At 66.2% G+C, this 457725-nt stretch carries 429 protein-coding genes, 4 tRNA genes and 2 other RNA genes (2 of these 435 only partly in view); 216 read left to right on the top strand and 219 right to left on the bottom strand.

Going from position 1 to position 457725, the window contains the following annotated elements:
• From GGR46_RS05725 to GGR46_RS05655, 15 genes are all read right to left on the bottom strand, one after another.
• Positions 1 to 56, bottom strand: partial view of a tannase/feruloyl esterase family alpha/beta hydrolase gene (locus GGR46_RS05725; RefSeq protein ID WP_183995362.1) — the 5' end (the start) only. The gene continues 1552 nt to the left of window position 1, outside the view; only the first 56 of its 1608 coding nucleotides appear in the window; its start codon is at positions 54 to 56; the stop codon falls past the left edge of the window.
• The gene (locus GGR46_RS05720; RefSeq protein WP_183995360.1) at positions 53 to 928 is read right to left on the bottom strand and encodes an alpha/beta hydrolase; all 876 of its coding nucleotides are present in this window, start codon (positions 926 to 928) and stop codon (positions 53 to 55) included. Before GGR46_RS05720 ends, GGR46_RS05725 begins: the two co-directional genes overlap by 4 nt.
• An 11-nt stretch (positions 929 to 939) precedes the next feature.
• Positions 940 to 2427 carry a carboxylesterase/lipase family protein gene (locus tag GGR46_RS05715; protein ID WP_183995358.1) on the bottom strand — a complete coding sequence of 496 codons (1488 nt, stop codon included), beginning with the start codon at positions 2425 to 2427 and terminating at the stop codon, positions 940 to 942.
• Positions 2424 to 5633 (bottom strand): alpha-L-rhamnosidase, encoded by a 3210-nt coding sequence (locus tag GGR46_RS05710; RefSeq protein WP_183995356.1) that lies wholly within the window; start codon positions 5631 to 5633, stop codon positions 2424 to 2426. Before GGR46_RS05710 ends, GGR46_RS05715 begins: the two co-directional genes overlap by 4 nt.
• A gap of 95 nt (positions 5634 to 5728) precedes the next feature.
• Positions 5729 to 8356, bottom strand: a complete 2628-nt coding sequence (locus GGR46_RS25700; RefSeq protein ID WP_183995354.1) for a TonB-dependent receptor domain-containing protein — start codon at positions 8354 to 8356, stop codon at positions 5729 to 5731.
• A 243-nt stretch (positions 8357 to 8599) separates the two neighbouring features.
• Positions 8600 to 9724 (bottom strand): TetR/AcrR family transcriptional regulator, encoded by a 1125-nt coding sequence (locus GGR46_RS05700; protein WP_183995351.1) that lies wholly within the window; start codon positions 9722 to 9724, stop codon positions 8600 to 8602.
• A gap of 397 nt (positions 9725 to 10121) precedes the next feature.
• Positions 10122 to 10796, bottom strand: coding sequence for a hypothetical protein (locus tag GGR46_RS05695; protein ID WP_183995349.1), 675 nt, complete (start codon positions 10794 to 10796; stop codon positions 10122 to 10124).
• A gap of 318 nt (positions 10797 to 11114) precedes the next feature.
• A complete protein-coding gene (locus GGR46_RS05690) occupies positions 11115 to 13133 on the bottom strand; it encodes an acetyl-CoA carboxylase biotin carboxylase subunit (RefSeq protein WP_183995347.1) in 2019 nt (672 codons plus the stop codon).
• Entirely contained in the window at positions 13133 to 13360 is a 228-nt protein-coding gene (locus GGR46_RS05685; RefSeq protein ID WP_183995345.1) for a hypothetical protein, read from the bottom strand. Before GGR46_RS05685 ends, GGR46_RS05690 begins: the two co-directional genes overlap by 1 nt.
• Entirely contained in the window at positions 13357 to 14349 is a 993-nt protein-coding gene (bioB, locus tag GGR46_RS05680; RefSeq protein ID WP_183995343.1) for a biotin synthase BioB, read from the bottom strand. Before bioB ends, GGR46_RS05685 begins: the two co-directional genes overlap by 4 nt.
• Positions 14346 to 14693 (bottom strand): hypothetical protein, encoded by a 348-nt coding sequence (locus GGR46_RS05675; RefSeq protein WP_183995341.1) that lies wholly within the window; start codon positions 14691 to 14693, stop codon positions 14346 to 14348. Before GGR46_RS05675 ends, bioB begins: the two co-directional genes overlap by 4 nt.
• The gene (gene scpA, locus GGR46_RS05670; RefSeq protein ID WP_183995339.1) at positions 14690 to 16837 is read right to left on the bottom strand and encodes a methylmalonyl-CoA mutase; all 2148 of its coding nucleotides are present in this window, start codon (positions 16835 to 16837) and stop codon (positions 14690 to 14692) included. The genes GGR46_RS05675 and scpA overlap by 4 nt, the downstream gene beginning before the upstream one ends.
• Entirely contained in the window at positions 16827 to 17243 is a 417-nt protein-coding gene (mce, locus tag GGR46_RS05665; RefSeq protein ID WP_183995338.1) for a methylmalonyl-CoA epimerase, read from the bottom strand. Before mce ends, scpA begins: the two co-directional genes overlap by 11 nt.
• Complete coding sequence (locus GGR46_RS05660) at positions 17240 to 17530, bottom strand: hypothetical protein (RefSeq protein ID WP_183995336.1); 291 nt, start codon at positions 17528 to 17530, stop codon at positions 17240 to 17242. The genes mce and GGR46_RS05660 overlap by 4 nt, the downstream gene beginning before the upstream one ends.
• Positions 17511 to 19037 (bottom strand): acyl-CoA carboxylase subunit beta, encoded by a 1527-nt coding sequence (locus GGR46_RS05655; RefSeq protein WP_183995334.1) that lies wholly within the window; start codon positions 19035 to 19037, stop codon positions 17511 to 17513. The genes GGR46_RS05660 and GGR46_RS05655 overlap by 20 nt, the downstream gene beginning before the upstream one ends.
• Before the next feature lie 103 nt (positions 19038 to 19140).
• Here GGR46_RS05655 and GGR46_RS05650 point away from each other — a divergent pair, with 103 nt between their 5' ends.
• Positions 19141 to 20541, top strand: a complete 1401-nt coding sequence (locus GGR46_RS05650; RefSeq protein ID WP_183995332.1) for a helix-turn-helix domain-containing protein — start codon at positions 19141 to 19143, stop codon at positions 20539 to 20541.
• Here GGR46_RS05650 and GGR46_RS05645 read toward each other — a convergent pair.
• Positions 20534 to 21460, bottom strand: a complete 927-nt coding sequence (locus GGR46_RS05645; protein ID WP_183995329.1) for a DUF3829 domain-containing protein — start codon at positions 21458 to 21460, stop codon at positions 20534 to 20536. The two genes, GGR46_RS05650 and GGR46_RS05645, sit on opposite strands and share 8 nt — an antisense overlap.
• Positions 21461 to 21588: 128 nt before the next feature.
• Between GGR46_RS05645 and GGR46_RS05640 the strand changes: the two genes are divergently transcribed.
• The 3 genes from GGR46_RS05640 to GGR46_RS05630 all read left to right on the top strand — a co-directional run bounded on the left by GGR46_RS05640 (position 21589) and on the right by GGR46_RS05630 (position 22914).
• Positions 21589 to 22347 (top strand): class II aldolase/adducin family protein, encoded by a 759-nt coding sequence (locus GGR46_RS05640; protein WP_183995327.1) that lies wholly within the window; start codon positions 21589 to 21591, stop codon positions 22345 to 22347.
• A gap of 70 nt (positions 22348 to 22417) precedes the next feature.
• Positions 22418 to 22642 carry a hypothetical protein gene (locus GGR46_RS05635; RefSeq protein WP_183995324.1) on the top strand — a complete coding sequence of 75 codons (225 nt, stop codon included), beginning with the start codon at positions 22418 to 22420 and terminating at the stop codon, positions 22640 to 22642.
• Entirely contained in the window at positions 22639 to 22914 is a 276-nt protein-coding gene (locus tag GGR46_RS05630) for a type II toxin-antitoxin system RelE/ParE family toxin (RefSeq protein ID WP_183995322.1), read from the top strand. The genes GGR46_RS05635 and GGR46_RS05630 overlap by 4 nt, the downstream gene beginning before the upstream one ends.
• Here the strand turns inward: GGR46_RS05630 and GGR46_RS05625 are convergent, their stop codons facing one another.
• Positions 22915 to 23715, bottom strand: coding sequence for a DODA-type extradiol aromatic ring-opening family dioxygenase (locus GGR46_RS05625; RefSeq protein WP_183995320.1), 801 nt, complete (start codon positions 23713 to 23715; stop codon positions 22915 to 22917).
• Between the two features lie 77 nt (positions 23716 to 23792).
• Between GGR46_RS05625 and GGR46_RS25810 the strand changes: the two genes are divergently transcribed.
• From GGR46_RS25810 to GGR46_RS05610, 3 genes are all read left to right on the top strand, one after another.
• On the top strand, positions 23793 to 24305 hold the full coding sequence (locus GGR46_RS25810; protein ID WP_183995318.1) for a (2Fe-2S)-binding protein: 513 nt from the start codon (positions 23793 to 23795) through the stop codon (positions 24303 to 24305).
• 119 nt (positions 24306 to 24424) lie between these two features.
• Positions 24425 to 25354 (top strand): RcnB family protein, encoded by a 930-nt coding sequence (locus tag GGR46_RS05615; RefSeq protein ID WP_183995316.1) that lies wholly within the window; start codon positions 24425 to 24427, stop codon positions 25352 to 25354.
• 116 nt (positions 25355 to 25470) lie between these two features.
• Positions 25471 to 26193, top strand: a complete 723-nt coding sequence (locus GGR46_RS05610; RefSeq protein WP_343058030.1) for a 2OG-Fe(II) oxygenase — start codon at positions 25471 to 25473, stop codon at positions 26191 to 26193.
• A gap of 42 nt (positions 26194 to 26235) precedes the next feature.
• Here GGR46_RS05610 and dapA read toward each other — a convergent pair whose 3' ends face one another.
• Positions 26236 to 27117, bottom strand: a complete 882-nt coding sequence (gene dapA / locus GGR46_RS05605; RefSeq protein ID WP_183995312.1) for a 4-hydroxy-tetrahydrodipicolinate synthase — start codon at positions 27115 to 27117, stop codon at positions 26236 to 26238.
• A 71-nt stretch (positions 27118 to 27188) separates the two neighbouring features.
• Here dapA and GGR46_RS05600 point away from each other — a divergent pair, with 71 nt between their 5' ends.
• The 5 genes from GGR46_RS05600 to GGR46_RS05580 all read left to right on the top strand — a co-directional run bounded on the left by GGR46_RS05600 (position 27189) and on the right by GGR46_RS05580 (position 31431).
• The gene (locus tag GGR46_RS05600) at positions 27189 to 29195 is read left to right on the top strand and encodes a lytic transglycosylase domain-containing protein (RefSeq protein ID WP_183996797.1); all 2007 of its coding nucleotides are present in this window, start codon (positions 27189 to 27191) and stop codon (positions 29193 to 29195) included.
• A 99-nt stretch (positions 29196 to 29294) separates the two neighbouring features.
• The gene (greB, locus tag GGR46_RS05595; RefSeq protein ID WP_183996795.1) at positions 29295 to 29771 is read left to right on the top strand and encodes a transcription elongation factor GreB; all 477 of its coding nucleotides are present in this window, start codon (positions 29295 to 29297) and stop codon (positions 29769 to 29771) included.
• A gap of 107 nt (positions 29772 to 29878) precedes the next feature.
• Entirely contained in the window at positions 29879 to 30157 is a 279-nt protein-coding gene (locus GGR46_RS05590; RefSeq protein WP_183995310.1) for an acylphosphatase, read from the top strand.
• 163 nt (positions 30158 to 30320) lie between these two features.
• Entirely contained in the window at positions 30321 to 30704 is a 384-nt protein-coding gene (locus GGR46_RS05585; protein ID WP_183995308.1) for a DoxX family protein, read from the top strand.
• 4 nt (positions 30705 to 30708) lie between these two features.
• Entirely contained in the window at positions 30709 to 31431 is a 723-nt protein-coding gene (locus GGR46_RS05580; RefSeq protein ID WP_183995306.1) for an NYN domain-containing protein, read from the top strand.
• A 5-nt stretch (positions 31432 to 31436) separates the two neighbouring features.
• Here the strand turns inward: GGR46_RS05580 and GGR46_RS05575 are convergent, their stop codons facing one another.
• Complete coding sequence (locus GGR46_RS05575; protein ID WP_221262564.1) at positions 31437 to 32441, bottom strand: M28 family peptidase; 1005 nt, start codon at positions 32439 to 32441, stop codon at positions 31437 to 31439.
• Between the two features lie 58 nt (positions 32442 to 32499).
• On the opposite strand from GGR46_RS05575, the gene GGR46_RS05570 reads away from it, so the two are divergent.
• Complete coding sequence (locus tag GGR46_RS05570; protein WP_183995304.1) at positions 32500 to 33324, top strand: transporter; 825 nt, start codon at positions 32500 to 32502, stop codon at positions 33322 to 33324.
• Positions 33325 to 33353: 29 nt separating this feature from the next.
• Here GGR46_RS05570 and GGR46_RS05565 read toward each other — a convergent pair whose 3' ends face one another.
• Both GGR46_RS05565 and ettA read right to left on the bottom strand, forming a co-directional pair.
• Positions 33354 to 35120 carry a methyl-accepting chemotaxis protein gene (locus GGR46_RS05565; RefSeq protein WP_183995302.1) on the bottom strand — a complete coding sequence of 589 codons (1767 nt, stop codon included), beginning with the start codon at positions 35118 to 35120 and terminating at the stop codon, positions 33354 to 33356.
• Between the two features lie 634 nt (positions 35121 to 35754).
• Positions 35755 to 37434 (bottom strand): energy-dependent translational throttle protein EttA, encoded by a 1680-nt coding sequence (gene ettA / locus GGR46_RS05560; RefSeq protein WP_183995300.1) that lies wholly within the window; start codon positions 37432 to 37434, stop codon positions 35755 to 35757.
• A 327-nt stretch (positions 37435 to 37761) separates the two neighbouring features.
• Here ettA and GGR46_RS05555 point away from each other — a divergent pair, with 327 nt between their 5' ends.
• The 3 genes from GGR46_RS05555 to GGR46_RS05545 all read left to right on the top strand — a co-directional run bounded on the left by GGR46_RS05555 (position 37762) and on the right by GGR46_RS05545 (position 41021).
• The gene (locus GGR46_RS05555; RefSeq protein ID WP_183995298.1) at positions 37762 to 39138 is read left to right on the top strand and encodes a M20/M25/M40 family metallo-hydrolase; all 1377 of its coding nucleotides are present in this window, start codon (positions 37762 to 37764) and stop codon (positions 39136 to 39138) included.
• A 184-nt stretch (positions 39139 to 39322) separates the two neighbouring features.
• Complete coding sequence (locus GGR46_RS05550; RefSeq protein WP_183995296.1) at positions 39323 to 39556, top strand: hypothetical protein; 234 nt, start codon at positions 39323 to 39325, stop codon at positions 39554 to 39556.
• 127 nt (positions 39557 to 39683) lie between these two features.
• Positions 39684 to 41021, top strand: coding sequence for a dicarboxylate/amino acid:cation symporter (locus GGR46_RS05545; protein WP_183995294.1), 1338 nt, complete (start codon positions 39684 to 39686; stop codon positions 41019 to 41021).
• 2 nt (positions 41022 to 41023) lie between these two features.
• Here GGR46_RS05545 and GGR46_RS05540 read toward each other — a convergent pair.
• Positions 41024 to 41100 (bottom strand) — tRNA-Pro (locus GGR46_RS05540).
• A gap of 262 nt (positions 41101 to 41362) precedes the next feature.
• On the opposite strand from GGR46_RS05540, the gene GGR46_RS05535 reads away from it, so the two are divergent.
• Positions 41363 to 41911: a hypothetical protein gene (locus GGR46_RS05535; RefSeq protein ID WP_183995292.1), complete on the top strand. Its 549-nt coding sequence runs from the start codon at positions 41363 to 41365 to the stop codon at positions 41909 to 41911.
• Between the two features lie 72 nt (positions 41912 to 41983).
• On the opposite strand, the gene GGR46_RS05530 is transcribed toward GGR46_RS05535, so the two are convergent.
• Positions 41984 to 45064: a sensor histidine kinase gene (locus tag GGR46_RS05530; protein WP_183995290.1), complete on the bottom strand. Its 3081-nt coding sequence runs from the start codon at positions 45062 to 45064 to the stop codon at positions 41984 to 41986.
• A gap of 204 nt (positions 45065 to 45268) precedes the next feature.
• Between GGR46_RS05530 and GGR46_RS05525 the strand changes: the two genes are divergently transcribed.
• Positions 45269 to 45733: a winged helix-turn-helix domain-containing protein gene (locus GGR46_RS05525; protein WP_221262563.1), complete on the top strand. Its 465-nt coding sequence runs from the start codon at positions 45269 to 45271 to the stop codon at positions 45731 to 45733.
• Here the strand turns inward: GGR46_RS05525 and GGR46_RS05520 are convergent.
• From GGR46_RS05520 to GGR46_RS05500, 5 genes are all read right to left on the bottom strand, one after another.
• The gene (locus tag GGR46_RS05520; protein ID WP_183995288.1) at positions 45718 to 46356 is read right to left on the bottom strand and encodes a response regulator; all 639 of its coding nucleotides are present in this window, start codon (positions 46354 to 46356) and stop codon (positions 45718 to 45720) included. The two genes, GGR46_RS05525 and GGR46_RS05520, sit on opposite strands and share 16 nt — an antisense overlap.
• 92 nt (positions 46357 to 46448) lie before the next feature.
• Positions 46449 to 47420, bottom strand: a complete 972-nt coding sequence (locus GGR46_RS05515; protein ID WP_183995286.1) for a proline iminopeptidase-family hydrolase — start codon at positions 47418 to 47420, stop codon at positions 46449 to 46451.
• Positions 47421 to 47526: 106 nt separating this feature from the next.
• Complete coding sequence (locus tag GGR46_RS05510) at positions 47527 to 48501, bottom strand: alpha/beta fold hydrolase (protein ID WP_183995284.1); 975 nt, start codon at positions 48499 to 48501, stop codon at positions 47527 to 47529.
• 63 nt (positions 48502 to 48564) lie between these two features.
• Positions 48565 to 49293, bottom strand: a complete 729-nt coding sequence (locus GGR46_RS05505; RefSeq protein WP_221262562.1) for an alpha/beta hydrolase — start codon at positions 49291 to 49293, stop codon at positions 48565 to 48567.
• 137 nt (positions 49294 to 49430) lie between these two features.
• Positions 49431 to 50228 carry a type 1 glutamine amidotransferase domain-containing protein gene (locus tag GGR46_RS05500; protein WP_183995280.1) on the bottom strand — a complete coding sequence of 266 codons (798 nt, stop codon included), beginning with the start codon at positions 50226 to 50228 and terminating at the stop codon, positions 49431 to 49433.
• 251 nt (positions 50229 to 50479) lie between these two features.
• On the opposite strand from GGR46_RS05500, the gene GGR46_RS05495 reads away from it, so the two are divergent.
• Together GGR46_RS05495 and GGR46_RS05490 are read left to right on the top strand one after the other, a co-directional pair.
• Entirely contained in the window at positions 50480 to 51157 is a 678-nt protein-coding gene (locus GGR46_RS05495) for a sensor histidine kinase family protein (protein ID WP_221262561.1), read from the top strand.
• 146 nt (positions 51158 to 51303) lie between these two features.
• Positions 51304 to 51606 carry an antibiotic biosynthesis monooxygenase gene (locus GGR46_RS05490; protein WP_183995278.1) on the top strand — a complete coding sequence of 101 codons (303 nt, stop codon included), beginning with the start codon at positions 51304 to 51306 and terminating at the stop codon, positions 51604 to 51606.
• A gap of 100 nt (positions 51607 to 51706) precedes the next feature.
• Here GGR46_RS05490 and GGR46_RS05485 read toward each other — a convergent pair whose 3' ends face one another.
• Both GGR46_RS05485 and GGR46_RS05480 read right to left on the bottom strand, forming a co-directional pair.
• Positions 51707 to 52267, bottom strand: a complete 561-nt coding sequence (locus GGR46_RS05485; protein WP_183995276.1) for a 3'-5' exonuclease — start codon at positions 52265 to 52267, stop codon at positions 51707 to 51709.
• Positions 52268 to 52629: 362 nt separating this feature from the next.
• On the bottom strand, positions 52630 to 53424 hold the full coding sequence (locus GGR46_RS05480; RefSeq protein ID WP_183995274.1) for a 2OG-Fe dioxygenase family protein: 795 nt from the start codon (positions 53422 to 53424) through the stop codon (positions 52630 to 52632).
• 122 nt (positions 53425 to 53546) lie between these two features.
• Here GGR46_RS05480 and GGR46_RS05475 point away from each other — a divergent pair, with 122 nt between their 5' ends.
• The 6 genes from GGR46_RS05475 to GGR46_RS05450 all read left to right on the top strand — a co-directional run bounded on the left by GGR46_RS05475 (position 53547) and on the right by GGR46_RS05450 (position 59596).
• Complete coding sequence (locus GGR46_RS05475; protein ID WP_183995272.1) at positions 53547 to 53753, top strand: hypothetical protein; 207 nt, start codon at positions 53547 to 53549, stop codon at positions 53751 to 53753.
• Positions 53754 to 54008: 255 nt separating this feature from the next.
• Positions 54009 to 54689, top strand: a complete 681-nt coding sequence (gene rpiA / locus GGR46_RS05470) for a ribose-5-phosphate isomerase RpiA (RefSeq protein WP_183996787.1) — start codon at positions 54009 to 54011, stop codon at positions 54687 to 54689.
• Positions 54690 to 54759: 70 nt separating this feature from the next.
• Positions 54760 to 56817, top strand: coding sequence for a transketolase (gene tkt / locus GGR46_RS05465; protein ID WP_183996785.1), 2058 nt, complete (start codon positions 54760 to 54762; stop codon positions 56815 to 56817).
• Positions 56818 to 56867: 50 nt separating this feature from the next.
• Entirely contained in the window at positions 56868 to 57845 is a 978-nt protein-coding gene (gene gnd / locus GGR46_RS05460; RefSeq protein ID WP_183995270.1) for a phosphogluconate dehydrogenase (NAD(+)-dependent, decarboxylating), read from the top strand.
• On the top strand, positions 57826 to 58716 hold the full coding sequence (locus GGR46_RS05455) for a Cof-type HAD-IIB family hydrolase (RefSeq protein WP_183995268.1): 891 nt from the start codon (positions 57826 to 57828) through the stop codon (positions 58714 to 58716). The genes gnd and GGR46_RS05455 overlap by 20 nt, the downstream gene beginning before the upstream one ends.
• Positions 58717 to 58852: 136 nt before the next feature.
• On the top strand, positions 58853 to 59596 hold the full coding sequence (locus GGR46_RS05450) for an HAD-IIB family hydrolase (RefSeq protein ID WP_183995265.1): 744 nt from the start codon (positions 58853 to 58855) through the stop codon (positions 59594 to 59596).
• Positions 59597 to 59761: 165 nt separating this feature from the next.
• Here the strand turns inward: GGR46_RS05450 and GGR46_RS05445 are convergent.
• The 3 genes from GGR46_RS05445 to GGR46_RS25320 all read right to left on the bottom strand — a co-directional run bounded on the left by GGR46_RS05445 (position 59762) and on the right by GGR46_RS25320 (position 63156).
• A tRNA-Ile gene (locus tag GGR46_RS05445) sits at positions 59762 to 59838 on the bottom strand.
• Between the two features lie 26 nt (positions 59839 to 59864).
• Entirely contained in the window at positions 59865 to 60845 is a 981-nt protein-coding gene (locus tag GGR46_RS05440; protein ID WP_183995263.1) for a polysaccharide deacetylase family protein, read from the bottom strand.
• Positions 60846 to 60882: 37 nt separating this feature from the next.
• Positions 60883 to 63156, bottom strand: coding sequence for a histidine kinase dimerization/phospho-acceptor domain-containing protein (locus GGR46_RS25320; RefSeq protein ID WP_246425903.1), 2274 nt, complete (start codon positions 63154 to 63156; stop codon positions 60883 to 60885).
• A 181-nt stretch (positions 63157 to 63337) separates the two neighbouring features.
• Here GGR46_RS25320 and GGR46_RS05430 point away from each other — a divergent pair, with 181 nt between their 5' ends.
• Positions 63338 to 63799 (top strand): Lrp/AsnC family transcriptional regulator, encoded by a 462-nt coding sequence (locus GGR46_RS05430; RefSeq protein WP_183995261.1) that lies wholly within the window; start codon positions 63338 to 63340, stop codon positions 63797 to 63799.
• 74 nt (positions 63800 to 63873) lie between these two features.
• Here GGR46_RS05430 and GGR46_RS05425 read toward each other — a convergent pair whose 3' ends face one another.
• Positions 63874 to 65124, bottom strand: a complete 1251-nt coding sequence (locus tag GGR46_RS05425) for a hypothetical protein (protein WP_183995259.1) — start codon at positions 65122 to 65124, stop codon at positions 63874 to 63876.
• 275 nt (positions 65125 to 65399) lie between these two features.
• On the opposite strand from GGR46_RS05425, the gene GGR46_RS05420 reads away from it, so the two are divergent.
• Positions 65400 to 65879, top strand: a complete 480-nt coding sequence (locus tag GGR46_RS05420; protein ID WP_183995257.1) for a division/cell wall cluster transcriptional repressor MraZ — start codon at positions 65400 to 65402, stop codon at positions 65877 to 65879.
• A 414-nt stretch (positions 65880 to 66293) separates the two neighbouring features.
• On the opposite strand, the gene GGR46_RS05415 is transcribed toward GGR46_RS05420, so the two are convergent.
• The 7 genes from GGR46_RS05415 to GGR46_RS05385 form a co-directional block, all read right to left on the bottom strand.
• A complete protein-coding gene (locus tag GGR46_RS05415; RefSeq protein WP_183995255.1) occupies positions 66294 to 66773 on the bottom strand; it encodes a glutathione peroxidase in 480 nt (159 codons plus the stop codon).
• Positions 66770 to 67366, bottom strand: coding sequence for a GNAT family N-acetyltransferase (locus tag GGR46_RS05410; RefSeq protein WP_343058027.1), 597 nt, complete (start codon positions 67364 to 67366; stop codon positions 66770 to 66772). The genes GGR46_RS05415 and GGR46_RS05410 overlap by 4 nt, the downstream gene beginning before the upstream one ends.
• Positions 67363 to 68067: an ABC transporter ATP-binding protein gene (locus tag GGR46_RS05405; protein WP_183995253.1), complete on the bottom strand. Its 705-nt coding sequence runs from the start codon at positions 68065 to 68067 to the stop codon at positions 67363 to 67365. Before GGR46_RS05405 ends, GGR46_RS05410 begins: the two co-directional genes overlap by 4 nt.
• A complete protein-coding gene (locus GGR46_RS05400) occupies positions 68060 to 69310 on the bottom strand; it encodes a lipoprotein-releasing ABC transporter permease subunit (protein WP_183996779.1) in 1251 nt (416 codons plus the stop codon). The genes GGR46_RS05405 and GGR46_RS05400 overlap by 8 nt, the downstream gene beginning before the upstream one ends.
• Positions 69311 to 69658: 348 nt before the next feature.
• Positions 69659 to 70024 (bottom strand): PilZ domain-containing protein, encoded by a 366-nt coding sequence (locus GGR46_RS05395; protein WP_281396559.1) that lies wholly within the window; start codon positions 70022 to 70024, stop codon positions 69659 to 69661.
• Positions 70025 to 70048: 24 nt separating this feature from the next.
• On the bottom strand, positions 70049 to 71638 hold the full coding sequence (locus tag GGR46_RS05390; protein ID WP_221262560.1) for a TadG family pilus assembly protein: 1590 nt from the start codon (positions 71636 to 71638) through the stop codon (positions 70049 to 70051).
• 65 nt (positions 71639 to 71703) lie between these two features.
• Complete coding sequence (locus tag GGR46_RS05385) at positions 71704 to 72132, bottom strand: TadE/TadG family type IV pilus assembly protein (RefSeq protein ID WP_281396558.1); 429 nt, start codon at positions 72130 to 72132, stop codon at positions 71704 to 71706.
• A 314-nt stretch (positions 72133 to 72446) separates the two neighbouring features.
• On the opposite strand from GGR46_RS05385, the gene GGR46_RS05380 reads away from it, so the two are divergent.
• Positions 72447 to 73346: a PAS domain-containing protein gene (locus tag GGR46_RS05380; protein WP_183995245.1), complete on the top strand. Its 900-nt coding sequence runs from the start codon at positions 72447 to 72449 to the stop codon at positions 73344 to 73346.
• Here GGR46_RS05380 and GGR46_RS05375 read toward each other — a convergent pair.
• Entirely contained in the window at positions 73340 to 74026 is a 687-nt protein-coding gene (locus GGR46_RS05375; protein WP_183995243.1) for a hypothetical protein, read from the bottom strand. The genes GGR46_RS05380 and GGR46_RS05375 overlap by 7 nt on opposite strands.
• Positions 74027 to 74186: 160 nt before the next feature.
• On the bottom strand, positions 74187 to 76679 hold the full coding sequence (locus GGR46_RS05370) for a TonB-dependent receptor (protein ID WP_183995241.1): 2493 nt from the start codon (positions 76677 to 76679) through the stop codon (positions 74187 to 74189).
• 252 nt (positions 76680 to 76931) lie between these two features.
• Here GGR46_RS05370 and GGR46_RS05365 point away from each other — a divergent pair, with 252 nt between their 5' ends.
• Positions 76932 to 77399, top strand: coding sequence for an Hsp20 family protein (locus tag GGR46_RS05365; RefSeq protein ID WP_183995239.1), 468 nt, complete (start codon positions 76932 to 76934; stop codon positions 77397 to 77399).
• A 257-nt stretch (positions 77400 to 77656) separates the two neighbouring features.
• Here GGR46_RS05365 and GGR46_RS05360 read toward each other — a convergent pair whose 3' ends face one another.
• The 3 genes from GGR46_RS05360 to GGR46_RS05350 all read right to left on the bottom strand — a co-directional run bounded on the left by GGR46_RS05360 (position 77657) and on the right by GGR46_RS05350 (position 81438).
• Positions 77657 to 79510: a methyl-accepting chemotaxis protein gene (locus GGR46_RS05360; RefSeq protein WP_183995237.1), complete on the bottom strand. Its 1854-nt coding sequence runs from the start codon at positions 79508 to 79510 to the stop codon at positions 77657 to 77659.
• A gap of 198 nt (positions 79511 to 79708) precedes the next feature.
• A complete protein-coding gene (locus GGR46_RS05355) occupies positions 79709 to 80350 on the bottom strand; it encodes a peptidylprolyl isomerase (RefSeq protein ID WP_183995235.1) in 642 nt (213 codons plus the stop codon).
• A gap of 194 nt (positions 80351 to 80544) precedes the next feature.
• Complete coding sequence (locus GGR46_RS05350) at positions 80545 to 81438, bottom strand: SDR family oxidoreductase (RefSeq protein ID WP_183995233.1); 894 nt, start codon at positions 81436 to 81438, stop codon at positions 80545 to 80547.
• A 92-nt stretch (positions 81439 to 81530) separates the two neighbouring features.
• Between GGR46_RS05350 and GGR46_RS05345 the strand changes: the two genes are divergently transcribed.
• Complete coding sequence (locus tag GGR46_RS05345; RefSeq protein ID WP_183995231.1) at positions 81531 to 82367, top strand: helix-turn-helix transcriptional regulator; 837 nt, start codon at positions 81531 to 81533, stop codon at positions 82365 to 82367.
• On the opposite strand, the gene GGR46_RS05340 is transcribed toward GGR46_RS05345, so the two are convergent.
• From GGR46_RS05340 to secG, 4 genes are all read right to left on the bottom strand, one after another.
• The gene (locus GGR46_RS05340) at positions 82354 to 82785 is read right to left on the bottom strand and encodes a hypothetical protein (protein ID WP_183995229.1); all 432 of its coding nucleotides are present in this window, start codon (positions 82783 to 82785) and stop codon (positions 82354 to 82356) included. The genes GGR46_RS05345 and GGR46_RS05340 overlap by 14 nt on opposite strands.
• A gap of 4 nt (positions 82786 to 82789) precedes the next feature.
• On the bottom strand, positions 82790 to 83353 hold the full coding sequence (locus GGR46_RS05335; protein ID WP_183995227.1) for a hypothetical protein: 564 nt from the start codon (positions 83351 to 83353) through the stop codon (positions 82790 to 82792).
• A 338-nt stretch (positions 83354 to 83691) separates the two neighbouring features.
• Entirely contained in the window at positions 83692 to 85326 is a 1635-nt protein-coding gene (gene pyrG, locus GGR46_RS05330; protein ID WP_183995225.1) for a CTP synthase, read from the bottom strand.
• Between the two features lie 106 nt (positions 85327 to 85432).
• Positions 85433 to 85825 carry a preprotein translocase subunit SecG gene (gene secG, locus GGR46_RS05325; protein ID WP_183995223.1) on the bottom strand — a complete coding sequence of 131 codons (393 nt, stop codon included), beginning with the start codon at positions 85823 to 85825 and terminating at the stop codon, positions 85433 to 85435.
• A 206-nt stretch (positions 85826 to 86031) separates the two neighbouring features.
• Here secG and GGR46_RS05320 point away from each other — a divergent pair, with 206 nt between their 5' ends.
• From GGR46_RS05320 to eda, 8 genes are all read left to right on the top strand, one after another.
• The gene (locus tag GGR46_RS05320) at positions 86032 to 86385 is read left to right on the top strand and encodes a MarR family transcriptional regulator (RefSeq protein ID WP_183996777.1); all 354 of its coding nucleotides are present in this window, start codon (positions 86032 to 86034) and stop codon (positions 86383 to 86385) included.
• 142 nt (positions 86386 to 86527) lie between these two features.
• Positions 86528 to 86698: a hypothetical protein gene (locus GGR46_RS25315; RefSeq protein WP_246425902.1), complete on the top strand. Its 171-nt coding sequence runs from the start codon at positions 86528 to 86530 to the stop codon at positions 86696 to 86698.
• Positions 86695 to 87636, top strand: coding sequence for an N-acetyl-gamma-glutamyl-phosphate reductase (gene argC / locus GGR46_RS05310; protein ID WP_183995221.1), 942 nt, complete (start codon positions 86695 to 86697; stop codon positions 87634 to 87636). Before GGR46_RS25315 ends, argC begins: the two co-directional genes overlap by 4 nt.
• A gap of 303 nt (positions 87637 to 87939) precedes the next feature.
• On the top strand, positions 87940 to 89397 hold the full coding sequence (gene zwf, locus GGR46_RS05305) for a glucose-6-phosphate dehydrogenase (protein WP_183995219.1): 1458 nt from the start codon (positions 87940 to 87942) through the stop codon (positions 89395 to 89397).
• A gap of 218 nt (positions 89398 to 89615) precedes the next feature.
• Positions 89616 to 90323 carry a 6-phosphogluconolactonase gene (gene pgl, locus GGR46_RS05300; RefSeq protein WP_183995217.1) on the top strand — a complete coding sequence of 236 codons (708 nt, stop codon included), beginning with the start codon at positions 89616 to 89618 and terminating at the stop codon, positions 90321 to 90323.
• Positions 90324 to 90384: 61 nt separating this feature from the next.
• A complete protein-coding gene (gene edd, locus GGR46_RS05295; RefSeq protein WP_183995215.1) occupies positions 90385 to 92208 on the top strand; it encodes a phosphogluconate dehydratase in 1824 nt (607 codons plus the stop codon).
• A gap of 240 nt (positions 92209 to 92448) precedes the next feature.
• Complete coding sequence (gene glk, locus GGR46_RS05290) at positions 92449 to 93417, top strand: glucokinase (protein WP_183995213.1); 969 nt, start codon at positions 92449 to 92451, stop codon at positions 93415 to 93417.
• Between the two features lie 14 nt (positions 93418 to 93431).
• A complete protein-coding gene (gene eda / locus GGR46_RS05285; RefSeq protein WP_183996773.1) occupies positions 93432 to 94022 on the top strand; it encodes a bifunctional 4-hydroxy-2-oxoglutarate aldolase/2-dehydro-3-deoxy-phosphogluconate aldolase in 591 nt (196 codons plus the stop codon).
• A gap of 85 nt (positions 94023 to 94107) precedes the next feature.
• On the opposite strand, the gene GGR46_RS05280 is transcribed toward eda, so the two are convergent.
• A complete protein-coding gene (locus GGR46_RS05280) occupies positions 94108 to 94395 on the bottom strand; it encodes a GIY-YIG nuclease family protein (protein ID WP_343058023.1) in 288 nt (95 codons plus the stop codon).
• A gap of 123 nt (positions 94396 to 94518) precedes the next feature.
• Here GGR46_RS05280 and GGR46_RS05275 point away from each other — a divergent pair, with 123 nt between their 5' ends.
• On the top strand, positions 94519 to 94986 hold the full coding sequence (locus GGR46_RS05275) for a group III truncated hemoglobin (protein ID WP_183995209.1): 468 nt from the start codon (positions 94519 to 94521) through the stop codon (positions 94984 to 94986).
• A 21-nt stretch (positions 94987 to 95007) separates the two neighbouring features.
• On the opposite strand, the gene GGR46_RS05270 is transcribed toward GGR46_RS05275, so the two are convergent.
• The 7 genes from GGR46_RS05270 to fabD all read right to left on the bottom strand — a co-directional run bounded on the left by GGR46_RS05270 (position 95008) and on the right by fabD (position 101989).
• Positions 95008 to 96615, bottom strand: a complete 1608-nt coding sequence (locus tag GGR46_RS05270) for a S10 family peptidase (protein WP_183995207.1) — start codon at positions 96613 to 96615, stop codon at positions 95008 to 95010.
• Positions 96616 to 96853: 238 nt separating this feature from the next.
• Complete coding sequence (gene mltG / locus GGR46_RS05265; RefSeq protein WP_183996771.1) at positions 96854 to 97765, bottom strand: endolytic transglycosylase MltG; 912 nt, start codon at positions 97763 to 97765, stop codon at positions 96854 to 96856.
• A gap of 109 nt (positions 97766 to 97874) precedes the next feature.
• The gene (gene fabF / locus GGR46_RS05260) at positions 97875 to 99134 is read right to left on the bottom strand and encodes a beta-ketoacyl-ACP synthase II (RefSeq protein ID WP_183995205.1); all 1260 of its coding nucleotides are present in this window, start codon (positions 99132 to 99134) and stop codon (positions 97875 to 97877) included.
• A 166-nt stretch (positions 99135 to 99300) separates the two neighbouring features.
• A complete protein-coding gene (locus GGR46_RS05255; protein WP_183995203.1) occupies positions 99301 to 99549 on the bottom strand; it encodes an acyl carrier protein in 249 nt (82 codons plus the stop codon).
• A 101-nt stretch (positions 99550 to 99650) separates the two neighbouring features.
• Positions 99651 to 100187: a hypothetical protein gene (locus tag GGR46_RS05250; RefSeq protein ID WP_183995201.1), complete on the bottom strand. Its 537-nt coding sequence runs from the start codon at positions 100185 to 100187 to the stop codon at positions 99651 to 99653.
• A gap of 29 nt (positions 100188 to 100216) precedes the next feature.
• The gene (fabG, locus tag GGR46_RS05245; protein ID WP_183995199.1) at positions 100217 to 100954 is read right to left on the bottom strand and encodes a 3-oxoacyl-[acyl-carrier-protein] reductase; all 738 of its coding nucleotides are present in this window, start codon (positions 100952 to 100954) and stop codon (positions 100217 to 100219) included.
• Between the two features lie 99 nt (positions 100955 to 101053).
• Positions 101054 to 101989 carry an ACP S-malonyltransferase gene (gene fabD / locus GGR46_RS05240; protein ID WP_183995197.1) on the bottom strand — a complete coding sequence of 312 codons (936 nt, stop codon included), beginning with the start codon at positions 101987 to 101989 and terminating at the stop codon, positions 101054 to 101056.
• Between the two features lie 218 nt (positions 101990 to 102207).
• On the opposite strand from fabD, the gene GGR46_RS05235 reads away from it, so the two are divergent.
• The 3 genes from GGR46_RS05235 (at position 102208) to GGR46_RS05225 (ending at position 104761) form a co-directional block, all read left to right on the top strand.
• Positions 102208 to 102540, top strand: a complete 333-nt coding sequence (locus tag GGR46_RS05235; protein ID WP_183995195.1) for an RcnB family protein — start codon at positions 102208 to 102210, stop codon at positions 102538 to 102540.
• A 133-nt stretch (positions 102541 to 102673) separates the two neighbouring features.
• A complete protein-coding gene (locus GGR46_RS05230) occupies positions 102674 to 103630 on the top strand; it encodes a hypothetical protein (RefSeq protein WP_183995193.1) in 957 nt (318 codons plus the stop codon).
• A 78-nt stretch (positions 103631 to 103708) separates the two neighbouring features.
• Positions 103709 to 104761, top strand: a complete 1053-nt coding sequence (locus GGR46_RS05225) for an alpha/beta hydrolase (RefSeq protein ID WP_183995191.1) — start codon at positions 103709 to 103711, stop codon at positions 104759 to 104761.
• Positions 104762 to 104815: 54 nt separating this feature from the next.
• Here the strand turns inward: GGR46_RS05225 and GGR46_RS05220 are convergent, their stop codons facing one another.
• Positions 104816 to 106252 (bottom strand): hypothetical protein, encoded by a 1437-nt coding sequence (locus GGR46_RS05220; RefSeq protein WP_183995189.1) that lies wholly within the window; start codon positions 106250 to 106252, stop codon positions 104816 to 104818.
• 226 nt (positions 106253 to 106478) lie between these two features.
• On the opposite strand from GGR46_RS05220, the gene rpsF reads away from it, so the two are divergent.
• The 6 genes from rpsF to GGR46_RS05190 all read left to right on the top strand — a co-directional run bounded on the left by rpsF (position 106479) and on the right by GGR46_RS05190 (position 109893).
• On the top strand, positions 106479 to 106874 hold the full coding sequence (rpsF, locus tag GGR46_RS05215; RefSeq protein WP_183995187.1) for a 30S ribosomal protein S6: 396 nt from the start codon (positions 106479 to 106481) through the stop codon (positions 106872 to 106874).
• Between the two features lie 14 nt (positions 106875 to 106888).
• Positions 106889 to 107113 carry a 30S ribosomal protein S18 gene (rpsR, locus tag GGR46_RS05210; RefSeq protein WP_010543816.1) on the top strand — a complete coding sequence of 75 codons (225 nt, stop codon included), beginning with the start codon at positions 106889 to 106891 and terminating at the stop codon, positions 107111 to 107113.
• Between the two features lie 14 nt (positions 107114 to 107127).
• Positions 107128 to 107745, top strand: a complete 618-nt coding sequence (rplI, locus tag GGR46_RS05205) for a 50S ribosomal protein L9 (RefSeq protein WP_183995185.1) — start codon at positions 107128 to 107130, stop codon at positions 107743 to 107745.
• Between the two features lie 358 nt (positions 107746 to 108103).
• Entirely contained in the window at positions 108104 to 108706 is a 603-nt protein-coding gene (locus GGR46_RS05200; RefSeq protein WP_183995182.1) for a CAP domain-containing protein, read from the top strand.
• A 120-nt stretch (positions 108707 to 108826) separates the two neighbouring features.
• Entirely contained in the window at positions 108827 to 109546 is a 720-nt protein-coding gene (locus tag GGR46_RS05195; RefSeq protein WP_183995180.1) for a CAP domain-containing protein, read from the top strand.
• 59 nt (positions 109547 to 109605) lie between these two features.
• Positions 109606 to 109893, top strand: coding sequence for a hypothetical protein (locus GGR46_RS05190; RefSeq protein ID WP_183995177.1), 288 nt, complete (start codon positions 109606 to 109608; stop codon positions 109891 to 109893).
• 37 nt (positions 109894 to 109930) lie between these two features.
• Here the strand turns inward: GGR46_RS05190 and GGR46_RS05185 are convergent, their stop codons facing one another.
• Entirely contained in the window at positions 109931 to 110146 is a 216-nt protein-coding gene (locus GGR46_RS05185) for a hypothetical protein (protein WP_183995175.1), read from the bottom strand.
• Between the two features lie 89 nt (positions 110147 to 110235).
• Positions 110236 to 112038, bottom strand: a complete 1803-nt coding sequence (gene mutL, locus GGR46_RS05180; protein WP_183995173.1) for a DNA mismatch repair endonuclease MutL — start codon at positions 112036 to 112038, stop codon at positions 110236 to 110238.
• Positions 112039 to 112185: 147 nt separating this feature from the next.
• Here mutL and GGR46_RS05175 point away from each other — a divergent pair, with 147 nt between their 5' ends.
• The 6 genes from GGR46_RS05175 (at position 112186) to GGR46_RS05150 (ending at position 117999) form a co-directional block, all read left to right on the top strand.
• Positions 112186 to 113226: a rod shape-determining protein gene (locus GGR46_RS05175; protein WP_086129461.1), complete on the top strand. Its 1041-nt coding sequence runs from the start codon at positions 112186 to 112188 to the stop codon at positions 113224 to 113226.
• Positions 113227 to 113313: 87 nt separating this feature from the next.
• Positions 113314 to 114144, top strand: coding sequence for a rod shape-determining protein MreC (locus GGR46_RS05170; RefSeq protein WP_343058016.1), 831 nt, complete (start codon positions 113314 to 113316; stop codon positions 114142 to 114144).
• Between the two features lie 2 nt (positions 114145 to 114146).
• Positions 114147 to 114653, top strand: coding sequence for a rod shape-determining protein MreD (gene mreD, locus GGR46_RS05165; protein WP_343058014.1), 507 nt, complete (start codon positions 114147 to 114149; stop codon positions 114651 to 114653).
• The gene (gene mrdA, locus GGR46_RS05160; protein WP_183995169.1) at positions 114653 to 116686 is read left to right on the top strand and encodes a penicillin-binding protein 2; all 2034 of its coding nucleotides are present in this window, start codon (positions 114653 to 114655) and stop codon (positions 116684 to 116686) included. The genes mreD and mrdA overlap by 1 nt, the downstream gene beginning before the upstream one ends.
• Entirely contained in the window at positions 116686 to 117822 is a 1137-nt protein-coding gene (gene rodA / locus GGR46_RS05155) for a rod shape-determining protein RodA (protein WP_183995167.1), read from the top strand. The genes mrdA and rodA overlap by 1 nt, the downstream gene beginning before the upstream one ends.
• 101 nt (positions 117823 to 117923) lie before the next feature.
• A tRNA-Lys gene (locus GGR46_RS05150) sits at positions 117924 to 117999 on the top strand.
• Positions 118000 to 118180: 181 nt separating this feature from the next.
• Here the strand turns inward: GGR46_RS05150 and GGR46_RS05145 are convergent.
• Positions 118181 to 118441, bottom strand: coding sequence for a helix-turn-helix domain-containing protein (locus GGR46_RS05145; protein ID WP_343058013.1), 261 nt, complete (start codon positions 118439 to 118441; stop codon positions 118181 to 118183).
• A 267-nt stretch (positions 118442 to 118708) separates the two neighbouring features.
• Positions 118709 to 118894 carry a hypothetical protein gene (locus GGR46_RS05140; protein WP_183995163.1) on the bottom strand — a complete coding sequence of 62 codons (186 nt, stop codon included), beginning with the start codon at positions 118892 to 118894 and terminating at the stop codon, positions 118709 to 118711.
• A 363-nt stretch (positions 118895 to 119257) separates the two neighbouring features.
• Here GGR46_RS05140 and GGR46_RS25805 point away from each other — a divergent pair, with 363 nt between their 5' ends.
• The 8 genes from GGR46_RS25805 (at position 119258) to GGR46_RS05100 (ending at position 129780) form a co-directional block, all read left to right on the top strand.
• On the top strand, positions 119258 to 119524 hold the full coding sequence (locus GGR46_RS25805; protein ID WP_183995160.1) for a DUF3761 domain-containing protein: 267 nt from the start codon (positions 119258 to 119260) through the stop codon (positions 119522 to 119524).
• Between the two features lie 61 nt (positions 119525 to 119585).
• Positions 119586 to 120689 (top strand): HNH endonuclease, encoded by a 1104-nt coding sequence (locus GGR46_RS05130; RefSeq protein WP_183995158.1) that lies wholly within the window; start codon positions 119586 to 119588, stop codon positions 120687 to 120689.
• Positions 120690 to 120801: 112 nt separating this feature from the next.
• On the top strand, positions 120802 to 122787 hold the full coding sequence (locus GGR46_RS05125) for a hypothetical protein (RefSeq protein ID WP_183995156.1): 1986 nt from the start codon (positions 120802 to 120804) through the stop codon (positions 122785 to 122787).
• A 159-nt stretch (positions 122788 to 122946) separates the two neighbouring features.
• Positions 122947 to 123477: a hypothetical protein gene (locus GGR46_RS05120; RefSeq protein ID WP_183995154.1), complete on the top strand. Its 531-nt coding sequence runs from the start codon at positions 122947 to 122949 to the stop codon at positions 123475 to 123477.
• A 152-nt stretch (positions 123478 to 123629) separates the two neighbouring features.
• On the top strand, positions 123630 to 124193 hold the full coding sequence (locus GGR46_RS05115) for a hypothetical protein (RefSeq protein ID WP_183995152.1): 564 nt from the start codon (positions 123630 to 123632) through the stop codon (positions 124191 to 124193).
• Positions 124194 to 124763: 570 nt separating this feature from the next.
• Positions 124764 to 124985 carry a hypothetical protein gene (locus GGR46_RS05110; protein WP_183995150.1) on the top strand — a complete coding sequence of 74 codons (222 nt, stop codon included), beginning with the start codon at positions 124764 to 124766 and terminating at the stop codon, positions 124983 to 124985.
• Between the two features lie 86 nt (positions 124986 to 125071).
• On the top strand, positions 125072 to 129334 hold the full coding sequence (locus GGR46_RS05105; RefSeq protein WP_221262558.1) for an RHS repeat domain-containing protein: 4263 nt from the start codon (positions 125072 to 125074) through the stop codon (positions 129332 to 129334).
• A 41-nt stretch (positions 129335 to 129375) separates the two neighbouring features.
• Positions 129376 to 129780 (top strand): hypothetical protein, encoded by a 405-nt coding sequence (locus tag GGR46_RS05100; protein WP_183995145.1) that lies wholly within the window; start codon positions 129376 to 129378, stop codon positions 129778 to 129780.
• Between the two features lie 653 nt (positions 129781 to 130433).
• On the opposite strand, the gene GGR46_RS05095 is transcribed toward GGR46_RS05100, so the two are convergent.
• The 3 genes from GGR46_RS05095 to GGR46_RS05085 form a co-directional block, all read right to left on the bottom strand.
• Positions 130434 to 130766 (bottom strand): DUF6572 domain-containing protein, encoded by a 333-nt coding sequence (locus GGR46_RS05095; RefSeq protein ID WP_183995143.1) that lies wholly within the window; start codon positions 130764 to 130766, stop codon positions 130434 to 130436.
• Between the two features lie 211 nt (positions 130767 to 130977).
• Entirely contained in the window at positions 130978 to 131310 is a 333-nt protein-coding gene (locus GGR46_RS05090) for a DUF6572 domain-containing protein (RefSeq protein ID WP_183995143.1), read from the bottom strand.
• A 203-nt stretch (positions 131311 to 131513) separates the two neighbouring features.
• A complete protein-coding gene (locus GGR46_RS05085; RefSeq protein ID WP_183995141.1) occupies positions 131514 to 132443 on the bottom strand; it encodes a LysR substrate-binding domain-containing protein in 930 nt (309 codons plus the stop codon).
• 101 nt (positions 132444 to 132544) lie between these two features.
• On the opposite strand from GGR46_RS05085, the gene fdxA reads away from it, so the two are divergent.
• Positions 132545 to 132883, top strand: a complete 339-nt coding sequence (gene fdxA / locus GGR46_RS05080) for a ferredoxin FdxA (RefSeq protein WP_183996767.1) — start codon at positions 132545 to 132547, stop codon at positions 132881 to 132883.
• 460 nt (positions 132884 to 133343) lie between these two features.
• On the opposite strand, the gene GGR46_RS25310 is transcribed toward fdxA, so the two are convergent.
• The 8 genes from GGR46_RS25310 to GGR46_RS05035 all read right to left on the bottom strand — a co-directional run bounded on the left by GGR46_RS25310 (position 133344) and on the right by GGR46_RS05035 (position 143526).
• Entirely contained in the window at positions 133344 to 135053 is a 1710-nt protein-coding gene (locus GGR46_RS25310) for a hypothetical protein (RefSeq protein ID WP_246425901.1), read from the bottom strand.
• A 47-nt stretch (positions 135054 to 135100) separates the two neighbouring features.
• Positions 135101 to 136168 (bottom strand): dsDNA nuclease domain-containing protein, encoded by a 1068-nt coding sequence (locus GGR46_RS05065; protein WP_183995139.1) that lies wholly within the window; start codon positions 136166 to 136168, stop codon positions 135101 to 135103.
• A 90-nt stretch (positions 136169 to 136258) separates the two neighbouring features.
• The gene (locus GGR46_RS05060; protein ID WP_183995137.1) at positions 136259 to 137203 is read right to left on the bottom strand and encodes a hypothetical protein; all 945 of its coding nucleotides are present in this window, start codon (positions 137201 to 137203) and stop codon (positions 136259 to 136261) included.
• A 133-nt stretch (positions 137204 to 137336) separates the two neighbouring features.
• Positions 137337 to 137603 carry an SDR family oxidoreductase gene (locus GGR46_RS05055; RefSeq protein ID WP_425506525.1) on the bottom strand — a complete coding sequence of 89 codons (267 nt, stop codon included), beginning with the start codon at positions 137601 to 137603 and terminating at the stop codon, positions 137337 to 137339.
• 525 nt (positions 137604 to 138128) lie between these two features.
• The gene (locus tag GGR46_RS05050) at positions 138129 to 138587 is read right to left on the bottom strand and encodes a DUF736 domain-containing protein (RefSeq protein ID WP_183995134.1); all 459 of its coding nucleotides are present in this window, start codon (positions 138585 to 138587) and stop codon (positions 138129 to 138131) included.
• 143 nt (positions 138588 to 138730) lie between these two features.
• A complete protein-coding gene (locus GGR46_RS05045) occupies positions 138731 to 140491 on the bottom strand; it encodes a hypothetical protein (protein WP_183995132.1) in 1761 nt (586 codons plus the stop codon).
• A gap of 12 nt (positions 140492 to 140503) precedes the next feature.
• A complete protein-coding gene (locus tag GGR46_RS25800; RefSeq protein ID WP_183995129.1) occupies positions 140504 to 142657 on the bottom strand; it encodes a S8 family serine peptidase in 2154 nt (717 codons plus the stop codon).
• Positions 142654 to 143526: a trypsin-like serine peptidase gene (locus GGR46_RS05035; protein WP_183995127.1), complete on the bottom strand. Its 873-nt coding sequence runs from the start codon at positions 143524 to 143526 to the stop codon at positions 142654 to 142656. The genes GGR46_RS25800 and GGR46_RS05035 overlap by 4 nt, the downstream gene beginning before the upstream one ends.
• 584 nt (positions 143527 to 144110) lie before the next feature.
• Between GGR46_RS05035 and GGR46_RS05030 the strand changes: the two genes are divergently transcribed.
• From GGR46_RS05030 to GGR46_RS05020, 3 genes are all read left to right on the top strand, one after another.
• Positions 144111 to 144386, top strand: a complete 276-nt coding sequence (locus GGR46_RS05030; RefSeq protein ID WP_183995125.1) for a DUF1488 family protein — start codon at positions 144111 to 144113, stop codon at positions 144384 to 144386.
• Positions 144387 to 144413: 27 nt separating this feature from the next.
• Complete coding sequence (locus GGR46_RS05025; RefSeq protein ID WP_183995123.1) at positions 144414 to 144629, top strand: hypothetical protein; 216 nt, start codon at positions 144414 to 144416, stop codon at positions 144627 to 144629.
• A 243-nt stretch (positions 144630 to 144872) separates the two neighbouring features.
• Positions 144873 to 145067, top strand: coding sequence for a hypothetical protein (locus GGR46_RS05020; protein WP_246425900.1), 195 nt, complete (start codon positions 144873 to 144875; stop codon positions 145065 to 145067).
• 154 nt (positions 145068 to 145221) lie between these two features.
• On the opposite strand, the gene GGR46_RS05015 is transcribed toward GGR46_RS05020, so the two are convergent.
• A complete protein-coding gene (locus GGR46_RS05015) occupies positions 145222 to 149592 on the bottom strand; it encodes an NACHT domain-containing protein (protein ID WP_183995119.1) in 4371 nt (1456 codons plus the stop codon).
• 209 nt (positions 149593 to 149801) lie between these two features.
• The gene (locus GGR46_RS05010) at positions 149802 to 150740 is read right to left on the bottom strand and encodes a hypothetical protein (RefSeq protein ID WP_221262557.1); all 939 of its coding nucleotides are present in this window, start codon (positions 150738 to 150740) and stop codon (positions 149802 to 149804) included.
• A 211-nt stretch (positions 150741 to 150951) separates the two neighbouring features.
• On the opposite strand from GGR46_RS05010, the gene GGR46_RS05005 reads away from it, so the two are divergent.
• Entirely contained in the window at positions 150952 to 151386 is a 435-nt protein-coding gene (locus tag GGR46_RS05005; RefSeq protein WP_183995117.1) for a Ros/MucR family transcriptional regulator, read from the top strand.
• A 119-nt stretch (positions 151387 to 151505) separates the two neighbouring features.
• Here GGR46_RS05005 and GGR46_RS05000 read toward each other — a convergent pair whose 3' ends face one another.
• From GGR46_RS05000 to GGR46_RS04990, 3 genes are all read right to left on the bottom strand, one after another.
• A complete protein-coding gene (locus tag GGR46_RS05000) occupies positions 151506 to 156023 on the bottom strand; it encodes a hypothetical protein (protein ID WP_183995115.1) in 4518 nt (1505 codons plus the stop codon).
• Positions 156024 to 156135: 112 nt separating this feature from the next.
• Positions 156136 to 156540, bottom strand: coding sequence for a hypothetical protein (locus tag GGR46_RS04995; protein ID WP_221262556.1), 405 nt, complete (start codon positions 156538 to 156540; stop codon positions 156136 to 156138).
• A gap of 10 nt (positions 156541 to 156550) precedes the next feature.
• Positions 156551 to 157072 carry an SOS response-associated peptidase family protein gene (locus GGR46_RS04990; protein ID WP_183995111.1) on the bottom strand — a complete coding sequence of 174 codons (522 nt, stop codon included), beginning with the start codon at positions 157070 to 157072 and terminating at the stop codon, positions 156551 to 156553.
• A gap of 60 nt (positions 157073 to 157132) precedes the next feature.
• On the opposite strand from GGR46_RS04990, the gene GGR46_RS04985 reads away from it, so the two are divergent.
• The 3 genes from GGR46_RS04985 to GGR46_RS04975 all read left to right on the top strand — a co-directional run bounded on the left by GGR46_RS04985 (position 157133) and on the right by GGR46_RS04975 (position 161145).
• Complete coding sequence (locus tag GGR46_RS04985) at positions 157133 to 157777, top strand: SOS response-associated peptidase family protein (RefSeq protein ID WP_183995109.1); 645 nt, start codon at positions 157133 to 157135, stop codon at positions 157775 to 157777.
• An 81-nt stretch (positions 157778 to 157858) separates the two neighbouring features.
• On the top strand, positions 157859 to 158977 hold the full coding sequence (locus GGR46_RS04980; RefSeq protein ID WP_183995107.1) for a hypothetical protein: 1119 nt from the start codon (positions 157859 to 157861) through the stop codon (positions 158975 to 158977).
• 197 nt (positions 158978 to 159174) lie between these two features.
• On the top strand, positions 159175 to 161145 hold the full coding sequence (locus tag GGR46_RS04975) for a P-loop NTPase fold protein (RefSeq protein ID WP_183995105.1): 1971 nt from the start codon (positions 159175 to 159177) through the stop codon (positions 161143 to 161145).
• A 141-nt stretch (positions 161146 to 161286) separates the two neighbouring features.
• Here the strand turns inward: GGR46_RS04975 and GGR46_RS04970 are convergent, their stop codons facing one another.
• Positions 161287 to 162600: a DUF5623 domain-containing protein gene (locus tag GGR46_RS04970; protein WP_183995103.1), complete on the bottom strand. Its 1314-nt coding sequence runs from the start codon at positions 162598 to 162600 to the stop codon at positions 161287 to 161289.
• A 261-nt stretch (positions 162601 to 162861) separates the two neighbouring features.
• On the opposite strand from GGR46_RS04970, the gene GGR46_RS04965 reads away from it, so the two are divergent.
• Complete coding sequence (locus GGR46_RS04965; RefSeq protein WP_183995101.1) at positions 162862 to 163488, top strand: hypothetical protein; 627 nt, start codon at positions 162862 to 162864, stop codon at positions 163486 to 163488.
• Here the strand turns inward: GGR46_RS04965 and GGR46_RS04960 are convergent.
• Both GGR46_RS04960 and GGR46_RS04955 read right to left on the bottom strand, forming a co-directional pair.
• The gene (locus GGR46_RS04960; protein WP_246425899.1) at positions 163463 to 164101 is read right to left on the bottom strand and encodes a hypothetical protein; all 639 of its coding nucleotides are present in this window, start codon (positions 164099 to 164101) and stop codon (positions 163463 to 163465) included. The two genes, GGR46_RS04965 and GGR46_RS04960, sit on opposite strands and share 26 nt — an antisense overlap.
• Entirely contained in the window at positions 164098 to 165060 is a 963-nt protein-coding gene (locus GGR46_RS04955; RefSeq protein WP_221262555.1) for an HNH endonuclease signature motif containing protein, read from the bottom strand. The genes GGR46_RS04960 and GGR46_RS04955 overlap by 4 nt, the downstream gene beginning before the upstream one ends.
• Before the next feature lie 523 nt (positions 165061 to 165583).
• Here GGR46_RS04955 and GGR46_RS25295 point away from each other — a divergent pair.
• Both GGR46_RS25295 and GGR46_RS04945 read left to right on the top strand, forming a co-directional pair.
• Positions 165584 to 165892 (top strand): excalibur calcium-binding domain-containing protein, encoded by a 309-nt coding sequence (locus GGR46_RS25295; RefSeq protein ID WP_246425898.1) that lies wholly within the window; start codon positions 165584 to 165586, stop codon positions 165890 to 165892.
• 209 nt (positions 165893 to 166101) lie between these two features.
• Positions 166102 to 166782, top strand: a complete 681-nt coding sequence (locus tag GGR46_RS04945) for an abortive infection family protein (protein ID WP_183995099.1) — start codon at positions 166102 to 166104, stop codon at positions 166780 to 166782.
• Positions 166783 to 166845: 63 nt separating this feature from the next.
• On the opposite strand, the gene GGR46_RS04940 is transcribed toward GGR46_RS04945, so the two are convergent.
• Complete coding sequence (locus GGR46_RS04940) at positions 166846 to 167862, bottom strand: LLM class flavin-dependent oxidoreductase (protein WP_183995097.1); 1017 nt, start codon at positions 167860 to 167862, stop codon at positions 166846 to 166848.
• 301 nt (positions 167863 to 168163) lie between these two features.
• On the opposite strand from GGR46_RS04940, the gene GGR46_RS04935 reads away from it, so the two are divergent.
• Together GGR46_RS04935 and GGR46_RS04930 are read left to right on the top strand one after the other, a co-directional pair.
• Positions 168164 to 169360 (top strand): AlbA family DNA-binding domain-containing protein, encoded by a 1197-nt coding sequence (locus tag GGR46_RS04935; RefSeq protein ID WP_183995094.1) that lies wholly within the window; start codon positions 168164 to 168166, stop codon positions 169358 to 169360.
• Positions 169361 to 169504: 144 nt separating this feature from the next.
• Positions 169505 to 169930 (top strand): GGDEF domain-containing protein, encoded by a 426-nt coding sequence (locus GGR46_RS04930; RefSeq protein WP_343058092.1) that lies wholly within the window; start codon positions 169505 to 169507, stop codon positions 169928 to 169930.
• A gap of 342 nt (positions 169931 to 170272) precedes the next feature.
• Here the strand turns inward: GGR46_RS04930 and GGR46_RS04925 are convergent, their stop codons facing one another.
• The 4 genes from GGR46_RS04925 to GGR46_RS04910 form a co-directional block, all read right to left on the bottom strand.
• Entirely contained in the window at positions 170273 to 170488 is a 216-nt protein-coding gene (locus GGR46_RS04925) for a hypothetical protein (RefSeq protein WP_183995090.1), read from the bottom strand.
• A gap of 485 nt (positions 170489 to 170973) precedes the next feature.
• The gene (locus GGR46_RS04920; RefSeq protein WP_183995088.1) at positions 170974 to 171579 is read right to left on the bottom strand and encodes a TetR/AcrR family transcriptional regulator; all 606 of its coding nucleotides are present in this window, start codon (positions 171577 to 171579) and stop codon (positions 170974 to 170976) included.
• Positions 171580 to 173076, bottom strand: coding sequence for an ImmA/IrrE family metallo-endopeptidase (locus GGR46_RS04915; RefSeq protein ID WP_183995086.1), 1497 nt, complete (start codon positions 173074 to 173076; stop codon positions 171580 to 171582).
• Positions 173073 to 173495, bottom strand: coding sequence for a hypothetical protein (locus GGR46_RS04910; protein WP_183995084.1), 423 nt, complete (start codon positions 173493 to 173495; stop codon positions 173073 to 173075). Before GGR46_RS04910 ends, GGR46_RS04915 begins: the two co-directional genes overlap by 4 nt.
• 404 nt (positions 173496 to 173899) lie before the next feature.
• On the opposite strand from GGR46_RS04910, the gene GGR46_RS04905 reads away from it, so the two are divergent.
• Complete coding sequence (locus GGR46_RS04905; RefSeq protein WP_183995082.1) at positions 173900 to 174175, top strand: hypothetical protein; 276 nt, start codon at positions 173900 to 173902, stop codon at positions 174173 to 174175.
• A gap of 114 nt (positions 174176 to 174289) precedes the next feature.
• Here the strand turns inward: GGR46_RS04905 and GGR46_RS04900 are convergent, their stop codons facing one another.
• Positions 174290 to 174649, bottom strand: a complete 360-nt coding sequence (locus GGR46_RS04900) for a winged helix-turn-helix transcriptional regulator (protein WP_281396555.1) — start codon at positions 174647 to 174649, stop codon at positions 174290 to 174292.
• A 163-nt stretch (positions 174650 to 174812) separates the two neighbouring features.
• Between GGR46_RS04900 and GGR46_RS04895 the strand changes: the two genes are divergently transcribed.
• From GGR46_RS04895 to GGR46_RS04885, 3 genes are all read left to right on the top strand, one after another.
• Positions 174813 to 175226, top strand: a complete 414-nt coding sequence (locus tag GGR46_RS04895; protein WP_183995080.1) for a DoxX family protein — start codon at positions 174813 to 174815, stop codon at positions 175224 to 175226.
• A 5-nt stretch (positions 175227 to 175231) separates the two neighbouring features.
• A complete protein-coding gene (locus GGR46_RS04890) occupies positions 175232 to 175981 on the top strand; it encodes an SDR family NAD(P)-dependent oxidoreductase (RefSeq protein WP_183995078.1) in 750 nt (249 codons plus the stop codon).
• A gap of 808 nt (positions 175982 to 176789) precedes the next feature.
• Positions 176790 to 177935 (top strand): tyrosine-type recombinase/integrase, encoded by a 1146-nt coding sequence (locus tag GGR46_RS04885; protein WP_183995076.1) that lies wholly within the window; start codon positions 176790 to 176792, stop codon positions 177933 to 177935.
• A gap of 231 nt (positions 177936 to 178166) precedes the next feature.
• Here the strand turns inward: GGR46_RS04885 and GGR46_RS04880 are convergent, their stop codons facing one another.
• The 11 genes from GGR46_RS04880 to GGR46_RS04830 all read right to left on the bottom strand — a co-directional run bounded on the left by GGR46_RS04880 (position 178167) and on the right by GGR46_RS04830 (position 193329).
• Positions 178167 to 178379 carry a hypothetical protein gene (locus GGR46_RS04880; protein WP_183995074.1) on the bottom strand — a complete coding sequence of 71 codons (213 nt, stop codon included), beginning with the start codon at positions 178377 to 178379 and terminating at the stop codon, positions 178167 to 178169.
• Between the two features lie 10 nt (positions 178380 to 178389).
• Positions 178390 to 179079 (bottom strand): hypothetical protein, encoded by a 690-nt coding sequence (locus GGR46_RS04875; protein ID WP_183995072.1) that lies wholly within the window; start codon positions 179077 to 179079, stop codon positions 178390 to 178392.
• A gap of 144 nt (positions 179080 to 179223) precedes the next feature.
• Positions 179224 to 180519, bottom strand: coding sequence for an ABC transporter ATP-binding protein (locus GGR46_RS04870; RefSeq protein WP_183995070.1), 1296 nt, complete (start codon positions 180517 to 180519; stop codon positions 179224 to 179226).
• Between the two features lie 17 nt (positions 180520 to 180536).
• A complete protein-coding gene (locus GGR46_RS04865) occupies positions 180537 to 182291 on the bottom strand; it encodes an ABC transporter permease (protein ID WP_183995068.1) in 1755 nt (584 codons plus the stop codon).
• 266 nt (positions 182292 to 182557) lie between these two features.
• Complete coding sequence (locus tag GGR46_RS04860; RefSeq protein WP_183995067.1) at positions 182558 to 183208, bottom strand: response regulator transcription factor; 651 nt, start codon at positions 183206 to 183208, stop codon at positions 182558 to 182560.
• The gene (locus GGR46_RS04855; RefSeq protein ID WP_221262553.1) at positions 183205 to 184299 is read right to left on the bottom strand and encodes a sensor histidine kinase; all 1095 of its coding nucleotides are present in this window, start codon (positions 184297 to 184299) and stop codon (positions 183205 to 183207) included. Before GGR46_RS04855 ends, GGR46_RS04860 begins: the two co-directional genes overlap by 4 nt.
• Positions 184300 to 184634: 335 nt before the next feature.
• Positions 184635 to 185894 (bottom strand): purple acid phosphatase family protein, encoded by a 1260-nt coding sequence (locus GGR46_RS04850; RefSeq protein ID WP_183995065.1) that lies wholly within the window; start codon positions 185892 to 185894, stop codon positions 184635 to 184637.
• A gap of 9 nt (positions 185895 to 185903) precedes the next feature.
• A complete protein-coding gene (locus tag GGR46_RS04845; RefSeq protein WP_183995063.1) occupies positions 185904 to 189086 on the bottom strand; it encodes a TonB-dependent receptor in 3183 nt (1060 codons plus the stop codon).
• 141 nt (positions 189087 to 189227) lie between these two features.
• Positions 189228 to 190178, bottom strand: coding sequence for a FecR family protein (locus GGR46_RS04840; RefSeq protein WP_183995061.1), 951 nt, complete (start codon positions 190176 to 190178; stop codon positions 189228 to 189230).
• Complete coding sequence (locus GGR46_RS04835; RefSeq protein ID WP_183995059.1) at positions 190178 to 190714, bottom strand: RNA polymerase sigma factor; 537 nt, start codon at positions 190712 to 190714, stop codon at positions 190178 to 190180. The genes GGR46_RS04840 and GGR46_RS04835 overlap by 1 nt, the downstream gene beginning before the upstream one ends.
• Positions 190715 to 190848: 134 nt before the next feature.
• On the bottom strand, positions 190849 to 193329 hold the full coding sequence (locus tag GGR46_RS04830; RefSeq protein ID WP_183995057.1) for a glycoside hydrolase family 9 protein: 2481 nt from the start codon (positions 193327 to 193329) through the stop codon (positions 190849 to 190851).
• Between the two features lie 456 nt (positions 193330 to 193785).
• Between GGR46_RS04830 and GGR46_RS04825 the strand changes: the two genes are divergently transcribed.
• A complete protein-coding gene (locus GGR46_RS04825; RefSeq protein ID WP_246425980.1) occupies positions 193786 to 194691 on the top strand; it encodes an alpha/beta hydrolase in 906 nt (301 codons plus the stop codon).
• A gap of 31 nt (positions 194692 to 194722) precedes the next feature.
• Here GGR46_RS04825 and GGR46_RS04820 read toward each other — a convergent pair whose 3' ends face one another.
• Entirely contained in the window at positions 194723 to 196651 is a 1929-nt protein-coding gene (locus GGR46_RS04820; RefSeq protein WP_246425896.1) for a sialate O-acetylesterase, read from the bottom strand.
• Positions 196652 to 196783: 132 nt separating this feature from the next.
• On the opposite strand from GGR46_RS04820, the gene GGR46_RS04815 reads away from it, so the two are divergent.
• Positions 196784 to 199153 (top strand): glycoside hydrolase family 95 protein, encoded by a 2370-nt coding sequence (locus GGR46_RS04815; protein ID WP_183995051.1) that lies wholly within the window; start codon positions 196784 to 196786, stop codon positions 199151 to 199153.
• A gap of 4 nt (positions 199154 to 199157) precedes the next feature.
• On the opposite strand, the gene GGR46_RS04810 is transcribed toward GGR46_RS04815, so the two are convergent.
• The 3 genes from GGR46_RS04810 to GGR46_RS04800 form a co-directional block, all read right to left on the bottom strand.
• Positions 199158 to 201836 carry a glycoside hydrolase family 3 C-terminal domain-containing protein gene (locus GGR46_RS04810; protein WP_183995049.1) on the bottom strand — a complete coding sequence of 893 codons (2679 nt, stop codon included), beginning with the start codon at positions 201834 to 201836 and terminating at the stop codon, positions 199158 to 199160.
• 34 nt (positions 201837 to 201870) lie between these two features.
• Complete coding sequence (locus GGR46_RS04805; protein ID WP_221262658.1) at positions 201871 to 203412, bottom strand: tryptophan halogenase family protein; 1542 nt, start codon at positions 203410 to 203412, stop codon at positions 201871 to 201873.
• Positions 203413 to 203478: 66 nt separating this feature from the next.
• Positions 203479 to 206343 carry a TonB-dependent receptor gene (locus tag GGR46_RS04800; RefSeq protein ID WP_221262657.1) on the bottom strand — a complete coding sequence of 955 codons (2865 nt, stop codon included), beginning with the start codon at positions 206341 to 206343 and terminating at the stop codon, positions 203479 to 203481.
• Positions 206344 to 206704: 361 nt separating this feature from the next.
• On the opposite strand from GGR46_RS04800, the gene GGR46_RS04795 reads away from it, so the two are divergent.
• The 4 genes from GGR46_RS04795 to GGR46_RS04780 all read left to right on the top strand — a co-directional run bounded on the left by GGR46_RS04795 (position 206705) and on the right by GGR46_RS04780 (position 211556).
• Positions 206705 to 207394 (top strand): SapC family protein, encoded by a 690-nt coding sequence (locus GGR46_RS04795; RefSeq protein ID WP_183995043.1) that lies wholly within the window; start codon positions 206705 to 206707, stop codon positions 207392 to 207394.
• Positions 207394 to 208407 carry a cupin-like domain-containing protein gene (locus GGR46_RS04790; RefSeq protein WP_183995041.1) on the top strand — a complete coding sequence of 338 codons (1014 nt, stop codon included), beginning with the start codon at positions 207394 to 207396 and terminating at the stop codon, positions 208405 to 208407. The genes GGR46_RS04795 and GGR46_RS04790 overlap by 1 nt, the downstream gene beginning before the upstream one ends.
• Positions 208408 to 208635: 228 nt before the next feature.
• The gene (locus GGR46_RS04785; protein WP_246425895.1) at positions 208636 to 209664 is read left to right on the top strand and encodes an alpha/beta hydrolase; all 1029 of its coding nucleotides are present in this window, start codon (positions 208636 to 208638) and stop codon (positions 209662 to 209664) included.
• Positions 209661 to 211556: an NPCBM/NEW2 domain-containing protein gene (locus GGR46_RS04780; RefSeq protein ID WP_343058005.1), complete on the top strand. Its 1896-nt coding sequence runs from the start codon at positions 209661 to 209663 to the stop codon at positions 211554 to 211556. The genes GGR46_RS04785 and GGR46_RS04780 overlap by 4 nt, the downstream gene beginning before the upstream one ends.
• Positions 211557 to 211567: 11 nt before the next feature.
• On the opposite strand, the gene GGR46_RS04775 is transcribed toward GGR46_RS04780, so the two are convergent.
• Together GGR46_RS04775 and GGR46_RS04770 are read right to left on the bottom strand one after the other, a co-directional pair.
• Complete coding sequence (locus GGR46_RS04775) at positions 211568 to 212329, bottom strand: FadR/GntR family transcriptional regulator (RefSeq protein WP_183995037.1); 762 nt, start codon at positions 212327 to 212329, stop codon at positions 211568 to 211570.
• 151 nt (positions 212330 to 212480) lie between these two features.
• On the bottom strand, positions 212481 to 214079 hold the full coding sequence (locus GGR46_RS04770; protein WP_183995035.1) for an alpha-N-arabinofuranosidase: 1599 nt from the start codon (positions 214077 to 214079) through the stop codon (positions 212481 to 212483).
• A gap of 299 nt (positions 214080 to 214378) precedes the next feature.
• On the opposite strand from GGR46_RS04770, the gene GGR46_RS04765 reads away from it, so the two are divergent.
• The 10 genes from GGR46_RS04765 (at position 214379) to chrA (ending at position 230213) form a co-directional block, all read left to right on the top strand.
• Positions 214379 to 215098: an SDR family NAD(P)-dependent oxidoreductase gene (locus GGR46_RS04765; protein ID WP_183995032.1), complete on the top strand. Its 720-nt coding sequence runs from the start codon at positions 214379 to 214381 to the stop codon at positions 215096 to 215098.
• A 738-nt stretch (positions 215099 to 215836) separates the two neighbouring features.
• Positions 215837 to 216808 (top strand): hypothetical protein, encoded by a 972-nt coding sequence (locus tag GGR46_RS04760; RefSeq protein WP_183995030.1) that lies wholly within the window; start codon positions 215837 to 215839, stop codon positions 216806 to 216808.
• An 11-nt stretch (positions 216809 to 216819) separates the two neighbouring features.
• Positions 216820 to 217275 carry a DUF11 domain-containing protein gene (locus tag GGR46_RS04755; RefSeq protein ID WP_183995028.1) on the top strand — a complete coding sequence of 152 codons (456 nt, stop codon included), beginning with the start codon at positions 216820 to 216822 and terminating at the stop codon, positions 217273 to 217275.
• A gap of 26 nt (positions 217276 to 217301) precedes the next feature.
• Positions 217302 to 218402 carry a DUF11 domain-containing protein gene (locus tag GGR46_RS04750; RefSeq protein ID WP_183995026.1) on the top strand — a complete coding sequence of 367 codons (1101 nt, stop codon included), beginning with the start codon at positions 217302 to 217304 and terminating at the stop codon, positions 218400 to 218402.
• Between the two features lie 61 nt (positions 218403 to 218463).
• Positions 218464 to 223470 carry a DUF11 domain-containing protein gene (locus GGR46_RS04745; protein WP_183995024.1) on the top strand — a complete coding sequence of 1669 codons (5007 nt, stop codon included), beginning with the start codon at positions 218464 to 218466 and terminating at the stop codon, positions 223468 to 223470.
• A 159-nt stretch (positions 223471 to 223629) separates the two neighbouring features.
• On the top strand, positions 223630 to 224064 hold the full coding sequence (locus GGR46_RS04740) for a MarR family transcriptional regulator (protein ID WP_183995022.1): 435 nt from the start codon (positions 223630 to 223632) through the stop codon (positions 224062 to 224064).
• Between the two features lie 31 nt (positions 224065 to 224095).
• Positions 224096 to 225127 (top strand): hypothetical protein, encoded by a 1032-nt coding sequence (locus GGR46_RS04735; RefSeq protein ID WP_183995020.1) that lies wholly within the window; start codon positions 224096 to 224098, stop codon positions 225125 to 225127.
• A gap of 83 nt (positions 225128 to 225210) precedes the next feature.
• The gene (locus GGR46_RS04730) at positions 225211 to 227850 is read left to right on the top strand and encodes a glycoside hydrolase family 3 protein (RefSeq protein WP_221262552.1); all 2640 of its coding nucleotides are present in this window, start codon (positions 225211 to 225213) and stop codon (positions 227848 to 227850) included.
• A 135-nt stretch (positions 227851 to 227985) separates the two neighbouring features.
• Positions 227986 to 228810 carry a chromate resistance protein ChrB domain-containing protein gene (locus GGR46_RS04725; protein ID WP_183995018.1) on the top strand — a complete coding sequence of 275 codons (825 nt, stop codon included), beginning with the start codon at positions 227986 to 227988 and terminating at the stop codon, positions 228808 to 228810.
• Complete coding sequence (chrA, locus tag GGR46_RS04720) at positions 228807 to 230213, top strand: chromate efflux transporter (RefSeq protein WP_183995016.1); 1407 nt, start codon at positions 228807 to 228809, stop codon at positions 230211 to 230213. The genes GGR46_RS04725 and chrA overlap by 4 nt, the downstream gene beginning before the upstream one ends.
• A gap of 41 nt (positions 230214 to 230254) precedes the next feature.
• On the opposite strand, the gene GGR46_RS04715 is transcribed toward chrA, so the two are convergent.
• Positions 230255 to 231037, bottom strand: a complete 783-nt coding sequence (locus GGR46_RS04715) for a hypothetical protein (RefSeq protein ID WP_183995014.1) — start codon at positions 231035 to 231037, stop codon at positions 230255 to 230257.
• Between the two features lie 130 nt (positions 231038 to 231167).
• Here GGR46_RS04715 and GGR46_RS04710 point away from each other — a divergent pair, with 130 nt between their 5' ends.
• The 12 genes from GGR46_RS04710 (at position 231168) to GGR46_RS04655 (ending at position 242544) form a co-directional block, all read left to right on the top strand.
• Positions 231168 to 231785, top strand: coding sequence for a hypothetical protein (locus GGR46_RS04710; RefSeq protein ID WP_183995012.1), 618 nt, complete (start codon positions 231168 to 231170; stop codon positions 231783 to 231785).
• A complete protein-coding gene (locus GGR46_RS04705; protein WP_183995010.1) occupies positions 231782 to 232957 on the top strand; it encodes a hypothetical protein in 1176 nt (391 codons plus the stop codon). Before GGR46_RS04710 ends, GGR46_RS04705 begins: the two co-directional genes overlap by 4 nt.
• Complete coding sequence (locus GGR46_RS04700; RefSeq protein ID WP_183995008.1) at positions 232947 to 233903, top strand: AAA family ATPase; 957 nt, start codon at positions 232947 to 232949, stop codon at positions 233901 to 233903. Before GGR46_RS04705 ends, GGR46_RS04700 begins: the two co-directional genes overlap by 11 nt.
• Positions 233900 to 235192 (top strand): DUF58 domain-containing protein, encoded by a 1293-nt coding sequence (locus GGR46_RS04695; RefSeq protein ID WP_183995006.1) that lies wholly within the window; start codon positions 233900 to 233902, stop codon positions 235190 to 235192. Before GGR46_RS04700 ends, GGR46_RS04695 begins: the two co-directional genes overlap by 4 nt.
• The gene (locus GGR46_RS04690) at positions 235189 to 236205 is read left to right on the top strand and encodes a stage II sporulation protein M (RefSeq protein ID WP_183995004.1); all 1017 of its coding nucleotides are present in this window, start codon (positions 235189 to 235191) and stop codon (positions 236203 to 236205) included. The genes GGR46_RS04695 and GGR46_RS04690 overlap by 4 nt, the downstream gene beginning before the upstream one ends.
• A complete protein-coding gene (locus tag GGR46_RS04685) occupies positions 236198 to 237073 on the top strand; it encodes an RDD family protein (protein WP_183995002.1) in 876 nt (291 codons plus the stop codon). The genes GGR46_RS04690 and GGR46_RS04685 overlap by 8 nt, the downstream gene beginning before the upstream one ends.
• A gap of 236 nt (positions 237074 to 237309) precedes the next feature.
• A complete protein-coding gene (locus tag GGR46_RS04680) occupies positions 237310 to 238656 on the top strand; it encodes an NCS2 family permease (protein ID WP_183995000.1) in 1347 nt (448 codons plus the stop codon).
• 46 nt (positions 238657 to 238702) lie between these two features.
• Positions 238703 to 240160, top strand: a complete 1458-nt coding sequence (locus GGR46_RS04675; RefSeq protein ID WP_183994998.1) for a UxaA family hydrolase — start codon at positions 238703 to 238705, stop codon at positions 240158 to 240160.
• A gap of 86 nt (positions 240161 to 240246) precedes the next feature.
• Positions 240247 to 241185 (top strand): hypothetical protein, encoded by a 939-nt coding sequence (locus GGR46_RS04670; RefSeq protein ID WP_183994996.1) that lies wholly within the window; start codon positions 240247 to 240249, stop codon positions 241183 to 241185.
• A gap of 112 nt (positions 241186 to 241297) precedes the next feature.
• The gene (locus GGR46_RS04665; RefSeq protein ID WP_183994994.1) at positions 241298 to 241528 is read left to right on the top strand and encodes a hypothetical protein; all 231 of its coding nucleotides are present in this window, start codon (positions 241298 to 241300) and stop codon (positions 241526 to 241528) included.
• A 4-nt stretch (positions 241529 to 241532) separates the two neighbouring features.
• Positions 241533 to 242057: a gamma carbonic anhydrase family protein gene (locus GGR46_RS04660; protein ID WP_183994992.1), complete on the top strand. Its 525-nt coding sequence runs from the start codon at positions 241533 to 241535 to the stop codon at positions 242055 to 242057.
• Positions 242058 to 242124: 67 nt separating this feature from the next.
• Positions 242125 to 242544, top strand: coding sequence for a hypothetical protein (locus tag GGR46_RS04655; protein WP_183994990.1), 420 nt, complete (start codon positions 242125 to 242127; stop codon positions 242542 to 242544).
• Here GGR46_RS04655 and GGR46_RS04650 read toward each other — a convergent pair.
• Positions 242541 to 242708, bottom strand: a complete 168-nt coding sequence (locus GGR46_RS04650) for a hypothetical protein (protein WP_183994988.1) — start codon at positions 242706 to 242708, stop codon at positions 242541 to 242543. The two genes, GGR46_RS04655 and GGR46_RS04650, sit on opposite strands and share 4 nt — an antisense overlap.
• A gap of 180 nt (positions 242709 to 242888) precedes the next feature.
• On the opposite strand from GGR46_RS04650, the gene GGR46_RS04645 reads away from it, so the two are divergent.
• Positions 242889 to 243836, top strand: coding sequence for an NAD(P)H-dependent flavin oxidoreductase (locus GGR46_RS04645; RefSeq protein WP_183994986.1), 948 nt, complete (start codon positions 242889 to 242891; stop codon positions 243834 to 243836).
• Positions 243837 to 244020: 184 nt separating this feature from the next.
• Here the strand turns inward: GGR46_RS04645 and GGR46_RS04640 are convergent, their stop codons facing one another.
• Positions 244021 to 244479: a DUF1465 family protein gene (locus GGR46_RS04640; RefSeq protein WP_183994984.1), complete on the bottom strand. Its 459-nt coding sequence runs from the start codon at positions 244477 to 244479 to the stop codon at positions 244021 to 244023.
• An 82-nt stretch (positions 244480 to 244561) separates the two neighbouring features.
• Positions 244562 to 244759, bottom strand: coding sequence for a YdcH family protein (locus GGR46_RS04635; protein ID WP_183994982.1), 198 nt, complete (start codon positions 244757 to 244759; stop codon positions 244562 to 244564).
• Between the two features lie 171 nt (positions 244760 to 244930).
• Between GGR46_RS04635 and GGR46_RS04630 the strand changes: the two genes are divergently transcribed.
• Complete coding sequence (locus GGR46_RS04630; protein ID WP_183996746.1) at positions 244931 to 245089, top strand: YdcH family protein; 159 nt, start codon at positions 244931 to 244933, stop codon at positions 245087 to 245089.
• A 240-nt stretch (positions 245090 to 245329) separates the two neighbouring features.
• Here the strand turns inward: GGR46_RS04630 and GGR46_RS04625 are convergent, their stop codons facing one another.
• The 4 genes from GGR46_RS04625 to GGR46_RS04610 form a co-directional block, all read right to left on the bottom strand.
• Complete coding sequence (locus GGR46_RS04625; RefSeq protein WP_183994980.1) at positions 245330 to 245704, bottom strand: PilZ domain-containing protein; 375 nt, start codon at positions 245702 to 245704, stop codon at positions 245330 to 245332.
• A 136-nt stretch (positions 245705 to 245840) separates the two neighbouring features.
• Positions 245841 to 246308 (bottom strand): RNA polymerase-binding protein DksA, encoded by a 468-nt coding sequence (gene dksA / locus GGR46_RS04620; protein ID WP_183994978.1) that lies wholly within the window; start codon positions 246306 to 246308, stop codon positions 245841 to 245843.
• A 680-nt stretch (positions 246309 to 246988) separates the two neighbouring features.
• Positions 246989 to 247492: a hypothetical protein gene (locus tag GGR46_RS25290; protein WP_246425894.1), complete on the bottom strand. Its 504-nt coding sequence runs from the start codon at positions 247490 to 247492 to the stop codon at positions 246989 to 246991.
• Between the two features lie 298 nt (positions 247493 to 247790).
• Entirely contained in the window at positions 247791 to 248201 is a 411-nt protein-coding gene (locus tag GGR46_RS04610) for a host attachment family protein (RefSeq protein WP_343058002.1), read from the bottom strand.
• 138 nt (positions 248202 to 248339) lie between these two features.
• Here GGR46_RS04610 and serS point away from each other — a divergent pair, with 138 nt between their 5' ends.
• The 3 genes from serS (at position 248340) to GGR46_RS04595 (ending at position 251816) form a co-directional block, all read left to right on the top strand.
• Positions 248340 to 249611, top strand: coding sequence for a serine--tRNA ligase (gene serS / locus GGR46_RS04605; protein ID WP_183994974.1), 1272 nt, complete (start codon positions 248340 to 248342; stop codon positions 249609 to 249611).
• 88 nt (positions 249612 to 249699) lie between these two features.
• A complete protein-coding gene (locus GGR46_RS04600; protein WP_246425893.1) occupies positions 249700 to 250809 on the top strand; it encodes a M23 family metallopeptidase in 1110 nt (369 codons plus the stop codon).
• The gene (locus tag GGR46_RS04595) at positions 250809 to 251816 is read left to right on the top strand and encodes a potassium channel family protein (RefSeq protein ID WP_183994972.1); all 1008 of its coding nucleotides are present in this window, start codon (positions 250809 to 250811) and stop codon (positions 251814 to 251816) included. The genes GGR46_RS04600 and GGR46_RS04595 overlap by 1 nt, the downstream gene beginning before the upstream one ends.
• Here the strand turns inward: GGR46_RS04595 and GGR46_RS04590 are convergent.
• On the bottom strand, positions 251813 to 252574 hold the full coding sequence (locus tag GGR46_RS04590) for an AAC(3) family N-acetyltransferase (RefSeq protein WP_183994970.1): 762 nt from the start codon (positions 252572 to 252574) through the stop codon (positions 251813 to 251815). The genes GGR46_RS04595 and GGR46_RS04590 overlap by 4 nt on opposite strands.
• Positions 252575 to 252618: 44 nt before the next feature.
• On the opposite strand from GGR46_RS04590, the gene GGR46_RS04585 reads away from it, so the two are divergent.
• The gene (locus tag GGR46_RS04585) at positions 252619 to 252966 is read left to right on the top strand and encodes a DMT family protein (RefSeq protein ID WP_183996742.1); all 348 of its coding nucleotides are present in this window, start codon (positions 252619 to 252621) and stop codon (positions 252964 to 252966) included.
• A gap of 3 nt (positions 252967 to 252969) precedes the next feature.
• On the opposite strand, the gene GGR46_RS04580 is transcribed toward GGR46_RS04585, so the two are convergent.
• Together GGR46_RS04580 and GGR46_RS04575 are read right to left on the bottom strand one after the other, a co-directional pair.
• Positions 252970 to 253374, bottom strand: coding sequence for a DUF1761 domain-containing protein (locus tag GGR46_RS04580; protein ID WP_183994968.1), 405 nt, complete (start codon positions 253372 to 253374; stop codon positions 252970 to 252972).
• 49 nt (positions 253375 to 253423) lie between these two features.
• On the bottom strand, positions 253424 to 254482 hold the full coding sequence (locus GGR46_RS04575; protein WP_183994966.1) for an alpha/beta fold hydrolase: 1059 nt from the start codon (positions 254480 to 254482) through the stop codon (positions 253424 to 253426).
• 87 nt (positions 254483 to 254569) lie between these two features.
• Here GGR46_RS04575 and rimO point away from each other — a divergent pair, with 87 nt between their 5' ends.
• The 3 genes from rimO to GGR46_RS04560 all read left to right on the top strand — a co-directional run bounded on the left by rimO (position 254570) and on the right by GGR46_RS04560 (position 258503).
• Positions 254570 to 255901: a 30S ribosomal protein S12 methylthiotransferase RimO gene (gene rimO / locus GGR46_RS04570; protein ID WP_183994964.1), complete on the top strand. Its 1332-nt coding sequence runs from the start codon at positions 254570 to 254572 to the stop codon at positions 255899 to 255901.
• A gap of 281 nt (positions 255902 to 256182) precedes the next feature.
• The gene (locus GGR46_RS04565) at positions 256183 to 257589 is read left to right on the top strand and encodes a serine hydrolase domain-containing protein (RefSeq protein WP_183994962.1); all 1407 of its coding nucleotides are present in this window, start codon (positions 256183 to 256185) and stop codon (positions 257587 to 257589) included.
• Positions 257589 to 258503, top strand: coding sequence for a hypothetical protein (locus GGR46_RS04560; protein WP_183994960.1), 915 nt, complete (start codon positions 257589 to 257591; stop codon positions 258501 to 258503). The genes GGR46_RS04565 and GGR46_RS04560 overlap by 1 nt, the downstream gene beginning before the upstream one ends.
• On the opposite strand, the gene GGR46_RS04555 is transcribed toward GGR46_RS04560, so the two are convergent.
• Positions 258500 to 259360, bottom strand: coding sequence for an aldo/keto reductase family oxidoreductase (locus GGR46_RS04555; protein WP_246425892.1), 861 nt, complete (start codon positions 259358 to 259360; stop codon positions 258500 to 258502). The two genes, GGR46_RS04560 and GGR46_RS04555, sit on opposite strands and share 4 nt — an antisense overlap.
• A 98-nt stretch (positions 259361 to 259458) precedes the next feature.
• On the opposite strand from GGR46_RS04555, the gene GGR46_RS04550 reads away from it, so the two are divergent.
• Positions 259459 to 260361, top strand: a complete 903-nt coding sequence (locus GGR46_RS04550; protein WP_183994956.1) for a LysR family transcriptional regulator — start codon at positions 259459 to 259461, stop codon at positions 260359 to 260361.
• 62 nt (positions 260362 to 260423) lie between these two features.
• Here the strand turns inward: GGR46_RS04550 and GGR46_RS04545 are convergent, their stop codons facing one another.
• A complete protein-coding gene (locus tag GGR46_RS04545; protein ID WP_183994954.1) occupies positions 260424 to 262856 on the bottom strand; it encodes a membrane-bound PQQ-dependent dehydrogenase, glucose/quinate/shikimate family in 2433 nt (810 codons plus the stop codon).
• Positions 262857 to 263096: 240 nt separating this feature from the next.
• Here GGR46_RS04545 and GGR46_RS04540 point away from each other — a divergent pair, with 240 nt between their 5' ends.
• The gene (locus tag GGR46_RS04540; protein WP_183994952.1) at positions 263097 to 264491 is read left to right on the top strand and encodes a leucyl aminopeptidase family protein; all 1395 of its coding nucleotides are present in this window, start codon (positions 263097 to 263099) and stop codon (positions 264489 to 264491) included.
• 125 nt (positions 264492 to 264616) lie between these two features.
• Here GGR46_RS04540 and GGR46_RS04535 read toward each other — a convergent pair whose 3' ends face one another.
• Together GGR46_RS04535 and GGR46_RS04530 are read right to left on the bottom strand one after the other, a co-directional pair.
• The gene (locus GGR46_RS04535; RefSeq protein ID WP_183994950.1) at positions 264617 to 265663 is read right to left on the bottom strand and encodes an alpha/beta hydrolase; all 1047 of its coding nucleotides are present in this window, start codon (positions 265661 to 265663) and stop codon (positions 264617 to 264619) included.
• 58 nt (positions 265664 to 265721) lie between these two features.
• Positions 265722 to 267650, bottom strand: a complete 1929-nt coding sequence (locus GGR46_RS04530) for a putative bifunctional diguanylate cyclase/phosphodiesterase (protein WP_183994948.1) — start codon at positions 267648 to 267650, stop codon at positions 265722 to 265724.
• 151 nt (positions 267651 to 267801) lie between these two features.
• Here GGR46_RS04530 and GGR46_RS04525 point away from each other — a divergent pair, with 151 nt between their 5' ends.
• A complete protein-coding gene (locus tag GGR46_RS04525; protein ID WP_183994946.1) occupies positions 267802 to 269175 on the top strand; it encodes an MFS transporter in 1374 nt (457 codons plus the stop codon).
• Here GGR46_RS04525 and tpiA read toward each other — a convergent pair.
• Positions 269147 to 269899, bottom strand: coding sequence for a triose-phosphate isomerase (gene tpiA, locus GGR46_RS04520; protein WP_183994944.1), 753 nt, complete (start codon positions 269897 to 269899; stop codon positions 269147 to 269149). The two genes, GGR46_RS04525 and tpiA, sit on opposite strands and share 29 nt — an antisense overlap.
• Positions 269900 to 270020: 121 nt before the next feature.
• Between tpiA and GGR46_RS04515 the strand changes: the two genes are divergently transcribed.
• Together GGR46_RS04515 and trpE are read left to right on the top strand one after the other, a co-directional pair.
• Entirely contained in the window at positions 270021 to 271955 is a 1935-nt protein-coding gene (locus GGR46_RS04515) for a peptidylprolyl isomerase (RefSeq protein WP_183994942.1), read from the top strand.
• Between the two features lie 7 nt (positions 271956 to 271962).
• Positions 271963 to 273447: an anthranilate synthase component I gene (gene trpE, locus GGR46_RS04510; protein ID WP_183996740.1), complete on the top strand. Its 1485-nt coding sequence runs from the start codon at positions 271963 to 271965 to the stop codon at positions 273445 to 273447.
• A gap of 48 nt (positions 273448 to 273495) precedes the next feature.
• On the opposite strand, the gene GGR46_RS04505 is transcribed toward trpE, so the two are convergent.
• Complete coding sequence (locus GGR46_RS04505; RefSeq protein WP_183994940.1) at positions 273496 to 273915, bottom strand: hypothetical protein; 420 nt, start codon at positions 273913 to 273915, stop codon at positions 273496 to 273498.
• Between the two features lie 115 nt (positions 273916 to 274030).
• Between GGR46_RS04505 and GGR46_RS04500 the strand changes: the two genes are divergently transcribed.
• The 12 genes from GGR46_RS04500 (at position 274031) to lexA (ending at position 284312) form a co-directional block, all read left to right on the top strand.
• Positions 274031 to 274780, top strand: coding sequence for a phosphodiester glycosidase family protein (locus tag GGR46_RS04500; RefSeq protein ID WP_183994938.1), 750 nt, complete (start codon positions 274031 to 274033; stop codon positions 274778 to 274780).
• A gap of 10 nt (positions 274781 to 274790) precedes the next feature.
• On the top strand, positions 274791 to 275375 hold the full coding sequence (locus tag GGR46_RS04495) for an anthranilate synthase component II (RefSeq protein WP_183994936.1): 585 nt from the start codon (positions 274791 to 274793) through the stop codon (positions 275373 to 275375).
• 108 nt (positions 275376 to 275483) lie between these two features.
• On the top strand, positions 275484 to 275828 hold the full coding sequence (locus GGR46_RS04490; protein WP_183994934.1) for a hypothetical protein: 345 nt from the start codon (positions 275484 to 275486) through the stop codon (positions 275826 to 275828).
• 195 nt (positions 275829 to 276023) lie between these two features.
• Positions 276024 to 277559, top strand: a complete 1536-nt coding sequence (locus GGR46_RS04485) for a cation:proton antiporter (protein WP_183994931.1) — start codon at positions 276024 to 276026, stop codon at positions 277557 to 277559.
• Between the two features lie 53 nt (positions 277560 to 277612).
• Positions 277613 to 278077 (top strand): nuclear transport factor 2 family protein, encoded by a 465-nt coding sequence (locus tag GGR46_RS04480; protein WP_183994929.1) that lies wholly within the window; start codon positions 277613 to 277615, stop codon positions 278075 to 278077.
• A 69-nt stretch (positions 278078 to 278146) separates the two neighbouring features.
• Positions 278147 to 279139: an anthranilate phosphoribosyltransferase gene (gene trpD / locus GGR46_RS04475; RefSeq protein ID WP_183994927.1), complete on the top strand. Its 993-nt coding sequence runs from the start codon at positions 278147 to 278149 to the stop codon at positions 279137 to 279139.
• Entirely contained in the window at positions 279139 to 279927 is a 789-nt protein-coding gene (trpC, locus tag GGR46_RS04470; RefSeq protein WP_183994925.1) for an indole-3-glycerol phosphate synthase TrpC, read from the top strand. The genes trpD and trpC overlap by 1 nt, the downstream gene beginning before the upstream one ends.
• Positions 279924 to 280391 carry a cyclic pyranopterin monophosphate synthase MoaC gene (gene moaC, locus GGR46_RS04465; RefSeq protein WP_183994923.1) on the top strand — a complete coding sequence of 156 codons (468 nt, stop codon included), beginning with the start codon at positions 279924 to 279926 and terminating at the stop codon, positions 280389 to 280391. Before trpC ends, moaC begins: the two co-directional genes overlap by 4 nt.
• A 235-nt stretch (positions 280392 to 280626) precedes the next feature.
• Positions 280627 to 281280 carry a glutathione S-transferase family protein gene (locus GGR46_RS04460; protein WP_183994921.1) on the top strand — a complete coding sequence of 218 codons (654 nt, stop codon included), beginning with the start codon at positions 280627 to 280629 and terminating at the stop codon, positions 281278 to 281280.
• Between the two features lie 103 nt (positions 281281 to 281383).
• Complete coding sequence (locus GGR46_RS04455) at positions 281384 to 282328, top strand: PilZ domain-containing protein (RefSeq protein WP_183994919.1); 945 nt, start codon at positions 281384 to 281386, stop codon at positions 282326 to 282328.
• A 42-nt stretch (positions 282329 to 282370) separates the two neighbouring features.
• Positions 282371 to 283555, top strand: a complete 1185-nt coding sequence (locus GGR46_RS04450; RefSeq protein WP_183994916.1) for a molybdopterin molybdotransferase MoeA — start codon at positions 282371 to 282373, stop codon at positions 283553 to 283555.
• A 58-nt stretch (positions 283556 to 283613) separates the two neighbouring features.
• The gene (gene lexA, locus GGR46_RS04445) at positions 283614 to 284312 is read left to right on the top strand and encodes a transcriptional repressor LexA (RefSeq protein WP_183994914.1); all 699 of its coding nucleotides are present in this window, start codon (positions 283614 to 283616) and stop codon (positions 284310 to 284312) included.
• 22 nt (positions 284313 to 284334) lie between these two features.
• Here lexA and GGR46_RS04440 read toward each other — a convergent pair whose 3' ends face one another.
• Complete coding sequence (locus tag GGR46_RS04440; RefSeq protein WP_183994912.1) at positions 284335 to 286431, bottom strand: ComEC/Rec2 family competence protein; 2097 nt, start codon at positions 286429 to 286431, stop codon at positions 284335 to 284337.
• 82 nt (positions 286432 to 286513) lie between these two features.
• Here GGR46_RS04440 and gltX point away from each other — a divergent pair, with 82 nt between their 5' ends.
• The 4 genes from gltX (at position 286514) to GGR46_RS04420 (ending at position 289996) form a co-directional block, all read left to right on the top strand.
• Positions 286514 to 287938, top strand: a complete 1425-nt coding sequence (gene gltX / locus GGR46_RS04435; protein ID WP_221262549.1) for a glutamate--tRNA ligase — start codon at positions 286514 to 286516, stop codon at positions 287936 to 287938.
• A gap of 33 nt (positions 287939 to 287971) precedes the next feature.
• Positions 287972 to 289255 carry a citrate synthase gene (locus GGR46_RS04430; RefSeq protein ID WP_183994907.1) on the top strand — a complete coding sequence of 428 codons (1284 nt, stop codon included), beginning with the start codon at positions 287972 to 287974 and terminating at the stop codon, positions 289253 to 289255.
• A 98-nt stretch (positions 289256 to 289353) separates the two neighbouring features.
• A complete protein-coding gene (locus GGR46_RS04425) occupies positions 289354 to 289593 on the top strand; it encodes a hypothetical protein (RefSeq protein WP_183994905.1) in 240 nt (79 codons plus the stop codon).
• Positions 289594 to 289687: 94 nt separating this feature from the next.
• Complete coding sequence (locus tag GGR46_RS04420) at positions 289688 to 289996, top strand: hypothetical protein (protein WP_183994903.1); 309 nt, start codon at positions 289688 to 289690, stop codon at positions 289994 to 289996.
• A gap of 52 nt (positions 289997 to 290048) precedes the next feature.
• Here GGR46_RS04420 and GGR46_RS04415 read toward each other — a convergent pair whose 3' ends face one another.
• The 5 genes from GGR46_RS04415 to GGR46_RS04395 are packed head-to-tail and all read right to left on the bottom strand — an operon-like array spanning position 290049 to position 295500.
• Positions 290049 to 291446, bottom strand: coding sequence for a sensor histidine kinase (locus GGR46_RS04415; protein ID WP_343058000.1), 1398 nt, complete (start codon positions 291444 to 291446; stop codon positions 290049 to 290051).
• Positions 291443 to 292543 carry a DUF2336 domain-containing protein gene (locus GGR46_RS04410; RefSeq protein WP_183994901.1) on the bottom strand — a complete coding sequence of 367 codons (1101 nt, stop codon included), beginning with the start codon at positions 292541 to 292543 and terminating at the stop codon, positions 291443 to 291445. Before GGR46_RS04410 ends, GGR46_RS04415 begins: the two co-directional genes overlap by 4 nt.
• 36 nt (positions 292544 to 292579) lie before the next feature.
• The gene (locus GGR46_RS04405; RefSeq protein ID WP_183994899.1) at positions 292580 to 293755 is read right to left on the bottom strand and encodes a hypothetical protein; all 1176 of its coding nucleotides are present in this window, start codon (positions 293753 to 293755) and stop codon (positions 292580 to 292582) included.
• A gap of 27 nt (positions 293756 to 293782) precedes the next feature.
• Entirely contained in the window at positions 293783 to 294979 is a 1197-nt protein-coding gene (locus GGR46_RS04400) for an exo-beta-N-acetylmuramidase NamZ family protein (protein WP_183994897.1), read from the bottom strand.
• Complete coding sequence (locus GGR46_RS04395; protein ID WP_221262548.1) at positions 294976 to 295500, bottom strand: DOMON-like domain-containing protein; 525 nt, start codon at positions 295498 to 295500, stop codon at positions 294976 to 294978. Before GGR46_RS04395 ends, GGR46_RS04400 begins: the two co-directional genes overlap by 4 nt.
• A gap of 233 nt (positions 295501 to 295733) precedes the next feature.
• Here GGR46_RS04395 and GGR46_RS04390 point away from each other — a divergent pair, with 233 nt between their 5' ends.
• The 4 genes from GGR46_RS04390 (at position 295734) to GGR46_RS04375 (ending at position 299966) form a co-directional block, all read left to right on the top strand.
• Positions 295734 to 296672 (top strand): EamA family transporter, encoded by a 939-nt coding sequence (locus GGR46_RS04390; protein ID WP_221262547.1) that lies wholly within the window; start codon positions 295734 to 295736, stop codon positions 296670 to 296672.
• 61 nt (positions 296673 to 296733) lie between these two features.
• Complete coding sequence (locus GGR46_RS04385) at positions 296734 to 298254, top strand: M61 family metallopeptidase (RefSeq protein ID WP_183994892.1); 1521 nt, start codon at positions 296734 to 296736, stop codon at positions 298252 to 298254.
• Between the two features lie 58 nt (positions 298255 to 298312).
• Complete coding sequence (gene tyrS / locus GGR46_RS04380; RefSeq protein ID WP_183994890.1) at positions 298313 to 299539, top strand: tyrosine--tRNA ligase; 1227 nt, start codon at positions 298313 to 298315, stop codon at positions 299537 to 299539.
• 106 nt (positions 299540 to 299645) lie between these two features.
• Positions 299646 to 299966 (top strand): PilZ domain-containing protein, encoded by a 321-nt coding sequence (locus GGR46_RS04375; protein ID WP_343057998.1) that lies wholly within the window; start codon positions 299646 to 299648, stop codon positions 299964 to 299966.
• Positions 299967 to 299968: 2 nt separating this feature from the next.
• On the opposite strand, the gene GGR46_RS04370 is transcribed toward GGR46_RS04375, so the two are convergent.
• From GGR46_RS04370 to GGR46_RS04350, 5 genes are all read right to left on the bottom strand, one after another.
• The gene (locus GGR46_RS04370; protein WP_221262546.1) at positions 299969 to 300136 is read right to left on the bottom strand and encodes a hypothetical protein; all 168 of its coding nucleotides are present in this window, start codon (positions 300134 to 300136) and stop codon (positions 299969 to 299971) included.
• A 108-nt stretch (positions 300137 to 300244) separates the two neighbouring features.
• Positions 300245 to 300982, bottom strand: a complete 738-nt coding sequence (arsH, locus tag GGR46_RS04365; RefSeq protein ID WP_183994883.1) for an arsenical resistance protein ArsH — start codon at positions 300980 to 300982, stop codon at positions 300245 to 300247.
• Positions 300979 to 301647 (bottom strand): aquaporin, encoded by a 669-nt coding sequence (locus tag GGR46_RS04360; protein WP_183994881.1) that lies wholly within the window; start codon positions 301645 to 301647, stop codon positions 300979 to 300981. Before GGR46_RS04360 ends, arsH begins: the two co-directional genes overlap by 4 nt.
• Complete coding sequence (gene arsC, locus GGR46_RS04355) at positions 301644 to 302075, bottom strand: arsenate reductase (glutaredoxin) (RefSeq protein ID WP_183994879.1); 432 nt, start codon at positions 302073 to 302075, stop codon at positions 301644 to 301646. Before arsC ends, GGR46_RS04360 begins: the two co-directional genes overlap by 4 nt.
• 11 nt (positions 302076 to 302086) lie before the next feature.
• Complete coding sequence (locus GGR46_RS04350; RefSeq protein ID WP_183994877.1) at positions 302087 to 302419, bottom strand: ArsR/SmtB family transcription factor; 333 nt, start codon at positions 302417 to 302419, stop codon at positions 302087 to 302089.
• A 347-nt stretch (positions 302420 to 302766) separates the two neighbouring features.
• Here GGR46_RS04350 and GGR46_RS04345 point away from each other — a divergent pair, with 347 nt between their 5' ends.
• The gene (locus tag GGR46_RS04345) at positions 302767 to 304203 is read left to right on the top strand and encodes a right-handed parallel beta-helix repeat-containing protein (RefSeq protein WP_183994875.1); all 1437 of its coding nucleotides are present in this window, start codon (positions 302767 to 302769) and stop codon (positions 304201 to 304203) included.
• A gap of 317 nt (positions 304204 to 304520) precedes the next feature.
• Complete coding sequence (locus GGR46_RS04340; protein ID WP_183994873.1) at positions 304521 to 304919, top strand: hypothetical protein; 399 nt, start codon at positions 304521 to 304523, stop codon at positions 304917 to 304919.
• Between the two features lie 62 nt (positions 304920 to 304981).
• Here the strand turns inward: GGR46_RS04340 and GGR46_RS04335 are convergent, their stop codons facing one another.
• From GGR46_RS04335 to GGR46_RS04325, 3 genes are all read right to left on the bottom strand, one after another.
• Positions 304982 to 305194, bottom strand: a complete 213-nt coding sequence (locus GGR46_RS04335) for a hypothetical protein (RefSeq protein WP_183994870.1) — start codon at positions 305192 to 305194, stop codon at positions 304982 to 304984.
• Between the two features lie 103 nt (positions 305195 to 305297).
• On the bottom strand, positions 305298 to 307355 hold the full coding sequence (recG, locus tag GGR46_RS04330) for an ATP-dependent DNA helicase RecG (protein WP_183994868.1): 2058 nt from the start codon (positions 307353 to 307355) through the stop codon (positions 305298 to 305300).
• Between the two features lie 53 nt (positions 307356 to 307408).
• The gene (locus tag GGR46_RS04325; protein ID WP_183994866.1) at positions 307409 to 307615 is read right to left on the bottom strand and encodes a hypothetical protein; all 207 of its coding nucleotides are present in this window, start codon (positions 307613 to 307615) and stop codon (positions 307409 to 307411) included.
• A gap of 190 nt (positions 307616 to 307805) precedes the next feature.
• Here GGR46_RS04325 and GGR46_RS04320 point away from each other — a divergent pair, with 190 nt between their 5' ends.
• From GGR46_RS04320 to GGR46_RS04305, 4 genes are all read left to right on the top strand, one after another.
• Positions 307806 to 308072, top strand: a complete 267-nt coding sequence (locus GGR46_RS04320) for an FAD assembly factor SdhE (RefSeq protein ID WP_183994864.1) — start codon at positions 307806 to 307808, stop codon at positions 308070 to 308072.
• Between the two features lie 97 nt (positions 308073 to 308169).
• The gene (mfd, locus tag GGR46_RS04315) at positions 308170 to 311625 is read left to right on the top strand and encodes a transcription-repair coupling factor (RefSeq protein ID WP_183994862.1); all 3456 of its coding nucleotides are present in this window, start codon (positions 308170 to 308172) and stop codon (positions 311623 to 311625) included.
• A 100-nt stretch (positions 311626 to 311725) separates the two neighbouring features.
• The gene (locus GGR46_RS04310; RefSeq protein WP_343057996.1) at positions 311726 to 313231 is read left to right on the top strand and encodes a protoglobin domain-containing protein; all 1506 of its coding nucleotides are present in this window, start codon (positions 311726 to 311728) and stop codon (positions 313229 to 313231) included.
• 320 nt (positions 313232 to 313551) lie between these two features.
• On the top strand, positions 313552 to 314028 hold the full coding sequence (locus tag GGR46_RS04305; RefSeq protein WP_183994860.1) for a GAF domain-containing protein: 477 nt from the start codon (positions 313552 to 313554) through the stop codon (positions 314026 to 314028).
• A gap of 65 nt (positions 314029 to 314093) precedes the next feature.
• On the opposite strand, the gene GGR46_RS04300 is transcribed toward GGR46_RS04305, so the two are convergent.
• Positions 314094 to 314477: a hypothetical protein gene (locus GGR46_RS04300; protein WP_183994858.1), complete on the bottom strand. Its 384-nt coding sequence runs from the start codon at positions 314475 to 314477 to the stop codon at positions 314094 to 314096.
• Complete coding sequence (locus tag GGR46_RS04295) at positions 314474 to 316456, bottom strand: putative bifunctional diguanylate cyclase/phosphodiesterase (RefSeq protein WP_183994856.1); 1983 nt, start codon at positions 316454 to 316456, stop codon at positions 314474 to 314476. Before GGR46_RS04295 ends, GGR46_RS04300 begins: the two co-directional genes overlap by 4 nt.
• A gap of 59 nt (positions 316457 to 316515) precedes the next feature.
• Between GGR46_RS04295 and moaA the strand changes: the two genes are divergently transcribed.
• The 3 genes from moaA to GGR46_RS04280 all read left to right on the top strand — a co-directional run bounded on the left by moaA (position 316516) and on the right by GGR46_RS04280 (position 318428).
• On the top strand, positions 316516 to 317514 hold the full coding sequence (gene moaA, locus GGR46_RS04290) for a GTP 3',8-cyclase MoaA (RefSeq protein ID WP_183994854.1): 999 nt from the start codon (positions 316516 to 316518) through the stop codon (positions 317512 to 317514).
• Positions 317511 to 318281: an NAD kinase gene (locus tag GGR46_RS04285; RefSeq protein ID WP_183994852.1), complete on the top strand. Its 771-nt coding sequence runs from the start codon at positions 317511 to 317513 to the stop codon at positions 318279 to 318281. The genes moaA and GGR46_RS04285 overlap by 4 nt, the downstream gene beginning before the upstream one ends.
• Positions 318282 to 318353: 72 nt before the next feature.
• Positions 318354 to 318428 (top strand) — tRNA-Asn (locus GGR46_RS04280).
• Between the two features lie 160 nt (positions 318429 to 318588).
• Here the strand turns inward: GGR46_RS04280 and GGR46_RS04275 are convergent.
• Positions 318589 to 319305 carry a sensor histidine kinase gene (locus GGR46_RS04275; RefSeq protein WP_183994850.1) on the bottom strand — a complete coding sequence of 239 codons (717 nt, stop codon included), beginning with the start codon at positions 319303 to 319305 and terminating at the stop codon, positions 318589 to 318591.
• A 277-nt stretch (positions 319306 to 319582) separates the two neighbouring features.
• On the opposite strand from GGR46_RS04275, the gene GGR46_RS04270 reads away from it, so the two are divergent.
• From GGR46_RS04270 to GGR46_RS04255, 4 genes are all read left to right on the top strand, one after another.
• Entirely contained in the window at positions 319583 to 320665 is a 1083-nt protein-coding gene (locus tag GGR46_RS04270) for an AraC family transcriptional regulator (RefSeq protein WP_183994848.1), read from the top strand.
• A gap of 69 nt (positions 320666 to 320734) precedes the next feature.
• Entirely contained in the window at positions 320735 to 321751 is a 1017-nt protein-coding gene (locus tag GGR46_RS04265) for an adenosine deaminase (protein WP_183994846.1), read from the top strand.
• Entirely contained in the window at positions 321748 to 322260 is a 513-nt protein-coding gene (locus GGR46_RS04260) for a phosphoribosyltransferase (protein WP_343057994.1), read from the top strand. Before GGR46_RS04265 ends, GGR46_RS04260 begins: the two co-directional genes overlap by 4 nt.
• A gap of 121 nt (positions 322261 to 322381) precedes the next feature.
• Positions 322382 to 322993 (top strand): CC0125/CC1285 family lipoprotein, encoded by a 612-nt coding sequence (locus GGR46_RS04255; protein ID WP_183994844.1) that lies wholly within the window; start codon positions 322382 to 322384, stop codon positions 322991 to 322993.
• A 487-nt stretch (positions 322994 to 323480) separates the two neighbouring features.
• Here the strand turns inward: GGR46_RS04255 and secA are convergent, their stop codons facing one another.
• The gene (gene secA / locus GGR46_RS04250; protein ID WP_183994842.1) at positions 323481 to 326222 is read right to left on the bottom strand and encodes a preprotein translocase subunit SecA; all 2742 of its coding nucleotides are present in this window, start codon (positions 326220 to 326222) and stop codon (positions 323481 to 323483) included.
• Between the two features lie 75 nt (positions 326223 to 326297).
• On the opposite strand from secA, the gene GGR46_RS04245 reads away from it, so the two are divergent.
• Entirely contained in the window at positions 326298 to 326612 is a 315-nt protein-coding gene (locus GGR46_RS04245) for a hypothetical protein (RefSeq protein ID WP_183994840.1), read from the top strand.
• An 82-nt stretch (positions 326613 to 326694) separates the two neighbouring features.
• Here the strand turns inward: GGR46_RS04245 and GGR46_RS04240 are convergent, their stop codons facing one another.
• Positions 326695 to 327510, bottom strand: a complete 816-nt coding sequence (locus GGR46_RS04240) for an energy transducer TonB (RefSeq protein ID WP_183994838.1) — start codon at positions 327508 to 327510, stop codon at positions 326695 to 326697.
• Positions 327511 to 327631: 121 nt separating this feature from the next.
• Positions 327632 to 328345, bottom strand: a complete 714-nt coding sequence (locus GGR46_RS04235; protein WP_183994836.1) for an energy transducer TonB — start codon at positions 328343 to 328345, stop codon at positions 327632 to 327634.
• Here GGR46_RS04235 and argJ point away from each other — a divergent pair.
• Positions 328338 to 329564 (top strand): bifunctional glutamate N-acetyltransferase/amino-acid acetyltransferase ArgJ, encoded by a 1227-nt coding sequence (gene argJ, locus GGR46_RS04230; protein WP_183994834.1) that lies wholly within the window; start codon positions 328338 to 328340, stop codon positions 329562 to 329564. The genes GGR46_RS04235 and argJ overlap by 8 nt on opposite strands.
• A gap of 7 nt (positions 329565 to 329571) precedes the next feature.
• On the opposite strand, the gene GGR46_RS04225 is transcribed toward argJ, so the two are convergent.
• The 9 genes from GGR46_RS04225 to GGR46_RS04185 all read right to left on the bottom strand — a co-directional run bounded on the left by GGR46_RS04225 (position 329572) and on the right by GGR46_RS04185 (position 341643).
• A complete protein-coding gene (locus GGR46_RS04225; RefSeq protein WP_183994832.1) occupies positions 329572 to 329889 on the bottom strand; it encodes a thioredoxin domain-containing protein in 318 nt (105 codons plus the stop codon).
• Between the two features lie 4 nt (positions 329890 to 329893).
• On the bottom strand, positions 329894 to 330214 hold the full coding sequence (gene trxA, locus GGR46_RS04220; protein ID WP_183994830.1) for a thioredoxin: 321 nt from the start codon (positions 330212 to 330214) through the stop codon (positions 329894 to 329896).
• 54 nt (positions 330215 to 330268) lie between these two features.
• A complete protein-coding gene (addA, locus tag GGR46_RS04215) occupies positions 330269 to 333706 on the bottom strand; it encodes a double-strand break repair helicase AddA (RefSeq protein WP_183994828.1) in 3438 nt (1145 codons plus the stop codon).
• Between the two features lie 152 nt (positions 333707 to 333858).
• Positions 333859 to 336792 (bottom strand): double-strand break repair protein AddB, encoded by a 2934-nt coding sequence (addB, locus tag GGR46_RS04210; RefSeq protein ID WP_183994826.1) that lies wholly within the window; start codon positions 336790 to 336792, stop codon positions 333859 to 333861.
• A 4-nt stretch (positions 336793 to 336796) separates the two neighbouring features.
• Positions 336797 to 337069, bottom strand: a complete 273-nt coding sequence (locus GGR46_RS04205) for a hypothetical protein (RefSeq protein WP_183994824.1) — start codon at positions 337067 to 337069, stop codon at positions 336797 to 336799.
• A 47-nt stretch (positions 337070 to 337116) separates the two neighbouring features.
• Positions 337117 to 337878 (bottom strand): nucleotidyltransferase family protein, encoded by a 762-nt coding sequence (locus GGR46_RS04200; protein ID WP_183994822.1) that lies wholly within the window; start codon positions 337876 to 337878, stop codon positions 337117 to 337119.
• The gene (locus tag GGR46_RS04195) at positions 337875 to 338867 is read right to left on the bottom strand and encodes an aminoglycoside phosphotransferase family protein (protein ID WP_183996730.1); all 993 of its coding nucleotides are present in this window, start codon (positions 338865 to 338867) and stop codon (positions 337875 to 337877) included. The genes GGR46_RS04200 and GGR46_RS04195 overlap by 4 nt, the downstream gene beginning before the upstream one ends.
• Positions 338864 to 339307, bottom strand: coding sequence for a tRNA (adenosine(37)-N6)-threonylcarbamoyltransferase complex ATPase subunit type 1 TsaE (tsaE, locus tag GGR46_RS04190; protein ID WP_183994819.1), 444 nt, complete (start codon positions 339305 to 339307; stop codon positions 338864 to 338866). The genes GGR46_RS04195 and tsaE overlap by 4 nt, the downstream gene beginning before the upstream one ends.
• Positions 339304 to 341643 carry a PAS domain-containing sensor histidine kinase gene (locus GGR46_RS04185; RefSeq protein ID WP_183994818.1) on the bottom strand — a complete coding sequence of 780 codons (2340 nt, stop codon included), beginning with the start codon at positions 341641 to 341643 and terminating at the stop codon, positions 339304 to 339306. The genes tsaE and GGR46_RS04185 overlap by 4 nt, the downstream gene beginning before the upstream one ends.
• 279 nt (positions 341644 to 341922) lie before the next feature.
• Between GGR46_RS04185 and GGR46_RS04180 the strand changes: the two genes are divergently transcribed.
• Both GGR46_RS04180 and GGR46_RS04175 read left to right on the top strand, forming a co-directional pair.
• A complete protein-coding gene (locus GGR46_RS04180; protein WP_183994815.1) occupies positions 341923 to 345039 on the top strand; it encodes a TonB-dependent receptor domain-containing protein in 3117 nt (1038 codons plus the stop codon).
• Between the two features lie 118 nt (positions 345040 to 345157).
• Entirely contained in the window at positions 345158 to 346912 is a 1755-nt protein-coding gene (locus GGR46_RS04175) for a tetratricopeptide repeat-containing sulfotransferase family protein (protein WP_183994813.1), read from the top strand.
• Positions 346913 to 347094: 182 nt separating this feature from the next.
• Here the strand turns inward: GGR46_RS04175 and ahcY are convergent, their stop codons facing one another.
• Entirely contained in the window at positions 347095 to 348498 is a 1404-nt protein-coding gene (gene ahcY / locus GGR46_RS04170) for an adenosylhomocysteinase (protein ID WP_183994811.1), read from the bottom strand.
• Positions 348499 to 348663: 165 nt separating this feature from the next.
• On the opposite strand from ahcY, the gene GGR46_RS04165 reads away from it, so the two are divergent.
• Positions 348664 to 349185: a WG repeat-containing protein gene (locus GGR46_RS04165; RefSeq protein ID WP_183994810.1), complete on the top strand. Its 522-nt coding sequence runs from the start codon at positions 348664 to 348666 to the stop codon at positions 349183 to 349185.
• A gap of 53 nt (positions 349186 to 349238) precedes the next feature.
• A complete protein-coding gene (locus tag GGR46_RS04160) occupies positions 349239 to 349799 on the top strand; it encodes a hypothetical protein (RefSeq protein ID WP_183994808.1) in 561 nt (186 codons plus the stop codon).
• Positions 349800 to 349811: 12 nt separating this feature from the next.
• Here GGR46_RS04160 and GGR46_RS04155 read toward each other — a convergent pair whose 3' ends face one another.
• Both GGR46_RS04155 and GGR46_RS04150 read right to left on the bottom strand, forming a co-directional pair.
• Complete coding sequence (locus tag GGR46_RS04155; protein ID WP_221262545.1) at positions 349812 to 350582, bottom strand: hypothetical protein; 771 nt, start codon at positions 350580 to 350582, stop codon at positions 349812 to 349814.
• Complete coding sequence (locus GGR46_RS04150) at positions 350582 to 351142, bottom strand: YqgE/AlgH family protein (protein ID WP_183994803.1); 561 nt, start codon at positions 351140 to 351142, stop codon at positions 350582 to 350584. The genes GGR46_RS04155 and GGR46_RS04150 overlap by 1 nt, the downstream gene beginning before the upstream one ends.
• Positions 351143 to 351254: 112 nt before the next feature.
• On the opposite strand from GGR46_RS04150, the gene GGR46_RS04145 reads away from it, so the two are divergent.
• From GGR46_RS04145 to GGR46_RS04130, 4 genes are all read left to right on the top strand, one after another.
• Positions 351255 to 351737 carry a peroxiredoxin gene (locus GGR46_RS04145; RefSeq protein WP_183994801.1) on the top strand — a complete coding sequence of 161 codons (483 nt, stop codon included), beginning with the start codon at positions 351255 to 351257 and terminating at the stop codon, positions 351735 to 351737.
• 72 nt (positions 351738 to 351809) lie between these two features.
• Entirely contained in the window at positions 351810 to 352076 is a 267-nt protein-coding gene (locus GGR46_RS04140; protein ID WP_183994799.1) for a hypothetical protein, read from the top strand.
• Positions 352077 to 352270: 194 nt separating this feature from the next.
• Positions 352271 to 353716, top strand: coding sequence for an AMP nucleosidase (locus GGR46_RS04135; RefSeq protein WP_183994797.1), 1446 nt, complete (start codon positions 352271 to 352273; stop codon positions 353714 to 353716).
• A gap of 96 nt (positions 353717 to 353812) precedes the next feature.
• Complete coding sequence (locus GGR46_RS04130; RefSeq protein WP_183994795.1) at positions 353813 to 353950, top strand: hypothetical protein; 138 nt, start codon at positions 353813 to 353815, stop codon at positions 353948 to 353950.
• A 108-nt stretch (positions 353951 to 354058) separates the two neighbouring features.
• On the opposite strand, the gene GGR46_RS04125 is transcribed toward GGR46_RS04130, so the two are convergent.
• From GGR46_RS04125 to GGR46_RS04110, 4 genes are all read right to left on the bottom strand, one after another.
• Positions 354059 to 354793 carry an SIMPL domain-containing protein gene (locus GGR46_RS04125; protein ID WP_183994793.1) on the bottom strand — a complete coding sequence of 245 codons (735 nt, stop codon included), beginning with the start codon at positions 354791 to 354793 and terminating at the stop codon, positions 354059 to 354061.
• A gap of 52 nt (positions 354794 to 354845) precedes the next feature.
• Positions 354846 to 356681 carry a M2 family metallopeptidase gene (locus GGR46_RS04120; RefSeq protein WP_183994791.1) on the bottom strand — a complete coding sequence of 612 codons (1836 nt, stop codon included), beginning with the start codon at positions 356679 to 356681 and terminating at the stop codon, positions 354846 to 354848.
• 61 nt (positions 356682 to 356742) lie between these two features.
• A complete protein-coding gene (locus tag GGR46_RS04115; protein WP_183994789.1) occupies positions 356743 to 357507 on the bottom strand; it encodes an alpha/beta fold hydrolase in 765 nt (254 codons plus the stop codon).
• Complete coding sequence (locus tag GGR46_RS04110; protein ID WP_183994787.1) at positions 357488 to 357931, bottom strand: GFA family protein; 444 nt, start codon at positions 357929 to 357931, stop codon at positions 357488 to 357490. The genes GGR46_RS04115 and GGR46_RS04110 overlap by 20 nt, the downstream gene beginning before the upstream one ends.
• 218 nt (positions 357932 to 358149) lie before the next feature.
• Here GGR46_RS04110 and GGR46_RS04105 point away from each other — a divergent pair, with 218 nt between their 5' ends.
• From GGR46_RS04105 to GGR46_RS04095, 3 genes are read left to right on the top strand one after another with little or no spacing between them, the layout of a single operon-like run.
• On the top strand, positions 358150 to 358596 hold the full coding sequence (locus GGR46_RS04105; protein WP_183994785.1) for a MarR family winged helix-turn-helix transcriptional regulator: 447 nt from the start codon (positions 358150 to 358152) through the stop codon (positions 358594 to 358596).
• Entirely contained in the window at positions 358589 to 359689 is a 1101-nt protein-coding gene (locus GGR46_RS04100; protein WP_183994783.1) for an HlyD family secretion protein, read from the top strand. Before GGR46_RS04105 ends, GGR46_RS04100 begins: the two co-directional genes overlap by 8 nt.
• A 1-nt stretch (position 359690) precedes the next feature.
• Entirely contained in the window at positions 359691 to 361298 is a 1608-nt protein-coding gene (locus GGR46_RS04095) for a DHA2 family efflux MFS transporter permease subunit (RefSeq protein ID WP_183994781.1), read from the top strand.
• A 37-nt stretch (positions 361299 to 361335) separates the two neighbouring features.
• Here GGR46_RS04095 and GGR46_RS04090 read toward each other — a convergent pair whose 3' ends face one another.
• On the bottom strand, positions 361336 to 362643 hold the full coding sequence (locus GGR46_RS04090; protein WP_343057989.1) for a DUF418 domain-containing protein: 1308 nt from the start codon (positions 362641 to 362643) through the stop codon (positions 361336 to 361338).
• A 136-nt stretch (positions 362644 to 362779) separates the two neighbouring features.
• Here GGR46_RS04090 and GGR46_RS04085 point away from each other — a divergent pair, with 136 nt between their 5' ends.
• Both GGR46_RS04085 and GGR46_RS04080 read left to right on the top strand, forming a co-directional pair.
• Positions 362780 to 363430: a hypothetical protein gene (locus GGR46_RS04085; protein ID WP_183994779.1), complete on the top strand. Its 651-nt coding sequence runs from the start codon at positions 362780 to 362782 to the stop codon at positions 363428 to 363430.
• A 130-nt stretch (positions 363431 to 363560) separates the two neighbouring features.
• A complete protein-coding gene (locus GGR46_RS04080; RefSeq protein ID WP_183994777.1) occupies positions 363561 to 365390 on the top strand; it encodes a methyl-accepting chemotaxis protein in 1830 nt (609 codons plus the stop codon).
• Between the two features lie 129 nt (positions 365391 to 365519).
• Here the strand turns inward: GGR46_RS04080 and GGR46_RS04075 are convergent, their stop codons facing one another.
• The 3 genes from GGR46_RS04075 to soxR form a co-directional block, all read right to left on the bottom strand.
• Complete coding sequence (locus tag GGR46_RS04075) at positions 365520 to 366545, bottom strand: aspartate-semialdehyde dehydrogenase (RefSeq protein WP_183994775.1); 1026 nt, start codon at positions 366543 to 366545, stop codon at positions 365520 to 365522.
• A 236-nt stretch (positions 366546 to 366781) separates the two neighbouring features.
• Positions 366782 to 369001: a S9 family peptidase gene (locus tag GGR46_RS04070; RefSeq protein ID WP_183994773.1), complete on the bottom strand. Its 2220-nt coding sequence runs from the start codon at positions 368999 to 369001 to the stop codon at positions 366782 to 366784.
• Between the two features lie 101 nt (positions 369002 to 369102).
• Positions 369103 to 369570 carry a redox-sensitive transcriptional activator SoxR gene (soxR, locus tag GGR46_RS04065; protein WP_183994771.1) on the bottom strand — a complete coding sequence of 156 codons (468 nt, stop codon included), beginning with the start codon at positions 369568 to 369570 and terminating at the stop codon, positions 369103 to 369105.
• Positions 369571 to 369649: 79 nt separating this feature from the next.
• Here soxR and GGR46_RS04060 point away from each other — a divergent pair, with 79 nt between their 5' ends.
• Together GGR46_RS04060 and GGR46_RS04055 are read left to right on the top strand one after the other, a co-directional pair.
• Positions 369650 to 370027, top strand: coding sequence for a VOC family protein (locus tag GGR46_RS04060; protein WP_183994769.1), 378 nt, complete (start codon positions 369650 to 369652; stop codon positions 370025 to 370027).
• Positions 370028 to 370107: 80 nt separating this feature from the next.
• Positions 370108 to 370560 (top strand): PA2169 family four-helix-bundle protein, encoded by a 453-nt coding sequence (locus GGR46_RS04055; protein WP_183994767.1) that lies wholly within the window; start codon positions 370108 to 370110, stop codon positions 370558 to 370560.
• Here GGR46_RS04055 and GGR46_RS04050 read toward each other — a convergent pair.
• The gene (locus GGR46_RS04050) at positions 370557 to 371135 is read right to left on the bottom strand and encodes a CGNR zinc finger domain-containing protein (protein ID WP_183994764.1); all 579 of its coding nucleotides are present in this window, start codon (positions 371133 to 371135) and stop codon (positions 370557 to 370559) included. The two genes, GGR46_RS04055 and GGR46_RS04050, sit on opposite strands and share 4 nt — an antisense overlap.
• A gap of 80 nt (positions 371136 to 371215) precedes the next feature.
• Here GGR46_RS04050 and GGR46_RS04045 point away from each other — a divergent pair, with 80 nt between their 5' ends.
• Positions 371216 to 371722 (top strand): lipocalin-like domain-containing protein, encoded by a 507-nt coding sequence (locus GGR46_RS04045; protein WP_183994762.1) that lies wholly within the window; start codon positions 371216 to 371218, stop codon positions 371720 to 371722.
• A gap of 181 nt (positions 371723 to 371903) precedes the next feature.
• Here the strand turns inward: GGR46_RS04045 and rplS are convergent, their stop codons facing one another.
• Genes rplS through GGR46_RS04025 form a run of 4 tightly spaced genes read right to left on the bottom strand, consistent with a single transcriptional unit; the run spans position 371904 to position 373676 of the window.
• The gene (gene rplS / locus GGR46_RS04040) at positions 371904 to 372293 is read right to left on the bottom strand and encodes a 50S ribosomal protein L19 (protein WP_183994760.1); all 390 of its coding nucleotides are present in this window, start codon (positions 372291 to 372293) and stop codon (positions 371904 to 371906) included.
• Entirely contained in the window at positions 372290 to 373027 is a 738-nt protein-coding gene (gene trmD, locus GGR46_RS04035) for a tRNA (guanosine(37)-N1)-methyltransferase TrmD (protein ID WP_183994758.1), read from the bottom strand. The genes rplS and trmD overlap by 4 nt, the downstream gene beginning before the upstream one ends.
• A complete protein-coding gene (locus GGR46_RS04030; RefSeq protein WP_221262543.1) occupies positions 373024 to 373416 on the bottom strand; it encodes a type II toxin-antitoxin system VapC family toxin in 393 nt (130 codons plus the stop codon). The genes trmD and GGR46_RS04030 overlap by 4 nt, the downstream gene beginning before the upstream one ends.
• A complete protein-coding gene (locus tag GGR46_RS04025; RefSeq protein WP_183994756.1) occupies positions 373398 to 373676 on the bottom strand; it encodes an AbrB/MazE/SpoVT family DNA-binding domain-containing protein in 279 nt (92 codons plus the stop codon). Before GGR46_RS04025 ends, GGR46_RS04030 begins: the two co-directional genes overlap by 19 nt.
• 82 nt (positions 373677 to 373758) lie before the next feature.
• On the opposite strand from GGR46_RS04025, the gene GGR46_RS04020 reads away from it, so the two are divergent.
• Positions 373759 to 374661 carry an NAD(P)/FAD-dependent oxidoreductase gene (locus tag GGR46_RS04020; RefSeq protein WP_183994754.1) on the top strand — a complete coding sequence of 301 codons (903 nt, stop codon included), beginning with the start codon at positions 373759 to 373761 and terminating at the stop codon, positions 374659 to 374661.
• Here the strand turns inward: GGR46_RS04020 and GGR46_RS04015 are convergent.
• From GGR46_RS04015 to ffh, 7 genes are all read right to left on the bottom strand, one after another.
• Complete coding sequence (locus GGR46_RS04015; RefSeq protein WP_183994752.1) at positions 374658 to 375482, bottom strand: TIGR04222 domain-containing membrane protein; 825 nt, start codon at positions 375480 to 375482, stop codon at positions 374658 to 374660. The genes GGR46_RS04020 and GGR46_RS04015 overlap by 4 nt on opposite strands.
• A 6-nt stretch (positions 375483 to 375488) precedes the next feature.
• Positions 375489 to 376067, bottom strand: coding sequence for a glycine-rich domain-containing protein (locus GGR46_RS04010; protein WP_183994750.1), 579 nt, complete (start codon positions 376065 to 376067; stop codon positions 375489 to 375491).
• A gap of 34 nt (positions 376068 to 376101) precedes the next feature.
• On the bottom strand, positions 376102 to 377613 hold the full coding sequence (locus tag GGR46_RS04005; RefSeq protein ID WP_246425890.1) for a serine hydrolase domain-containing protein: 1512 nt from the start codon (positions 377611 to 377613) through the stop codon (positions 376102 to 376104).
• A gap of 59 nt (positions 377614 to 377672) precedes the next feature.
• Positions 377673 to 378398, bottom strand: a complete 726-nt coding sequence (locus GGR46_RS04000) for a metallophosphoesterase family protein (RefSeq protein WP_183994748.1) — start codon at positions 378396 to 378398, stop codon at positions 377673 to 377675.
• Positions 378395 to 378886, bottom strand: a complete 492-nt coding sequence (gene rimM / locus GGR46_RS03995; protein WP_183994746.1) for a ribosome maturation factor RimM — start codon at positions 378884 to 378886, stop codon at positions 378395 to 378397. Before rimM ends, GGR46_RS04000 begins: the two co-directional genes overlap by 4 nt.
• Positions 378887 to 378889: 3 nt before the next feature.
• Positions 378890 to 379435 carry a 30S ribosomal protein S16 gene (gene rpsP, locus GGR46_RS03990; protein ID WP_183994744.1) on the bottom strand — a complete coding sequence of 182 codons (546 nt, stop codon included), beginning with the start codon at positions 379433 to 379435 and terminating at the stop codon, positions 378890 to 378892.
• A gap of 88 nt (positions 379436 to 379523) precedes the next feature.
• Entirely contained in the window at positions 379524 to 381020 is a 1497-nt protein-coding gene (gene ffh / locus GGR46_RS03985) for a signal recognition particle protein (protein ID WP_183994742.1), read from the bottom strand.
• 267 nt (positions 381021 to 381287) lie between these two features.
• Here ffh and GGR46_RS03980 point away from each other — a divergent pair, with 267 nt between their 5' ends.
• Together GGR46_RS03980 and GGR46_RS03975 are read left to right on the top strand one after the other, a co-directional pair.
• Positions 381288 to 382919 (top strand): putative bifunctional diguanylate cyclase/phosphodiesterase, encoded by a 1632-nt coding sequence (locus GGR46_RS03980; protein ID WP_183994740.1) that lies wholly within the window; start codon positions 381288 to 381290, stop codon positions 382917 to 382919.
• Between the two features lie 72 nt (positions 382920 to 382991).
• Positions 382992 to 383663 (top strand): dioxygenase family protein, encoded by a 672-nt coding sequence (locus GGR46_RS03975; protein WP_183994738.1) that lies wholly within the window; start codon positions 382992 to 382994, stop codon positions 383661 to 383663.
• Positions 383664 to 383708: 45 nt separating this feature from the next.
• Here GGR46_RS03975 and GGR46_RS03970 read toward each other — a convergent pair whose 3' ends face one another.
• Positions 383709 to 384284: a DUF924 family protein gene (locus GGR46_RS03970; RefSeq protein ID WP_183994736.1), complete on the bottom strand. Its 576-nt coding sequence runs from the start codon at positions 384282 to 384284 to the stop codon at positions 383709 to 383711.
• On the opposite strand from GGR46_RS03970, the gene mtaB reads away from it, so the two are divergent.
• From mtaB to GGR46_RS03950, 4 genes are read left to right on the top strand one after another with little or no spacing between them, the layout of a single operon-like run.
• The gene (mtaB, locus tag GGR46_RS03965) at positions 384285 to 385502 is read left to right on the top strand and encodes a tRNA (N(6)-L-threonylcarbamoyladenosine(37)-C(2))-methylthiotransferase MtaB (protein ID WP_183994734.1); all 1218 of its coding nucleotides are present in this window, start codon (positions 384285 to 384287) and stop codon (positions 385500 to 385502) included.
• Complete coding sequence (gene ftsY, locus GGR46_RS03960) at positions 385499 to 386434, top strand: signal recognition particle-docking protein FtsY (protein WP_183994732.1); 936 nt, start codon at positions 385499 to 385501, stop codon at positions 386432 to 386434. Before mtaB ends, ftsY begins: the two co-directional genes overlap by 4 nt.
• Positions 386427 to 387041 (top strand): inner membrane-spanning protein YciB, encoded by a 615-nt coding sequence (locus GGR46_RS03955; RefSeq protein WP_246425889.1) that lies wholly within the window; start codon positions 386427 to 386429, stop codon positions 387039 to 387041. Before ftsY ends, GGR46_RS03955 begins: the two co-directional genes overlap by 8 nt.
• A gap of 3 nt (positions 387042 to 387044) precedes the next feature.
• Positions 387045 to 388790, top strand: coding sequence for a chloride channel protein (locus GGR46_RS03950; protein ID WP_183994730.1), 1746 nt, complete (start codon positions 387045 to 387047; stop codon positions 388788 to 388790).
• Between the two features lies 1 nt (position 388791).
• Here the strand turns inward: GGR46_RS03950 and GGR46_RS03945 are convergent, their stop codons facing one another.
• From GGR46_RS03945 to pspF, 3 genes are all read right to left on the bottom strand, one after another.
• Entirely contained in the window at positions 388792 to 389139 is a 348-nt protein-coding gene (locus GGR46_RS03945; protein ID WP_183994728.1) for a hypothetical protein, read from the bottom strand.
• Between the two features lie 122 nt (positions 389140 to 389261).
• Positions 389262 to 389885: a superoxide dismutase gene (locus GGR46_RS03940; protein WP_183994726.1), complete on the bottom strand. Its 624-nt coding sequence runs from the start codon at positions 389883 to 389885 to the stop codon at positions 389262 to 389264.
• Between the two features lie 298 nt (positions 389886 to 390183).
• Entirely contained in the window at positions 390184 to 391224 is a 1041-nt protein-coding gene (gene pspF / locus GGR46_RS03935; RefSeq protein WP_183994724.1) for a phage shock protein operon transcriptional activator, read from the bottom strand.
• 136 nt (positions 391225 to 391360) lie between these two features.
• Between pspF and GGR46_RS03930 the strand changes: the two genes are divergently transcribed.
• The 11 genes from GGR46_RS03930 to GGR46_RS03885 all read left to right on the top strand — a co-directional run bounded on the left by GGR46_RS03930 (position 391361) and on the right by GGR46_RS03885 (position 395085).
• Entirely contained in the window at positions 391361 to 391510 is a 150-nt protein-coding gene (locus tag GGR46_RS03930) for a hypothetical protein (protein ID WP_183994722.1), read from the top strand.
• 108 nt (positions 391511 to 391618) lie between these two features.
• Entirely contained in the window at positions 391619 to 392287 is a 669-nt protein-coding gene (pspA, locus tag GGR46_RS03925) for a phage shock protein PspA (protein WP_183994721.1), read from the top strand.
• A gap of 3 nt (positions 392288 to 392290) precedes the next feature.
• A complete protein-coding gene (gene pspB, locus GGR46_RS03920) occupies positions 392291 to 392563 on the top strand; it encodes an envelope stress response membrane protein PspB (protein ID WP_183994719.1) in 273 nt (90 codons plus the stop codon).
• Positions 392563 to 392940, top strand: coding sequence for an envelope stress response membrane protein PspC (gene pspC / locus GGR46_RS03915; protein ID WP_183996718.1), 378 nt, complete (start codon positions 392563 to 392565; stop codon positions 392938 to 392940). Before pspB ends, pspC begins: the two co-directional genes overlap by 1 nt.
• Before the next feature lie 82 nt (positions 392941 to 393022).
• Positions 393023 to 393292: a hypothetical protein gene (locus tag GGR46_RS03910; protein ID WP_246425969.1), complete on the top strand. Its 270-nt coding sequence runs from the start codon at positions 393023 to 393025 to the stop codon at positions 393290 to 393292.
• An 11-nt stretch (positions 393293 to 393303) separates the two neighbouring features.
• Positions 393304 to 393618 (top strand): hypothetical protein, encoded by a 315-nt coding sequence (locus GGR46_RS03905; RefSeq protein ID WP_183994714.1) that lies wholly within the window; start codon positions 393304 to 393306, stop codon positions 393616 to 393618.
• A gap of 11 nt (positions 393619 to 393629) precedes the next feature.
• Positions 393630 to 393902, top strand: coding sequence for a hypothetical protein (locus GGR46_RS03900; RefSeq protein WP_183994712.1), 273 nt, complete (start codon positions 393630 to 393632; stop codon positions 393900 to 393902).
• Between the two features lie 48 nt (positions 393903 to 393950).
• A complete protein-coding gene (locus GGR46_RS25685) occupies positions 393951 to 394076 on the top strand; it encodes a hypothetical protein (protein ID WP_281396543.1) in 126 nt (41 codons plus the stop codon).
• A 31-nt stretch (positions 394077 to 394107) separates the two neighbouring features.
• The gene (locus GGR46_RS03895) at positions 394108 to 394380 is read left to right on the top strand and encodes a hypothetical protein (RefSeq protein ID WP_183994710.1); all 273 of its coding nucleotides are present in this window, start codon (positions 394108 to 394110) and stop codon (positions 394378 to 394380) included.
• Positions 394381 to 394424: 44 nt separating this feature from the next.
• Entirely contained in the window at positions 394425 to 394652 is a 228-nt protein-coding gene (locus tag GGR46_RS03890) for a hypothetical protein (RefSeq protein ID WP_183996716.1), read from the top strand.
• Between the two features lie 25 nt (positions 394653 to 394677).
• Positions 394678 to 395085, top strand: coding sequence for a SufE family protein (locus tag GGR46_RS03885; protein WP_183994708.1), 408 nt, complete (start codon positions 394678 to 394680; stop codon positions 395083 to 395085).
• A 97-nt stretch (positions 395086 to 395182) separates the two neighbouring features.
• Here GGR46_RS03885 and GGR46_RS03880 read toward each other — a convergent pair whose 3' ends face one another.
• From GGR46_RS03880 to GGR46_RS03830, 11 genes are all read right to left on the bottom strand, one after another.
• Positions 395183 to 395488 carry a (2Fe-2S) ferredoxin domain-containing protein gene (locus GGR46_RS03880; RefSeq protein WP_183994706.1) on the bottom strand — a complete coding sequence of 102 codons (306 nt, stop codon included), beginning with the start codon at positions 395486 to 395488 and terminating at the stop codon, positions 395183 to 395185.
• Entirely contained in the window at positions 395485 to 396021 is a 537-nt protein-coding gene (locus tag GGR46_RS03875) for a J domain-containing protein (RefSeq protein WP_183994704.1), read from the bottom strand. Before GGR46_RS03875 ends, GGR46_RS03880 begins: the two co-directional genes overlap by 4 nt.
• A gap of 58 nt (positions 396022 to 396079) precedes the next feature.
• Positions 396080 to 396465, bottom strand: an RNA gene (rnpB, locus tag GGR46_RS03870) — RNase P RNA component class A.
• A 41-nt stretch (positions 396466 to 396506) separates the two neighbouring features.
• Positions 396507 to 396812: a hypothetical protein gene (locus GGR46_RS03865; RefSeq protein ID WP_183994702.1), complete on the bottom strand. Its 306-nt coding sequence runs from the start codon at positions 396810 to 396812 to the stop codon at positions 396507 to 396509.
• Between the two features lie 86 nt (positions 396813 to 396898).
• On the bottom strand, positions 396899 to 397600 hold the full coding sequence (locus GGR46_RS03860) for an N-acetylmuramoyl-L-alanine amidase (protein ID WP_183994700.1): 702 nt from the start codon (positions 397598 to 397600) through the stop codon (positions 396899 to 396901).
• 33 nt (positions 397601 to 397633) lie between these two features.
• On the bottom strand, positions 397634 to 398485 hold the full coding sequence (locus GGR46_RS03855) for a CheR family methyltransferase (protein WP_246425888.1): 852 nt from the start codon (positions 398483 to 398485) through the stop codon (positions 397634 to 397636).
• Positions 398482 to 399486, bottom strand: a complete 1005-nt coding sequence (gene cheB / locus GGR46_RS03850; protein WP_246425968.1) for a chemotaxis-specific protein-glutamate methyltransferase CheB — start codon at positions 399484 to 399486, stop codon at positions 398482 to 398484. The genes GGR46_RS03855 and cheB overlap by 4 nt, the downstream gene beginning before the upstream one ends.
• Before the next feature lie 130 nt (positions 399487 to 399616).
• Positions 399617 to 399982, bottom strand: a complete 366-nt coding sequence (locus GGR46_RS03845; protein ID WP_086129096.1) for a response regulator — start codon at positions 399980 to 399982, stop codon at positions 399617 to 399619.
• 83 nt (positions 399983 to 400065) lie between these two features.
• On the bottom strand, positions 400066 to 400491 hold the full coding sequence (locus GGR46_RS03840) for a chemotaxis protein CheW (RefSeq protein WP_183994698.1): 426 nt from the start codon (positions 400489 to 400491) through the stop codon (positions 400066 to 400068).
• The gene (locus GGR46_RS03835) at positions 400491 to 402815 is read right to left on the bottom strand and encodes a chemotaxis protein CheA (protein ID WP_183994695.1); all 2325 of its coding nucleotides are present in this window, start codon (positions 402813 to 402815) and stop codon (positions 400491 to 400493) included. Before GGR46_RS03835 ends, GGR46_RS03840 begins: the two co-directional genes overlap by 1 nt.
• Positions 402816 to 402926: 111 nt before the next feature.
• Positions 402927 to 403571 (bottom strand): histidine phosphotransferase family protein, encoded by a 645-nt coding sequence (locus GGR46_RS03830; protein WP_183994693.1) that lies wholly within the window; start codon positions 403569 to 403571, stop codon positions 402927 to 402929.
• A 146-nt stretch (positions 403572 to 403717) separates the two neighbouring features.
• On the opposite strand from GGR46_RS03830, the gene GGR46_RS03825 reads away from it, so the two are divergent.
• Positions 403718 to 404992, top strand: coding sequence for a serine hydrolase domain-containing protein (locus GGR46_RS03825; RefSeq protein WP_183994691.1), 1275 nt, complete (start codon positions 403718 to 403720; stop codon positions 404990 to 404992).
• Here the strand turns inward: GGR46_RS03825 and GGR46_RS03820 are convergent.
• Positions 404968 to 405411 carry an Rrf2 family transcriptional regulator gene (locus tag GGR46_RS03820; RefSeq protein WP_183994689.1) on the bottom strand — a complete coding sequence of 148 codons (444 nt, stop codon included), beginning with the start codon at positions 405409 to 405411 and terminating at the stop codon, positions 404968 to 404970. The two genes, GGR46_RS03825 and GGR46_RS03820, sit on opposite strands and share 25 nt — an antisense overlap.
• Positions 405412 to 405514: 103 nt before the next feature.
• Between GGR46_RS03820 and GGR46_RS03815 the strand changes: the two genes are divergently transcribed.
• Genes GGR46_RS03815 through GGR46_RS03805 form a run of 3 tightly spaced genes read left to right on the top strand, consistent with a single transcriptional unit; the run spans position 405515 to position 406878 of the window.
• Positions 405515 to 405892, top strand: coding sequence for a group III truncated hemoglobin (locus GGR46_RS03815; protein WP_183994687.1), 378 nt, complete (start codon positions 405515 to 405517; stop codon positions 405890 to 405892).
• A 21-nt stretch (positions 405893 to 405913) separates the two neighbouring features.
• Positions 405914 to 406603, top strand: a complete 690-nt coding sequence (locus tag GGR46_RS03810; protein WP_183994685.1) for an alternative oxidase — start codon at positions 405914 to 405916, stop codon at positions 406601 to 406603.
• Positions 406600 to 406878, top strand: coding sequence for a TehB family protein (locus GGR46_RS03805; RefSeq protein ID WP_183994683.1), 279 nt, complete (start codon positions 406600 to 406602; stop codon positions 406876 to 406878). Before GGR46_RS03810 ends, GGR46_RS03805 begins: the two co-directional genes overlap by 4 nt.
• Here the strand turns inward: GGR46_RS03805 and GGR46_RS03800 are convergent.
• Positions 406875 to 407021 carry a lmo0937 family membrane protein gene (locus GGR46_RS03800; protein WP_183994681.1) on the bottom strand — a complete coding sequence of 49 codons (147 nt, stop codon included), beginning with the start codon at positions 407019 to 407021 and terminating at the stop codon, positions 406875 to 406877. The two genes, GGR46_RS03805 and GGR46_RS03800, sit on opposite strands and share 4 nt — an antisense overlap.
• Before the next feature lie 165 nt (positions 407022 to 407186).
• Here GGR46_RS03800 and GGR46_RS25790 point away from each other — a divergent pair, with 165 nt between their 5' ends.
• Positions 407187 to 409163: an ATP-binding protein gene (locus GGR46_RS25790; protein WP_183994679.1), complete on the top strand. Its 1977-nt coding sequence runs from the start codon at positions 407187 to 407189 to the stop codon at positions 409161 to 409163.
• A 139-nt stretch (positions 409164 to 409302) separates the two neighbouring features.
• Complete coding sequence (locus GGR46_RS25280) at positions 409303 to 409761, top strand: hypothetical protein (protein ID WP_246425887.1); 459 nt, start codon at positions 409303 to 409305, stop codon at positions 409759 to 409761.
• Here GGR46_RS25280 and GGR46_RS03785 read toward each other — a convergent pair.
• Entirely contained in the window at positions 409758 to 410165 is a 408-nt protein-coding gene (locus GGR46_RS03785; RefSeq protein ID WP_183994677.1) for a M67 family metallopeptidase, read from the bottom strand. The genes GGR46_RS25280 and GGR46_RS03785 overlap by 4 nt on opposite strands.
• A gap of 18 nt (positions 410166 to 410183) precedes the next feature.
• On the opposite strand from GGR46_RS03785, the gene GGR46_RS03780 reads away from it, so the two are divergent.
• From GGR46_RS03780 to GGR46_RS03765, 4 genes are all read left to right on the top strand, one after another.
• Positions 410184 to 411131, top strand: a complete 948-nt coding sequence (locus GGR46_RS03780; RefSeq protein ID WP_183994675.1) for an RluA family pseudouridine synthase — start codon at positions 410184 to 410186, stop codon at positions 411129 to 411131.
• A 55-nt stretch (positions 411132 to 411186) separates the two neighbouring features.
• A complete protein-coding gene (rpoH, locus tag GGR46_RS03775; RefSeq protein ID WP_183994673.1) occupies positions 411187 to 412089 on the top strand; it encodes an RNA polymerase sigma factor RpoH in 903 nt (300 codons plus the stop codon).
• A 161-nt stretch (positions 412090 to 412250) separates the two neighbouring features.
• Positions 412251 to 413054: a monofunctional biosynthetic peptidoglycan transglycosylase gene (gene mtgA, locus GGR46_RS03770; protein WP_183996710.1), complete on the top strand. Its 804-nt coding sequence runs from the start codon at positions 412251 to 412253 to the stop codon at positions 413052 to 413054.
• A complete protein-coding gene (locus GGR46_RS03765; protein ID WP_221262540.1) occupies positions 413054 to 413452 on the top strand; it encodes an NUDIX hydrolase in 399 nt (132 codons plus the stop codon). The genes mtgA and GGR46_RS03765 overlap by 1 nt, the downstream gene beginning before the upstream one ends.
• A gap of 8 nt (positions 413453 to 413460) precedes the next feature.
• Here GGR46_RS03765 and GGR46_RS03760 read toward each other — a convergent pair whose 3' ends face one another.
• From GGR46_RS03760 to GGR46_RS03735, 6 genes are all read right to left on the bottom strand, one after another.
• Entirely contained in the window at positions 413461 to 413742 is a 282-nt protein-coding gene (locus GGR46_RS03760; protein WP_183994671.1) for a hypothetical protein, read from the bottom strand.
• A gap of 58 nt (positions 413743 to 413800) precedes the next feature.
• Positions 413801 to 414121 carry a YbaB/EbfC family nucleoid-associated protein gene (locus GGR46_RS03755; RefSeq protein WP_183994669.1) on the bottom strand — a complete coding sequence of 107 codons (321 nt, stop codon included), beginning with the start codon at positions 414119 to 414121 and terminating at the stop codon, positions 413801 to 413803.
• A gap of 2 nt (positions 414122 to 414123) precedes the next feature.
• A complete protein-coding gene (locus tag GGR46_RS03750; protein ID WP_183994667.1) occupies positions 414124 to 415746 on the bottom strand; it encodes a DNA polymerase III subunit gamma/tau in 1623 nt (540 codons plus the stop codon).
• 62 nt (positions 415747 to 415808) lie between these two features.
• On the bottom strand, positions 415809 to 416780 hold the full coding sequence (locus GGR46_RS03745) for a hypothetical protein (protein ID WP_183994665.1): 972 nt from the start codon (positions 416778 to 416780) through the stop codon (positions 415809 to 415811).
• Positions 416781 to 416868: 88 nt separating this feature from the next.
• Positions 416869 to 416966, bottom strand: an RNA gene (ffs, locus tag GGR46_RS03740) — signal recognition particle sRNA small type.
• A 68-nt stretch (positions 416967 to 417034) separates the two neighbouring features.
• Entirely contained in the window at positions 417035 to 417259 is a 225-nt protein-coding gene (locus GGR46_RS03735; protein WP_183994663.1) for a hypothetical protein, read from the bottom strand.
• Positions 417260 to 417455: 196 nt separating this feature from the next.
• Between GGR46_RS03735 and GGR46_RS03730 the strand changes: the two genes are divergently transcribed.
• Positions 417456 to 417944 (top strand): GNAT family N-acetyltransferase, encoded by a 489-nt coding sequence (locus GGR46_RS03730; RefSeq protein ID WP_183994661.1) that lies wholly within the window; start codon positions 417456 to 417458, stop codon positions 417942 to 417944.
• Here GGR46_RS03730 and GGR46_RS03725 read toward each other — a convergent pair.
• From GGR46_RS03725 to GGR46_RS03715, 3 genes are read right to left on the bottom strand one after another with little or no spacing between them, the layout of a single operon-like run.
• A complete protein-coding gene (locus GGR46_RS03725) occupies positions 417941 to 418276 on the bottom strand; it encodes a 2Fe-2S iron-sulfur cluster-binding protein (RefSeq protein ID WP_183994659.1) in 336 nt (111 codons plus the stop codon). The two genes, GGR46_RS03730 and GGR46_RS03725, sit on opposite strands and share 4 nt — an antisense overlap.
• Positions 418273 to 419364: a cysteine desulfurase family protein gene (locus GGR46_RS03720; RefSeq protein WP_183994657.1), complete on the bottom strand. Its 1092-nt coding sequence runs from the start codon at positions 419362 to 419364 to the stop codon at positions 418273 to 418275. The genes GGR46_RS03725 and GGR46_RS03720 overlap by 4 nt, the downstream gene beginning before the upstream one ends.
• Positions 419361 to 420437: a cysteine desulfurase family protein gene (locus GGR46_RS03715; protein WP_246425886.1), complete on the bottom strand. Its 1077-nt coding sequence runs from the start codon at positions 420435 to 420437 to the stop codon at positions 419361 to 419363. Before GGR46_RS03715 ends, GGR46_RS03720 begins: the two co-directional genes overlap by 4 nt.
• A 97-nt stretch (positions 420438 to 420534) precedes the next feature.
• On the opposite strand from GGR46_RS03715, the gene GGR46_RS03710 reads away from it, so the two are divergent.
• Positions 420535 to 421191: an alpha/beta hydrolase gene (locus GGR46_RS03710; RefSeq protein ID WP_116840586.1), complete on the top strand. Its 657-nt coding sequence runs from the start codon at positions 420535 to 420537 to the stop codon at positions 421189 to 421191.
• 246 nt (positions 421192 to 421437) lie between these two features.
• On the opposite strand, the gene GGR46_RS03705 is transcribed toward GGR46_RS03710, so the two are convergent.
• The 5 genes from GGR46_RS03705 to GGR46_RS03685 all read right to left on the bottom strand — a co-directional run bounded on the left by GGR46_RS03705 (position 421438) and on the right by GGR46_RS03685 (position 423897).
• Complete coding sequence (locus GGR46_RS03705) at positions 421438 to 421644, bottom strand: DUF2093 domain-containing protein (RefSeq protein WP_425506517.1); 207 nt, start codon at positions 421642 to 421644, stop codon at positions 421438 to 421440.
• Between the two features lie 38 nt (positions 421645 to 421682).
• A complete protein-coding gene (locus GGR46_RS03700; RefSeq protein WP_183994651.1) occupies positions 421683 to 422525 on the bottom strand; it encodes an alpha/beta hydrolase in 843 nt (280 codons plus the stop codon).
• An 88-nt stretch (positions 422526 to 422613) separates the two neighbouring features.
• Positions 422614 to 422781, bottom strand: a complete 168-nt coding sequence (locus GGR46_RS03695) for a hypothetical protein (protein WP_183994649.1) — start codon at positions 422779 to 422781, stop codon at positions 422614 to 422616.
• The gene (locus tag GGR46_RS03690; protein WP_246426022.1) at positions 422781 to 422957 is read right to left on the bottom strand and encodes a hypothetical protein; all 177 of its coding nucleotides are present in this window, start codon (positions 422955 to 422957) and stop codon (positions 422781 to 422783) included. The genes GGR46_RS03695 and GGR46_RS03690 overlap by 1 nt, the downstream gene beginning before the upstream one ends.
• A 4-nt stretch (positions 422958 to 422961) precedes the next feature.
• On the bottom strand, positions 422962 to 423897 hold the full coding sequence (locus GGR46_RS03685) for a threonine ammonia-lyase (RefSeq protein ID WP_425506516.1): 936 nt from the start codon (positions 423895 to 423897) through the stop codon (positions 422962 to 422964).
• A gap of 184 nt (positions 423898 to 424081) precedes the next feature.
• Here GGR46_RS03685 and GGR46_RS03680 point away from each other — a divergent pair, with 184 nt between their 5' ends.
• From GGR46_RS03680 to GGR46_RS03660, 5 genes are all read left to right on the top strand, one after another.
• Positions 424082 to 425323 (top strand): type III PLP-dependent enzyme, encoded by a 1242-nt coding sequence (locus tag GGR46_RS03680; protein WP_183994645.1) that lies wholly within the window; start codon positions 424082 to 424084, stop codon positions 425321 to 425323.
• Between the two features lie 146 nt (positions 425324 to 425469).
• A complete protein-coding gene (locus tag GGR46_RS03675) occupies positions 425470 to 426555 on the top strand; it encodes a 1,9-bis(guanidino)-5-aza-nonane synthase (protein WP_183994643.1) in 1086 nt (361 codons plus the stop codon).
• Between the two features lie 102 nt (positions 426556 to 426657).
• Positions 426658 to 427320, top strand: a complete 663-nt coding sequence (locus GGR46_RS03670) for a DMP19 family protein (RefSeq protein WP_183994641.1) — start codon at positions 426658 to 426660, stop codon at positions 427318 to 427320.
• A gap of 180 nt (positions 427321 to 427500) precedes the next feature.
• Entirely contained in the window at positions 427501 to 428082 is a 582-nt protein-coding gene (locus tag GGR46_RS03665; protein ID WP_183994639.1) for a TetR/AcrR family transcriptional regulator, read from the top strand.
• A gap of 62 nt (positions 428083 to 428144) precedes the next feature.
• A complete protein-coding gene (locus GGR46_RS03660; protein WP_183994637.1) occupies positions 428145 to 428576 on the top strand; it encodes an MAPEG family protein in 432 nt (143 codons plus the stop codon).
• 120 nt (positions 428577 to 428696) lie between these two features.
• Here the strand turns inward: GGR46_RS03660 and GGR46_RS03655 are convergent, their stop codons facing one another.
• From GGR46_RS03655 to GGR46_RS03610, 10 genes are all read right to left on the bottom strand, one after another.
• A complete protein-coding gene (locus GGR46_RS03655) occupies positions 428697 to 430589 on the bottom strand; it encodes an XrtA/PEP-CTERM system amidotransferase (protein WP_183994635.1) in 1893 nt (630 codons plus the stop codon).
• A 123-nt stretch (positions 430590 to 430712) separates the two neighbouring features.
• Positions 430713 to 432236, bottom strand: a complete 1524-nt coding sequence (gene xrtA / locus GGR46_RS03650; RefSeq protein WP_183996704.1) for an exosortase A — start codon at positions 432234 to 432236, stop codon at positions 430713 to 430715.
• A gap of 150 nt (positions 432237 to 432386) precedes the next feature.
• Complete coding sequence (locus tag GGR46_RS03645) at positions 432387 to 433637, bottom strand: TIGR03087 family PEP-CTERM/XrtA system glycosyltransferase (RefSeq protein ID WP_183994633.1); 1251 nt, start codon at positions 433635 to 433637, stop codon at positions 432387 to 432389.
• On the bottom strand, positions 433637 to 434710 hold the full coding sequence (locus GGR46_RS03640; protein WP_183994631.1) for a FemAB family XrtA/PEP-CTERM system-associated protein: 1074 nt from the start codon (positions 434708 to 434710) through the stop codon (positions 433637 to 433639). The genes GGR46_RS03645 and GGR46_RS03640 overlap by 1 nt, the downstream gene beginning before the upstream one ends.
• Entirely contained in the window at positions 434707 to 435549 is an 843-nt protein-coding gene (locus tag GGR46_RS03635) for an XrtA system polysaccharide deacetylase (RefSeq protein WP_183994629.1), read from the bottom strand. The genes GGR46_RS03640 and GGR46_RS03635 overlap by 4 nt, the downstream gene beginning before the upstream one ends.
• Positions 435550 to 435553: 4 nt before the next feature.
• Positions 435554 to 436747, bottom strand: a complete 1194-nt coding sequence (locus GGR46_RS03630; protein WP_183994627.1) for an XrtA/PEP-CTERM system-associated ATPase — start codon at positions 436745 to 436747, stop codon at positions 435554 to 435556.
• A gap of 16 nt (positions 436748 to 436763) precedes the next feature.
• Positions 436764 to 438353, bottom strand: coding sequence for a hypothetical protein (locus GGR46_RS03625; RefSeq protein WP_343057980.1), 1590 nt, complete (start codon positions 438351 to 438353; stop codon positions 436764 to 436766).
• Positions 438350 to 439525 (bottom strand): AAA family ATPase, encoded by a 1176-nt coding sequence (locus tag GGR46_RS03620; RefSeq protein ID WP_183994625.1) that lies wholly within the window; start codon positions 439523 to 439525, stop codon positions 438350 to 438352. The genes GGR46_RS03625 and GGR46_RS03620 overlap by 4 nt, the downstream gene beginning before the upstream one ends.
• A gap of 1 nt (position 439526) precedes the next feature.
• A complete protein-coding gene (locus GGR46_RS03615) occupies positions 439527 to 441041 on the bottom strand; it encodes an XrtA system polysaccharide chain length determinant (protein WP_183994624.1) in 1515 nt (504 codons plus the stop codon).
• 10 nt (positions 441042 to 441051) lie between these two features.
• Positions 441052 to 441651 carry an XrtA/PEP-CTERM system exopolysaccharide export protein gene (locus GGR46_RS03610; protein WP_425506540.1) on the bottom strand — a complete coding sequence of 200 codons (600 nt, stop codon included), beginning with the start codon at positions 441649 to 441651 and terminating at the stop codon, positions 441052 to 441054.
• A gap of 361 nt (positions 441652 to 442012) precedes the next feature.
• Here GGR46_RS03610 and GGR46_RS03605 point away from each other — a divergent pair, with 361 nt between their 5' ends.
• From GGR46_RS03605 to GGR46_RS03595, 3 genes are all read left to right on the top strand, one after another.
• Positions 442013 to 444433 carry a TonB-dependent receptor plug domain-containing protein gene (locus GGR46_RS03605; protein ID WP_183994622.1) on the top strand — a complete coding sequence of 807 codons (2421 nt, stop codon included), beginning with the start codon at positions 442013 to 442015 and terminating at the stop codon, positions 444431 to 444433.
• 91 nt (positions 444434 to 444524) lie between these two features.
• Positions 444525 to 445463 (top strand): MerR family transcriptional regulator, encoded by a 939-nt coding sequence (locus tag GGR46_RS03600; RefSeq protein ID WP_183994621.1) that lies wholly within the window; start codon positions 444525 to 444527, stop codon positions 445461 to 445463.
• Positions 445464 to 445569: 106 nt separating this feature from the next.
• Positions 445570 to 447288, top strand: a complete 1719-nt coding sequence (locus GGR46_RS03595) for a sensor domain-containing diguanylate cyclase (protein WP_183994620.1) — start codon at positions 445570 to 445572, stop codon at positions 447286 to 447288.
• 11 nt (positions 447289 to 447299) lie between these two features.
• Here the strand turns inward: GGR46_RS03595 and GGR46_RS03590 are convergent, their stop codons facing one another.
• Positions 447300 to 448478: an acetyltransferase domain-containing protein gene (locus tag GGR46_RS03590; protein ID WP_183994619.1), complete on the bottom strand. Its 1179-nt coding sequence runs from the start codon at positions 448476 to 448478 to the stop codon at positions 447300 to 447302.
• A gap of 52 nt (positions 448479 to 448530) precedes the next feature.
• On the opposite strand from GGR46_RS03590, the gene GGR46_RS03585 reads away from it, so the two are divergent.
• From GGR46_RS03585 to rnk, 5 genes are all read left to right on the top strand, one after another.
• Positions 448531 to 450600 (top strand): TonB-dependent siderophore receptor, encoded by a 2070-nt coding sequence (locus GGR46_RS03585; protein ID WP_246425885.1) that lies wholly within the window; start codon positions 448531 to 448533, stop codon positions 450598 to 450600.
• Between the two features lie 30 nt (positions 450601 to 450630).
• Positions 450631 to 451188 (top strand): helix-turn-helix domain-containing protein, encoded by a 558-nt coding sequence (locus tag GGR46_RS03580; protein WP_183994617.1) that lies wholly within the window; start codon positions 450631 to 450633, stop codon positions 451186 to 451188.
• Between the two features lie 44 nt (positions 451189 to 451232).
• A complete protein-coding gene (locus tag GGR46_RS03575; RefSeq protein WP_183994616.1) occupies positions 451233 to 452390 on the top strand; it encodes an MFS transporter in 1158 nt (385 codons plus the stop codon).
• A gap of 84 nt (positions 452391 to 452474) precedes the next feature.
• Entirely contained in the window at positions 452475 to 454391 is a 1917-nt protein-coding gene (locus tag GGR46_RS03570; protein ID WP_183994615.1) for a beta-propeller domain-containing protein, read from the top strand.
• 227 nt (positions 454392 to 454618) lie between these two features.
• Entirely contained in the window at positions 454619 to 455017 is a 399-nt protein-coding gene (gene rnk / locus GGR46_RS03565) for a nucleoside diphosphate kinase regulator (protein ID WP_183994614.1), read from the top strand.
• Between the two features lie 119 nt (positions 455018 to 455136).
• Here the strand turns inward: rnk and GGR46_RS03560 are convergent, their stop codons facing one another.
• Both GGR46_RS03560 and GGR46_RS03555 read right to left on the bottom strand, forming a co-directional pair.
• Entirely contained in the window at positions 455137 to 456324 is a 1188-nt protein-coding gene (locus GGR46_RS03560; protein WP_183994613.1) for a pyridoxal-dependent decarboxylase, exosortase A system-associated, read from the bottom strand.
• Positions 456321 to 457725, bottom strand: partial view of an acyl-CoA ligase (AMP-forming), exosortase A system-associated gene (locus GGR46_RS03555; protein ID WP_183994612.1) — the 3' portion only. It continues 92 nt past the right edge of the window; only the last 1405 of its 1497 coding nucleotides appear in the window; its start codon lies beyond the right edge, outside the window; it ends in the stop codon at positions 456321 to 456323. Before GGR46_RS03555 ends, GGR46_RS03560 begins: the two co-directional genes overlap by 4 nt.

The following is a 457725-nucleotide window of genomic DNA, read 5'->3' as shown; positions in this document are numbered from 1 at the left end:
CTGCCTACGAGCAGAAGAAGAGCCGCGCCCGGCGCGACACGCAGGAGATCGTTCATTTGGTCAGCACCCCCAGGGCTTGCATCCAGTCCCGCATGCGGACGGTCCAGCCATCCGTCGGCTTGCCCTTGGTCGCCATGCCGAAGCCGTGGCCGCCATTGGGATAGGTCACGAATTCGGACTTTGCGCCGGCAGACCGCCACGCGGCATCCAGCCGTCCGCTGTCACCGCGCGCCAGCTTGTCGTCATCGGCGACCAGCACGAACAGCGGCGGCGCCTTTTTCGGCACGGCGATCGGATCGGGCAGCAGACCGGGATAGATGGCCGCGGCGAAATCAGGGCGACTGTCGGCATGCCCCGCCATCATCGTCCAGACGGTGACCGCGCCACCGGCCGAGAAGCCCATCATCCCCACACGGTTCGGCCGCACCCCGAAACGCGCGGCATTGGCGCGGACATACCGCACCGCCTGCTCGCCATCGGCCGTCGCCATCGGCCGAAGCGGTTCGACCGCAGTCACCAGTTCGGGGAAATGCGTCAGGCGCCGGATGAAGACCGAAGTGAAATCGTCGCCGGTCTGAAGCAACCGATAGCGCAGAACAAATGCCGTCACGCCCATCGAATTGAGCCATTTCGCCACGGCGACGCCCTCATTGTCGATCGACAGCATGTGGAAGCCACCGCCCGGCGCAATGATCACCGCGGTCCCGTTCGCGATCGCCGGATCGGCCGGATAGGGAATGATCGACGCCTGGGACACGTTGCGCGTGATCGTTCCGAACGGAAGCCGGTTTTCCGTGACTTCGGGGTGGATTGCGGCCGCGGTCGGCACAGCGGCGCGCCACAACGGGATCGCGTCATTGACCTGCGCGACTGCACAGCCGGACGATGCCAGCGAGAACATTGCCATGATGGCGAGAACGGCACGCATGCGGATATTCCTCATTTTGCGGCATCCCGTGCAGCAGAGATCGCGGTGAGCGCAGGCGTGATCGCGGGCTGCATCTCCGCCCCGGCCATGCCGATCGCGAGCGCGGCCGGTGCAGCCGCATCGAACCTGCTCCAGGCCGGCACACCCTTGCCATTGGGATCACCGGTCCTGGCGAAATTGGTCCAGTAGGCTGCCAGCAGATCGGCCGTCGCCTGATCCGCGGGCGTCGCCGCGAAGTCGGCTTTCGCCAGATTGTCGAACTGGAAGATCACGTCGGTCGCATGGCCGGCGCCGGCATCGTCCTTCCGCCTCGCCTGCGCGACATAGCCGAAGCGATAGAGCCAGGTCGGCGCACCCGAGCGCGCATGGCGGCCCGCCATTGCCATGGCGGGCTCCGCGAAGATCACGTCGCCAGCGACGTGGCGCGTCGCCGCGGCAGGCGAGCCATAGGCAGCCAGGACCGCATCCGCGCCATTCCCCAGCGTCGCGAGCGTCGGTCCATTGACCACCGGCAGGAACGCGGCGGGCACGAAGCTCAGCTCGTCGTCGTTGTTGCCGATGAGATAGGGGATATGCGCCTGCTGGCCCTTTGCGAAAATGCGATCGGCATTGTCCGGCACGATCTCGCCATCCGTGATCGGGCCGGAATAGCTCTGCTCTTCCTTGTTCATCATGTTGATACCCCCGAGAACCGTCGCGGCGGGCAATGCGCGGAGCGCGGCGAGGTCGGCGCCCTTGGCGAAAGCGGTTCCCCTGGCTTCGGCCTGCGCCAGGCTCGGCCAACTATCGCGCCCGCCGCCGGATGCGGTGATCGCCTTGGCGAACAGGCCCTTGGCGGCCGGCGAAGCCATCAGCCGCGCGACCGATTCCCCACCCGACGACTCCCCGAAGATCGTCACGTTCGAAGGATCCCCGCCAAATGCCGCGATGTTTCGCTGCACCCAGTTCAGCGCAGCGATCTGGTCCATCAGACCCCAATTGCCGGTCGGCCTGCCTCCGGCCTCGACCGTCAGCGCCGGGTGCGCGAAGAAGCCGAATCGGCCGAGCCGGTAGTTGAAGCTCACCAGCACCACGCCCCTGCCCGCCAGCCGGGCCCCGTCGGTCTCCGGGGCGGCGCTGGAACCGCTGACGAAACCGCCACCATGGATCCAGACCATCACCGGCAGCTTCGCACTCCCGGCGGCTTTGGGCGTCCAGACATTGAGAAACAGGCAATCCTCGCTCGCCGGCCGATCGCTGCCAGCCACACCTGGCGTCGCGTTCTGCAGGCAATCCGCGCCGAATTTGGTGGCCTCTAGCACGAGGTTCCAGGGCGCGGGAGCCTCCGGCCTGTGCCAACGCAGCGCCCCTGTCGGCGGCGCGGCATAGGGAATGCCCTTGAACGCAACGACCCGGCCATCGGCCGCGCCCCGTACCGGCCCGGATTCGGTGCGAACCTGCTGCGCCGCTGCGGGAACGGCCGTGCCCAGGAGCGACAGCGCGATCAGGGTACGGATCATTCTGGACCTCCCGCATGAAATTCGAAACTGCCGGGCCCCGTGTCATAGACCGCATGGCCATTCTCGCGCCGAACCAGGTTCGCTCCGGCTGGCGCCGTCACTGCGCCGAAGCGCGTCGGCACCCAGATTTCGCCGCGGGTGTTGAGCGGCACCTGCGCGCTCAGCGTCAGCCCCGTACCGTCGACCCGCCAGCCCGAAGCCGCGCGGCCGTGGATCGTTTCCATCGCCGCTTCGGCGCTTGCCAATCCCGTCGGGATCTCCGGCTTGACCAGCACGATCTTGTACCCGGGCGCACCGGGCCGCAGCCCCGCCAGCCGCTGGCGCATCCAGTCGCTGATCGACGCGAAATAGTGATGATCGCGCGACCGGCTGCCTAGGCCCCAGGATTCGAACATCGTCGAATGGCCGTTGACGATCCACCAGCCCCAGCTCGGCTCATCGGTGCGCGTCGCGACCTTGTAAGCCAGGTCGGCATGGCCATGGTCGCTCAATATCTCGAGCAGATAGCGTGTGCCGAACACCCCGGTGCGCAGCCCCTGCTTCTCGACATCGCGCGCTATCGCATCGGCGACGCCCTGTGCACGGCCGTCGGGGGCCATGCCGAACGCAAGCGCCAGCACATTCTGGATCTGCAGCGGCGGCCCCGCCACGCCCTTGGCATCGACCGTGCGATACCATCCGTTCGCATCGTCCCAGTATCGCGCATTATAGGCAGCGCGAATGGCCTCGGCGAGCGAGCGATAGCGCGCCGCGTCCTCGGCCTTGCCGATGATCTGCGACGATCTGGCGAGCAGATCGGCCTCATGGAAGAAATAGGCGGTGGTCACTGCATCGACGCCGCCGCCGCGGGCGTTGAGGAAATCCATGCTGCCGGGCGGCACCCATTCGCTGAGCCCGGATGCGCGACGATAATCGGGCGCCTTGATGAAGGTCGCGGTGTAGTCGACCAGCCTGCGCTGCATGTCGTGGCTCTGCGCCAATATCCGCGTGTCGCCATAGCTGGTGTAGAGTTCCCAGGGCAGGATCATCGTCGCCACGTCCCACGGCGTGGTCGGCCCCCAGATCAGGCTCCAGCCCGGCGTTTTGTCATAGCCGTAATAGGGTGTCGCCGGCACGATCTCGGGAACTTCCCCCGCCGGGGACTGCGCGTCGCGGAAATCGCCGAGCCATTTCGTCCAGACCCGCGCCACGTCGAGGCTGCGCACCGCCGCGCCGGCCGATGCCTGGGCATCTCCGGTCCAGCCGTTCTTCTCGAAGGTTGGCGTATCCGTCTGGAAACCGTGCAGATTGTTGAGGATGGTCGCGATCGCTGCCGCGTCGATCCTGTCGAGCAGCGGATTGGCACTGGCGAAGCTGCCCGTGCGCGCGACTGCCGAATGCACCAGCCTCACGGTCACTGTGGGCGCGCGGACGAGCCCCTCGACCTGAACATAGCGGAAGCCCCGATAGCCGAAGCTCGGCTCCCACCGCTCGCGCCCACGGCCAGCCAGCGTGTAGCGGTCGGTCTGCAACTGCGCGTCGATCAGCCCGGATGCCGGGATCGCCAGACCATCTGGTCCAAGCTGCTCGCTGCCGACCAGCGACACGGTACGGCCGCGCGCTCCGATCGCCTCCAGAACCGGCCAGCCCGCAATGATGCGGCCGAAATCATAGACCCAGATGCCGGGCGCAGCCTGCTTGACCGATACCGGCGTGAGCGTTTCGACGGGCGCTACCGCCTCCGAATTCGCCGCGACCAGCGTGCCTGTGGGCCCTGCCACCAGGCGTGCATGGGACCACCCATCCGCCTTGAACGCCGGCCGATCCCATCCAGCGGGCATCAGCCGGGCGTCATAGCGCTCACCGCGATAGATCGAATCGCCCAACGTCGGGCCAGACGCGGTCTGCCAGTCTGCATCCGTCGCGACAGTTTCCCGCGTGCCGTCCGCGTACAGGATCTCGAGTTGCGCCTTCAGCGCCGGTTCGGCGTGCCACGGGGCGACGTGGAAATACCATTCATTGGGATCGGAAACGCCGTACCAGCCGCGCCCGAGCTCGGCGCCGATGACATTCTGGCCGGAGTGGATCAGTGCAGTGACATCGTGGGTGTAGACCAGCACGCGGCGATCATAGGCGGTATAGCCCGCCCCCAGTGGAGACCCGACCGCCGTACCGTTCAGCACGATGCGTGGCATGCCGCCTGCGGCGAAATACAGCCGCGCCTGCGCAATGGGCTTGCCGGCCACGCGGAAGCCGCGGCGGAGCAGCGGCGCCGGTGCTTCGATCGGCAATACCAGATCGATATTCTTGACGCCGCTCGCTACCTCCAGCCCCGCGGCCGAAACGTTGCCGCCGGTGAACATATTGTCGTTGTGCGCGAAGCTGGTGCGGACCGCCGGGCTTCCCACGCCGTCGACCGAAACCGAGTGTATCACTGCAGCATTCGCATCCTTCGCGGTGAAGCCGATCGTGCCGTGCGTATGCGCGTCATCCTCCAGCGTATCGACGATCACGCCGTCGAGCAGGGTGACGATCCGGGTTCCCGTCGCGCGAATCGTCAGCCGGTGGCGCCGGTTCTTCAGGGGCACCGCGAGCGGCACGCGCTTGAGCACCACGCGGTTCACCGCCGAACTGGTGCCCCCCGGATAGAGGCGCTTGCCGGCGATCAGCGCCGGACCATCCTTGTCGTCGCTCAGCGTCCACACATAGGCGTCGCCATAGGTCTTGCCGTGCGGCAGCGCGCGAAACAGCAGATCGAGCGAGGTACCGGTGAGCGTGAGATCGACATCGAGGGTGACATCGCTCCAGTCATGATCGCGCCGCTCCGGCCCCGAAATCCATCCGGCACGCCAATCCGATGGCGACAGCAGACCCATTTCCCACCAGCCGGGCGCGCTCCAGCCGCCAGGCCGCCCCTCGCCGTCCCACACCTGGACCTGCCACCAATAGCGTTGCCGCGCCGCCAGCGCGGGCCCGGCATAGGCAATCTGGACATTGGCATCCGATGCGACCCTGCCGCTGTCCCAGACATGGCGTCCGGCTTCGAGCGCCTCCGGACTCGTCGCGACCCGAATACGATAGGCGGTCTGCCGCGCGACCGGCGAACGCCAGGCAAGGCGCGGTGCAGGTTCATCGATCCCGAGCGGCGCCTCGGCATATTCGACTTTCAGGCCGGTCGGCGCCGGGTCGGACGCGGCAAATCCTGCCGATCCCAGCCACAGGGCCATCAATCCTGCCAGCAGCACCAGCGCAAGGCGGATCGCATGGGATCCGCCTTGCGCTTTTCTAACGGGAACCATTGCAGACAGCAAAACCGTCGTCCCTAGAATTTCGTGCGAATGCCGAAGGAGACCAGCCGGCCCAATGTTCCGCCGTTGGTGTAGCCGGGCGCATTGTTGAGGTACGGCGGATCCTGATCGAACAGATTATCGACATTCAGCGTCAGCGCCGCGCCCTTCAGCAGATCGCTCAGATCATAGGACAGGAACACATCGACCGTATCGAATGACGAGACGCGCGTTTGCGGCAGCACGCCGGCGAGCGGGAAGCCGCTGCGATGGTTGAGCGACACACGCCCGCTCAGGTCACCATAGCGCCCGCCCAGATTGGCGACGAACGCCAGCCGGCCGGTGCCGTTCTTCAGATCGTCGCTGAACGCCCCGCCCTTGATCGTCTGGGTCTTGCGCCCCAGCGTATAGGTGCCGGAGAAGCTGGCGCTGAGCGCGCCGAAGCCGGTTTCCCGGGCATAGGCCAGGTTGAAATCGATCCCATCGGTATGGACCGCTCCAAGATTTGCGCGGGTTGCGAGGAACAGCACATAGGGTGCGCTGAAAGCATAGAGCGCGGCCAGGCTGGGCACGCCATCAATTCGCAGGCTGCCCGCTGCGGCCTGCGCCTGTGCCAGCGTGGGATTGAGGATGTAGAAGCTCGAATAATTGGGATCCGAGAACAGCACCGGAGACGTGAATGGGGGTACCGCGATCGCATCCTCGAAGCGGACGTTGAAGTAGGTTGCGCTTAGTACGAGGCCCGGTGCCGCCTCCGGCTTGAAATCGAAGCCAAGCGACCAAGTGTCCGCCGTCTCCGGCTTCAGATTGGCATTGCCACCGGCGATCGCGATGGTGGGCCGCAAGATATCGAACGGCGAACTGTTCGCCGCGCGATACGGGCTGAATGGGATGACCTGCACCCGCGAATCCACCGAATTGCCGAGATCGGCGAGGCTGGGCGCGTGGAACGACGTGCCGTAGTTGCCGCGAAGCGTGAGCGACCGGACCGGACGCCAGGTGAGCCCGATCTTGGGATTGGTGGTGCCGCCGACGTCGCTGTAGTCGTCATATCGCAGCGAGCCCGACAGCTCGAGCGCATACAGGCCCCCGGTCCGGTTGGACTCCCCGAAGATCGGGATCAGCACTTCGCCGAACAGCGATTTGACGTTGCGCTTGGCGAAGGCCCGGCCGCCGGTGATCGCGGCGACGGGGCCGCTTCCGGTGAACGAGCGGATGTCCTCGTAATGATATTCGGCGCCCGCGGCGAGGCGAACATCGCCACCCCCGAGTGCGAACAGCGGACCATCGATGATCATGCGCCCTTCGGCGATCTTCTGGTCGGCCTGGCCGTAATTGACGAAATCGTTGATCTTCGAGAGCACGCCTGGTGCCGTCGCCGACAGGTTATAGGGATTGAGCGCAGTAGCCGTGGTCGTCCCGCCAAAAGCCGCGGTGACTGCCGCCGAGTTGATCGAATCCTCGGTGGTCTCGTTCGTGCTGCGGCCATAATTGCCCAGCGCGCGAATCTGCCAGCCGCCGCCCAGTTCGAATTCCGCCGTGGGCGTGAGCCCCCAGGAGGTGAACTTCGCCGGGCTGATATTGCTGGGACCGAACACCGGCGCAAAGGAGAGCGCCACGGTCTGCGAGACTTCGGTACCCACCCGCGTGAAATAGGGATTGAGCGCGGTGATCGTCTCGCTCTGGCTCGATTGCGCCGATCGCGTGATCGTGTCGCGCTGCGACCAATAGCCGGTCAAGGCGAGGCTGAAGCGATCGTTCACCTCCTGCGTGAATCCGCCGAACACGCTGTGCCGCGTCTCGCGCGGGACGATATCGGCATAATCGGTCTGGTCGCAGCGGTTCAGCGAGCCGGGCACCCGGCCGGGCAGTGCATAGGGGATGCCGCCGATGATCAGGTTCGCCGGCGAACAGGCCGTTCCACGATTGTCATTGCCACCGCCACCGCGATTGTCGGCCGTCACATAGTCGCGGTCGATGCCCAGGATATTGTCGTGCCACGCATAGGCATAGGACAGGAAAACCGATCCCGATCCCCAATCCTTGCCCGCGATCACGCTGCCGTCGAACGCACGATACTGGTTGGCAATCCCGTAGCGCGCATTGGCGCCAAAGCCATCATAGCGCTTGCGCGTGATGAAGTTGATGACGCCCCCGATCGCATCGGATCCGTAGATCGACGAGCCGCCATCGGGAATGATCTCGACCCGTTCGATTGCATCCGGCGGAATGACCGAAGGATCGACCGAGGTCTGCAACACACCCGCGCCGACCAGCCGGTGGCCGTTCATCAGCACCAGCGTCGTCGAGCCGCCCGAGGCGCCCAGATTGCGGATATTGGGGCGAATGATCGGCAATGCATAGCTGCCGGTGCCGACCGGTACCGTGCCGAAATTGCCGACCTGCGGAACGGACGCCAGCAGATCATTTGCCGACGCCGCGCCGGTGGCCAGTACATCGGCACGATTGACGCTGACGACATTGGTGCCGACCGGCGCCACGCCGCGCAGCAGGGTACCGGTTACGACAATGTCCCTGCTGTCGCCGGCGTCCTGCTCGGTACCGGAATCAACGGGAACACCCTGCTCCTGAGGGTCCGGCTGACCGGACGAAGTCTGCGCCTGCGCCTGCGCGGCGCCGCCCCAGTACAATCCTCCCGCCATCGCCAAGGCCGAGACACCACGGCGCAGCGACCGAAACCCAATGCTCCTCGATGCGAAGAAATCGCCCCTCATTACATCCTCCCCTTGCGCCGCTTTGCGGTCACTTTTGGTGGGCTGGAGCGTCATGAAGGCCGGGCCTCGATCGTCTCCAGCTGTGCGCCGCTTCTTCGAGACGGCTCGTGCACAGGAACTCAATACGGACGGGTCAGGGCCGCGTCAATATTTTTAAAATAATGTACCGTTTTATGCATCACCTTGCCCGGTTGCGGCGATCTCGCTTCGAAATGCACTGCGAGCGAGCGCAAGCTGGTCGAGCCGGCTGCCCGTCGCCAGCACGCGCACTTGCTTGCCGATGAAGACGGCCTGCATCCGCATTGCATCGAACGAGCCGATCGCGGGAAATACCGTTTCCAATCGCCGCTGCCATGCGACTGCCTGGTCGGTGATCACCTCCCACACCGCCGGACGCAGATCGAGCCGCCGCGAGGATTCCAGGCCGATCGAATAGATCGCGATCGCGGCGCGGCCGTGCTGCGTGACTTCGCGAACGAACACGGTCGCCGTCAGATCGGCAAGAATGTCGAGCGGCCGCCCCGCCACCGCCGTCGACGCCACCATATCGCGATACCGGTCCTTGGAGCGCGCGAAGAGCTCGGCCTCGGCGGCCTTGAGCAGCGCGTCGATCGATCCGAAATGATAGGCTGGCGCCGCGATGGTGAGTCCGCTCTCGGCCGCCACCGCCTTGTAGGTGACTGCGCCGGCTCCCTGCGCGATGAGTATGTCGATCGCGCCCTGCAGGATGCGCGCGCGCGTTTCGCGCGCCTTTGGCGTGCGCCTTGCCGGAACCCCGGGTTCCTCGGGCGCTGCGGCGGCCGGTGCCCATTGCGTCACCGGATCGGCACCGGCCGAAAATACCGCTGCGAGCTGGTCCGCCGACAGCTTGAGCGGCAAGGTAATGAACAACAGGCCGATCGCCGTATCGATGCCGGAAATCACCGCATCTTCGTCGAGCTCGCCATAGATCGCACGCGCCAGATCCCGCCACGCCTCGATCAGCCTGCCAAACCATGCCCCCGCGATCGCATGCCCTTCGGAACTGCGCGCCGCTTCCAGGATGATCTCGCACCAGGCGAGCGCGGCGGTACGATTACGGCCCGCGGCGTTCGCGAGAAGGTTCGTGACGAATCCCCCCAGGTCGACGGCCCTTCCACTTTCTCGCTGGCGCTGGGCCGCCCGCTCGAACGAACGGACAAATCCATCCAGCAGGCGCTGCGATGCATCGGCGATCATGTCCCGCTTGGTTGCATAGTGATACGTCGTCGCGGCCAGCGGCACGCCCGCAGCCGCTGCGACAAGGCGATGGGTCAACCTGCCAGATCCAGACTCCGCGAGTACCGTTATGACCGCATTTGCGATTTTCGCCTTGGTCCGGGCGGCACGAAGGGCCCGCCCCTTCCGCTCGGTCGTGTGCGTTTGTGACAGGACATTCGCCAATTCGCCCTATTCCTCCCGCACTTGGTTTCGCGACGCCGGAACGCTCAACTGCAGATCACTCTGGACGATCGCAGCTGAATCGAGCCACTCGCTCGCATCAACTACCAAAGACAATTTCCGATTCCGGCGCTTATTGCCGATATTTTGAAATCTTGTACACAAAATCATCTTGCTGGAACGAAGCGCGGACGCGGCGAAATCTCGCCTGCGACGATCCACCGTCTGCAGCAGCGGCGCTTCCCGATATCGTACCTGTAGAGCCGAGGCCGCGTCAGGCCTTGGGAAACAGCGCCTTCCAGCGGCCATCCAGCTTCGCCTGCGCATCGTCCTTCTTCACCTTGGAGACGAAGGAGAGCCCCCGCAGCGCCACGCTGTGCCCACCCAGCAGGCGGCCGGATATCGTATAGCCGACATCGTATAGCGCGACATCCTCGTGCGGCTCGCCATCGACCAGGAAGCGCGTGACGATGACGACCGGCAGCCGCTCGTCCCCCCGGCTATTGTCGGGAAGATGTGCGGCTTCCCGCGCCTTTTCGAGGGCATGCTCGAACCAGGAAATTTCGATCCGCGGTTCGCCGGTGGTCTGCGCGGATGCTGCGCCTAGTGCGGCCGGGAAGAGCAGGGTCTGGCTCTGGACGGATTGCTCCGCCGAAGCGGTCTTCAGGACCAGAGTGCGCTTGCCAGCGTCCGCGACGACAAGAACCAGCGTGGCCGCGCGCGTCGAGGCACGCCGGGCGTCGGCGCTCTGCGCAGCCCTGCTGTCACTCCGCTCGCTCCAATTGTTCCACAAGGTGAGCGCCGAAATGACGACGGCGATCACCGCCAGCACTTCGCCCAGGGTAATCCACCGGCGCCGGATCGCCGCGGATTCGGCGGCACGCGCCTCGGCCCTTTCCTCGGCTTGAGTCTGGGCGGGATGATCGGGCGGGGAAGGAAGTTCGCTCACGAGGCTCGTTCCATCATCTGCCGACGGAACCGTCAAGCGCCCCGCCCCGCCGCTTCATTCGAATTCCAGGCTCTCGCCCGCACCGGAATTGGCAGCCCCGCCCATTCCCGTCCGCCCGGTCGCAAAAGATGACGCCTTTGTCGCAGCGACGTCGCCGGAAAATCGGCCCGCCAGCATCAGGCCCGTGTCGAACGCCTGTACGAAGGCTGTGCAAACCACCGGGCAGGCAAGGACCCCGCCGGCCCGGCGGAGCCTTCGCGCCCCGGGCGGAGACAGGGCGGTGCCGCGTAGTTGATCCCGCGCGGCGCCGCCCGCCCCTCATTCGAATTCGAGGATCGCCGCGTCCACGGCGAGGCTGTCGCCCGCACCGAAATTGGCGGCCTTGACCACCCCGGCCCGCTCGGCGCGCAGGATGTTCTCCATCTTCATCGCCTCGACCACGGCAAGCGGCTGGCCGGCCTCGACCTTGTCGCCGGGGCCGACATGAAGCCGGGTGAGCAGGCCAGGCATCGGCGCGAGCAGGAACTTGCTCATGTCGGGCGGCACCTTCTCGATCATATGGTGCCGGAACTGCGCGACATGCGGCGGATAGACTTCGACGAGGTGCGAGGCACCGTGCGCCGTGAGCTTCCAGGTCGCGCCCTTGCGCGCGACGCCGACGCTGAGCGGCGCACCATCGACCACGGCAGTGAGGATCAGATTGTCCGCCTGCCATTCGCCGTCGATCTCGATCGGCTGACCATCGACCGTGACTTCTTCATCGACTACGACCGCAAACCGCTCGCCATCGATCAGCACCACGCGTTCGTCGCCGACAGCGACTGGTCCATTGAGCTGCCCGGACGTCCCAGCAGCCCGTTCGGCGCGCTCGATGTCGATGACCGCCGCCAGCGCCGCCAGCTTGCGCTTGAGAACCTCCGAGGCCGGAGCACCATGGAACCCCTCAGGATATTCCTCGGCGATGAACCCGGTGGTGATCTCGCCCGAACGGAAACGCGGATGCTGCATCAGCGCCGAGAGAAAATCGATATTGTGGCCGATGCCGTCGATCCGGAACCGATCGAGCGCCGCCACCTGCTGGTCCGCCGCCTCGTCGCGCGTCTCGCCCCAGGTGATCAGCTTGGCGATCATCGGATCGTAGAACATCGAGATCTCGCTGCCCTCGGTCACGCCGTCATCGACCCGGACATAGCCATGGTCGCCGCGGGTCCCGGGAGCGCCATAGGGCGTCTCCTCGCTCGCCGGCGGACGGTAGCGCACCAGACGCCCCGTGCTCGGCAGGAAGCCGCGATAGGGGTCCTCGGCATAGACCCGGTTCTCGATCGCCCAGCCGGTCAGCTTGATGTCGTCCTGGCCGAACGCCAGCTTCTCGCCCGCCGCCACGCGGATCATCTGCTCTACCAGGTCGAGGCCCGTGACCGCCTCGGTCACCGGATGCTCCACCTGCAGGCGGGTGTTCATCTCGAGGAAGTAGAAGCCCGCGCCGGTCTCGTCGGCGCCCGAGACGATCAGCTCGACCGTGCCCGCGCTGAAATAGCCCACCGCCCGCGCCAGCGCGACCGCCTGCTCGCCCATCGCCTTGCGCATCTCAGGGGAAACGAACGGCGACGGCGCCTCCTCGACCACCTTCTGGTGACGGCGCTGGATCGAGCATTCGCGCTCGCCCAGATAGACGATGTTGCCATGCTGGTCGCCCAGCACCTGGATCTCGATGTGGCGCGGCTGCTCGATGAATTTCTCGATGAACACGCGGTCGTCGCCGAAGCTCGCCAGCCCCTCGCGCTTGGTCGCCTCGAAGCCTTCGCGGACGTCGGTTTCGCCATAGGCGAGGCGCATGCCCTTGCCGCCGCCGCCGGCCGAGGCCTTCATCATCACCGGATAGCCGATCTCGCCTGCGATCCGCACGGCATGCTCGGTATCGTCGATCTCGCCGACATAGCCGGGGACCACGTTCACGCCCGCCTGCTTGGCGAGCTTCTTGGACTCGATCTTGTCGCCCATCGCCGCGATCGCGCCGGGGGGCGGACCGACGAAAGCGATCCCGGCCTCCGCACAGGACTTGGCGAAGCTCTCGCGCTCGGAGAGGAAGCCATAACCCGGATGGATGCAATCCGCCCCGGTCTCCTTGGCGGCGAGCAGGATCAGCTCGGCCTTGAGATAGCTCTCCGCCGCCGGCGCCGGCCCGAGCCGCACCGCCTCGTCCGCCATCAGCACATGCGGCGCACGGGCGTCAGCGTCCGAATAGACCGCCACGGTGGCGATACCCATCTTCTTGGCGGTGCGCATCACGCGGCACGCGATCTCGCCACGATTGGCGACCAGGATCTTCTTGAACATCAGCGTAGCATCTTCCGAAGAATGAGGCCGGTGACGAGCAGGTACGAGCCGAGGCTCACCCATCCCAGGACCATCGTGAACGTACTGAACCACTGGTGGATCGGATGATCCATCCGCGCGAAGAAAGCCGTGCTGCCAAAGCCGGTCGCGAACCATATCGCCACGGTGAGCACTGCCCACGCGACGGCCAGGCCGATCGTCACCAGAAGCGCACGGCCAAGCTTCACTCCGCCGCCTCCAGCTCCACCTTCACTTCCGCCTGCATCGGCTTCACGCCCAGCCGCGCGAACAGCGCCGCGTCCTTGTCGTCGCCGGCATTGCCCGCGGTCAGCAGCTTGTCGCCGGTGAAGATCGAGTTGGCGCCCGCCATGAAGCACAGCGCCTGGGTCGCGTCGCTCATGCTCTCGCGCCCGGCGGAGAGGCGGACCATGCTCTCCGGCATCGTGATCCGCGCCACCGCGATCGTGCGGACGAACTCGATGTCGTCGATCTGGGCGAGCGGCGTGTCGGCCAGCATGTTGCCGAGCACCGTGCCCTTGATCGGCACCAGCGCATTCACCGGCACGCTGCCCGGATGCACCGGCAGGGTGGCCAGCGCATGGATGAAGCCGACGCGGTCCGGCCGCGTCTCGCCCATGCCGACGATGCCGCCGCAGCACACATTGATCCCCGCCTCACGGACATGTTCGAGCGTATCGAGCCGCTCCTCGAACGTCCGGGTAGTGATCACCTCGGCATAGCGTTGAGGGGACGTGTCGATATTGTGGTTGTAATAGTCGAGCCCGGCATCGGCGAGCATCTGCGCCTGCTTCTCGCTGAGCATGCCCAGCGTCATGCAGGTTTCCATTCCCATCGCGCGGACGCCCTGCACCATCTCGACGATGGCGGGCATGTCGCGATCCTTGGGATTGCGCCAGGCGGCGCCCATGCAAAAGCGCGACGAGCCATGGTCCTTGGCCTGCGCCGCGGCCTGCAGCACCTGGCGCACGTCCATCAGCTTGGTCGCCTTCAGGCCCGTCTCGGCCGAGACCGACTGGCTGCAATAGCCGCAATCCTCCGGGCAACCGCCCGTCTTGATCGAGAGCAGCGTGGAGAGCTGCACCTCGTTCGGCGTGTGGTTGGCCCGGTGCACTTCGGCGGCGCGGAACACGAGCTCGGTGAACGGCAGGTCGAACAGCGCGGCGATCTCGTCGCGGGTCCAGTCGGTACGGGTCATGCTTTCAGGGTCCAGGTAAAGAGATAGACGAACATGCCGACTCCGACGGCGAGCAGCATGGGGGCCGTGATGCGGTAGAAATCGACGCCCTTGCCCAGGGGAAGCCCCTTGAACCGCGTGCGCACGATCTCGGCAGCGCCGCTGAAGGACAGCAGCGCCGCGCCGCTGAGCACGACGAGCACGGCGGCGATCAACCCGGGGGGAAAGCCCTTGGCATTGGGCAACAGCGCGAGAACGCCGCCCAGCGACACGATGCAGAGCGAAGTGAGATGCTTGAAATAGTCGTAGAGCAGCGTTGCGTCGCCGGTCTCCACCGCCACCACTTCCTCGTCAATTTCCGTCATTCGGCTGCTTCCTCCACGGGCGGCATGTTGTGCCCGAGGAGTCTCAGCACTTCTTCGGCAGCTTTGACAAGGTTGGTGCCCGGCCCGAAGATCGCCTGCACGCCCGCCTCGCGCAGGAACTCATAGTCCTGTGCCGGTATCACGCCGCCGGCGATCACCTTGATGTCCGCCCTGCCCGCTGCCTGCAGTTCCCGGATCAGCTCCGGGATCAGCGTCTTGTGGCCGGCAGCGAGGCTCGAGGCGCCGACCACGTCGACATCGCTCTCGATCGCCAACGCGGCGGCTTCCTGCGGGGTCTGGAACAAGGGTCCCGGCACCACATCGAAGCCGAGGTCGCCGAACGCCGAGGAGACCAGGTTGGCGCCGCGGTCATGCCCGTCCTGCCCCATCTTGGCGACGAGCATGCGCGGCTTGCGGCCAAGCCGGCGTTCGGTGGCGGTCACCCCGTCCTTGAGCCGCTCCCACACGACGTCGTCCTGATAGGCGCCGCCATAGATGCCCTGCACCGGGGTCGGCTTGGTGGCGTAGCGGCCGAAGCCCGCTTCCATCGCCGCGCTGATCTCGCCCAGCGTCGCACGCGCACGCGCTGCCTCGACTGCCAGCGCGAGCAGGTTGTCGCCGCCCCGCGCGCCGTCCTGCAGCGCGAACAGCGCCGCCTGGCACGCCGCCTCGTCGCGGCTTGCCTTTACCCGCTTGATCCGCGCGATCTGCGCCTCGCGTACGGCGTGGTTGTCGACATCGAGGATGTCGATCGGCTCTTCCTCTGCCTTGCGGTACTTGTTGACGCCGACGATCACCTGCTCGCCGCGATCGATCCGCGCCGCGGTCGCCGCCGCCGCCTGCTCGATCATCGCCTTGGGCCAGCCCGCCGCCACGGCCTTTGCCATGCCGCCCTCGGCATCGACCCGCTCGATGATCTCCCAGGCCTTGTCGACCAGCTCCTGGGTCAGGCTCTCGATATAGTAGCTGCCGCCCAGCGGATCGACGACATTGCACATGCCGGTCTCCTCCTGGATGACCAGCTGGGTGTTGCGCGCGATGCGAGCCGAGAAATCCGTCGGCAACGCGATCGCTTCGTCGAGCGCGTTGGTGTGCAGGCTCTGGGTGCCGCCGAGCATCGCGGCCATCGCCTCGATCGTGGTGCGGATGACGTTGTTGTACGGGTCCTGCTCGGTCAGCGACACGCCCGAAGTCTGGCAGTGGGTGCGCAGCATCTTGGAGCGCTCGTCCTGCGCGCCCAGCTTCGTCATCACCCGGTGCCAGAGCACGCGGGCGGCGCGCAGCTTCGACACCTCCATGAAGAAGTTCATGCCGATCGCGAAGAAGAAGCTCAGCCGCCCGGCGAACTTGTCGATGTCCAGCCCGCTGGCGACGCCGTATTTCACATATTCCATGCCGTCGGCGATGGTGAAGGCAAGCTCCTGCACCTGCGTCGCGCCAGCCTCCTGCATATGATAGCCGGAGATAGAAATACTGTTGAATTTCGGCATGTTCGCGCTGGTATATGCGAAGATGTCCGAGATGATCCGCATGCTCGGTTCGGGCGGGTAGATATAGGTGTTGCGGACCATGAACTCCTTGAGGATGTCGTTCTGGATGGTCCCGTCGAGCAGGCTCTTGTCGACGCCCTGCTCCTCGCCCGCGACGATGAAGAAGGCGAGCACGGGGATCACCGCGCCGTTCATCGTCATGCTGACCGACATCTTGTCGAGCGGGATGCCGTCGAACAGGATCTTCATGTCCTCGACGCTGTCGATCGCCACGCCCGCCTTGCCGACATCGCCGGTGACGCGCGGATGGTCGCTGTCATAGCCGCGGTGGGTGGCGAGGTCGAAGGCGACGCTCAGTCCCTTCTGCCCGGCAGCGAGGTTGCGTCGGTAGAAGGCGTTGGAGGCCTCGGCAGTCGAGAAGCCGGCGTACTGTCGGATGGTCCAGGGCCGCCCGGCATACATCGACGCGCGCACGCCGCGGGTGAACGGCGCGAAGCCCGGCAGGCCGGGGTCGATGTCCGCCACGTCCTCGGCGGTATAGAGCGGCTTGACCTCGATGCCCTCGGGCGTGTGCCACGTCAGGTTCTTGCCCTTGACCTCCTTATCGGCCAGCGCCTTCCAGTCCTCAGTGCTCGCCACGCCCTTAGTGGTCATGGGGCGTCTCCATGATTTCGGTCAGCACCCCGCCCATGTCCTTCGGGTGGACGAAGAAGATCGGCGTGCCGTGCGCGCCGATGCGCGGCTCGCCGAGCACCTTGGCGCCCTTGGCCTCGAACCAGGCCTTGGCCTCGTGGATGTCCGGCACCTCATAGCAGAGGTGATGCTGCCCGCCGGCCGGGTTCTTCGCCAGGAAGCCATGGATCGGCGAGGCCTCGCCCAGCGGCTCGATCAGTTCGATCTGGCTGTTCGGCGTATCGACGAAGCACACCTTCACGCCCTGCGCCGGCAGGTCGAACGGCTCGCGGATCACCTCCGCGCCCATCACCTCGCGGTAAAAGGCGATCGACGCTTCGATGGAGGGCGTCGCGACGCCGACATGGTTGAGGCGACCGAGTTTCATGCAGAAGGCTCCCAAATCCGGCCCGGCTCCATCAACCGCTCGCGCCAGGCTGCAAGTTCAGCATCGCATTTATCGAGCAGGCCCCGAAGCTGGGTAAGATCGAACTCGAATTGCCCACCATCTGTATCGAACAGGACGCTTGTCCGCCCATGCTGGTCTATCGACATGTCGATCAATACCTTACCACCTAGCGCGACCTCGACGCCGATGGTGTCCGGATCGTTCGCGGAGACGTACTGAAAAGTCAGCAGCTCCGGATCGACCAGACTAGAGCGGAATATTGTCATGCTTCTTCCAAGGGTTCTCGAGCTGCTTGTTGCGCAGCTTCCGAAGCCCCAAGGCGATGCGGCGGCGGGTGGAGTGCGGCATGATCACCTCGTCCACGAAACCCTTCGCAGCCGCAACGAACGGATTGGCGAAGCGTGCCTCATATTCGGCAGTCCGCTCGGCGATCTCTTCCGGCGTCTTGCCCCGGAAGATGATCTCCACCGCGCCCTTGGCGCCCATCACCGCGATCTCGGCGGTCGGCCAGGCATAGTTGAGGTCGCCGCGCAGATGCTTGGAAGCCATCACGTCATAGGCGCCGCCATAGGCCTTGCGGGTGATCACGGTGATCTTGGGCACGGTCGCCTCGGCATAGGCGAAGAGCAGCTTCGCGCCGTGCTTGATGATGCCCGAATGCTCCTGGCCGACACCCGGCAGGAAGCCCGGCACATCGACAAAGGTGACGATCGGAATCTCGAACGCATCGCAGAAGCGCACGAACCGCGCCGCCTTCTTGGAGCTGTTGATGTCCAGGCACCCGGCCAGCACCATCGGCTGGTTGGCGACCACGCCCACGGTGCGCCCCTCGATCCGGCCGAAGCCGATCAGGATGTTGCCGGCATGGCTCGGCTGCAGCTCGAAGAACTCGCCCTCGTCGAGCGTCTTCCGGATCAGCTCGTGCATGTCGTACGGCTGGTTCGCGCTCGGCGGGATCAGGGTGTCGAGGCTGGGCTCAAGGCGATCCCAGGGATCGTCGCTCGGGCGTTCCGGGACAGCCTCGCGGTTCGAGGCGGGAAGGAAGTCCACGAAGTCGCGGGCCGCGAGCAGCGCCTCGATATCGTTATCGAAGGCCACGTCAGCGACCCCCGACTTCGTGGTATGCGTCACAGCTCCGCCCAGTTCCTCCTGCGTGACGATCTCGTTGGTAACGGTCTTCACTACATCTGGGCCGGTGACGAACATGTACGATGAATCCTTCACCATGAAGATGAAGTCGGTCATCGCGGGAGAATAGACGGCCCCGCCTGCGCAGGGGCCCATGATCAGGCTGAGCTGGGGCACCACGCCGCTCGCCAATACGTTGCGCTGGAACACCTCGGCATAGCCGCCGAGCGACGCGACACCCTCCTGGATGCGCGCGCCGCCGCTGTCGTTGAGGCCGATCACGGGCGCACCGACCTTCATCGCCATGTCCATGATCTTGCAGATCTTCTGCGCGTGGCGCTCGCTCAAGCTACCGCCGAACACGGTGAAGTCCTGGCTGAACACGAAGACAAGGCGGCCGTTGATCGTGCCCGATCCGGTGACGACGCCGTCACCGGGGACGATCTGGTCCTGCATGCCGAAGTCGACGCAGTTGTGCTCGACATACATGTCGAGCTCTTCGAACGATCCCTGGTCGAGCAGCACCTCGACGCGCTCCCTTGCGGTGAGCTTGCCCTTGGCGTGCTGCGCGTCGATCCGCTTCTGCCCCCCGCCCACACGGGCGGCGGCGCGACGGCGTTCCAGTTCCTCGATCGTCGACGACATGCGGTTCCCCTTGGAATTGGCTGCCTCTGCATCGGGACATGCGTCCTTCGCAAATGCAATGTTGCAAAGTTGCAGCGTGCAGGTTTGCAGATATACTGCGCGCATGAGCAACGCCCCCCGCCGCCGCGTCTTCGAAGGCTTCCGCCTGCGCGAGCTGCGCCGGCGCGCCGGAATCAGCCAGGCGGCGATGGCGGCCCGGCTCGGCATCTCGGTCTCCTACCTCTCGCAGATCGAGAACAACGACCGCCCGATCACCGACATCGTCCTCGTCGCGCTGTCCCGCGAGTTCCCGCTCGAGGCATTCGGCGATGCCGAGGCCAGCACCTCGCTGCTCCGCACGATCGACGCCGCCACCGATGCCAGCGTCCCCGCCGGGCGGCTCGACGAGGCCGATGTCCGCCGCGGCCTCGAGCAGCAGCCTTTGCTTGCCCGCCGGATGGTCGCGCTGCACGAAGCCTGGCGCCGCAGCCAGGAACAGCTCCGCGTCCTCGACGACCGGTTCGACAGCGGCTCGACCGGCACCGCCCCGCTCCCCTGGGAAGAGGTGCGCGACTGGTTCCAGGCCGAGGGCAACTATATCGACGTGATCGACCGTTCGGCCGAGACGCTCTCCGCCGATCTCGATCCCGATCGCCCCACGCGCGGCCTGGAAGACCGCCTGCGCTGGCACGGCATCCGCGTCACCGGCGAGGAGGGCGATGGCAGCCAGCTCAGCCGCTTCGATCCGCGCGACCGCACCCTCGCGGTCAACAGCGCGCTGCCGCCCGAGAGCCGCGCCTTCCTGCTCGCCCATCGGCTGGTCCGCTACGAGTTCGAGAACGAGATGCGCGAGGTGGTCGAGCAGTCCGGCCTCGCCTCTCCCGCGGCGCGCGAACTGCTCAGCATCGGCCTCGCCAACTATGCCGCGGGTGCGCTGCTGATGCCCTATACGCCGTTCAAGGACACCGCCCGCGACGTCCGCCACGACATCGATCGCCTGCGCCAGCGCTTCGGGGTGAGCTTCGAGCAGGCCTGCCACCGCCTCTCCACCCTCCAGCGCCCGGGCGCCGCCGGCCTGCCCTTCTTCTTCTGCCGGGTCGACATGGCGGGCAACATCACCAAGCGCCACTCGGCCACGCGCCTGCAATTCGCGGCACTGGGCGGCGCCTGCCCGCTCTGGGTGGTGCACGAGGCAGTGGCGATCCCCGATCGCATCCTCGTCCAGCATGCCGAGATGCCCGACGGCACGCGCTATGTCTCGATGGCCAAGGGATTGGTGAAGCCCTCGGGCAGCTATGCCCGCCCCTCGCGCCGCTATGCGGTGGCGCTGGGTTGCGAGGAGCTGCACGCAGCCGATTTCGTCTATGCCGACGATCTGCGCCCCGGCGGTGCGGCCACGCCGATCGGCGCGAGCTGCCGCATCTGCCCGCGGGTGGACTGCGACCAGCGCGCCTTCCCGCCCGCGGCATCGGCGATCGCGATCGATCCGGACCGGCGCAGCGTGGTGCCGTACGGCTTCAATTGATGTCGTTCGCCATGCCGACGACGCGATTGTAGCTGTCCACCATCGAGTTCATGTCGTTGCCCGAATGCGACTGCTTGAGCTGGCGATACTGGCCGATCATCGTGCCCAGCATATCGCCGACCAGGCCGTATACGCCTAACTGGCTCTTCTGGACCGGCTCGGTCGCCTTTGACTTGGCCTCCGCAATCGCCTTTTGCTGCTCGGCGAGCAGCTTCTCAAGCGAACCGGCGATCACGTCGCCCTTCGCAAAGATCGCTGCATCCTTCAGATCCTCGGGCTTGTTGAACAGGCTGACCAGCTCCTCGGCCTGCTGCATCGCCAGCTTGTTGTTGTAGCCGACCGTATCGCCGGCCGACTTGAGCTTCGCGAGCTCGGCATCGGCGCCGGCACGACGCTGCTGGACCAGCGCGGTGTTGAAATCTTCCATTGCCTTCAGCGCCGCATCGAACTCGGCGGTCATCGCCGCGTCCTCTTCCTTGCCGCGCTTGAGTGCGTCCGCACGATAGGCCTTGGTGTTGTAGTAGCTGTAGAGCGGCCCAAGCCGGGCCAGCAGATTGGTCAGCGCAGTTTCCAGCGCCTCGGCCTTGACATCGAGCGCGCCGAGCGCGCCGGGCAGCGCGCGCGCCGTCTTCAGCTTGCCCTGCGCGGTTTCGATCCAGCCCTGGCTGATCGAGATGTCGTCGCTCGGCGAGCGGCTGGCAATATTTTCCTTCCGATAGTCCTCCGCCGTGCGCGGCAGGCCGAACGTGTCGATCAGCCCGTTATACGCCTCGGTATAGGCGCTGATCTTGGCCGTGGCGTCGGGCGAAGTCGCCACCGCCGTTGATCCGTTGCCGCCACCCGAGCCTGCGCCGCCACAGGCGGCCAGCGCGAACAATCCCGCCAGGACGACACCCTGGCGTATCTTCAACTTCAGCATGCGGAAAACACCCCTCAACCGTTGCGCCGGCGAAACGCACTGCGCCCGCATTCGATCCCGCAGAGAGTTGCCGCGGCCCCTTTGCTCGTGGCATACCGTGATTACGAAAAAGCCTTGGGAGAGGTAAAATGGCCACCGCGCTGGCAACCAAGACCATGACCGAAGCCGAGTGGGAGGCGCGCCAGCAGCTCGCCGCCTGCTACCGGGTGTTCGACATGCTCGGCTGGTCCGAGATGATCTACAACCACATCACGCTGAAGGTGCCTGGCGAGGAAGGCGCGTTCCTGATCAACCCGTTCGGGCTGCACTTCAGCGAGGTGAAGGCGTCGAACCTGGTCAAGATCGACATCGACGGCAACAAGCTCGACGACTCACCCTATCCGGTGAACCGCGCCGGCTTCGTCCAGCACGCGCTGTTCCACCGCCACCTGCCCGACGCGCACTGCATCGCGCACACCCACACCACGGCGGGCATGGCGGTCGCCAGCGTCGAAGGCGGCCTGCGCCCGACCAACTTCTACGCCTGCAACTTCGCCGGCCAGATCGCCTATCACGACTTCGAGGGCGTGACGGTGCGCGACGAGGAAGGCGAGCGGCTGCTCGCGCATCTCGGCGACAAGCGGGTGATGCTGCTCAGGAACCACGGCATCCTGGTGATGGGCCGCACCCTGCCCGAGGCGTTCATCAAGCACTGGTCGCTCCAGCGCGCCTGCGAGATCCAGATCGCCACCGCCTCGATGGGCGAGCCGCTTGTGGTATCCGACGAAGTCGTGGCGGTGCACCAGCGCGACCTCTACATGGCCCAGGTCCCCGGCGGCCCGGGCGCCGCCGACTTCGCCGCGATGGTCCGGCTGGTGGACCGCACGGACAAGAGCTGGCGGGAGTAGCCACCCTGAACCTCCCCGGCCCTGCGCTGGGGAGCCTTCTGGCCAACCCTTCCTGTGCTATAACGCCCCCATGACGATACTCGACTCCTTCGTTTCGTTCGCCAAGGGGCTGCCCGCAGACCGTCTGCAATCCGTCGAGGCGGCGCTGGCTGCGCTGATGGAGGCCTATTCCGAGCGGTACGCATTCACCGAAGGCGAAATGACCGAACTCGATCGTCGGGTGGCCGAACCCAAGCCGTCATTTGCCGATCCCGCGGAAATCGCCGAGTTGTTCGGCAAGCCCTTCTCTGAATGAGGCTGCTCTTCCGTGCAGAGGCCGCCGCCGATCTGCGTTCGATCATCGCTTACTATGAGGAAGTGGCGCCAGAGGCGTTGGCCAATATCCTCGCCGATATCCACCGTTCCATCGATCAACTCACCCACTTCCCGCGCATCGGCGTGCCCGTGCAAGATCGTCCGTTTCGCCGGCTCGTGACACGCAGATACCATTTCAAGGTCGCGTATTCGGTCCAGGCAAATTATATCCTGATCCTCGGGATCTTTCGCTATCAGGATCGCGAACTCTAGTCACCCGAACCGGTAGCCCGAGACCGTCCACCCCATCACATGGTCGCGGTAGTCGCGCACCGCCGGCCCCTCGCCGCCCGCGCCGAGCGCGACCATCAGCGGCAGCAGATGCTCCTCGCGCGGATGAGCAAAATGGGCATGGGGCAACTGGTCCCAGGCGGCGACCCGCCGAGCCCTGCGCACAGGATCCGCGTCGGTCACCGCAGCGGTGAGCGCGTCGTCCCATTCGTTGGCCACCGGCGTCACCTGCGGCCCGCGGGCGCGGAGGTTGTGGAAGCTCATGCCGCTGCCCACGATCAGCACGCCCTCGTCACGCAGCGGCGCCAGCGCCCTGCCCAGCGCGATATGGTCGGCGGGGTTCAGGTCCTTGCGCAGCGAGAGCTGGACGAGCGGGATGTCGGCGCCCGGCACCGCGACCATCATCGGGATGAACACCCCGTGGTCCCAGCCGCGCTCGCGCTCCTCGCCCACAGGGAAGCCGGCGTCCTCGAGCAGCGCCTTCACCCGCGCGGCGACTTCGGGCGAGCCAGGGGCATCCCAGCGCAGGCGATAGGTGTGCTCGGGGAAGCCATGATAGTCGAACAGCAGCGGCTGGCCGTTGCCGGCATGGACGGTGACCTGGTCCTCCTCCCAATGGCCTGAGACCATCAGGATCGCCTTCGGCTTCTCCGGCAGCGAGTCGATCAGTCCTGCCAGATAGGCCTGCATCGGCCGCCACATCGGATCGGCCGGGCCGCCGTTGGGGTCCATGAAGAAGCACGGGCCACCGCCATGCGGGATGAAGAGCGTGGGAAGTGTCATGCGACTGATGTCGCGCCCGGAGCGCCCCGGCACAATGCCGGTTTCGGAAACGCCGCGTTTCCCGCTACACCCGGCGCATGACTCGCTTCACCGTCAACAACCAGCCGGTCGCGTACAAGATGGATCCGCGCACGCCTCTGCTCTGGGCCCTGCGCGACGCCTCCAACCTCACCGGCACCAAATATGGCTGCGGTACCGGCGATTGCGGCGCCTGCACCGTGGACGTCGACGGCACCGCCCGCCTCGCCTGCCAGGAGACGATCGGCGCGCTCGAGGGCACTTTCGTCACCACGATCGAGGGGCTGTCCAAGGATCGCAGCCACCCGGTGCAACAGGCCTTCATCGCCGCGAACGTGCCGCAATGCGGCTATTGCATCCCCGGCGTGGTGATGGCCGCATCGGTGCTGCTCCGCGCCAATCGCAATCCCAGCGAGGCGGACATCAAGGATGCGATCCCCAATCTCTGCCGCTGCGGCATCTATCCGCGGCTGATCGAGGCGGTCCAGAACGCCGCCCGCATTGCCCGTGGCGACGCGCCCGCGCCGGAACCGGGCCAGGACGCGCCGACGCCGGCCCAGTCGGAACCCTAAGTGCTTCAGATGCTTTCAATTGGCTGACAGATGAATTCAGAGTCATGTCAGCCGCCGGGTTTTAGAGAGGTGCTACCCTCGAAGCCCGGCGCGTGTGCCGGTCCCAGCGGAGACACTTGATGAAGAAGACCTTGCTCGCGGCGATCATCGCCGCAACAGCCCTGGTCCCGCCGGCACTGGCGCAGGATCGCGGGCATCGCTGGGGCGGTGGTGACCGTTCCGGCAATTCGGGCGCCTCGCAGCCGGCGCAGGACCGTGGCGATCGCGGTGACCGCGGCAATCGCGGCGGCGGCTGGCGCCAGTCCTCGGGCCAACCCCAGCAGCAGGCGCAGCCTCAGCAGCAGCCGCGCCGCGAATGGAATGGCGGCAGCAACAATGGCGGCGGCTGGAACCGTGGCGGCTGGAATGGCGGCGACCGCGGCGCGCGTCCGCAATGGAATGGCGGCCAGTCCGGCGGCCAGGTCTCCCCGCCCCAGGCGCAGCCCCCGCAGCAGCGCTGGGATGGCAATCGCGGCGGCGACGGCCGGCGCGACTGGAACCGCGACGGCAATCGCGGCGGCCAGTGGGATCGCGGCAACCGCGACTGGAACGATCGCAACCGCGACCGCAACTGGAACAACGACCGCAACCGCAACGACTGGAACCGCAACAATGGCGGCTGGAACCGGGGTGGCTGGGGCGGCAACGACCGCAACCGCTGGGACAACAACCGTGGCTGGGGCGGGAACGACCGTGGCCGCTGGAACAACAGCTGGCGCAACGACCACCGCTACGACTGGCGCGGCTATCGCGGCTCCAATCGCGGCATCTACCGCCTGCCGCGCTACTATGCGCCGTCGGGCTGGGGCTATGGCTATCGGCGCTTCGGGATCGGCTTCACGCTGAATTCGATCCTGTTCTCGTCGCAATACTGGATCAACGATCCCTATTATTACCGCCTGCCCGAGGCCTATGGCCCGTATCGCTGGGTGCGCTACTATAACGACGCGCTGCTCGTCGATGTCGATACCGGCGAGGTGGTCGACACGATCTACGACATCTTCTGGTAAGCCCGCCCGCACCTTGCCAGAAGTGGGAGGCCCGGCCCGTCAGGACCGGGCCTCTTGCCTTTGGCGGCAAGCACCACCCTATTGACCGCGAGGCCCTCAGGCGCAAATTGGCCCTTGTGAGCAAGAATATCGGCAAAGTATCGGGATCCCCCTCGCCCAATCGCGCGCGGATCGCCCGCGAAGTCACCGCGAGGCTGGAGGCCCGGCCCGGCATCAAGCGGGCCAAGGTGGAGACCGCGCAGCTCTACACCTATCCCGAGTTCCTTAGCGAAGCCGAGTGCGACGCGCTGGTCGCGCTGATCGACAAATCGGCGCGCCCCTCCACCCTGCTCGCCGCGCACGAGGATCCCGAATTCCGCACCAGCAGCTCGACCGATCTCGATCGCTGGTCCGATCTGGTCTGGCAGATCGACGACCGCATCGCCCATCTGCTCGGCCTGCCGCCGGAGAATGCCGAGACGCTGCAGGGCCAGCGCTATGCCCCCGGCCAGCAGTTCCGCGCCCACTGCGACTATTTCCACGAGGGCGCGGAATATTGGGAGAAGATGCTCGAGTTCGGCGGCCAGCGCACCTGGACCGCGATGGCCTATCTCAACGATGTCGAGGAAGGCGGCGCCACCTGGTTCCCGCGCGCCGGGGTCCGCTTCAAGCCGAAGAAGGGCCTGTTGCTGATCTGGAACAACATGATGGAAGACGGCACGCCCAATTACGACACGCTGCACGAAGGCATGCGCGTGCTCGAGGGCACCAAGTACGTCGTCACCAAATGGTTCCGGGAGAATGCCTGGATCCGCGGCCAGGTGCCGACCTATTATGGTGGCGGCGAGCAGCGGACCTGATCGTCCGCCTTCTTCCCCTCCCCGCGGGGAGGGGAATTGAGGTCAGATCAGCCCGGCATGCGCCAGCGCGGCGTCGACCGCCTTGCGGCTCGCCTCGCCCGCCGGGGTCATCGGCAGGCGCAGGTCCTGCGGGAAGCCCTCCCGCACCCGGCCCAGCGCATATTTCACCGGGCCCGGAGAGGCATCGGTGAACATCGCGAGGTGCAGCGGATAGAGCCGGTCGTGCAGTTCCAGCGCCTGCGCATGATCGCCCGCCGCCCAGGCCGCCTGGAACTCGGCGCACAGCTTCGGCGCGACGTTGGCGGTGACCGAGATGCAGCCCGTGCCGCCCATCGCGTTGAAGGCCAGCGCCGTCTCGTCATTGCCCGAGAGCTGGATGAAGTCGTGCCCGCAGCCGGCGCGCTGCTCGGAGACGCGGGCGAGGGATCCCGTCGCATCCTTCACCCCGATGAACTTGCCCGGAAACGCCTTGACGATCCGCGCCATGGTGGCGGGCTGGATGTCGGTCACCGTGCGGCCGGGCACATTGTAGAGCACGATCGGCAGATCGGCCTGCTCGGCGATCGCCGCGAAATGCTGGAAGATGCCTTCCTGGCTCGGGCGGTTGTAATAGGGCGGGACCATCAGCACCGCATCGGCGCCGGCGTCGGCAGAGGCTTTCACATTCTCGATCGCGACCAGCGTGTCGTTCGAGCCGGCCCCGGCGAGCACGGGCACGCGGCCCTTCGCCTGGTCGGCGCAGACGCGCACCACTTCGAAATGCTCGTCTTTCGGCATGGTCGCCGCCTCGCCGGTGGTGCCGCACGGCACCAGCCCGGCAGAGCCTTCAGCAATCTGCCATTCAACAAGCGCGCGATAGTCTTCCTCCGCGAAGCTGCCGTTACGGAACGGCGTCACCAGCGCGGGAATGGAGCCCGAGAACATGATCCGAAAATCTTCCTTAAATCCCCAAATCGGGGCTGGCAGATAGGCCCGGGTCATCTATCATGTCCAGTATGCTTGCTCCGCTGTTGAAAAGTGCTTTGTTGTTCGCGGGCGTCTCCGGGCTCGCCGCCTCGTCGCAGCTCACGCAGCAGCAGATCCAGTGGTACAAGGTCGCGCTGGAAGCCGGCGTTCCCCGCGTGCCCCCGCCCTATATCCAGGCCGATCAGCTCGGCGATGCCCTGGTCGAATGGAAGCGGCTCCAGCAGTCGGATAACTACCCCTTTTCCGACTATGCCAATTTCCTGCTGCTCCACCCGGGCTGGCCCGGCGAGAAGAGCCGCCGCGCCGCCGCCGAGACCGTGCTCGAGAGTGGCACCTGGGCGCCCGGCCTGGTCGTACGCTTCTTCGAGCGCTTCCCACCGCTGACCGCCGCCGGCCGCACCCGCTATGCCGAGGCGCTCGCCGCATCGGGCAAGCGTGCCGAGGCCGAGGAACAGGCTCGCCGCGCATGGCGCCACGGCGTGCTGCGCCCGCGCGACGAAACCGCGCTGCTTGCCGGCTTCGCCTCCGCGCTCACGCCGGCCGATCACGACGCGCGCATGGACATGCTGCTCTGGGCGGGCTCGCTCAGCGCCGCGCAGCGCCAGCTTTCCTATGTCTCGCCGGCGATGCGCCCGGTGTTCGATGCCCGCATCGCCTTCCGTACCAAGGCGCCCGATGCCGATGTGAAGGGCTCCAACGCGCTTGCGACCGGCCGCACCAATCCAGGCTTCATCGCCGATCGCGCCACCTGGCTGCGCGACACCGGCCAGAGCCCGGCGATGCGCGCCTATCTCGCCCAGCCGCGCCAGCTCGCTTCCTATCCCGGCGATGCCGAGGAATGGTACGAGGTACTGCTGACGGCGGCGCGCGGCGCCCAGTCGGACGGGCAGTTCAGCCTCGCCTATCAGATCGCCAGCCAGGTCGACGATGCCTTCCCGACCGGCACCGACATCAGCCAGCTGCCGCTCGGCGAACGCGACGATTACACCAGCCTCACCTGGCTCGCGGGCACGGTGGCGCTCAACAGTCTCGGTCGCAGCCGCGACGCGGTCGGCATGTTCGATCGCTACGGCCATGGCTCCAAGACCCCGACCACCCAGTCCAAGGGCTTCTACTGGGCCGGCCGCGCCGCCGAGGTTTCGGGCGACCAGGCCAAGGCGACCAGCTTCTACACCAAGGCAGCGGGCTTCCCCGATGTCTATTACGGCCAGCTCGCCACCGAGCGGCTCGGCAATCCCCTCAAGCGCCCGCCCGATTTCAATGCGAAGGTGAGCGATCCCGCGGTGCGCGACGCCTTCTTCAAGAAGGAAACGGTGCGCGCCGCGCAGCTGCTCGGCACGATGGGCAATCGCCAGGACCAGGGCCTGTTCATCCGCCAGATCGCCAATGACGCGACGTCGGACAGCGATCACATCCTCGCCGCCGAGCTGAGCCGCGCGATCGGCCGCCCGGACCTGGGCGTGCTGGTCGGCAAGAGCGCGCTGCAGAACGGCCTCTCCGACTATACCGCCGCGGGCTATCCCACGGTGGCGGTGCCGGCGGCGCAGCAGGATTACTGGACGATCGTCCATGCCATCGCGCGGCAGGAGAGCCAGTTCGATCGTGACGCGGTCAGCCATGCCGGCGCACGCGGGCTGATGCAGCTGATGCCCGGCACGGCGCGCGAGGTCTCGACCAAGCTCGGCATGAGCTACAGCCCGGGCACGCTTAACTCCGACACCGATTACAACATCCAGCTCGGCTCGACCTATTTCCAGCGGATGTACAATCTCTACGGCAGCTATCCGCTGGCGATCGCGGCCTATAATGCCGGCCCGGGCAATGTGAACAAATGGATCCGCGCCAATGGCGATCCCCGCCTACCGGGCGGCGACATCGTCCAGTGGATCGAGCAGATCCCGATCTTCGAGACGAAGAACTACGTCCAGCGCGTGATCGAGAACGCAGTGGTCTACGACCTGCTCAATCCCGAGCGCTCGCGCTCGAGGGGGCCGGCGAACACCAGCTGGTATCTGGGCAAGAACAAGCCGGGCTGATTTTATAGCCGTCATCCCGGCGAAAGCCGGGATCTCGTGCCATGAGCCGCTCGCTTGCCTCCTGAGATCCCGGCTTTCGCCGGGATGACGAAAGTGGAAATGGACCGCCCCAACTACATCACCCCCGCCGGCTACGCCGCGCTCCGGACCGAGTATGAAGCCCTTTTCTCCAGGGAGCGCCCCGCTCTGGTCGAGACGATCTCCTGGGCCGCCGGCAATGGCGACCGGTCCGAGAATGGCGACTATATCTATGGCCGCAAGCGCCTGCGCGAGATCGACCGGCGGCTGGGTTGGCTCTCCAAGCGGATGAAGGCGGCCAAGGTCGTCGATCCGGCGCGGCAGGAGGACAAGAGCCGCGCCTATTTCGGTGCCACGGTCACCATCGCGGATGAAGACGACAACCACCGCACGCTGACCCTGGTTGGCGATGACGAAGCCGATGCGGCCAAGGGCCTGGTGGGCTGGAACGCTCCCCTCGCCCGTGCCTTGCGCGGCGCCGGCATCGGTGATCTGCGCCGGGTCAGCCTGCCCGCCGGCGAGCGCGAATATGAAGTGATTGCGATCACTTACCCCTGACGCGCGACGAGCCGCCGCGCGAAAGGATTCCCTCGCATCTTCAAAATGATAGAACTGTGCCCAGGCCGAAGGGTTGCGGCCGGGTACAAAAATGAGCGTGGGGACATATGACGGCACAGCGTATTTATGTGTCGGGCCGCGTGCAGCGCGTCGGCTTTCGGGACTGGGCGGTACGGACCGCCAAGCAGCTTGGCGTGAAGGGCTGGGTCCGCAATCTGAACGACGGGCGCGTCGAGCTGCTCGCCGAGGGCGATGACGAGGCGCTGAACTCGCTCACCGAGGCTTGCCGTGAAGGTCCGCCCATGGCGGTGGTCGACCATGTCGAGGCCTTCCAGACCGCCGAGGACAAGCACGCCAAGGGCTTTACCAAGCGCTTCACCGCCTGAGGCGGACCGCGATGATCGGCGCTGAGGCGAGGCATCGCCCGCACTGCGCCTGATCGGAAACATTCGGTTTCCGGGGCGTCAGGTTGACCGATCGGACATGAAGTGAAACATTTCAGCTTCGAAACGGCACGCAAGGACGCGCGCCGGTCGAGGAGAAAACCTCATGCCCATTCCCGCTAGTTGGTCCGGCAAGCTGCTGAGCGTCCTGCGTTTCGTCGCCGGCCTCAGCTTCCTGCAGCACGGCCTCTCGAAGTTCTTCGGCATTCCGCCCTTCCCCTACCCGCTCAACCCGCTGCTCTATGCCGCAGGTACGATCGAGCTGGTCGGCGGCGCGCTGCTGGTGATCGGCCTGTTCACCCGTCCTGTGGCGTTCATCGCCTCGGGCATGTGCGCGGTCGGCTATTTCATCGCGCACTTCCCGAACGGCTTTTTCCCGGCCGTGAACGGCGGCGAGGCTATCCTGCTCTACAGCTTCATCTTCCTCTACCTCGCAGCCGCCGGCGGCGGCACGTGGAGCGCGGATGCGGCAACGGCCAAGAAGGCCTGAATCGATGCAGGAGCGGCCCCCCACCGGGAACGTCGCCCTGCTGATCGACGCGGACAATGCGTCCGCAAAGCACATCGATCCGGTGCTGACCGTGCTGGCCGAAATCGGCACGGTCAACATCCGCCGCATCTATGGCAATTGGCGCAAGCCAGGGCTCGATGGCTGGGCGAACGTGGCGCTCAGCTATGCGCTGGAGCCCCAGCAGCAGTTCGACATCACCAAGCAGAAGAACGCCACCGACATGAAGATGGCGATCGACGCGATGGACCTGCTCGCGGGCGGGCGGGTCACCGGCTTCGGGATCATGTCGTCGGACAGCGATTTCATGCCGCTGGTCACCCGCCTCCGTCAGGATGGCCTGGTCGTCTTCGGCTTTGGCGAAGCGAAAACGCCCGAGGGCTTCCGCCAGGCCTGCAACCGCTTCATCGATGTCGGCACCTTCGAGACCGCGCCGAAGAAGCCCGTGCCCCAGGTCAAGGCATCGACTCCTGCCGCGCCTTCCGTCGACGAGGAAGTCGTCCGCCTGCTGATCGACGCCTATGAGGCTTCGCAGCGGGATGCCAAGGGGTATGCTAGCCTGAGCGCGGTCGGCCAGCGTGCGGCCAATCGCTCGAGCTTCGACAGCCGCAACTATGGCTTCGCTCGCCTCTCGGATCTGTTCGAGGCCGTGCCCGGCTTCGAAGTCGACCGGCGTGACGGCGGCGCATTCGTCCGTCGCAAGCGATAGACCGCTCACCGCCAGCCGCGCAGCATCCGCTCCAGTCCCGCCGTAACCCGGGCAAGCCGGTCATAGTCGAGCTTGTCCGGCGTATCCGTCAGCTTGTGATAGTGCGGATAGCGGAACGGCGCGGTGTCGGTGATCATCAGCGCCGGTACGCCGATCTCGCCGAACGACCAGTGATCCGACCAGTCGATCCCCTGGACGAAGCCCGGCGCAGTCCCGCCGACGCTGGGAAACCGCGCCACCGCGCGGAATTCCCCGACCGCCCTGCGCACCAGCGGCCGTGACGAGACGGTGCCGACGAACGCGACGAAATTCCCCGTGTCCGGATAGAGCGCGCCGAGCGGGAACGGGTAATGCTGGCTCCCGGGCGCTTCGTCGTAGAAACCCAGCGTCTCCAGCGAGAACATCGCATCGGGCTTCTGCCCCTTGTCCGCCAGCGCCCGGGCATAGACCAGGCTGCCCATCCGGTCGGTCTTGAAGAAGGGCGGCTCCTCATTGGCGAAGAAGGCGAGCCGGATGCGCACATTGCCCTTGCCGCGCAGATCGGCGAGCAGCCGGGCGAGCTCGAGCAGCGCGGCGGTGCCGCTGCCATTGTCGTTGGCGCCCGGCGCACCCCGCGCGCTGTCGTAATGCGCGCCCACCACCAGGGTCGGCGCGCCGGCCGAGCGCGGCTCGATCACCGCTTCGAGATTGACCGCCAGCCCTTCGTCAAAGGCCTGGCGCGTCACCTTGTAGCCCGCCGCCGTCAGCTCCTGCTCGATATAGGCGAGCGCCGCGGCATAGCCCGTGGCATGGCCGATGTTGTGCGGCTTGCTCGCGATCGCCGTGACATGCCCGCGCAGCCGCCCTGCAAGTTCCCGCTCGGCCGGGCTGAGCGGCGGCAGCGGCCCCTCCCAGGACTTGCCTGGCACCGAAGTCATCCAGCGCAGCGCCACGAAGGGTGACAGGAACAGCGCCGCCAGGATGACCAGCAGGACTATCCGCCCGGCACGTTCCCTGATCCATTCTCGCATGCGGCTCCCCCTCCAACGGAAGCTACCGCGCCGCCTGCGAACCGTCTATGCCGCCGCCATGAAGCTCGCCCTGACCCTGGCCGCCGCATTCGCCGCCATCGGCACCGCCGAAGCGCAGGACCTGCGCCCGCTCTGCCCCGACCGTCCCGGCCTCGACACGCCCGCCTGCACCGTCGATCCCGGCCATCTGGTCGCGGAGATGGGCACGATCGACTGGTCGCTCGACCGCGACGCCGGCCAGCGCAGCGACAGCTTCACCTTTGGCGACCTGCTGCTCCGCTACGGTATCGCCCAGCATGCCGAGATCCAGCTCGGCTGGACCGCGCTGGGCACCGTCCGCAAGCGCGACCGGACCACCGGCGCCGTCACCCACGACGGCGGCACCGGCGCCGTCACCCACGACGGCGGCACCGGCGACGTAACCCTAGCGGTCCGCCGCAACCTCTCGCATCCCGACGGTTCGGGCTTCGCCGCCGCGGTCATGCCCTATGCCACGCTGCCGGTGGGCGGCGCGACGATCGGCGCGGGCGACTGGGGCGCCGGGCTGATCGTGCCGCTCAGCTACAGCCTCACCGACAAGATCGGCCTCTCGCTGACACCCGAGATCGACGCCGCCGTGGACCAGGACCGCCATGGCCGCCACCTCGCTTATGGCAGCGCCATCGGCCTCACCACCGCCCTCACCTCGTCGGTGAGCAGCGCGTTCGAGTTGCAGGCGGTGCGCGACCGCGATCCGGCCGGCCACGCCACCCAGGCGCTCGCCAGCCTCTCGGTCGCCTGGCAGCCGAGATCGAACCTCCAGCTCGACATGGGCGCCGTGGCCGGGCTCAATCACGCCAGCCCGGACGTGGAACTCTATATGGGGATCGCCCGCCGCTTCTGAGCGGCAAGCGATCCCCCGGGGTGAAGGTTTCAGGCGGCGACGCTGTGGAGCTGCACCACCTGCCCGCGCGGCGCGGCGGCACGTGTCCGCTCGGTGCGGAAGCGGCCGGCCTGCTCGGCCAGATTGCCGACTTCCTCGGCCAGGTTGCGCGAGGCCGCCGAAGTCTCTTCCACCATCGCCGCATTCTGCTGGGTCGACTGGTCCATCTCGCTCACCGCGGTGACGATCTGGGTAATCGCCGTCGACTGGGCCTGGTTGTCCGCCGCCATGGTCTCGAGCAGCTTGTGGACCGCGCCCACGCCGCCCGAGATCGCCTCCAGCGCCGTATCCATGCGCTGCACCGCTTCCACGGCCGAGCCGACCTCGTCCTGGGTGACCGTCAGCTGCTCGCGGGCACGCTTCGCCTCTTCCTCGGCGCGCATGGCGAGCGCGGAGACCAGGTCCGCGACCACCGCGAAGCCACGCCCCGCCTCGCCGGCGCGACCGGCTTCGACTGCGGCGTTCATCGCGAGCACGCGCGTCTGGAAGGCGATCTTGTCGAGGCCCTCGATCACGTCGTCGATGCCGCGGGCGCTGTCGCTGACCCGGCCCATCGCGGTGACCGCCTGCTCGGCGAGCGAACGGCCGTCGCCGACCACCCGGATCGCCTCGTCGGCGCTGCGCACGGTCTGGCTCGCCGACTCGGCGGTGCCGCGCAGACGCTCGTCCATCTGGGCGAGCGCTGCCGAGGTCTCCTCGAGGCTCGCGGCATTACCCTCGGTACGGCGCGCCAGGTCTTCCGAGGCCTGGGCGATCTCGTGCGAGCCGGTCTGGATCGCCGCGGCACCTTCGTTCACCGTCGAGATCAGCTTGCGCAGCGCGGTCAGCGCGCTGTTGAAGTTGGTCTTGAGCGTCGCATAGCTATCCGGGAACGCCACCGAGATCTCTTCGGTCAGGTCGCCCTCTGCGAGTGACGACAGGCCCTGGCTCAGCGCGGTGGTGACGATGCGCTGGGTCTCGGCGGCGGCAGCGGCGGCATCGCGCTCCTTGGCGATCACCGATTCCAGATAGGCATCGACCGCGCGGGCAATGTCGCCGATCTCGTCGCGCTGGTCGGTATGTGGCACCTTGGTCGTGCCGGTGGCACGCGCCATCCCGTGGATCACGTCGGCCAGCCCCTTGATCGGCGCCACGACCTTGCGGCTGACGATATAGAAAGCCCCGCCGAGCACGCCGAGCGCGATCAGGCCGAGCACGATCACCACGGTCATCGCGGTGTTGGCGCTGGACAGCGCGCTGGTGGTCACGTCGCTGGCAACACTGATCTGCAGGGCAACGAGCTTGCCCACCGTGTCCGAGACCGGATCCACGTCCGCATAGATCTCCCCCATCACGAACCGGTCCAACCCAGCGCGGTCGCCGGTGCGCAGCATCGTCTCGAGCCGGGCGACGCCCTCATTGGCCTTGGCCATCGCGGCCTCGGCCTGTTTGGCGAGCGCTTCCTCATTCTCGGTGGCGTCAGTCGCGGCATAGCGCTTCCACGCCGCGTCGATCGCGGCCTTGCTCTTCTCGATATTCTGCATCGCCTGGGCGAAGCTGATATTGCCGTTCCTGGCCTTGTGCGCGGAGTCGACGATGCCCACCGCATAATTGTCCGCGACCAGCTTCAGGTCCTTCAGAGGGATCACGCGGTCCGCCAGCACCGTGCCCAGCGCATTGCGGCTCGTGGTCGCCGACCAGGAAAAGCCCGCGATGACGGCGCCAAGGACGAGTCCCAGCATCACCAGGGCGGAGAGCAGCTTCTGCTTCAGGGTCATGATTCAACTCCGGGGCATCGTAAATTACGGAATTTATAGAGCCGAATCGGAACGAAGCCCGGAACCGCAACGAAAAACGCCCGGGCGTTTCCACCCGGGCGCATCTCGATCTTGGTCAGAAAACCGCTCCAGCAACTTGCCGGAGCAGGTTTTTTCTCAGCGCAGTTTCAAACGTTATCCATTATCCACAATCTTATGCATATCTGCGCAACTAGGTCATTGACCAACCTTGCTGACAGTATGATCCTATCTCTAGGCGCGCTCTCGCCCTCGGGTGGTACCGAATAAGGTTGAGCGGCTAGCCTAAAGCAGCGTGCTGACTCTCCTCGGGTTTCCGGATGGTTCCCCAAGGACCGGCTAATCCAAACGCTGCCGCCAGAAGCGGTCTAGAACGTGGACGGCGGGTCCGTAACCTGCGACCGGGGATCAAACCGAAACGCAGGGGCCAACCCGCAAACTCTTTGGGTCTGCGGCGCGTCGCGACCCGGAGCAGGCCCTTATGAAGCCAAAACTTCAGGTCGAAGTGAAGGTTGACATGAAGATCGATGTATCGGCGATCATCAGATCGCTGGCTTTCGCGATTTTCTTGCTGATCTGATCGAGAGGGGCGGGTAAAACCGCCCCTCTTCCCTAATCAGCGCGTCAGCTTCTTGTACGACAACGCCGTCGGACGATCGGCAGCATCGCCCAAGCGGCGGCGCTTGTCTTCCTCATAGGCTTCGAAATTGCCTTCGAACCATTCGACATGGCTGTTGCCTTCGAAGGCGAGGATGTGCGTGGCGAGACGATCGAGGAAGAAGCGATCGTGGCTGATCACCACGGCGCAGCCCGCGAAATTCTCGATAGCCTCTTCCAGCGCACCCAGCGTCTCGACGTCGAGATCGTTGGTCGGTTCGTCGAGCAGCAGCACGTTGCCGCCGCGCTTCAGCATCTTGGCGATGTTGACGCGGTTGCGCTCACCGCCCGAAAGCTTGCCGACATTCTTCTGCTGGTCGGCGCCCTTGAAGTTGAAGGCACCCACATAGGCGCGGGTCGACTGGTCGTGCCCGTTGATCTTCATGTAATCGTGACCGCCGGAGATTTCCTCCCAGACGTTCTTCTTGTCGTCCAGATGGTCGCGGCTCTGGTCGACATAGCCCAGTCGGACGGTCGAACCCATTTCGATCGTGCCCTCATCGGGCGTTTCCTGGCCGGTGATCATCTTGAACAGCGTCGACTTGCCGGCGCCGTTCGGGCCGATCACGCCGACGATGCCGCCGGCCGGCAGCGTGAACGAAAGGTTCTCGAACAGCAGCTTGTCGCCATACGCCTTGGAGATGTTCTCCACTTCGATCACCTTGCCGCCCAAGCGCTCGGGCACCTGGATGACGATCTGGGCGCCGGTCGGCTTGCGGTTCTGCTGCGATTCAACCAGCTGGTCGAACTTGGCGATACGCGCCTTGGACTTGGTCTGGCGGCCCTTGGCGCCCTGCCGGATCCATTCGAGCTCGTTCTTGATCGCGGTCTGGCGGCTCGATTCCTCGCGGTCTTCCTGCTCGAGGCGCTTGGCCTTCTTCTCGAGATAGGTCGAGTAGTTGCCTTCGTACGGGAAATACTTGCCGCGATCGATCTCGAGGATCCAGCCGACGACGTTGTCGAGGAAATAGCGATCGTGGGTGATCATCAGCACCGCGCCGGCATATTCCTTGAGGTGGTGCTCGAGCCACTGGACACTCTCGGCATCGAGGTGGTTGGTCGGTTCGTCGAGCAGCAGGATCGACGGCTTCTGGATCAGCAGCCGGGTGAGCGCGATGCGGCGCTTCTCACCACCCGACAGGTTCTCGACCGACCAGTCGCCCGGCGGGCAGCGCAGTGCTTCCATCGCCACTTCGAGCTGGTTGTCGAGCGTCCAGCCATCGACGGCGTCGATCTTGGTCTGGAGCTCGCCCATCTCTTCCATCAGCGCGTCGAAATCGGTGTCGTCCTTGGGATCGCCCATTTCGGCCGAGATCGCGTTGAAGCGCTCGACCAGGTCGGCGGTCTCCCGCGCGCCGTCCTTGACGTTCTCGAGGACGCTCTTCGACGGATCGAGCTCAGGCTCCTGCTGCAGATAGCCGACGGTGATGTTCTCGCCCGGCCATGCTTCGCCGGTGAAATCCTTGTCGACGCCAGCCATGATCTTCATCAGGGTCGACTTGCCGGCGCCGTTCGGGCCGACGATGCCGATCTTGGCACCCTGATAGAATTGCAGGTTGATGTTGCTGAGCACCGGCTTGGGAGCGCCGGGGAAGGTCTTGGTCATGTCCTTCATGACGAAGGCGTATTGGGCGGCCACGTGGCGGTCTCCGTTCGCAGGTCTGGATATGCAGGAAGTTTGGCGGCGATGTAGCGAGCGGACGGCCAATTGGCAACGCGGCCGCGTCGGAGCGCCCCGCTTGCAATGTAGGATTTCCTGTGTTGCCCTTTTCCCGTGCCCGGCGGGCGATAGCGGCGTAGATTCAACCGATCGGTTGAATGCCCGCCACACGTGTAAGTCGATTCAAGGGATTCAACGAATTTGCAAAACCAGTCGGTTGAATATCGGCCCGGCATGGCATCGGAAACGCCGCGGAAACCGTCGGTGCATTGCCGAATGTTTCGCCTGCGACTAGCGTCGCCGGCCATGACCAAGCGCATCCTGCTCGCGGCCGTCGCCGCCCTCGCCCTGCCCCTCCCCGCTCTCGCCCAGACGCATGACGCAGCAGCGCTGCGCGATGCCGCGCTGAAGGACGATCTTGCCTGGGACATCACCGAAGGCCTCACCACCGAGGTCGGCCAGCGCCTGGCCGCGACCGAGGCGGAAGCGCGCGCCCGCGCCTGGGCGGTGAAGAAGCTCACCGCGCTCGGCTTCAGGAACGTCCATATCGAGACCTTCAAGATGCCGCTCTGGGAGCGCGGCATCGAGACCGCCGAGGTGCTCGGCGCCTCGTCGCAGAAGCTCGCCATCGCCGCGCTCGGCAATTCGGGCTCGACCGGTCCCAAGCCGATCGAAGCCGAGGTGGTGTTCTTCCCGACCTTCGCCGATCTCCAGGCCGCGCCGGCTGACGCCGTGAAGGGCAAGATCGTCTATGTCGGGAACACGATGACGCCGACGCAGGACGGCTCGCAATATGGCTATTTCGGCGCCGCCCGCCGCGCCGGCCCGAACATCGCCGCGACCAAGGGTGCGGCCGCGATCCTGATCCGCTCGATCGGTACCGATCATCATCGCAATCCGCACACCGGCGTCACCAGCTGGACGCAGGGCGTGAAGCCGATCGGCGCCGCCGCGCTGTCGCTGCCCGATGCCGACCAGCTCGAGCGGCTGCTCAAGCGCGGCCCGGTGAAGCTGCGCGTGCAGATCACCGCGGGGATGAAGGGCGAGGCCGAATCAGGCAACGTCATCGCCGACGTGCCGGGCAGCGATCCCTCGGCGGGGATCATCCTGGTCGGCGGCCATCTCGACAGCTGGGATCTCGGGACCGGCGCGATCGACGATGCCTCGGGCGTGGCGATCACCACCGCCGCCGCCAAGCGGATCATGGATGCCGGCCAGCCCAAACGGACGATCCGCGTCGTGTGGTTCGGGGCGGAGGAAGTCGGCGGCTTCGGCGGCACGGCCTATGCCAAGGCGCATGCCAATGAGCGTCACGTGCTCGCCCAGGAATCGGATTTCGGTGCCGATCGCGTCTGGAAGTTCGAAGTGAACCTGCCCGAGGGTGCCAAGCCGATCGCGGACCGCCTCGCCACCGTGCTTTCGCCGCTCGGCATCTCGCGCGGCCGCAGCACGGCGCATGGCGGCACCGATGTCGGCCCGATCATCAACACCGGCGTCGGCGTGATCGACCTCAGCCAGTCGGGCCTGCGCTATTTCGATTATCACCACACGCCCGACGACACGCTCGACAAGATCGATCCGGAGCAGCTACGGCAGAATGTGGCAGCCTGGACCGCGATGCTCGCGGTGACGGCGAACGCGCCGGAGGACATCGGCCCGATCCCCAAGGGTGAGGGCGAGTAAGGGAACCGAAACCGGCCTCGCGCATTAATGGCGGCCAGCAGGCAAGATTTGGGCGAAAAAATGTCCTAAATTTTGCCAGCTGGTGAATTTGCGATTGACGCAAACGCAACGACCGCTATGCCAGCGGTTCGCGACGGCTAATCGGGCCGGCTGCGAAACGTTTGAGTTCCTTTAGGAGCACCACATGAAGAAGATCCTCATTGTTGCTGCGACCGCCGGCCTGATGTCGCTCGCGGCTTGCGGTGGCGCCACCACCAACACCACCGCCGAGAACGTTGCCGATTCGCACGAAGCGAATGCCGCTGCCTATGAGGCCGCTGCCGACAACACCACCAACGCGACCACCGAGGCAGTCCTCGAGAACGCCGCGAACGTGGAAGAGAACAAGGCCGACGCCGCTCAGGCGAACGCCCACTGATCTCTGTTCGGCACCCGGCCCCTGGCCGGACCGAGAGATAGGAAGGACGCTCCCGCGAGGGGGCGTCCTTTTCCATTTGGGCCTTTCGCGCGCTCCGCTATGCCGGTGCGGATATTGGGGGAGTGAAATGGGCACCATCGCAACCAGCCATGCCGCAGGACCATCCAAGCCGCAGCGCTGGTGGCAGATGCTCTACGTCCAGGTGCTGATCGGCATCGCCGCCGGCGTGCTGGTCGGGGCGCTCTGGCCCGCCTTCGGCGCCTCGCTGGAGTGGCTGGGCACCGCCTTCGTCAACCTGGTCAAGATGATCATCGCCCCGGTCATCTTCCTCACCCTGGTCACCGGCATCGCCGGCGCCCGCGAGCTCGGCTCACTCGGCCGCGTGGTGGTAAAGGCCCTCGCCTATTTCCTGTTCTTCTCCTCGCTGGCGCTGGTCGTCGGCCTGATCGTCGCCCATGTCGTCCAGCCCGGCGCGAGCATGCACATCGATCCGCATACGCTCAGCGAGGCCAAGGTCGCCGGGTACGAGAAGCAGGCGCACGACACGAGCATCGTGGGCTTCGTGATGGCGATCATCCCGACGACGCTCGCATCGGCGCTCACCAGCGGATCGATCCTGCAGGTATTGTTCGTCGCCGTCCTGTTCGGCGTGGGCCTGGCCGGCCTCGGCGAGCGCGTCCGCCCGCTGGTCGACCTGCTCGAGCAGCTGAGCCTGGTGGTGTTCCGCCTGGTGACGATCCTGATGCGGGCCGCTCCCGTCGGTGCATTCGGCGCCATGGCCTTCACCATCGGCAAATATGGCGTGGGCGCGCTATGGAACCTGGGCAGCCTGGTCGCCACCTTCTATGCCACCTCCGCCCTGTTCGTGCTCGTCGTACTGGGCGTGGTCGGCCGGCTTGCCGGCTTCTCGATCTTCAAGCTACTGCGCTACCTGAAAGGCGAGCTGCTGCTCGTCCTGGGCGCCTCGTCGTCCGAGGCGGCATTGCCTGCGCTGATGGAGAAGCTCGAACGCGCCGGCTGCGACAAGGAAGTCGTCGGCGTCGTCGTGCCCGCCGGCTATTCGTTCAATCTCGACGGCACCAACATCTACATGACCCTCGCCGCACTGTTCATCGCCCAGGCGACCGGCGTGCATCTGTCGCTCGGCGAGCAGCTGATCCTGCTCGGCACGGCGATGCTCACTTCGAAGGGGGCCGCAGGCGTGACCGGCGCGGGCTTCGCCACGCTGGCGGCGACGCTGATGGTCGTGCCGACGATCCCGGTCGCCGGCATGGCGCTGATCCTGGGCGTCGACCGCTTCATGAGCGAATGCCGCAGCCTCACCAACTTCATCGGCAATGCCGTGGCCACGATCGTGGTGGCACGCTGGGAGGGCAGGCTCGATCGCGACGCCCTCAAGCGCGCGCTCGACGGCAAGGTGGAAAGCCCCGCGGCGCGGACTGCAAGTGAAACCGATATGGATTGAAATGGTCGGGGAGACAGGATTCGAACCTGCGACATCCTGCTCCCAAAGCAGGCGCGCTACCAGACTGCGCCACTCCCCGACGCGGACTGCGGCCCTAGGCGCAAGATGCATCGGACACAAGACCACCCCTGCGCAAAGCGAGCGCTAAACCGCACGCCGCTGTTGGCGCACCACGGCCATCCGTGCCGTGACGGCAAACCTTGATATGGATGTCAGACGGCCGGCGGCGAGCCGATATCCCGGATGACGATGATGATGTGCAGAGGGCGCACTATCGCAGCACCGATTTGACGTCGGGGTGAAGACCATCGTCGGGACCGCATCAGTAAAAGGAAATCGCCGTGAAGGTTCTCAACGAAACCATCCTCTCCAGTTCGGCTTTCTCGGCAGAGATCGACGTGCCGATCGAAAAGATCGACATTGCCGATTGGCTGTTCAACCTTCCGGAGGCCGAATATCGGCGCTGCTGCCCTCCGGACCACATCGCCTGCGGCAACACCCTGTCGGACGATGGCCAGCGCATGATGATCAACGTCGAGATGATCGGCACCGGTCTGGTCGTCCAGCACTATGTCGCCGAGGAAGCGACCGCGACCTATTGCCGCATGAACTCGATCTCGGATGTCTTCACTTCGGCGGGCCGGACACAGGTCAATGTGATCTGGGAACTCAAGGCCGAGAGCATCGCGGGTGGCCGAACGCGCTACACCAACAGCGTCATCGCGCACCCGACCGACGCGTTCATGGAATTCATCGCCGCGCACGATATCCCCTATGCGGATGCGGCAGCGGCGCGCCAGGAAGCCGGCGGCGACCACAATCATCGTGAAACCCCGCTCTTCGCGGCCAGTATCGCCCGTCATGCGCTGGCGGGCAGCAAGGCGGCCTGACGCCTGGCCGATAGGCACGTCGGCAGGACGATACGTTCTGCCGGCGACCATCACGTGCAAAGCCAGAGGACGCTAGTGCGCGGCCGATGCCGCCATCGGAGGCCCGGCAACATCGCGGCGCCTTCCGAGTATCGACTTCAGCAGCGCCATCGGATCTCGTCTGCCATGGGCATAAGCGATGCTGGCCGGGATCGTCACCAGCACCTCCGTCCCGCGATCCTGCAAGGAACGCATCCCGAATTCGCCCCCTAGTTTCTGGGCACGCTCGCGCATTCCCGCGATGCCGAAATGCCCCTGCCTGCCGCCGGCAAGAGAGACATTCGGATCGATGCCCGTCCCGTCATCGGTGAAGCGCAAGCGGAACGGCCCCCGATAGTCGATTTCGATCCCCACATGGCTTGCCCCCGCGTGGCGCCAGATATTGAAGACGGCCTCCCCCGATATGCGGCTCATCTCGTCAAAGACGATCGGATCGAGATCCCGGGGCGTGCCGCTGACGGTGACGGAAACCTCGACATCAGGCGCGAACCCCTGCCTGTCGACGACATTCCGGATCATCTGTTCGGCGGTTGCCGCGCCTGTGAGGGGCCGCAGATCCCGAACGCGCTCACGCCCCTCGGCGATCACCTGGTCCGCCTCGTCGATCGCCCTTTCAAGCGCCGGACGCCCCTTGGCCCGTGCCGGCAATTCCTCGACCGCGAACTGGAAGCGCAGCGTCAGCAACTGGATCGACTGCAAGAGCGTGTCGTGCAGTTCGCGCGCGATCCGTTCCCGCTCGCGCACGCGCTCCACCGTCCTGATCCGAATGCGATTGGCAATCGCCCGCACCCTGAACGTGTAGGCGATCCAGATGAGCACCAGGACCAGGAGTGCGCATAGCAGCTTGAAGGACCAGCTCTGGAGGAAGGTCGGCGGGACCGACAGGCTGAGCATGTCGCCGACGCGGTTCCACATGCCGTCCTCGTTGGCGGCGATGACCTGGAAGCGATATTCGCCAGGCCCCAGGTTTGTGTAGAACGCTTGGCGGCGCGCGCCCGGATCCACCCATTCCCTGTCCTGCCCTTCAAGCCGGTACAGAAGCTTCACGCGTTCGGGTATCGCAAGGCTGAGCGCGGCAAATCCGATGGAGATGTTGGAAGCACCGGGCTTGAGCCTGGCCGCGGAGGGGTCCTTGATCGTCAAGCCGGGCGCGCTGAGCGACGTGATGGCCACGCCGGGTGGCTTCGGGTTCGAAGCGAGATGTGCGGGATCGATCCAGGCGATGCCGTCGATCGTGGCGAGCCACAGCCGTCCGTCCCCACCACGCACCATGGCAGTGCCGCCTTGCGCATTGGGCTGGTTGGGCAGGCCGTCCTCATAGGTGAAGACCCGCTCGGGGATCACGAAGTCGGCCGTGCTGAAAGCCTTGTACAGGTCCGCGGTCTTGAACCGGACCAGTCCCGCCGCACCGAACAGCCAGGTGTCGCCCTGCGGCGTCTGCACCAGTCCCGCGGCATTGCGCAACGAGCCGGTCTGCCTGTCGGCCATCGGCACCATCCGCCCCGAAGACTGGAAAGCGGCGCCGTTCGAAGTGGAAACCAGCAGGCCACGGGAAGTCGGCAACAGCCTCGTCACGCCGCCCAGATCGGGATTGGTGGCCAGCGACAGCGTTTCGCCCGGTCCCCCGTCGAGCCGGGTCAGGCTTTTCGGCCCGGTCTGCACCCATAGCCGCCCGCCGGTATCGCGCCACATCTCGGTCGGATCGAACCCGCCCGCACCGGCCGGCGGCGGCGCGGCCTTCCATGTCGTTCCGTCCAGCCAGTACATTCCGCTGGTCGTGGCGGTGAGCCAGAAGCGGCCGCTGGGGTCGGAGCCGCAGGCATAGGTACCGGCCTCGGCCGGAGGCTTCGGAAACATCGTCTGCGCGCCGCCCTGCAATCGCACGATGCGGTCGCCGAGCACGATCCAGACTGCGCCGCCGGCATCCTCGCACATCGCCTCGGGATCGGTCGTCACCGACAGGACCCGGACCGGCCGGCCGCCAGGATCGACGCGATATACCGCGTCGTTCTGGCCGATATAGACCGTGCCCGAGGATGTCGCGAGCAGCGGATCGCCATAGCGTGTCGAGTTGATCAGGGCGGGTTCGATGACCACGTCCGGCACGTTGAAGCGATCCAGGCTCCTGGGGCCGCCATACCAGACCATCCCGGCGTGATCGACGAGCAGGCTCGCCGGCCGCGTCGAACTCATCTGCGGGGTCTTGCCCTCTTCGTAGGAAAGGCTGGTCGCGCCCGAACGTTCGGCCTGGCGCAGGCCGGGTATCCGGCCGAAATCCCGACCCATCGTCCACAAATTGCCGTCGCGGTCGAACTCGGCGCGCAGCCAGCGCTGGTCGGTGCTGGTCCAGTGCAGTGGACGGGACGGCGAACCGCGCCATACGCCGCCCGGCCCGGTGAGGCGCCAGCCGCCATGCAGACCCGCCAGCCATACCGCGCCGTCGATATCGGCGACCAGCTGCGCGCCTTCGCTGACATCGAGCCTGACCCGCTCGAAACGGGTCGCCCCCGCCGGCATGCGCAGCAGCGACTTGTTGTAGCTCAGCCAGAGCGCGCCGTCGGCGGACTCGAGCGCGTCATGAAACATCTCGCGGCTCGCATTCGCGGTGACCCTGGCCCAGCGCCCTTGCGAATAGCGCAGCAGCGGCTTGCCTATCTGCACCACGCCCAGCCAGATCGCGCCGTCGCGGGTCTGCAACAGGGTTCCGACCTCGCCATCGGGGGATGGTGCCTTGATGAAATGCAGGCGGCCGTCACGATATTCGGCGATCCAGCCCTTGGGGTACCACAGCCATATCGAGCCCCCCTTCCCCACCGCGATCTTGCGCGGCAGGCCGTATCGGGCGCGGTCCACGCCGCCGTCCATCTGTTCGAACGAGCGACCATCGAAGCGGAACAGGCCGTCGCGGCTGGTCATCCACAGGAAACCGTCCGGCGTCTCGGCAAGGCCGTGCACGATAGTCGGCACGCCGTCCTTGCGCGTCCACTGCACATGCTTCCACTGGGACAGGCTGAGCTGGGAAGGCTGTGCGGCGGCGCGACCGGGCCCCGCGATCCAGACCAGCGCGGCCGCAATCAGCGTTGCCGCCAGCCCATTCCGCAATAGCTGCATCATCCGTTGCGCTCCCCCAAGCGTCGATAAATGCGCGGATCGCGATCGGCCTCACCCGATCAGGTGATCTCAAACTTCCTGCCCAAGTGATGCGACACGCCGAACCGCAAGGTATCTCACAATTCGACGATGTCGAGCCGATTGCTCGAGGGAGGGGTCAAGGGCTCCTGCCCCGATGGCTCGCTGCAAGGCGGAAGGCGAAGAGAGATGCTGACCGTTACCACCAGGATCATGCCCATTGCCTCGATCGGCCCGATCGTAGTGCTCAGCACGGGCACCCGGTTCGGGCCGCTCGCGCGATCCTTTGCATTCGGGCCCTTCGTCCTGCGACCCGAGTGCCAGCTGCTGCTGAAGGACGGGGCACCGGTGCGGCTGGGAGGGCGTGCGCTCGAGATCCTGACCGTCCTCGCCGAACGGCCGGGCGAACTCGTCAGCAAGCAGGAGCTAATGGCCCGGGTCTGGCCGAATGTCTGTGTCGAGGAGAGCAATCTCAAGACCAATGTCGCGCATCTGCGCCGCATCCTGGGCGACCGGCCGGACGCGCCGCTGTTCATCGCGACGGTCGTCGGGCGCGGCTATCGCTTCATCGCACCGACGCAAGTGAACCGCTCTGCCGCACGGTACGCCCCCACCACCCCGTACCTGCCATACCAGGTTCAGATGTCGAGATAGCCGCGCCGTGAGGCGATCACTACGGCATGCGTGCGATCATCGACCTCCAGCTTGGAAAAGGTCGACTTCAGATGCGCCTTGACGGTGTCGATCGACAGGTTGAGCTGGGCGGCGATCGTCTTGTTGCCATGGCCTTCCGCCACCAGGCGCAGGACGTCGAGTTCCCGGGGCGTCAGCGGATCGTCGAGCGCGTGCTGCGCCAGATTGTGGGCGACCTCGGGGCTCAATACGCGCTTTCCGGCATCGACCGAACGGATCGCGTCGAGCAGTTCCTTGCGGATCGCGCTCTTGAGAATATAGCCCGCCGCCCCCGCCCGGATCGCGGCGCTTGCCTGGACGTCGCCGGAATAGGTGGTGAGCATCAGGATCTTCGCGGCGGGAGCCAGCGTGCGGATCGCGCGGGTCGCCTCTACCCCGCTCATCGCATCCATCTGGACATCCATCAGCGTGATGTCGGGGGACAGTTCGGCAAAGCTGCGTACCGCCTCGGCACCGTCACGGGCCTCGCCGACGACCTCCATGTCGTCCTGGCGCGACAGAAGCGCCGTGATGCCGTCCCGGACGATCGGATGATCGTCGACGATCAGGACTCGTATCGGTGCGCGCGTGGCGACGCCGGACATGGGCGCAGGCTCCGGAAGCGTGGGAGGTTCGATGTCGCAGCCATACGCGATCCCCTCCCCGGCTGTCAGCATGCCTTCGGACCCGCCGCCGGTCAGGCCTGATCCAGAAACGCGCGGACCAGCGCCTGATGGGCATCGGGCTTCTCGACCATCGTCAGATGCGAGCAGCCGGTCATGATCGCCAGCCGCGCGTCGCCCGCTATCCCGTCTCGGATCGTCGTGTGGCAATCGAGCGTCATCTCGTCGAACTCGCCGGTGACGAGCAGCGTCTTCTGGGTGACGGCGCCAAGGTCCTTGCGACGATCCCAATCCCGGATCACTCCGGTGATGGTGAACTCGTTGGGTCCGTTCATCACCCGGTAGGCGATCGATTTGGAGAGCGCGTCGAAGCTGACGAGCGCATCCGGCGTAGGTGCCGTGCGCAGCACGAAATTGTCGTAGAAGCGCTGGGTCAGCGCGGCATATTCCGGCGTACCGGTCTTGCCGTTCCGCTCCAGGCCGTGGAGCTTGTCGGCGAAGCCGTCGGGAAGCGAGGCGATCAGCCGCTGCATGCCGGCGACCGCCTGTGGGATGCTCGCCGTCGCGCCGCCCAGGATCAGCTTCTCGACGCCCTTGCCGCGGCCCTGGCAGAGATATTCCAGCGCCAGCACCGTGCCCCAGCTGTGGCCGTAGAGAACGATCCGGTCGAGGCCGAGCGCCTTGCGCACCGCATCGAGCTCGTCGACCGAGCGTTGCACCGTATAGAGCCGCTCGTCGACGGGCGCGTCCGCCCGCCCGCAGCCTAGCTGATCGTAGAAGATCACCGGTCGTTCGTCCGCCAGCGCCTGCATCGAGAGGAGGTAGTTGTGCGCGGCGCCCGGGCCGCCGTGCAGGGCGAGGATCGGGGTCTTTCCTCCGCTCCCGAACCTGCGCCAGAAGATCCTGCCGCCCGGCACGCGGGCAAATCCCTCCTCCGCCGGGGCTCGGAAAGCACGGGCGACGGCGGTGCCGCCCAGCGCGACACCCGCCACCACCGCACCACCCTGCAACGCGGCACGGCGCGTCCAACCACCCGACTTCGTCATATCGATACTCCGACAAGCCGCGCTGGTGCGGCGCGCAGCCCCTATCCGGGCAAACTGCGCAGCGCGAGACGCGTGGGCGGGCTTTTACCAGATTTAACCGCGCGGATCAGCGCGGCGCCACCTTCCGATCCAGGAAGTCATGGATGAGCGGCGCCATCTCGGCCAGCCGGTCCTCGAGCGCGAAATGGCCGCTGTCGAGCAGGTGGAACTCGGCATCCGGCAGATCGCGCAGATAGGGGTGCGCGCCTTCGGCCGGGAAGATCGTGTCATTCTTGCCCCAGACGATGATCGTCGGCGGCTTGCGATCCCGGAAGAACTGCTGGAATTTCGGGTAGAGCGGCACGTTAGTGCGATAATCGTAGAGCATGTCCAGCTGGATATCGCTGTTGCCCGGGCGATCGAGCAGCGCCTGGTCGTGGATCCAGTTGTCCGGGCTGATGCGGCTCACATCGCCCATGCCGTCGGTATATTGGAACTTGGTGATGTCGAGAGTGACCAGCCCGGCCAGGGCCTTGCGGCGCGCCGGCGTGTTCTCGGTCCAATAGGCCTTGATCGGGTTCCAGAAATCGCGAAGCCCTTCCTCATAGGCATTGCCGTTCTGGACGATCAGGCCGCTCACCCGCTCGGGATGCTTGAGGGCGAGGCGGTAGCCGACCGGCGCGCCGTAATCCATCACGTAGAGCGCGTATCGGGATGCCCCCAGCCGCTGCACCAGCGTGTCGACGATGTCGGCATAATGGGCGAAGCTGTAGGTGAACTTCTTGGGATCGGGCGCCTCGCTCTGGCCATAGCCCGGATAATCCGGCGCGATGACCCGGTACTTGTCCGCGAGATAGGGGATCAGGTTGCGGAACATGTGCGACGAGGTCGGGAAGCCGTGGAGCAACAGCACCACCGGGCCGTCGGCCGGGCCGGCCTCGCGATAGAAGATTTTCACGCCGTCGATCGTCTCGGTCCGGTAGTGGATGACGGGGGGTGCCGGCCGTGTCGTGGCCGCAGGCGCGGCCGGTTGCGCATGGGCGCCAGCGGCGCAGAACATGCCCAGCACCAAGGGCGCGAGAGCGAGTGCGGTCTTCTTCATGATATCTCCCGTGGTTCGCCGGAGGCCGGGGCGGCGCGCGACGGACGCCCCGGCCCATTCGGCCTAGTTGGCGTCGGTGGCCGCGGCCTCGATGAAGGCGGCGACTTCCTTCGGATGCGAGAGCATCGCGGCGTGGCTGCTCTTGATCTCGGTCACCTTGGCCTTGGCGCGCGTCGCCATGAAGCGCTGGGTGGTCGGCGAAACCATGTGATCGTTCAGCGTCAGCATGTAGCGCAGCGGCTTGTCCTTCCAGGCCGCCTTGGTGAGCTTGGGCTGCACCGCACCAAGGCCCCAGGGAACCTGCGCGACCGCCATGAAGCCGGTGACGGAGATATCGACGTCCTGGGCAAAGCTGGTGGGGAACTTGGCCGGATCGACGATGATGAAGCCATCCGCCGGCGGCAGCAGCGGCGGGCCTGACTCGCCGGGAACCGGACGGGTCGCCAGTTCGAACACCGATTCCCCGACATCCGGCGCGAACGCGGCGATATAGGCCAGGCTCTTCACCTTGGGATCGGTGCCGGCTTCGGTGATGACCGCGCCGCCATAGCTGTGGCCGACCAGCAGCACCGGCTTGCTGGCCCGCGCGATCACCTGGCGGGTGGCCTCGACATCGCCCTCGAGCGAGACGGTGGGGTTCTGGACGACCAGCACCTCATAACCGTCGCGGGTGAGGATATCGTAGACCGATTTCCAGCCCGAAGCGTCCACAAAGGCGCCGTGCACCAGCACGATCGAGACAGGCTTGTCGGCACCGCGCGTCTGCGCCGGCGCGGAAGAGATGGTGGTCATGACGGCAAGGACTCCCAAGATCAGGTGTTTCATGGTGATCACTCCAGAGTTGTGGCTGTCGCGCGCCCCTGCCCGGCGTCCTGGGGTGACGGCACGGGCAGTGGGCGTGCGCTCGGCGATCGCGCCGAGATTGCGGTTCAGGCGGCTACGTGCTTGCGATCCAGCGCCGCGATCAGCGCCTTGGCGATCGGATGATCCGAGCGCGGGTTCTGCCCGGTGATCAGCTCGCGGTCCTCGACCACGAAGGGATCGAAATCGACCGGCGTGGTGCTGACGATGCCGCCGGCGAGGTTCAGCGCGAACGGCATGTCGAAATAGATCTGCGCGTGGAGGATCGTATCCTCGATGACCTTTTCCTCGGTCTTCGAGAACACGGTCATCTGGTAGCCGGCATATTGCCAGCCCTTGGCCCATTCCCTGGCCTTGTCCGGATCGCCGGCGATCAGCGCAGCGCGGAATTCCCGCGCGAAGGGCATCGCAGCCACCGCCGAGATCGGCCCATGGCACAACATCGCGGTGGGCTTTGAGCGTTCATGGAAATGCCGAAGAATCTCGCCGATTTCCTGATCCTGCATCAGATCGACGATCGGCGCCTGGCCTCCGGGAATGTGGAGGCCGACATAATGGTCCAACCCCTCTTCCAGGATCGAGCGCAGGGTACGGGCCTTCATCGAGGGATCGTTGGCGTAGAAGTCCTTGGCGCGCTCATAGGCCGCCACGTCCCCGCCGAAATGCGCCGCTGCGTCTGACGCGCGATCGATCGTCGGCGGAGTGCCATCGGGGGTTGCGAGGACGACTTCATAGCCGGCATCGACCAGCGCCATGGCCGGCACGACCGTCTCGTTGAGATACTGGCCGGTATCGCCCCAATAGCCGCCCTTGGTCTCGATCCGAGTCGCGTTCGAACCGAGGACGAGTACCTTTCCCTTGCTCATGATCGTGCTCCGCCGTTTCAGGTTGCCGAAGAAGAGACGGGCTACCCCTACTCCCGGACGGGCTCGGCGGATCGTCAGCTCTGGTAAGTTTCGGTAAAACGATGCCGCCCGGACAGCCCGGACGCCGGCCGCGACTTGCCGTGCATTTTCGCCGGGATTCACCGCGCTTAACCGCGGACCTGATCGGCGCGGCGCTATTCGACATCCGGAATCATGGCGACGGGCCGTGAATCCGGATGGGAGGGCAGTGCGTGGAGAAGGCAAGATCACTGGACGATCCGGCTTTCCCCTTCACGGATGGCCCGCTCCCAGGCGATCTCTTGCTCGCAGAGCTCATCCATCGCTCGGCCAATGATCTGGCGGTCGCTTGCGCAGAGGTTCATATCGCTGCGAAATCCCCGACACTTGCCGAGGCCAGGGATCGACTCGCGACCGTCGCCGCGCGGCTCCACGCGCTCGCATCGATCCAGTGCCTGCTACAGCGGCCACGCACCGCAGCGATCGATCTGGGGAAGCAGCTTTGCGAGCTCTGCCACCTCCAGGCCGAAGCCCGCTTCGCCGATCAGGGCGCCTTCATCCATTTGCGCAGCTGCGACATCATGCTGGAGGCATCGCGCGGCTGGGCATTGCTGATGATCGTTTCGGAATTGCTGACCAACACCGCGCGCCACGCCTTCACCGAACCGGGCGGCCTGGTTCAAGTCGAACTCATGAAAGAGGACCATGAAATCATATGCCTCGTCAGCGACAACGGCATCGGATCGCAATCGGCGGAAGGGAGAACGGGTACCGCGGTGCTCGCCGAGTTGGCCTTGAGAGCGGGAATCGCGCTGGCGCCCTTTCCGTGTGACACGGGTTCGAGTTTCCAGTTGCGCCTGCCGATTGCGGAAGGGGAAGGTCTTCACGATCGTGGGACGGCTTCTTGGTGACGCGCAAACCGCTCGAATGCATCGGTTTCGACGCCTTTTGACCAGATTTAACGCGTCATCGCCCCAGTGCGCCGGTATCTCTCTCATGGTGCGTCGGGCGCCGGCTTAAGCGGCTTTCGGGCAGGCAGCTTGAGGGAGTGCACTTCGTGACAAATCGCGTGAAGACCGTCGCCCTGCTCACCGCCCGAATGGGGAAGACAGCAGAGCTCAGGACGCTGTTGGAAGGACTGATCGCACCGAGCCGTTCGGAGCCGGGTAACCTGCGCTATGATCTTTGGCGCGACCAAGCCGATGAGAACCGCTTTGTACTCGACGAGCTCTATGTCGACGCAGCCGCATTCGCGGCGCATCGTGGCTCTCCGCATTTCCAGCACTATCTCGCGCGCATTGGTGATCTGGCGGAGCGCGTGTCCCTCGGCCTCGAACCGATTGCTGTCAGGCAGGACTGAAGGCAGCCAGGGCGAAGACCGAGCCGCGCGGCCAAGCCCAGAACCGCTTGCGCAAGCTCAAAGGTTGCGGTCTACCCGCCGGCGCCCCCCAAGGCCGCGATCAGCCATGTCCGCCCGCGGCCGCAGCCAGCGCGGTTGCCGCGTCACGGACTGCCAGCCAGCGCGAACGCTCGGCTTCCGCATCGGCCCGCGCGCGGTGGGACGCCGCGCCTCTGTCGCGCGCCGCGGTCCGAACGAGCAGTTCCTCAACTGCCGGCCCCAGCTTTTCCGGCGCCAGCACCGGCGTCAGGATCGAGACCGCCGCTTCGCGATGCGCTGCGTCGGTGTCGCGGAGCCTGAGGCTGTGCCGTGGGAATCCGGCGGCGCGAAGCAGCACGCTCATCCATTTGCCGTCCCAGGACGGAGCGCTGGCCAGCAGATCATGACCCGCCAGTACATCGAGCATCCGCTGCGCGACCGCTTCATGGTGCTCGCCCTCGCCCAGCAGCACAGCGCGCGGGATCTTGTGGATCGCCTCGGCCTCCGGGTCCCAATCCTCCCAGCCTGAAGCCGGGCGGATCAGATGGTCTTCGGCCCGGCCATCCTCGAACACCCAGCCGACTTCGATCGGGTAGCTCTGCTTGCCGAGGGATGAGGCTTCGAAATCGAGAAAGACAAGCATCACGCCATACCTACGCCAACATGATCCGGCCCGAAATGCGAAGGGCCGCCCACCGGGCGGCCCTTCCATTGTCATCCGAACGCGGACAGCTCAGCCGAGCCGGACCCCCGCGGTGGAGGTCATGCTCGAGAGATCAGCCGCGAGCGGCATGCGACAATGAGACATCTGACCACCTCCTTTCCGTTGTTGACGATGGCGTGGAGATGGAAAGCCGCACGCGATATTTCAACGGCAGGCCGCTGATTATCCGAGGGAAATGGAGGTGCTGCCCAGCTGGGACGTGGATGGGTCAAAGACCGCAGGATGCTTCCGGCCTGCGACACCGGGCCTCGAATTCCTTCTGCGATGCCGATCCCGGATCTTCAACCCGGCTGCCCGCCCCGCCGGCGCCAGGTCATCACCAGCACGTCGCGATATGCTGGCCTGGACGGATCGAGCGCATGGATAGCGGTGACACCATGCCGGATGCGCCGGTCGTCGAGCAGCACGACCTCGCCAGGGTCCGACAGGGTGAAGCTGTCCCGGCGCCCAGCCTCGTCCAGTATCTCCGTCATGCCGGCCTCGACATTCGACCGGTCGATCAGCATCACGAGCACCCAGTCGACGCCGTCGCGGTGCATGCCTTCGGGCGTGGGCAATCCAGCCTCCACGCCCAAAGCCTCGATGCGGAACTGGTGCAGTTCACCATCCCAGTCGAGATCCGCTTCCCCCTTATTCTCCAGGGCGGAGAATAAAGGCGTGCAGAGAGCGAACAGGCTCTGCAGGACAGGATGCCGTACAAGCTCCTCTCTGGCAGGCGCGAACCAACGCTCCACATCGCCGTTTAGGGGATTGTACGCGCTGCTCTGGAAATGCGGCTGGTCCGGCTTTCGCTCCGCACCCGCCCCGCGCAGTTCGAACGCCGCATGGCGTCGGCGACGATACCGTCCGCCATCCGCCATGAAGCTGTCGGGCTCGAGATCTCCCCAAAGGGCAGCCAGGCTCTCGAGCGCATCGGGATGCGCCGCCCCGATCATCTTCCGGAAGGATCCGGCATCGACATGCACATAGCCCTTGTCCGTAAGGGCGGCGCGAAGGCTGGCAGCCTGCTTTGCGAGATCGAAGATTGCGAGATCCTCTCTGTTCGGAAGCGCCCCTTCGCGCGATCCGCTGTCCATCGCAAGACCGGGCAAATCGATCGGGATCCCGCCCCTATGCTGTCGGCGTTGATCGGCAGCGTGGACCGCGACTCGTCGAATCTTCGTACGACCTCGACCTGAAGCTCATCTGCCTCGTCGCGATGCACGTTCTCATCGGCCTGGGTCTGCTCATCGAGAGCCGGCTGGCCGCCCGCAAGCGTCATCCGAAGGACGCGGTGCGCCCCCTTCCCCGGCGCCGCGATCCGCGTCACGCGATGATCGCCAACGGATACATGATGGCCGCCTTTCTCAGCTTCGGCGTGGTCATGCTCGAGCGGCTCGGCCACTCAGCCAGCTCCGCCGCCTGACCGGGGCAAGGGCCCCGAGTCGGTTTCGTCCCACTCGCACAACATTGTGTTCCAGCGGAATCGGGCGGAGAAGCTCGACCGCGCCTGGTCCACGTCTGGCCCATACCGTTGGCACCGGACCATATCTGATGATGTATTGGCCGGTACCGTGCCCCTCGGCTACACCATCAGCGATAACCAGCGCCGCGAACACAGAATGCGGTGCCAGGATGAGTCGAACGCGCGGTGGCACAGATATCGGCGGGAACCGATGAGATGAAATGCGCTGCGTCGGTCGCGGCGGTCGAGGAAGTTCGCGACGGCATGATCGTCGGCCTCGGCACCGGATCGACCGCCAGACACGCAATCGAAGCCATTGCCCGCCGCATCGCGGAGGGCCTCAGGATAGAACCAGTCGCAACCTCCCACGCCACGGCAGATTTCGCGGCGTCTCTGGGCATCCCGGTACGCGATTTCGCAAGCTTCGCCGCGATCGACCTGGCGATCGACGGCGTTGACGAAATCGACCCCGCCCTGCGCGCCATCAAGGGTGCGGGAGGCGCAATGCTCCGGGAAAAGATCGTCGCCACGGCCGCCACCCGCATGCTCGCCGTCGCGGACAGTTCGAAACTGGCCGAGCAACTCGGCAACCGGCCGGTTCCAATCGAGATTCTGCCCTTTGCCCAGGCGTTCGTAGAGCACCGGGTTCGCGATCTCGGTGGTGAGCCCGCACTTCGCCGGACCATGGCGGAAACGCCATTCGTCACCGACCAGGCCAATTTCGTGCTGGACGCACATTTTGCTTCGATCGAAGCGCCCGGGGCGCTGGCCGCTGCGCTGGATGCCTGTCCCGGAATACTCGCGCATGGCCTGTTCCTGACCGAGATCGACGCACTCTACGTCGCCGGCCACGATGGCGTTTCGCGCCGCGAGCGCCAGCCGAGGGAGCCCAAATGACCGAAGAGCGTTCGGCGTTTCGCCCGGCTCTTCCCGAGCTGCAGTCTGGAGAAGTTCCGTGGTCGAAACCATGAATGCCAATTCCGCCCCGAAGGCACTGCCACGCCTCACCATCGATACGATCCGGACGCTCGCGATCGATGCGGTCCAGAAGGCCAATAGCGGCCATCCCGGGACGCCGATGGGTCTGGCGCCCGTTGCCTATACCCTGTGGCACGATTTCCTGCGCTACGATCCCGAGAAGCCCGACTGGCCCAATCGCGACCGGTTCGTCCTTTCCGTCGGCCACGCGTCCATGCTGCTCTACGCGATCCTGCATCTCGCCGGCGTTCGGGAGATCGATGCGGACGGCAATCCGACAGGCGCGCCGGCGGTGAGCCTCGATGACATCAAGGCCTTCCGTCAGCTCGATTCCAAGACACCCGGGCATCCCGAATACCGCATCACCACCGGTGTCGAGACCACTACCGGTCCTCTCGGCCAGGGTTGCGGCAATTCGGTCGGCATGGCGATCGCCGAGCGCGCACTCGCGGCCCGCTACAACAAGCCCGGCTATCCCCTGTTCGACCACGACGTCTATGTGCTGTGCGGCGACGGTGACATGATGGAGGGCGTGTCCAGCGAAGCGGCATCGATAGCCGGGCATCTCGGGCTCTCGAACCTCTGCTGGATCTATGACAGCAACCATATATCGATCGAAGGGTCGACGGACCTCGCGTTCGACGAAGACGTGGGCAAGCGTTTCGAATCCTATGGCTGGCACGTAATCCATGTCGACGACGCCAATGACACCTTGGCGGTCGCGCAGGCGCTGGACAGCTTCAAGGCGACCGGGGACCGCCCTACCCTCATCGTCGTTCGCTCGGTCATCGGCTGGGGAAGCCCCCGTGCCGGATCCGAAAAGGCGCATGGGGAAGCGCTGGGCGAGGAGAATGTCCGGGCGACGAAGCGCGTCTATGGCTGGCCGGAGGACGCCCAGTTCCTTGTACCGGATGGTGTGCTTGAGGCGTTCAGTGCTGCGCTGGCTGGCCGGGGCACGGAAGCACGCCGGGCATGGGAGGCACTGTTCGAGCGCTACGCGCAGGAGTTCAGCCAGGAGGCCGGGGAAATCGAGGGCCTGCGTCGCGGCGAGGTGACGCCGGGCTGGGAAGCGGCGATCCCGGACTTTCCCACCGATGCCAAAGGTCTCGCGACCCGCGACAGCGGCGGCAAGGTCCTCAACGCCGTCGCTCCCCTGATCCCGGCGCTGCTCGGCGGCGCCGCCGATCTTTCGCCCTCGACCAAGACGGACATCAAGGGCGCGGCCTCCTTCGAAGCCGACGACTATGCGGGCAAGAACCTGCATTTCGGCGTGCGCGAGCATGCCATGGGCTCGATTGCCAACGGCATGGCCCTCTCGTACCTGCGCCCCTATACGGGCACGTTCCTGGTATTCGCCGACTATATGCGTGCGCCGGTGCGGCTGGCGGCGATCATGGAATTGCCGGTCATATTCGTCTTCACCCATGACAGCATCGGCGTCGGAGAAGACGGCCCCACACATCAGCCGATCGAGCACCTCGCGACGCTTCGGGCGATCCCCGGCCTCGACACGATCCGGCCGGGCGACGCCAATGAAGCGGCGGAGGCCTGGAAGGCGGCGCTGAGCCACACGCACGAACCGACCGCGCTGATCTTCTCGCGCCAGGCCATGCCCACCCTAGATCGCCAGCAATATGCGCCCGCCAGCGGTCTGGCGCGGGGCGGCTATGTGCTCGGCGGAGACGAGGATCCTGAGCTCATCCTGATCGGAACCGGCTCCGAGCTGCAACTGGCGGTCGCCGCCCATGAAAGACTGAGCGGCGAGGGCATCCGCTCGCGGGTCGTATCCCTTCCGAGCTGGTATCTCTTCGAAAAGCAGGACCGGGCGTATCGCGACAGCGTCCTCCCCCCTGGCGTCACGGCGCGCGTGGCGATCGAACAGGCGGGCGGATTCGGCTGGGACCGCTATGTCGGCCCTGCGGGCGCAACCGTGACCATGTCGACCTTCGGTGCCTCGGCACCGATCGCGAAGCTCCAGCAGAAGTTCGGCTTCACGCTCGACCATGTCTGCGACGTCGCGCGCAAGCTTCTGCGACAACCCGAATGACCTGACCGAAATCCCAAGCACCTCCAGAAGAATTCTTGAAAGGAAATGATATGCGTCTAGCGATGATCGGCCTGGGCCGGATGGGCGGCAATATCGCGCGTCGCCTGATGCTCGGGAACCACGAGATCGTCGCCTTCGATCGCGACGACGGCGCCGTCGCCGAGCTGGTCAGCGAAGGAGCAACGGGGGCGGATTCGCTGGAAGACGTGGTCGCCAGGCTGAACACGCCTCGCATCTTCTGGGTAATGCTGCCCGCGGGCGGGCCTACCCAGGATACCGTGGACCGGCTGATCGAGCTCGCGGCGCCCGGCGACATCATCATCGACGGCGGCAACAGCTTCTACAAGGACGACATCACTCGCGCCGCTGCGGCGCGCGAGAAGCAGATTCACTATGTGGATGTCGGCACCTCGGGCGGCGTCTGGGGGCTCGACCGCGGCTATTGCATGATGATCGGGGGCGACAAGGAAACGGTCGATCTCCTCGATCCGATCTTCGATACCCTGGCGCCCGGCTATGGCACCATCCCGCGCACGCCGGGCCGGGACACCACCGACGATCGGGCGGAACGCGGCTATATCCACGCGGGACCGAACGGCGCCGGCCACTTCGTGAAGATGGTGCACAACGGCATCGAATATGGCCTGATGCAGGCCTATGCCGAGGGATTCGATATCCTCAAGGGCAAGGCGTCGGAGAAGCTGCCGGCGGAAGAACGATACGACATCAACCTGCCCGACGTGGCCGAAGTCTGGCGGCGCGGCAGCGTCATCTCCTCCTGGCTGCTCGATCTTTGCGCGATCGGCCTCGCCCGCGACTCCATGCTCGAACAGTTCACCGGCCGGGTCGCGGATTCCGGCGAGGGACGCTGGACGATCGATGCGGCAATGGAGGAAGCAGTGCCGGCCAATGTCCTGACCGCGGCACTGTTCGCGCGGTACCGCAGCCGCGTCGACGCCACTTTCGGCGACAAGCTGCTTTCGGCGATGCGCTTCGGCTTTGGAGGCCATGTCGAGATGCCGCAGTGAACCGCAGCACCGATCACGGCGCGGCTTCGGCAATGAAGGCGAACGCGTGAGCGGCAGGATCCGGCTGGTCGTCTCCGATCTGGACGGGACGCTGATCCGCAGCGACAAGACGCTGTCGGACAATGTCGTGGCGGCGATGCGGCGCCTTTCGGCAGCGGGAGCAGCCCTCAGCCTCATCAGCGCGCGCCCGCCGAGCGGCATGCTCTGGGTGGCCGAACGCCTGGGATTGAATGGCATAATCGGCGCATTCAACGGCGGCACCATTCTGCGAACCGACGGCAGCATCCTCCAGCGGTTCGTAGTGCCGCCCGCCGCCGCCAGCCACTGCCTCGATGTGCTCGGACGATTGCCCGTGACAATCTGGCTGTTCCGCGGCGGCTTCTGGCATGCCTCGTCGCTCGCGGACCCTCACACGCCCCGCGAAATCGCCTCCACCAACCAGGAGCCGGCCCTTGTCGACGACATGGCTGGCTTCGCGGATTCGATCGACAAGATCGTGGCGGTCAGCGACGATTTCGCACTGCTGGCGCAGCTCGAAGCACAGCTCCAGCAGACGCTTGGCGCTGAAGCCAATGTGATCCGAAGCCAGCCCTATTATCTCGACATAACCGCTGCCCAGGCGAACAAAGGCCATGGCATTGCCGCGCTTGCCGAGGCAGCCGGCATTCCGCTCACCGAGACGGCTGCCATCGGCGATCAGCGCAACGACCTTCCGATGTTCGCTCGGGCGGGACTGTCGATTGCCATGGGCCAGGCGCCCGAAGCCGTCCGCCTGGCAGCGGACCATGTTTCGCTCTCCGCCGATGAGGACGGCGTAGCCCATGCGATCGACGAAATCCTGATGCCCAGGCTAGCGGCAGGCGTTCGCTAGTGGCCATGCCACACATCATCCCCGCCTGCGCTTGCCCGGGCAAGACGCAGTCGATCAGCGGGAGACCCGTGCGTGCGAAAGCTCGTTTGCCGGGGGACGACTCCCGGCGAAGCTCGCCTCCTGGCAGGCGCGCGGCATGAAACGTCTGGTAGCTTTCGATCTCGACGGCACGCTGGCAGAGAGCAAACAGCCGCTGGACGAGCCAATGGCCGCCAGCCTCTCGGCGTTGCTCGACGTGGCGATGGCGGCGGTCATTTCCGGCGGCGACTGGCCCCAGTTCGAGAAGCAGCTCGTATCGCGGTTGCGACCAGACACGCGGCTGGACAGGCTCTTCATCATGCCCACCACCGGCGCCAAGCTGTTCCGCTTCTCGGACGGGACCTGGCACCAGGTCTATGCCGAGACTTTCTCCCCGAAGGAACGAGACAGGATTCTGGCCGCGCTCGACCGGGCTACCGCAGGGGCAGGATCGCCTGACCATATATGGGGGCCACAGGTCGAGGACCGCGGTAGCCAGATCACCTTCTCGGCCCTGGGTCAGGAAGCCCCGATCGACGCGAAAAAGGCATGGGACCCGGACATGTCCAAGCGCCAGGCAATGCAGCGTATGCTCTCGGCGGCACTGCCGGACCTGTCAGTGAAGATCGGCGGGTCCACGTCGATCGACATAACCCGGGCGGGCGTCGACAAGGCATTTGCGATCGCAAGGCTGGTGGAACATGCGAAGGTCGCCCCCGATGCGATCCTGTTCCTCGGCGACGCAATCTATCCCGGCGGGAACGACGAACCCGTGCGATCCGCCGGCATCGACAGTATCCGCGTACGGGACCCGGCCGAGACGGCGGCGATCATCGACGCGCTGGTCGCCTGGATGCGCTAGCTCGGGTCCGAGTCGCGTCGAAGAGCTTGGCACCGAGGCGGACGATCGAGTCGGGGTGGCCAGCTTCCCTGCATAGTCATGATAAGGCTTGAGAAGAGAAAACGCTTCCAAACCCCTGATTTGCGAGGGTTCCTGATAACGCAAAGCTTGAGCAGAAAGTACTGCTGGTGGGCCCGGCAGGACTTGAACCCGCAACCTAGCCGTTATGAGCGGCCAGCTCTAACCAATTGAGCTACAGGCCCCCAGCAAAACCGCCCCTAGCGGAAGGTCAGGCCGGCCTGCAAGCCGCCGCAATGATCTCATCCACAGATGCAGAGCGCACGCCGAGCTTGTCGAGCAGGGCGAGCACCTCTTCCCACCAGCGCAGAAAGGCCGCCAGGTCGGCCTCGTTTCGCACATAGGGCGTGTGCCCCGGCTCGACCGAAGGCGAGTGGAAGGCGAAGTTGAGCAGTCGCAACCCCTCGCCCACCGCGACGCGGACGGCTTCCCTGGCTTCGTCCAGCGGCATGTCCTCGGGCGTCAACGCCACCCGGGAGAGGAGGCCGAGGCGCGATGCGATACCAATGCCCCTGGGCAGATGCGCCAAATTGCGATGCAGCCGCGCTCCACCCCGCCGCAAGCGGCCGGTGAACACCGTGGTGAAGGGCAGCTCGACCAGTTCGCCCAGGTGAAAGGCATGGTTGGGCACGGCCGAGAAATCCGGACCGCCTTCGTCCGAATAATCATAGGCCGAGCGCATCGAGCTATCGATCCGGTAGCCCAGTTCGGCGAGCAGCGCCGCTGTGTCGGGCCCGATCCCGTAGCGCCCGGCCCGATAGACCAGCGGCCGCCTGCCGGCGATCCGCGTCACCGCATCGGTGAGCGCTGCCAGCTTGGCGCGCTGCAGCGCGAGCGGCAAGTTACCGGTGAAGCTGTTGAAGCCGTTCACTTCCTCCTCATGCGGAGGATTGACCCAGGGATGAAGCTGGGTGCCGATCGCCGAGCGGCCGTCCTTCACCACTTCGCGCAGCACCTCGACGGCGAGCGGCGACGTGGCGATCGGATAGTCCGCCAGATAGGTGAGCGCTGCACCCGCGGCGGCGAAGCGGGCATGGACCGGCGGCAGCGCGGCCATATGGCGCGTGCCATCCGCATCGGCGCTCAGCGGCGCGCCCCAATCGAACTCTTCCTCGGTATCGACGAAGATCGTGAAGCGGGTGCCGAAATCATCGGGCCAATGGACGCCCGCGCCCGCACCGGGCGCAGGCACGCGATAGCCGCCGCGACCTGAGGCCCCGTCCCCCACTTCAGCTCAGATGTGCCTGGCCCACCTGCTCGTTTACGGCGGCCGGCAGCCGCAAAGTCAAGCTTTCCCGGCCAATGACCAGTGCGCCGCCCAGCTCACGGGAGAGATTGCGCGCCAGGCGCAGCGCGAAACCGGTGCCCAGCAGCGTGATGTCCTCGCGCTCGTCATCGATGTCGAGCACCGAATCGCCGGGATAGTCGGCGAGCGCCTGGGGACGGTCGATCGTGATCGCGACCATTTCGGCGCCCTCCGGCACCATGTGCACGCCGATGCGCTCCCCCTGCCCGCTCGCCGAAACGAGCGTGGCGAGCAGTCGCGCGAGCAGCCGCTCGACCGCGCGACGATCCCCGCTGACCGACAGGTCCGCGATCGGCAGCGCGATCACCGAGCCGCGCAGTTCGGCGAGCGGCGCAAGATCATCGGCGATCGAGGCCAGTACCGGGCGCAGCGCGATCGTGCCGGGCACGAGCGACAGCGCGGCGCTGTCGATCCGTGCGGCGAGATCGAGATCGTCGATCGCACCGAGCAGCTCGCGCGCCTGCGAGCGGATCACTTGGGCACGATCGCGATAGGCATCGCCCACCGGACCGAGCATCTGCGCCTCGATCATCTCGGCGAAGCCGGCGATCGCATTGGTCGGCGTGCGCAGCTCATGGACGAGCTGGCGCAGCGAATCGGCAGGCATTGCGGGGCCGGCGGCGATGCGCACCGGCTCGGCACGCTCGTCGACGCGCGGACGGCGCGCAGTGCCCCGATAGCCGGTGAAGCGGCCATTGCCGGGATCGAAGACCGGGATGGCGGAGATCAGCCAGTCGCCCGCGGCATCCGATTCGCCCTCCACCGAAAGCCGGGCATTGGAGAAGCCGGCACGGCGGCGGAAGGCACCGGCGGCTACACCGTCGACCCGCGAGCTCTCGGACGCGCCGGGCCCGGCCTGGCTGTCGAGCGACACGCCGACCAGCGGGGCGCGACTGACACCCTCGACCCAGCGGATCATTCCCTTGGCATCGGTCTCGAAGCGGAACTCGTCGGCCGGGCGCAACGGCGCGGGCGCCTGCGGGCCTACCTCCTCGCGATGCCGCCAGAACGCGTCGATGCGCGCAACGACGTCGGCGATCTCGAAGGTGCCGTCATCGTCCCCCGCGGCTTCTGCCGCGATCTGCCGCGCTTCTGCGACCAGGCTGTCACTATACTCCATGGCGCGACCCTGCGCCGCCGACTCCAGCCGCGCAATCGGTTCGATAACGGAGGCTGACTCGTCTGTCCCGGATTGGACCGGGCGGACCGGATTCCGCTGGCTTACAGCCCCTTGCGCCCCAGCGCCGATCAGCGAGGGAGCAAGGCCGGCGAGCGCGACGAAGGAGAGATCCTCCATGTCGGGCACCGTCTCGAGGGCCTGGACCAGCTCGGCGGGCTCCGGCTCGGCAATGGCCGCCGGCGCTTCCGCCAGGGCCGCGTCGACCGGCTCGAAGCCATTGAGCGGCGCATCCTCCGGCGTTTCGGCGGCCAGAGCCGGATCGGGCAGCCGGGCGAGCAACGCGGAAAGGCTGGTATCGTGCGTGGAAACCGGCCGCGGCGTGGCGGCGCTCCAATAGATGAGCGGCTTTTCCTCCGCCTCGGCCTCGACTTCCACCGCGGGCTCGAGCTCGGGCTGCAGCGCTTCCTCGGCGACTTCCTCGACCGGCTCGAGTTCGGGTTCGCTCGCCTCGACCGCGACCGTTGCCGGCTCGGCCGGATGGGCGTCGACGACTTCGGACCAGTCGATCGCCATGACCTCGACGACCTGTTCGGCCATCACCGCCTCAGGTTCGGGCGCCGCCACCTCGACGGGCACTTCCTTCACCGTCTCGTCGGGCAGGACGAAGTCGATCGGCCCGAAGCTCTCCAGCGCGCGGCGCACCACCGGGCTCAGGTCGCGGCGATTGCGCAGCACCGCACGGCCCGCAGGGGCCAGCTCGGGCAGCAGCTGGATCCATTCGGCCGAGTTCATCCGCGCGCTGCGCAGCACGGGCAGCGCGACCTGCAGCTCATCGAGCGCGAACAGGCGGACGAGCGGCGGCGGCGGATCAGCGAATTCGAGGGCACGAGCGCTGGCGGCACGCACCGGCAAGGGCACCGAATCGCGAATCGTCCGAAGCACGCCCATCGCCCGGACACCCGCAGCCGCACGGCGCCGGCCGATCAGATCGACCAGCTGCCGCCACGCCGACTGGACGCCGTACGGCGTGCCCAGATCGGACGCGAGTACGGTCTCCAGAGTGTCGTCAAAGCGCAACGCGTGCCTACCCTTTACCCGGCGTAGCAACACACGCCGTAACGATTCCTTAACTCGCCGAACGCCCCTTCGAAACTGTCCATTTCGGCACGTCGCATTGTGGGACAATTGCGTTGCGGCGTAATAATATTATGTCTAAACGCAACACACGGAAACGAATCAAAAGAAAGAAGGAACATAAATGCGATTCGACGACATCGACGTGCGGATCCTCGGCCTGCTGCAGGATAATGGCCGAATGACCAATGTCGAACTAGCCGAACGCGTTGGGCTGACCGCGCCGCCATGCCTGCGCCGCGTGCGCGCGCTGGAGCAGCAGGGGGCGATCACCGGCTATCACGCTGCGCTCGATCCGGCCGCGCTCGGCTATAATCTCACCGTGTTCGCGATGGTCAGCCTGAAGAGCCAGGCCGAATCGGATCTGCGCGCCTTCGAGCAAATGGTCGCCGACATTCCCGAAGTCCGCGAATGCCACATGCTCAACGGCGAGATCGACTTCATCCTGAAGATCGTCGCCCCCGACCTGCAGAGCTTCCAGCACATCCTGACGACGCGTCTGACTCCGGCCCCGAACGTGGAGCATGTGAAGACCTCGCTCACCATCCGCACCTCCAAGGCGCTGCCGGGCGTCCCGGTCGCCTGAAGCCGCACCACCGGCGAAACGAAAAGAGGCGGCCCGAAAGCCGCCCCTTTCCTTTTTCAGGCTCCTGGCCGCGCTCAGCTGAGCGGCGGCGTGTCGAGCGAGACCTGCCAGAGCAGCGCGACGTTGACGAACGGGCCGGTCTTCACCGCCAGGAACGCCGACTTCGCCTCGTCCTTGCGGCCCAGGCGCTGCAGCGCGATGCCGCGGTGCAGGTTGATCTCGTTGGCGTCCGCACCGCCCTTGGCGAGCACCGCGTCATAGAGCTTGAGCGCGTTCGCGTTGTCGCCGGCGGCAAGCAGCGCGTCGGCATTGCCGGCGCCGCCCTGCGAAGCGAGCGCGGTGAGTGCCGGGCTGCTCTTCACGCCGGCCTGGGCCGCGGTGAAGGTGCGGTTCGCGTCCGCGTCGGTTGCCGGCAGCTTGCCGTTCTTGCGGCCTTCCTCGATCACCGAGATCGCTTCCCACGGCAGACCCGAGGACTGGGCGGCATAGGCGTAATCCGCATAGTCACCGCGATCGGCGAGCGAATTGGTGATGCGGCGCAGGCGATAGAGATCGATGCGCTCGGTCTTGGCCGCACGGTCGGTGCCCTTGGCGCCCTGACCGAGAATCTCGATCGCCCAGCGCCAGTTCTTCACCGTCGGATAGTCCTTCAGGTAATAGGCCAGCCAATCATAGGCGGTCTCGCGATTGCCGGTGGCGACCGCCTTCGGGATCGCGAACTGGTACCAGGCCTCCGGCGCCTTCTGGCCGCTGGCCTTGGCCGCTTCGATCGCGTTGCGCGCTTCGGCGGCAGCTTCGACGTTCTTGCCGGTGGCGGCATAGGCGTTCGCCATCATCAGCGGGATGTCGAGGTTCTTCTCGCCGAGCTCGCGGGCCTTCGCCATGTAGGTCAGGACGTCGGCGTGCTTCTTCTGCGATGCCGCGGCCTTGCCGAGCAGGAAGTTCAGACGCGCGGCATAGGCATTCTTGGCATCCGGCGCAGTGCGCGGGCTGACCGACAGGATCTGGAGCGCAGGGATCTGCGCATTCTCGTTTCCGCGGCCCAGCTCGAGCTGGAGACGCAGCCACGCCGAATAATATTTCTCGTCGTCGTTCTTCGCCGCGGCTTCGGCAGCGGTGATCGACGGCTCGGCAGTGGCCCAATCCTTGGCCTTGACCGCAGTCTCGGCAGCGGCGGCCGGCTTGCGGAACTCGTCGCTCACCTTGAGCGCGTTCGGATCTGCCTTCTTGTCGTCCTTCTTCTGCGCGGCGGCGGGTGCCACGGTAAGCGCAGTGGTGCCCAGCGACAGCACGGCGGCCAGCGCGAGCTTGGAAGCGAAGTTCATGCGAAACTCTCCATAGACGGGGAAAGAGCGGGGGGCTTTCGGGGCACCTCTAGTTGCCCGAAACGCGCCGTTCAAGCCGATCGCAGCAGCCGATGCCGGTTCTGCGATGAACGCGTCTTTAACAGGGAGGCTCCGCCTCCGCTCGTAAGGAAATGTTTCGACGACCGGTCGCGCGCGTTAACCACCTTACCGCACATATTTTGGTTGATGTGCATTAACCCTGTGCATAAGTTTGTGAACAGTACAGGTAACTTGTTGCGTTGAAGGGGCAAAAAATGGGGTCGCTGTTTCGCGGATGTGCACTTTGCGAGGTTGATGCGGATGGAAATCTGCTGCTGACCGAAAGCACCGCCCAGGCCCTGGGCCTACCCGCCACCGACGAGCCCCTGGTGCTTTCGGCTCATGAGCGCGACCAGTGCCTTGTCGGCTATGCGCGTGCCGATCTGCGGGAAATTCGTACCCGCTCGGGCGTGGATGCGCAGGCGACCGACACGAGCATGCGTCGCATACTCGGCATCGTCGATATGGAACCGCGCACCGAGCGCGGGCTCTCCCTTCCCGCCGCCATGCGCCAACATGGCAGGATCGAAAGCGTCGCGCTTGTCGTTGGCGCCGGTGACCGGTTCGAGATCTGGAACCCCCAGCTCGCCGCCGCCCAGAACGGCGTCAGCGCCAGCCCCTATGAATTCCCGGCGGTGACGTATCGCCATCCGCCGCGCGCAGGCACCCGCCGCCACCGTTCGGCACGCTATTGATGCGTTCGCTCCGCTGCCGGCTGCTCGAGCACGCCGCCATGCCCGGCCGGCTTCGCGACGGAGGCCGCGAATTCGCGATGTGCGTCCGCTGCGGCACCGACCTGGAACGCGCGGTCGGCAGTGAGGAATGGGCCGAAGTACCCGCGGGCGAAGCCATCGACTGGCGGCGTCGCGATGTCGGCTATACCGCTTCCGCCGTGGCAGCCCGGATGCAGACGCCCCCAGCCCCGCGTCGTCGCGAACCGCGCAATCCCGCCGCGGAGAGAGTTCGCGGCCAGCGCCGGGCACGCCCGCATCGCAGCGCATTGCTGGAACTCACCGGCCGCTTCGTGCTGGACAGCATCGCCTATCGCCTGCGCCGCCCGGCCGGGCCGACCACATCGCAGGCGACCCAGTTGACGGCGCCGTGGCCCGCTAGAGCAGCTTCTCGATCTCGGGGCCGATCGCGTCGGGGCTAGTCGTCGGCGCGAACCGCTCGACCGGATTGCCCTGGCGATCGACCAGGAACTTGGTGAAGTTCCACTTGATCCCCTTCGAGCCGAGCACGCCGGGAGCGGCCTTTTTCAGCGCCTCGAACAAGGGCGCGGCATCGGCGCCATTGACGTCGATCTTGGCATAGACCGGGAAGGTCACGTCATAGGTGAGCGAGCAGAAGTTCGCGATTTCCTCGGCATCGCCCGGCTCCTGCGCGCCGAACTGGTTGCAGGGAAAGGCAAGCACCGAGAAACCGCGATCCTTGTACTTGCGGTACAGCGCCTCGAGCCCGGCATATTGCGGGGTGAAGCCGCATTTGGAGGCGGTGTTGACGATCAGCAGTACTTCGCCGGCATGATCGGCGAGCGTGGCCTGCTCGCCGCCGGCCCGGGTCACGGGAATGTCGGTGATCGCGGTCATGCACCCTCTCCTTCGTAACGCGCCATCAGCAGCTCGATATTGCGGCGGACCCCGGGCCATTCATGCGCGAGGATCGAATAGACGACGCTGTCGCGGTGATGGCCGTTCAGGATCATGTGCCCGCGCAGCACCCCGTCGAAACGCGCGCCCAGCCGTTCGATGGCGCGGCGCGAGGCCTGGTTGAGGAAATCGGTGCGGATCTGGACGCAGTTGACTTCCAGCACCTCGAAGGCGTGGCGCAGCAGCATGTACTTCGCCTCGGTGTTGAGTCCGGTCCGCTGCACGCGCGGCGCATAGAGCGTGCCACCGATCTCGACGCGGCGATGCGTCCTGCTCATCCGCAGGAAGCGGGTCGCGCCCGAGATGCGCCCCTCGGCATCGAGCACGGTGAAGGGCAGGCCCCGCCCAGCCGCCACGTCATTCTCGACCCTGTCCATCCATGCATCGATGCTGGCGTCATCGGGCACGGTGGTGTGGAAGAGCTGGCGGAGACCGTCGAACGCCTGGAGCAGCCCGGCGCGGTCCGCGCGCGCCATCGGGCGAAGCGTGACGTGGCGGCCCGGCAAGGTCGGGACATCACGCCACGGGTTCACTCCAGATGCCCCTCGTGCAGCCGCACCACCCGGTCCATCCGCGCGGCGAGACGCTCGTTATGAGTCGCGATCAGGGCAGCCGAACCCTGGGTGCGGACCAGGCCGAGGAATTCGGCGAGCACCTTGTCCGAAGTGAGCTCGTCGAGATTGCCGGTCGGCTCGTCGGCCAGCACCAGCGAGGGCCGGTTGGCGAGCGCGCGGGCGACGGCGACGCGTTGCTGCTCGCCGCCCGAGAGCTGGCTCGGCCGGTGGGTCAGCCGATGGCCGAGGCCGAGCGCAGTGAGCAGTTCCTCGGCCCGCTTGTCGGCATCGGCCCGCAGCGCGCCGTGGATCATCTGCGGCAGCACGACATTCTCGAGCGCGTTGAAATCGGGCAGCAGGTGGTGGAACTGGTAGACGAAGCCGAGATGGTCGCGCCGCACGGCGGTACGCCCCGGGCTGTCCAGTTGCGCCGCTTCCTTGCCAGCGATGCGGATCGATCCCTGGAACCCGCCTTCGAGCAGTCCGACCGCCTGGAGCAAGGTCGACTTGCCCGAGCCCGAGGGGCCAAGCAGCGCCACGATCTCGCCCGGCTGCACGTCGAGATCGACGCCGCGCAGCACTTCGATCGTCTCGCCGCCCTGGCTGAAGCTGCGCTTGAGGCCGCGCGTTTGCAGGACCGGACCGGCGCCGTCCACGGCGCGTCCTTCAAAGCTATTCATAGCGCAGCACCTGCACCGGATCGGTGCTCGCGGCCTTCCAGGCGGGATAGAGAGTCGCGAGGAAGCAGAAGATCAATGCCATCACGCAGATGCCGATCGTCTGGGCAGGATCGGTCTTGGCGGGCAATTCGGTGAGGAAGCGCATCTGCGGGTCCCAGATGTTCTGGCCGGTGACCAGCCCGATGAACTTCACCACTCCCTCGCGGAACGTGATGAAGAGGAAGCCGAGCAGACCGCCCGCCGCCACACCCAGCGCGCCGATGGTGGTGCCCACGGTCACGAAGATACGCATCAACCCGCCCCGCGTCGCCCCCATGGTGCGCAACACGGCGATATCGCGCGTCTTGGCGCGCACCAGCATGATCAACGACGAGACGATGTTGAAGGCCGCCACGACCAGGATGATCGACAGCACGGTGAACGAAACCGTGCGATCGACCGTCAAGGCGTCGAACAGCTCCGAATTCATCATCCGCCAATCGGTGATCTGGCCGACCTGGCTCACCTTGTCGACGAGGGGCTGGAGTATCTCGCCCACCTTGTCCGGATTGGACGTCTCGAGTTCGATCATCGAAACGCCGTCGCCGAGCAGCAGCAGAGTCTGCGCATCCTCGATCGGCATGATCCCGTAGACCTCGTCGTAATCGTAGACGCCGACCTCGAAGACCGCGGCAACCTTGTACTTCACGATGCGCGGAACCGTGCCGAACGGCGTGGAGGAGCCGGCGGGATTGAAGATCGATATCTCGCTGCCGACCGTCGCGCCGAGCCCCTGCGCCAGCCGCGAGCCGATCGCGATCTGATCGCCGCCGGGCTTCAGGCTCTTGAACGACCCGATGATCTCCTTGCCCTTCAGCGTTGGGTTGCCGAGGATGTCCTGCATCTGCATGCCGCGCAGATTGATGAACTTGACCCGGCCATTATAGGTCGCGACGAGCGGCTGCTCGATCAGCGGCGTGGCGCTGGTGATGCCCGGCGTCTTCTTCGCCTCCTCCAGCACCCTGCGCCAGTCGCGCAGCTGACCGTCATAGCCCTGGATGACGGCATGGCCGTTGAGGCCGGTGATCTTGTCGAACAGCTCGGCGCGAAACCCGTTCATCACACTCATCACCACGATCAACGCGGCGACGCCGAGCATGACGGCGACCAGACTGAACCCGGCGACGATGGCGATGAACGCCTCGCTCCGCCCCGGCAGGAGATAGCGGCGGGCGATCATCCGCTCGTAACGTGAAATCAGCAGCATGCGGGTCTTGGCACTCACCCAGAAATCGGCTCGGCCTCTGATCTAGGGCAGATGGCAGCGAATTCCTACCACCAACCTTTATGTTGCCGATTCAACACAGGGTGACACCAATCTGCGCCTATCCCTTGTAATGCCAGTGACAAACACGGCCCGGGCGCCTAGCAAAACTCCTGTCGAAGCGCAGGCGAAAGGCCGTGGTTCGGGGAGGCTCCAAGCCCCGCTCGTAGGCAAGTACGAGTGTGCGGGCTGGGCCTGACAAAGGGGGCTGACGAGCATTCGTCACGCAGGCGCCCGGATCGGAAACGGTCCGGGCGTTTGCCGTTTCAGGGCCCCGAAATCCCCGTTTCAGACTAGCGACGACAGCGGACGCCAGGCCGATTGCTCTTCGGGTGTCGGCAGGCTCATGATGTGCGTCACGACACCGGGATGCAGCGGCGCGGCGAATTGCAACCCCGCTGCCGTCCGATCGCTCCACACCACCTTTGCCGGCAAGGGCTTGAAGCCGGGCAACCGAAGCACCGTTTCCATCCCCGTCGGCAGCAGGAAGCCGGTTTCGATCCGGCAACCGGCACGCGAAATCTCGACCAGCTTCACGTTCTGGAAGCACAGCCGCGATTCCTTGACCGTCGCAGCAAGGGCCACCGGCCAGCGCATCGCCTCGCGCCGGTCCACACCCTGGGTAATCTTCAATCCTCGTCTATCGCCACGCATTCCCGAAACCCCAGCTCCTATCCCCTACCCCACCAGAATCGGCTTACCGCAACGCAAGCCATTCACCCGAACCTCCGCCTGCCCGACTCCTACCCCGAGCAGCTTGGTCAGATCCGAAAGCACCGAATCCAGCGGCGCCGCCGCGCCCTGCAGCGCGGTTCCGACCGCCGAGGTCACCAGCGAAAGATTGATCCCGAGCCCCAGCGTATTGACCTGCAGATCCATGTTCCGGATCAGCGAGGCCGCCACCCCCTGCACCAGATCATTGGTCGAGACGGTATGCGGCGTGCCGGCGGATATCTCCTGCGCCGTGAAGGTGGTGCGCTGGGCACTCGCACCACCCAGCGAGACTTGTGCCTGGCCGGTCGCTTCGGCGAGCAGCGGAACCTTCACGAGCGCGGCGCGACGCGGGGTGAGGGCCGCATTGAAATTGCCCAGGGCGCCGGTATCGACATCGCCGATCGCCACCTGGCCGGCTGCGGTAGTGACGTCGAGGGTCACCGTTGCGGTCGATGGCGTCGGGCAGGAGATGCTGTGGAGCGACGCCTCGGCATTGGCCAACTCGACGAGTATCGGCAAATGGATCGACGCCGCGCTCAGCAAGCCGGTGCCGCCGACCCTGGTATCCATGTAGAGGCGGGCCTGGGCGGTCCGCACCTTGACGCTGCGGTCCTTGGTGACCGCGAGCCAGGGCGATTGCGCCGGCCGCTCGCCGATCGCGAGACTCACCTTGGTCGAGGCCACGCCCGGCACACCTGCCCCAAGGTCGAGGTCCACCTGCCGCTTGCCCGTGGCGAGCGACAGCATCTCCCGCACCAGCGCATAGGATTGCGCCTTGATCGCGCGCGACGGGTCCGCGCTGCTCTCGCCCGCCAATGGCCCCAGATCGATCAGCTTGGAAAGCTGCACGGTGACCGGCGGCACCCGCGCAGCGATGGAGCGGAGCGCGGTCTGGTTGCTGGAGCTTCCCGCAACCGCAGCCATCGCGTTCAGGGCCTTTGGCAATGTGACCCCGCTCGCCAGCGTCTCGCCAAAAGTCGCGCCCTGCAAATTCACCTGCGTGCGCAGCGCGTCTGAAAAGGCGAGAAGGTCGATATCGGCGTTCGCCAGCCCCTGATAGTCCATGACGGTCAGGCCGAGATCCGTTCCGGCCAGCCCGGAAAGGATCTGGCCGGGCAACCCGCCGCCCACCGAAGCGAGCCGAGACCCGATCGAGAAGGAAGCCAGGTCGACCCGTGCCGCGGTCGCCATCACCGAGACGCGTGCCGTCGGGCGACCGGTCAGGAACTTGCCGAAGAACAGCGGGACGTCCCGCCCCAAGGTGAGGCGGACCGCATTGCCGTCGCTCCCGCCCGCGACGAAACGGGTGGATGGTGCCAGGCTGCTGTCGGCCGAATAGACGCCCCGCTCGAGCTTCTCGATGCTCGCGTCGCCCGCCTGGTTCATCGCCATGGCGTTGCGCGCGGCGGCATCGACGTCCTGGCTGCCCGCCGCCCCCAGGGCCGCGGCGTCCGCGACGCCCTGCAGCCGACGCTTCTCGAGATAGAGCGAGCCGGTATCGACGGCCAGCGCCGCCGACCCGGCCATCATCACCAGGCCGCCAGCGAACAGCATCGTGATGTTCCCCCGACGATCGCCCGGCAGCCTGCTCAGGCGCGGGAAAAGCGACGCCAGGCGCTTCATGGCGCGGAAAGCGCCACGGTCGCGCTGCGCTCGATCACCTTGCCGGGCGGCGGCACCAGCTTGATCGAGAGCAGCGGGTCGTTCGACGCATCATAGGAGAGGTGCACCGTCAGCGTGCGGCCGTCATCGTCGACCAGCACGTCCATGCGCTCCGGCTTCAGCGCTCCGGTCTTGCGCAGATTGGCATCCAGGGCGGTGCGTGCCAGCGTGGCTCGCTCGCTGGGGTCCAGCCCTCCGATCGCAGCGCGTGCAGCCTCGTTCGCCGCCTGCTGCACGCTGTGCGCGCAAAGGAACCAGCCGCCATAGGTGACGATCCCGCTGATCAGGAGCAAGAGGATCGGAAGCGAGAACGCCATCTCGATCGCGGCGGCTCCGCGGCGGTCACGCCGCAGCCTTGCGCACCAATTACGCCATTTCGGATACATAATTCGCGACCGCGAGCACATGCCCGAGATTTGGCACAAAGATAACTTCTAAATCGCTTGCGACCGCGCGAGTCCGATATTCGCATTTTCGGTAAACTGTACGCTGTCGGGAAACGAGCAATTCACTCGGAATCAGACGAGGTTATTAATCTTCATACACGTCCAAGATGACACCCATTTACCATAAGGCTTGATTTGTATCATTCCTGTGATACTTTTCCCCTCTGGATTTCGGTAAATTGCACAATTATCGGGTTATCGCAGAAACGGCACGACAATCGTAGGTGGCTGAAAAACATTTGAGGGTTTCGCCCATGCAACGATCCTCTGCACAAACCGTTTCGTCTGCTGAACTTACGCGCAACTTTGCATATTGGCAGGATCGTGCGGCACATGGTCCCGTCACGATCACCTATCACGGCCGTCCACGCTATGTATTGCTGGCGGCCGAGAGCTGGGATGCGGAGCATGCGGTCGGCGAGCGAGAAAGCAACCAGCGCGAGCTGGAGTACAAGTTCCTCGTCGAGCATATGGATGGCGGGCTGCTGGTCGCCGATCCGGAGCTCAAGATCACCGACGTCTCCAGCGCGGCGGCGCTGATCCTGGGGCACACCCAGACTGCGCTGGTCGGCGCGCCGATCACCGACGCCCTGCCGACCTCGACGCACGTCACCCTGCTCTCCAGCTTGCGCCATGTCCTACGCAGCGGGGAACAGGCGCAGTTCGATCTCACCCTGGACGAGGGAAACGGGACACGGCTGCGTGTCCGTGCGGTTCCCTGGGTAGAAGGCGTCGCGCTGCTCATCCGCGTCAGCTACGAGAATGACGAGGAAGCGCGGCTCGCCGAGCAGACCGCGCTGGAGAAGGCACGCGTCGCGCATGGCCGGATCGAAGTGATCCGCCTGAGCGTACGCGGCACGGTGACGGTTGCCGAGATCGAATTCGCCAAGCTGGTCGGCCTGCCACGCGAGCGCATCCTCGGGTTGCGCTTCGTCGATCTGCTCGCGGTGCCCGATCGCACGGTCGCCCGCGACGCAGTCGAGAAGGTGCTGAGCGGACGCTCCGAAGCCGAGGCGTTCGATGCGCGGCTGCTATCCGGCGGGTCCGAGGAGATCGGCGCGCGCATCTCGATCGCTCCCCTCGCCAGCGGCTATGCGGTGGGAGGCGCGATCGTGATCGTCACGCTCGATCCCCAGGGCGAGACGGTTCAGTAGCAGGAAGGGCGCTTGAGCGCGGCGGTGCGCGACAGCGAGCGCCGGAAGGTCCCTATCACCTGGTTGGTGAGACCGTCGGGCCGGGTCACCACCACGGCCGTCAGCCGGCCGCAGGACAGGGTCTCCCCCGCCCAGTTGACGGCCCAGCCGATGCGCGGCCGGGCGTCGCTCCCGCCGTCCAGCGTGACGACGCCGTGGATCTCCGCCGGCGCGGCGCCGTCGATCTGCACGCGGGCAGCCTCGTTGAGGCGGGCAGCCCAGCCCCCGTCGCCGCCCTCTCCTGGCCGAAGCTGGACAAGCACGGCCTTGGTCCCGCTGCGCCTGGCCGGGTCGAGCGCCTGATCCTCGGGCTGGGCGGCCAGGGCCGGCCCCTGGCGCGCGACGTTCGATACGACATCGCTGACCTGCTTCACCCCGGTCAGGTCCGCGCGCGCCGCAATGCCGAGAAGCACGGTGATGACGCCCAGCACCAGCAGCGCCCGGATGCCGTTCGGAAGGGTCAGCCGCGAGAGGACCAGCACCGAGATGCAGAGTGAGGCGATCAGGCCGGCGTTGACGTAACCGCCCGAGACGAAAGCCGGCGAACTTACCCAGATCAGTCCGCCAAGAATCTGACAGGCAGAGACCAGCGCCGCGAGCAGGCCCGCGGTGCTGAAGCTTGGCATGGATTCAGACGACACGCGCATGATCCCCCCAATATAGGTGATAATCCTATCGGGGGTCGGTTAAGACCTTCTCAAATTGCGCCAGGCAAATCCACAATAAGAAGGGAGGCGGTGCGGGCGCCGCCTCCCTTCCCCAACCTCCCCCGGCCATGGCAGGAGGTCAGTCTCGCAAAGATCAGAAGCTCTTGCTGACCGTCAGGCCATAGGTCCTCGGGTCGCCGGGCTGGCCGACGATCAGGCCGGTGCTGCCGGACTGGACCGAGAGCAGCTCGAAATACTGCTTGTCGAAGACGTTGCGGACCCAGCCATAGATGTTGAAGTCCGCGCGCCGCCAGCCGAGCCGGACGTTGGACAGCGAATAGGCGTCGATCCAGGTATAGGCGGACTGCGACGGGTTGGACGAGAATTTCGAGCGCCAGCTGCCGTCATAGCCGAGATAGACATCGCCATCGCCCACCGGCTGGCGGACCTCGCCGCCCCAGCTCAACGACCATTTCGAGATGCCCGGCAGCACCTGGCCCGAGATGTTGCAATAGGGCCGGCTGTTGCCCCCGGGCGTGCCCGGCGCCGAGGGCGTACCGCTGAGATTGCCGCTCGAGTCGACGCTCAGCGCAGTGCCGCCGGAGAGCTCGGGCGGGCACGGCGCATTCTTGAAGTCGACATATTTCGCGTCGGTATAGGCGCCGTTGAAGTAGACGTTCGCCGCCCGGCTCGGGCGGAACGAGGCGTCCCATTCGAAGCCGCGCGAGCGCACCTTGCCGGCATTGGCGAGATAACCGCGGATCACGTTGATCGCGTTGTTGTTCACCGTCGCCTGGTAATCGGTGATCTCGGTCCAGAAACCGGCTGCGTTGAAGGTCAGGCGGCGATCGAGGAACTGGGTCTTCAGGCCGATCTCGAAGTGATTGACCTTTTCCGGCTTCACCGTCTGGGTGCTGAGATCGACGCCGGTGTTGGTCGAGTTCAGCGGCAGGCCGGACAGGTTGATGCCGCCCGACTTGAAGCTGCGCGCATAGGTCGCATAGGCGTGGATATCGGGCGTGAAGTCGTACGCCACGGTGATGTCGCCCGAGACGTTCCAGTCGCTGAACCGCGGGCTGTAGCGCTGCGGTGCCAACGTGTTGGTCTGGTTGAGGAAGGTCGTGCGCCCCGCGCTCGGGTTCGGGAAGGCAGCCAGCAATGCAGCGACATTGTCGGCGGTGGCAGTGAAGTTGAACTGCGCGTTGCGGATGCTGACGACCGAGTCGTAATAGCCGGACTTCTTGTCGTAGTTCAGCCGCAGGCCCGGTGCGACGTGGAAGCCGTCGACCGGCTCCCAGTTGAGCTTGCCGAACAGCGCGAAGCTGGTGTTGTCGAAGTTGATCGTGTTGGTCGAGGTCAGGCCGTTGAGCACGTTCGGATTGAGCGCATCGGCACCCGAAAGCAGCCATCGGCTCGCCGCCGGGCCCTGAACCTGCGACCCCTGGGTGTTGATCGTCTGGTGGAAGAAGAAGGCGCCGAGCGTATAGTCGAGCCGGCCGTCACCATTTGAGGCGAGGCGCAATTCCTGGCTGAACTGCTTCTGCTGCGACGGGTTCTGCGACACGGTGGTGATCGGCAAGCCGATGAAATCGCGGTCGTTCTTCGGCTGCCAGTCCCAATAGCGCCAGGCCGAGACCGAAGTCAGCGTCGCCGGACCGAGGTTCCAGTTGGCGACCAGCGAGGCGCCGCCGATTTCCTGGCGCGAATTGATCTCTGCATCGAGATCGGTCTTGCGATCGAACGGATCGGTGCTGGGCGGGGCATAGCCGAGCGCCGTCGCCAGCGCGGCGTACTGGCGGGCGAGCGGGCGCTGGGTGGCGCCGACCCGGGCATAATATTGCACGCAGCACAGCGGGTTCTGGAGGTTCCAGTCGCCGGCGAAGGTGAGGTCGATATCCTCGTTCACCTTCCAGAGCAGCTGGCCGCGGAAGCTGCTGGTGCGCTGCTTGTGCAGGTCCTCGCCGGTGCGGACATTGTCGATCGTCCCCTCACGGCTGGTCAGCGCGCTGGAAATGCGCAGCGCCACATTGTCGCTGAGCGGGCCCGAGACCGAGGCCTTGGCCGTGATCTGGTCGTAGCTGCCGATGCCGAACTCGATCTTGGCCTCGGGCGTGAAGCTGGGCGCGCGGGTGGTGATGTTGATCGCACCGGCCGTGGTGTTCTTGCCGTAGAGCGTGCCCTGCGGACCGCGCAGCACCTCGACCCGCTCGACATCGACGAAGTCGAAGGTCGAGGCGCCGATGCGGCCGATATAGACCTGGTCGAGATAGAAGCCGACGCCCTGCTCGATGCCGTCATTGGTGAGGCCGAACGGCGCGCCCAAGCCACGGATATTGATGGCGGAATTGCGCGGATTGCTCGAATAGAACTGCACCGCCGGCAGCGCGGTCTGGAGCCGGTTGAGGTTGGTGTTGCCGCTGTTCTCGATCGTCGAGCCGCCGATCACCGAGATGGCGATCGGCACGTCCTGCACCTTTTCCTCGCGACGGCGCGCGGTGACGACGATCTCGCCGCCGCTGCTCTGCTGCGCCGGCTTGGCCTGCTCTTCGTCGGCGGAAACCGCAGGAACCGGATCGTCACGCAGGACCCCGGCAGGTGCCGGAGCGGTACTGGCCAAGAGTAGCAGCGAAAGCGAAGCAAGGCTCATCAGGTTTCCCCCTCAATATGTCGCGCCTAATCTCCACTCATTTAATGGATATTAGCGAACAAGGAGATGTTTAGCCATGCCTAGCGCTGGTTGATCGCCGCTTTCGCCCCTCGTTTCGGCGCACCTTGAAAGCCGCAATCTCCAACACGATCTGAGTTGAGCGGCGCCGTAACGGGCCGCGAAAACCGCGGCGTCGCGGACATCCGGACGCCGGCAAAGTTGATCAATTCGCTCACGAATAGAGGTCTTGATATGCGCCAGTTCGATTTCACTCCCTTCCGCCGCTCGACCATCGGATTCGACCGGCTGTTCGACCTGCTCGAGGCCAGCGCCCGGGCCCAGGCTTCCGAGAATTATCCCCCGTTCAACCTCGAGCGCGTCGCCGAGGACCGCTACCGGATCACGATCGCCGTCGCCGGCTTCAAGGCGGACGAGATCGACATCACCGCGCAGCAGAACCTGCTGCTGGTGGCCGGCCGCAAGCGCGAGGAGAACGAGAACAACCAGGGCGCCTATCTGCACCTGGGCATCGCCACCCGCAGCTTCGAGCGCCGTTTCGAGCTGGCCGACTTCGTCCGGGTCGAGCGCGCCGACCTTGCCGACGGCCTGCTGGTGATCGAGCTGGTCCGCGAGGTGCCCGAGGCGATGAAGCCCAAGAAGATCGCCGTGAACGGCACGCAGCCGACGCCGATCGTGCATCGCGAGGCCAACGCGGCCTGACCCACCCCACCACGGCTCGCGACGTCTTCCTCCCTTTGGACGTCGCAGCGGGGGGCGCCTGAACTCCGGTTCGGGCGCCCTTTGCGTTTGCGCGCGATGTGCCGTCCCGCGCCTTCGCCGGGATGACGGTTTGGGGTGGACGGCGACGCCATGACGCAAAAGAGGGGAAGGCTTTCGCCTTCCCCTCTCCTTGTGCTCGCGGGTTCAATATAGCGCTAAATCAGGTCTCCGACCCAATCACGCGCAATTTACCCGGTTCAGAACGTCGCCCAGTCGTCGGTCCGGGTGAGCGCGGAGACTGCTGCCGCCGGCAACGGCTTGACCGGCGAGACATAGCCGGGGGCGACCTTCTCGCGAATGCCGGCCGCAGGCGCGCTCGGGCGGCGGGCTGCATTGCCCGAGCCGATGTTGAACGCCGAGGCCTGTTCCGAGAGCTGCCGGACTTCCGAGCTGAGGTTGCGCGCGGCAGCCGAGGTCTCCTCGACCATCGCGGCGTTCTGCTGGGTCGACTGGTCCATCGTCGTGATCGCGACGGCGATCTGGGTGACGGCAGCCGACTGCGCCTCATTGTCGCTGGCGATGTTGGCGAGCAGGTCATGCACCTGGTCGACGTCGCCCGAGATGGCGACGAGCGCGCCATCCACCTTCTGCACCATCTCCACCGCGGCACCGATGTCGGTCTGGGTTGCGGTCAGCTGGTCGCGGGCGCGGCCGGCCTCTTCCTCGGCGCGCATGGCGAGCGCGGAGACCAGGTCGGCGACGACGGCGAAGCCACGGCCGGCCTCGCCGGCGCGGCCAGCCTCGACCGCGGCGTTCATTGCAAGCACGCGCGTCTGGAAGGCGATCTTGTCGAGGCCCTCGATCACGCTGTCGATGCCCTTGGCGGATTCGCTGACGCGGGTCATCGCCTGGACGGCCTCGTCGGCGACCGAACGGCCATCGCCGACGGTCGAGATCGCCTGGTCGGCGCGGGTGAGCGTGTTGCCGGCGGCCTTGGCGGTCGCCTTGAGGCGGTCGTCCATCTGGCTGATCGCGGCCGAGGTCTCCTCGAGCGAAGCGGCATTGCTCTCGGTGCGGCGGGCAAGGTCCTCCGAAGCCTGGGCGATTTCGCCCGAGCCGGTGCGGATGCTCGCGGCGCCTTCGACGACCGAGCCGATCAGCGTACGCAGGGCGCTCAGCGCCGAGTTGAAATTGGCCTTGAGCGCAACATAGTCGGAAGCGAACTCGCTGCGGATCTCGGCGGTCAGATCGCCCTTCGCCAGGCTGTCCAGCCCGTTGGTGAGCTCGGTGACGACATGCTTCTGCTCGGCATCGGCGACCAGCTTGGCAGCATCGGCCTTTTCCTTGGCCACCGCGGCATCGCGGAACACCAGCACTGCCTTGGCCATGCCACCGACCTCGTCCTTGCGCTCGGTGCCGGGCACGTCGATCGAATTCTCGCCACCCGCCAGGCGGCCCATCAGCGAGGTCATGTTCCGGATCGGCCGCGCGATCATCGTGGTGAGCAGCCAGCCGAGCAGAACCGCCATCGCGATACCGAAGGCGCCGCCGAGGACGAGCGCGGTGCTGGCGCCGGCGCGGGCATCCGCCTCGAGCTTGCGGGTGGAGGCAATGCGCTCGTCCTGCACCTTGTCGATCTCGCCCATGACCTCGCGGATCTTGCCGAGCTGCTTGACGCCGGCGAGCTGCTGGGCCTCGCCCTGCGTCGCCGGGTTCCTGGCGAGATCGGCCATGTGATCGAGCTTGCCGTTGAGTTCATCGACCGCGCTCATCAACCGGTCCAGGCGCGCCTTCTGCTCCGGAATCTGGGTCTTGGCGCGGAAGGCGTCGGCGGCCAGGCCGACCTTCTTGCGGGCCTCAACAGAGCTGGCCAGGAATTCCGGCTTGCGCAGGATCACATAGGCGCGGATCGCGCTCTGCTGCTCCAGGATCTGGTTCATGATGTCGCCGGCGCTGGCCGTGACGTCGAAGGCGCGCTCCTTGTCCTCGGAGGCGGCGCCCACCGTCTGGAGGCTGGAGAAGAGCAGCCAGCCGATCCCGGCGAAGATGCAGACGAGCGTGACGAAGGCTACCGCGAGCTTGCGCGGTATCGGCATGTCCTGAATAATCATTGTTCCTCCCAACCGGCCCAGGAGGGCCGGCATCCGAATGTCATTCGGGCAAGAAACGAGGAGCCTGCGAGCGGAGGGCCGTTTCGATCTATCCCATCCAAGTCATAGGACGCGGCCGGATGATAGGTTCAAAATGGAGTGAAATATTTTTCCAGATTGTTTCCGGATTGAGGCTCGCGCTTTTCCGGAAAGCCGAAACTAGCGCGACTGTGGAGCGCCCATCAGCCAGGGCTTCACATAGCCGGTCGGCTTCGCCTTGCCGTCGAGGCGCTCGACGCGGAGGATCTGGACCGGCTTCAGGATCATCTGGTCCTTCATCGCGTCGCGGCCGCCACCGGTGGGCATTGCCAGCATGCGCTTCACCACGTCCATTCCGGAAATCACCTTACCGAAAGCCGCGAAGCCCTTGAACGGGCCGCGGGCGTCGAGCCCCGGATTGGGGCCGACCATGATCGAGAAGTTGCAATTCGCGCCGTCCGGGTTCGGACCGTGCGCCATCGAGATCGTGGCGTCGAGATGGTGGATGCCGGTCTGCGTCGTCGATTCGAGCGGTACCGAAGGGAGCATGCGCCGCGCATCGGTGCCGATGCCGCCCTGGACGAAGCCCTGGCCCGGATTCCCCTTGCGCCGAGCCGAGCGGTAGAATTGCGTGCCGTCGAGCCGGCCGTCATCGACATAGGCCATGAAGTTGGCGACCGTCTTCGGCGCACGCTTCGCATCGAGCGCGACGGTGATGTTCCCCGCCGAAGTGACGATCCGGACGCGGACCGTGGCAGGCTCCTGCGGCGCGGCGGCGGCGGCGGTGAGGAAAAGGGCGAGGACGGCGAACAGGATACGCATGGGGTATCCCGCTAGTCGAAAGCGACGGGGAAACGCAATTCCTCCCCGAGCTTGTCTCGGGGAGGGGAACCGCGCGACGCAGTCTCCTGGTGGAGGGGCTGGCGCGGGAGCGCCGGTGTCCGGCGCGCCCACCGCTTTGGGCCGCGGCCCCCTCCCCCAGCAAGCTGGGGGGAGGAATTGTCGAACGTGCCAGTCTAGGCCGCCGAATAGTCCATTCGCTCGAGATCCTCGATCAGGCCCGGGCCGACCGGTTCCCAGCCCAGGCGGGCGCGGGTCTTGGCGCTCGATGCCAGCATGTCGAGCCCCATGAAGATGCTGAGCCAGCCGAAATGCTGACCGGCCTCCTCCGGGGTGAGCGAGCGGACAGGGAGGCCCAGGCCGGCGCCGACCGTCTCGGCGATCGTGCGGGCGGCGATGCCCTCCTCCGCTACCGCATTGTAGCGCGCGCCCTTCTCGCCCCGGTCGAGCGCGAGGACATAGAGCTTCGCCACGTCGAGGACGTGTGCGGCGGGCCAGCGATTGGCGCCCTCGCCGACATAGGCGGCCAGGCCCTTCTCGCGGGCATTGACGATATAGGGCGTGATCAGGCCCTGCTTCGCCGTGTCATGGACCTGGGGAAGCCGGACCACGCGAACATCGACGCCCGCTTCGAGCAGCTTCTGCCCGGTCTGCTCGGAGATCATGCGGGGATTGGGATGCTCGCGGGCGAAGACGTCCTCGTCGGCGGGCTGGCCGGCGACGGCATTGCCCATGCCGGTGCCCGAGGTGATGAGCAGCGGACGGCCGGTGCCCTTGAGCGCCTCGCCCATCGCGGCAATCACCCGGCCGTCCTTCTCGCAATTGGCGACGAAGTTGGCGAAGTCGTGGTCGAAGGCGGTGTGGATCACCGCGTCCGCGGCGTCCGCGCCGGCGCGCAGGCTGTCGAGGTCCTCCAGCGTGCCGCGATGCACCTCGGCACCCTGGGCGGCGAGCGCGGCGGCGCCGGTGTCGCTGCGCGTGAGGCCCAGCACCTGATGGCCGGCGGCGAGCAGTTCGGGGACGATGCGCGAGCCGATGAAGCCGGTGGCGCCGGTGAGGAAGACACGCATGGGATACTCCGTTCGTTGTTCGGAGCAGTTGTGGGCCCTGCCTATTTCCTGTTAAAGTAGTGACATTATCCTAGTATAACGACTGACAGGCTATGCCTCAGGACAGCTTCACTCCCCTTGGCAAGTTCCTGCGCGACCGGCGCACCCGGCTCGACCCGGCGAGTTTCGGATTCGGCAGCGGACGACGGCGCACGCCGGGCCTCAGGCGTGAGGAAGTGGCGCAGCGATCGAACATCAGCCCGACCTGGTACACCTGGCTCGAGCAGGGCCGCGGCGGCGCACCTTCGGCCGACGTGCTCGACCGGATCGCATCGGGTCTGATGCTCACCGAACCCGAGCGCGAGCATATGTACATGCTCGCCTTCGGGCATCCGCCGGAGGCCAGGTATCGCGGGACGGAGGGGATCACGCCACGATTGCAGCGCGTGCTCGACGCGATGCCGGTGCCGGCGATGATCCGCACCGCGACCTGGGACGTGGTCGCCTGGAACGCGGCGGCCGCGGTGGCGCTGACCGACTATGGCGCGGTGCCGGTGGAGCAGCGCAACATCCTGCGGCGGATGTTCTCCGACTCGCGGCTGCAGGCGGCGCAGGAGGATTGGCTGAGCGTGGCACGCTATGTCGTCGCCTCGTTCCGGGCGGACGTGACGCGGGCCGGCGCCTCGCAGGAGATCAGCGCGCTGGTCGAGGAACTGTCGCGGACCAGTGCCGAGTTCGACGCGCTGTGGCGCAACAACGACGTCGCCGGGCAGCAGGGCGACGGGGTGAAAAGGCTGCGGCATCCCGAGATGGGCACGATCGAGCTGGAATTCTCGACCTTCGCGGTGGAGGGCCGGCCGGAGCTCAACCTGATGATCTACAACCCTGTGGCGCCCGAGGTGGCGGCGAGGATCGGGGAGATGGCGGCGGTGCGGGCTATTTCTGCCTGACGAAGCTATAGTCGCGCCCGTCGTCGCTCCCGTACAGATGGAGCGCCTTCGCTTCGTTGCGCGGTGCCCAGGACGGGTGGTCGAACTCTACGAACACCTGGCCTCCCCCGAATTCAACCCTGCCGCGCCGGACGCGGATTCCGACTTTGACGACGATCTGTGTTCCGGACTTCCCGTCCGCGACGAGATAGCGAGTCGCCTGTCCATCGGCGGTCGCCACACCGTCCCGCAGGACCAATGTGGTACAGCAGGCATTGACATAGGTGCCGTTGGCCCAGTCTTGCGGCGGCGCGTAAGGCGGCATGACCAGCCAGATCAGAACGAAGACGAAGAGCAGGCCCGGCGCCAGCACGAGCAGCATCCCGCGGCGGAGCGCGTTCAGCGTCGCCAGGTCTTCCGGAGTATCGCGCAGGCGCATGCGGCTAGAGAAGGTAGACGACCACATAGCGCGCGACGAGGGCGATCATCACCACCCTTGGCCAGAGCGTGCCGCGGACGAACATCGCGGCGGTCATCAGCAGCGCGAGGATCACCGTCAGGCCGAGTGCCAGCGGGCGCAGCAGGTGCGGGGCGATCGTGGGGATGCTGGCGTAGAAGGCGAGCTGGCTGAGCAGCAGCACCAGCATCACGCCGATGACGACGCGGCGGACGCGGAAGAAATGCGCGTCGAAATCGGGCTGCTCGCCCACCTCGCGCGGGAAGACGAGGTGCGCGGCGAGATAATAGGCGCTGGCGAAGACGGTGATCGCCATCAGCGCCTTGCCCGAGACCAGCACGACATCGCGCACCACCCAGGCGGCCTGCCAGAAGGACAGCAGGTCGAGGATCACGAAGGCGCCGAGCAGCGGGGTCAGCCAGCCGATGCGGATCGTCGAGCCCGGGCGCAGGCGCGCCTCGATCGCCTTGGCCAACCCGCCGAGTACCTCGGCGAGCGACAGGCCGAGCAGCAGGCCGAACAGCGCGAAGATGAACTCGAAATCCGACATGCGGTATTGTCCCCCTCCCGGCTGTTAGCCTGCGGGGGTTCGGTGGTGCAAATGGTTCGCGCGACGACGCCACGAAGAAGAGATTTGTTCGCGCAGAGGCGCGGAGGCGCGGAGGCGCGGAGAAAAGCCGTCATCCCGGCGAAAGCCGGGATCTCGTGCGGCTCCTTCCCCGCGCCATCGCCTGAGATCCAGGCTTTCGCCGGGATGACGGCTGTAGGGCTACGGCGCTCGCATTGCGGCTTTGGTTGCGCGAGACTTCCCTGCGCCCTCCGCGCCTCTGCGCGAACGAAAAAGGCCGGGCAGCGAGCCCGGCCTTTCCGTTTCCCGATCGGTACCGCTCAGACCAGCCGCGACTGGCGCACCGCCGCTTCGATGAAGCTGGCGAACAGCGGGTGCGGCTCGAAGGGCTTGGACTTGAGTTCCGGGTGGAACTGCACGCCGACGAACCAGGGATGGTCGGGCCGCTCGACGATCTCGGGCAGCGAGCCGTCAGGCGACATGCCCGAAAAGACCAGGCCGCCCTGCTCAAGCACCGGCTTGTAGGCGGTGTTCACTTCGTAGCGATGGCGATGGCGCTCGCTGATCTCGTCCGAGCCGTAGATCGACGAGACGACCGAGTTGCCGCCGAGCTTCGCGGTATAGGCGCCGAGGCGCATCGTGCCGCCCATGTCGCCGCCTTCCTCGCGCTTCTGCAGGCCCTCGCTGGTCATCCATTCGGTAATCATGCCGACCACCGGTTCCTCGGTCGGGCCGAATTCGGTGGTCGAGGCGTCGGTGATGCCGCCGGCGCGGACGCCCTCGATGCAGGCCATCTGCATGCCGAGGCAGATGCCGAAGAACGGCACGTTGCGCTCGCGGGCGAACTTCACGCCGGCGATCTTGCCCTCGCTGCCGCGCTCGCCGAAGCCGCCGGGGACGAGGATGCCGTGCATCGGCTCGAGCACCGCGGTGATCTCCGCCTCGTCGCCATGCTCGAACAGCTCGGCGTCGAGCCAGCGGATGTTTACCTTCACCCGGTTGGCGATGCCGCCATGGGTGAGCGCCTCGGTGAGCGACTTGTAGGCGTCGGGCACGCCCATGTACTTGCCGACCACGCCGATCGTGACTTCGCCCTCGGGATTGAGGACGCGGTCCTCGATCTCTTCCCAGCGGGTGAGATCGGGCGCGCTGTCGACATCGATGCCGAACGCCTTGAGCACTTCGACGTCGAGACCCTCGGCATGATACTGGAGCGGCACGCCGTAGATGGTCTTCGCGTCGAGCGCGGGAATGACCGACGAGGCGGGCACGTTGCAGAACAGCGCGATCTTGGCGCGGTCGCTCGCCGGCAGCGGCTTCTCGCTGCGGCAGACGATGACGTCGGCATGGACGCCGAGCGAGGCGAGCTCGCGCACGCTGTGCTGGGTGGGCTTGGTCTTCAGCTCGCCGGCGGCAGCGATGTAGGGCACCAGAGTGAGGTGGACGCTGACCGACTGGTTGCGGCCGAGATCGTTGCGCAGCTGGCGAATCGCCTCGACGAAGGGCAGCGACTCGATGTCGCCGACGGTGCCGCCGATCTCGCACAGCACGAAGTCGAGATCCTCGGTGTCCGCCTGGGCGAACGCCTTGATAGCGTCGGTCACGTGCGGGATCACCTGGACGGTGGCGCCGAGATAGTCGCCACGGCGCTCGCGCTCGATGATCGTCTTGTAGATCCGGCCCGAGGTGATGTTGTCGCTCTGGCGCGAGGCGACGCCGGTGAAGCGCTCGTAATGGCCGAGATCGAGATCGGTCTCCGCCCCGTCGTCGGTCACATAGACCTCACCATGCTGGTGCGGCGACATCGTGCCGGGGTCGACGTTGAGATAGGGATCGAACTTGCGGATGCGGACCCGATAGCCACGCGCCTGGAGCAGAGCCGCGAGGCTCGCTGCCATGAGACCCTTGCCCAGCGAGGAGACCACGCCGCCGGTGATGAAGATATACCGCGCCATGGGAGAAAACGCCTAACGTGAATGGACGCGCGCCGGAAGCGTGCGAATCACGCAACCGGGCACAAATTTATGTGGACAGCTCCGGACCAGGCCGGAACCGGCGGATTTACTGGGCCAGCGGAACCGCGCTGTTGCCCTGCGCGGCCGGAGCCGCCGGGGCAGTCGAGTTGCCCGGTGCGAAGGGCACCGCGCCGCCCGGAGGGGCGGTGGTCGGCAGCGCCTGGGGCGCAGCGGCCGGCGTGGCGCGCTGGAGCGAGGCGTCGATCGTCGCGCCGTGGCGATTCGCGGCCAGGAAGGCGAGCAGGATCGACATGGCGATGAACGCGGTGGCGAGGATCGCGGTGGTGCGCGTCAGGAAGTCCGCCGCGCTGCGCGCCGACATCAGGCCCGACGGGCTGCCGCTCGAGGTAAGGCCGCCGCCCTCCGACTTCTGCAGGAGAATCACGCCGACGAGACCCGCGGCGATGAATGCCTGGACGATGAGCAGGAAGGTGAACATGAAATGCGCGAACCTCTTGGAGAAAGGCGGCACATAGGGGAGCCGCCGGCTTCGATCAACCGTTGGGAAACCCCTTCCCGTCGCAGATGCTCAACAAAGCTGTAACATTTCGCATCCGGACTGAAACCGGATCGGTTCACGCGCGTTATGAGGTTTGGCCCTGGCGTATCGGGGGCACAACAACAGAGTAAGATGCCGTGAACGCAATGACCGACAGCTCGCTTTCTTCGTGGAAGAACACGCTGATCGACTATGTGCGATCGGGAGAACCGGACCTGACCAACCGGCAGATGGCCTTGCTGATGCTCGTCTATCTGGAACCCGGCCCCCATACCGTGCGCGGATTGGCCCGGGCTTTGAACGTATCGAAGCCCGTCGTCACGCGTGCCTTGAATAGACTGGGCACGCTCGGCTATCTGCGCCGCCAGCGCGACGACACCGACAAGCGGAACATCTTCGTCGCCAAGACCGCGGAAGGGGCAGAGTTTCTTGCAGAATTCGGGCATTTCCTCGCTGGGGGGCACATCGCCGAACCAGTCGCCCGCAGGGCCAGCGCGTAAGCGTTTCTCGCTGAAGGGCCGTTCGGTTCCCATCGATCCCAGGGTCGATGCGGTTCGTCGTGACCTGGCAGACGTACGTCTGGCGGATCGCGTGTTCGCACCCCATTATGCGGCGCCTATGCTCCGCATGATATCCTCAGCCGTGCCCCTGCGCGCCAGCTCCAAATCCGATTCGGAAACGCTCGCCCAGCTTGCGGGCGGCGACATTTTCGAAGTGCTCGAACTGGCCGGCGACCATGCCTGGGGCGTCGCCCCGGGCAAGAATCTGGTCGGCTATGTCCCCGCCTCGATCCTGGAGCGCCCCGCGGCATGACGATTCGCGTATTCATCGACGGCGCCGTGGGCACCACGGGCCTGGAGATTCGCGAGCGGCTGGATGGCCGCGACGGGATCGAGCAGATCATCCTGGACGACAAGGACCGCAAGGATCCGGCCAAGCGCGAGGACGCGCTGAACTCGGCGGACTTCGTGATCCTGTGCCTGCCCGATGACGCCGCGCGCGATGCGGTCGACATGATCAAGGCGGCCAAGGTCCGCGTGATCGACGCCTCGACCGCGCACCGCGTGGCCGATGGCTGGACCTATGGCTTCCCCGAGCTGGAGCCCGGCCAGGCGGCGCAGATCGCCGAGTCGGCGCGTGTCTCCAACCCCGGCTGCTACCCGACCGGTTTCCTGGCACTGGTCCGCCCGCTGATTCGCGCCGGCCTGGTGCCGCACGAATATCCGCTGAGCGTCAACGCGGTCTCGGGCTATTCGGGCGGCGGCAAGTCGATGATCGCCGAGTTCGAGGACCAGGGCGCCGAGGGCTATACCGAGACGGCATTCCGCAATTACGGGCTCAGCCTGGCGCACAAGCACGTGCCGGAGATGACCAAGCACGCTCGCATCGTGCATCCGCCGATCTTCCAGCCGGCGGTGGTGCGGACCTATCGCGGGATGCTGGTCGAGGTGCCCCTGCCCCTCCACGCCTTCACCCGCCGGCCCTCGCTGGAGGCGATCGAGAACGCATTGCGCGAGGCGTACAAGGATTCGCCGCTGGTCCGCGTGCTGCCGGGCGACGTCCCGACGGTGAGCATCGAGGAGGATGCGGGCACCGACCGGTTGTCGCTCCGGGTGTTCGGCAATGCCGAGACCGGCCAGGCACGGCTGGTGGCGACGCTCGACAATCTCGGCAAGGGCGCCGCCGGCGCCGCGGTGCAGAACCTCAACATCATGGCGGGGTTCGAGCAGACGGCAGGGCTGGTGCTGTAGCGCCTGGCTGCCTGCGGGTTCGAAAAGGCCGGGCCTTCGGGTCCGGCCTTTTTCGTTGGAGCGTAAGCCCCCCCCAACCGTCATCCCGGCGAAAGCCGGGATCTCAGGCGAAGGCGCGGGACAAGAGCCGCACGAGATCCCGGCTTTCGCCGGGATGACGGATAATGGACGGGATGACGGATAATCGACAGGCCACGGATGGCAGATTGCTACCGGTTACCCTGACCAGAACCGGCCGGCCGGCCTTGATCTTTGCGCGCCATTGGTGTCTCGCGGGCCGAAACGATGATAGCGAGGCAAAGCATGCGACAATCCGCGGGCAAACTGCTCCTGTTCGGCGCCACCGGCGACCTTTCCCAGCGGATGTTGCTCCCTTCGCTCTATGGCCTGCACGCCGACGGACTGCTTCCCGAAGGCCTGACCATCACCTGCACCGCGCGCTCGGAATATGACGACGCGGGCTTCCGCGAATTCGCCCGCCAGGCGCTCGATCATTTCGTTCCGGCCGACCGCAAGGATGACAGCGCTGTCGGAAGCTTCCTGGAGCGCGTCTTCTACCAGCGGCTCGATGCGTCGAAGACCGACGGCTTCGCCGCGCTGGCCGAGAAGCTGGGCGACATCTCGAAGGGGCTGGCGATCTTCCTGTCGACCGCGCCTTCGCTGTTCGGGCCGACCATCAAGGGCCTCGAATCGGCGGGGCTGACCGGCGACAATGTCCGCATCGGGCTGGAGAAGCCGCTGGGCGTCGACCTCGCCTCGAGCCGCGTCGTCAACGACATCGTCGCCGAGGCCTTCCCGGAGGACCGCACCTTCCGGATCGACCATTATCTCGGCAAGGAGACGGTGCAGAACATCCTGGCGCTGCGCTTCGGCAATTCGCTGTTCGAGCCGGTGTGGAACGCGCAGGGCATCGAGCATGTCCAGATCACCGTCTCCGAGACGGTGGGCCTGGAAGGCCGCGCAGGCTATTACAACGATGTCGGCGCGCTGCGCGACATGGTGCAGAACCACATGCTCCAGCTGCTCGCGCTGATCGCGATGGAGCCCCCCGCCCGCTTCGACGGTACTTCGGTGCGCGACGAGAAGGTGAAGGTGCTGCGCTCGCTCCGCCCGATCGCCGGCAACGACGTGCCGAACCTGACCGTGACCGGCCAATATGGCGGTGGCGCGGTGAAGGGCGAGATCGTGCGATCGTACGACACCGACCTGGAAAAGCCCTCGGACACCGAGACCTTCGTCGCGATCAAGGCGCATGTCGACAATTGGCGCTGGCACGGCGTGCCCTTCTACCTGCGCACCGGCAAGCGCCTGGCCGAGCGCCGCAGCGAGATCGTGATCACCTTCAAGCCGGTGCCCCACTCGATCTTCGAGGATCGCGGCGGCGCGCTGAAGCCCAACGTGCTGGTGATCCGCCTGCAGCCCGAGGAATATATCCAGCTGCTGGTGATGGCGAAGGAGCCGGGCCTCGACCGTGACGGCATCCACCTGAAGGAAGTGCCGCTGAACCTGAGCCTCGAGCACGAGTTCGCCGGCAGCCGCCGCCGCATCGCCTATGAGCGGCTGTTCCTCGACCTGATCGAGGGCGACCCGACGCTGTTCGTCCGCCGCGACGAGGTCGAGGCGCAATGGGCATGGATCGACGCGATCCGCGAAGGCTGGAAGACGGCCGCGGTGAAGCCCAAGCCCTATGCCTCGGGCAGCTGGGGCCCGAGCGCCGCGATCGCGCTGACCGAGCGCGACGGGGTGACGTGGAACGAGTGACCGCCCAATTCCTCCCCGAGCTCGTCTCGGGGAGGGGGATCGCGACGCGCAGCGTCGTGGTGGAGGGGCCGGCGCAACGCGCCGGTGCCCGGCGCGCCCCTCCACGACCGCCTTCGGCGGCGGTCCCCCTCCCCCAGACAGGCTGGGGGAGGATTTTAGAACCTACGCCGCTTTGAAACCGTTGATAGATACCCACCTGAGAGACCCAAGGAGCGAACATGACGACCGAAATCGAATGGTGGGACTATGAGGGCGCCGACGAGATGGCCGAGGCCGTCGCCGGCGATATCGGCTTCATCATCGAGAGCGCGATCGATGCGCGCGGCGCCGCGGTGATCGCGCTGGCGGGCGGCAAGACCCCGCTGCCGATCTACGAGAAGCTGGCCAAGGCCAAGATCGACTGGAAGCGCGTGACGATCATCCCGGGCGACGATCGCATCGTGCCGCTGGGCGATCCGCTGTCGAACGTCACCGCGATCGGCAAGATCTTCATCCCCAAGGGTGCGCGCGTGCTCCCGCTCGTCTCGGACAAGGCGCCGGACTACAAGGCCGCGGGCCGCTCGGCCGATGCGCTGCTCCAGGACGTCCATTGGCCGCTCGACCTCTGCCTGCTCGGCGTGGGCGGCGACGGGCATTGCGCCTCGATCTTCCCGGGCCCCGATTTCGACGAAGCGCTGAACGGCCCCAAGGAGCGCCGCGCGCTGGGCGTGATGCCCGATCCGCTGCCGCCCGAGGCGCCGGTCGCCCGCGTGACGCTGAGCCGCGCCGCCATCGTCTCGGCCCGCGCGCTGATGATCGCGATCACCGGCGAGGCGAAGAAGGAAGTGCTGGAAGCCGCGATCGAGCAGGGCGCGTCGTCGAGCTACCCGGTCGGCCGCGTGCTCGCCGATGTCGAGCTGCCGGTGGACATCCACTGGGCGGCCTGAAGCCGATCCCCGGCACAGGCCGGGGAACAGCGACTGCAGTTAGTGCCAATGGAATGAGTATATGACCCAGCTTCACGCCGAAATCGCCGCCGTCACCGATCGGGTGATCGAGCGCTCCAAGGCCCGGCGCCGCGCCTATCTCGCGCTGATCGACGCCGAGCGCGAATCGGGGAACGACCGGCCCAAGCTCGGCTGCGCCAACCTCGCCCATGCCTATGCCGGCACCGACGAGCAGCGCGAGCAGATGAAGGCCGGCCGATCGATGAACATCGGCATCGTCACGGCGTACAACGACCTGCTCTCGGCGCATGCGGTCTATTACCGCTATCCCGAGCAGATGAAGATCTGGGCGCACGAGGCTGGCGCCACCGCGCAGGTGGCGGGCGGCGTGCCGGCGATGTGCGACGGCGTGACGCAGGGCTATCAGGGCATGGAGCTGTCGCTGTTCAGCCGCGACACGATCGCGCTGTCCACCGCAGTCGCCCTCTCCCACCGCACCTTCGAGGGCGCGGCGCTGCTCGGCATCTGCGACAAGATCGTGCCGGGCCTGGTGATGGGCGCGCTGCGTTTCGGTCACCTGCCGATGGTGCTGGTCCCCGGCGGGCCGATGCGCTCGGGCCTGGCCAACAAGGAAAAGGCCAAGATCCGCGAGCTCTACGCCGAGGGCAAGGTGAGCCGTGACGAACTGCTCGACGCCGAGATCGCGGCGTACCACTCGAAGGGCACCTGCACCTTCTACGGCACCGCCAATTCGAACCAGATGATGATGGAGGCGATGGGTCTGCACATGCCGGGCGCGGCCTTCGCCAATCCGGGTACCAAGCTGCGCCAGGAGCTGACCCGCGCCGCCGTGCACCGCTTGGCGGAGATCGGCTGGAACGGCGACGATTATCGCCCGATCGGCCATGTGGTGGATGAAAAGTCGATCGTGAACGCGGCGATCGTGCTGCTGGCGACCGGCGGCTCGACCAACCACCTGATCCACGTGCCGGCGTTCGCGCGCGCGGCGGGGATCACGATCGACTGGGACGATTTCGACCGGCTCTCGCGCATCGTGCCGCTGCTCACGCGCGTCTATCCGAACGGCTCGGCGGACGTGAACGGCTTCGAGGACGCCGGCGGGCCGAGCTTCGTGATCCGCGAGCTGCTGAACGCCGGGCTGATGCACGGCGACACGCTGACCGTCGGCAAGGGCGGCATGGCCGATTATGGCCGCAAGCCCGAGATGGCCGGCGACACGCTGGTCTGGACCGAGCATGGCGCCCAGAGCGGCGACGACACGATCGTGCGCACCGCTGACAATCCCTTCTCGAGCGAGGGCGGCTTCCGAATCCTCAAGGGCAATCTGGGCCGCGCCTGCATCAAGGTCTCGGCGGTGGAGCGCGAGCGCTGGACGATCGAGGCGCCGTGCCGCGTGTTCTCCGACCAGCTCGAGGTGCAGGAAGCGTTCAAGGCCGGCGAGCTGGAGCGCGACGTGATCGTCGTGGTCCGCTTCCAGGGTCCCAAGGCCAACGGCATGCCCGAGCTGCACAAGCTGACCCCGCCGCTGGGCGTGCTGCAGAATCGCGGATTCAAGGTCGCGCTGGTGACCGATGGGCGCATGTCGGGCGCGAGCGGCAAGGTGCCGTGCGCGATCCACTTGAGCCCGGAGGCGCTGGGCGGCGGCCCGATCGGCAAGCTGCGCGACGGCGACATGGTGCGGGTCTGCGCCGAGAGCGGCGAGCTGACCGCGCTGGTCGATGCGGCGGAATGGGACGCCCGCGAGCACGCCGCCGCCCCGCCGCCGGCGATCGGCACCGGCCGCGAGCTGTTCGCGATGCTGCGCAACCACTGCGACGAAGCCGAAAAGGGCGCCTCGGCGATGCTGGCGGAAGCCGGGCTCTGACCTTCAACCGTCATCCCGACGAAAGTCGGGATCTCAGGCGATGGTGCTGGGAAGGAGCCGCACGAGATCCCGACTTTCGTCGGGATGACGTGTTGGGCGTCGGGATGACGGGTTTTGGCGTGTCGGCGGCTGCCCCCGGCTGACGGTTATCCTTTACTTCTGCGCCGCACACGGGAAGAAGGGCGCGGCCGGGTCTGGCAACGTTGACAGGCCCAGGCGGACGAGAGGATCAGGAGCCCAATGGAAGTCGTCGCGGTCGATATCGGGGGCACGCATGCCCGCTTTGCCGTTGCCGAAGTAGCGGAAGGCCGCGTCGTCTCGATCAGCGAGCCGATGACCCAGAAGGTCGCCGAGCATCCCAGCCTGCAGCTCGCCTGGCAGGCCTATGGCGAGGAACTCGGCCGGCCGCTGCCCAAGGCGGCGGCACTCGCGGTGGCCTCGCCGGTCGGCGGCGACATCATCAAGCTCACCAACAATCCCTGGATCATCCGCCCCGCGCTGATCCCCGATCGGCTGGGCGCCGACACCTGGACGGTGGTCAACGACTTCGAGGCGATCGGCCACGCCGTGGCGCAGATGGGCCCGGAGCATTTCCTCCACCTGTGCGGCCCGGACGAGGCGCTGCCCGACAAGGGCGCGATCACCGTGTGCGGCCCGGGCACCGGCCTGGGCGTGGCCCAGGTGTTCCGCCACCGCGCCGGATATGATGTGATCGCCACGGAGGGCGGGCATAGCGACTTCGCCCCGCTCGACCCGATCGAGGACGCGCTCGTGAAGCGGCTGCGCAAGACCTATACCCGCGTCTCCAAAGAACGCGTGGTGGCAGGTCCCGCGATCGTCTCGCTCTACGAGACGCTGGCCGAGCTCGAGGGCAAGCCGGTCCACCGGCTCGACGACAAGGCGATCTGGAGCCTGGCGCTGGAAGGCAAGGACGAGGTGGCGGTGGCCGCGCTCGACCGCTTCTGCCTGAGCCTCGGCGCGGTCGCCGGCGATCTGGCGCTGTGCCACGGGCCCAAGGGCGTGGTGATTGCAGGCGGTCTGGGGTTGCGCTTGAAGGACCATCTGTTGCAGTCGGGCTTCGGCCAGCGGTTCGTCGCCAAGGGCCGGTTCCAGGGTCTGATGTCCTCCATTCCGGTGAAGCTCATCACGCACCCGCAGCCGGGCCTGTACGGCGCCGCCGCGGCATTCGCGCAGGAGCACGCCCTTTGAATATCGAAGCCATCATGCAGACCGCGCCGGTGATCCCGGTGCTCGTGATCGAAGACGCCGCCACGGCCCGTCCGCTGGCGGAGGCGCTGGTGAAGGGCGGCCTGCGCGTGCTCGAAGTGACCTTGCGCACCGGCGCAGCGCTGGAAGCAATCGCCGAGATGAAGAAGGTCGAAGGCGCGATCGTCGGCGCCGGCACGGTGGTCAACACCGAACAGTTCGAGCAGGTGATGAAGGCGGATGCCGAGTTCATCGTCTCGCCGGGCCTGACCGATCGCCTGGGCGATGCGATCACCCGCAGCGGCGTGCCCTATCTGCCGGGCGTCGCCAATGCCGGCGACATCATGCGCGGCCTCGACCTCGGGCTGACCCATTTCAAGTTCTTCCCGGCCGAGACCTCGGGCGGCCTCAAGGCGCTGAAGGCGCTCGCCGCCCCCTTCTACCAGTGCAAGTTCTGCCCGACCGGCGGCATCTCGGCCGCGACCGCGCCGGAATGGCTGGCCTTCGATCCGATCCTCTGCGTCGGCGGCTCCTGGGTCACGCCCAAGGGCGCGAGCTACGAGCAGGTCGAGACGCTGGCCCGCGAAGCGGCCTCGCTGAAGGGCTGATCGCCTGAGGCCCCGGCTTTCGCCGGGGGTGACGGCCCTGCAATAAATATCGTCATCCCGGCGAAAGCCGGGATCTCGGGCGGCTCTATTCCCGAATGTCGTAGAAGAGGTCACGCCATTCGGAATTGGAGCGCTCGATCAGCTCGATTTTCCACTCGCGCTTCCATTGCTTGAGCATCTTCTCCCGGCGGATCGCGTCGTCGATCGTGTCGTGGTGCTCGGCGAGCACGAGAATTTTGAGGTTGTACCGTGCGCAGAATTTGGAGCCTTTGCCCTCGCGGTGCTGTTGCACGCGTTGAGCAAGGTTTGCAGCTACCCCGACATAGGGAATGCCGCGCGGCTTGTTGGTCATGATGTAGGTCCAGCCGGCCACCGTTCCCCTCCCTCGCCTGAGATCCCGGCTTTCGCCGGGATGACGATATACATCAGAACGGGCTGCCATCCTGGGACCGAATGTCCCATTTCCATCCCGCTCCCTCCACCCCACATCGCCACCATGGAAAAGACCGGCACGCCCTCCCCCCACGCCCTGGCCATGCGCGAGGAGAAAAGGCGCCAGGCCGCCGAGATGGGGATCGACGATGCGTTCGTCTCCGAGCTGGTCGATCGCTTCTATGCCCGGATCCAGGCCGATCCGCTGCTCGGCCCGGTGTTCGCCGGACGCATCAAGGACTGGAGCCCGCATCTCGACCAGATGAAGCGCTTTTGGCGCTCGATCCTGTTCAGCAGCGGCGAGTATCTGGGGCGACCGATGCCGGTCCATCTCGGCATTCCGGGCCTCGACAAGCCGATGTTCGCGCGCTGGCTGGACCTGTTCGCCGCGACGCTGGCGGAAATCGGCGGCGGGGATGCCGCCGAGCATGTGCATGAACGCGCCCGGATGATCGCCAACAGCTTCCTCAACGGGATCTCGATCCACAACCACGGGCAGATGGGGCTGCGGCCCGGCGACGGCTTCGCCTGACGCCGCAGCCGCCGCGACGCCTCAGTTCTTGCCCGCCTTCGCTTCCGGACGCGCCGGCGGCGTGCTCGAGGCCGCGGCACGCAGCGCATCGTCATACCAGGTCGAGAGATCGCGGTGCATCTCGGGCATCGTGGCCGGATTCAGATACACCATGTGCCCGGCGTCATAATAGGTGAAGCGGATGTTCTTCTGGAGCTGCTGGTCGAGCAGCATGTGGTTGACGTCGAATTCCGCGCCGTAAAAGGGCGTGGCGAAATCATAATAGCCGTTGATGAACAGCACCTTCAGATAGGGATTGGTGCGCATCGTATAGGCGAGGTCGACGGCGCTGTCGGGCGCCAGATGGGTGCCGTCGCCCGGCGCGCGGTGCTTCCAGTCCCAGTCGAAGCCCGGCCCCCGCGCGGTCATGCGATAGGGCATGTCGGTCTTGTAGCCGAGTACGCGGGTCGCATAATCCTGAAACGTCGCGACGAAGGCGCCCGACACCGCGGTCGATGCGGGATCGTCCTCGGGGCTGTCGGCATTGGCGTCGGTGACGGTCAGCAGATAGCGCGAATCGAGCCGCCCCACCGCCACGCGGCGGTCGCGCAGCAGCTCGGTCTGGAAGCGCGGCAGGGTGAGGCGCAGGTCGGCGCGCAGGATATAGGCTTCGCTGATGCCGGTATAGGCGGCCATCTTCGCCGCCACCGCGGCCTTTTCCTCGGGCGAGATCGTCGAACCCTTGGCCAGCGCCGCGGCATAGGCGCCGCTGGTGAAGGCGCGGACCTCGTCGAGGAAGACGCGCAGGTCCGCCGGACGGTTCTGCAGCCGGTTATGGTACCAGGCGGTCGCCGCCATGGTCGGGAACAGGGTGAGGTAATTCTGGTCGTAGCCCGGCTGGCGCACGCCATAGTTCATGATCGTCGAGAACTGGACCATGCCGTTGAGGCTGAGCCCCGCTGCTTCGAGCTTGGCAGCGACCACCGGGTTGCGCAGCGTGCCATAGCTCTCGCCGAACAGGAATTTCGGCGAGGCCCAGCGGTTGAACTTGCTGGTGTAGCGCAGGATCGCGCGGGCGAAGCCGTCGGCGTCCTGGTCGACGCCCCAGAAATCCTTGCCCGTCTTGTCGCCGAGCGGCCGCGACCAGCCGGCGCCGATCGCGTCGACGAACACCATGTCGGTCTTGTCGATCAGCGAATGGGGATTGGGGCCGAAGCCATAGGGCGCGGGACGGATATATTCGGGATTGGCCGTCGTCACGCGCACCGGCGCGAAGCTGCCCATGTGCAGCCAGATCGTCGGCGAGCCGGGCCCGCCATTGTAGAAGAAGGTGACCGGGCGCGGCCCCTTCGCCCCATCTCGGGTATAGGCGGTGTAGAAATAGGAGGCGGTCGGCTTGCCCTCGTCGTCGCGGATGGTGAGCGTGCCCGCGGTGGCGGTATAGGCGATGCTCTGGCCCTCGACCGTCACGCTGCCATGGCTGACCGCGCTGGCTTCCTCTACCGGCGGACGCGCCCAGGCCGCCTCGACCTCCGCCTTCATCTGCTCGCGATAGCCCTGCCCCTTCGCCGCCGGTTGCTCGGCCTTGTCCTGCGCCCAGGCCGGCGCGGTGGTGGCGAGCAAAAGGCTGGTGAGAGCAAGGCGATGCATGCGGAAATTCCCCCGTTTCGTGGCGATGACGCAACAATGTTACATGCCGCGATGGGGGAGGCAAGCTGGGGGCTGAGCTAATTCCCTCTCCCGCCTGCGGGAGAGGGAGGGAGCCGACAAAGTCGGCGGAAGGGTGAGGGTGAATACTGCGGGCGAAGTGCCTGCCTCCCCTTTCCACCCTCACCCGGTCTCGCTTCGCTCGACCACCCTCTCCCGCAGGCGGGAGAGGGAATAAGGATCACATCTCGCCGCGTGCCCGGCGGATGGCGTACCATTTCTGCACGTTGGCGTTGTGCTGCTCGAGCGTGTCGGCGAACACATGGCCGCCGGTGCCGTCGGCGACGAAATACAGCGCCGAGGAGGTCGCCGGATCGAGCACGGCGTCGATGCTGGCGCGGCCGGGATTGGTGATCGGGCCGATCGGCAGGCCGGTCTTCTCATAGGTGTTGTACGCGTTCTTCGCGTGCACTTCGGAGAGGAGCGGGCGGCGGCCGAGCGGCTTGCCCTTGGTGATCGGGTAGATGAAGGTCGGATCGGCCTGGAGCGGCATGTTCTGGCGCAGGCGGTTCGAGTAGACCGCGGCGACCGTCTTGCGCTCCTCGGGCTTGCCGGTTTCCTTCTCGACGATCGCGGCGAGGTTCAGCGCCTCGTTCGGGCTGCTGACCGCGATACCCGGCTTGCGCGCTTCCCAGGCCTTGGCGAGATAGGTCGCCATCGCCTTCTGCATGCGATCGAGCACCGCCTGGCGGGTGTCGCCGCGATTATAGGCATAGCTGTCGGGCAGCACCGAACCTTCGGCCGGGACCTGGATCTCGCCGCTGAGCTGCGGCGCCTTCATCAGCGTCTCGTAGACCAGGATCGAGGGCGTGCCCTCGGGGATCGTCACGAAGCGCTGGAGCGTCTTGCCGCCCTGCATCATCTTGAGGATGTCGGACTGGCTGAGCCGGGCCGGCACGCGATATTCGCCCGCCTTGATCGGGTCGCCGCTGCCCAGCACCTTGGCGAGGATCAGGAACTGGCGGGCCGAGCCGATCGCGCCGGCCTTTTCCAGCTCGGTCGCGGCGCGCGACAGGCTCGAACCTTCCGGGATCAGAACCGAGATATTCTGCCGGGCCGGCCCCGCCCCGCCCCAGAGCTGGAGGACGCCCATGCCGAGCGCGACCAGTACCAGGATGGCGACGAGCAGCACGCAGCCGCCAAGCCGCCGTTTCCGGACGGGCTTGGCAGGCTGTGCGGCCGGTGCCGGCGTTGGCGTGTCTTCAGACAGCCTTCATCACCAGGCTGGCATTGGTGCCGCCGAAGCCGAACGAATTGTTCAGCACGGCCTTCACCTTGCGCTCCTTGGCCTTGTGCGGGACGAGATCGACGCCCGCGCAATTCTCGCTCGGATTGTCGAGGTTGAGCGTCGGCGGGACGATCTGGTCGCGCAGCGCCAGGATGCAGAAGATGCTCTCCACCGCGCCGGCACCGCCGAGCAGGTGGCCGATCGCCGACTTGGTCGAGCTCATCGACAAGCTGCCGATGTCGCTGCCGAACAGGCGGCGGACCGCGCCCAGCTCGAGCTCGTCGCCGAGCGGCGTCGAGGTGCCATGGGCGTTGATATAGTCGATGTCCGACAGGGCCAGGCCCGACTTCTTCACCGCCATCTGCATCGAGCGGAACGCGCCCGAGCCTTCCGGATGCGGCGCGGTGACGTGATAGGCGTCGCCCGACAGGCCATAGCCGACCACTTCGGCATAGATCTTCGCGCCGCGCGCCTTGGCGTGCTCATATTCCTCGAGCACCACCACGCCAGCGCCTTCGCCCATGACGAAGCCGTCGCGGCCCTGGTCCCAGGGGCGGCTCGCCTTGGTGGGATCGTCGCGGAAGCCGGTGGAGAGCGCGCGGGCCTGGCCGAAGCCGGCGATGCCGATCGGGCAGACCGTGCTCTCGGAGCCGCCGGCGAGCATGATGTCGGCATCGTCCATCGCGATCATCCGCGCGGCGTCGCCGATCGAGTGCGCCCCGGTCGAGCAGGCGGTGACCACGGCGTGATTCGGGCCCATCAGGCCGTATTTGATGCTGACCTGGCCCGAGATCAGGTTGATCAGGCGGCCATGGACGAAGTGCGGGCTGACGCGCTTCGGGCCCTTTTCGGCGAGGACGAGCGATTCGCTCTCGATGCCCGGCAGGCCGCCGATGCCCGAACCGATCGAGCAGCCGGCGCGGAAACGGGTCGCCTCGTCCATGTCGAGCAGGCCGGCATCCTCGATCGCCTGGCCGGCGGCATCGATGCCGTAGACGATGAACGGATCGACCTGGCGCTGGATCTTGTGGTCGACGCGCTTGCCCGGGTCGAAGCCATATTCATGGTCCGGACCCTTCACTTCGCAGGCATAGTTGCTCTGGAAATCGGTCGCGTCGAATCGCGTGATCGTGCCAGCGCCCGACTTGGCGGCGATGATGTTCTTCCAGGCGGTCTCGACGTCCGCGCCCAGCGGGGTGACGAGGCCAAGGCCGGTGACAACTACACGGCGCATCCGATTTCTCCGTCCAACTTCTCAACATTGCGCATGAAAGCCGGTTAAATACCGGGTTTCACGGCCAAAACAAAACGGCTCCCCGCCCAACTCTTTTCGAGCCCGGGACGGGGAGCCGCTGGATTCTCAAGCTCGGCCCATAAGGGCGCGATCGCCTGGAGGGCGATCAGCCCGCCTGGTGCTCGGAGATGTAGGAGACCGCGTCGCCGACGGTGCTGATCTTCTCAGCCGCGTCGTCGGGGATCTCGACACCGAACTCTTCTTCGAACGCCATCACCAGCTCGACGATGTCGAGACTGTCGGCGCCCAGGTCATCAATGAAGCTCGCCGTCGGCGTGACGTCGTTGGCGTCGACACCGAGGTGATCGACGACGAGCGCAGTCACGCGGGTGGTGATCTCTTCCTGAGTGGCCATGGTCCCTGTTTTCCTTTGTAGCTAGGGGCTCAATATCGTTGGAACGCACCTAGATCGCACATGGTGTCGTTGCAAGAGGGTGCGCGCACCGGCGCGGACGGTCAGGCTTCCGAAAATTGCCAGGCCGCGTAGCGGACGGTGCTGAGAAAGAGGAAATATTTGTTGAGCAGCGCCGCGTTGGCGCGAGTCTGCTTCGCTTCGTCGGTGACCGAGGCGATCACCAGTTTCTGCATGTCCGCGGTGGTGAGCGGCCGATTCCGCAGGTCTTCGGGCAGCCCGTCGAACTGCGATTCCAGCTCCCCGATTTCGAATCCCTGCGCGGACACGAACGTCTCCGCGATCGGCAGGCCGAGCTTGGCGAGCGTGTAGACCCGCGCAGCATCCAGCGCCGCTTCGGACCATTTGTTCGCGTTCGCGCATTCCTTGGCGGCAACCGAAATGCCGCTGCCCACCGCCGGATCATAGGTGGGGCGCACGGCGGCGCCCTCCCCCATGTTGCGGGTGACATCCTTGGAGATCTGCGCCTGGAGCGCCGGCTTGAGCTTGCCGATCACGCAATCGATCGTCGCGAGATCGGCGGCATGGGCCGGGGCCGCGACGGCCAGGGCTGCGAGGGCTGCAATTTCGAAAAGACGCATAGACTTCAAACTCCAGCCCCCGGCCAGGCTCACAGCATCGCCATGCCGCCGTTCACATGCAAGGTCTGACCGGTGACATAGCCGGCTTCCTTGCTGGCGAGATAGACCACCGCTGCGCCGATGTCCTCGCCCGTGCCGAGATCGCCGGCCGGGATGCGGGTAAGGAGCGCGGTCTTCTGCGCCTCGGGCAGCACGTCGGTCATCGCCGAGCGGATAAAGCCCGGGGCAACGCAGTTCACCGTGATGTTGCGGCTGGCGAGCTCCTGGGCCACCGCCTTGGACATGCCGACCAAGCCGGCCTTGGAGGCGGCGTAATTGGCCTGGCCCGGATTGCCGGTGGCGCCGACGACCGAGGTGATCGAGACGATGCGCCCGAAGCGCGCCTTCATCATCGGCTTGGCGGCGGCGCGAATCAGGCGGAAGGCGGCTTCCAGGTTCACGGTGATGACCTGATCCCACTCCTCGTCCTTCATCCGCATGGTGAGGTTGTCGCGGGTGACACCGGCATTGTTGACGAGAATGTCGAGCTTGCCGAGCGCTTCCACCGCCTGCGGGATCAGCGCATCGACCTGCGCCGCATCGGACAGGTTGCAGGGCAGCGCGACATGGTCGCCGCCGAGCTCGGCGCGGAAGGATTCGAGCTTCTCAGCGTTGCTGCCGGAAACCGCGAGCCTGGCGCCCTGTGCGGCCAGCGCCTTGGCGATCGCCGAGCCGATACCGCCCGAGGCGCCGGTGACGAGGGCGGTCATGCCAGTAAGATCGAACATGGTCTTTCTCCTATTTCGTCATCCCGGCGGAAGCCGGGATCTCAGGCCATCTCGCGCCATCGCACGAGATCCCGGCTTTCGCCGGGATGACGGCCAAAATTACAGCCCCTTCACCAGTGCCTCGATGTCCTCCATCGACACGACGCTGACCGGCGCGGCGTCCGGGGTGATGCGCTTGACCATGCCGCCGAGCACCTTGCCGCCGAACTCGACATAGTCGGTCACGCCGGCCGCGAACATCGCCAGCACCGATTCGCGCCAGCGGACCATCCCCGTCACCTGCTCGACCAGCAGCGCGCGGATCGTGTCGGGATCGGCGACCGGCGCGGCGGTGACATTGGCGTAGACGGGCACCAGCGGCGCCTGGAGCGAGACCGCGGCCAGCGCCTCGGCCATCGCATCGGCGGCCGGCTGCATCAGCGGGCAGTGGAACGGCGCGGACACCGGCAGGAGCAATGCTCGCTTGGCGCCCATCTCCTTGGCGATCGGCAACGCGCGCTCGATCGCCTCGCGGTGGCCCGAGATCACGACCTGCGAGGGGTCATTGTCATTGGCGACGGTGCAGACCTGCCCCTCGGCCGCGGCGTCCGCGATCGCCTGGGCCTTTTCGCGGTCGGCGCCGAGGATCGCCGCCATCGCGCCGACGCCGACAGGCACCGCCGCCTGCATCGCGTCGCCGCGGATGCGCAGCAGCTTGGCGGTGGTGGCGAGATCGAAGGCACCGGCGGCGCAGAGCGCGGTGTACTCGCCGAGCGAGTGGCCGGCGACGAAATCGGCCTTGTCGGCCAGGCGGATGCCGCCCTCCTTCTCGAGCACGCGCAGCACCGCGATGGCATTGGCCATGATCGCCGGCTGGGCATTGGCGGTGAGGGTCAGTTCGTCCTCGGGGCCTTCGCTCATGAGCTTGAACAGGTTCTGGCCAAGCGCCTCGTCGACTTCCTGGAAGACTTCGCGGGCGGTGGCGCTGGCTTCGGCAAGAGCTTTACCCATGCCGACGGCCTGGCTGCCCTGGCCGGGGAAGATGAAGGCGCGCATGTGTCTCTCCTGTCAGCGGCTGCGTGCGATTGGGGCCGCGCGTTAGGCCTGCGCCCTGCCCGACGCAACCCTGCCCAACATGAACGCTGCGGACAGGATTGCGAAACATTGCGACCATTTCGCAACCCGCGAGACAAACCTCTGCGACACGCCACCCCCAGATTGAGATCAACGCCGGGGGACAAGCCGGCGCCAGAACAGACAAGAGGAGTGCAGTCATGAAGAAGTTCATTCTCGCCGCAGCCGTCGCCTCGATGGTCGCCACCCCGGTGCTCGCCGCCGCCCCGCAGCAGCATGATCGCCGCCCGCCGGTGCAGAAGGTGGTAGTCAAGAAGAAGGTGGTCACCAAGCCGAGCTATCGCAGCTGGCACAAGGGCGACCGCTTCGACAGCCGCTACGCCCGCAACTATCGCCAGATCGACTATCGCCACTATCGCGGCCTGAAGGCTCCGCCGCGCGGCTATCGCTATGTCCAGTCGGGCAATGACGCGGTGCTGGTCGGCATCACCTCGGGCATCATCGCCGCGGTGATCGCCAACGCGATCCGCTAAGACAAACCCTCGAAACACGAATGAAACGGCAGGGCCATGCCCTGCCGTTTTACGTTCAGCCGGAAGAATCCGACTCCTCGTTTCGGGTCCGTTAGTGTTATGGTTAACGGGCGTCGACAGGGAGGAATGCAGGATGTTCAGGGCAGCTGCCCTTACGGCCCTTGCCGCGGCCGTGTTGATGCCGTTCGCCACGCTTGCGGCGGACCGTGAGGACGGTGGCCTCGCCCCCGATTTCGAAGGCCAGGTCGCCTATTTCGGCAATTATACCGGCAAGACCTCGGTCACCGCCGACCTGCGCCGCCGCGAACAGACCCCCTGCCCCTATCCCGACCAGCGCTGCTACCAGCAGGTCGTCGGCGGCGGCGTGAAGGTGGTGCTCAGCTTCGACGGCGAGCACGTCACCGGCTTCTATTATTCCGTCGGCGGGTTCGAGGGGCCGAACGGCCTGCGCGAAGGCACGCTGATCGGCCGGCGTACCTCGGTCGGCTGCGAGCTCTACGAGGCGGACGGCACGATGTGGCAGGCGACGACCTGCGGCTCCAAGGGCTTCCAGGGCCAGATCGTCTCGGTGCGGGGTATCCCGAAACAGTCCGAAGTGACCTTCTCCACCGTCGGCATGTTCGTGCGCGACACCGGCTGGATCACCCGGCTGGGCGAGGAAGAGGCGCGCCGCGACCGGCGGATCAACTGGCTGACCCAGCGGCTCGACGGAGCGGGAACGCCGGAGAGCCGCTTCCGCGCCGCGATCGAGCTCGACAGCTTCTCGCGCCATTTCCGGGGCATCGACATGGGCCGCGTCTCCGAGCCGACCCAATCGGGCAAGCCCAGGAAGAACCGAGAATGGTATCTCGACAGCAGCTATACGCGGCCTGACGGCAGCACCGGCAATGTCCGCGGCGTGATCTTCAACGACCGCATTCGCTGCATCCAGTGGGACGACGAGGGCTGCGGCCCGATCCACCCGCCGGCCGACTTCCCCAAGCCGCGCCTCGACGATGACGGCGGCTGGCTCTCGCGCAGCCCCGCGCCGATCGTGCCGAGCGACACGCGGCCGGCACCGAAGCCGCGGGGGACTGGCGAGCGGTATTGAGCGGCTTGCCGCCTCGCCCCGAGGCGGCCAGACTTGCGGGGATGACGTTCGGCTGACCTCTGGGGGAGAACCGATATCATGGCTGCACCTATAATCCTGATCGCGCTCGCCGCGCTTCTTCCCGTTCCCGCCCCTGCAAACCATGCCCCTGCCGCGACGGCGGAGAAGGCGGTGACCACCACCGAAGTGCGCATCCCCTCCGAACCCGGGGTGACGCTGGCGGGGACGCTGCGCCTGCCGGCGCGGAAAGGCCCCCTCCCCGTCGTCATCCTCCGAGGCGGTTCGGGCGTGCAGAAACGCGGCGCCTATTTTTCGCTGCAGGAGCGGCTGAACGCTGCGGGGATCGCGACGATCGACTTCGACAAGCGTGGCACCGGCCAGTCGACCGGCACCTTCACCGACACGATGCAGGAGATGGAAGCCGACCTTGCCGCCACGATCAAATGGCTGCGCCTGCGCGACGACATCGACGGCAAGCGGATCGCGCTCCTCGGCCATAGCCAGGCCGCCGTGGCCGCACCGATCGTCGCCGAGCGCGACGGCGGCCTGGCGGCCATCGTCTTCCTCGCGGGGCCGATCGGGGAAAGCGGCAACATGTTCCTCGACAGCATGCGCGACCAGTTGATCGAGAGCGGCCACTCCATCGGCGCCACCGATCGAGTCACCGGAGCGACCCGTGCCTGGATGGAGGCCCGCCGCCGGGCGGCGCCGGGCGAGGCAGTCGCACAAGGGCGGCGCGATCTGGTCGCGGCATTCGTGCAGGCAGGCTTTGCCCCGGATGCCGCGGAAGGCGCGGCCAGGACGCTCGACACCGCGCAGATCCTTTCGATGTACGAAGCCGCACCGGGCCCGGCACTGGCACGCCTGCGTATCCCGGTTCTCGCCGTGCTGGCCGGCCGCGACCAGTCGCCCGACGCCAATGCAGCGGCCGCGACGGCAGCACTGGCGGAGAATCCCGAAGCACTGGTGGTCCAGGTACCCGGCGCTGGACACCTGTTCATCTATCGCCCCGCAGACGCGCCACCCAATGTCACTCCGCCCGGCGGCCGCTGGCTGTTCCCGGAAACGCTCATCGCACATTGGCTGATAGACAGGCTCGCCCCCGCGAGCGGGAATGACGCCAGCCCCTAGGCGCAGCGAAGCGAAAGGAGGGCGCCCCTTTCGGAACGCCCTCCCCCCTTCAGATCAGGCGCGCTCGACCACGATCTGCTTCACATGCGCAGTGCCGCCATTGCCGGTGTCATCGTTCCACAGATAGATCGCCAGATCGGTGAACGAGCCCGAGGGACTCAGCGTGTACCACTGATAGCCGGTCGTCAGCGCAAACGAGGTCGCCGGCCCGCTTCCACCGAAATTCTGCGGCTGCACATGGAGCAGCTGCCCCGCGACACTCGCCTTGGCCAGGACGCGGATGACGACCGTACCGCTCGCCGGACGGTCTGCATCGCGGAAGTGCAGCAGCGACCCGAAGCTCGCCAGCGCTGGCAGCACGAAGGCCCCGTCGATCACACGGCAGCTCGTGGCATAGTTCGCCGTGATAAGGCCGCTGGTCGAGGGCGAAAGTACCCAGAGATCGCGATATTCGTTGCGCAGCGGCGGCGAATCCTCGGTGACGAACGGCACCGGCAGCGCCTGGCGATTGTCACGCACCGCGATCTTCTGCCGCACATAGGTATCGTGCAGATACAGCGAGCCGTTCCCGCCATTCCAGTCGACCGCCCCCCAGGCGAAGCTCAGCGACGTATTGCCAACGAACTCGAACAGCGCGCCCTCACCCTGCACCTTCAGGAAGTCCGGGCAGATGAGGGTGGTGCCCTGCGCCGTGCCGTCCGTATAGGGCACCTCGAACCGGTTGCGCTCGAAGCTGGTGATATAGTTGTGCTCGATATCGAGCACCGGCCCGGCCAGCCGTGCGCCATTCTGCTTCTCGAGATAGCTGTCGCGCACCATCAGATGCCGATTGCTCGACTTGATGAAGGTCCGGGTCGGAACCAGCAGGTCCGCGCCGTCGATCAGCATGCCGCTGCCGAAGCTGTCCACCTTCTCGGTATGGATCAGCGTATCGCAGTCGAGGATCCGGGTACGATTGGTGATCGTCTCGAAATCGCTGCCACGCCCCCAATAGCCGCGCTCGAACCGCTCGATGGTGCACTGGTCGATCACCGCCGAGAAGCACTTGTTCAGGTTGATGCCGAACGAACCCTCGATCGAGATGCTCGTGCCCAGCAGCGAAAGGCGCCGGAAACGCGGGCGCATGATATAGCTCTGGCCGAGATTTTCGCCGGTCTCGACGAAGCTCGCATCCGGATCGTTGAGCTGGATGCCCGACGCGGCGCAGACGAGCCCGAAATTGTCCAACTCCGGGGCTTCGTACAGCGTCAGACCGTTGGGCGCGTGGTAGACGAACGCGAGGTCCGTCGTGCAACGGATTCGCGACGCGGTCGCACCGGCGCCGCGCAGGCGCGTGCCCGGCCGCAAGGTGATCGGTCCCTCGAAGGAGACTTCATTGCCGTCGTCCGGCAGTTCGACATCATATGCCGCATTGATCGCGTTCTGCAGCGCCGTCTTGTTCGCGGCCGGCGTCGCGCTCGAGGAAAAACCAAAGGTAGAAGCGAGGACCATCATCTATCTCCATTTTGGATGGAACAAATGAAGAACATCTTGAAATCCTACATTGCAAGCGTCAATTTGCGCGGCGCTTGCGTTCCTGCCCCACCTCCGGTAAGGGCCCGCCTTCGTTCGACGTGGGGACGCGATTCCCGCTCGCGCGACCATTGAATACGAGACGACAGCCGGAGGGGCGCCACATGGGGTGGCGTCAGCGATCGGCCAACATGGAAGAGAATACATGGCTCTTTACGAGCACGTGTTCCTTGCGCGCCAGGACCTGGCACAGGCGCAAGTGGACGCTCTGGCGGAAGCCGCCACCAAGATCGTCGAGGACAATAACGGCAAGGTCGTGAAGACCGAGACCTGGGGTCTTCGTTCGCTCGCCTATCGCATCGCCAAGAACCGCAAGGCGCACTACGTGATGCTCGAGATCGACGCGCCGGCTGGCGTGGTTGCAGAGCTGGAGCGCCAGACGCAGATCAACGAAGACGTGATCCGCTACATGACCGTCAAGGTCGACGAGCTGGAGCAGGGTCCGACCGTGATGATGCGCAAGGGCGAGCGTGAGCGCGGCCGCGGCCGTCGCGATCGTGATGAAGCTGGTGGCAACACCGGTTTCGGTGGCGGCGAATAAGGGAGATATAGACCATGGCACGCCCGTTTTTCCGCCGTCGCAAGAGCTGCCCCTTCTCCGCGAAGGACGCTCCCCGGATCGATTACAAGGACGTCCGTCTGCTGCAGGGCTTCGTCTCTGAGCGCGGCAAGATCGTCCCGTCGCGCATCACCTCGGTGAGCGCCAAGAAGCAGCGCGAGCTGGCCCAGGCCATCAAGCGCGCCCGCCACCTGGGCCTGCTGCCCTACATCGTTAAGTAAGGGAGGCTCGACCCATGGAAGTCATTCTGCTTGAGCGCGTCGAGAAGCTCGGCGCCATCGGCGACGTGGTGAAGGTCAAGGACGGCTTCGCCCGTAACTACCTGCTCCCGAACAAGAAGGCGCTTCGTTCGAACGCCGCCAACCGCAAGGTCTTCGAGGCCAACCGCGCGCGCATCGAGGCGGACAACGCCGCTCGCCGCACCGACGCGGAGAAGGAAGCCGGCACGTTCAACGACGTTTCGGTGACCCTGATCCGTCAGGCTTCGAACACCGGCCAGCTCTATGGTTCGGTCGCGGTTCGTGATCTGGTCGAGGCGCTCGTCGCCGACGGCCACAAGATCACCAAGTCGCAGGTCGTCCTCGACAAGCCGATCAAGGCGATCGGCGTGTACGAGGTCAAGGTTGCGCTGCACCCCGAGGTTTCGGTGACCGTCAAGGTCAACGTCGCCCGTTCGCCGGAAGAGGCGGACATGCAGGCGCAGGGCGTCGACGTGATGGCCGCGATGTTCGAGGAAGGCCGTGACACCGCGGGCTTCGTCGAGGCCTACGACCCCAACGCCGAGCCGGGCGCGACCGCCGAGGTCCGCGAGGACGCTCCGGCCGCCGACGAAGGCGAGACCGCCGAGGGCTGATCCAGCCCCCGCACGGGAAAATGAAAGGGCCGCTCCGGGATATCCGGAGCGGCCCTTTTCTTTGCGCGACCCCTGGGGGTTTCAGTATTCCGATGTATCCGCAACCCGGCCCAAGTAATTTCGATCCATTCATCGAAGCCGGCGCATGAAACGAATCGCGTTACGGACACGAAACACAGGCGCCGATCACCGCTGCCAGCGGGATCAGGGCCAGGACCAGTGGCAGAACCTTGCTCATCTCAACCCGAACCTCTGTTTGTCGTTCGGAGCATAAAACGAGCCTGGCCGAGCAAGGTTGCAGCACGCGTTAATCTTTTGTTCGGGAAGCGTTCACCTCGAACTGGTCTATAGGCGCGCGATGCCGCCTTTCCTGCCCCTCGCCCTGGCGCTCGCCACACCCGCGCAGACGGGCATCGAACCCGCCGTGCTCGCCGAGATCAACTTCGCCCGCACCCGGCCGCGCGACTATGCCGAGCAGCTCCGCGCCTATCGCAGGCATTTCAAGGGCAAGATCGTCTGGTATCCCGGCAATCCCGACGGGCTGCGCACGGAGGAAGGCACCCGGGCGGTGGACGAGGCGATCCGCTTCCTCGAGCGCCAGGCGCCGCTGGAGCCGATCGAGCCCGCCACCCTGCTCGCCCGCGCCGCGCGCGACCATGTCCGCGAGCAGGGCCCGCGCGGCGGCACCGGCCACTACTCGGCCGACGGCGCCAATCCGCGCGACCGGGTGCAGCGGCGCGGCGGCGGGAGCTATGTCGCCGAGGTGATCACCTATGGCCCGCCGAGCGCCGTCGAGGTGGTGCGCCAGCTGATCGTCGACGACGCAGTGCCGGGGCGCGGCCACCGCAAGACGCTGTTCGCGGCCGAGATGCGCTATGCCGGCGTCGCCTGCGGGCCGCACCAGGGCTACCGGGTGATGTGCGTCGCCGATCTCGGCCGCAAGCCGGACGGGCACCCCTGAGCGCCGATACGGTTAACTCCCGAATATCCGCTTGCCTTCTCAGGCGGTTAAGCGTGTATCGCTACCGGTGAAGTAACGGACGGGCGCGGGGCCCGGGCCGGCTCCGGGGGGAGCGTGTTCGTGCGTATCATCAAGGCCCGTTGGACCGCCGCGCTGGGCGCGTGCGCCATCTTCTTCTCGAGCGCCGCCGCCACTGCCGGCGAGCGCGCCAACGACGTCTCCCGCCTCGAGCGCGACGTGCTCGCCGAGATCAACTATGCCCGAGAGAACCCGCGGGAATATGCCGAGATGCTGCGCGAATATCGCGACTTCTTCGATGGCCGCGTGCTGTTCCTCCCGGGCGACCAGAACGGCGTGATCACCAATGAGGGTGTCGCCGCGGTCGACGAGGCGATCGACTTCCTAGAGCGCCAGGCGCCGCTGCCGCCGCTCAGCCGGGGCGAGCTGCTGGTGCTGGCAGCACAGGATCATGCCGACGACCAGGGTGCAACGGGCGGAAGCGGGCACGTCTCGCGCGGCGGGCTGACGCCGGGCGACCGGGTGAAGCGGCGCGGCGGCGACATCTATGTCGGCGAGGGCATCTGGTATGGCAGTGGCGATGCGGGCGCGGTGGTGCGCAGCCTGATCGTCGACGATGGCGTGCGCGGCCGCGGGCACCGTGCGCTGCTGTTCCAGGCGGACTTCCATTATGCCGGCGTCGGCTGCGGCGCGCATCGGCGCTTCGGCAATATCTGCGTGGTCGACTTCAGCGGCACCGCCGATGGCTCGCCGGTGGTGCCGGGCTGGGCCAGGGCGCGCGGCGGCCAGGTCTTCCGCATGCCGGCGACGACCAAGCGCTGAGACGCTTCCGACGCAAGTCGCATTGCCAGACGCTCCCATATCGGTGAGGATCGCGCCCGATGGGCTATGTCGTGCTGTTCCTCGCCGGGGCGTTGCTGTGCAACGCGATCCCGCACCTTGCCGCCGGCCTGCGCGGCGAGCCCTTCCCCACCCCCTTCGCCCGTCCGCGCGGCGTAGGGCACTCCTCGCCGCTTATGAACTTCTACTGGGGCACGGCGAACCTGCTGATCGGGATTTCGTCGCTGCTCAGCTATTCGCTGCACGACTATGGCGTGTGGCCGGTGATCGGCGGCTGGCTCGCACTGGGGAGCTATATCGCGTGGCATTTCGGGAAGGTGCGGCGGTAGGCCGGGAGCGACGACACCGCCGCCCCCGGCGCTGCGATTAGTTGGTACAGCCGTAATATTCCTCGTCCGTATAGGCCGTGACCATGCCGGTTGTTTCAATCGTGCCGTCACAGAAGAACAACGCCTCGCCGACCTTATCCTGATTCATTCCGCTCGCGTAATAGATGACCTTGTATTCCACCTGCCCCGGCCAATAGGCCATCGCCGGACTCACGGCGAGCAGGGCAACTGCCGCGATCATCAATTTCTTCATGGTCGACTCCTCTGTTGCGAGAAGACGAGGCTAGACGAAGGATTGCCGCGAATGCTGTGAAGTTGACACCACCTCGGTGCCAACTTCCATCACTTCCGCCCGAACAGCTTCTCGATATCGCCATGCGCCAGCTTCACCCAGGTCGGGCGGCCGTGGTTGCACTGGCCCGAGTGCGGGGTGACTTCCATCTCGCGGAGCAGCGCGTTCATCTCGGCGACCGATAGCACCCTGCCCGCCCGCACCGAGCCGTGGCAGGCCATGGTCGCAGCGACATGATCGAGCTTTTCCTTGAGGCTCAGCGCCTCGTCGAAGCTGGCGAGCTCGTCGGCGAGATCGGTGACCAGCGCATGGACGTCGCCCTTGCCCAGATCCGCCGGCACGGCGCGGACCAGCATCGCATGCGGGCCGAAGCGCTCGAGGTCGAGCCCGAACTCGGATAGTTCTGCGATCCGGGCCTCGAGCCGGTCGCAGGCGGGCTCGTCGAGCTCTACAACCTCGGGAACGAGCAGCCCCTGCGATGCAACGCCGCCCTCGGCCATCGCCTTGCGCATCCGTTCGAGGACGAGACGCTCATGCGCGGCGTGCTGGTCAACCAGGACCAGACCATCCTCCGCCTCGGCGACGATATAGGTCTTGGCGACCTGGCCGCGCGCGACGCCGAGCGGGTGCTGGACGCTCTGCGGCACCGGCTGCACCGCCGGCTCGGCACGGGCGAGCGGCGGCGGGGTGCTGAAGCTCGGGCGGCGATCCTGGACGCTGGTGTAATTGTAGGACGGCGCGGGATTGTACTGCGGCGCCGGGGCATGGGCCGGTTCGGCATCCCAGAGCTGCGGCGCAGGCGCAGGCGGCGCGCTCGTCTCGCTGGTCCACATACCGAGCGCCGCCTCGCTCGGGCGCTGGACACTGCGGTGACCAGCCTCGTCGAGCGCGCGGCGGAGCCCCGAGACGATCATCCCGCGCACCAGCGCCGGATCGCGGAAACGGACCTCGGTCTTGGCAGGGTGAACATTGACGTCGACCTGGTCCGGCGGGACGTCGAGGAACAGGGCGACCACCGGGTGGCGATCGCGGGCCAGCATCTCGGCATAGGCACCGCGCAGGGCACCGATGAGCAGGCGATCCTTCACGGGCCGCCCGTTGACGAACAGATACTGGTGGTCGGCCACGCCGCGATTGAAGGTCGGCAGGCCAGCGACGCCGCCGAGGGTCAGCCCCTCGCGCTCGAAATCGATCGCGACGCTGTTCTCGGCGAGCGCACGGTCGGTGAGGCCGGCAACGCGCTCGGGGCCGGTCTCGTTGCCCTGGACGTGGAATGCCTTGCGGCCGTCATGCTCGACCGAGAAGGCAATGTCGGGCCGCGCCATGGCGAGGCGCTTCATCACGTCGAGGCTGGCGGCATATTCGGCGCGCGGCGAGCGCAGGAACTTGCGGCGCGCGGGGACGCGAGCGAACAGCTCCTCGACTCGTACGCGCGTGCCCGGCGGCAGCGGTGCAGGGCCTTCAGAGACGACCGCGCCATTGTCGACAATGCGGTGCCAGCCCTCGGCGCCGCGCACCCGGCTCTCCAGCGTCATCCGCGCGACGCTGGCGATCGAGGGCAGAGCCTCACCGCGAAAGCCCAGGGTGGTGACCTGGTCGATCTCGTCGTCGGGCAGTTTCGAGGTGGCGTGACGCTCCAGCGCGAGTGCCATTTCGGCGGGCGACATGCCGCAGCCGTCATCGGTCACTTCGATCAGATCGGTGCCCCCGCCGGACAGTTTCACGGCGATCCGGGTGGCACCCGCGTCGATTGCATTTTCGACCAGTTCTTTCAGCGCGCTGGCGGGGCGTTCGACCACTTCTCCCGCAGCAATTCGGTTGACAAGATGTTCGGGCAGACGGCGTATTGACATGGTCGTTGCTCTAGCCCAAGCGACGGCATCCCGCGACCCCAACCGCATCGCACCAGGCCGGATTCTTCAGTCCGTCCCGGGAGGGGCCGGACTAGATTTTTTGAAGAGCTGCGCGGCGGGCGCCCGCGCCGCAGGACGGAACCATAAATGGCATTTCCCCGCTTGTTCAATTTCATGTCCCACGACATGGCGATCGACCTCGGCACCGCGAACACCGTGGTGTACCTCCGCGGCCGCGGCGTCGTCCTCAACGAACCTTCGGTGGTGGCGGTCGAGACGCTGAACGGCGTCAAGCGCGTCAAGGCCGTCGGTGACGACGCCAAGCTGATGATGGGCAAGACCCCGGGCAGCATCGAGGCGATCCGCCCGCTGCGCGACGGCGTGATCGCCGACATCGACATCGCCGAGGAAATGATCAAGCACTTCATCCGCAAGGTGCACGGCCAGCGGCGCTTCATGCGCTGGCCGCAGATCGTGATCTGCGTGCCGTCGGGCTCGACCTCGGTCGAGCGCCGCGCGATCCGGGACGCCGCGTCGAACGCCGGCGCATCGCAGGTGTGGCTGATCGAGGAGCCGATGGCGGCCGCGATCGGTGCCGACATGCCGGTGACCGAGCCGATCGGCTCGATGGTCGTCGACATCGGCGGCGGCACCACCGAAGTCGCGGTGCTTTCGCTGCGCGGCCTCGCCTATTCCACCTCGGTCCGCGTCGGCGGCGACAAGATGGACGAGTCGATCGTCTCCTACGTGCGCCGCAACCACAACCTGCTGATCGGCGAAGCCACGGCCGAGCGCATCAAGCAGGAAGTCGGCGTCGCCAAGCCGCCGGCGGACGGCATCGGCCAGACGATCCACATCAAGGGTCGCGATCTGGTCAACGGCGTGCCCAAGGAAATCCAGATCAACCAGGGCCAGATCGCCGAAGCGCTGTCCGAGCCGGTCGGCACGATCGTCGAGGGCGTTCGCATCGCGCTCGAGAACACCGCGCCGGAACTGGCGGCCGACATCGTCGACCAGGGCATCGTCCTCACCGGCGGCGGCGCGCTGCTGCAGGGGATCGACGAAGTGCTCCGCGACGAGACCGGCCTTCCGGTGACGATCGCCGAGGACCCGCTGACCTGCGTGGCGCTCGGCACCGGCCGTGCCCTGGAGGATCCGGTGTTCCGCGGCGTGCTCATCTCGGTCTAATTCGGAAGGCAGGGGGCAATGGCGCCGCCACGCAACCGGCGCTCGGGTTTTTCGCGACGGGCGCAGTACGGAATATTCCTCGGTTACGTGGGCGCGGTTGGCGGCATGCTGATCGGCGTGGCCTTGCTGCTGCTCTCGACGTTCAACCCGCCGGCCTTCGCGGCGGTGCGCGGTTTCTTCTCGGAGATCACCACGCCCGTCGCCTCGGGGCTCACCTGGGTGCGCGGCAGCGTGGCCGGGGTGCCGGGCGGCGTCTCCAGCTACTGGAACGTCCGCGGCGAGAATGCCCGGCTGAAGAAGCAGATCGCCGATGACCAGCTGCTGGTCAGCCGTGCGCGGACGCTGAACCAGGAAAACCGCCACCTTCGCGAGATGCTCAAGCTGCGCGACGTCTCCACCGACGCGGTGGTGGCGGCGCGGCTGGTGGCGAGTTCGCTGGGCAGCACGCGGCGCTATGCCACGCTCAACGCGGGCGGCTGGCAGGGCGTGAAGACGGGCCAGCCGGTGCGCCAGCCCGACGGCCTCATCGGCCAGGTGATCGAAACCAGCCCCAACACCGCCCGCGTGCTGCTGATCGTCGATCCCGAGAGCATCGTGCCGGTACGCCGCACCCGCGACGGTCTGCCCGCGATCGCCACCGGCCGTGGCGACGGGCTGCTCGACGTGCGCTCGGCGAGCGTGGCGACGATGATCTTCCAGCCGGGCGATACCTTCGTCACTTCGGGCACGGGCGGCATCTTCCCGCCGAACATCCCGGTGGCGAACGTCATCCGCACTTCGCGCGACATCGCCGTCGCGCAACCCTCGGCCAACCCGGACTCGCTCGACTTTGCGCTGGTCCAGCAGACTTTTCTGCCCGAGCCGACACCCACGCCATCCCCCTCACCCAGCGCCAAACCCAAGGCCGAGAAGAAATAGGCGTGACCGACTATATCCCTCTCGGCCGAAGCGAGAAGATGCCGCGCAGCATCTGGCTGGCGCCGCTGTCGGTGGTGCTGGGATCGATGACGACTCTCTTGCCGGTCGTCACCACCGTGCCCTTCCTGCCGCCGTTCGGCCTGATGATGCTGCTCGGCTGGCGGCTGGTGCGCGGCGACGTGATGAAGGTCTGGTTGCCGGTGCCGCTCGGCTTCGTCGACGACATGTTCAGCGGGCAGCCGCTGGGCAGCGCAATGGTGCTGTGGACGCTGGCGATCCTGATGGTCGACGTGCTCGACACCCGGCTGGTGTGGCGCGACTTCTGGCAGGACTGGCTGATCGCCAGCGGCGCGATCGGCATGGTATTGATCCTGGGGCGGCTGATCGCATCGCCGTTCAGCGCGCATGTCGATAGCGCGCTGCTCCTCCAGATCGTCGTCTCGGCGGCACTATACCCCGTAATTGCCCGGTTCTGCGCCTGGCTCGATCGGGATAAGAAGCGACAATAATGGTCCGTATCACCGAAGCAGCGCAGGCTTATAGTTTCTCCCGCCGCGCGCTGGTGCTCGGCGGGATCCAGGGTGCTGCCGCGCTCGTACTGGCGGGGCGGATGACGTGGCTCGCCGTGTTCGAGAACGAGCGCTACCGGAACACCGCCGAGAGCAACCGCGTGCGCATGACGCTCTCGCCGCCGCGGCGCGGCTGGATCGTCGACCGTAACGGCATCCCCATCGCCAACAACCGCACCGCGTTCCGCGTCGACATGATCCCCGACCGGATGGAGGACAAGGAAAAGACGCTGGGCATGCTCCAGCAGATCCTGAGCCTCAGCGAAGAGGAAATGGCGCGGATCCGCACCGACCTGAAGCGCGCCTCGGGCTTCCAGCCGGTCCAGGTCTCCGACAGCCTCGACTGGGAGCGGTTCGCCGCGGTGAGCGTGCGCGTGCCCGAGATGCCGGGCGTGCAGCCGACCCGCGGCTTCTCGCGCAACTATCCGCTGGCGGCGGGCGTGGCGCACCTGGTCGGCTATGTCGGCACCGCCTCGGCCGAACAATATCAGAAGGAAAAGGACCCGCTGCTGGTCGCCCCCGGCTTCAAGCTGGGCAAGGACGGCCTGGAGAAGACGCTGGAGGACCGCCTGCGCGGTACGCCGGGCGCCAAGCGGGTCGAGGTCACCGCGCATGGCCGGCTGGTCAAGGAGCTCGCCACCCGGCCCGACAAGCCGGGCGAGACGGTGAAGCTCACCATCGACGCGCTGCTCCAGGAATATGTCGCACGGCGGCTGGGCACCAACTCCGGCTCGGCGACGGTGATCGACGTGGAGAATGGCGACATCCTCGCCATGGTCTCGATGCCGGCCTACGACCCCAACAGCTTCTCCGACGGCATCAGCCGCAACGAATGGAAGATGCTGAGCGAGGACGATCACGTCCCCCTCATGAACAAGGCGCTGCAGGGCCTGTATCCGCCCGGCTCCACCGTGAAGCCGATGAACGGGCTGGCGCTGATGCACGCCGGCGTCGATCCGCATGCCCGCGTCGTCTGCTCGGGCGCGATGCGCGTCGGCAATGGCGTGTTCCACTGCCACAAGCGCGGTGGCCATGGCGCGCTCGACCTCAAGAACGCGATCATGCAGAGCTGCGACATCTATTTCTACGAGATGGTGCGCCGCGTGGGCTATGACGCGGTGGCGCCGATGGCGCGCGCGCTGGGCCTGGGCCAGCGGTTCGACCTGCCCTTCTCGACCCAGCGCTTCGGCACGGTGCCGGACAGCGCCTGGAAGCTGAAGCGCTACAAGCAGCAATGGACGGTGGCGGATTCGCTCAACGCCTCGATCGGCCAGGGCTATGTGCTGGCCAATCCGCTGCAGCTGGCGGTGATGGCCAGCCGGCTAGCCTCGGGGCGCCAGCTCGTCCCCCGGCTGCTCGCCGACACGCCGCGCCAGGAGGCCCCGCCCCTCGCCGCCACGCCCGAGCAGCTGGCGATCATCCGCGACGCGATGTTCGGCGTGATCAATTCGGGCGGCACCGGCGGCGCGGCGCGCATCCAGGTGCCCGGCATAACCCTGGCGGGCAAGACCGGCACCGCCCAGGTGCGCCGCATCACCATGGCGGAGCGCGCATCGGGCGTGCTCAAGAACGCCTCGCTGCCGTTCAAGCTGCGTGACCACGCGCTGCTCGTCTGCTTCGCGCCGGCGGACAAGCCCAAATATGCCGCGGGCATCGTGCTCGAGCATAATGGTCACACGATCCGCAACCTCGACACCCCGATGATCGGCCGCGACATCATGACCTTCCTGTTCGACCGGAAGCGCGCGATGGACTCGCTCCATGCCGAGGAGCCGACCTGGGGCGGCGATTACCGGACCCGGATGGCGGCGCAGTCCCAGGCCTTCCGCGCGGCGCAGAGCGCCCCGCCCCCCGAGACGCCGGAGGACGCGGTGGAAGCAGCGAGCACCGTCGCGTCCGAGGCGGCCAACGCCACGACCAGCAACACGATCGACAGCAGCGCGGCCGAACGCGGCAGCGTGGAGGCAGAGTAATGGCGACGCTCCAATCCTCGGGCCTCGGCCCCTCGGGCATCGTCCCCGGCCCCCTCGCCCAGCTGCCCTGGCGGATCATCGGGCTAGTGGTGGCGATCGGCATGTTCGGGCTGGTCGTGCTCTATTCGGCGGCGAGCGGGAGCATGACGCCCTGGGCGCTCAACCAGGGGCTACGCTTCTTCATCTTCCTGGCGATGGCGATCGGTCTGTCGCGCGTGCCCGAGACCTTCTGGGCGCTCGGCGCCTTCCCGATGTACATCGTCATCGTATTGATGCTGGTGGGCGTGGAACTACTCGGCGCGGTTGCCGGCGGCAGCCAGCGATGGCTCGACCTGGGCTTCATCCGATTGCAGCCCTCCGAGCTGATGAAGCCGGTGATCGTGATGGCGATGGCGCGCTTCTACGAGATATTGCCCGCGGGCGAGATACGGAAGTTCGGCGCGATCTGGCCGGCCTGCGTGCTTATCGGAATCCCCGCCGGCCTGGTCATGCTCCAGCCCGATCTCGGCACCGCGCTGATGATCTGCTTCGGCGGCGTGACCGTGATGTTCCTGGCGGGCATCCCGCTCAGGCTGTTCATCGGCGGTGCGCTGGCGCTTTCGGTGGCGGCGCCGCTGGCGGTGAACTTCGTCCTGCACGACTACCAGCGCAACCGCGTGATGATCTTCCTCGATCCCGAGAGCGATCCGTTGGGCACCGGTTATCACATCAGCCAGTCCAAGGTGGCGATCGGCTCGGGCGGCGTGTTCGGCAAGGGCTTCCTGCAGGGCACGCAGAGCCATCTCGACTATCTGCCCGAAGGCCATACCGACTTCGCGCTGGCGACGATGATGGAGGAATGGGGCCTGATGGGCGGCTTCTTCCTGCTGCTGGGCTTCGGTACGCTGATCCGCTGGGGCATCGGCGTGAGCATGCGCGCGCAGAGCCGCTTCGCCCGGCTGACCGCGGCGGGCCTTTCCGCGACGATCTTCTATTATTGCGCGATCAACATGGCGATGGTGATGGGCCTGGCGCCGGTGGTGGGCGTGCCGCTGCCGCTGATCAGCTTCGGCGGCACCGCCGTGATGACCTTCATGATCTGCTTCGGAATCCTGCTTTCGATCGACCGCCAGAGCCGCCGCGTACAGCGATGGTGATTTTTTCAAAATAAGGGGTTTACAAGCCGCGAACCTCGCAGCTAAAGGCCCACCTCCACTGCGGAGGCGCACTCACCAAGAGCGCCGAAACGACCCGGAATGGACGCATAGCTCAGTTGGTAGAGCAGCTGACTCTTAATCAGCGGGTCCTTGGTTCGAGCCCAAGTGCGTCCACCATTCCCTTCCTGGGTTGACCGAGGTAAATTCCAGAAATTTCAAGCAGATACTTCGGGCCGCCCGCGCTCACAATGCGGACCCGCCCCGGTACTGACTAACGGCTGATAACGGCGCCCTCATCGTCAGCTTCAGTTTTTGAACGCGCGATGCAGCATGGATGCAGCATGGCTGCCGGCCCAGATCAATCTGGATCCGTGTCATCCTGCCAGGGCTCGCAGTCCTCCGCTGTGACCTCGTTAAGGAGCTCGGAGGGCGTGATTTCGAGATGAGCTGCCACCGCCAGCAGAGTATGCAAGGTGAAGTTAATTTCGCCGCGCTCCAAGCGCCCGTAGCGAGCCCGGTCGATATTCGCGGCCTGCGCGAACTGCTCCTGGGAATAGCCCTTCCGCATGCGCGCGTGGCGTATGGTCAGTCCGACCTTCCTTTGAACATGCTTATACACACCTCCACTTGAATCTGCAGCAAGGGTTCGGTCTACGCCTCACAAGGCCACGGCTTTTAAGTCCCAATCCTTCATGCTATGTGTGGATGAGCAATAGAAGATCGTGGATGTTCATCCTGCACTCGTATCGGACGAGCGAGGCGGACACCGACGTGTATCGATGCCCCGGCGCTCGAAGTCTTGCGATCCATCGCCGCGACTCGGGACGGAGCATGCAATGCAACCAACTGCCGCCGAGGTGAACCACCGTACCGGAGAAAAGCTGTGCTATTTGTTATCGAAGGACCATCCACGCCAGATCAGCTTGGGCACGCGTTTGACGCCATAGGTCACTTCTTGTCTGAGAATGGGGTAACCAGCGTGACCGGGCTCCACCTCAATGGCATCGTCCACTCCGGCGACGCTCGGCTTCAGGTTAAACTTGGGGACGAGATCGGCCAGGTCAACGTTCAACGAAGCGAAGGTGGAAGCTGGACCGTCCAGCCTTCAGGAACGGTCGAACCTCGCGATGACCGCCCTCTTAGTCCTTTTGCGTCACTCTTCAATCACGATGACTAACGCTGCTTTGGCAAAGCTCGCCTTTTCGATTTTCGGGGAGAGATAAGCGCGAGCTGTACCCCCGCATATGCCAAACCACGCTCCAATGTTGTCGACCAAGTCCGATATGGATTGAATTGTCCATCAGACAGGTAGCAGCGCAGTTGAAGTCGATGCGAGCACCTCGTTTCGAGTAAATTAGCTCCGTTACGGCTCCGTTTCGGATGGAACTATCCTAGCCTCCTCGCCTAACCTCAATGGCGAAGGGGAGGAAAATCAATGCGATATGTCTGGCCGGCGGCAGCGCTAGCCTTGGCGATACCGCCCGCCTGGGACAATCCTGGTGCGTTCGCACACGGGATACAGGCAAAAGGTGGGACCGGTCATGCGAGGTCTCATCCCAAGCTGAAGCGCAGGCACCGCGCAATGCCCGTCCTCCAGATGCCCGACGGCGCCTCGGCTCAATGCCGCGATGGAACCTTCAGCTTCAGCGCGAGCCGCAGGGGCACCTGCTCGCACCCCGGGGGTGTCGCAATCTGGCTTTGAAGCCGGAGACGTCTTTTCGTGCTCCCTGGCAGCCCGCCACATTCCCGATCCGGAGATCCACATGCCACTCTTTATCGCCAAGCCCATCCTATGGAACCGAAACGGCTATCGCACCCCTTCCGGCGTCCGCGCCTATTCCGGCTTTCCGAAGAAGAATGGCTTCGGCCATGAGGAATGGAATGCTTCTCCGGCGCTGGCGTTCAGCGAGGATGGCGTGAACCAGCGGGTCTTCCACACCGAAGGGGTCGGCTCTGCGCCAGTGGCGGAGAATGCGGGCCGCGTATTCGTGTTCATGTACGCGTCGCACGACCGCGTTCAGGAACTGGTCGGCGTGGCGGGCAACGCTACGGCGATGATGGAGGATAGCGACAAACCCGAACGGATCAGGCTGGTCGAGAAACTCGGCCTCGATCGGTTCAGCGCGGACGCCTGGGCGGTGTCGTTGGTGCGCGAGCGGTTCGAGGAAGACCGTCGCGCCTTCGACCGCGCCTGGCAGACCGACTTGGCGTGGATCCCGAACTGGCGCTGTCCGGCCGAAACATTTCTTTGGCTCGACCAGCCGGCTCCGCTCGATCCCCAGGCGCTCCGCGGCAAGGAGAAGCTGCTCACCATGTTCGGTGGCCATACGCTCATCAACGAGGCCCGGGGCTTGCAGATGATGGACTTCGTGCCGACGGGCCAGCGCTCGATGGCCTGGCACAGAATCCGGGCGGAAATCGCCGGGCCGGATTCAGATGGATTGGCCAGCGACCTTTCTAAGCTCGCCAACCGCAAGGCGACCGTGCGAAAGAGACTCATCGATGCGCGCCTTGGCCAGGGTGGCTTCCGCGCCGCCGTCGCGGCCCGTTGGGATGAACGTTGTGCGGTTTCCAGATGCACGCAATCGGCGGTATTGCGGGCGTCGCACATCAAGGCTTGGTCCGACAGCGACGATGCGGAGCGCCTGGATCCAGCCAACGGCCTGTTTCTCACCGCCGATCTGGATGCACTCTTCGATCGCGGGCTGATCTCCTTCGACGATGCCGGCGCGATGATCGTTTCAGGCCAGCTGTCGAAGCAGGACCGACGCCTGTTCGCCCTGCCCCGCCCCCTCAGCAAGCCGCCGGGCGCCGCACAACGTCGCTATCTCGCCCAGCATCGCCGCCGCTGGGCCCTGAGCCAATAACTGCCCGCGCGTTCGAGCCTCCGCGCCCCTCAGCGCTGAACCCGTCAATCCTTCCCTTGGCGCGGACGTGCGCTCCAAACCCCCGCCGCAACTCTGACAGCGAAAGCCGGACATGCCACAAACGCCTGACGACGAGACCGACACAGAAGCAGCGGATCAGCCGCTCGATATCCTGCTCGACGTGATCGCAACACTTTTGCCGACGCGGGACAGAGGCTGGAATCCAGTCGCGATGCGGCCACGCCGCGTCATCGACCTTGCCGAGAACGGGCGTCTCGATGAAGACGACCTAGCCTTGGCGATCACCGCACTGGACGACCTGGCAGCCGAGAGACATCTGGACGTAGAAGTCGTCTTGAAATTGCTCGGAGAGGCGGAGAGGCTGAAACATGCCGGCACGCAGGCCGATGCTATCGGAACCGCGATCAAGGATCATGTCGGCCGACATTGGGGCAGGTATCTACCTCAATTGAGCCATTCGGCCCTTCACGAGCACAGTTTCCGACGGATTTTCATGCCGTTTCCGCAATTGGTCCGGGAAGATCTGTTCATCAACGACCTGGCCAGAGCCATCGCTTCGAAAAGCATATATGCAGGGAACCTCCTGGAAGTTCTGGCAAAGGTTCCGATCGACACCCAAAGCCGTGCGCGCTTGCTTGTCGACGCCCTTGACGCGTGGCTACGTCCCCCACATCCGGACACTTCGATCGTCTCGCCGCTTTTCGCGGCGATCGGTCGGGGCCTGATCTGGTCGCCATGGGCAGTCCTGCAGGCCATTCTTAGAGCCCGGCCTGATTATGCCGCCCGGCTCGCCGTATTCGAGCGAGCTCCCTTGAACGCCGACGGCGCACGTGCCGCTCCCTACGTCTACGAGCTGGCGACCCAGATCGAGCCCCGGACACAGGAACGCCTGGTCGCCGCAATACTGCTGGAACTGATCGTGCCGGATTGGGAACAGCAAGGCGTGCTCGTCCGTCCGGCCGAGACCCGTACGGCATATGTTGACCGGCTCGTTGAAGCCGTCGGTGATAACGCCCCCTTGCGCCAGGCGACGATCGAAGCGCTCCTGTGGAGAGCGGAAGGTCGCGGGACGGATCTCGCCCACTACGCAGCAACCGCGCTTGCCCAAGGTGAAGATCGATACACGCTGATCGAGCTTGAGGAGCATCAGCACCGGCCCGTACAATCTGCCGCACGCGCTGTCCGGGCAGCCAAGTTAGGGGATCGGCTGAGCGTCGCGCCAATACCCGCCAGCTTTGGCCTCGTGCAGAGTCTCGCGGCGCTCGAGCTGCGCGGTGAGGCAACCGCAGAGCCGGCACGGACCTGGCTCGGCGACCGCGCGGTAGAAGAGCTGATCGAAACCACGATCCGCCGCGAGGAACTGCGGTTCGCGCTCGAATATGAAAATCATGGCGACGAAGGTGAAGATCGTCTCCTCGCGTCGCTATTCGGAGCGCTGGCGATGCGCTTCGCCGATCTGGACCAGGCGCTGGACGCCCTCGCGCGTGCCACCGCGGCGCCCTACCGCGCCTCGGCGACCATGCGCTATCGTAACGTCGATCGCGCCGAGGAGGGCAGCAAAGGCATCAAGGGCGTGAAGAAATTCTCGGCCGATCTCTGCCTGATTGTGAATCCCGTTCTGAACGGCACCTCTCTGGGTCGGCGAGTGACGCTGGTCCAGGCGAAGCGCCTTTACCGCGATCATGCCGCTGCCGATCAACCGAAATGGCATGCCTCGTTTCGGATCGAGAAAGAGCAGGTCGACGCGCTCCTCGCACAGACGGGATCGAGTATGTACTTCTTCCACGGCCCGGCGTTCGGCGGACGCGGCGTGCCGGTGATACCCACCCAACTCGTAGCCGATCTCTCCCGCCATGAAGCTTCCGGCCATTCGCTGGCGCGCGAGGTGGTGGCCACGGCGTCACGATCACTGGCCGACTGGCTGACCTACGATGCCCTCGCACTGCGAACCGGGGACCCTTACGCGGAACTCGTCGAAAAGGCCGAAGGCAGACCGGGCTCCCTGCCCCGGCGCCTTCTCGAGTTACCCACCGTCGAAGTAGAGCTCGCGGTCACGCCGCGAAGTGAGGCTCGCTAGATCGGGCGGCACGGATGGCACGCGCGTCGGAACCGAGCATCTCGAGCACCAGTCGAGCTTCCACGAACCCGCTCGGAACCGCTCTCCCTTCTGCCCTGCGGCGACCAATCAGAATGCCGCAGGGCCCCTCTCCAGCGCCAATTCCGGGAAGTCCGAACAATGAACACGCAGCCGAACGGGATTCTCAGCGACGCTTTCATGGAGACCGTTTTCCAGCGATTTCCTTCGATGGCATTTTCTGCCGCCGAGTTCGTATTGCTCCTGTCCGCGGTGGAGTTCGCGCAGCGCCTTACCGAGAGCCCGTGGCTGCTTATCCTCAAATTCGCAGTGATCGGCGGCTTCGCCGCCAAATCCATTCATCGCCTGGTGATCATTCCCAATGATCAACGCCGGAAAGCCGCCACCTTTTTTGGACTTCTGCTGGCACTCGGGGGCACCGCGATCCTCTCCTTTGCGGCACATGACGCCGTCGGAGCGGCGCTGCTCCAGCTCGATGACAAGCAGAAGGACTATGCGTTGGGCAGGATAGAAATCCGGCGCAAGGCAACCGATCTCGGTATGCGCCACGGGTGCTGGGACAGTGCAGCGGCCGAAACCCCGCTTTGCCAACGCATTGCCGAGGATGAAAGAGCAAAGGAAAACGCGCTTCATCGTCGAATATTCGGCGGGGAATCCGGCATCGGGCACTAGGCAGCCACTAATGGTCGATAGCCTGGATCGAACCATCCGCTTGTCCATCCACACAATCCCGATCGCCGCGCTTGAAGAATAGTTATCCTTGTAGCTCGTCAGCCGCGAGACGCCGTCATAGCCATAGTTAGTTCCGAACCCCCGGGGCCAGCGTGGACAACTTCTTCGCGGAGATAGAGGTCGCGACCCAGGTCAAACTTCCGCCTCCCGCCGTACTTCCACTGGCGGCTGCGATGCGCATTTCCGTAGGAGCGACCAAGCAATGGGGCCCCGTCTTGGCAGCCATATTTGATCGGACGGTGCCGAGTTGGGCCGGCGTCTCAGCAAAGCTCACGCGCAGACTACTAGTTGATCCCGTGACCCTGCGCAGCTTCTCGTGTTCGTCGTTCGATGAAGCGAACTATCCCAATTTCCGCTTTTCTGCTGAGTTCACGCACTGCGACGCCGCCGAGGTGCTCAATATGACGTGGACGCAGGTGGCGCCGATCGAGGAAGCCGGAGAACTCGTCCTTGAAAAAGCAGGCACGGCTCGATTCGCCCAGCGGATTCACGTGCTTAACATTGCCAAGCGCCACGTGGCGACAGGCGAAGCAGCCTGGCGCATCGGTTGTTCGTCTGACGAAGTCCGTCGTGTGATGCGTGACTATCCGAATGTCGAGCGGCGCGTTGCCGGCTGGGATCGCTATAGCTTTGACCGAACTTTCGGCAGATTGTGACCAATCTCGTGCAGGAAACATCTATATTTCTCACGCAACGGGGCACCGCTGAACCTGAGCTTCGGCCTATAGTCAGCCTTCGGGGATGTCTTCGACGCAGCGCATATAAAACTCCGAAGCACCATAAGTTTAGGCCGCAGAAAGTCTGTGCGCAAGTCGATTGCACTCAGGTCGCTTTGCCGACGGCATGTTGTGATGAAAGCCGCCCAGCCGCTTCTGGGCCGCTACCGGACTGTCAGCTTTGAGGCGTCCACATCAAGAAAGCAGACGCCCACTGGGCGAAGTAGTGATGGGCTGCTTCCGCACCCTTTTGTCGCCGCTCTGCTTACGAACAGCCCGGCAATGCTATGCTCACCTCCCCGAGGAACATCTAGATCACCACCCGCTGCGCTGGCTGGCGGGAGGCCATCATGCCTGGCTGCACAATCCACCTTCTGCCAGGTTGATCTGTCCTGAGCGCGAAGCCGGCTTGCCTTCGTTCTGGTGCAATCTCCACCTTTGGGATTTCGTAGAACTGAGCATGATACAAAAGAACGACGGGGATTCAACGCACCGTCGCGAAGGGGGCATATGCGTAGCATCCTGATCGGCGGGGTCGCCTTGAGCGTAGGTTTCGCATCAAACGCATCGGCTAATGAAACAGTAACTTACACCTATGACGCCAGAGGGCGCCTTGTGAAGGTGGAGCGCTCGGGCACCGTGAATAATGGGGTGAAGACCGAGTATACCCTCGACAAGGCCAACAACCGCAAGAACGTCAAGGTCAGCGGGTCCCCTAACCCCGCACCCTGACGTGCACCCGTTCCTGCTGAATGTCGAATGCTGGGTCTATGAGAAAGTGCCCGGTTAATCATTCTGCACATTTTCTTGGAGAGATGATGAATCGCACAACTCTGACGCCGCGCGCGCGACGCCTCAGCCTGCTATGCGCATCGACCATTCTTGGTGCCGGCCAACCGGTTCAGGCTATAGCGCAAACCGAGCCTCCTGTGCACGTCGATGTCGACGAGAACGGAGTGGATTTCGTCAGCGGCGGCTACGTCACTACGTTGACTGAGGGGGCAATAGGTAGTGGCGAGGGACAGGTTGCCTTCACTCGTACGCGTAATAGCGGTACCGGGTGGTTCGACGAGTGGACCGGCGGCGTTGCGCTTCGGACTGTTGGTGGTGTTACAACGGCCTATGTTCTCCGTGGAAAGGTAGCAGACCCATTTGCCATCAGTGGCAACACATATACTTCCCTAACAGGAAATGGCTCGACGCTGGTAGGGACAGGCGCGGGTTACACCTACACCACCTCCGACGGGACAAAAATTGAATTCACCTCGCGTGGCGTTGGCAAGTTGAGCGGGTTCTATCCGGTACAGGGTTACGCTTGCTCCGGATATTCTATCTCCTGCAGCATTCCGACAAGCATTACTAAGCCCAACGGAATGAAGTTCAGTATCAAATATGACTGGGTGCAGAAGTGTACAAGCGGCGCCGGGCCGAGCTGCACCGCAGGGATTTCCTATTATCGGCTTGCTAGCGTCGCCAGTTCAGCCGGCTATGGTTTCAATGTCGCGTACCAGACGGATATCGCCGGAAATTACTCCGCGCCGCAGTCGCCATGGTATTACAGGGCGTCGGTGGCATTTTCTAACACCAATCAACCCGCCGCTTCTCCGCCAACTATCACCTATTTGAATCCCGCGGAGGGCTACGGAGACTACACTGATCCTGCGGGCCGTACTTGGCGCTTCACCGGGACCACCTCCCAACTCACGGGAATTCAGCGACCAGGTGCCGCGTCCTATTCGACCATTATCAGCTATAGTGGCACCCCGGCTTATGTCTCGTCGATCACGATCGACGGCGTGACGACCAATTATTCGCGAGTAGTGGTGGGCTCGGTAGCGACTACGACCATTACCGATGCGCTTTCGAACCAGAAGATCGTGGAGGCGGATCTCACAAAGGCGCGGGTGCGCAAGGTCACCCAGGTCTTGGCGTCCGGGAACATTGTCACGCAGTTCGACCATGACTCGAGCGGCCGCCTGACCGAAGTCACCTACCACGAGGGCAACAAGGTTCAGTACGCCTATGACGCCCGTGGCAATGTCACCTCGACCACGCTGAAGGCCAAGCCGACGGTTGGTGGCGCGGATATCGTCACCAGGGCCTACTATGCTCCATCCTGCAGCAATGTTGTGACTTGCAACAGTCCAATTTGGACCAGGGACGCCGGCCTCAACCAGACCGACTACAGTTACGACCCGGCAACCGGGCAGCTAACGTCGGTCACCGCGCCGGCCGCAGTGCTCGGCGGCGTGCGTGGCCAGACCCGCTTCAGCTACTCTGCGATTTCAGGTGTGTCGATGCTCACCGAAGTGTCAGCCTGTCGCACTACCAGCAACTGTGCTGGTGGGTCCGATGAAGTGAAGACTGCGATAGCTTATAACGGCAATTTACTGCCGACCTCTGTCAGCAACGGCTCCGGTGACGGCAGCCTGACCGCTACGCAATCTATGTTATATAATAGTTCGGGTGACCTCCTTTCCGTCGATGGAGCCTTACCCGGCAGTGCAGATACCACAAGCTATCGTTACGACGCGGCGCGCAATCAGATTGGCGTGATCTCCGCCGACCCTGATGGTGCTGGCCCTCTGCCGCGCTCTGCGCAGAGGCTTGCGTTCAACAGCAGCGACCAAGCGACGCTCATCGAAACGGGAACAGTGGGGGGAGTCTCCGATGCCGATTGGGCGGCATTTACACCTGCCACTCAACTCGCCATGACTTATGATGCGAATGGCTTCAAGACTGTCGATAGCTTCGCTGCCGGTACGAATACGTATCGGGTTACGCAATATAGCTATGATGCGACGGGAAGGCTAGATTGTGCCGCGCTGAGGATGAATATTGCAACCTGGGGAACTTCCCCGGGCGCCTGCGCCGTTACGGCTGCAGGCGCTTTTGGGCCTGACCGTATTTCGCGCACAGTCTACGATGGAGCGGGCCGAACTACGAAATTACAGGAAGGCTATGGCACTGTCGATCAAGCGGACATCCTAATCAATGCCTATACCGGAAACGGACTGGTTTCGAGCGTCACCGATGGCGAAGGCAATAAGACTAGCTACGAATATGACGGGTTTGATCGGCTCACAAAAACGCGTTTCCCTATCGGGGCGGTCGGCGGCGGAAACAGCTCCACTTCCGATTTCGAAGAAATTGTCTATAACAATGCAGGAAAAATAGCCAGCAAATATCTCCGAGGATATTACGCAGATTCGAGCAAGAGAATAGACTTTACATACGATCTTGCAGGGAGATTAGTTCGTAAACATGTTGCGGACGGATCTGTTGAGGATGTGTATTACGGATATGACTTGCTTGGCCAACAAATCTATGCTCGATTCTCTTCGGCGAATGGTATTGGAATTTCTAATAATTACGACGCTCTGGGCCGCCTAGTCTCTACCAGCAATGATATGAGCGGTAGTCCGCGAACCCTGAGCTACGTTTATGACCTTGCGGGCAACCGGGTGCGGATAACCCATCCGGACGGTGTCTACTTCGCGAGCGATTACGACGGCATTAACCGGCTGAGCGCTTTGAAATGGTGGAGCAGCGGCAGCGGGACAGTGCCTTTTATGAGCATCGTTTACGATACGATGGGGCGACGCTCCGGGGTCACCCGGTCGGGCAGTTCTACCAGCTACGGGTACAACGCGATTTCGCGCCTTTCGAGTCTAGGGCAGGCGTTTGCAGGTGGTGTCGGAAATCTCAACCAGACCTTTGATTACAATCCTGTCGGCCAGATATCCGGCCAGAGCCGCGATAATGATTCCTATGCTTATGTCGGACATTACAATGTTGATCGCGCCTATGCCGTCAATAGCCTAAACCAGATCGTGGCAGCCGGGCCGGCAAGTTTCGTTTACGATCTGAGAGGCAACCTTACGAGTGATGGCAGCAATAGCTTTAACTATGACGCTGAGAACAAGTTAATTTCGAAGAGCGGCGGCGTGACGTTAACATATGATCCATATGGCCGAATCTTTTCGGTCACCAGCGCCGGGGGAACGAGCCAGTTTCTCTACGACGGCGACCGCTTGGTGGGAGAATATAACGGCTCTGGGCTTCTGACGCGGCGATATATGTTTGCTGGCCGAGACGAGCCGGTCTTCGCGGATACGGGGGGGATGAACTGCTCAGGTAGTACATTTTTCCACAACGATGAGCGAGGCTCCGTTATCGCTCAGGCTGATTGCGCTGGTAATCGCAACGGGACCAACGCCTACGATGAATATGGCGTCCCCGCGGACGGAAATTTCGGGAGATTTCAATACACTGGTCAGATGTGGCTACCTGAGCTCGGAATGTATTATTACAAGGCGCGCGTCTACTCTCCGACGCTAGGGCGCTTCATGCAAGCTGACCCGGCTGGGTATGCTGACGGCCTCAATCAATACACTTATGTTGGGAACGATCCGGTTAATTTCGCCGACCCGAGCGGATTACTTCGAGCTGGATGTGTTTTCGTTACGGGGAGTCGTATCCCGGATTGCAGTGGGCGTGATACGGCAACGGGATATGTTGCACGTAAATTCTCCGAGTTGACCGGGAGCGCTCAGACCGCCGCAATCGACGCTGTTGCCAAATACATTGTAGGAGACATTACGCTCGGTTCCGTAGTGTCAACACTGGTGCAGGAGGGGGCGGTGGTTCCTTGCGCAGGCGCTTGGAACTGCGACGAGTTTGCGTTCAAATTTGTCTCAGACCCAGGAAATAAGCTCAATCAAAATGCCACCTTCAGGAAAATGGCTGCGGCTGCTTGGGGCAAGGCGATTGATGAACAGGTTGAGGTTGGTTTTGGAGGCATAGGCTTTGACGATTTCCGGCCTACAACCGGCCTTATTTCATCTGACGCCGGAAAGTTTATTTCAAAAGAACAAATCAAAGCCATTGCCGACACGGGCGCAAATGTCTTCTTCCATACTCACCAATACATGTATGGATATCCGGGGTTTAGCGGAACAGATCAGCAGACCTGCAGTATGTATGGATTCTTCTGCGTCGTATACGCGGGCGCGCGAGGTCGCGGAGGTGACTATGGTTGGTATTATTATCGAAATGGCAGGTCTAAAGCTACTAACTAGCCATCTGTAGACTGATACTATAAACTCCGTAGGGGGCCTTTATGAGAGTATTTGTTGTCGCGCTTCTGCTGACTGGAGCATGTAGCGGCGATATCGCGCCTCACAGCGAAAATTCTTCAAGCTTGATGTCGCGGGAAACGACGAATTACGGCAGCGGCATCAACAAAGGTTCTACTTGCGGTACTCCGTCGCTTGGTTCCTGGCCGCCCGCTCCTATTGCAGGAGGCATCGTAAAAAACATGGACCGCGCGATGGCGTTAGGAGCAGTTTATTTGGTGGATATCTACGGTAAGGACACCATTCGTTTTCCACTCTCCGCTAAAATCAAGAACGGCGTTTGGCTTGTCGAGGATAGCGGCCCGGGAAGAGGTGCCATTGGCGGCTCTCGATATGTTGAAATTTGCCAATCTAATGGTGCGGTTTTGAGTACGTTCGAAACCCAGTGAGCAAGGTTTTGCATCGCGCGTCGTATATCGATGCTTGGTGAAGGGCTCTGCTGCCCGCCCATACCTATCACGGGTTCACCGCCGCATCTGTGGTATCATCCAGCCCCTCATTTGTCTGGCCCTTCCGGGGTCAGCCTTTCAACTCGTTGTAACTAGCTAACGCGCGCCAAGATCATCAGTAGCAAATATGCCCCATCCACGCGGGCAGATGCGTCAAACAAAAAGAGCGGCGCTATGTCGGCTCGCAGGCGTTTCTCCTCGGCAACCAGGTAAGGGACCCCGCGCATAATCTGTGATTTGAAGGAGGCCCTATGCCAAGCGTGCCGGGAAATGGCGCTTGAGTTCGGCTTGGGCAAGAAAGCCGCCACCGAACGCAGCAGCAAGGAGCCCGCTTCCCGCAAGAAATAGCCCGCTTCGCGGGAGAACGTCCGATAGCGCAGCTCAGGACGCACTCCGGAATCCTCACCGGATCCCCGCGCGCAACGACCAGGCTTTCCCGGTTGCTGACCGTCTGCTCTCGGGGAATGAAGCGGCAATAGCTGCCGTTGCGGGACAGGCTAGCGCGGATGACCGCTAACGCCCCAATTGCGGACGTTCAGCAGCGTTCTCCAGATACCCCAAAAGCTGCCCTGCGAAGTGAGCTATGGAGATCACTAATATCCGGCCGGTAGCGCTCCGAATGTGAAACCAATGCCGTGTGAGTCCAAGGCTACCTGAAGTCTTTCCAACACCAGTTTGGCAGTCTCGGTTGGAACGAACTGTTGATGGACTGCAATCACCGGTCGCCGCCCCTTCGCTTCGGGCACGTCTTCAACGATCTGACCGCTCTCCAGATAGCCAAGATACGCATTTACCTTGTCTTCCAGCGCCTTGAGGTGACTGGCCTCTTCGCACCAGTCCAAGTGGTCGGATATGTTCAAAACGACGTCCCCTGACACCTTGTCGATGCCTATCGCATCAATGGTCCCAGCATCTACGATAGACATTGCAACTCCCGCCGAGAATCAATCAAAGGACGTCTGATATCGAACGAACGCTCGCAAAAGCTGCCAGACCGCTCCCCACCCATAGTCGGCCATTCGGCGGTGCGGCGACCAATCCAAAAGCCGCCGGGCTGCTAACGCCCCAATTGCGGACGTTCAGCAGCGTTCTCCAGATACCCCAAAAGCTGCCCTGCGAAGTGAGCTATGGAGATCACTAATATCCGGCCGGTAGCGCTCCGAATGTGAAACCAATGCCGTGTGAGTCCAAGGCTACCTGAAGTCTTTCCAACACCAGTTTGGCAGTCTCGGTTGGAACGAACTGTTGATGGACTGCAATCACCGGTCGCCGCCCCTTCGCTTCGGGCACGTCTTCAACGATCTGACCGCTCTCCAGATAGCCAAGATACGCATTTACCTTGTCTTCCAGCGCCTTGAGGTGACTGGCCTCTTCGCACCAGTCCAAGTGGTCGGATATGTTCAAAACGACGTCCCCTGACACCTTGTCGATGCCTATCGCATCAATGGTCCCAGCATCTACGATAGACATTGCAACTCCCGCCGAGAATCAATCAAAGGACGTCTGATATCGAACGAACGCTCGCAAAAGCTGCCAGACCGCTCCCCACCCAATTGCAGACATCCAGGCGCGGGCCGTCGTTTCCAAAGCGGACCGTCCGCTTATAGGGCTCCGGGATAGCCACGGGAACGGCGGCAATTGAGGCGCAAAACAGTCCCTCCGGGCCGCCGCTCTCACCGCCGCGCCGGCACCCAATTCTTCGCCGGACGCCGCAAGGCATCGACCCGGATGCCCGTGCAGATGTCGATAAAGGCGCGGATGCTGGCGCTGCGGTATTTCTCCGCATGCATCACCAGATAGGAGCGGCGGCAAAGATCGAGGTCGGGGGCGTGCAGGCGGACGACGCGGCCCTGTTGCAGTGGCGCATAGGCCGCGAGTTCGGATACGCAGCCGATCATGCCGCTGACGGCGACGGTTTCGACGATGGCTTCCAGCTGCTGCAGCTCCATGCCGATCCGCCATTTGCTCCGCCAGGCGCGCATCGCATGGTCGAGCGTCTGGCGGGTGCCCGATCCGGCTTCGCGCACCACCCAGCGCTCGGCGAGCAGCGCGTCGATCGGGCAGGGATTGCGTGTGGCGAGCGGGTGCGCGGGGTTGCAGATCAGCACCAGCCGGTCCTCGATCCAGTCGGTCAGGGTCAGGCCGGACTGCGCGCATTCGCCCTCCACCAGCGCGAGATCGAGCGAGAAGTCGGCGACCCTGGCGGCGATGCCTGCGGTATTGCCTATTTCCAGTGCGACGGCGCTTTCCGGATAGCGCCGCGCATAGATTTCGATCAACCGCGGCATGACGTGATTGCCGATGGTCTGCGTGGCGCCCAGCCGGATCGATCCCGGCCCCTTCCGTCCGGCGAGCAGCGCGTCGACTTCCTTCGCCCGGTCGAGCAGGTCGCGCGCCGCGGGCAGCAGGGCGCGGCCGGTTTCATTGATGCGCAGCCGCTTGCCGGCGCGATCGAACAGCGGCCGGCCATAGCGCCGCTCGAGTTCGAGCAGCGCCGCGCTCGCGGCCGATTGCGACATCGCCAGATCGGCCGCCGCCGCCGAGACATTCCCGTCGCGCGCCACTGCGGCGAAGACCTGAAGATGACGGAGGCTGAATCGCATAACCCGGTTTATCAATGATTAGTGCCCAAAATTCCAGTTTTTCCGGTTGAATGGCATGGCCTATCCGGGGCGCCCCTTCCAGAAGGATGGAGCATTTTGCCATGACCTATGTCGTCACCGACGCCTGCATCCGGTGCAAATTCATGGATTGCGTCGAAATATGCCCGGTCGAGGCGTTTCACGAAGGCGCGAACATGCTGGTGATCAATCCGGACGTATGCATCGATTGCGGCGCATGCGTTCCCGAATGCCCCGCCGATGCGATCGTGCCGGATATCGATCGCGAAGCGGCGCCGTGGATGGAAGTGAACAAGCGCTGGTCCGCGGTGTGGCCGGTCATCTCACTGCGCGGGGAAACCCCGGCGGAAGCGGACGCGCATCGCGGCGAGGCGGGGAAATATGAGAAATATTTCTCAGCGGAGCCGGGGGCGGGCGGATAAGCGAGGCGCAACCGGAGCCGAGGGAGCAAGCGATCGTCAACCTTCGTACCGCCCGCAAGGCGCGCGTGCGGTCCGTCGCAAACCGCGTGGCCGTCGGCCGGACGAAGGGCCGCTTTCGGGATCATCCAGCATCAGCTTGAATGACCGCTTTTGGGGCGCGAAGCGGACGCTGAGAACCCTGGAGCATCCGTTGTGCCAACCAACGCTGCGAGATTGCTCTAAGCAGACGGATTGGCCTGCCTGTACATGGCTTAGCTCATCCACCTAGAGCGTCGGTCTCCAAAGCAAAAATCAGCACCACATTCGAGCGGCGAAAACGGCAGAAAACTGCCGTTTTTTCTTGATAATCCTACCCCCACCTAAGATCAAGGACACAAATTGGCGCACAGGCTTTGTCCGCCCGCGTCCCGATTTGACTGCGAGCGAACTGCCTCGGATTTTGGCGCCGAGAGGGTAACGACTAAAGCAGCTCGCCCTGATCCTGCCCGAGCATCTTGTTGATGAACGGCCTCATATAGCCGTTGACCGCCTCGAACTCGTCCTCACGCAACAGGGACTCCTTCACCTGCGGATTGATGACATGACCGTCATATGCCGCGCCGTGTAGCGAGACCGTGCCGAGGACCAGTTGCATGTCACGCGGCCGGTTCTTGAGCGCAAATGCAATGATCGCGGCGGCGTTCTTTTCATCCTGGTCCTGCTGAAGCGGGGTATCCAAGATTATCGGGCACAGACAGGAGGTAGTGTATTCGCGGATCGTGTGCAGCAACGCGAAGTGATAGGCCAGAATGGCTCTCGGGCCGTAACTACCGGTCTCGTTGATCTTCGGCGAGACGCTCTTCTTTGCCGCGGCTCCGAAGGTGACGCCGAGCTCCACCGCGAAGGCGCTGAGCTTTTTGGTGTAGAAGGCCACGATCTCTGCCTTGCGCTTGGCGCTGCTATGCGCCTTCATCCGCTTGGCAGCCTCATCCTCCTTGATCTGCCATTCGACGATACCCCCATCGATCACGGCACGCTCGGCCGCAATGGTGGCGTCGACCATGCGCTCGCTCTCGTCCTTGAGCACATCGCGGAGCTTCACCTCGCCGCGCCTCTCCTCCAGAAGCGCATCGATACTGCCGATCCGATCGCTATACGACCGAAGCGACGCCATTTGCCGCGCCACGTCGGCCTCGACCTCAATCAACGAGTGCCGGGCACTCGCAAGAAATCCTCTGCACGCGTCCGCGTCGCTGATCAGATTGAATCGGTTCGCGAAGTCATTCTCATGGACGGTATTGCACGTGGGACATACGACCTGAGCATCCGCCAAGCTCTGGGTGAACTTCACGTCCGCGTCGAGTTCCGCCAAGGCAACGCGCGCAATCTCGATTTCTTCCACGAGCACTGCCCGACGGGACTGAAGTTCGGAAATCTTGTGTTTCACCCCCTCATAGATGGCACGAAGCTCGTTCAGCTCCGCCAGCAACTGCTCGATCTGCTGCCCAAATAGCTCAGGTGAGAAAGTCGCCGTCACCGGCGATCGTCCATTCCGTAGCCGCGCCGTCGCGCGATCCAGCGCACGTCGCTCCGCCTTCAGCTCGTTCTGTTCGCGTTGCGCATCCGCACGCTCTGCCTGTGCGCTGTAATATTCTCGCGGCCGGATGCCGGTATGATATTCGAGGATGCTCTTCTTGAAATTGGGGATCATCGCGAGGCTCTTGAACGAGCTCCAGCTGTCGTCCCAGCCTCGATCCTGGTCCTGATAGAAGGGCAGGAAGCAAAATTGCGGTGGAGGCACCACGAGATCATTGGACTTGGTGGTCAGCTGAATCGTGAAGTCGAGCAGCTCGGCGACTTTGGGGCCCACCTCCTTAACGAGCGACGTCCCGGTCCAGAGGAGATTATCCGCGGCATCGAACAAGGCGAATTGGTCGTCGAAGCGAAGGATCGAATGGATCGTGCCGTCTACGGAAAATTCGAGCAGAACGGCGACCGATGCCTTGGTCCATTTCTCGTTCACGACCGAGGATACCGCGCCGAAGGCGCCATAGATTGATTTGATGAGATGCGACTTTCCGGTGTCGTTCTCACCGAAAACTACCGTCGTATCGCTATCAAATTTCTCCTGCCTCGCCTTCCCTTCGAGGCTGGACAGAAGAAGAAGCCTTCGCAACTTCAAGTTTTTCATATGAATTCTTTCTGAGGCTTCGGATTAATCTCTTGTACTGCTCAGCTTTAATGATGCGTGTATATCTCATATATGATCATCGCTTTCAGTCGCATGGGACTAAACGGAGACAAATACTTCTTTCCGACTTCCTCAGCATTGAGGTAAAGCGCTTCCACCATATCGACCAGGCTAAGGCTCGAATCCGCGATCACGGTCGGCAGAGCTTCCGCGATCTTCATGCGGATCCGTTGGACCGCGCGATCGGCAGAGTTCAGGGCGGCGGCGCGATAGACCGCATATTCCTGACTGATGCGAAGCTGTTCCGCGAAGGGATAGGTCAGGCTTGGTGCTATCGTACCCCATTCCGGCGAGCGGCTGCTGCTCTGGATAGCATCCAGCCACTCCTGGACATTGGCCTTGGTCAGGCCCTTCTCCTTGATTGCCTGCTGGAGCGAAGTGGTCTCGCCAGAAAAATTCGCCTTCCTACGGCACTCGTCCGCGATCGCCTGGTAGACAGCCTCCGGGCTGAACCACACCGTCCCGAGTTGATCGGCAATGAAGGTCTGGAGCTTGCCCCTTGTGTGAGAGGCCACATCTCCCAGGCTGAGATCAGTATGCTGGAATCCAAGCAGCCCAATCTGGGCCTCAGTCGCTCCGGGATAAGCCTGCTGGACCGACGCGACGATCTTCTTGAAATCGGCGGGATCGCATTCGTTGAGACGGAAAGCGCTCTTCCCGGCGTTCAGTCCGCAGAGCTGGTTCGAAACGAAATCGGCAGACAGGACCGCACCCTGAAACTTGTCGATATTGTCGAACATCTTGTCGACATAGGAGGGTTTCTCCTTGGTGCCCTCCTCGGTTTTTACCTTTTCCCGCTTAAGAAGCGCGGTCAGCGTCCAGCCCCCGTTGGTAGCTTTTGACTTCACCTGATAGAAGCGGACGTTGGTGGGATTGGTTGAGCTATCGAGCAAGGCGACGTCATCGTGAAACTCGAAGACGATCGCATAGTCATCGTTGGTCCCGTGCTGCTGAAAGAGCAGCGCGAGCCCCCACATTGCCTGGAAATCATATCGGCCGCCGGTCGCCGCCTTCTCTCGAAAAGGCTTGCTGACGAGATCTGTTGCCAACACCATGTATACGCCCCCTGAACGCGATTTGATGCCCGCAACCAAAAGATTATACAATCACCAAGGGGCTATTCCGAACGATACTAAGCCCCGAGATCAGCCGATCCGCTCATCCTGCCGGAGTGTGAGATGGACGATGCTGATCGGACCCTCAGGCCAATATTCGTCCTTCTCAGGTTTCTCGGGGCCACCTCCGGCACTTAATCCCGGCGGCACCGAAAGGTACGGCGCCGCGTCGTGGATAAATCCAATTACATTGCCATTCCGCCGAAGCACGCCAGAATCACTCGCAACAATCGGAATGGCACCGGTCACTCGTAGCAACTCGTCGACGGTAAAAGACCAATCGTCACTGGCGCCCGCCTGTGCCTCTCGACCACAACCTCCAACACCCATGGCCATGTGGGCGAGATAGTCTCCGATCGCGACTTCCGCCCGGAGACCGTTTGGGCTGACCGGCAGCCAGTGGGACCAGTGGCGCGGTGCCAGATCTATCTCGACACCGCCATATTCAGCCGACAGCGCCGGATCTCCAACCAAGGGTGTTCCATTCAGATCGCGAACACGAGCATCATAGCCGGGATCGACAAAGGTGAACGGGCGCAGATCCGCCAGCAGCTCATGCTGCGTCCAATCCGAGCCGGACAATTTGATCTTCCGGCTCTTGTATCGCTTGGCTTGGACAAGCGCCGCGCGCCGGTCGGTAATCCCGCCGCCCTGATCCTGATGGTCCATTACGATGAGGAGGTCGGCAAGTTCGCACACCCCAGTCCCCTTGGTGTAGCGGATCGGCGTAAAGCTTACATGCGGCCGGGAATGGGTGAAAACCGCGGTCAATTCCAGTCGGTGCAACGCCGGCCGCAGCAGGGGATCCCAAGCGGCCGCAATCGCATCGAACCCGTCAAGCGTGAGCGCTCGCACCGCACCAACCTCCCCGGACGGCCGCAATGTCCGAGGACCGCCCTGGTCCAGGACATCTCGAACCGTTGTTTCGGCCGCCGCTGCCAGTTGGTCGACGAGCAGAGGATCATAAGCCAGCATGATTAAGGGGTCCTCGATAACCAGCGGTCGCATCTCGGGGCATAATCGCCCCGAGAATTTCGAATGATCAGATTAAGCGCCCCATCGACCGCCCAACAAATGGAATCGGCAAGTGATCAGCTCGGAACTTCGATCAAGGCTGACCGCCGGAAACGTAGAGGTTTTCGCCGCTGATCCATTGCGATGCTTCCGAAGCCAGGAACAAGGCGACGGGGGCGATGTCGGTGGTTCGACCAAATCGACCGAGCGGCGTCTGGCGGACCAGCTCGGCCTCGAACTCGTTGCCAATCATATTCGCGGCATGCGTACCCTCGGTCTCGACACCTCCCGGGCTGATGGTGTTGACCCGGATCTTTCGAGGACCAAGTTCCTTGGAAAGGGAGCGGCTGATTGCATCCACAGCGGACTTCGTTGCGGCGTAGATCGCGCCTGTCGCGGGCGCCTGGCGGCTGTCCGAATCGGCGCCGCAAATGCGCTACCACCTTGTCCGTGTATTGCCGCTGCCTCCTCGCGTTCGGGCTATGGTAGATGCCGATCGCCTTCCAATAATCGCGGGCGGTACTGAGCCCCGAAAGGAATATCCACCGCGCGGCTTCGACATTGAAGCAGGCATCGTTCTTCAGCCATTGCCGCACTTGCACCTCGGAGCGCCCGATCAGGGCCGCGATTTTCGGCACCCACCAGCTGTTGACCCGCAGAGGACCGAGGTCATGGGTTCCGTCCCGGTTGGCGACCTCCGCGCCTATCCAGCCCCCTTCCTGATCCCTGAAACCCCAGAGCGTCTTCTCGAGCCACCCTCGCCCGGCGGAAGCGTGGGAGATGCAGTAGGCGATCCGCATTTCGGAATTCGGGTCGCCGGCGGATCTCCCGGCCTTGAAGGGAAGAAGGCCGGGGAAGCACGCGCTCCCCCGGCCCATGCGATGCCTCAGAAAGGCATCGGCTCCTCGTCTTCGACGCCGGCGCCCACCAGGCCGCCATTCGCGCCCGCCGTGCTTTCGCCGAACCCGCCTTCATCGACCGGCGCGCGCGGTCCCGAGCGGACCGCTGGACCGAAATCGTCGCGGCGCTGCGGTCGTCGCCAAGCCACCCGATAGCCCTCGGTGTCGTCCCCGAAGAGAGCGATGGGCAGCGGCTCCGCCAGGCTCGGATCGTCGATCGTGCCCTGAAGGAAGATCTCGCCGGTGGTATGCTTGGCCACCGCTTCCCAGAGCGCGCCCACCTGGACCCAGCGATTGCCGACATTGAGCGCGACGATCTCGAAGAGCGGCGCCCGGTCGTTGCTGCTCTCGACCGGACGCAGACCCAGACGCGGCAGGTCGATCGTGCGGGTCGCGATCGATCCCATCAGACGACCATTGCTTTGCTTGAACTCACCGATGTTCATGACACAATTCCTTGACGTTCGTCGCTCCGGCCAATCCCGAAGCGACACTCGCCAAAGACCTCCTCTTCTCTGAGGCCTGCCCTCACCTCGCATGAAGACGCTGCAGCTTGCCGTCCGCTCCCCGCGCAGCTCAGCCCAGACCGTCAAGGAGACGGCGGGTTACGCAACGCCTGGAGCTTCTTCTCGGCCTCCTCAAGCGCGATATGGGCGTTGGTGTTGGTAACCAGGGCATTGGTCGCCTCGGTATCCCCGCTGACCGCCGCGAGTGCCGCTGCCCGCTCGGCGGCCTTGCGGTCGTCCTCCTTCTTCTTGAGCCGGTCCTGTGCCGCCGCCTCCCGGTCGGCGATGGCCTTCTCTTTCCCGGCCAGCGCATTAATCAGCGCTGTCTCGCGTCCGGCCGCCGCGGTGGGCTCATCACGCCGATACTCGGCGAAGGCCTGACCCGAACCAAGCGCGTCGTTCAGGGCTTTCAGCCCTTCCTCCGCTGCGGCCTTGGGGCTTGTGTAGGTCATGGTGGCGAGGGTGCTGTCCTCGCGGAACGAGGCCTTCAGCGTGTTGTTGACAAAGGCACCATTGACCAGCGGTAGCGAGACCAGCATCCCCGCCTGGGGCACGACGCGATCGTCACGTGCCAGCAGCGCGTTGTCATTGTCGGCAAGCGCGTCACAGTCCGCGACCAGCACAGTTTTGCAGACGCGGAGCGACCCGCGCGCGATCGTTCGGTAGAGAATACCGCACCCCCGTTTGGCGCCGCTTGGACAAGCCGTCGCCGGCGTCAATTTGGGCCATGCGCCATCCGGAATGGTGAACGAAGCGACGACGGTCATAGTGTCAATCAGGTCAGCTATGTTCGAGGCATAGGTTGCCGAATCCCCGACTGCGTCGAGGTCGGCATTGATACCATTGATCTTGAGCTTGGTCGGCGCCGCCGGATCGGGATAGACTAGCTGGAGCCCATGCTCGATGAGCGTGGCGGTGCTGTCGCGCCGAACCACCTTCGCTATTGCCGGCTGGGACCCGGCGCGCGGCGTCCACCGAATGACCTGCGCCGCCGTCAAAGGCTTGAGCCGGACATCATAAGCCTCCTGCGCCGCCGCCTGTGCCTTGGTTGCCGCGTCCACCGCATTCTTCTTCTTCTCCAGATCGTCCGCCGCCGCGGTCGCAGCAGCGCTGGGCGCCGCGGGTGCGGGCGTGCCCGCCGCCAGGGTTGCGGCCGGTGCTGGCGCCGCCGGCTTTGCCGCCTTGTCTGCCGCCTTAGTAGCCGCATCCAGCGCGACGAGCGCCGCCGCGAGATCCTTGGTCTTCTGGGTGAGCTCAGCCTTCGCATTGTCGGCGATCACGCGCTCGGCCGCGGCTTCCTCGGTGCAGAGAATGCGAGGTTTGGTATCGATAGTGGTGTTGCCGCTGGTCAAGGTCACCGGGTTGCTCAGCGTCATGGCAAGCTTGGCGACATTGAAAACGGCCTTGGTGCCTTCGGTAATGACTGCGGCACTATGATCTTCGATCGAAGCGTTGACCGACTTGATCATCCCCGAGTCGTGATTGCCTGCATCAAAGGCGGTCGTCTTCATCGCCGATCCCATTTTGAGATAGTCGATGATGACAGGCGTTCCCGGATGGAGCGCGCCGGTCACGATGGCCCGGGTATCGACCACGGCCGAGTCGTTGGTTGCCGCGAAGTTCTTTGCATCGACCTGCGGACATTTCGAGATCGTGCGTGTTACCAGAATCGTATAGCTCAGGTCGGGCAGCTGATAGCTGTACCCGCTGGGTACTCCGCTTTCGTTTCCCTTGGCCGGGAGCGTGCCGTCCGCAGTGGGCACCACGCCCTGAAGCTGCGTCGTGCACCCTCCGTTCGCGGCGCCCAGCGCCAGCAATAGACCCGCTAACCCAGCCTTCCCCATCTTTGCCCCCTGTCAGTTAATCCGCGCGCCAGGCCCCTTCCGGATGAAGCGGTTGACGAGCGGGATATCGATGTCCTTGAAGTCGAGATCTGTGACCCGCTCCGGCTTGTCGGTTCCGTTGAGCTTCCAGGCAGCGCGGAACTGCACTCTTCCCTTGCCGGCGGCGGGCGACACTTTCTTGCACGGTACGGGCGGCATGATCAGTCCGTCCTGATAGCCGGTGAGGATCGAGATGCCGCCGAGTCCGGTCTCGCTGGGCTTTCCGGCGAAGCTCCAGGTCTGGTCGCCGCCGATGCCCATGCACGGCTTCCAACTGGGCACGAGGCGAAGCTCGCCGATCAGTTCGATAGGCGGTGCGGCAAGATCCGCCGCCGATGCCGAAGGCTGGTAGCTGATATAGTCATAGTTCACGAAGAGGGCCCGCTCGACATTGGTGACGGTATGAGCCTGGGTCTGCGCATCGCCGGAACTGGGGTCGCCGCTGACCTGGATCCGGTAGCGGATCGCCTCGGGCGGCGCGTCCTCCGCCATCATGGAATTGACCAGCGCGCTCGTGAAAGTGACGATCGGTGTCGACTGGGAGGTACCGCTCATCCGGACGAGCTCATCGGTCTCCCCGATCCAGGAGCGGATCCGGCATCCCGGTGCTGCGGTGCCGACCTTCTCCTCGCTCGTATTGGAAAAGGCGACCAGTGGTTCGGCGGGCCCCTTGGTGGCACCCACCACCAGGATGTTCTGGGTCTTGGAGCCGCCCGCCAGCATCGCGGGATAGGAATTCTGCTCCTCTACACTCTTATAGCCATTGCCGGCCGCGACCACGAACAGAATTCTGTCGCGATTGTTCGAGGTCAGCAGGTTCAGGTCGGGCAACTGCTCGCGAGAATATTCGATGCTCATGTTGACGATGCGCGGATTCACCTTGCCGACGGCACTGATGATGTCCGAGACCGACAGGCCGTCGAGCTTGTCCTGTCCTGGGGAAACCGCGACCACCGCGATCGTCAGCCAGTTCTGCAACAAGCTCCGGTCGAAGCCGGGTCCGCCGAGCGTTAGTCCAAGCACATGCGTGCCATGCCCGCTCAGCTGGTCCGGAGCCGTCAGGCCATTCTCGTAGTTGATCGGCTTGATGGTCATCTTGGGACCGGGTTTCAGCACCGGACCGATGAGCCCGTCGGGATCGTTCTTGAGGAAGAGCGATCCGGCGTCCTTGAACGCGGTACCAAACTGCGCCTGCCCGCCAACCCTACGCGCGCCAAAAAACCCATTGTCGACGACAAGCAATCGCGTCGGATTGGGAAAGCCCATGTTGTCGCGCAGGAACCGGTAGGTCGCCGAGACGCGGACCGGATCGAACGGTGGCGTTTCGATGCCTACGCATTCCGGCGCCTCTGCAAAGCTGATCCGACCTTCGGAGTCTGTCAGCTGCGCTCCGGCGGAAATCGGTATGGTGGCCGTGGCTACCGTACCGGTCACGTCCTGAACGGGAAGCTTGCGGACGTCTTCGGCCTTCACGACCGCGACCGCATCATTGAGCTGGGACAGGAAATCGTCTTTTGATTTGAGCAGTTTCAACCGCGTGGGGCGCGTACTCCAGTTGTAGGTCAGCGACTGACCGATCTTAAGCGCATTGTTCGGGCCGATATCGGAGCCGGCGAAGAGCGCATTCCACGTCTTCGGACTTCCTGTGCTCCCCGTGAAGATCTCATAGAGCCTGGGAACATTGTCCTTATCGAGGACGGTATAGGTACCCTTGATGTTGTTGACGTAGAGGCATGCCGGCCAATGCAGGTTGTACGCCCTGTCGAGACTTGGCTGATCGGGGTCAAGGCCTTCCGCCTTCTTCCCATTCAGGGTGTGCAAGGCCGCAAAATAGGCGTCGGTCACGCTCCCGCACAGCTGCATCGCAATCTCGCGCGGCGTCTTGAGCCGAAGCTCCGGACTTTTGTCCGGCTCGAAGGCGGTCGGCTCGGCGGCCTCGGCGACCAGCTTGACGACATTGTCGGGCAGATTGGGATGGACGGCCCTGAGCGTGATGATGTCGGACGCCACATTCTGATCGGGAACCGGCTGCACGATAGACTTGTCGGCATTCTGCGCGATACCTACGGAGCCGGTGGCGACAATCGCGAGGATCGCAAGCAACCCGGTCGGTGCGAGCGGCTTCACAGGCAGCGTCCCTTATGGTCCTTGGCGGGATCGCCCACGATCTCGCAGACAAGTGCGCCGGGATTGGCCGCACGCCAGGCCTTGAGCAGGTCGGCGAAGACGGGGTGCGAAAGCGCTACGACGGTAGAGCGATACTTCACGTTGCCGGACCCGCCCGCCACACTGAAATTGATTCCGCGGACACTGCGCTCGGCTTCCTGCGACTTGGTGGTGATGCCCGTCATGAGTGGGCCGCCAGAATCGCCCGGGCAGAGAGCGGGCTCCGACCCGTCGGAATTGATGAGGATCGCCAGCGAGGCCCCCGACGCCTTTGCGACCTTTTCGTCGCCGATACGGAAGGAACGCGATTTCGGTCCAGGAACAATCTGGCGATCGGCGTCGAGCGACATGGACTCGCACCCATAGCCGACCAGCAGCACTGGCTCGTCCTCGGTGACCGGCCGGGTGTCGACCGAGTCGAAGAACATGTCGCCCGGCAGGAGCTTGGCGTTCGGGGGCGGCTTGAGCCGACATAGCAAATAGTCGAAGCTCCAGTCAGTCTTCTGGCGGTCGCTGCGCATGCAGGCGAGATCCCAGTTCTTCCCGTCGATCTGCACGGCGGCTGGGCGAAGCCCGCCGCTTCCGTCGACCATACAATGTGCGGCAGTGAGCACCGCCTCAGGTCCAACCAGCGTCGCGGTGCAGTAATCGTCACTCTTTTTCAGGAGATCGAAGTCAGTGACGAGGATGTTCCGGAAATAGCGCGGATCAGCCTCGACGCCACGGAACACCTTCGTGCCGCCCTGTGCGACTTCAGCGTCCACGAACTTGAAGACGATCCGATCGGCTTCCTGCGCATACGAGGATACCGCGACCAACAGGCCGGGCATCGCCAGGAAAATCCCCCTCAATCGCATAGCTTATCCCCCACCGCGATTAAGTGATCAGCGAGCGCGAGAGTCAATCTATAGAATCGGACGAAATATTCTCTCCGCCTGAAAGTCTCTCTTGGGCCTACTCAAGATCATGTCAGCAGAATTAACCATTTTGGACTTATTTCAAACCACTGACGCTCCAAGGATTTCTTACGAACCGGCTCGACGCTTGAGCCACGCGCCGGAGGTGTGCCACCGGGCGGAAACCGGGGCGACCGCGCGCTGAGACGCGACGGCAGATGGTGGGACGCGCCTTCCTTCCCGTTTGGGCGTGGCCTGCTGCAGCTTTCCAGCAGATCCGGCATGCGGGGAAACGCTCCTCGAGAAACGACGCCTCGCACAACCCGACGGCACGCCGATCGCCTCCCATATCCCTTTGCTCGCTCTCGCTGCCGCAGATGCGGATCGACTGCTGATGCGCCCCAGGCTGTAATCTCGGCAAGCCAAAGAGTTGTCGGTCCGTGCTCCGCCGGAAGCGGAACTGCGGCCATGGCTCTTCTGTTTCGACAATGCCGATCCGGCCATCGATGGAGACCTCAATGCCCGCACAGCAGCTGGAAATCGACGACACGACCGTGTTCGACAATCTCGATGATCGCCAGGTCGAGTTCGATGCGGAGGTCGATGGCGAGGAATATCAGTTCGCGGTGCAATATAGCGTGCTCGAGGCGCTGACGGGCGACCAGCCGGATGGTGATGCCGAGAGCCGGTTCCGCCAGCATGTCGATACCATCAGGGAAGCGGCGCTCTCGGCGCTATCCAACGGACCCGACCGGCCGCTGATCGTCGTCAGCGAAAACGATCTCGATCGATGAGCGTGCGCACATGACCGAAGCTGGACCATGAGCGCGTCGCTCGAAAATGTCGTGCGCGGCGACGACGATATGGCGGAGGTCACCAATCTCCGCGAGGCGGTGCGGGTGTGGCGTGCACTCGACGCCGATCATCGCGCGCATGCCGTCCTCATCCTCGACCATCCGGTGCGGATCGACGGTGCGCCGGTCAATCGCTTCGAGGGCGAAGGCATTTCGGCGCTGGCCGAACGGCTTGCCGATTGAGAAGGAAAATGGCCCAGCCGCCGAGGCTGCCGGGCCCAAAGTCAAGGAACCCCCTCCAGGAGCGGATCCCCTCGGGTCGCAGAGATGTGATACGACGACCTGACCTCGCTGCATTGGACACGTCCGATATCTAGGCCCAGTTGATGCGGTTTCGGCGCATCTATATCGCAAGACATGCCTGCCCTGCCGGCCCGAGACGCCAGGCACTGGCCGACTCAAGCGCAGGCGGGTACATTGACACCCATGGACACCGAGACGCTCAGGGTGGTCGCAGGGCTGGCGCGCAAGCGCGCCGCGCGGAACGGTGCCGACCATGGTGACGGGATGGCCCGGCTCGGCGCGCAACGCGCGCTCACCCAGCTGGCGATCGATCTGGAAGTCACCGCCGCCGAGTTCGACCGCCAGGACCGCCGCGTCCGCAAGCGCCCCGCCGCATAGCACCCACCCCAACCGACGCTCCGCCCGCCCGCGCCTTTACCCTTCCGGCAGGCGGGCGTTACCCGCAGGGCCGATAGCACGCCGGTCCCCGCCATCCGGCGGGGAGCCGCCGCAACCGTATCTAGGAAGCGGCACCGCCCACGCCCCTGCGCCATCAGGTGGGAAAAACTTCCCCTTCGACATCCCTCGCCAGAATTGGCCAGGGCTTACGGGAGCCAAGATCGGGGTGTCTGGGCTCCTCGATCGCGCGCCCATGTTCGTCGCGTAGATGATCGATATACTCCAGCGCGGCCGCGGCCGGGTCGTTTGGGCCGCCATCGGTCGTTTCATGGAGCAGCCGGCAACGTAGTTCGGGCGAAGCCACTGGGACGACCGAATAGCTGTTGCTGTATTCGGGCAAAGGAACGCGACCCGTGACAAGTCCCTCCAACGCCCGGAAGTCGATCAGCCTCTTGCGCCATGTCCGTTCGAGATCGACGAGGAGCAGGATACCATCGACATCTGGCTGCTGCGCCACGGCCAATGCCAGCTCGATGTGTCCCGGGGTAGGCTCGCTTCCCCGCAGGCGCGCATAGAGCCTTGCACGAACGTGAGGGTGAGCCTCCAGGCCGATCGCAAGATCGCGCGTTACATTCCAGCTTTCGCGAACATCCATATCCATCGTGACGGCAGTCAGGTCGATCAGCTCTTGCAGGGCATACTCGCTGTCCAGCTTGAAGGCAGCGCTCATCCAGCCATGATAGCGCTTGCGGACCGGGAGGCTCGCGCCAAGCGCGAACAACGCCTGCTCGGCTCCAGCGGAAGGAGAGTGCACCAATCCCGAAAAGAGTCCGTCCAGCCGATCGTCGGCCCGCTGTTGGGGTGGAATTGCCATGACGATGGGAACCAGCCGAGAAAGGTCTTCGGCAAAGGGCAGCAGGATCAACCAGTCCCGCAGCCGCCATCCATCGCCCTCATCGATCATCCATCGCTTGGTTTGAGCGGCAGCGAACAGGTCGTCGATCCCCCGCTCGAGATCTTCCATGGCGACCGGCTCGCCCGATCGGATCAGGTTCAACAACAATCGTGCCCTCGCTTCGATCGGCGCGGAGTCGATCAAAGTTCGAAACAGCGCGCCATGACCGCCATGTGGTATCGGCGCAGCGATCGTCGCGAACGCGAGAGCGCGTGCCGCGCCGTCTGCACCGGCATCCTGAATCCGCCCGGCGGCCGCCAGGATCGCGTCCGCCTCCACGGTCGACGCTGCAGGATTGTCGAGCCATTCCCGGCGAAGTGCGCGAACCCGACTGAAGTCGGGTCCGCCACCGAAGCGCGTTTCCATCACTGGCCGGTGCGCGGACAGCCACTGCTCGGCCAGCACGCCCGCGGCCATCTGCCCGAAATCAGGATCATCGAGATAGGCGAGCATCAACTCGGTCGTCCGCGGATCCACGATCGCGGCAAATGCGCGCCGATACATCTCGGTCAAAGGCGACTGCGCTTCCTTCGCAGCCACGCTGTTCTGCCAGTCAGAGGCGTGGGCGCTCGCGCGAGCGTCGCGCAGGCGGCGCAAATTGTTATCGAGCATGCGCCCCAACGGATCCAGGAACCGCGGGTCCGGGATGCGGGCCATCAAGCCAGCGACTTCGCCAATATCGTGGCGAGAGGCTTCTTGCGAGATCAGTCGTTCCGCCCAGTTCAGCGCGAGATCACGTGCGACGTCGAGTGCCTCTACGGTGAAAGGCCGTGCGCGGTCCCCTTCATCCCGATTATGACGCGCGAGGATCGCTGCGAAATGGCCGAGATCTTCTGCGCTCGCCTTTGGTGAGCGCTGCGCGACTGCCTCCACCAAGCTCAGTGCAGATACATGTGCCAATGCGGTTTCGAGCGCCTGCCGGCGGTCCGACAACGCGTTGTCATAGGGCTTTGACCGGTCCGCTTGCTGTTTTCTGATCTCGATCACGATGTCGAGAACGCGGCCTGCCGAAACAGGCCCGAGGACGGATGCCGCGGCTTCAGCCCGATCATCGCGCTGCTTCCCCTCGAGAATGATCGCAACCAGCGCCTCATCCTCGATCGCCAAACTCGACCCCGCGAGGAGGTCGGCCGCCCGGAAGAAGAAGCTTCCACCGTCGCGCAGACGCGCAACCAGGCCATCGACCACTGCCTGCGGATGGATCGCGAAAGCGTGATAGATCAGGCTCGTCGAGACATCCTGAATGCTCTTGATGTCGACCGTCCGCACGAGCGCGCGCAGTTCGTCGAGATCGGGGTCGTGCACATAGTCGAACGCGATCGCCCGAAGCCTGTCGAGCGGCGACGCCTTCGCCGCAAACCGCTGTCGCGCGGCCTCCAAGCGTGCCCGGATCGCTTCGTCGGCTCCCTGAGGCGGATCGAAACCATGCGCGACCATATGGTCGAACACCCCGTCCGGCGCCGATCCAAACAAGCGTGACAATTGCCGGTCCGCGAGGCGAAAGCTCAAGGAGTCGGCAGCCTGGATCTGGACGTCGAGATCCGGATCGCCGGTCGCGACTTCGGTTGCAAGCTCGAGCGCCTCGACGCTCCCATCCATCGCGAGTTCGCTGACCAGGACAGCCCGCACGGTCGCCGGCAGCGCGCGAATCCGCCAGGCCGCGTCCGGCCCGAACAACGCTGGACGGATCCTCGGCGTGGCGCGGAGCGCCCGATAGCTCATCTGGTCATCCGCTGCGGTGATGAGCGGCCACACGATGTCCCGAAATTCTGGTCGCGCGCTCGCCATCATGAAACGAAGAGCCCGGTCGGCATCGCCAGGTACATGCCAACGTCCTACCCGAGCCATCACCCGTGTTTCGACCAAACCCCAGACCTTGTCGGTTGCGCGGTAGATCATCTCCGCGGCAAGCATGGGATCGACGTCGAAGGCAGCAATCACTGCTTCCGCACATGCCGCGATCTCGGCCTGACCAGAGCGCGCCATGCGCTCGACCGCGAACAGAATGGGCTCTTCCCAGGCGGGAAGATCGAGGATTTCCGCTTTGAGCGCCTTGCACGCGTCGGGATCCGACTCTGCAGCCATCATGCGGGACGCAACCTCGTGCGAGGCAAACCACTCCTGGAACTGCTGATGCTGAAAGGCGATTCCCGGAGGATCGCCCGACCGCACGAGCATGGTGTTGTCGACCAGCGCGGTGATGAGGTTGCCGGGATCAAGCGGGGCAGCCAATTGCCCATCCTCGATCAGCACACTGATCGAAGCGCTGACCGTCCGGCGGGCATCGGCGATCGAGACGGATGTATTCGCCGTGCGGGTGGCCGCCATGGCCAGGCTGCCGAGCAAATACCGGTGATGGCCCTTTGCGACGCGTTCCAATTCCTCGGCGCGGGCAGCATCGGTCTCATGGGCCTGTACGAAGCGCCGGAGCAGTTCCTCACGCGTTTCCGGAAATTGCCCGGCGCCAAGGGACAGCAGTACCGTCAGATAGAGCGGGATCGGGACGAGGTCTCGAACCCCGGTCGCCCGCCAGGCGCGGTCGAGCAAGGCCGGGCCGGCGTCGCCGATCAGCGTCGTCGCAATGGCGAGTTGCTGCGCTTCGCTCAACGGAAGAAGGTCGACCCGCTTTCCCGACAAGGGCACATCGAGCGCTTGGCGGCGCGTGGCGATTATCAGCGCCAGCCGTGGCAATTCGCCCTTGAGCCGTTCGAGCTCAATACGCGCGCGCTTCCGCGCATCGGCATCTAGCTCGTTCCAACCGTCGAGCAGCAGCACCACATCGCCCTCGGTCGCAGCTGCACGGAGTGCAGTTTCGCCAACACCGCGAAACGCCGCGCGCGCGAGTATGGAAGCAAGCAGCCCCGCTCCTTCGGCGGCCCAGTCGCCGAGGCCGACAAATAGCGGGATTCCATTGCTCGACGCCACGCTCTCCGCGATCTGGAAGAGGGTCGTCGTCTTGCCCATCCCGGGCGGTGCGGTGAGGATGAGATCCCCGAGCTGCAGCGCTACCGCCGCGAGCGCCTTGGTCGAGACCGGATCGTCGATCCCCTCTACCTTGAGCGTCAGCGAGACATTGCTCGATGGCCATTTCGGCAGGTTTCGCAATATCTCGAGGTCGGCGCGCGCGGCATGATGCAGGCCGTCGGACGCGGGTCGCGTCACCTCTAGCGCTCGGTTCGCGTGCCGCGTCACCCGCATGAACGCCTCGAGCTCGGCCTCGCGCTTCCACTGGCGCAATTTCTCGACGGTGTAGAATTTCACATCACCATCGATGGCGCGGCCATGGTCCGAGCACATCCAGATGCCATTACCAGCCGCGCTGCGCTCAGCCGGCGACATGGACGCGTCGTAGCGCGGACCACCCTCCGCCGCGGCGCAGATATGTGCCGCAGTGCCGATATCGAGGATGCCGGTCCCATCAGATGTCGCTCCGAAGGTGAAGGCGCCACAGCCAGGATAGGAGCAGAGACCTCCGACTGCCTTGAAGATCGTCGTGCGGGTAGCAGCGCTGAAATTATCCCTGCGGCTCGCGCGGCGATCTGTCGGGTCAAGGGGCGTTCTATCGGTCACGAAACCGCGAGCCTAGTAGGCGGCGAACCCCGCGTCACGCCGCTGGCGAAGTCATGACGGGCAGTTCGGCGAAAAAATTGTTCACAAGGCTTCGTTCCCGCCCAACGCGCATCTTCCTCCCCGTCTCCATGCGCTCGATAGAGGCGCTCAGCGCGCTACTACTCGCTGTCTGAGCGTGCGGCGGCATGGCCGTCCACGCGCGTGTGCCGTTATACGATCCGGACGGCGAACCCTGGGATGAGCCGGTGCGCCGCGTCGAGAATGTCGTGCCGTATCGCGTCGAGCTCGTCGCCTACGCCCATGTCGAGGAAGAAGGTCGGACAGCTGGCATCCTCGCAATCGCAGTGACGGATCGCGCCTTCTTGCATGCGTTTCTTGAAGAGACGGCGCAGGGCATCGAGCGCGAAGACGACCCCCTCGAGTTGCTTGCGGATTGCCGGATCGCCGACGTCGCGCCACGAGGGGAGACGACGGATCACGTCGCCCTCGCGGGTGCGCCAGACGCCCGTGTTAAGCGCACCGATCGTGTCGTCGATCGCCTGCTGGAAGCCCGACAGACTGCATTCCGCGTAGAAGGGTGTCCAGAAAGCGGGGCGTTCGAATATCTGTCCGATTTCCCGCAGCATCTCCTCGTCGCTCAGCTCGACAAAAGACGACACGAAGCGCCGAAGACCCTCGCCATCGTCGGGAAATGCGACGCCTTCGATGAACCGCCTCAGCAGGAATTCGCCTCGCAGTCGCAAATTCTCCTCGAACTCGCTTCCCGACCAGATCGTCACCGGCTCCAGCTTGAGTTTCTTGCCTGCTTCCTGGATCGCCCTTCGCCGTGCAGCCGAGACATCGCCGCGACAGACGAACTTGAATGCCTTGAGATGGTCGCCCTCCTCCCCAACTGCGCCCGTCATATCGTGCTTCGCCTTATCGAGCGTCAGCACGTCGCGATTGGCACATTGGATGACGGTGCGCCGTTGGCTCCCATCCTCCAGGATCTCATTGCCGATGATGTCGCGGCCCTGGTCGCTGCCGGTCTTGCCGTACCAGGCCAGGTCGGTCCATCCGGCCCGGAGATGATAGGCGAAGACGAGACGTTCGAATTCGGTGCCGCCAAAGTCCTCAAAATGGACCGGACCGACCTTCGTGTTGAGCATAGCGCCCTCCCCCTTCGAATCTCCAGCTATCGCGTGCGCTGCAGACGGGCAAGCTGCCCAAATCGGCGCAAGATCATATGGGTGTCCTGACAGAATATGGTTTTGGAAGATCTCTGTGCGATCCGTCCATTATTGACCGAATCGGCTGCAACTTTCTAAGCCGCTGCACCATTCCCAGCCGGCCTCGTCCGGCGACTTGCGGAGATATGCCTTGGCCGATGCCGAAACGCTGATTACCCTGACCGCCGAGATCGTCGCCTCGCATGTCGCCAATAACAGCGTGGCACTGGGTGACGTGCCCGTCCTGATCGCGAACGTTCATGATGCTCTGGCGAGTCTCGGCACCGAGGTAGCCGAACCCGAGGCGAAGCAGGAGCCGGCGGTTTCGATCCGCGCTTCGATCAAGCCGGATTATCTGGTCTGCCTCGAGGACGGCAGGAAGCTCAAGATGCTAAAGCGGCACCTGATGACGCAATATCAGCTCACACCTGCCGATTATCGCGCCAAATGGAACCTTCCCGATTCCTATCCGATGGTCGCGCCGAACTACGCCGCGCAACGCAAGGATTTGGCGTTGAAAATTGGCCTAGGACGCAAGCCTGCCGCCAAGAAGCCCGTCCCGAGGCGCACCAAAGGCAAAGACTGACCGAACGCCTCTAAGTCGGGTCGGCTTAAGTGTTCCGAAGGACCCGAGAGTGGCGGAACGATCGGTTTAAGGTCGACGCGGGATCAGCCACGCCGCCGGTGCGCGCAGCCGCGCCTCGTTCAATCGAAGAAGCGCGCCTTATCGTGCTTCTTCCCCTCGTCGGCGACCTTCTTCTTGGCCTTGGCGATATAGTCCTCCGCATCGAACCGGAACTCCGCGGGAAGATCTCTCAAGGCGTTTCCGAGCCAGAGCGGGTCGCCTGGGTGGCCTAGCAGGTACGGATCGACAAGGCGGATGATCGCGCGCATTTTGCTCCAGGCCAGCGGACGCGGCGCGCCCTGCAACTGGGTCATCAGTTCCGCGGCCGAAGCCTCCATCGATCGTCGTCGCAACGCGGCGAGTGCCGCCATTTCGATATCGCGAACCCGATCCTCCGCCAGCAGTTCAAGAAAATCGACCGGCTCGCTATGGGGAAGCCATTGAGCTAGCTCGGCGGCCTGAAGCCGTTCCGCCTGGTTGGCCGATATCGCCCAGGCCTCAAGCAGTGCGCGATATTCCGATTTCGGAGCCCACCACCGAAGCAGGCGGGCAAGCCACCAACGCAGCTCTTGCTTCCTCTCCGCATAGCCCGTCAAAACGATGGGCAGGGCACGCACGCTGTCCAATTCCAGCAGCATGCGCGCCGCGATCGGTTCGCGGTGCCGGACAAACAGGCGCTCCGCCGCGGCGAAGGCCTCCGCCGGGGATGTCACGCCTAGGTGACGGATCGCACCGATCGGGTGGTCACCCCAATCGCTAGGGCTACGGAATGCCAGATCACGTACAGCTTCCTGCGCCTCGCGATCACCTGATTCCGCCAGGCGGATCAGCAGCTGGGATTGGCGATCGCGCGCGCGCCCGCGCAATCGCCGCCGCAGGAAGGACAGTGCGCTCTCGGCGCTGTCCTGATGCTCGAGCAGCTCTTCAACGACTGAAAATTCTTGATGCTGAAGGACTCGTTCGGGGAGTGTCTCCAACCAGCGGACGACAGCTTGCCGCGCCTCCGCATCGCCACAGGCGGCGAGGTAGAATGCATTGAACCCGCCCTTCTCATCGGTGTCCAGGCCTGGGGCGAGGCGCGGAAGCAGTCTCGGGTCATACAGGCCATTGTGCCGGAACACACCGATGGCCTCCTGCAGCAAGTCGCCGTTTCGGCGTTTCAGGACAGCCTCGATGACCGCGTCGAGCAGATCGCGCCGCCCGGAAAAGGCAGCCATGTTGATCGCGAGCCGAGCCTTCTCCACCGTGCCGGTCTTCAGGTAACGAAAATAGGTCGCTGCCTCGGCATCGTCCATCGGCGGCCGCGAGCTGCGGATCTCCGCGGCCTTGTTGTAGACCGGGCCGCCCGCGGCCACGAGTGCGGCGAGGCCGGCGTCGGATCGATGCGCCGCAAGGGCATTGTAGAGAAGCACCTCGCGATACCTGCGTGCCTCGTCAGGTTTCGAGAATTGGCGCAGCGCTTGGGTAACTTCCGGCGAATCCGACCAGAGCGCGGTCAGCAGGCCATCCTCTTTCCCCTCTTCACTCGCGCGACGCATCTCCGCGACCGCGAGTTGATCGAAGCCGTCCCCCGCCATCATGGCCAGCACATTGCGGGCATTGTTGCCGAGCGTGTCCATCACGCGGGAGGTACGACCGAGCCGTTGCGAGGCACGCGCCGCCAGGCTTGCCTCGAGACCGGTGCCACGGCGCCGTAAGACGCAGTCGATCTGCTCGGGAGTGCAGAGCGAGGCGATAAAGTCGAGCGTTCGCCAGTGATTTCCGAGCGGGTCTTCGCCTTCCTCCACCGGGTCGTTGAGACGCAATTCGAACTCGTCGAGGAAGATATCGAGCGTTCCGATGTCGACCAGCTCCATTCTCGGCTGAAACAGTCCTCGCGACAAATGAAACGGCTCATATTTGATCCGTTCTCTCGGCCGGAGCACCGCGGTGCTTTGCTTGCCCGTGCGATGGACTAGCGCATCGAGCCACCAGGAGGAGGTCCCACTCAGATCATCCATATCCGTCTTCGCGATCCGGGCGAGCGCGCGGTCGGGATCGAGGCGCACGAGCGCGTCGATCTGAAGCGCGATGGCATGGCGGTCGGCGGTCTCGAGGGGCACATCGAGCCGGGCGATCTCGTCATGATCCGCGAATTCGCGGATCGCGCGCAACACGGCAAAGGACGCCATTCCCAAGGCGTTGATCAGTTTCGCCTTGTGCCGCATCCAAATCGGCAACGCGTCGCGCTGCTCGATATTAAGCAGGATCCACAGCAGCTGCTCAAGCACCGCCGGGTCGCTGGACTCTTCCGCGCGGCCGTCGATCCAGTCCGGATTTGCCTTTGCTGCGGTGGTCAAAGCGGCGAAGCTGATCTGATGATTGGCGTGACGCTGCGCATACGCGTCCGCGTCGTCCTTCCGCTTGAGGATGACCGAATGCTCGATATGAATTTCGAGCATGCGGTCGAGCGCGGCTATGGCCGGCACGGCGCGAAGCGCGTTGAGCGCAAAAATGCGCTGCGCCTTTAGCGGCGAGTCCAGCAAGGGAAGGAGCTGCTGCCGCACTTGTTGCGGACCGCTGCGGGCGATGCTGCGCAGGGCACGGGCAAGATAAGGGCGCCACAACCATTCATTCCCCCCGCCCATCGGATCATCGACCATCCGCCGGATTGCGGGGATGATCGGAGCGCCGATCGTCGCGAGATTATGCGAGAGAAACAGCTCCTCACCGCTCCGCATGGCGATTTCGCGCGCATGAGAGAGCAAGAAGCTTGCCAGCAATTCGGTCTCTCCGGCTACGGCCAGATTCCAGATCAGGTCGAGCAGGACATAGCCCAGGCGGTTACCAAGCGGATCACCCTGCCGGGTTCGCAAATCACTGATCCCCCGAACCAGGGTCTCAAGCGCCGCTTGATCGAGCTGTCTATCGACCACCCGATCTGTAATCGCGCACGCAAGCGCCCAGTTGAGCAGCCGGTCATGCGCGAAGGACAAGCCGTCGTCATTTTCCTGGACCAGCCCGACCAGGATCAGTCGCCGCACCGCCTCGTCGTCGAGCTGCGTTCTGCGGAGCCGGATCGGAAACGGATAGGCGGATCCTTCACCGAGAAGCGTGCCCGCCAGCGCCTTCAGCCCCTCGCCATCCGACTTGTGCTCAGGCTGATCACGATAGCGCCGTGTCGCAAACGCCCAATAGGCTTCCATCAACCGGTATTCGTCAGGATCCGACCAGCTTGTCGTTTCGGGCAAACGGACAAAGGTCGCGGCGAGAATGGGCCGGGCGAGCCAGTCCACCACATCGTCTGGGATGGGCGCCGGATCCCGCCCCGCGCGCTCCAGAAAACCGCGAAGCTCGGCGCGGTCGAAATTGGGTATCGAGTAGACCGAAATCTCCCAGGACGCCGACAGAAGATCCTCGATGCCGGGCTGTGCCGAGAGGACCAGGCGGATACCGAGATCGCTCCATCTGGCCGCGATCAGCTCCCGGGCAAGCGCGCGATCGTGAAGATCGTCGAGATAGACGGTGAGCCAGTAGCCGTCCTTATCTTCCAGGCCCGGCCGCAGCCGCTTCGCGACGGTCACGAGCGGCAGGAGATCCGAATAATTGGGCAGCCAGACGCGCTTGACGATCTCGGCTTCGATCGCCGCGACCGTGCCCTGTGCGGCCAGCAACACCACCGGGCGCCCTTCGCTCGCCTCTGCGAGCGCCGCCCGGCACAAGACCCAGGTCTTTCCCTGCCCGGATTCCCCGCCGAGCAGGGATACCGCCGACACCATGCGCAGCGTCGACGCGCGCGCTTCTTCGCCCGGACGATATTGCAGCGTCGTCGCGTCCTTTGCGGCCGTGTCGGCAAGCATCCGGGGAAGCCGCGCGATATGCAGGAGGCGCTCGGGATCGAGATGGTTGTTGCGCAGCAAGGTGCTCATCCGGAGGCTGGCGCTGCTGCGCGCCAGCCCGAGCACGTCGCTAAGCAGCTTTCCGCGATGAAATTCGACAAGATCCTCGTTGTCCGCCAGGATGGCGATCAGTCGGTCGATCTCGCCGATCATCCGATCTTCGGCAACGGTTACGATTTCGAAAGACCGCAACACAGCCCAGAGGCGCCGCCGCGCCGCAGCCGTGTTCGCGCCCGCGCGATAAGCGAGCCGAAGGAACATGCTTCGCGCCGTCTGCCGGGCCCGGCCATAGCGAAAGCATTTCTCGCCGTCGTCGAGCGCGTCTGGACTCTCCAGGGGATTGCCCCGCATCGCCGCCGCATAGTCGCGAAGCTCGGTCAAACCCTCGTCGCGGTCCGTCGTGAATCGGTATAGTTGCGGCTTCGTCGGCGCTGCCGGTACGGCCTTTATCAGGTCGGGAAATACTTCCTCGGCAATCTCTCCCGCAGACCAGGGCTTGATGCCGCGCCGCATCTTGATTTGCTCGATGATGATCTCGTCACTTTCCCGGTGCAGATCTCCGGCGGGCGGCTCGAGAGTCAGCAGCGCCTCTGCGCCAGCCTCGTCCGAGCGCACATGCTCCACCACGGCATCGAACCCAGCCGCGAGCGACCGGAACATCTGGAACAGGATGCCGGCGATGGTCGCAGGGCCGCCGACCAGCCCCTTGGTGGCGGTCATCAGGAGATAGTCGCGCAATGCCCAGGCCCAGGCAATATCTGAGCTGCATCCGGATCTGCGGTGCCGCTCAGGAATCCGCTGTCGAGAAAGACCGGCGCGGCCCCCGGCAGGCCTACCAGGGCAGCGCCTCGATGAAGAGAATGAGCTCCTGAAATCCAGCTGGCTCGAAGGCGATACCGTTGACGCCCGCGCTCAAGGGAAAGCGCACCGCCGAGTCGATCACAGCCTGCACATCCGATTGCCGGTCCGGATCCCAGGCGGTCGTCCATTTGGCGAGCGCGGTGATCCGCGCATGCAGCGCTGCGGAAACGAGCGGATCCTCACCCAACCCGGCATCGCTCGCATATGCCTGTAGCGCAATTGCCTGTGCCGCGGGATCGCGCCGCGCGGGATCGGGAAGCGCCGCCAGTGTTTCCATCGCACCTTGGAACTGGCCGGCAGTGATTGCCACCGCGTTGAGCAGGCCGAGAATGTCGTCGGCCTCGGTAGCAGCGCTGCGAACGGGTTCTGCCAGCATCATCGCTCTCCTAGAATATGAGCGCCGCCTGGGTTGGCGCGTCGCCGATCTCCTCGACCACGAATGTCCGGGCGGGCGGTGTCACGAGTAGCTCGCCTATGGGCACAAGGCCGTCGAGCCATTGCATGACTTGCCGGCGATGAATGATCGCGCCGTGCCGGTCCTGATAGGGCGCAACCTCGAGATTGGCGTCGACTGTGATAATCTTGAAGCTCAGCGGCCATCCCGCCAGCGCTGGCTCCCAGACGCCGGCGAGGTAGAAATGATTGCCGCCGTCGAGTTGCGCCCGATAGCGCTTCTTGCCCACCCTCATCTCGAACTGGGTCGCCGGGATGAGGCAGCGATGGCTCGGGAAGCTCTTCCCTTCCGAGCGAACGAACCTGTATGCCACCCCGTCGCTGAACCGCGGGTCCGAGCCCCAACGCGCGGCGATGGCCTGCGGCTTGTGCGGACTGTCCGGGCTGCGCCGGACGATCAGGCGTCCAGCGCCTGCTGGTGCATCGAGGTCGAACGGAGTTGGAGTCGGTTCCATCGCATTGAGAACATAATAGGAACGCGATTGAGTCGCAAGCGGACTTGAGGGTGTGACGGAATGTGTAACGACTATCGTCTCGAAGTGGATATCGCCTCGATCATGGAGGATTTCGACGAGCTCGAGATCGCCATCGAGCTTCCTGAAGGAACACCGAACGTCGAGGTACGCGAAGACATCAAGATCACCGATGTCGCACCGATCGTTCGAACGGCGGAAGGAAGACCACGCATCGGCGAGCTGGTGAACCGGCGCTGGAGCTGGCCGGGCCAGCGCGGCAAGCCCGTCTATAATTTCCAGGCCGACAACCGCGAATTCACTTCAAACCGATGTCTGATCCTGGCCGACGGCTTCTACGAATTCACCGACCCCGAAGCGCCCAAGCAGAAGCGCCTCGACAAATGGCTCTTCACCCTCGCCGACCATCGCTGGTTCTGCATTGCGGGAATCTGGCGCAAGCACCCCGAGCTCGGCGAAGCGTTCACCATGCTCACCCTGCCGGCCGGACCCGACATCGCGCCCTATCACCACCGCCAGATCATCCCGCTCACCCGCGATCGCTGGGCGGACTGGCTGGATCCGGCGGTCCCTGCCGAAGAGATCCTCAGATATCTTCCCAAGGGCAGCCTGACCGCGACGAGGGTTTACCCGCCTGCGGCCAGTGCGGAAGCGTCTCAGCCGGGGCTCGATCTTGACGCTCCCTAGCAGGCGCCGCCAGGCCTGCCCGTCTCCCTGGAGCGGTGAGCGCCCTCAAGGCTGCCACTCCGGTTCTTGAAGGATCGTAACATGTCCCTCGTCGCCGCGCGGATCATCGCGCCCGATACCGCGCATTGGTCGAGATGGCTCGACGATGCGGTCAGCGCCGATCCGCGTCGGCGCGAAGCGGGCCGCGCAATGCATGGGAAGCTAATCGATCAGGGCAAGGTGCCCCTCCTTTCGTTCCATCATCTCGAGGAACTGCTCTGCGTCGAGAGCGCGGAAAGCGCGCGGCAGCGCGTCGCCTATCTACAGTCGCTGCCGTTGATCGCGTGGACGCGGATGCCGGGCGAATCCAATGGCGTCGGGGCGATTATCGATATTCTTGCAGCCGAGGTCGTCGCGATAACCGAAGGCTGCAGCTCGGCGCTGGAGGTTCGGGACCAGGTACGCGCGCGCCTCATGCGAACGGGCTCCGGGGCCGAGGCGATTGGCCCGGACGGCTGGGTCTGGGAAATGGCGCGGCTGGCCATGCTGAATCGACGCCCGCATATCGGGATGGTCGCCGCTCTTTCCGACAGAGACGCACTCGACCCAAAACTTACCGTGGGAGAATTCCTGGCGAAGAACCAGAATACGCCGGAAGACCGTGAACGCGCGCTCGCGCATAAACATGCCGAGAAATATCGGGAAGCGCGGGAGTCAGACCCAAAGCGAAGCCACGCCGAAGCGCTCGCCATGGCAGATGCCTTTGTTGCGCGGATGCGCACATTGCTGCCGCCTGGGCAAATCGATCTGAAACAATTGCTCGTCACGACTTATGCGACCCAGCACGTCGACCCGGAAGATGTTCGTGACGACGCGACCTTCGGTGCTCTCTCCGAGCTCGGCATCTTGCGTAGCCAGCTCCACATCGCCGCCGAAAAGACCAGTCTCTCGTTTGAGCGCATCAAGTACATCGACAGTAATTTGCTCCCGAGCTGGCTGATCTCGCGCGCGCTTCGCGCCCATGGTCAGAAGCGCGTCGAACGCCCCGGCAGCAACGTCCATGATGAGCATCTGGCGGTGCTGGCGGCCTATGCGGACACGCTCTACGTGGACAAACGGACGCATGAGGATTTCACGCGTGTGCTCCGCAAGGCACCCCCGGTCGCGGCACTGGTCCAAGACGTAAGGAAGGCAAGCCAATACCCGAACCTGCTGGACTGATAGCCCGGCAATGGCCACTCGATGATCCGCATATAGCCGGCAAACATCGCCGTTGCCGAGGCCAGAAAGGCTGGACCGACTGGCATATCGTTGGCTGCCCTTGCCATCGACGCGGCAAGCCGTCGGTTGAACGGCCAGCTGAACCCACCAAATTCTGCAAAACCACCGCGCCCACAGAGGCAGTTCGAAAGTACCCGATGACCACCGATGCTGCAGCCCGCGACTATCTCGACTATTATCTCGACAAGCCGGGGAATCCTGATTTTGCGGTCATGCTCGAAGGACCCTGGGGGTCGGGAAAGAGCTTCTTTCTCGACCAGTATTTCGCTGACCGGCATGCCAAGGCGCTACGGACTGACAAAAAAGCCAAGGAAGCGATCCGCGTGACGCTGTTCGGCGTGCGCGAACTCGACGACATCATGAGCCAGATCTTCGCCAAGGCGCATCCAGTGCTCGGCGGCAAAGCCGTGCGTGCCGTCAACCTTCTGGGGTCGCGCGCAGCATCCTTTTTCGGCGGCTCGCTCGACCCGACCGAGAACGCCAAGCTGCTCCAGGATATGGTTCTGGATCTTCAGGACCGAGTGCTCGTGTTCGACGACTTCGAGCGCTGCCCGCTGCCGCCCGTCGAGGTGATGGGATTCCTCAACCGCTTTGTCGAACAGGACAAGGTCAAGGTCGTCGTCGTCGCCGACGAGGAGAATATCAACACCGACGAAGCAAAGGAATATCGCCGACGCAAAGAGAAGCTGATCGGCAAAACGATCCGCGTCGGGTCTGACCCCGCGACGGTCCTGGATGCCTTTGCTGCTGCGCTCAGCGGGAAAGAGGCTCGGGACACGATCGCTATGCATCGCGAGCAGGCGCTCGCGACGTTCCTCGCCGCGGGAAGGCCGAATTTTCGCAGTCTTCGCGCGATCCTTTCCGATTTTGATCGGATCGCGAGTCTCGCGGATCCCAAGCTCAAGGCGAGCGAGCCGGCAATGAAGGCCCTGTTGCTCTACATGCTCGCAGTGGGCGTTGAATTTCGCAGCGACGGGATCGATGTTGAAGGGCTCCGGACGCTGACCTCCGACATCGTGCTTCGTGGCAGGCTCAGCAAAACCGAGGAAAGCACAGGCCGGCAGCGCGGGAGCCTGTTCAGGTCTCGCTACCCGCTGGTAAGCTGGGGCGATCCTGTCGTGCCGCCGGAGTTGCTGGCCGAGCTGTTCGCGAGCGGCACCGTCGATCTTGTATCCGTCGATGCGCACCTCAATCAGCACCCGCTGGTGGTTGGGCGCGAACAGGTACCCGCATGGCGTGCCATGTGGAGCTGGTATGATATGGGCGAGACCGAATATCGGAAAGTTCGCGACCTCTATGCGAAGCAGCTCGCAGACCGCGAATTGATACACCCGGGGCAGCTACTCCACGCCGTCGGAAGCTCGCTGCGCCTGCTTGGCTATGGAGACGATCTGCTCGGCGGCGTTGCCCCGAAGGATTTCTTCACGGCCTATCTGGACGATGTCGAGAAGGCGGACACGCTGATCGCAGCGACCAATCTGTTCGGCTTCGGCAGCGACGGCTATGCCGGGCTCATCTACAATGAAAGTGACAGCGCCGCGTTTCAGGAAATCCGAGGGCTCGTCGCCGCTGCAGTCGGGCGCGCGCTGGACCGGCAAACCAAGCGAGAAGCGCCTGTGTTGGTGGACCGGCTCAAGGCCGATCCCGAGGGCGGCGCGATGCTCTATGAATGGGGTCCCGAAGAGGGCAATTATGGAGGGATCGCAATCCTCCATCATGTCGCGATCGGCGAAATCGCCGACCTGCTGTTGCAAGACGGAAAGCTCAACGACCGGCTTCTGGCGGCCCTGAAGGAGCGATACGAGCGGGCGCAGAGCGCAAAGTCGCTCGATTCCGAGAAGCCATGGGTCCTCAACCTACATGCCGAGCTCGCTGGGCGCGTGACATCCCTCCCGGCGCCGTACAAGCGGTTCGGCGAACTCCGCCTCGCCCATTGGTTCGAGCCCATAAAGGGCTGGGCAACTCCGTCGGCACCGCCTTCCCCCGCGGCTGCGGCGGCCAAGTCGACTAAGCGCCCCTCCGTGAAAAAGGCTCCGACGGCTTCCGCCAAGGCAGTCCCTGCCGCCAAAGCAGTGGTGAAAAAGCCAAGGATCAGAAAGAAGCCGTAAGGCGCAAGCCAGCAAAATGCGGCCGGCGTGCCCGCAATTGAAGGACGGAAACAGTAGCCTGGCCCAGAATATCATTCACTGGCCAAGGGGAATATGGCCGGGGGAAACGGCGGAAGCCGCCGCGCCCCCAAGCCTTAACCGTCAGGGCTTCACCACGCGGGGATCTGCGCGGACGATGTAATCGACCGCCACATCGATTTTGCGAAGCTCGCGACGCAGTGGAGCGCAATCCGGATAGGCTGCCTTGAGCTTGCCGTGTACCTCGCTCAGCAACTGCGCCAGTCCCTCCGGCGACCCAACGCGCACCGCAAGAGCGTCGAGCTCGTCATGCCCATAATAGACATCGACGACGTCGAAATCATTGGATCGGCGATACTCCAGTTCTTCTCCGAGCCAGTCTTCCAGCGCCGAACGTAGGAGGTTGAGGCGTTGATAGGCCTGGAAAGGAAGCTTCCCGAAGCGCATCGCCGCCTTCAGGATGCGGCCGATCTCGACATGGTCGGATAGCCTCATAACCGCGTTCGGCCGCCTCCGCTGGCCGCCGATTGTCGCGCCATAGGGCGCGGTAGTCCCGGTGCTGCGCGGGACAACGATACCTCTGGCTCGCGCGCGTCGCCGATCCTGCGGACTGGTGGCGCCAGGACTGAGGAACAGCGCGTGCGAGGCTGCGGAATCGCCGGTCCAATCGCGCTCGAGGACGGGATCCGGCATTGCATCGATCTTTCCCATGAGGGCGTCGATCGCAAACCCGTTGACGGCGTCCGTCGCGACATAAAGCTCGCAGGCAAAGGGATTGTATCGACCTGGCCAACTCGATTTGCGCAGGTGCCAATTCTCCCTGCGCGCCCATTCGGCCCGGGCCTCGTCGTCCGGCTTGTCGCCATAGGGTTCGTCGATGAGAACGAACTGCCCTGAGGCTGGATCATACCAATCAGTCGCATGATCGGTGTCGGGCAACTCGCTTACCTTCTCGCCGCCCGGATGCAGCTTGTGCCGACCGACATAGGGTCGCAGGCCGCTATGCTCCATGAAGCGAAGCGTCCTTGCCGCGACACAGATGCGGCGGCGGGCATGATCTCGCGATATCGCCAGGTGGTCAGCAACGACATGATCAGCGGCAACGGCGCGCATCCCCTTGAATCCCGGTGCGTGTCGAAGATCGGCCGTGCTGAACATTTCGAGCATCGGCCTGTCGAAATCCAGCTTTAGAGTTTCGCGGCCGACGTCCCAGTTCTCGCGATCCTGCCAATAGACTGTGACGAAGATCGCGTGTCCGGCCGGCTGCGTCGATCGTGCCGGAAGCTCGTGCTGGGCGTGCCGGTAGTTCTGGCAATCGGCGGCCTGTGCGGCGAGATCGAGTGCTCGAGAATGCTTGATCCCTTGCGACTTCTTGAGCTGATTCGCGAGGCGCTTGACCCCCTCGATCGTCGAGGGACGGACTCCACCATTCAACATAGACGTTCTCCGGGCCTGTATCGAGCGTCACCCGCCAACCGCCTCTCAAGCCTGAACGCTTGTTGAAAGGCCTTTTGAGTTCGGGACAGTGCTGTCAACAGCTTCGGAACGGCGGGTGCCGCGCTCCTGCCAAGAGCTGGTCTTTTTCTAGTTGCTGCCCGTTCGCGACGCAATCGCCGCCAGCTGGATTTCAGTGGATAAGTGGACCGGATGAGGAGCATGGTCTGGATGCAAGCTGCTCAAGACAAACCGCGAGGCCCAATGTATCTACCCACGCTCGATGACCTGCCCTTCAACAAGCGGCCGGACCTTTCACCTTATCTCATTCACCTGACGAAGAACACGAAGCGCGACGATGAATATTCGGCTTATGACAATCTCGTCAGCATCTTGCAGACAAGGCGTGTCGACGCGAGCGACACCAAAAAGGGATTCATCAAGGGACCGAATGGCGCGGCCTGCTTCATGGACGTTCCGTTCGCGTCGCTCAAATATGTTCTGACGCCGGAGAACACCAACCCGGACGATCCGCGCTATGAGCCTTTCGGCATCATCGTGACCAAGGAGCATGGCTATAAGAAAGGACTCCGACCTGTGCTCCATTTGTCCAACGACGAAACCCGGACGCTGGGCATCCCGCGCGACGAACTCTGGCGGGTCGTGCGGCTGGAGCGCAGCCAGGATGGCTGGATCAACTGGGTCCATGAGCGGGAATGGCGGTGCAAGGGCAGCTTCCGCCTGCCGAAGACGATCCATGCGGTGATCGTAAAGGACACCCGCTCGGCGAGAAGGCTGCGGGAGCGCATCTATGATGAGCGGGAGAAATTTGCCTGCGTCCGGGATGCGATCCTCCCTGCTTCGGTCATTTGTCAGGGGTTGTTGAAGTAACGGTCAGCCACTCGGGCGTCCGGAGATGCTCGGCATCGTGTCGCAGCGAGATCGCTTCGTCCCGCTCGAGGCGGCGAAATGCCCATCCGCCGTCGAGCATGGCGACGATGATGCGGCCCACCAGCGACCCAAACTCGGGGACGCCGGAGATCTCGATCGACCAGCCCATTGGCGCGAAATGGATGAACTGATTTCGAATCTGGTCGTGAAGCCGGCGAAGCCAGGCCAGCTCGACATCGCTGAGGACGATCCCCGGCTCTTGCGCTCCACTGCCGATGCTGTTCGGCTTGCGGATTGCCTTGAGGAGATCAGGAAGGGCCATGATTTGTATCGCCGGCTGCTTGGCATCGGGTTCGCGGTTGCCGCCATTGAGGTAGCGCCACCATTCGTCCGCGCTCTTTTTTGCAAGCGCGCCGAATGGCTGCGCCGTCGTCGTCAGATGGCAGACACACGCACCTTGCAGCGCCGAGTGCAATGCGAGCATCAGCCATTTTATCGCCTGTGGGTCTTGCTGGACAAGGGGGGCACTGCGGATCGCATGGCGGACGGACCCCGCGACATCGCTCGCCTCATCCGTCCGAAACCACCGCTCCTCCAGATGCTTCATGGTCATTGCCCGATAGCTCCAAATCGCACCGCGAACGCGGCCAGGCTCGCATTGATGGCTTCTTTCTCTGGCGCAAAATGCGCCTCCCTATGACAATTTGGGCACAGGGCAACGCAGGTCCATGGCCGGTCGCTTACGTCCACGCCCAGGATGTGATGTACGTCCAGGAAGCCGGGATAGCTTCGACCTTCGCCGCACCCTGGACTCTCGCATTGCCCGCCCGACCGTTCGATCACCAGGGCGCGGACTTTTGGGTTGCGCGGATAGCCTGAGCGAAGCTGTGGCCGGCGCTCAGCCGCATCGCGTCCGGGATCCTCCTGGCCGACAAGGTCATCGAGCGTGTCCGTGTCTCGCTCGATGCTCGGCACGCGCGGTAGTTTCAGCACATTGATGACGCCCGGCCAGTCCCAGAGCGCGCGCGCGACCGCCCCCGTTTCACGAAATCGATCATCTTGCAGCCAGAGCGTTGGACTTGCGCCATTGGTGGCATGGTTTTGCACAAGGGTCCCGCTCAGCCCGCGCGCCATCAGATCGGCGCTGATGCTCCGCTGCCGTTCCCATATCGCCCCTAGCGCCTTGCTCGGGACCAGCGCCGCCAAGGCGAACCCCTCCTTGCTGTCCTGCACCAGCAGGAGATGGCTATGCCCTTCGCGGACATGTCGGTTCATTACATTGGCAAGCGTCTGCTCCCACCCACCCTGGTCGAGCCGCGCCTTGAGCTGGGCGGCGGAATAGAGTTGTTCGCGTGGATTTCTGCCGTCTCGCCGCCAGCAAAGACGCACATGCATTCGGATTGGCAGTGCATCGAGGCGGGCCTCAATCACCTGGGTGACTGCGGTGCCGCGCTCGATCAGCCGGCGCCCGGTGACTTCAATGCCATGACGCTCCAGCAATGGCTCGACGCGCTGTCGGGTGCCTCGCTCCGCGGCGATGCTCTCCTCGGTGCGAAATCGTCGTGTTGCCATTGTGGCCCAATCCCTTCCCTCGCCCCGGCTCGGCCGCGGCGAAATATAGCCTCGCATGCGATCGCTCTCTATCAAACGGTGCGAAATCACCCGAACGTGTGAACCCATTGTCGTTTGGGCGCACCCAACGCTCAGACAACGCTGCCCTCGAAGATAGGCAGCGTGGCCATCGCACCCGCGCATGGGCGCCTTCCGAGGCTGCTCCGCCGTCGCCCCGATATCGCGCAGGCCGAACTCGAGCTGACCGCCTCGGGTGCTCCGCTGGCAGCCGCTCGCAAGAATTTCCTTCCGCGCGTGACGGGAACGGCGGGCGCGGCATTCCAACCTGATCACTCCGGACCCGATCACGCTGTGAAGCTTCGGCGGATCGATCCTCGCTAAAGCCGATACCCTCAATCCAAGGATCGCGCTCTATCGCGCAATGGGCGACGGCTGGAGCGCGGACGCGATCGGCAAGGCGCGCTGATCGGCATCTCCGGGTACGTTAGGAATTTCCCAACTGATCAGCTTCAGGCTGCGCCCAATGATCCAGCGCGCTGCTCCTCGTCGCAGGCATCGTCGGCGGCCGACATCGTTCGGCGAATGGGTAGCTGCGACCGCGCTCCTGACCGGCATCCTGGTGTATAATTTCGCGCCAGGGATCGAGCAGGCGCTTATTGGCTCGACCACGATGCGCGACCGCGAAGCGGCGATCGAGCGCTCAGCATATTACTCCAATTGCAACGCGGCACGCGCAGCAGGCGTCGCACCGATCTCGCGCGGCTCGCCCGGCTATCGGCCAGAGATGGACGGAGATGGGGATGGTGTGGCTTGCGAGCCCGTCCGGTTCTGACCCGAGAGGTCCGCCGTCGGTCGGGGTGCCGACTTTATGAAGTACCGCCGATAGTCTAGATCGCTGGCCGGAGGATCTCGCCGGTGTCCAGTAAATGGCCAGATTGGGAAAACACGACAGGCGAGGCGGTCGCCGCGCTTCCGGTCGACCGATATGAGAGAGTTCTCGCGCTTCGCGCAGGCTTGCTCAGCCACGCGACCGACGGGAGCATGGACGCGGACGTCTACAGAGTGGTTCGCGGCGAATTGATCGCGGACGCCGAAGTTGTGCAAATGCTGCCAAGGTTTCTGCGCACCTGTCAGACCACCGACGACTTCTGGCAGCACATCAAGATGGAGTTCAGCACCTATGCTGAGCGGCGGGCGCATATTCGGGAAGTGTTCGCCCCACTCCTCGAATATCTCGAGCGAGCCGCCGCGCCGGGTGCGGAGGCCATCACGGACGCGCTGCGCAATCTGCAGGAAGGGGAAGTCCATCGCATCTGGGCGAAAGCGCTCGCGCGCTGTGCGAGTGATCCCGAGGGCGCGGTAACCGCAGCGCGAACGCTGCTGGAAAGCGTCTGCATGCATATCCTCGATGGCCTGGCGGAAGGCGGGACCCCGCTCTACACGCCCGGCGATGACCTTCCCAAGCTCTACCGCGCAACCGCGGAACAGCTCAACCTGGCGCCGTCACAGCACACCGAAGATGTTTTCAAGCGATTGCTCGGCGGTTGCACGACCGTGGTCGAGAGCATTGGCGCAATCCGGAACCGGGTCGGCGATGCACATGGGCGTGGAAGGAGACCGGTCAAGATCGCGCCTCGCCACGCGCATCTGGCGGTGAATCTCGCCGGCGCCGTTGCGCTCTTCCTAGCCGAGACGGCGGAGGCGAAGGCCCCGAAGCAATAGCGTTCCAGGGCAGGCTCCCTCTCTAGAGCCCGCCGAGTTTCCACAGGAATCGACCCGGCCCGTTCAGCGCCAGCCAAGCGCCGGTGCGACGTGCGTCAGGATGGAGTCGATGACATGGGCGTTATAGTCGACCCCAAGCTGGTTCGGGACGGTCAGCAACAGCGTATCCGCCTCGGCGATCGCCTCATCGGCACGTAGCTCCTCGATCAGTCGCTCGGGCTCGGCCGCATAGGAGCGTCCGAACACGGCGCGCATATTATCGATATCGCCGATCTGGTCGCTGGAGTCGGTCCGGCCGAAATAGGCGCGATCGCGGTCGTTCATCAGCGCGAAGATCGAACGGGACACGGACACGCGCGGCTCGCGCGCATGACCTGCCTCCTTCCATGCTTCGCGATAGAGGCGGATCTGCTTGGCCTGCTGCACATGGAAGGGCTCACCGCTCTCGTCGGCCTTCAGGGTCGAGCTCTGCAGGTTCATTCCCTGTTTGGCCGCCCAGAGCGCGGTCGCATTTGAAGCCGAACCCCACCAGATGCGCTCACGCAAGCCTGGAGAATGCGGCTCGAGCCGCAACAGGCCCGGCGGATTGCGGAACATCGGACGCGGGTTTGGGGTCGCGAAGCCCTCGCCCTTCAGGAGGTCGAGGAACACCTCGGCATGGCGCCGGCCCATATCGGCGTCGGTCTCGCCCTCTCCCGGCGCATAGCCGAAATAGCGCCAGCCCTCGATCACCTGCTCGGGCGAACCACGGCTGATGCCGAGCTGCAGGCGACCGGTGCTGATCAGGTCGGCCGCGCCGGCGTCCTCGGCCATGTAGAAGGGGTTTTCGTAGCGCATATCGATCACGCCGGTGCCGATCTCGATCCGGCTGGTCTTGGCGCCGATCGCGGAGAGGAGCGGAAAAGGCGATGCGAGCTGCTGGGCGAAATGATGGACGCGGAAATAGGCACCGTCGGCGCCGAGCTCCTCAGCCGCGACGGCAAGATCGATCGACTGCAGAAGGACGTCGGAAGCCGACCGGACCGCAGATTGCTGCGCGGGCGACCAATGGCCGAAGGAAAGAAACCCGATCTTTTTCATGCGACATCCCGAGGTTCAAGGCTGATCGCTACCATAGGCTGCGAAGCTATTCTCTCGGGGAGATAGGCTGCCAGGGACCGCAGCGCATCGGCGAGCTGGTCTGCAGATTGGAAACGGAAGGTTTCCAGCGAGAGCAAGCGCTCCCGGGCCGTCGTTCCACCGGGTCGAACGCGGAGCGCTGGCCTGTCCTAGAGGTCCGACTTAGCAACAACGCGCGGCGACGTTCGCAGGCATTTATCGGACTCTGGGAAGACAGCTAAGAGGATCAGCGCCGACTAGAAACCAAGGATCGTTCGAGATCATGATCAACAAGCAGTTCGACCTGATCGAAGAGGCTGATCTTTTGGCCCTTGTCGCCTCGAAAGCGATCGAGAGCCGTACGCTCGAATTCAAACGAGAAGTCGCCAACAAGACCGAAGCACAGGTTGAGCTGGTGCGGGACTTGGCAGCGCTAGCGAATGACCAGGGTGGCGATTTTCTGATTGGCGTCGGCCAATCCAAGGAAGGCGTCGCCAATTCGGTGCTCGGCGTCGAGATTGCGAATCTCGACGCCAAGCGGCTGGAACTGGAAAACATGATCCGCGATCGAACCGAGCCGCGACTTTCAAAATATCAGCTTCGCTTCATTCCGGTCGCGGATGACCGGTTCGTCATCCATTTTCGCGTGAGTGCGAGCCTCGTGGCCCCGCATGCCGTTCGCGTGGGTACGCACCGGAATTACTTCGTTCGCAACGGCTCGGGGAAACACGAGATGGATGTCGGAGAATTGCGGGACGCCTTCACGGCGGGCGAGCAGCTTTTCCCTCGCCTCCGCAAGCTCCACCGGCTCGCTATCGCCAGGTCCCGAGGTCTCGACATGCCCTTTCGTATCGAGCGCGCGCCGCGATGCATCCTCACGCTCGTGCCGCGTGGATATTTCCGCGAGCAGATGGATTTGCCGATCACGCGAGGGAACGCCCTCGTGCCGTTTCGTTCCCAGGGATATGATTTCATACCAAGCCTGGAGGGCCTTCTGGCGCATTCCGAGCTTCGCGACGGCAAGGGCGACGACATGTTCTCAACCATCGTGAGCTCTTATGTCCTCAATCATTGGGGCGGCTATTTCGATATCGGATGGACCATCGGCACGAGGCCGGAGAGCGCCGTAGACGGGATCAAGGCGAAGCGATCCCGCCAGTCGAAACATGCTGGCATTGTGTCTCCGGAGGCATTCGAACAGGGGATACTCGGCATGACTGCCGCTGGCATCGCCAAACTGCGAACACTCGGTCGCGAGGGCCCGTGGGTGGTCTTCGTAACCGTGAAAGGGCTCGGCGGAACCAGACTTGCGATCGACGAAAATGCGCGGACGGTTCTCTCGTGGCGAAAGACGGCGACCCTGGGCGAAGTCTCGATCGAGGAAGCCACGGAGGAATCGTTGATGTCGTTCGCGAGAGGATTGTGGCTGCTATATGGGTCAGACCGTCCTGCGGGTCGGCGTATGGGTTCGCATCGATGAATCGAGACGGGCTTCGTTAATCGCGGGATGTTCAGACGATCATCCCGGCGTATCCGTCAGCGGAAATCGCGTGGCTTGATCTTGATGCCCTTGGTCGGCTGACCTGGGATGATGCCCGATCCGAGGCGGAGATCCGGAATATAGATTTCCCGCGGTGGCTTCCCCAGCGGCCGTTCGGCCGGATCGCGCGGATCGGCCCCTCAAGCGGCTGTTGTTGCTCACATCGGCGGCGAGGAGTTCGCAATGCTGCTTCCGGATACGTCCGGTCAGATGGCTTGGCTCAAGGCGGAGGCCCTTCGGATCGCTTTTCCCGTCCAGCTGGATGCGTCGATCGCACGCGCCACCGTAAGCGGGGGCATTGCCGAATGGCGGCTTGGCGAAAGCCTTGTCGATCTTATGCGCCGGGCGGATGGCGCCTGCTATCGCGCGAAAGTCGATGGCAGGGATCGCGTCTCCAGCGCGGCGGAAAATGATCGAATCGAGGACGATCATGGCGATGCGAGGTCGAAGTTCGCGGCCGGCGGACCTCGGAGCATTTTGATGATGCCTAGCCGGGCTGCGGTGTATTGAGAGCCCCTGCGCTCGGTGTGGCGCGCCAGCAAAGAGTCGCGTGAGAGACGCCGCCAGGGTGTACCGCCGGGCGGAAGCCGGGGCGGCCGCGTGAAGAACGCGGCGGCGGATGGTGGGCCTCGCCTTTCTTCCCGTTGGGGCGGAGCCTGCTGCAGCTTTTCACCAGATCCGGCATGCGCAGAACCGCACCTCGAGAAGCGGCTCTCCGCACGACCCGGCGGCACGCCATAGACTCCCCCCTTCCCTCCGGTCGCGCAGACCGCGTCCGGGCTAACAAAGACCCACATCCGATGCAGCGGCGATCCGGACGGGCTTGTAGAGAGCGCGCCCGGGACGTCTCGTTCAGCCGCCGGCAAGCGCTCCACGCGCCGCACGCAGGCTTAGCAGGCGCTCGGAGCTATCCGCGGTCAGCTCGCCCCACGCAAAGGCGGAACGCGCGCCGCGAATGTCCGTCCAGATTTGACCGGCAACGCGCAACAGCTCCGCATCGCTGGGATCGCGTCCCTCCGAGATACAGGCGACAACCTCGGGCGCGATAGTCGCTTGACCGGGCATCATGGCTCTCTCCTTTTCCGGGAGTTAGGGGCGACGAACCGGGATGGAAGAGCCGGCGCGCCGCGAATGCGACGAACCGGTCGCAGCCGAAGATGCTGGCGGTCGCTTCCTTCGAGCGTCCGGAACCCGGCCGACGCCCGTGCGGTCGCGAAACCGAGCCCGATGCTGGGTTGATGGAAACTATCGAATGCCCGCTTCACAACTCGAAATCGACGATTCGACCTTCTCGTCAGAGCACAGTCGTGACGGCGCGTCGCAACGCTGCTTTCAAGCCCTTTCCGAGAAGGGGTCGAAAAGCCCGATCCTCGGTATCGACCGGAGCAGGATGTGAGCCGGCGACGATGTCGTCCAGCGCCTGCGCGTCCTCGCGTACGGCACGGCCTCAGTCGGTCGTCGCTGTCGCCAGCGTTTGAGCTTGGGCCTGGCTGCCCAACATTGTGACCAGCGCAGCGCCGGCAATCCCGCCTCGCATAGGCCCCTTGAACAAACTATCCGGGATTACTTTTCGTATCGTGCCGGGGGTTGGCTCCGGCCAGAATGCCGCTCAGTGCCAGCCGGACCAACGTCCCGGATTTCGGTCCGGAGGTGAATCCCATTGCAGGAGCGAAAGCCAGCTCGAATATCAGCGCGCCAAGCGCCTCGGCATCGACATCCAGCTGCATCTTCCCGCAAAGCGTATCGCCCAGGGCCTTCCAGTGCGCCCTGAATAGCTGCGCCTGACGGTCGCCGAAGGTCTTCGCCTTCCTCGCATGCTGGATATGTTCGAGCACCAGAAGTGCCCAGTCTCCATCCCGCGCGCGGGCGTCGGCCCATTCGGCGAGCACTTCGACGACTTCGGGCACTGTCGCGGCCCGATCGACCTGTTGGAGCAGGTTCGGAAGGTCGGCATGGGACTCCGTCTCCATCACCGCCAGGAAGAGGTCCTGCTTGCTGCCAAAATTCGAGTAGACCGCACCCTTGCTGAACCCGGCCTCCTCGGCGACCCTGTCGATGCTCGTCCCGCCATAACCAGAGGACCACAGCTTCAGGCTACGAGCACTTCTATCAGAAGACACCAACATGGATCGCGCCGCGAGCGCGATGCCCAAGCTCATTCAGTGCGAGGTTCTGAGGGCCTCGCGCTGTGCCTCATCGATATAGCCAAGATTGTAGAGGTGCTCGATCAGTGCGCTGACGCTGACATGCATCTCTTCGGCGATCTCGGCGAGATGGGGACCGGACCAACCCTGTGAACGACGTCGGTACCGCTCTATCAGCGCGCGAGGCATCAACAGCATCGCTGCAAATGCATTGGCGCGCTTCTCTACCCCTCCGGGCGCCCAGGGACCGCTAACCTGTGCGACCCGGCGAGCGCGGCTCTGATCATAGAGGATGTGACAGAGCTCATGGGCCATGGTGAACCGCCGTCCCGCTTCATTCTGCGAGAAGGGGCTATTCTTGTTGATGATAACGGTAGGAACGATGCCGGACCCCGCCAGAGCTACCCCTCGGATATTCCTGGTATCGAGTTGCCTGGATATCAGCTTGATACCGAACCGCTTCACGATGCTCTCGATGTCCACCCAAGAACTGGTATCGATCTCCAAGTCGTCGAGCAAAGCCTCCGCCAGGTCATAGCCTTCGTCATGGGCGGGCGAGAGCGGGAAACCGACGGTGCGATCCACGAAAGCGTCAAGCGCACTCGTGTCATAGGTACGGAGCTGATTGACGAGAATGCCCGAAAGCGTTCGCACGTCCTTAAGCGTCAGACGTGGATCGACTCCGCCGAACATTGCGACCGGCGCAGCGAGCAGATCGGCAACGGGGGCCGCGATGTCGAATTTCGAAACGAGAAGCTCGGGCCGGCCGAGATCCTCGAAAACCGCCTCGACCTTCTGAGCAAGAGGGTCGCCAAGATAGATCCTGCGAATCTCGCTGTCGGTCGATGCCTGGACGAGAGCCACACGCTCCTTCAACGCTGCGATCTCGACTGCGGCGGCGTCATCCGGCGCAACCGCGTTTGCCGCGATCCACTGAAGGGCATCCCAGAGTGGCTCGGCAACATCCTGCACGCGCAGCACCGCGGCGCCAGCCGCCAGCGCAAAACTGAAGCCCTCCGGCGCAAAATCCGCTTCTCGTGACGACCAGGAAAGCTCGACGCCGTCGCCAAGCCGGCGAAGGAACAGGTCCGGAAAGAGCCCCCCCGCAGCGCCCGCTCTCAACGCATGGCGCTCCCACCAGCGACGCACTTGGTCATATACGGCCGCGCGATTGCTATTGTCCTCGGGCAGCCAACGCTCAAGCGCGACGTTACACGCGGTAGCTGCGGCCGCGAAAGTGCGCTCTGGCCACAGGAAATCCTCCTCATGGAAGAGATGCGCCCAATTCTCGGCGATCCACTGTGCTACCGGGAGCAAATACCAGCGAACCGCTTCATGCTGCTCGTCACCGAAGGTATGCGCGGTTATCGGGAAACCGCGAACGACCAGGCGCAATGATCCCAGCGAAAAGCCATAGCCGAGTGGCCGCGAGGTCAGCGGCGACCGGTCGTCGAGCCAATCCAGCGTGATCTGAAAGCGCTCGGGAACGCCAAAGGACACTGGCTGGCTCATTGATCGCTCACCATCGCCCAATCGATGCCGCCCTCGCCCTTCAGATATTTCCTGATCTCCTTCGAGGTCACTTTGCCAGCGCGCTTCCATGCCTGCACCAAACTCGTAGGAACCGATTGCCATGGCACCGGATAGCCATGCCAAGTCCCGTCGGCAGTCGGCTTGGCCTCGAACGCGATTCCGTTCTTCGTCGCAAACCGACGCTGGAGACCATCAGGATGCTGTTCGGACTGTGCGAACATTTTGGCCGCTTCGCTATCCTGCCAGTTATGTGCGTACATATCCGTGCCAAGCCCACTCTCGGAAGTCTCGTGCGACCATTGCGGGCACAGGGTCCCCTTCACCTCGTCGCCAGGCCGGCGCTTGTGCTTGGAGCTTCCGCGATATGCGGGCCCGTCGTGATTCCAAGCCTTGGTCATGGTCCTTTCGCTTTGTGCTAAAAGAGCGATTGTAGGCAAGTCTCTGTAGATCGATATCGGCACCAGTCCTCCCACCAGAAGGCGGTAGCGCTGAGATTCAGTGCCGTGTCATCGATCCATCACCAAATGCGTTGTCGTCCCCCAGCGCATAGCATCGCAGCTTATCGCCCTCCGCCATCCGTCCAGCCGCAACCTCGCGGTCGGTCACGCTTTTCAACCTGCCTCGATCGAGCTTGCCATCGACGAGACATTCCGCCCGAAGAAACATCCATATCTGCGCGCTGCGATGTGCTTCGAACGCGATGACGTCGCCACCCGTGCGTTCCAGAGGCGACCGATCCAAAAGCGGTCGGGCAGCTCACGCCCCAATTGCCCCCATTCGCGTCTCGTGAGAAAATGCGCGTATGACACTCATGCTTGCCATCGCGATTGGCGCCTTTTTGCTTGCATTTTTCGCGGCCCGCATTGTCGCGAAGAGCGTCAAAAAGCGCTTTTGGTCGTGGCTGGCAGTTGGCTCAGTGGCCGTGTTACCCACCGTTGCGCTTTATGCCGGCATTCGGCACTCGTCGCAAATGGTTGGATGGGGATTGCTCCTCCTTGTGCCCGCATCAATTGCATGGGCCTTGGGCTGGATCGTCTGTTTTGCATACACGAAATGCCAGCTGGTGAATGGCAGCTAACCACCCATAGTCGGCCGTTTGGCGGTGGGGCGGCCAATCCAAAAGCGGGTCAGGCTGCAAACGCCCCAAATCCAGCCGCGCGAGCTTATTGATCCGTATCCTGAAAGCTGCCGTTCATTGCGGTTTCCGGCCGCGCCCGCCAGACCTTGCCGGGATCGATTTACCGTGTTCGGCCCACCAAGTGGCGAGCGCTTCCATTGTGGGGCCTAGCCCGCGGGCCTTGGCTGTCATCTCATACTCGACGCGCGGGGGCACCTCGGCAAAGACTGTCCGAGAGATCAGCCCATCGGCCTCCAACTCGCGAAGTTGCGCCGTGAGCATATGCTGCGTGATGCCGGGGATTGCCTTGCGCAGTTCGCCAAAGCGATGAACCCGCTGGTGGAGCAACCACATTATCTCCAGTTTCCACTTGCCCGAGAGCATCGCGAACGCGCGGCGCATCTCATCCTGCATGGTGAACGCACCGTCTTCCAATAGTCAGGTTCTCCATACTAGCGGTTGATAATTCATCCTACTTGTGGCGAATCATCCAATAGCTCATCTTCTATACAGCTAGCCGGCGTCGCTGAGAACGCCCGGCCACCAATAGTCATTCAACGACCCGACTTCGCGTGCCTGTGCCGCGGAAAGGAGGATCATGCCTGCGAGTTACGTATACTGGATCAGTACCGCGCTATTGTCGCTGCTCTACCTGTCGTCAGCCGCCTTGTATGTGTCGAAGCCAGCCTTTGTGCGCCAGGCACAGGCCGATCTCGGTTATCGTGCCGAGCATCTCGTTCCGTTCATGGTGGTGGTGAAGATCCTGGGGCCGGTGGCGATCCTGTCGCGTGTCAGCGTGCCGCTCAGCGACCTCGCCTATGCCGGCATCCTTTACCATCTGCTGCTGTCAGGCATGGCGCATCTGGGCGTCGGCAAGGCGAAGGGCGCCATCCCGGCCATCATCGGCCTCGCGCTGCTCGCGGCCTCGTTCACGACGCAGAACGCCGCCCGTGAAGCCGCTTCCCCCTATGCGCCGCAATCCGGCGCGCATCACCTCATCACGAAAGGATAACTCCCATGGGTCGCCTTGAAGGAAAGGTCGCGATTGTTACCGGCGCCAGCCGCGGCATCGGACGCGCTACCGCCAAGCTGTTCGCTGCCGAAGGCGCGAAGGTCGCAGTTCTGTCGCGCACCGCCGAAAGCATCGCCAAGGTGGTCGCCGATATCGAAGCCGCTGGCGGCATCGCTCTCGGTATCTCCTGTGACATCAGCAACGGGCTGCAGATCGAAGCCGCCGTGGCGCAGGTCGCCGCCGAATATGGCGGCGTCGATATCCTCGTGAACAACGCTTTCGATCCGTCCGTGGTAAGTTCACCGATCATCGATCTGTCGATCGAACAGCTGCAGCGAAACTTCGACACCGGACCGATCGCCCATCTTCGCATGATGCAGGCTTGCTTCCCCTACCTTAAGGCGAGCGGGGCCGGGCGGATAATCAACTTCGCGTCGGTGGCCGGCGTCATCGGAATGGTGCCGTACGGCCCCTACGCGATGGCGAAGGAAGCAATCCGCGCATTGACGCGCGTCGCCGCGCGGGAATGGGGGGCATATGGCATTACCGTCAACAACGTCCTGCCCGTCGCCAACACCTATGAAGAGATGACCGAGGCCGGTGTGCCGGCCCCCAACACGCCTCTGCGCAGACTGGGAGACCCGGAGGAGGACGTCGCGCCGGTTGTCCTCTTCCTCGCCAGCCGGGATGCGCAGTTTCTCACTGGCTACAACCTATCGCCCGATGGCGGGATGATGATCGACAGCGCGCGATAGCATGTACGCGGCTGGCAGCTAGCCGTGCGTTCCGTGCGATAGCTGCCAGTCCGAAATCCACCCCATTCACGGACATCCGTTGCCGCCATGCATGAGCGTCCGCTTTCGGGCAGCCCGGCAATCGCCACGGACGACCGTTATTGGGGCGCTTTGCCGACCGGCAGGTCGCGCCAGAAGCTACTCGTTCGAACATAAGGCCCTCCTTCGTCCCACTCGTAGCAGATTCAGGTGAGCCCCAAAGACCGTGGCTCTATACGGCGCAAACCCGTCAATGCACATTCCGCCGAAACGCGCGCCACAGTATCAACCTACGCATCCGCGTCTCAAAGACCGTGGATTTGTTGACCTCTCGGCGCAACGGACGGGCAGGAACGTCCTCTTATGCCGCCGCCCACAGATAGTGGACTGCGGAAGTCTGAGGCACTCCTCAGGATAAGTCCGTGCATACCATTACGCGGACGGAGACAGGAACATTCAGGATGCGCGCAGGATAAATCCGGAATAACCAACGCTAATTTTCGATTATCGCATTAAAATATCCATGATTGCCTGAATATTTTGCCGCAGATCATTAATTTAAACACCATAGATTCAAAAATCTCTTTTCCAGTATAAATATGGATAAACGATATACGCCAGACGTACGTCTTAATAACTTTGAGAATCACTTATACTATGAGATAATAACTTCGGTAGATCTTATAGACGCGTATTATCGCGCCGCATTGCTGCCAGGTGAGGTGTCGTGGAGCACATTAGGAAACGCGAATGGCGGACGCCGAACGGTGCACTGCGTCGGGCCTGGGTCGTGGACTACCGGGACAAGCTCGGCAGGCGTAAGTCGAGGCAGTTTACCTCAAAAGATGAAGCCGCCAGATGGTTGCGAAGCACCGACTTCGAAGCGTCCCAGGATGGCGATAACGACAAGAAGACATTCGCGGACGCCGTCCAGGCATGGCTCGCCCGGGGGGAAAGCGAGGGCCTGGAGCGATCAACCATGGATAATTATCGATGGTTGACGGACAACTATCTCGTGCCGGCACTTGGGAAAGTGCCACTGGCAAAGCTTGACCAGTCAATGTTAGTCAATCTTCGGCTGGATATCAAAACAGCCAAGACGGCTGAGCTTGCCCGCCGCGCTATCCATACCGCGAAGATGATCCTGCGCTACGCCGTCAACACGAATCAGATAAGAAAGAGTCCAGCCGACGGTTTGAAGTCCTCTATAGCATCTCGACACAAGCAACGTCCAAATATTCCTTCAAGGGAAGAACTCAGGATCATTCTGACGGCACCCGAAGATGCCAACCTAAATAAAGCTGTGAAATATTCACGCCGAAGAAATACGCTTGCATATATCCTGATGGCGGAAACCGCCGTGAGGCCATGTGAACTTAGGGGCTTATCCTGGGCGCAAGTGGATCTCGAAAAAGCTCACATTATTGTTTTGCGAGATGTGAAAAAGGACGGCACAATCGGATCGTGCAAGACGAAGGCGTCGTACCGAAAGATTCCTATCTCCCCCCGCATGGCAGCCAAACTGATAGAGTGGAGAAAGGAATGCCCTGCTTCGAATGAAGATTTGGTCTTCCCCACACAGAATGGTGGAATCGTCATACATACCGATCTGGCAAGATCGTTTCGAACTCGCCTCGTCGCTATCGGCGTAACTAAGGTAAAGCGTAAGCCTGACGGGTCCGAAGAACTCGTCGCCAAATATCGATTATATGATCTACGCCATGCCGCTGCCAGTTGGTGGATTCATAAGAAGATCGATCTCAAAAAGCTCACTTCCTGGATGGGCCACGCTAGCATTCAGATCACGTTCGACATCTACGGCCACCTCATCGAAAGCGCGGATTCTGACAGCGCACTGATGGCTGAGCTGGCGAAGGATCTGCACGAGCAAGAGGATACAGCCGCCCACAACCATGATCCGACGCCATCCGGATGATCGGCGCGCGGATCCTAGCGCTGCAGAATGCGACAAATTTGTAGCATGGCGGATGGAAACGGCAGAATTTACTAGTAAAATCAACTAACTCGCAGTCAGTGACCCCCGACTCTTAATCAGCGGGTCCTTGGTTCGAGCCCAAGTGCGTCCACCATTCCTTCTCATATCTTGCAGACCTCAAGCGCAGCGAATTCGCCAGCTCGGACTGCATCCTGGGCTGGGGCGGCCTCGTCATTTTCTTCGCGGGGGCGTGAGCCGGATCACCCGTTGGGCGAGCCGCCGCAAGCCATAGGCGAGTGCCATCAGCGTTTTGCGGATCAGGTCCTCCCGCCCTCGCCGTGGCGCGTGACGCACCGCCTCCCGCGCCAGCGCACAGGCGACTTCCAGTATCCAGGCGGCAGCACGAAGCATCAGGATCGTGCGCAGGTTGGAGAGGTGCTTCATATGTCCTCCCTCAGCTGCGCAGCGTGATACCGAGCGACGCGGAGCGTGGATTGACCCCGTCGATCAGACGCCCGACGACAAGGTCGACATCGAGCCGCCCGCCGCCGGGATTCCAGCGCAAGCCGGCCTGCGATCCCATAGGCCCATCGCCGCGCCCAAATACTTCGCCCATCAGGCTGAAATCCCGCGCGACCTGCACCTCGACCTGCGCACCGTAAAAGGCGGCATGCTGCCGGCTGCTCGCACGCGCATAGCTCCAGCCGCCATTGAGGTTGAAGCGCACGGCCCTGCCCACCGGAATGGTCACCGGCACGATCAGGCTGGCCGTCTCGACTTTTCCCGAGTGGAGTCCGACCGCGCCGGATGCGATCAGTCCGACGCCGAACCCTTTCTCGGCGGGACGGATGTTGAGCTTGAGCGCCGGGCCGAACGTCGTCAGGTCCGTGCCATTGTCCCAGCTGCGTTGGAACGCGCCGCCGATCTCGAGCCGAGGCCAGGTCTTGCGGGTGCAGGCAGGCGAGAGGTTGAGCAGGCCACGATCGGAGCCGTGGAATGTCATCCAGCTCTCCAGGTGGCAGGTGCCGGGAGTCTCGACGGCGGCGTCATCGACGACATGCTCGTTGCCGCTGGCGAAGGCGGGTGGGACCGGGCCGAGCGTGAACAGGGCAAATGCGAAAACGGGGCGGATCGTCAGGGTCATGGGGCCCTCCACGGGCGTGCGGAGGCACACCCGACGCGCTCAAGTCGTCGGCCGCGTGCCGCTGGTCGGTATCGTGTGATGAGCGGGCAGCGCGTCGGCGCTGCGACTAGAGTCGTCTAGAGTCGTCTTCCATGCCGGCCTCCCTCATGAGGGATCGTCGAGGCTGAAGCGGTCCGCGGCTTCGTCATAGGCGAAGGCCTCGGCATAGCGGCCCCACTGGATCACCGATCGCAGCGTCTGCTGGGCGTACTCCTCGGACATGAAGTCCTCGATCTCGTCGCGGAAACGGCTTGCCGGCGCTTCGTGGCTGGCCCGGTCGTCGAGGACGCGGCGGATGTGGCCGGCAAGCGGCACGTGGCGCAGCAGATGCTGGGCGAATAGCTGCTTGCGCGCATCGACCTCGGCATCGACATAGCGGTGCGCCGCCGGAAGCAGCCTGAGGTCGCCGCCACCCAATTCGGCGAAGCGCAGGAGCTGCAGCACTTCGGCAACGGGGAACAGCTCGTCCGCCTCATATTGCAGCTCGCTGGCCAGGTCCGACAGCGGCGCGCTCCCGAAATAGGGCTCGGCCGCCACTGCCTCCATCAGGCCGGCGAGCGTGTTGGTCGACACGCGCGGCAGCGCCATGCCGATGCCGGTGCCCGGGAACAGCCCTTCGCGCGGGTGGCCGGCCTCGGTCCGCATCGTCATCCGAGCATAGATGTCGTCGACCAGCGCCTGGAACGCGGGGTCCTGGCGGTTGCGCGGTTGGGGCAGCGTTACCCGGATCTCGCTGACGACGCGGCCCGGATTGGAGGAAAAGACGAGGATGCGGTCACACATCAACACTGCTTCCTCGATATTGTGGGTCACGATCAGGATCGACTTGATCGGCATCCGCCCTTCCGACCAGAGGTCGAGCAGGTCGGTGCGCAGCGTCTCCGCTGTCAGCACGTCGAGCGCCGAGAAGGGCTCGTCCATCAGGAGGATGTCGGGATCGACGACGAGTGCGCGCGCCAGGCCGACGCGCTGGCGCATGCCGCCGGACAGCTCCTTGGGATAGGCGCTTTCGAAGCCGTCGAGCCCAATCAGGTCGATCGCCTTGAGCGCACGCTGGCGGCGCTCCTCGGCGGCAACACCCTGCGCCTCGAGCCCCACTTCCACATTCTGGAGCACGGTGAGCCAGGGGAAGAGCGCAAAGGTCTGGAAGACCATCGAGACGCGCGTATCGGCGCGCGGGAAATTGACCTGGCCCGAGGTGGGCTGGATCAGGCCGGCAATCGAGCGCAGGAGCGTCGACTTGCCCGAGCCCGAGCGGCCGAGCAGCCCGACGATCTCGTTCTCGCCGAGCGTGAGATCGACGTCGTCGAGCACGAGCAGGCCCGAGCCGCTCGACTTGCCATAGATGTGGCGGACATCGCGAACTTCGACGAGGGGAAGGGTTTCAGTGAGCGTGTTCATGACGATACTCCCGATGCTCAGTCGAGGCGGAGGCGGCGCTCGGCGAACCGGTACATCGGCCGCCACAGCGTACGGTTGAAGGCGATGACGAAGATGCTCATCACGGCGATGCCCAGCGCGACGCGCGGATAGTCGCCCGTGCGCGTGGCATTGGCGATGAACGCGCCGAGCCCGGCGGCTTCCAGATGCTTGTCGCCCCAGGTGACGGCCTCGGCGACGATGCTGGCGTTCCACGAGCCGCCCGAGGCAGTCAGCGCACCGGTCACGTAATAGGGGAAGATCGCGGGGATCGCGACCTGCCGCCACCACTGCCAGCCGCGAATGCCGAACATCGCCGAGGCTTCCTTCATGTCGGTGGGGATCGCGCTCGCACCGGCGATGACGTTGAACAGGATGTACCACTGCGTGCCGAGCACCATCAGCGGCGACAGCCAGATGTTCGGATCGAGATGCAGGCCGAGGATGGCTATCACCGCGAAGGGGAACATCACGTTCGCCGGGAAGGCGGCCAGAAACTGCGCCACCGGCTGCAGCCGTTCGGCCCAGGCTGGCCTGAGGCCGATCCACACGCCGGCCGGCACCCAGATCAGGCTGGCGATCGCGATCAGCACCACCACGCGCAGCAGCGTGAGCAGGCCGAGCCCGAAGGCGGTCAGGCCGTCGTGCCAGCTCAGGCTGGCGGCGATGTAGCGGACGAGCGTCCAGAACGCCGCAAGCGCAAGAATGGCAACCAGTGCCAGCCAGGCACGATCGAAGGCGCGGCTCGTGGCGGGCCCGACCCGGAGCGGGCGCACGGCGGCGACATGCGGCAGGCGAATCCTTCCCGCCCAACGCAACGGCGTGGCGAGCAGGTTGCCGAGCCGACCCAACCAGCGGGTGCGGCGGAGGAGGTCGTAGAGCCAGGAGCGCGGGCGCTGCTGCGAGGCGGTCTGCTCGAAGCGGAACTTGTCGGCCCAGGCGACGATCGGCCGAAAGGCGAGCTGGTCGTAGAGCAGGATGACCACCGCCATCGTGCCCACCGCCATGCCGATCGCGCCGAAATCCTCGCGGTCGATCGCGAGCGCCAGCCACGAGCCGATGCCGGGCAGCGTGACCGTGGTGTTGCCGACGGTGATCGCCTCGGACGCGACGACGAAGAACCACGCGCCCGACATCGACATCATCATGTTCCAGACGAGCGCGGGCAAGGCGAAGGGTAGCTCGAGCCGGACGAAGCGCCGCCAGGCCGAGAAACCGAACTGTTGCGAGACTTCGTCCAGGTCCTTGGGCACCGTGCGCAACGACTGGTAGAAGCTGAACGCCATGTTCCAGGCCTGCGCCGTGAAGATCGCGAAGATCGCCGCGCACTCGGCCCCCAGCTGGCTTCCCGGGAACAGCCCGAGGAAGAGCGTGACAGTGAAGGTGAGAAAACCCAGCACCGGCACCGACTGGAGGATGTCGAGCGCGGGCACGATGACGAGGCCTGCCTTGCGGCTCTTGGCCGCGAGCGTCGCAACGATGAACGTGAAGAGCAGAGACGCGCCGAGCGCGGCAAACATGCGCAACGTGGTGCGCAGCGCATATTCAGGCAGCATTGCCGCGTCCAGCACCACAGGCGTACCGCGAAGCTGCGCCAAGGGCGCGCTCATATCCTCGGCCCCGCGGAAAACGAGCACCGCGCCCGCCGCAAGCAGGATGAAAACGATAAAATCCGCCCAGGATGGCGCGCCGCCCGCGCGCACCCAGCGCGCCAACGGGCGTGCACCCCTGGAATCTTCGAAAATGAAGACCATGGCTCACCTCATGACCGGCCGTCTCGGCCGCCACGGGCGAGCGCTAGAAACTAGGCCCGGCCGGGCGCCCTCGACGGCGCGTTAGATCGACTACTGTCGCTCGGCATTTTGCTAGCGTTCCTCGAATGGCCCTCGGCCCGCGGATGCGGGGAAGGCGTGGCGGGCCGATACCAAGGCGGGGCTGATGTCGCCAGCAGGGATTGTGCGGTGCACAGAAGTGAATCGGATAGGCCCAATATACTTCCGTATATGCGGCCCTGCCCCGCCTAGCCCGCCCCTTCTCGCGGGCTACCGAATAGCCTGTCATAGGTCCGAACCAGATCGGGCACCGAGCGCGCGTTCATCTTTCGCATGACCTGGCCGCGGCGCACCTTGACCGTGATCTCGCTCACATCGAGCTGTGCCGCGATCTGCTTGTTCAGCAGCCCCCGTACCACCAGCTCCATCACTTCCTGTTCTCCGATCGTCAGGGTGCAATGGAGCTTGCGCAATTCGGCCAGGCTGGCCGCCTCGCGGCGGCGAATGCGATCCTTGCCGATACCCTCGTTGATCGCGTCGAGCAGCGCCTGCTCGTCAAATGGCTTGGCCAGGAACTCGATCGCCCCCGCCTTCATCGCACGTGCGGTCATCGCGATATCGCCGTGCCCGGTGACGAAGATCACGGGCAACCCGATGCCAAGGCTCTCCATCTGGCGCTGAAAATCGAGGCCGCCCTGTCCGGGCATGCGGACGTCGAGCACGAGACACCCCGGCGCGTCCGACAGTTGATGGGTGAGAAAGGCCTGCGTCGAGGCGAACGAGCGGCATTCGATGCCGACCGAGGCCAGCAGATCCTCCAAGCCGGCGCGGACCGAAGGATCATCGTCCACGATGTAGACGATTGGAGGCCCCTTCTCCTCCACTGCCGCATTCGTCATCGCGCAGCTCCCGCAACTGGCAGGCGCACCTTGAATATCGCGCCACGCGCCGAGTTCGCGTCAGCCCGGATATGCCCGCCATGTGCTTCAACGATCGCCCGGCTGATCGTCAGTCCAATCCCGGTACCGCCTTCCTTGGTGGTCCAGAACGCGTCGAACAGATGTTCCCGGGTGCTCGCGGCAAGTCCGTTGCCCGTATCCGCGACCGAAATGAGCACGTCCCGATCTTCCAGGGTCGAGGCGATGACGATCTGTCGCTCCGCCTGCGGCACCTGCGCCAGCGCCTCCATCGCATTGAGCAGTAGATTGCCGATAACCTGTTGGAGCTGCACGCGATCCGCCTGCACGGGCGGCAATGCCTCGGCCAGCTCCAGCCTCATGCCGATATCATGCCTGTCGAGCTCGGCCTGCGCCAGCGCCACCGCCTCGACGATGATTTCGTTCAGGTTGGTCCTGTCGCGCTTGGGTGATTCGTGGCGAGCAAGGCTCCGCACGCGCTGGATCACTGCGCCGGCCCGATTGGCATCGCTGAGGACCCGCTCGGCCGAAGCTCGTGCCTTTTCGATATTGGGAGGGTCCTGGCCCAGCCACCGCAGACACGCATTGCCGCTCGTCACGATACCTGCCAGCGGCTGGTTGACCTCATGCGCGATCGAGGCGGTCAGTTCTCCCAGGCTGGTCACCCGGGCGATCCGGACGAGTTGCGCGCGTGCTTCATGTGCCGCAGCTTCGGCTGCCACCATGCGAAGCGCCAGCCAGGTGGTGATGCCGATGGCGGAGGTGCTTATCGCCATGTTGACGATGCCCGCTTCGCGCGATCCGCCGGCCGTCAGTGTCGAACTGACCAAGGTGAGCAGGATACATAGTCCCGCCAAGGCGATGACATTGCGGCGGGGGAAACGGCCGACCGCCAGCAGGATGATGACGATGTAGAAGACGGCGGCGGCGATCTCCAGGTCGGTGACCGTGTCGGCGACGAAGATGCCGATCATGAGCCCAACGATCGCCGCCGCCTGTAGCCATGACTTCCATTGCATGAATGATTCGCCCGTTTCGTTCATCTCGGCGAGTTCCGGGCCCGGTTCAAACATGCCTGCATATACCCCCTATATGCCAAGGTATCGATGGGCTTGCCTATGCCGCATCGCCCGCGCACCGGCGCCCGCACCGTATCAGGCATGGCCTCGTAGACGTCCCTGTAGCGCCTCCCAATCTTCCGCGGCGGTATCATCCTCCGCCGGCCTGCACGACAGCCCGCACTGCCGACAAGACCTGAGCCGGTCAGTCCTCGAACTCAGCCTCGTGGGACGATATGGCCTCTCGCGGTGTCGCGGACCAGCAAACGAGTTCCGGGTCGAACTCGGTCAATTGATGATGCCATTCGAGTCGGCCGGCCCAAAGGCCGACCTTCCCCGATCCGCTTCGCCTACCGCTTCTTCAGCCGCACGAAATCGAGCGGTTCGCCTGTCGCAGTATAGGCGCGGTACGTCAGTGCCTTCGGCGTGACCTCGATGACCTGGTAGGCCTGGGTCCGCGACGCCGATTTGCGCGCCCAGGGGCCCGGCTTGACCTCGTACATCTTCGGGCCGGCCACCGACACGGCATAGGTCGCCCCGGCATTGTCGGCGGAAGGACCGTTCGGGCCGATCGCGCCGCGGGCATAGCCGTGATCGTGTCCCTGCAGCACGAGATCGACATGGTATTTGTCGATCAGCGGCTTCAGCGCGGCGCGGACCTTCGGATTGTCGCGGCCGGGCTCGCTCGAGAAGAGCGGGAAGTGCAGGAACATCACCGTCCAGCGGTTGGGATTGTTTGCGAGCAGCTTGTCCAGCCAGGCGACGATCGATGCGCGCGCGGTCTCGTCACGATCGACCTGCATCGAATCGATCGAGATCAGGCGCAGGCCCTGATAATCGGTGTACCAGTTGGTTTCCCGGCCCGCCGGTACATCGGCAGGGCCATCGTCGGGCAGCGTGAACTGCCGCCGCCATTGCCCGGTGATCGAGGAACCCGCCCGCGCTGCCTCGTCCTTCACATATTCGTGGTTGCCCGGCGTCGGCATCTGCGGGGTCTGCGCATAGAGGAAGCCCCCCGCCCCGAACCATTCGCCCCATTCGGCATCGCTGTCGTGCCGGTTGACGAGATCGCCCGCATGGATCGTGAAGGCCGCGTCGCCCGCCTGCCGGAATGCCATGCGCAGGGTGCGCGAGGCTTCCGACAGGATCTGGTTCTGCATGTCGCCCATATAGATGAAGCGGAACGGCGCCGCGTCCTTGCGCGCGGTGCGGAACTGGAACCATTCGGACCAGTGCGTCCCGTCGCCGACGCGATAGGCATAGACCGTGCCGGGCTCGAGCCCCTTCAGCACCGCTGAATGATAGGCCGCGCGGAATGCCGGGTTCTCGCGCACCGGCAGCGTCGCATCGTCGGTCGTCGCGGTGAGCGTCATCGGCGCCTTGACGAAATCCGGGCTATTGGTCGCCCTGGCATATTGCACGATGCCGGCCGAACCCGGCGCCGAGCGCCAGGTCACGGCCATTTCGGTCGCTGGATCGGTGGTGAGGTTCAGCACGATACGCTCGGGCTGGACGGTCGCAGGCGCGAGCGGCGGCTGCGGCGCGTCCTGCGCGGCGGCAGGAATGGCGGCGCCCAGAAGCAGGGCGCCGGCCAGGGAACGAAGGGTCATCGTCGATCCTTAGAAGATGAGGTTGAAGCCGAGCGAGATCGTGCGCCCGTTCTTGGTATAGGCACGGCTCGCGCCGGTTCCCGACGAGACCGTCTCCCAATAGGTCGGCCCGTCGAACAGGTTCTGAACCTGAAGCTGGACCGACGAGGTCTTCATGAAGCTCTTGCGGAAGGTCAGGTCGACGAAGCTGTAGGCCTGCTCATAGGGATTGTTGCCGAAATCCTGGATGCCGCCGAGGAACTTCGACTGGTAGTTCCAGGCGCCATAGATTTCCCAGCCCTTGCGCTCCCAGAACAGCTGGACGTTGGCGATCGTCTCCGGCGTCTCCATCAGCGGCAGGGTGTAGCCCTCCGGATGCCAGGACAGGCCGGTAACCGCCTTGGAACGCTGCATCGTCAGGTTGCCGCCGATGCCGAGCGAGCCGAGGATCCCCGGCAGCCAGTGCAGCACCTGCTGGCCGCTGACTTCCACGCCGTACACTTCCGCCCGCTTGCCGTTGTTGGGCATCGAGATCAGCACCCCGGCCGGATCGACATTCTCGCCGGTCGTGCCGTTGCGGATGTTGCTGGAGGAGGAACGGAACAGGAAGTTGTTGATGCGCTTGTAGAACAGCGCCACCGAATAGGCCCCGGTGCGGCCATTGTACCGCTCGAGCGACACATCGAAGTTGAGCGAGCGGAGCGGCTTCAGGTTGGGATTGCCCTCGCTGATGCCGGTCAGCAGCCATTGCGACTTCGGATTCTCCTTGCCGTCGCCGTCGGGATCGGTGTCGTAGCTATATTCGCGCGCCGAGCTCATGCGCGCGATGTCCGGCCGGGCAAAGCTGGTCCACACCGCGCCACGCAGTTTCGTGCGGTTGTCGAAGTCGTAATTGACGTGCACCGACGGCAGCACGTTGACGAAGCTGGACTTGTCGATCGTGTAGCGCTCGCCCTGCACGGGATCGAGGTTGAACGCCTCGATGCGGTTGCGCGTCGCCTCCACGCGCACGCCGGTGATGATCTGGGCGCGGCCGAGGCGGGCGGTCGCCATCGCATAGCCCGAGATCACGCTCTCGTCGAAGCGGAAGCTGTCCTCGTTGGATATCGTCGCATCGGCCGGAGCCACCGCGAAGCCCTTGAAGAAGCTGCTCTTGCCCTTCTCCGCACGCTGCAGCTCGGCGAGCATCTTGTCGTCGTCGATCGTCTGGCCGAGGCGGTAGGCGCCCGAATACGCCCCGCCGAACAGACTGGTGACGTTCTCGCCATAATAGGGCGCGAAGTCGGCCATCGTACCGTTGGCGGTCAGGTTGAGAAACGAGCCCGAGAAAGTGCGGCGGCGCGAGTCATAATATTTTCCGCCCGCCTTGATCGACTGCAGCCAGGTGCTGCCCGGCTTCCACTCGACGTTCATCTGCCCTTGCCAGAGCTTCTGCTGGCTGCCGCCGATCTCTCCCTCGAGGCTGCTGAACGCGAATTGCGAGGGATCCTGCACGGCATTCATGCCTGCCGAATTGAGCAGCCATTTCGGAAAGCGCGAGTCCTCCGCGCTACTGAACAGCACGCCCTTGTTGCCGAGCCAGCCATATTTGTCGCTGCGGAATTCGAGCGTGTAGCCGTCGTCGAGATTGTCCTGCGACTGGGAATAGGACACGTCGTAATCGACAATGAATTCCCCCAGCCGCGAGACGCCGCCGACATTGGCCGTGGCCAGGTTGCCGCTCTCGTTGTTCGCTTCCCAGAAGCGGCGCAGGCGGAAGCCCTGCGGGTCCCATTTACCCGACGCGCCATAAAGGCTGTAGAAGGACTTGGTCTTGCGATCGGCGTCGGTGATCAGGCCATCCTTGTCCTGATCGACGATCTGGCTGGTGGTGTAGCTATAGACGCGGCCGAGCTTGCTGTCGGTCCGCAGGATGCTGTCCTCTGGACGCGCGAGATTGGCCTCGTTGGCGTTGACCTGCACCAGCCGGGTCGAGTTCTTCGACGTGTCGTTCCGGAAGTTCAGCCGGTTGAGGAACTGCTCCTTCTGGTAATTGCTGTACTGCCCGCGGACGTGAAGATCGTGGTGGTCGGACCGGTAGTCGATGCTGGTATTGACGCCCCAGCGGTTCACCTCGGTATTGCCCAGCCCCAGGTTCATGCCCCGCATCACGAAGCGGGTCGGATCCCAGCCCAAAGTCTCGCTGTTCGAATACCAGCTGTCCGGCTGGTTATCGCCATCGACGCCATTCTGCTCATATTGCGACTTGCGCTTGCTCCAGTTGCCGGAGACGAAGACGCCGAAATGGTCGCTGAACTGGCGCGACACAGCCGCCGAGACCTGGCCGTATTTGCGGTGATCGAACTTGTCGATCATGCCGCCTTCGCCCGAGACGCGCATATAGGTCGGCTTCTGGTCGAAGGCGGTCGGCGTGGTGATGTCGACCGATCCGCCGAGCGCATCGCCGTCGCGGTCCGGAGTCAGCGTCTTGTAGACGGTGATCGACTTGATGCCGTCCGGCGGCAGGACCGACAGGCGCACGCCCCGGTAGAAATTATTGTCGCGCGAACCGGCACCATCGATGCGCACGCCGTTCAGCGAGTAGTTGTTCAACTCGGTCGACAGGCCGCGCACCGTGATGCGGTCGCCCTCGCCGGTGGCCGGATCGCGCACTGCGTTGACGCCGGGCATGCGGGCGAGCGCCTCGGACACGTTGTTGGCGGGCAGCTTGCCCATGTCGTCGGCGGTGATCGTGTCGGACACCATCACCGATTTGCGCTTGGCTTCGGCCGAGGCCTGCGCTGCCTCGATATAGCCGTTGACGACGATATTCTCGGGCGCTGCTTCTTCGGCAGGCGCTTCCGCGACCTGCACGGGCGCCACCGGGGCGGTTCGCGGGGCCGGCCGCGCCGCGGCCTGGGCACGCACCGGCGCGGGCTTGACGATCACGGTACCGCCGCGAACCTGCGTGTCGACGCCTGCGCCGCGCACCAGCAGGGCCAGCGCCTTGCGCGCCGACATCGTCCCCGTCACCGCCTGGCTACGCCGGCCACGCAGTGCCTCGGGTGAGGCAGCGACGGGCACGCCCGTCACGCGGGAGAATTGCTGCAACGCCTGCGCCAGGTCCTGCGCGGGAATGGCAAAGCTGTAGCTTTGTGCAGCGGCCGGCGCAGCGTTCAGAGTCGCGACGGCGATGGCCAGCGCCGATACGGCGGGCCGATTGATAACGAACATCGAAGAACTTCCCCCACACTTGTAAACCGTTCAAGCGAGGGACGGCGCACGGGATCACAACCCGACAAGTTTTTTTGGTTTCAGTTTAATGACTTATCCGTTGAAGCATTGTGACACACCCGGATCGTCGCGGGTCGATCGCTAGCGCTCCACGACATAGTGATCCCCGGCATCATGCCAGCGCAGATCATGGATCGCCGTGATCGCCTCGAGCATGTTCTTCGGATCGTTGGTCTGGAAACGGCCGGTGACCAGGAGATCGCCCAGCGCCGGATCCGCCAGTCTGACGGGATGCGCGGCGGTGCGGTTTAGCCGCTCGACCAGCTGCAGCATCGGCATGTCGTTCGCCTCGAGCCAGCCGTCCGTCCAGCCTGGATGAGCGCCCGCAACGCCCTTCAGGCTGCGCACATGCTCGCCGGAGAGCTCCAGTCCGCTTCCCGCCGGAAGCTGCCACTGCCGCCCGGTGCCGGCATCGACGCTGACGAGCCCCCGATAGACCTGGATGATGCGCGTATCGCTGTCGATCCGATCGATGTCGAACGCCGTCCCCAGCACCGATACGCTGGCGCCGCCAGCATCGACCGAGAAGCCGCGCAAGCGCTCATGCGCCACATCGAAGAACGCCTCGCCGCGTTCGAGCGTGACATGCCGCGACCAGGGCGCGATGCGCACCGTGATCCGCGTGTCGCCGTTCATCCGGACCGTCGATCCATCCGCGAGCGCGACCATGCGCGTCCCGCCCCGCGCCGTGGCATAGCTGGCATCGGAGACCAGCAGCTGCGCACCGCCGACGCACGCCAGCGCCAGCAGACTCGCCACCGCCCCGCCCCGTACCAGACGCCACCATCCCCCGTTTGGTGCCGCATCATCGTCGTTGCTCGCGCCAGAGAGGTGGGCGGGCTCGCCCAGTGCCCCTTCCAGCCCCTTGGACTGCCAGATCGCGCTCATCCGCGCATAGCTGTCGACATGGCGCGGGTCCGTCAGGATCCAGCGATCAAAGGCCGCGGCGGTGTCGCTATCGAGCACCGGACGGCTCATCCGGTCGATCCACTGGGCCGCCTGCCAGTCGATGGAGTGCGTGTCCTGGCCCATCAATCCTGTCCCGCCAGATCGATACCCGCCTGCTCGAGCGCGCGGCGCAGGTCGATCATGCCTCTCGTAATGTGCTTCTCGACGGCTTTCGCACTCATCGCAAGGTCGTCGCCGATCGCGCGACAGCTCTCCTGGTTGATCCGCCGCCGGATCAACACCTCACGCCGGAGCCTGGGCATCTTCCTGAGGCACCGGTTGAAGATGTCCATCGCCCGCCGCGAATCGAGGACGCGGTTCAGCGACGGCTCGTCACTGCGTACATCGTCCTCGATCTCGGGCTCGAGGCGGCTTTCGCGGCGGTGCATGTCGATGACGAGATTGTCCGCAATGCGAAAGGCGAGCGAGACGATGCTGCCGATCTGCTGCGTGCGGGCCAGTTCGACCAGCCGCGCGAGCGTTTCCTGCGTAACGTCGTCCACCACGTCCAGCCGGGTGCCTCGCCCACGCAGATAGCGTTTCAGCGCCGACTGGATGGCGTCCCACGAATAACCGTTAGCCGCGTCCTCGGGGGACGGGGCTTTGATCGACGACAGCAAGATATCCCCCGATTCAGAGACGACCCGGGGCGCGGTTAGTCACATCAGATGACAGTTTCAGGATAGGCGCAACGAGGGCGCCCTCCGTAAACTGATCCCTGGCGCCCAGGAGGTGCCAGGGATCAATGCAGGCGCTAGCGCTGTTCCGCCGTGACCGCCATCGCGGCCTTGGCGGCAAGGATATAGGCCGTCGTGGTGCTCACGGTATATTCGCTCTCGAACCACAGGAACGGCCAGTCGGCCTTCAGCTCGGGGAAATCGGGCTTGATGATCAGCACGCCCGGCACCATCCCGCCCGCGATGAAGCCGTAATCGGCGCGGTTATGGCCATAGCCGATCAGCTTCGAGCGCGTTCCGACGGTCGAGACCAGCGACAGATTGTTCGCCGGATGGCGGCCGAGCATGTAGTCGAGCGCACGCAGCGTGTATTCCGATCCGATCAGATCCGGAAAGGCGCGGTGCATCAGATACATGTTGCTGCCGAAGCTGGCGACTTCCCCCGATCCTGCCCAGGAACCCATGGCGACCGGCACGCCAAAGGGATTGGTCAGCTCGGCGTCGATCTTCGGCTTGGCGGCACGCACCAGCGCCTTGATCCGATCGCGATAGGCCGCATCCATATAGGGCAGCGCGAGGATTGCAGCGCCGCTGATCCGATCGAAATTCGCTTCGATCGCCGGCATCAGGGTGCGCAGGCGATCGGTATAGACGGCCTCGCCCTTGGTGGTGAGGATCAGTTCCACGGTCGCGGAGACCTTGGCGAGATCGAGGAAGCGCGCCATGAACCCGCTATCGTCACGGCCATCGCTGGCATTGGCAGTCTGGCCCTGTCGCGCGGTCCAGAGCGCCTTGGCCGCGGCGAGCGCCTCGGCGGCCATGGCGGGATCGGAGTCCTTGAGCGCACGGCTTGCCGCAGCCAGGCTCCCCGCCACCCTCAGATCGTTCGCAGGATAGGCGGTAGTGAACGCCCAGCGGTCATCGTCGATGCCCGAATAGTCCCCCTTGATCTGGTTCGGCCCCAGGGCAGGATCATAGAGCTTGCCATCGGTCTGCGATCCGGCATCGCCGAGATGCGCATATTGGCGGAGCTTCGGATCGATGATGCCGACGATCGCATGGCCGAAGACCTTGTACTGGGCGAGCAGCTGCAACGTCCCGTGGCGGATCTGCTGGATCGCGTCGGGCACGCCGTCGGGCTTGCGGATCTCCACTTCGCGCGCCTTTTCGTCGACGCTGGTCTCGTCCCAGTCGAGCCCGAAGAGCTCGCGTGTCCAGACCAGGTCGCGGACCACATCGGCGTTCTGCGGCGTCTGGATGTCATAGTCGCCGGCATCCTGGAAACCGCCGACCGCCAGGCCCGGGATATGCTCGCCAGGCTTGAAAGGGGAATCGAGGTTCGGCCCCATGCGGTAGCCATCGAAGTGTGTGATATTGGGCGGCGCCTGGCGCGCATCGTCGAGGTGCGAGGCGCGCTGCCACACGCGATACTGCTCCCGAACGGTCATATGGTCCATCTGCACGGGGAGATACGTGTCGAGCGACGGCTGCCAGATCCGCGCATAGGCATCGGCAGCGATGGGGAACGGATTGGTCGTCTGTCCCGCATAGGAAATGGCGTAGATGCCCGGCTCGCGCACGCTCGAGAAATCGAACGCGGCATAGTTGTAGCGCAGCCATTTGCCGCGCTGCTGGGCCGGCGCGCGGAATACCGGCTTCTCGCCCTCGGCCGTGAGCTTGACCAGCGTCGCCTCCCCCGGCGCCTTGAAGGCCGGATCGAGCTCGATCAGCGCCACCTTGTCGCGTGCGGGCGTGTAGCCGGCCTGGTTGAACGACACGACCGGCGCACGCGTCCAGCCCGGGATCACATTGGGGCGGACGTGCCAGACAATGGCATCGTCCTTCGCACCCTCGGCGATCAGCGAGCGCACGACGAACCAGCCGTTCTGCGCCCGGTTGCGCGCGTCATAGAGCGCGAGCGGCATGTTGGCGGTGATAGTGACGCGGGTGGCGGGATCTTCGGGCGACAGGGTGACGGTCTGTGCGCCGGAGGCCATCGGCTGCGGATCGCCCGAGCCGTCCGTCGCCATCGGTCCGCTCGCATTGCGCGGGAACAGGCCCGGACGCTCGCCCATCAGATAGGTCTTGCCGAAATAGGCGGTCGGCAGGAAATCGAGATTGAACCCAGCCTTGCCCACCAGCTCCTTCGGCAGCGGCGCATCGAGATCGACCGCAATGCGGAACCCGCCCTCCTCCGCGGTCACCTTCACGCGATATTTCAGATTGGCCTTGGGATAGCTCGAGCGCACGACGATCTGGCCGGGCTCCCCGAGCGTACGGTCGCCGAAGGTCGGTACCGGATCCCATTGTTCTGGCGTCGGGTTCAGCCGAATCTCGCCATCGGTCGCGATCCGTTCGCCGTGCAGGACGATCTGAATGCCCGCATTCTTCTCGTCGAAGAAGATCGGGCTGAACTGGTTCTGCTCCACGATCACGCTCAACCCCTGGGTTTCGAGCGTCTGATCGGAACTGACCCTTAGCGTCTGCGCCTGCGCGCCGGCTACGGCCAGGGTCGAACATGTGGCCAAGAACAGCCCGATGCCGCGAATCTCGTGCATGCAACTCCCCTCCTATTGGAAGCCAAGACAATTATTTAATTAAAACAGTGCCCTATCGGTTTTTTTCTAAGCACTGGCGCGCCATATAGACTGACAAGATTATTTATGGTAGCGCTATCATAGCCTGGAAGAATGCGGGTTGCTTGGCAAGCCCATTAGGCAGCCGGCCGCGAGATTTCGCACCTGTACGCAGGGGCATCCGAGTGCTGGACCAAGGCGAGTGTGACCGAGATCACCTCGTCGAGGCCGCCGCTTCGGGCAGATAAATAGACAGACAATTTATCTGCCATCATTCCGCGATATCATTGGTATCTTCTCTCCTAAATATGGCATGGATAGCCGCGCCCGAGTCATTATTTAGTAAGACAATTAGATTTGGGCCGAGAGGAAATGAAAGGGAGAGTTGCAATGAAGCTTTTCACGGAGGCTCTGAAACCGGCGCGCCTGGGCCTGGCCATGGCCAGCATCGCCGCCGGTCTTGCGCTGGCCGCACCGGCCCAGGCGCAAAACGACAAGATGACCCCCATCCCCGTGCCGGCCCAGCCCAAGGCCATCACGCTCGACACCGGCCCCCTGCCCGGCGCCACCGCGCCCGAGGCATGGCACAGCCAATATGGCAGCGTCTTCGCGCGCAACGTTACCGTCGCGACGCTCACGCCGTTCCTGCCCGATCCCGCCAAGGCGACCGGCGCTGCGGTGATCGTGGCGCCCGGCGGTGGCTTCCGTACCCTGTCGATGGAGAATGAAGGCTGGGACGTCGCCAAGGCGCTCGCCGCAAGGGGCGTGGCCGCATTCGTGCTCAAATATCGCCTGAACCCGACGCCGCAGGAAATGCCGGCCTTCGAACAGTCGATGCGCGAGATGTTCTCGGGCGTGGCGCGCACCGCACCGCGGATGGATCCGCAACAGGCGATGGCCGGCATCGCGCCGCAGATCGCAGACGCCCGCGCCGCCTTTGCGCTGGTCCGCAATCGTGCCGGCGAATGGCACGTGGATGCCGACCGGGTCGGCATGGTCGGCTTCTCGGCCGGCGCGATGCTCACGCTGGCGACCACGCTGGCCGGAGAGGATGCCAAGCCTGCCTTTATCGGCCTGATCTATGGTCCGCTCGCCTCGGTGACGGTACCGGCCGACGCCCCGCCCGCCTTTGTCGCGCTGGCGGCGGACGATCCCTTCTTCGCCAATAGCGGCTTCGGGCTGATCGAGAGCTGGAAGGCGGCCAAGCGGCCGGTGGAATTCCATCTCTACGAACAGGGCGGGCACGGCTTCGGCATGTATCCGAAGGAAACCACCAGCACCGGCTGGTTCGATGCCTATGCCCGCTGGCTCGGCATGCACGGCCTGCTCAAGCGCGCGCACTGAGCGAGGCCCCGTCCGTGCCCTGGCCTCTGGGTCAGGGCACGGAGATCTCGAAGCTGCCGACCGGCAGCCCGTCCCGGTCGAACAGATTGACGGTCGGGCTGTCCGCCCAGGCATAGCGGACGTGGGTCACCGGACGGCCATCTGCAGCAAGGACCACCTGATTGCCGTTCACCCAGGCATCGGCATAGCGGCAGCTTGCAGCCTCGGCCCCGCACAGTTCGAACCCGATCGCCCGATCCGCCCCGCGCGTCGTCAGTTCGCCGGTCACATCCGCAAAGCTGAGCGTGACCGTGCCGTCCGCACCCCTGCCCGCCTGCACGACGCGCGGCCCTGAAGCCGCGACGGTCTCACCATAGGCCAGGCTGCGCATCGCCCGTGCCAGCCGGCGCCCGACCTCGCGCTTCTCGCCAGGATGGATGTCGAGCGGATCGCCCAGATCGAGCGTCACCGCCACCGCGGCATGCCCGTCCTTTTCGGCCACCCGGCGCTGCGTGTCGTGCAGCCTTGCCCAGCCGCTCTCGCGCGGCCGGGACGCCGTGTCGCCATAAGCGGAGAGCTGGACGATCGCGAAGGGCAGCTCGGGCAGGCCGAACTGGCGGCGCCAGTCGCGCATCATCGCGGCAAGGCGCTTGTCATATCCGGCCAGATCGGTGTCAGACTCGCCCTGGTACCAGGCGACACCGGCCAGCGCGATCGGGCCGAGCGGCGCGATCATCGCGTTGTAGAGCGTGCCGGCGCCGTTGATGTCGTCCCAGGGCGCCCGCGGCGCATTGGTGCGCGGCTTGCCTGCAACGGCGTAGCGCCAGCCCGTATCGAGCGCGACGCTGGTGCCGTCGGCGAAGCTGAGCCGCATCGCCTCGACCGGGCCGATCATGCCGCCCTCGGCCCAGACATTGTCGTCGTTGATCGTGATCACATTGCTGCCCGCGACCAGCGTGCCCGCCGGCAACAGATAATTGCGCGGCGTGGCGGCATTGCTGCTGCCGCCCACCGCCTTGCCGTTGACCCAGGTGACGTCGGCATCGTCGACCGCACCGATCGACAGCACCGCTTCCTGGCGCGCCTGCTTGGCGGTGAGCGTCACGTCCTTGCGGAACCACAGCATGCCGACATAGTCGGCGAGCGCGGGGATACCCCAGCGGTTGAACGCGCCGATCCGCGGCGCGGGCTGCCAGTCGAGTGTCGCCTGGGGCTGCCAGGGTTCGGCGCCCGGCCGATTGCCCGACTGGTCCCGCCACCATTGCTCCCATTTGGCGCTGGTCCGCGCGACCGCGGCAGGAACGTCGCGAGCATAGAGGCGCAACGCCTCGACGCCGTCGCCCATGTCGGCGGCGCGCAGTCCCGCCTCGTCCATCCAGGCGGAGATGCGCGATCCGCCCCAACTCGAATGGATCGCGCCGATCGGCACCTTCGCCGATTTGCGCAGCGCCTGGGCCATGTAGAAGCAGGCGGCGGAGAAGGGACTGGCCGTGGCCGGGGTGGTCGCAGCCCAGCCGGGCTGCGCGGCGAACCCGGTCTGCGGCGTGAAGGCCGTCGCCTTGGGCACGGTGAGCAGGCGCAGCTGGTCGTCGGCCGCGGCATAGACGGAATAGCTGTCCTGCGAGCGCTCGACCGACATCTCCATGTTGCTCTGGCCCGAGCAGAGGAACACGTCGCCGAGCAGCAGGTCGCGGACGATGGCGAGACCGCTGCGCGCGCTGACCTGCATCTCATAGGGGCCGCCCGCGGGAAGCGGCGCCAGCGTCGCGCTGAAACGGCCCGCGCGGTCCGCCTTCACGGCAACCGACTGGCCGGCCAGGCTGATCCGCACCGCCTCGCCCGGCTCGGCACTGCCGGAAATGCGGATCGGCTTGTCGCGCTGGATCACCGCATGATCTGTCAGCACCCCATCGAGCCGGGGGACGGCCAGCGCGGGGGTTACCGGCAAGGCAGCAAGTGCCATCAGCATCCATTTGGTCATGATCATCCCTCTCCCGTCCGCGCCATTTGTATGACGTTTTTACGGCCATTGACCTCATTACGCCGGTTAAATAGTCAGACTAGAAAGCAAAGAGCAACCGCTGAAGACGCGGGAATCAGAGAGGATCCGGGAATGGCGTTGTCGGACGGCTTGCACATTACGCGGCGACAGATTCTGCAGGGTTCGGCGGCCGCAGCCGCAGGGCTTTCGCTACCTTCCGCGAGCCACGCACAGGCGCAGACGACAGGCGCGCATCGCCTCTGGTATCGCAAGCCGGCCCGCGAATGGGTGGAGGCGCTGCCGGTGGGCAATGGCCGCATCGGCGCGATGGTGTTCGGCGGCATCTCCAACGAAAAGCTGCAGCTCAACGAGGACACGCTGTGGACCGGCGGCCCCTATGAGTCGGTGAACCCGGCGGCGCGCGCCGCGCTGCCTGAAGTCCGCCGGCTGGTCTTCGCGGGCCGCTATGCCGAAGCGCAGAAGCTGGCCGATACGGCGCTGATGGCGAGGCCGCTGTCGCAGATGAGCTACCAGTCGTTCGGCGAGCTGCTGATCGACATGCCCGAGATCCCGGACTTCTGGGCGCGTGAATATCGGCGCGAGCTCGATCTCGACTCCGCCACCGCGACGACGGTCTTCACCGTGGGTGGCGCGACCTTCCGCCGCGAGGTGATCGCCTGCCCCGTGCATCAGGTGATCGCCGTCCGGATCAGCGCCGACAAGCCCGGACGCATCGACTGCGGTGTCACGCTGCACGCGGCCCAGCCGGGCTCGCTTGCGGTGGAGCGCGACACGCTGATCGTGACGGGCACCAATCGCGACGAGCACGGCGTTGCCGCGGCACTCCGGTTCGCCGGACGGGTACAGGTGCTGCACGAAGGCGGCACGCTCGAACCGCGCGCGGGCGGCATCGGGGTTCGCGATGCGGATTCGGTGACGATATTGGTCGCGATGGCCACCAACTATCGCCGCTACGACGATCTGCGCGGCGATCCGCTGGCGATCATCAACGCGCAGATCGACACCGCAGCGAAGATCGGCTTCGCGGGCATCGCTGCGGCGGCCACCGCGGAACACCGGCGGCTCTACCGTGCGGTCGCGCTCGACCTCGGCACCAGCCCTGCGGCGGAGCAGCCGACCGACGCGCGCATCGCCGCGGTCGGGACCGCCGAGGATCCGGCGCTCGCCACGCTCTACTTCAACTATGGCCGCTATCTGCTGATCGGCTCGTCGCGACCCGGCAGCCAGCCGGCCAACCTCCAGGGACTGTGGAACGACAGCGGCCAGCCGCCCTGGGGCAGCAAGTACACGATCAACATCAACACCGAAATGAACTACTGGCCGGCCGAGCCGACCGGCCTCGCCGAATGCACCGCGCCGCTGATCGCGCTGGTCCGCGACCTCGCCGAGACCGGGACGAAGACGGCGCGCGAGATGTACGGCGCGCGCGGCTGGGTGGCGCATCACAACACCGATCTGTGGCGCGCGACGGCTCCGATCGACGGCGCGCAATGGGGCATGTGGGCGATGGGCGGCGCCTGGCTCTGCACGCATCTGTGGGCGCGGTACGATTATGGCCGCGACCTCGCCTATCTGCGCAGCGTCTATCCGCTGATGCGTGGTGCGGCGCTGTTCTTCCTAGACACGCTCCAGAGCGATCCGAACACCGGGCATCTGGTCACCAATCCCTCGATGTCGCCCGAAAATTCGCATTCCGGTGGCGCCAACGGGCCGACCATCTGCGCCGGGCCGGCGATGGACATGGAATTGCTGCGCGACCTGTTCGCGCAGACTGCACAGGCGGCGAAGGCCCTCGGCCTCGACGCGGATTTCGCGCGCGAACTGCTCGCGACCCGCGCAAAGCTGGCGCCGAACCAGATCGGCGCGCAGGGGCAGCTGCAGGAATGGCAGGCGGATTGGGACGCCGCAGCGCCCGAGCAGAACCACCGCCACGTCTCACATCTCTATGGCGTGTTCCCCAGCCACCAGATCGATTTCGACGAAACCCCGGAGCTGGCCGCGGCGGCACGGCGCTCGCTCGAACGACGCGGGGACGATACCGGCGGCTGGGGCACGGCGTGGCGGGCCAATCTCTGGGCGCGGCTACGCGACGGCGACCGCGCGCACCGTCAGCTCATGCTGCTGCTGGGCAGCGCGCGCGTCTATCCCGACCTGCTCAACGCCAACCCCTTCCAGATCGACGGGAATTTCGGTGGCACCGCGGCGGTCGCCGAAATGCTGCTGCAGAGCCATGACGACCAGATCCTGTTGCTGCCTGCCCTGCCTCGGGCCTGGCCGACCGGATCGGTGCGCGGCCTGCGCGCGCCCGGTGCCTGCACCATCGACCTCGAATGGCGGGATGGCCAGCTCGTCCACGCGACACTGGCGAGCCCGCTGGGCGGCAAGCGCATCGTGCGGCTCGGCGGGCAGCGCGTCGCCGTGACGTTGAAGGCAGGTCAGCCCTTGCGCCTTGTCGGCCCGGCGCTGAAGCCGGGCCGGTAAGCGGTTATTTCGGCAGCACCACCGCTGCCGGAACGGCGAAGCCGGCGCTCTGGCCCGGCACGCCGGTGCCCGGCTGGCCGGAGCCGACCGTGACGCGGTAATCGCCGGCCAGCACCTTGCGCACGCCGTCCACCGTCACGGCGCTCAGGTCGCGCGGGGAGAGGTCGAAGCGGATCGTCCGCGCCTCGCCCGGCTTCAGCGTCACGCGCTGGAAGCCGCGCAGCGCGACCCGCGGTGCGCCGGGGTCATCGGGGAAGTTCAGGTAGAGCTGCGCCACCTCGTCGCCCTCGCGCGCGCCGGCGTTGCGCACGGTGGTGGTAACACGGATGCCCTTGCCCGCATTGCCGCCGACGGACGCCACCTCAAGCGGCGCATAGGCAAAGCTGGTGTAGCTGAGCCCATAGCCGAACGGGTAGACCGGCGTGCCGGTGAAGTAGCGATACGTCCGCCCCTGCATGGAATAGTCGCCAAAGGGCGGCAGGTCGTCGATGCTGCGATAGAAGGTTAGCGGCAGGCGACCCGAGGGATTGGTCTTGCCCGACAGGACATTGCCGATCGCGAGGCCACCCGACTGGCCGGGATACCAGGCCTCGACCACCGCCGCGGCATTGTCCTTCGCCCAGGCCAGGTTGATCGGGCTGCCGTTCATTGCGACGAGGACGATCGGCTTGCCGGTCGCCCTGGCCTGTTCGAGCAGCGCCTGCTGATCAGGCGCCAGATCGAGCGTGGTCTTGTCGCCGCCCTTGAAGCCCGGGATCTGGGCCGGAGATTCCTCCGCTTCGAGATCGGAGGTGAGGCCGACCACGGCGACCAGCACATCGGCGCTCGCCGCCGCGGCCTTGAGATCGCGCTCCGGCGTCGCGGTGACGCGCTTCCACACCAGCCCGACCCCGGTCGTGCCGGTATGCGCGTCCCCGGTGATTTCGACCGGATAGCGCCTGCCCTTCTCCAGCCGCACCGTCTTCATCGCCGGCAGGCTGCCCCAGGGGGCGTCCTTGAGATCGGCGATCAGCCTGCCCTCGAACTTCAGGGTGCCGCTCATGAAGCCCGAAAGGCCAAGACGATAGCTGCCGGTCTCCGGCGGCACGATGAAGCCGGTCCAGACCACGCGGTGGTGATCGGAAACCTGCGCGAGATCGAGGCTGCGGCCATCGACGCTCGTCTCGATCCGGCTCGCGACGGGCGTGTCGGCGAACTTCGCGGCGCGCGCATACTCGCCCAGCCCGCCGGGTGCGAAGCGCGCCGGCGGCGTGCTGAGCACATTGTAGTAGCGCGCGAGCAGACCCGGGCGACCGTCGGGCGAACGCAGCGCGCTGGTCGGGATCGGATCGCCGTCGGTATAGGTCTCGCTGAACGGCACATAGTCCACCCGCGCGCCCGGCATCGCGCGGCGCAGGCCGTCCACCACCGAGATCGGCGGGGCGGAAAGCGACGAGGAATAGTTGCCGCGCAGCACGCGCGTCGCATCGCCGAGCGGCCCGATCACCGCCACGCGCAGGCCGGGCTTGAGCGGCAGGATGCCGTCATTCTTGAGCAGCACCAGGCTTTTCTCGGCCGCGGACAATGCCAGCGCGCCATGCGCCGGCGCGCCGACCGCAGCGGGGTCGCCGGCGGCCTTGCGCACGCCCGGCAGATCGCCATTGCGATAGCGGGCGGAGAACAGGCGAACGAGCGTCCGGTCGATATCCGCCTCGGTGATCAAACCGCGCTTCAGCGCCTCGCGATAGCGATCGCCCAGCCCGGCGGTGTCGGAGAGCGTCGCGTTGTGGCATTCATTGTCGACCCCCGCCCGCAACGCCGCTGCGACTGCCGTGGCGGCATCGGGCGCATAATGATGATTGTCGCTGATGTCCTTCACCGCATCGCAGTCCGACACGACATAGCCGTCAAAGCCCCAGGCGCCGCGCAGATGCTCCTTCAGCAACTCGTCGCTGGCGCACGCGGGCTGGCCGTCGATGCGGTTATAGGCGCACATCACCGATCCGGCCTTGCCCTCGACGATCGCCGCGCGGAAGGCAGGGAGATAGGTGTCCTCAAGGTCGTGGCGCGAGACGAAGACATTGGCGCTGTGGCGGGTCGATTCCGGCCCGCTGTGCACCGCAAAATGCTTGGGCGTGGCGACCACCGCGGGCAGGTCCGGGTTCGGTCCCTGCATGCCAGTGACGAAGGCCACGCCCATATGCGCGGTCAGGAACGGATCCTCGCCATAGGTCTCCTGCCCGCGCCCCCAGCGCGGATCGCGGAAGATGTTGATGTTGGGCGACCAGGTGTCGAGCCCGGTGCCGATCCGGCCCATGCGGCCGGTCTGGCGGGCCAGCGCGTGCAGCCCCTGCACCTCGGTGCTGATCGATCCGGCGACCTGCTTGACCAGCGGCGCGTCGAAGGTCGCGGCGAGGCCGATCGGCTCGGGGAAGTTGGTGGTCGGCAGCGAGCCCAGCGCACCGTGCAGCGACTCCGTCCACCAGTTGTACGCCGGGATTTGCAGCCGCGGGATCGCCGGCGCGGTGTTGAGCAGCTGATCAACCTTCTCGTCGGTCGTCATCTTGCCGACCAGATCGGCCGCGAGCTTGTCCGCCTGCACGACCACCGGGGACGGATCATTGCCCTGTGCCATTGCGGGCACCGAGACGCAGGCAGTGCCCGCAAGCAGGAGTGCGCCGAAAGCAGCCGCGGAACGGTTCATTGTCGTGCCTTCCTTGTTTCTGGTGGCCGGCCGGTCAGACCGGCTGCAGGCCATGTTCCTGGATCTTGCGGATCAGGTCGCGGTGCCGGGGCAGCCCCGCGCGCAGCCGCTCGGTCTGCGCCGCATTCTCGCGCATCGCACGCTCGGCCAGACGCACGTCGCCGGCGAGCGCCTCGGGTTCTACTTCGGTGCGGAAGCCCATGCCGTAGAGGACATATTGATAGCTGGCCGGCGGGAAGACCTCCTCGACCCGGTCGAACTCGTCATGGAACCAGGGCGACTGGTATTTCCACAGCAGCATCAGTTCCTGCAGCCGCGCGGGGATCGTCTCCGGCAGCACATTGTCCCGCCAGAAGGCGCTGTCGGTACGCTTGGTCAGGACATAGTGGAGCTTGAGGAAGTCGATGATCCGGCCCCAGCGATAATGGGTCGTCGCGTTGAAGCGCGACGCGACCACGTCCATCACCTCGCGACAGCGCGGCATCTGCTCGGCGATCAGCTTGGCCGACAGCTCGATGAGCACGATCGCCGACGCCTCGAGTGGCTCGAGGAACCCCGCGGCCAGGCCGACGGCAACGCAGTTGCGCTTCCAGAAGGTCTCGCGGTGCCCCGAGCGGATCTTGATCTTGCGGACGTCCAGGTCCTTGCCTGCCGGGCCGAGATAGGCACGCAGCTCGCGCTCGGCCGCGTCGTCCGAGATATGGCTGCTGGAGAAGACATGGCCGGTGCCGCGCCGCGTCGGCAATCCGATGTCCCAGATCCATCCCGCCGACTGGGCGGTGGAAATGGTGTGCGAGGCGATCGGGCTGTCTTCGTGCTCATAAGGGATCTGGACGGCGAGCGCGGTGTCGCAGAACAGCACGTCGCCACAATCCCTGAACGGCACGCCCAGCGCCTCGCCGAGCAGCAGCGAGCGGAAGCCGGTGCAGTCGACGAACAGGTCGCCTTCGATCTCGCCCGCCTGTTCGGTGCCGATCGCACGGATGTCGCCATCCTCGGCTAGCAGGACCTGGCGCACATCGGCGAGCACATGGCGCACGCCCAGCTTCTCGCAGCAATGCCGCTGGAGGAAGGGCGCGAACTTGCCCGCATCGAGGTGATAGGCATAGTTGGCGACCGCGTCATATTCGGGCGTCGCGATGGTCTTGGGGGCCAGCCCGTCATCGCAGATCCGGCCCTGCGGAGTCACCGTGTCGCAGAAGCTGCGTGCGCCGCTGTCCGAGAGCCAGTGCGGCACCAGGTTGAGCTGGTGGAAGCCTTGGGGCAGCATCAGCGGGTGGTAATAGGCGTCGTCCTCGGCGCCCGTGGTCCAGCGCGCGAACCTGGCGCCCTGCTTGAAGGCCGCGTCGCATTCGCGGAAGAAATCCGTCTCGGAAACGCCGATCTTCGCCAGCGTCGTGCGCAATGTCGGCCAGGTGCCCTCGCCGACGCCGATGATCGGCGTGTTGGGGGATTCGACCAGGGTAACGGTGAAGCCTGCCGCCATCCGGCTGCGATGCCTCGCCGCAATCACGCCGGCCGTCAGCCACCCTGCGGTGCCGCCGCCGACGATCACGATGTTTTTGACCGGGCGCATCATTTCCGATTTTCAGCAAAAAAGGACTGGGGATGTCAAAACGACATCCCCAGGTGAGGAGGAAGGTCAGAAGCGGTAGCGGATGCCCGCAGTGAAGCGCCGGCCATAGCCATAGACGTCGAGCAGCTGGTTCTTGAACCGGCCACGCGTGCTCATCGTCTCGTTGGTGATGTTGAGCGCTTCGCCGAAGACGTTGAGTTCCTTGGTGATCTGATAGCTCGCGCTCAGATCGACCTGGGTGCTCGCATTGACGAAGGTCGGCTCCGCACCGAAGGCGCCGGTGTTCTGCACCTGGCCGAACTGGAGCAGATATTCGTCGCGCCAGTTGACCGCGGCACGGAATTCGAACCCGTATTTGTCGAAGAAGCCGACGAAATTGGCCGAATTGGCAAGGCCGGTGACGGCGAAGCCGCTCGTGCTGATGTCCTTCGGATCATAGGGCTTGTTGGTGCCTACGATCGTGCCGTTGGCGATGAAGCCGAAGCCGCTGTTGCCGAAGGTATGCTGCAGCGCCACTTCGACGCCCCGCACCGTCGCATCCGGACCGTTGATCCGCTGCGACACCGTGAACTGCGCCGGCTGGCCCGTCGACGGATCAGTCACCCCGTTGATCGTCTGGCGCTGCGTGCCCTGGACGATGAAGTTGGAGACGTTCTTCAGGAAGAAGTTCACCGCCAGGTACGAGTTGCGCTGATAATACCATTCGGCGGCGATATCGAAATTGTCCGCCAGGTACGGCTTGAGCGCGGGGTTGCCGCCGTCCGCGGTCAGCGCGCCGATGCGCTGGCCGGTGCCGATGTTGAGCACCGGGGTCAGCAGGTTGAGCGTCGGCCGGGTGAGCGTGCGCGACGCATCGAAGCGCAGGATCAGGTTCTTGGTCAGCTCGAGCTTGGCATCCACCGCGGGCAGCAGGAAGCTGTAGTCGCTCTTGGTGGTGACCTGCTGCGACGGACCGAAGTTCACCGTGAGCAGCGTCGGGTCGGTCGAGCTCGGCGTGATCGAGGTCGGCAGGCGGCCGACGCCGGTGGAGGCGATCCTGGTCGATTCCTGGCGCACGCCGGCGTTGAAGTGGAACGGCATGCCCGCCACTTCGGTCTTGAACTGCGCCGAGAGATAGAGCGCCCAGGTCTTCTCGCTGATGTTCCGATAGCTGCCGACGTCGTTCATCACGTCGAACGCGCCGGTGAAGCCGGTGCAGCAGCCGGTGTTGTAGCCCGGGATCACCTTGGTCTGGGGATTGCCCAGGCCGGTCAGATAGTCCTGATAGGCGATTGCCGAGAAGTCGATCAGCGTTGGCGGCAGCGCCCCGGTGAAGCCCGGAATGAAGTTCGCCGTGCTCACCATGCCGTTGTACAGGCTGGTCGGGATCGCCACGCCGCCGGTGGTGCCGGATGCCGGGCCATAGCCCGAATAGGCCTGCCAGTAATTGTTGGCGAAGGTGTTGGCGCTGCGGAACCTGAAGTCGTCGTCGAGATAGGTGCCGCCAACGGTCAGCGTCAGGTCGTCCTGCGACCATTTCGCCTGCAGCTTGCCCTGCTTGATCGAGTCCGTGTTCTTGTTGGCGATGTTCACCGTCACGTGCGAGCCGATGACGGACGTGTCCGCCCAGCGGCTGGCATTGCCGCCTGCGCCATAGTTCACCAGCGACGGGAATACCTTGTCGCTGTCGCCGTTGATCCGGATGCCGAGCGACGGGCCGATGCCGAAGCCATAGCCGATATCGGCGCCGCGCGAGTTGATGCGGCCATCCGGGTTCAGCCAGCTGGTCGAGATGCTGCCGTCCGCCTCGATCTCGAGATGTTCGGTGGCATTCCACTTCACGTTGAGGCCGGTCTGGTTGGTGCGGCGCCAGTTGCTGTCGCGCGCCGCGGTGAAATCGGTCTGCGAACCTGCCTGGGTGAAGTCGAGCGGTACGCCGTTCGCGTCCAGCTTCACATTGCGCAACGAACCCTGGTTGAACCAGATGCCGAAGCCGAACGTGTCGGCATTGATGCGCTGGTCCGAGAAGTTGTTGTCGAGCGTGAGCAGCACGTCGTCGGTCGGCTTCCACTGAAGCGCGATGCGGCCGTCGATGCGCTCGTCCTTGGTGTAGGACTGCTGCGCGCCATATTGCTGTTCGAAGAAGCCGATGACGGTCTGCTGCTGCGAGGCCGGCGCGGTGGTGTCGGTCGTCGGGTTGCAGGTCGCCGCGGTGCTGCCCGCCAGCTGGCAGGGCGCATATTTGCCGCCCGGGAAACCGTGCACGAAGACGTTGTTCACGCGCGTGTCGTGGCGGGTGTAGATCACGTCGGCCAGGATGCCGAACGTATCGTCCGCGAAGGTGTGGCTGATCAGCAGGCCGCCGGTCGGCACGACGCGCTTCGCGTCGTCCTGGATCGAGCCCGAGGCCGAAGCGGCGATGTGGAAGCCCGGCCGGTCGAACGGCTTGGGATAGGAGATGTTGATCGTGGCGCCGATCGAGTTGGCGCCCACCGAGACGTCCGGCGTCTTGTAGACGGTCAGCGCGCCGACAAAGTCCGAGCCAACGGTGCTGAAGTCGATCGAGCGGCCACCGGTCGCGGTCGACAGGCGGCGCCCGTCGATCAGCGTCTCGTTGAAGTCACCGCCGAAGCCGCGGATGGTGACGCCATTGGCCTCGCCGCGCGTACCGTCGCGCTGGATCGAGACGCCCGGCAGGCGCTGCAGCGACGCGGCGACGTTGGAATCCGGGAACTTGCCGATGTCCTCCGCGGAGATCACGTCGACGACGCCCGATGCCTCGCGCTTCGCGTCGAGGTTGCGCTGGAGCGAGCCGCGGATGCCGGTGACGATGATCTCCTGGCCCTGGGCCTCGCTGATCTCGCCGGTCTGTGCGGAACCGCCCTGGTCCTGCGCAAAGGCAGGTGAAGCGACTGTGAGCGCTACCAAACTCGTCGCGCCGACGAGCGCCATCCTGGCCACATTGCGTGCCCGGATAGTATTTGTCCGTTTATTAAAAGCCTTCATTTCGAAACCCCCTCCAGAGTATGGGCTCGTTGCCACGCCGAGCTCCCTCGACGCGTGATCCGCAGTCAGGCGGTTGAAATACCGCTATTTTATCCGGAACAGGGCTCAACGACCCTTGGCTTGCACCAAGGTGGCATGGCTATCCTCCCCGATTCATCTTCTGCGAATCTGACGACAACTAATCATAGAAAGTTAGCGCTATCAAGAATATTTTGTCGGTGTAATTATCGGGCAAATATGGCGGCTTGACCTGCGGACGCGCGCACCATCGAATGCGCCGGCGCAGCAAGCCCTGGAGGGGATAGGAATGGCACGCGAACTGGAACTGCTCGACCTGGAAGCGCACCGCACCCTGCGCGTGCGGACCAGCGGACTGGAGACGCCGCACTTCGTGCAGGTCGTCGCGGCGGAATTCTCGACGGCGGCGACACGCTGCCCGATCCTGCTGACCAAGAGCGCCGAGACCGGACAGTTCTATGCGGGCGCGATGTACGGCTTCAGGCCGGGCGAGAACCTGCTGCAGGAAACTGCCGGCCCCGCCCCGTATCGGCCACTCGATCTCGAGCGCCAGGGCTTCTTCATTTCAGGCGAGAATATCGCGATCGACCGCGAAAATCCGCGCTTTAGCGACCGGGAAGGCCAGCCGCTCTTCGAGGCCGACGGCACGCCGGCGGAGCGCCTCCGCCAGGTTCAGAAGATACTCGGGCAACTCAAGAACGGCGTCGAGGAGACCGATCGCTTCATCCAGGCCATGCTCGAGCACCGCCTGATCGAACCGATCGACATCTCGCTGCGCTTCGACGACGGCGAGACCGTCACGCTGCAGGGGCTGTACACGATCAGCCTCGACAGCCTCGGCGAACTCGACGACGGCGCAGCGCTCGCGCTGTTCCGTCGCGGCTACCTGCAACTCGCCTATTGCATGATCGATTCCCTCAAGCAGGTCTCGGCCCTGGCGCATCTGCGCAACCATCGACTTGCCATTAACTCAGACTAATGACTGAAGGCCTTCCCGAGATGGCTTCTGCCGGCATGCTCGATGCCCAAGCCTTCACCCGCACCGTCGCGGAACCCTGCGCACCGCGGGTGCTGCGCGGCCTCGCAAGGGATTGGCCCACCGTCGCAGCCGCACGCGAGTCGCGACGGGCGCTCTTCACCTATCTGCTCGGCTTCGACAGCGGGCGGACCGCCCAGGCCTTTGTCGGCGCGCCTGCGATCGGCGGGCGATACGACTATGGCGATGGCGCCGGCGGGTTCAATTTCGACCGGGAGACCCTGGCCCTGTCCGAGGCACTGGCACGCATCGCCGCCGCCGCGGACCGGCCCGACCTCCCCTCGCTTTACCTCGGCTCCCTGCCGGCGGAGCTGCATTTCCCGGGCTTCGCGGAAGAAAATACCACCCTCCCCCTCCCGCCCGGCGTGCAGCCGCGCATCTGGCTCGGAAATGCCTCACGGGTGGCCTGCCACTACGACACCTATGACAATCTCGCGATCGTCGTGGCCGGCAGGCGCCGCTTCACCCTCTACCCGCCCGACGCGATCGGCGACCTCTATGTCGGCCCGATCGACCACACCATGGCCGGCCAGCCGACGAGCCTGGCCGCCGGCTCCGCTTCCGGCGATCCGCGCTATCCGCGCTTCGAGGCGGCACGCGAGCGCGCGCTGGTGGTCGAGCTCGAGCCGGGAGATGCGCTCTACATCCCCAAGCTGTGGTGGCACCAGGTCGAGGCGACCGAACCGGTCAACATGCTCGTCAACTATTGGTGGGACGGGTTCAGCGCCGGGCCGGACGCGCCCTACACGACGATGCTGCTCGCGATGATCGCCATTGCCGAGCGGCCAGCTGCCGAACGGGCGGCGTGGCGGGCCTTTTTCGACCATTATGTGTTCCGGCCCGACGGCCATCCGCTCGCACACCTGCCGGAGGAACGGCACGGCATCCTCGGGCCGCTGCGCGCCAATTACGGCCGGATCCGCGCCACGATCATGCAGATCCTGCGCGGTGGCTAGCCTGCCTATTACTCGTACTTATTTACGACAAAATAGCTGGATCAAACAGCCGATTTCCGCCTGCCATTACCCTTGGATCAGCGCATCACTCCGAGATTTCGGCAATTGACTCCAGCACCATTAAACTGACTAATAAGCCAAAGCGGACAACGATCCGCAAAGAGGGGATCCCGGATCATGGCAAGAATATCGGCCCATGCGGCGGCAATTTTGGTAGCGCTAACGTTCATGGGTGCGGCCCTACCGGCATCGGCGCAGGTCACCACCAACGCACCGGCGCCGGTGCAAGGCGCACTTCCCGCCACCACAAAGTGGATCAAGGTCCATTCCCCCGCGATCGCCGGCAACCTGGAAGGCGAATCAGCCGATCGGGATGTGCTGGTGCTCCTGCCGCCGGGCTATGCGAAGAACCCGCGCAAGCGTTATCCGGTGCTCTACGCGCTGCACGGCTATTCGATCGGCGCGGAGCAGTGGACCAAGGAAATCCACGTGCCCCAGACCGTCGAGGGCGGTTTCGCCAAGGGCGCCCGCGAGATGATCGTCGTCTTCCCGGACAGCAGGACGGTCCACAACGGCTCGATGTACTCGAGCTCGGCCACCACCGGTGATTTCGAGAATTTCGTGGCGCGCGACCTGGTCCGCTATATCGACGCGCACTATCGTACCCTGTCGGTACGCGAGAGCCGCGGCCTGGCCGGCCATTCGATGGGCGGCTACGGCACCTCGCGGATCGGGATGAAGCATGCCGACATATTCGGCGCCATCTACATGATGAGCCCCTGCTGCCTGTCACCGCGCGACCCCGCCCAGTTCAACGCAGCGAGCGGCGCGGCGCTCGAGAAGCTCAAGTCGATCGACGAAGCGACGAAGCTCGGCTGGGGCGAACGCGCCCAGCTCGCTACCGCCGCGGCCTGGTCGCCCAATCCGCAGAACCCGCCGCTCTTCCTCGACCTGCCGGTGAAGGACGGCGCGGTGCAACCTCAGGTGCTGGCGAAATGGGCGGCGAACGCCCCGCTCGCCTTTGTCGACCAATATGTCGGCGACCTGCGCCGCTACCGGGCGATCGCGATCGATGTCGGCGATCGCGACGGGCTGAAGGACGATGCCCGCAAGCTGCATGAGACGCTCGATCGCTACGGCATCGCCAACAGCTTCGAGATCTATTCCGGCGATCATACCAGCGGGGTTGCGATGCGCTTCCAGGACCATGTGATCCCGTTCTTCAGCAAGAACCTCGCGTTCGAGGCCCGCAAGTGAAGCGCGCCGCCGCCACCGCGCTGTTCGCGCTCGCCGCGCTCTGGACGACGCCCCTCGCCGCCCAGTCCGATCCGCTGGCACCCACCGGCCGCTGGAGCGCCTATACGCGCGGTGCCGCGCAACTGCCGCCGATGGGCTGGAACAGCTGGAATGCGTTCGCACTCGACATCAGCGAGGCGAAGCTGCTCGGTTCCGCCCAGATCATCGCCTCGTCGGGGCTGGCCGCCAAGGGCTATCGTTATATCGATCTGGACGAAGGCTGGTGGGCGCGCCGCGCCGCCGATGGCCGGATGGTGATCCGCACCGACAAATTCCCCTCCGCCCTGCTGCCCGACGGCCGAACCAGCTTCCGCCCGCTCACCGACAAGCTGCACGGCATGGGCTTCAAGGCCGGCATCTATTCGGACATCGGTCGCAACAGCTGTGGCCAGATCCACAGCGACGACATCCCCAACAAGCCGAGCGGCACCGTCGCCGAGCGCGAGGTCGGTCTGTACGGCCATGTCGACCAGGACATCGCGCTCTATTTCGGCGAATGGGGCTTCGACCTGATCAAGGTCGATGGCTGCGGCATTCGCGGGCTCTGGCCCGACTCGCCCAAGGTGCTGTCGGGCGAATTCCGCGCGCTGACGCCGCTGGTCGACAGCGGCTCACTGGGCCGGACGGACATCGCCGCGACCAAGGCGCTCTACGACAAGGTCCGCCAGGCACTGGAGCGCAACAACCCGGACAATGACTTCATCTTCTCGCTCTGCCTGTGGGGTGCCGCGGACGTGCGCTCCTGGGCGCGGGGCATGGCGAGCATCTCACGAACCAGCGAGGACATCTTCCCGATCTGGGGCCGGATGCTCCACAACATGGACACGTCGATCCGCCGCCCGCTCTACGCGCATCCCGGCTCGTGGAACGATCCGGACATGCTCTATATCGGCACGGGCGATTTCGACGCGAAGCACCTGACCGAAGCGCGCTCGCATTTCAGCCTCTGGGCGATGCTCAACGCGCCGCTGATGATCGGCTATGATCTGCGCAACGCGGAGCCGGCGCTGATGGCGATCCTCGGCAAGAGCGAAGTCATCGCGCTCGATCAGGATCCCGCCGGCAACCAGGCGGTGCTCGCCTATGATTCCGACGATGTCAGCATCCTGGTGAAGACGCTCGCCAATGGCGACAAGGCGGTCGCAGTGCTCAACCGCACCTCAGATCCGGTCACCGCCTCGTTGATGGCGTCGCACCTGAAATATGCGGCGGACGCCGATATCTCGCTCACCGACATCTGGACCGGCGCCCAGTCCAGGTTCCGCGACCGGCAGGACCTGACGCTGGCGCCGCGCGAGACCCTGCTGTTCCGCGCCACCGGCAAGCGGGTGCTGCCCGACGGGCTCTATCTCTCCGAGATGCCAGGCAGCGTGAACCCGGCGATCGATGGGGTGGTCGCGCCCGAAGTCGATCCGCTGGTCCACCGCGCGATCCTGCCCTGGGCCGGCACCCGCATCTCGCGCGAGCCGCCGCGCTATGGCGGCTGGGGCGGCGCGCAGCCGGACAGCACGCCCTATTCCGAGCAGATCGGCGTCGCCGGCAAGCGCTTCGACACCGGGATCGGCATTCTCGCCAACTCGCGGCTCGAAGTGCGCAACAAGGGCTATGCGCGCTTCACCACCCTGGTCGGCATCGACGATTCCGCGCGCGATCGCAGCCAGCCGGTGACCTTCGAGATCTATGGCGACGGCAAGCTGCTCGCACGCTCGCGCCCGATGCGTTTCGGCGAACCGGCGACCCCGCTGGAGGCGAATGTCGCCGGCAAGGCGCTGATCGAGCTGGTCGCACGCACGCCGGGCAAGCCGCGCTTCCCGGATCCGGTAGCCTGGGCGGAGGCAGCGCTGCGGCGTTGACCTCCCATGGGTCACATGGACGAGCGCGTGTCCTCGAGCGCCAGGTCGACAAGAACACGCATCGCATCGCTCGCGGCGTCGGCGTCACCCGCGACGATCGCGTCGAACACGCGGACATGGTCCGGCATCGGATCGCGCGGCAAGGCGCGGATCCGCTGCTTGAATTGCGTCGTCCAGGTCACCGCGGCGACGATGCTGGCACTCAGTGCGATGACCGCGTTGTTGTGCGATGCCCGCAACAGCGCATCGTGGAAATCGCGGTCGGCGGCGCGCCCGGCCTCGGTGGCGAGCGTATGACGCCGCATCGCCGCCAGCGCGTCCTTCATCGTCTTGATGTCGGTCTTGTCCCGGCGTTCGGCGGCCAGGCGCGCCGCATTGGGCTCGACGATGGCGCGCAGCTCGAACAGGTCGCGGACGAAATCGGGGTCCGGCTCCCCCGAGAATGCCCATGCCAGGACCGCGGGATCGAGCATGTTCCAGCGGCTGCGCGGCAATACGCGCGTGCCTGCCTTGGGCCGACTCTCGACCAGCCCCTTGGCCGTCAGCACCTGCACCGCTTCGCGATAGGCGCTGCGCGAGACGTCGAGCGCTTCCGAGCTGGCCACTTCACCGGTCAGTCGTTCGCCGGGGGCGATTTCACCCGAGACGATCGCGGTACCGAGATAATGGGCGACCGCACCGCGCAGGCGGCGGCCGGTGCCCCTGGAAGAGGAGGTCAATCGTTCTGCAGGGACTCCCGCGTCCGTTGAAGCCTTCTCTTCCCGTGATCCCATCCAATAACCGTCCCTGTCTGAGTTAACGGCCTTATCAGCGCACGGGACCGCGCTTGCAAGTTGCGTTTGGAGCGAGCCAGCGTCCAGCGGTCCGCTAGCGCCTTGTGGCAAGTGTGCCGGGCGAGGACGCTGTCCCCGCCCGGCAGCCGGTTCAGAGATCGATCTGCACCACCGCCACGGACTTGCCCGGCAGCTCGAGCGTCACCCCGTCCTTGCCGGCCTTGCCCGTGAAGGGCCTGGGCACCACGGCATTGGGCGCCTCGAAGCTGTTCACCGAGTCGACGCGCGGTGCGGTCAGCACCTCGCCGCGTGCGGCACGCGCCTGCACGCCAGGGAAGCGGGCCACGATCTTCGCGGGCCGGTTCGGATCGAGATTGGTCACGGCCAGCCAGAGCTTGCCCGCCGTATCACGCACCGCCACCGCATCGACCCGAGGCAGCTTGATGTCGCCCTGGGTGTAGGCGCCGGCATCGAAGCGTACCGGCACATAGGTCGCATCCTGGAACGGCAGGTACATCTTGTAGATGTGATAGGTCGGCGTGAGGACCATCTTTTCCTTGTCGGTGAGGATCATCGCCTGGAGTACGTTGATCATCTGGGCGATGTTGGTCAGGCGGACACGATCCGCGTGGCGCGCGAAGATGTTGAGGTTGAGCGCCGCCAGGATCGCATCGCGCATCGAGTTCTGCTGCTGCAGGAAGCCCGGGTTGCTGCCCGGATTGGGCGCGAGCCAGGCGCCCCATTCGTCGACCGCGATCCCGACCTTCTTCTCGGGATCGTACTTGTCCATGATCGCGGCGTTCTTCGCGATGGTCTCGTCCATGCCCAGGGTTTCCTTGAGCATGAGCGCGTAGCGCCCCTCGTCGAAGCCGGTGCTCGGCTGGGTCACCGGCCAGCCGCCGCCGGTGGTGTAGCGATGCAGCGAAAGCCCCTCGATGCTCCACGCCCAGTCATGCGCCTTCCACGCCTTCATCACGCTTTCGGTGTAGGACAGGTTGTCGTCGCCCGGGCCGACGGCGATGCGCTGCATCGCGCCGGGGCTGTCCGCGGCCTGGGCCGGGTTGTAGTTGCGCACGAAGCGGGCGAAGGGCTTCATCACATCGGCATAGTGATCGGCAGTCATCGCGCCGCCGCACGACCAGCTCTCGTTGCCGATGCCGAGATACTTCACCTTGTACGGCGCGGCGTGTCCGTTCGCCGCGCGCTCCTTGCCCGCCGTCGTCGCGGGGTCGGCGGTCATGTATTCGAGCCACTCGGCAGCCTCGGCCACCGTGCCCGAGCCGATATTGACCGAGATATAGGCCTCGCTGCCGACCTGGTCGACAAAGTCCATGAATTCGTCGGTTCCGAACGTGTTCGGCTCCGTCGCCCCTCCCCAGTTCGAATTGATCGAAATCCGCCGATCCTTCGCAGCGCCGATGCCGTGCCGCCAATGATATTCGTCGGCGAAGCAGCCGCCCGGCCAGCGCACATTCGGCACGCGGATCGCCCGGAGCGCCGCGACCACGTCCTTGCGGATGCCGCGCACGTTCGGGATCGACGAGTCCTTGCCGACCCAGACGCCGCCATAGATGCCGGTGCCGAGATGCTCGGCGAACTGGCCGAAGATGTTGCGGTCGATCTTGCTGCCGGGCTTGGCGGTATCCACCACCACTTCCACGGGCGCGGAAGCGTCGTTCTGGGCAAGCGCCGGCGATGCGGAAGCCAGCAAGAGCGCAAAGGCTGCGCCCGGACGGACGAGGTCGATCATTAATCCTCCCTGTTCTGATCTGTTTTCAGGCGATGGCCGGGCGCTGAACAACGGTATCGAGCGCTCGGTCTCGTTCAAAATTCTAGTCTGACAAAATTACCGGTCAAGCGAGAGTCGCCACAGGAAGCACCATTAAGTCCGCAGGAGGATAATATCGACGAAGGTCGCACTTGAAACTAATATTAATAGTCCTACAATATCCGCACCGATGCGTATGTGCTCCAGCTTTCACCGAGGAATCGCGCTTTGAACCGAATGGCCGGGACGGCGGCGGTGCCCGTGGCGCAGATCCGCCCCCAATGAACCTCGACCTCGACAACAAGGTGGTGATCGTCTCAGGCGGCGCCAGCGGGATCGGCGCGGCAGTGGTGAGCGTCCTCGCCAGCGAAGGGGCGATCCCGTTCATTCTGGACAGCATTCTTCCTCCCGCCGAATTGCTCGCGCGCACCGGTGCCCCGGCGCAGATCGTCGACTTTGCGGATTCGGCGGCCTGTGCCGCGGCGGTCCAGCGGGTCGCAAGCCGGTTCGGCCGCATCGACGCGCTGGTCAATGGCGCTCGCCGTGAGACGGAAGCGGAGGAGGTCGAACCGGCCTTCGCCTCGGTCACCCGCAACCTTGCCTACTACCACCTGATGACCCAGCACTGCCTGCCCCATCTGCGCCGCACGCGCGGCGCCATCGTGAGCATCGCGAGCCAGGCCAGCCTCGAGTTCGACGAGTCAGCCAGCTATGTCGCGGCCAAGGCAGGCATTGTCGGGCTTACGCGGGAATGGGCCACCCTGCTCGCAAGGGACGGAATCCGCGTCAATGCGGTGATCCCGGCGGGAGCGCCAGCCGCCCCCTTCCCCCGCACCGATCCGGGCACCCGACGCACCGCGCCAACGCAGCCACCACAGACCGACGCCGGTGAAGTCGCCAGCGTCACTGCATTCCTGCTCTCCGAACGCGCGGGACCGACCACGGGCCAGTGGCTCTGCATCGATGGCAGTTACCAGCCCCCGGTGCATAGCCTGGTCTGAGCCGGGCCGATTCAGGCACCAGCCCGAGACGAGCCGATATCCATCAAGCGCGATATCGGCCTGGAGTGATTGGACAGGGATCCACCAAGGCCGTTTCGCGAAGCGCACGCCTCGGACTTTCCGGATTTACCATGAACCCGCCGTGATCGCCGGCTGGCCGCGAGCTCGGTAGCCCGCGATTCTATTATATATTATCGTTGTTAATTAATATGATACAGAAATAACCTGTCAGAGAATGATAGGTTTGCCCCTGTGCGTCCGTCATTCTCTTGTGATCAATGCGGCGCGCCCGGCTGCGGAAAAATGGGAAATGGTCGGGCAGCGATATGTCCCCGGCGCTCCGAGCACCCCGAAATAGCACATCGCAAATTTTGGCATGCGCCATGAGGACGCGGGCAGAATTCCTGAGATTTCCTGTGAAGACTTGCCGGAGGCAGGCTTCCACGGACTCCACTGTAATTCCACCTAGAAAATCCGTAAATATCGTAAAATCAAAATCATGACCATAGTCAAAACGGACATTGTTTAGAGATAGATACGCAAATACGCTCCTGAACGACCTTCTATAAATATTTTGAACGACTTGGCCGCTCGGGAACTAGTCCGACGAGTTGAGTTTCGATGGTATTTACATGGGGGACATGTATTGCGTCGGTTTACTGCAACTGCACTGACGCGGTGCAGCGCGAACTTCCTTATTTGTTCGGCACGGCGCCGCGCGAGTGCGCGACGCGGCGCATGACTTCCCGCCTGGCCTTTCCGCCGTACGCCACCCTCGCACGCTGGTGTCGTCACGCCGTGCGCCTGGCGCTCGCCTGCGCGTCGCTGGCCATCGCCGGCACGGCAATGGCCCAGCGCGCGGGCAGCGAGGTGCGCAACGTCGCGAATGCCGACCTGATGGTCGATGGAGCACCGGAGCGCATCGCCTCGAACCCAGCGACCCTGCGGATCGCCGAGCGGCTCGACCTCCGCCTCGCCGCCACCGGCAGTTTTGCGGTGGATGGCCCCGGCAGCGCCATTCCGTTCCTCCTGACCAACAGCGGCAATGGCGACGAGCGCTTCGTCCTGGCGGCGACGCTCGACGGCATTTCCGGCCAGGTGCGCGGGTTCGCGATCGATACGAACGCCAATGGCGTCCTCGACCCGGCCGACACTCCGATCGCCGGCCTCACGCCCCTGCTCGCCCCCCAGCAGAGCCTGACCCTGCTGGCGATCCTCGATCCCGGCCCGGTCGAGGCCGGCGCGACGCTGGCACTGTTCGCCCGGGCCGCCACCGGCTCGGGCGCGCCGGGGACACGCTATCCAGGCCGCGGCGACCAGGGCACCGATGCCATTGTCGGCGCGAGCGGGGCAGAGAGCACGCTGCGCTTCGCCCTCACTGCCGGTGCGGTGCCCAGCGCCAGCCTGGAGAAGAGCCAGACGGTCGTCGCCCCCAATGGCAGCGACATGGTCGTGCGCGGCGCGGTGATCACCTACGCCATCGTCGCGCGCTTCGAAGGCGACGGCACTGCCCGCGCCATCACCGTCGCCGATCCGATCCCGCCCGGCACCAGCTATGTCGCGGGCAGCCTGTCGCTCGACGACATCGCGCTCACCGACGCCGGGGATGGCGATCCCGGAACCTTTGCCGATGGCCAGATCGTCGTCGCGCTCGGCGACCTGACCGGCGCCGCCACCCACACCATCCGCTTCAAAGTGAAGATCCTCTGAGGAGAATGTCGATGTCGTATCTTCTGTTTATTGCCGCGCTTGCCAATGCCGCGCCCGCACCCGGCCAGGTCGAGATCCACGCCAGCGTTCTCGCCGAGGCCCGCGCGCCGGCTACCGACGGCACCACCCGGGTCACGCTGGTGCCAGCCGCCCGGATCACGCCGGGTGACCGCCTCGTCTACCGCATCGAATATCGCAACAACGGCAAGCAGGCCGCGACCGGACTGGTGATCGCCAATCCGGTTCCCGCCGCCCTGCAATATGCCGGCCCCGCCGATGGCGCGCCGGCACCCGAGCTCTCGGTCGACGGCCAGACTTTCGGGCCGCTCTCCGCGCTCAAGATCCGCAGCGGCACCACGCTTCGCCCCGCCACCGCCGCCGATATCCGCGTCGTTCGCTGGCGCCTTGCCCAGCCCGTCGCCGCCGGCGCCCGGGGCCAGGTCTCATTTCGTGCAATTCTCAAGTAACTTCAAATAGAAAAGGGTAGTTCATCATGTACAGGATTAAGTTCAACAACGCATTGCTCGGCGGCGCTGCCCTGAGCGTGGCGATGAGCATCTCCGGTGTAGCCCAGGCCCAGCAGACCCCTGCCGGCACCAGCGTCAACAACCAGGCGACCGTCAGCTACGAGGTCGGCGGCACGACGCAGTCGGTCTCGTCGAACGTCGCCACCTTCGTGGTCGACAAGAAGGTCAACCTGGCCGTCGCCGAAGTGGGCGGCGCGCCGACCCAGACCGCGCTCAACGCCACCGACCAGGTGACCACCTTCACAGTCACCAACCTCACCAACGCGGTGCAGGATTTCCGCCTGGAAGCCGACCAGCAGTCCGTATCGATCCCGCTGCTGGGCACCGACAATTTCAACATGAACAACCTGCGCGCCTTCGTCGACAGTAACGGCAACGGCACCTATGACGCGGGCGTCGACACCCAGACCTATATCGACGAGCTGGCGCCCGACGCTACCGTCACCGTCTTCCTGGTCGGCAACGTGCCCAACACGCCGGGCATCGAGACCGCCATCGTCTCCCTCAACGCCATCGTCGCGACCGGCGGCTCCAGCGGCGCACTGGGCGCCGATCTGGTCGCCAGTTCGACGCTGGTGGCGGATTCGCCGAGCACGGTGGAAATCGTGTTCGCCGACGACACCGGCCTGCTCGATCAGCCGCGCAACGGCCAGCAGCGCGCGTTCGACGCCTATCACATCTCCACCGCAGTCGTGACGATGGTGAAGAGCGCGACGGTGATCAGCGATCCCGTGAACTTCCTGGTCAACCCGCATGCGATCCCCGGCGCGGTCGTGGAATATTGCATGAAGGTGAGCAACGCCGGCCCCGGCACCGCCAGCAACATCGTCCTGACCGACGCCGTGCCGGCGAACAGCACCTTCGTGCCCGGCTCGATCGCGGTCGGCACCTCGGGGACGCTGGGCGCCTGCATCCTGCTCGGCACCTCCGAGGACGACAACGCCACCGGCGCCGACGAGACCGACCTCTATGGCGGCTCGTTCGACGGCACCACGGTGCGCGCGACGCTGCCTACGGTCGCGCCGCTGGCCTCGATGTCCGTCGCGTTCCGCGTGACGATCAACTGACGCCAGCCGGGCAGGAACCAGCGGCGGGCGGGCATCGCCCTCCCGCCGGCTGGTACGCTCCATGCGAAGCTTCCTCTCCCTCCTGCGCGCCTTCTGGAGCGTCCTGGCGATCACCATCGCCACGCTGTCGATCCCGACGGCGGGGGCACAGGTGATTCGCAACACCGCGTCGATGCGTTTCGAGACGAGCGCGGGGTCGCAAACGATCGCCTCCAACACCGTGACGCTCGATCTCGCCAAGCGCCCGACCACGATGCGCTTCCACGAGATTCCCGCCGGCTATCAATATGCCGGCCTCGCCTGCGATACCAATCCGGTCCTGCAGTTCACCCCCAGTCGGGTCTCACCCACCGAACTCGCCGCCGCGCCGCTGCTCGCGACGATCCAGCGCGGCCAGGCGCTGATCATGGAACTCGACGCCGAGGCGGAGAACCGCGACGCCACCAGGCGCGAAACCGCATGGGTCACCGTCTCGGCGGGTGATCTGTCGGTCAGGCTGCCCCTCACCGAAACGGCCGAGAATACCGGGGTGTTCGCCGGCGGCATCTCGGCCTCGGGCACCCACCCCGAGTTCGCGGCTTGCGACATCGCCAAGCGCGTCTCCGGCTCCCGGATCCGCGCCCAGTTCGACGGCAGCGACGAGAGCTTCTCGTCCGATGCCGAGGTGCTGGTCGATCCCGAAGGCTATGTGTTCGATTCACTCACCGGCGAGCTCGTCGACGGCGTCACCGTGACGCTGATCGACAATGCCACCGGGCTGCCCGCCGCCGCGGTGTTCGGGGACGACGGCACCAGCGCCTATCCCAACACCGTGGTCACCGGCACCAGCGCGACCGATGCCAGCGGCCAGGTCTACAGCTTCACGCCGGGCAATTTCCGCTTCCCTCTGGCCCCGCGCGGCTTCTATCGGCTGAAGGTCACACCGCCCCGGGGCTATGCGGCCCCGTCGCGGGTCGAGCCCGCCGCGCTGACCCATCTGACCGGCCCTCCCGGCGCCTTCCGCATCACCGATTCCTCCTATGGTGCGCCGTTCGAGCTCTCCGACCCCGAGCCGGTCCATATCGACGTTCCCGTCGATTCCACGGCCGCACGCGCCAAGCGGATCGAGACGCTGGTTCTGGAGAAGACCGCTTCGATACGCGACGCCTCGCCCGGCGAGTTCGTCCAGTACCGGCTCGAGGTGCGCAACACTTCCCGCAGCGCGACGCCGGGCCAGGTCCGCATCGAGGACCGGCTGCCGACGGGCCTGCGCTACAAGACCGGCACCACGCGTGGAGCGCCCGAGCCCGAAATCTCCCGCGACGGCCGTTCGCTCACCTTCACCCTGCCCCGCATGGGCGCCCAGGCCAGCGCGCCGATCAGCTATGTCCTGTCGGTCTCTCCCGGTGCGCCGCAGGGCGAGGCCCTCAACCGCGCGACGGCCTCCACCGTCAGCGGATCCAGCAACGAGGCGAGCGCGTCGGTGCGCATCCGCAAGCTGCTGATGACTGACGCCATGACGCTGCTCGGCCGGGTGACCGAAGGCGGCTGCGGCGATCCGATGCGCCGCCGCAAGGGCGTGCCCGGCATCCGCATCGTGCTCGAGGACGGCAGCTTCACCGTTTCGGACGCGAACGGCTATTATCATTTCGAGGGCGTGCCCCCGGGCACCCATGTCGTCCAGCTCGACACGGCGAGCATCCCGGCCACCCATGCCCCGGCCAGTTGCGACCGCGACACCCGCAGCGCCGGCAGCGATATCTCGCGCTTCGTCGAGGGCCAGGGTGGCAGCCTCCAGCGCGCCGACTTCCAGCTGGTGCTGACCGGCAAGCAGGCCGCCGCCGATGCTGCGCTACCGGTAGTGCAGAGCGACGACGCCCTCGCCGCGGGCAACCGGGCCGACTGGCTGGAGCGCGCCGAGCCGGGGATCGACTGGTTGTTCCCCGAGGTCGACCACAACCCGCGCTCGCCCGCGCTGCGCATCGTCATCCGCCATGCCCCGGGCCAGCGCGTCGCGCTCAGCGTCAACGGCCGCGCGGTCGATGCGCTGAGCTTCGACGGCACCGACATCGACGCCCAGCGCGGCGTCGCCATCTCGCGCTGGACCGGCCTGCCGCTGGCCGAACGCGACAATCTGCTCGAGGCGCGCGTGCTGGATGCCGGCGGCAAGACCGTCGCGACGCTGCGCCGCACCGTCCATTACGCCAATGTGCCGCTGCGTGCGGAACTGGTGGCCGGCAAGTCACGCCTCGTCGCCGACGGCCTGACCAGGCCGCTGGTCGCGATCCGCGTCACCGATCGCGACGGCCGACCGGTCCGTGCCGGCACCGTGGTGCCCTTCCGCGTCGACCAGCCCTATGCCGCCGCGCAGGAGATCCAGGCGCAGCAGGGCCGCCAGCTCGCCGGCCTCGACCGGACCGAGGCCACCGCGCGCGTGATCGGCGACGAGGGCCTCGCCTTCGTCGCGCTCCAGCCCACCACCCAGGCCGGCAGCGCCCACATCACGATCAAGCTCGCCGACCAGGGCCTCACACAGACCAGCGAAATCAAGGCCTTCCTCGCCGCTCCTGCGCGCGATTGGATGATCGTCGGCTTTGCCCGCGGCACCGCCGGCTTCGACATGCTGCGCTCGAAAAGCAGGAACCTGCCGCGTGGGCAGCGCAACAACGTCACCACTGACGGCCAGATCGCGCTCTATGCCAAGGGCAGGATCAAGGGTTCGTGGCTGCTCACCCTCGCCTATGACAGCGACCGGGTGGAGGATCGCGACCGCGGCCTGCTCGGTACGATCGATCCCAACCGCTATTACACCGTCTATGGCGATGCCAGCCAGCAGGCCTATGACGCACCGACCCGCGGCCGGCTCTACCTGCGTCTCGAGCGCAAGACCTTCTACGCGCTGTTCGGCGATTTCGAGACCGGCTTCGTCGATACGCGGCTGACCCGCTACAGCCGCACGCTGAACGGTGTGAAGGCCGAGACTTCGGGCGATCATGTCCTGTTCAGCGCCTTCGCCGCGCGGGACGAGGATCGCTACGGGCGCGACGAGATCCAGGGCAACGGCCTGTCCGGCCCCTATCGCCTCTCGGGCCGCGACATCGTGCCCAACAGCGACAAGATCACGCTGGAGACCCGCGACCGGCTGCGTCCCGAGCGGATTCTCGACAGCAAGCTGCTCACCCGCCACATCGACTATGACATCGATGCGATCGCCGGCACGCTCCGTTTCCGCGAGCCGATCCTCAGCCGCGATCCCGCCTCCAACCCGATCTTCATCGTCGCCGATTACGAGACCTATGGCCGCGGCCGGAAACTGGCCGCCGGTGCGCGGGGCGCGCTCAAGCTCGCACAGGGCAAGGTCGAGATCGGCGCCGCGGTGCTGCACGACCAGGCCCAGTCCGACGCCACGGTCATCGGCCTCGACCTGCGCGCCAGGCCATTCGCCGGCGTCGAGGTCCGCGCCGAGGCTGCCACCGGCGGCCGCGACGGCCTTCGTTCCGCCCAGGCTTTCATCGCCGAGGTCGAGCATCATGGCGGCGGCATCGACGCTCTCGTCTATATGCGCCGCCAGGACAGCGGCTTCGGCGTGGGCCAGCAGAATGGCGGCGAGGCGGGCACCAGCAAGGTCGGCGTCGATGCGCGCCTGCAGCTCGCCACCGGCCTGTCGGCGGTGCTCACCGCCTGGCACCAGGAAGACCTGACCAGCGACGCCAGCCGCACCGCGGGCGACGCGCGCGTCGAATATCGCCGGGGCTCCAGCCTGGTCTTCCTCGGCGCGCAGCTCGCTGCCGATCGCGATGCCCTGGGCCGCAGGAGCAACTCGACCCTGCTCACCCTGGGCGGCACCCAGTCGCTGTTCGACAACAAGCTCGAGATCACCGCCCAGGCCCAGCTGGCGATCGGCGGCGCCGATGACAGTGCCGATTTCCCCGCCCGCCAGCAGATCAGCGCGAGCTGGAAGGTGCGCGACGGCATCCGGCTGATCGGCGGCTATGAAATTGCCAAGGGTGACAGCTACTTATCGCACAATGCGCGCATCGGCTTTGAAGTATCGCCCTGGTCGGGCGCGCGGCTGATGTCGACGATCAACCGCCAGGCGCTCGGTGAGGCAGGTGGCGAGAATGGCCGCCGCACCTTCGCCCAATATGGCCTCAGCCAATCACTGCCGCTCGGCAAGCACTGGACGATCGACGCAACGCTCGATTCGAGCAAGACCCTTTCGGGCAAGCTGCCCGAGACCAGCCTGTCGCGTCCGGTGATCGGCAGCTCGATCCTCGGCCAGAATGTCCGCGAAGGCGATTTCGTCGCAGTCACGCTGGGGGCCGGCTATCGCAGCGAGCGCTGGTCGTGGAACGGCCGCGCCGAATATCGCAACTCGGAGGAATCGCGCCGGCTCGGCTTCACCAGCAACCTGCTGCGCAGCCTGGGCGAAGGCAAGACGCTCGCCTCCTCCCTCCGCGCCTATCGCACCACCGACGACCGGGGCCGCTCGGTCACCTCGGTCACCGGCGATCTCGCGCTGGCGCTTCGCCCTGCGGACAGCCGCTGGTCGCTGCTCGAGCGCTTCACCCTGCGCCACGAGAATGCCGATCAGGGCGTGACCGGGAACAATGTGCTCAACGTCCCCACCTTCGCCCAAGGCACGCTGGCGACGCTCCGGGCGATCAACAATGTCGCGATCGGCTATCGCTCGGGAGATGAGGGCGGATCTCATGGGTTCGAGGCAAGCCTCTATTATGGCGCGAAATTCGTCCGCGGCCGCTATGCCGACGAGAAGCTGGACGGCTTTATCGACGTGGTCGGCGTGGAGATTCGCAAGGATATCCGCCGCAACCTCGACATCGGCGTGCAGGGCAGCGTCCAGCACAGCTGGAGCGATGGCACTGCGTCCTTCTCGGCCGGCCCCACCCTGGGCGTCTCGCCCGGCAAGGGCATGTGGTTCAGCGCCGGCTATAATGTCACCGGCTATCGCGATCGCGATTTCGAGGATGCCCGTTACACGCGCCAGGGACCCTATATCACCTTGCGCGCGAAGTTCGACCAATCACTACTGAAGAACCTGGGCGATCTTTTTGGAGGAAGGCAATGAATCCTTCAATTGATCCATTTTGGATTTACTTCACCGCACACCCTGTGCCGTTTGACGCGGCATGCTTTTTCTTCTTAACCAACCTATACTATGCAATTGCTGCGTTCTTCGGGCGCACAATAACGCAGTGGCATCGTTGGCTGGATGAACAGGGCAACCATGCGTGGAGACAAGAAGGATGCATCCGGCACGGAGAACGGGCCAACGCCCCCAACCGAGCCCGACAGCATCGAGGAACTGATGTTCCAGCGCGAACGGCTGGATCACCGCGCGATGGTGGAAGGCATCATCCGCGTCCGCGAGGCGCGCGCCAGGTTCATGCCGGAGAACTGGTTCTCGGATCCGGCCTGGGACATATTGCTCCGCCTCTATCAGGCCTATCTGGACGGGCTGGAGCGCACCATCGGCGATCTGGGGAGCTTCGCGAGCACCTCGCCCGCGACCACCATTCGCTGGCTCGACGTGCTTTCGAACCGCGGCTGGATCCATCGCCGGCGCGACGCGCGCGACCAGCGCCGGGTATTCATCTCGCTCAACGAAATCGGTGCCGAGCAGATGCGCGAATGCCTGGAGCAGATACGCAAGCTGGGCTGACCGCGCCGTGCGTCGCGCCGGAGAGCCCCCGATGATCCCGTCGCTCCGCACCCTTGCCCTGGCATGGCTGGTGCTGACCCTGTGGTCGGCGCCTGCCCTCGCCTGCACGGTCTCTTCGCCGGCATCGTCGAGCCTCGGCAGCTATTCGCCCAACGCGATCCGGGCGGGGGCCGTGCCCGTGATATCCCATTTCGGCGGGATCAACTGTTCCAACAGTGTCATCACGCTGCTCGGCGGGAACGTCCTCACCGCGACGATCAGCAACGCCAACAGTTTCAAGCTCACCTCGGCGGGCCAGCCCGACGGAGCGTTCCAGCTATTCCCGAGCGCGACGAGCAGCAGCGCCATGGCCTCGGGCGTGGCGGTGAATTTCCTCAATCCGGCGGTGATCGACATACTCGGCCTGCTCGGCGGCAGCCCGAGCAACATCCCGCTCTTCATCAAGCCGTCGAGCGCCACCGCGCTCACCCCCGGCATCTACAACGGCGCGTTCCGGGTCACCTGGGCATGGAAATTCTGCTCCGGCGTCTGGATCGGTTCCACCTGTACGCTCGGCACGCTCGACCAGGGCAGCGGCTTTTCGGACATCAGCTTCACCATGACCGTCGTCGCCAAGCCGGTGACGGTGGCGATGAGCGCGGTCACCACCTGGGATCCGATCGCCGGCACCACCTTCCCCAAGGCGATCATCGGCGCGAAGAAGCGGATGACGGTCACCGTCACCAATCCGGACATCGTCGCGACCGATCTCAACTCGGTGCGCGTCGAGATCCCCAGCCAGACGGGCACGTCGATCGCGCTGGAGGGCGACGGGGCAAGCGGCGGTGCGCCGATCGTGTTCACCGACGGGAACCCGAGCTCCACCCTCGCCTTCAGCTACACCAATGCCGGCGACAGTGGCGACGATGTCGATTTCTATTCGGACGGCACCGGCTGGGCCTATGTCCCCACCCCCGGCGACGTCGTGTCGCAGCGGCTGGTCAAGAAGGTCCGCCTGAAGCCACGCGGCAAGCTCGCCCCGGGATCCTCCTTCACGGTCACCCTCCCCTATCGCGTAGAATAGATGCGCGACAGAAACGTCCGCGGCATCTGGTAGCGCTACCATATTTGCGCTAGCCTCGACCCAAACAAAGGGAGAGGCCCGAGGTGAATCACAAATTGAAGACTGCGCTCGTCCTGCTCGCATCGAGCGCGCTGGCACCGCTGGCGAACGCGCAGACCACGCCCGGCAAGCTCGGCGATCCGTCCGCCACGCCCGAGGAGCGCGCCCGCGAGGTGATCTCGAAGATGACGCTGGACGAGAAGGCGCACCAGCTCGGCCACACCGCGCCGGCGATCCCGCGCCTGGGCGTGCCCGAGTACAACTGGTGGAACGAGGGCCTGCACGGCGTCGCGCGTGCCGGCATCGCCACCGTCTTCCCGCAGGCGATCGGCATGGCGGCATCCTGGGACGCGCCGCTGCTCCACCAGGTCGCCGACACGATCGCCACCGAGTTCCGCGCCAAATATGTCGAGCGGCGCCACCCCAATGGCGGCAGCGACTTCTATCGCGGGCTCACGGTCTGGTCGCCCAACATCAACATCTTCCGCGATCCGCGCTGGGGCCGCGGCCAGGAGACCTATGGCGAGGATCCCTATCTCTCGGGCCGGCTGGGCATCGCATTCATCACCGGGCTGCAGGGCGATGATCCCAAGTTCCTGAAGACCGTCGCGACCTCCAAACACTTTGCGGTGCACAGCGGCCCGGAGAGCAACCGCCACCGCGAGGACGTCCATCCGAGCGCCTATGACCTCGAGGACACTTATCTCCCCGCGTTCCGCGCGACGGTGACCGAGGGCAAGGTCGAATCGATCATGTGCGTCTACAACGCCGTCGACGGCGTGCCGGGCTGCGCGAACAGCTTCCTGATGGAGGACCACCTCCGCAAGAGCTGGGGCTTCAAGGGCTATGTCGTGTCCGATTGCGGCGCGGCGGCGAACATCTACCGCGAGGATGCGCTCCACTATACCAAGACCGCACCCGAGGGCGTCGCGCTGGGGTTTAAGGCCGGCATGGACCTGATCTGCGGCGACTATCGCAACCACATGACCACCGATCCGGAGAACATCGTCGCGGCGGTGAAGGCGGGTCAGCTGCCCGAGGCGGTGGTCGACCGCTCGCTGCTGCGCCTGTTCGAGGCGCGCGTTCGCCTCGGCCTGTTCGATCCGCAGCTGCCCTTCGCCGACATCACCGCGAAGGACTATGACACGCCCGAGCATCACGCGGTGTCGCGCAAGATGGCCGAGGCATCGATGGTGTTGCTCAAGAACCAGGGCGACCTGCTGCCGATCAAGGGCGAGCCCAGGACGATCGCGGTGATCGGCCCCAATGCCGACAGCTTCGACGCGCTGGTCGGCAATTACTATGGCACGCCGTCCAAGCCGGTGACCGTGGTCGACGGCATCCGGGCACGCTATCCCAATGCCAAGGTGCTGCTCGTCCAGGGCACCGGGCTGATCGGTCCCGCGGAGATCGCGGTACCCGACGACGCGTTCTGCGTGGATGCCGGCTGTGCCGCCAAGGGCCTCAAGGTCGAGTTCTTCAAGGGCCCCGAGCTGCAGGGGCCCGTCACCGAAACCTCGACCGTACCCAATGCCCGTTTCGACTGGCTCGGCGAACGCGAGACCTCGGCCCGCTGGACGGGCACGCTCGTCGCGCCCGAGAGCGGCGAGTATGGGTTCCGCTTCCTCAGCGAGAATGGTTACCGCGTCTGGGTCGGCGACAAGCTGGTCGTCGACGAATGGGGTGTCGGCGATGCGCCGTCGATCCTCTCGGGCCGCATCACGCTCGAGAAGGGCAAGCGCTACCCGATCCGGGTCGAGGGCTTCCAGCGCGGCCAGCGCAGCAGCCAGCAGCTGGTATGGAGCCCGCCCAGCGCCGATGCCGAGCATGCCGTGGACGCTGCGAAACAGGCCGATCTCGTCCTGTTCGTCGGCGGCCTCTCGGCCCGGATCGAGGGTGAGGAGATGAAGGTCAAGGCGCCGGGCTTCGCCGGCGGCGACCGCACCAGCCTCGACCTGCCCGCCCCGCAGCAGCAACTGCTCGAGCGCGTCCAGGCAGTCGGCAAGCCGACGGTGCTGGTGCTGATGAACGGCAGCGCGCTCGGGGTGAACTGGGCCGATGCGCATGTCCCCGCGATCATCGAGGCCTGGTATCCGGGCGGCGAAGGCGGCCATGCCGTGGCCGGCCTGATCGCCGGCGACTTCAGCCCGGCCGGGCGCCTGCCGGTGACCTTCTACAAGTCGGCCGACCAGCTGCCTGCCTTCACCGACTATCGCATGGCCGGGCGGACCTATCGCTACTTCACCGGCGAGCCGCTCTATCCGTTCGGCCACGGCCTCAGCTACACCCGCTTCGGCTATGCCCCGGCGAAGCTGAGCAAGGCGAAGGTCGGCGCCGACGGCAAGGTCGAAGTCTCGGTCGATGTCCGCAACACCGGCGCGCGCGACGGCGACGAAGTCGTCCAGCTCTATGTTTCGCACCCCGGAACCACCGGCGCGCCGGTCCGCGCCCTTGAGCGGTTCGAACGCGTCCACCTCAAGCAGGGCGAAACCCGCACCGTCCGCTTCTCGCTCGACGCGCGCGCGCTGAGCCAGGTCGATGTCAAGGGCGTGCGAAAGCTGGTGCCCGGCCGCATCAAGCTCTGGATCGGCGGCGGACAGCCGGTGACCCGCCCCGGCCTGCCGGCGGTCGCGGGGGTCGCGGCCGAGCTCGAAGTCACCGGAAGCGCCGTGCTGCCCCGCTGACGCGAACCATATCCGAGCGGCCGGCCGGCTTGACAGCCGCCGACCGCTCGGCTTTTCTTGCGCCATGGGGAATGCGATCTCCCCACGAGGCGCCAGCCAGAGCATCGCGTCCTGCCTTATGACGAGGGACGCTCCATGCCCGCGCTGAACAGCATATCCATCGACAAGCTATCCCGGTTGATCGGCACCGTCGCCGCTCCCGTGCTCATCGACATCCGCGAGGATCGCGGGACCGAACTGGTCCCCGCCTCGCAGCCCGTCCCCGCCGCCACGGTCGCGGCCTGGTCGCCCGGTCTCGCCGGCCGATCGGTGGTCGTGATCGACGAGGATGGCGCAGGCCCGGCCCCCGGCCTCGCCGCCTGGCTGCGCAGCGAGGCGATCGACAGCGAAGTGCTCGAAGGCGGTTTCGCCGCCTGGCGCGAGGCCGGCCTGCCCCTGCTCTCGACCACCCATCTGCCCGGTCGCGACGCGCAGGGCCGGACGCTCTGGGTGACGCGCGCCCGGCCCAAGGTCGATCGCGTCGCCTGTCCCTGGCTAATCCGGCGCTTCGTCGATCCCCGCGCGCGCTTCCTGTTCGTCCCCGCGGCGGATGTGCTGGAGACCGCCCGCCGCTTCGACGCGGCGCCGTTCGACCTGGCGCATGACGATGTGTTCTGGAGCCATCGCGGCGAACGCTGCACCTTCGACCTGATGGTCGAGGTCTTCGGCCTCTCGGCCTTCCCGGCGCTCGACCATCTCGCGACGATCGTGCGCGGCGCGGACACCGCCCGGCCCGATATCGTGCCCGAGGCGGCGGGACTGCTGGCGATCTCGCTCGGCCTCTCCCGCGTCCATGCCGATGATCTGGAGCAGCTGGAGGCCGGCATGCCGATCTACGACGCGCTCTATCGTTGGTGCCGGGATGCGCGCTCCGAGACGCATGACTGGACCTCGCACAAGCCGCGCGAGGTGCGGGCATGACCGGGATCGCCATCGCTCCGGGGGTGGCGGCACTCCCCCGCCCCGCCCCCGTCACCCTTGGCCAGGCCTTCTGGGTCTGGCTCAGGATCGCCGCACTCTCCTTTGGTGGGCCCGCCGGCCAGATTGCGGTGATGCACCGCATCCTGGTCGAGGAGAAACGCTGGATCGGCGAGCAGCGTTTTCTCCATGCGCTCAACTATTGCATGCTGCTCCCCGGGCCCGAGGCGCAGCAGCTCGCCACCTATATCGGCTGGCTGCTGCACAAGACGAAGGGCGGCATCGTCGCCGGCACCCTGTTCGTGCTGCCGGGCATGTTGTCGATCATGGCGCTGAGCTGGGTCTATGTCCTCTATGGCAAGCTCGGCTTCGTGGCGGCGCTGTTCTTCGGGCTCAAGGCGGCCGTGCTCGCGGTGGTGGTGCAGGCGGTACTGCGGATCGGCGGCCGGGCGCTGCGCTCTGGCGCCTCGCGCCTGCTCGCCGCCACTGCCTTCGTACTGATCTTCTTCCTGGGCGTACCCTTCCCGCTGATCATCCTGGCTGCGGGGCTGATTGGCTGGTGGGCCGGGCGCAACGGCTCCACCGCGTTCAAAGCGGGCAGCCATGGCGGGCCCAAGGGTGGCCTAGTCGTCGCCGATGCGGACACCTTGCTGGGCGAGGAGCTGCCGGCCCATGCGCACGCCTCGTGGCGCGAGACGTTCCGCACGGTGCTGACCTGCCTCGTGCTCTGGCTCGTGCCGGTGCTGGCGCTGCTGTTGCTGCTCGGCCCCTCCAACGTGTTCACCAGCATCGCGATCTTCTTCTCGAAGATGGCGGTGGCGACCTTTGGTGGTGCCTATGCGGTGCTGGCCTATGTCGCGCAGCAGGCGGTCGATGAATATCACTGGCTCAGCCCCGGCGAGATGCTCGACGGGCTCGGCATGGCGGAGACCACGCCCGGTCCGCTGATCATGGTGCTGCAGTTCGTCGGCTTTCTCGGCGCATACCGCGCGCCCGGCATGCTCTCGCCCCTGCTCGCCGGCACGCTGGGCGGCCTGCTTGCCACCTGGGTGACGTTCCTGCCCTGCTTCCTGTGGATATTCCTCGGCGCGCCGTACATCGAGCGGCTGCGGGGCAATGCGGCGGTATCGGGCGCGCTGTCGGCGATCACCGCCGCGGTGGTGGGCGTGGTGCTCAACCTCGCCCTCTGGTTCGCGATCCACACGCTGTTCCGCAGGACGGCGGAGATCGCGATCGGCCCGGTCGGGTTCGATGCGCCGGTGCCGGCCAGCCTCGATCCCTGGGCACTCGCTTTGTCGCTCGGCGCGATGCTGGCGATCTTCCTGCTCCGCTCCGGCGTTATCGTGACGCTGGCGGCCACCGCCGGCCTGGGCGTCGTCCTGCACGTTGCCGGACTGATCGGCTGACGGAGCGCCGGCGCAGGCAATCACGCGCCGGCGCTTGTCGATCAGGCGAAGATCGCCTCGAGGTCGGACGGGGCGACCCCTTCCTTCAGCTGACGCAGCTCGACATAGATGCTCGCCTGGGTGGCCACCAGGATCATGCTGCTGAGCGCGCTCAGGGCACCGGTGACGAGCGCGATCAGGAACGCGTTGCCGGTCGCCATCATCGCCATGGTCAGGAAGCCCACCGGGATGCTGAGCACCCAGAGCAGCACCAGGACCACCAGCATCGTCAGGAAGATCCGCCAGCGGGCGCCGCTGGTCAGCGCCGCGCTACGGCCGAACGCTTCAAAGATTCCCACCTTCTCCTGGACGTAGGCGGGCGTCACCACCGCCCAGACGAGCCAGAGGATGATGCCGGGCACGATCAGGAACAGCATGGCGATGCCGACGCCAATGCCGGCAAGCAGGCCGATCGCGATCATCGGCAGGATCATGCTGATCCCCACCGCCAGGCACTGGCCGAACCGCGGCGTCTCGCCCGACAAGTGCATCACCGTCGCGCGGGTGAGAGATGCCTGCAGGATGGCGCCGGTGACGATCGACACCAGCCAGGTGGCGCCGCTCATCCCCAGATAGGAGGGACTCAAGTAATAGGAGGGATCCATCCCATTGTACGCCAAAGTGAAATTCGTCACCCGCCAGAACTCGAACAGGAATTGCGGGATGCCCGCCAGCACCAGCGCCAGCCCGCAGAACAAAAGAATGTTCGAACCGATCGTCTCGAACGCGCGGGAAATCACCGCACCAATCTCGAAGCGCGCACCGCCAAAGCCCGATTCAGCCATAATCCCCTCTCTTCGCCGACGTGGAACGACCTCGAAGAAAAGCTGAACAAAAACGGTGGCAAAGTCCAGTGTTGGCGGGCTTTCCTGCGGCCTTGCGTTCCGGTAGCACTGGCGCCGTGGGGGATTCGACGTGACCGTACAGGCATCGACTGCGCAGTCCGTCGCCGGGGCGCACGAGGCGCTCCGCGCCCGTTCCGACATCCAGTTCGACATGGCTCCGGTCAAACCGCCGGAGATCCCGGAATGGATGCGCTCGGTCGGCCGGCTGCTGGAATTTTTCGCGCCCGTCGCGCCCTATGTCTTCTGGACCTGTGTCGCCGTGGGGGCGGCGATCATCCTCTATCTGATCGTGATCAACGTCATCCGCGCCTTCCCGTCGCGCAACGCAGACGCCGCGCCGGAGCAGGACGTCGCCGCCTGGCGCCCGACCGAGCAGGCGGCGCGGGCGCTGCTCGCCGATGCCGAGGGGCTGGCGGCACAGGGCCGCTACGAGGAAGCCGTCCACCTGCTGCTCCAGCGCAGCCTGGAGGACATCCAGCGCCATCGCCCGCGGCTGCTGCGCCCCGCGCTGACCAGCCGCGAGATCGCCGGCGCGGACTGGATGCCCGACATCGTCCGCCGCGCCTTCGCCGCCATGGCCGCGCCGGTGGAGCGCAGCCTGTTCGGCGGCCGTCGCCTCGCCCTTGCCGATTGGGAAGAGGCGCGCACCGCCTATGGCGACTTCGCGCTGCCAAAGGCCTGGAAATGAGCGCCGACAACGGCACCGCCCCGTTTGCGCTGCGCACCGTGCTGGTGCTGGTTGCCGTCGGCGTGGTCGGCTTCATCGCGTTCCTGCTGCTCACCGCCTATGGCGAGGACCTCAAGCCGTCCCAGCGGCCCGGGGCGCATGCGCTCGCTCCTTCGGCGGTGGGCTTCGCCGGTGCGGCCGATCTGGTGCGCCGCGTCCGTGGGTCGGTGAAAATGGTGCGCGGCGACGGCGATCTCGACACCGCCGACACGCTGGTGATCACGCTCGACCCCACCACCGATCCGGCCGCCTTGGACAAGATCCTCAAGCGCCGGGCCGAGCTGCCGACCATGCTGGTGCTGCCCAAATGGCTGGTGCTGCCCCGCCGCGATCGGCCGGACTGGGTCATGTCCTTCGGCAAGATTCCGGGTGACAAGGTGGCCGAGCAGATCGGGAAGATCGCCAAGGTCCAGCTATCCGACAACGCCGAAGGGCTGCGGACCCTGTCGGGGGAAGGGCTTGTCCCGGTGGTGACCGAAGTCGGGGAGGAGGAGTACCTGCCGGACTTCCTGGATGCCAGGAACAAGATGCTCGCTGCGCGGGTGAAGGACCGGCAGCTGATCATCGTCGCCGATCCCGATCTGCTCGACAATCAGGGACTGAAGACGCTGGCCGGCGCCGAGCGCGCCATCCGGCTGCTGGACGCGTTCGGACAGGATGGCGTCGCCTTCGACCTGACACTGCACGGTTTCGGACAGAACCCGAACCTGCTCAAGCTCGCCTTCGAGCCGCCCTTCCTGCCGCTCACCCTCTGCCTGCTGGTCGCGGCGTTGCTGGCGGGCTGGCACGCGATGCTGCGCTTCGGCCCTGCCCTGCCCGAGGCGCGCGGCGTCGCCTTCGGCAAGCGGGCGATCGCGGAGAATGGCGCGGCGCTGCTCCGCCTCGCCAAGCGGCGGCACCGCACCGGCGATCGCTATGCCGCGCTGATCCGCGATGCGGCTGCCGGTGCCACCGGCGCGCCGTCCAACCTGCCGGCCGAGGCGCTCGACCGCTATCTCGACCGGCTCGACAAGACCGGCGAACCCTTCACCGCCATGGCCGAACGTGCCGGCCATGCCCAGGATACCCGCGCGCTGCTCGACGCCGCCCGCGCCCTCCACCAATGGAAAAGGACCGTCACGCGTGAACATTGAGGAAGTGAAGGCGCTGGGCGATGCGATCCGCGCCGAAGTGGGCAAGGCCGTGGTGGGGCTCGACGAAGCGGTGGAGCTGATGCTCGTCGCGCTGTTCGCCTCGGGCCATATCCTGCTCGAAGGCCCGCCGGGCACCGCCAAGACCTTCCTGGCGCAGTGCTTCGCGCGCGCCGCGGGGCTCGATTATGGCCGCATCCAGTTCACCCCGGACCTGCTGCCGGGCGACATCCTCGGCTCGAACCTGTTCAATTTCCAGACGAGCCAGTTCACCCTCACCCACGGCCCGATCTTCACCGAGCTGCTGCTCGCCGACGAGATCAACCGCACCCCGCCCAAGACCCAGGCTGCCCTGCTCGAGGCGATGCAGGAGCGCACCGTCACGATCGACGGGATCGACCACAAGCTCTCCGACCGGTTCATGGTGGTCGCGACCCAGAACCCGATCGAGAGCCAGGGCGTCTATCCGCTGCCCGAGGCGCAGCTCGACCGCTTCCTGTTCAAGTTCGAGGTCGGCTATCCGAGCCTGGAGCAGGAGCGCGCGATCGTCGCTGCACAGGGCGCCCGCTTCGGCATGCCGCGGCCCGAGGAATGGGGCATCTCCCGGATCGCCGATCACGCCACGATCAGCGCCGCCGCCGATGCGGTGGCCGGCGCCCGGCTCGCCGACGAGGTGGTCGACTATGTCGTCCGCCTGATCCGTGCGACCCGCTCGACCGGCGACCTGCAGATCGGCGCCAGCCCGCGCGCCGCCGCGACGCTCGCCGCCGCCGCTCGCGCACACGCCGCGCTCGACGGGCGCGACTTCGTGCTGCCCGATGACGTGAAAAAGCTCGCCCCCGCGGCGCTGCGCCACCGCGTGATCCTCTCCCCCGCCGCCGAGATCGACGGGCGCACCGCCGACGCGATCATCGCCGGACTGATCGAGCAGGTCGAGGCACCGCGTTGATCCGACCGACCATCCGCTGCGTGCTCGCGATGGCCGCGGGAGCGCCTCTGGCGCTGCTCGTCGCCGTGTTCGTGCCGCAGCTATGGTTTGCCGGGCTGGTCTGGGTGCCGATGGTCCTGGCGCTCGCCGCGATCGACGCGCTGCTGGCGCCGCGCGCGCCGGTGCTCAAGCTGAGCTGCCCGGGCGTGATCGAGATCGGCGCGCCGCTGCTCGTCGAGGTGACGGTGGCGGGCAAGCCGGTCGCCGGGCTGGAGATCGCCGTGGCGACCGGCGCAAAGCTCGCGCCCCGCGCCGAGGGCCGGGTGCGGCTGGCACGCGGCGAGAACCACGCGGAGATCGCCTTCCTCCCCGTGCGCCGCGGCACCGACCGGATCGAGGCGCTGTGGAGCCGCTGGACCGGTCCGTTCGGGATGATCTGGCGCCAGCGCGTCGAACAGGTCGATCGCAGCGTGATGATCACGCCCGACATCCGCCCGGTGCGCAGTTCGGCCCATCTGCTGCTGCGCGACGCGCAAATGGGCGAAATGGCCCGGGTCGATCGCGGCGAAGGCAGCGAATTCGAGGCGCTGGCGGAGTGGCGCTCCGGCATGGAACGCCGGACGATCGACTGGAACCACAGCGCCCGCCACCTCAAGCTGCTCGCCCGCGAGAACCGGATCGAGCGCAACAACCAGATCGTCTTCGCGATCGATGCCGGCCGGGTGATGTGCGAGCCGATCGACGGCCTGCCCCGTGTCGACCGGGCGATCACCGCTGCGCTGCTCGGCGCCTATGCCGCCTTGAAGCTCGGCGATCGGGTGGCGCTGTTCGGCTTCGATTCCCAGCCGCGCATCGCCTCGGGCGCAGTCTCGGGCACGCGCGCCTTCCCGCTGATGCAGCGGCTCGCCGGCGAGCTCGACTACAGCACCGCCGAGACCAACTACACGCTCGCCCTCGCCACGCTGGCCGGCGACCTCACCCGGCGCTCGCTGATCGTGATCTTCACCGAGTTCACCGATCCCACCGGCGCCGAGCTGATGATCCGCGCCGCGGTGAACCTGCTCGGCGGGCATCTCGTGCTGTTCGTGATCCTCGCCGATGACGAGCTGGAGGACCTCGCTGCCGCCGAGCCGGCGACGATCGACGACGTCTCCCGCGCGGTGATCGCCGCCTCGATGCTGCGCGAGCGCCGGATCGTCCAGGCCCGGCTGCGCCATGCCGGCGTCCATGTGCTGGAGGCCCGCCACGACCAGGTCGGCCCGGCACTCGTCCGCCAATATCTCGACTTCAAGCGGAGGAACCTGCTGTGAGCGGCGCCGCATCGTCCCAGTTCGCCAGCGCCCGCTTCCGCGAGGCCCGCACGATCGACTGGCTGGAGCTCGATCAGCGCATCCGCGAGATCGAGCGTGGCCGCGCCTCCGGCCTGTCGGACGAGGATCTGTTCGAGCTGCCGGTGCTCTACCGCGCCGCCCTCTCTTCGCTCTCGGTCGCCCGCGAGACGTCGCTCGACGCCGATCTGGTCGCCTATCTCGAGGCGCTGTGCGCACGAGCCTATTTCGTCCTCTACGGCGTCCAGCCGCCGCTCCGCCGCCGCATCGCGAGCTACTTCGCCACGGGCTGGCCGCTCGCGCTGCGCAGCCTGGCGCGCGAGACGGTGATCGCGGTGCTGCTGATGCTGCTCGGCGCCGTCGCCACCTATTGCCTCGTCGCCAGCGATCCGAGCTGGTACCATTCGATCGTGCCCGCGGACCTGGCCGGCGGCCGCGGGCCGCAATCGAGCGCGGCCGAGCTGCGCGCCGGGCTCTATGACGGCGGCGGCAAGGACGGCATGCTCGGCGTCTTCGCCACCTATCTCTTCACCCACAACGCCCAGATCTCGCTGATGTGCTTCGCGCTGGGCTTCGCCTTTGGCGTGCCGACGATACTGCTGCTCGTCTATAACGGCTGCATCCTCGGCGCCTTCATGGCGGTGTTCGTCTCCAAGGGCCTCGGCCTCCCCCTCGCCGCCTGGCTGTCGATCCACGGCACCACCGAGATGTTCGCCATCGCCATTGCCGGCGCCGCCGGTCTGCGCATCGGTATGGCGGTCGCCTTTCCAGGCAGGCTTTCGCGCACCGCCGCCACCGCCAAGGCCGGACGCACGGCAGCCTTCGCGATGATCGGCGTGGTGCTGATGCTCGCCGTGGCCGGCCTGCTCGAAGGCGTCGGCCGGCAGATCGTCACCTCGGACCTGATCCGCGTGGCAATCGGCGGCGGCGCGCTGCTGCTCTGGCTGCTCTATTTCTACGTGATGCCGGTGCGCGACGAGGATGCCCATGGCTAAGGCACACGCCAGCCGGGACAATCGGCAGGACAAGGACCAGAACCGCCGTACCTTCATCACCCCCGAGGGCGTCGACCTGAAGCTCGACATCGCCCCGGTCGGCGAGCGCCTCGGCGCCTTCATGATCGACGTGGTGATCATCGTCGTGGCGCTGGTGATCTTCAGCATCTTCCTGGTCCTCGGCCTGCGCGGCGCGGGGCAGACGCAGTTCCAGGCGCTGGCGATGGTCTGGCTGCTCGGCTTCTTCGTGTTCCGGAACGGCTATTTCGCCCTTTTCGAGCTCAGTTCGCGCGGCGCCACGCCGGGCAAGCGGCTGACGAAGCTGCGGGTGATCAGCCGCGACGGCTCGCGACTGCGCGGCCATCAGGTGGTCGCCCGCAACGCGATGCGCGAGCTGGAGCTGTTCCTGCCGACGATGTTCCTCCTCTCCCAGTCCGCCGACTTCCTCACCGGACTGTTCGGGCTGCTCTGGACCGGCATCTTCGCGCTCTTCCCCTTCTTCAACCGCGACCGGCTGCGCGTCGGCGACATGATAGCCGGCACCTGGGTGGTGCGGCTCCCGCGCCGCGAGCTGGGCGACAGCGTGGCGACGCGCGCGGCGCCCGAGCAGGCCCGCTACACGTTCAGTGACGCGCAGCTGAGCGTCTATGGCGAGTTCGAGCTACAGAAGCTCGAGGAAGTGCTGCGGCGGAACGACGAATATTCGATGATCGTCGTGGCGCGGACGATCCGCGAGCGGCTCGGCATGCCGCCAACGGACAGCGGGGACGACCATGCCTTCCTCGAGGCCTATTACACCGCGCTCTGCCAGCGGCTGGAGCGCGGCATGCTGTTCGGCAAGCGCAAGAAGGACAAGTATCAGCGCTGATCGACGGCGCCGCCGCGCTTCCTACGGCAGCGACAGGGATCGACCCGGACGCTTGCAATGTAGGATTTCGCCTGCTCCATACTGGCGGATGCAGGCCGGCTTTCCTTTCCGTATCGATCGTGCGCCGCTCGGGACCCTTCGGGGAAGGGAAAACAGGGGCCCCGTGGCGTATGGTTTGTAAACTTCCGCGCTCCGCCACCGGCCAGAATCGGCCGCGCGCCGGGCAGTTTGGGGGAATGCTCGTGGTTGATCCCAGCGAACGGGGCCTGATCGAACGCCATTTCGCGCTCACCGAGCGTGGCACGACCGTGCGCACCGAGGTGCTGGCCGGCAGCACGACCTTCCTGACCATGGCCTACATCATCATCGTCAACCCGGCGATCCTGGGCGCGGCGGGCATGCCGGTCGCCGCGGTCGCCGCCGCGACCTGCCTCGCCGCCGGGCTGGCGAGCATCCTGATGGGCATCACCGCCAATGTGCCGCTCGCGCTGGCGCCGGGCATGGGGCTCAACGCCTATTTCGCCTTCACCGTGGTGTGGGGAATGGGCGTGCCCTGGCCGGTGGCGCTGGGCTGCGTGTTCCTCTCCGGCATCGCCTTCCTGCTGCTCACCTTCGCGGGCATCCGACAGCTGATCATCGCGGCGATCCCGCCCCAGCTGTTCGCAGCGGTGGCCGGCGGCATCGGGCTGTTCATCGGGCTGATCGGCCTGAAGAATGCCGGGATCATCGTCACCAGCCCTGCGACCTCGGTGACGCTGGGCAACCTCCACGCCCCGGGCGCGGCGCTGGCGCTGTTCGGGCTGGTGGTCACCGCGGGCCTCGCCGCCTGGAAGGTGCGCGGGGCGATCCTGATCGGTATCGCCGCGACCACGATCGCCGGCTGGCTGACCGGCCAGGTGGCGTTCAAGCCCGAGCCCTATGACCTGACCGCGATCGGCCAGGTCGCCTTTCATCTCGATCTCGCCGGCGTGTTCGGCCTGTCGGGCAGCCATGGCCTGGGCCTGTTCGAGATCCTGTTCGTCTTCCTCTTCGTCGACCTGTTCGACAATGTCGGGACCCTGGTCGGCGTCACCCGCCGCGCCGGACTGATCGACAAACAGGGCCGCATCCCGCGCCTCAACCGCATCCTGTTCACCGATGCGGTGGCGAGCATCGCCGGCAGCCTGTTTGGCACCAGCACCGTGACTTCCTATGTCGAGAGCGCGGCCGGGGTGCAGGCAGGCGGGCGCACCGGCCTCACGGCGGTGGTGACCGGCGTGCTGTTCCTGCTCGCCATGTTCGTGGCACCCTGGGCGCAACTGGTGCCGCTCGCCGCCACCGCGCCGGCACTGGTGCTGGTCGGCGGGCTGATGATGGCCCCGCTCGCGGATGTGGACTGGGACGATGCCGAAATCGCAATACCGGCCTTCCTCACCGTCGCGATGATCCCTTTCACCTTCTCGATCGCCAACGGACTGGCCTTCGGGATCACCGCCTATGCGCTTATCCGCTTGATTCGAGGCAGGATTACCGTGTCGGACTGGCTGCTGCTGGTGCTCGCCGGACTGTTCGTGGTGCGCTTCGCCTGGCTGGCGGCGGGATGATGGAAACCGGTTTCCATGCGCCGGTCACGATCCTATATCCTATGATATGATCCCTGCACTTTTCCGTATCGATCCCAAGGACAGCACCGCCACCGCGCTGCGCGACATGGCCGCCGGCGAAGCGGCGCTGGGCGTCACCCTCTCCGAGCCGATCGGCAAGGGCCACAAGGTCGCGGTGAAGCCGATCGCTGCGGGCGAGCCCGTGCTCAAGTTCGGCTTCCCGATCGGCGTGGCGACCCGCGACATCGCGCCGGGCGAGCATGTCCATGTCCATAATGTCGCCACCGCGCTGAAGGGCAACGGCGACTATGCCTTCACCCCTGCCGCGCACGCCGATGCGGCGATCGAAGGCCCGGGCTTCCTCGGCTATCGCCGCGCCAATGGCCGGGTGGGCACCCGCAACGAGATCTGGGTGATCCCCACCGTCGGCTGCGTCGCCCGCACCGCGCAGAAGATCGCCGAGCGCGCCGAGAAGCTGCATGGCGGCAAGGTCGACGGCGTCCATGCCTTCCCGCACCCGTTCGGCTGCTCCCAGCTGGGCGACGACCTCCAGGGCACCCGTGCCATCCTTTCGGCGCTGGCCAACCATCCCAATGCCGGCGGCGTGCTGATCGTCGGGCTGGGCTGCGAGAACAACCAGATCAAGGGGATGCTCGAAGGCATCGACCATCCCAATCTGCGCACCCTCGGCGCGCAGATGGCGAGCGACGAGGTCGAAGAAGGGCTGGCACTGGTCGAGGAACTGGTCGCCGGGGCCCAGGCGGAGCGCACCCCCGCCCCGCTTTCCGAGCTGGTGCTGGGCGTGAAGTGCGGCGGGTCGGACGGCTTTTCGGGGCTCACCGCCAATCCGCTGGTCGGGCGGATGGCCGATGCGGTGACCGCGGCCGGCGGCACTGCGATCCTCACCGAAATCCCCGAGATCTTCGGCGCCGAGCAGCTGTTGATGGAGCGCGCCCAGGACGAGACGGTGTTCGACGGGATCGTCGAGCTGGTCAACGACTTCAAGGCGTATTTCACCCGCCACGGCGAGCCCGTTTCGGAGAACCCCTCGCCCGGCAACATCGCCGGCGGCATCACCACGCTGGAGGAGAAGTCGCTGGGCGCGGTGCAGAAGGCAGGCCATGCGATCGTCACCGACGTGATCCCTTATGGCGGGCGCGTGCGGCGCAAGGGGCTGACCCTGCTCGAGGCGCCGGGCAATGACGCGGTTTCCTCCACCGCGCTGGCGGCGGCGGGCGCAACTGCGATCCTGTTCACCACCGGCCGTGGTACGCCGCTCGGCTTCCCGGTGCCGACGATCAAGATCGCCTCGAACCACGATCTCGCCACCCGCAAGCCGGGCTGGATCGACTTCGATGCCGGCCAGGTGCTGGAGGACGGAATGGAGAGCGCCGCCGATGCACTGCTCGACACGATCGCGGCGATCGCATCGGGCAGGGAAACCGCCGCCGAGCGCAATGGCGAGCGGGAGATCGCGATCTGGAAGCGCGGCGTCACGCTCTAGGCACGCTGCTTCGGAACGGAAGAGTCATGACTGTGCGCGCTGGCGGTTTCTGTTAACCATATCGCCCGCGACTCAGGGGGGAAGGCGTGGCGATCATTCTGGTTTCGACCGGCGATGTGGCGGCGAGCGCGGCGAAGGCCGGCGTCGTTGCCGAGCCGATCAGCGCGGCGGCGATCTACTGGCCGGCCTGGATCCTGGTCGGCGGCGTGTTCCTCGCGCTGCTGATCGTGATCGGCATGCTCGGCTCGCTGAAGGCAGCGCTGCTCGCCAGGCCGAAGAAGCGCGACGAGGAATTCACCCGGATGCTCGCCCGGCAGGTGTGGAAGCACACCGCCACGGTGACCGACATATTCGCCCAGCGGCTGCGCCAGCCGCAGCGCGACGTGGTGACGCTGCGCGTGCTGCTCCGCCTGCTGCGCGAGGACATTGCCGGACCGGTCAACTTCATCGAGCAGATGCGCCCGCACGCCCCCGCCACCTGGCCGGATTACGAGCTGTTCGCCGCCTTCAACAATTGGGGCGGCCAGATCGCCGCGATGGAATCGCAGCTCGCCGACCTGCAGCAGATGCTGAGCTATCCCGCGGTCCGCGAGCCCGCCGATGCGCACGGCGACGCGATGCTCGTCCATTTCTACGCCACCGAGCAGGTGGCGATGGGCCAGACCGTGTCGACCCTGGGTAACCACGCCATCGCTGTGTGCGATGCAGCGAAGAAGGTGCTGAAGAAGGAGTCCGGCGGCTTCCGGTTCGGCTTGGGCGGGCAGGACGAGGACGGCGATCACGACCCTGGCTGCCCGGCTTGCGGGGCAAGCCAGCACAGCGTCTATGCCGGCGGCAACGCCCGCGACCTGCTGCCACTTCCCAACCCGCCCGAGAAGCCGAAGAAGAAGAAGGAAGAGGCCAGGCCGCCGGCCGCGCAACTCTGCTATTGCGCGACGCCCCAGCCCTGCCGCTGCCTGCCGGTTTCCTGCGGCTGCACGTGCAGCTGCAAGGCGGCAGAGGCCCCCGCGCCCGCCCATCACTGAACTCGTTTCGCCGACGACGGATCCTTGCGGCACTGCGGTAGACCGGAGGTACTCGGCATTGAACCGTTAACCCTCGCCCGGTACATCGCCTGGGGGATTTCGGGGTGGGTTGATGACCGAGTTTCTTGTCTTTGCTTATGCGATGCTGGCGATGTTCGTGATCCAGTCGATGGGTCGCAACAAGCGCGAGCAGCGTACCAATTCGCAGATGGTCACCATGGTCGGCTGGGGGCTGTTCTCGCTCTCCTCGACGCTGGCGCTGCTGCTCGGCACCGTCGCACTGGCCCTCGCCCTCGGCGCCAATATCCCCCTTCCCCAGGGCTTCGAAGCACCGCTATTCTGAGCGCATGCCGCTCTATGAATTCGCGGGGCACCGCCCCCTCCTCGCCGAAGACGCCTGGGTCGCGCCGAGCGCCGACCTGATCGGCGGCGTCCATCTCGCCGCGCTCGCCTCGGTCTGGTTCGGCGCGGTGATCCGCGCGGACAACACCCCGATCCTGGTCGGCGCGCGCTCGAACATCCAGGACGGGGCGATGCTCCATTCGGACCCCGGCGCCCCCTGCACGGTGGGCGAGGACGTCACCGTCGGCCATCACGCGATCCTGCACGGCTGCACGATCGGCAACCGCACGCTGATCGGCATGGGCGCGACGATCCTCAACCGCGCGGTGATCGGCGAGGACTGCCTGGTCGGCGCCGGCGCGCTGGTGACCGAAGGCAAGGAATTTCCCGCCGGCCATCTGATCGTCGGCTCGCCCGCCAAGGCGATCCGCCCGCTCGACGACATGCAGAAGGCGCTGCTCAAGGCCAGCGCCGCGCTCTACGCCGCCAAGCAGCGGGAATATGCCACCGGACTGAAGCGGATCGACTGACCGCTCGCCGAGCCGTCACATTGCCGGGCTAGCCCATATTCCCTTCGAGTCGGGCCGGGAGTTGGCGATGGGGTTGTTCGATTGGTTCAAGCGTCGCAGCAAGGCGCCGGTTGCAGCACCCGCACCCGTCGAACCGCCTGCCCCGGCCGCCCCCGCCGAGCCCGAGAGCCTCTGGCAGACCGGCGTGGATGCCGACCTTCTGTGGACGATCGATCCCGAGGGCAAGTGCCGGGCGACGCCGGTCGATGACCTGATGGCCGTCGCGATCGAGGCCAGCGATGGCGGACCGGACGGGCGCAGCGCCTGGTGGCTCTTCTACGGCGCGGACGAGGATGTCGCCTTCACCCTGCCGCTGGGCGCGAAAGGCGAAGGGACGATGGTCGAGCGGATCGCCGCACTGCCGGACTTCCGCCACGACATGTACGCCGCGGCGATCCGCTCCACCGATGTCGATACCTTCGTGATCTGGCAGCGGCCCTTCGACTAATTGTCGAGGCGCTTCGTCACTTCATACCCCGCCTTGCGCAGGGCCATCATCGCGGCGAGCGCCTGATAATGGCTCTCCTGCCCGACCTCGTAGAGCTTGCCGCTCTGCTCGGCGGCAGCCCGGATGGCGTCGCGGACGATGATGTAGACGTCATTGGTGACCATGCGGCTTCCCCCAGGACGGTTGGATCGCCCGAGAATGGGGATGCGCCCGACTCGCTTCAATGCCGGCCGGGCCGAGTCGGCCCTATCGCCCGGCCAGCGCGCCGACGAGCACCCCGCGCTGCCGTAGCGTCCCCCGCACCGGGCTGGACGGCCATTCCGGTTTCGCTACAAAACTGATCCATGGCTTTGCCTCCGCTCTTCGATCGCCTGCGCCTGCCCGTCATCGGGTCGCCGCTGTTCATCATCTCGGTGCCCGAACTGGTCATCGCCCAGTGCAAGGCGGGGATCGTCGGCTCGTTCCCGGCGCTGAACGCGCGGCCGGACACCAGGCTCGACGAATGGCTCCACCAGATCACCGAAGAGCTGGCCGCCTGGGACCGCGACAACCCGGACACGCCTTCGGCGCCCTTCGCGGTCAACCAGATCGTCCACCGCTCCAATCCGCGGCTCGAGCATGACGTGGCGGCCTGTGCCAAGTGGAAGGTGCCGATCGTGATCACCTCGCTCGGCGCCCGACCCGAGCTCAACGACGCCGTCCACAGCTGGGGTGGCATCACCCTGCACGACGTGATCGACGACCGCTTCGCCCACAAGGCGGTGGAGAAGGGCGCGGACGGCCTGATCCTCGTCGCCACCGGCGCCGGCGGCCATGCCGGGCGGCTGAGCCCCTTCGCGCTGGTCCAGGAAGTGCGCGAATGGTTCGACGGGCCGGTGATCCTGTCGGGCGCGATCGCCAATGGCCGCTCGGTACTGGCGGCCCAGGCGATGGGCGCCGATCTCGCCTATATCGGCTCGCCCTTCATCGCCACCGACGAGGCGAATGCGCAGCCCGAGTACAAGCAGGGCATTGTCGAGGGCTCGGCGGACGACATCGTCTATTCGAACCTCTTCACCGGGGTGCACGGCAATTACCTGAAGGCCTCGATCGTCAATGCCGGGCTCGATCCGGAGAACCTGCCGGAAAGCGATCCGAGCGCGATGAACTTCGGCGGGGCCAAAGCCTGGAAGGACATCTGGGGTTCGGGCCAGGGCATCGGCGCCGTCCATGCGGTCGAGCCGGCCGCGGTAAAGATCGAGCGGATGAAGGCGGAGTACGCCGCGGCGAAGGCGGGGTTGTGCGGGGGCTGAGCTCAACTCCCCCTCCCTGCAAGGGAGGGTTAGGGATGGGTAAGAAAAGGTCGGGCTCGATGCCCGGCCTTTTCTTTTACAGCCAGCCGAGAAGTTGGGCTCGCCACGCTCGCAACCCACTCCCAACACCTCCCTTGCAGGAAAGGGAGCAAGAAGAAGCCGTCGTTCAAGAAGGCTCAGTTACTCAGAAAGCCGCGGCCAGCCGGTCCATCATGCTGCGCGCCGGGCTCTCGATCGCCACTTCCTCGTCGAGCGACTCGTCGAGCCGGGCGACGCGGCGATACAGGTCGATGCTGGTGTTGATGATCGACACCGCCTGGGGCGGCATCGCGTCGAGCAGTGCTTCCCCGGTCTCAGGCGCGTCGCCCAGCCGGCGTGACGGCATCAGCGCGTCGCCGGGGTTGAGCTCGCCGGCGTCCACCGCGCGCTGGGTCAGCAGCCAGGCGATGATGTGCATCAGCCGCGTCGTCACCTTGAGCGACTCGCAGGAGAAGGCGACCCGGTTGAGCGCCTCCAGCGCCTCGCGCTCGTTGCGGCCCAGTTCATCGAAATAACCCCGGGCCTCGTCGGCCAGGAGCATCGCCTCGACATAGAGCGAGTCGATCAGCTTGCGATGAATGCGCGCAGTGCCCTGAATCCCCATGCGAACAACGCTGCCACAGCCCGCATGGTAACGAAATGCTTAATTTCGCGGTGATTTCGTCCCGATCCGAAGCAGCGGCGAATCAGGCGATGATGTCGGGGATCAACTGGTCCTCGAGCTGCGCGATCTCGTCGCGCAGCATGAGCTTGCGCTTCTTGAGTCGCGCGACCTGGAGCTGGTCGGACGTGCCGGTGGCGAGCAGCGCATCGATCGCCGCGTCGAGATCGCGATGCTCGGTCCGCACCGTCTCGAGCCGCCGCACAATCTCCGTATCGTACATTCGCGAACGCCCCCGTACTGCCCCCTTCCCTGCACCAGCCCGAGAGGCTCCGCAACGGGTCATCGCGCGAATTCCGCAAACCGCCGATTAGGCAAGATTCCCCCGCGACAAAGCTGTGGAAAAGTGATCTATTCGCAGGTTCCGGCCACCCCGATGAAGGAGACTGCTTCGATGCAGAACGCGCATTTCTCGGCTCTATCGGCCAAGCACTCCGTGCTCGACCAGCGTATCGCCGCCGAATCGCAAAGGCCCCAGCCGGACCAGCTGGTCCTGGCGTCCCTGAAGAAGCAGAAGCTTCGAATCAAGGAAGAGATGGCGCGCCCCTCCTAGGCAGCGCCGCGCATACAGGGGTGTGGCCCATGCCGCACCCCGACAGCGCGTGATCATCGGAAAGTTAGTCCCAGCGGCGAGTCTCTACTCCCCCGTCATTCCCGCGAAGGCGGGAATCCAGGGCAGTTCGGGCACGACCGGAAACGGCATGGCGCGCCGCATCCACAGCGCATCTGGCTCTGGATCCCCGCCTTCGCGGGGATGACGAGCCATAAAATGACGAAAGCGCCCGGAGCCGACTCAGCGGCGGGTGAAGATCGGCTTCACGAAGACCGGCGTGTGCGTGCCGCCGCCCACCGGCTTGCGGGCCAGCATCGGATCGATCGGCGTGTCGAAGGCGATGCCCACACGGCCATCGGTCGCCCAGGCGATTCGCCCGCTCACCCAGCCAACGCCGCGCACTTCGATCTGCACCGCCGTGCCGCGATCGACCGGCTGGGCATATTCGGCCATCAGCCCGCCCGAGGAGAGGTTGCGCACCCGCACCTGCTCGTCCGGGCGGCCCGCCACACGGAACTGCGCGGCGAGCATCAGGCTGTCGCGCGAACCCGTACGCTGGCTGGCGAAATCGTCCGCCGAAAGCGTCGTGAGAGGGTCTAAGGAGAACTGGTCCATCGTATCGCTCGAAACGCCAAGTGGTTACGCGCGGAGAATAGACCAGCAAACCTTGCCGAAAGTGTAAACAAAAGACGAAAATGTGCCTTCGCGACTGTCCCGCGAAGGCACAAAAAAGGAGGCCCTGAGCCCCCTGCTATTCGTCCCGCGACACCTTCTCGTTGCGCTCGTGACGCTCCTGCGCCTCGAGGGTCATCGTCGCAATCGGACGCGCCTCGAGCCGGCCGAGGCTGATCGGCTCGCCGGTCACCTCGCAATAGCCATACTCGCCATCCTCGATACGGCGCAGCGCGGCGTCGATCTTCGAGATCAGCTTGCGCTGGCGATCGCGCGTCCGCAGCTCGATCGACCAGTCCGTCTCGCTCGAAGCGCGATCGGTGAGATCTGCCTCGCGCAGCGAGTCGGTCTGCAGCTGGTTGAGCGTTCCCGCGGCCTCACGGAAGATATCGTCCTTCCACGTGTGCAGCTTGTTGCGGAAATATTCCAGCTGACGCGGGTTCATGAAGGGTTCGTCGTTGCTCGGCCGATAGCCGTCGTCGCCGTCATTTGCGGCGGAAGGAACGCGTTTACCCGGTTCGTCGAAGCGATCCAAAACAGTAGCCATCCCCACTCTCCACTCCGGTCCCGCTGAGGCCCGAGCCGTACGGTGACCGTTTGCCCTGCGCGGCCCTATACTTACGCGCGAAGGCGTTAACAAGCGCGCCGTTGTTTTAATCCACAGGTGTAATAGCCCGTAAATGGGGGGAAATTAGCGGCGGCTGAACCGGCACCCCTCGCCACGAAAATTAACCGCAAATGTTCACGAACGGATTACCAAGAACCCCCGCATTCGTACCGAAGTAGAACATTAACCATCACGGCAGAAATCGGCGGGCGGAAAAACGCCCTCAAATATGGTTAAGGGCCGTTAATGGCATTGCACTTAACAATTTGTTTTGCACTTTTCGCGCATTGACGGGCGTGAAGCTGCTGACGGTCCTGTGAGGAGCGCACGCCAGCAACGGGAAGAGTGGGGACAATGTCGGTTCGCATGGCCTTGGCTAAACTGTGCGCCTGCACTTGCGGGGGCGCGGTGATTGGCGGCGGTGGCGTATATGTCACCGAACGCATCCAGCAGCCGCGCGTGGTGAAGCACGTGACTGTCGCGAAGAAGCGCGTCGTCAAGCGGACGGTCGCCCGCCCCGTGAAGCGAGTCGTCAAGCGCACGGTCACCACCACGACCCAGGGCCAGCCCCAGGTCGTCGTCGTCACTGCGCAGGGCGCCCCGATTCCGACGCCCCCGCCCTATGGCGAGATGCCGGTCGTATTCTCGAGCAGCAGCGGTTCGTCGTCCTCGGGCGTGATCGGCGGCTCGGGCGGCGGTGGCTTCATGGGCGGCTTCTTCGCCGGCGGCTTCTTTGGCGGCTCTTCCTCGGGCAGCAGCAGCGGCTCGAGTGGCATCAACATCGAGATCTCGTCGTCCAACTCGTCCTCGTCGGGCGGCTCGACCTCCACCTCCACCGGCGGTTCGTCGACTTCGACGGGCGGTTCCTCGACGTCCACTTCGACCGGCGGCTCGTCGACCTCGACCTCTTCGGGCGAGATCAGCTCGACCTCGTCGACTTCGACCTCGAGCGGCGAAGTCAGCTCGACGTCCTCGTCGAGCGGCGACGTCTCGACCTCGACCAGTTCCTCGACCAGCTCCAGCGGCGATGTCTCGACCTCGTCGTCGAACAGCTCCTCGACCAGCTCGTCCAACTCATCGTCGACCTCGTCCTCGTCGAACGGATCGAGCAGCCACTGGAGCAATTCGAGCGGCTGGGGTTCGAGCGGCTGGCACGGTTCGAGTAGCCATGGCAGCAGCGGCTGCGGCCACGGTTGCGGCAGCAGCTCGGGTGGCCCCGCGCCGGTCCCGGCCCCGCCGATGATCCTCCTCTTCGGCGGCGCCGCCGCCGCGCTCGTCGCCCGCAAGCGGTTTGCCAAGAAGAAGTCGGACGACTCGGCCGAGGCCTAAATGTCATCCCGGCGAAAGCCGGGATTTCGTGAGACTCCTTTCCCGCGCCATCGCCTAAAATCCCGGCTTTCGCCGGAGTGACGAATGATTTGATTATTCCGCCTTCGCCAGCGCCTGCTCGATCTCCGATACCGGGTGCCCGGTCAGGTCCTTGGCGATCTCCGCCTTCAGGCGGTCGCTCACTTCCTTGTGATAGTGCTTGCGCAGCTCGCCCAGCGTCCTGGGCGGGGCGATGATGATCAGCGACTCGAAGTCCTGGCGCAGCGCGCGTTCCTTGAGCAGCGCGGCGGTCTCGGCGGCGAAGCGGTCCTCCTCGAGCTGGTGGAAGTCGACTTCCTCCATGTTGCCGCCGCCCCATTGGGCGCCCGCGGTCCGTGTGCCCATCGCGCCGCCGGCGAGGTCGGTCGCCTGGTCGTGATGGGCGGGATTGTGCCTGTCGACCACCTTCCTCTCGACCTGCAGGTTCGGCGCCCAGGCGTCGCCGGCGTTCCTCAGGAACAGCATCTTGCGCCATCGGCGACCACGACGACCGTATCGTGCGGAACCTGCATATCCATTCTCCTTGTTTTCGTGCCTGATCCCTAAACGCCGCCCGACGCGGCAGGGTTGCGCCCGAAACGGAGCGCGGTCATACGCCCGGGCATGCACGATATCCGCGCCATCCGAGAGAACCCCACCGCCTTTGACGCTGGCCTGGCCAAGCGTGGGCTGGAACCCCAGGCTGAAGCGCTGGTCGCGCTCGACGAGAAGCGCCGCGCGCTGATCACCGAGGCGCAGGCGGTGCAGACACGTCGCAACGAAGCCTCGAAGGCGATCGGCGCGGCCAAGGCCCGCCGCGACGACCCGACCGACCTGATGGCCGAGGTCGCCGCACTCAAGGAGCGGATGCCGGAGATCGATGCCGAGGAGAAGGCCGTCGGCGCCGAGCTGACGACGCTGCTGGCAGCGATCCCGAACCTTCCACTCGCCGACGTCCCCACGGGCGCGGACGAGGAGGACAATGTCGTCATGGCGACGGAGGGCGAGCCGACCCAGCTCGGCTTCGAGGCGAAGGAGCACGACGCGTTCGGCCCCGCACTCGGCCTGGATTTCGAAACCGGCGCGCTGCTTTCGGGCACGCGCTTCACGCTGGTGCGCGGCGCCGCCGCCAAGCTGCACCGCGCGCTCGGCCAGTTCATGCTCGATACGCTCGAGGCGCATGGCTATGAGCAGGCGATCCCGCCGCTGCTCGTCCGCTCCGAGACGATGTTCGGCACGGGCCAGCTGCCCAAGTTCGCCGAGGACAGCTTCCAGACCACCGATGGCCGCTGGCTGATCCCTACGGCGGAAGTGAGCCTGACCAACATCGTGCGCGAGCAGATCCTCGCCGAGCAGGCGCTGCCGCTGCGCTTCGCCGCGCTCACCGCCTGCTTCCGTTCGGAAGCCGGCTCGGCGGGCCGCGACACGCGCGGCTTCATCCGCCAGCACCAGTTCGAGAAGGTCGAGATGGTCTCGATCACCACGCCCGAGCAGAGCGAAGCCGAGCACGAGCGCATGACCCAGTGCGCCGAGGGCATCCTCACCGCGCTCGGCCTGCCGTTCCGCCGCATGAAGCTGTGCAGCGGCGACATGGGCTTCACTGCGGCGCGCACCTATGACCTCGAAGTGTGGCTGCCGGGCCAGGCGCGCTACCGCGAAATCTCGTCCTGCTCGACCTGTGGCGACTTTCAGGCACGCCGGATGAACGCGCGCTATCGCCCGGAAGGCGAGAAGGGCACGCGCTTCGTCCATACGCTCAACGGCTCGGGCCTAGCTGTGGGCCGCACGCTCGTCGCGGTGCTGGAGAATTACCAGCAGGAAGACGGTTCGGTGGCTATCCCCGAGGTGCTCAAGCCGTATCTCAAGGGCCTGGAGCGGCTCAAGCCGGCGGCCTGAAAAACGCCTCCGCATTCAGACGTACCTGACGCGCCGGGAAATGCGCGTTATGGTACGGTCTAGTTTGGTTAATTCGGGGGTCGTTTCGATGGCGGTTAAGCGGATGGCGCCGGTGGCGCTGCTGTTGCTGGCCGCCTGTATTCCGCAGCGCGGCGGAGCCTATGACGATCCCGGCTATCGCGCGCCGCCGCGCGAGCGCCAGGACCGCCATCCCGAGCCGCAGCAAGAGCGCTGGGAGCGCCCCGCGCTCGGCAACGAGCAGGACGTCCGCCGCCTCCCCGCCCCGCCCAATGCCTGGCAGTCGCGCAAGGTGCAGGCCGATTCGCGCGTCATCGCCGGCACCAGCTACACCGTGAAGCCCGGGGACTCGCTGCGCTCGATCTCGGCCAGGACCGGCGCCGGATCGGAAGCGATCGCCCGCGCCAACGACATCCCCCCGCCCTTCGTGATCCGCGTCGGCCAGAAGCTGACCATTCCCGGCGGGCGCTATCACCTGGTCCGCGACGGCGAGACTGGCATCGCGATCGCGGTAGCCTATGGCGTCGACTGGTCGAGAATCATCGCGGTCAACGAGCTGCAGGAGCCCTATATCCTGCGCACCGGCCAGCGGCTGCTGATCCCGGACACCGCGGCTCCCAATGGCCGTCCCGAGACGATCGAGCAGCGCGCGGCACGCTTCCACCTCGATCTCGACGTGGACGACATCGTCACCGGCGGCCAGCCCGCCATCGCCGAGAAGGCCAAGCCGGCCGCACCGACCGCGTCCTCGGCGCGCGTCCTTTCGCCGACCACGCCGGTGGCGGCACCCGCGCGCCTCGCCGGCGGCTTCCAATGGCCGCTGCGGGGCAATGTGGTGAAGCGCTTCGGCCCCGGCGCATCGGGCGAGCGCAACGACGGCATCAAGATCGCGACTCCGCTCGACACGCCGGTGCTGGCGGCGGCAGACGGCGTGGTTGCCTATGTCGGTTCGGACATTCCGGCGCTGGGCGGGCTCGTGATCATTCGGCATGGCGATGGCTGGACGACCGTGTATGGTCATGCCGGCCAGCTGCTGGTGCAGCGCGGCCAGGCAGTGAAGAAAGGCCAGATGATCGCGCTCTCCGGCAATTCGGGCTTTGCGGACCGCCCCGAGCTCCATTTCGAGATTCGCCAGGGTCGCCTGCCCGTAGATCCGCTGCCGAGACTGCCCGCGCGCTGATGGCGCTGAAGCCGCCCGCCACACTCAAACGCAAGTCGAGCATGCCCGTCTGGGCATCGATCGGCTGGCGGGTGCTGGCGGTGATTGCCCTCCTCGCCCTGGCGGTGGGCGTCCACTGGATCGAGCGTGACGGGCTGAAGGACACGGCCGACGGCCATGTCAGCTTCCTCGACATCCTCTATTTCACGTCGATCTCGGTGACGACCACCGGCTATGGCGACATCGTGCCGGTGAGCAATTCGGCGCGGATGTTCGACGCGTTCATCGTCACCCCGATCCGCGTGTTCGTGGTGCTGCTCTTCATCGGCACCGCCTATAATTTCGTGCTCAAGCGCACCTGGGACAAATGGCGTATGGCAATGATCCAGCGGACCCTCGCCGGCCACATCATCGTGGCGGGATATGGCACCACCGGCTCGGAAACGGTCGACGAGCTGATCGCACGCGGTCGCAATCCGGGCACCATCGTGGTGATCGACCAGAGCGAGGCCAATATCGCCCGCGCCAAGGAGTGCGGCTGCATCGTGCTCCAGGCCGATGCGACGCGCGACCAGGTGCTCAAGGACGTCCACATCATGAGCGCCGAGTCGATGATCGTCTGCGCCGGACGCGACGATACCTCAATCCTGATCACGCTGACCGCGCGGCATCTGGCGCCGAGCGTGCCGATCAGCGTGATCGTCCGCAACGAGGACAATGAGCTCCCGGCGCGCGCGGCGGGCGCCACCACGGTGGTCAATCCGGTGAGCTTTGCCGGGCTGCTGCTCGCCAGCTCTTGCCAGGGCCCGCATCTGGCCGATTACCTGACCGACCTCGCCTCGATCCATGGCGAGGTGGAACTGTCCGAACGCAAGGTCCGCCCGGAGGAGATCGGGCATCCCCTGTCGGCAATCGCCACCGGCCTCGGCGTGCGAATCTATCGCGGCGGCGTGCCCCATGGCCACAAGACGCCCGAGGCGCAGGCCCTGATGGCGGGCGACACGATCCTGGAGATCGTCACAGGCTAGAGGCTCTCCCGTGCCTCGTCGCATTCCTCACAGCCCTCCTCGGGGCCGTGAAGGAAGACCAACGGATCCTGGCGCACCCTCTCCGCCGCGACCCGTACCAGCGCTTCCGCATCCATCAACCGGGCCTCGGCGTGGCCGACCTGCCCCTTGCGCTGCAGCCCCTCCGCGCGCAGCCAGTCGTCGGCGAGCTCGAACTTCTCACAGCAGCTGTCGTTCTCGCCATAATGGACCTCCCGTCCCTCGGCATCGACATAGTGGAAATCGCTGCGATAGGGCGCGCCACCGACCAGCTCGGCGAGATGGAGCATGGTGTTGGCGTGATGCGTGACGCCGAGCAGCAGCACCTGCCCGCCCAGTGCCCGGATCCGGTCGATCGCGCTTTCCGGCGCAGCAGGTGGCAGCACGAAGGGGCCGCCGGTGATCCACGCTGCCTTGGGTCCGCGCGCCGCCACGGCATCGAAATGCGGGCTACGCACCACGTCCGGCATGCGCCAGAACAGGTCGGCGACCACGCCCAGATCATTGCGATTGGCGGTGGTCGCCGGATCGAAGGCGACATCGTCGTCGCCGGTCGCCGAGGGCATGGCGAGCGTGCCCTCCGGCCCCAGCGCCTCGACCAGCGACGCGATCAGCCCTTCCGGACCACCCTCGACCGGGCGGACAGCGCGGTAGCTGATATGGACGAGCAGCACCCCGCCCTCGCGCACGCCCAACGCACGCAGCTGTTCGACCAGCCCGTCTCTCGAGATCATCTCCATCTTGACCTTGATGCCATCCCGGCCAAGGTCGCGCCATGTCCGAGATGCTCTTCGCCCGCCTCGTCCCGATCCTGCTGCTGATCGGCTCGAACGTCTTCATGACCATCGCCTGGTACGGACACCTGAAGTTCAAGAGCGCACCGCTACTGCTCGTCATCCTCGCGAGCTGGAGCATCGCACTGGTCGAATATTGCCTGGCGGTACCGGCCAATCGCTGGGGCAGCGCGGTCTATTCGGCGGCGCAGCTCAAGGCGATGCAGGAGGTGATCACCCTCACCGTCTTCGTCGGCTTCTCGATCCTCTATCTGGGCCAGAAGATCACGATCAACCACCTGATTGGCTTCGGCCTGATCGCGGCAGGCGCCTGGTTCATCTTCAAGGCCCCCGCCTGACGATCAGACGAGCAGTCCGAAGATCGCACCCATCACCAAGTACATCACGACCCAGTATCCCGCATCGATCAGGAACAGCGCACGCGGCAGGCGCGAGAACAGATAGTTCACGCCGACCGAGGTCGCGATGAAGCCCACCCCGACGATGCCGGCGATCACCAACGAATGGTGGAGCCCGACCGGCGTGTCATAGGTGTTGTACAGATGATCGAGCGCGAGGGCGGCGACCAGGTTCAGCGCGAAGGTGGTACCGAAGATCTTGCCCATGTTCGCGCCGACCTTGAGCTCTTCCTCGCTCAGCCCGCGTGCCTGCATCCAGGCCTTGCCGAACAGCGGCCCGTACCAGATGCCGCCCACCACGAACCCGGCCACCGCCGCGGCGAGGATCGCCAGCCAGTGTATCTGCATCTTCCCCTCCCTGTTTATGTGCAGGAAAGTGAAGCTACGCCTGTCCGTGCTATTCGGCGAGCAGTTTCGCGAGGTCGGCCTTCCAGAACTTCGCCGAGGTGTGGGTGCCGTGCCCGCGCGTTTCGACCGAAGCCGGGATCAGCACGAAGCGCGCGCGGGGCATGCGCTTCACCATCTGCTCGGCAAGGCCAAGCTCGGGCGGGTTGATGAAATCATCCGCCGAATTCACCCACAGCAGGGGCACGATGATCTTCTCGAGTGCGGGCGAGGGATCATAGTTCCGCGACGAATCGATGTAGTATAGCGCGTCATTGGCATCGAGCTTGCTCGCCCGGGCGAAGGAGGCATCGAGCGCCTTCTCGGTCGCCTCGCGCGTCGGATACTGCGCCTGCAGTGCCATCGGGTTGGCACCGGCGAGGATGAGCAGGTCGGCGACGGTGCGCAGTCCCTGGATCGGCTGGGTGGTGTAGTTGCCCTGCATCCAGGCCGGATCTGCCTTGATCGCGTCGATCGCCATCTTGCGCCACATCCGGTTGCGCCCGGCAAGTGCCACGGTGTTGCAGGCGAACGGCGCGAGATGTTCGGCGAAACCGGGGAAGGTCTCGCCCCAGACGAAGGCGTGCATGCAGCCCATCGACGTGCCGAGGATCAACTTGAGCTTCTTCACGCCCAGCCCATCGACCAGCAGCTTGTGCTGGAGCGCGACCATGTCGTCATAGTCGTAATGCGGGAAGGCCATGCGCAGCCCGTCGCTCGGCTTGGACGAGCCGCCATGACCGATATTGTCAGGCAGGATCACGAAGGTCCTGGTGATGTCGAGCGGCTGGCCCGGGCCGTAGAGCTCGTCGGCGAAGACCGAGGCGAGGAAGTTCCTGCCCGATCCCCCCGTGCCGTGGAGCACCATCACGGCATTGTCGATCTCGCCCTTCGCGTTGCGGTGCGGCGTGCCGAGCGTGGTGTAGTGGAGCCGCACCTCGCCAAGCTTCTCCCCCGACTTGAAGGTAAAGTCGCGGACGGTGAAATCGCCTTCCCTGGTCGGCCAGTCGGCGGCCTGCGCGGCCATCGGGAGGAGCAGAAGGGCGAGCGCGCTGAGGATCGGACGGAGCATGACCCGAGCCTAAGAAGCTGTGCTTGCAGGTCAAGGAGGTCCCCTCACTAGCTTTTTCGCCGAAAAAGCCTATGTGCGCGGCCAATCATGGCAACCAAAATTCCTGAGGCGCCCCGCGTGGGCATGGTGTCGCTAGGCTGTCCCAAGAATCTGGTCGACAGCGAACGGATTCTCACCAAGCTGCGCAGCGACGGCTATGCGATGTCCCCCGACTATGCCGGCGCCGACGTCGTGCTGGTCAACACCTGCGGCTTTCTCGACTCGGCGAAGGAGGAATCGCTCGAGGCGATCGGCGAGGCGATCGCGGAGAATGGCCGCGTCATCGTCACCGGCTGCATGGGCAAGGAAGCCGAGGTCATCCGCGCCCGCTTCCCCAACGTACTCGCCGTCACCGGTGCGCATCAGTATGAGGAAGTCGTCGGCGCGGTGCACGACGCGGCACCGATGCCGCCCTCGCCTTTTGTCAACCTGGTGCCGGATGCGGGCCTGAAGCTCACCCCGCGCCACTACAGCTATCTGAAGATCTCCGAGGGCTGCAACCATCGCTGCGCCTTCTGCATCATCCCGGCGCTGCGTGGCGACCTGGTCAGCCGCCGTCCCGATGCGATCCTGCGCGAGGCGGAGAAGCTGGTCGAGGCAGGCACCAAGGAGCTGCTGGTCATCAGCCAGGACACCTCGGCCTATGGCGTGGACATCCGCAAGGAGCCGCGCGCCTGGAAGGGCGGCGAGGTGATCCCGCACATGACCGACCTCGCCCGCGAGCTCGGCAAGATCGCGCCCTGGGTGCGGCTCCACTATGTCTACCCCTATCCGCATGTTGACCAGGTCATCCCGCTGATGGCCGAGGGGCTGATCCTCCCCTATCTCGACATCCCGTTCCAGCATGCCAGCCCATCGGTGCTGCGCGCGATGAAGCGCCCGGCCAACGAGGCCAAGGTGCTCGAGCGGCTGAAGAAGTGGCGCGAGATCGCCCCCGACCTGACGATCCGCTCGACCTTCGTGGTCGGCTTCCCCGGCGAGACCGAGGCGGACTTCCAGTATCTGCTCGACTGGCTCGACGAGGCCCAGCTCGACCGGGTCGGCGCGTTCCGCTTCGAGCCCGTCGAGGGCGCGGCGGCGAATGACCTGCCCGGCGCGGTGCCGGAAGAGGTCAAGGAAGAGCGCTACGCCCGGATCATGGAGAAGACCGCGGCGATCTCCGCCGCCAAGCTCCAGGCCAAGATCGGCCGCACGCTCGAAGTGATCATCGACGAGGTCGGCGAGGAAGGCGGCGCCACCGGCCGCAGCCAGGCCGATGCGCCGGAGATCGACGGCGAAGTCTTCCTGCGCGACGCGGGCCATCTCAGCCAGGGCGACATCGTCCAGGTCGAGATCGAGGACGCCGACGAGCACGACCTCTACGGGGTGCCGCTGGCCTGATCGCCACGCGGCCGTTCCCACGGGATCGGCCCGCCCCAACCGCTTATTTCGGGAGGCCCTCTTCGCGAGAGCGAGGAGGGCCTTCTGCTATCCGCCCCAGGCGTCATCCCAGCGAAAGCCGGGATATCAGGCGATGGCGCGGGACGCCGGACAACAGCCGCACGAGATCCCGGCTTTCGCTGGGATGACGGAAAGGGGTCGAGACAACAGCTGTGGGAGCGGAGGGGATGACGATAGGGAATCCCTGTCCTAAGCTCGCGCCGTTCCATTCCGGAGGCCCGATGTTCCGTCCCGCCCTTGCCGCCGCCCTTCTGATCACCACCCCCGCCGCCGCGCAGCAGCTCAGCGCGGACGAGACCGCCAAGGTCGACACCATCGTCGCCGATGCGCTCAAGTCCTCCGGCGTGCCGTCCGCCTCGGTCGCGATCGTGCGGGACGGCAAGATCGTGTTCGCCAGGGCCTATGGCGACCAGGGCCCGGGCATGAAGGCCACGAGCCCGGCGGCGAAGTACCAGATCGCGTCGATATCCAAGCAGTTCACCTCGGCGGCGATCCTGCTGCTTGAGGGCGAGGGCAAGCTGAGCCTCGACGACAAGGTGTCGAAATGGGTGCCAGACATCACCGACGCCGACCAGATCACCATCCGCCAGCTGCTCAGCCACACCGCCGGCATCCAGGATTACTGGCCGCAGGACTATGACTTCGCAGCGATGCGCAAGCCGGTCACCCCGCAGCAGATCGTCGACCGCTGGGCGAAGAAGCCGCTGGATTTCGCGCCGGGCACCGCCTGGCAATATTCGAACACCGGCTATGTCGTCGCCGGCATGATCATAGAGAAGGCGTCGGGCATGAAGCTGCTCGACTATCTCCAGAAGAAGATCCTCAAGCCGCTCGGCATCGACGCGATGGATCAGGACTATGCGGTGGGCAAGGGCTTCCCGCAGGGCAATCACCGCTTCGCGCTCGGCCCGGTCCGCGCTGCGACGCCGGCGGCGCATGGCTGGCTTTGGGCGGCGGGCGAGCTCGCCATGTCGGCCAGCGACCTGGCCAAGTGGGACATCGCCCGGATCGACCGCAAGATCCTGAGCCCGGAGGATTGGGAGGCACAGGAGACTCCGGTGCTGCTCGCGAACGGCACCAACACCCGTTACGGCCTGGGCGTGTCGCTAGGCGGGCGCGACGGCATCCGCACCGTCGAGCATGGCGGCGAGGCGGTTGGCTTCCTTTCCGACAATTTCGTCATCCCCAAGAAGCGCTTCGCCGTGGTCGCGCTGGTCAACGCCGATTTCGGCGGCGCCCAGGATGCGATCACCGGGGGGATCACCGATCTGCTGCTCCCCGCGGCCCCGCCGCCAATGCGGCCGCTGACCGTCGACGAGGCGCGCGACCAGTTGGCGAAGATCGTATTCGACCAGCTGCGCGGCGGCAGGCTCGACCGCACCAAGCTGACCGAGGATGCCGCCTATTATTTCACGCCCCAGGCGACCGAGGACTATCACGCCAGCCTCGCCCCACTCGGCGATCCGGTGAGCTTCACCGCGCTCGGCAAACCGCGGCTGCGCGGCGGTTTCGTCAACCGCAACTACCAGATCGCCTATGCCGATGGCCGCAAGCTGATCGCGATCACCTATGCCGAGCCCGGCTATGAGGGGAAGTTCGAGCAGTTCCTGGTGCAGCCGAGGGATTGATGCGTCTTCTCGCCCTCGCCGCCGCGGCGCTGTTCAGCGCCTCCCCGTCGCCCGATGCGGTAACGGTGCGGCCGATCGATCCGCTGACCGTGCAGGACGATGATTTCGCCCGGCACCGCGATCCGGTGGAGTGGCAGGGACTGCACGTATCGGAACTCACCTTCCGCGAGGAGCGCGCACGCTGGCGGCTGTGGCGGATCGCCAATACCAAGCACCCCAAGGGCCCGTTGTTCTTCGTGCCCCATGACAACGAGAATGCCGGGTTCGAGGCGGGGCTCGCCGCGGTCCGCAAATATGGCGGGGTGCTGATCGCGGTCGATTCCGGCGTGTCGCCGGGCGACGACGGGAAGCGGCTCAACAACGCGGTCGATTACGGCAAGCCGGTAGACCCCAATCGTAATTTCGACACCGCCCTGCCCGGCTATGCCCACCGCATCCTCGCCGACCTTGCCCGCGGCGCCTGGCCGATCATTGCGCTGCATACCAACGCGAAGGGATTCGAAACTGCGGGCTCGCGGTGCAACAAGGGCGATCCGGAGGGCAGCGGAATCATCTCGATCCGCTATTGCGACGACACGCTGAACCCGAGTCCGTCGGTTTCGAAGGCATATCCGTTCGACGATGACGACACCGTCGCCTTCGCCACCCATCTCGCCCGCAACCCGCCCGGCGACGCCTACTGCCGCGACGCGATGGTCGGCGCCGATTTCAACGTGGTGCAGGAGCGCGTGGTGGCGAGCGACGGGTCGCTCTCCAACTATGCCGTCCTGCACGGGCTCGCCTATCTCAACTTCGAGACGCTCGACCGGGGACTGGACCCGGCCGAGCTCGCCCTGGCGCGCGATCGCCTGAGCTTCATGGTCGATCGCGCGATCGCGATGTGCGCGCCGAAGGTGAAGGCGATCGGCCGCTAGCCGGCGATCCCATCCAACGTCTTCACCGCCTCGGCCGGCAGCCGGATGTCGCGCACCGCCAGGTTCTCGCGCAGATGGCCGAGCGACGAGGTGCCCGGGATCAGCAGGAGATTGGGCGAGCGCTGGAGCAGCCAGGCGAGCGCGACCTGCATCGGGGTGGCGCCCAGCCCCTTCGCCACGTCGTCGAGCGTGCCCGACTGGATCGGCGAGAAGCCGCCCAGGGGGAAGAAGGGCACATAGGCGATCCCCGCCTCTGCCAGCGTATCGAGCAGTGCCTGGTCCTCGCGGTGGGCGAGATTGTACTGGTTCTGCACGCAGACCACCGGCGCGATGCCGCGGGCTTCCTCGACCTGCCTGGCCGTCGCGTTGCTCAAGCCCAGGTGACGGATCAGCCCCTGCTCGCGCAGCCGCGCCAGCCGCTCGAACTGCGGGGCGATCGGCCCCTCGCTGGGGGCGTGGATGTCGCCCATGATGCGCAGATTGACCACGTCGACCGCCTCGATGCCGAGATTGGTCAGGTTGTCGTGCACCGCCGACTCGATCTCGTCGGGCGTCCAGGCGGGCAGCCAGGCAGCATCCTCGCCGCGCCGCGCGCCGACCTTGGTGACGATCACCAGATCGTCCGGATAGGGGTGCAGCGCCTCGCGGATCAGCCTGTTGGTGACGTGCGGGCCATAGAAGTCGCTGGTGTCGATATGATTGACGCCCGACGCCACCGCCTCGCGCAGCACCGCCAGCGCCTGATCATGGTCGCGCGGCGGGCCGAACACGCCCGGGCCGGCAAGCTGCATCGCGCCATAGCCGACCCGGTTCACGGTGCGGTCGCCCAACTGATAGGTCATCGGAAAGTCGGTCATCGTCATTCTCCAGTCTCGAAGCACGACACCCATCTAAGGCTTGCGGTATCGCTCGATAATCAGGCACAATCTGCACGGGCCGTGCGGAATTTCGAACAATGGAACTCGACCTCGGCGAACTGAACGCGTTCCTCTCGGTAGCCCGGGCCGGCGGCTTTCGCGATGCCGCGCGGGCAACCGGCGCCAGCGCCTCGGGACTCAGCGAGGCGGTGCGGCGGCTGGAGGCGCGGCTGGGCGTGCGCCTGCTCAATCGCACTACCCGCAGCGTCGCGCCGACCGAGGCGGGGGCCCGGCTGATCGAGCGGCTCGCCCCGGCGCTGGGCGAGGTCGAGGCCGCGCTCGACGTGGTCAACATTTTTCGCGACCGGCCGGCGGGCACGCTCAAGCTCAACGTGCCGATCGGTGCGGCGCGGATCGTGCTGCCGGCGATCCTGCCCGGTTTCCTGGCCGCCTATCCCGAGATCCAGGTCGAGATCGTCGCGCAGGACAATTTCGTCGATCTGCTCGCGGCCGGCTGCGACGCCGGCATCCGCTATGACGAGCGGCTGGAGCAGGACATGATCGCGGTTCCGATCGGCCCGCGTATCCAGCGCTTCGCCGCCGGCGCCGCTCCAGCGTATCTGGCCAAACACGGTACGCCCGGGCATCCGCGCGACCTGCTCGACCATCGCTGCCTGCGCGGCCGGTTCGAGAGCGGGCGCCTGATCCCCTGGGAGTTCGAGAAGGACGGCGAAATCCTGGTGGTCGAGCCGCCGCCCGCGCTGATCGTCACCGTCGGCAGCGCGATCGACCTGCTGCTCGACGTCGCGGCGGCGAACAGCGGCATCGTCTGCCTGTTCGAGGACTGGCTCAAGCCCAGCTTCGCCAGCGGCGCGCTGGTGCCGGTGCTGGAGGACTGGTGGGAGAGCTTCCCGGGGCCGTTCCTATACTATCCGGGACGACGGCTGGTGCCGGCGCCGCTGCGGGCGTTCATCGATTATGTGAGGGCGAATCCCCAATAGCCGTCATCCCGCCTCCTGATCGTCATCCCGGCTTTCGCCGGGATGACGATTTGGGTTTGAGTTCAAGGCAACGCATAGGCCACCACCTCGTCGCCCACCGGCGTCTCCATGAAGTGATGCCCGCCGGCATAGATCACCAGATACTGTTTCCCGTTCGCCTCATAGGTGATCGGGGTCGCCTGGCCGCCGGCCGGGAGCACTGCCTTCCACAGCGTCTTGCCGGTCTTGAGGTCGATCGCGCGGATGAGGTTGTCCGTCGCGGCCGCCACGAAGATCAGCCCGCCGGCGGTGACTACCGAGCCGCCATTGTTGGGCGTGCCGATGCTCACCGGCAGCATCGAGGGGATGCCGAACGGCCCATTGGTGCGCGCCTCGCCTAAGGGGCGGTCCCAGATCGTCTTGCCGCTCGCCATGTCGATCGCGCGGATCCCACCATAAGGCGGCTGCTTGCAGAGCAGCCCGGTGAACGGCATCCGCCAGCCGGCATTGACGTTGATCGCATAGGGCGTGTTGGCCTGAGGATCGCCCGCGCCTTCCGCGCCGCCGATCTTGCCACGGGCCTGGTCGCGGGGTGCCCAGCCGAGCTTGTCGGCCTCCGCCCGCGGCACCAGCCGGACATAGTTGGGCATGTCGTTGTAATTGGCGACGATCACCCCGCGCTGCGGATCGACCGCGATGCCGCCCCAATCGGTGCCGCCATTATAGCCGGGATATTCGATCGAATGGCGACTGGCTTCGGGCGGGGTGAAGAAGCCCTTGTAGCTCGCCCGGCGGAACTGGATGCGGCAGAGCATCTGGTCGATCGGCGACATGCCCCACATGTCCCGCTCGGTCAGGTCGGGCTTGCGCAGCGTATGCCAGAGCGAGACGCGCTGGGTGGCGGCACGCTGCTGCGGCTCGACGCCGCCGCCGGGCACCTTCATCTCGCCGACGGGAGTCAGCGGCTGGCCGGTGCGGCGATCGAGGATGTAGATGTCGCCCTGCTTGGACGGCAGCACCAGCGCTGGCGCCCCCTTGTAATCGACCAGGGTCGCCTGGGCGCCGAAATCATAGTCCCACACGTCGTTGCGCACCGCCTGGAAGCGCCAGCGCGGCTTGCCGGTGGTCACGTCGAGCGCGACCAGCGAGGTGGCGTAGAAATTCTCCTCCGGCCGGCGCAGCGACGAGTAATAATCGGCAGCGGCATTGCCCATCGGCAGATAGACCAGCCCGAGCTGCTCGTCGCCGCTCGCCAGCGTCCACATGTTCGGCGTGCCCCGCGCCCATTCCTGGCCCGCGGGCGGCGCGCCATTCCAGCTCGGATGCATCATGTCCCACGCCCAGCGCAGCTGGCCGGTGACGACGTCAAAGCCTTGAATGACACCGGAGGGGGCCCAGCGGTCCTGCCCGTCGAGCACCTGGTGGCCGGTGACCAGCACGCCGCGGACCAGCGTGGGCGGCGAGTTGATCGAGACAAAGCCGGCCGGGACCTTGCCCATGCCGATCTTGGCATCGACCTGGCCGTTGGTGCCGAAATCGGCGCAGGGCTTGCCGTTCTTCGCATCGACCGCGATCAGCCGCGCGTCGAGCGTACCTTCGATGATGCGGGTCGCACAGGCCTGGGTCGCCGGGGCGTTCGGGATTGCATGATAGACCACGCCGCGACAGGCCGCGGTGTAGGGGATCGCGTCGTCGGGCACCTTGGGATCGTAGCGCCATTTCTCCATGCCGGTGGCGGCATCGAGCGCGATCAGGATGTTCTTCGGCGTGCAGATGTAGAGGCTGTCGCCCACCTTGAGCGGGGTGTTCTCTGCGCCATAGGTCTTCCGGATCATCGGCGAGCTCGGCAGGTCGCCGGTATGGGTGAGCCACACCTGCTTGAGCTTCGAGACATTGGCTGGGGTGATCTGGACGAGCGGCGAATAGCGCCGGGCGCTGGTGGTGCCGCCATAGACGGGCCAGTCGGCGCCGGTCTGCTGGCCCGAGGGATCGAGCATGCCCGATGTGCCCGGCGCGGGCAGGCCGGCCATCACGGGGTTGGGCATGCCGGCGGCGGCGGCCCAGAAGTTGATAATGCCAAGCACTAGCGTAACTGCGACACCCCCCAGCGCCAGCCGCCATTTGCCAGGCGCGGGCGTCATGGTCGGCAGGATCAGGATCACCGCGATGGCCAGCACCACCGGCGCGATCACGCGCGGCACCTGCGCCCAGGGATTGGCACCGGCTTCCCACCACGCCCAGAACACGCTGGCGATGACGATGGCGAGATAGAGCCAGCCACCGCTCATCCGCCCGCGGAGGAGCAGCACGCCCGACCAGAGCATCAGCCCGCCGGTGACCAGGTAATAGAGCGAACCGCCCAGTACCGCGAGCCAGGCACCGCCGACGGCGAGGACCAGACCGATCAGGGCGATGAGGCCGCCGACCATCATTGCAGCGATGCTGCGGCGTCGGGGGGCGGGCTCCACCGGCTCGAGATAGGGAATCCGCTCCCCTTCGTAGCGCGTATCGGTCATCGCCTGCTCCCTGTAGCCCACGGACCTTCGAGAACCGGTTTCGAAACGATACCGTTCCATCATGAACGAAAATTCATGTGGCTGCCGTCACCCCGGCGAAAGCCGGGATCTCGTGCGGCTCTTGTCTCGCACCTTCGCCTGAGATCCCGACTTTCGTCGGGGCGACGGATTTGCGGATGACGATTTTGGGAAACGCAAAAGGCCTAGCCCTCGCGGTTCCCATTACCTAGATCATCTTCCATGTCTGATCCCAACACGCTCGTTCAGCCCGACAAGGGCCAGTCCGCCCGCACCATCCACGTGATCGACGCCAAGGGCTTCGATGCCTGGCTCGCCGCCCAGCCGCCGCGCCACCGCACCGCGGCCGCCGCGCAGAAACTGACGCCCAGCGCCTATTCGAGCGCGATCCTGCCCGGCGACGGTGCTGAGGACTGGTCGGTGGTGAGCGTGGTCGCCAATGCCGAGAAGCTCTCGCCCTGGTGCCTGGCCAAGCTGGCCGAGACGCTGCCCGAGGGCAGCTACCGCGTCGAGGGCGTCGAGCCCGGCAAGGCGATCCATGGCTGGCTCGTCGCCCAGTACAAGTTCGATACCTACAAGAAGGACGAGAAGACCCCGACCGGCCCGCGCGTGCTGCTGACCAGCGACGTCGCCCGGATCGAGGAAGCGGTGCGCATCGCCAATGCCACCTACAAGCTGCGCGACCGCATCAATACCGGTGCCAACGACATGGGCCCGGCCGATCTCGAGGCCGCCGCCGCCGATCTGGTCAAGGCCTATGGCGGCCAGCTGACCGTGGTGAAGGGCGACGAGGTCGAGAAGGGCTATGGCCTGCTCTGGGCAGTCGGCAAGGCCGCCGGCAAGGGCCGCGAGCCGCGGCTGATCGAGATCGAATGGGGCAATCCGGAGCATCCGAAGATCGCGATCATCGGCAAGGGCGTCTGCTTCGATTCCGGCGGCCTCGACATCAAGCCGGCCTCGGGCATGCGCCTGATGAAGAAGGACATGGGCGGCGCAGCGCATGCGCTGGCCACGGCCGAGCTGATCATGTCGTCACGCCTGCCGGTGCGGCTGCACATGCTCGTCCCCGCGGTCGAGAACTCGATCAACGGCGAGGCGACGCGCCCGGGCGACATCATGCGCTCGCGCAAGGGCATCACGGTCGAGAACAGCAACACGGACGCCGAGGGCCGCCTGATCCTCGCCGACGCGCTGACCAAGGCCGAGGAGAAGACCCCCGAGCTGGTGATCGACTATGCGACGCTGACCGGCGCCGCCCGCGTCGCGCTGGGTGCCGATCTCCAGGCGCTGTTCGCCAATGACGACACGCTGGCGAGCGAGCTGATGGCCGCGGCGGAGACCGAGGCGGATCCGATGTGGCGCCTGCCGCTCTACGATCCGTACAAGGAGATGCTGAAGTCCGACGTGGCCGACATGGTCAATGCGGCCGAGGCGCCCTTCGGCGGCGCGCTGACCGCGGCGCTGTTCCTCAAGGAATTCGTGCCCGAGAAGGCGCAGTGGGCGCATCTCGACATCTTCTGCTGGAACGGCAGCCACAAGCCCGGCCGCCCCAAGGGCGCCGAGGCGGTGAGCCTGCGCGCCGTGTGGAAGGTGTTGAAGGACCGCTACGGGCGGTAAGCTTCCCCTTTCTCTCCCTGGAGGGGAGGCAGTCGAGGGGTAGGTAGAGGCCCGGCGATGCGGACACCGTATCGCCGGGCCTTTTCCGTATCGCGAGCATTCCCCCTATCTTCCAGGGAGGGGAGTTAGTTGCCCTGGAACACCAGCTTCCGCGCAAAGAACGGCAGCATCTCGGTGTAGATGCGTCCGTCCTCGCCCCAGTGGCGATCCCCCCAGCCGCCGCGATATTCCTCCGCTTCATAGGGCACGCCGAATGCGTCGAGCGTCCGCGCGAAGGCCTGGAGGGAAATGATGTGATCGGGGTTGGTGTCGCCCCGCCCCCAGTCGAACATGAAACCGCGCAGGCGCTTGAGGTTGGCGGCGTGCGCCGGAACCTGGCGTTCGAGGAAGAAGCTGGCGTTGAGCTTCTCGGTCAGCGCCGGATCAACCTCCAGCCGGCCCTGTGCCAGCCGTGCCGGCGGATCGAAGAACAGCGGCGCGCGGCTTGTGCTCGGCAGATGCGCCTGGAAGATCGAGGTGAAGATCAGCGAGAAGCCGTCGCCGCGCAGATCCTCGAACGCCTTGGCGTCCTGGAGCAGCTGCCAGTTGGGACGCGAGAACATGGTCTGTAGCCCCGGCCCCGCGCCGATCGGATGGAGCGCATAGACGGCGCCGAAGACCTCCGGGTGCCGCATCGCCAGCCGGATCGCGCCATGCCCGCCCATCCGGTCTCCGGCGATGCCGCGCGAATTGGGCGAGGCCAGCGTGCGGTAGCGTCCGTCGATCCAGGCAATCAGCTCGCGGCTGACGAAATCCTCCCAGTTACCGGTCACCGGCGAATTGACGTACCAGGAGCCGCCCGCCGGGGTGGTGCAGTCCACCGTCACCACGATCACCCCGGCGATCACCTTGTTCGCGATCGCCGCGTCGAACAGCGCCTGCGCACCGTTGTTCGCCCAGGGCGCCCGGTCGTCCTCGAAGAAATTGGTAAGGTAATAGAGCACCGGGAAGCGCTTCGCCGGGGACACCGCATAGCCTTCGGGCAGATAGACGGTGACACCGCGCGCGCTCGGCAGGCCGGCGGCATTGTCCCTGAGGCTGGCGGCATCGATCCGTCGATGCTCGAGCGTGCCGGCGGCAGCGGGCATGGCGACCAGGGCGAGCAAGCAGGCGAACCAGGCGAGAAGCGGCATCGGACCCTCCCGTGAACCGCGCCATGCTATGCCGGGTGGGCGCCGTGCGAAAGGCCCCTCAGGCCGCGGTCGCGCTCCGCATCGCCTCGATGTCCGCCGCGGACATCGGATGGCCGTAGAGATAGCCCTGCCCCATCGCGCAGCCCAGCCTGGCGAGCGTCTCCGCGATCGCGCGCGACTCGATGCCCTCGGCGACCACCGGCAGCTCGAGCGTGGTGGCGAGCGCGATGATCGCCAGGATCAGCTTCAGCGCCTGCGGATCGCGGTCCATCGAGGTGACGAAGGACCGGTCGATCTTCAACCGGTCGAACGGCAGCATCTGGAGATGCTGGAGCGAGGAATAGCCGGTGCCGAAATCGTCGAGGGCGAGCTGGACGCCTTGGTTGCGTAACGACTCTATCGCCTCCTGCGCGCTCTGCGCATCGACGATCAGCGCGTTCTCGGTGATCTCGATGGTGAGCAGCCGCGCGGGGAAATGCTCGCGGATCAGCACGCCGAGCAGCTTCTGGCTGAACCAGGGGTCCTTGAGCTGGGTCGGCGAGACGTTGATCGCGATCGGCACTTCCCAGTCGCGCGTCTCGCGGCAGGCGCGGCGCAGCAGGCGGAGCATCAGCGTGTCGATCAGCCCGCATTCCTCGGCGATCGGGATGAACAGCTCGGGACCGATCGCCGCGCCGTCGCTGCGATCCCAGCGCGCGAGCAGCTCATAGCCGACCACCGCGCCGCTGCGCAGATCGACGATCGGCTGGTAATAGGGCACGAAGGCATCGCGCTCCACCGCCTCGCGCATCTCGCGCTCGATCTCGGCGCGGCGGCGGATCTCGGCGTCCAGCATCGGCTCGAAGGCGCAGTGCTGGCCCCGGCCGAGCTGCTTGGCCTTGTACAGCGCGATGTCGGCCCGGCGCATCAGCGTGTCGAGATCGAGTGCGTCCTGGGGATAGAGCGAGATGCCGACGCTGGCGCCGATATGGTGGACGAGCTCGGCCCCGGAAAAGGGCTTCTGCATCGCATGGACGATGCCATGGGCCGTACGGCGCGCGCCTTCGACATCGCCGTCGACGATCACCGCGAACTCGTCGCCGCCCAGCCGGTAGCTAGCGCCGCAGGCACCGACCGTCGCATCGAGCCGCAAGGCGACGTCGCGCAGCAGCTGGTCGCCCGCGGGATGGCCGTGCACGTCGTTGATCGACTTGAAGCGATCGAGGTCGATGATCAGCAGGCCGAGCGGCGCGCCATCGCCTTCGGGCGCGAGCCGGCGCTCCAGCGCCTCGGCCAGCGCACGGCGATTGGGCAGGCCGGTCAGCGGATCGTGATAGGCCAGGTCGTGCGCGCGCTGCTCGGCGCCCACCGCGCGGAGCTGTTCGGCCGCCATGTGCGTGCGCGAGGTGAGCATCTCGATGAAGCCGGCATGGTTGGTGCGCGTCATCCACAGGACGACGATCGCCACCACCACCATGTTGAAGCCCAGCCCGCGCAGGAACCAGTCGTCGGAGAAGAGCAGGCAGGCGGTTACCGGCGCCGCGCCGAAGAGCAGCACCGACTGGCCGGCCCGCGGGAGCGCCTGGAGGCAGTAGCAGCAGCTGATCGCACCGATGAAGATGTACAGCGCAATGCAGACCCGGCGGACCAGGTCGCCCTCCGCGAAGAGGACCAGACCCCAGCCGCCAAATCCCAGGCTGAGCACGGCCGAGATGATCATCGTCCCGCGCAGATATTGGGGAATCTGTTCCGGCCTGGGCAGGAAGCTGCGGCGGCGCAGCCAGAAGGCCGCGCGCAGGGCGGACAGCAACGCCAGCGCCGCCGGGATCCCCAGGTCCAGCCAGGGGCTGACCGTGCCATGGGCCGCGAAGGCGAGGAACGCCGAATCGACGAACATCATCGCGTACATCAGCGGCACCTGCTTGCGCAGGGCGCGAAACTGCTCGACCAGAATCGCTTGATTCCGCTCGCTGTCGAGGGTGCCGGCAGGAAGCGGAAGCTTCGGCATATCGGTTTTATAGCAAAGCCCCCCTCGGCCGCGGCGCCGAACGATGCGGATTTTGCGCAATTTCAGTAGATTACCGTATTCCTCGGGTGGAGCCGGCCTATCCTTGGGTCCACCCTTCCCCGCCGGTGCCGGGCTCTGCTACCCATGCGCCATGGCGGCCAAGCATCCCAATCTGACCCTTACCGCCTGCATCCTGGCATCCAGCCTGGCGTTCATCGACGGATCGGTGACCAATGTCGCGCTGCCCGCGATCGGGGCCGACCTGCGCGCCACGCCGGCCGAGCTGCAATGGACGATCAACGCGTACATGCTGCCGCTCTCGGCGCTGCTGCTGATCGGCGGCGCGGCGGGGGACCATTTCGGGCGGCGCAAGCTGCTGGTCCTCGGCATCGCCCTGTTCACGGTGGCGTCGGTCGCCTGCGCGGTCGCCGCCGACCTGACGCTGCTGCTCGCCGCACGCGCGCTGCAGGGCATCGGCGCGGCGATCCTGCTGCCCAACAGCCTGGCGACGCTGGGCCACGCCTTTACCGGCGAGGCGCGCGGCAAGGCGATCGGCACCTGGGCCGGCGTCGGCGCGATCGCCGGCGCAGTCGGCCCGCCGCTCGGTGGCTGGCTGGTCGACGCGATCGGCTGGCGCGCGATCTTCTACGTCAACCTGCCCGTCGCGCTCGTCGCGATCGGCATCGCGCTCTTCTACGTGGAGGAAAGCTCGGAAGGCGACCTGCCGCTCGACCTGCCGGGCGCGTTCACCGCCACGCTGGCGCTGGGCGCCGTCACCTGGGCACTCACGCTCTGGTCGAGCCATCACGCGATCGACGCGACCGTGGCGATCGGGCTCGCGGCGGGACTGGCCGCCATCGGCCTGTTCCTGTGGGTCGAGCATCGCCGCGGCGACCGGGCGATGATGCCGGTCGCGATGTTCGGCTCGCGCGCCTTTGCCGGGCTGACCCTGCTCACCTTCCTGCTCTACGGCGCCCTCGGCGGCGTGCTGCTGCTCCTGCCCTATGTGCTGATCCAGGCGGGCGGCTATTCCGCGCTCCATGCCGGCTTCGCGCTGCTGCCGATGCCGCTCGGCATGGGGATCGCCTCGCGGATCATGGGCAGGATCACCGCCAAAGTGGGGCCGCGCTGGCCGCTGACCATCGGCCCGATGATCGTCGCGATCGGCTTCGCGCTCTTGCTGCTGGTGGATGAGGACGCGCCCTATTGGACCTCGGTCTTCCCCGGTGCGCTGGCCATCGCGATCGGCATGGCCAGCGTCGCCGCGCCGCTGACCACTGCGGTGCTCGCCTCGGTCGACGAGACGCATACCGGCACGGCCTCGGGCTTCAACAGCGCGATCGCGCGCACCGGCGGGCTGATCGCCACCGCCATTGCCGGCGCGGTGATCGCGGCGGCAGGCGAAGGGCTGGTCAGCGCCTTCCACACAGGCGCACTGGTCGGCGCCGCCGCAGCCGCGCTTTCGGGCGCGACTGCGTTCCTTACTCTCGGCGAGGTCAGGAAACCGACGCAGCGCCCTCGATGATCGGCACGAACTTCTCGGCGGTCAGGCTCGCGCCGCCGACCAGCGCGCCATCGACATTGTCGAGCGCCAGGATCTGCGCGGCATTGGCGCCGGTCACCGAGCCGCCATAGAGGATGCGGATGCCCTCCGCCTTCTCCTCGCCGATCATCATGCGCAGCTTGGCGCGAAGGATCGCGTGCATCGAGACGATCTCGTCGGGCGTCGGGGTCTTGCCGGTGCCGATCGCCCAGCGCGGCTCATAGGCGAGAGTCAGCCAGCTCGGATCGGCATCGTCGGGCAGCGACTTCTCGATCTGCGACTGGACGATGCGCTCGGCCCGCCCCGCCGCGCGCTCGGCCTCCAGCTCGCCGCAGCACAGGATCACCTTGAGCCCGTGCCGGTGCGCGGCGGCAGCCTTCATATAGGCATCGTGGCTGGTCTCGTGCTGGTCGCCGCGGCGCTCGCTATGGCCGACGATGGTGAGGGTCGCCCCCTCCTCCACCAGCATCGGCGCGGAGATGCAGCCGGTATGCGCGCCCTTGTCGGCCTCATGCAGGTCCTGCGCGCCGATCGGCAGGCTGCCCGCGACCTGCACCGCCGGGTGGATCAGCGTATAGGGTACGCAGAGCGCCACATCGACCGACGGGTTCGCCGCAGCCGCAGCCGCGATCGCCTCGACCTCCGGCAGCTGCGCGCGCAGCCCGTGCATCTTCCAGTTCCCAGCCACCAGCTTGCGCCGCATCACCCCAACCTCCGATTTTGTTTATTTCGGTTGCGGATAGCAGGCGGCGACGTTCGCACAAGCTTGATGGCGGCGAATGAGGGCCCTAAAGCACCGGGCAAACCATTCCAACGATCGGCGCTTCATGCTCAGCTTCTTCCGCAATTTCACCAAGTCGCGCTACGGCCTGATCGCGGTGTTCCTGTTCCTCGGCCTCATCGCCATCGCCTTTGCCGCGGGTGACATCACCGGCATCCGCAACGGCGCGAGCGGCGCGTCGAACAGCACGCTGGCGACCGTGGGCGGGCAGAAGATCTCCGACACCGAAGTGAAGGACCGCATCGAGCGTTTCCTGCGCAGCCTGCAGCAGCAGGGCCAGAACGTGACGATGGAGCAGTTCCTCGCCCAGGGCGGGCTCGACGTCGCGATCGACGAGATGGTCAACCAGGCCGCGCTGGTGGAATTCGCCCGCAAGTCCGGCATGCAGGTATCGAAGAAGCTGATCGACACCGACATCGCCAGCAACCCGAGCTTCGCCGGCATCGACGGCAAGTTCAGCCAGCAGGTCTTCGAGAAGCTGCTCGCCGACAACCGCATCGCCCCCGCGGTCTTCCGCGACAGCATGCTGCGCGAGCGCTTCGGCAACTGGCTGGTCAACCGCGCCACGGTCGGCACCGACGTGCCCAACGGCGTGGTCGCGCCCTATGCCTCGCTGCTGCTCGAGCGCCGCAGCGGCCTGATCGGCATGGTCAACACCGCCGCGATGGAGCGCCCGCCGCTTCCCGACGACAAGACCCTCAACGCCTATTATGTGAGCCACCGCGCCCGCTACCTGGTGCCGCAGCGCCGCGTCGTCCGCTATGCGACCGTGTCGATCGACCAGATCCGCGCACAGCAGACCGCGAGCGAAGCGGAGATCGCCGACGCCTACAAGAAGGCCGGCACCCGCTATGCCGCGACCGAGAAGCGGGGCGTGCGCCAGCTCGTCGTGCTCGATCAGGCGACCGCCAACAAGATCGCCGGCGAAGTGAAGGGCGGCAAGCCCCTCGCCGACGCCGCCAAGGCCGCCGGCCTCGATGCGAGCAACTTCGAAGGCGTCCAGAAGCCCGAGCTGGCCCGCCAGACCACCGCGGCGATCGCCGATGCCGCCTTCGCCGCGGCGCAGGGCGGCGTGATCGGTCCGATCAAGTCGCAGCTCGGCTGGCACATCCTGGTCGTCGAGAAGATCGAGAAGATCGCCGCCAAGTCGCTCGACCAGGCGCGCGAGGAGCTCTCGACCGAGATCACCCAGCGCAAGACCGCGCAGGCGCTGGCGGATCTCCGCCAGAAGATCGAGGACGGCGTGGGCGACGGCAAGAACTTCGCCGAGCTGCTCGGCGACGCCAAGCTGACCGCGCAGGTCACCCCGGCGCTCACTGCCACCGGCACCGATCCGGACAACGAAGCCTATAAGCCCGATCCGGCGATCGTCGCGATCATGCGCGGCGGCTTCGCGATGGAGAATGTCGGCGACGAGCCGCAGATCGTCCAGACCTCGCCCGAGGGCGGCTTCGCGATCCTGACGCTCGACAAGCTCGTCCAGGCCGCGCCGCGCGCGCTCGCCAGCATCCGCGAGCAGGTCCAGCGCGACTATCTGCTCGACAAGGCGCTGGAGAAGGCCAAGGTCATCGCCACCCAGGTGGTCGCCGCGCTCGACAAGGGCGTGCCGATGGACAAGGCGCTGGCCGATGCCGGTGCCAAGGGTCCGCCGGCCAAGCCGTTCGACTTCCAGCGCAAGGAAATCGCGGACAAGGAGCAGTTCATCAAGATGGCCTTCAGCATGCAGCCGAAGAAGGCGCGCATGCTCGAAGCTCCCAATCGCGATGGCTTCTACATCGTCTGGCTCGACAAGGTGGAGCCGCATGACGCCTCGGGCGACGCCATGGCCATGGCCGGGATGCGCAGCGCGCTGGAGCAGCAGATCCCCGCGGAATATGCCCGCGAGTTCATCCGCGCGATCCGTGCCGACGTGAAGGTCACCCGCAACGAGGCGGCGATCGCCCGCCTCCGCGCGGACCTGACCCGCCAGGGCGTCCGCTAAGCACGTGATCGAGGGTCTGGAAGCCGCCCGCGCGGCACATGCCGCGGGGCGGCCGGCGCTGCTGTGGCGGCGCCAGATCGCGGACACGGAGACTCCGGTCGCCGCCGCATTGAAGCTGATCGAGCCGGGCCGCGGCGATTTCCTGCTGGAATCGGTCGAGGGCGGTTCGATCCGCGGGCGTCACAGCCTGATCGGCCTGGCCCCCGACCTCGTCTTCCGCGCGACCGGCAACGAGGCGGCGATCAACGCCGAATGGCTGACCGATCGCCACGCCTTCAAGCCCTGCGCCGAGCCCGCGCTCGACGCGCTGCGGGCACTGGCCGGCCGCTGCCGCACCGACGTGCCGCCCGAGCTGCCGCGCGCGCTGGCATGCCTCGTCGGCTATTTCAGCTACGAGACGGTCGGGCTGGTCGAGAAGCTGCCGCGCCCGCCCGAGAACCCGATCGGCGTGCCCGACATGATGTTCGTGCGCCCCACGGTGGTGCTGGTGTTCGACCGGCTCGCCGATGCGCTGTTCCTCGTCGCCCCGGTGTGGCCGGACGGCGATGTCGACCTGTCAGCCGAGCGGATCGAGGCAGTCGCGGCACAGCTCGCCAGCGCGCCCCTGCCCGCCCCGGTCCGTGCCGAGCCCGCCGCGGTGGAGCTCACCCCGGTGCTGCGCCCCGGCCGCTATGGCGAGATGGTCGCGGCGGCGAAGGAGTACATCTCGGCCGGCGACATCTTCCAGGTGGTGCTGGCCCAGCGCTTCACCACGCCGTTCGCGCTGCCGCCGTTCGAGCTCTATCGCGCGCTGCGGCGGATCAACCCTTCGCCCTTCCTCTATCATCTCGACCTGCCGGGCTTCGCGCTGACCGGCTCGAGCCCCGAGATCCTGGTGCGGGTGCGCGACAACGAAGTCACGATCCGGCCGATCGCCGGCACCCGTCCGCGCGGCAAGACCGCGGCCGAGGACGAGGAGAACCGCGCCAGCCTGCTCGCCGATCCCAAGGAATGCGCCGAGCATCTGATGCTGCTCGACCTGGGCCGCAACGATGTCGGCCGGGTGGCCGAGGCGGGCAGCGTGAAGGTGACCGACAGCTACACGGTCGAGTTCTACAGCCACGTCATGCACATCGTCTCGAACGTGGTCGGCAAGCTGGCGCCGGGCAAGGACGCGCTCGACGCGCTGTTCGCCGGCTTCCCGGCGGGCACGGTGAGCGGCGCCCCCAAGGTGCGGGCCTGCGAGGTCATCGCCGAGCTCGAGCAGGAGACGCGCGGGCCCTATGCGGGCGGCGTCGGCTATTTCTCGCCCGACGGATCGATGGACAGCTGCATCGTGCTGCGCACCGCGCTGGTGAAGGACGGGGTGATGCACGTCCAGGCCGGTGCGGGGATCGTCGCGGACAGCGTGCCGGAATATGAGCAACGCGAATGCGAGGCCAAGGCGGGTGCGCTGTTCGCCGCGGCGCGGGAAGCCGTGCGGCAGGCCGGGGAAGCGGGCTTCGGGCAGTAAGCTCCAAAAATTCCTCCCCGAGGCAAGCTCGGGGAGGAATTGGAAGCCTCAGGGAATCGCCGCGTCCTTGGCCTTCTGCTCCAGGCGCTCCTGATACCATTGGCGGATCGCCGAGCGGGTGCAGCCGGTCTGGCCGCCCGTGCCCACCGGCGAGCAGCTGTTCGGCAGGCCGGCGCGGTTGACTTCCTCGACCATCTCGACCCGGTTGGTCCAGGCCTGCGACGCGGCGTCGTCCTTGCGCTGGTTCCGGAATTCCTTGGGAATGCGATAGGGCGATTCGCCGCCACTGGCGCAGACCACGATCTCGTCCTCGTTCTGCGGCTTGGGGCACTCCTCCTTGCCGTAGAGCAGGATGCTGCGCACCCGCTTGGGCGGGCCGCTCTGGTCGGCATCCTGGGCCTGCTTGCTGTCCTGCGCGATGGCGGGACCGGCGAGCAACGCGGCGGCAACGAGCAAACGAACGATCATGAACACTCCTTCTGGCGTGACAACGCCCCTCGCCGCTGGACGTGCCGCGCTACTATGGCAAGCCCAAGGCACGGGCATGGCTTGCCTGAACGCCATTTCATCTTAAGTGGCAGGCATGATCCGGCCGATCGCCGTTGCCGGCGCCTTCCTGACGCTGACCGCCTGCGCCTCCAACGGAGGCGTCGACGACGCGTGCCGCAAGATCACCTTCGAGGGCACCAGCTTCACAGTGTGCCGCGCCGATCCGCAGAAGCACGACCTGATGCTCGTCGACAAGAGCTTGGACGGCCGCCCGATGCGCGACTTCACCGGGCTCCAGCCGCGCCTCGGCGATCGCTATCCGCGCATCGCCTTCGCGATGAACGCCGGCATGTTCGACGCCGCCGGCCTGCCGATCGGCTATTATGTCGAGGACGGCGCCGAACAGAAGCCGCTCAACCGCCGGCCGGGCCCGGGGAATTTCCACATGCAGCCGAACGGCGTGTTCTGGGGCGATGCCAAGGGCTGGCACGTCGCCACCACCGACGACTTCGCCGCCAACAAGCCCGATCACGTCCGCTTCGCCACCCAATCGGGGCCGATGCTGCTGATCGCCGGCAAGCTCCACCCCAAGCTCGCCGAGAACGGCACTTCGCTGACGATCCGCAATGCCGTGGGCGTCGGCCTGAACGGCAGCGCCTGGTTCGCGATCAGCAACGAGGCCGTCTCGTTCGGCCGCTTCGCCCGGCTGTTCCGCGACAAGCTCGCCGCGCCCGACGCGCTCTATCTCGACGGGGCGGTATCGCGGCTCTGGGATCCCGTCTCGGACCGGCTCGACGGCGGCACGCCGATCGGGCCGATTGTCGTAGCCCTTCAGACACGGTAGCGCCTTTCCCATGATCCTCGTCATCGACAATTACGACAGCTTCACCTGGAACCTGGTCCACTATCTGATGGAGCTCGGCACCGAAGTGCAGGTGGTGCGCAACGACGCGCTCAGCGCGCGCGACGCCGTGGCCAGCAACGCCCAGGCGTTCCTGATCTCGCCGGGCCCGTGCACCCCCAACGAAGCCGGGATCAGCCTCGACCTGGTCGCCGCCTGTGCGGACCTCAGGAAACCGCTGCTCGGCGTGTGCCTGGGCCATCAGGCGATCGGCCAGCATTTCGGCGGATCGGTGGTGCGCGGCGGGCTGATGCACGGCAAGACCAGCCCGGTGAGCCATGACGGCACCGGCCTGTTCGAGGGCCTGCCCTCGCCCTTCACCGCGACGCGCTATCACTCGCTGATCGTCACCGACATTCCCGACGATCTGGCGGTCAACGCCACCGCCGATGACGCGCACGTGATGGGATTCCGGCACAGGGAATTGCCGATCCACGGCGTGCAGTTCCACCCCGAGAGCATCGCCACCGAGCATGGCCATGCCATGCTGGCCAATTTCCTGAAGCTCGCCGGGATCGAGGCGCGCGCGCTCGCCTGATTCTGCAAAGCTTTGCGACAATTTCGGTTGCGCGGTGACATAGCTTCGCGACAGCGTGCCCCCAGTTTCTCCGCCGTGGCCCGATCCAGGGCCCGATGGAGAAGTGCAATGAACCACAGACTGCAGCTGGTTGCAGCGACGCTGGCGGGCGTGCTCGTCACGGTCGCAGCGGGCGGCATCGCCTTCGCGAGCATGGACCACGGCATGCGGATGGGCCCCTTCGCCCGTGCCGATGCCAATGGTGACGGCGTCGTCACGCGTGCCGAATGGATCGCAGCGGCCAATGCCCGTTTCGACAAGTTCGACACCAACAAGGACGGCAAGCTGGTCGTCGGCGAGGTCCCGCCTGCGCCGTCGCGCGACTTTGCCCCCCGTCACGGGCCGCACGGGTTCGACGGACCGGAGGATGGCCCGCCGGCCCCGGAGCAGTCCCAGCCGGGGAATGCGAACTGATTCCCTCTCCCGTTGGGAGAGGGAGGGAGCCGACGAAGTCGGCGGAAGGGTGAGGGTGTAAGCGATAGGCGAGCTTAGTACTTGCCTATCGCTTACACCCTCACCCGGTCTCGCTTCGCTCGACCGCCCTCTCCCGCAAGCGGGAGAGGGAAAGTAGGGCTTGAAGCAGCGCCCGCCTGCGCTAGCCTCCCGTGCATGAGCTTCTTCGAAAGCCTCGTCGCGCTGCTCGCGCTGGCGGTCCTGCTGCTGCAGGTCTCGCGGCGCACGCCGATTCCCTATCCGACGATGCTCGCTGCCGCCGGCGTGGTCGTCGCGCTGATCCCCGGCTCGCCCGACATCGCGCTCGACGGGCACACCGCGATGGCGCTGTTCATCGCGCCCGTCCTGCTCGACGCCGCGTTCGACTTCCCTCTCGCCGCGATCCGCCGGCTGTGGCGGCCGCTCGTCTCGCTTGCCGTGGTCGCGGTGCTGCTCTCCACCGCCGTGGTCGCCTGGATCGGCTGGGCGTTCGCCGGCCTGCCGATCGCTGCCGCCATCGCGCTCGGCGCCATCGTCGCCCCGCCCGACGCCGCCGCGGCGACGACGGTGCTCCAATCCGCCGCCCTGCCGCGTCGAACCGTTCAGGTGCTCACCGGCGAGAGCCTGCTCAACGATGCCACCGCCTTGCTGCTGTTCGGCGCCGCGCTGGCGGTGCAGAGCCATGGCGGGATCGACACCATGGTCGCCACCCGCCTGAGCCTCGCCGTGCCCGGCGGCATCGCGCTCGGCCTGTTCTGCGGCTGGGCGATGGGCAAGGTGATGCCCTTCACCCGCGGTTCGTTCGGCGGGAACCTGTTCGAGTTCGTCAACACCTGGATCGCCTGGATCCTCGCCGAGCGGCTCGGCCTCTCCGCCGTGCTCTGCGTGGTCGCCTGCGCGATGTACGTCTCCAATTCACCCTCGGTGCCGATCAGCGCCCGCAACCGCGTCCAGTCCTTCGCGGTATGGGGCGTCGGCGTGTTCGTGCTCAACGTCGTCGCCTTCCTGCTGATGGGCATGCAGGCCCGCCAGATCGTCGCCCAGATGAGCCCCGAGCGCCTGCATGAGGCCGCGATCTTCGCCGGACTGGTCGTGCTCGGCGTGATCGTCACGCGCATGGCCTGGTCGCTCGCCTACAACCTCCTCGTCCGCACCTTCCCGATGATCCGCGGCAACCTGCCTCCGCCCAGCTTCGCGCAGAGCGTGGTGGTCGGCTGGTGCGGGATGCGCGGGCTGGTGACGCTCGCCACGGCCTTCGCGCTGCCGCACGACTTCCCCCAGCGCGACCTGATCGTGCTATCCGCCTTCGCCGTGGTGCTGGCGACCCTGGTGCTGCAGGGCCTCACCCTCGCCCCGTTGATCCGGCTGCTTGGCCTGGCCGGCAAGGGCGATGGCGAGGAACTGCTCGACCAGGCCCGTCGCAAGCTCGCCGAGGCCGCGCTCGCGGCGCTGGAGGGCGAGCAGGGCAAGGTCGCCGACGAGACCCGCCGCCAGTTCGAGATCGATCGCAACGGCGCCGACAATATCTGCCCGGAGTTCGACGCCCGCCAGCGCCTCCAGCTCGCCGCCGTCGCCGCCCAGCGCGACAAGCTCGACGAACTGCGCGACACCGACGTGATCGGGCAGGACCTGTACGAGCAGCTCCAGGAGGAGCTCGACTGGCGCGACCTGGCGATCAGCCCCGAGGGACGCCACCTGATCGAGGCGGGTTGACCGCCGGCCGGACACGGCGCACTGTATTATTCGAATAACACGGATTCACGCCCATGCGGCCGATCGCGTTTGCCCTCGCCCTGTTTGCCGCGCCCGTTGCCGCGCATGCCCAGGCCGAGGAGCAGGCGGTGCGCGAAGCCGATGCCAATTTCTGGCGCGCGTTCAACGCCTGTGACGCCGCGGCGATGGCGCCCTTCTTCTCCGCCGATGTCGAGTTCTACCATGACATCACCGGCGTCACCCGCACGCGCGCCGGCGTGGTCGCCTCGCTCGTGAAGGGCCCCTGCGGCACGCCCGGCCTCCATATCCGCCGCGCGCTGGTGCCCGACAGCATCCGGGTCGAGCGCGTGCCGGGCTATGGCGCAATCCTGTCGGGCGAGCATCTCTTCTACGCGAAACAAGGCGACCAGCCCGAACAGCTCGCCACGCGCGCCGGCTTCACGGTGATCTGGCACCAGGATCATGGCCATTGGCAAATGACCCGCGTGATCAGCAACGCCCATCGCCCGGCTTCCTGAAGCCGGCCTCGTGTCGCCCCAAACAGGATTTGCTCGACTTCGCTAGGGACGAAGGGCGATAGAGCCCGCGTGACGACCTTTACCCTCCTCCCCGACCCCACGAGCCCGCTCGCGCGCGAGTCCGCCGCCCAGGCCTTTTCCGATATCCTCGACGGCAATGTGCCCGAGCCAGAAATCGAGCGCTTCCTGATCGACCTGTCGGTGCGCGGCGAGACCAGCATCGAGATCGCCGAGGCAGCCCGGGCGATGCGGGCGCGGCTGATCCCGATCACTGCCCCCGAAGGCGCGATCGACGTGTGCGGCACCGGCGGCGACGGGCACCACACCCTCAACGTCTCGACCGCGGTGAGCCTGGTCGTGGCCGCGGCCGGGGTTCCGGTCGCCAAGCACGGCAACCGCGCCGCCTCGTCCAAGTCGGGCGCGGCGGATACGCTGGAGGCGCTCGGCCTCGACCTCGACCGCGCCGGCGCGCGCGCGGAGGAGAGCCTGCACGAGCTCGGCATCGCCTTCCTCTTCGCCCAGGCGCACCATCCCTCGATGGCGCGGATCGGGCCGCTGCGCCGCCGCATCGGCCGCCGCACCATCTTCAACCTGATGGGACCGCTGGCCAACCCGGCGCACGTCACCCGCCAGCTGATCGGCATCGCCCGCCCCGATTACGCGCCGATCTATGCCGAGGCGCTCGAACAGCTCGGCGTCGAAGCCGCTGCGATCGTCTCGGGCGAGGAAGGGCTGGACGAGCTCTCCACCGAGCATGCCAGCGTGGTGGTGAGCATCGGCAGCTCGGGCCTGCCTTCTCGGATCACCCCAGAGGATGCCGGCCTCCCCCGCCATCCCTTGACGGCCATTCGCGGCGGCGGCCCGGAATACAACGCTCTGGCACTCCGCCGCCTGCTCCAGGGCGAGCCGGGCCCCTATCGCGACGCGGTGCTGCTCAACGCCGCCGCCGCCCTGGTGATCGCGGGCGAGGCCGGCGACCTGCGCGAAGGTGCCGAGGAAGCCGCCGAGGTGATCGACAAGGGCCTTGCCAAGGCGCTGCTCGACTGCTGGATCGCCTTTTGATGTCCACGATCCTCGATACCATCATCGCCACCAAGCACGGCGAAGTCGCCGCCCGCCGCAAGGCCGTGCCGATGAGCGACCTCCACGCCCAGGCCCTCACCCGCACGCCCCCGCGCGGTTTCAAGGCCGCGCTCGACGCAAAAGCCGCCACCGGCGGCTATGGCCTGATCGCCGAGATCAAGAAGGCCAGCCCGTCCAAGGGCCTGATCCGCGCCGATTTCGATCCCCCCGCCCATGCCCGCGCCTATCAGGCCGGCGGTGCCGCCTGCCTCTCGGTGCTGACCGACCTCGAATATTTCCAGGGGCATGAGGACTATCTGATCGCCGCCCGCGCCGCCTGCGACTTGCCGGTGATCCGCAAGGACTTCATGGTCGATCCCTGGCAGGCGCTCGAATCGCGCGCGATCGGGGCGGATGCGATCCTGATCATCGTCGCCGCGCTCGAAGACGCCCAGATGGCGGAGATCGAGGATGCCGCGCTGGGCCTCGGCATGGACGTGCTGGTCGAAGTGCACGATGCCGAGGAGCTGGAGCGCGCCCTCAAGCTGCGCTCGCGCCTGATCGGGGTGAACAACCGCAATCTCAAGACCTTCGAGGTCGACGTCCAGAAGACCTACGACCTGGTCGGCCAGGCCCCCAAGGACTGCACCTTCGTCGCCGAATCCGGCCTGAACAGCCGGGCCGACCTCGATGCCATGGCCGCGCACGACATCCGCTGCTTCCTCGTCGGCGAGTCCCTGATGCGGCAGGACGATGTCGAGGCGGCTACCCGGGCATTGGTGGGGTGAGCGAGCTGACGCACCTCGACGAGACCGGCGCCGCACGCATGGTCGATGTCGCGGGCAAGGCCGTCACAGCGCGCGAGGCGGTGGCCACCGGCCGCATCACCATGTCTCCGGAAGCCGCAGCCGCGATCCGCGCGGGCGCCGTGAAGAAGGGCGACGTCCTGGCCACCGCGCGCATCGCCGGGATCATGGCCGCCAAGCGCACCGCCGAGCTGATCCCGCTTTGCCACCCGCTGCCGCTGACCAAGGTCCTGGTCGATCTCGCTCCGGACGAGACCGGCGTCACCGTCACCGCCACCGCCGCCACCGAAGCGCAGACCGGCGTCGAGATGGAGGCGCTCACCGCCGTCTCGACCGCGCTCCTCACCCTCTACGACATGGCCAAGGCGCTCGATAAGGGCATGACCATCGGCGAGATCCGCCTGCTCGCCAAGAAGGGCGGCAAGTCGGGCGACTGGGTGGCCTGAGGGGCTTTAAATTCCCCTCCCTGCAAGGGAGGGGTTAGGGGTGGGTTAGAAAAGGCCGGGCTCGATGCCCGGCCTTTTCTTTATCACCAGGGACATGGTTGGGCTCGCTGCGCTCGCAACCCACTCCCAGCCCCTCCCTTCCAGGGAGGGGAGAAAGAAGGACAGCAGCGAAAATTCGCGTGACAGCACAGCCGCATCAAGATACTTAGCTTAAAACCTAACTATTGAGGATGCCATGACCCTTCAGCTCTTCGGCCACCCCTTTTCGTCCTACACCTGGAAGGCGCTGATCGCCTTCTACGAGAACGACACCGCCTTCACCTTCCGTAACCTCGAGGAGCCCGGCGCCGCGGAGGAACTGGAGGCCCGCTGGCCGCTCAAGCTCTTCCCGGTCCTTGCCGAAGGCGATCGCACCGTCCTGGAGGCGACCGCGATCATCGAATATCTGCACGTCCATCACCCCGGCCCGGTATCGCTGATCCCCGCCGATGCCGATCTCGCCGTGCAGGCGCGGATGCTCGACCGGGTGTTCGACAATTATGTGATGGGCATGATGCAGCGGCCCGTGCTCAATTCGCTGCTGCCCGAGGATCGGCGCGATCCGATCGGCCTCGACGAGGCGATGGCGAAGCTCGACAAGGTCTATGCCTGGCTCGATGCCCATCTGGCCGGGCGCACATGGGCCGTGGGCGACAGCTTCACCCTCGCCGACTGCGCCGCCGCGCCGTCGCTCTTCTATGCCGATTGGGTCCACCCGATCCCGGAGGCGCTGGCCAACCTCCGTGCCTATCGCGCCCGGCTGCTCGCCCGCCCCTCGGTCGTGCGCTGCGTCGAGGATGCCCGGCCCTATCGCCATTATTTCCCGCTCGGCGCGCCCGATCGCGACTGATCGTTTCGGCCTTGCATTAGGGATTCCGCAACCCTGGAACTTAACCCCGCCTTCAGACCCTTGTCCCCACTATCGAGAGGGGTCCGGGCGGGAAAAATCATTTATGCGACAGGGACTTGCGTCCTCCACCATTTTCAGCCTCTCGGGCGAGGCGCCGGCGGCGCATCTTCTGCCCGAGCCGGGTGACCCTGCCGCATTCGACGCTGCGATCCTCGCAGGCGAGACGACCCGCCTCGCCTGCTCGATCCGCAAGCTGAGCGCTGCGGGCGCGATGCTGCAGATCGAGGACGAAGTGGTCGAGGAGGAAGGGCTGCGGCTCGAACTCGCCAACGGCCAGTCGCTATCCGGCCGCATCGCATGGACCGAGCAGGGCGCGGCCGGCTTCCTGTTCGAAACGCCGATCGACGTGATCAGCACGCTCGCCCGCAACTTGGCCGCCCTGCCCGCCGAGCGCCGCTCGGTGCCCCGTGTCGAGCTGCACCAGACGATCTGCGTGCGGCGCGGCAACCATGTCGAGTTCACCCGCAGCCGCAACCTCTCCCAAGGTGGCTGTGGTTTCGAGACCGACATCGCCCTGCAGGAAGGCGATGCGGTGCAGATCAATTTCGACGGCCTTCGCCCGCTCGACGGGCTGGTGAAATGGTCGCAGGGCAGCTTCGCCGGCGTCGCGTTCGACGAAGACCTGCCCTGGCAGGTGCTGATGCCCTGGCTGCGCCAGGCCCAGCAGCAGCCCTCGCACCACACCCGCATGGCGGTGATCCAGGAGCAGACCGGGCTGATCCCGGACCAGAAGGCGATCCGCCTCGATGTCCCCGCCCGGGTGCGCGAGGGCGTGCGCTGGTGGAACGTCAAGCTGCGCGCGATCACGCCCCAGCTCGTCGAGTTCGAGACGCGCGCGCCCTTCGCCAACGGCGCCCAGCTGTGGATCTCGCTGCCCAACATCGGCGGCGGCCCCGCCGCGGTGATCGAGACCGACGATCGCCACCGCTTCCTCTGCGAGTTCCGGCTACCGCTCAAGGCAGGCGATCTCGGGCGGATCGCCGGCTGACGATACTGGCGCGCCCTGCCTGCCTGCCCTAGGCAGTGGGGTATGGCCGCCCTCCTCCCCGTCGCCGAAGCCCAGCAGCGCCTGTTCGCGCTCGCCCTTCCGGTGGCGGAGGAATTGTGCCCGCTGGCCGACGCCTCGGGTCGCTGGGCGTCGCGGGACATCGTCGCATTGCGCACCCAGCCCGCGGCGGACCTTTCCTCGATGGACGGCTATGCGATCCGCTTCGCCGACCTGCCCGGCCCTTGGGAAGTGATCGGCGAGAGCGCCGCCGGCCGCAGCTTTGCGGGCCAAGTCGCTCCCGGACAGGCGGTGCGCATCTTCACCGGCGCCGCGCTCCCCACGGGTGCCGATACCGTGCTGGTCCAGGAGGAAGCCGCGCATGACGGCGATCGCCTCGCCCTCGCCGGCGAAGGCCCGCCGCGCCTGGGCAGCAGCGTGCGCCCCCGCGGGCTCGATTTCGCCGAGGGAGACGCACTGATCCAGGCGGGAGAGCGCATCACCCCCGCGCGCCTCGCCCTTGCCGCCATCGCCGGACACGCGACGCTGCCCGTCCGCCGCAAGCTGCGCGTGGCACTGCTCTCCACCGGCGACGAGCTGGTCCCGCCCGGCACGCCGCTCGGTCCCGACCAGATCCCCGAGACCAATCGCCTGCTCCTCGCCGCGATGCTCGCCGATCTGCCGGTCGAGCTGATCGACCTCGGCATCCTGCCCGATCGCCAGGACGCGCTCGAGGCGGCGTTCCGCGCTCTCGACTGCGACCTGCTCGTCACCACCGGCGGCGCCTCGGTCGGCGATCATGACCTCGTCCGTCCTGCGCTGGCGGCGGTGGGCGCGACGATCGATTTCTGGAAGGTCGCGCTGCGCCCGGGCAAGCCGATGATGGCGGGCCGGCTGGGCGATGCCGTGGTGCTCGGCCTGCCCGGCAACCCGGTATCGGTCTTCGCGACCGCGACGCTGTTCGTCCGTCCGCTGATCGCGCATCTCGCCGGTGCCGCCGATCCGCTGCCAGGGACGCGCACCGTGCCGCTGGGCGAGTCCCTGCCCGCCACCGGCGCCCGCGCCGACTATCTGCGGGCCGAGCTGATCGACGGGCGCGCCCATGCCGCGACGATCCAGGACTCGTCGATGCTGCGCACCCTGGCCCGCGCGACCTGCCTGATCGTGCGCCCGGCAGGGGTACCGGAGGCGAAAACGGGCGACTCGGCGGAAATCCTCGACATCGCTTGACAAGCGAGCGGAACATTGCAAAAACGTTCCCAGTCTGTTCCAGACCGGGAGAAACTTGATGCTCACGCGCAAGCAGCACGAGCTCATCTGCTTTATTGCCGACCGGCTTGCCGAGACCGGCGTGTCGCCTTCGTTCGAGGAAATGAAGGAAGCGCTCGATCTCAAATCGAAGTCGGGCGTGCATCGGCTGATCTCGGCGCTGGAGGAGCGTGAGTTCATTCGCCGCCTGCCCAACCGTGCCCGCGCGCTCGAAGTGCTGCGCATGCCCGAGCGTGGCGGCGAGGCAGTGAAGAAGCCCGCAGCCCCCAAGACCGGGGGCCCCGTGGCATCAACTTCGTCAACTTCCGCGCCCGCGACGCCGCCGGCTCCGGCCAATGACGTGATCGAGATCCCGCTGCACGGCCGTATCGCCGCCGGCACCCCGATCGAGGCGCTGCAGGATTCGGCCATGCTTCCGGTCCCCGCCGCCTTGCTCGGCGCAGGCGAGCATTATGCGCTCGAAGTCGCGGGTGACTCGATGGTCGAGGCCGGCATTCTCGACGGCGACTATGCGCTGATCCGCCGCACCGAGACGGCCCGCGACGGCGAGATCGTCGTGGCGCTGATCGAGGAGAATGAGGCGACGCTGAAGTATTTCCGCAAGGAAGGCGCGATGATCCGGCTGGACCCGGCCAATCGCGACTACAATCCCCAGCGCTATCGCCCCGACCAGGTCCGCGTGCAGGGCCGCCTCGCAGGGCTGCTGCGCAAGTATTGAGGTTCCCGATCCTCCGAAGGTGTCAGTCGGCCGGCACGTAGGGCGGCTGCACCTTGGGCGGGTTGAGCCAGGGGTGTTGCCCGGCTCCGCGCACCATCGTCACGCGGCCGCTCCTGAACGCGATCGCCACGCCGCCCGTCCTGGCGAGCGCCGGCCTGTCGAGCTTGAGCCAGCGCGGTGTGCAACCCGCGGGCAGGCGCCGGTCGCTGATCATCACGTCGACGCTGCGGCACAGGGCGATGAACTCGGCCCAGGGCAGCGTATAGGGACTGCGCGTCGCAGCGATACGCCAGACCCGGTCTCCGGCCCGGTGCTCGATCATGCAGCTGTCCAGGCTGCACCGCGCGCCCGGCTGGTCCGATAGCGCTACCGGTTCGGCATCGCTGCCGCCGGTCTCTGCCAGCATGTCACGCGTATAGTCCCCCGCCCGGTCGCGCAGCAGCGCCATGCTGCCATCGGGCATGCGGATCGCGAGATGGCGTCCGTCGCCGGTGACGATCAGGTCGGGCGCCGGCGTGGCGAGCATCCAGGCGACGCCGGCGACCAGCGGCACCGCTCCTGCCCAGCGTAGCCGTGTCCGCCACAGCGCCAGCCACAGCCCGCCGGCCACCATCAGCCCGAAGGCGCCGTTCGGCATGCTCGGAAAGGCCGACACCGCTCCCGGCGCGGCAGCGGTGGTCCGCGCGATCCAGAGCAGCAGGTCGAGCGCCCGGGCGGTGAGCCACCAGGCCGGGCCGCCCAGCCCGACGAGGTCGAGCAGCAGCGCCAGCGCCTCGATCGGCATGATCACGAAGGTGGTGAGCGGAATCGCGACGATGTTGGCCAGCGCGCCGTAGAGGCCGGCCTGGTGGAAGTGGAACAGTCCGATCGGCATCAGCGCCAGCTCGACGGCGACACCGGTGAGCAGCAGCGAGCCCATACCGCGCAGGAACGCCGCCGCCCGTCCTTCCTCGCGCTTGCCGAACCAGCCCTGCATGCGGGGGCTCTCGTGCAGCGCCACGATCGCGGTCACCGCCGCGAAGCTCAGCTGGAAGCTCGCGCCCGCCAGCGCCTCGGGCCAGAGCAGCAGGACGATCAGCGCGCCCGCCGCGACCAGCCGCAGCGTGATCGCCTCGCGCCCCAGGCTCAGCGCGAGCAGCACCAGCAGCGCGGCGACGCAGGAGCGGATCGTCGGCACCTCGGCGCCCGTGAGCCAGGTATAGCCGATGGCGGCCAGCGCTCCGGCTCCCGCCGCGACGAGCGGCAGGCGCCAGCGCAGTGCCAGCGTCGGGCTCAACGCGAGCAGCTTGAGCACCAGCAGCATCGCCGCGGCCGTCACCGCCGTGACGTGCAATCCGCTCACCGAGAGCAGGTGCGCAAGGCCGGAGCGCTGCATCGCCTCTACATCCTCCTCGGCGATCGCGCCCTGGTCGCCGGTCGCCAGCGCACTTGCGATGCCGCCTGCACTCCCCTCGATTCGCGACTGGATGTGTGTGGAAAGCGATGCCCGCAGATCCGCGCCGGATGCCTTTGCCGGCGTCACCACCTCTACCGGGTCAAAACCTTTGCCCGTGGCACCGAGCCCGACGAACCAGGCGGTGCGCGCGAAATTATATCCGCCCGGCACCGCGGCCTCGGCCGGGGGCATCAGCCGGGCGCGCAACTTCACCACGGCGTCCGGCGCCAGGCCTGCCGGCACGTCCCGCGCCTCGAGGTTCACCCGCACCCGCGGCGGCAGGTCGCGCCGGCCCGGCAGCAATGTCACGCGCACCACCTCGCGCGCCGGCATCCGCTCGACCCGCACGACGCGTCCGGTGATCTCCACCACCGCCGGTCGCGCCAGTACCGGTGCCGCCACATGCTCGGCCCGCCACCAGATCAGCCCGCAGCCCGCAGCCATGGCGAGACCTCCGATCAGCAGCGCCCGTCCCAGCCGCCCCGGCAAGGCGAGCCCCAGCAGCGCCACCGCGGCGCAGGCGAGGAGAAATCCGATCCAGCGCGACACGTCGGGAAGCAGTAACCAGGCGGTGATTCCTCCGCCCAGCGCCACCGGCAGCCAGAGCGGCAACTGCCCCCGCTCCGCCTCCAGCCAGCGCTCGATCGCGCCGCCAATCTGGCGAAACACCGCCCCGCCCCCCATTTGAAGGGAGGTAAACCCCGTGCTAGGGGCGCCCTCGGTGGCTGAATGGGCCATCGAAACACAGTTCTGGGAGCAAGCTCGGTTGGGCGCAACATCTGATACGGGTGCGAAACAGGTCGTCACGCGGTTCGCACCGTCCCCTACCGGGTTCCTGCACATTGGCGGTGCGCGCACCGCTCTGTTCAACCTGCTGTTCGCCCGTCACCACGGCGGCAAGTTCCTGCTGCGCATCGAGGATACCGATCGCGCCCGCTCGACCGACCAGGCGATCTCCGCGATCCTCGACGGGATGCGCTGGCTGAACCTCGATTGGGACGGCGAGGAAGTCTATCAGTTCTCCCGCGCCGAGCGGCACGCCCAGGTGGCGCGCGAGATGCTCGCCAATGGCCATGCCTACAAGTGCTTCGCCACCGCCGAGGAACTCGAGGCGATGCGCGCCGAGCAGAAGGCGAACAAGCAGCCGCTGCGCTATGATGGCCGCTGGCGCGACCGCGACGAGGCCGAGGGTGGCGACGCTCCCTTCGTCATCCGCCTCAAGGCGCCGCGCGAAGGCGCGGTGACGATCGAGGATCATGTCCAGGGTCCGGTCACCGTCAACAATGCCGAGCTCGACGACCTCGTTCTGCTCCGCTCGGACGGCACGCCGACCTATATGCTCGCGGTGGTGGTCGACGATCACGACATGGGCGTGACCCATGTGATCCGCGGCGACGATCACCTGAACAACGCCTTCCGCCAGCTGCCGATCTATCGCGCGATGGGCTGGGAAGAGCCCGAATACGCGCACATCCCGCTGATCTTCAATCCGGACGGCACCAAGATGTCGAAGCGGAAGAATGCGGTGGCGGTCGACGAGTATCGCGACGCGCTCGGCATCCTGCCCGAGGCGTTGTCCAACTATCTGCTCCGCCTCGGCTGGGGGCATGGCGATGACGAGATCATCAGTCGCGAGCAGGCAATCGAGTGGTTCGCGCTGTCCGGCGTCGGCCGCAGCCCGTCGCGCTTCGACCTCAAGAAGCTCGAGAGCCTCAACGGCCATTATATCCGTGCGGCAAGCGACGAGCGGCTCGCCGATCTGGTGGCCCCGCGACTCGGTTTCGAACTTTCGGAATCGCAGCAGGATCTTCTGCGCCGCAGCATGGCCGCATTGAAGCCGCGCGCCGCGAATCTCCTCGAATTGGCGGAGGGTGCGGCCTTCCTTTTTCGCACCCGCCCACTGGAATTGGACGACGGCGCCAAGGCTCTGCTAGAGGGCGACGTGCGGGCCCTGCTGGCTCAGTTGCACGCCGCGCTTGACGGCGTGGAAAGCTGGGATACGGAGGCGCTCGAAGCGGCGGTACGCACCGTCGCGGAAGATGCGGGTGTCAAGCTCGGTGCGACTGCGCAGCCCCTGCGCGCGGCACTCACCGGTCGCCGGACATCTCCGGGCATCTTTGACGTTCTAGCGCTGCTGGGACGCGAAGAGAGCCTGGCTCGCATCGCAGATCAAATGAACGTGCCGGCCTGATCCCAGGCCCGGCCCAAACATAGGACGACGTTTATGAGCGACACCGCGAAGCTGCAGGTTCCGGGGAAGGATGTAGAATATCCGATTCTCTCGGGCAGCGTCGGACCGGACGTCATCGACATCCGCAAGCTCTATGGGCAGACCGGCAAGTTCACCTATGACCCCGGCTTCACTTCGACCGCATCGTGCGAATCGGGCCTGACCTATATCGATGGCGACGAGGGCATCCTGCTCCACCGCGGCTATCCGATCGGCCAGCTCGCCGAGCATTCGAGCTTCATGGAAGTCAGCTACCTCCTGCTGAACGGCGAGCTGCCGAACCAGGACGAGCTGACCGCGTTCGAGAACACGATCACGCGCCACACCATGCTGCACGAGCAGCTCGCGACCTTCTATCGCGGCTTCCGCCGCGACGCGCACCCGATGGCGGTGATGTGCGGCGTCGCCGGCGCGCTCTCGGCCTTCTACCATGATTCGACCGACATCACCGATCCGAAGCAGCGCATGATCGCGTCGCATCGCCTGATCGCGAAGATGCCGACGATCGCGGCGATGGCCTACAAATACTCGGTCGGCCAGCCGTTCCTCTACCCGGACAACAAGCTCAGCTACACCGGCAACTTCCTGCGCATGACCTTCGGCGTGCCGGCGGAAGAATATGTGGTGAACCCGGTCATCGAAAAGGCGATGGACCGCATCTTCATCCTCCATGCCGATCACGAGCAGAACGCCTCGACCTCGACCGTGCGTCTCGCCGGTTCGTCGGGCGCGAACCCGTTCGCCTGCATCGCGGCCGGCATCGCCTGCCTGTGGGGCCCGGCGCATGGCGGCGCCAATGAGGCGGCGCTCAACATGCTGCGCGAGATCGGCCGTCCGGAGCGCATCCCCGAGTACATCGCGCGCGCCAAGGACAAGAACGATCCGTTCCGCCTGATGGGCTTCGGTCACCGCGTCTACAAGAACTACGATCCGCGCGCGACCGTGATGCAGAAGACCGTGCGCGAAGTGTTCGACGCGCTCAAGGTCAACGATCCGGTCTTCGAGGTTGCCCTGCAGCTCGAGGAAATGGCGCTCAACGATCCGTACTTCATCGAGAAGAAGCTGTTCCCGAACGTCGACTTCTATTCGGGCGTCATCCTCTCGGCGATCGGCTTCCCGACCACGATGTTCACCGCGCTCTTCGCCCTTGCCCGCACCGTCGGCTGGGTCGCGCAGTGGAACGAGATGATCTCGGATCCCGAGCAGAAGATCGGCCGCCCGCGCCAGCTCTACACGGGCCCGGTGCAGCGCGATTACGTGCCGGTCGAGAAGCGCTAAGCTTCCTCTCCGAGCGAGACGAGAAACGCCGTCCCTGCCTTCGCGGGGGCGGCGTTTTCGGTTAACGCTGCGGCGACCATCCCCTCGGAGTCGCCCGAATGCGCCAGAACATCCTGATCCTCGTCGGCATCCTCGGCTTCATCGCGGGTGTGGTGTTCATGCTCCAGGGGCTCGGCATCCTGCAGGTACCCGTCACCAGCCCGATGATCGGCAGCCAGACCTGGGTAGTGCGCGGCGGGATCATCGCACTGCTCAGCGCGATCCTGATCGGCGGCGTCCGCCTCGTCCCCACCCGCGCCGAGCGCAAGGCTGCGCGGCGAGCAGCCGGCCGCGATTAACCTTAACCTCAGCGTACAACCCGGTTCAGCAACGCGACTCGATCGCCGTCCTATCGTTCCTCCTTGCGGGAAGAGAGAGGAATGGAGACCTGAGATGAACCTTGCCAAGCTGATCGCTGCGGCCGCGCTAGCCACCGTCGGCATCGCCAGCGCCGTCACGCCGGCCGCTGCCGCGCCGGTGCCGACCACCAGCGTGATCGCGCTCGCCGCAGCAGCGCCCGCCGCGCAGGACTGGCGCTATCGCGACCGGGATCGCTATCGCGATCATGATCGCCGCCGCTGGGACCGTGGCCGCCATCGCGGCTGGGATCGCGGCCGTGGCTGGGACCGCCGCTACTATCACGGCCGTCGCACCTGCTGGCGTGAGTGGCACCGTGGCCACCGCGTGAGGATCTGCCGCTAACCGGCGCCAAGCAGAAGCAACTTTGGGCGTCCGCCGGGATCCGGCGGGCGCCCTATTGCCGAATCGGCAAGCTGAACACGAAGCGGGCACCCTGGCCCGGCGCGCTGTCCACCACCAGGTCGCCGCCCATCGCGCGGGCAAGGCGCCGGGCGATGTAGAGGCCCAGGCCGGAACCGCCCGGTTCCGTCGGATCGACCCGGCCGAACTTCTCGAAGATCTTCTGCTGATCGGCCTGGGCAATGCCCTTGCCCTGATCGGCTACGATCACATGGCCGTGCTGCTCGTCGCGCTCGAGCCGGATCCACACCATCGCGCCCGGCGGCGAATAGCGCACCGCATTGCCGATCAGGTTGACCATCACCTGCAGCGCGCGGCGGAACTCGCCGTGCACGGGCACCAGCTCGTCCATTGCCGGTCGGTCGATCCGCACTTCCGCCTGGGCGGCGCGCACGGCGAGCAGCCCGGCGGCGCGGCGCGCGACATCGGCAAGGTCGATCGCCTCGTCCCCGGTCTCGAAATCGTCGCGCTCGATCGCCTGCAGGTCGACCAGGTCGTCGACCAGCCCGAGCAGATGGCGCCCGGCATTGGCGATGTCGCTCGCATATTCGGCATAGTCGGGCTTGAGCGGCCCTTCGGTCTGCGCGCTGATCGAATCGGCGTTGGCGATGATCTTGCCGAGCGGCCCGCGCAGCGCGCGATCGAGCCGCTGGCTGAACGAATCGGGGAATCCCCCGAACGGCGCCGCCGCCTCGGGCAGCGGCGTATCGACCTTGGGTGCCGCGGGCACGGCCTGGTCGAGCATGTGCGCGGCACCGACGAAGCCGGCGAAACGCCCGCCCGGATCGGTGCGCGGCGTCGCGGCGAGGCGGACCATGCGGCCCGTGCCGCGCAGCTCGGCCTTCTGCCCGTCGAACCTGCCCTGGGCGGCAACGGCGGTGAGGATCGGCAGCTCGCCCGCCTCGTCCTGCTCCAGCCGGAACAGCCGCGTCAGCGGCTGACCCAGCATTGCGCTCGAATCGAACCCGTAGCGCGCGCCCGCCTCGATCGAGAGGAAGGTGATGCGCAGCGACGCGTCCGTCTCCCACAGCCAGTCGGCAGCGGAACGGAAGAAATCGCCGTCGCGCTCGGGCTCGCTCGCCGGCGCGCGCCAGCCCGGCCGCAGCCGCCAGCCACTGACTTCGAGGCGTACGCCGCCCTGTTCGGGCTCGGCGCGGACCCACAGCTCCAGGTCGTCCTCGCCATCGGCGGCGATGACGTTGCGCGAGATGGCGATGCCCAGCCGCTGCGAAAGCCGCGCGAGCGTAGCGATCTGCGGCACGGCAAGCGGCGCGCCGATGGTACCGCCGGCGCGCATGTTGAGCTCGAACAGACGCGCCTCGGCGTCGATCAGCCGTCCTTCGGCATCGAGCCGGGCGATCGACAGCGGCAGCGAGGGATCGATGATGTTCACTTCACCCCTCCTCGCTGGAGCGCGATGAGCGCGGCACGATAATCAGGGTCGAGCTTGAGCGGCGCCAGAGCGGCACGCGCTTCGACGGGCGAGATCGCGGCAATGGTGTCGAGCGTATCGGCGAACGTCTCCAGGTCACGGCGCGGATCCGCCTCGCTCAGCGCATAGCCGATCTGGGCGACGCCTTCACGCCCGATCTCCAGCGCGCGCAGCGCCAGCCACAGCCGGTCGGCAGAGGGATCGAGGACGAGATCGCGGGCGAGCGCATAGGGCACGCCCAGCGCATGGCCGAGCAGCGCGATGAACAGCACGATCCGGCGGTCGCCCAGCGCCTCGACCAGCATGCCCGAAAGCTCGCCCGGCTGGGCGTCTATCGCGGCGGCGAAGCGCATCGCGGCAGCCTCGAGCCGATCGCCCTCGTCATAGGCGGCAAGGCTGCGCTGGGCGGCGTCGCACAGCGCCCGGTCGAGCATCTCGTTCGGCCCGTCGATGCGTTCACGCAGCGCGGCGGCTGTCCACCACACCAGCTTGTGGTGCAGCTCAGCCGGAAGCTCGGTCTGGAATTGTCCCACTTCGGGACTGCCCCGGCGACGACTTTCGGCGATCAGCACCGCCATCGCGCTCGCCGCGACCACTCTGTCCGGATGCTGGACGAATCGGTTGATCAGGCTGGGCCGCTCGGGATCGTCCGGCGCGTTCATCGGCAGTGCCGCGCCGAGCATCTCCTGGCGGACGCGCGCGACCAGCTCGGCCATCAGCTCGCCGTCGCGCAGCAGGCCCGAATTCCACAGCCGGGCGAGCACGGAGACGCCCGGCTCGATCAGCCTGGCGACCAGCTCCGATTCGTTGCGCCCGGTGAGCACACGCACCGCATGCTCGCGAATCTCGCTCTCCACCGTCTCCACGAGGCCACGCACCAGCGCGGCCAGGCCTGCGCGGCTATGCTCGTCGAGGCGTGCCTCTTCGGGCAGGAAGAAATCTTCGACCGCGACCATCAGACCCCTATAGGCACGCAGCTCCGCAGCCGCCGCACGTGCGAGCAGCTCCCCAGCGCTGACAGCCAAGCCATCGCGCACGCCGACGGGATTCTCCGACATCGACCCCAAGCTAACGGAAATGTCCTTAAGACGAGACTAAGCTTTTTCGCGCGTGCTCTCAACCGCCGCAGCGAGCGTGGCGAAGGAATATATCGCAACCGCAGCAAGGCCGAGCGTGGCGAATCCCGCCAGCGCAAAGGGCGTGAGGACGAGCAGATGCGCGGAGGGACTGCCCCACCAGCGCTTCGCCCGGGCCGGCACGCGCTCGACGAGCAGCTGCGCCGCGACACCGACCAGCGCGAGCACCGGCGGGGTCGTGCTGCCCGTATTGGCGAATTCGGCCCATCCGGTGAGAATCGCGATCAGCCCGAACAGCGCGAAGATCGCCCATTCGAGCAGCCCGGCGCGCTTGTCCTCGCCGCGCAGCACCGCCATCGCCGCGCCCGTGGCGAGCGTCGCGGTGCCGAGCAGGGCGACGACGCTGCCCGCCCCCTCCCAGCGCAGCGCGGTGAGGATCAGCGAACCCGCCGAGATCACGCCGCCGGCCACGCTCAGCGCCCAGCCGGGCACGTTGCGGCCGACCAGCTCGGGCAGCGCGATTCGCGCGGCGCGGGTGAACACCCAGCGGTCCGCCCAATCGGTGCGGCGCTCGGTCAACGCTGCGAGCACGCCGGTGTTGCGCGCGGCCAGCCCCTCGACGCTGCGCTCGACGGCATGGCCGCCCTTGAGCCAGCCGGCGGTGAGCCCGACATGCTCGGCGCCCGATTGCGCGGCCACGCGGAGCAGCGCCGACTGGAAATCGTAATCCTCGGGCATCTGCGCGATCTGGGCGAGCTGCTCCACGGTGATACGGGCGACGCCGGCCCAGCTGTCGCGCATGTCGAGCCGCTCGATCGCGGCGGGCGAAGTGGGATCATCGGTGACGAGCAGCGCCTCGCCTCCCGCCTTCGCCATCTTGTCCATCACCGGATCGGTGGTGACCAGCCCGTCGGCCATCACCAGCACCTGCGCGCCGGGCGCGATCTTCTCGGCGGCTTCCTCGGCCGAACGGACGATCTCGATGCGCGGATGGCGCTTGGCGGCACGGTTGACCGCGGTGAGCAGCGCCGGCGTCATCTTGCCTACCGCGACCAGCACCTGCTCCGCCCCGGCGCCGACCAGCAGCCGCGCCTGATATTCGAGCAGCGTCATCCCGCCGAACGGCAGGGTCGCCATCAGCGTACCCGGACGGCCCTCGGCCTCCTCGACAGCAAAGATCAGCCCCGCCAGCATGATGTTCGATCCGTTAAGCGGTTTCGATCAGTACAGCAAATGCGGGGCGCGGGCCTCGACCCAGGCGGCTTCGTCCGGCCGCGTACGCGCATCGAGGTCGCCGGGCTGCGCCGCCGGATCGTCGACCCATTCGCGCAGGTCCGGGCCGCCGTTGATCACGTCGATCGCCAGCTTGTCGAAGACATATTCGTACGGGAAGTCGCGCCACAGCGGGTAATCGCCATAGAGCTTGCGGATCGCCTTGAAGCCCAGCGCCTGGAGCCGCCAGGGCTGGAACGCGGCATGGTCATAGGCCTGCCCCTCGGCATGGATGAACACGCCCGAGCAGAGCTGGCCGACATGCTTGTGGAAGGTCGGCTGGAACCAGAAGTCGCGCAGGGTGCAGCCGGCCAGCCATTGCGGCGCGAGCGTGTACATGGCGACGATCAGCTTCTTCGCATCGATGTCCGGCGCGCCGAACAATTCCAGGGGCCGCGTGGTGCCGCGCCCTTCGGAAAGCGTGGTCCCCTCCAGCATCACCGTGCCGGCATAGGCGCGCGCCATGTTGACGTTGGCGGCATTGGGGCTCGGGTTGATCCAGGGGCGCTCGATCGGCCAGCCGAAGCCGGGCGCCGCATCGGGCTGCCAGCCCTCCATCTCGATCACCCGGTAATCGACGTCCAGGTTGAACTGCCTGATGAACCAATGGCCCATCTCGCCCAGCGTCATGCCGTGCCGCATCGGCATCGGCCCGGCGCCGACAAAGCTCTCCCAGCCCGGCAGCAGGGTCGTGCCCTCGGCCGGCCGGCCGGCCGGATTGGGGCGATCGAGCACCCACACGCTTTTGCCATGCTCGGCCGCGGCCTCGAGCACATAGAGCAGCGTGGTGACGAAGGTGTAGATGCGGCAGCCGACGTCCTGCAGGTCGATCAGGATCGTGTCGAACGTCCCCATCGACTGGCCGGTCGGCCGGCGGACCTCGCCGTAAAGGCTGAACACCGGCATCCCGTAGGTCGGGTCGGTATAGTCCGGCGACTCCATCATATTGTCCTGCAGGTCGCCACGCACGCCGTGCTGCGGGCCGAACACCGCCGAGACGTTGAGCCCGGTCGCGACAAGGGCGTCGAGCGAATGCGTCAGGTCCGCGGTCACCGAGGCGGGGTGCGCGAGCAGCGCCACGCGCTTGCCTTCGAGGGGACGACGAAGCTCAGGGCTCTCGAGGAGCCGGTCGATGCCGAATTTCATGCGCCGCTGGGTGCCGGGAGTTGGAGCACGAAGCAAGCCGGATCGTGGAAATCCGGTTTCCCGGCGGGATGGGCTGCCGACCAATAGGATTTGGTCCCGTCGACCTCCTCGATCACCGCGGTGATCGCCACCCGCCATTTCCCCTCGGGCAGCCCACCCAGATCGACGGCGACGCGAACGCCGTCCTCGACCGGCTCGATCCGCGGTGCGTCGAGCGGCTGGTCGCGCATGCCCTCGCGGTACCCGTCGAAGCGATATGCGGCCCAGGCAGTCGAAGGCGAGAAGTTGAACTCGAAATAGCCCTCCCCGCCCGCCGGCTTCACGAACAGCTCGAAGCAGGTGTGCTTCCACAGCTCGTCGGTCCGTACCGGCGCTGTGGGCCCCGGAACCAGCGGCGGCTGGCCCGTCACGCGACAGACGAGCAGGCTCTCCCCACGCTGGATATCAACGGTGACGTCGATGCCCTCCACCGCACGCGGCGGATGATCGGGATGCGGGACGAGCGGAACGCGAATGGTCATAGGCTCGGTCTAGCGCAGCAAGGGCACAAAGGCGATTTCGCTTCAAATGTAGGATTTCGCATGATCTACCCTGATCGATGCAGCCTGATCGCGCCTTGTTCCTGTCCGCTCCCCGGTCGAAGCCCCATGCGGGAAGGGGAAAACAGGGGCCCCGTAGTGTATGGTTCGTAAACTTCCGCGCGCCGTCAGATGGGGCGGGACGCGCGACTCCGAACTGGGCTAGTGGCCCGTGCGTGTCCGTTCCATTCTACCGCTCGCGTACCGGCGTCTTCCTCCTCGCCACCCTGTGCTGCATGCTCTGGGGCAGCGCCTTCCCCACGGTGAAGAACGGCTATGCGCTGTTCGGCATCGGCAAGGCGGACACCGCCGCGCAATTGCTCTTCGCGGGCTATCGCTTCGCGCTGGCCGGGCTGATCCTGCTCGCCACCGCCGCCGCGATGCGCAAGCCGGTGCTGCCGGCGGACAAGCGCCAGGCCGGCCAGGTGGCGCTGCTCGGCCTCACCCAGACCGGCATCCAATATGTCTTCTTCTATGTCGGACTCGCCCATGCCAGCGGAGTGAAGTCCTCGATCATGAATGCGACCGGCGTGTTCTTCAGCGTGATCCTCGCCCATTTCCTCTATGCCGATGATCGGCTGGCGGGCCGCAGGGCACTGGGCTGCCTGATCGGCTTCCTCGGCGTGGTGGTGGTGAACCTGGGCGGCAGCGGCCATTTCGACTTCGACTTCACCCTGCTCGGCGAGGGCTTCATCGTCATCGCCGCCTTCGTGCTCGCCGCGGCCTCGATCTATGGCAAGCGCCTGTCGCGCGACATGGACGCGATGGTGATGACCGGCTGGCAGCTGACGATCGGCGGCCTGCTGCTCACTGCCATGGGCCTGATCGGTGGCGGGCACATGGCCCCCGCCACGCCCCTGTCGGCCGGGCTCCTCCTCTATCTCGCCCTGCTCTCCTCGGTCGCCTTCGCGCTGTGGAGCCTGCTGCTCAAGCACAACCCGGTCGGCCTGATCGCCGCGTTCAACTTCCTGATCCCGGTGTTCGGCGTCTCGCTCTCGGCGATCTTCCTCGGCGAATCGATCCTGCGCTGGAGCTATCTCGCCGCGCTGCTGCTGGTCTGCGCCGGCATCTGGATGGTGACGCGCCCCGCCGCCCCGGCCACGCGCTCCGGGTGATTGCGGCAGCGTTACAACTCAGATATCGTATACGATAATATACGCCATCTGGGGTCCGTTCATGCCGAAGCTTCCCGCGCTCGTCCTTGGTCTCGCCACGCCGCTGGCGCTGGGCACCGCCTCGGCCCCACCCGCGAGCGGCCCGGCCTACACGCTGTCGATGCCCGATCCGGCGAGCCATCGCTTCGCCGTGACGCTCGACATGACCGCGGCGTCCGGCGACGTCACGCTCGTCATGCCGGTCTGGACCCCCGGCTACTACCAGCGGATGAACTATGCCGAGAAGGTCCGCGACCTTGCCGCCACCGACCAGGCCGGCCACCCGCTCGCCGTGCGTCAGGAGGGCAATCGCTGGCACATCGCCGCACCCCGGGGTGCGAAGCTGCGCATCCGCTACCAGGTGCTCGCCGATCGCGACTTCGTCGCCGCCAACTTCCTCGATGCGAACAAGGGCTATGTCTCCCCCGCCGGCGTGTTCGCTTATCCGGAGGGCCGGCTGCGCCAGCCGGTGACGCTGCGCATTGCACCGCAGGCGGGCTGGACCATCGCCACCGGACTGGCACCGCTCGGCAAGGCTGCCAACGCCTATCGCGCGGCGGATTTCGACATCCTCTATGACAGCCCGATCCTGATGGGGAAGCTCGAGCGCCTGCCCTCCTTCCAGGTGCGCGGCGTGCCGCATCACTTCGCCGGCGTGGAATTCGGCACGATCGACCGGGCGCTGCTGGTGTCGGACACCCGGAAGATCGTCACCGCGGCCTCGGCGATCCTCGGCGACATCCCCTATCGCGACTACACATTCCTCGCCATCGGCCCCACCCCGGGCGGGATCGAGCATCTCAATTCGACGGCGGTGGGCCTGAGCGGCCAGGACAATCGCACGCCGGGCGGACGGCTGCGGCTCAACAGCTTCCTCGCCCATGAATATTTCCACCACTACAACGTCAAGCGCATCCGTCCGCGCGAGCTCGGACCATTCGACTATGAGCGCGAGAACCGCACGCGGCTGCTCTGGGTGTCGGAGGGCTTCACCGTCTATTACGAAGGCGTGGTGATGCGCCGCGCCGGGCTGATCGATCGCGAGGCGTTCCTCGACGATCTCTCGGGCAATATGCGCGCCTATGAGAACGGCCCCGGCCACCGCTTCCAGTCGGTATCCCAGGCGAGCTACGAGACCTGGGAGGATGGGCCGTTCGGCCGCAAGGATGGCAAGACCATCTCCTATTACGAGAAGGGCCCGGTGATCGGCTTCATGCTCGATCTCGCCATCCGCCACGCCACCGGCAACCAGCGCTCGCTCGACGACGTGATGCGCGCGCTCTACCGCGACTATTACCAGCGCGCCGGCCGCGGCTTCACCGATGCCGAGTTCCGCGCCACCTGCGAGCGCATCGCCGGCACCTCGCTGGCCGATCTGTTCCGCTATGTCGATACCACCGACGATCCCGACTATGCCCGCTACTTCGGCTATGCCGGGCTGGACGTGGACACGACGCCCGATGCCAAGGGCGAGCGCCGCTTCACCCTCACGCCCAAACGCGATCCGGATGCGCTCCAGCAGCGGATTCTCGCCAGCTTCTGACGCGCCGTGCGGCGATGCTTGGCGTTCGGGGTAAATTCTTGCTAGGCGCCGCCGCATCATGACCGAATTCAAGTCCGATCTGCTCCGTCTGCTCTCCGAGCGTGGCTATATCCACCAGGTCACCGACCCGGAGGCGCTCGACGCCCTTGCGACCAAGCAGATCGTGCCCGGCTATATCGGCTTCGATCCGACCGCGCCTTCGCTGCACGTCGGCAGCCTCGTGCAGATCATGCTGCTTCGCCGTCTCCAGCAGGCGGGCCACAAGCCGATCGTGCTGATGGGCGGCGGCACCGGCAAGATCGGCGATCCCTCGTTCAAGGACGAGGCGCGCAAGCTGATGACCGACGAGGTCATCCAGTCGAACGTCGCCTCGATCAAGACCGTGTTCGAGAAGTTCCTGACCTTCGGCGACGGCCCCACCGACGCGGTGATGGTCGACAATGCCGACTGGCTCGACAAGCTCGAATACATCCCCTTCCTGCGCGACATCGGCCGGCATTTCTCGGTCAACCGCATGCTCAGCTTCGACTCGGTCAAGCTGCGCCTCGATCGCGAGCAGTCGCTGTCGTTCCTCGAGTTCAACTACATGATCCTCCAGGGCTATGACTTCCTGGAGCTGTCGCGCCGCGCCGCGGTCCGCCTGCAGATGGGCGGATCGGACCAGTGGGGCAACATCGTCAACGGCATCGAGCTCGCCCGCCGCGTCGACGGCACCGAGGTCTACGGTGTCACCACCCCGCTGATCACCACGGCGGACGGCGGCAAGATGGGCAAGACCATGTCGGGCGCCGTCTGGCTCAACGACGACCAGCTCTCGGCCTTCGATTACTGGCAGTTCTGGCGCAACACCGACGACCGCGACGTCGGCCGCTTCCTGCGCCTGTTCACCGATCTGCCGCTCGACGAGATCGCCCGGCTAGAGGCACTCGAGGGTGCCGGCATCAACGAAGCGAAGAAGATCCTCGCCAACGAGGCCACCGCCATGTGCCGCGGCCGCGAAGCCGCCGATGAAGCAGCGGAGACCGCCCGCAAGGTATTCGAGGAAGGCTCGGCCGGCGGCTCGCTGCCGACCTTCGTGGTCGAGGGCGGCAGCATCGCCGTTGTGGATGGCCTGGTCGCACTCGGCCTCGTCCCGTCCAAGGGCGAGGCGCGCCGCAAGATCGCCGAGGGCGCGATCCGCGTCGATGACGAGGTGGTGAGCGACCCGGCGCTGGTGATCGCCGTCACCGCCCAGGTGAAGCTCAGCTTCGGCAAGAAGAAGCACGGCCTGCTCACGCCTGCGTAATCTTCCGGATCCGCCGATAAGTTGCCGTTAAGCAGCTTTGTTGGAAGGAATTTCACGCGGTAACGCTATTACCATGGACGTACCTCAAGCGTTTGTGGGGCGTTGCGTGAGTTTTGGATCGAACCTGGCTTATTCGGATCCCCGGCGGGAAGGACGCGACGACGTCTATTACCGCGCGCGCGCCTTCGGTCCCGATGCGAAGCAGCTGAACTTCATCATCGTCAACATCTCGGCGCACGGCCTGATGGCGCGCTGTGACGATCCGTTCGAGACCGGCGATCGCATCCGCGTAGTGCTGCCGCATGCCGGCACGGTGGTCGCGGAAGTCCGCTGGGCACTTGGCGGCCGCATCGGCTGCCAGTTCGAACGCGCGATCGACCTCGCCAGCTATTACGAGCTGATCTCGGTGATGGTGAAGGCGAAATAGCCTTATCCGCCGCGGTTCTGCGGGTTCCGCCACTTGAGCAGATAGCCGAATCCCGGTGCGATCAGGGCACCGGCGAGGACCCATTCGAAAAGCGTCAGGGGCCGTTCGTCGGGATCGTGTCCCGTGACGAAAAGAAAGAGAAAAAACGCAGCCAGGCCAGCGACGATCATCGCAATGGCAACGAGCAGGCCCTTCCGATCATTCCGCATGCCTTCATGCTCCCCAGACGGCCTCTACCGCATACACGCCGGGAGCTTGCCTGGCCATTCCCCGAGCCGTCATCCGATCGCCACTGCCGAATGATCCTCCGCCTGCACGACGACGCCGGCCGCCTTCCGCTCGGAATAGCGATCGACGAGCTGGCCGGCATGCGGCCGCATCAGCACGGTGATCCGCACCAGCTCCTCCATCACGTCGACGATGCGGTCATAATAGCTGGACGGCTTCATCCGGCCGGCCTCGTCGAATTCCTTGTAGGCCGTGGCGACGGAGGACTGGTTCGGAATGGTGAACATCCGCATCCAGCGGCCGAGCAGGCGCAGCGTGTTGACCGCGTTGAACGACTGGGACCCGCCCGACACCTGCATGACCGCAAGCGTCCGGCCCTGGGTGGGGCGCATGCCGCGCATCTCCAGCGGCAGATGATCGATCTGCGCCTTCATGATCCCCGAGATCGCGCCGTGCCGCTCCGGGCTGCACCAGACCTGCCCCTCCGACCATAGCGACAGTTCGCGCAGCTCGTGCACGGCCGGGTGGTCGTCGCCGGCGACCTGATCGGGCAGCGGCAGGTCCGACGGATCGAAGATGCGGGTCTCCGCACCGAAGAACCGGAGGAGCCGGGCGGCCTCCTCGACTGCCAGGCGCGAGAAGGAGCGCTCCCGCAGCGAACCGTAGAGCAGCAGGATACGCGGCGCCGGCTGGTCCTCGCCCATGCCGAGCGCGGGGCGCCGGATCGCGAAGGCGGGATCGAGGGCCGGCAGATGCTCGGGATCGGACAGGGATCGAAGGCGGCTCATAGGGGCTCCGCGGAGGGTTCGGTGAAGATCGCATCCGCGACCAGATGGGCTGCGACCGCACCGACGAGCTGGGCAGCGATGAAGCCGGGCACGCAGGCCGGGGCGATACCGGCGAAGCTGTCGCTCAGCGCACGCGCGATCGTGATGGCGGGGTTCGCGAAGCTCGTGGATGCAGTGAACCAATAGGCCGCGGTGATGTAGAGCGCCACGCTCGCCGGAATGCTGCCAGGCCTCGTCTTCGCCGTCCCGAGGATCGTCAGCACCAACCCGAAAGTGGCGATCGCCTCGGCAAGCCACTGTCCGGGGCCGAAGCGCATCTTCGCCGACAGCTGGAAGACCGACACCTCGAACATCAGATGGGCGAGCCAGACGCCGAGGATGCCGCCGGCGATCTGGGCACCAGCATAGGCGATCGCCGTGTCGGTGCCGATCTGGCCGCGCAGACGCAGGACCAGCGTGACGGCCGGGTTCATGTGTGCGCCCGATACCGGCGCCAGCATCGTGACGAGCACGAAGAGCATGGCCCCGGTCGCAAGCGTGTTGCCGAGCAGCGCGAGGGCGACGTTACCGCCGGCAAGCCGCTCGGCCATGATGCCGGATCCGATCACGGTCGCGAACAGCATCGCGCTGCCCAGCGCCTCGGCGAGGACGGCCCGGCGACTCACGCCGGCCGGATGCGGTTGCCGCCGGCGTCGACCACCCGCTCGCCATCCTCCTTCGCGAAGGCCGCCCTCTGGGCATCGGGCAGGATATCGAGCACGGCTTCCGAGGGACGGCAGAGCTTCACGCCCAGCGGCGTGACCACCAGCGGCCGGTTGATCAGGACCGGGTGCGCCATCATCGCATCGAGCAGCGCATCGTCGGAGAGCGTCCTGTCCGCCAGGCCGAGTTCGGCGAACGGCGTCCCCTTCTCGCGCAGCAGGGCGCGCGGCGTCATCCCGGCGCGGACGATCATCTCGGCCAGCAGCGCGCGGGCCGGCGGCGTCTTGAGATACTCGACGACATGCGGCTCGACGCCCGAGTTGCGGATCAGCGCCAGCACGTTCCGCGAGGTTCCGCAGTCCGGATTGTGGTAGATGACGATATCGGTCACGGTGCCGTCCTTCAGCAGCAGGTGGTGAGTTCGGCGAGCAGCGGCTCGCACAGTTCCGCGCGCCCCTGGCAGCAATCCTTGGCAAGGAAGGTCATCAGCGCCCGCAGCGTGTCGATACCGGCACGCTGGATCTGCTGCCGGCCGCGCTTCTCGGAAACCACGAGACCGGCCTTGGCGAGCACGGCAAGATGGGTCGAGAAGGTACTCTGGCTCAGCCCGCTCGCCTCCACCAGCGCGCCCGTCGACAGGCCGTCCGGCTCATGCCGGACGAGCAGCCGGAAGGCATCGAGCCGGGTCGGGTGCGAGAGCGCGGCGAGCGCCGCCAAGGCGGTTTCGGTTTCCATGCATCGGGAATAGACGATGGATTCTCGGGGGTCAATACGCATCGGATTTACCCGATGTGTGATCCACCTTGTTCAATGCGGTATTTCAATTACCGGCTCCGTCATCGACCCAAGCCATTCCGTCTCAGCAGCGCACCGCCGCATCCCGGGCACCATGCGACGACCGATCCAAGCAGTTCGGGGAATGAATGGCCAATAATGGGCGGTTTTCGGTCCGACCGCTTTTGGATGACCTACCCTCGATGCGGACGGAATTTGGTTCGAGGTTACAGCGCGTCTTGCAATGTAGGATTTCAAATGTTTCCTGTTTGTTCTCATCGTGAGCGCGGAGCGAACAGGAGAATAATATGGCTTTCGTAACGGATACCGACTTGGCAGCGACGGGTGCCGGCCAGGGCGCAGCCATGGTCGGCTTCATCCAGAACGGCACCGGCGCCGCCCCGCGAATCGCGATGGAGAAGCTTCGCGAAACGGTGTCGGTGGAGGATTTCGGTGTCGTGGGCGATGGGGTAGCCGACGATACGGCTGAGCTCCAGGCCGCGCTTGCCGCGATGGCGGCAGGACAAGCGCTGGATCTTGGCACCGGGAAGACTTTCCGGATCAGCGCAACCCTCATCTTCGCCAAGCCGATCGTGATTCTCGGAGGAGCCAAGGAACAGAGCAAGTTTCTGTTCGCGGCGAACGGAGAGTATACAGACCTCGGCGGCGGCCTGGGTAAAGTCGCGATGCTTTTCCCGCATCCCGACATCTCCATCCCAGTGCCCTCGGGTGCGAATGCCACCCGATCCAGACTTCAAGGCTTCACTGTCGAGATGGAGGAGGCGGGGCCATCCGACCTTCGCGGCATCGTTCTGAATGCGCCCTGCTACCTCAGCGAAGTCGATGTCAACGCATTCGGGAGAGCTGGATTCTCCATCATCGCTGGCGACAGCACGCCGTTGGACGGCAATGCCAATGGATCGACGCTGACAAACTGCACCGCAATGGACAATGGCGGGCACGGCTTCGAAACCTTGGGCTCGGACGCCAGTCAATGTCGCTTCGACGCTTGTCGGGCTTTCGCAAATGGTGGCTGGGGGTTCTATGAAGGCGGTTTTCTCGGCAACCTTTATCTCTCGTGCGAGGCAGACAATAACGCAGGCGGTGGTTTTGGCGCAGATAACTCGATGCCAAACACTACGGTATATCTGTTCTGCTATGCCGAGATAAATCAGAACCCGCTGTTCTCCGTAAACACGCGCTCGCTACTCCTCAGTTGCAGTCCCTACGCTGGAGCGAATGAAGATTCCGGATTCGTGCTTGCTGGCCTACCCTCTGGCGACGGCTATTCGGCACGCGCCCTGACCTTTGCCGAAAATGCAGCAGTCGCCAACGTGCAGGGAGCGGGAGTCTCGCCAGGGCCCTTCACCCGCGTCGGCAAGAATGGATTCGAGCATCTTCCTTACGCGGAAGCAAGCTGCCGCCTCCAGATAAGGTCGCTTGCATCGACCAACTATATCGACATCTACAATGACGATACCGCCGTCATCAGTTTTCCTCAGAAGACAATTGTTGCGGGTAACATCAGCTACAAGCGGCCGTTCATGCCTAATGGATTCGTAGTTGGGCCGGACGCTGCGTGCGGCTTCCTGGGTGCTGGTACCACTTCACCCGTTTCGGGGAGCTTTGCCGCCGGCGGAATCTGGCTGCATTCTCAGCCCATTGCTGGCGGTCATGTTGGGTGGGTCTGCGTCACTGGAGGATCCCCCGGTACATGGAAGGCGTTCGGCGCGATCGAACCCTGAGGAAATGCCGCCGCATTGCGCATGCGTGGTGTGGCGGCGAATTTCTGCAGAAACGTCAATGCCAACCACTACGAGGCGGGAAGTGCTCAGTTGCGGACTATCGCGGCGCAGCATGGGTGCACGTAGTGCCACCGTGCATGATTGCCGGTCTTTCGCGCGTTCCAATGGCGCCGGGTTAAGAGCTTTACGCAACTGAGGCACAAGCTCATTTATTCGCTCGATCGCGACTGCGGACGGCAGAAATTGGGTGGCTTGCAGACAGAGCGTTTCCGGGCATGCTCGGCAGCGAGCTGACGCACAGATGCGCGGAGGGGTGAATGAAAACACTGATCGGGATTGTTGCTGCTCTCGCCGCAGCTACGGGCAGCAAACCGGCTCATTCGGAATCCTTCAGGCTCACCTGCGTGGGAACTGGTAGATCACAGGGCAATGAGGGCGTTCGAAAGATCAGTGAGACCAAGTATCGCATCGAAGGTGAGGGTCAGCAGGTCTCCATTCGCGACGGAGACTATGAATTCTGCATTCAAGGGGCCACCTGCGCCGTCGCAATGAGCAGTGAGGTTGTGCAGGTTCACGTTCGAAGCGCTCCCCACCATGACCCGGGTTACACGGCAGTCTTCCACCTCGATCGAAAGAGCCTGATCTTCAAAGCTTCCGGAGGCGGTCTCGATGGCGGTTGGTCGATAACCGGGAAATGCAAACCCGGGCGCTCCTGATCAAGAAGAGGCGTCCGCTTTCCGGCGCTGATCCGAGCAGCACAATGGCAGACTTTGGGGCGTTAGCCGGCCGGTGGCTTTGGATCCCAAGCGCCCGGGTGCCGCCGTTGAAATTCGGCCCAGAACAGGTCGCGGGCTTGGCGCGGGAAAGCAATTCCTTCGGGGTCGCACTGCGACGCCTCCGCGTCGTCGATCACGCCGAACAGGCCCGTAAGAACGAAGCCGTAATAATCCGCGTCGCTGTAAGGCGGTGAATTCTCTTCGACCGTCGGCATTTGGGCACTATGATCAGCCGGGGGTACGCTCGCAAGTGAGGCGCCAACGATCATTCGCCTAGTCCGCCCCTCGCCCCACCCGGTACCGGACGAAGGCGCAGGCCTACCCCGCCCGCAACAAGCTCACCGCCGCATCCCGCTCGAACAGGTACAGCGCCACCCGCGCCGCCTCGCCGCGCGGCGAATGCAGCGAGCGGTCCTGGTCCTCCAGCAATCGCGCATCGGCGTTCGCTGCGGCGATCAGCGTCGCCAGGCTCTCGGGCGTCGCCAGCCGGAAGGTCTGCTCGCCCGATTGCCGGGTGCCGAGGATCTCGCCCGCGCCGCGCAGCTCGAGGTCGCGCTCGGCGATCAGGAAGCCGTCGGTCGTGTCGCGCATCAGCGCCAATCTCGCTCGAGACGTCTCGCTGAGCTTGTCGCCACGCAGCAGGATGCAGTGCGACTGCCCCCCGCCCCGCCCGACGCGCCCGCGCAGCTGGTGAAGCTGGGCCAGGCCGAACCGGTCCGCCGCCTCGATCACGATCAGCGTGGCGTTGGGCACGTCCACGCCGACTTCGATCACCGTGGTCGCCACCAGCACGCCGAGCTCGCCGCTGGCGAAGCGCGCCATCACCGCATCCTTCTCCGGTCCCTTCATCCGGCCATGGACCAGCCCGACCTTGGCGCCGAACTTCGCGGTGAGAGTCGCGGCGCGATGTTCGGCCGCGGCGAGGTCGGTCTTCTCGCTCTCCTCGACCAGCGGGCACACCCAATAGGCCTGCTTGCCCGCCTCCAGATGCCGGCCGAGCCCGGCGATCACCGCATCGAGCTTGTCCTCGGCGATCACCGTGGTCTGGATCGGCTGGCGGCCCGGCGGCATCTCGTCGAGCCGGCTCACGTCCATCTCGCCGTGCGAGGCGAGCTGCAGCGTCCGCGGGATCGGCGTGGCGGTCATGACGAGCAGGTGCGGCGGCACCTGCGCCTTGGCCTGGAGCATCAGCCGCTCGGCCACGCCGAAGCGGTGCTGCTCGTCCACCACCACCAGCCCCAGGTCGCGATAGGTCACGCCCTGCTGGAAGATCGCATGGGTGCCGACCAGGATGTCGATCTCGCCCGCGGCGAGTCCCATCAGCGTCGCCTCGCGCGCCTTGCCCTTGTCGCGCCCGGTGAGGATCGCGACGCGCACATCGAGCCCGGCGAGCAGCCGCGAGAGGTTCTCGTAATGCTGGCGGGCCAGGATCTCGGTCGGCGCCAGCATCGCGCCCTGCGCCCCGGCCTCGGCGGCGATCAGCAGCGCCATGGTCGCCACCAGAGTCTTGCCCGCGCCGACATCGCCCTGGAGCAGGCGCAGCATCGGCTGGCTCTGCGCCATGTCGCCTTCGATCTCGCGGATCGTGCGGCTCTGCGCGCCGGTCGGCGTGTACGGCAGCTGGAGCCTGTCGCGCAGCCGTCCATCGCCGGTCAGCGGCCGCCCGCGCTTGGCCCGCGCCTCGCCGCGCACCAGCATCAGCGCGAGCTGGTTGGCGAACACCTCATCATAAGCGAGCCGCTCGCGCGCCTTGGCATCGGCCGGATCGGCATGAATTCGGGCGAGCGCTTCCTTCCAGGCCGGCCATTGGTGGCGGTCCTTCAGGCTCGGCTCGATCCATTCGGGCAGTTCGGGCGCGCGCTCGATCGCCTGGGCAGCCATCGCCGCGATCCGCTTCGAGGTGATGCCCTCCGAACAGGGATAGATCGCCTCGCGCCCGCCGCCGTCCGCCTCTTCGGGCACGGCGACCTCGGGATGCACGATCTGCAGCTCCTGGCCATACTGGTCGAGCTTGCCCGAGACCCAGCGCTTCTCGTTCAGGGGAAGCAGCTTCTTCGCCCAACCCGAATTGCCGCCGAAGAAGACCAGGCTGACATGGTTGCCATGCCCATCCTCCGCCTGCACCCGGGCGGGCGAGCGGGGGCTGCTGCCGAAACGGTAGCTCACCGCGGTCAGTTCGATCGCGATGGTCCGACCCACGTCCGATGCCATCAACTCGCTGCGCGGTATCCGGTCGATGAAGCCGGTGGGGAGATGGAAGGCGACATCGACCACGCGCGCCAGCCCGAGCCGTTCGAGCGGCTTGGCGAGCGCGGCGCCGATCCCCTTGAGCGCCGTGACTTCGGCGAAGAGTGGATTGAGTATGTCGGGCCGCATTATGCCCGACCTAGTCGCTGCAATGGCGCCCCGCTAGGGGGCGCGCGAAACGATCAATGGGTGGCGATGCGCTGGCCCGCCGACTCGATCGCCGCGAGCACCTCGGTCACCGTCGAGCCGACCACCACTTCGTGCGCGCCGTCGAACGAAAGCACGCCGACATCGTCGCCGGCCATGTTGATCGTCGCCACGGTACGCACCGAAGCGATGTTCACCAGGATCGGGTCGCCGTTGATCGACTTGAGCATAACGAAACGCATTTGGCACAACCTCTACGTAGAATATCCCCCATCATAGGAAGGCCGCCGGCCAAGCGGGTGCGATCGCGCGAGAATGGCGCGATTAAGTTGTGGACTGGCTTTCCCGGCACCGCGGGCCTATCTGCACAACCATATTCCCCTCGCCGACTGCGCCCTTTCGCGCTGCCGGCCATTTGTCGTTGAGGACCGAATGGACCGCGAAATCCGTCTCAAGCGCCTGCGTTTCCGTGCCTGGCACCGCGGCGTGAAGGAAGCCGACCTGCTGATCGGCGGCTTCTTCGACCAGCATGGCAAAGGCTGGAACGACGCCGAGATGGACCTGTTCGAAGCGCTGCTCGAGGAGCAGGACGTCGATATCATGGCCTGGGCGATGGGAACCGCGGCCGTGCCGGAACGCTATGCGGGAACGGTAATGACCGCCCTCAAGACCCTGAACTACGTGCCGATCAGCAAGTAGCCGTCATCCCGGCGAAAGCCGGGATATCGTGCGGCTCCTTCCCAGCGCCTTCGCCTGAGATCCCGGCTTTCGCCGGGATGACGAACCAAGAGCCAAGATGCCCGACCTCAAGACCATCCTCTCCGCGCAAAAGCCCCTCACCCTCGCGGGCGCACCCACCGGCTTCCTTCCCTGGATGCTCGCCGATCTGGCGCGCGCCGGACGAATGACCGTGTTCGTCGCGCCCGACGAGGCGGCGATGCGCGCGGTGGCGGGCACCGCGCCCTATTTCGCGCCCGAGCTCGAGGTCCTCAGCTTCCCGGCCTGGGACTGCCTTCCCTATGACCGCGCCAGCCCCACGCTGCGCGTCATGGCCGAGCGGTTGGCCACGCTCCACGCGCTCCAGGCCAGGAGCGACAAGCCGCGCCTGCTGGTCACCACGGTCAACGCCGTCACCCAGCGCACGCTGACGCCGTTCCGCATCCGCCAGCTCGTCGCCCGCCTGGCTCCCGGCGAGCGCATCGGCCTCGACAAACTCGCGGTGCTGCTCCAGGCGAACGGCTATGTCCGCGTCGACACGGTGAACGATTCCGGCGAGTTCGCGGTGCGCGGCGGCCTGGTCGATCTGTTCCCGAGCGGCGCCGAGCAGGCGCTGCGCCTCGATTTCTTCGGCGACGAGATCGAGAGCGTCCGCACCTTCGATCCCTCTGACCAGCGCACCACCGGCCGCATCGACGGCTTCACCCTGCTCCCGGCATCCGAGGCGCTGCTCGACGAGGAGTCGGTCAAGCGCTTCCGCACCAGGTATCGGGAAAAGTTCGGCGCCACGGCCACCGGTGATCCGCTCTACCAGGCGATCAGCGACGGCCGTCGCCTCGCCGGCATGGAGCATTGGTTGCCCCTGTTCGAGGAACGGTTGGAGACGCTGTTCGAGCATCTTCCCGACGACTCGATCCTGATCCGCGATGCCGGTGACGCCGGTGCCGCCGAAGCGCGGTTCGAGGCGATCGCCGACTATCAGTCCAACCGCGTCCGCGCCCAGTCCGCCGATCCGGGCAGCTATCGCCCGCTCGCCGCCGACGCGCTCTATCTCGTCGCGAACGAGTGGGAAAAGCGCCTCGCCGACTGGCCGGCGCATACCAGCACGCCCTTCCACGAGCCGGAGAGCGCCACCGTCCTCGACTTCAACGTCGATGGCCCACGCGACTTCGCGCCCGAGCGTGCGGCGAACACCAATGTCTATGAGGCAGTGGTCGAGCACATCGCCAAGCTGCGCAAATCGGGCAAGAAGCCGATCCTCGCCAGCTATTCGAACGGCGCCCGCGAGCGCCTGACCGGCCTGCTCGCCGACCACGGGCTCAAGACCGCGCGCAAGGCCGAGAGCTGGCACGAGGCGATGGGCATCGCCGACAGCGCCGTCGCGATGATCGTGCTGCCGCTCGACCATGGCTTCTCCGCACCCGACGTCGCGGTGCTCACCGAGCAGGACATGCTCGGCGACCGCCTCGTCCGCCGGAGCAAGCGCCGCAAGTCGACCGATGCCTTCCTCAACGAGCTGGCGACGCTCTCGCCGGGCGATCTGGTGGTCCATGTCGATCACGGCATCGGCCGCTATGACGGGCTCACCCAGATCCCCGTCCAGAAGGCCCCGCACGACTGCGTCGCGCTCACTTATGCCGGTGGCGACAAGCTCTATGTGCCGGTCGAGAATCTCGAGGTCCTGAGCCGCTACGGCGCCGGCGAGGAAGGCGCGACGCTCGACAAGCTGGGCGGCGAGGCCTGGCAGCGCCGCAAGAGCCGGATGAAGGAGCGGATCCGCGAGATCGCGGGCGAGCTCATCGCCACCGCGGCCAAGCGTGCCACCCGCCCCGCCGAGATCGCCGAGCCCGATGCTGGCGGCTACCCCGCCTTTGTCGATCGCTTCCCGTATGAGGAAACCGACGACCAGGACCGCGCGATCAGCGACGTGCTCGAGGATCTCGCGGCGGGCCGCCCGATGGACCGGCTCATCGTCGGCGATGTCGGCTTCGGCAAGACCGAGGTCGCGCTGCGTGCGGCCTTCGTCGCGGCGATGGCCGGGATGCAGGTCGCGGTGGTCTGCCCGACCACTTTGCTCGCCCGCCAGCACTTCAACAACTTCACCCAGCGTTTCGAAGGCTTCCCGATCAAGGTCGGTCGCCTCTCCCGCCTGGTCGGCAGCACCGAGATGAAGGCGACCAAGGAAGGCGCCGCCGACGGCACGATCGACATCGTCGTCGGCACCCATGCGGTGCTGGCCAAGGGCGTCGAGTTCAAGCGGCTCGGCCTGGTGATCGTCGACGAGGAGCAGCGCTTCGGCGTCACCCACAAGGAGCGGCTCAAGGCGATGAAGGCGGACGTCCACGTCCTCACCCTCACCGCCACCCCGATCCCGCGCACCCTGCAGATGGCGATGTCGGGCCTGCGCGAGCTGAGCGTGATCCAGACCCCGCCGGTCGACCGTCTCGCCGTGCGCACCTATGTCATGCCCTGGGACCCGGTCGTCCTGCGCGAGGCGCTCCTTCGAGAGCATTATCGCGGCGGCCAGGCCTATTTCGTCACGCCGCGCGTCTCGGACCTGCCCGATATCGAGGAATTCCTGCGCAACGACGTGCCCGAGATCAGCTTCGTCGTGGCGCACGGCCAGATGGCGGCGGGCGAAGTCGAGGAGCGGATGTCCGCCTTCTACGATCGCAAGTACGATCTGCTCGTCTCGACCACGATCATCGAGAGCGGCATCGATATTCCCTCGGCCAACACGCTGATCATCAACCGCGCCGACAAGTTCGGTCTGGCGCAGCTCTACCAGCTGCGCGGGCGCGTCGGCCGCTCGAAGACGCGCGCCTATGCCTATATGACCACGCCTGCCCAGCGGCTGATGACCGAGGCGGCGGAGAAGCGGCTCAAGGTGCTGTCCGACCTGGAGAGCCTGGGCGCCGGCTTCCAGCTCGCGTCGCACGATCTCGACATCCGCGGCGCCGGCAATCTGCTCGGCGACGAGCAGTCGGGCCATATCAAGGAAGTCGGCTACGAACTCTACCAGTCGATGCTGGAAGAGGCGATCATGGACGCCAAGGCCGGCGGCCTGCGCGACGAGCGCCCACGCGACCTGAGCCCGCAGATCACCGTCGATGCGCCGATCATGATCCCCGAGGACTATGTCCCGGACCTGGATCTCCGCATGGGCCTCTATCGCCGCCTCAATGATGTCGAGGACCGCGCCGGTATCGAGGCGTTCGCAGCAGAGCTGATCGACCGCTTCGGCAAGCTACCCGAGGCGACCGAGAACCTCATCACCCTGATCGAGTCCAAGCTCAACGCCAAGAAGGCCTGCATCGCCAAGCTCGATGTCGGCCCCAAGGGCGCGCTGGTCACCTTCCACGACGACAAGTTCCCCAATGTCGAGGGGCTGCTCGCCTATGTCGACAAGCTGGAAGGCACGGCGAAGCTGCGTCCGGACATGAAGCTGGTCATCAACCGGGCCTGGGCCACGCCCCAGGCCCGGTTGAACGGCGCGCTGCAGCTGTCGCGCGGGCTCGCCAAGGCTGCCGGATGATTGACCCCGGTCAATAATGGCCCGGTAAAACGGCCTGAACACAACGCCCTGGGGGGTCTCTTCCTAGAATGGGAGCTCACCCCTTGGGAGAAGTTCAGAAGTGACCGATCATCTTTCGCCCCGTCTCGCGTTCATGGAGATGGATGCCGCCCAGCGCGCCACGCTTTCGGGCAGCAGCGCGCTGATCCGCTCGGTGATCGGCAAGGCCCTCGACCATTTCTACAAGCGCGTCCGCGCCACCCCCGAGACCGCACGCTTCTTCTCCAATCCCGATCACATGCGCGGCGCCCAGTCGGCCCAGGAGAAGCATTGGGGCCATATCGTCGATGGGCGCTTCGACGAGCAATATTACCAGAGCGTCCGCCGCATCGGCGCCACCCATTCCCGCATCGGCCTCGAGCCGCGCTGGTACATCGGCGGCTATGCGCTGGTGCTCGAGCAGCTGCTCCACGAGACGATGGCCCGCACCCCGTTGTGGCGCCGCCTGCTCGGCGCCCTGCGCCCGCGCACTGCCACCGCCCTGCCCGCCGCCCTCGTCAAGGCCGCGCTGCTCGACATGGAGCTGTCGATCTCGATCTACATCGAGGAGGAGCAGGTCGCCCGCGAAAAGGCCGTCCAGACGCTCGACGAAGCGCTCGCCGCGCTCGCCGAGGGCGATCTCACCCGCCAGCTTTCGCAGATGCCCGCCACCTATGCCTCGCTCGAGCGCAGCTACAACCACACGCTCGACAAGATGCGCGCGATGATCACCGCGGTCGCCGCCGGCACCCAGCGGATCAACGGCACGATCCACGAGATCGCCCAGGCTTCGGACGATCTCGCCCGCCGTACCCAGGCCAATGCTGCCAGCCTCGAGGAGACCAGCGCCGCGGTCACCCAGATGGACAGCCGCTCGCGCAACACCGCCCAGGCCGCCCGGTCGACCGTCGTCCGCGCCGACCAGGCGATCGCCACCGTCGATGACGGCCGCAGCGTCGCCGGCCAGGCGGTCGAGGCGATGCATCGCGTGTCGGACAGCGCCAAGGGCATCGACGCGGTGATCGAAGGCCTCGACAAGATCGCCTTCCAGACCCGCGTGCTGGCGATGAATGCCGCAGTCGAGGCCGGCCGTGCCGGCGAAGCAGGTCGCGGTTTCGCCGTCGTCGCCGATCTCGTCTCCGCCCTCGCCATGCGTGCCGAAGAGGAAGCCGGTCGCGCCCGCGAGCAGCTCACCCACACCCAGGCCGAAGTGGTCACCGCGGTAGAGGCAGTGATGAAGGTCGACGGCGCGCTCGCCAACATCTCGAGCGACGTCGGCGAGGTTCACGCCCTGCTCGGCACCATGGCGCAGGACAACAACGCCCAGGCAATCGCGATCGGCGAAGTCTCCACGGCGATCGGCACCATGGACCAGGGCACCCAGCAGAACGCCGCAATGGTCGAGGAGACCTCGGCCGCCACGCGCACGCTGAGCCAGGAAGCCGAGACCCTCGCCGAGCTCACCAGCGCCTTCCATACCGATGCCGCGAACGGGCGCGCGCGCGCAAATGGCCGGCATCCGATCATCGGTGGCGCAGTGCGGAATCTTCCCGCCGCCGCGATCTCCGCGTTGCGGGCTCCGCTCTAGGAACGGGAGCGATACGACCCATGTATTTTTGCGTAGTTGCGCATGCTGCAACTGCGTTCAGGATACGGGGGAAAGTTTGTCGATCGGCGTGCGTGGTCGTTCTGGCGGAACCTTGACGGTCCGCCGGCGGCTTCCGCGCCTTTGCGTGGCTTCGGTGTATTGAAGCTGACCCGATTTGGCAGGTTTCAGGGTGAACCAATCAGAGCAGGGCTGCGTACTTGGCCGTGACGGAAATGATTGAATCTGGCGTGACCCCAAATGGGGCCGCTCGTGGGGAGCTGGGCTTGAGGGAGCCGGATAGTTTCGACCAACGCCGATTGTTGACCGAAGCTATGGCTCGCCTCTCGCGCGCCTCCTCGATCGACGAGCTGGTCACCGTATTGCGGGAATGTGCGCGCAAGATCGCGCGCTGCGATGGCGTGACCGTCATCCGGCGCGAGGGGAATCTCGTTGCCTATATCGCCGAGGATGCGCTGACCCCGCTCTGGACCGGCGAGCGGTTTCCGATCGAGAACTGCATCTCCGGCCTCGCCATTATCGAGGCGCGGCCGATCCATATCCCGGACATCTATGCGGATCCGCGCGTGCCGGTGGACGCCTATCGCCCAACCTTCGTGCGCAGCATGTCGATGTTCCCGATCGGGCTGATGGGCCCCAGCATGGCGATGGGCGCCTATTGGGCAGAAGCCGGCCCGGCGGATCCCACCGTCACTGCCCTGCTCGGCAGCCTGGCGCGCTATGCCGGCGTCACGCTGGGCCGCGTCACCGAAGGCCGCGGCGCCGATCCGGCGACTTAGTCGCCAGCGACACCCAATCGCGCAACCCCGCTCCGATCCCCCCGTCAGGGAGAGGAATATGCAGCCTAAAGCGCCAGCCGCTCCTCGATCTCCTCTTCCAGCTCCTCGATCGAGAATTTCTCCCGCTCCATGCTGAAACCGCCGGCGGTGCCGTCGTCGATCTTCCAGTTGCCGCTCGCTTGCGTGCCCTGGTCGTCCACGCCGCCTTCGTAGAAGACCGCGTGGTTCCGGCGGCCGCGATACTGCTTCACGAACTGGACTAGCCCGCTGCTGCGCCGGCCGGCGACCGAAGCGCGACGGACTCCGCCCCGCCCGTCCGGCTCGCTGATCGAGCCCGAGAACACGCCGCCCGATTCCTCCAGGACGGCGATGAAGCCGCTGTCCTGGTCGCCGCCGCTGCTCGCATAACGGCCGTACCAGACGCCGCTCATGTCCCGCGGATCGCTCATGCGCGGCTCACCAGCTGGGCGAGCGCCGGCACATCGACCGGACCGGCACACAGGAAGCCCTGGAAATACTGGCAGCCTTCCTTGGCGAGCAGATCGAGCTGCTCGGCCGTCTCCACGCCTTCCGCGACCACGGCGAGCCCCAGCGACCGCGCCATGTCGATCACCCCGCGCACCACCACCCGGTCGCGGTGCGAGCCGGTGATGTCCTGGCTGAGCTTCTTGTCGATCTTCAGATAATCGAGCGGCAGCGCCTTCAGATAGGCCAGGCTCGAATAGCCGGTACCGAAATCGTCGATCGCCACCCGGCATCCCGCCGCACGCAACAGGGTGAGTACCCGCGCCGCCTCGCCCAGATCGGACATGATGCCGCTCTCGGTCAGCTCCACGGTCAGGCGATTGCGCGGGAAGCCGCTCGCATCGATCCGGCCGAGCAGCGCGTCGACAAAGCCCGACCGCGCGACATCCGCGGCGGTGACGTTGATCGACAGGCGCAGCTTGCTCAGCGACATCGGCCAGTTGGCGGCCGCGGCGAGCGCCCGGCGCTGGACATGGTCGGACAGCGTCGCGTCCAGCCCTGCCCGCTCGGCCGCGGCGAACAGCGTGTCCGCGCCCAGTTCGCCGAACTCGGGATGGTTCCAGCGCGCCAATGCCTCGACCCCGACGATCTGCCCGGTGGCGATCGAGACCTGGGGCTGGAACAGCACGCCGATCTCGCCGCGCTCCAGCGCGCGGTGGAGATTGTCGACCAGCGAGTCGATCGGCGGTGCGCCCTTCTCCAGCGGCACGTCGCCGAGCAGCATCTCGCTCGCCCGGCGGAGCAGTGCCGCGGCATTGTCCCCGGCCTGGCTCTCGCTCGTCACCAGCCGCGCACCGAGGGGGGCGATGTCGCCCCCCGCGACGAACGGCCGGGCCAGCGCATCCTCGAGCCGCGCCAGCGCCGTGCCCATCCGCGCCGCATCGGCGTCGTCGCTGGCGACCAGGAATTCCGATCCACCGATCCGCGCGACGATCGCGCCCTTGCCCAGCGCCTCGCGCGCCACGTCGCCCACCCGGCGCGAGACGCTGCGCAGCAGCTCGTCACCCACGTTGCGGCCATAGGCGGTGTTCACCGTCTCGAACCGCGTCAGCCCGATCAGGATCACGCCCACCTTGCCGCCTTCGGCCAGACGCCGGTCGATCCAGCGCCGCGCGCTGGGCCCGTCACGCGCGCCGGTGAGGGCATCGCGCACCGCGGCATTGGCGTCGGGCGCCACGCCCAGCGCCTCCACCAGCGCGTGCAACCTGTTGGTCTGCGCGTCATATTGCAGGTGCTGCACCACCCGCCCCACCCCGGCCAGGTCATGCGCAAAGGCGGTTGAGGGCGTTTCCGCACCGAGCCGGCGCAGCGCGCTGCGTGCCAACGGCCGGTCCGCGGGGTCCAGCCGGGCGAAGAAGCTCCGGGTGCCGGGCGCCTCGGGCAGGCCGAGCAGGCTCGCCAGCGCCGGGGTGAGCTGAAGCGAGCGCATGCCCGGATCGAAGCGCCAGCCCAGCGGCTCGGGCGGCCCCTTCTCCTGGCCATGCCATCCGGAGAGCCGCTCGACATGGCGCTGGGCGAAGCGAATCGCATGCGCCATCGCCGCCGAGGACATCGGGCTCGACAGGAAATGCGTCGCCCCCGCATCGAAGAAATGGCGCATGTGCACCGTGTCGCTCTGCGAAACGAGGATCAGCATCGCCGCGCCATGCGCCTCGATCGTCGCGCCCAGCACCTTGGACGCATCCAGCCCCTCGGACAGCGCGCCCCGCGCGTCGATCACCGCGACGGCGGCGCCGCTCGCCAGGAAGCGCCGCTCCAGCGCATCGGAGCGCCGCGCCGCGACTACCCGCCAGCCGCCCCCCGCCGCGGCCGCCGCGACCTCGTCGCGCTGGCGGAAGCTGAGGACGAACACCGGTGCCGCATCAGCGTTGGCGCTTTCGATGACTGTGAAATCTTCAGACATTCCGCTCTCGATAACGCGAACGCTTGCCCGCCGCTATCTTCAAGCTTACCTGCTCTTACATGGCAGCCGCGCCCGCCTTGATCGACGCACATGGCCGCGCGATCCAGTATTTGCGCATTTCGGTCACGGATCGCTGCGACCTGCGTTGTCGTTATTGCATGTCGGAGAACATGCGCTTCCTGCCGCGCAACGAATTGCTGAGCCTCGACGAGCTGGCGCTGGTCGCCGATCGGTTCGTCGCGCGCGGCGTGCGCAAGATCCGCCTCACCGGTGGCGAGCCTCTGGTGCGCAGCGACACGCTCGACCTGGTCCGCCGCATCGGCAGCCATCTGGGTGGGGGCCTGGACGAAGTCACGCTCACCACCAACGGCACCCGGCTCGCCGAGCATGCCGGCGCGCTCGCCGATGCGGGCGTGCGCCGCGTCAATGTCAGCATCGACAGCCGCGATCCCGCGACCTTCCGCCACATCACCCGGTACGGCGACGTGGCGAAGGTGCTGGCGGGTATCGATGCCGCGCAAGCCGCCGGCCTCGCGGTCAAGCTCAACATGGTCGCGCTCAAGGGCCTGAACGAGGATGAGATCGCCCCGATGCTCGCCTGGGCGACCGAGCGGGGCCTGGACCTCACCCTGATCGAAACGATGCCGCTCGGCGAGATCGACGAGGACCGCACCGATCGCTTCCTGCCGCTCACCGGCGTCCTCGCCGATCTGCGCGCTCGCTTCGAGCTGCTTCCCGATACGCACCGCACCGGCGGCCCCGCGCGCTACTGGCGCGTTGCGGGCAGCACCACGCGGCTCGGCCTGATCACCCCGCTCAGCGCCAATTTCTGCGACGGATGCAACCGCGTCCGCCTCGCCACTGACGGAAAGCTCTATATGTGCCTCGGCCATGACGAGGGCGTGGATCTCAAGGCCGCCTTGCGCGACCATGGCCCCACTGGCCTCGACGACGCGATCGACGGTGCGCTGCGGCGCAAGCCCGCACGCCACGACTTCCGCATCGCCGCCGGCGCCGCTCCGGCCACGCGCCGCCACATGAGCGTCACAGGCGGATGAGCCTGCTCCGCGCGCTTTTCGCATCGCCCACCGAACCTGCCCAGCTCGCCGCAGACGAGTTGCGCGAGGCCTATGACTGGGTTCCGCTCGAAGAAGCCGAAATCATCGTCGCGCTCGGCGGCGACGGCTACATGCTCCAGACGCTGCACACGCTGCTCGAGAGTCGGCGTAACCTCCCCGTGTTCGGCATGAACCTGGGCACGATCGGCTTCCTGATGAACGACTGGCGGCGCGAGGGGCTCGACGAGCGGCTGGTGCGGGCCAAGCCGTTCAAGGTCAGCCCGCTCCGCATGGAGGCGGTCAACGCGATGGGCGAGCGTTTCGAGCTGCCCGCGATCAACGAAGTCTCGTTCCTGCGCGAGACGCGCCAGACCGCGAAGCTCGAGATTACCGTCAACGATCGCGTGGTGCTGCCCGAGCTGGTCTGCGACGGCATGCTCGTCGCGACGCCGGCCGGATCGACCGCGTACAATCTCTCGGTGCAGGGTCCGATCCTGCCGCTCGGCTCGGGAATGCTGGCGATGACGCCGATCAGCCCGTTCCGCCCGCGGCGCTGGCGCGGGGCGATCCTGCCCGACAAGGCGCGCATCGCGATTCGCGTGCTGGAAGCCGACAAGCGGCCGGTCAGCGCGGTCGCCGACCAGCGCGAAGTGCGCGACGTGGCACGCGTCGAGATCGGAATCGACCATCACCGCGACCTCACCTTGCTCTTCGATCCCGAGCATGCGCTGGATGATCGCATAACGATGGAACAATTCGTCGCCTGACCCCTTGCAATCCGCGAAAACCCGCGGCATAGCGCCGCCTCCGCCGCGGTTCACCGCGCGGAAAGATGGTGATCCCTGATAGCTCAGCGGTAGAGCTCTCGACTGTTAATCGAGCGGCCGTAGGTTCGAATCCTACTCAGGGAGCCACCACAACCCTCTGAAAATAAAAGAATTTCCAAATCGTGACGCATTTGTGCGGACGCGATCTTCGTCATGTCCGCGGCATGGACTCGCACGAAAAAGCCCCGCCCGTGGGGGAACGGGCGGGGCTTCGGGGCCTGGGGGACAGGCCCTCGGGGGGAAGGCTTCAGATGAACTCGGGGCCGCGCGGCAGCGTCAGTACGAAGACGGCGCCCTCGCCCGGCTCGGACGGCTCGATGGTCAGCGTGCCGTCATGCGCATCGACGATCGTCTGCGAGATCGCCAGGCCGAGGCCGGTGCCATCGACCTTGGTACTCACCATCGGCTCGAACAGATGCTCGCGAATCGCCGGGGCGACGCCGAGACCGGTATCGGCGACGCGGATGCGGATGCGGCCGCCTTCCGTCCAGGTGGTGATCTCGATCCGACGGACAGGGCTGTCCCACATCGCCTGCGCCGCGTTGAGCAGCAGGTTCGACAGGACCATCTCAAGCTGGATGCGATCGCCCAGCACGCAGGTCGAGCCGGGCCCGAAGCTGCGGACGACTTCGACATCCTCGAGACACGACAGCCGCGCGCTCACCGCGTCGAGCATCTCGGCCAGGCATTCGGGGCGGGCGTCGATCGCGCCCGTCTTCACGAAGGCGCGCATGCGCAGCACAATGTCGGAGGCGCGCGCCGTCTGGGCCGCAGCATCCTCGATGAAGCCGAGCAGCTGCTCAAGCCCGTGGATCCGCTGGCGGATCACCGCCGCGCAACCCTCCATGTAATTGCTCGCCGCCGTCAGCGGCTGGCTGAGCTCGTGGGCCATCGCCGCCGCCATCGCGCTCATCGCCGTCAGGCGGGCGCGGGCATCCGGCTGCCCCGGGGCGCAGCCAACCATCGGCGAATCATTTGCGGGAAAAAGAATCGACTCGGTCGTCGAACTCAACCTGTTACCGCTATCAACATCGCGCCTAACGGCCGATGTCCCATCGAACCCCATATTATTTTCTCCGTGCCCCGACCGGTTCCTGCCCAGGAAACCGGTATCCCAATTCTCTTTATGACGAGCTGCGCCAAGCTGCTTTGCATTTCACGCCAAGCACTTGGCAGTTCACGACACGCTGCATAAGATTCGTAATGTTCCGGATGCACTCCGGGCATGGGGAGGGACCTGCATGACCTCGGGACGTGCAGCGATACTGACGAACTATGTCTCGGTCGCCCTCGAAGTTGGCCTCGATCCCTATCGTATTCTCGCCGACACCGGCGTCAGCCCATCGCAATTACGCAATCCGGAGGAGCGGCTGCCCCGCGGCGTGATCGCCTCCATCCTCGAGCGTTCGGCGATGGAGGCAAACTGCCCGCAATTCGGGATGCTGATCGCAGAGCGCCGCGACCTCTCCTCGCTCGGCCCCGTCAGCCTGGTCGTCCAGCAACAGGAAACGCTGGAGGACGCGATCCGCGTCCTGATCCGCTACCAGCACCTGCTCGGCGACCTGCTCACCTTCCACCTGGAGGTCGAGGGCGACAGCGCGATCGTACGCACCCAGATCGTCAGCAACATCGATTTCGTGCCCCGCCAGGCCCATGAAGCGGTGGCGGCGATCCTGTCGCGCGCCTTCACCGAGGTCGGCGGACAGGCCTGGAAACCCGAATGCCTGCACTTCATGCACGGCGCCCCGCGCTCCCTCGAAGTGCATCACCGCGTGCTCGGCTGCCCAGTGATCTTCGGGAGCGACGTCAACGGCGTAGTCTACAACCGCGAAGCGCTGCAGGCACGCAATCCGGGGTACCGCTCCAACCTCGCAGCCTATGCGAACAGCTATTTCGAGGCGCAATTCCCCTCGGCCCCGCCCCTTACCGAGACCGATCGCACCCGCCGGGGCCTGTATCTCCTGCTCGCATCGGGCAATGCCTCGATAGAAAGCGTTGCCCGCCAGATCGGCATTTCCCCGCGCACGCTCCAGCGCAGGCTGGAGACCGAAGGAACGGGTTTCAGCGCAGTGCTCAACGGCGTGCGGCGCGAGCTGGTGGTCCGCCACCTGCTCAACAACGTCCAGTCCGTGGCGACCGTGGGCGAAATGCTCGGTTATGCCTCTCCCGCCGCCTTCACGCGCTGGTTCACCTCCGAGTTCGGCATGTCGCCCAGCGCCTGGCGCCGCTCGGCCCATGACGACCCGCCATCCCCGCCGTCTCCGCCCCCGGAGGACGCCCCTCCCCCGGCCGGCGTAGCAGGGATCAATGCGCCGCATCCGTAACCCCGAAACGGACGTACCACTCGCACCGCTCCCCTTGCGACTCCTCCCCGCGCCTGCGATGTTCCGCCGATGCACGATCTCGACGCTTTCATCGCCGGGCTGCCCAAGGCCGAGCTCCATCTGCACATCGAGGGCAGCCTCGAGCCCGAGCAGATGTTCGCCTTCGCCCAGCGCAACAATGTCCCCATTCCCTTCGCCTCGGTGGAGGAGGTGCGCGCCGCCTATGAATTCTCGAACCTGCAGGACTTTCTCGACATCTATTATGCCGGCGCCGACGTGCTGCGCACCGAGGAGGATTTCCGCGACCTCGCCCTCGCCTATTTCGAGCGGGTGGCGGAGGACGGCGTGGTCCATGCCGAAATCTTCTTCGATCCGCAGACCCACACGCATCGCGGCATCCCCTTCGGCGTGGTCGCCAACGGCCTGCTCGCCGGCATGGACGAGGCCGAGCAGCGGCTGGGCATCTCCTCGAAGCTCATCCTCTGCTTCCTGCGCCATCTCGACGAGGAGGATGCGTTCAAGACGCTGACCCAGGCCCAGCCCTGGCTCGACCGGATCGCCGGCGTGGGCCTGGACTCCTCGGAAGTCGGCCACCCGCCTTCCAAGTTCGAACGCGTCTTCGCCGCCGCGGCGGCAATGGGCCTGAAGCGCGTCGCCCATGCCGGCGAGGAAGGCCCGCCCGCCTATGTCCATGAGGCGCTCGACCTGCTCGCGGTCGACCGGCTCGACCACGGCAATCGCAGCCTCGAGGATCCCGCACTGGTCGCCCGGCTCGCTCGCTCGTCGATGACGCTCACCGTCTGCCCGCTGTCCAACGTCAAGCTGTGCAACGTCGCCTCTGTCGACGTCCACCCGATCGACCGGATGCTGGAGCTCGGCCTGCGCGCCACGGTGAATTCCGACGACCCGGCCTATTTCGGCGGCTATGTCGCAGACAATTACCGCGCGATCGCCAGGGGCCGCGCGCTCAGCAAGCGCGACCTGGTGACGCTGGCGCGGAACAGTTTCCTCGGCTCGTTCCTTTCGGATGAGGAAGTCGCCACGCATCTCGCCCGGGTTGACGCCTATGCGGAGGAACACGCTTGAGCATCGTCTTCACCCATTTCACCCATGACGAGATGGTCGCGGGCATCCATGCCATTGCGGAAGCGGCGGAGCCCTGGACGCCCACCCTGCTCGTCGGCATCGGCCGCGGCGGGCTGACTCCGGCGGTGTTCCTGTCGCACCGCATGGGGCTTCCGCTGGTCTCGATCGACCATTCGACCAAGATCGCCCAGTTCGGCGAGGAACTGGTCGCGGTGCTCGCGAGGCGGACCCGGGACGGCGACCGGCTGCTGTTCGTCGAGGACATCAACGACAGCGGCAGGACGATCGGCGAAATCCGCAACGCGCTCGCCGCCGAAGGCGCCATCGCCAACCGCATCCGCTTCGCCGTGCTGCTCGACAATGTCCGTTCCTCGCAACGGGTCGATTACCGCTCGCGCCAGATCGATCGATCGATCGACAAGGACTGGTTCGTGTTCCCCTGGGAAGCCATGGCCCCACGCGAGACGCTCGCGGTGGAAGCAATGGAAGTCCCCGAGCGGCTCGCATGAAATCGAGTTCATTCACTTGCCGTCAATCGCGGATATGACACGCTCCGTCGTGGACACATACCCAACGGCACGCGTTCGTTCCGTCATAGCAGTGCCCAGAATTTTTAAACTTGGAGGAACCATGTTGAGAACTCCCAAGCGCCCTCGGTTCGCAGCGCTTGCTCTCATCCTCGCCGGCAGCATCTCGCTGTCCGCCTGTATGACCGCGACCCCCTATCAGCCCGCGACCGGCGCGGGCCCGACCAGCCGCAACGGCTATTCGGACACGCAGATCGAAGGCAATCGCTTCCGCGTCAGCTTCGCGGGCAACAGCCTGACCGCGCGTGAGACGGTCGAGCGCTACCTGCTGTACCGGGCGGCCGAGCTGACGCTGCAGCAGGGCTTCGACTATTTCGTGCTCGCGGATCGCGATACCGAGAAGAAGACCGACATCGTCCGTACGCCGGGCGCATGGGGCGGCCCGGGTTGGGGCGGTGGCCCCTGGGGCTATTGGAGCCCGTCCTGGCGCTTCTATCGCGGCCCGCGCTGGGGCTGGCGCAGCTGGGATCCCTTCTATGACGATCCCTTCTGGCGCGATCGCGACTGGGATTATCGCACCGTCACCCAATATGAGGCGATGGCCGAAGTGGTGATGGGCAAGGGCCCCAAGCCCAGCGACAATGTCCGCGCCTTCGACGCGCACGAAGTGGTCAATCGCCTCGGCCCGTCGATCCAGATGCCGTCGCCGAAGTAAGCGGGCATCAGAAATCCTCCTGCACGCGTGGGAGAGACTAACGGAAGGGAGGGCTGACCAGCCCTCCCTTTTCTTTTGTCCTCCCCAAAGCCCTTCCAACACCAGCTGCAAGTGCGACTCGTCAAAGTTCACCAAGTTCACGCCAATGGCGGTTTTCGCGGCACCCTAAGTTGACACAATTCCCGGCAGCGCCGCGCATCTCGCAACATTCTTGCGAGCGCGTGATCCTATTTTTCCAACGAAATCAAAGAGCAGCCAGCCCCAAGGCCAGCTGCGCGAGCCGAGCAGACGAAATCCTACATTGCAAGGTTCTCCGGCGAAGGCCGGGGAGCACGGGCATATGAAAGGCAGCTCGCCTCAAGAATCTTCATCCCCGCGCAGGCGGGGATCCAGGGTTACAGGCGGCGTCGCCCTTGGCTCTGGATCCCCGCCTGCGCGGGGATGACGGAATATTGAGTAGTGGCGGGCCTGAGGCCCGCCCCTGATCTCAGGCCACCTGGCCGTGGCAGTGCTTGTACTTGTTGCCCGAACCGCACGGGCACGGGGCGTTGCGGCTGACCACGCCTTCCCATTGCGACGGATCGGTACCAAGATCCTCGGTCGAAGGCTGGGGAATGCCCAGCTGCGACAGGCGGGTAGTGACCAGGCCGGCGGCGCCAGCGTCATAGTCATAGGTATCGTCCTCGCCGGTCAGCGGGTCGATGTGCGTGGTCAGGAAGTCCGGCAGCTCCGGCAGCTCCGGCGCCGGATCCATGCGGAACTGGGCGAAGGCGAGCGTGCGGGTCACGTCCTCGCGGATCTGGCCGAGCATGCGCTCGAACATCGCAAACGCCTCGTGCTTGTACTCGTTGATCGGCGTCTTCTGGGCGTAGGCGCGCAGGTGGACGACCTGGCGCAGCGCGTCGAGCATCGCGAGATGCTCCTTCCAGTGATGATCGAGATTCTGCAGCAGGATCGACTTCTCGACCTGGCGCCAGGTCTCGACCTCGAGATCGGCCGACTTGGCCTCGACGAGCTTGTCCGCGGCCTCGCGGATGCGCTCCTCGACGATCTCCGGCTCGATCTGCGCCTCGTCCTTGATCCACTGGTCGACCGGCGCTTCGACGTTGAGGGTGCCGAGCACCTTCTCCTTGAGCGCATCGACCTTCCACTGCTCGGGATACGAGCCGTGCGGGCAATATTCGCCGACGATCGCGTTCACCGTCTCGGCCCGCATGTCGGCAACGACGTCGCCCACGGTCTCGGCGTCCATGATGTCCGCGCGCTGCTCGTAGATGACCTTGCGCTGGTCGTTCATCACGTCGTCATATTCGACGACCTGCTTGCGGATGTCGTAGTTGCGCGCCTCGACCTTGCGCTGCGCGGTCTCGATCGCCTTGGACAGCCACTTGGAGCCGATCGCCTCGCCGTCCTGGATGTTGTTGCGCATCATCTTGGCGAACAGCGTGTTCGAGCCGAAGATGCGCAGCAGGTCGTCGTCCAGCGAGAGGTAGAAGCGGCTGAGGCCCGGATCGCCCTGACGGCCCGAACGGCCGCGCAGCTGGTTGTCGATGCGGCGGCTCTCGTGACGCTCGGTGCCAAGCACGAACAGGCCGCCGGCCTGCTTCACGCGCTCCTTCTCGGCCGCGATCTCGGCCTTGATCTGCTCGATCGCGGCATCCTTGGCCGGGCCCTCCTCCATCTCGGACAGCTCGTCATGGACGCGGAACTCTAGGTTGCCGCCCAGCTGGATGTCGGTGCCGCGGCCCGCCATGTTGGTGGCGATGGTCACCGCGCCGATGCGGCCCGCCTGCGCGACGATGTGCGCTTCGTGCTCGTGTTGGCGTGCGTTGAGCACGCTGTGCTCGACGCCTTCCTTGTTGAGGAAGTCCGAGAGCATTTCCGACTTCTCGATCGAGACGGTGCCGACCAGCACCGGCTGGCCCTTGGCCGAATGCTCCTTGATCTTCTTGGCGATCGCCGCGAACTTTTCCTCGAGCGTCTTGTAGAACTCGTCTTCCTCGTCGACGCGCTGCACCGGCAGGTTGGTCGGGATCGTGACGACGTTCATCTTGTAGATGTCGAAGAATTCCGGCGCCTCGGTCGCCGCGGTGCCGGTCATGCCGCCCAGCTTGGGGTACATGCGGAAATAGTTCTGGAAGGTGATCGAGGCGAGCGTCTGGTTCTCGGGCTCGATCGCCACCCCTTCCTTGGCTTCCACCGCCTGGTGCAGGCCATCCGACCAGCGGCGGCCATCCATCATGCGGCCGGTGAACTCGTCGATGATGACGACCTTCTCGTCCTTCACGATGTAGTCGATGTCGCGCTTGAACATCACGTTCGCGCGCAGCGCCTGGTTCAGGTGGTGGACGACCTGGGTGTTCTCGAAATCATAGAGATTTGCGCCCTGGAGCAGGCCGGCCGCCTCGAGCATCCGCTCGACGCGCTCGGTGCCATCCTCGGTCAGCACGATGGTGCGCTGCTTCTCGTCCTTCTCGTAATCCTCGGGGACGAGCTGCTTCACGACGACGTCGACGCCCATGTAGAGCTCGGACTTGTCGTCGGTGGGGCCCGAGATGATCAGCGGCGTGCGGGCCTCGTCGATCAGGATCGAGTCGACTTCGTCGACGATCGCGAAGTTGAACGGGCGCTGCGTCATCGAGGCGCGCTCGTACTTCATGTTGTCGCGCAGATAGTCGAAGCCGAACTCGTTGTTCGTGCCGTAGGTGATGTCGGCGGCATAGGCCTCGCGGCGCTGATGGTCCGACAGGTTCGGGATGATCACGCCCGTGGTGAGGCCGAGGAAGCGGTAGACGCGACCCATCCATTCGGCGTCGCGCGAGGCGAGATAATCGTTGACGGTGACGACGTGGACGCCGTCGCCCGGCAGCGCGTTGAGATAGGTCGCGAGCGTGGCGACCAGCGTCTTGCCCTCGCCGGTGCGCATCTCGGCGATCTCGCCGCGGTGGAGCACGATGCCGCCGACCATCTGCACGTCGTAGTGGCGCTGGCCGAGCACGCGCTTGGCCGCCTCGCGCACGGTGGCGAAGGCTTCGGGGAGCAGCGCGTCGAGCTTCTCGCCATTCGCCAGGCGTTCGCGGAACTTGACGGTCTGGTTCGAAAGCTCCTCGTCGCTCATCGCCTGCAGCGCAGGCTCGAAGCCGGCGATCTTCTGCACGATGCTGCCGAGCGACTTCACGTAACGATCGTTCGAGGAGCCGAAAAGGGACTTGGCAATGCCGCCGAGCATGGGTTTTCCAGTCTAAATCTAGGGTGGTCGGACGGGCGCGCCGCTGCGGCCGGCGCCCGTTTGGATGCGAGAACGGTGGAAACGGCCCTGCGGTTCAGCGGGCCGTGGAAAAGCTCATTCGAGCCGGCGCTCGAAGGGCAGGCGCAGTTCGCCAAGGGGAAGCTGCACGGTCGCGAGTGGCGCGGCCTGTTCGGGCCGCAGCAGCGGCACGGGAAGTGCGAGTGCGGCGCGGCGCGCGGGAAGCACCGCCGCCTGAGCCACCTGCGCGGCCTGGACCACCGCGACACCCTGGACCTGCCGGATTCCACCGCGATCGGCCTGACCGACACCGGTCAGGCTCGCGAGGAAGGCAGTCAGGAGAAGCAGCAGTTCCAAACGGCAAGTCTCTAATACTGCACGGACAGTCATCCGTGCGGGTGATCCGGACATAGTGACTCGATTCGGCTTCGCCAATCGTAAATCGTCGCCAGTCTCAGACCGTGGGTCCTTCGGCAGGATCACGCGGGGGCGGCGCTTCACGCGTCAGATACATCGACACGGTCATCTCGACGCTGCGCTTGCCGCTGGCCTGGGCCGGATAGCGGACGCCCGAATGGCACCGATGAACGACGAAACCGAGTGGATCCTGCTCCACCGCGCCGCTCACCAGCTTGCAGTTCGCGACATTGCCGGCGGCATCGACGTCGAAGCGGATCCTGCGCTCGTAAAAGGGCTTCGAAAGTGGGCGATCGATCGCCGGAATCGCCTCGCCATTGACCATGTGCGCCTCGATCACCTGCACGGTCGCGCCTGCGCCCGACTTGCCGAGCAGCGCCGTCATAGCCGGAGATACCGGCGCGCCCAGCCGGTTGCAGGCACCACCCGTGGCGCGGCTGAACCCCGCGCCACGGCTCTGCGACATGCAACCCGCGATACGCCCGTCGCCGGTGATGCGGATCCGGTTGAAGTACAGCCAGGAGCCGAACTGCGCCTCGCCTTGCGGCAATACCCAGGTGAAGGTGAAGGGATAGGCTCCGGCCACCGGCTTGCCCGTGCCATCGCGGGCCGGATTGAACCGCGCACGCGCCTGCATCAGCGCGCAGGTCGTCTCGTCCAGCACGACCGAACCGCTGGAGCGCGTGACCTTGCAGGCTGTCGGCACGCCCTGCGCATCGAGATCGAGCCGCGCCGCCACGGCGCCCGCCTGACGCTGCCACATCGCGGCGGCGGGATAATCCTCGTCGGTGACCCAGGCCTGAGGCCTGCCACGCGGGCTAGGCCGCGCGGCCATCGAGCCCGCGTCCTGCATCGAGAGCGCCCAGCCCAACGACAACGCCGCCGCAATCATACATCTTCTCCCGGAAGTCCGTCGCGGCAAAGCCTAGCGCACATCCGATTGCAGACAATCGATGCGGGAGTGCCCATACGCGTTATTTCGTCGCCTCGAACTGCACTTCGACCGTGCGGCTGTCGGGCTGCGCCAGCTTGGCATCATCGACCTTGAGCGGGCCCACCTGCGCCTTCGCCTGGTCACAGGCGATCGCGTCGAGCTTCGCATTGCCGGTGCCGATCTCGACCGCGCAGGCCTTGGGCTGCTCCCCGGCATAGACCAGGCGCAGCAAGGCAGGATTGGCATAGCTCTTCGGCACCGCCTGCAGCCCGATAGTGAGGCCAAGCGGATCGCTGGCAAGCGCACTTACCGGGTTCGGCGTTTGCGCACCGCCCGGAATACTCCAGGTGAAGGTCCCATTGAGGTCGGACGCGATATCCTTTCCGGCATCATCTCGAGCCGGCTCGTATCTCGAATTGCTGACTATCAGAGGGCAGGTCTTCTCATCGAGCGCCGAATAGCCGGAAGAGCCCGTCACATGACACGCAATCGCCTTGCCGGTTGCGTCGATGGTCATGCGATATTTGACCGTGCCAGCCTGGTGCTTCCGAAGGGCGTCGGCCGGATAATCGTCATCGGTCTGCCAGGAGATGACGCGCGTCTTTGCCTTGCGCGCCTTCGACGGAGGCGGAGTGTCCTGCACAGCTGGCGCCGCCTGCATCGCCAGCGCCATGACCAACCCCAAAACCATTGATCTTTTCCCCCACTTGCCCGAAGCGAGCGCCAAAATAGCAACAGGTCTGGCCATGTCCATCGAACGCTCCCCGCTCGCGCTGCCCTTCCCCGCCCTGCCGATGATCCCCGGCGTGACCACCCGCGTGGCGCGGGCGCGCTACAAGGCATGGGACCGCTGCGACCTGACCTATATCGAGCTGGCGCCGGGCACCGCTGTGGCAGGCGTGCTGACCAGCAGCAAATGCCCCTCGCCCGAGGTGGAATGGTGCCGCAAGGCGCTGCCGCTGGGCACCGCGCGGGCGCTGGTGGTCAATGCCGGCAACTCCAACGCCTTCACCGGCAATCGCGGCCGCGCCGCCGTAGAGGCGATTGCCGCCCGCGCCGCCGCGCATCTCGGCTGCCAGCCCTCGGACGTGTTCGTCGCCTCCACCGGCGTGATCGGCGTGCCGCTGCCGATCGACAAGGCCGAGGCCGGGCTCGATGCCGCCTTCACCGCCGAGCCCGCTAGCTGGGAAGACGCTGCCGCGACGATCATGACCACCGACACCTTCGCCAAGGGCGCGGTGACGCGTGCGGTGGTGGGCGGCAAGACGGTCCAGCTCGCCGGCATCATCAAGGGATCGGGAATGATCGCGCCGGACATGGCGACGATGCTCGGCTTTGTCTTCACCGACGCGGCGGTCGATCCGGCCTTCCTGCAGACCGCGCTCAGCGACGCCAACCGCAAGACCTTCTCGTGCATCACCGTCGATGGCGACACCTCGACGAGCGACACCGTGCTCGCCTTCGCCACGGGCGGCGCGGGCAACGCGGTGCTGGCGAGTGACGAGGACGAAGGTGCCGACGCCTTCCGCGCCGCGCTGAAGGACCTTTGCCACCAGCTCGCCCTGCTCGTCACCCGCGACGGCGAAGGCGCGCAGAAGCTGATCGAGATCACGGTGGAGGGCGCCGAGAGCGACGCCAGCGCCCACCGCATCGCCATGTCGATCGCCAATTCGCCGCTGGTGAAGACCGCGATCGCCGGCGAGGACGCCAATTGGGGCCGCGTGGTGATGGCCGTCGGCAAGGCCGGCGAACCCGCCGAACGCGACCGGCTGGCCATCCGCTTCGGCACCACCCAGGTGGCACGCGACGGACTGGCGGTGGAGGGCTATGACGAGGCCCCTGTCGCGGCGCACCTCAAGGGCCGCGAGATCGAGATCGGCGTGGAGCTTGGCCTGGGCGAAGGACGCGCCACTGTGTGGACCTGCGACCTGACGCACGGATATATCTCGATCAACGCCGATTATCGAAGCTGATCGCGGGCTAGACCAGCGAGTTCAGCATCGCCGTGACCACATTGTGCTGCGCCATGCCGACATGGCGCAGCACGACCGTGCCCTGCTTCAGGAAGATCAGCGTGGGCACGTTACGGATCATGAAGGGGCTGGTCGCAAGGGGGCTGGTGTCGACGTTGACCTGGCAGATCAGCGCGTCGTCCCGCTCCTGAGCGATTTGCCGGATGACCGGGCTCAGGAGCTGGGACGGACGCGACCAATCCGCAGCGAAGTGAACGAGCACCACGGGGTGGCTGCGCACCACCCCGTCGAAGCTGGCATCATCGAGGACTACCAGCTCGCCCACAGGCTCAGAGCTGCGCTTCGAGCCACTTCTTGATGCCGCTCTTCGGCATCGCGCCGACCTGCGTCGCCGCCGGCTGGCCGTTCTTGAACAGGATCATGGTTGGGATGCCACGCACTCCGTACTTGGTCGGAGCGTCGGGGTTCTCGTCAATGTCGAGCTTGATGATCTGGACCTGGTCGCCCAACTCCTCGGCGAGTTCTTCCAGCGCCGGGGCGATCATCTTGCACGGCCCGCACCACTCCGCCCAGAAATCCACGAGCACGGGCTTGCCGGACTCGAGAACGTCGCTGCTGAACTGGGCGTCGGTGGTCGCCTTGGTGGCCATGGGTAAACTCCTGATACGATGTTGGGTGCTAATCTATGGTGCGACCTCGCCGGGTCAAGCGCGCAGGCCCAAGCTTTGCTCCATATCCGCGAAGCCGGGCTTGTGCGCCGAGAGCAGATCCGGCGGCAACAGGTGGAGGACCGGGCCGGCCGCATAGAGCAGACCCGCCTCGATCGTGCGCCCGGGGAAAATCACCGCCAGCGCAGCGACATAGGCGGCCATCTGACGGAGATGATAGGGCGGGATCGCCTCCAGGTCGGCGGGCGCGCGGCGGCCGGTCTTGAAGTCGATGACCCGGACATGGCTGGGGGTGACCACCAGCCGGTCGACCGTACCCGAGACGACGACGCCTTCCCCCACCACGGCAGCGATCGGCGCCTCGCCCAGCGAGCCGGGGCCGAACAGGTCGGCAAAGCGCGGATCCTCGGTGACGGCCAGGGCTGCAGAGACCAGCTCGCCGCGCAGGGCTTCGTCCGTGACGCCCCCTGCCCCGGCCAGCCAGCGCTCGGCGGCAGCGGCCCGGTCGCCGGGGCTAACCGACGGCAATCGCTCGAAAAGGGCGTGAAGCAGCCGGCCGCGTTCGGCCGCGGCGCGCATCGCCGGGCTGGGTGGCGGATCGGCGACGCTGTCGTCACCCAGCGACGAGGGCGCCAGCGGGCGCGGCGGACGGGCCTCCGCCGGAGCCGGGCGACGCGCCCAGTCAGGGAGGGCAGCCACCACCGCCGGGCCGGAGGCGGTCCGCGCCCTGGCAGGAACCGGGTTCTGGGGGCGCAAGCCCTTGAATTCGCGGGTCTCGCCCTCGGACACACCCAGGGCGTCGAGCGCCGCGGCACTGGCGGCGTACCAGCTCTTCGCAGGCGGCACGCCCTTGGCCATGGGCCCCAGGGCACCGGCTATGACCAGGCGTTCCTCGGCCCGGGTGGCAGCGACGTAGAACAGACGCCAATGCTCGCTGAGTTCGCGCGCATCGGCATTTTCCAACACCTCTCCGAGCACCCCCCGCTCGGAGGCGCGCGGACGGAAGATCGGAATCTTTCCAGACGCAGTAGACGGTTCCCAACCCAGAAAGTCGCGCGGAGACCGTGTCGGATCCACCGTCGCATCGGCGAGGATGACCAGAGGCGCCTGGAGCCCCTTCGCGCCATGCGCGGTCATCACCCGCACCGCCGCCTGGGGCTGGGCCGCATCGCGGACGATCTCGACGTCGCCGCGATCGAACCAGTCGAGGAATCGCTGCAAGGAAGGGGTCGCCAACTTTTCGAAATTGAGCGTCGCATTGAGCAGTTCTTCGATCGGATCGCGGGCTTCCTCGCCCAGCCGGCGCAACAGCTTGCGGCGACCGTCCAAAGGGCCAGAAAGTAGTTCTTCCAGAAAGCGATAGGGCGTGGCGATGTCAGCGCGTGCGAGCAATGCGTAGAGCGGCGCGAGGCGTGCTTCGGGCTGGGTCTGGCGCAGGTGGCGCCACAGTCCGCCACTGGTGCGTACACAGGCGTCCATTAATTCCTGCTGCGTCCAGCCTATCAAGGGCGATACCAGCAGCGAGGCCAGCGACAGATCGTCCTCAGGCTGAAGCGCGAAGCGGATCGCGGCGAGCAGATCCTGCACCGCCAGCGGCGCGTTGAGCCGGAGGCGATCGACGCCGGCGACCGGCACGCCCTCTGCATAGAGCCGCGCGACGATCAGCGAGGCAAGCTCGCCCCGGCGCTTGACCAGGATCATCACATCCTCCGGCGCGAGGGTGCGGCCCTTGCTCTCGAGTTCGAGCGTGCCGATCCAGCCCTTGATCGCCTTGGCGATATCGCCGGCGAGCTTGCGGGTGGCATCGCTGACCCATTCCTCTTCGTCCGCCTCGCTGCCGCCTTCGGTGACCGGCGGCCAGAGCGTGACCGTGCCGGGACCGGGCACTTCGCTCGCATGTTCCTCCAGATCCGAAAGTTCACCCATGCCCGGCGCGGGCAACGCGCCGAGCGCGGCATCGACGAATTCGAGCACCGGGCGGGTCGAGCGGAAGCTGTGGGTGAGCGACAGCTCCTCGACCTCGCGCGGCTCGGGCTTGTCCGCGTCGAACGCGTAATCGAGATCGGGGTGGATCTGCGACTTGGCCAGGAAGCGTTCGAACGCCGCTCGGAAGAAGATCGGATCGGTGCCCTGGAAGCCGAATATCGCCTGCTTGTAGTCGCCGACGGTGAACAGGGTGCGGACCGTCTCGGCGCGCACGCCCTCGCCGACGAAGAACTCGTCCGCGATTGCGCTGACGATCGCCCATTGCTGGGGATTGGTGTCCTGCGCCTCGTCGATCAGGACGTGCTCGGTCGCCTGATCGAGCTTGAAGCGCACCCATTCGCCCATGCCGGGCTCGGCGAGCAACGCGACGGTGGCGTGGATCAGGTCGTTGAAATCGACCGCGCCGAGGCGGCGCTTGGCCTGGCGATAGGTCTCGGCATAGATTCGGCCGGCCTCCAGCCCGCGGGCGAGCAGGTCCGCATAGGCCGCCTGGGTCTTCATGCCGAGCAGCGCGGCGCAGGTGGCGTGGAGCCGCATCGCATAATCGGCGTAGCTCGGCTCCTGCGGGGCCTGGCCCTTGCCGAAGGAACGCGGCTCGCCCTTGGCGGTGGCCCAGATCGAATGGAGATCGGCGAGGCTCGCAGCGCGTGCCTCCGGGCCTTTCGAGAGCCAGGCGGCGGCGATATCCGCCCGCTCGAGGCCGCGCGCGGTGCCCCAATCGGCATTCATCACGGTGAGCGCGCGCAGGCTGCCAAGGTCGAAGCTGTCATCGGCACAACGCCGGGCGATCTCGGCATCGATATCGCCTTCGGGCAGGCCCAGCGCCTCGCGGAGGTAAGGCTGGATCGCGGGCGGAAGGTCGGTCATCGCCTCCCCTGCCCGCGCGCATTCCTTGAGGAAATCCTCGGCCTTGCCTTCGCCCAGCCGCAGCGACAGCGCACCGACCGCATCGACGATCCAGTCGCGCCCGTCGCGCACGGCATCGACCAGCATCTCGGCCAGCGCTTCGCGCGCCAGCACCGCCTCCTCGCGCTGATCGAGCGGGCGGAAGCCGGGGACCAGGCCCGCTTCCATCGGGAAGGCAGCGAGCAGCGACTGGCAGAAGCTGTGGATCGTCTGGATGCGGATGCCGCCGCCGGGCGCGTCGAGCACCTTGGCGAAGAGCTGGCGGGCCTTTTCGCGACCGGCAGGCGAGATGTTCTCGCCCAGCGCCTCGAGGTCGGCGGCGAGCTCGGTGTCGGACGCGCGGACCCAGCGGGCGAGCCGGCTGGTGATCCGCTCGGACATCTCGGCGGCGCCCGCCTTGGTGAAGGTGAGGCAGAGGATCGCGCCGGGATCGGTGCCGTTCAGCAGCAGCCGCCAGACCCGCGCCGCGAGCACCTGGGTCTTGCCGGTGCCGGCCGAGGCGGAGAGCCAGATATGGCGGCCGGGATCGGACGCGGTCTTCTGGTTGCCCTTGAGTTTGTGGAGGGGGCGGACTTCAGACATTCGCGATTTCCAGACTACCCTCACCCTTCCCACTCGGCTGCGCCTCGCGGGCCCCTTCCCGCTCCCAATGGGAGCGGGAGCTAAAATCCCTCTCCCTTTGGGAGAGGGAGGGAGCCGCCGAAGGCGGCGGAAGGGTGAGGGTCGAGCGCAACTCACTCACGGCCATACCATTCATCAAGCCGCATCAGCTGGTCGTACTCCGCGTACGGCGCATATTCGGGGTGGAGCTTGGCGGTGAACGGCGCGTCGCCGGTCAGCCAGGACGCGACAGCTTCCGCGAAGTGGTGCGCGGCGAGATCGACGAACTCCTCGGCCGGGATCGGCTCCTTCTTCTTCGGATCGACGGGGCTGTCGACATAGCCGAAGCCGCCGGTGCGCGGGGACCGTGCGAGCGACCAGTATTCGAAGGCGCGCGCCACCCCTTCGATGTCCTGGAAGCCGCCGCGCTCGGCGATCAGGCCGAGCAGGCCCAGCTGCAGGCTGAACCCGGCGCGGACCGCGCGGGTGCTGGGCGGCTGGCCGGTCTTGTAGTCGATGATCGCCAGGCTGCCATCGGGCATGCGATCGATCCGGTCGAACTTGCCGCGGAGCTTCACCCCGGCGAACTCGATGTCGCCGTCCAGCTCGACCGCAAGGACCTTGCGGGCCGGGTTCTCGGCGATCTGGCGGGCGATCCAGTCGATCGCCTCCATCAGGCGCGGCTGCCAGAGCGCGCGCATCATCGGATGGGTGCGCTCGTCCGCCAGCATCGCCTCGGCGCGGGCGCGCAGCTTGGCCGGATCGCAACTGTCGAGTTCGAACCATTTCTGAAGAACGTCGTGCACCGCCGTGCCGCGCCATGCCGCGCTGGGATCGGCATCGACCGGATCGAGCGGCCCGAGCTTGAGCATGCGGCGGGCATAGAAGGCATAGGGATCGGCCTTGAGGCGATCCACCTCGGTGACCGAGATAGCCTTGGGGCGGTCCTCGACCGGGGGCAATGGCTCGGGGCGTTCGGCGGGTTCGTGCGCGCCGGGATCGTCGATCGCGTGCACCCAGGCCGCAAGATCGGGCGCACGATCGAGGCCGCCCGACAGCGCTTCGAGGCGGAGCCAGAAACGCGAGGCAATCGTCGGCGCGGTGGCGTCGCGCCGGGCGCGGGTGAGCAGCACTTCGGGTGCACCGAGCGCGCCGGCGAGGTCATGTGCCGCCAGGCCGATACGGCGCTCCAGGCCAGGCAGGCCCAGCTCGGCACGGATACGCGGGGCGAGCCAGGGATCGGGCGCGGGCAGGCCCGGCCAGACGCCTTCGTTGAGCCCCGACAAGATCATCAGGTCGGCGGTCTGCAGGCGCGCCTCGAGCTGGCCGAGGATGGCGAGGCGCGGATGGCCGCCCTGGGGCGGACGCACGGCGATCTGGTCCATCAGCGTACGCAGCATCGGAGCGAGCGTGTCGGGATCGGCGCGGTGCGGGCCGTCGACGCCCTCGCGCTCGAGATCGTCGAGCAAAGTCGCGGCGGCGCGGCCCTCGGCACGGCTCCACAGGCCGTCGCCACCCAGCGCCTGGGCGGCTTCGCGCAGGGCCGCGAGCAGGACGGGGATCGGCTGGGCGCCGGCACCGAATGCGGCTTCGAGCGGCGCCAGCAACGCGCGTGCGGTGGGCCACCAGCGGAGCGCCGCCTGGCGGAGCGGGCCGTCCCTGCCCTCCTGCTCGGTCAGATGGCGGTCGATCCCGGCGAGATCGGGCGCGGGGCGTGGCCCGCGCAGCGCGCGATCGAGCAGGCGGGCGCCGTCGAGCCATTCGGTGCGCGCCTCGGGCATCACCAGCGGATGCTTGAGCAGGGTCAGCAACGGCAGCGGGGCGAAGCGCTGGGCGGCGGCATCGGCGAGCGCGAGCAGCAAGGTGCCCGGTGGCAGGATCGACAGCGGCTGGCCGGCGGAATCGTCGACCACGATCCCCCAGCGGGCGCAATGCGCGGCGACGCGGCGGGCGAGCGCGCGATCGGGGGTGACGAGCGCGGCGGTGCGGGCCGGCGTCTCCAGGGTCTGGCGAAGGGCGAGCGCAATCGCCTGGGCCTCCTCGGCCGGAGTCGCGACTTCGAGCGCGCGGACGCCGTCGAGCTTGCGCTCCTTCTCGGGCAGCGTCGTCCAGCCATGGGTCAGCTCGGGCGGCTGCATCGCCGAGGCGATCGCCTTGCTGCGCGAGGGCGCGGCGTCATGCTCGCTGGCCGCGCGCCAGGGATCGAACTCGCTGCGGTGGACGCCCATCCGCTCCAGGAGGAGCTTGAGGTGGAATTGCGGGTGCGTCTCGAGGTTGCGCCGGCGCCGGCCGGTAGCGGGATCGGGGGCGTGCGGGCCGAGCATGTCCCATTCGGCGTCGGAAATGCCGATGGCGAGGTCCGGGAGGACGACCATGCCCCGGGGTAGGCCGGCGACGACGCGCTGGAGCCGGGCGATGGCCGGCGCGCTGGCGGTGATGCCCGCGGCACAGACGAACCCCTCGGGCGGGCTGGTCCGCCAGCGTTTGGCGACCTTGTCGATCAGCAGGCGGCGGCGATCGGCCAGGTCTATGCGGCCGAGCCGGGCGAGCTCGCGCGGCCAGCGTTCGAGGACGATCTCGAACAGCTTGAGCGAGCGCTCCCAATGAGCAGAAAGCTCGGGGCCGAGGTCGAGCTCCTTGAGGCGGCGGGGCGGGACTTCCTCGATCAGCAGCTGGTCGAGCGTGGCGGCGAGGTCGCCGGCGAGGCGGACGGCTTCGGCGGCGTCGTGACGGGGCTCGGCCTGCTGGATCAGCCGGGCGAGGATGAGCTGGCGCTGGAGCGGGCCGACCGCGGGGGCGACGGGCTCCGGATCGCCCGCCGCGTCGAACACCGCCTCGTCCAGCTCGGGATCGCCGACCGCGACGAGGCGCGGAAGGAGGAGACCGCCGCCACTGGCGCGGACGAACGCGTCCTGGATCGCGCGTTTCGCACGGTTGTTGGGGAGCAGGACGATGCCGCGGGCGAGCGCCATCGGATCGGCCCCGAAGCGCTTGATCAGCCCGTTCGCCAGCGCATCCGCGAAGGCACGGTGCGGGGGAATGGTGTAGAGATGGAGGGCGGTGGGCATGGGCCTAAACGGCCCAGACCTGCGTGCCGATTGGAACGTCGTTCTTGCTCGCGCCCGTCAAACGGCACACCCAACGAAGCTCCTTGGGCGGAGGCGTTTGGAAAACATGCTGCATACGTAGCGTATCAAACTGTTCCGATCCGTCCGGCTTTTTGAGCACGACCGACAATTCCAGCGGTCCATGATAATCCTGCTGCAACGGACCCGGCACGACAATGAGCCCGCCCAAGCTCGGAATGTCGAATGTGTCTTCGACGATCAGTAGCAATCCACTCATTCTGGTCTGGATCACATCAGGGAGTCCGCGCGTCAACAGCCGCGCTGTCACATCTCCGCCAGTATCTCTTCGGCTTCCTTGACCGCCGCCGGGGTGCCGACGTCGAACCAAAGGCCCTGGTGGACCGTGCCCCACAACCGCCCCTGCTCCAGCGCGCGGTTCCAGAAGAGGTTGGTCGAGAACGGACCCTCGGGCCAATCCTTGATCACGCGGGGCGAAAGGATCTGGGCGCCAGCGTACACGAACGGCGCGAGGCGGCCGGGCTTGCGGCGCTCGGTGATGCGGCCGAGCGGATCGAGGCGGAAATCGCCCTGGCCACGGTGGCTGAACGCACGGGCAAGCGGCACCAGCAGGAGCAGCGCGTCCATCTTCTCATCGTCCCAGGCGGCCGCGAGCGCGTTGAGCGAGCCGATCGGGCCGTCGACCCAGAGCGTGTCGCTGTTCACCGTGAAGAAGGGCTTGTCGCCGAGCAGGTCACGGGCCTGGACGATGCCGCCGCCGGTCTCCATCAGCTGGGCGCGCTCGTCCGAGATCAGCACCTCGACGTCGCCGGCACGGACCTTGAGGTGCGCCTCGACCTGGTCGGCGAGGTAGTGGACGTTGACCACGGCGCGCCTGATCCCGGCCTCGCGCAGGTGATCCATGGTGTGGTCGAGCAAGGTCTTGCCGGCGACCTCGACCAGCGGCTTGGGGCGCGTGACGGTGAGCGGGCGCATGCGCTTGCCGAGGCCGGCGGCCATCACCATCGCGGTCTCGGGCATCGCGACCACCGGATTGGGGCGCAGCGAATAGGTAGCGGAAGGCTTCATGCGCCTGCGCCCGAACCTGCGATCGTCAGGGGGTCGCCGCGCATGTCGGCGGGGATGTTCGCCTCGAACCAGTCGGCGACCGGCTTGAGCGCGGGGTGCTGGAGGTCGCGATTGAGATAGGTCCAGACGCGCGGGCAGAGGCCCGGATAGCGCGGCTTGCCGTCGCGCTTCCACAGCCGGGTGAAGATGCCGACGATCTTGGCGTTCCGCTGTGCGCCGAGCACGTGATAGGCGATATCGAACGCATCGCCTTCGCCGGTGATGCGCTTGTAGCGATCGAGCATCGCGGTCTCGAGTTCGACCGGTACGTCGCGGCGCGCGTCCTGCAGCAGCGAGACGAGGTCATAGGCGGGATGGCCCGCCAGAGCGTCCTGGAAGTCGAGCAGGCCCAAGGTTTCCGCACTACCGTCGATCAGCATGATGTTCTCGACATGGTAGTCGCGCAGCACCGTGACAGGCGTGTGACCCGTGAGCACCGGCGCGAGCACTTCGTCCCAAGCGGCGCGGTAACCATCCATGTCGACCTCGAGGCCGACCGCGGGGCAATACCATTCGGGGAGCAGGTTCGCCTCGCGGTGATATTCGGCGAGACCGTAGGGCTTGAGCAGGTCCGCCGCCGGATGCCCGGCGAGGCGGATGATCAGGTCGATCGCTTCTTCGTAGAGGCGCAGCTCGCTCTCGGGCGCGGCGTCGACGGTCTCGCGCATGCGGGCGTCGCCGAAGTCCTGGATGAGGACCAGACCCTGGGTGAGGTCCTCGTGGAGGATCTCCGGGGCGGCGAAGCCGTGGCCGGTCAGCCAGCGGGCGATGTTGATGAAGGGGCGCGGATCCTCGTGCGGCGGCGGCGCGTCCATCAGGATCGCGGTGCGGTCATGCTCCACCACCCGGAAATAGCGGCGGAACGAGGCGTCGCCGGCGAGCGGGCGGATCTCGGCTCCGCCCCAACCGGCGGCAACGAGGAAGTCGGGCGCCGCGGCGGGCGGATTCATGTCAGGAACCATCGGTCCTTCCATGCCGCGGGCACTTTCGCTGTCAAGACACGCGCGCCATCCGGTGCCACATCCAGGGACAACCACAGCGCATCGTGCCACGCCGCATCGCCCAGCCGCTCGGGCCATTCGACGATCAGCAGCGAATCATAGCGGGCATCGTCCAGGCCCAGTTCCTCCGCCTCCGACGGATCGTCGATCCGGTAGAGATCGACGTGCAGCACCGGGAAACGGACCTCGGGCGGCTCATAGGGCTGGACGATCGCGAAGCTGGGCGACGGCGCTTCCTCCTCCAGCCCGAGCGCGGCGAGCAGACCGCGCGCGATGCTGGTCTTGCCGGCGCCGAGCGGGCCGGACAGCGCGATCACGTCGCCGGGGTGCACCAGTTCGGCGAGGCGGCGGCCGAGTTCGAGCGAGTCTTCGGGCGAGCCAAGGATCATTTCCGTGGCAGCTCCACCGTCACCAGCGTGCCCTCGCCGGGCTCGGAGATCAGCTCGATCCGGCCGCGGTGCGCGTCGACGAACTGCTTGGCGAGTGGGAGGCCGAGCCCCAGCGAGCGCTGGTTGCCGCGGGCATTGCCGAACTGGGCGAAGCGATCGAAGGCGCTCGCGACCTGCTCGGGCGTCATGCCGGGGCCATTGTCCGAGACGATCACGCGGGCAACCCGGCTGTTGCCGTCGAGATGGAGCAGCACCCTGCCCTGCTCCGGCGTCTGCGAGACGGCGTGGCGCAGGAGATGCTCGATCACCTGGCGGACGCGGCGCGCATCGCCGGTGATCGCACCGGCCGTACCGGCATTCTCCACCACCAGATCGATGTGCTTGGCCTTGGCGAGCGGCGCCACTGCCTCGGCGGCATTCTGCGCAGCATGCTCGATATCGACCGTCGCCCTTTCCAGCGGCGAGCCTTCGTTCTGGGTCAGGTCGAGCACTTCGTCGATCATCGTGCCCAGCCGATCGACCGAGACGAGGATCGCCTCCGAATATTCGGTGCCGCTCTCGCTCAGCTGGCCCGCGAAGCCGCCATGGAGCATCTCGGCAAAGCCCTTGATCGAAGTGAGCGGGGTACGCAGCTCGTAGCTCATATTGGCGAGGAACGAGGTCTTGACCCGGTCCGCCGCCTCCAGCGCTTCGTTGCGGGCACTGAGCGCGCGCTCGGCGCGGTGATGATCGGTGGTGTCGAGCATCGTCACCAGCGCGTTGCCATCGGGCAACGGTACCGCGGTGATGTCGAAATGGCGGCCATCGGCAAAGGCGATGCTCGAACCGCGCGACTGGCGATCCTGCGCAGCGATGCGGATCAGGTCGCCGATGATCTCCGCGCGCGACGCCTTGACCAGCTTCGGCCCGAAGGCGCGAACCAGCGCCTGCACTTGGGGATGGCCATCGAGGAAAGCGTCCTCGAAGCCCCAGACCTGGCGGAACTTGCGGTTCCACAGCTGGAGCCGGCCCTTGCCGAACACGGCGACCGCTTCGGCAAGACCCTCCAGCGTGGCGGTGCGCACCTGCTGCATCTCGCCATGCTCGCGCTGCAGCTCGAACTGCTGGGTCTGGTCCTCGAACAGCAGCAGCAGCCCACCTTCGGGCAGCGGCTGCGCGACGACGCGCATGTGGGTGGCACCGAGGCTCCAGGTCTCCTCGACCGCGTCGGCCGAGACGAACCATTCGCGCCGCTCCACCTTCCAGGCCGGATAGTCGCGCACCTCGGGCAGGCGATTGGCCTCGCGCATACGATCGAGCACGCGGTCGAACTCGGGACGATCGGCCAGCCATTCGTTCTTCATCGCGAACATGCGGCGGAAGGGCTGGTTGGAGAAGATCAGGCTCCGGTCCGCGCCGAACTGCGCGACGCCGGCCGAAATCCGGTCGAGCATCGCGCGCTGGGCCGCGGCGAAGCGCTTGAGCCCGCCCCGCGCCTGCTCGAGCTCCTCGATATCGACCGCGAAGCCGGCGACGCCGCCGGTGCCGAGCGGCATGTCGTGGAGGCGCAGCATCCGGCGCTTGCCGCCGATCGTCGCGGGCATCGCCGCGGTCTGCGGCTCGCCGGTATCACGCGCGATCGCGGCGTTGGCGAGCGGCCCGCCCATGCCGACGCCCTCGACCAGCTCGAGCCCGCGCGCGACGACGTCCTCGGAATCCTTGCCTTCGACTGCCTCGACATAGGCGCTGTTGACCATGAGCAGGCGCAGGTCGGCACCGCGATACCACATCGGCATCGGCGCGGCCTCGATCAGCGCGGTGAGCGCATCGAAGGCGGCGCGCAGGCGCGTGGCTTCGCGCTGCAGGCGGCTGATCTCGGACTGGCTCTCGGTCGCGTCGAGGAACCAGAGCACCACGCCGCCGGGGGCGTTGACCGCCTGGGGCGCCCGCTCGCCGATCACGAGCAGCGCACGCTCGGATCCCCGCGCGCGCACGGAAAGAGTGAAAGGCTTGCCGGCCTTCTGCGCCGCGGAAACCTGGACGCCGAGTGCATCGGCATCTTCGGGCAGCAACCCGGCATCAGCAGTGCTGAGATCGCCGAGCTCGCGCGGCAGATCCTGGAAACCCAGCCAGTCGCCGAGCCGGCGCGGCAGCTCTATGCGGCCATCGGCGCGGACCAGCATCGCCTGTGCCGGCGCGCCGCTGAGCAGGGCGGCGAGCTGGGTATTGGTCTCGGCAATCGCTGTGGCTTCGGCCCGGGCGCGCAACCCGGAGAACAGCGCCCACACCCCGCCGATGACGAGCAGCGCCAGCACGGCGCCCGCGAGCACCGCGGCGGATTGGGTGAGATGTATCAAGCCGCTCGCTCGCGGCGGAAAATGAAGCGCATGCGAATCTACTAGGCAAAGCGTCCCAATTGGGAAAGCGCCGCGATCGCAGGAACGCGTGCCGGGTCCAATCGTTACCGCGCTTTGCGAAAATGTGTCCGAGGCAATTCCGCGTTAAGACGGTGTTATGTCCTCGTTACACATTTCACACAGAGTGTTGCCGCAATGCGACATTTTATATCAATCAACACTTGAGTGGCGAGAGTCTGCGGTTCTAGAAATCAGGCTCGAACAAAAAAGGGGATCCACATGGTCAAACTATCTCTGCTGAACGGCACTGCGTTGCGTTCGGCGGCTTTTGTGGGACTTGCGCTGCTCGCAGTTCCTGCGGCCGCACAGGACACGACGCCGCCTGCCCCCTCGACCCAGAGCACGGATCAGGAAGCAGCGAGCACGGGCGAGACGATCGTCGTCACCGGTTCGCGCATCCGCCGTCCCAACCTTGACTCGCCGGTTCCGGTGACTTCGATCGGCGGCGATGAGTTCTTCCAGACCGGCACCACTTCGGTGGGCGACGTCCTGAACCAGTTGCCGGCGCTCACGAGCACCTTCAGCCAGTCGAACTCGACCCGCTTCCTCGGCACCGCGGGCCTCAGCCTGCTCGACCTGCGCGGCCTGGGCACGCAGCGCACCCTGGTGCTGGTCAACGGCCGCCGCCACGTTGCCGGCGACATCCTGAGCAACGCGGTCTCGCCCGACGTCAACACCATCCCCGCCGACATGATCGAGCGCGTCGACGTGGTGACCGGCGGCAACTCGGCCGTGTACGGTTCGGACGCGATCGCGGGCGTCGTCAACTTCGTCCTCAAGGACCATTATGACGGCATCCAGATGCGCGGCCAGAGCGGCGTCAGCCAGCATGGCGACGCGGGCTCCTATTTCCTGAGCGCCCTGGCCGGCAAGAACTTCGCGGACGGCCGCGGCAACATCGCGCTGAACCTGGAATATGCCCATCAGGGCGATTTCTACGCTTCGGACCGCAAGGACTATCGCACGACCAACGGCTTCGTGCGCGTCAACGTCGATGCAACCGGCAACAGCGACGGGAAGCCGGACAGCGTGTTCATGCACGACATCCGCAGCGGCTCCTATTCGAACGGCGGCACCTTCGCCACTTGCGGCGATCCGGTTCTCGACCCCACCTGCTCGGGCTTCGTCAACACCTATCTGTTCCGTCCGGACGGCACGCTGGTGCCGCAGACCGGCACGAAGGTCGGCAATCCGCTGGTCAACCAGTTCGCCAGCTATATCGGCGGCAATGGCGACAATTTCCGCGACGGCAAGCAGCTCGGCCTGATCCCGCGCCAGGATCGCTACAGCGCGAACCTGGTCGCGCACTTCGAGATCTCGCCGGCATTCGTGCCGTTCGTCGAGGCCAAGTATGTTCGCACCGAAGTGCTGGGCAGTGCGAGCGGTCCGTTCTTCTTCAACGGTAGCAGCTCGCCGCGCGAGCGCTTCTACACCGACAACCCCTATCTGAGCGCCCAGGCCCGGAACTTCCTGACCGACTATTACGGCGTCGCGCCGGACGCCCATCAGGCGTTCACCTTCAACGAGAACGCCACCAGCCTCACCGTTCGCCAGGAATCGCTCAAGCGCGAGACCTATCGCATCGTCGGCGGTGTCCGCGGTGACCTGGGCAACAGCTGGAACTACGAAGTCTCGGCAAACTACGGCGAGTTCAAGGAAACCAACAAGATCCTTGGCAACGTCAATATGCAGCGCTTCCTGCTCGCGATCGACGCCGTCGACCAGGGCAAGTTCCAGAACGGCGTTGCCAATGGCAACATCGTCTGCCGCGCCTCGATCGACCCGACCCGCCGCGTCGCCTTTGAAGACGCAGTGAATCCGGCGTTCGCGGCGGCGCAGCTCGCCAACGACGTGGCCAACTGCAAGCCGGTGAACCTCTTCGGCGCCGGCAATGTCAGCGATGCTGCCAAGCAGTATCTGCTCCAGGACTCGATCGCCCACGGCAAGATCACCCAGTTCGTGGCGAACGCCTTCCTCAGCGGCGACACCGGCAAGTTCCTCAACCTGCCCGGCGGCCCGGTGGGCATTGCGGTCGGTGCGGAATATCGCCGCGAGACCACGCAGTACGCCGAGGACGATTTCACCAAGGCGGGCCTGACCTTCTACAACGCGATCCCCAACTTCGTCGCCCCGTCGTTCGAAGTGAAGGAACTGTTCGGCGAACTCCGCGTGCCGATCCTCAAGGACGTTCCGTTCTTCAAGGAACTGACGGTCAGCGGCGCCGCGCGCTTCGCCGACTACAAGGGCAGCACCGGCAACGTGTGGTCGTATAACGGCAACATCGAATGGGCCCCGGTCAAGGACCTGCGCTTCCGTGCGAACTACTCGCGCGCGGTCCGTGCCCCGACGCTGGTCGATCTCTACTCGCCCTATGGCGCGAACTTCGCGTTCATCGACGATCCGTGCGAGCTCGCCAGCATCAACCAGGGCTCGCCCACGCGTGCGGCCAATTGCCAGGCCGCCGGCGTTCCGACCGGATATGTCGCTCCGAACCTCAGCAATTTCGGCTATCTGTCGGGCGGTAACAACGCGCTCAAGGCCGAAACCTCCGACTCCTACACGCTGGGCTTCGTCGCGCAGCCGCACTGGATCCCGGGGCTTTCGCTGACGGTCGACTGGTTCGACATCACGGTCAACAACTCGATCGCGACGCTCGATCCGCAGACGATCCTGAACACCTGCTACGATGCGGCGAGCCTCAACAACCAGTATTGCGCGCTCTTCAGCCGCTACACCGGCGCTACGCCGGGTCCGAACGGTGAGAAGACGGGCGATCTGCTGACCAACAGCATGCGTTCGCAGCCGCTGAACTTCGCGAAGCTCAAGGTCCGCGGCATCGACGTCGAGCTGGCGTACCAGCACAGCATCGGCAACCTCGGCAACCTGTCGACGCGCGTGATCTACACCCACAACTTCCGCAACGACACGTATCTCGACCCGGCCGATCCGGGCCGTCGCGACCAGCAGCTGGGTGAGCTGGGCTATCCGATGGATGAAGCCAGCTGGAATGCCGACTTCACCACCGGCATGGTCACGTTCAACTACAAGCTGCGCTACATCGGCAAGATGAGCGTCGGCGCATGGGAGAACCATCACACCGTCCAGGGTCGTGCGCCGACCAATCCGGATGACTATGACATCCCCTACTATCCGACGACGTTCCTCCACAACGCCCGCGTCCAGTTCGACGTGAGCAAGCAGTACAACCTGTATTTCGGCGTCGACAATCTGTTCGACACCAAGCCGCCGCTCGGCACCACCGGCGCCGGCTTCGGCAGCGCGATCTACGACAATGTCGGTCGCTTCTTCTATGCAGGCTTCGTCGCCAAGTTCTGATCGGAACAAGGCGTTGAAAAGGATCGGGGGCCGGGTGATTCCGGCCCCCTTTTCTATGGCTGCGCCCCCCAATTGCTGGCACCTAGAACCGCATGAAACTCCCCTCCCGGAACGCGGCATGACGAGCGCCGCGCTGGCAAGCGCCCTCCGCCTGCTCGACACGTCCCCCGCCCAGGCCGCAGACCAGGCGCGGGCGCTGCTCGCGACCTATCCGGGCCAGCCCGACGCGCTGGCGCTGCTCGGGCGGGCGCTGCGCAAGCTGGGCCGGGACGCGGAAGCGGCGGCGGCCGACCGTGCCGCGATCGACGCTTCGCTGCGCACCCGCGAGCTCGCCGCTGCCGGCGCCGCGCTGGCGCAGGGCAACCTCGCCGCCGCCGAGGGGCTGGTGCGCGGGGTGCTGCGCGTCGCGCCGGACACCGTGGTCGCGCTGGTCATGCTCGCCGAGATCGCCGGGACCCTGGGCATCCATGGGGAAGCCGAGGCACAGCTGCGGCGCGCGATCGCCCTCGCTCCCGACTATGTCGAGGCCTGGGTCAATCTCGCGCTCGTGCTGTTCAACCAGCGCCGGACGGACGAGAGCCTCGCGCTGCTCGACGCGGCGGTCGCGCGCGAGCCGGGCAATGTCCGCGCCGCCGGGACCAAGGCCAACATCCTCGCCCAGACCGGCGAATATGATGCCGCGGCGGCGACCTACGAGGCGCTGCTCGCGCAGATCGGCGACAATGCCGAGGTCCGGCTATGGTATGGCAATCTGCTCAAGACGATGGGCCGGCAGGACGAAAGCGTCGCGGCCTATCGCCGCGCCACCGAGCTCGCCCCCGATCTCGCCGAGGCCTGGTGGTCGCTGTCCGAGCTGAAGGCCGGCCGGATCACCGATGCCGATGTGCAGGTGATGGAAGCGGCGCTGGCTTCGGCAGCGGGCGACCAGCGCCGGCTGTTCCTGCACTTCGCGCTCGGCAAGGCGTTCGAGGAGCGGAAGGACTGGGCGGCCTCGTTCGCGCATTACGCCGACGGCAACCGCCTGCGCCGAGGGATCGAGCCGCATGACGCGAAGCTGGTCTCCGCCGAGGTGGATCGCGCGGCGGCCTTCTACACGCCCGACTTCTTCGAGAAGCGCGCCGGCTGGGGCGCCCCTGCCCCCGACCCGATCTTCATCCTGGGCATGCCGCGCGCCGGCTCGACCCTGCTCGAGCAGATCCTCGCCAGCCATCCGCAGGTGGAAGGCACGTCCGAACTGCCCGACATCCCCCAGCTGGTCCAGGGGCTGGTCGCGGCGCGCTGGCGCGACCTGGGCGCGGCGCATCCGGAGATTCTCGCCTCGCTCGACGCGGACACCGCCCGGCGGCTCGGCGAGCGCTACCTCGAAAGCGCCGCGCGGCACCGCAAGAGCGACGCGCCCTTCTTCATCGACAAGCTGCCCAACAACTGGCTGTACGCGGGCTTCATCCGCCTGATCCTGCCGGGTGCCAGGATCATCGATGCGCGGCGCGCGGCGATGGCCTGCTGCTTCTCCAACTTCAAGCAGCACTTCGCCCGCGGCCAGACCTTCGCCTATTCGCTGGAGGACCTGGGCAGCTATTATCGCGACTATGTGCGGCTGATGGCACATTTCGACGGCGCGATGCCCGGAGTGATCCACCGGGTGCAGCACGAGGACCTGCTCGACGATTCCGAAGGCGAGATCCGCCGGATGCTCGATTTCCTGGGCCTGCCCTTCGACGAACGCTGCCTGCGGCCGCACGAGAACAACCGGCCGGTGCGCACCGCCAGCTCGGAGCAGGTCCGCCGCCCGATCAATCGCGACGCGGTCGATCTGTGGCGGAACTACGCGCCGTGGCTCGGGCCGCTCAAGGACGCGCTGGGCGAAAATTGACGTCATCCCGGCGAAAGCCGGGATCTCATGCCGTATCGCGCCTTCGCCTGAGATCCCGGCTTTCGCCGGGATGACGAAGGGGGCCGAGGATAACGGAACACGCCGGCCGGCGATGACGGACAAGGAAAAGGGCCGCGCCTCCCGGTGGAAGCGCGGCCCTTTCTCATTGGTTTCCCAATCGCTTAGTAGCGATAGTGATCCGGCTTGAACGGGCCCTCGACCGACACGCCGATGTAATCGGCCTGCTTCTGCGAGAGCTTGGTCAGCTTCACGCCCAGCTTGTCGAGGTGGAGCGCGGCCACCTTCTCGTCGAGGTGCTTCGGCAGGACATACACTTCGTTCTTGTACTTGTCCGCGCCGGTCCACAGCTCGAGCTGCGCCAGCACCTGGTTGGTGAAGGACGACGACATCACGAACGACGGGTGGCCGGTCGCGTTGCCGAGGTTCACCAGGCGGCCCTTCGACAGCACGATGATCTTCTTGCCATCCGGGAACTCGACTTCGTCGACCTGCGGCTTGATCTCGGTCCACTTGAAGTTCGCCAGGCCGGCGATCTCGATCTCGCTGTCGAAGTGACCGATGTTCGAGACGATCGCCATGTTCTTCATCGCGCGCATGTGATCGACGGTGAGCACGGCTTCGTTGCCGGTGGCGGTGACGAAGATGTCGGCGCGGGTAGCGGCCTCTTCCATCGTCACGACTTCATAGCCTTCCATCGCCGCCTGCAGCGCGCAGATCGGATCGATTTCGGTGACCAGCACGCGGGCGCCGCCGTTGCGGAGCGAGGCGGCCGAACCCTTGCCGACGTCACCAAAGCCGGCGACGCAGGCGACCTTGCCGGCGAGCATCACGTCGGTGGCGCGACGGATCGCGTCAACCAGCGATTCCTTGCAGCCATAGAGGTTGTCGAACTTCGACTTGGTGACGCTGTCGTTGACGTTGATCGCCGGGAACGGCAGCTTGCCCTTCTTCGACAGCTCGTACAGGCGGTGCACGCCGGTGGTGGTCTCTTCCGAGACGCCCTTGATCGTGGCGACGGTCTTGGTGAGGTAGCCCGGACGCTCCGCGAGGAAGCGCTTCAGCGTGGCGACGAAGATCTCTTCCTCTTCGTTCGACGGGGTGAACAGCTCTTCACCCGCCTCGACGCGCGCGCCCCACAGCGCGAACATGGTGGCGTCGCCACCGTCGTCGAGGATCAGGTTGCAGGTCTGGTCCTGGCCCCAGTCGAAGATGCGGATGACATAGTCCCAATACTCTTCCAGCGTCTCGCCCTTGACGGCGAAGACGGGGATGCCGGCCTCGGCAATGGCGGCCGCGGCGTGGTCCTGGGTCGAGTAGATGTTGCAGGTCGCCCAGCGCAGCTCGGCGCCGAGGTCCTTGAGGGTCTCGATCAGCACGGCGGTCTGGATCGTCATGTGCAGCGAGCCGGTGATGCGCGCGCCCTTGAGCGGCTTCGATACGCCGAACTCCTGGCGCAGCGCCATCAGGCCCGGCATTTCAGTCTCGGCGATCTCGATCTCCTTGCGGCCAAAGGCGGCAAGCGAGAGGTCCTTGATGACATAGTCCTTGTCGAGCACGGTAGCCACGAGCTGTCTCCAGATGTGAATCAGTTGCGCGCCGGGAATCGTCCGGCCGCGATTGGCGCGCCCTACAGGCTCCGCCGCGCCGGCGCAATCCGAATATAAAGATATCTTTATATGATGCGGCGGAGCGGCTTTTGCGCGGGGCGAGGCGGCATGATAGCCAGGGGCATGCGCCGGCTGCTCCTCCCCTTGTTCGCGCTGGCCACAGCCGCGGCGCCGGCGCCCGGGGACTATCCCCTCGCCTGCTTCTACGCCCCGCGCGGCGGCGAGCTCGACACGTTCCAGGACTGCGCGGCGCGCAACCCCGACGGCACGATCCGCCTTGCCCCCGCGCATCTGCGCCAGCTCGATTTCGACCGCGCCGGCCTCGCCGCGATCCATGTCGGGGAGAGCTTCCACTATGTCCGCCGCGACGGCCGCACCGCGCCGGTGATGACGATGGACAATGGCGCCGACCCGTTCGTCCAGGACCGCGCCCGCTCCCGGCTGGGCGGCAAGATCGGCTTCATCGACCGTTCGCTGCGCCTCGTCATCCCCCGCCGCTATGACGGGGCGCTGCCGTTCGCCAGGGGCGCGGCGGAGGTCTGCACCGGCTGCACCCCGGCCAGCGACGGCGAGCATGGCTGGTATGAGGGCGGCCGCTGGGCGCGGATCGACCGGAGCGGTCGCGAGCGCCCTGCACAACGTTAGCACAGCGCCTTCGGTGCATTTCGGCCGTGACCGAATCACCGGAACGCGGCAGAGTGCGCGCGCGTCACTCCAACCGTGCGAGCCTTGCCATGTACCGGTTCCTTGCGCCGTCGCTGCTTCTGTCGCTCGCCTTGGTGGCCCCCGCCCATGCCCAGATGGAATTTGCCGGCTCGGTCCCGCAGCACGGCGTGGCGGACCAGGATGCCCGATCGATGATCTGGGCACGGATGAATGCGCCCGAACACATCAAGGTGAATTGCTGGAAGCTCGGCTGCGTGCTGATCGTCAACGAGACCGCGACCTATGACGTGGTCGGCTTCTATGTCGACAATGCCAAGCCGGGCAAGAAGGCGCGCTGGAGCAACAACGAGTTCCGCGAGCCGCTGCTGCCCAGCAAGGCGACCCTGCGCTTCAAGGCCGGCGGGCTCAGCACCTGCAGCATGCCGGTGCGCTTCGTGCTGCGGAAGCGCGATAGCGAGGAGAAGGCCGAGATCAACGGCGTCTCCAGCTTCTGCACCTCGCCGCACAACGACACGCTGATCCGCATCAAGATGCAGGAAGGCAAAGTCTATGTCCGCGGCGACGACGAGCCCGACCCGAACGAGACCCACTAGGCGGCTATAGGCTCAGCCGCACCACAGGACCGACTTGACCAGATGCGGCCTGGCGCAGGCGCGCCCGGCGGGCAGCGGCAGGGGTTTGCCCGGCTGCCACAGTCCCAGGCGCTGCTGGAGGTTCGGCATCTCGGAATCGATTACCGCCAGCGGGTTTCCGTCGCCATAGATGGTCGCGCTGCGGAAGCGCAGCGCCTGCCTATAGCGCAGGGCGGCATCGGGCCGGCTGACGCTGATCCAATAGCCGAACGGCGCGTCGACGGTCGGCTCGGCGAAGATCACCGCACCCTTGAGCGGCCCCTGCGCGACATAGCGGACCTCTTCGTTGTTGTTGCGGCCGGTCCGCTGGGCATAGGCGGTGACGAAGCGATCCCCTGCCCGGTCATAGGCGAGCAGCCGGGTGGCGACACGCTGGTTGCCATTGCCGCTATGCACGCTCGCCACGCGCAGGAGGAGCAGCGCCTTCCCGGGCGCGGGATACACGATCTCGGGCGCCTCGAGATAATGGGGATCCGAGAAGTAATCGGGCTCGCCGGCGAGCAGCAGGCCTGCCAGGCCCGGGTCGCAGCTGCGCCCCGCATCCCTGCTGAGGCACAGGGTGATCTTGCCGGGTTCCTGGTTGCCCGCCACACCCTCGCCTTCCGGTCCCTGGGTCGCGGTGAGGCGCCAGGGCGAGGACGTGCCGAACGGCCTGGCGAGGTCGACCGAGGCGATCTGCCTGCCTTCGGGCACCGCAGCCCCGCCGACAAGCAGCGCCGCACCCGCCAGCAACAGCAGCCGCATCATGCCCTGCCCGTGCTGTTCGCCAGCAGCCGCGGATCGATGCCCGCGCCGGCAAAGGCGACCGCCCAGCGATCCTCGGCATCGATGTCGTAGATCAGGTCGGGCGTGCCGTCGGTGTTGAACCATCCGTGGCGGGCCAACTCATTGTCGAGCTGGCCTTCGCTCCAGCCGGCATAACCGAGCGCCACGATCCATTTGGACGGCCCCGTCCCTTCCGCGATCGCGCGCAGCACGTCGATCGTGCCGGACAGCGCCCAGCGCCCGCCCACGTCGATCGTATCCTGCCCACCCCAATCGGGCGAGTGAAGCACGAAGCCTCGGCGCGGCTCGACGGGTCCGCCGAAATGCACCGGCGTGTCCGGCGCGAGGCCGGGCTCGATCTCGAACTGCTTGAGCAGGTCGTGCAGCGTCAGCCCGTCGATCGTGTCGCCGATGCCGATGCCGAGCGCCCCCTCCACATCGTGCGCGCACATCGCGATCACGGCGCGTTCGAAGCGCGGATCGCCGATGCCCGGCATTGCGAGGAGGAACTGGCCGGTTAGGAAGCGCGTCGAGTCCATGGCCGATCAACGTAGCCGGACCGTTTCGGCTCCGCCACGCTTGAAAATCCTCCCCGGCGCGCCGATTGAACGGCTCCACTGAATTTCCAGACTCGATTTCCAGGAGAGAAGAATGACCATCCAGGTTGGCGACCGCATCCCCAGCGTCAATTTCGTCAAGGTGACCGAGGGCGGCCCCGAGCAGATCGCCTCGGACGACTATTTCGCCGGCCGCAAGGTCGCGCTCTTCTCGGTGCCGGGTGCCTTCACCCCCACCTGCTCGGCCAAGCACCTGCCGGGCTTTGTCGAGAAGGCCGACGAGATCAAGGCGAAGGGCGTGGACGAGATCGCCTGCACCGCGGTCAACGACGCGTTCGTGATGGGCGCCTGGGGTCAGCAGAGCGGCGTCGCCGGCAAGGTGACGATGCTCGCCGACGGCAATGGCGACTTCCCCAAGGCGCTGGGCCTGACCATGGACGGATCGAAGTTCGGCATGGGCACGCGCGGCCAGCGCTTCTCGATGCTGGTCAATGACGGCGTGGTCGAGCAGCTCAACGTCGAGGCGCCGGGCCAGTTCGAAGTCAGCTCGGCCGATTATCTGCTCGGCCAGCTGTAACGTCGAAGGCGTAACGGAACCGCTGGAGGCTCGCCGGAGTTGATTCGGCGAGCACTTCAGAAAGGGACCGTCATGGCCGATACCGAAACCACGACCGCCGACAGCGCCACCAGCACCCCCACGACCCTGGAAGAGGCGACCGAGACCGCCAAGAGCTTCCTCGCCCAGGCGCAGGAAGCGATCGGCGATGCGGTCGACGCCACCGTCACCGCGGTGAAGGAACATCCGATCGCTGCAGCGGGAATCGCCGCAGGCGTCGCCGCCGCCGTGGGCGGTGCCGCCTATGCCGCCACCCAGCTGGGCGGTGACAAGGAACCGGCGCCGAAGGCGAAGAAGTAAGCTAGTTCCTCCCCGAGCTTGTCTCGGGGAGGGGGACCATCGCGAAGCGATGGTGGAGGGGCCGCCGGTAAAGCCGGCGGACTCCGTCCGCCGCCCCTCCACCGCCTTCGGCGGTCCCCCTCCTCCAGCGAGCTGGGGGAGGAATTGATTTGGCCAGTCTTGCCAGCGTCATCTTTGGGCACTAGCCCTGCAAGATGACTCAAGCATCCGACATCGTCGCCGATCTCGAGCGCCTCTACAACGCCTCGGTCGATCGCCTCAAAGCCGCCCTGAACCGCTATATCAACGAAGGTACGCCGCCGAGCCCGGAAGACCGGAGCGACGGCAGCTTCGCCTATCCCGAGCTGCGCGTCACCTATCGCGGCGGCAAGGATCGCAACCGCCCCACCCCGCGCCGCTCGTTCGGCCGGCTGGTCGAGGAAGGCGAGTATCGCATCTCGGTCACCCGCCCGGCGATGTTCAGCCGCTACCTGATCGAGCAGCTGACCTTCCTGATCGAGGACTATGACGTCGAGGTCCATGCCGTCACCGGGCGGCAGGAGATCCCCTTCCCGTACGTGCTCGATCCGAGCCACATCGCGGCGATGGACCAGATCTCGGTCACCGAGCTGGGCCGCCACTTCCCGGCGACCGAGCTGGCGCATATCGGCGACGAGATCGCCGACGGCCTGTGGATTTCGAGCGACGAGACCCGCCCGCTGGCATTGTTCGACGGACTGCGCACCGATTTCTCGCTGGCCCGCCTGCGCCACTATACCGGCACCCCGGTCGAGCATTTTCAGCAGTACATCCTGTTCACCAACTATCACCGCTATGTCGACGAGTTCGTCCGCTGGGCGGTCGACCAGCTGGGTGAAGGCTCGCGCTTCACTGGCGTTTCCGGCGCGGGCGGTATCCTGGTCGAGGCCGGGGACGATACCGACCGGCTGCTCCACGACACCTCGGCGTGGCGCCGTCACCAGATGCCCGCCTATCACCTGATGGCCAAGGACGGCTCGGGCATCACGCTGGTGAACATCGGCGTCGGCCCGTCCAACGCCAAGACGATCACCGATCACCTCGCGGTGCTCCGCCCCGAGGCGTGGCTGATGATCGGGCATTGCGGCGGCCTGCGCCCGAGCCAGCGGATCGGCGACTATGTCCTCGCCCACGCGTACCTGCGCGACGACCATATCATGGACGACGTGCTGCCGCCCGAGATCCCGATCCCCGCCATCGCGGAAGTCCAGCTTGCGCTGGCCCGCGCCGCCGGCACGATCTCCGGCCAGTCGGGCGACGAGCTCAAGCAGCGGCTGCGCACCGGCACGATCGTCACCACCGACGACCGCAACTGGGAGCTGCGCTACTCGCAATCGGCGCTGCGCTTCTCGCTGAGCCGCGCGGTGGGCATCGACATGGAGAGCGCGACGCTGGCCGCCCAGGGCTACCGCTTCCGCGTGCCCTATGGCACCCTGCTCTGCGTCTCGGACAAGCCGCTGCACGGCGAGCTCAAGCTGCCGGGCCAGGCGAACCTGTTCTACGAGCGGGCGATCGCCGAGCACCTCAAGATCGGCATCGAGACCTGCGAGGAGCTGCGCCGCGAAGGCGCCAAGCTCCATTCCCGCAAGCTGCGCGCGTTCAACGAGCCGCCGTTCCGGTGATCTCCCGCTCCCGTCACCCTCGCCTTTGGGCAGGGATGACGGGACCGGACGGGCATCCTATCTGAGTCCGGCGTTCAACCTTGAAGGAGAGCCCCCGTGATCGATCCCGAGGAACAGCCCGAAACCGAAGCGCCGCATGCGCACCAAGCCGATGGCACCGACAGCTCGGCCGAATGGGATGCCCAGATCGCCGATGAGGGCATGATCCCGGACAGCGATCCGCCTCAGGACTAGGCCATCATCCCGACGAAAGCCGGGATCTCGTGCGGCTCCTGCCCTGCGCCTTCGCCTTAGATCCCGGCTTTCGCCAGGATGACGGTATTGGTCGCAGGGACGGTGTGCCTATTTGCTGAGCTTGAATTCCACCGAGAGATTGGCATTCACCGTCACGGTATCCGAGCCCGCGCCCGGCTTGTTGGCGAACATGCCGATCAGCTCGAGGAAGAAGCTCATCGAGCCGGCGACCATGTCCTGCTTCTCGCTGATCCGCACGATCGACGTGCGGCGCAGGCCTAGCGTGCTGGCATAGGCCGCCGCCTCGCCCCGCGCCTTGGCGATCGCGTCCGCCTTGGCCTGACGGGTGGGGCCGACATAGTCGTCCAGCAGCGCGATAACCTCGTCCTCCATCTTCCCGCCATTGGCCTCGGCCGCGGACTTGGCGGCGGTCGCCGCGGCGCGGCTGGGCGCATCGAAGAAGATCGTCTCGGTCGCGGTCGATTGCGGCTTTTCCCCTACATCGTCGAGCGAGAAGCTGGGCTTGCCGCGCCCGGTAAAGGCGCCGACCAGGCTGGCGAGCGGATTGGAGGCGGCGCCTTCCAGCGGCTTGCCCTCGCGGATGCCCTGGGCACCGAGCGCCGCGACCAGCTTGGCGCGGTTCGCGGCCAGAGCGGCCTCCGCCGCCTTCTCGTCCGCGCCCTTGCCGGTGAGCTTCACCGAGAAGCGGAAGCGATTGGCGGGCACCTTCACCTGGCCGGCGGAGACGATCTCCACCGCCACCGGACCATCGACCGGCGCGGACTGGGCGAGTGCCGCATGGGGCAGTGCAACCACGGCCAGCGCGAGCGCATATCTGAGCATGTTCGAATCCCCTGAACGAAAAGGGCGGACCCTGCGGCCCGCCCCCGATTGATTACCAGCCCTGGGTCTGGCCCTTGTTCTGCTGGTCGAGCCACTTCTTCAGCGGGGCGAAATATTCCGCCATCGCCTTGCCCGACATCTCACGCGAGCCGGTGAATTCCTGCAGCGCGTCCGGCCAAGGCTTGGACGAACCCATCGCCAGCATCTTGTCGAGCTTCGCGCCTACTTCCTTGTTGCCATAGAAGGAGCAGCGGTGGAGCGGCCCCTTCCAGCCGGCCTGGTCGCACGCCGCCTTGTAGAACTGGAACTGCAGCACCCGCGCCAGGAAGTAGCGGGTGTAAGGCGTGGTCGCCGGGATGTGGAACTTGGCGCCCGCATCGAACCGGGTCTCGTCGCGCGCCACCGGCGGCACGATGCCCTGATACTGGAGGCGCAGCTTGTCCCAGCCGGCCTGGTAGCCATTCTCCGGAATCTGGCCCGAGAACACGCCCCAGCGCCACTTGTCGACGAGCAGACCGAAGGGCAGGAACGCAACCTTGTCCATCGCCTGGCGGAGCAGCAGGCCGATGTCCTTGTCGGCGCTGGGCACCTGGCCCTTGTCGAGCAGGCCGATCTGGACGAGGTAATCGGGCGTGATCGACAGCGCGATGAAGTCGCCGATCGCCTCGTGGAAACCGTCGTTCGCGCCGTCGAGGTACAGCGGCGACTGCTTGTTGTAGGCGCGCTGGTAATAGTTGTGGCCGAGCTCGTGGTGGATCGTCACGAAGTCGTCGGCATTGACCTTGATGCACATCTTGATGCGCAGATCGTCGACATTGTCGATGTCCCAGGCCGAGGCGTGGCAGATGACTTCGCGGTCCGCCGGCTTCAGGAACTGCGAGCGCTGCCAGAAGCTGTCGGGCAGCTGCTTGAAGCCGAGCGACGAGTAGAAGCCCTCGCCGGCCTTCACCATCTTGATATGGTCGTAGCTCTTGGCCTTGAGCAGATCGCCCACGTCATAGCCGACGCTGCCGGCACCGGCGGGCGCGACGATGTCGTAGATGTTGCCCCATTCCTGGGCCCACATGTTGCCGAGCAGATCGGCGCGGATCGGCCCCTTGTTGGCCTGTACGGCGTCGCCATACTTCTCGTTGAGCTTGTGGCGCACATAGGTGTGCAGCGCGATGTAGAGCGGCTTGAGGTCGTTCCAGATCTTGTCGGTCATCGCCGCGAAGGCGTCCGGATCCATGTCGTAGCCCGAGCGCCACATCGCGCCGACATCGGCATAGCCCAGGCCCTTGGCGCCCTGGTTCGAGATGCTGACCAGCTTGGCATAGTCGGGACGCATCGGCGCGCCGACATTGTCGTTCCAGCTGACCCACATCTCCTTGAGCTTGGCCGGATCGCGGCTCTCGCCCATTGCCGCCTCGATGTCCGAGCCGTTGATCGGCTTGCCGTCGAGCGTGCCCTTGCCGGCGCCGTAAATGCCGGTGATCTTGGCCGAGAGACCGGCCAACTCCTCCGCCGCGCCGGTACGCACCGGGGCGGGCAGCACGATCTTGTTGCGGAGCATGCCGAGCTTGCGGGCGGTGTCGTAATCGAGCCCGGCGACATTGGCGTATTTCGCCGCCTGGAGCGCGAGATCGACCTGCAGCGTGGTGAGCTTGGCGCCCTCACGCGCGGTCATCGCCTCGGTATCCTGGTTGATATAGGTGTTGTAGACCCAGTCGGTCCGCGCGGCGACGACGCCCTGGGCGAACAACTTCGCTTCGGCATCCGCGACGAACGCCTTGGCCTCGGCGGCGGTCGGTGCCGCCTGGGTGGTGTCGCCGTCGCGGCCGCGCGCGCCCAGCGGGGCGGCGGCAAGCAGCGAGGCAAGCGCGAGCATCGAGATGCCGGTGCGGATCATGTAAAGGAGTCCCCTCTGATTTTCTGGATGGCCGGGACGATGCGCGCGCCGCCCCAGCCGGTCAAGCCGCGAAGAAATCCGCGATCGCACGCCCCAGCTCGGGCTTGGTGACGGCGCTCATATGGTTGCCGGGAATCTCGACGAAGGTGGCGTGCGGCAGCATGTCTGCCAGCTCGTGCGCCGAGCCATTGTGATCGTCCTCGACACCGGCGACGACCAGGGTTTCCTCGGTCAGCCGGGCGAGATGCGCCTCCGGCGTGTCGACGAACGTGTCGAGCACCGGCAGCAGCGCCAGCGGATCGGCCTTGGAGGTCTTGAGGAACGCCTCGGTCAGCCATTCGCTCGAACCGCGCTCGAAGCTGCCGAGATTGGTGAGCACCCGGCGGAAATAGGTGCCGGTGCGCGAGGCGGCGGTGAGGCCGGAGAGCCCCATGCCGGCGAGCATCACCTTGCGCGGCGTGGCCCCGCCATCGACGATCATCCGCACCGTGGTGCGCGCGCCGAGCGAATAGCCGCCCAGATCGTAATCGGTGAGACCGAGATGCGCGACCAGCGCGAGACCGTCGCGCGCGGTCACGTCCGGCGGATAGCTCGCGGCATCGTGCGGCGCCGCGCTCATCCCGTGGCCGCGCAGATCGGGCATGATCACCCGGAAGCCCTTCTCGACCAGCTTCGCGGCATGGCCGTAGCGGATCCAGTTGATCTCCGCGGTGGAGGCATAGCCGTGGATCAGCACCGCGTCGCGCCCCTCACCCATCACGTGCCAGGCGAGCTCGACGCCGTCGAAGCTCTGGAAGCGGTGCGTTTCAATCGGGAAGTCGGCCAACTTTATCCATCCAGCGTTTGACGAGGCTCGGGTTCTCGTCGGTCCGTGATGCCGGCAGGTGGCTCGTGTCAAGCCACGCCCGGTGCCAGCTTTCGCATCCCGAATGCTCGGTGGGCACGAACCGGCCGGGCGCGTCGAAGCTGCCGACGGTCAGGTCCATATAGGGGTGGCCATGCGCTTCGTACGTGAGCGGCGTGCCGCATTCCCGGCAGAAGCCCCGCAGCGCTATCGGCGAGGCGGCGTAGCGATCGGGCTCCGTTTCCCAGCGGACATCGACCCTGCTCAGGTTCTTGAACGCGATCGAGACGCCGCCGGTGGCACGCTGGCACATGCGGCAATGGCAGAGATAGGCCTCGTCATCCGCCACCTGCGCCACATAGCGCACCCGCCCGCATTGGCATCCGCCGGTCATTTCCTCCGCCATGTCAGCGCTCTCCCTGTTGCTATTCCCATTCTACCCCCGGTCGTCATCCCGGCGAAAGCCGGGATCTCAGGCGAAGGCGCGGGGCAGGAGCCGCATGAGATCCCGGCTTTCGCCGGGATGACGGAATATGATGGGTTGCACGCCTTGCAACTATTGCATCGCACAATGCACTATGGTTGCAGATTGCAATCTATAAGTGTGCTTATTATGTGCGCGCTATGACCGAGAGTCTTGGATTCCTTCTGAGCGATACCGCTCGCCTGTTGCGCCGCCGTTTCGACGAGCGGGCGCGCAGCAGTGGCGCCAGCGTGGCGCAGTGGCGGATGCTCAAGACGCTGCACCGGCATCCGGGCCTGAACCAGGGCCAGCTTGCCGAGCAGCTCGAAGTAGAGCCGATCACCGCGTGCCGGATGATCGACCGGCTGGAGGAAGCCGGCTTCGTCGAGCGCCGCCGCGATCCCGCCGATCGTCGCGCCTGGCGGATTCACCTTACCGACAAGGCCGACCCGGTGCTCGACGACCTCCAGGAACTGGCCGGGGTGATGATCGAAGACGCGCTTCAGGGGCTGAGCTCCGCGCAGCGTGAACAACTGGTCGGGTCGCTGGAGGCGATCCGCGCCAATCTGAACAACGTTCAAGAGGGCAAAGAGGCCGCAAATGGCTGACGCAGATCCGAAGATCGAAAAGTCCGAAGAGACCAAGATCACCATCCCGACCGAGGAAACCACCGCTCCGGAGGCACCGGCCAAGGCAAAGCGCAGCCTGCTGCGCCCGCTGCTGATGTTCGGCGTGCCGGCGATCCTGCTCGCGGTCGTGGGCTATTTCTACTTCACCGGCGGCAACAGCGTCTCCACCGACAATGCCTATGTCCAGCAGGACAAGAGCTCGGTCTCGACCGATGTCGCGGGCCGCATCGTCTATGTCGGCGTGAAGGAGAACCAGGCGGTCAAGGCGGGCGACGTGCTGTTCCGCATCGATCCCGAGCCCTACAAGATCGCCGTCGCCCAGGCCCAGGCCGCAATCGCCGCGGCGCAGGTGCAGCTCAACACCGACCAGGTGAGCGCGCAGGGCAAGGGTGCGGACATCCAGGCGGCGCAGGACGCAATCCAGAACGCCCAGGAGAATTACGAGCGGCAGGCTGCGCTGATGAAGCAGGGCTTCACCACCCGCGCCAATTTCCAGTCGGCGGAGCATGCGCTCGAGCAGGCGCGCGCGCAGCTGCTCAATGCGCAGGCGAGCGCAAGCGAAGCGCGTGCCAAGCTCGCCACCGGTGCCGCGGTGCCCGGCGAGAACCCGGCGATCGCCGCCGCGCGCGTCCAGCTCGACAAGGCCCTGCTCGACCTGCAGCGCACCACCGTCGTCGCACCGGTGAACGGCATCGTCAGCCAGACCAAGAGCCTGCAGGTGGGCCAGCAGATGATCACCGGCCTCGCCGCCGTGACGATCGTCTCGGACAAGCCGGCCTGGGTCGACGCGAACTTCAAGGAGACGGACCTCAACAGGATGCGGGTCGGCCAGTGCGCGATGGTCAGCTTCGACGCCTATCCGGGCCTGGACCTCAAGGGCCATGTCGAATCGATGGGTGCCGGCACCGGCTCCGAATTCTCGGTGCTTCCCGCCCAGAACGCCAATGGCAACTGGGTGAAGGTCACCCAGCGCGTTCCCGTGCGCATCGCGATCGACGAGAAGAGCCCGCGCGCCCTGATCGCCGGCATCTCGGCAGACGTGAAGGTGATCTTCAAGGGCGCCTGCAAGTAACATGGCGACGGCAGCCCCCGGCCGCGCCACCAGGGCGGGTGAGGCGCCTCCCTCTGCGCCTCCCCGTCCGCAAGCTTCGGGCGGTGCCGCACTGCCGGTAAAGTACAGGGGGCTGCTGACCCTCGGCGTCATGATGGCGACGATCATGCAGATCCTCGACACGACGATCGCCAACGTCGCCATCCCGCACATGCAGGCGTCGCTCGGCGCCACGCGCGACACGATCAACTGGGTGCTGACGAGCTATATCGTCGCCTCGGCCATCGCGATCCCGATCACCGGCTGGCTGTCCGACCGGATCGGCTCGCGCAACCTGTTCCTGATCTCCACCGTCGGCTTCGTCATCGCCTCCGCCCTGTGCGGTGCGGCGCAGACGCTGGAGGAAATGGTAGCCTTCCGCATCCTGCAGGGCATTACCGCGGCGTTCCTCAACCCGCTCAGCCAGACGGTGATGCTCGACATCAACAAGCCCGAGGACCAGCCCAAGGCGATGTCGATCTGGGGCATGGGCATCATGGTCGGCCCGATCATGGGCCCGCTGATCGGCGGTTATCTCACCGACAATTTCAACTGGCGCTGGGTGTTCTACGTGAACCTGCCGGTCGGCGTCGTGTGCTTCGCCATCCTGTGGTGGCTCCTCCCCTCGCGACCGATCCGCAAGCGCCAGTTCGACGCGTTCGGCTTCAGCCTGCTGGCGATCGGGATCGCCTCGCTCCAGCTGATGCTCGACCGGGGCCAGGACCAGGACTGGTTCTCCTCGACCGAGATCTGGGTCGAGATGCTGGTATCGATCGTCGCGCTGTGGATGTTCTTCGTCCACCTGTTCACCGGCAAGAACCCGATGTTCGAGCGCGAGCTGTGGAAGCATCGCAACCTGGTGACCGGCATCTTCTTCATGATGGTGATCGGCCTGGTGATGATGGCGACGATGGCGCTGCTGCCGCCGATGCTGCAGAGCCTGTACGGCTATTCGGTGTTCGACACCGGGCTGATGCTGATGCCGCGCGGCGTGGGCGTGGTGATCACCATGTTCGCGGGCGCGCAGCTGATCCAGCGCGGCTGGCTCGATCCGCGCTGGTCGGTGGGCATCGGCCTGACGATCGCGGCGGTATCGCTATGGGAGATGTCGGGCTGGACGATCGAGATGGGCAGCACGCCCTTCATCGTCTCGGGCTTCATCCAGGGCCTGGGCCTGGGCCTGGTGTTCATGCCACTCAACGGGCTCGCCTTTGCCGGCCTGCCCCCGCATTTCCGCACCGAAGGGTCGAGCCTGCTCAACCTGACCCGCAATATCGGCGCGTCGGTGGGCATCTCGGCGGTGAGCGCGATCCTCGCCCAGAACATCCAGCGCAGCCATCAATATCTGGGCGAGCACGTCACCGCGACGACGATGAACGGCATGGGCGTGTTCCTGCAGCAATTGGGCGCGCAGGGTGCGATGATCACCGGGATGGTCGATGCCGAGGTCAACCGCCAGGCCGCGATGATCGCCTATCTCAACGACTTCTGGCTGATGGCGATCGTGACCGCGGTCAGCGTGCCGCTGGTGCTGCTGCTGCAGAAGCCGGGCGGCAAGGTGGAGAATGACCCGGCTGCGGCTGGGCACTAGGGCCTCAACGTTCCCCTCCTTTCAAGGAGGGTAGCGACTAAGCCGCAACGGCGCGGGATGTCCCGGAAGTATCGCCCCTCACCCGCACCAACGGCTGCCACTTCACATAGGCCAGGCTGCGCCACGCCCATTCCAGCGGGCCGCTGACGAAGTATCGCATCCACCAATTGGCGAATCCGACCAGCAGGACGATGCCGATCGTCGAGACCAAAGCCGACTGTGCCCAGCCATATCGGCCCCAGGGCAGCAGGCCCCAGGGCGCGAACAGGATGTACTTCCCCACTGCCTGCTCGAGGAAATAGAGCGAGAAGGCCATGCGGCCGGGCGCCTTGAACACCGCCAGCAGCGCGGCGCCCGCACGGCCCTTCACCAGCAGGTTGACCAGAGCGAGATGCCCCAGGCCGATTGCGATCCGGGCGAACTCACCGGTGATCCACAGGGTGCGCGGGCCGGGCGTGAAGCTCAAAGTCTCGGAAATGCCCCAGGCGCGCGCGACGATGCCGAAACTATAGCCGCAGGCGAGCAGCCACAGATAGAAGCGCGCGCTGCGCTGCCCCTGGATCACCCCCCATTTCCACAGCGCTATGCCGATCAGCATCGTGCAGAACGCCTCCAGCACGTCCCAGATCAGCCATTCGCTGGCGAGATAGCTCCAGTAATTCCACGCTTCCTTAGCATAGGGCAGCCAGCCGCCCTGATGCGCTGCTTGCTCGCGGGCGACGAGCTTCGCGTCGGGCACATGGGTGGAGAGCTTGCGCCATTCGGCGAGCGCGGCCGGCTCGCCCTGCGCCACCTGCTGCACCAGCACCGAGCGCTCGGCATATTCGCGCGCGCCATATTCGGGGATGCCGATGCCGGTCAGCACCGCCCAGCCCAGCCCCAGCAGCACCAGAGTCTTCGGCCCCAGCGTGCGGAACGGGAAGAGGAACAGCGCAGCAAGCGCATAGATGTGGAGGATGTCGCCCGGCCAGAGCAGCACGAACACGTCGAACAGCCCGAAGGCGAGCAGCCAAAGGTTGCGGCGATAATAGAGGTCGGCGACCGCGACCGGCCCCTCCGGCGTCATCGCCTTGCGCGCCAGCACCATCATGCCGGCGCCGAACAGGAATTCGAGCAGGCAGCGCTGCGTGCCCGCCAGGAAGATGTTGATCAGCACCCAGGCATCGCGGTCGGGTGCGGTCCAGCCGATCAGCCGGACATCGGCCGAGAAGGTCCAGACGCTCGCCGCCATATAGGGCACGTTGATGTAGAAGATGCCGAGGATCGCGATACCGCGCAGCATGTCGAGCACGTCGATGCGCGCCTTGCCCCGAACCGGGGCCAATCCGGCATTGCCCGTTTCCACCACCCGACGCGACCCACCCCAGTGAACGGGCCTGTCTAACCTCGATCAGTCAATTCCCGGTAAAGAGCGTCGCACTGTGCCATCTCGTTTCGCGCACCGATTCAGGATAGGATCGGGCGACGAAGAGGGGGATGGGATGCGGATCAAGATGCTCGCCACGGTTTGCGCCGCGCTCGCGCTGGGGGCCGCCGCTCCACCCCGCCCCGCCCCGATCGAGCAGCTCGACGTCGCGCTGCACGAGCTCACGCCCAAGGGCGCGGAATTCACCCTCGCCACGATCCCGGCGGAAGAGCGCGGCGCCTTCGCCCGTGCCCGGGCAGACCGGATCGAAGTCGATCCCGATGCGCTGGCGCTGATCGAGGACCGCCAGAGCGCCCGCGCCCTCGCCGCCTTGCTGCTCAGCTATTATGCGATGCCCGATCCCGACCGGGTGGTCACCAGCCCGTCCCGGGTGGGAACCATGGCCGCGGCGGCCGGCGCGATCCTGCTCGGCACCCAGGTGATCGATCCGCTCGACAAGAAATATTCCAGCCAGGACGGGCGGGTGCTTCCGGCGCTGGAGCTGGGCTGGTTCCTCCCCGCGCGCGAAGGGCCGGAGGACGGGGCGATCCGCGCCTCGCGGATGGTCGCGATGCTCAATGCGATCGGCAGCTGTTCCGGCCCGCTCGCCGACATGCTCGACCATGCCGAGAAGCTCGGCAATCGCGAGGCGAGCGGCCTGGCCCGGCGCGTCCGCAAGGATCTCGGCCGCTCGATCTACCCACCTGACTATAGCTGCGACATCTGAGCGAGCGGGCAAAAAAACGTTACACTTGCGTAATCTCGCATTTGCAGCATCGGGCACGGTAACCGCCCTATAATGATGGAAATTCCGACTTTTCGGCGTCGTCCCCCGGCGCCGGCCAACGAGATTTCCCATGCGCCAGCAACTTGCCAACCTGCCCCTCGCCACCAAGACCACGATCATCACCATCTCCAGCCTGTTGTTGCTGGCGCTCGCCACCTATGTGCTGAGCGACCGGGTGCTCACCGCCGATGCCGAGCGCATGGCGGCCGAGCGGCAGGAGACCAACATGCGCGTGGCCTGGAAGGTGCTGCGCGACCAGGGCGACGGCTTCCGGGCCGAGGGCGGCGACCTCTATGTCGGCGCACACAAGCTCAATGGCTGGACCCAGCCGGTCGACGAGATCAAGACTTTGGTCGGCGGCACCGCGACGATCTTCGCGGGCGACACGCGGATCACCACCAACGTGCTCAAGCCCGACGGCAGCCGCGCGGTCGGCACGCCCCTGGCGGCCGGTCCGGCCAAGGATGCGGTGCTCGGCGATGGCAAACCATATCGGGGGTCCGCCGACATCCTCGGCAAGCCCTTCTTCACCGCCTATGATCCGATCAAGGATGCCAGCGGCAAGGTGATCGGCGTGCTCTATGTCGGCATCCCGCGCTCGGATGTTCTTGCCGGCATTCAGTCGGTCCGCAGCTCGATGGCGATCGCCGCGACGCTGATCACGCTGCTCGTCACGGTGATCGGCTTCCTGATCTGCCGGGCGATGTTCCGCCCCCTTTCCCAGATGACCGAAGCCATGCAGCACCTCGCCGCCGGTGATGCCGCGATCACCGTGCCCGAGCATCGCAGCGCCGACGAGATCGGCCAGATGGCCCGTGCGCTGGAGCGCTTCCGCGTCGCCGCCAACGACAAGGCGGCGGCCGAGGCGAAGCATCGGCTCGGCGAGATCGAGCGCGAAAAGGCGATGGCGATGCTGGGCGGCGCGCTGGAGCGCGTGGCGGGCGGCGACCTGACCGCCGACGTCGGCAGCGACTTCCCCACCGACTTCGCGATGCTCGGCGGCAACTACAATGCGGCGCTGGCGAGCCTGCGAGAGCTGATCGGCACGGTGCTGGAGAGCACCGGCGCGATCCAGACCGGCTCAAGCGAGATCGCCGCCGCCTCCGAGGATCTGGCGCGCCGCACCGAGGGCAATGCCGCCAGCCTGGAGGAGACTTCGGCCGCGGTGACCCAGATGAACCAGCGCCTGCGCGCCACTGCCGATGCGGCCGGCCAGACCGTCACGCGCGCCGATGCGGCGATCGCGGTGGTCGGATCGGGCCGCGCCACTGCCGACGAGGCGGTGCAGGCGATGAACCGGGTGAGCGACAGCGCCAAGGGCATCGATTCGGTGATCGAGGGCCTCGACAAGATCGCCTTCCAGACCCGGGTCCTCGCAATGAACGCCGCGGTGGAAGCGGGCCGCGCCGGCGAGGCGGGCCGCGGCTTCGCGGTGGTCGCCGACCTGGTCAGCGCCCTCGCGATGCGCGCCGAGGAGGAAGCCAAGCGCGCCCGCGACCAGCTCACCGTCACCCAGGCCGAGGTCGAGACCGCACGAGGCGCGGTCGAGCGGGTCGATACCGCGCTGTCGGACATCGTCGACACGGTCGGCGAAGTGCACCAGCTGCTCGGTACGATCGCCGCGGACAACCAGGCCCAGTCGATGGCGATCAGCGAAGTCAGCACCGCGATCAGCTCGATGGACCAGGCGACCCAGCAGAATGCGGCGATGGTCGAGGAAACCTCCGCGGCGGCACGCACGCTGACCGACCAGGTCGGCCGGCTCGACGCGCAGGCGAGCACGTTCCGGATCGGCGACGGGCGCGGCGCTCCTGCCCCGCGCACCTTCAAGCCGCTGGCCAGCACGCGGCCAGTGCCGGCCAAGCCGGTCGGCGATGCCGAGGCCTGGGCGAGCTTTTAAGAAACGACGTCAGCCAATAAGCGGCGGGATGACGGTTTGGGCCGGATTACGGATTGGGGCCGGATGACTGGCGCGAAAAGGGGGGCGGTGGCGCGATGCCACCGCCCCCCTTTTCTGTATCGTGTCGCCTTACGCCTTCTTCAGGTGCCGGCGGCCGAGCAGCTCGGCGATCTGGACGGCGTTGAGCGCGGCGCCCTTGCGGAGATTGTCCGAGACGCACCAGAGCGACAGGCCATTCTCCACCGTCGAGTCCTCGCGGACGCGGCTGACGAAGGTGGCATATTCACCGACGCACTCGATCGGCGTGACGTATCCGCCGTCCTCATGCTTGTCGACGAGCATGATGCCCGGTGCCTCGCGCAGGATGTTCTTGGCCTGCGCGGCCGAGATCTCGTCCTCGAACTCGATGTTGATCGCTTCCGAATGGCCGACGAACACCGGCACGCGCACGCAGGTGGCGGTGACCTTGATCTTCGGATCGAGGATCTTCTTGGTCTCGACGACCATCTTCCACTCTTCCTTGGTCGAGCCGTCGTCCAGGAAGCTGTCGATGTGCGGGATCACGTTGAAGGCGATCTGCTTGGTGAACTTCTTCGGCTCGGCACTGTCGCCGACGAAGATGTTGCGGCTCTGCTCGAACAGCTCGTCCATGCCCGCCTTGCCCGCGCCGGAGACCGACTGGTAGGTCGCGACGACGACGCGCTTGATCTTGGCGGCATCGTGGAGCGGCTTGAGCGCCACGACCATCTGCGCGGTCGAGCAGTTCGGGTTGGCGATGATGCCCCGCGCCTTGTAGCCGTCGATCGCCTCCGGGTTCACTTCCGGCACGATCAGCGGCACGTCCGGATCCATGCGGTAGAGCGACGCATTGTCGATCACCGTGCAGCCGGCGGCGGCGAACCTGGGCGCATGGAGCTTCGAGCCTTCCGAGCCGATCGCGAACAGCGCGATGTCCCAGCCGGTCGGATCGAAATGCTCGATGTTCTGGATCTTGTACTGTTTCCCGGTCTCGCCGAAATCCACCATGTCCCCGGTCGAGCGCGACGAGGCCAGCACGGCCAGGTCGTCGATCGGGAATTCCCGCTCGGCCAGAATGTTCAACATTTCGCGCCCGACATTGCCGGTGGCGCCTGCGACGACGACACGGTAGCCCATTTCGATCCTTTCCGAACCTCGCAGATACTCCGCGAGGACGCCTATCTGTCAGAGAGTGTCGGAATGCCAGTGCATTCCTGTGCTTCGCGGCAAGAATACCGCATCGGCGCCCATCAGGGGCGCGCGGTAATTCGTTTGCTAGTTCGTTTCGTGCGAAGCATGGCGGCGCATCTAGCAGAAGAAAATTGCGGTGGCGAGACGCCGCACGAAACTTTTTGTCTCGCCACCCGATAGGCCTACTTCGCCGAGGTCTTCCGTCCCAGGAAGTCGAGGATCGTGTTCCACAGGTGCACGCTGATGCCCGGGCCGCCGACCTTGTGGGTGTGGCCGGGGTAGAACATCATCTCGAACGGCACTTCGGCCTTTTGCAGCGTCGCCGCCAGGGCGGTGCTGTTCTCGAACACGACATTGTCGTCGGCCATGCCGTGGATCAGCAGCATCGGATCGGCGATCTTCGCCGCCTCGCCGATATTGTCCGAGGCCTTGTACGCCTCGGGCACCTTGTTCGGATCGCCCATGTAGCGCTCGGTATAGTGGGTGTCGTACAGCTCCCACTTGGTCACCGGCGCGCCGGCGACGCCCGCGGCGAACACGCCCGGCGCCTTTTCCAGCAGCTTCAGCGTCATGTAGCCGCCGTACGACCAGCCATAGGTGACGACCTTGTTCGCATCCACATAGGGAAGCGTCTTCAGATAATTGGCGCCCGCGACCTGGTCCTCGACCTCGACGGTGCCCATCGCGTGCCAGATCTGGCTCTCGAAATCGACGCCGCGATTGGCCGAGCCGCGATTGTCGAGCTGGAACCAGATATAGCCGCGCGAGACGAGATACTGCTGGAGCGCGCCGCCCCAGGAGCGGCTCACCGTCTGCGAATGCGGGCCGCCATAATGCTGGAAGAACACCGGGTACTTCTTGCCCGGCTCCATCTTCGGCGTGATCATCTCCCAATTGAGCGTCGAGCCATCGGCCGCCCTGATCGTGCCGAACGTCCGCTCGCGGTGTCCGGCGAGATAGGCATTGTAAGGATGATCGGCGGCAGTGACCGCATTCTCGTTCACCCAGGCGATGCGCTTGCCCGAGGCGTCGGCGAGATAGGTCTGCGCCGGCTGGTTGGGGTTGGAGCGCTTGACGATCGCGCGGGTGCCGGAGGGATCCATCGTCGCCTCGTTCCACCAGCCGGCCTCGGTCAGCCGGGTGATCGCCCCGCCCTTCCGATAGTCGACCGAATAGAGGTGCCGCTCGAGCACGCCGTCCTTGTTGCCGAGGAAGAAGACGCGGCCCTTGGCCTCGTCCACGCCGACGACATCGGGGGTGACTTCCCAGTCGCCCTTGGTGATCTGGCTGAACTTGCCCTTGGCGAAATGGTAGAGATGGCCGTGGCCGTCCCGCTCCGACCACCAGAGCAGGCTGCCGTCGCCGAGCGGTGTCAGCGCGCTCGACAGGTTCACCCAGCTCTTGGCACGCGCCTTTTCGCTGAACAGCACGACCGACTTGCCGGTGGCGGGATCGACCTGGAGGAGGTCGAGCATCGTCTGCTCGCGGTTCTCACGCTGGACGTAGAGCGTCCTGCCGTCCTTCGACCAGTCGACCCGGGCGAGATAGATGTCCTTGTCCGCACCCAGATCGACGCCGACCTTGTGGTCGCCGTTCGGGTCCATGACGTAGAGTTCGACATTGGCGTTGGGCGTGCCGGCCTTGGGATAGCGCTGCTGGAAGAGCTGCGTACCCTCGGCGCCGATCGCGGCGCGGGTGACGATGCCGACCGGAGCCTCGTCGAAGCGCTCGACCGCGACATAGCGATCGTTCGGCGCCCACCAATAGCCCTTGAAGCGCGCCATTTCCTCCTGCGCGACGAACTCGGCCTCGCCCCAATGGACGGTGCCCTCGCCGTCATCGGTGATGGCACGCGGATTGCCGTTCGCCAGACCCATCACCACCAGGTTCTGGTCCTGCACGTACGAGACATAGCCGCCCGCCGGGCTGATCTCGGCATTGAGCTTGGAGCCGGCCCTGGCGGGGAGCTTCGCGACATTGCCGTCGAGCCCGGCGCGATAGAGTTCACCGTCGAGCGGCACGAGCACCGACTTGCTATCCGGCGCCCAGTCATAGGCGACGATGCCCTTGGTGCCGGCGATGCGGGCCCGCTCGCGCTGCATCTTCTCGGCTTCGGACATCTCGGCGCCGGTGCCGAACTTCTTCGAATCGACCAGCATCCGCCATTCACCGGTGCGCGTGTCCATCGCCCACAGGTCGAACCGCTCCTTCTCGTCGGCGCGATTGCGCAGCAGGGTGAGGAACTTGCCGTCGGGCGAGAGCTTGGCCGCGCGCGGCTGCGGGCCGCTCAGATCGGGGCTGGCGAACACGCGCTCGAGCGTGAGGTCCTTCGACTGCGCCAGCGCATCATTTGCCATCAGCGGCGCTCCCATCATTGCAAGCCCAACCAAGTATTTCCGCATAAACCCCGATCTCCTTGGGGCCGCGTTATCGCGAGGTCCGGGCGCGGGGTAAAGCGGCAGGCCGGAGGAATCTTGCGTCGGCTCGCAATAAAACCACGCCCTCAATCCAGCCCCAGCGCCGCCTTGCGCGAGACCAGGATGAAACGCGGCCCTGCGCCGTTCGCGGCGGCGCGATCGTCGGGATTGTAGAGCGCGCATTTCTTCAGGCTCAGGCACCCGCAGCCGATGCAGCCGTCGAGATCGTCGAGCGTGCGCTGGAGCCGGGCGATCTGCACTTCGATGCGCTTGCGGATGCCACGGCTGATCTTCTCCCAATCTGCGCTGGTCGGCGTGCGCCCCTCGGGCAGCTTGCCGAGCTCCTCGGCAATCTGTGGCAAGGTGAGGCCGAGTTGCTGGGCGATCAGCGCGAAGGAGATGCGGCGGATGTCCGAGCGCAGGAACCGCCGCTGGTTGCCGCCGGTGCGGATCGGATGGACGATACCCTTCCCCTCGTAGAAGCGCACGGCGGAGACTGCGATGCCTGTGCGCGCCGCCAGTTCGCCGATCGTCAGAAGCTCATTCCCGCGCACCGCAAATTCCCGCTTGACCTCAACTTAGGTTGAGGTTGTAGCTGCTCGCGGCATGGCATCCAATGAGGAAAGGAAATCCATGTCCCAGCCCTATATCGAGCATGTGAACATCACCGTCCGCAGCCCCGAGCGCGCGGCGAAGCTGCTCGGCGACCTGTTCGACTGGCACATCCGCTGGGAAGGCCCGGCACGCGACGGCGGGCGCACCATCCATGTCGGCGACGAGCGCACCTATCTGGCGGTCTACGCCCCGCCCGAGGCTCCCGACCAGTCGACCTTCGAGAAGGGCAAGCCGCTCAACCATGTCGGTATCCTGGTCGACGATCTCGACGAGATCGAGCGGCGGGTGATGAAGGCGGGACTGATCCCGTTCGCCCATGCCGATTACGATCCGGGCCGGCGCTTCTATTTCCTCGACCACGACGGCACCGAGTTCGAGATCGTCAGCTACGCGTAAACACCTGGCTAACCTTCATTTTCCGCAACCCGCGGCGGTGCGCGGGGTTCTCTTCGCAAGGATTTACGAGGAGAGCCCGCGTGACCACCAACCATGACGTGTCCAAGCTCGACGACCTGATCGTCACCACCATCGACAGCGTGCGCGGTTACGAGCATTCGGCCAGGCATGCCGATGCCGGCCGCTTCGTGCAGTTCTTCGAGGACATGGCCGACGAGCGCCGCCGCGTGATCGATGCGCTCTCGGCCAAGAGCCGCGAACTGGGCGGCACGCCGGCCGAATATGGCTCGACCGCCGCGACGATCCACCGCCGGGTGGAGGATTTCCGCCGCGTGTTGGGCGGGGGCGACGCCGCGATCCTGAGCGAGATCGAACGCGGCGAGGACTATCTGAAGGAAGAGTTCGACCGGGTGCTGGCGGACGAGCGCATGTCGCCGGGCGCAATCGGCGTGGTCCGCGAATGCTATACGTCGGTGCTCAAGGGGCACGACACGACGAAGAAGCTGCGGGACCTGCTGCAGGCGGCCGACTAGGCATTTCCCCGCTTCCGCTTGCGGAACTCGGCTACCTTGGCCTTGTTGCCGCAGCGCTTCATCGAGCACCAGCGCCTCTCACCGCCCCGTGAGGTATCGAGGAAGAGCATCGCGCATCCGTCCGCCTCGCAGCGGCGGATGCGCGCGGCCTGATCGCCGCCGAGCAGCAGGGCCGCCTCTCCCGCCAGGGTGGTGAGCAGCGCGGTCACACCACCTTGCAGACGCGCCTGCCCGTCCGGGCCGATCTGGGGCACTGCCGGCGATCCTGCCGCGGCCGCATTGACCTGCGCGATATCGGTTGGCGCGTCCTGCCCGCCAGCGAGCCGGCTATCGACGATCGCGTGAATTGCCTCGCGCAGCGTCCAGGCGCGCTCCAGATCCTCAGCTGTCGCAGCGAGGGGGGATCCCGTGAAACCCGCCGCGACCAGCCAGCGCGCGAGGTCGTCGGGCTCCGCGAGCAACTCACGCTGGATGGGCTTCAGGCGCCCGGTGCGTGTCGCCACCAGATCGAGCGCGGGATGCCCGCCCCGGAAGTGAAAACCGTTGCGCAGTTCGGGAAGCTCGGGATCGCTCATGAAACCCAATTGACAGGTTACATTCGCCGGCGCAACACATCCATGTAACCGATTCGACAGGTTACTTGGAGGAATGGAACATGGTGAAACAGCTCATCGCCGCCGCCGGCATGCTGGCCGCGGCGGGAAACGGAGACGCGCACAGCGGGGACGAGGCACCGGGACTGGCCGGTACCTGGGTGATGGATTCAGCCTATGAAGTGCTCGCCGACGGGCAGCGCACCACCAATTACGGCGCGCATCCGCTTGGGCTGCTGATCATCGACAAGGCCGGGCGCTACAGCCTGCAGATCTTCCGCCGCGACCGCCCCGCCTTCGCCGCAGGCGACAAGGCGCGCGGCACCGCAGAGGAATTCCGCGCCGCCGCGCTCGGATCGAGCACACATTTCGGCCGGCTCCGTATCGATGCAGCGACAAAACAGCTCACCTTCGACATCGAAGGTGCGTCCTTTCCCAACTGGGAAGGTCGCCGGCAGGTGCGGGACTATGTGCTGCAGGACGGACTGCTGCGCTACGCCGTGCCGGCCAGCGCCTCGGGCAACGGAACCACCGCCTATTCGATCTGGCGGCGGCTGGACGAGGGGTGAAGATGGCGGACGATTTCTACGGGCGCGACTGGGTGGAGCATCGGCACGCGCTGTTCGATGGGATCCGCGCGCTGATAGGGCGGCTCCTCAATTCCCGCTCTCGACTGCAGGAAGGGGGGAATAGAAAAAGGGCGCGGTGACCATCGCCACCGCGCCCTTTTCAATAGCGTGAAGCCGAAGCTTACTCTGCGGCTGCGACCTCGGTCGGACGCGGATCGCGGCGCTCGGCGATACGCGCCGACTTGCCGGTGCGGCCACGCAGATAATAGAGCTTCGCGCGACGCACGACACCGCGGCGAACCACTTCGATGCTGTCGATGTTCGGCGAATAGAGCGGGAAGACGCGCTCGACGCCCTCACCGAACGAAATCTTGCGGACCGTGAAGCTCGAACCCATGCCCTTGTTGGCACGGGCGATGCACACGCCCTCATAGTTCTGCACGCGGGTGCGCTCGCCTTCGACGACCTTCACGCCGACCTTGAGGGTGTCGCCCGGGCGGAATTCCGGAATCTTCTTCGCCTCGTTGAACTTGGCGATCTGCTCGGCTTCGAGCGTCTGGATCAGGTTCATTTCGTGTCGTCCTGTTTACGTCGCCGCGCGCCAGAGGGAGACTGGATCCGAGCGCCCTCATGGCGCTCCCAAAGATCCGGTCTCCGTGACCGTGTATCGATCTCGGCTCGCTGGCGTCGCCAGGCCTCGATCTTCGCATGATCCCCCGATCGCAGCACTTCGGGGATCGTGCGCCCTTCCCATTCGACAGGTCGGGTATATTGCGGATATTCGAGCAGCCCCGTTTCGAAGCTCTCGTCCATGCCGCTGGAAGGCGCGCCCATTACTCCGGGAATGAGGCGAATGCAAGCGTCAAGCAGCGTGAGCGCCGCCATCTCGCCACCGGAAAGGATATAGTCGCCGATCGAGACCTGCTCGATCTCGCGCGCCTCGAACAGCCGCTCGTCGATCCCCTCGAACCGGCCGCACAGGATGATCGCGCCCGGCCCTTCGGCAAGCTGGCGGACCCGGTCCTGGGCCAGGGGCTTGCCGCGGGGCGTCATGGCGAGGATAGGCCGACCAGGCGCGACGCTGTCGAGCGCCGAGGCAATCACGTCCGCGCGCATCACCATCCCCGCCCCGCCGCCGGCCGGGGTGTCGTCCACCGAGCGGTGCTTGTCGGTGGCGAAGTCGCGGATCTGGACGGCTTCGATGCTCCACAGCCCCACACGCAGGCCGCGCCCGGCGAGCGAAATGCCGAGCGGCCCGGGAAACATCTCGGGGTAAAGCGTTAGAACGGTTGCAGCGAAGGTCACAGGGTCCAGTTCTCGATTCTCAACTCGGAAATATCCGCAAAATCACGTTCATTGTTGGTGACCAACGTAAGACTCTTCGCGATCGCATGTGCTGCGATCAGTCGGTCAAAACTGGCTCGCTTGAATGGCAGGAACGGATAGGCGCCTTTGGCTGCCGCAAGATCGAAGTCAAGAACGGGAACTTGCCTCAGAAATGCATCAAGTACGAAAGGGTGCGGAATTTTTCCATTGGCGCTGCCGAAAGCAAGTTCGGCGCAGGTTATCGCAGAGATAGCCAAATCGCCTTCATCACAGAGGCGCACCCGCTCCTGCAATCGCGGGTGATCCACGCCGAAGAGCAGAATACAGATGTTGGTATCAAGTAGATATCTCACTTCTGCGAAGGCCATTTCCAGTCGGGATCATCCCAAGGCCTGGGGCTAGCCTCAAATTCCCGCTCCTCGCGCGTAAGCGGCTTCAGGCCGGGCAGCATCCCCATCCAGCCCTCGCCCGTAATTTTCCGCTTGGCGTCGGCATGCTCGACCACGAAGCGGCCCGACTCCTCTCGCACCTTCATTTCCGCGCCCTCTTTCAGGCCAAGTGCTTTGGGCAAACGCAGCGCAAGCGAGTTGCCCGATTTGAACACTTTCGCGCGATATTCTTCGCCCATTACAATCTCCTGTATATACATAGTATATACATGCAAGTGGGACGTCAAGGAACATCCCCGCTCGCCAAGCGCTGCGGCTGGAATGGACGATTGCATCATCATCGGCGCCGGCCCTGCCGGCCTCACCGCGGCGATCTATCTAGCGCGGTTCCACCTGCGCATCCGGCTGTTCGATTGCGGATCGAGTCGGGCGGCGCAGATTCCCTGCACGCGCAACCATGCGGGCTTTCCCGAGGGCATCTCGGGCAAGGAACTGCTCGTGCGGATGCTGACCCAGGCGGAGAAATACGGCGCGGTGCGCGAGCTGGCCGAGGTCGAGAGCCTGAGGCTGCTCGACAACGGCTTTGGCGTACGGGTGGGCGAGCGCGAGCACGCGGCACGGACGGTGCTGCTCGCCACGGGCGTGGTGAACAATCGGCCGGCCATGCCGCGCGAGGTGCATGACGAAGCGCTTGCCCGCGGGCTGCTGCGCTATTGCCCGATCTGCGACGGCTATGAAGTGACCGACAAGCGGATCGGCGTGATCGGCACGGGCAGCCACGGGGTCGCCGAGGCGCTGTTCCTGCGCGGCTACAGCGCCGACGTCACGCTGATCGCCCCCGAGGCGCATGACCTGTCGGAAGCGGATTCGGCGAAGCTCGACGAAGCCGGGATCGCGCGGATCGACGGGCCGTGCGGCAGCTATGCGATCGAGGAAGAGCTGCTCGCTTTCGATACCGCCAGGGGACGGCTCGCCTTTGACAGCGTCTATCCGGCGCTGGGTTCGGTGATCCGCTCGGGACTGGCCGTCCAGGTCGGCGCGCGCGCCGATGCGAATGGCTGCCTGGAGGTGGACGATCACCAACGCACCAGCGTCCCCGGCCTGTTCGCGGCCGGGGACGTGGCGCGGGGGCTCGACCAGATCAGCCATGCGATGGGCGAGGCCGGCGTCGCCGCCACCACCATCCGCAACCTGCTGGCCGAGCAGAAGCCGATCCGGCGCTAGCCGCCGCACCCGCCGCAGCCACCTCCCCCGCAGCCGCTGCCGCCACCACCGCCATCTCCCCCGCCGCTGCTGCCGCTGTCGCCGCCCGAGCTGGCGGTACGCATCTGGTGGAAGCCGCCCCAGTCCGAGCCGACCAGCACTGCGGTGCCGAACAGCGCCACCGCGAGATCGGTCTCGCCGCCCGCCGGCGCGCGCCGGAGCCGGTCGCTGCGCTCGCGCGCCTCGGCCAGCGCCTCGTGCCCGGCGCGGGTCCTCCGGTCGAGTGTCGCGAAGCGGATGAAGGCGAAGATCGCCGTGACGATCAGGAACATCGTCAGGAAGCCGACCGGCTTGCCCCGCGCCTCGCCGATCAGCAGCTTGGTGTAGCCGAAGCCGATCAGCAGAAGGTAGGGCAAGGTCTGGAAGAAGCGCATCTGCAGCGCTTCGCCGGTGCCCATCAGCAGGTCGCCGGCGATCAGCCGCTCGCGGATCTTGCCGGCATGCTTGCCGACCGCCCCCTCTACGCTGCTCCAGCCCGCCCCATCGGGCAGCGCGAGCACGCTGCGCTCCACGGGCGTGCCGTTGCCGAGATGGCTGGGGGTGAACTTGCTCTTGCCGTCCATTGCCAGCTGGTTGGTCGAGAGCAGGCGGGTGGCGACGGCCTCGGCGAAGCGGGTGCTGCCGCCGGCGAGATAGGCGAGATCATCGGTGTCGATGCGGCGCGGGGTGCGGCCTTCGGGCCGGAGCCAGCGCGGGATGAGGAAACCGGCGAGGATCGTGAGGATCAGCAACCCGCCATAGAGTTGAAGGAAAGGCCCGCCGGTAAGATCGAAGGGCGACATAAAGTCCTAGCTCCTCAACAAGAGCCCCAGGACCAGAGCGAAGAGCGCCGCGAACGCTACCGGCAGCGCGATCCGGAATGGCCTCCGGGGCACGATGAATGCGTCGCGCGGATGCACGCGGCGCGCCTTGTGGTCCTCGAGCAGTCGCCGCCCCGCGTCGGGCCACAGATCCGCGGGCGGCGTGCCGAAGACGCGCTCGTAACTGCGCAGCGTCTCGGCATATTGGGTGAAGTAGCGATGCCCCTCCTCGCGCCCGCCGGCCGTCGGACCGTGGTGGAAGGGGCGGCCCAGGACCTCGGGGCAGAAGCGCTCCCAATAGTCGCGGGTATAGGTGAGGTGCAGGTGCCAGGCCTGGTCGACCTGGTCCGAAGGGGTGACCGGATGGTCCACGGTCGCCGCCAGGAAGCAGAAGCGCCTGTACTCCTCGATCACCCGGCCGGCCTCGGCAAGGCTCCAGCCATTCTCGCGCGCCAGCCGCTGCGCGAAGCTCAGCTCCGCGTCCTCGGGGCCGATGACGTAATGGGAAAGCGCGGTCCAGACCGGGTGGTCGGTGGGGATTCGAGAGAGACCAGGGGCCTTGCTCATCTATAATTCCCACTAACATGGTAGGTTTAAATTGTCAAGGCTTCGGCACGGGCGTGAAGCGTAGCGACTGGATCGTCACCGGCGTGGTGGGCGCGAGCAGCACCGTGCCGTCGAGCATCCCCTTGTCACACTGCCAGCGGAAGGCGGAGGACAGCGCGCCGGTGGGATGCGGAGGCTCGCCCGTACCGATGCAGGCGCCGAGCTGGGCGTGGAGCGCAGCGAGATCGCTCCGCCAGTCCGCCGCCGAGCGGTCCATCAGGAAATTCATCGCCAGCGCCTTCTGCGCGACCGTCACGTCGCCCGCCGCATAGATTGCGCGCGCGGTATCGAGCGCAGCGGCGACATCGGGGCTGACCGGCGTCTCGGCGAAGCGGAGCGCCCCCGCCTTGTCGAGCGCGAACATCGCGTCCCAGGCGGTACCCGACGCGCCGGTATAGGTGCGGTTGGTGAAGACGAAGATCCCCACCCCCGCCTCCGGCACCAGCAGCATGTGCGAACCATAGCCGGGATAGCCACCGCCATGGTGGAGCATCATCCCCAGCTCGCAATCCTGTGAGACCCGCAGGCCCTTGCCATAGGCCGTACCCTGCATGCAGCCGGTCTTTGCCGTGCTGCCGATACGCGGGGTCATGCGCACGAAATTCAGCCCCTGGGCCAGCTCGCGCACCGTGGCCCGCTTGACCGGGCCGGTATCGGGGCCATCGCGCGGCGGCCAGGCGGAGAGCAGGAAGGCGATCCACTTGGCATAATCATTCGCGCTCACCTGGAGCCCGCCCATCGGACCGAAGGCGCCGTTCGGCATGGTCGGCTCCTCCCTCCAGGCGCCATTCTCGAAGCGATATCCGATGGCGCGTCGCTCGATCGGCCATTCGCGCACTTCGAAGCCACTAGAGGTCATGCCCAGCGGCTCGAGGATCGTGCGCTCGACATAGGCGCGATAGGGCATGCCCGAGACGTTCGCGACGATGTGGCCGAGCAGCGCATAGCCGAAGTTCGAATATTCGTGCGCCGTATCGGGCACCCGGCTGAACGGCACGCCGGTCCGGAGGAGCCTGGTGAACTCCGCCTCGGGCATCGACGTCTGGCGATCGCCCCAGGGATCGTCGGTGACGAAGCCGGCGACATGCGAGAGCAGGTCGCGGATCCGGATGCGCGGGCTGTCGCTGGTCGGGTATTTCCAGCCGCGCATCTCGGGGACGTATTTCTCGGCCAAGTCGTCGAGCGAAAGCTTGCCGGCATCGCGCAGCGACAGGATCGACAGCGCAGTGAAGGCCTTGGTCATCGAGGCGATGCGGAACAGCGTGTCGGGGGTGACGGGGCGCTTCGCAGTGAGATCCTGCACGCCGAAGCCGCGGACATGGACGAGCCGCCCTTCGGCAACCACACCATAGACGAGGCCGGGCGCGGGCGTGTCGCGCTGAAACGCCTCGAACTGGCGATCGATCGCGTCGAACTGCGGCTGGAGCGCCGCAGCCGCCGTCTGCGCCGCGACGGGCGTGGCGATGCTGCAAATGGCGGCGACGATCGCCATACCGAACCGGATCATGTGCCTGGGCTCCCCTTGATCGGGAGATTGATACCCGGCCCGGCGGCCCCGGCAAGGGCTCAGGCCATGCGCCCGGTGGCGAGACCGATCGCCCAGTCGGCGCGCCCCTCGGCTTCCGCCTTCCGGGCGGCGGCCAGGTGGTCATAGGCCACGGCGTGGAGGCTGATCTCCTCCCCATCGATCACCGCATAGCGCGCCAGTGGATCGCCATTCTCGACCGTGTAGGGCAGCGGATGGTCGTCATCATAGGCCTGGAGCCCGACGCTGCCGGGGTTGAGTACCCGACGACCGCCCGGAAGCGCCAGCAGGCGCGGAACATGGGTGTGGCCGCACAGGATGAGCGGAGCCCCCTGCCCCGCCAGCCGCCCGGCCAGCTCCGCCTCGCTGGCGGCGCGCAGGGTAGCGCCCTCCAGCGTATCGGTTAGCGGCGTCACGTCGCTGGTCGGCGTGCCGTGACAGAGGAACATGTCCTCGAGCATAAGCGTGGCGGGTAGCGCCGCCATCCAGGCCAGCACCTCGGGACCCAGCACCGCCCTGGTGAAGGCGTCGGACGCGTTGATCCGATCGGACGTGTCGGTCAGCACCTGACGCTCGTGATTGCCCGCGATGGTCGGCCAGTCGCGCGCCATCAGCCACTCAGCGGTCTCGGCCGGCCAGAGCGGGCCCGACAGGATATCGCCCAGGTTGAGGAAGCGCGTGCAGCCCCGCGCCTCGGCATCGGCGACAGTCGCGATCAGGGCCGGCAGATTGCCGTGAATGTCGGAAAGGACGGCGGTCTTCGTCATTCGACGAAGGCGGCGCTCACCACGAGCCGCTCGGCATCCCATTCGGGCACCGCTGCGGGAGTCATCGGCACCATGAAGCGCTTGGCCTTGCCATTCTCGTCGACCGGGCGCTCGATCTCGATCACGTCGCCGGCGCCGAAATCGTCGATCGCCACGACCTTGCCCAGTACTTCCCCTTCATCGGAGACGGCGGGAAGCCCCAGCAGATCGACATGATAATATTCGCCCTCGCCGAGCGGGGGCAGCGCCGAGCGCGGGACGCTGAGTTCGGTCCCGCGCAGGGCCTCCGCCGCATTGCGGTCGGCCACTTCGGCGAAGCGCGCGATCGTGCCGTTGGGCCCGCCGCGCACCGATTTGAGCGTCAGCGCACCGCCATTGAACTGGCGGTGCGTCGACAGGTCCTCGGCGAAGACCTTCAGGCGGACCTCGCCCGTCACGCCGTGCGCGCCGATGATGACGGCGAGCGTAACGGGCTGATCGCTCGACAAGGCTTATGCCTCGGCCGGCGGGGTCTCTTCGGCAGTCGCCTCGGCGACCTGCTCGGCCTCCGGGGTGGCTTCCTCGGTGGCAGCCTCGATCTCGGCGCCGAGCACGGCTTCGGCTTCCTCGTTCGAGCCCTCGGCCGGAGCCTCCTCGACGGCCGGCGCAGCGGCGGCGGCAGCAGCGGCGGCCTTCGCCTCGGCAGCGGCTTCCTCGGCGGCCTTCAGCTTCTCGGCACGCTCTTCAGCGCGCTCGACGGCCTTCTCGCCCGGCTTGCCCTTGTTCGGGTTGCTCTTGGCGGTGCGCTCCTTCAGGCCAGCGGCGTCGAGGAAGCGGGCAACGCGATCGGTCGGCTGCGCGCCGACGCCCAGCCAGTAGGTGATGCGCTCACCGTCGAGCACGATGCGCTTGGCATCGTCCTTGGCGAGGAGCGGATTGTAGGTGCCGACCTTCTCGATGAACTTGCCGTCGCGGGGCGAACGGGCGTCGGCAACGACGATGCGGTAGTACGGACGCTTCTTCGAGCCGCCGCGCGACAGACGCAGGGAAATAGCCATTACAATCTTCCTTCTTCGTATTCGTCAGCCCGGCCGTGACCGGCGCTGCTTTGGTTGTTGCCCCGCCGCCTGACGGCTGGGCGGGGGATCACTTCTTCTTCAGCAAATTCTCGAAACCGGGCGGAATCTGGGGCGCGCCGGGGCCGCCAAGGCCCGGAAGTCCGCCGCCGGGGCCGTCCAGCTTGCCCATCATGTCGCCGAGCCCGGCGCCGCCCAGCGCGTTGCCGATGCCGCCCATGCCGCCACCGGGACCACCCTTGCCGAGCATGCCCAGCATGCCCTTGAGGCCGCCCATCTTCTTCAGGCGCTTCATCGCGGTCTGCATCTCGAGGTGCATCTTCAGGAGCTTGTTGACCTCCTGCACCGTGGTGCCGGAGCCCTTGGCGATGCGGATCTTGCGCTTGGCGTTAATCAGGTCCGGCTTGGCGCGCTCCTTGGGCGTCATCGAGGTGATCATCGCGTCCATGCGGATCAGCACCTTGTCGCCGCCGACCTGATCGACCGCGGCCTGCGCCTTCTTCATGCCCGGCATCATGCCGGCGAGCGCGCCGAGGCCGCCCATCCGGCGCATCTGGGCGAGCTGGCCGCGCAGGTCGTTCATGTCGAACTGGCCCTTGGCCAGCCGCGCCGCCATCTTCTCGGCGTCTTCCTCCTGGATCGCAGCCGCCGCCTTCTCGACGAGGCTGACGACGTCGCCCATGCCGAGGATACGGCCGGCGACGCGCTTGGGATGGAAGGCCTCGAGCTGGTCGAGCTTTTCGCCCATGCCGGCGAACTTGATCGGCTTGCCGGTGACCGCGCGCATCGACAGCGCCGCGCCGCCACGGGCGTCGCCATCCATGCGGGTGAGGATCACACCGGTGAGCGGCACCTGCTGGCTGAAGCTGGTCGCGACGTTTACCGCGTCCTGACCGGTCAGCGAGTCGACAACGAGCAGGATCTCGTTCGGCGTCGCGATGTCCGCGACCGCCTTCATCTCGTCCATCAGCGCCTGGTCGACATGCAGTCGTCCGGCGGTGTCGAGCATCAGGACGTCAAAGCCCTGGAGCTTGGCGGCGTTGAGCGCGCGACGGGCAATCTCGACCGGCTGCTGGCCGGCAACGATCGGCAGTGTGCTGACTTCGGTCTGGGTGCCGAGGACCGCGAGCTGCTCCTGCGCGGCCGGACGGTTCACGTCCAGCGACGCCATCATCACCTTCTTGCCCTGGCTCTTGAGCAGGCGCGCGAGCTTGGCGGTGGTGGTCGTCTTGCCCGAGCCCTGGAGACCGACGAGCATGATCACGGCGGGCGGGGTTACGGCGATCTCGAGCTCGGCCGTGTCCGGGCCGAGCATGTCCACGAGCGCGTCGTGGACAATCTTCACGACCTGCTGGCCCGGCGTGACCGAGCGGAGCACTTCGTGGCCGACGGCCTTCTCGGTCACCTTCTCGACGAAGTCGCGCGCCACCGGAAGCGCGACATCGGCCTCCAGCAGGGCGATCCGCACTTCGCGCATCGCGGTGCGGACATCGGCGTCGGTCAGCGCGCCACGGCCACGCAGGCGATCGAATACGCCACCCAGCCGTTCGCTCAGACTTTCGAACATGGACCAAACACTCCAAATCAGGACCGCGATTCGCCAAACGCAAAACACGCCGGCGGACGAAACCTCGTCGGCCGGCGTCACCCCTTGGGGTGGCAAATGTCTCGCGTTCGAAGAGAACGGTCGCGGCGGCCACTAGCCCATCGGGCAAGAGGAGGCAAGCCCGGGCGTTTTCCGCTTAAATATTGTCGCCGCCGGCCGTCAGTTTAACCCGTTCTATACCGTACGCATGAGAAACGAACCCGATCACAGTTGGGGATCGCTGCCGGCATGTCGCTGGACTTCGAAGAACAAGCCGTATCGCAAAGCGCACCGCGCCCGAGCCTGCTCTCGGGCGCAATCAGCGTTGCCGCGATCCTGCTGTTCGTCGGCATCGGCAGCGCCGTGCTCTCCAAGACGCTGCAATTCTATTTCGAGGGCGGCGAACCCGCGGACCGCACGCTGGTGATCGCGCTGCTGCTCAACGTCGCGCTGATCCTGTTCGGCTGGCGGCGGCACAACGCCCTCAGCCAGGAAGTGATGATCCGCACCGCCGCGGAAGAGCGCGCCCAGCAGCTCGCCAATCGCGACCCGCTCACCGGATTCCTCAACCGCCGCAGCCTTGCCGAGGAAGGCGCGGCGATGTTCGTCCGGGCCGAGCGCCGCCGCAAGGCGATGGCGATGATCATGCTCGACCTCGACCATTTCAAGACGATCAACGACATGCACGGCCACGCTGTCGGCGATGCGCTGCTCCGCGCCGTCGCCGCCGAGATCGCGCACGTGATGCCGCCGATCTCGCTCACCGCGCGGCTGGGCGGCGACGAGTTCGCCTGCGGCTTCCTGTTCGACCCCAGCGAGCCCGGGGTGGTGGAGCGCATCGCCGAGCGGCTGGTCAGCCGCATGGCCCAGCCCTTCGAGGCGGAGGGCCTCCGTCTGCACATCAGCTGCTCGCTCGGCATCGCTCGTTCGGACTTCGACTGCGCGAGCATCGACGCGCTGACGCGCTCGGCCGACATCGCGATGTACGCGGCCAAGAAATCGGGCCGCAACCGCTATGCCTGGTTCGACCATTCGATGGAGCGCGAGCTCCAGATGCGCAACGAGCTGGAGAACGGCCTCCGCACCGCGATCCCGCGCGGCGAGATCGTCCCCTATTTCGAGCAGCAGATCGACCTGACCACCAACCGCCTGCACGGCTTCGAGGTGCTGGCGCGCTGGGAGCATCCGACTCGCGGGCTGATCAGCCCCGAGCAGTTCATCCCGATAGCGGAAGAGACCGGCATGATCGCCGATCTCTCGCTCTCGATCATGCGCCAGGCATTCCTGACCGCGCGCGACTGGGATCCCTCGCTCACCGTGTCGATCAACATCTCGCCCTGGCAGCTGCGCGACGCCTGGCTGGCGCAGAAGATCATCAAGGTGCTGGCCGAAACCGGCTTCCCGGCCAGCCGGCTCGAAGTGGAGATCACCGAGAGCGCGCTGTTCGACAATCTGGCGCTGGCCCAGTCGATCGTCGGGAGCCTGAAGAACCAGGGCACCAAGCTGGCGCTCGACGATTTCGGCACCGGCTATTCCTCGCTGGCGCACCTGCGCGCCCTGCCCTTCGATCGGATCAAGATCGACAAGAGCTTCATCATGTCGCTCAATTCGAGCGCGGACTCGGCGGCGATCGTCAACGCGATCATCAGCCTGGGCGAGAGCCTGAACCTGCCGATCACCGCCGAGGGCGTGGAGGATGCGGCGGTCGAGGAACGGCTGCGCGCCGCCGGCTGCGCCAAGGCCCAGGGCTGGTATTATGGCAAGCCGCTGTCGATGAGCGGCGTCCGCCGCCTGCTCGCCGAGCGCCGGCTGATCCAGTCCGGCGGCACGACGCCGACCGCGCCCGATGCGCCCGCGCCGGGCCAGCGGCTGGTGGGCTGACCACCGGCTTTCCCACGATCGCAACATATTGTATGTCGTTACGGTGGAAGTGCGTGCTGACGGAGAGTCGGGATGCTCGATCGACGAACGACCCTGATCATGCTGGGTGGCGCCGCAGGCGGCCTGGTTGGCGTGGTGGCGCTTACCCCATCGCCGGGCGACGCCCATGCGGACCCCCGCCCCGACCTCTATAATTGCGAAGGCTGCGAGGCAGTCGCCGAGCGAAACGCGAAGGCGCTTGCCGCACGCGTCCGCCTCGCCTCGGCGGAGGAGCCGGGCGAGCGGATGGTCCTGACCGGACGGGTTCTCACACAGGACGGCAGACCCGCATCGGGCGTCATCATCTATGCGCATCACACCAATGCCCAGGGACTCTATGCGAACGGCACGCGCGAGACCGAATGGAGCCGCCGCCATGGCCGGCTGCGCGGCTGGGCGAGGACCGGACCGGACGGGCTCTACGTCTTCGACACGATCAAGCCAGCGCCCTATCCCGACCGGAGCATGCCGGCGCACGTCCATCTCTTCATCGGAGAACCGGGCAAGCGCCCCTATTATATCGACGATGCGGTGTTCGACGGCGAGTTCGGCGTCACGGCCGCCTATCGGGCAAGGCAGGAGCTGCGCGGCGGCAGCGGGATCGTCCGGCTGACCCGGACAGCGGACGGCGTGCTGGAGGCCCGGCGGGATATCCGCCTCGAGCGGCACCCGGTGGAGATCGGCGGGCAGCTTGGGGCGGGCTGAGCCCGGGAAACCCCGCTTCCCGCAAGGGATGGCAGCTTCAGGAAGTCACCACCCCGCCCCTTCCTCGCCGAGGAACGCCTGCTCCTCGGGCGTGGACACCCGCCCCAGCGCCGCATTCCGGCTGGGGAAGCGCCCGAACCGTGCGATCACCTCGGCATGTTTCTTCGCGAAGTCGAGCACATAGGCATCGCCCAGCGATCCGAACTTCTCGACGCTCAGCGCCTGCATCGCCGGATCCTCGGCATGTTCGAGCGGCAGATAGAGGAACTGGCGCCGGTCCTTGTCCATCTCCGCGTCCCAGCCCTTGCCGATCGCCTCCAGCGTCAATTGCAGCGCCAGTGGATCGGCGGCAAAGGCCTCGGCGGTGCCGCGATGGATGTTGCGGCTGAACTGGTCGAGCAGGATCAGCGCCGCCAGCAACGCCTCGGGATCGTCGCGCCAGCCCGCCGCCCCAGATCCCAGCACCAGATCGCGCAAGGGGCCGAAGCGTGCCTTGATCTCCGCGTCGAGCTTGGCGGAGGTCGCGAAATGCTGCTCGGGCGTGAGCGCGAACCAGAAGCCCAGCACTTCGCGGGCCTTCGCGTGGACATCCAGTGTAGCTGCGCCTAGATCACCGGCCAAATGTCATCCCCTCACGTCATCAGTCTGGGTTGTCGGCTCAACCTCGCCGAAAGCGAGACGATCCGCACGCTATTGTCGGATCGCGACACTATCGTGATCAACAGTTGCGCGGTGACCAACGAGGCCGTCAAGCAGACCCGCCAGGCGATCCGCCGCGCGCGGCGTGACCGGCCCGGCGCCGAGCTGGTGGTGACGGGCTGCGCGGCGCAGATCGATCCCCAGGCCTTTGCCGCGATGCCCGAGGTCGACCGGGTGATCGGCAATGCCGAGAAGTTGCTGTATTCAGCTTGGAAGGCTGACGCACCGGTGATGGTGCAGGACATCATGGCCGTGCGCGAGACTGCGCCGCACCTTGCCGCCAGCTTCTCGACCCATGCCCGGGCGTTCGTCGAGGTGCAGAATGGCTGCGACCATCGCTGCACCTTCTGCGCCATCCCCTTTGGCCGGGGGAACAGCCGCTCCGTCCCCGCGGGCGCCGTGATCGACCGCGTCGCGGCACTCGCCGAGAGCCATGCGGAGGTCGTGCTGACCGGCGTCGACCTGACCAGCTACGGCCCCGACCTGCCCGGTTCGCCGAGCCTGGGCCAGCTGGTCGAGCGCATCCTGGCACATGTGCCGAAGCTCCGGCGCCTCAGGCTTTCCTCGCTCGACGGGATCGAAGTCGACGACCGGTTGTTTGCGCTGCTGACCGGGGAGCCTCGCCTGATGCCGCACGTCCATCTCTCGCTCCAGGCGGGGGACGACATGATCCTGAAGCGCATGAAGCGCCGCCACAGCCGTGCCGAGTCGGTCGCGCTGGTCGCGCGGCTGCGCGCGGCGCGCCCCGACATCGCGATCGGCGCCGACCTGATCGCCGGCTTCCCGACCGAGACCGGGGAAATGTTCCAGAACACGCTGGCCCTGATCGAGGAGTGTCGCATCGTCCATGCGCACATCTTCCCCTATTCGCCCCGCGCCGGCACGCCGGCCGCGAAGATGCCGCAGGTCGAGCCCGAGCAGGTCAAGGCCCGTGCCGCCCGCCTGCGCGCCGAAGCCGCGCGCGTCAGGGACAATTGGCTGCAAAGCCTGGTAGGCAGCACCCAACAAGTGCTGGTAGAGCGCCCTGGAGACCGGGGCCATGCCGGCAATTTCGCCGAGGTTCGCCTCGCCCCAAATGAAGTCGGAGAGATTGTGAGCGTAAAGATCGTGGACGTCCAGGACGGGAAGCTGATCGCATGAGCGGCGCCAGCTGGCACGAGCGCCTTCTCGGCGGCTTCCGCAAGACTTCCGACCGGCTGATCGGCAACCTTACCGGGCTCGGCCTGGCGCGGCTGGACGACGCGACGCTGGACGAGATCGAGGAGGCGCTGATCGCCTCCGATCTCGGCCCCGCCACCGCCGCACGCGTCCGCCAGCGGCTGGCCGACGGCCAGTTCGAGCGCAACATGGAGGAACTCGGCATCCGGTTGGTGGTGGCCGAGGAGATCGCCAAGGTGCTCGCCCCCGTCGCCAAGCGGCTCGAGGTGGAGGCGTTCCCGCGCCCGCAGGTGATCCTGGTCATCGGCGTCAACGGTTCGGGCAAGACCACGACGATCGCCAAGATCGCCAATTTGCTGATGGAGCAGGACTATTCGGTGATGCTCGCGGCGGGTGACACCTTCCGCGCCGCCGCGATCGGCCAGCTGCGCACCTGGGCAGAACGGATCGGTGTGCCGATCGTCTCGGGCGCCGAGGGCGGCGATGCCGCCGGCATCGTGTTCGAGGCGGTGAAGAAGGCGACCGAGATCGGCACCGACGTGCTGATCGTCGATACCGCCGGCCGGCTTCAGAACAAGACCGAGCTGATGGACGAGCTGGCCAAGATCCGCCGCGTGCTCGGCCGCCTCAACCCGGCGGCGCCGCACGACGTGGTGCTCGTGCTCGACGCGACCACCGGCCAGAACGCGCTCAACCAGATCGAAGTGTTCAAGGAAGTTGCCGGCGTCACCGGCCTGGTGATGACCAAGCTCGACGGTACCGCGCGCGGCGGCGTGCTCGTCGCGGCGGCGGAGAAATACGGCCTGCCGATCCACGCGATCGGCGTCGGCGAGAAGGTGGACGACCTGCGCCCGTTCAATGCCGAGGAAGTGGCGCGCATCATCGCCGGCGTGGAGGAGCTGACCAATGGCTGAGAAGAAAGCCGCCACGCCTGGCGTGCGGATGCTGATCGACTATGGCCCGCTCGCGGTGTTCTTCCTGGTCAACTCGCTGGCGCAGGGGCCGGTGCTCGCCCGCGTGTTCGCCGCGACCGTGGCGTTCATGGTCGCGATGGGCGCGGCGATCGCGCTGAGCTGGTGGAAGACCCGCCACGTCTCGCCGATGCTGTGGATCACTGCGGCCTTCGTGCTCATATTCGGCAGCCTGACGCTCTATTTCCACGACCAGACCTTCATCCAGATCAAGCCGACGATCATCTATGCGATGTTCGCGATCGTGCTCGGCTATGGCCTGATCGCCGACAAGCCGCTGCTCCAGACGCTGCTCGAACAGGCCTATCCGGGCCTCTCGGCCAAGGGCTGGCGGCTGCTGACGATCAACTGGGCGGCATTCTTCGCGGTCGCCGCAGTCACCAATGAAGCGGTCCGCCATTTCGTCACCTGGGACCAGTGGGTGCTGTTCAAGACCTGGATCATGATCCCGGTCACGCTGGCCTTCGCGATGCTCAACATCCCGATGCTGCTCAAGCACGGGCTGCAGCTCGAAACCCCCGACGAGGCCCCGGTTCCGCCGCAAGAATAAGCGGTGTCGCACGCGCTCTATCGCACGGTACGCGCTGCCAACTGGCTGCGCCGGCAGCTCCGGTCGAATGCGCTGTGGTTCCTGGCGCTGGCGCTGCTCGTCGGCATCGGCGCGGGGATCTCGGCGATAGCTCTGGGACAGCTCGCCCGCGGCACGCAGCGGCTGCTGTTCGGATTGCAGCAGGGCGAGCATCTCAGCGCCGCCGAGGCGATCGCGCCGTGGCGGCTGGTCGCCCTGCCCATCGGCGGCGCGCTGCTCGGGCTGGTCCTGTGGTTCCTGCGCCGCCGCAAGGCCATCGACATCGTCGAGGCGAACGCGCTGCACGGCGGCCGCATCCCGGCGCGCGATACGGCAACGGTGGTGGGTACCACCCTGCTTTCCAACAGCTTCGGCGCCTCGGTGGGGCTCGAAGCCGCCTATGCCCAGGCGGGCGGCGGGCTCGCCTCGCTGCTCGGCCAGAAGGTCAAGCTGCGGCGAAGCGACTTGCGCACGCTGATGGCCGCGGGCGCGGGTGCCGCGGTGAGCGCGGCCTTCGGTGCACCGTTGACCGGGGCCTTCTATGCCTTCGAAGTGGTGCTGGGCGCCTATAGCACCGCGACCGTTGCCCCGGTGATGCTTGCCGCACTGGCCGCCGCGGTGCTCGCCCGCAGCCTCGGCATGACCCCCTATGTGATCGCGGCCGGGGGCATGCACCCGATCGGCACCGCCGATTACATGCTCTACGGCCTGCTCGGGCTGATCTGCGCGGGCACCGGCATCGCGCTGATGCGGCTGGTCTCGCTGGTCGAGCGCGCGGTGCATCGATCGAAACTGCCGATGCACTGGGCACCGCTGGCCGGCGGGCTGCTGCTGGTCCCGCTGGCGCTCGCCACGCCCCAGACGCTGTCGGGCGGCCACGGCGCGCTCAACCTCAACCTGGTCGCCGAAGTGACGATCGCCGGGCTGGCGCTGACCATCCTGCTCAAGATGCTCGCCTCGGCCGTGTCGCTGGGCTTCGGCTTTCGCGGCGGCCTGTTCTTCGCGTCGCTGTTCCTCGGCTCGCTGGTCGGGCGGCTCTACCAGGTGGTGCTGGCACAGGTGCCCGACCTGCACGTGCTGGCACCCGACGACGCCACCGTGGTCGGCATGGCAGCGATGGCAGTGGCGGTGGTCGGCGGGCCGATCACCATGTCGCTGCTCGTGCTGGAGGTGACGCACGACTTCAACATCACCGGCGTCGCGGTGGCCGCCACGCTGATCTCCTCGACCGTGGCGCGCGAGATGTTCGGCTACAGCTTCTCGACCTGGCGGCTGCATCTGCGCGGCGAGACGCTGCGCAGCGGGCGCGACGTCGGCTGGATGCGCGCGCTCACCGCTGGCAAGATGATGCGCCGCGACGTGCCCCAGCTCGCCGCTGATGCCAGCGTCTCGGCCTTTCGCGACCGCTTCCCGCTCGGCTCAACCACGCGCGTCGTGTTGCTCGACGTGAAGGGCCATTATGCCGGCATCGTCGAGACGGCGGCCGCCTGGTCGCCCGATGTCGAGCCGGTGGCGGAGATCGGCACGCTGGCTAGGCTGCCCCAGGCCAGGCTCACGCCCGACATGGGGATCGGCGAGGTGCTGGAGCGGTTCGACGCGGTCGCCGCAGACGATCTCGCGGTTGTAGCGCCCGACGGCCGCGTCGCCGGGCTGATCACCGAGCGCCATGCACGGCGCCGCTATGCCGAAGAGCTGGAGCGCTCACAGCGCGAGCTGTACGGCGAGGCCTGAGCTATTTCCTCGCGCCGCCGCGCTTGGCGACCACGTCGCTACGCAGTGCCTCGCGCCGGGCGAACAGCTCGGCTTCCTCCGAGGGCGAGAGGCCGCCCGCGGCATAGCGCGCCTCCAGCGTATCGATCTGCCAGGCCTCGCGCTTCAGCCGCTTCGCCTCCCGCCGAGTGAGCTGGCCGCTGTCCCGGCCGTCGCGGATGTCGCTGCGGATCTTCGCCGTCTCGGCGGCGCTCTGGTCATGGCTCATCGCGTTGCCCGAGGGACCCTGCATCGTCGGCCCGCCCCAGATCTGGGCGGAAGCCGGCACGGCGGCGAGCAGCAAGGGTGCGAGGATCAGATAGCGGCGCATCACGACTTTCCCCAAAGAAGTGTCCGGTGAAAGCTCGCCTCCACCGGTTGAACGCGCCCTGAATGCAGAAGGGGCGCCCGATCGCTCGGACGCCCCTTCCAGAAGTCGCTATCCGCGAAGGATCAGCTGTCCTGGTCGGCGCGGCTCACGCCGGCACCGTCGAGGTTCTGCGACACGAAGTCCCAGTTGATGATGTTCGCGGTGATCGTCTCGAGATACTTCGGACGCAGGTTGCGATAGTCGATGTAATAGGCGTGCTCCCACACGTCGATCGTCAGCAGCGGCTTCATGCCCTCATAGACCACCGGCGTGTCGGCGTCGTGCAGCGAGGTGACCTTGAGCTGGTCGCCGTCGAGCACCAGCCAGCCCCAGCCGTTCGAGAAGTGGGCGGTCGATTCCGCGACCAGCTTCTTCACCAGCTCGTCGGTCGAGCCGTACTGCGACGCGATCAGCTCGGCGAGCTTGCCGCTGGGCGCGGTCTTCTCACCGGTCAGGCCCTGCCAGAAGAAGCTGTGGTTCCAGATCTGCGCCGAGTTGTTGAACAGGCCCTTGTCGCCGGTTTCCTTGGCGTGCCCGATCACTTCGCTGAGCTTGCGGCCTTCCAGGCCCTTCTCGGCAATGAAGCCGTTGGTCTTGTCGACATAGGCCTTGTGATGCTTGCCGTGGTGGAAGTCGAGGGTCTCGGCCGACATGTGCGGCGCCAGCGCGTCCTTGTCGAAGGGAAGCGGGGGAAGTTCGAAAGCCATGCGGTCTCTCCAGGATCACCAGGGGGTTCACCCGGGCAACGAACCGCCGGGCGATGCGGTCCCTCCCCTAACCCGCAAAATTCATCGCTGTCGCGGAAAAATCGTTGCGTCGTGCAAATGAAAATTTCGATCGGGCGCGATTGGCAGAATTACTATTGCAAACGCTAATCAATAGCCTGTTTTTGCACGCCTAATCTTTCCTCCGTCATCCCCGCGAAGGCGGGGATCCAGAGCCACACAGGACGTCGCTTTGTCACCCTGGATCCCCGCCTTCGCGGGGATGACGGAAAGGAGCGGGTCAGCTCCCCACCTGCAACAGTTCATGCCGCTTCAGCGCGTGGCGAAGCTGGTCATAGGTGAGCCCCAGCGCTTCCGCCGTGGCACGCTGGTTGAAGCGGTGATCGGCGAGCGCACGCTGGAGCAGCTCCTTCTCGAACCGCGCCACACGGCCCTTGAAATCGGCCGCGCCGGCGAGCGCAGGCTGCTCTTCCAGCACCACGGGCGCGGATGCAGCGGCAACGACGGGGCCCGATGCACTCGAAGCGCTGCCCTGCATCGTGCGCAGGCGGAAGGGCGACTGGAAGGGATCGATCTCGATCGCGTCGATCGGCCCGTCCTGTTCCCAGCGATAGACGGCACGCTCGACGACGTTGCGCAGTTCGCGGACGTTACCGGGCCAGTCATAATGGGTGAGGATGTCGAGCGCGTGCGGCCCCCAGCCCGGCCAGTCGGCCCAGCCGATCTCGGAAGCCATGCGCCGTCCGTAGAATTCGGCGAGCACCTCGACATCGCCAGGCCGGTGCCGCAGCGGCGGAATGGTCACCACTTCGAAGCTCAGCCGGTCGAGCAGATCGGCGCGGAACGTGCCCTTCTCCACCCGCTCGGGCAGATGCTCGTTGGTGGCCGCAACGATGCGGACATCGACCTGCACGGCCCGCGACGAACCGATGCGAGTGATCTCGCCATATTCAACCGCGCGCAGCAGCCGCTCCTGGGCGCCCATCGAGAGCGTGCCGAGCTCGTCGAGGAACAGCGTGCCGCGATGCGCCTCCTCGAAGCGGCCGATCCGCGCTTTGGTCGCGCCGGTGAAGGCCCCGGCTTCGTGGCCGAACAGCTCGGCCTCGATCAGCGTCTCGGGCAGCGCCGCGCAATTCATCGTGACCAAAGGCTGGTCCCAGCGCGGCGAAAGGCGGTGGAGACGCTCGGCGACCAGCTCCTTGCCGGTGCCGCGCTCGCCGATCACGAGCACCGGACGGTCGAGCGCAGCAGCCCGGCTGGCGCGCTCCAGCGCGTCGAGAAATGCCGAGGATTGGCCGATGACCTGGGTTACGCGCTCCATGCCAAATCCTTGGTGTATTTTCCCAACACTTGGCAAGTTAAATCCGCCACCTGAACGCCTTATGAACGGCAAAAACGGCAGATTTCTGCGGTTTTCACAAATTGGCACGCCCCCTGCAATGCTATGAGCAAGCCCAATGACGGGCCTGGAAAAACACCAAGGTTCAGGGAACAAGATCATGAACGCCAACGCCGCCTACTACCGCAACGCCTTCTTCTCGGTGGCACTTTCGGTAGCCGCCAGCCTGGTCATCATGGCCGGTACGGCCGGTCTGATGACGGCGTAAGAACAGGGTCCCCCGCTCGCCTCCCCTCGCGAGCGGAAACCTGACGGGAGGGGTCACCCCCTAGGCCCCTCCCGGCAGGAAACAAAAATACGAAGGAGTAACGACGAAATGGGTATCTTCTCTCGAACCCGCGACATCATTGCCGCCAACGTCACCGACCTGCTCGACAAGGCGGAAGATCCCGCGAAGATGATCCGCATGATCATCCTCGAGATGGAGGAAACGCTGGTCGAGGTCCGCGCTTCCGCGGCCCGCACCATCGCGGACCAGAAGGAAATGCGCCGCCACATCGCCAAGCTCGAAAAGCTCCAGGAGAGCTGGACCGAGAAGGCGGAGCTGGCGCTCTCCAAGGGCCGCGAGGACCTGGCCAAGGCCGCGCTGGTCGAAAAGCAGAAGGCCGCCGACATGTGCGACCAGCTGAACGAGGAGATCTCGGTGCTCGACGAGGCCCTGAAGGCTGCGGAAGAGGACATCAACAAGCTCCAGACCAAGCTGCGCGAGGCCCGCGCCCGCCAGAACTCGATCGTCACGCGCCTGGAAAGCGCCAACAACCGGGTTCGCCTGCGCGAGATCACCAACGGCAGCCGCGTCCAGGACGCCTTCTCCCGCTTCGACGTGCTGGAGCGCCGGGTGGACTTCGCCGAGGGCCGCGCCGATGCCGCCGGCCTGGGCGCAGCGCCCAAGACGCTCGAGGAGGAAATCGCCGAACTCCGCTCGTCGGAGAAGGTGGATGCCGAGCTCGAGGCCCTGAAGGCCCGCCTCAACAAGGGAGCCTGAGCGATGGAGGAAGTCTTCCTTCCGATCGTCATCGTCGGGATGCTCTTCATCGGGCTCCCCTGGGTGATCATGCACTACATCACCAAGTGGAAGCAGTCCGGGACGATCACCAACGAGGACGAGAAGCTGCTCGACGAGCTGCACTACACTGCACGCCTGCTCGAAGAGCGCCTGCTCACCGTCGAGCGGATCATCGCCGCCGACAACCCCGATTTCCGCCCTGTCCGCGACGCCCGTCCGGAACAGAGCCCCTACGACATCTCGCGGAGGAACTGATCATGTCGAGCCGCACGAAATTCTACCTCGACAAGCAGAACAGCAAGTGGCTGGGCGTCTGCTCGGGACTGGCGGACTATACCGGGATCGACGTGATCTGGCTCCGCCTCGGCATGGTCCTGGTCACCTTCAGCACCTTCCCGATGGGCCTGGTCGCCTATCTGCTGATCGCCTGGCTGGCCCCGGCCAAGCCCTACGGCCTCTATCAGGGCCCGGAAGAAGCCAAGTTCTGGCAGGGTGTCCGCTCGAACCCGACGCGCTCGACCGCCGAGGTCCGCTCGAAGTTCCGCGACATCGATCGCCGCCTGGCCGATATCGAGATGTACTATACGAGCCGCAACACCCGGCTCGCCGATGAGATCGACAGCCTGCGCTGAGCCAATCGCCAGGTAAGTCAACAGGGAGGAAGAAATGAAAGACTTAGCGTGGTTGGTACCGGTTCTGATCGTCACTGCGGTGATGGCGTCCAAGGCCTTCCAGACCTGGGTCCGCGCCAAGCACGGCTACCCGATCGAGAATGAAGGCATTCACGGCCTTCGCGGCCGGCGCAGCTTCCAGGGCGAAAAGAGCGACACTCTCGAAGCAGACCGCAAGATCGCCCTTCTCGCTTCGGAGAATGAGCGCCTGACCGGCCAGATCAGCCGGCTCGAGGAGCGGATCGCGGTCCTGGAACGGATCGCCACCGATCCCGCCGAGCGGGTTGCCCGCGAAATCGACAGCCTGCGCTGAGGAGTGACGAGATGAGCTTTCCCTTTGCAGCCTTCGCCCCGGTCGCCGTGATAGTCGGTGCGCTGGTGGTCGGTGGCTGGGTGCTCACCACCTGGCTTCGGATCAAGCATGGCTACCCGCTGGACGGGGCCTGGGGCCAGGCGGTCTATCCCAAGACCGACGATGCAGCGATGGAGCGGATCAAGCTCCTGAGCCAGGAGAACGCCCAGCTCCGCGCCGAACTGGGCTCGATCAAGGACCGGCTCGCCAATGTCGAGCGGATCGTGACCGACAGCTCGCACATCCTCGATCAGGAGATCGAGAAGCTGCGCAGCCCGCGTAACTGAGGAGACAGGTGATGGAAATCAGTCCCATTCTCATCCCCATCCTGGGCATCTGCTGTGGCCTGGTCGCCATCGTCGGCGGCGTCTTCCTCAAGCCCTGGTTCGCGCTCCAGCAGCGCAAGATGGAGCTCGAGGCGCAGATGGTCGCAGAAAAGGCCGCCCAATACGCCGCCCAGACCGAAAGGCTCGAACAGCGGGTCCGGGTCCTGGAGCGGATCGTCACCGACAAGGGCATCGATCTCGCCAACGAGATCGAGCAGCTGCGGGATGCCCCTCCGCTGAACTGAAATTCCCACGCGGCACCGGCAAGGGCCGCCAGTATGAGGAAGTCCACCATGATTGCCATCGTTGTGTTCGCAGTGCTGTGCGCACTGTGCGGGGGAGCTATTGTCCTCGCCGAGAAGCGGGATCGCCCCGTCCGCCGCGCCCAGCGGCTCGCCCGGGCCGCCCAGCAGAACTGATCCGCCAAAGCGCGTTTGAAGGAGTAGTGGAATGAACCCGTTCGAGATGGTTTTCGCGATTATCGTGATCGTCACGATCGGCAGCGTGCTCAAGGCACGCTTCGGGGTCCACAAGGACAAGGGTGGCAACGAGGCCTATCGCGGCAATGCCGCGGACAGCGCCTCGGCCATCGAGAATGCCCGGCTCCGCGACGAGGTCCGTGCGCTCAAGGAGCGCGTCCAGGTGCTCGAACGCGTGATCACCGACACCGAAGGCAGTGTTCGTCTCGACCGCGAGATCGAATCGCTGCGCGACAAGAACTGAATACGTCAGACCAAGGGAGGCATGACGTGACCCAGGATCCGACTATGTATCTCACCCTCGCCGTCTCCGGCCTCGCCGGCCTCGGCATGATCACCACCGCCGGGCTCTCGGGCTGGCGCGGATGGCTGGCCCTGAAGCGCCAGGAGCTCGATACGCACCACGCGCCGGAATCGGCGCCCGCGATGCCCACCGCGGCATCGCGGATCGAGATCGCCGATCTCAAGGAGCGCATCCGCAAGCTCGAAGCGATCGCGGCCGGGGTGGACCTCTGAGGTCCACCCGGCTAGCGGGCGAGGCATGACCAGCCTCGCCGACCTGCAGGACGAATATGCGTTCCTCGAACCCGATGACCGCTATCGCCTGCTGATCGATCTGGGCCGCGGGCTGGAAGAAATGCCCGACGCGCTCAAGACCGACGCCACCTTGGTCCGCGGCTGCTCGGCCGCAGTGTGGGTCTACCCCACCCGCCTCGACGACGGCCGGCTCCATTTTCTCGCCGACTCCAACGCGGCGATCACCAAGGGCATCATCGCGCTGGTGCTGCTCACGGTGCAGGACAAGACCCCGGTCGAGATCCTGGCGAGCGACATCGAAGGCGCGCTGGCACCGTTCGACCTGAAGAACCAGCTCAGCTCGAACCGGACCCAGGGCATCCCCAACATGATCGCCTTGGTGCGCGACACGGCGCAGCGCTACGCGGGCTAGGCCCTTTCCGTCATCCCGGCGAAAGCCGGGATCTCAGGCGAAAGTGGGAAAAGAGCCGCACGAGATCCCGGCTTTCGCCGAGATGACGGGAACCGGGCTATTCTTTTCCCAGCCCCAGTTCCTCCGCCACGCTGTCCAGATCGGCGCCCTTCGGCACCAGCAGCCATTCCTTCGGCCCGCCGGCATCGACCACCGTCACCGCCCCGCGCGGGCAGACGCCCATGCACTTGACCTCGACGATGCCGGCTTCGGCCTTGCGGCCCTTCTTCAGGCCCAGATGCTTGCGCAGCGCCTTGGCGAGCGGTTGCTTGCCCTTCGGCCCGAAACCGCCGTCCAGCTTCTTCGAGCATTTCGCGCAGACGAGGACGGTATGGTCCCAGTTGGAATGAACGCGGTGCTTCAATCGCCCTTCCACGTCCGCCGCTCCTCGGCGACCTTGAGCACGTCATAGGCGGCCTGGATCGCGTGGAAGCGCTTGGCGGCCTCCGAATCGTTCGGGTTCACGTCCGGATGGTTGACCTTGGCGAGCCGGCGATAGGCCATGCGCACCGCGTCGAAATCGCTATCGACCTCGAGCTCCAGCACCTCCAGCGCGCGCATCTCGTCGCGCGAGCGGCTGCCGTCGCCCGGCCCCGCCCAGCCATTGTACTTGGCCTCGGCAAAGCCCGACGCGTCGCGCCGCTCGTCCGCCTCGCGCTTGGCCGCTTCCTCCGCGGTCAGACCGGCGAAATAGTCCCAGTTGCGGTTGTACTCGGCGGCATGCGTCTCGCAGAAATACCAGCGCTCGGGGCTGTTGGGCGATTTGGGCGCAGGCCGGTCGCCCGGCTGCTCGCAGCCATGGCGATCGCACAGGCGCACCTTCACGGCCTCGCGCTCGGCGCCATATTCGCGCCAGCGTGGAAAGCCCCAGTCTGAAGATCGCGTCTGCCTTGCCATGCCGTCCAGATAGCCACTCGTTCGGATGGCGCAAGCTTAGCACCGCCGTGTTACATGAAATGCCAGAGGGTCTATAAGCCGGGTTCTGTCCTCGCTTCCCAGGGAATCCCTGGACGGCGATGTGCGACCATTCCTCTAGGCGACGGATTGCTCCGCCGCTCCAGCAACCAACCCGGGCGACGGGCCGGAACCAGGCCCATGCGCCGCCCCTATTCGGTCTTGCTCCCGGTGGGGTTTACCATGCCGCTTCCGTTACCGGTCGCGCGGTGCGCTCTTGCCGCACCCTTTCACCCTTGCCCTTAGTCCCGAAAGACCAGTGGGCGGTCTGCTCTCTGTGGCACTTTCCCTGGGGTCGCCCCCGCCGGGCATTACCCGGCACCGTGTTTCCGTGGAGCCCGGACTTTCCTCGCGTGCTTGCGCACCCGCGGCCGCCCAACCCTCTGGCACGCACCGCTCTAGCGAAGCGGCGCGATCCTGCAAGAGGTTCAGCTGTTTGGATCGCCGTCGGGATCGGCGGTGCGCAGCACGGCGGTGCCCCAGGCCATCACTTCGACCTTCCACATCACGCTGAGGCCGGAGGCCAGCGCGATCCTGCGATAGTCCGATCCCAGCCCGACCACGCCGTCCGCGCCGCGCACCTTCGCGACCCGCTCGACCGCTGCGGCCGCCTCGCTCACCGTGGGAATGTTGACCGAGGACGGCACTTCGCCCTTCGCATCGGCGCGCGCCACGCCGGAAAGATAAGCCTGGACCGGGCCAAGCGACGTCGAAGAACCGATATTGCTGCTCAAGACGGAATAACCTCCGCCTCCTGTATTTCATCCTATACTTGCAGAACCCCGCACAAATTTAGTGCACGGCTCCGTAACTAAACCGGTCAGTCGTCCCCCTGCGGCTTGGGCAGCAGCAGCGCGAGCAGCAGACAGCGGCATTCCATGTCGATCTCGCCATCGATCATCTCGGGGCGGAAGCGGCGCTGGAAGGCGGTTATCGCGGCCTCCTCGTCGCTGACGTCATAGCCGAAGCGCTCCAGCGCCATGATGAAGCCGGCATCGGGCCAGCCCGGGTCCATCAGGTTCCGGGTAGGGCGCGGCAGGGCCAGGCGCAGGCGGGCGAGCGCATGCCAGTTGAACAGCTCGCCCGGGTCCTGCTTGCGCGCCGGCGCCACATCCGAGTGGCCGACGACATTGCCGCGGGTGATGCCGTAGCGCTCCTTGATCTCGGCCACGAGCGGGATCAGCGCCCCCATCTGCTCGGCCGGGAACGGGCGATAGCCATGGTCATGGCCGGGATTGACGATCTCGATGCCGACCGAGGCGGAATTGACGTCGGTGATCCCGCGCCAGTGCGAGCGACCGGCATGCCAGGCGCGCTTCTCCTCGGGCACCAGCCGGTGGATCGTACCGTCCTCCTCGACCATGTAATGGGCGGAGACCTTGGCCTCGGGATCGCGCAGCCGCGCCAGCGCCGCCTCCCCGCTTTCCATGCCGGTATAGTGCAGCACGATCATCGTGACCGGCAGCGCGCGCTCGTCGAAATTGGGCGAGGGCGCGTCGAGAAAGACCAGGCCGTTGTGCATGGGTGGGACGCTAGACCCGTAACGACACCGCGATCAACCCGCCGCGCGCACCGATGCGGGCGCATCGACGCCGCGATAGAAGCCGCGATAGCGTTCGCAGGGGGTGAAATGCTCGGTCTGGCCGATCACCGTCTCGCCCGCGCCCAGCGCGAGCAGCCCGCCCGGACGCATCGCCGAGGACAGCGTGTCGAACACCTTGCGGCGCACCGCCGGCGAGAAATAGAGCATCACGTTGCGGCACAGGATGATGTCGAACACGCCCGCCGGCGCGGGATCGAGGGTGAGGTTGTGCTGGCGGAACTGGAGCTTGCGGACCAGCTCGGGCTTGGCGACCCAATCCGCGTTCACCGAATCGAACCAGGTCATCATCCGGCGGACCGGAAGCCCGCGCTGGATCTCGAACTGCGAGAAGCGGCCGCTCCGGGCACGTGCCAGTGCGGCGGGCGAGACATCGGTCGCCACGATCTCGGGATCGGGCATGCCGCGCTCGGAGAAGAGAATGGCGAGGCTCAACGGTTCCTGCCCGGTCGAGCAGCCCGCCGACCAGATGCGCAGCCGCCGATGGCCGGCCTCCGCCTGCATCGCCTCGGCCGCGTCCGCCACCATGTCGAGCACGGCGGTATCGCGGAAGAAACTGGTTTCCTGGTTGAGCAGCGCATCGACGACCAGGTCCGCCAGCTCGCCCGTCCGGGCCGAGATGAGCTGGGCGACCAGCTCGTCGAGGCTGGCCAGGCCGCGCGCGCGCAGGATCGGCTTCAGCGCCGTCTCGATCCGCCAGGTGCGGTTCGCGGCAATCTGCTGTCCGGCACGCTGCTCGAGCAGCGCGGCGATCATGTTCATCGCACCGGCAGAGGCGATCGGCGCGGCGCCCGGAACCGGGATCATGCCGCGCCTCCGCGGCGGGCGATCAGGCGCCCGATCTCGTCCGGCGGCAGGATCGCGCTCGCCCGGCCGGCATTGGCGACGGCGCCGGGCATGCCCCACACCACCGAGCTGGCCTGGTCCTGCGCCAGCACGCGCGCGCCGGCATCGATCAGGTCCCTGGCACCCTCGCAGCCGTCGCGCCCCATGCCGCTCAGCACCACGCCGAGCGCACGCGCGCCAAACACCTGGGCGACGCTTTCGAACATCGGGTCGACCGAGGGCATGCAGCCGCTGGTCGCCTTCTCGTGGGTGAGGCGGATCGCCGAACCGTCCGAGGTACGAACCACGCGCATGTGCGCATCACCCGGCGCCACGATGATCCGGCCCGGCCGGATGCGCATCCGGTCCGCGGCGACATCGCAGGGCCGCCCGCCGAGCACGGCGAGCTGGGTGGCGAAATAGCTCATGAAAGAGACCGGCAAATGCTGGGTCACCAGGATCGGAACCTGGAATTTCGCCGGGATCGCGCGCAGCAACTGGCTGAGCGCGTGGATGCCGCCGGTCGAGGCGCCGATCGCGACAAGCTCGAAATCGTCGGGCAGATGCACTGCGCCATGATGCTGCGGGGTGACCGGCACGGGCGCGGGATGCACCGCCGCCGCTGGTTCGGGAGGAGCCGGATGGGCGTGCGTCTCGAGCAGGCGCGAGAGCCGCTCCTCGAGCACTTCGGCGAAGCGGCCGCCGAACGCGCCGATGCCGGGCTTCACCAGGGTGTCCGCCGCGCCGAGCGCGAGCGCCTGCACGGTCACCGCCGCACCCTGTTCCGCCGCGGAGGATACGATCAGCACCTTGGCGCCCCGCCCCGCCGAGATCACGTCGGGCAGCGCGGTGAGGCCGTCGATGCCCGGCATCTCGATGTCGAGCAGGATGATGTCGACCGAATGAGTCTTGAGATAGTCGAGCGCCGCGCGCACGTCGCTATAGGCGGCGGCGACGCGGAAGCGCCGCGTGCCTTCCACCATGCGCCCCAGCACCGACCGCGCGACGACGGAGTCGTCGACGATCAGCACCTGCGCCGGCCCGGCAGTCGCACTGCCGAACCCGGTGTCCGCAAGAGATGCGTGCGCCACTTGGGCCTCTCCTATGCGTCGCTCAGGCGACGCCGACGATCTGCAGCTTGCTTTCCAGCGTCTCGCGGTCGAACGGCTTCATGACATATTCGTCCGCACCGGCTTCGATCGCCGCGCGGATATAGGCCATGCCGTTCTCGGTGGTGCAGAACACCACCTTGGGACGCTGCGGGAGCCCCGAATCCTTGAGCGCGCGGAGGAAGTCCATGCCGCTCATCACGGGCATGTTCCAGTCCAGCAGGATCACGTCCGGCGGGGTCTGCAGGCAGGAGTCGAGTGCCTCGCGACCGTCACCAGCCTCGCGCACTTCGAAGTCGAGAGTCTCCAGGATGTGCCGGGCGACCTTCCGGATCACCTTGGAGTCGTCGACGACCAGACAAGTCTTCATTTTCCCCTGTTCCCCGCTTTCAGGTGTCTAGGTTGGGATTGGACAGTGCACGAAAGGCGTAAGCGCCACGTTAATCGCATGATTCAATTCAGCCCGGCATGGCCGGGGACGAGGCTGGCGAGATCGATCGCCAGGATCGGCTCGCCTTCCCGTTCCACGATGCCCAGCCCTGCCCCGCGCCACGCGGGATCGAGCGTGACGCCGTGGGCCAGCGGCAGCAGGTCGAACGGCGCGACATCGTCGAGCGCGTCGACCAGCATCGCATAATGATGCCCCTCGACCTGGGTGATCACCGCACGGCGCGCCGGGCTGCCGCCCGCCAGGCCGAGCGCCGACTGGGTGTCGACCACGGTCACCACCCGGCTGCGCAGGGCGGCAAGCCCACGGACATGCTGCGAGGCACGCGGCACCGCCGTCACCTCGCCGATGTCCACCACGGACTCGACCTGCTCGGAGTCGATCGCGACGGCGCGGCCCGCTACCTGGGCAATGAGATAGAGATGCGACATCAGCGACCTGCCTTGCCGGAAACCCGGGCTTCGAGCGCGGAAAGCAGTCCCGCCCTGTCATATCTATAGACGCTGTCGTCGCCCGACCCACCCGAAGCACGCTTCTTTCGCAAACGAACCACCGGCGCGGGGGCTGCCGGCACGGCCTGCGCCTCCTCGTTGGAGAGCACGACGGCAGGGGTTTCGCCCGGCGCCAGGCGGAGCACCACGCGATATCCGGACGCTTCCAGGAGCGGCTTCACGAACGAGGCCATCCAGCCATCCTCGTCGCCCGAGATCAGGCAAAGCGGCGGGCTGTCGTCGACTTCGCGCTCGGCATGCTCGTCGAAGATCCACAGCATGTCGACCAGCTCGATCTGCTCGCCATCGACCAGCACGACGCCGGCGATCGGCCCCGGCTCGCGGGCCGGCGCGATCTCCTCGGGCAGCACGACGATGTCGGCGGCTTCCTCGATCGCATAGGAGACTTCGTTGGTGCCGTCCTTCAGGCGCAGCACGTTGATCCGCCCCAGCCCGTCCAGGTCGCCATGCGCGGCGAGCGGCAGGATGCGCTCGTCGATGGTGATGCGGAAGCGGCCGGCGGCGAAGCGGACATTGGCCGCATCGACCTGCTCGACCCGGTCGACCGCCGCCAGCGGCACCGCGCGGCGCACGCCGTCCAGGTCGCGGAACAGCAGAGCGGGCAGGCCCGGGGCCTCCTGGGCTTCCTCTTCCTCCTCGAACAGCTGCTGGTTGTCGCGGCTGAAATCGAGGCTCGCGGCCTTGGCCATGCCGGCGCAGTCGAGCAGCAGCATCGGCAGGCCCGAATCCGGCAGCGTCTGGCCGGCATAGAGGCCGGTCGACATCACCGCGGGCGAGGCCGGCTTGATCACCAGCTCCTCATTGTCGAGCACCGTATCGACGGCGAGCGCGTAGCTGCCCTCGCTCACGCTGACGATCGCGAGCATCTGGCTGCCCTCGTCGCGCGCGGTGCTGGCCGCGACGCCGAGCATCGAGGCCAGGTCGATCAGCGGCATCCGCCGCTCGCGCACCGAAGCGACCGGCGAGCCGCCGATCACGTCCACGCGGATGGCGTCGCCACGCTCGGTCACGATTTCCTCGATCGACTGGCGCGGGATCGCGAAGCGCTGGCCGCCCACGCCCACCACGATCGTCGAGATGATCGAGAGGGTCAGCGGCACATGGATGGCGATGCGCAGGCCCTTGCCCGGATTGCTGTCGAGCTCGACGCGGCCGCCGATCTGCTCGATCGCAGCACGCACCACGTCCATGCCGACGCCGCGCCCGGAGACTTCGCTCACCACGTCCTTGGACGACAGGCCGGGCTCGAACACCAGGTCGAGCTTGGCGCGTGCCGAGAGGCTGCGCAGCTTGGCTTCGTCGCGGCCCTGGATGACGAGCTTCTGGATCAGCCGCTCGGTATCGATGCCGCGGCCGTCGTCCGCGATCTCGATGATGATCTGGTTGCCCGACTGGCGCGCCGAGACCGACAGGCGGCCATTCTCGCGCTTGCCGCCCGCCCGGCGCTCGGCCGGTGCCTCGATGCCATGGTCGATCGAGTTGCGGATGATGTGGACCAGCGGGTCGCGCATCACTTCGATCATCTCGCGGTCGAGCTCGACGTCCGCGCCCTCGACCTGGAGCATCACCGACTTGCCCAGCCCCGCCGCCGTGTCGCGCACCATGCGCGGCAGCGCGGAGAACAGCGCGTCGATCTTCTGCATGCGGGTGCGCGTCACCGTGTCGCGCATCTCGCCGACGGTGAGCGACAGCCGTTCAAGGGCGGCCTCGATCGCGGGGTCGATCTCGCCGTTGCGCAGGCGCCTGGCCAGCTCGTTGCGGGCCAGCACCATGTCCGACATGCCGGACATCATCCGGTCGAGCAGGTCGACGTTCAGGCGCACGCTGCGTGCCGGTGCGCGGGACGTGATCGGACCGGCATGGGCGATTTCCTCGGCCCCTTCGGCCAGCGCCGCGATCAGCAGCTCGTCGCCGCTATCGTCCAGGCTGGTGCCCGATTCGATCGCCTCGACCAGCTCGCCGATCCGGTCGACCACCGCGAGCACGGCGTTGACCAGCGCGCGATCCGGCGCGCGATTGCCCTCGCGCACCTGCGCCAGCACATCCTCGGCGGCATGGCTGAGCCGACCCAGGCGCGGCAGGTCGAGGAAGCCGCAGCTGCCCTTCACGGTGTGCACGAAACGGAAGATCGCATCGAGGCGCGCGCGATCCGTCGGATGCGCTTCCCACGCGACGATCTCGCCCGAAAGCGCTTCGAGCGTCTCACGCGTCTCGGCGATGAATTCCTGCAGCAGGTCGTCCATGGGGCCCCGGAAAGCAAATTTGCGGGGCTCTTGTGCAGGATGGGTGGTTAAAAGGGCGTTAGTGCTCGACGTTGCCGATGCGCCGTCCTCCCCGCCCTTGGTGCGCCCGGGCTAAGCCACCCGGAACGAGGCTCCGAACAGCAGCACTTCGGCATCGGGCGGGCTCACCTGGAGCATGCCGCCGCCCTGCGTCACCAGTGCGTGGACGAGGTATGCCGCCGCCGCGCGCGGCGTGATCGGCAGGTCGTCCTTGCCCCCGGCCAGCGCGCTACGCAGTTCGGGATCAAGCACGATGCGCGGGCCATCGGCGCGCACGACGATCTCGATCTGGCCGTCGATGATCTCCGCGCCGATGTCGAGCTGGCCGCCGCGGATCAGCGCGTCGCCGCCGATCAGCGACAGGTTCATCAGCACCTTGATCGCCTGCTTGGGGAGGACCGGGTCCTCGACCATCCAGCCGACATTGACGCGGTGGTTCTCGCCGAACAGCCCCTCGATCGCCGCCTGCGCCTCACGCGTGTCGACGGTCTCGCCGAAGCCGCCTGCCGCGCCGAACGCCAGGCGGAAGAACTTCAGCTTGTTGGCGCTGGCCTTGGCGCTCTCGTTGAGCAGCTCCAGGCAGCGCGCGCGCATCTCGGGATCATGCTCGTCGGCGAGCAGTTCCAGCCCGTTGTTGAGCGCCCCCACCGGGCTCAGCAGATCGTGGCAGAGCCGCGAGCAGAGCAGGCTGGCGAAATCGGTCGGACTGATGTTCAAGATGCAGGCTCCCCCGGCAGGTCCTGCTTCTTTGGCCCACGGCGCGCCATGCTGCAAGCGCACAGCACCACGCGCGACCAACGTCGCACTTGCCGGCGACGAAGTTAGCGTTACCATCAACGGAAAACAGAATAGAGTGGAGAGCCATGCGACCCGTCCTGCCCATTCTCGCCGCGCTGCTGATCGCGCAGCCCCTGCCCGCTTTCGCGCAGGAGAAGCCCGCCGCCACCGCCAGCTTCCGGATCGACAAGGCACGCCTCGACAAGGCGCTGGCCGAGATGGTCGCGAGCGGACGCGCGACCGGCGTCGAGGCGCTGGTGTGGAAGGACGGACGCGAAGTCTATTTCGGCGCCACCGGCCTGGCCGATCGTGAAGCGAACCGGCCGATGAAGCGCGACACGCTGGTCCAGATCTATTCGATGACCAAGCCGGTCACCGGCACCGCGCTGATGCAGCTCTGGGAACAGGGCAAGTTCGGGCTCGACGATCCCCTATCCCGCTATCTTCCCGAATTCGCGACGATGCTGGTGCAGGACGGCACGGACGCGAACGGCCAGCCGGTCTGGCGCCCGTCGAAGCGGCCGGTGACGATCCGCGACGTGCTGCGCCACACTGCCGGCTTCGCATACGGCGATGGCCCGAGCGCGGCGGAGAAGGCCTTTGCCGCGGCCGATCCGCTCGGGCTCGATCACGACCTGACCGAGTTCGGCCGCCGCCTCGCGCATAGCCCGCTGATCTACGATCCGGGCACCGAATGGCGCTACAGCTCCGCGGTGGACGTGCAGGCGCTGCTGGTCGAGAAGCTGTCGGGCCAGAAGTTCGAGGATTATGTGCGCCAGCACATCCTCACCCCGCTCGGCATCAAGGAGGCGGCCTGGACCCAGCCGCAGGAACGGCTCGATCGCTTCGCCGCCACCTATCTGCTGGGCACCGACGGCAAGCTCACCCGCGAGCCCGATGCGGTCACCCGCGCGCGCAATTTCCCCAAGCCGGCGATGACGATGGGCGGCGCGGGCATCGTCGCGCCGATCGACGATTACATGCGCTTCGCCCGGATGCTGCTCGGCCAGGGCACGCTGGACGGCGTGCGCATCCTCAAGCCCTCCACCGTGCGGCTGATGTCGACCAACCAGCTCGATCCGCGGATAACCGAACGCAGCTGGCTGCCGGGCAAGGGCAATGTCGGCTTCGGCTTCGATTTCGCGGTGCGTGTCGGCCAGCCCCAGACGCCCGAGGAGCAGCGCGGCGCGGTCGGCGAATTCTTCTGGGACGGCGCCGCCTCCACCCTGTTCTGGGTCGATCCGGCCAACAAGCTGACCGCGGTGTTCTTCGTCCAGACCAAGCCCTTCCAGGTCTCGCTCCACCGCGACTTCCGCAAGGCAGTCTATGGCGAGACCTATCTGGGTCCGCCGGGCGACTGATCCTCGATCCCCAGCAGCGAACGCATCGACACCCGCCGGTCGAGCAGGTCGGCGAGCGTGTAGCGGTCGAGCACCGCCATGAACGCCGCCAGAGCCTCGTTCAGGATGCTGGGTAACCCGCAGGCGGGTGCGATCACGCAGCTGCCGCAGTCGACCAGGTCGAACCCATCTTCGGTGTGACGCACCACCGTGCCGATGCGGATATCCTCGGGAGCAGCGCCCAGCCGGATGCCGCCCGAGCGCCCGCGCACGCTCGCCACATAGCCGGCACGGGCCAGGTCGTTGACCACCTTCATCAGATGGTTCTGCGAGATGCGGTACGCCGCCGATATCTCGGCGATCGAGCTCAGCCGCTCGGGCCGTGAGCCCAGGTAGAGCAGCACCCGCATCGCATAGTCGGTGTAGCGCGTCAGGCGCATCCTCAGCCTCTTTTGATCCCGGTCAATATTAGATGCATTTTACTTGCATGTTTTAATGCGAGTGAATAGATGCATTTTCAAGACATGATTTGGAGTCGCGGCGATGGCCGACCTTTCCGAACTCGACGATCCCGGCCTGCGCCGGGTGGTGGATGCCTTTTATGAGCGGGTCCGCACCGATCCGCTGATCGGACCGGTATTCAACGATGCGATCCACGACTGGCCCGCGCATCTGGTGCTGCTCGGCGACTTCTGGTCGTCGGTGATGCTCACCTCGGGGCTCTACAAGGGCCGGCCGGTGCCAGCCCATTTCCAGCATCGCGAGCGGATAACTCCGGCGATGTTCGATCGCTGGCTCGCGCTCTGGGCAGCGACCACCAACGAGCTGATGGCGCCGCGCGCCGCCGCCGCGCTCCAGGACCGGGCCGCCCGGATCGCCGAGAGCCTCCAGCTCGCCCTGTTCTTCAAAGTTCCCGCGTGATTTCGCAGAAGGAGTAGTTCCATGTCCAACGCCCCGCTCGTCGACCTGTCGGTCCACCACAAGCCGGTCGACTTCTCGGACCGCATCGCGCTCGGCTTCACCAAGATGCTGCGCTTCTGCGCCGATACCTTCTTCGCGAAGCGCTATGGCCACCGCGCCATCGTGCTCGAGACGGTGGCGGCGGTGCCCGGCATGGTCGGCGCGACGATCAACCACCTCAAGGCCCTGCGCAGGATGCAGGACGACAAGGGGTGGATCCGCACCCTGATGGAGGAAGCGGAGAATGAGCGCATGCACCTGATGACGTTCATCGAGGTGGCGAAGCCCACGCTGTTCGAGCGCTTCGTGATCCTCGCGGTGCAGTGGGTGTTCTACCTCGCCTTCTTCGCGCTCTACCTGATCAGCGCCAAGACCGCGCACCGCGTGGTCGGCTATTTCGAGGAGGAGGCGGTGATCAGCTACACGCACTATCTCGCCGAGATCGACGAGGGCCGCTCGCCCAACGTCCCCGCCCCGGCGATCGCCAGGCATTACTGGAAGCTGCCGGACAGCGCGACGCTGCGCGACGTGGTGCTGGTGGTCCGGGCCGACGAGGCGCACCACCGCGACGTCAACCACGGCTTCGCCAACGAGATTGGCGGCCAGCCGGTGGATGCGGCGAAGATCGCCCCCTACCCCGTCCATGCCGACGAACTGGACATCGCCGCATGAGCGCGGCGACGCCCTATCGCTCCACCCCGGTGTTCGACGAGGGATCGCTCCCCACCGCGCTCCGGGGCGAGCATTCCACCAAGGCCGGCGTATGGGGCGTGATCCGGGTGCTGGAGGGCAAGCTCCTCCTCACCTGGGCCGCCCCGCCCGGCGAGCAGCTGCTCGAGCCCGGTTCACCCGGGCTCGTGCTGCCGCAGCAGCCGCACCACGTCACCCCGCAGGGGCCGATGCGGATGCAGGTCGACTTCTACGATGTGGAGCCGGAGCTCCCCTAGACCACCCTGCGACCGGTGAAGAGCTGGATCAGGCCGACCACGACGGCGATCACCAGCAGGATGTGGATCAGCCCTGCGCCGACATGGAAAGTGAAGCCCAGCAGCCACAGGATCAGCAGGATGACGACGATCGTCCAAAGCATCGGCAGGCTCTCCGTTTAGGGTTTCCCCGTCAACGGGTTGCGGCGCCGAAACGTTCCGTCGCCCCGGCTGGGGTTTTTCCGGATTTCGCCGGGCGCGCCGCTTCCTGCTACAACGCGCAGGAAAGGGCGTGGCCCGACCCCCGGGAACGATCCATGACGAGCGTGGTGACGAACAGATTAGGCAAGCCGTCTCCCGACCATCGTTGGGCGAGCCTTGGCGCGGCCAGCCTGCCCGCATGGTTCACCGGCCTCGGCTTCATCATCCTCGCCGCGCCCCTGCTGGGCTGGCTGATCGGCAACCCCTTCCTGCGCGGCTTCGGCGATCCCCATTATGCCGTGGCGCCGCTCAGCGCGATCAACGGGGCCAGCGTGACGCTCACGGCCTTCCTGGCGGTGAGCGGCTTTCCCAGGGCAGCACGGCTGGCCTTCGCCCCCGCGGCGATCCTGATCAGCCTGATCACCCTCGAATATCTCACGGGTGCGATCGCGGTCGAGAAGCTCTTCTTCGGCGAGGCCGTCCAGCGCCTGGGCGTGCGCAACAACGGACTGCCGCCCGGCGGCGCCACCATGGTGCAGGCGGTCGGCGGCCTTGCCGCGATCGCCATCACCTCGGACCGACGGATTCCCCGCATCACTGCCCTGCTCCTGTCGAGCGCCGCGGTCGCGCTCACCCTGCTTGCCGCTGCCGCTTTGCTCACCACCGGGCCGGGCCTGATCTCGCCCGCCTTTCTCGGCAAGTCGACGCTTTCGACCGGGATCGCGCTGCTCCCCCTCGCCGGCCTTACCCTGCACGCGATGCGGCATGGGGCAAGGGAGCGGGGCTGGCCCGTGCTGGTGCAGCTGGCGCCGGCGATCATCATCCTGCCCGCCATCCCCTCGCTGATCGGCATCGCCGCCTATCAGACCGGACTGGTCGGCTTCGGGGCCGCGAACTTCCTCGTCCTGGCCGGCGACGTGCTGATCCTGGCGGTCGTCCTGATGCGCGCCATCCGCCACGCCGACATGCAGAGCAGCGCGCTCGCCATCCGCGAGGCCAAGCTCAGCGCGGTGCTCGCGATGGTGCCCGATGCGGTCATCCTGACCGAGGAGGACGGCAGGATCGTCGATTTCAGTGCCGCCGCCGAGCGGCTCTGGGGCTACCGCGCCGAGGAGGTGATCGGCCGGCCGTTCACCCTGCTCGCCCCCGACACCCAGGCCGAACGCTATGCGCGCGAGCTGTCGGAGCGGCGCGCCCGCGGGTTCAATCCGTGGAGCAGCGAACCGTTCAGCGCGGTCGGCCAGCGCCACGACGGCACGCTCTTCCCGCTCGAGGCGCGTGCCGGCGAGGTCGAGGCGGAGGGCGTCCAGTGCCTGACGATCTTCGTGCGCGACATGTCGGCGCAGTTCGGCGCGGAGGACCAGATCGCCCAGCTCAACGCCGAGCTCGCGCATCTTGCCCGCCAGAGCGCGATGGGCGAGGCCGCCGCCGATCTGGCGCACGAGCTCAACCAGCCGCTGGCCGCCGCCGCCAATTATCTCTCCGCCGCCACGATGATCGCCAAGGCAAGCGGCACCGAAGGGCCGGGCCCCGAGATGGTTTCGAATGCCCGCGAACAAGTGATGCAGGCCGGCGAGATCATCCGCCGGCTGCGCAGCTTCACCGAGCGCAACGATACCGAACGCAGCATCGAGCCGCTCCAGCCGATGATCGAGGACGCCGCCCGGCTGGTCCTGGTGGGTTCCGGCCGCCTTGCTGCCCAGGTCGAGTGCAATGTCGAGCCGCCGAACCTCCGGGTCTTCGTCGATCGCGTCCAGGTGCAGCAGGTGCTGGTCAATCTGATGCGCAACGCGGTCGAGGCACTGCGCGAGGCCGGCCGGGAGAATCCGCGCATCTGGATCAGCGCCCGCCCCGCGCCCGACGCGATGGTGGAGGTGCAGTGCCGCGACAATGGCCCGGGCCTGCCGCCCGCGACGCTGGCCGAGCTGTTCAAGCGCTTCTCCGCCAACAAGGCGAGCGAAGGCATGGGCATCGGCCTGTCGATCTCGAAGCGCATCGTCGAGATGCACGGCGGCGCCTTCTCGGCGACGAACGGCCCCGAAGGCGGTGCCGTGTTCACCTTCACCCTGCCGACGCTGGACCGCGAGGACTTCGCCCAGACCTAGGCGAAGTCCGCCGCCAGGGCAGGAACCGCCCCGGGCGAGCCGACAAGTTGCGACAATTTCGGTTGCTCAACGAGAAATCCGCGCGACACTCTCGGCCTAATTCTCCGTCATCCAGACATCACTGGAGCGGAGAAAAGGCATGATGAAACTGAAACTCGCCGCGCTGCTCGCTGCCAGCGCCTTCACCTTCGGCACCGGGGCCGCCATGGCTGCCCCCCAGGACCGCACCCCGCCCCGGGCCGAGAAGGCCGAAGGCCCCCGGCACAATCCGATCGACCTCAACAAGGACGGCTTCATCAGCAAGGACGAATGGACGAAGGCCGCCGCCGCGCGCTTCGAGAAGTTCGACGTGAGCAAGGACGGCAAGCTTTCCCGTGAGGAACTGCGTTTCGGCCGCTTCGAGGAGCATCGCCACATGCGCCGCGGCCATGGCTGGGGCCATGGCGGTCCGGGCGGGCGGCATGGCGGTCCGGGCTTCGGTCCCGGCCATGCGGGCGGCCCGGAAGGCGGCCATCGCCGCTTCGGCCCGCCGCCGCCCCCGCCCGGCACCCCGGCTCCGGCAGAAGCCCCGGACGCGCCGCCCCCCACCGGCAACTAATCGATCAGGTCGACCGCGAGGAAATCGAAGCGCCCGTGGAGCGCCCCCCGCTCCACGGCGCGCCATGCGGTGACCGCGCTGCCCCCGGCGACGAGCCAGATCTTGCCGTCCGGCACAGCCATCGCCGCATCGGTGGCCGAGGGCGTCGGATCGCCGCTCGGATGCGAGTGCCAATAGCCCGCAATCGGAGGCCCGCCGGACCGCTCGGCCTTGAGCGCGGTGAACAATGTGCGAGGATCGATCTCGAAATGTATTTCTGGTGTTTCAGCTACATTTTCAGCTACTTGCCAGTCGGAGATCCGGTTCGCCGATCCGAACAGCAATCCACAGGCCTCGCGTGGCGCCGCAGCCGCAGAAATCTGCGAAATACCGATCAGTACATATCTTGAAATTTCCAACCGCATGCCCATCTACGATAAAACATGGTTCCGGGGGTTTCCATCATTGAAGCGCGGATAGCAGACACGGCCGATGGCTGGCGTCTGGATCGTGCGCTCGCCGACGCAGTGCCGACCATGTCGCGCGAGCGGCTGAAGGTGCTGATCTCGTCCGGAGCGGTCATCGGCCCCCAGGGGCTCGTCCGCGACCCGGCAAAGAAGGCACTGGGCGGCGGGCTGTACAGCGTCGAGGTGCCCGATCCCAAGCCGGCGCATAACGAGGCGCAGGAGATCCCGCTCGAGATCGTCTATGAAGATGAGCACCTGATCGTGATCGACAAGCAGGCCGGGCTGGTCGTCCATCCCGCCGCGGGCAATCTCGACGGCACGCTGGTCAACGCGCTGCTCCATCACTGCCAGGGCTCGCTTTCAGGCATCGGCGGTGAGGCGCGGCCGGGGATCGTCCACCGGATCGACAAGGACACGTCGGGGCTGATGGTCGCTGCCAAGCATGACCGGGCGCATGTCGGCCTGGCCGCGCAGTTCAAGGCGCACTCGATCGACCGGCGCTACAAGGCGATCGTCAGCGGCAAGCCGCGCACCGTGCAGGGCGTCGTCGATGCCCCGCTCGCGCGTTCGCCGCACAATCGCAAGAAGGTCGCGATCGTGAACAACGGCAAGCGCGCGGTCACGCATTGGCGCGTGCTTCGTGAACTTCGCGACGCCGCGCTGGTCGAGTGCAAGTTGGAGACGGGCCGCACGCACCAGGTGCGCGTGCACATGGCCTCGCTCGGTCATCCGCTGATCGGCGACCCGGTCTATGGCAGTACGCGCAAGGCGCATCGCGAACTTCTGGAAACCTTGAATTTCCGGCGCCAGGCCTTGCACGCCGCTCATCTGGGGTTCATTCACCCCATCAATAATCTCGCTTTGGCGTTCGAAAGCGAAATGCCTGCAGACATGCAGGAACTGTTCGATAACCTCATAGTATGATTTCCGGCGGCGCTGGCTTCGGCTATGCGCGCCCTGATGAAAGGGAGAATAGATCATGGCTAGCGGAAGCAACGTCCCGGCGACGATCCCCGCGCTCGGTGGTGAGCAGAGCCTCAACCGCTATCTGGCCGAGATCAAGAAGTTTCCGATCCTGAGCCCCGAGCAGGAGTTCATGCTCGCCAAGCGCTTCCAGGAGCATGGCGACACGGATGCCGCGGCCCAGCTGGTCACCTCGCACCTGCGTCTCGTGGCGAAGATCGCCATGGGCTATCGCGGCTATGGCCTGCCCGTCTCCGAACTGATCTCGGAAGGCAATATCGGCCTGATGCAGGGGGTGAAGAAGTTCGAGCCCGATCGGGGCTTCCGCCTGGCGACTTATGCCATGTGGTGGATCCGCGCCTCGATTCAGGAATTCATCCTGCGCAGCTGGTCGCTCGTGAAGATGGGCACCACTGCCGCGCAGAAGAAGCTGTTCTTCAACCTGCGCCGGATGAAGGCCAAGCTCGACGCATTCGAGGACGGCGACCTGTCACCGGAGCACCTCACCAAGATCGCCACCGATCTCGGCGTCACCGAGGAGGAAGTCACCTCGATGAACCGCCGCATGGCAATGGGCGGCGACACGTCGCTCAACGTGCCGATGCGCGAGGATGGCGACGGCCAGTGGCAGGATTGGCTGCAGGACGACAGCGCGCTCCAGGACGAGCAGGTCGCCGAGGCGCAGGAGGCCGATGTCCGTCACGAGATGCTCGTCTCGGCGATGGAAGACCTCAACGAGCGCGAGAAGCACATCCTCACCGAGCGCCGCCTCACCGACGATCCCAAGACCCTCGAGGAACTCTCGCAGGTCTATGACGTCAGCCGTGAGCGCGTCCGCCAGATCGAGGTGCGTGCCTTCGAGAAGCTGCAGAAGGCGATGATGCGCATCGCCGGCGAAAAGCGCCTGCTCACCGCCTGACGGACGTCGTGGGGGATCAGGATCGCGATACCGGCGCGGAACCTCCGCGCCAGCACGAGGCGTCGGCGGACATCCCGCCGGCGCCTTCCGCGTCTGCGCCGCGCCCGCGCGACTGGACGCCGCGCGCCACCACGGCGCAGCCTGGGCTCGGCGTGCCGCCGATGCCGGACCTCAGACCACTCGGCGAGGAGCCGGATCCCTTCGCCTCCACCCCAGGAGGCGAAGCTTCTCCCCGGCCCTCGCCGGAGATCCGTGAGGGGCAGAAGCCGGCCAGGCCCCGCAAGCCCTTGCTCCGCCGCATCCTCTTCTGGATCCTCAAGGCGATCCTGCTCTTCCTCGCCGTCTCGATCGGCATGGTGGTGATCTACAAGTTCGTTCCCCCGCCGATCACCTGGACGCAGATCGGCGACGTGGTCGAAGGGCACGGCGTCACCAAGCGCTGGATGTCGATCGACCGCATCGATCCCAACATGGCCCGCGCCGCGATCGCCGCGGAGGACGCGCGCTTCTGCTCGCATCACGGCTTCGACTTCGCCGCGCTGGAACAGGCCTATGCCCGCAACCAGAAAGGTGGCCGCATCCGCGGTGGCTCGACGATCAGCCAGCAGACCGCGAAGAATGTCTTCCTGTTCCAGGGCGGCGGCTATGCCCGCAAGGCGCTGGAGGCCTATTTCACCGTCCTGATCGAGAATATCTGGGGCAAGCGCCGGATCATGGAAGTCTATCTCAACGTCGCGGAGACGGGGATCGGCACCTACGGCGTCAATGCCGGATCGATGCGCTATTTCAAGCACGACGCATCGCGGATGAGCCCGCGCGAGTCCGCCCAGATCGCCGCGGTCCTGCCGCTTCCCAAGAAGCGCGCCGGCATCGATCCGCGCGGCTTCACCCGACGCTACGGCAATGCGATCACCGCGCGTATCGGCACGGTGCGCGGCGACGGGCTCGACGCCTGCATCCGCTGATGGCGCCGATCCGCATTGCCGCCGCGCTGATCGACGACGGCGAAGGCCGCATGCTGCTGGTCCGCAAGGCCGGGACCTCGGCCTATATGCAAGCGGGCGGGAAGATCGAGCCGGGTGAAACGCCGCTCGAGGCGCTGCGTCGCGAGCTGGCCGAGGAGATCGGCCTTCGCCCGCAACAGGATCCCGTCCATCTCGGCCGTTTCGAAGCGCCTGCCGCCAACGAGCCGGGCCGCGTCGTCGAGGCGGAACTGTTCCACCTCACCGCCGCGCACCAGCCTGCCGCCGCCGCGGAGATCGCCGAGGCCCTGTGGGTGCCGATCGCCGAGGCCGAAGCGCTGGCGCTCGCCCCGATGACCCGCACCCATGTTCTGCCGATCGCGCTGAAATTGCGCCGGTAACGCCGCCCTTACTGCACCTTCTTCGCCGCATCCTGTGCGGCGTCGCCGACATCCTTGGCAGCACCGCCGACGTCCTTGGCCGCCTGGGTGACGGCATCGGTCTTGGCATTTTCGCGGTTGTTCTGGTTGAACAGATAGACGGCGCCGATCACCACGGCTATCAGCAGCACCAGCCCGATGATCAGGCCCGTGCCGCCACCGCCGCGCTCCACCACCACGGTGCTGCCACCGGTTTCGGTCACTCGCTCCGCAGTCACGCCGTCGGTACGCTCGGTTACGCGTTCAACCATTGCATCCTCCTCAACTATTGCATCAGCAACCGAGAAGGTCTTGCGATGGTTCCGGAAATCAGAAGGGCAGCTTGAAGCCCGGGGGCAGCGGCAGGCCGCTGGTCATCTTCGCCATCGACTCCTGCGACGCTGCATCCGCCTTGGCGCGGGCGTCGTTGAAGGCGGCTGCGAGCAGGTCTTCCAACATGCCCTTCTCGCTCGGGTTGAGCAGCGAATCGTCGATATGGATGCCGATGATCCGGCCCTTGGCCGAGGCCTGGACCTTGACCAGCCCGCCGCCCGACGCCCCCTCGACCTCGATCTTGTCGAGATCGGCCTGCGCCTTGGTGAGTTCGGCCTGGACGTTCTGCGCCATGGCCATCATCTTTTCGAGATCCATACTCAACTTCCTGTCTTGGACCAGCCGATCAGCTCGGCATCGGGAAAGGCTTGCATCGCGGCGGCGACCATCGGCGAGGCGAGCACCGCATCGCGCTCGGCCTGCTCGTTCGCCGCCTGCTCCTCGCGCAATGTCATCGCCTGGGCCGGCACGTCAACGCATTGCAGCTTCCAATTGGTGCCGGTCAGCTCCTTGAGCGCGGCGCCCAGCTCCTTCATGAAATCGAACGGCAGCGGCCGTGCCGCGGCAAACTCCACTTCGGTACCGTCGAAGCTGACCGGACGGAGATAGTCGCGCACCTGCGTCGCCAGCTGGAAGCGGCGCTTCTCCTCCAGATAGTCGGCGAGCTGGCCCAGCGAGGTCGGCGTCGCCGTACCGTTCGGTCCGGGCGACGCAGCCGGCGCCGCGCCACCGGAAATGGTCACGCTGCCGCTGGCGATCTGGCGGGCGAGCTCGCCCGGGTCGGGGAGCTGCGAGGCATGGATGACGCGCAGCAGCGCCATCTCCGCCGCCTCGATCGGCAGCACCGCCTTCGCCACTTCGTCATGGCCGCGCAGCACCAGCTGCCACAGCCGGTGGAGCGCCGGGAAGCTCAGGCCCGCCGCCCAGCGCTCGAGCGCCTTCAGCTCCTCGGCCGACTGGCCCGAGCTGGCCTGGGTACCGAGCTTGGCGAGCGTCACCGCGTGCACCGTCTCCAGCAGCGTGCGCAGCACCGCCTGCGGATCGACGCCGAGGTCGTACTGGCCGCGCAGCGAAGCGAGCGCACCCGGCGCATCGCCTTCGAGCAGCAGCCCGAACAGGGTGCGGATCGCGCCGCGATCGGACAGGCCGAGCATGTGGCGCACCGCGTCCGCCTTCACGCCCTCGCCTTCGAGGCCCGCATGGGCGATCGCCTGGTCGAGGATCGACAGGCCGTCGCGCGCCGATCCCTCGGCGGCACGGGCGATCAGCGCCAGCGCCTCGGGCTCCGCCTCGAAGCCTTCCGCCTGGGTGACCTTGGCGAAATGCTCGGCGAGTAGCTCGGCCGGGATGCGGCGCAGGTCGAATCGCTGGCAGCGCGACAGCACCGTCACCGGCACCTTGTTCACCTCGGTGGTGGCGAACAGGAACTTCACATGCGCCGGCGGCTCCTCGAGCGTCTTGAGCAGCGCATTGAACGCGCTCTTCGACAGCATGTGGACTTCGTCGATGATGTAGATCTTGTAGCGCGCCGAGACCGCCGAATAGCGCGACGCCTCGATGATCTCGCGGACGTCGTCCACGCCGGTGTGCGACGCAGCGTCCATCTCGATCACATCGATATGGCGGCCCTCGGCGATCGCCCGGCACGGCTCGCAGATGCCGCAGGGGTCGATGGTCGGGCCGCCCTGCCCGTCCGGGCCGATGCAGTTGAGCGCCTTGGCGATGAGTCGCGCGGTCGAGGTCTTGCCCACCCCGCGGACGCCAGTGAGCAGGAAGGCGTGGGCCAGCCGGTCGCGCTTGATCGCGTTGCCCAGCGTGGTGACCATCGCATCCTGCCCGATCAGCTCGGAAAAGGTCTGCGGCCGGTATTTGCGCGCCAGCACCCGATAGGCGTTGTCACGCGGCTGCGCGGGTTCGTCGAGGCCAAGCAGGGAATCGGACATTGACGCCAACCTAGTGGCTGATGCCCCGAGTTGCCATGGTGTTCACAGCACCAGGCACCCGGCTAGAGACCTGTCACACGGAAATCGTTGCTGGCCCAGCGCGCCATGCCTCGTGGCTCCTCGCGCTCGAGCGCGACCCACTCGTGCCGCATCCACTCCCCTGGCGTTGCCGTATCGAAAACAAAGGGCGGCCGGAACATCAGCGGAATCTTCAGCGGCGCATATTCCGCATAAGTACGACGCAGGATCGGCACCAGCCCGTCGCCATCCCGGCGGAATATCTCCCGCCGGCTGAAGGTGATCCGATGGAACCGCAGATCGGACCAGTTCTCCGCACGGCGGGGTTCTAAAGAACTGGCGGTCTCCACCAGCACGAAGTCGGCGCGAACATCCTGTACCGGATCCGAGCGGAAGCACTGGCCCTTCACCCGGAACTGCCGGAGCTTCTCCGACAGATAACGCCGCTCGCCACGCGCCACTTCATCGTCGTCGGCGAAGACGTCTCGCAAGAGCCGATTATCGCAACCCTGCGCCAGCGGGACGATCCGATGAATAACGGCCGGAGACGCGATCGAACCCCGGATAGTGGAGGCTCCGGGCTTCGCCACGCCGAAGCTCCGCGCGACGCCCGTGAAAAGGAAGCGTTGACACTCTTCCTCGCATTTCGTGTCGGCAAGCGGATGGTCGCTCACATACATGATCGACACGCCGTCCGGCATGCGCGGCACGGTGCCGCTATCGCTGCTGAGCAGCATAGCGGCACGGCGCTGGCTCTCGGTATTCATCAGCACTGGCACGATAAAGCTTGCCGCCACCGTCATGGCGAGTACCGCCGACGGCATAAGCTTCAATGCCCGCCGACCAATGCCAGGCACGAATCGCAGAAGCGCGTAAACGAGCAGCGCCGGCGTGACGTAGAGCCAAAGGGTGGGAAGCATTTCGATCAGCATCACCAGCGGCAACGTGACCATCAGTATGAGGAGGAATGCCACCAGTCCGGGCGCGAACATCGCGATCGCCGCAAGCAGCGTCATCGCGACCCAGATTTTCAGTGCAAGACTCTCCCCCTGGCTCACGCGGTGAGCCTAACACAGCCTGCTGCGGAGACCATTCGGAGAATTGAAAGGTGGGAGCCGGAACGACCCGCAGCGAAATCGTTGTGGCTGCTTCGTTCCCGATCTGACCAGGTTGGCGACGACTGCGTCCGCCCGACTCCCGCGGCGCATATGGGCAAAGTCAGGCGGTTAGGCAAGGGCGGGAACGCAGGCACGTTCCCGCCCCCTTGAACTTAGCGGTAGTAACGCACCTTGCGGCACACACGCTGGCGGTGGCCATGGCGCCAGGTGGTCTTGCAGACATTGCGCCAATAGACGCGCTTGCGCGCATGCGGACGGTGGTGCTGGAACTCGGCCTTCGCCGCGACGGCCGGTGCCGCCGGAGCGGCGGCGGCATTGGCGGCCGGAATGGCGAGAGCCGCAGCGGCAGCAGCCGCGAGGATCGGAAGCAGTTTCATGATGTTCTCTCTCCTGCTGGCGGGGGAAAGACCCGCATGGGCGGAAACCGGAACGATCGTTTCGGTTCCATGCACGATCCTGAAACGAGACGGATTGCGCGGGGCTGAATGTCCGGTTCGTTGCCGCAATGTGTTAAATCTGGCGATGGGACCATCCACCGTCGCCTCCTCCGTCCCGGGGTGCTAGCCGGCAGCGATGGACAAGGTAGCAATACGGCGTTTCGACCCCGCCGATCAGGGCGGCGTGGCCGCGCTGATCGTCTCGATCCAGAATGAGGAGTTCGGCATCGCGATTACCGCGGAAGACCAGCCCGACCTCCAGGAGATCCCCGAATTCTATCAGCGCGACGCCGGCGATTTCTGGGTCGCCCGGGCACCGGACGGCGAAATGGCCGGCACGATCGCGCTCAGGGACATTGGCGAAGGCGCGGCGGCCCTGCGCAAGATGTTCGTCCATCCGGCCTATCGCGGCGCCCGCGGCGTGGCCCGCGCGCTGCTCGGCACGTTGCTCGACCACGCCCGGAAGCGGGGCCTGTCCCGCATCTATCTGGGCACCGCCGACCGCTTCCTGGCCGCGCACCGCTTCTACGCGCGCAACGGCTTCCAGCCGATCGACCCGGCGCTGCTGCCGCCCACCTTCCCCCGGATGATGGTCGACACGCGCTTCTACGCGCTGACGCTCTAGCGACCCTGCATGTCGCGGTGCCCGGCCGGCATCCGCACGACCAGCCCGTCCAGCTCCGGCGTGAGCAGGATCTGGCAGGCCAGCCGGCTGGTCCGCACCGCGCCCACCGCCAGGTCGAGCATGTCCTCCTCTTCCTCCGCCGCGCGGGGCAGAAGCGGGAAATATTCCGGATCGACGATCACGTGGCAGGTCGAGCAGGCCATCTGCCCCTCGCACGTGCCTTCCAGCGGCTGGCCGTCGTTCTGACCGACTTCGAGCAGGCGCAGGCCATCCTCCGCCTCGACTTCGTGCCGATCCATCCCGTCGGCGCTGACGAAGGTGACGCGGATCATGCGGCGCGGCTCTGCAGGCGGGCAGCCGAGACGATCCGGTCGATCGCGTGGAGCAGCTCGTCCTCGCTGGTATAGCGGCCATAGCCGATGCGGATGCTGGAGCGCGCCTCGGCATCGCTGAGCCCGATCGCCGCCAGCACATGGCTCGGCCGCCCCGATCCGCTCGCACAGGCCGAGCCCGCCGAGAAGGCGATGTCGCGCAGGTCGGACATCAGCCGCGCGACGTCGAGCCCGTCATGGCGCAGGTTGAGGTTGCCCCGATAACGATCCTCCTGCGCACCGTTGAGCGTCCAGTCGCCTGCGATCCGGTTGAGCGCCGCGCGATAGAGCTGCTCGGCATGGGCGTGATCGGCGCCGAAGCGCTGCTTGGCGAGCTTCGCCGCCGCCCCGAACCCCGCGCACAGCGCCGGCGAGAGCGTGCCCGAGCGCCCGGCCGGCTCCTGTCCGCCGCCGTGGAGCAGCGGCTCGATCGTCACCCCGTCGCGGATCCACAGGGCGCCGACGCCCTTGGGGCCGTGAATCTTGTGCGCCGAGACCGCGATCAGGTCGCAGCCATCGGGAATCAGCACCCGGCCATAACCCTGCACCGCGTCGCAGAGGAACAGCGCGCCCGCCTGATGCGCGAGATGGGCGAGTTCCTCGACCGGCTGGATCACCCCGATCTCGTTGTTGACCAGCATCGCCGCGACCAGGCCCACGCCCGGCCTGATCGCCTCCCGCGCGGCGGCGAGATCGACCAGCCCCTCGGGGCCGACCGGCAGCACGGTCACCGCCCTGCCCTTGCGCGCTTCCGCCGCCACCGTGTCGAGCACCGCGGCATGCTCGGTGGCGATCGTCACGATCCCGCCGGTGCTGCCCTTGATCGCCCAGTTGATCGCCTCGGTCGCGCCGCTGGTGAAGCTGACCGTGCCGCCGGGTGGGAGCAGCCCGGCGACTTCGTCGCGCGCAACCTCCACCGCGGCCCTGGCCGCGCGGCCCGGGGCATGCGCGGAATGCGGATTGGCGAAGTTGGCCTCTAACAGCGGCAGCATGGCGGCCAGCGCCTCGGGGGCGAGCGGCGTGGTCGCCTGATAATCGAGATAGGTCATGCAGCCCTGTTTCTGGCCTCGATCGCGATCTGACGCCAGAGCGTCGTGAAGCTGTCCACCTCGGCTTCGGTGGTATTCCGCCCGAAGCTAACCCGCACCACCTCGCGCAGGGCGGGTTCCTGCCAGCCCATCGCGGTCAGCACATGGCTGGGCCGCATGCTGCCGGAGGAGCAGGCGCTGCCCGCCGAAACCGAAATGCCGGCCAGATCGAAGCGGATCAGCTGCGCGGCAGAGGAGGTGCCCGGCATGCGATAGGCCCCGATCAACGGGCTGCGCGGACGATTGGCGCCGACCACTTCGCCACCCTCCGCCAGCACCACAGCCTCCAGCCGGGCCCGCAGCGCCGCCATGCGCACCAGGTCCTCGGGCACCGACGCGGCCGCGGCATAGCCGAGCGCGCCGGGCAGGTTCTCCGTCCCCGCACGATAGCCCTTTTCCTGCCCGCCCATCGGCAGCAGCGTGCCGAAATCGCGGACCAGCAGCGCGCCGATCCCCGGCGGACCGCCGCGCTTGTGCGCCGAGACCGCGACGAGGTCGCCGTGTCGCAGCACTTCCCCATCCGCGTGCGCGGGCATCTGCGCGGCATCGACCAGCAATATGCCGTCGGCCGCCCGCACGATGCTGGCGATCTCGGCGACCGGCTGGCGCACCCCCGTCTCGCTGTTCGCCCATTGGATGCCGACCAGCGCGCGCGGCCCCTCGGCGAGCGCCGCCTTGAGCGCGTCGAGGTCCAGTATGCCGTCGGCATCCACCGGCAGCACCTGGGCGCCCTCGGCATGGCGCAGCACCGAATCATGTTCGACTGCGCTGATCAGCCGGCGCGGCGCCATCGATCGGGTCAGCGCCATGTGCAGCGATTCGCTCGCCCCGCTGGTGAAGATCAGCTCGTGCGCCCAGCCATAGGCGGCGGCCACGTCCGACCGGGCCCTTTCCAGCGCGGCGCGCGCGGCACGCCCCTCGGCATGGGGAGAGCTGGGATTGGCCCAGTGGCGCATCCCCTCCGCCACGGCGGCAAGCGCTTCCGGCAGCATCGAAGTGGTCGCGGCGTGATCGAGATAGATGCGATCGGGCAAGTTGCTCTCGTAATAATTGCGTAAGACGGCGCGGTGCCTATATAGCGCCCAACGCACCGCGCTCCACTGCGCGCCTCCAATTCTACAGGGACCCGCCTTGCCCGAAGTCATTTTCCCCGGCCCCGAAGGCCGCCTCGAAGGCCGCTTCGCCCCCGCGCCCAAGCCGCGCGCGCCGGTCGCCATGATCCTCCACCCGCACCCCAATGCGGGCGGCACGATGAACAACCGCATCGTCCAGGAGCTCTACAAGACCTTCCAGCGCCGCGGCTTCGCGACGCTCCGCTTCAACTTCCGCGGAGTCGGCAAGAGCCAGGGCACCTTCGACAACGGCATCGGCGAGCTGTCCGACGCTGCCTCGGCGCTCGACTGGGTGCAGAGCTTCCACCCGGAAGCCAGCTCGACCTGGGTCGCCGGCTTCGGCTTCGGTGCCTGGATCGGCATGCAGCTGCTGATGCGCCGCCCGGAGATCCGCGGCTTCATCTCGGTCGCCCCGCCGGCGAACATGTTCGACTTCACCTTCCTCGCCCCCTGCCCGTCCTCGGGCATCATCATCCAGGGCGAGAATGACGAGGTGGTCACGCCGGGCGCCGTCCAGAAGCTGGTCGACAAGCTGCGCACCCAGAAGCACATCACCATCCACCACGATACCATCCCGGGCGCGAACCATTTCTTCGAGAACGAAATGGACGACCTGATGAAGAGCGTGGACAAATATCTGGACATGCGGCTCGACCCGAACTCGCCGATCCGCTGAGCCTTCCCGCCATCCTATAGCTTCGTCACCCCCGCGAAAGCGGGGGCCCATCTCGTGCGCGATCGGCAAGTACGACCGGTGCGTTGTTGGATAGTCCGGGAGATGGGTCCCCGCTTTCGCGGGGATGACGGTTTGGGTTTGCGGCTCTTGTGCCGCGCCTTCGCCTGAGATCCCGGCTTTCGCCGGGATGACGGCCGTGGGCTGAATGACGGCTGTGGGCCGGAATGGCTGTGGCGAAACGACCGCCTATTTCTTCAAATTCTTCGCCCCGCCCGCCAGGATCGCGGCAGTCGCCTCCTGCGCGCTTCGATAGGCTTCCTGGAACTCAGCGCTCCAATATTTGAGCTGGTCGAGCGGAATGGGCTCCCCGCTGACGGCGCAGACGACATGGGTGCCCGGACGGATCACGTCGAAGTCGGACGCGTCGTAGTGGAGTTCGGCGATAAGCGACATGGCGCCCATCTAGGGGCTCGCACGCCGCTCGCCAATGCTCAGCGCGCCAGCACCCCGTCGATCCAGCGATCCACCACCGCCGTCGCCGGATAGCCGGGATGCCCGAGCTGGCGGTTGATCGCCATGTGACCCCGCAGCCCCCGGCCCTCCAGGCCCTGCACCGTCACATGCGCGCCCGCCGCCTCGAGCGCACGGCCCAGCGCCTCGGACTGGCGAGCGCCGTCCTCGCGCTGCACGTGCAGGATCAGGAAGTCCCGTGCATTCGGTGACCCGGCCTGCAGCGTCGGCGACAAGACTCGCTGTCGTGCCGGATCGCTACCGAACGCGGCTTGATAGGTTCCGCCCATGACCCGCGGACCATCGGCCATCTGCGCGGGCACGTCATATGCCGCACCGTCGAGCAGCACGACCCCGGCGAGCCGCTCCAGATCCCAGCCGGCCTTGCGCAGATAGGCGGGATCGGTGGCGACCAGCGCAGCGAGATGCGCACCCGCACTGTGCCCCATCAGCACGACCTTACCGGGATCGAAGCCCAGCTCGCGGGCATGTTGCACCAGATAGCCGAGCGCATCGGCGACATCCTGCGCCTGCTGCTCCACTGTTACCCCGGGCACTAGCCGATAGTTGACGCTGGCAAAGGCGAAGCCGCGCCCGGTGAAATGCGCGACCTTCTCGTCCCCGGTGGCATTGCCCTTGTCGCCGCGCTTCCAGCCGCCGCCATGGACGAACACGACCAGTGGTGCACCGGCGCTGACGCCCTTGTGGAAGTCGAGCTTCTGGAGCTGGGTCGCGCCATAGGCGATCTCATGCGGCGGCACCGACTGGGCGAGTGCGGGCATTCCGGCGAGCAGCAACGGAAGCAGGATCAGGACCTTGCGCATCGCACACCTCATCGAACCGAGGCGCCGAGGATATGTGGCGGCCATGGGAGCGTCCAACGATCTTGTGTAACGAGATGTCGCAGCCGGATCAGATCCGCAGGATCAACAGATTGCCCAGGATCACCACCGCGCAGACCCACATCAGGATCGCCTTGGTCCGGTCGGCCCGGAACTGCTTCCAGCCGCCCCAGACCAGTGCGCCCATCGCCAGCACCGCGATGCTGAGCCAGAGCGGCTCGAGGCTGGGATCGGGCATCAGCGGGCGATCAGCCAGATGACGAGCGCGATCGCGCCGATCACCCCGCCGAACAGCGCGATCATCTTGAGGTCGCCGCGATAGACGATGCGCAGCAGGCCCCACAGGAAATAGCCGAGCCCTCGCGTGCCGACGCTCAGCACATTGGCGATCACGGATCCGAAGCGATTCGACACCGGATCAATCTTTCCCGGCAAGGACTTGGGCATAGGCATCGGGATCGGCATTGCCTCCGGAAAGGAGGACGAGCAAGCCCGGCCTGAAATCCACCTTCCCCGCCAGCAGCGCAGCCAGCGCCACCGCGCCGCCCGGCTCCATCACCACGCGCAGCTTGGCCGCGGCCCAGCGCTGCGCCGTACGGATCTCCGCCTCGCTCACCGCCAGGCCCGTGGCCCCGCGCCGCGAGAGCACGTCGAAAGTCAGCGGCGATACCCGCGTCGTCTGCAATGCATCGCAGGCGGTCGGCGGCGGATTCTCGCCCACCGGCTCGATCCAGCCCGCCTCCAGGCTCAGGCGCATATCGTCCCAGCCTTCGGGTTCGACCGTGACGATCTCCGAGTCGGGCAGCGCCAGCGCGATGCCCGATGCCAGCCCGCCGCCCCCGCACGGCACGAGCACGTTCAGCGGATCGGGCAGTCGTGCCTCGACGATCTGGGTCATCGCCTCGATCCCGGCACTGCCCTGCCCCTCGATGATCCAGGGATCGTCGAAGCTCGGCACCAGAGTCGCGCCCCGGGCATGGGCGAGATGCGCCGCGATTTTCTCACGGCTCTCAGTCATCCGGTCATAGGTGACGATCTCCGCCCCCATCGCCAGCGTCGCGTCGCGCTTCACCTTGGGTGCGTCGGCCGGCATCACGATCACCGCGGGGATGCCGAGCTTCTTCGCCGCCCAGGCGACTCCCTGGGCATGATTGCCCGACGAGAAGGCGACGACGCCCCGCTCGCGCACTTCGTCGTCCAGAGCGGTGAGTCGATGCCAAGCGCCGCGGATCTTGAACGCCCCGATCGGCTGCAGGCACTCGGCCTTGAAGCAGACCGGCACACCATGAATTTCCCGAACGAACAAAGGGGTTTGCGGCAGGATGCTAGCGATCTTGGCGGCGGCGTCCCGCACCCCTGCCCGCGTTGGCTGTCGCACAATTGTCACTTTTCACCCCCGCCGTAGAAATCCGGACCCCGAATCACTTTACACCCCGGTCCAACGTCCTTATGTGCCGCCTTCCGCTGCCCCATGGGACTTCCAACCGCAAGGCAGCTTTTGTCAACGATCGCCGTAAGGCACTTGGAGGTCCCTTGAGTTGCACAAGCATCATCGCGCGCTGGGGTTAGCGCCCCTCTCGACCGCCGGCTCCTCCGTGACCGGCATCGACATCGCTAAGCAGGGTCCGGTTCAGCCGGTCACGCTCGTCCGTCCGCACGCTGCGGCTCGGGCGGCTCGGTTCTTCGTCGAGAAGTTCCCGGGCAAGGCAATGTATGCCGTGAAGGCGAATCCCTCGCCCGAACTGCTGCAGATCCTGTGGGACAACGGCATCACCACCTATGACGTGGCGTCGATCGGCGAAGTGCGCCTGGTCGCGCGCACGCTGCCCGAAGCCACGCTCTGCTTCATGCACCCGGTCAAGGCCGAGGAAGCGATCGAAGAGGCGTACTTCACGCATGGTGTCCGCACCTTCTCGCTCGACAGCCTCGAGGAGCTGGAGAAGATCGTCCGCGCCACCAGCCGTGACGGCGTGGCCGCGAGCGACCTGACGCTCTGCGTGCGCCTGCGCGTCTCGTCGGACCATTCGAAGCTGAGCCTCGCGTCGAAGTTCGGCGCCGGCCCGGGCGAAGCCGCCAAGCTGCTGTTCGAGACCCGCCAGGTCGCCGACGCGCTGGGCATCTGCTTCCATGTCGGATCGCAGGCGATGTCGCCGGAAGCCTATTCGAACGCGATGGAGCGCGTGCGCGCGGCAATCGTCGAGTCGGCCGTCACCGTGGACGTCATCGACGTCGGCGGCGGCTTCCCGTCGACCTATCCGGGCATGACCCCGCCGCCGCTCGAGCATTATTTCGATGCGATCCACCGCGCGTTCGAGAGCCTGCCGATCTCCTATTCGGCCGAGCTCTGGGCCGAGCCGGGCCGTGCGCTGTGCGCCGAGTACAGCTCGATCGTGGTGCGCGTCGAGCGTCGCCGCGGCGCGGAGCTGTACATCAACGACGGCGCCTATGGCGCGCTGTTCGATGCCGCGCACATCGACTGGAAGTTCCCGGTCGAGCTGCTGCGCGAGCCGGAATCGAACGCCAAGGACGTCGAGTTCAGCTTCTACGGCCCGACCTGCGACGATCTCGATTACATGAAGGGCCCGTTCCTTCTGCCGGCCGACACCCGTTCGGGCGACTATTTCGAGATCGGCATGCTGGGCGCCTATGGCTCGGCGATGCGCACCGCGTTCAACGGCTTCGGCACGGACGCGACCGTTGTCGTGACCGACGAGCCGATGGCTTCGATGTATGTCGAGCTCACGGAACGCCAGCCGGCCTGGAACGTCGTCAAGCTGTAACGTCGCAACGCTTTAAACCGTCATCCCCGCACAGGCACTGCCTGCGCGGGGATGACGGATGTGTTTCCGGGGTCTAAGGGCCCCGAATATCGGGTTACCGCGTCCCCTTTGAATGACGGCGGCATGGCAAGAATATGGGAGATCCCATGACCGACACCACCACGCTCAACAAGCAGGCGAGCGCCAACGCCCCGATCAACGACACCCGCAAGGCGGAACTGCTGTCGAAGCAGGTCAAGCACATCGACATCACGTCGTTCGATGCGCGTCCGATCGTCGATGCGATGGCCGATATGAGCTTCACCAGCCGCGACCTCGGCCGCGCCACCAAGATCTACAACGAGATGCTGGCCGACAAGGACTGCACCGTCGTCCTGGTGATCGCCGGCTCGACCTCGGCCGGCGGCTGCATGGACCTCTATGCCGAGCTGGTGCGCAACAACATGGTCGACGTGATCGTCGCCACCGGCGCCACCATCGTCGACATGGATTTCTTCGAGGGCCTTGGCCACAAGCACTATCAGGCGCTCGAGATCCCTGACGACGACACGCTGCGCTCGCTCTACATCGACCGTATCTACGACACGTACATCGACGAGGAAGCGCTCCAGAACGTCGACCACACGATCTTCGAGATCGCCGAGACGCTCGAGCCCAAGGCCTATTCGTCGCGCGCCTTCATCCGCGAGATGGGCAAGTATCTCGTCGAGCACGGCAAGAAGGACAACAGCCTGGTCAAGCTCGCATACGAGCATGACGTGCCGATCTTCTGCCCGGCATTCGTCGACTCGTCGGCCGGCTTCGGCCTGGTCAAGCACCAGGTGGACCGCGCCAAGGAAGGCAAGCCCTACCTGCTGCTCGACGCGATCGCCGACTTCCGCGAGCTCACCGAGATCAAGATCCAGGCAGGCACCACCGGCCTGCTGATGATCGGCGGCGGCGTGCCGAAGAACTTCATCCAGGACACCGTCGTCTGCGCCGAGATCCTCGGCCATGAGGACGTCGAAGTGCACAAGTACGCCGTGCAGATCACCGTCGCCGACGTGCGCGACGGTGCCTGCTCGTCCTCGACCCTCCAGGAGGCGGCGTCGTGGGGCAAGGTCAACACCGGCATCGAGCAGATGGTGTTCGCGGAAGCGGGCTCGGTCATGCCGCTGCTGGCGTCGGACGCCTATCACCGCGGCCACTGGCGCGAGCGCGTCAAGCGCGGCTGGGCGAAGCTGTTCGCCTGATCGCCTGACGATCGGATGAGAAACAGGGCGGCGGGGACATCCCCGGCCGCCCTTTTCTTTTGGCCGTTGAACAAGCCGGCATGGCCGGTCATGCATCTATACATGGAAAGCACGCGAATCGCCGAAATCCGGATCTCGTCCGCCGAACTCGATGACGAGCATCCCTATAACCTGTGCAACTGGGTCGAGATATATGTCGGCATTGCGATGCGGGAGGCCGGCTATCGCTCCGAAGAGCTTCCCGAAGGCGCCGGCGACTTCTTCGACGTCATGCGATATTATGGCGAGTGGAACAATGGCGGGCACGAAGCCTGTTTCGACATCGGCGATGAACTCGAAGCCTGGCCACGCGCCTCGCGGTTCTTCGGCCGGCTCGGACTGGACGACCGCAAGGCGCTGATCGACGATTTCACCCAGTTCCTGATCGCCAATGACGAGCAGTTGACGGACCTCTACGAAGCAGAGGAGGAAGAAGCCGCGCGCGCGCTCTTCCATCCGTTCGACGATCGCTTCTGGGAGATCGAGAAGCGCGACGGCAAACTCGCCGACACGCTCTACCAGTGGCTGCGCGCGCAACCCTGGCTGGTACTCGACCCCACCGCCCCGCCCCTCACCGCGCAGCGTCTCCGCGATGCTATCCCGGACCATCCCCAGGCACAGGCGCGCAAGGAAGCCAAGGCACGGCGAAATTTGGCCGAACATGGTGGTGCGGCACGCGCCAGCTTGCTGCGTCTTCGCGACTTTCTGCTGGATCGGAGAAAATGAGGCTGGCCGCGAGGCAGGTTCCCGCCTGCCCTGGCCCGCCGGCCCTGTTCGGCCCATAGGCTCCGCCAAAACTGTCCCGCCTTGGGAAAACGAACCTCCCAGCCTCCTATGCGCTCCTGCGCTGCAACATGCCGGCAGCAATCCCGGTGCAGTCATGGTCAACGCATCAGTGAGAGTTGAATGCCCCGTCTGACCGAAGCGACGGCCGCCAAACGCCGCATGCACATTCTCGAAGCCGCCGCGCGTTGCCTTTTCGAACGCGGGCTGCTGGCCATGTCGGTCGACGACGTCTGCGCCAACGCCGGGATCAGCAAGGGCGCATTCTACAGCCATTTCCCGAGCAAGGAGGCGCTGATCCACGCGGTCACCGACATGCTCTCCGCCGAGCTCGGCCCGATCGAGGACACCGGCATCGCGGCACTGGCGGATTCGGTGTTCGAGCGCCAGATCGCCCCTGCCCTGCCGCCTGCGAACGCGCGCTTCGGCATCGAGGTGACTGCCGCCAGTGCCGGCGATTCCGGGCTGCGCGAACGCAACACCGCCAATCTCGAACGGCTGCGCCATGCGGTCGAGGCGGCGGTCCGCGGCCTCATCGCCGCCGGCAAGGCCCGTACAGGCGTGGATGCCGAAGCGGTGGGCTGGCTGGTCCAGGCGCATGTTATGGGCGTGCTCTGCCGCAACGCGGTCTGGCCGGCGCAGGACGAAGCGGCGCTGCGCCGCTCGACGCATCTGCTGCTCGAAAGCCTGCTCGCGCCCGTTTAGTTGCATTTCCGAACTGATTGCGGCAGCCTCTCTTCCATCGAACGCAGTGGAGGGGGACTGCAATGCACAGCGAAATCCTGGCGCCGGTGGTGGCGCTCGTGGCCTGGACCCTGGTGATGCTGGTCTGGATGCTCGTCCTGCGCATCCCGGCGATGAGCAAGGCCGGTATCGACCTGAACAAGCTGGTCGGCGCCAGGGGTTCGGACGCCGACAAGATCCTGCCCGCCGCGGCGCAGTGGAAGGCGCACAACTACAACCATCTCCATGAGCAGCCGACCCTCTTCTACGCGGTCGCGCTCACGCTCGCGCTGCTCGGTCAGGGGCATGGGCTCAACCTGTGGCTCGCCTGGGCCTATGTGCTGCTGCGCATCGGCCACAGCCTGATCCAGTCGACCATCAACCGGGTCGCGTTCCGCTTCGTTCTGTTCCTGCTCTCGACGCTGGTGCTGGTGGCGATGACGCTGCACGCGGGGCTGGCGGTACTGCAACGTTAAACCCCTCTCCCTTTGGGAGAGTGAGGGTGAGGGTCGACCAATCGATTCCTGCCCTGCTGCCCTCATCCTCCCACCGCCTTCGGCGGCGGGCCCCTCCTTCTCCCAGAGGGAGAAGGAAATCTACCCGAACAGCCGGTTCAGGCTCCGCTCGAGCATCAGCAGCTGCCACAGCGTGCGGCCATGCTCGGCCCGCCCGGCCTTGTGGTCCGCCGCGAGCTTCTCGATCGCGTGGAGGTCGAACCAGCCGGTGCTCTGGAGCAGCTTCGATCGGCCCAGCCCCGCCGCTTCGTCCGCCAGGGCCTTGCGGAACCAGGCGCTGATCGGCGTCACGAAGCCCATCTTGGGCCGGTAGAGCACGTCCTTGGGCAGATAGGGCTCCAGCGCCTTCTTCATCAGCCACTTGCCCTGCCCTGCCTTGATCCGGAGCGACGGCGGCAGCGTCGCCATGAACTGGACCAGCCGGTAATCGAGCAACGGCTCGCGCGCCTCCAGGCTCACCGCCATGCTCGCGCGGTCGACCTTGGTGAGGATGTCGCCCGGCAGCCAGTGCTGGATATCGGCATATTGCGCCCGGTCGAGCCCATCGCGCGCCGGCGCCTGGCGCATCGTGTCGGTATAGCGCTGTTCGGCCGTGTGCCCGGCCAGCGCCTTCCGCATCGCGTCCGAGTAAAGCGCGTTCCGCAGCGCCGGCCCGGTGACGCCTACCGCCTTGGGATAGGCATGCTCGCCATTCTCGGCGAGCGCGAGCAAGGTCGTCTTGGCCCGGAACGGGCGCGGCGCCCAGTCGGCCTTGGGATAGAGCCGCCCGAGCGTGCCGAACAGGCTCGTACGCAGCTCCTGCGGCAGCAGCGAGCGCGCGCGCTCCTCGGCAGCGAAGAACTTGTAGCGGCGATAGCCCGCCATCGCCTCGTCCGCGCCGTCACCCGACAGCGCCACCGTCACGCTCTCGCGCGCCAGCTCGCACACCCGGTAGGTCGGCAGCGCAGAGGCGTCGGCAAAAGGCTCGTCGAACGCATCGACCAGCGTATCGATCAGCGCGAAATCGTCCGCCGCGACCTTGCGCGTCCGGTGCGCGGTGGCGAAGCGCTCGGCGACCATCTGGGCGTACGCCGTCTCGTCATGATCGGCCTCGTCGAAGCCGATCGTGCAGGTCTTCACCGCCGCCTTGCTCGCTTCTGCCATCAGCGCGACCACCGCCGAGCTGTCGACGCCACCCGAAAGGAACGCACCCAGCGGCACATCGGCGATCATCCGCGCGCGCACGGCGCTGCGCATCATGTCGAGCAGTTCGGCCTCGAGATCGCGCACCTTGCCCGTCGCGCGCTTCGAGAAATCGATGTCCCACCAGCGTTGCGGCCGCGGCACCGGCTTGCCGCGCTCGAGCAGCAGGAAATGCCCGGCAGGCAGCTTCTTCACGCCGGCGAGGATCGACGTGTCGTCGGGCACGTAACCGAGCCCGAGATAGTCCTCGACCGCCTTGAAGTCCGGCGTGCGGCGGAACAGCGGGTGCGCGAGCAGGCCCTTCAGCTCCGAGGCGAAGGCCACTGCCCCATCCGACAGCTCGGCATAATGGAGCGGCTTCACCCCGAACCGGTCGCGCGCCAGGAACAGGCTCTGCGCGCTCGCATCATAGAGCGCGAAGGCGAACATGCCGTTCAGCCGGTCGAGCATCCGCGGCCCCCAGGCCCGCCAGCCATGCAACAGCACCTCGGTATCGCTGCCGGTGGCGAAGCGCGCCCCCTTGGCCTCCAGCTCGGCGCGGACCTCCTGGAAATTGTAGATCTCGCCATTGTAGGTGACGACCACGCCCTGGTCCGGCGTCGCCATCGGCTGCACGCCGCCCTCCAGGTCGATGATCGCCAGCCGGCGGTGCCCCAGCCCGACGCCCGCGGTCGCCCACACGCCCGAACCGTCCGGCCCGCGATGCACCAGCGCATCGGTCATCTGCACGATCCGCGCAGGGTCGACCGGCTTGGGGATGGCGGGATAGTAAAGGCCAGCGATGCCGCACATGCTACCGGGCGTCCCCCAAATCTCTAATCGTCACCCCGGCGAAAGCCGGGGTCTCGTGCGGTTCTTTCCCCGCATCCTCGCCTGAGATCCCGGCTTTCGCCGGGATGACGGAAATTGGCAAGATCAGCGCGTACCCGTCATGCGATCGGCCAACCCCTCGACGGGACCAAGCGCCCCCAGGAAATCCTGGATCGCCGCATGCGCGCCCTTGTCGCCACCCTGCTCGGCCGAGAGCAGCACCGCCACCCCGGCCTGGTTGCCGCCGAGCAGCTTGGTCTTGAGCGTCTCCAGCTTCACCCGCTTCTCGCTGCCGGTCAGCACGCCGCCGATCCGGTACCAGGTGACGACCTCGCGCTCGACACGGCCCGGGCCGGTCATCCGCAGGGCCGCACCCCGGCGGACCGGGCCCAGGTCCTCGATCTTCACCCAGCGGTCATTCTCGCGGATCGCACCGATGCCGAAGCCGACCAGCTCGCGTCCCTCGTGCTGCGTGGCATAGACCGCCACCGCCAGGTCGACGCTGCGGCCATTGTCGTCCGCATAGCGACCGACCAGCACATGGTCGGCCCCCGGATAATTGGGCGACCAGGGCGCGCGGGTCGCTGCGGGGACGCGGTGCCAGCCCGGCACCTCGGGCAAGGCGATCTGCGCCGGCAGCTTCGAGGCACGCGCATCGTTGAGGCTCGACCAGCCGAGGAACAGGCTCGCCACCAGCAATACCAGCACCGCCGCGATCGGGGCGTCGAGGCGCTTCGCCGGCGCCGCCTGCAGCTTCGCAGGATCGAACCAGCGCGCATCGGGATCACGGTCAAACCATTTCCAGCCGATCGCCAGCACCGCGGCCATCACGATCGCGAAGAACACCCAGCCATAGACGATGTGGTCGAAGCCGGTCGCGGCCTCGACCGAAGTCCACCACGCCGCATAGATCGTCCCGAAGGCGCGCAGGCCATTGGCGAGGATCGGCACCACGATCGCCGCGACCATGAACGCCGCCCGCCGCTGCCACGAGACGTAACAGACATTCGCCACCAGCACCCCGAACGCGATCATCGCGATGACGAACTTGGCGCCGGAACAGGCCTCGGCCACTTCGAAATAGCCATTGGAAGTGGTGATCAGCACCCCGTCCACGCTGGCGGGCACGCCGAACGCATGGAGCATCGGCATGATCATCGTGATCGTGATGTCCTGCAGCGGGCCTTCGAGGAAGTCGCCGAACGGCACGAGGAACGCCATGTAGCAGAGCGGGAAGAGCAGCGCGCGGGCGACGTTCGGCCCGAGCACGCTCACCACCGCGCCCTGCAGCATCAGCACCAGTCCGGCATGGCGGAACAGCGCGACGCCGGCGGCATCGCCGATCATCCAGCCGAGCCCGCCGCACGCGACGATGGCGAGGCCGGGCCACCAGCCCTGCGGCGCGACTTCGCTCAGTTCCACGCGGCGCTGCCACACCAGCCAGGCGATCACCGGCGCGATGAACAGGCAATGCCCGAAGGTGGTGTTGGTCCAGTAGATCGTCGCCAGGTCGGCGGTGTCCCGGTGGAAGACCGCGAGCAGCGCCACCCACACGGCCGCCAGGATCGCGGCATGCCGCTTCCAGCGCGCGTCGAAGGTTGCGGTGGCTCGCGTCGCGGCAGCGGGCATCACGGCTTCGGCCACGTCTTCAGTCCCTTTCGTCACCCCCGCGAAAGCGGGGGCCCATCTCCCGGCCCATCCCCGTGCGCACCGGTGCATTCCGCTGCACGTGCAGGAGATGGGTCCCCGCTTTCGCGGGGATGACGGAATGTAGATTGCTCAAGCCGCCCGCCGCGGCTTCTTCGGCACGTCGGTGACGCGCGACACCCGCGCATCCTTGGCCGGGCGCAGCGGCTCGCCGAGCACCGCGTCGAGCGGGCTCAGCCGGGCTTCCCAGCTATAGCGATCGATCACCCGCTGCCGGGCCGACTGGCCGAGCTCGGCGGCCTTGCCGCGGTTCGCGAGCAGGCGCGTCACATGCTCGGCGATCTCGCCCACGGTCGCGCCGACCAGGATCGTGCCGCCATGATCGATGCCGGTCGCGGCGGCCTCGGATACGACCACCGGCCGCGCCATCGCCATGCCTTCGAGCACCTTGTTCTGGATACCACGCGCCAGCTTGAGGGGGGCCACGACCACCGCGGCCTGGGCCAGCCAGCCGCGCACGTCGGGCACTTCGCCGATCACCGCCACGCCCGGATGCTTGGCCAGCGCCTTCACCGCATCGGTCGGGTTACGGCCGACGATCATGAAGCGGGCGTCCGGATGCGCCAGGCGAACGTGCGGCAGGATCGTCTCGACGAACCAGGTCACGCCCTCGATGTTCGGGCGATAGTCCATCTGGCCGGTGAAGACGATCGTCGATCCCATCACGTCGACGCGCTTGAAGGTCGCCGCGGGGTCGAAATATTCCGTGTCGATGCCGTTCTCGAGCACGTGCACCCGGTCGGCGCCGGTGCGCTGGCGGAAAAGCTCCGCCTCGGCCTCGCTGACGAACAGATTGGCATCGGCGCGCGCTGCGATCGCCTTTTCGTGCGCGAGCAGCATTCGTGCCTCGCGCCCGAGCATCCAGCCCATCGGGCCCTTCGAGCTCTTGGCGTAAGCCGCGAACTTCGCCGAATCCATGTCGACGAAATCCATGATCACGCGCTGGCGGGGCCGCGGCGGCAGATACTGCGCCATCTGGCTGGAGAAGACGTAGATCGTGTCGATCCGGTGCCGCTGGAGGATGTTCTCCACCGAGTGGCGCAGCGCGTCATTGTCGAACGCAGTCAGCGAGACCGGCCGGTGCTGGACCAGCGCCTGGATGCCCGCGACCAGCTGCGACTTGGCGCGCCACACGATCGAGCGGTTGCCGGTGTACTTGGTCAGTCCGCTCTTCTGCTTCAGGTCTGCGGGATCGTCGGCGAAGGCGATCAGGTGCACCCGCTGCTTGGTCGACAGGTATTTGAGGACGTGGAAGCCGCGGATCTTGTCCCCCCGGTCGGGCGGATAGGGCACGCGGTGCGCCAGGAAGAGGATATCGCCCATCAGCCAAGGCCCTTCGCGATCAGCGGACCCGCGCGATTGGCGATCCACAGGGGCAGCTTGCTCCAGACGCGCACCTGCAGCGAATATTTCGGGTTCACCGGGCTCGCATCGCGCGGCTTGGCGCCCTCCGCGACCCGGTCGTAATAAGCGAGCGGCTTCGGTTCGAATCCCCAGTTCTTCTTGAACGCCGCTGGCCCGGTGCCGACCTTGGAGCGGCCAAAGTCGAAGCGCTTGCAGCCCTTTGTCCGGGCGTGGCGCATCAGCTCGAAATACATGCGGTCATTGGCGCGCAGCGCGCGCGCGGCGCGGGTGCCGCCGCCCCAGTAGGGATACACAATCCCCTTCCAGTACAGGCTCAGAACGCTCGACACTGCCACTCCGTCGTGACGGACGACCAGCACGTCCGCCGAGTTGCCAAATTCCCGCAGAACCTCCGAAAACAGACTCCGGGGAAATACGGGCGTGCCAAGGTTGCGGACCGACTCGGCATAGACGGCATAATGGGCCGCCACGTCATCCGCGTGACAGCCGGTCGAAATCTGCAGGTCGGTCTCCAGCGCCTTGCGTACCTCGGCGCGCTGCTTGCGCGGGATAGCGAGCAGCTGGGCGTCGTCGTCCGCCGCGAGGTCGCGCACGAAGCCCAGATAGCGCGTGTCGTCCACGCTCCATTCCGGACCCGGCAGCGGGCCGCCGCGCACTTCCATCACCGGGCATTTCAGCGTCTGCGCCAGCGCCCAGGCATGCTCCGCCATCTGCGAGACGATGCGCGGATCGTGCGCCAGGATCCCCCCGCCCACGCCGAACCCGGCCGAGGCGAGCACCTTGCCGAAGATCGGCGAATAGATCTCGGTCAGCGGCATCACGCCGGTCAGCTCGCCCCTGGCGTCCTCGGCGACGAGATAATGGCTCTTCTGCCCGCAGCCCCGCGCCACCGCGACGCTCCAGGCGGGCAGATGGAAGGGCGTGCCCTCGGGATGATCGTGGACGAACGCGCCGATGCGGGCGCGCTCGATCTCGTCGCCCAGATCGGCGATGCGGAGCGCGACGGGCTTGGCGAGCAAAGGCGCGTTCATGGGCGCGGGCACGTTCCCGCCTCGATCACCCGATCGACGCGGTCCCAGCGGTGCTCGCGTACCAGCTTGGCGAGCTTGCCGGCCATGGCCTCGAGACGACTATAGTGGCGCAGCCGCGATTTCAGCGACGTGTTGGGAACGCGCGGCTGGCCCGGATCGATCTCCCAGGGGTGGAAATAGAATATCGCCGGCCGATCCTCGGCGTTGGCCCGCCGGATCGCCCGATCGGTGATCATGCTGGGCAGCAGCCGGAAATAGCCGCCCCCGGTCACGAAGCTGCGCCCGAGCACCCGGGCGATCGTCACCGGCAGCTCGTGGAAATCGGCGCCCGGTACGGGCTGGTAGAGCCGGCGGGGCGCATCGGGCCAGCCATAATGGTCATGCGCCAATGGTGCGACGCTCGAGGAATAGGCATGGCCGGTCTCGACCAGCACCTCATGCGCCCAGGGCGTTCGCGTATCGAAGGAGAAGCTCGGCGCACGATAGCCCCGGATCTCCACGCCCGCGGCGTCTTCCAGCACCTGCTTGGTTCGCGTCACATCGGCACGGAACTGCTCGGCCCCCATGTTGTAGACGCGCTGGTGATCCCAGCCATGGCTGGCCAGTTCATGCCCCTCTGCCACGATGCGCCGCATCAGCCCGGGATGCCTGTCCGCCACCCAGCCCAGGGTGAAGAAGGTTCCCTTTACGCCCGCCGCGCCGAACAGTTCGAGCACCGCCTCGGTGTTGCGGGCGACGCGGTGCTCCAGCGAGTCCCAATTGTCGCGATCGACTGCACGCTCCAGGGCATAGACCTGGAACCAGTCCTCGACATCGACCGAGAGGGCGTTGACGACCATCGGATCAGGCCACGTTCCCGCGGACTGCCGACAAATCGGGCCGGCGCCCCTGCGACTCGCCCTGCTCCACCCAGTCGACCAGCAGGCCCAGGACGCGGCGCAGCGCCTCGTCCTGGTCGCGCAGCTGCGTCTCCAGGTCGGTGATGCGGCGCTGGAGCGTGTCGTCGCTCGCCGGCGCGGGCACCGGCGGGTGCGCGGCAAAGGCCGGGCGCAGCGGCACCGGGTCCGACGGATGCGGCTGCGGATGCGGCGGCGGCACCGGCGCGCCCATCGCCATCGGCGCCACGTCGGTCAGCTCATAGGGCTCGGGCTCGGCGACCGGCGCGGGCGGCGGCGGCGCGAAGGCCGCCGGCGTCGCGATCGGCGCAGGGCGATAGGCGGAAACCGGCGTATCCTCGTTCAGGTCGGCGATCACCGCCGCCAGCTCGTTGGCACCGAACGTCTCCATCTCCTCGACGGCACCGAACAGCAGCACGCGACTGGCGAGCTGGTTGATCCGGCGCGGGCTTCCGCCCGACCAGCGATGGATCGCCGCCACCGCATCGTTGGTGAAGCGCGGCTTGCCCCGCCAGCCGACGCACGACAGGCGGTGGATCAGATAGGGTTCGACTTCGTCCGCCTGCATCGGATCGAGATGGTGCATCGCGATCACCCGCTGGCGCAACTGTTCGAGACGAGGGTCGCTCAGGGTGAGACGGAATTCGGGCTGGCCGAGCAGGAAGATCTGCAGCAGCGGATAGCCGCCCGCCTGGAAGTTGGAGAGCATGCGCAGCTCCTCCAGGCTCTCGATCGGCAGCGACTGCGCCTCGTCGACGACGACCAGCGTGCGGCGGCCGCTCCGCGCGACCGTGTGCAGCCCGCGCTCGATCTCGCCCAGCATCTCGGCCTTGTTCAGGCCCGAACTGTCGATCCCCAGCCCCTGGCAGACCAGCCGCAGCAGGTCCTCGGGGCGCAGCTGGGTCGAGACGATCTTGATGACGTTCAGCCGCTCGCGGTCGATCTCGCCGAGCAGGTGCCCCATCAGCGTGGTCTTGCCCACGCCGGGATCGCCGGTGATCACCACAAAGCCTTCGCCCTGGCTCAGCCCATAGCCGAGATAGGCCATCGCCTTGCGGTGCGTGGCGGTATCGAACCAGAATTTCGGATCCGGGGTCAGCTGGAAGGGCCGACCGGTCAATCCGTAATGATCGTCGTACATGTTTTCGTCCCGACGCTTAGAAACCGTAGCGCAGACCCAGCAGCGCCTGGGCGCTGGCCGAGCTGTCGCCATCCCGCTCGAACCCGAACACGCCTCCCGAGAGAGTCGCGCCCAATCGTCCGAAACGATGGGTATAGGCAGCATTCGCTCCCCAACCGTAAATGCCATCATTCCCGGGCAGGTCGCTATTGTAATAGCTGCCGAGGATGCTGCCCTGGAGCGAGCCGTTCGCGCCGACATCGGTCGATGCGAAGGCCTGGGCATAGATGCTGGTGTCGCTGGTGCCGTTGGTGGTGAAGGCGGTGCCGTTGCTCGGCGCGATGAAGTCGCGCCGCGCCCAGCCGCCGCCGATGCCGAAGCGGGTGCCGCCGCGGCCGGCCACCGCCACCGCGGTCACGCCCCGCGCGCGATAGGCCGAAGTCGCCGCCGAGGCGAACACGCCGTTCATGCAGCCGCCCGCCGCCGCGCCCGTGGTGCCATAGATGCAGCCCGAGAACTGGTTGCCGAACGGATCGGTGGTGCTGGCCAGCGCGGTCGGCAGCGTCGAGAGCTGGCCGTTGAGCTGCTGGCCGAAGGTCTGGACGGTGTCGTACACGCCCACCTGGATGCCGCTGCCCGGCCCCGCCTGATAGCTGAGCGAGCCGGTATAGCTCATCGAGCCGTAGCGCCGGCCGACGCGCGCCTCGAGGAAGGTCCGGCGGCTGGGCTTCCATATAACGCCCGCGTCCCAGAACACGCCGTCCAGGTCATAGGCGATGCGGCGCGGCGAATTGGGATCGGTCTGGAAGCGGCCGTTGCGATCGACCACCGGCTGGCCCGCGCCGTTGAGCAGCGCGTCGCGCTGGGTGATCTTGATCTGCTCGTAGCCGATGCCGCCCGCCAGCGCGAGGCCGCGCAGGACCGGCAGCACCACGTCGCCGCGGCCCCATTTGCCTTCGAAGCGCTGGTCGAGCTGCCCGGCATCCTCGCGCGTGTACGAGCCGCTGGCGGTGATCCCCACCGGCAGCACCGTGCCCGACTTCACGCCGACGCTGGCGGTCGCGACATGCACCTTGGAATCGTCATAATAGTCGAGCCGCGGCTGGCCGGGCGCCACGCCGGTCTGCCCCGGCGCCTCGACCTTGGTATAGCCGAAGCGATAGGCGCCGTTGACGAACATCGGCCCCAGATGCGTGGCCAGGCTCGGCCCGACATAGCCCGAGAAGACCTGGGCCGAATTGCTGAAATTGCCGACCTGGCTGTTCTGCACATTGCCGCGGATGTCCGAGCGGGTGCGCGTCGCGATGCCGCCCGCCTCGAGCGTCAGGCCCGGTGCCACCGTCGCCTTCACCGTGGCGAGGCCGCTATGCGTATGGTCGTTGTTGAGCTTGTTCTGGTAATCGAACCGGTGCTCGTAGCGATAGCTCACCTGCACCTCGACCCGGCGCGACTGCACCGATGCGTCGATCCCCGCGCCCAGCGTCGAATAGGTCAGCACGTCGCCACCGTTCAGGTCGGCCGCGACCACCTGGCTCGCCTCGACATAGGGCGTGACCTGGACCCGCTGCGCATGCGCCGGCAGCGCGGCCCCCGCCGCGATGCCGGTCAAGATGATCAGCCGCTTCACCGGCCTTCCTCCCCATATTCGTAATAGCTGCCGAACCGGCGACCGCCGGGTTGGAACGAGACCGAGTTGAGCACGAGCTGGATGTGCTCGCAGCCGTCGAGCGTGTTGACCGCCTGGCGCAGGTCGCTCTCGCTGGTCCGGTCGGCGCGCACGACGAGCATCACCTGCCCCACGTGCAGCGCCAGCACCGAAGCCGGCGACGCCGCCAGCGCGGGCGGCGAATCGAAGATCACGATGCGGCGCGGATTGGCTGCGGCCAGCCCGTCGATCACTGCCCGCGCCCGGTCGCTCGCCAACAGCTCGGTGTCGCTGATCGAGCGCGCGCCGGCCGGCAGCACCGAAAGCTGCGGAATGTCGGTGTCGATGATGCAGTCCTCGACGTTCGCCACCGATCCGGCCAGCACGTCGAGCAGCCCGGGGCCGTTCGGCAGGCCGAGGCGCGGCAGCACGTCCGGCTTGGGGAAATCGGCATCGACCAGCAGCACCTCGACATCCTTCTCGGTCGCCATCGAGAGCGCGAGGTTGATCGCGCAGAAGGTCTTGCCCTCGCTCGGCTGGGCCGAGCAGACCAGGATCATCCGGGCGCGGTCGGCGGCCTTGGCGGTATCCTTGGCGGCAACGGCGCGGGCGGTGAGCAGCAGCTGCCGCTTCACCATGCGGAATTCCTCCGCCAGCGGCCCGATCGCCGAGCCGGGAATCAGCATCCCGCCGCGCTCGAGCACGTCCCGGTCGATCGGCGCGACATGGCGGATGCCAGTGCGCGGGGTCGCGATCTGGGGCTCCGGCTCGGCCGGGACACCGCGCGCAAGCACCGGCTCCACGACCGGCTCGGGCGCCGGCACGAAGACGGGCTCGGGAACGACGACGGGTTCCGGCGCCTGTTGCACCGGAACCGGAGCCGGTTCGGGCTGCGGGGCCGGTTCGGGCACCACCACCGGTTCAGGCACGATCACCGGAGCAGGAGCAGGAGCAGGAGCAGGAGCAGGCGCAGGCGCAGGCGCTGCCACCGGCGGCATGATCGGCCGTGCGACGGGCGTCTCAACACGCTTCTGCACCGGCTTCGGGGCCGGCGCCGCGGACGCCTCCTCGACCGGCGCGGGCGCATAATGGAAGGACGGCGCCGCCCGTTCGAGCAGCGACCCCTTCATCCGGCGCGGAGTCTGGTCGTTCATCTCAGGCTCCCATGCCGCGCTGGAGGAATTCGACGCCGAGCAGCCCGACATAGGCGACGGCAAGCGCCGCCACGCCGCCGGCGAACAGGGTCAGCATCTTGCGCCGCATCGCGGTCTGGGTGGCGGTCACCACTTCGCCGATCGATCCGATCACCGGCATGCCGCTCGCCTTTTCCAGCTTGGCGGCGGTCGCGAAGGTCGTGGTCAGCTTGCCCAGCGCAAAGGCCGCCGCGACGCCCGCGCCCAGCCCGGCGATCAGCACCGCGGTGAGCAGCATCGGCCGGTTGGGCGAAGTCGGCCCGCGCGGCTGGGTCGGCGGATCGACCACGTTGAACTTGTCGGCATCGGCGACATTCTGCGCCTGGCTCGAGATCTTCATCTGCTCGCGCTGGGCGAGCAGCGTGTCGTACTGGCTCTTGAGCACCTGATATTGCCGCTCGATCTCGCCCTGCTCGGCGGCCACGCCCGGCGCTTCCGCCATCTTGGCGCTCAGCGCGTTCAGGTCGCCTTCGATCTGCGCCTTGCGCTGGACCAGCGCGGCGACGGTCGCCTGCTTGTCCGCCCGCATCGACTGCAGCCCGATATAGACCGGGTTCGAGGCACTGCCCGCACCGCCGCCGACCAGCGGCTCGCGCGCCGCCGCGCCCTGCGCCGCGGCGAGCTGGTTCTTGAGCGCAATCATGTCGGGATGGCTGTCGGTATAGCCCTTGGCCCGCGCATCGGCGATCTGGCCCTGGATCGCCTGGAGCCGCGCCCGGGCCGGGCCGGCCACCGCGCCGCCACCGGCACCCGCGACGCTGGCCGGCGTACCCGCCATCTGCGCGTTCACCACGTTCAGGCCCGATTGCGCCGCCGCCAGGTCGCCCTGGATCTGGGCGAGCTGCGTCCGCGCTGCCGAGACGCGGTCCTCGATCGAACCGGTCCCCGGCAGCGAGCCGAGGAACTTCGCCTGGAAATCGGCGCGCTTGGTGTCGGCGTCCTGCAGCTGCTTCTGCCGGTCGGCCAGCTGCTGGTCCATGAAGTCGAGCGACTGGCTCGACTGGTCGCGATTGTCGGAAAGGTTGGTCTCGACGAAGATGTCGATCAGCTTCTGCGCGATCTGCCTGGCCAGCTTGCCGCTCGGCGCCGTCACCGCGATCTCGAACAGATTGTCCTGCTGTGCGGTCAGCTTGATCGCCGCCTGCAGCCCGGCCACCCGGTCCGCCACGTCGCGGTCGGTCGCCACGGTGCGCGCCAGGTCGGTGCCGCGCACCACCTTCTCCAGGTTGACCGCGCTGGTCAGCGTCTGGCGGATCCGGTCGAGGTCCTTCTGCTGGTTGAGCGCCGTGGTGCCATCGGTCGGGATGATCTGGCGCAGCTGCACGAAGATGCGCGCGCGCGATTCATACTTGTTCGGCATCTGCGACACGACCAGCCAGCCGGCCAGGCAGATGCACCAGGCAACCGCCAGCGCGATCCAGCGCCGCTGCCATACCGCGTGCAGTGCGCCGCGCAGCTCTTCGTAGAGGTTCCCCACCCGCGCTACCTCAGAACATGCTCGTAGGAATGATGATCACGTCGCCCGGCTCGAGCTTGACGTTGGCCCGGATGTCGCCGTCCTTGAGCAGGTCGCCCAGGCGGACCTTGTATTCGGTCTGCTTGCCGGTCTGCCGGTCGTAGCGCACCAGCCGCGCGCGGTTGCCCGCGGCGAACTCGCTCAGCCCGCCGACCGCGATCATCGCGTCGAGCACCGTCATGTTGGCGCGGTACGGGATCGATGCCGGCTTCTCGGTCGCGCCCACGACGCGGATCTGCTGGCTGTAGGTGCCGTTGAAATTCTCGACGATCACCGAGACGATCGGATCCTTGATATACTCGCTGAGCGCGTATTTCAGGTCGTCCGCGAGCATCGCGGGGGTCTTGCCCACCGCCGGCATGTCGCTGATCAGCGGCACGGTGATGCGGCCGTCGGGGCGGACCTGTACCTTCGAGGACAGCTCGGGATTGCGCCAGACGAAGACCTGGAGCTGGTCCATCGGCCCGATGACATATTCGTCGCTCGGCACTTCGCGACCGGCCACCGCCGCGGCCGGCGGCAGCTCGGGACGACCGCCACCCCCGCCGCACGCGGCCAGCACGGCCGCCATGCCGAGAGCCAGAACAGTCCTGCCGAAACCGATGAAACGCATACCGAGCTCCTTTTCCCGCCGGGTCGGAAGCCGCCAACGTCTCGGCGGCAACCCGTACAGGATCAGGGTCAGCTATGCGCTTGAGAGGTAAACATCGGGTTAGGGGTCGCGGGGATTATCCCGCTTGGGCACGCGTGCCGGGGTGGGACGGGATCAAAAAGATGGGAACCATTCCTGTGCACGCGCGTTCCGCCCCAACTGTGTTGCTTGTGCGCAACACCGCGAAAACGCGCTTTTGCCTTCGCCAAGCTTTCCTTTCTACCAATTCCTATCGGATTGGTAGAAATTTCGCTCACCATAGAAAAGGTGGGCCATCATCATGCGTTTCCGTACCTCCTCGCTCCTCGCCATCGCCACTACCCTGGCCGCAGCCGCCACCCCGGCCTTCGCGCAGGACAGCGCCACCCCCGCCGCAGAACCGCAGGCCGAGCAGGCCGCACCCGCCGCCGAGGACACCCAGATCGTCGTCACCGGCACCCGCGCCCAGGGCCGCTCGCGGCTCGACACCGCCTCGCCGGTCGACGTGCTGAGCGGTACCGCGCTGCGCAACCAGGGCACCACCGAGCTCGGCGCCGCGCTCTCCACCATCGCTCCCTCGATCGACTTCCCCCGCCCCTCGGCCGTGGACGGCACCGACGCGATCCGTCCCGCCACGCTGCGCGGCCTGTCGCCGGACCAGACGCTGGTGCTGATCAACGGCGTGCGCGCCAATGCCTCGGCGCTGCTCAACATCAACGGCTCGGTCGGCCGCGGCTCGGCCGCCGTCGACCTCAACACCATTCCCGCCACCGCGCTCGAGCGGATCGAGGTGCTGCGCGACGGCGCCTCGGCGCAATATGGCTCGGACGCGATCGCCGGCGTGATCAACGTCCGTCTCAAGGAAGCACGCTCGGGCGGCGGCGTCACCGCCACCTATGGCTTCTACGCCACCGACATCGACACCGCCCGCGGCAGCCGTTCGGTCACCGGCGAGCCGACCTTCACCGCCTCGGCCTGGCAGGGCTTCGGCTTCGGCAATGACGGCTATGTCACCGTCTCCGGCGAATATACCAAGCGCGAGCCGACCAACCGCGCCGATTACGATCCGCGCGTCACCCCCACCCGCGTCACCGGCCGATTCGGCGATCCCGAGGTCGAGCAGTACACCGGCTACGTCAACGCCGGCACCGGCATCGGCGACAATTTCAAGCTCTATGGCTGGTTCGGCTATCAGGACCGCGACAGCCGCAGCGCCGCCTTCCCGCGTCTCGCCAGCGCCACCACCACTGCCTCGGGCTATCCCAACGGCTTCCTGCCGATCATCAACACCAAGTCGACCAATGCGAACGGCGCGCTCGGCATCAAGGGCGACCTGGCCGGCTGGAACGTCGACCTGAACGTCGCGTACGGCCGCAACAAGATCGCCTATTACACCCGCAATTCGGCCAATTACGCCTATGGCGCCGCCTCGCCGAAGAGCTTCTATGACGGCTCGCTGATCTACGACCAGTGGGTCGCCGGGCTCGACGTGACCCGCAGCTTCGACGTGTTCCAGTCGCTCAACGTCGCCTTCGGCGTCGAGGGCCGCCGCGAGGGCTTCAAGATCACCCCCGGCGAGCTCGCCTCCTATAACGACCCGACCAACGGCACCGGCGCGGCGCCGGGCGCACAGGGCTTTGGCGGCTTCTCGCCGCGCAACGCGATCGAGCGCAGCCGCAAGAACGTCTCGGGCTATGTCGATCTCGAAGCCCAGGTCACCGACAAGTTCCTCGTCGGCCTGGCCGGCCGCGCCGAGCATTACACCGATTTCGGCGACACCGGCACCGGCAAGGTCTCGCTGCGCTACGACTTCGCGCCCTGGTTCGCCCTGCGCGGTACCGCCTCCACCGGCTTCCGCGCGCCGAGCCTGCAGCAGCAGTACTTCACCTCGATCGCCTCGGTGATCCAGAACGGCGCCCCGGTCCTCACCGGCACCTTCCCCTCGGTCAGCGTGGTCGGCGCGGCGCTGGGCGGCCTGCCGCTCGAGCCGGAGCGCTCGACCAACCTGTCGTTCGGCACGGTGATCCGCTCGGGCCATTTCGACCTGACCGTCGATGCGTACCAGATCCGCCTGCGCAACCAGCTCGCGCTGTCGGAGAACATCCAGGCGAGCTTCAGCCCGCAGGTCGCCACGCTGCTCGCCAGCACCGGCACCGGTGCCACGGCCGCGCGCTTCTTCATCAACGGCCTGCGCAGCCGCGTCCGCGGCGTCGACGTGGTCGCGCATTACAAGCTGCCCACCGACGATGCCGGCACCTTCGACTTCACCGTCGCCGGCAATTTCAACCAGACCAAGCTCGACCGCAGCTCAATCCCGACCTCGACCGGCGCGATCAACCCGGCCCCGGTGCTGTTCGCCCGCAGCCGCATCTATTCGATCGAACAGGGCACGCCGGGCGAGAAGGTCACCGGCACGATCGACTGGTCGCTCGACAAGATCGGCATCACCGCGCGCGCCAGCTATTATGGCAGCGTCATCCAGCCCGGCACGACCCCGGCCGGCGACATCCCGACCGGCAAGCACACGATCGCCGACCTCGAGCTGCGCTATCAGGCGCTCAAGGGCGCCCAGTTCGCGCTCGGCGTGAACAACCTGTTCGACGAATATCCCGACTACACCATCCCGGCGAACAACACGACCGGCGTGGTCGGCTTCCCCTATTACTCGCCCTTCGGCTTTGGCGGCCGCTACATCTACGCCCGCCTCGGCCTGAGCTGGTAAGCCTGTTCCCTGGGCTCGGGAGCGGCGAAGACGTCGCTCCCGTTTTTTGGGTGTTGACCCTCCACCTGGTGGAGGCCCTAATCGAGTCGCCATGGGAGTGAAGGCGGCATATTCGATCGGCGAACTGGCCCGACTTTCGGGTCAGTCGGTCAGGCGCATCCGGTTCTATTCGGACAAGGGGCTGTTGCCCCCGATGCTCCGGTCCGCGTCCAATTATCGCCTCTACAGCGAGACGGACATCGCCCGGCTCGACCTCATCCAGGCGCTCCGCGCCGCGGGGGTCAGCCTGGCAGTGATCCGGAAACTGCTGGCCAGCCGCCTGACGCTGAAGGACGTGCTGCAGACCCGGCTCGACATTCTCGATGCCGAGATCGCGTCCAGGCGCCGGACGGCCACCGTCCTGCGTGCCACGCTTCGCATCCCAGACCCTGCCGAAGATGACCTCAGGAGGATTTGGACCATGAGCAGTTTGAGCAACCAGCAGATGAAGGCACGGATCGAGCGCTTCATCGATGACATCGCCACCGGTTCGTCGCTCGACGAGGATTGGCGGCAACAGGTTCTGGACATGAGCGTACCGGAGCTGCCCGACGAACCGACCCCCGAACAGCTGGCGGCGTGGGACGAGCTGGCGACATTGCTGGCCGACCCCGACTTCGTCCGCGAAGTACAGGAGGGGACCAGGGCGTTCTGGACCGACGGGCTCGATCCGGAAGTCTATCAGCGAGTGTCGATCGAAGCCTATACCGCCGCGGCCGAGGCCTGGCGCGTCGGGCTTTCCCCCGACAGCGCCGAAGCGCGGGCGATCGCCTGGACCTGGTTCGAGGGATCGGCCCACGCGATGGGCAAGACTGCGGACCGCGGCGTGCTCGACTGGCATCTCTCGCAATATGACGCCTATGCCGGACGCCTGGGGCGCTATCGCGATCTGCTCGTCATCCTGCGGGGAGAATCCTCGCCGATCGCGGCCGACCGTGAGATCTGGGGCTGGCTGAACGATGCCCTGAAGGCGCTGCCCATCGCAGCGTGATCGCAATCGGGGAAAGGCCGGGCTCGCCCCCGGCCCTTTCCTTGTCCCGAACCGCCAGATTCGCCGCACTTAACGGTATCAAAACGTTTTTCATTAACGTGGGCGCATGAGTTCGCGCGTCCTTCGAAACGGTCTCCTGGCAGCCTTCCTGCTGGTGATGCTGGCATATATCGGCGCCGGATCGACGAGCGCGGCGGTTCCTGCCGATATTCACAGTTCCTGCTGGGCATCCGGGAGCCGATCTGAAAGCGTGGTCGCGATCGCGCGGCAGGCGGCGCGATGGTCCTGCTCCGACCGGAATTTCTCCATCGATGCAGAACGCGTGCTGCTTCGCTTCGACATTGCCCCGGGCGCCGTCCTCCCTCGCTATCTCCTGTCGAGGCGGAGCGCGTTCGAGGCGGTCCATCTGCTTGCAATCGATCGGGACGGCACGATTCGGCAGACCTCCCTTCCCGCCGCCGCCCTGCCCAGTTCCCTGGCGGGCGGGTACTTCAAGGCATCCCTCCCGAAACTGACCCCTGCGACGCGGCAGATCGTCGTCGCGGTCGACCTGCCGACCCATCGGATGACGCTGGAGCGGGCGTATCTCGCGCCGACCGACCCCGCCAGCAGCGCCGACGACATGCGGTTCCTGCTGGTCCTGGCCGGTCTGGCGGGCATGCTCGTCATGCCCCTCATCTTCAACGCGGCGTTCTACCGGGCCCTGCGCGAACCTTTCGTCCTCTGGCATTCGGCGCTCACGCTCTCGCTGCTGATGACCATCCTGGTTTCGTCCGGGCTGTCGGTCATGCTCTTCGATCCGTCGGCGATGACGCTGAGCTGGATGACGACGCTGATCTTCGGGATGACGGTCGCGTCGGGAACGATGTTCACCTACCACTTCATCGAACCCGGGCTGATGCATCCGTCCCTGCGGCGCCTGCTGCCCTATTGCGCGGGCTGGGCGATCTGCATGAGCGTGCTTCATGCGTCGTTCCCGTTCGTTGCCCGGCCCATTCAATCGAGCGCGTACACAGCCGCGTTCGCACCGATCATGACCGTCTTCCTCCTGTCGCTGGTGGATGCCCTGCGTCGGGGAAGCCGCGCCGCGAAGTTCCAGGCGGTCGGATACGCGCCGATGATCCTGGTCGGGCTGATCCGTCTGGTGACCGGCATACTCCCCTGGTCGTCCAGCACCGACGCCATGCTCCTGTTCTATGTCGGCTGCACCTGCGAAGTCCTCTTCACCACGCTCGGCATGGCGGACCGCTTCGTGACCATGCGGCGCGAGCGGGACCGCGCACGCACGGAAGCCGATCTGCTCGAACGCCTGTCCGAGACCGATCCCCTGACGGGATTGCTCAACCGGCGGGCGATCGAGCGACAGTTCGATCGGCTTCGGACCCAGGGCTTCGCGGCACTGGCCGTCCTCGATCTCGATCATTTCAAGGCGATCAACGACATCAACGGGCATGCCGTCGGAGATGCCGTGCTCAAGGCGGTGGCCAGCGCGTTTCAGACAGGCCCCAATGTTCGCGCCTACCGCCTTGGCGGCGAGGAGTTCGTGCTGCTTCTGCGCGGCGACAACGCGGCCATGGAGGCCGAGCTTCGGCGCCAGGCGATTCCGATGGTCGTCGCCAATGCGGTTCCGGGCCTCGACCGCCCCGTGACCGCCAGCATGGGCATAACCCCTGTCGCCGGCGATGAGGGTTTCGCGGAGCCCTATGAGCGGGCCGACACGCTGCTTTACGAAGCAAAGCGCGCGGGCCGGAATCGGACCCGCAGCGCAATCATGCCCAGGCTGGCGCGAGAGGACATTCCGGGCGACCGCGCGAAGGTCGCATAGGGCTGCCCGCCCTAGAGATAGCGCATCCACCACGCCCCGCTCGCCCGCTTCACCGCGCCGAACCAGCGGCAGGCGAACCAGCAGGGTACCGCCACCGCTGCCGCCATCAGCCACAGGCTCGCCACGCCCGGCAGGGTCGCCAGCCCCTCCGCGCCGGTCGCCAGCGCCGCGATCCGGTTGATCGCGTGAAGCAGGTAAAGATGGAGGAGGTAGAAGAAGAGCGGCGCCGATCCGTACACCGCCAGCAGCGCGACCGGCCGTGCCGGCAGTTTCTCCAGCGCCGCCAGCAGCCAGGCGCCCACACCCAAGGTCAGTAGCAGAAAATCGGCCGATGGCGGATATTTGGTGACGTTGAGGAAGCCCATCGCGCTTTGCAGACCGTCGCTCCCGACTTGCCACGCCGTCGGATCCCCGTAGCCGTTGATCGCCCGCAGCAAGACGAACCCGGCCAGCGCCACCGCTCCGGTCGCCACCAGCGCCCGCAACCGCCACCTCGGCTCCACGCTCCGCGCGAACCACGGCCCGATCGCATAGCCGAGCGCGATCACGCCGATCCAGGGCAGCAGCGGGTAGGAGGTGCGGACATCGCCGCCCCAGGGCAGCGGCAGCAGGGTCCGTTCGTGCAGCACCGCCCAGATCACATGCCCCGGCCCGCCGGGCGCGACCTGCACGCCGTCCAGCAGATTATGCCCCAGCACCAGTGCGAGCCCCACCGCGATCAGCGCCCGGCGCGGCAGGTGCACCAGCGCCGCCAGTGCCAGCATCGAAAGCCCGATCGCCCAGATCACCTGGAGGAAGAACCGGTCCGGCAGCAGCTCGAAGCTCCAGGCAAAGCTCACCACGGTCAGTTCCAGCACCACCAGGAACAGCCCGCGCTTCCACAGGAAGTCCGATGCCGCCCGCGCACCACCCCGGGGCGCTGCGTAGAGCCATGCCCCCACCCCGGTCAGCAGCACGAATATCGGCGCGCAGAGATGTGCCGACAGCCGGGTGAAGAACAGCTCCGGCGTGGTCGCCTCCACGTCCATCGGATCGCTGACCGGCACATGGCGGAAGAAGAACTCGCGCGTGTGATCGACCAGCATCAGCAGGATCACCAGCCCGCGCAGCGAGTCGATCGAGGCGATCCGCGCATGCCTCGGTGCCGTGTGTGGAATTGTTTCGGCGCCAGGGTTCGGGGTTGACAGCATCGGCTTCCTTTCGCCACACGCGATGTTACATCATATCGTGAAAGGCAAGCCCTTGTTCCGACATTTCCCGGCGGCAGCCCTGCTTTCGCCGCTGCTGTTCTGCGCCTTCCCCGCCCTTGCCGAGCCCGAAAAGGAGGAGCCCGCCGCAGAGGAAGGCCAGGAGATCGTCGTGCTCGGCACCCGCCGCACCGGCGCCGATCCCACCTTGTCCTCGGGACCGGTCACCGAGCGCATGTCGCAGTCGAGCCGCGCGCTCGAGCGCGACCTGCTCGTCGCGGCGGGCACCTATCGCCTGTCCGACGCGCTCGAGCTGGTCAGCGGCGTCAGCAACCAGAACAACCGCGGCGGCATGCTCGACAATTTCGCGATCCGCGGCTTCCTCGGCACCCCCGATGGCGGTGCCGAATATTATGTCGACGGCTTCCTCGCCAATCGCGGCATGGGCCCGCCCCGCGATCCGTCCACGGTCGAGCGGATCGAGCTGCTCAAGGGCCCGGCCGGCGCGCTGTTCGGCGACGTGGATCCCGGCGGCCGCGTCAACATCGTCAGCAAGACGCCCGGCTTCACCCCTTCGGCCAGTGCCGTCCTCACCTATGGCTCGTTCGACACCCGCCGGGTCGAGCTCGACGCCAACCTGCCGCTCTCGCGCAGCTTCGCCGCCCGCATCGTCGTCGCGGCTGAGGAAAGCGATGGCTGGCGCGACCATGTCACGCTCAGCCGCCGCACCGTCGCGCCCTCGCTCACCTGGCGCCCCGGCGACGCCTTCCGCCTCACCTATGTCGGCGAGATCACCCGGTTCGACGCGCCCTTCGATCGCGGCATCCCGGCGCTGAACGGCAACGCCAATGCCCTGCCCCGCGCCAATTTCTATGGCGAGCCAAACGACGGCGTTACCCGCTTCCGCAACGAGCGCCACCAGCTAACCGCGCTCGCCGATCTCGGCGGCAGCTGGAGCCTGAACGCCGGCATCGCCTGGCGCACCGGCTCGCTCAAGGGCTTCTCCTCCGATCAGTCCCGCCTGGTCGGCACCAGCCTCTGGCGCCAGCGCCGCTCGCGCGATTTCCTGGTGGACGACCTGTCCGCCCGCATCGAACTCTCGGGCCAGCTCGGCGCGCATCGGCTGAGTTTCGGCGCCAAGGGCTATCTGCTCGACTATGCCGAGCACTGGATGCGCCGCAATCCGAGCGCCACCGCGCCCTATGCGGTCGATGTCCATAATCCGGTCTATGGCGGCACGCCGCCCGTGCTGCTTCCCTTCACCAACAACCACGAGAAGCGCTGGTCCGGCACGCTCTACGCGCAGGACATGTGGGAAGTGACCGACAGGTTCACCGTCACCGGCGGCGTCCGTATCGACGCCTATCGCCAGCGCATCCACAACAACAACACTGGCGCCACCGGTCGCGCAGTCGATCAGCCGGTCAATTTCCGCCTCGGCGCCCGCTACAAGCTCGACGAGACCTTCGCGCTCCACGCGAACTGGGGCGAGAGCTTCCTGCTCAACTCCGGCACCGATCGCTTCGGCCAGGGCTTCGCGCCCGAGCGCGGCAAGGGATATGAGCTGGGCGTCACCGGCACCTGGGCCGGCGTGGACGTCGCGCTGACCTGGTTCGACATCCGCAAGCAGGGCATCCTCACCAACGACCCCACCGATCCGAACTTCCTCGCCCCCGTCGGCAACCTGCGCAGCCGGGGGATCGAGGCGGACGCGTCGCTCAAGCTCGCTCCGCACTGGCAGGTCGTCGCCAACTATGCCTGGACGCACGCCCGCACCGACGATGCGGCCTTCGCCACCGATCGCGTGCTCGACGTGCCCGAGCATGCCGGCACGCTCTTCGTCCTGGGTCGCTTCCAGGATGCCGGGGGCCGCGGCCCGTCGGTCAGCGCCGGCGCCAGCTATATGGGCGACCGCGCCGGAGCGATCGACGGCAGCGGGCTGGTCCTGCCCGCCTATCTGAAGGCCAAGGCGGCGGTCGAATACGCCTTCTCGCCCCGGCTCGGCGTGCGGCTGGAGGCCGACAATCTGTTCGACGCCCGCTATGCGCAGAGCTCGTACAGCCCGCTATGGATCTTCCCCGGCGCCCCGCGCACCGTCCGCGCCTCGCTGCGCCTGTCCTTGTAGCGGCGCGCGCCGGCGCCTATCCTGGGCACCATGCTGCACGATCTCCCCCTGGGCAGGGCGCTGCGCCGTTTCCGTCTGCTGAACGGCATCAAGCAGGGCGATGTCGCCGAGCGCCTGGCGGTGACCCAGGCGAGCGTTTCGCGCTGGGAAAGCGGTGCGCATCTGCCCGAAGCGGCGATGCGCGACCGTATCCTCGCGATGATCGCCGCCCATGCCGGCAATGACGGCGACGCGGCGCTCAGGCGGCTGATCGAGAGCTCCACCGCTGCGGTCCACCTGGTCTGCGACGCCACCCACCGCCTGCTCGCCGCCTCGCCCGCCCGGACCGAGGGCTGGGGAAACAGCGCCGACAGCTTCCTCGGCCGCTCGCTCTGGCGTTTCGCAAGCCCCGAGATCGTCGCCGCCGAGGAGAGCCTCGCCGATCGCGGCTGGTACGACCGGCCGTTCCAGCGGCTCGAGTTCCACACCGGCCACAATGGCAGCGCGGTGATCGCGGTGCTGCCCAGCAAGATGCGCTGGGAGACGGTGCCGCTCGCCGACGGCCGGATCGGCCGCATCACCACCACGATCGAGCCCGACTCCGAATAATCTATTCGTGGCCATTCGCGGCCGCGATCCCTAGCAGGGCCCGCATGCGCACGCCCTGGCCCCGAATCCTGACGCTCTGGCTGGTCGGCATCCTCGCCGCCGCGCAATTGGCCAAGATCTCCGCCATCGCGCCGATCCTGCGCGAGAGCTTCCACCTCTCCCTCCCCCAGATCGCCCTGCTGATCTCGCTGCTCGAGGTCGGCGGCGCGCTGTTCGGCTTCGTCGCCGGCCTGGGTCTCGCCCGTTTCGGCATGCGCGCCTTCCTGCTGACCGGCGGCGCGACGCTTGCGGCCGCCAGCCTGATCGAGGCGATCGTTCCCGTTCCGATGATCCTCTTCGCCGCCCGCGCCGTGGAGGGCGTCGGCTATCTGCTGATGGTGATCGTCGCCCCCACCGCCATCGCCGCCATCGCCACCGATGAGAGCCGCGGCCGCGCGCTTGCGCTGTGGAGCACCTTCGTCCCCGTCGGCCTGGCGCTCGGCAGCGCGGTCACCGCCTCGCTGGTCACGCTGGCCGGCCCGCGCGGAGTGATGCTGCTCTGGGCCGTCGCGCTCGCCGTGATCACCGCGCTGCTCACCCGCTTGCCCCTGCCCGGCGCCGGCGGCCAGCGGATCACGCTCCCGGCCCCGGCCGCCTGGGTCGCCACCTTCGCCTTCGGGCTCTACACCCTGTTCGTCTGCGCCTTGCTCATGCTGCTGCCGAGCTTCCTGGTCGAGCGCAACGGCGCGCCGATCGGGCAGGTCGGCCTGATCACCGCCCTGGCGTCGCTCGCGGCCCTGCCCGGCTCGGCCGCCGCCATGTGGCTGATGCGGGGCGGACAGCTTGGCCGCCGCCGGATGATGCTGGTCTCGACCCTGGCGCTGCTCGCCACCCTGCCCCTGGTCTTCTGGCTCTACCAGCACGCCGCGGCGAGCCTGGTCGAGAGCGGCATGCTCGCCGTGGGCGCGACGCTGGTCAGCGGCCTCGTCCCGCCGCTGATGTTCGCCCGCCTGCCCGCCCAGTCCGGCGCGACCGCGCCCGACGATCCCCGTATCGCGGCGGCGAACGGCCTGATCACCCAGTTCGGCGCGGGCGGCGCGCTGCTCGGCCCACCGCTCGCCGGCATGGTCGTCGCCGCCTGGGGCTGGCCGGCGCTCGGCATCGCGCTGATCGCGCTGGTGCTGGCGATGCTCGCCTGCCTGCTGGTCGCCGAACGGCTCTGACCAGAAGGGCGATTGCCCTCGCTAGCACGGCCGCTAAGCTGCCCGCGAACGAAAGAGGGGGCAATGCGCATGTGGAGAACATCCTTGTTGGCGGCCCTGATCTGCGCGGGCGCCCTTCCGGCACCGCGGGCCCAGGCGCAGACCGCCGGGCTCCGCGCCTTCGCCAGCGACCAGGAGCTCGTGGCCTTCCTCAAGCGCCGCGCACGCCAGCACCCCGCGCCGATGCCGGCCGACCTGCCGCCTCCCGCCCCCACGATGGTGATGGCCCCGCCGTCCGCACCAGGCGCCGCCAGCGAGGCCGTGGTCGTCACCGGCACCCGGGCACCGTCTCCAAGCATCACCAACACCCAGGAAGCCGATGTCGACGAGGGCGGCATCGTCAAGGTGCATGGCAACCATCTGGTGGTGCTGCGCCGCGGCCGGCTGTTCACCATCCGCGTCGGTGACGCCGGGATGCGCGCCGTCGATCATGTCGATGCCTTCCCGCCCGGCACGGACGGCGATGGCGCCTGGTATGACGAGATGCTCGTATCCGGCGACCATGTCATCGTCGTCGGCTTCAGCTATGAGCGCGGCGGCACCGAGATCAACCGCTTCCGCATCGATGCCAATGGCCGGCTGCGCTACGAGGACAGCCACCATCTGCGCTCGAACGACTATTATTCCTCGAGCAACTATGCCTCGCGCCTGATCGGCTCGAAGCTGATCTTCTACACCCCGCTAGACCTCGACATCAGCGAGCCGCTCGCCGGGCAACTGCCCGCGCTTCGCCGCTGGACCGGCAAGGACCTCGATCGCTACGCCGATCCCGGCAACGACGGCTTCCAGCGGATCGCGCCCGCCGCGCGCGTCTATGTGCCCGAGCCCGTCCGCCGCGCCCCCGATGCCGATATTTCCACGCTCCACACCGTCACCGTCTGCGATCTCGCCGCGCCCCGGCTTTCCTGCCGGGCCACTGCAGTGCTCGGCTCGGGATCGCGCAACTTCTACGTGTCCGGCAACGCCGTCTATGTCTGGATCGGCGAGGCCCTGCCCGGCCGCAACGGCAATGACCGGGCGATGCTCTACCGGATGCCGCTCGACGGCTCGCGTCCCGGCGCGCTCCAGGCCTGGGGCGGCCCGGTCGACCAATTCTCCTTCCGCGAGGACCGTGCCCGGCGCGCGCTCGACGTGGTCGTCCGCGCCGACAGCGGCGGCGACTGGATGTGGCGGCCCGAGGTGAGCTACGGCGACGCCGCGCTGCTCCACCTGCCGCTCTCGGCCTTTGGCAACGGCTCCTATCTCGCATCACGCCGGACCTATCGCGCGCTGCCGCTCGGCAAGGGTGCGAGCTGGTCGTTCCACAATCGCTTCATGGGCCGCCACCTCGTCTATTCGGCCGGCAGCTTCGCCGGCGAGGAAAGCAGCGCCGCCGTGTTCGCCGTGCCGCTCGACGGCGGCCTCATCTCCCGGATCAGCGCCCCCCACGCAGTCGACCGGATCGACATCATCGGCAGCGACGCCGTCGTCATCGGCAACGACAAGGAGGACCGGCTCGGCTTCTCCGCCGTCGAGCTGGCGGGCAGCCAGCCCCGGCTCGGCGATACCTATTTCCTCCCCGCCGCGCGCGAAGGCGAGCGCCGCAGCCAGGCCTTCTTCTACCGCCCCGATCCGGGCAGCGCCGACGGCGCCTCGGGCACGCTCGGCCTGCCGGTCACCCGCGATCTCGGCAACTCGCCCGCCGCGCGCTTCCTCGGCAGCGGTTCGGCCGTTGCCTTCCTGCGTCGCGACGCCCGCCGCTTCACGCCCGCCGGCGAGCTCTCCGCCCATGCCGAAACCGCGCGCGACGATGGCTGCAAGGCGTCCTGCGTTGACTGGTACGGCAATGCCCGGCCGATCTTCCTGGGCGACCGGGTGTTCGCGCTGATGGGCTATGAGCTGGTCGAGGGAAAGCTCGGCAATGGCCGCATCCGGGAATTCGCCCGGCTCGACTTCGCCCCGACCGCAGGTGCCCGGCAATAGGGACGCGCAGGCTCCGGGCCGTTTGACAAGCCGGACCCCGGGCCCCATCCTCCGGGCATGACGTTTCGCGCACCTTTGCTGCGATACCGCGTCCATGCGGGACAGCTCCTGGCAGGCAACTAGCCCCGGGTTCTCCTAAGGCATGTCCGGGAGACCCGGGGCCAAGCAACGCGCCACCTTTCGGCGCCCCGGCGGCAGCACGCCGCCTTTGCCTGGGAGATCCAAGAATGAGCAAGACCCGCAAGGCGGCCAGCCGGCCGCCGATCGACATGATCGATTCCGAAGCCGAGCAGCTCGCCGGCCTGGCGCTCAGCGTCGCGCGCCGCTTCCCCGCGGTCAGCGCACTGCTGCTGCGCGAGACCGAGCGCGCCCGGCTGCACAGCGCCGCCGCCATCTCGCCCGACACGGTGACGATGGGCGCGACGGTGGAGTTCCTCGACGACAGCAACGGCACACAGCGTACCGTCACGCTCGTCTATCCGGCGGAGGCCGATATCACGCAGGGCCGGATCTCGATCCTCACCCCCGTCGGCGCCGCCCTGATCGGCCTGCGCACCGGCCAGTCGATCCTCTGGCCCGATCGCTTCCTAACGGTGCTGGGGGTGTGGCGGGCCACCGCCTCCTGACGGTGATTCTCGCTTCATCCGTCACCCGAAACGACAAACCGCGGCCTGCCCTTTTTACCAATTCATCGTCATCCCCGCGGATCCCCGCCTGCGCGGGGATGACGGAAAAGCTGTACCCCCTAAACCACGATCTCCACCACCGGCGGATGCCCCAGGAACGCGCTGGGGCTCGCGGTCGCGCCATACGCGCCTGACGCGAACACCGCGATCACATCGCCCACTCCGGCGCTCGGCAGCGCCACCCGGTCGGCCAGTCGGTCGAGCGGAGTGCAGAGCGGGCCGACCACGGTCACCACTTCCTCCGCCGGGTCCTGCATCCGGTGCGCCACCGCCACGGGATAGTTGCGCCGCACCACCGTGCCGAAATTGCCCGTCGCGGCGAGATGGTGGTTCAGCCCCCCCTCGACGATCAGGAAAGTCTCCCCTTGGCTCTCCTTCCGGTCGATCACCCGGGCGAGATACACGCCCGCCTCGCCGACCAGCCAGCGGCCGAGTTCGATCGCATATTCGGTGTCCAGCCTGCCGACCGCTCCCGCCAGCGCCGCGCCGATCGCGCCGACGTCCACCGGTGCGTCGCCCGGGAAATAGGGGATGCCGAAGCCCCCGCCCAGATTGACCAGCGGCGGAACCGCGCCGATCTCGTCGGCCAGCCGTGCGGCCAGGTCGATGGTCGCCGCCTGGGTCGCGATGATCGCCTCGGTGTCGAGCGACTGCGATCCGGCGAAGATGTGCAGCCCGCGCCACTCCGCGCCTTCGCCGCGCAGCATCCTGACCAGCTCGGGCACGTGCACGCTTTCGATGCCGAAGGGGGACGCGCGCCCGCCCATCTTCATCCCCGAACCGCGCAGCTCGAAATCGGGGTTCACCCGCACCGCCAGCCGGGGCGTCGTGCCCAGCGCCTTGGCCGTAGCCAGCGCCCGCTGCCCCTCGGCGATCGATTCGAGGTTGATCGTCACGCCCTCGCGAATCGCCGCTTCCAGCTCGGCATCGCGCTTGCCAGGCCCCGCAAAGCTGATCGCCGTCGCCGCCATGACGCCAAGCGCCCGATCCATCTCGCCCGCCGAGGCCACGTCCATCCCGTCGACCAGCGGCGCGATCCGCTCGAGCAGCGGCGGGAACGGATTGGCCTTGATCGCATAGTGGACGCCAACCCGAGCGGGCAGCGCCGCCCGCAGCAGCGCGATCCGCGCCTCGACCAGCGCGAAGTCATAGACATAGGCTGGCGTGCGGACGTCCAGCCACGGAAGTTCGCGCAGGTCCGCGAATTCGGGCGGGATCGGGCCAAAGGGTTTCGCGGTGATGGTCATTTCCCCTCTCCCAGGCTCGCTCGCAACGCCGTGCGGTCCAGCTTGCCATTGGCGTTGCGCGGCAGTTCCACCCGCCAATCGTAGCGCGCCGGCTGCATGAAGCTCGGCAGGTCGCGCCGCAGCCGATCGCGCAGCTCGGTCTCGCGGCTGCCGTCGCCGCGGGCGATCACCAGGATCGCCTGTCCCAGCCGCGCGTCCGCCACCCCAAAGGCGGCCGCCTCGCCGGTCTCGCCGCCGGCCAGCACCGCCTCCTCGATCTCGGTCGGGCTGATCCGGTTGCCGGCCGACTTGATCATCTCGTCGTCGCGCCCGACGAAGCGGAGCAGCCCGTCCTCGCCCAGCCGCACCGTGTCGCCGGACCATACGGCCATGCCGCCACTCTTCGCAAAGGCTGGCGCCGGCCGGAACCGCTGTGCCGTCCGTTCGGGGTCGCGCCAATACCCCTGGGCGACCAGTGGGCCCGCATGGACCAGTTCGCCCTGAGAGGCCGGCGCCCCGTCCGGACCGACCACGACAATTTCCGCGAATGGAATGGCCGCTCCGATCGAATCGGGATGCTTGTCGACCAGCGTAGGATTCAGATAGGTCGAGCGAAACGCCTCGGTCAGTCCGTACATCGGATAGAGGTCGGCTGCGGGGAAGCGCGCCCGCAGATCGCGGACCATGCGCGGGGTAAGCGCACCACCTGAATTGGTTAGCCGCCGAAGCTTGGATGCAGTCTCAACCGGCCATTCCGCCTCTAGCAGCTGCACCCAGAGCGGCGGCACCCCTGCCAGGCTGGTGATGCCGAACCGCTCGACCGCCTTGATGACGTCGCGCGCGGTCAGATAGTCGAGGGGGACGACGCGAGCGCCGGCGGCCCAGGTCGAGAAGAGCTGGTTCTGTCCATAGTCGAAGCTGAGCGGCAGCACGCCCAGCACGCGATCTTCAGAACCGATCTCAAGATAATGCGCCACGCTGATGGCCCCGAGCCATAAATTGGCATGGCTCAGCATCACCCCCTTGGGCCTGCCGGTCGATCCCGAGGTGTAGAGGATCGCCGCAAGCCTATCGGTGCCAACATCCGAGACCGGAAGTGTCCGCTCGGCGGTGAGGTCCGCATCGGTCAGGACCTGGCAATCGGCGCCAACATCGCCAACTTCGAAGACCGCCAGCCGCGCCTGTTGGGAAACCAGCGCCCTGGCCCCCGAATCCGCCAGGATATGGGCCACCTGGGCCCGCTTGAGCACCGGGTTGATCGGCACATGCACCAGCCCCGCCCGCACCGCGGCAAGCGGCATCAGGCAGGCCGTCCGCGTCTTGGGCAGCCAGGTCGCCACCCGGTCCCCGGGCTCCAGCCCCAGCGCCTTCAGGGCAAAGGCCATCTCGCCGACAGCCCGCTCGAGCTGGGCGTAAGTCATT

It is taken from the genome of Sphingomonas kyeonggiensis, from assembly GCF_014196745.1.
Lineage (GTDB): Bacteria > Pseudomonadota > Alphaproteobacteria > Sphingomonadales > Sphingomonadaceae > Sphingomonas > Sphingomonas kyeonggiensis.
The sequence above is the reverse complement of the archived record's forward strand: the minus strand, read 5'-3'. Positions and strand labels throughout refer to the sequence as shown.

Coding starts and splice junctions, on each gene's coding strand:
- GGR46_RS04420 (WP_183994903.1), top strand. CDS start 289,688: ATGAACCTTGCCAAGCTGATCGCTGCGGCCGCGCTAGCCACCGTCGGC.
- GGR46_RS04905 (WP_183995082.1), top strand. CDS start 173,900: ATGACACTCATGCTTGCCATCGCGATTGGCGCCTTTTTGCTTGCATTT.
- bioB (WP_183995343.1), bottom strand. CDS start 14,349: ATGACCCGTACCGACTGGACCCGCGACGAGATCGCCGCGCTGTTCGAC.
- GGR46_RS05420 (WP_183995257.1), top strand. CDS start 65,400: ATGGGGTCGCTGTTTCGCGGATGTGCACTTTGCGAGGTTGATGCGGAT.
- GGR46_RS04050 (WP_183994764.1), bottom strand. CDS start 371,135: ATGAGCGATCCCGAGCTTCCCGAACTGCGCAACGGTTTTCACTTCCGG.
- GGR46_RS04460 (WP_183994921.1), top strand. CDS start 280,627: ATGACCCTTCAGCTCTTCGGCCACCCCTTTTCGTCCTACACCTGGAAG.
- GGR46_RS03720 (WP_183994657.1), bottom strand. CDS start 419,364: ATGACCTATCTCGATTATCAGGCGACCACGCCGCTCGCCCCCGAGGCG.
- GGR46_RS05415 (WP_183995255.1), bottom strand. CDS start 66,773: ATGACCGCGATCACCGACATTCCCGTGACCCGGGCCGGCGGCGAGCAG.
- GGR46_RS05475 (WP_183995272.1), top strand. CDS start 53,547: ATGCACGTTCTCATCGGCCTGGGTCTGCTCATCGAGAGCCGGCTGGCC.
- GGR46_RS04105 (WP_183994785.1), top strand. CDS start 358,150: ATGACCGAGAGTCTTGGATTCCTTCTGAGCGATACCGCTCGCCTGTTG.
- GGR46_RS04855 (WP_221262553.1), bottom strand. CDS start 184,299: ATGTTTGAACCGGGCCCGGAACTCGCCGAGATGAACGAAACGGGCGAA.
- GGR46_RS05050 (WP_183995134.1), bottom strand. CDS start 138,587: ATGAACATCGGTGAGTTCAAGCAAAGCAATGGTCGTCTGATGGGATCG.
- edd (WP_183995215.1), top strand. CDS start 90,385: ATGACCCAGCTTCACGCCGAAATCGCCGCCGTCACCGATCGGGTGATC.
- GGR46_RS05655 (WP_183995334.1), bottom strand. CDS start 19,037: ATGTCGTCGACGATCGAGGAACTGGAACGCCGTCGCGCCGCCGCCCGT.
- GGR46_RS05000 (WP_183995115.1), bottom strand. CDS start 156,023: ATGACCGCCACCAAGGGGCTGGTCGGCGGCCCTGCGACCATCGCCGGC.
- GGR46_RS05370 (WP_183995241.1), bottom strand. CDS start 76,679: ATGAGCCTTGCTTCGCTTTCGCTGCTACTCTTGGCCAGTACCGCTCCG.
- GGR46_RS04265 (WP_183994846.1), top strand. CDS start 320,735: ATGCACGATCTCGACGCTTTCATCGCCGGGCTGCCCAAGGCCGAGCTC.
- GGR46_RS05570 (WP_183995304.1), top strand. CDS start 32,500: ATGAAGCTCGCCCTGACCCTGGCCGCCGCATTCGCCGCCATCGGCACC.
- GGR46_RS03745 (WP_183994665.1), bottom strand. CDS start 416,780: ATGACGCTGCTTGCGGCGATCGCGATGTTCGCGCCCGGACTGGTGGCA.
- GGR46_RS05350 (WP_183995233.1), bottom strand. CDS start 81,438: ATGCGTGTCTTCCTCACCGGCGCCACCGGCTTCATCGGCTCGCGCATC.
- ftsY (WP_183994732.1), top strand. CDS start 385,499: ATGAGCGGCGCCAGCTGGCACGAGCGCCTTCTCGGCGGCTTCCGCAAG.
- cheB (WP_246425968.1), bottom strand. CDS start 399,486: ATGGTGGAAGGCACGCGGCGCTTCCGCGTCGCCGCCGCCTATAGCGAC.
- GGR46_RS04625 (WP_183994980.1), bottom strand. CDS start 245,704: ATGGACCAGTTCTCCTTAGACCCTCTCACGACGCTTTCGGCGGACGAT.
- GGR46_RS04875 (WP_183995072.1), bottom strand. CDS start 179,079: ATGACCCTGACGATCCGCCCCGTTTTCGCATTTGCCCTGTTCACGCTC.
- GGR46_RS04795 (WP_183995043.1), top strand. CDS start 206,705: ATGGCACGCGAACTGGAACTGCTCGACCTGGAAGCGCACCGCACCCTG.
- GGR46_RS04945 (WP_183995099.1), top strand. CDS start 166,102: ATGGACGCGGACGTCTACAGAGTGGTTCGCGGCGAATTGATCGCGGAC.
- GGR46_RS03810 (WP_183994685.1), top strand. CDS start 405,914: ATGTCCAACGCCCCGCTCGTCGACCTGTCGGTCCACCACAAGCCGGTC.
- GGR46_RS03835 (WP_183994695.1), bottom strand. CDS start 402,815: ATGGACGACCTGCTGCAGGAATTCATCGCCGAGACGCGTGAGACGCTC.
- fabF (WP_183995205.1), bottom strand. CDS start 99,134: ATGCGCCGTGTAGTTGTCACCGGCCTTGGCCTCGTCACCCCGCTGGGC.
- GGR46_RS04500 (WP_183994938.1), top strand. CDS start 274,031: ATGATCCGGCCGATCGCCGTTGCCGGCGCCTTCCTGACGCTGACCGCC.
- GGR46_RS04555 (WP_246425892.1), bottom strand. CDS start 259,360: ATGACCGACTTTCCGATGACCTATCAGTTGGGCGACCGCACCGTGAAC.
- GGR46_RS04705 (WP_183995010.1), top strand. CDS start 231,782: ATGAGCGCCGACAACGGCACCGCCCCGTTTGCGCTGCGCACCGTGCTG.
- GGR46_RS03670 (WP_183994641.1), top strand. CDS start 426,658: ATGGAAAGCACGCGAATCGCCGAAATCCGGATCTCGTCCGCCGAACTC.
- GGR46_RS04085 (WP_183994779.1), top strand. CDS start 362,780: ATGCGGATCAAGATGCTCGCCACGGTTTGCGCCGCGCTCGCGCTGGGG.
- GGR46_RS04100 (WP_183994783.1), top strand. CDS start 358,589: ATGGCTGACGCAGATCCGAAGATCGAAAAGTCCGAAGAGACCAAGATC.
- GGR46_RS03635 (WP_183994629.1), bottom strand. CDS start 435,549: ATGGTCGTCAACGCCCTCTCGGTCGATGTCGAGGACTGGTTCCAGGTC.
- GGR46_RS04870 (WP_183995070.1), bottom strand. CDS start 180,519: ATGAACACGCTCACTGAAACCCTTCCCCTCGTCGAAGTTCGCGATGTC.
- greB (WP_183996795.1), top strand. CDS start 29,295: ATGGACCGCCCCAACTACATCACCCCCGCCGGCTACGCCGCGCTCCGG.
- GGR46_RS05045 (WP_183995132.1), bottom strand. CDS start 140,491: ATGGGGAAGGCTGGGTTAGCGGGTCTATTGCTGGCGCTGGGCGCCGCG.
- GGR46_RS04915 (WP_183995086.1), bottom strand. CDS start 173,076: ATGAGCCAGCCAGTGTCCTTTGGCGTTCCCGAGCGCTTTCAGATCACG.
- rpsF (WP_183995187.1), top strand. CDS start 106,479: ATGGCTCTTTACGAGCACGTGTTCCTTGCGCGCCAGGACCTGGCACAG.
- GGR46_RS04140 (WP_183994799.1), top strand. CDS start 351,810: ATGGCCGATACCGAAACCACGACCGCCGACAGCGCCACCAGCACCCCC.
- GGR46_RS04180 (WP_183994815.1), top strand. CDS start 341,923: ATGGTCAAACTATCTCTGCTGAACGGCACTGCGTTGCGTTCGGCGGCT.
- GGR46_RS04235 (WP_183994836.1), bottom strand. CDS start 328,345: ATGGACATGGCCAGACCTGTTGCTATTTTGGCGCTCGCTTCGGGCAAG.
- GGR46_RS03875 (WP_183994704.1), bottom strand. CDS start 396,021: ATGGCAAGGCAGACGCGATCTTCAGACTGGGGCTTTCCACGCTGGCGC.
- GGR46_RS05085 (WP_183995141.1), bottom strand. CDS start 132,443: ATGCGATTCAGCCTCCGTCATCTTCAGGTCTTCGCCGCAGTGGCGCGC.
- GGR46_RS05380 (WP_183995245.1), top strand. CDS start 72,447: ATGCAACGATCCTCTGCACAAACCGTTTCGTCTGCTGAACTTACGCGC.
- GGR46_RS04270 (WP_183994848.1), top strand. CDS start 319,583: ATGACCTCGGGACGTGCAGCGATACTGACGAACTATGTCTCGGTCGCC.
- GGR46_RS04985 (WP_183995109.1), top strand. CDS start 157,133: ATGTGTAACGACTATCGTCTCGAAGTGGATATCGCCTCGATCATGGAG.
- GGR46_RS04940 (WP_183995097.1), bottom strand. CDS start 167,862: ATGAAAAAGATCGGGTTTCTTTCCTTCGGCCATTGGTCGCCCGCGCAG.
- GGR46_RS03840 (WP_183994698.1), bottom strand. CDS start 400,491: ATGTCGCATCTCTATCTCATTGCCCAGGTAGCGGGCCGCGCCGTCGCG.
- GGR46_RS04580 (WP_183994968.1), bottom strand. CDS start 253,374: ATGCAGATACACTGGCTGGCGATCCTCGCCGCGGCGGTGGCCGGGTTC.
- GGR46_RS04320 (WP_183994864.1), top strand. CDS start 307,806: ATGGACCGCGAAATCCGTCTCAAGCGCCTGCGTTTCCGTGCCTGGCAC.
- GGR46_RS04150 (WP_183994803.1), bottom strand. CDS start 351,142: ATGGACTCGACGCGCTTCCTAACCGGCCAGTTCCTCCTCGCAATGCCG.
- mltG (WP_183996771.1), bottom strand. CDS start 97,765: ATGGGCGTCCTCCAGCTCTGGGGCGGGGCGGGGCCGGCCCGGCAGAAT.
- GGR46_RS04285 (WP_183994852.1), top strand. CDS start 317,511: ATGAGCCTGCTCCGCGCGCTTTTCGCATCGCCCACCGAACCTGCCCAG.
- GGR46_RS04715 (WP_183995014.1), bottom strand. CDS start 231,037: ATGGCTGAATCGGGCTTTGGCGGTGCGCGCTTCGAGATTGGTGCGGTG.
- GGR46_RS05360 (WP_183995237.1), bottom strand. CDS start 79,510: ATGATTATTCAGGACATGCCGATACCGCGCAAGCTCGCGGTAGCCTTC.
- GGR46_RS03815 (WP_183994687.1), top strand. CDS start 405,515: ATGGCCGACCTTTCCGAACTCGACGATCCCGGCCTGCGCCGGGTGGTG.
- GGR46_RS05525 (WP_221262563.1), top strand. CDS start 45,269: ATGCTGACCGTTACCACCAGGATCATGCCCATTGCCTCGATCGGCCCG.
- GGR46_RS03885 (WP_183994708.1), top strand. CDS start 394,678: ATGACCAGCCTCGCCGACCTGCAGGACGAATATGCGTTCCTCGAACCC.
- GGR46_RS04405 (WP_183994899.1), bottom strand. CDS start 293,755: ATGCTGGCGGGGCTGATCTTTGCTGTCGAGGAGGCCGAGGGCCGTCCG.
- GGR46_RS03890 (WP_183996716.1), top strand. CDS start 394,425: ATGTATCTCACCCTCGCCGTCTCCGGCCTCGCCGGCCTCGGCATGATC.
- GGR46_RS25805 (WP_183995160.1), top strand. CDS start 119,258: ATGCGATATGTCTGGCCGGCGGCAGCGCTAGCCTTGGCGATACCGCCC.
- trpC (WP_183994925.1), top strand. CDS start 279,139: ATGTCCACGATCCTCGATACCATCATCGCCACCAAGCACGGCGAAGTC.
- fabD (WP_183995197.1), bottom strand. CDS start 101,989: ATGCGCGCCTTCATCTTCCCCGGCCAGGGCAGCCAGGCCGTCGGCATG.
- GGR46_RS03640 (WP_183994631.1), bottom strand. CDS start 434,710: ATGAACGCGCCTTTGCTCGCCAAGCCCGTCGCGCTCCGCATCGCCGAT.
- GGR46_RS05110 (WP_183995150.1), top strand. CDS start 124,764: ATGCGTAGCATCCTGATCGGCGGGGTCGCCTTGAGCGTAGGTTTCGCA.
- addB (WP_183994826.1), bottom strand. CDS start 336,792: ATGCCCACCGCCCTCCATCTCTACACCATTCCCCCGCACCGTGCCTTC.
- GGR46_RS05320 (WP_183996777.1), top strand. CDS start 86,032: ATGACCGACAGCTCGCTTTCTTCGTGGAAGAACACGCTGATCGACTAT.
- GGR46_RS03945 (WP_183994728.1), bottom strand. CDS start 389,139: ATGCGCCGCTATCTGATCCTCGCACCCTTGCTGCTCGCCGCCGTGCCG.
- GGR46_RS05230 (WP_183995193.1), top strand. CDS start 102,674: ATGTTCAGGGCAGCTGCCCTTACGGCCCTTGCCGCGGCCGTGTTGATG.
- GGR46_RS03645 (WP_183994633.1), bottom strand. CDS start 433,637: ATGGGCGATATCCTCTTCCTGGCGCACCGCGTGCCCTATCCGCCCGAC.
- GGR46_RS05635 (WP_183995324.1), top strand. CDS start 22,418: ATGACGATACTCGACTCCTTCGTTTCGTTCGCCAAGGGGCTGCCCGCA.
- GGR46_RS04485 (WP_183994931.1), top strand. CDS start 276,024: ATGAGCTTCTTCGAAAGCCTCGTCGCGCTGCTCGCGCTGGCGGTCCTG.
- GGR46_RS04195 (WP_183996730.1), bottom strand. CDS start 338,867: ATGAATCCGCCCGCCGCGGCGCCCGACTTCCTCGTTGCCGCCGGTTGG.
- GGR46_RS04660 (WP_183994992.1), top strand. CDS start 241,533: ATGCCGCTCTATGAATTCGCGGGGCACCGCCCCCTCCTCGCCGAAGAC.
- GGR46_RS05545 (WP_183995294.1), top strand. CDS start 39,684: ATGGGCACCATCGCAACCAGCCATGCCGCAGGACCATCCAAGCCGCAG.
- GGR46_RS04935 (WP_183995094.1), top strand. CDS start 168,164: ATGATCAACAAGCAGTTCGACCTGATCGAAGAGGCTGATCTTTTGGCC.
- GGR46_RS04450 (WP_183994916.1), top strand. CDS start 282,371: ATGGCCGCCCTCCTCCCCGTCGCCGAAGCCCAGCAGCGCCTGTTCGCG.
- GGR46_RS05645 (WP_183995329.1), bottom strand. CDS start 21,460: ATGCTGAAGTTGAAGATACGCCAGGGTGTCGTCCTGGCGGGATTGTTC.
- GGR46_RS03705 (WP_425506517.1), bottom strand. CDS start 421,644: ATGTCGCTTATCGCCGAACTCCACTACGACGCGTCCGACTTCGACGTG.
- GGR46_RS03605 (WP_183994622.1), top strand. CDS start 442,013: ATGCGTTTCCGTACCTCCTCGCTCCTCGCCATCGCCACTACCCTGGCC.
- GGR46_RS04240 (WP_183994838.1), bottom strand. CDS start 327,510: ATGCAGGACGCGGGCTCGATGGCCGCGCGGCCTAGCCCGCGTGGCAGG.
- GGR46_RS04325 (WP_183994866.1), bottom strand. CDS start 307,615: ATGCGTTTCGTTATGCTCAAGTCGATCAACGGCGACCCGATCCTGGTG.
- GGR46_RS04830 (WP_183995057.1), bottom strand. CDS start 193,329: ATGCACGAGATTCGCGGCATCGGGCTGTTCTTGGCCACATGTTCGACC.
- GGR46_RS03780 (WP_183994675.1), top strand. CDS start 410,184: ATGGTTCCGGGGGTTTCCATCATTGAAGCGCGGATAGCAGACACGGCC.
- GGR46_RS04535 (WP_183994950.1), bottom strand. CDS start 265,663: ATGCCGCTTCTCGCCTGGTTCGCCTGCTTGCTCGCCCTGGTCGCCATG.
- GGR46_RS03910 (WP_246425969.1), top strand. CDS start 393,023: ATGGCGTCCAAGGCCTTCCAGACCTGGGTCCGCGCCAAGCACGGCTAC.
- recG (WP_183994868.1), bottom strand. CDS start 307,355: ATGCGGCCCGACATACTCAATCCACTCTTCGCCGAAGTCACGGCGCTC.
- arsH (WP_183994883.1), bottom strand. CDS start 300,982: ATGAGCCGCCTTCGATCCCTGTCCGATCCCGAGCATCTGCCGGCCCTC.
- GGR46_RS05035 (WP_183995127.1), bottom strand. CDS start 143,526: ATGCCCGGCCTGTTGGTCGCGGTATCCTCGTATGCGCAGGAAGCCGAT.
- GGR46_RS04110 (WP_183994787.1), bottom strand. CDS start 357,931: ATGGCGGAGGAAATGACCGGCGGATGCCAATGCGGGCGGGTGCGCTAT.
- GGR46_RS05650 (WP_183995332.1), top strand. CDS start 19,141: ATGAGCAACGCCCCCCGCCGCCGCGTCTTCGAAGGCTTCCGCCTGCGC.
- GGR46_RS04920 (WP_183995088.1), bottom strand. CDS start 171,579: ATGAGCTTGGGCATCGCGCTCGCGGCGCGATCCATGTTGGTGTCTTCT.
- secG (WP_183995223.1), bottom strand. CDS start 85,825: ATGTTCACCTTCCTGCTCATCGTCCAGGCATTCATCGCCGCGGGTCTC.
- GGR46_RS05555 (WP_183995298.1), top strand. CDS start 37,762: ATGACCAAGCGCATCCTGCTCGCGGCCGTCGCCGCCCTCGCCCTGCCC.
- mtaB (WP_183994734.1), top strand. CDS start 384,285: ATGTCATCCCCTCACGTCATCAGTCTGGGTTGTCGGCTCAACCTCGCC.
- eda (WP_183996773.1), top strand. CDS start 93,432: ATGCAGACCGCGCCGGTGATCCCGGTGCTCGTGATCGAAGACGCCGCC.
- GGR46_RS04545 (WP_183994954.1), bottom strand. CDS start 262,856: ATGACCGATACGCGCTACGAAGGGGAGCGGATTCCCTATCTCGAGCCG.
- GGR46_RS05130 (WP_183995158.1), top strand. CDS start 119,586: ATGCCACTCTTTATCGCCAAGCCCATCCTATGGAACCGAAACGGCTAT.
- GGR46_RS03560 (WP_183994613.1), bottom strand. CDS start 456,324: ATGACCATCACCGCGAAACCCTTTGGCCCGATCCCGCCCGAATTCGCG.
- GGR46_RS05275 (WP_183995209.1), top strand. CDS start 94,519: ATGGAAAAGACCGGCACGCCCTCCCCCCACGCCCTGGCCATGCGCGAG.
- GGR46_RS05190 (WP_183995177.1), top strand. CDS start 109,606: ATGGGCTATGTCGTGCTGTTCCTCGCCGGGGCGTTGCTGTGCAACGCG.
- GGR46_RS05235 (WP_183995195.1), top strand. CDS start 102,208: ATGAAGAAGTTCATTCTCGCCGCAGCCGTCGCCTCGATGGTCGCCACC.
- GGR46_RS04595 (WP_183994972.1), top strand. CDS start 250,809: ATGGCGCTGAAGCCGCCCGCCACACTCAAACGCAAGTCGAGCATGCCC.
- GGR46_RS05550 (WP_183995296.1), top strand. CDS start 39,323: ATGAAGAAGATCCTCATTGTTGCTGCGACCGCCGGCCTGATGTCGCTC.
- GGR46_RS04560 (WP_183994960.1), top strand. CDS start 257,589: ATGCGTCTTCTCGCCCTCGCCGCCGCGGCGCTGTTCAGCGCCTCCCCG.
- GGR46_RS05025 (WP_183995123.1), top strand. CDS start 144,414: ATGAGCGCGTCGCTCGAAAATGTCGTGCGCGGCGACGACGATATGGCG.
- GGR46_RS03655 (WP_183994635.1), bottom strand. CDS start 430,589: ATGTGCGGCATCGCTGGCCTTTACTATCCCGCCATCCCCAAGCCGGTC.
- GGR46_RS03905 (WP_183994714.1), top strand. CDS start 393,304: ATGAGCTTTCCCTTTGCAGCCTTCGCCCCGGTCGCCGTGATAGTCGGT.
- GGR46_RS25295 (WP_246425898.1), top strand. CDS start 165,584: ATGATCCAGCGCGCTGCTCCTCGTCGCAGGCATCGTCGGCGGCCGACA.
- GGR46_RS04760 (WP_183995030.1), top strand. CDS start 215,837: ATGACTTCCCGCCTGGCCTTTCCGCCGTACGCCACCCTCGCACGCTGG.
- GGR46_RS03760 (WP_183994671.1), bottom strand. CDS start 413,742: ATGGTTGAACGCGTAACCGAGCGTACCGACGGCGTGACTGCGGAGCGA.
- GGR46_RS05365 (WP_183995239.1), top strand. CDS start 76,932: ATGCGCCAGTTCGATTTCACTCCCTTCCGCCGCTCGACCATCGGATTC.
- GGR46_RS03755 (WP_183994669.1), bottom strand. CDS start 414,121: ATGGATCTCGAAAAGATGATGGCCATGGCGCAGAACGTCCAGGCCGAA.
- GGR46_RS04630 (WP_183996746.1), top strand. CDS start 244,931: ATGCAGAACGCGCATTTCTCGGCTCTATCGGCCAAGCACTCCGTGCTC.
- chrA (WP_183995016.1), top strand. CDS start 228,807: ATGACCGGGATCGCCATCGCTCCGGGGGTGGCGGCACTCCCCCGCCCC.
- GGR46_RS04335 (WP_183994870.1), bottom strand. CDS start 305,194: ATGCCGACGGTCGAAGAGAATTCACCGCCTTACAGCGACGCGGATTAT.
- GGR46_RS04990 (WP_183995111.1), bottom strand. CDS start 157,072: ATGGAACCGACTCCAACTCCGTTCGACCTCGATGCACCAGCAGGCGCT.
- GGR46_RS04665 (WP_183994994.1), top strand. CDS start 241,298: ATGACCGAGTTTCTTGTCTTTGCTTATGCGATGCTGGCGATGTTCGTG.
- GGR46_RS05565 (WP_183995302.1), bottom strand. CDS start 35,120: ATGACCCTGAAGCAGAAGCTGCTCTCCGCCCTGGTGATGCTGGGACTC.
- GGR46_RS03620 (WP_183994625.1), bottom strand. CDS start 439,525: ATGAACGACCAGACTCCGCGCCGGATGAAGGGGTCGCTGCTCGAACGG.
- mce (WP_183995338.1), bottom strand. CDS start 17,243: ATGAAACTCGGTCGCCTCAACCATGTCGGCGTCGCGACGCCCTCCATC.
- GGR46_RS05390 (WP_221262560.1), bottom strand. CDS start 71,638: ATGCTGTTCGCTGGCGGCCTGGTGATGATGGCCGGGTCGGCGGCGCTG.
- GGR46_RS03725 (WP_183994659.1), bottom strand. CDS start 418,276: ATGATCCGCGTCACCTTCGTCAGCGCCGACGGGATGGATCGGCACGAA.
- GGR46_RS03895 (WP_183994710.1), top strand. CDS start 394,108: ATGAACCCGTTCGAGATGGTTTTCGCGATTATCGTGATCGTCACGATC.
- mutL (WP_183995173.1), bottom strand. CDS start 112,038: ATGTCAATACGCCGTCTGCCCGAACATCTTGTCAACCGAATTGCTGCG.
- GGR46_RS03930 (WP_183994722.1), top strand. CDS start 391,361: ATGACGGGCCTGGAAAAACACCAAGGTTCAGGGAACAAGATCATGAAC.
- GGR46_RS04925 (WP_183995090.1), bottom strand. CDS start 170,488: ATGATGCCCGGTCAAGCGACTATCGCGCCCGAGGTTGTCGCCTGTATC.
- GGR46_RS04995 (WP_221262556.1), bottom strand. CDS start 156,540: ATGCTGGCAGAACCCGTTCGCAGCGCTGCTACCGAGGCCGACGACATT.
- mrdA (WP_183995169.1), top strand. CDS start 114,653: ATGGTCCGTATCACCGAAGCAGCGCAGGCTTATAGTTTCTCCCGCCGC.
- GGR46_RS05515 (WP_183995286.1), bottom strand. CDS start 47,420: ATGACGAAGTCGGGTGGTTGGACGCGCCGTGCCGCGTTGCAGGGTGGT.
- GGR46_RS05505 (WP_221262562.1), bottom strand. CDS start 49,293: ATGACCACCATCTCTTCCGCGCCGGCGCAGACGCGCGGTGCCGACAAG.
- GGR46_RS05030 (WP_183995125.1), top strand. CDS start 144,111: ATGCCCGCACAGCAGCTGGAAATCGACGACACGACCGTGTTCGACAAT.
- GGR46_RS03575 (WP_183994616.1), top strand. CDS start 451,233: ATGCGCACGCCCTGGCCCCGAATCCTGACGCTCTGGCTGGTCGGCATC.
- GGR46_RS05450 (WP_183995265.1), top strand. CDS start 58,853: ATGAAACGTCTGGTAGCTTTCGATCTCGACGGCACGCTGGCAGAGAGC.
- GGR46_RS05580 (WP_183995306.1), top strand. CDS start 30,709: ATGCAGGAGCGGCCCCCCACCGGGAACGTCGCCCTGCTGATCGACGCG.
- GGR46_RS04165 (WP_183994810.1), top strand. CDS start 348,664: ATGCGCCGGCTGCTCCTCCCCTTGTTCGCGCTGGCCACAGCCGCGGCG.
- rnk (WP_183994614.1), top strand. CDS start 454,619: ATGAGCAAGACCCGCAAGGCGGCCAGCCGGCCGCCGATCGACATGATC.
- GGR46_RS04880 (WP_183995074.1), bottom strand. CDS start 178,379: ATGAAGCACCTCTCCAACCTGCGCACGATCCTGATGCTTCGTGCTGCC.
- GGR46_RS05020 (WP_246425900.1), top strand. CDS start 144,873: ATGGACACCGAGACGCTCAGGGTGGTCGCAGGGCTGGCGCGCAAGCGC.
- GGR46_RS04640 (WP_183994984.1), bottom strand. CDS start 244,479: ATGGGGATTCAGGGCACTGCGCGCATTCATCGCAAGCTGATCGACTCG.
- GGR46_RS03940 (WP_183994726.1), bottom strand. CDS start 389,885: ATGGCTTTCGAACTTCCCCCGCTTCCCTTCGACAAGGACGCGCTGGCG.
- GGR46_RS05095 (WP_183995143.1), bottom strand. CDS start 130,766: ATGTCTATCGTAGATGCTGGGACCATTGATGCGATAGGCATCGACAAG.
- GGR46_RS04455 (WP_183994919.1), top strand. CDS start 281,384: ATGCGACAGGGACTTGCGTCCTCCACCATTTTCAGCCTCTCGGGCGAG.
- GGR46_RS04860 (WP_183995067.1), bottom strand. CDS start 183,208: ATGACGAATGCGGCAGTGGAGGAGAAGGGGCCTCCAATCGTCTACATC.
- GGR46_RS03610 (WP_425506540.1), bottom strand. CDS start 441,651: ATGGCGGCCGTGCTGGCCGCGTGCGGCGGGGGTGGCGGTCGTCCCGAG.
- GGR46_RS03900 (WP_183994712.1), top strand. CDS start 393,630: ATGGAAATCAGTCCCATTCTCATCCCCATCCTGGGCATCTGCTGTGGC.
- GGR46_RS05615 (WP_183995316.1), top strand. CDS start 24,425: ATGAAGAAGACCTTGCTCGCGGCGATCATCGCCGCAACAGCCCTGGTC.
- GGR46_RS04865 (WP_183995068.1), bottom strand. CDS start 182,291: ATGGTCTTCATTTTCGAAGATTCCAGGGGTGCACGCCCGTTGGCGCGC.
- GGR46_RS05385 (WP_281396558.1), bottom strand. CDS start 72,132: ATGTATCCGAAATGGCGTAATTGGTGCGCAAGGCTGCGGCGTGACCGC.
- pspB (WP_183994719.1), top strand. CDS start 392,291: ATGGAGGAAGTCTTCCTTCCGATCGTCATCGTCGGGATGCTCTTCATC.
- GGR46_RS04490 (WP_183994934.1), top strand. CDS start 275,484: ATGAACCACAGACTGCAGCTGGTTGCAGCGACGCTGGCGGGCGTGCTC.
- ffh (WP_183994742.1), bottom strand. CDS start 381,020: ATGTTCGAAAGTCTGAGCGAACGGCTGGGTGGCGTATTCGATCGCCTG.
- GGR46_RS04255 (WP_183994844.1), top strand. CDS start 322,382: ATGTTGAGAACTCCCAAGCGCCCTCGGTTCGCAGCGCTTGCTCTCATC.
- GGR46_RS04960 (WP_246425899.1), bottom strand. CDS start 164,101: ATGACCATGAAGCATCTGGAGGAGCGGTGGTTTCGGACGGATGAGGCG.
- GGR46_RS04850 (WP_183995065.1), bottom strand. CDS start 185,894: ATGACCCTTCGTTCCCTGGCCGGCGCCCTGCTTCTGGGCGCCGCCATT.
- GGR46_RS03730 (WP_183994661.1), top strand. CDS start 417,456: ATGGACAAGGTAGCAATACGGCGTTTCGACCCCGCCGATCAGGGCGGC.
- GGR46_RS03765 (WP_221262540.1), top strand. CDS start 413,054: ATGGCGCCGATCCGCATTGCCGCCGCGCTGATCGACGACGGCGAAGGC.
- GGR46_RS05405 (WP_183995253.1), bottom strand. CDS start 68,067: ATGAATAGCTTTGAAGGACGCGCCGTGGACGGCGCCGGTCCGGTCCTG.
- GGR46_RS05590 (WP_183995310.1), top strand. CDS start 29,879: ATGACGGCACAGCGTATTTATGTGTCGGGCCGCGTGCAGCGCGTCGGC.
- GGR46_RS04805 (WP_221262658.1), bottom strand. CDS start 203,412: ATGCGCCCGGTCAAAAACATCGTGATCGTCGGCGGCGGCACCGCAGGG.
- GGR46_RS04790 (WP_183995041.1), top strand. CDS start 207,394: ATGACTGAAGGCCTTCCCGAGATGGCTTCTGCCGGCATGCTCGATGCC.
- GGR46_RS04845 (WP_183995063.1), bottom strand. CDS start 189,086: ATGTTCGTTATCAATCGGCCCGCCGTATCGGCGCTGGCCATCGCCGTC.
- GGR46_RS05430 (WP_183995261.1), top strand. CDS start 63,338: ATGCGATTCGACGACATCGACGTGCGGATCCTCGGCCTGCTGCAGGAT.
- GGR46_RS04020 (WP_183994754.1), top strand. CDS start 373,759: ATGGACGATTGCATCATCATCGGCGCCGGCCCTGCCGGCCTCACCGCG.
- xrtA (WP_183996704.1), bottom strand. CDS start 432,236: ATGCCCGCTGCCGCGACGCGAGCCACCGCAACCTTCGACGCGCGCTGG.
- GGR46_RS04145 (WP_183994801.1), top strand. CDS start 351,255: ATGACCATCCAGGTTGGCGACCGCATCCCCAGCGTCAATTTCGTCAAG.
- lexA (WP_183994914.1), top strand. CDS start 283,614: ATGCTCACGCGCAAGCAGCACGAGCTCATCTGCTTTATTGCCGACCGG.
- GGR46_RS04300 (WP_183994858.1), bottom strand. CDS start 314,477: ATGAGCGATCCGCGGGACATGAGCGGCGTCTGGTACGGCCGTTATGCG.
- GGR46_RS04440 (WP_183994912.1), bottom strand. CDS start 286,431: ATGGGGGGCGGGGCGGTGTTTCGCCAGATTGGCGGCGCGATCGAGCGC.
- mfd (WP_183994862.1), top strand. CDS start 308,170: ATGCCCGACCTCAAGACCATCCTCTCCGCGCAAAAGCCCCTCACCCTC.
- GGR46_RS03695 (WP_183994649.1), bottom strand. CDS start 422,781: ATGCCCGATCCCAGCCTCGAGCCGCTCTGGCTCAGCATCGCGGTGCTG.
- GGR46_RS03785 (WP_183994677.1), bottom strand. CDS start 410,165: ATGCGGTTGGAAATTTCAAGATATGTACTGATCGGTATTTCGCAGATT.
- GGR46_RS05105 (WP_221262558.1), top strand. CDS start 125,072: ATGAATCGCACAACTCTGACGCCGCGCGCGCGACGCCTCAGCCTGCTA.
- GGR46_RS03750 (WP_183994667.1), bottom strand. CDS start 415,746: ATGTCCGATTCCCTGCTTGGCCTCGACGAACCCGCGCAGCCGCGTGAC.
- GGR46_RS04815 (WP_183995051.1), top strand. CDS start 196,784: ATGGCGTTGTCGGACGGCTTGCACATTACGCGGCGACAGATTCTGCAG.
- GGR46_RS05690 (WP_183995347.1), bottom strand. CDS start 13,133: ATGTTCAAGAAGATCCTGGTCGCCAATCGTGGCGAGATCGCGTGCCGC.
- GGR46_RS04425 (WP_183994905.1), top strand. CDS start 289,354: ATGCGCCAGAACATCCTGATCCTCGTCGGCATCCTCGGCTTCATCGCG.
- GGR46_RS04395 (WP_221262548.1), bottom strand. CDS start 295,500: ATGACCATTCGCGTTCCGCTCGTCCCGCATCCCGATCATCCGCCGCGT.
- GGR46_RS03590 (WP_183994619.1), bottom strand. CDS start 448,478: ATGCTGTCAACCCCGAACCCTGGCGCCGAAACAATTCCACACACGGCA.
- moaA (WP_183994854.1), top strand. CDS start 316,516: ATGGCAGCCGCGCCCGCCTTGATCGACGCACATGGCCGCGCGATCCAG.
- GGR46_RS04735 (WP_183995020.1), top strand. CDS start 224,096: ATGATCCCGTCGCTCCGCACCCTTGCCCTGGCATGGCTGGTGCTGACC.
- GGR46_RS04680 (WP_183995000.1), top strand. CDS start 237,310: ATGCTCGTGGTTGATCCCAGCGAACGGGGCCTGATCGAACGCCATTTC.
- rpoH (WP_183994673.1), top strand. CDS start 411,187: ATGGCTAGCGGAAGCAACGTCCCGGCGACGATCCCCGCGCTCGGTGGT.
- mtgA (WP_183996710.1), top strand. CDS start 412,251: ATGCCGGACCTCAGACCACTCGGCGAGGAGCCGGATCCCTTCGCCTCC.
- trxA (WP_183994830.1), bottom strand. CDS start 330,214: ATGGCCACCAAGGCGACCACCGACGCCCAGTTCAGCAGCGACGTTCTC.
- GGR46_RS04775 (WP_183995037.1), bottom strand. CDS start 212,329: ATGGGATCACGGGAAGAGAAGGCTTCAACGGACGCGGGAGTCCCTGCA.
- GGR46_RS04400 (WP_183994897.1), bottom strand. CDS start 294,979: ATGAAATTCGGCATCGACCGGCTCCTCGAGAGCCCTGAGCTTCGTCGT.
- rodA (WP_183995167.1), top strand. CDS start 116,686: ATGGCGACGCTCCAATCCTCGGGCCTCGGCCCCTCGGGCATCGTCCCC.
- GGR46_RS04385 (WP_183994892.1), top strand. CDS start 296,734: ATGCCGAAGCTTCCCGCGCTCGTCCTTGGTCTCGCCACGCCGCTGGCG.
- GGR46_RS04980 (WP_183995107.1), top strand. CDS start 157,859: ATGTCCCTCGTCGCCGCGCGGATCATCGCGCCCGATACCGCGCATTGG.
- GGR46_RS04750 (WP_183995026.1), top strand. CDS start 217,302: ATGTACAGGATTAAGTTCAACAACGCATTGCTCGGCGGCGCTGCCCTG.
- GGR46_RS04530 (WP_183994948.1), bottom strand. CDS start 267,650: ATGCCGAAGCTTCCGCTTCCTGCCGGCACCCTCGACAGCGAGCGGAAT.
- GGR46_RS04135 (WP_183994797.1), top strand. CDS start 352,271: ATGACTCAAGCATCCGACATCGTCGCCGATCTCGAGCGCCTCTACAAC.
- GGR46_RS03665 (WP_183994639.1), top strand. CDS start 427,501: ATGCCCCGTCTGACCGAAGCGACGGCCGCCAAACGCCGCATGCACATT.
- GGR46_RS04645 (WP_183994986.1), top strand. CDS start 242,889: ATGGCTTTGCCTCCGCTCTTCGATCGCCTGCGCCTGCCCGTCATCGGG.
- GGR46_RS05715 (WP_183995358.1), bottom strand. CDS start 2,427: ATGATCCGTACCCTGATCGCGCTGTCGCTCCTGGGCACGGCCGTTCCC.
- GGR46_RS05270 (WP_183995207.1), bottom strand. CDS start 96,615: ATGCATCGCCTTGCTCTCACCAGCCTTTTGCTCGCCACCACCGCGCCG.
- GGR46_RS04755 (WP_183995028.1), top strand. CDS start 216,820: ATGTCGTATCTTCTGTTTATTGCCGCGCTTGCCAATGCCGCGCCCGCA.
- GGR46_RS05575 (WP_221262564.1), bottom strand. CDS start 32,441: ATGCGAGAATGGATCAGGGAACGTGCCGGGCGGATAGTCCTGCTGGTC.
- GGR46_RS04540 (WP_183994952.1), top strand. CDS start 263,097: ATGTCTGATCCCAACACGCTCGTTCAGCCCGACAAGGGCCAGTCCGCC.
- GGR46_RS25685 (WP_281396543.1), top strand. CDS start 393,951: ATGATTGCCATCGTTGTGTTCGCAGTGCTGTGCGCACTGTGCGGGGGA.
- secA (WP_183994842.1), bottom strand. CDS start 326,222: ATGCTCGGCGGCATTGCCAAGTCCCTTTTCGGCTCCTCGAACGATCGT.
- GGR46_RS05200 (WP_183995182.1), top strand. CDS start 108,104: ATGCCGCCTTTCCTGCCCCTCGCCCTGGCGCTCGCCACACCCGCGCAG.
- GGR46_RS05225 (WP_183995191.1), top strand. CDS start 103,709: ATGGCTGCACCTATAATCCTGATCGCGCTCGCCGCGCTTCTTCCCGTT.
- GGR46_RS03975 (WP_183994738.1), top strand. CDS start 382,992: ATGCTCGATCGACGAACGACCCTGATCATGCTGGGTGGCGCCGCAGGC.
- GGR46_RS05250 (WP_183995201.1), bottom strand. CDS start 100,187: ATGCGTCTTTTCGAAATTGCAGCCCTCGCAGCCCTGGCCGTCGCGGCC.
- GGR46_RS04970 (WP_183995103.1), bottom strand. CDS start 162,600: ATGTTGAATGGTGGAGTCCGTCCCTCGACGATCGAGGGGGTCAAGCGC.
- gnd (WP_183995270.1), top strand. CDS start 56,868: ATGCGTCTAGCGATGATCGGCCTGGGCCGGATGGGCGGCAATATCGCG.
- GGR46_RS04585 (WP_183996742.1), top strand. CDS start 252,619: ATGCTCTTCGCCCGCCTCGTCCCGATCCTGCTGCTGATCGGCTCGAAC.
- GGR46_RS05065 (WP_183995139.1), bottom strand. CDS start 136,168: ATGGTGTTGGCAACAGATCTCGTCAGCAAGCCTTTTCGAGAGAAGGCG.
- dksA (WP_183994978.1), bottom strand. CDS start 246,308: ATGGCTACTGTTTTGGATCGCTTCGACGAACCGGGTAAACGCGTTCCT.
- GGR46_RS04650 (WP_183994988.1), bottom strand. CDS start 242,708: ATGGTCACCAATGACGTCTACATCATCGTCCGCGACGCCATCCGGGCT.
- GGR46_RS04745 (WP_183995024.1), top strand. CDS start 218,464: ATGCGAAGCTTCCTCTCCCTCCTGCGCGCCTTCTGGAGCGTCCTGGCG.
- GGR46_RS05010 (WP_221262557.1), bottom strand. CDS start 150,740: ATGCTCAACACGAAGGTCGGTCCGGTCCATTTTGAGGACTTTGGCGGC.
- GGR46_RS03660 (WP_183994637.1), top strand. CDS start 428,145: ATGCACAGCGAAATCCTGGCGCCGGTGGTGGCGCTCGTGGCCTGGACC.
- GGR46_RS04800 (WP_221262657.1), bottom strand. CDS start 206,343: ATGGCGCTCGTCGGCGCGACGAGTTTGGTAGCGCTCACAGTCGCTTCA.
- GGR46_RS04070 (WP_183994773.1), bottom strand. CDS start 369,001: ATGCGGAAATACTTGGTTGGGCTTGCAATGATGGGAGCGCCGCTGATG.
- GGR46_RS04655 (WP_183994990.1), top strand. CDS start 242,125: ATGGGGTTGTTCGATTGGTTCAAGCGTCGCAGCAAGGCGCCGGTTGCA.
- GGR46_RS05480 (WP_183995274.1), bottom strand. CDS start 53,424: ATGGACAGCGGATCGCGCGAAGGGGCGCTTCCGAACAGAGAGGATCTC.
- GGR46_RS04890 (WP_183995078.1), top strand. CDS start 175,232: ATGGGTCGCCTTGAAGGAAAGGTCGCGATTGTTACCGGCGCCAGCCGC.
- tsaE (WP_183994819.1), bottom strand. CDS start 339,307: ATGATCCTTGGCTCGCCCGAAGACTCGCTCGAACTCGGCCGCCGCCTC.
- GGR46_RS25310 (WP_246425901.1), bottom strand. CDS start 135,053: ATGAAAAACTTGAAGTTGCGAAGGCTTCTTCTTCTGTCCAGCCTCGAA.
- GGR46_RS05585 (WP_183995308.1), top strand. CDS start 30,321: ATGCCCATTCCCGCTAGTTGGTCCGGCAAGCTGCTGAGCGTCCTGCGT.
- GGR46_RS05530 (WP_183995290.1), bottom strand. CDS start 45,064: ATGATGCAGCTATTGCGGAATGGGCTGGCGGCAACGCTGATTGCGGCC.
- GGR46_RS04350 (WP_183994877.1), bottom strand. CDS start 302,419: ATGGAAACCGAAACCGCCTTGGCGGCGCTCGCCGCGCTCTCGCACCCG.
- GGR46_RS04825 (WP_246425980.1), top strand. CDS start 193,786: ATGGCCAGCATCGCCGCCGGTCTTGCGCTGGCCGCACCGGCCCAGGCG.
- addA (WP_183994828.1), bottom strand. CDS start 333,706: ATGTCTGAAGTCCGCCCCCTCCACAAACTCAAGGGCAACCAGAAGACC.
- GGR46_RS03980 (WP_183994740.1), top strand. CDS start 381,288: ATGTCGCTGGACTTCGAAGAACAAGCCGTATCGCAAAGCGCACCGCGC.
- GGR46_RS04025 (WP_183994756.1), bottom strand. CDS start 373,676: ATGGGCGAAGAATATCGCGCGAAAGTGTTCAAATCGGGCAACTCGCTT.
- pgl (WP_183995217.1), top strand. CDS start 89,616: ATGACGACCGAAATCGAATGGTGGGACTATGAGGGCGCCGACGAGATG.
- GGR46_RS04590 (WP_183994970.1), bottom strand. CDS start 252,574: ATGGAGATGATCTCGAGAGACGGGCTGGTCGAACAGCTGCGTGCGTTG.
- GGR46_RS25280 (WP_246425887.1), top strand. CDS start 409,303: ATGATGAAACTGAAACTCGCCGCGCTGCTCGCTGCCAGCGCCTTCACC.
- GGR46_RS04075 (WP_183994775.1), bottom strand. CDS start 366,545: ATGGGCTACCGTGTCGTCGTCGCAGGCGCCACCGGCAATGTCGGGCGC.
- GGR46_RS03595 (WP_183994620.1), top strand. CDS start 445,570: ATGAGTTCGCGCGTCCTTCGAAACGGTCTCCTGGCAGCCTTCCTGCTG.
- scpA (WP_183995339.1), bottom strand. CDS start 16,837: ATGACCACTAAGGGCGTGGCGAGCACTGAGGACTGGAAGGCGCTGGCC.
- GGR46_RS04975 (WP_183995105.1), top strand. CDS start 159,175: ATGACCACCGATGCTGCAGCCCGCGACTATCTCGACTATTATCTCGAC.
- GGR46_RS05255 (WP_183995203.1), bottom strand. CDS start 99,549: ATGGCCACTCAGGAAGAGATCACCACCCGCGTGACTGCGCTCGTCGTC.
- GGR46_RS04725 (WP_183995018.1), top strand. CDS start 227,986: ATGCCCGCGCTGAACAGCATATCCATCGACAAGCTATCCCGGTTGATC.
- GGR46_RS04175 (WP_183994813.1), top strand. CDS start 345,158: ATGACGAGCGCCGCGCTGGCAAGCGCCCTCCGCCTGCTCGACACGTCC.
- GGR46_RS05185 (WP_183995175.1), bottom strand. CDS start 110,146: ATGAAGAAATTGATGATCGCGGCAGTTGCCCTGCTCGCCGTGAGTCCG.
- GGR46_RS04810 (WP_183995049.1), bottom strand. CDS start 201,836: ATGAACCGTTCCGCGGCTGCTTTCGGCGCACTCCTGCTTGCGGGCACT.
- GGR46_RS05090 (WP_183995143.1), bottom strand. CDS start 131,310: ATGTCTATCGTAGATGCTGGGACCATTGATGCGATAGGCATCGACAAG.
- GGR46_RS04565 (WP_183994962.1), top strand. CDS start 256,183: ATGTTCCGTCCCGCCCTTGCCGCCGCCCTTCTGATCACCACCCCCGCC.
- GGR46_RS04765 (WP_183995032.1), top strand. CDS start 214,379: ATGAACCTCGACCTCGACAACAAGGTGGTGATCGTCTCAGGCGGCGCC.
- GGR46_RS05520 (WP_183995288.1), bottom strand. CDS start 46,356: ATGTCCGGCGTCGCCACGCGCGCACCGATACGAGTCCTGATCGTCGAC.
- GGR46_RS04295 (WP_183994856.1), bottom strand. CDS start 316,456: ATGTCTGAAGATTTCACAGTCATCGAAAGCGCCAACGCTGATGCGGCA.
- GGR46_RS03800 (WP_183994681.1), bottom strand. CDS start 407,021: ATGCTTTGGACGATCGTCGTCATCCTGCTGATCCTGTGGCTGCTGGGC.
- GGR46_RS04895 (WP_183995080.1), top strand. CDS start 174,813: ATGCCTGCGAGTTACGTATACTGGATCAGTACCGCGCTATTGTCGCTG.
- GGR46_RS05630 (WP_183995322.1), top strand. CDS start 22,639: ATGAGGCTGCTCTTCCGTGCAGAGGCCGCCGCCGATCTGCGTTCGATC.
- GGR46_RS04080 (WP_183994777.1), top strand. CDS start 363,561: ATGCGCCAGCAACTTGCCAACCTGCCCCTCGCCACCAAGACCACGATC.
- rpsR (WP_010543816.1), top strand. CDS start 106,889: ATGGCACGCCCGTTTTTCCGCCGTCGCAAGAGCTGCCCCTTCTCCGCG.
- GGR46_RS04600 (WP_246425893.1), top strand. CDS start 249,700: ATGGCGGTTAAGCGGATGGCGCCGGTGGCGCTGCTGTTGCTGGCCGCC.
- GGR46_RS05100 (WP_183995145.1), top strand. CDS start 129,376: ATGAGAGTATTTGTTGTCGCGCTTCTGCTGACTGGAGCATGTAGCGGC.
- rplI (WP_183995185.1), top strand. CDS start 107,128: ATGGAAGTCATTCTGCTTGAGCGCGTCGAGAAGCTCGGCGCCATCGGC.
- GGR46_RS04430 (WP_183994907.1), top strand. CDS start 287,972: ATGAGCGACACCGCGAAGCTGCAGGTTCCGGGGAAGGATGTAGAATAT.
- GGR46_RS04785 (WP_246425895.1), top strand. CDS start 208,636: ATGGGTGCGGCCCTACCGGCATCGGCGCAGGTCACCACCAACGCACCG.
- GGR46_RS04840 (WP_183995061.1), bottom strand. CDS start 190,178: ATGGGCCAGGACACGCACTCCATCGACTGGCAGGCGGCCCAGTGGATC.
- GGR46_RS04005 (WP_246425890.1), bottom strand. CDS start 377,613: ATGATCCGGTTCGGTATGGCGATCGTCGCCGCCATTTGCAGCATCGCC.
- GGR46_RS03855 (WP_246425888.1), bottom strand. CDS start 398,485: ATGATCCCGGTTCCGGGCGCCGCGCCGATCGCCTCTGCCGGTGCGATG.
- GGR46_RS04515 (WP_183994942.1), top strand. CDS start 270,021: ATGCTCAGCTTCTTCCGCAATTTCACCAAGTCGCGCTACGGCCTGATC.
- GGR46_RS05625 (WP_183995320.1), bottom strand. CDS start 23,715: ATGACACTTCCCACGCTCTTCATCCCGCATGGCGGTGGCCCGTGCTTC.
- GGR46_RS04550 (WP_183994956.1), top strand. CDS start 259,459: ATGGAACTCGACCTCGGCGAACTGAACGCGTTCCTCTCGGTAGCCCGG.
- GGR46_RS05395 (WP_281396559.1), bottom strand. CDS start 70,024: ATGCGTGGCGATAGACGAGGATTGAAGATTACCCAGGGTGTGGACCGG.
- GGR46_RS04205 (WP_183994824.1), bottom strand. CDS start 337,069: ATGAGTGGATTGCTACTGATCGTCGAAGACACATTCGACATTCCGAGC.
- GGR46_RS04410 (WP_183994901.1), bottom strand. CDS start 292,543: ATGTCGGAGAATCCCGTCGGCGTGCGCGATGGCTTGGCTGTCAGCGCT.
- rpsP (WP_183994744.1), bottom strand. CDS start 379,435: ATGGCTATTTCCCTGCGTCTGTCGCGCGGCGGCTCGAAGAAGCGTCCG.
- tkt (WP_183996785.1), top strand. CDS start 54,760: ATGAATGCCAATTCCGCCCCGAAGGCACTGCCACGCCTCACCATCGAT.
- GGR46_RS03845 (WP_086129096.1), bottom strand. CDS start 399,982: ATGAAGACTTGTCTGGTCGTCGACGACTCCAAGGTGATCCGGAAGGTC.
- GGR46_RS03860 (WP_183994700.1), bottom strand. CDS start 397,600: ATGCACAACGGCCTGGTCTTTCTCGACGCGCCCTCGCCCAATTTCGAC.
- GGR46_RS05500 (WP_183995280.1), bottom strand. CDS start 50,228: ATGAGCAAGGGAAAGGTACTCGTCCTCGGTTCGAACGCGACTCGGATC.
- fdxA (WP_183996767.1), top strand. CDS start 132,545: ATGACCTATGTCGTCACCGACGCCTGCATCCGGTGCAAATTCATGGAT.
- GGR46_RS25700 (WP_183995354.1), bottom strand. CDS start 8,356: ATGGCGGGAGGATTGTACTGGGGCGGCGCCGCGCAGGCGCAGGCGCAG.
- GGR46_RS05335 (WP_183995227.1), bottom strand. CDS start 83,353: ATGTCGGATTTCGAGTTCATCTTCGCGCTGTTCGGCCTGCTGCTCGGC.
- rimO (WP_183994964.1), top strand. CDS start 254,570: ATGGCAACCAAAATTCCTGAGGCGCCCCGCGTGGGCATGGTGTCGCTA.
- GGR46_RS04820 (WP_246425896.1), bottom strand. CDS start 196,651: ATGACCAAATGGATGCTGATGGCACTTGCTGCCTTGCCGGTAACCCCC.
- argJ (WP_183994834.1), top strand. CDS start 328,338: ATGTCCATCGAACGCTCCCCGCTCGCGCTGCCCTTCCCCGCCCTGCCG.
- GGR46_RS04675 (WP_183994998.1), top strand. CDS start 238,703: ATGATCCCTGCACTTTTCCGTATCGATCCCAAGGACAGCACCGCCACC.
- GGR46_RS05510 (WP_183995284.1), bottom strand. CDS start 48,501: ATGAAGAAGACCGCACTCGCTCTCGCGCCCTTGGTGCTGGGCATGTTC.
- GGR46_RS04370 (WP_221262546.1), bottom strand. CDS start 300,136: ATGATCGTCGCTGGCCTGGCTGCGTTTTTTCTCTTTCTTTTCGTCACG.
- pspA (WP_183994721.1), top strand. CDS start 391,619: ATGGGTATCTTCTCTCGAACCCGCGACATCATTGCCGCCAACGTCACC.
- GGR46_RS04965 (WP_183995101.1), top strand. CDS start 162,862: ATGTATCTACCCACGCTCGATGACCTGCCCTTCAACAAGCGGCCGGAC.
- GGR46_RS05425 (WP_183995259.1), bottom strand. CDS start 65,124: ATGAACTTCGCTTCCAAGCTCGCGCTGGCCGCCGTGCTGTCGCTGGGC.
- GGR46_RS05710 (WP_183995356.1), bottom strand. CDS start 5,633: ATGGCCCTGTGGCTGGGATCGGCAGGATTTGCCGCGTCCGACCCGGCG.
- GGR46_RS04340 (WP_183994873.1), top strand. CDS start 304,521: ATGAAAACACTGATCGGGATTGTTGCTGCTCTCGCCGCAGCTACGGGC.
- GGR46_RS04505 (WP_183994940.1), bottom strand. CDS start 273,915: ATGATCGTTCGTTTGCTCGTTGCCGCCGCGTTGCTCGCCGGTCCCGCC.
- GGR46_RS04125 (WP_183994793.1), bottom strand. CDS start 354,793: ATGCTCAGATATGCGCTCGCGCTGGCCGTGGTTGCACTGCCCCATGCG.
- GGR46_RS03825 (WP_183994691.1), top strand. CDS start 403,718: ATGCGACCCGTCCTGCCCATTCTCGCCGCGCTGCTGATCGCGCAGCCC.
- GGR46_RS04685 (WP_183995002.1), top strand. CDS start 236,198: ATGGCTAAGGCACACGCCAGCCGGGACAATCGGCAGGACAAGGACCAG.
- GGR46_RS03955 (WP_246425889.1), top strand. CDS start 386,427: ATGGCTGAGAAGAAAGCCGCCACGCCTGGCGTGCGGATGCTGATCGAC.
- GGR46_RS03735 (WP_183994663.1), bottom strand. CDS start 417,259: ATGAAACTGCTTCCGATCCTCGCGGCTGCTGCCGCTGCGGCTCTCGCC.
- GGR46_RS05340 (WP_183995229.1), bottom strand. CDS start 82,785: ATGCGCCTGCGCGATACTCCGGAAGACCTGGCGACGCTGAACGCGCTC.
- GGR46_RS04000 (WP_183994748.1), bottom strand. CDS start 378,398: ATGACGAAGACCGCCGTCCTTTCCGACATTCACGGCAATCTGCCGGCC.
- GGR46_RS03580 (WP_183994617.1), top strand. CDS start 450,631: ATGCTGCACGATCTCCCCCTGGGCAGGGCGCTGCGCCGTTTCCGTCTG.
- GGR46_RS04120 (WP_183994791.1), bottom strand. CDS start 356,681: ATGATCCGCACCGGCATCTCGATGCTCGCGCTTGCCTCGCTGCTTGCC.
- GGR46_RS05640 (WP_183995327.1), top strand. CDS start 21,589: ATGGCCACCGCGCTGGCAACCAAGACCATGACCGAAGCCGAGTGGGAG.
- GGR46_RS05720 (WP_183995360.1), bottom strand. CDS start 928: ATGCGTGCCGTTCTCGCCATCATGGCAATGTTCTCGCTGGCATCGTCC.
- GGR46_RS04495 (WP_183994936.1), top strand. CDS start 274,791: ATGATCCTCGTCATCGACAATTACGACAGCTTCACCTGGAACCTGGTC.
- GGR46_RS05600 (WP_183996797.1), top strand. CDS start 27,189: ATGCTTGCTCCGCTGTTGAAAAGTGCTTTGTTGTTCGCGGGCGTCTCC.
- GGR46_RS05220 (WP_183995189.1), bottom strand. CDS start 106,252: ATGGTCCTCGCTTCTACCTTTGGTTTTTCCTCGAGCGCGACGCCGGCC.
- GGR46_RS03600 (WP_183994621.1), top strand. CDS start 444,525: ATGGGAGTGAAGGCGGCATATTCGATCGGCGAACTGGCCCGACTTTCG.
- GGR46_RS04275 (WP_183994850.1), bottom strand. CDS start 319,305: ATGGTTGGCTGCGCCCCGGGGCAGCCGGATGCCCGCGCCCGCCTGACG.
- GGR46_RS04010 (WP_183994750.1), bottom strand. CDS start 376,067: ATGAGCAAGGCCCCTGGTCTCTCTCGAATCCCCACCGACCACCCGGTC.
- GGR46_RS25810 (WP_183995318.1), top strand. CDS start 23,793: ATGACTCGCTTCACCGTCAACAACCAGCCGGTCGCGTACAAGATGGAT.
- GGR46_RS04910 (WP_183995084.1), bottom strand. CDS start 173,495: ATGACCAAGGCTTGGAATCACGACGGGCCCGCATATCGCGGAAGCTCC.
- GGR46_RS05120 (WP_183995154.1), top strand. CDS start 122,947: ATGAACACGCAGCCGAACGGGATTCTCAGCGACGCTTTCATGGAGACC.
- GGR46_RS05345 (WP_183995231.1), top strand. CDS start 81,531: ATGCCTCAGGACAGCTTCACTCCCCTTGGCAAGTTCCTGCGCGACCGG.
- GGR46_RS05175 (WP_086129461.1), top strand. CDS start 112,186: ATGGCATTTCCCCGCTTGTTCAATTTCATGTCCCACGACATGGCGATC.
- GGR46_RS04480 (WP_183994929.1), top strand. CDS start 277,613: ATGCGGCCGATCGCGTTTGCCCTCGCCCTGTTTGCCGCGCCCGTTGCC.
- serS (WP_183994974.1), top strand. CDS start 248,340: ATGCACGATATCCGCGCCATCCGAGAGAACCCCACCGCCTTTGACGCT.
- rpiA (WP_183996787.1), top strand. CDS start 54,009: ATGAAATGCGCTGCGTCGGTCGCGGCGGTCGAGGAAGTTCGCGACGGC.
- fabG (WP_183995199.1), bottom strand. CDS start 100,954: ATGTTCGATCTTACTGGCATGACCGCCCTCGTCACCGGCGCCTCGGGC.
- pyrG (WP_183995225.1), bottom strand. CDS start 85,326: ATGGCGCGGTATATCTTCATCACCGGCGGCGTGGTCTCCTCGCTGGGC.
- argC (WP_183995221.1), top strand. CDS start 86,695: ATGACGATTCGCGTATTCATCGACGGCGCCGTGGGCACCACGGGCCTG.
- GGR46_RS05485 (WP_183995276.1), bottom strand. CDS start 52,267: ATGCTTGTCTTTCTCGATTTCGAAGCCTCATCCCTCGGCAAGCAGAGC.
- GGR46_RS04155 (WP_221262545.1), bottom strand. CDS start 350,582: ATGCGGCTGCTGTTGCTGGCGGGTGCGGCGCTGCTTGTCGGCGGGGCT.
- GGR46_RS04200 (WP_183994822.1), bottom strand. CDS start 337,878: ATGAAGCCTTCCGCTACCTATTCGCTGCGCCCCAATCCGGTGGTCGCG.
- GGR46_RS04610 (WP_343058002.1), bottom strand. CDS start 248,201: ATGCTGTTCCTGAGGAACGCCGGCGACGCCTGGGCGCCGAACCTGCAG.
- pspF (WP_183994724.1), bottom strand. CDS start 391,224: ATGGAGCGCGTAACCCAGGTCATCGGCCAATCCTCGGCATTTCTCGAC.
- GGR46_RS04345 (WP_183994875.1), top strand. CDS start 302,767: ATGGCTTTCGTAACGGATACCGACTTGGCAGCGACGGGTGCCGGCCAG.
- GGR46_RS03820 (WP_183994689.1), bottom strand. CDS start 405,411: ATGCGCCTGACGCGCTACACCGACTATGCGATGCGGGTGCTGCTCTAC.
- GGR46_RS03700 (WP_183994651.1), bottom strand. CDS start 422,525: ATGCGCAAGGTCCTGATCCTGCTTCCGTTGCTGCTCGCCGGAATGCCC.
- GGR46_RS05355 (WP_183995235.1), bottom strand. CDS start 80,350: ATGCGTATCCTGTTCGCCGTCCTCGCCCTTTTCCTCACCGCCGCCGCC.
- GGR46_RS05125 (WP_183995156.1), top strand. CDS start 120,802: ATGCCACAAACGCCTGACGACGAGACCGACACAGAAGCAGCGGATCAG.
- tyrS (WP_183994890.1), top strand. CDS start 298,313: ATGACCGAATTCAAGTCCGATCTGCTCCGTCTGCTCTCCGAGCGTGGC.
- zwf (WP_183995219.1), top strand. CDS start 87,940: ATGCGACAATCCGCGGGCAAACTGCTCCTGTTCGGCGCCACCGGCGAC.
- rplS (WP_183994760.1), bottom strand. CDS start 372,293: ATGAACCTGATCCAGACGCTCGAAGCCGAGCAGATCGCCAAGTTCAAC.
- GGR46_RS04575 (WP_183994966.1), bottom strand. CDS start 254,482: ATGCTCCGTCCGATCCTCAGCGCGCTCGCCCTTCTGCTCCTCCCGATG.
- dapA (WP_183995312.1), bottom strand. CDS start 27,117: ATGTTCTCGGGCTCCATTCCCGCGCTGGTGACGCCGTTCCGTAACGGC.
- GGR46_RS03630 (WP_183994627.1), bottom strand. CDS start 436,747: ATGTACGACGATCATTACGGATTGACCGGTCGGCCCTTCCAGCTGACC.
- GGR46_RS04060 (WP_183994769.1), top strand. CDS start 369,650: ATGTCCCAGCCCTATATCGAGCATGTGAACATCACCGTCCGCAGCCCC.
- GGR46_RS04770 (WP_183995035.1), bottom strand. CDS start 214,079: ATGATCGACCTCGTCCGTCCGGGCGCAGCCTTTGCGCTCTTGCTGGCT.
- GGR46_RS05675 (WP_183995341.1), bottom strand. CDS start 14,693: ATGACGGAAATTGACGAGGAAGTGGTGGCGGTGGAGACCGGCGACGCA.
- GGR46_RS04740 (WP_183995022.1), top strand. CDS start 223,630: ATGCGTGGAGACAAGAAGGATGCATCCGGCACGGAGAACGGGCCAACG.
- GGR46_RS04635 (WP_183994982.1), bottom strand. CDS start 244,759: ATGTACGATACGGAGATTGTGCGGCGGCTCGAGACGGTGCGGACCGAG.
- GGR46_RS05060 (WP_183995137.1), bottom strand. CDS start 137,203: ATGCTGGCTTATGATCCTCTGCTCGTCGACCAACTGGCAGCGGCGGCC.
- GGR46_RS03805 (WP_183994683.1), top strand. CDS start 406,600: ATGAGCGCGGCGACGCCCTATCGCTCCACCCCGGTGTTCGACGAGGGA.
- GGR46_RS04095 (WP_183994781.1), top strand. CDS start 359,691: ATGGCGACGGCAGCCCCCGGCCGCGCCACCAGGGCGGGTGAGGCGCCT.
- GGR46_RS04030 (WP_221262543.1), bottom strand. CDS start 373,416: ATGGCCTTCGCAGAAGTGAGATATCTACTTGATACCAACATCTGTATT.
- GGR46_RS04525 (WP_183994946.1), top strand. CDS start 267,802: ATGGCGGCCAAGCATCCCAATCTGACCCTTACCGCCTGCATCCTGGCA.
- GGR46_RS05660 (WP_183995336.1), bottom strand. CDS start 17,530: ATGACAATATTCCGCTCTAGTCTGGTCGATCCGGAGCTGCTGACTTTT.
- GGR46_RS04955 (WP_221262555.1), bottom strand. CDS start 165,060: ATGGCAACACGACGATTTCGCACCGAGGAGAGCATCGCCGCGGAGCGA.
- GGR46_RS04015 (WP_183994752.1), bottom strand. CDS start 375,482: ATGTCGCCCTTCGATCTTACCGGCGGGCCTTTCCTTCAACTCTATGGC.
- glk (WP_183995213.1), top strand. CDS start 92,449: ATGGAAGTCGTCGCGGTCGATATCGGGGGCACGCATGCCCGCTTTGCC.
- GGR46_RS05455 (WP_183995268.1), top strand. CDS start 57,826: ATGTCGAGATGCCGCAGTGAACCGCAGCACCGATCACGGCGCGGCTTC.
- GGR46_RS03675 (WP_183994643.1), top strand. CDS start 425,470: ATGACCGACACCACCACGCTCAACAAGCAGGCGAGCGCCAACGCCCCG.
- GGR46_RS04045 (WP_183994762.1), top strand. CDS start 371,216: ATGGTGAAACAGCTCATCGCCGCCGCCGGCATGCTGGCCGCGGCGGGA.